The 452,231-nt window shown below is 62.4% G+C and carries 439 protein-coding genes, 9 tRNA genes, 1 pseudogene and 1 riboswitch (2 of these 450 cut by a window edge); of the genes and pseudogenes, 246 read left to right on the forward strand and 203 right to left on the reverse strand.

All coding sequences use genetic code 11. From position 1 onward, the window contains the following. The 4 genes from H0274_RS02430 to H0274_RS02445 all read left to right on the forward strand — a co-directional run. On the forward strand, positions 1 to 356 hold the end of the coding sequence (locus H0274_RS02430; RefSeq protein ID WP_226792759.1) for a TlyA family RNA methyltransferase. Its footprint begins 382 nt before the window's first position; the window shows 356 of its 738 coding nt (coding positions 383-738); its start codon lies off the left edge, out of view; its stop codon occupies positions 354 to 356. Between the two features lie 136 nt (positions 357 to 492). After that, positions 493 to 1,047 (forward strand): TspO/MBR family protein, encoded by a 555-nt coding sequence (locus H0274_RS02435; protein WP_226792760.1) that lies wholly within the window; start codon positions 493 to 495, stop codon positions 1,045 to 1,047. A gap of 37 nt (positions 1,048 to 1,084) precedes the next feature. Beyond that, positions 1,085 to 1,333 carry an accessory factor UbiK family protein gene (locus H0274_RS02440; protein ID WP_226792761.1) on the forward strand — a complete coding sequence of 83 codons (249 nt, stop codon included), beginning with the start codon at positions 1,085 to 1,087 and terminating at the stop codon, positions 1,331 to 1,333. A 73-nt stretch (positions 1,334 to 1,406) separates the two neighbouring features. Then, positions 1,407 to 1,676, forward strand: coding sequence for a hypothetical protein (locus H0274_RS02445; protein ID WP_226792762.1), 270 nt, complete (start codon positions 1,407 to 1,409; stop codon positions 1,674 to 1,676). A 12-nt stretch (positions 1,677 to 1,688) separates the two neighbouring features. Here H0274_RS02445 and H0274_RS02450 read toward each other — a convergent pair whose 3' ends face one another. Then, complete coding sequence (locus H0274_RS02450) at positions 1,689 to 2,186, reverse strand: DUF983 domain-containing protein (RefSeq protein WP_413463458.1); 498 nt, start codon at positions 2,184 to 2,186, stop codon at positions 1,689 to 1,691. An 83-nt stretch (positions 2,187 to 2,269) separates the two neighbouring features. On the opposite strand from H0274_RS02450, the gene recO reads away from it, so the two are divergent. The 4 genes from recO to H0274_RS02470 all read left to right on the forward strand — a co-directional run bounded on the left by recO (position 2,270) and on the right by H0274_RS02470 (position 5,362). Beyond that, positions 2,270 to 2,872 (forward strand): DNA repair protein RecO, encoded by a 603-nt coding sequence (gene recO, locus H0274_RS02455; protein ID WP_226792763.1) that lies wholly within the window; start codon positions 2,270 to 2,272, stop codon positions 2,870 to 2,872. Further along, entirely contained in the window at positions 2,869 to 3,927 is a 1,059-nt protein-coding gene (gene leuB, locus H0274_RS02460) for a 3-isopropylmalate dehydrogenase (protein ID WP_226792764.1), read from the forward strand. The genes recO and leuB overlap by 4 nt, the downstream gene beginning before the upstream one ends. Before the next feature lie 10 nt (positions 3,928 to 3,937). Beyond that, complete coding sequence (locus H0274_RS02465) at positions 3,938 to 5,062, forward strand: glycosyltransferase (RefSeq protein WP_226792765.1); 1,125 nt, start codon at positions 3,938 to 3,940, stop codon at positions 5,060 to 5,062. A 117-nt stretch (positions 5,063 to 5,179) separates the two neighbouring features. Beyond that, complete coding sequence (locus H0274_RS02470; protein WP_226792766.1) at positions 5,180 to 5,362, forward strand: PLD nuclease N-terminal domain-containing protein; 183 nt, start codon at positions 5,180 to 5,182, stop codon at positions 5,360 to 5,362. 12 nt (positions 5,363 to 5,374) lie between these two features. On the opposite strand, the gene H0274_RS02475 is transcribed toward H0274_RS02470, so the two are convergent. Further along, a complete protein-coding gene (locus H0274_RS02475) occupies positions 5,375 to 5,968 on the reverse strand; it encodes a helix-turn-helix domain-containing protein (protein ID WP_226792767.1) in 594 nt (197 codons plus the stop codon). A gap of 115 nt (positions 5,969 to 6,083) precedes the next feature. Between H0274_RS02475 and H0274_RS02480 the strand changes: the two genes are divergently transcribed. After that, positions 6,084 to 6,569: a hypothetical protein gene (locus H0274_RS02480; protein ID WP_226792768.1), complete on the forward strand. Its 486-nt coding sequence runs from the start codon at positions 6,084 to 6,086 to the stop codon at positions 6,567 to 6,569. Positions 6,570 to 6,600: 31 nt separating this feature from the next. Here the strand turns inward: H0274_RS02480 and H0274_RS02485 are convergent, their stop codons facing one another. After that, on the reverse strand, positions 6,601 to 7,878 hold the full coding sequence (locus H0274_RS02485; protein ID WP_319018193.1) for a phospholipid carrier-dependent glycosyltransferase: 1,278 nt from the start codon (positions 7,876 to 7,878) through the stop codon (positions 6,601 to 6,603). A 112-nt stretch (positions 7,879 to 7,990) separates the two neighbouring features. Between H0274_RS02485 and metZ the strand changes: the two genes are divergently transcribed. After that, complete coding sequence (metZ, locus tag H0274_RS02490) at positions 7,991 to 9,199, forward strand: O-succinylhomoserine sulfhydrylase (RefSeq protein WP_226792769.1); 1,209 nt, start codon at positions 7,991 to 7,993, stop codon at positions 9,197 to 9,199. On the opposite strand, the gene H0274_RS02495 is transcribed toward metZ, so the two are convergent. Both H0274_RS02495 and H0274_RS02500 read right to left on the reverse strand, forming a co-directional pair. Further along, a complete protein-coding gene (locus tag H0274_RS02495; protein ID WP_226792770.1) occupies positions 9,196 to 9,633 on the reverse strand; it encodes a DUF6628 family protein in 438 nt (145 codons plus the stop codon). The two genes, metZ and H0274_RS02495, sit on opposite strands and share 4 nt — an antisense overlap. Before the next feature lie 105 nt (positions 9,634 to 9,738). Next, positions 9,739 to 10,077, reverse strand: coding sequence for an excalibur calcium-binding domain-containing protein (locus H0274_RS02500; protein ID WP_226792771.1), 339 nt, complete (start codon positions 10,075 to 10,077; stop codon positions 9,739 to 9,741). A gap of 40 nt (positions 10,078 to 10,117) precedes the next feature. On the opposite strand from H0274_RS02500, the gene apaG reads away from it, so the two are divergent. From apaG to H0274_RS02690, 38 genes are all read left to right on the forward strand, one after another. Further along, entirely contained in the window at positions 10,118 to 10,528 is a 411-nt protein-coding gene (apaG, locus tag H0274_RS02505; protein WP_226792772.1) for a Co2+/Mg2+ efflux protein ApaG, read from the forward strand. Between the two features lie 87 nt (positions 10,529 to 10,615). Next, positions 10,616 to 11,404, forward strand: a complete 789-nt coding sequence (locus tag H0274_RS02510; protein ID WP_226792773.1) for a LysR substrate-binding domain-containing protein — start codon at positions 10,616 to 10,618, stop codon at positions 11,402 to 11,404. A gap of 123 nt (positions 11,405 to 11,527) precedes the next feature. After that, positions 11,528 to 12,043, forward strand: a complete 516-nt coding sequence (locus H0274_RS02515) for an FKBP-type peptidyl-prolyl cis-trans isomerase (protein ID WP_226792774.1) — start codon at positions 11,528 to 11,530, stop codon at positions 12,041 to 12,043. 84 nt (positions 12,044 to 12,127) lie between these two features. Continuing rightward, positions 12,128 to 12,832, forward strand: coding sequence for an EF-hand domain-containing protein (locus tag H0274_RS02520; RefSeq protein ID WP_226792775.1), 705 nt, complete (start codon positions 12,128 to 12,130; stop codon positions 12,830 to 12,832). Between the two features lie 374 nt (positions 12,833 to 13,206). Continuing rightward, positions 13,207 to 13,578, forward strand: coding sequence for a 30S ribosomal protein S12 (gene rpsL / locus H0274_RS02525; protein WP_006831873.1), 372 nt, complete (start codon positions 13,207 to 13,209; stop codon positions 13,576 to 13,578). Between the two features lie 172 nt (positions 13,579 to 13,750). After that, complete coding sequence (gene rpsG, locus H0274_RS02530; protein WP_226792776.1) at positions 13,751 to 14,221, forward strand: 30S ribosomal protein S7; 471 nt, start codon at positions 13,751 to 13,753, stop codon at positions 14,219 to 14,221. A 119-nt stretch (positions 14,222 to 14,340) separates the two neighbouring features. Further along, on the forward strand, positions 14,341 to 16,434 hold the full coding sequence (gene fusA, locus H0274_RS02535) for an elongation factor G (protein WP_226792777.1): 2,094 nt from the start codon (positions 14,341 to 14,343) through the stop codon (positions 16,432 to 16,434). A gap of 90 nt (positions 16,435 to 16,524) precedes the next feature. Next, positions 16,525 to 17,700 (forward strand): elongation factor Tu, encoded by a 1,176-nt coding sequence (gene tuf, locus H0274_RS02540; protein ID WP_226792778.1) that lies wholly within the window; start codon positions 16,525 to 16,527, stop codon positions 17,698 to 17,700. A 159-nt stretch (positions 17,701 to 17,859) separates the two neighbouring features. Then, a complete protein-coding gene (gene rpsJ, locus H0274_RS02545) occupies positions 17,860 to 18,171 on the forward strand; it encodes a 30S ribosomal protein S10 (protein WP_040715017.1) in 312 nt (103 codons plus the stop codon). Positions 18,172 to 18,467: 296 nt separating this feature from the next. Next, on the forward strand, positions 18,468 to 19,226 hold the full coding sequence (gene rplC / locus H0274_RS02550; RefSeq protein ID WP_226792779.1) for a 50S ribosomal protein L3: 759 nt from the start codon (positions 18,468 to 18,470) through the stop codon (positions 19,224 to 19,226). 3 nt (positions 19,227 to 19,229) lie between these two features. After that, positions 19,230 to 19,856, forward strand: a complete 627-nt coding sequence (rplD, locus tag H0274_RS02555) for a 50S ribosomal protein L4 (protein ID WP_226792780.1) — start codon at positions 19,230 to 19,232, stop codon at positions 19,854 to 19,856. Beyond that, a complete protein-coding gene (locus tag H0274_RS02560; protein WP_226792781.1) occupies positions 19,849 to 20,160 on the forward strand; it encodes a 50S ribosomal protein L23 in 312 nt (103 codons plus the stop codon). The genes rplD and H0274_RS02560 overlap by 8 nt, the downstream gene beginning before the upstream one ends. 12 nt (positions 20,161 to 20,172) lie before the next feature. Continuing rightward, positions 20,173 to 21,009, forward strand: a complete 837-nt coding sequence (gene rplB / locus H0274_RS02565; RefSeq protein WP_226792782.1) for a 50S ribosomal protein L2 — start codon at positions 20,173 to 20,175, stop codon at positions 21,007 to 21,009. Between the two features lie 5 nt (positions 21,010 to 21,014). Further along, positions 21,015 to 21,293, forward strand: a complete 279-nt coding sequence (rpsS, locus tag H0274_RS02570) for a 30S ribosomal protein S19 (RefSeq protein WP_054530254.1) — start codon at positions 21,015 to 21,017, stop codon at positions 21,291 to 21,293. Beyond that, the gene (gene rplV, locus H0274_RS02575) at positions 21,293 to 21,670 is read left to right on the forward strand and encodes a 50S ribosomal protein L22 (RefSeq protein WP_226792783.1); all 378 of its coding nucleotides are present in this window, start codon (positions 21,293 to 21,295) and stop codon (positions 21,668 to 21,670) included. The genes rpsS and rplV overlap by 1 nt, the downstream gene beginning before the upstream one ends. Before the next feature lie 2 nt (positions 21,671 to 21,672). Further along, complete coding sequence (rpsC, locus tag H0274_RS02580) at positions 21,673 to 22,368, forward strand: 30S ribosomal protein S3 (protein WP_226792784.1); 696 nt, start codon at positions 21,673 to 21,675, stop codon at positions 22,366 to 22,368. A 20-nt stretch (positions 22,369 to 22,388) separates the two neighbouring features. Next, positions 22,389 to 22,820, forward strand: a complete 432-nt coding sequence (gene rplP / locus H0274_RS02585) for a 50S ribosomal protein L16 (RefSeq protein WP_226792785.1) — start codon at positions 22,389 to 22,391, stop codon at positions 22,818 to 22,820. Positions 22,821 to 22,823: 3 nt separating this feature from the next. Then, positions 22,824 to 23,027, forward strand: a complete 204-nt coding sequence (gene rpmC, locus H0274_RS02590) for a 50S ribosomal protein L29 (RefSeq protein ID WP_226792786.1) — start codon at positions 22,824 to 22,826, stop codon at positions 23,025 to 23,027. Positions 23,028 to 23,038: 11 nt separating this feature from the next. Next, positions 23,039 to 23,320: a 30S ribosomal protein S17 gene (gene rpsQ, locus H0274_RS02595; protein ID WP_226792787.1), complete on the forward strand. Its 282-nt coding sequence runs from the start codon at positions 23,039 to 23,041 to the stop codon at positions 23,318 to 23,320. Between the two features lie 61 nt (positions 23,321 to 23,381). Continuing rightward, a complete protein-coding gene (rplN, locus tag H0274_RS02600) occupies positions 23,382 to 23,750 on the forward strand; it encodes a 50S ribosomal protein L14 (RefSeq protein WP_054530248.1) in 369 nt (122 codons plus the stop codon). Beyond that, complete coding sequence (gene rplX / locus H0274_RS02605) at positions 23,750 to 24,070, forward strand: 50S ribosomal protein L24 (RefSeq protein ID WP_226792788.1); 321 nt, start codon at positions 23,750 to 23,752, stop codon at positions 24,068 to 24,070. The genes rplN and rplX overlap by 1 nt, the downstream gene beginning before the upstream one ends. Continuing rightward, positions 24,063 to 24,644, forward strand: coding sequence for a 50S ribosomal protein L5 (gene rplE / locus H0274_RS02610; protein ID WP_226792789.1), 582 nt, complete (start codon positions 24,063 to 24,065; stop codon positions 24,642 to 24,644). Before rplX ends, rplE begins: the two co-directional genes overlap by 8 nt. A gap of 26 nt (positions 24,645 to 24,670) precedes the next feature. Further along, positions 24,671 to 24,976, forward strand: coding sequence for a 30S ribosomal protein S14 (rpsN, locus tag H0274_RS02615; RefSeq protein WP_226792790.1), 306 nt, complete (start codon positions 24,671 to 24,673; stop codon positions 24,974 to 24,976). Positions 24,977 to 24,986: 10 nt separating this feature from the next. Then, positions 24,987 to 25,382, forward strand: a complete 396-nt coding sequence (gene rpsH / locus H0274_RS02620; protein WP_226792791.1) for a 30S ribosomal protein S8 — start codon at positions 24,987 to 24,989, stop codon at positions 25,380 to 25,382. Further along, the gene (gene rplF, locus H0274_RS02625; protein ID WP_226792792.1) at positions 25,382 to 25,915 is read left to right on the forward strand and encodes a 50S ribosomal protein L6; all 534 of its coding nucleotides are present in this window, start codon (positions 25,382 to 25,384) and stop codon (positions 25,913 to 25,915) included. The genes rpsH and rplF overlap by 1 nt, the downstream gene beginning before the upstream one ends. A 1-nt stretch (position 25,916) precedes the next feature. After that, positions 25,917 to 26,261 (forward strand): 50S ribosomal protein L18, encoded by a 345-nt coding sequence (rplR, locus tag H0274_RS02630; RefSeq protein ID WP_226792793.1) that lies wholly within the window; start codon positions 25,917 to 25,919, stop codon positions 26,259 to 26,261. Between the two features lie 2 nt (positions 26,262 to 26,263). Continuing rightward, complete coding sequence (gene rpsE, locus H0274_RS02635) at positions 26,264 to 27,001, forward strand: 30S ribosomal protein S5 (protein ID WP_226794424.1); 738 nt, start codon at positions 26,264 to 26,266, stop codon at positions 26,999 to 27,001. A gap of 6 nt (positions 27,002 to 27,007) precedes the next feature. Further along, positions 27,008 to 27,184 (forward strand): 50S ribosomal protein L30, encoded by a 177-nt coding sequence (gene rpmD, locus H0274_RS02640; RefSeq protein ID WP_054530242.1) that lies wholly within the window; start codon positions 27,008 to 27,010, stop codon positions 27,182 to 27,184. Between the two features lie 139 nt (positions 27,185 to 27,323). Further along, entirely contained in the window at positions 27,324 to 28,448 is a 1,125-nt protein-coding gene (locus H0274_RS02645) for an acyltransferase family protein (RefSeq protein ID WP_226792794.1), read from the forward strand. A gap of 49 nt (positions 28,449 to 28,497) precedes the next feature. Continuing rightward, positions 28,498 to 28,986, forward strand: a complete 489-nt coding sequence (rplO, locus tag H0274_RS02650) for a 50S ribosomal protein L15 (RefSeq protein ID WP_226792795.1) — start codon at positions 28,498 to 28,500, stop codon at positions 28,984 to 28,986. 123 nt (positions 28,987 to 29,109) lie between these two features. Then, positions 29,110 to 30,474 carry a preprotein translocase subunit SecY gene (secY, locus tag H0274_RS02655; RefSeq protein ID WP_226792796.1) on the forward strand — a complete coding sequence of 455 codons (1,365 nt, stop codon included), beginning with the start codon at positions 29,110 to 29,112 and terminating at the stop codon, positions 30,472 to 30,474. 63 nt (positions 30,475 to 30,537) lie between these two features. Beyond that, the gene (locus H0274_RS02660) at positions 30,538 to 31,185 is read left to right on the forward strand and encodes an adenylate kinase (protein WP_226792797.1); all 648 of its coding nucleotides are present in this window, start codon (positions 30,538 to 30,540) and stop codon (positions 31,183 to 31,185) included. A gap of 424 nt (positions 31,186 to 31,609) precedes the next feature. Further along, positions 31,610 to 31,978 carry a 30S ribosomal protein S13 gene (gene rpsM / locus H0274_RS02665; RefSeq protein WP_226792798.1) on the forward strand — a complete coding sequence of 123 codons (369 nt, stop codon included), beginning with the start codon at positions 31,610 to 31,612 and terminating at the stop codon, positions 31,976 to 31,978. Positions 31,979 to 32,032: 54 nt separating this feature from the next. Then, entirely contained in the window at positions 32,033 to 32,422 is a 390-nt protein-coding gene (gene rpsK / locus H0274_RS02670; protein WP_057884041.1) for a 30S ribosomal protein S11, read from the forward strand. Between the two features lie 106 nt (positions 32,423 to 32,528). Continuing rightward, positions 32,529 to 33,584, forward strand: coding sequence for a DNA-directed RNA polymerase subunit alpha (locus H0274_RS02675; protein ID WP_226792799.1), 1,056 nt, complete (start codon positions 32,529 to 32,531; stop codon positions 33,582 to 33,584). A gap of 86 nt (positions 33,585 to 33,670) precedes the next feature. Continuing rightward, positions 33,671 to 34,093 carry a 50S ribosomal protein L17 gene (gene rplQ / locus H0274_RS02680; protein WP_226792800.1) on the forward strand — a complete coding sequence of 141 codons (423 nt, stop codon included), beginning with the start codon at positions 33,671 to 33,673 and terminating at the stop codon, positions 34,091 to 34,093. A gap of 219 nt (positions 34,094 to 34,312) precedes the next feature. Next, positions 34,313 to 34,894 (forward strand): hypothetical protein, encoded by a 582-nt coding sequence (locus tag H0274_RS02685; protein WP_226792801.1) that lies wholly within the window; start codon positions 34,313 to 34,315, stop codon positions 34,892 to 34,894. Positions 34,895 to 35,006: 112 nt separating this feature from the next. Further along, the gene (locus H0274_RS02690) at positions 35,007 to 35,684 is read left to right on the forward strand and encodes a hypothetical protein (RefSeq protein ID WP_226792802.1); all 678 of its coding nucleotides are present in this window, start codon (positions 35,007 to 35,009) and stop codon (positions 35,682 to 35,684) included. On the opposite strand, the gene H0274_RS02695 is transcribed toward H0274_RS02690, so the two are convergent. The 13 genes from H0274_RS02695 to H0274_RS02755 form a co-directional block, all read right to left on the reverse strand. After that, entirely contained in the window at positions 35,663 to 36,313 is a 651-nt protein-coding gene (locus H0274_RS02695) for a trimeric intracellular cation channel family protein (RefSeq protein WP_226792803.1), read from the reverse strand. The two genes, H0274_RS02690 and H0274_RS02695, sit on opposite strands and share 22 nt — an antisense overlap. Beyond that, positions 36,310 to 36,996 (reverse strand): PepSY domain-containing protein, encoded by a 687-nt coding sequence (locus tag H0274_RS02700; protein WP_226792804.1) that lies wholly within the window; start codon positions 36,994 to 36,996, stop codon positions 36,310 to 36,312. Before H0274_RS02700 ends, H0274_RS02695 begins: the two co-directional genes overlap by 4 nt. A gap of 48 nt (positions 36,997 to 37,044) precedes the next feature. Continuing rightward, positions 37,045 to 37,467, reverse strand: a complete 423-nt coding sequence (locus tag H0274_RS02705; protein ID WP_226792805.1) for a VOC family protein — start codon at positions 37,465 to 37,467, stop codon at positions 37,045 to 37,047. Beyond that, positions 37,464 to 38,816 carry an amidohydrolase gene (locus tag H0274_RS02710; RefSeq protein ID WP_226792806.1) on the reverse strand — a complete coding sequence of 451 codons (1,353 nt, stop codon included), beginning with the start codon at positions 38,814 to 38,816 and terminating at the stop codon, positions 37,464 to 37,466. The genes H0274_RS02705 and H0274_RS02710 overlap by 4 nt, the downstream gene beginning before the upstream one ends. A 22-nt stretch (positions 38,817 to 38,838) precedes the next feature. Then, on the reverse strand, positions 38,839 to 40,245 hold the full coding sequence (lpdA, locus tag H0274_RS02715) for a dihydrolipoyl dehydrogenase (RefSeq protein ID WP_226792807.1): 1,407 nt from the start codon (positions 40,243 to 40,245) through the stop codon (positions 38,839 to 38,841). Positions 40,246 to 40,357: 112 nt separating this feature from the next. Beyond that, positions 40,358 to 41,587: a 2-oxoglutarate dehydrogenase complex dihydrolipoyllysine-residue succinyltransferase gene (gene odhB / locus H0274_RS02720; RefSeq protein ID WP_226792808.1), complete on the reverse strand. Its 1,230-nt coding sequence runs from the start codon at positions 41,585 to 41,587 to the stop codon at positions 40,358 to 40,360. Between the two features lie 27 nt (positions 41,588 to 41,614). Continuing rightward, positions 41,615 to 44,449: a 2-oxoglutarate dehydrogenase E1 component gene (locus tag H0274_RS02725; RefSeq protein ID WP_226792809.1), complete on the reverse strand. Its 2,835-nt coding sequence runs from the start codon at positions 44,447 to 44,449 to the stop codon at positions 41,615 to 41,617. A 43-nt stretch (positions 44,450 to 44,492) separates the two neighbouring features. Further along, positions 44,493 to 45,383: a succinate--CoA ligase subunit alpha gene (gene sucD, locus H0274_RS02730; RefSeq protein WP_226792810.1), complete on the reverse strand. Its 891-nt coding sequence runs from the start codon at positions 45,381 to 45,383 to the stop codon at positions 44,493 to 44,495. 7 nt (positions 45,384 to 45,390) lie between these two features. Next, entirely contained in the window at positions 45,391 to 46,044 is a 654-nt protein-coding gene (locus H0274_RS02735) for a hypothetical protein (protein ID WP_226792811.1), read from the reverse strand. Then, positions 46,044 to 47,006 carry a malate dehydrogenase gene (mdh, locus tag H0274_RS02740; protein ID WP_226792812.1) on the reverse strand — a complete coding sequence of 321 codons (963 nt, stop codon included), beginning with the start codon at positions 47,004 to 47,006 and terminating at the stop codon, positions 46,044 to 46,046. Before mdh ends, H0274_RS02735 begins: the two co-directional genes overlap by 1 nt. Before the next feature lie 375 nt (positions 47,007 to 47,381). Next, positions 47,382 to 49,247, reverse strand: coding sequence for a putative bifunctional diguanylate cyclase/phosphodiesterase (locus H0274_RS02745; protein ID WP_226792813.1), 1,866 nt, complete (start codon positions 49,245 to 49,247; stop codon positions 47,382 to 47,384). 211 nt (positions 49,248 to 49,458) lie between these two features. After that, the gene (locus tag H0274_RS02750; RefSeq protein ID WP_226792814.1) at positions 49,459 to 49,824 is read right to left on the reverse strand and encodes a hypothetical protein; all 366 of its coding nucleotides are present in this window, start codon (positions 49,822 to 49,824) and stop codon (positions 49,459 to 49,461) included. A gap of 162 nt (positions 49,825 to 49,986) precedes the next feature. Then, positions 49,987 to 51,114, reverse strand: coding sequence for a cell wall hydrolase (locus tag H0274_RS02755; RefSeq protein ID WP_226792815.1), 1,128 nt, complete (start codon positions 51,112 to 51,114; stop codon positions 49,987 to 49,989). A gap of 170 nt (positions 51,115 to 51,284) precedes the next feature. Beyond that, positions 51,285 to 51,498, forward strand: a riboswitch (cobalamin riboswitch). Between the two features lie 68 nt (positions 51,499 to 51,566). Here H0274_RS02755 and H0274_RS02760 point away from each other — a divergent pair. From H0274_RS02760 to H0274_RS02770, 3 genes are read left to right on the forward strand one after another with little or no spacing between them, the layout of a single operon-like run. After that, entirely contained in the window at positions 51,567 to 52,523 is a 957-nt protein-coding gene (locus H0274_RS02760) for an ABC transporter substrate-binding protein (protein ID WP_226792816.1), read from the forward strand. Then, positions 52,520 to 53,473, forward strand: coding sequence for a FecCD family ABC transporter permease (locus H0274_RS02765; protein WP_226792817.1), 954 nt, complete (start codon positions 52,520 to 52,522; stop codon positions 53,471 to 53,473). The genes H0274_RS02760 and H0274_RS02765 overlap by 4 nt, the downstream gene beginning before the upstream one ends. Continuing rightward, positions 53,473 to 54,210, forward strand: coding sequence for an ABC transporter ATP-binding protein (locus H0274_RS02770; protein ID WP_413463470.1), 738 nt, complete (start codon positions 53,473 to 53,475; stop codon positions 54,208 to 54,210). Before H0274_RS02765 ends, H0274_RS02770 begins: the two co-directional genes overlap by 1 nt. Positions 54,211 to 54,305: 95 nt before the next feature. Here H0274_RS02770 and H0274_RS02775 read toward each other — a convergent pair whose 3' ends face one another. The 3 genes from H0274_RS02775 to H0274_RS02785 all read right to left on the reverse strand — a co-directional run bounded on the left by H0274_RS02775 (position 54,306) and on the right by H0274_RS02785 (position 57,833). After that, a complete protein-coding gene (locus H0274_RS02775; protein WP_226792819.1) occupies positions 54,306 to 56,492 on the reverse strand; it encodes a M3 family metallopeptidase in 2,187 nt (728 codons plus the stop codon). A gap of 370 nt (positions 56,493 to 56,862) precedes the next feature. Then, a complete protein-coding gene (locus tag H0274_RS02780; protein ID WP_226792820.1) occupies positions 56,863 to 57,390 on the reverse strand; it encodes a hypothetical protein in 528 nt (175 codons plus the stop codon). Next, a complete protein-coding gene (locus tag H0274_RS02785) occupies positions 57,390 to 57,833 on the reverse strand; it encodes a hypothetical protein (protein WP_226792821.1) in 444 nt (147 codons plus the stop codon). Before H0274_RS02785 ends, H0274_RS02780 begins: the two co-directional genes overlap by 1 nt. 278 nt (positions 57,834 to 58,111) lie before the next feature. Here H0274_RS02785 and H0274_RS02790 point away from each other — a divergent pair, with 278 nt between their 5' ends. Both H0274_RS02790 and H0274_RS02795 read left to right on the forward strand, forming a co-directional pair. Then, entirely contained in the window at positions 58,112 to 59,491 is a 1,380-nt protein-coding gene (locus tag H0274_RS02790) for a surface lipoprotein assembly modifier (protein ID WP_226792822.1), read from the forward strand. Positions 59,492 to 59,764: 273 nt separating this feature from the next. Next, complete coding sequence (locus H0274_RS02795) at positions 59,765 to 60,718, forward strand: transferrin-binding protein-like solute binding protein (RefSeq protein ID WP_226792823.1); 954 nt, start codon at positions 59,765 to 59,767, stop codon at positions 60,716 to 60,718. 142 nt (positions 60,719 to 60,860) lie between these two features. Here H0274_RS02795 and H0274_RS02800 read toward each other — a convergent pair whose 3' ends face one another. Next, a complete protein-coding gene (locus H0274_RS02800; RefSeq protein ID WP_226792824.1) occupies positions 60,861 to 61,223 on the reverse strand; it encodes a hypothetical protein in 363 nt (120 codons plus the stop codon). Between H0274_RS02800 and H0274_RS02805 the strand changes: the two genes are divergently transcribed. Beyond that, positions 61,189 to 62,031 (forward strand): transferrin-binding protein-like solute binding protein, encoded by an 843-nt coding sequence (locus H0274_RS02805; protein ID WP_226792825.1) that lies wholly within the window; start codon positions 61,189 to 61,191, stop codon positions 62,029 to 62,031. The two genes, H0274_RS02800 and H0274_RS02805, sit on opposite strands and share 35 nt — an antisense overlap. A gap of 62 nt (positions 62,032 to 62,093) precedes the next feature. On the opposite strand, the gene H0274_RS02810 is transcribed toward H0274_RS02805, so the two are convergent. After that, entirely contained in the window at positions 62,094 to 62,705 is a 612-nt protein-coding gene (locus tag H0274_RS02810) for an HdeD family acid-resistance protein (protein WP_226792826.1), read from the reverse strand. A gap of 260 nt (positions 62,706 to 62,965) precedes the next feature. On the opposite strand from H0274_RS02810, the gene uvrA reads away from it, so the two are divergent. Both uvrA and H0274_RS02820 read left to right on the forward strand, forming a co-directional pair. Next, positions 62,966 to 65,875, forward strand: coding sequence for an excinuclease ABC subunit UvrA (gene uvrA / locus H0274_RS02815; RefSeq protein WP_226792827.1), 2,910 nt, complete (start codon positions 62,966 to 62,968; stop codon positions 65,873 to 65,875). 1,147 nt (positions 65,876 to 67,022) lie between these two features. Next, positions 67,023 to 67,430 carry a glycine zipper 2TM domain-containing protein gene (locus tag H0274_RS02820; protein WP_226792828.1) on the forward strand — a complete coding sequence of 136 codons (408 nt, stop codon included), beginning with the start codon at positions 67,023 to 67,025 and terminating at the stop codon, positions 67,428 to 67,430. 51 nt (positions 67,431 to 67,481) lie between these two features. Here the strand turns inward: H0274_RS02820 and H0274_RS02825 are convergent, their stop codons facing one another. The 9 genes and pseudogenes from H0274_RS02825 to H0274_RS02865 form a co-directional block, all read right to left on the reverse strand. Beyond that, positions 67,482 to 68,024 carry a septal ring lytic transglycosylase RlpA family protein gene (locus H0274_RS02825; RefSeq protein WP_226792829.1) on the reverse strand — a complete coding sequence of 181 codons (543 nt, stop codon included), beginning with the start codon at positions 68,022 to 68,024 and terminating at the stop codon, positions 67,482 to 67,484. Between the two features lie 1,039 nt (positions 68,025 to 69,063). Then, positions 69,064 to 70,281, reverse strand: coding sequence for an argininosuccinate synthase (locus tag H0274_RS02830; protein ID WP_226792830.1), 1,218 nt, complete (start codon positions 70,279 to 70,281; stop codon positions 69,064 to 69,066). Between the two features lie 40 nt (positions 70,282 to 70,321). Continuing rightward, positions 70,322 to 71,662: an MATE family efflux transporter gene (locus H0274_RS02835; protein WP_226792831.1), complete on the reverse strand. Its 1,341-nt coding sequence runs from the start codon at positions 71,660 to 71,662 to the stop codon at positions 70,322 to 70,324. A 60-nt stretch (positions 71,663 to 71,722) separates the two neighbouring features. Continuing rightward, complete coding sequence (locus H0274_RS02840) at positions 71,723 to 73,000, reverse strand: SAM-dependent methyltransferase (RefSeq protein WP_226792832.1); 1,278 nt, start codon at positions 72,998 to 73,000, stop codon at positions 71,723 to 71,725. Positions 73,001 to 73,085: 85 nt separating this feature from the next. Continuing rightward, a complete protein-coding gene (locus tag H0274_RS02845; RefSeq protein ID WP_226792833.1) occupies positions 73,086 to 73,826 on the reverse strand; it encodes a molybdopterin-binding protein in 741 nt (246 codons plus the stop codon). 13 nt (positions 73,827 to 73,839) lie between these two features. Then, positions 73,840 to 74,517 (reverse strand): cytochrome b/b6 domain-containing protein, encoded by a 678-nt coding sequence (locus H0274_RS02850; protein WP_226792834.1) that lies wholly within the window; start codon positions 74,515 to 74,517, stop codon positions 73,840 to 73,842. After that, positions 74,514 to 75,278, reverse strand: coding sequence for an SDR family oxidoreductase (locus tag H0274_RS02855; protein WP_226792835.1), 765 nt, complete (start codon positions 75,276 to 75,278; stop codon positions 74,514 to 74,516). The genes H0274_RS02850 and H0274_RS02855 overlap by 4 nt, the downstream gene beginning before the upstream one ends. A 263-nt stretch (positions 75,279 to 75,541) precedes the next feature. After that, positions 75,542 to 75,823: pseudogene (locus tag H0274_RS02860) on the reverse strand (GIY-YIG nuclease family protein); the annotation flags it as partial. A 69-nt stretch (positions 75,824 to 75,892) separates the two neighbouring features. Beyond that, complete coding sequence (locus H0274_RS02865; protein WP_226792836.1) at positions 75,893 to 76,531, reverse strand: MOSC domain-containing protein; 639 nt, start codon at positions 76,529 to 76,531, stop codon at positions 75,893 to 75,895. A 119-nt stretch (positions 76,532 to 76,650) separates the two neighbouring features. On the opposite strand from H0274_RS02865, the gene H0274_RS02870 reads away from it, so the two are divergent. Beyond that, positions 76,651 to 78,117 (forward strand): carotenoid oxygenase family protein, encoded by a 1,467-nt coding sequence (locus H0274_RS02870; RefSeq protein ID WP_226792837.1) that lies wholly within the window; start codon positions 76,651 to 76,653, stop codon positions 78,115 to 78,117. Positions 78,118 to 78,313: 196 nt separating this feature from the next. Here H0274_RS02870 and H0274_RS02875 read toward each other — a convergent pair whose 3' ends face one another. The 3 genes from H0274_RS02875 to H0274_RS02885 form a co-directional block, all read right to left on the reverse strand. Further along, positions 78,314 to 79,516 carry an amidohydrolase family protein gene (locus tag H0274_RS02875; protein WP_226792838.1) on the reverse strand — a complete coding sequence of 401 codons (1,203 nt, stop codon included), beginning with the start codon at positions 79,514 to 79,516 and terminating at the stop codon, positions 78,314 to 78,316. Positions 79,517 to 79,701: 185 nt separating this feature from the next. Further along, on the reverse strand, positions 79,702 to 80,076 hold the full coding sequence (locus tag H0274_RS02880) for a glycine zipper 2TM domain-containing protein (RefSeq protein WP_226792839.1): 375 nt from the start codon (positions 80,074 to 80,076) through the stop codon (positions 79,702 to 79,704). A 154-nt stretch (positions 80,077 to 80,230) separates the two neighbouring features. Beyond that, positions 80,231 to 80,839: a class I SAM-dependent methyltransferase gene (locus H0274_RS02885; RefSeq protein WP_226792840.1), complete on the reverse strand. Its 609-nt coding sequence runs from the start codon at positions 80,837 to 80,839 to the stop codon at positions 80,231 to 80,233. A 63-nt stretch (positions 80,840 to 80,902) separates the two neighbouring features. On the opposite strand from H0274_RS02885, the gene H0274_RS02890 reads away from it, so the two are divergent. After that, the gene (locus tag H0274_RS02890) at positions 80,903 to 81,760 is read left to right on the forward strand and encodes a PhzF family phenazine biosynthesis protein (protein WP_226792841.1); all 858 of its coding nucleotides are present in this window, start codon (positions 80,903 to 80,905) and stop codon (positions 81,758 to 81,760) included. A gap of 146 nt (positions 81,761 to 81,906) precedes the next feature. Here the strand turns inward: H0274_RS02890 and H0274_RS02895 are convergent, their stop codons facing one another. Continuing rightward, entirely contained in the window at positions 81,907 to 82,503 is a 597-nt protein-coding gene (locus tag H0274_RS02895; protein WP_226792842.1) for an FMN-dependent NADH-azoreductase, read from the reverse strand. A 92-nt stretch (positions 82,504 to 82,595) separates the two neighbouring features. On the opposite strand from H0274_RS02895, the gene H0274_RS02900 reads away from it, so the two are divergent. Continuing rightward, positions 82,596 to 82,991 (forward strand): winged helix-turn-helix transcriptional regulator, encoded by a 396-nt coding sequence (locus H0274_RS02900; RefSeq protein WP_226792843.1) that lies wholly within the window; start codon positions 82,596 to 82,598, stop codon positions 82,989 to 82,991. Positions 82,992 to 83,146: 155 nt separating this feature from the next. Here H0274_RS02900 and rlmN read toward each other — a convergent pair whose 3' ends face one another. Continuing rightward, complete coding sequence (rlmN, locus tag H0274_RS02905) at positions 83,147 to 84,460, reverse strand: 23S rRNA (adenine(2503)-C(2))-methyltransferase RlmN (protein WP_461395893.1); 1,314 nt, start codon at positions 84,458 to 84,460, stop codon at positions 83,147 to 83,149. 221 nt (positions 84,461 to 84,681) lie between these two features. Between rlmN and H0274_RS02910 the strand changes: the two genes are divergently transcribed. After that, positions 84,682 to 85,344, forward strand: a complete 663-nt coding sequence (locus H0274_RS02910) for an outer membrane protein (protein ID WP_226792845.1) — start codon at positions 84,682 to 84,684, stop codon at positions 85,342 to 85,344. Between the two features lie 134 nt (positions 85,345 to 85,478). Here H0274_RS02910 and H0274_RS02915 read toward each other — a convergent pair whose 3' ends face one another. The 5 genes from H0274_RS02915 to H0274_RS02935 all read right to left on the reverse strand — a co-directional run bounded on the left by H0274_RS02915 (position 85,479) and on the right by H0274_RS02935 (position 89,085). Continuing rightward, positions 85,479 to 85,682 carry a hypothetical protein gene (locus H0274_RS02915; protein ID WP_226792846.1) on the reverse strand — a complete coding sequence of 68 codons (204 nt, stop codon included), beginning with the start codon at positions 85,680 to 85,682 and terminating at the stop codon, positions 85,479 to 85,481. Beyond that, positions 85,682 to 85,909, reverse strand: a complete 228-nt coding sequence (locus H0274_RS02920; protein WP_264295432.1) for a DUF4169 family protein — start codon at positions 85,907 to 85,909, stop codon at positions 85,682 to 85,684. Before H0274_RS02920 ends, H0274_RS02915 begins: the two co-directional genes overlap by 1 nt. Continuing rightward, positions 85,864 to 86,358: a GreA/GreB family elongation factor gene (locus tag H0274_RS02925; protein ID WP_226792848.1), complete on the reverse strand. Its 495-nt coding sequence runs from the start codon at positions 86,356 to 86,358 to the stop codon at positions 85,864 to 85,866. The genes H0274_RS02920 and H0274_RS02925 overlap by 46 nt, the downstream gene beginning before the upstream one ends. Before the next feature lie 69 nt (positions 86,359 to 86,427). Beyond that, positions 86,428 to 86,802, reverse strand: coding sequence for a hypothetical protein (locus H0274_RS02930; RefSeq protein ID WP_226792849.1), 375 nt, complete (start codon positions 86,800 to 86,802; stop codon positions 86,428 to 86,430). A gap of 312 nt (positions 86,803 to 87,114) precedes the next feature. Next, positions 87,115 to 89,085 (reverse strand): lytic transglycosylase domain-containing protein, encoded by a 1,971-nt coding sequence (locus H0274_RS02935; protein WP_226792850.1) that lies wholly within the window; start codon positions 89,083 to 89,085, stop codon positions 87,115 to 87,117. A 102-nt stretch (positions 89,086 to 89,187) separates the two neighbouring features. Between H0274_RS02935 and dapA the strand changes: the two genes are divergently transcribed. After that, complete coding sequence (gene dapA, locus H0274_RS02940) at positions 89,188 to 90,072, forward strand: 4-hydroxy-tetrahydrodipicolinate synthase (protein WP_226792851.1); 885 nt, start codon at positions 89,188 to 89,190, stop codon at positions 90,070 to 90,072. 126 nt (positions 90,073 to 90,198) lie between these two features. Continuing rightward, the gene (locus tag H0274_RS02945) at positions 90,199 to 92,301 is read left to right on the forward strand and encodes a putative bifunctional diguanylate cyclase/phosphodiesterase (protein WP_226792852.1); all 2,103 of its coding nucleotides are present in this window, start codon (positions 90,199 to 90,201) and stop codon (positions 92,299 to 92,301) included. A 145-nt stretch (positions 92,302 to 92,446) separates the two neighbouring features. Here H0274_RS02945 and H0274_RS02950 read toward each other — a convergent pair whose 3' ends face one another. Further along, positions 92,447 to 92,953, reverse strand: a complete 507-nt coding sequence (locus tag H0274_RS02950) for a hypothetical protein (RefSeq protein WP_226792853.1) — start codon at positions 92,951 to 92,953, stop codon at positions 92,447 to 92,449. 153 nt (positions 92,954 to 93,106) lie between these two features. Then, the gene (locus tag H0274_RS02955; protein ID WP_226792854.1) at positions 93,107 to 95,083 is read right to left on the reverse strand and encodes an alpha/beta hydrolase family protein; all 1,977 of its coding nucleotides are present in this window, start codon (positions 95,081 to 95,083) and stop codon (positions 93,107 to 93,109) included. A 125-nt stretch (positions 95,084 to 95,208) separates the two neighbouring features. On the opposite strand from H0274_RS02955, the gene smpB reads away from it, so the two are divergent. The 10 genes from smpB to alaS all read left to right on the forward strand — a co-directional run bounded on the left by smpB (position 95,209) and on the right by alaS (position 108,484). After that, positions 95,209 to 95,691: an SsrA-binding protein SmpB gene (gene smpB, locus H0274_RS02960; protein WP_226792855.1), complete on the forward strand. Its 483-nt coding sequence runs from the start codon at positions 95,209 to 95,211 to the stop codon at positions 95,689 to 95,691. A gap of 185 nt (positions 95,692 to 95,876) precedes the next feature. Further along, complete coding sequence (locus H0274_RS02965) at positions 95,877 to 96,479, forward strand: DUF2062 domain-containing protein (protein ID WP_226792856.1); 603 nt, start codon at positions 95,877 to 95,879, stop codon at positions 96,477 to 96,479. Further along, on the forward strand, positions 96,476 to 98,914 hold the full coding sequence (locus H0274_RS02970) for a hybrid sensor histidine kinase/response regulator (RefSeq protein ID WP_226792857.1): 2,439 nt from the start codon (positions 96,476 to 96,478) through the stop codon (positions 98,912 to 98,914). Before H0274_RS02965 ends, H0274_RS02970 begins: the two co-directional genes overlap by 4 nt. An 88-nt stretch (positions 98,915 to 99,002) precedes the next feature. Further along, a complete protein-coding gene (locus H0274_RS02975) occupies positions 99,003 to 99,293 on the forward strand; it encodes a GIY-YIG nuclease family protein (RefSeq protein WP_226792858.1) in 291 nt (96 codons plus the stop codon). 191 nt (positions 99,294 to 99,484) lie between these two features. Further along, a complete protein-coding gene (locus tag H0274_RS02980) occupies positions 99,485 to 101,020 on the forward strand; it encodes a DUF4139 domain-containing protein (RefSeq protein WP_226792859.1) in 1,536 nt (511 codons plus the stop codon). Between the two features lie 191 nt (positions 101,021 to 101,211). Then, the gene (locus H0274_RS02985; protein ID WP_226792860.1) at positions 101,212 to 102,747 is read left to right on the forward strand and encodes a DUF4139 domain-containing protein; all 1,536 of its coding nucleotides are present in this window, start codon (positions 101,212 to 101,214) and stop codon (positions 102,745 to 102,747) included. Between the two features lie 132 nt (positions 102,748 to 102,879). Further along, on the forward strand, positions 102,880 to 103,941 hold the full coding sequence (gene recA / locus H0274_RS02990; RefSeq protein ID WP_226792861.1) for a recombinase RecA: 1,062 nt from the start codon (positions 102,880 to 102,882) through the stop codon (positions 103,939 to 103,941). A 224-nt stretch (positions 103,942 to 104,165) separates the two neighbouring features. Continuing rightward, positions 104,166 to 104,717 (forward strand): PEGA domain-containing protein, encoded by a 552-nt coding sequence (locus H0274_RS02995; protein WP_226792862.1) that lies wholly within the window; start codon positions 104,166 to 104,168, stop codon positions 104,715 to 104,717. A 154-nt stretch (positions 104,718 to 104,871) separates the two neighbouring features. Further along, on the forward strand, positions 104,872 to 105,696 hold the full coding sequence (locus H0274_RS03000) for a class I SAM-dependent methyltransferase (protein WP_226792863.1): 825 nt from the start codon (positions 104,872 to 104,874) through the stop codon (positions 105,694 to 105,696). Positions 105,697 to 105,817: 121 nt separating this feature from the next. Continuing rightward, positions 105,818 to 108,484 carry an alanine--tRNA ligase gene (gene alaS, locus H0274_RS03005; RefSeq protein WP_226792864.1) on the forward strand — a complete coding sequence of 889 codons (2,667 nt, stop codon included), beginning with the start codon at positions 105,818 to 105,820 and terminating at the stop codon, positions 108,482 to 108,484. A gap of 33 nt (positions 108,485 to 108,517) precedes the next feature. On the opposite strand, the gene H0274_RS03010 is transcribed toward alaS, so the two are convergent. Further along, positions 108,518 to 110,296 (reverse strand): cation:proton antiporter domain-containing protein, encoded by a 1,779-nt coding sequence (locus tag H0274_RS03010; protein ID WP_226792865.1) that lies wholly within the window; start codon positions 110,294 to 110,296, stop codon positions 108,518 to 108,520. Between the two features lie 184 nt (positions 110,297 to 110,480). Between H0274_RS03010 and ybaL the strand changes: the two genes are divergently transcribed. Then, positions 110,481 to 112,106 carry a YbaL family putative K(+) efflux transporter gene (gene ybaL, locus H0274_RS03015; RefSeq protein WP_226792866.1) on the forward strand — a complete coding sequence of 542 codons (1,626 nt, stop codon included), beginning with the start codon at positions 110,481 to 110,483 and terminating at the stop codon, positions 112,104 to 112,106. 330 nt (positions 112,107 to 112,436) lie between these two features. Here ybaL and H0274_RS03020 read toward each other — a convergent pair whose 3' ends face one another. The 3 genes from H0274_RS03020 to cpdR all read right to left on the reverse strand — a co-directional run bounded on the left by H0274_RS03020 (position 112,437) and on the right by cpdR (position 114,347). Further along, a complete protein-coding gene (locus tag H0274_RS03020; protein WP_226792867.1) occupies positions 112,437 to 113,660 on the reverse strand; it encodes an NADP-dependent isocitrate dehydrogenase in 1,224 nt (407 codons plus the stop codon). 116 nt (positions 113,661 to 113,776) lie between these two features. Then, positions 113,777 to 113,851 (reverse strand) — tRNA-Val (locus H0274_RS03025). Positions 113,852 to 113,972: 121 nt separating this feature from the next. After that, positions 113,973 to 114,347, reverse strand: a complete 375-nt coding sequence (gene cpdR / locus H0274_RS03030) for a cell cycle two-component system response regulator CpdR (protein WP_226792868.1) — start codon at positions 114,345 to 114,347, stop codon at positions 113,973 to 113,975. A 139-nt stretch (positions 114,348 to 114,486) separates the two neighbouring features. Between cpdR and H0274_RS03035 the strand changes: the two genes are divergently transcribed. Further along, the gene (locus tag H0274_RS03035) at positions 114,487 to 115,437 is read left to right on the forward strand and encodes an N-formylglutamate amidohydrolase (protein WP_226792869.1); all 951 of its coding nucleotides are present in this window, start codon (positions 114,487 to 114,489) and stop codon (positions 115,435 to 115,437) included. 227 nt (positions 115,438 to 115,664) lie between these two features. Here H0274_RS03035 and H0274_RS03040 read toward each other — a convergent pair whose 3' ends face one another. After that, on the reverse strand, positions 115,665 to 116,444 hold the full coding sequence (locus H0274_RS03040; protein WP_226792870.1) for a SapC family protein: 780 nt from the start codon (positions 116,442 to 116,444) through the stop codon (positions 115,665 to 115,667). Between the two features lie 66 nt (positions 116,445 to 116,510). Next, positions 116,511 to 117,953, reverse strand: a complete 1,443-nt coding sequence (locus tag H0274_RS03045) for an FAD-binding oxidoreductase (RefSeq protein WP_226792871.1) — start codon at positions 117,951 to 117,953, stop codon at positions 116,511 to 116,513. Between the two features lie 158 nt (positions 117,954 to 118,111). Here H0274_RS03045 and H0274_RS03050 point away from each other — a divergent pair, with 158 nt between their 5' ends. Both H0274_RS03050 and H0274_RS03055 read left to right on the forward strand, forming a co-directional pair. Beyond that, on the forward strand, positions 118,112 to 118,717 hold the full coding sequence (locus tag H0274_RS03050) for a hypothetical protein (protein WP_226792872.1): 606 nt from the start codon (positions 118,112 to 118,114) through the stop codon (positions 118,715 to 118,717). A 147-nt stretch (positions 118,718 to 118,864) separates the two neighbouring features. Next, complete coding sequence (locus tag H0274_RS03055) at positions 118,865 to 120,262, forward strand: DEAD/DEAH box helicase (RefSeq protein ID WP_226792873.1); 1,398 nt, start codon at positions 118,865 to 118,867, stop codon at positions 120,260 to 120,262. Between the two features lie 6 nt (positions 120,263 to 120,268). On the opposite strand, the gene H0274_RS03060 is transcribed toward H0274_RS03055, so the two are convergent. Beyond that, positions 120,269 to 122,593 carry an ATP-dependent helicase gene (locus H0274_RS03060; RefSeq protein WP_226792874.1) on the reverse strand — a complete coding sequence of 775 codons (2,325 nt, stop codon included), beginning with the start codon at positions 122,591 to 122,593 and terminating at the stop codon, positions 120,269 to 120,271. Between the two features lie 93 nt (positions 122,594 to 122,686). Between H0274_RS03060 and H0274_RS03065 the strand changes: the two genes are divergently transcribed. Then, complete coding sequence (locus tag H0274_RS03065) at positions 122,687 to 123,979, forward strand: MFS transporter (RefSeq protein WP_226792875.1); 1,293 nt, start codon at positions 122,687 to 122,689, stop codon at positions 123,977 to 123,979. A gap of 7 nt (positions 123,980 to 123,986) precedes the next feature. Here H0274_RS03065 and rsmD read toward each other — a convergent pair whose 3' ends face one another. Both rsmD and H0274_RS03075 read right to left on the reverse strand, forming a co-directional pair. Further along, positions 123,987 to 124,535 carry a 16S rRNA (guanine(966)-N(2))-methyltransferase RsmD gene (gene rsmD, locus H0274_RS03070; protein ID WP_226792876.1) on the reverse strand — a complete coding sequence of 183 codons (549 nt, stop codon included), beginning with the start codon at positions 124,533 to 124,535 and terminating at the stop codon, positions 123,987 to 123,989. Next, positions 124,532 to 125,413: a pseudouridine synthase gene (locus H0274_RS03075; protein WP_226792877.1), complete on the reverse strand. Its 882-nt coding sequence runs from the start codon at positions 125,411 to 125,413 to the stop codon at positions 124,532 to 124,534. Before H0274_RS03075 ends, rsmD begins: the two co-directional genes overlap by 4 nt. Positions 125,414 to 126,344: 931 nt before the next feature. Here H0274_RS03075 and H0274_RS03080 point away from each other — a divergent pair. After that, entirely contained in the window at positions 126,345 to 127,979 is a 1,635-nt protein-coding gene (locus tag H0274_RS03080) for an AmpG family muropeptide MFS transporter (protein ID WP_226792878.1), read from the forward strand. A 35-nt stretch (positions 127,980 to 128,014) separates the two neighbouring features. On the opposite strand, the gene H0274_RS03085 is transcribed toward H0274_RS03080, so the two are convergent. The 4 genes from H0274_RS03085 to trpB are packed head-to-tail and all read right to left on the reverse strand — an operon-like array spanning position 128,015 to position 132,216. Continuing rightward, positions 128,015 to 129,337, reverse strand: coding sequence for a bifunctional folylpolyglutamate synthase/dihydrofolate synthase (locus H0274_RS03085; protein ID WP_226792879.1), 1,323 nt, complete (start codon positions 129,335 to 129,337; stop codon positions 128,015 to 128,017). A gap of 31 nt (positions 129,338 to 129,368) precedes the next feature. Further along, positions 129,369 to 130,217 carry an acetyl-CoA carboxylase, carboxyltransferase subunit beta gene (accD, locus tag H0274_RS03090; RefSeq protein ID WP_226792880.1) on the reverse strand — a complete coding sequence of 283 codons (849 nt, stop codon included), beginning with the start codon at positions 130,215 to 130,217 and terminating at the stop codon, positions 129,369 to 129,371. Next, complete coding sequence (trpA, locus tag H0274_RS03095; RefSeq protein WP_226792881.1) at positions 130,214 to 131,005, reverse strand: tryptophan synthase subunit alpha; 792 nt, start codon at positions 131,003 to 131,005, stop codon at positions 130,214 to 130,216. Before trpA ends, accD begins: the two co-directional genes overlap by 4 nt. Then, a complete protein-coding gene (gene trpB / locus H0274_RS03100; RefSeq protein ID WP_226792882.1) occupies positions 131,002 to 132,216 on the reverse strand; it encodes a tryptophan synthase subunit beta in 1,215 nt (404 codons plus the stop codon). Before trpB ends, trpA begins: the two co-directional genes overlap by 4 nt. Positions 132,217 to 132,585: 369 nt before the next feature. On the opposite strand from trpB, the gene H0274_RS03105 reads away from it, so the two are divergent. Then, positions 132,586 to 133,041, forward strand: coding sequence for an outer membrane protein (locus tag H0274_RS03105; RefSeq protein WP_226792883.1), 456 nt, complete (start codon positions 132,586 to 132,588; stop codon positions 133,039 to 133,041). Positions 133,042 to 133,132: 91 nt separating this feature from the next. On the opposite strand, the gene H0274_RS03110 is transcribed toward H0274_RS03105, so the two are convergent. After that, on the reverse strand, positions 133,133 to 133,774 hold the full coding sequence (locus tag H0274_RS03110; RefSeq protein WP_226792884.1) for a phosphoribosylanthranilate isomerase: 642 nt from the start codon (positions 133,772 to 133,774) through the stop codon (positions 133,133 to 133,135). A gap of 57 nt (positions 133,775 to 133,831) precedes the next feature. Here H0274_RS03110 and H0274_RS03115 point away from each other — a divergent pair, with 57 nt between their 5' ends. After that, entirely contained in the window at positions 133,832 to 134,251 is a 420-nt protein-coding gene (locus H0274_RS03115; protein WP_226792885.1) for a DUF4019 domain-containing protein, read from the forward strand. A gap of 102 nt (positions 134,252 to 134,353) precedes the next feature. Here H0274_RS03115 and pyrF read toward each other — a convergent pair whose 3' ends face one another. The 3 genes from pyrF to purB all read right to left on the reverse strand — a co-directional run bounded on the left by pyrF (position 134,354) and on the right by purB (position 136,788). Continuing rightward, positions 134,354 to 135,028 (reverse strand): orotidine-5'-phosphate decarboxylase, encoded by a 675-nt coding sequence (gene pyrF, locus H0274_RS03120; protein WP_226792886.1) that lies wholly within the window; start codon positions 135,026 to 135,028, stop codon positions 134,354 to 134,356. Positions 135,029 to 135,073: 45 nt separating this feature from the next. Further along, positions 135,074 to 135,406, reverse strand: coding sequence for a LapA family protein (locus H0274_RS03125; RefSeq protein ID WP_226792887.1), 333 nt, complete (start codon positions 135,404 to 135,406; stop codon positions 135,074 to 135,076). Between the two features lie 71 nt (positions 135,407 to 135,477). Beyond that, a complete protein-coding gene (gene purB, locus H0274_RS03130) occupies positions 135,478 to 136,788 on the reverse strand; it encodes an adenylosuccinate lyase (protein WP_226792888.1) in 1,311 nt (436 codons plus the stop codon). Between the two features lie 200 nt (positions 136,789 to 136,988). On the opposite strand from purB, the gene H0274_RS03135 reads away from it, so the two are divergent. Further along, positions 136,989 to 139,784 (forward strand): DUF3857 domain-containing protein, encoded by a 2,796-nt coding sequence (locus H0274_RS03135; RefSeq protein WP_226792889.1) that lies wholly within the window; start codon positions 136,989 to 136,991, stop codon positions 139,782 to 139,784. 4 nt (positions 139,785 to 139,788) lie between these two features. Here H0274_RS03135 and radC read toward each other — a convergent pair whose 3' ends face one another. Continuing rightward, on the reverse strand, positions 139,789 to 140,451 hold the full coding sequence (radC, locus tag H0274_RS03140; protein WP_226792890.1) for a RadC family protein: 663 nt from the start codon (positions 140,449 to 140,451) through the stop codon (positions 139,789 to 139,791). A gap of 109 nt (positions 140,452 to 140,560) precedes the next feature. Between radC and H0274_RS03145 the strand changes: the two genes are divergently transcribed. The 9 genes from H0274_RS03145 (at position 140,561) to H0274_RS03185 (ending at position 147,987) form a co-directional block, all read left to right on the forward strand. Then, the gene (locus H0274_RS03145) at positions 140,561 to 143,794 is read left to right on the forward strand and encodes an intermembrane phospholipid transport YdbH family protein (protein WP_226792891.1); all 3,234 of its coding nucleotides are present in this window, start codon (positions 140,561 to 140,563) and stop codon (positions 143,792 to 143,794) included. Positions 143,795 to 143,841: 47 nt separating this feature from the next. Further along, positions 143,842 to 144,048: a YnbE family lipoprotein gene (locus H0274_RS03150; RefSeq protein ID WP_226792892.1), complete on the forward strand. Its 207-nt coding sequence runs from the start codon at positions 143,842 to 143,844 to the stop codon at positions 144,046 to 144,048. Between the two features lie 2 nt (positions 144,049 to 144,050). Next, complete coding sequence (locus H0274_RS03155) at positions 144,051 to 144,458, forward strand: YdbL family probable chaperone protein (protein ID WP_319018196.1); 408 nt, start codon at positions 144,051 to 144,053, stop codon at positions 144,456 to 144,458. Positions 144,459 to 144,633: 175 nt separating this feature from the next. Next, positions 144,634 to 144,951, forward strand: a complete 318-nt coding sequence (locus tag H0274_RS03160) for an AtpZ/AtpI family protein (protein ID WP_226792893.1) — start codon at positions 144,634 to 144,636, stop codon at positions 144,949 to 144,951. A 55-nt stretch (positions 144,952 to 145,006) separates the two neighbouring features. Beyond that, positions 145,007 to 145,804 carry a F0F1 ATP synthase subunit A gene (locus H0274_RS03165; protein ID WP_226792894.1) on the forward strand — a complete coding sequence of 266 codons (798 nt, stop codon included), beginning with the start codon at positions 145,007 to 145,009 and terminating at the stop codon, positions 145,802 to 145,804. A gap of 44 nt (positions 145,805 to 145,848) precedes the next feature. Then, positions 145,849 to 146,076 carry a F0F1 ATP synthase subunit C gene (locus tag H0274_RS03170; RefSeq protein WP_054530138.1) on the forward strand — a complete coding sequence of 76 codons (228 nt, stop codon included), beginning with the start codon at positions 145,849 to 145,851 and terminating at the stop codon, positions 146,074 to 146,076. Between the two features lie 82 nt (positions 146,077 to 146,158). Next, positions 146,159 to 146,653 carry a F0F1 ATP synthase subunit B family protein gene (locus tag H0274_RS03175; protein ID WP_226792895.1) on the forward strand — a complete coding sequence of 165 codons (495 nt, stop codon included), beginning with the start codon at positions 146,159 to 146,161 and terminating at the stop codon, positions 146,651 to 146,653. Continuing rightward, a complete protein-coding gene (locus H0274_RS03180) occupies positions 146,646 to 147,230 on the forward strand; it encodes a F0F1 ATP synthase subunit B family protein (RefSeq protein ID WP_413463459.1) in 585 nt (194 codons plus the stop codon). The genes H0274_RS03175 and H0274_RS03180 overlap by 8 nt, the downstream gene beginning before the upstream one ends. 145 nt (positions 147,231 to 147,375) lie before the next feature. Then, positions 147,376 to 147,987, forward strand: coding sequence for an NAD(P)-dependent oxidoreductase (locus tag H0274_RS03185; RefSeq protein ID WP_319018197.1), 612 nt, complete (start codon positions 147,376 to 147,378; stop codon positions 147,985 to 147,987). 16 nt (positions 147,988 to 148,003) lie between these two features. Here H0274_RS03185 and gloB read toward each other — a convergent pair whose 3' ends face one another. The 7 genes from gloB to aroA form a co-directional block, all read right to left on the reverse strand. Beyond that, positions 148,004 to 148,762, reverse strand: coding sequence for a hydroxyacylglutathione hydrolase (gene gloB / locus H0274_RS03190; RefSeq protein WP_226792896.1), 759 nt, complete (start codon positions 148,760 to 148,762; stop codon positions 148,004 to 148,006). Between the two features lie 9 nt (positions 148,763 to 148,771). Continuing rightward, a complete protein-coding gene (locus H0274_RS03195; protein WP_226792897.1) occupies positions 148,772 to 149,155 on the reverse strand; it encodes a VOC family protein in 384 nt (127 codons plus the stop codon). A gap of 2 nt (positions 149,156 to 149,157) precedes the next feature. Beyond that, complete coding sequence (locus H0274_RS03200; protein WP_226792898.1) at positions 149,158 to 149,610, reverse strand: GFA family protein; 453 nt, start codon at positions 149,608 to 149,610, stop codon at positions 149,158 to 149,160. Positions 149,611 to 149,703: 93 nt separating this feature from the next. Then, positions 149,704 to 151,398 (reverse strand): 30S ribosomal protein S1, encoded by a 1,695-nt coding sequence (gene rpsA, locus H0274_RS03205; RefSeq protein WP_226792899.1) that lies wholly within the window; start codon positions 151,396 to 151,398, stop codon positions 149,704 to 149,706. A gap of 642 nt (positions 151,399 to 152,040) precedes the next feature. After that, entirely contained in the window at positions 152,041 to 152,676 is a 636-nt protein-coding gene (locus H0274_RS03210) for a (d)CMP kinase (RefSeq protein WP_226792900.1), read from the reverse strand. Continuing rightward, positions 152,673 to 152,930 (reverse strand): CBU_0592 family membrane protein, encoded by a 258-nt coding sequence (locus H0274_RS03215; protein ID WP_226792901.1) that lies wholly within the window; start codon positions 152,928 to 152,930, stop codon positions 152,673 to 152,675. The genes H0274_RS03210 and H0274_RS03215 overlap by 4 nt, the downstream gene beginning before the upstream one ends. After that, positions 152,927 to 154,273 (reverse strand): 3-phosphoshikimate 1-carboxyvinyltransferase, encoded by a 1,347-nt coding sequence (aroA, locus tag H0274_RS03220; protein WP_226792902.1) that lies wholly within the window; start codon positions 154,271 to 154,273, stop codon positions 152,927 to 152,929. The genes H0274_RS03215 and aroA overlap by 4 nt, the downstream gene beginning before the upstream one ends. 179 nt (positions 154,274 to 154,452) lie before the next feature. Between aroA and H0274_RS03225 the strand changes: the two genes are divergently transcribed. The 8 genes from H0274_RS03225 to H0274_RS03260 all read left to right on the forward strand — a co-directional run bounded on the left by H0274_RS03225 (position 154,453) and on the right by H0274_RS03260 (position 159,810). Then, the gene (locus H0274_RS03225; protein WP_226792903.1) at positions 154,453 to 154,776 is read left to right on the forward strand and encodes a TIGR02300 family protein; all 324 of its coding nucleotides are present in this window, start codon (positions 154,453 to 154,455) and stop codon (positions 154,774 to 154,776) included. Between the two features lie 118 nt (positions 154,777 to 154,894). Beyond that, positions 154,895 to 154,970, forward strand: a tRNA-Ala gene (locus H0274_RS03230). Between the two features lie 131 nt (positions 154,971 to 155,101). Then, complete coding sequence (gene ffh / locus H0274_RS03235) at positions 155,102 to 156,559, forward strand: signal recognition particle protein (protein ID WP_226792904.1); 1,458 nt, start codon at positions 155,102 to 155,104, stop codon at positions 156,557 to 156,559. Between the two features lie 33 nt (positions 156,560 to 156,592). Beyond that, the gene (gene rpsP / locus H0274_RS03240) at positions 156,593 to 157,060 is read left to right on the forward strand and encodes a 30S ribosomal protein S16 (RefSeq protein WP_226792905.1); all 468 of its coding nucleotides are present in this window, start codon (positions 156,593 to 156,595) and stop codon (positions 157,058 to 157,060) included. A gap of 6 nt (positions 157,061 to 157,066) precedes the next feature. Then, on the forward strand, positions 157,067 to 157,552 hold the full coding sequence (rimM, locus tag H0274_RS03245) for a ribosome maturation factor RimM (RefSeq protein WP_226792906.1): 486 nt from the start codon (positions 157,067 to 157,069) through the stop codon (positions 157,550 to 157,552). Then, positions 157,549 to 158,250, forward strand: a complete 702-nt coding sequence (trmD, locus tag H0274_RS03250; protein WP_226792907.1) for a tRNA (guanosine(37)-N1)-methyltransferase TrmD — start codon at positions 157,549 to 157,551, stop codon at positions 158,248 to 158,250. The genes rimM and trmD overlap by 4 nt, the downstream gene beginning before the upstream one ends. 41 nt (positions 158,251 to 158,291) lie before the next feature. Beyond that, a complete protein-coding gene (rplS, locus tag H0274_RS03255; protein ID WP_226792908.1) occupies positions 158,292 to 158,669 on the forward strand; it encodes a 50S ribosomal protein L19 in 378 nt (125 codons plus the stop codon). 115 nt (positions 158,670 to 158,784) lie between these two features. After that, positions 158,785 to 159,810, forward strand: coding sequence for an aspartate-semialdehyde dehydrogenase (locus H0274_RS03260; RefSeq protein WP_226794428.1), 1,026 nt, complete (start codon positions 158,785 to 158,787; stop codon positions 159,808 to 159,810). Between the two features lie 147 nt (positions 159,811 to 159,957). Here H0274_RS03260 and H0274_RS03265 read toward each other — a convergent pair whose 3' ends face one another. Beyond that, positions 159,958 to 161,508, reverse strand: coding sequence for a DHA2 family efflux MFS transporter permease subunit (locus H0274_RS03265; RefSeq protein WP_226792909.1), 1,551 nt, complete (start codon positions 161,506 to 161,508; stop codon positions 159,958 to 159,960). Positions 161,509 to 161,512: 4 nt separating this feature from the next. Further along, the gene (locus tag H0274_RS03270) at positions 161,513 to 162,550 is read right to left on the reverse strand and encodes an HlyD family secretion protein (protein WP_226792910.1); all 1,038 of its coding nucleotides are present in this window, start codon (positions 162,548 to 162,550) and stop codon (positions 161,513 to 161,515) included. 229 nt (positions 162,551 to 162,779) lie between these two features. On the opposite strand from H0274_RS03270, the gene H0274_RS03275 reads away from it, so the two are divergent. From H0274_RS03275 to rimK, 4 genes are all read left to right on the forward strand, one after another. Next, the gene (locus H0274_RS03275) at positions 162,780 to 163,535 is read left to right on the forward strand and encodes an alpha/beta fold hydrolase (protein ID WP_226792911.1); all 756 of its coding nucleotides are present in this window, start codon (positions 162,780 to 162,782) and stop codon (positions 163,533 to 163,535) included. Positions 163,536 to 163,620: 85 nt separating this feature from the next. Further along, positions 163,621 to 165,465 (forward strand): M2 family metallopeptidase, encoded by a 1,845-nt coding sequence (locus H0274_RS03280; protein ID WP_226792912.1) that lies wholly within the window; start codon positions 163,621 to 163,623, stop codon positions 165,463 to 165,465. Between the two features lie 130 nt (positions 165,466 to 165,595). After that, positions 165,596 to 166,063, forward strand: a complete 468-nt coding sequence (locus tag H0274_RS03285; RefSeq protein ID WP_226792913.1) for an ATP-dependent zinc protease family protein — start codon at positions 165,596 to 165,598, stop codon at positions 166,061 to 166,063. A 13-nt stretch (positions 166,064 to 166,076) separates the two neighbouring features. Then, a complete protein-coding gene (rimK, locus tag H0274_RS03290) occupies positions 166,077 to 166,982 on the forward strand; it encodes a 30S ribosomal protein S6--L-glutamate ligase (RefSeq protein WP_226792914.1) in 906 nt (301 codons plus the stop codon). A gap of 131 nt (positions 166,983 to 167,113) precedes the next feature. Here the strand turns inward: rimK and H0274_RS03295 are convergent, their stop codons facing one another. The 4 genes from H0274_RS03295 to rpsF form a co-directional block, all read right to left on the reverse strand. Continuing rightward, entirely contained in the window at positions 167,114 to 168,568 is a 1,455-nt protein-coding gene (locus H0274_RS03295; protein WP_226792915.1) for an AMP nucleosidase, read from the reverse strand. A 270-nt stretch (positions 168,569 to 168,838) separates the two neighbouring features. Next, positions 168,839 to 169,447, reverse strand: a complete 609-nt coding sequence (rplI, locus tag H0274_RS03300) for a 50S ribosomal protein L9 (RefSeq protein WP_226792916.1) — start codon at positions 169,445 to 169,447, stop codon at positions 168,839 to 168,841. Positions 169,448 to 169,460: 13 nt separating this feature from the next. Then, positions 169,461 to 169,685 carry a 30S ribosomal protein S18 gene (gene rpsR, locus H0274_RS03305; RefSeq protein WP_226792917.1) on the reverse strand — a complete coding sequence of 75 codons (225 nt, stop codon included), beginning with the start codon at positions 169,683 to 169,685 and terminating at the stop codon, positions 169,461 to 169,463. Then, positions 169,685 to 170,047: a 30S ribosomal protein S6 gene (gene rpsF / locus H0274_RS03310; protein ID WP_054530109.1), complete on the reverse strand. Its 363-nt coding sequence runs from the start codon at positions 170,045 to 170,047 to the stop codon at positions 169,685 to 169,687. Before rpsF ends, rpsR begins: the two co-directional genes overlap by 1 nt. 467 nt (positions 170,048 to 170,514) lie before the next feature. On the opposite strand from rpsF, the gene H0274_RS03315 reads away from it, so the two are divergent. Next, a complete protein-coding gene (locus H0274_RS03315; protein ID WP_226792918.1) occupies positions 170,515 to 171,027 on the forward strand; it encodes a DUF3237 domain-containing protein in 513 nt (170 codons plus the stop codon). 127 nt (positions 171,028 to 171,154) lie between these two features. Here H0274_RS03315 and H0274_RS03320 read toward each other — a convergent pair whose 3' ends face one another. Then, positions 171,155 to 172,573: a glutamate ligase domain-containing protein gene (locus H0274_RS03320; RefSeq protein ID WP_226792919.1), complete on the reverse strand. Its 1,419-nt coding sequence runs from the start codon at positions 172,571 to 172,573 to the stop codon at positions 171,155 to 171,157. Positions 172,574 to 172,629: 56 nt separating this feature from the next. Between H0274_RS03320 and H0274_RS03325 the strand changes: the two genes are divergently transcribed. The 6 genes from H0274_RS03325 (at position 172,630) to H0274_RS03350 (ending at position 177,496) form a co-directional block, all read left to right on the forward strand. After that, a complete protein-coding gene (locus tag H0274_RS03325; RefSeq protein ID WP_226792920.1) occupies positions 172,630 to 173,454 on the forward strand; it encodes an LD-carboxypeptidase in 825 nt (274 codons plus the stop codon). Between the two features lie 39 nt (positions 173,455 to 173,493). After that, positions 173,494 to 174,429: an ACP S-malonyltransferase gene (fabD, locus tag H0274_RS03330; RefSeq protein WP_226792921.1), complete on the forward strand. Its 936-nt coding sequence runs from the start codon at positions 173,494 to 173,496 to the stop codon at positions 174,427 to 174,429. A 65-nt stretch (positions 174,430 to 174,494) separates the two neighbouring features. After that, positions 174,495 to 175,247 carry a 3-oxoacyl-[acyl-carrier-protein] reductase gene (fabG, locus tag H0274_RS03335; RefSeq protein WP_226792922.1) on the forward strand — a complete coding sequence of 251 codons (753 nt, stop codon included), beginning with the start codon at positions 174,495 to 174,497 and terminating at the stop codon, positions 175,245 to 175,247. Between the two features lie 25 nt (positions 175,248 to 175,272). Then, a complete protein-coding gene (locus H0274_RS03340; protein WP_226792923.1) occupies positions 175,273 to 175,806 on the forward strand; it encodes a hypothetical protein in 534 nt (177 codons plus the stop codon). A gap of 158 nt (positions 175,807 to 175,964) precedes the next feature. Beyond that, positions 175,965 to 177,092: a DNA polymerase III subunit beta gene (dnaN, locus tag H0274_RS03345; RefSeq protein ID WP_226792924.1), complete on the forward strand. Its 1,128-nt coding sequence runs from the start codon at positions 175,965 to 175,967 to the stop codon at positions 177,090 to 177,092. Beyond that, positions 177,092 to 177,496 (forward strand): hypothetical protein, encoded by a 405-nt coding sequence (locus H0274_RS03350; RefSeq protein WP_226792925.1) that lies wholly within the window; start codon positions 177,092 to 177,094, stop codon positions 177,494 to 177,496. The genes dnaN and H0274_RS03350 overlap by 1 nt, the downstream gene beginning before the upstream one ends. Positions 177,497 to 177,555: 59 nt before the next feature. Here H0274_RS03350 and H0274_RS03355 read toward each other — a convergent pair whose 3' ends face one another. Both H0274_RS03355 and H0274_RS03360 read right to left on the reverse strand, forming a co-directional pair. Continuing rightward, complete coding sequence (locus H0274_RS03355; protein ID WP_226792926.1) at positions 177,556 to 178,872, reverse strand: FAD-dependent oxidoreductase; 1,317 nt, start codon at positions 178,870 to 178,872, stop codon at positions 177,556 to 177,558. Positions 178,873 to 179,145: 273 nt separating this feature from the next. Beyond that, complete coding sequence (locus H0274_RS03360; RefSeq protein WP_226792927.1) at positions 179,146 to 179,478, reverse strand: hypothetical protein; 333 nt, start codon at positions 179,476 to 179,478, stop codon at positions 179,146 to 179,148. Between H0274_RS03360 and H0274_RS03365 the strand changes: the two genes are divergently transcribed. From H0274_RS03365 to lepA, 3 genes are all read left to right on the forward strand, one after another. After that, positions 179,465 to 181,807, forward strand: coding sequence for a putative bifunctional diguanylate cyclase/phosphodiesterase (locus H0274_RS03365; RefSeq protein ID WP_226792928.1), 2,343 nt, complete (start codon positions 179,465 to 179,467; stop codon positions 181,805 to 181,807). The genes H0274_RS03360 and H0274_RS03365 overlap by 14 nt on opposite strands. Before the next feature lie 253 nt (positions 181,808 to 182,060). Then, entirely contained in the window at positions 182,061 to 184,157 is a 2,097-nt protein-coding gene (locus tag H0274_RS03370; protein ID WP_226792929.1) for an EAL domain-containing protein, read from the forward strand. A gap of 48 nt (positions 184,158 to 184,205) precedes the next feature. After that, positions 184,206 to 186,023 (forward strand): translation elongation factor 4, encoded by a 1,818-nt coding sequence (gene lepA / locus H0274_RS03375; RefSeq protein ID WP_226792930.1) that lies wholly within the window; start codon positions 184,206 to 184,208, stop codon positions 186,021 to 186,023. Positions 186,024 to 186,121: 98 nt separating this feature from the next. Here the strand turns inward: lepA and H0274_RS03380 are convergent, their stop codons facing one another. Beyond that, complete coding sequence (locus tag H0274_RS03380; RefSeq protein ID WP_226792931.1) at positions 186,122 to 187,147, reverse strand: acetylserotonin O-methyltransferase; 1,026 nt, start codon at positions 187,145 to 187,147, stop codon at positions 186,122 to 186,124. A 34-nt stretch (positions 187,148 to 187,181) separates the two neighbouring features. Next, positions 187,182 to 187,811, reverse strand: coding sequence for a TetR/AcrR family transcriptional regulator (locus H0274_RS03385; RefSeq protein WP_226792932.1), 630 nt, complete (start codon positions 187,809 to 187,811; stop codon positions 187,182 to 187,184). A 72-nt stretch (positions 187,812 to 187,883) separates the two neighbouring features. On the opposite strand from H0274_RS03385, the gene H0274_RS03390 reads away from it, so the two are divergent. The 7 genes from H0274_RS03390 to H0274_RS03420 all read left to right on the forward strand — a co-directional run bounded on the left by H0274_RS03390 (position 187,884) and on the right by H0274_RS03420 (position 195,892). After that, on the forward strand, positions 187,884 to 188,858 hold the full coding sequence (locus H0274_RS03390; RefSeq protein WP_226792933.1) for a CmcJ/NvfI family oxidoreductase: 975 nt from the start codon (positions 187,884 to 187,886) through the stop codon (positions 188,856 to 188,858). 70 nt (positions 188,859 to 188,928) lie between these two features. Next, complete coding sequence (locus tag H0274_RS03395; protein WP_226792934.1) at positions 188,929 to 189,750, forward strand: outer membrane protein assembly factor BamD; 822 nt, start codon at positions 188,929 to 188,931, stop codon at positions 189,748 to 189,750. Positions 189,751 to 189,832: 82 nt separating this feature from the next. Further along, positions 189,833 to 191,506 (forward strand): DNA repair protein RecN, encoded by a 1,674-nt coding sequence (recN, locus tag H0274_RS03400; RefSeq protein ID WP_226792935.1) that lies wholly within the window; start codon positions 189,833 to 189,835, stop codon positions 191,504 to 191,506. Further along, positions 191,506 to 191,841: a hypothetical protein gene (locus H0274_RS03405; protein ID WP_226792936.1), complete on the forward strand. Its 336-nt coding sequence runs from the start codon at positions 191,506 to 191,508 to the stop codon at positions 191,839 to 191,841. Before recN ends, H0274_RS03405 begins: the two co-directional genes overlap by 1 nt. Beyond that, positions 191,838 to 193,898 carry an NAD-dependent DNA ligase LigA gene (gene ligA / locus H0274_RS03410; RefSeq protein WP_226792937.1) on the forward strand — a complete coding sequence of 687 codons (2,061 nt, stop codon included), beginning with the start codon at positions 191,838 to 191,840 and terminating at the stop codon, positions 193,896 to 193,898. Before H0274_RS03405 ends, ligA begins: the two co-directional genes overlap by 4 nt. Before the next feature lie 113 nt (positions 193,899 to 194,011). Then, positions 194,012 to 195,379: an MFS transporter gene (locus H0274_RS03415; RefSeq protein WP_226792938.1), complete on the forward strand. Its 1,368-nt coding sequence runs from the start codon at positions 194,012 to 194,014 to the stop codon at positions 195,377 to 195,379. A gap of 75 nt (positions 195,380 to 195,454) precedes the next feature. Further along, positions 195,455 to 195,892, forward strand: coding sequence for a VOC family protein (locus H0274_RS03420; protein WP_226792939.1), 438 nt, complete (start codon positions 195,455 to 195,457; stop codon positions 195,890 to 195,892). A 24-nt stretch (positions 195,893 to 195,916) separates the two neighbouring features. Here the strand turns inward: H0274_RS03420 and H0274_RS03425 are convergent, their stop codons facing one another. Genes H0274_RS03425 through H0274_RS03435 form a run of 3 tightly spaced genes read right to left on the reverse strand, consistent with a single transcriptional unit; the run spans position 195,917 to position 198,542 of the window. Beyond that, a complete protein-coding gene (locus H0274_RS03425; protein ID WP_226792940.1) occupies positions 195,917 to 196,873 on the reverse strand; it encodes a 50S ribosomal protein L11 methyltransferase in 957 nt (318 codons plus the stop codon). Further along, a complete protein-coding gene (gene bla / locus H0274_RS03430; protein WP_226792941.1) occupies positions 196,870 to 197,787 on the reverse strand; it encodes a subclass B3 metallo-beta-lactamase in 918 nt (305 codons plus the stop codon). Before bla ends, H0274_RS03425 begins: the two co-directional genes overlap by 4 nt. A 26-nt stretch (positions 197,788 to 197,813) precedes the next feature. Next, complete coding sequence (locus H0274_RS03435) at positions 197,814 to 198,542, reverse strand: SDR family NAD(P)-dependent oxidoreductase (RefSeq protein ID WP_226792942.1); 729 nt, start codon at positions 198,540 to 198,542, stop codon at positions 197,814 to 197,816. 183 nt (positions 198,543 to 198,725) lie between these two features. On the opposite strand from H0274_RS03435, the gene sdhC reads away from it, so the two are divergent. From sdhC to sdhA, 3 genes are read left to right on the forward strand one after another with little or no spacing between them, the layout of a single operon-like run. Next, positions 198,726 to 199,106, forward strand: a complete 381-nt coding sequence (sdhC, locus tag H0274_RS03440) for a succinate dehydrogenase, cytochrome b556 subunit (protein WP_226792943.1) — start codon at positions 198,726 to 198,728, stop codon at positions 199,104 to 199,106. A gap of 13 nt (positions 199,107 to 199,119) precedes the next feature. Next, complete coding sequence (gene sdhD / locus H0274_RS03445; protein WP_226792944.1) at positions 199,120 to 199,506, forward strand: succinate dehydrogenase, hydrophobic membrane anchor protein; 387 nt, start codon at positions 199,120 to 199,122, stop codon at positions 199,504 to 199,506. Beyond that, positions 199,506 to 201,314 carry a succinate dehydrogenase flavoprotein subunit gene (gene sdhA, locus H0274_RS03450; protein WP_226792945.1) on the forward strand — a complete coding sequence of 603 codons (1,809 nt, stop codon included), beginning with the start codon at positions 199,506 to 199,508 and terminating at the stop codon, positions 201,312 to 201,314. Before sdhD ends, sdhA begins: the two co-directional genes overlap by 1 nt. Positions 201,315 to 201,377: 63 nt before the next feature. Here sdhA and H0274_RS03455 read toward each other — a convergent pair whose 3' ends face one another. Continuing rightward, on the reverse strand, positions 201,378 to 201,812 hold the full coding sequence (locus H0274_RS03455) for an RrF2 family transcriptional regulator (RefSeq protein WP_226792946.1): 435 nt from the start codon (positions 201,810 to 201,812) through the stop codon (positions 201,378 to 201,380). Between the two features lie 78 nt (positions 201,813 to 201,890). Here H0274_RS03455 and H0274_RS03460 point away from each other — a divergent pair, with 78 nt between their 5' ends. From H0274_RS03460 to H0274_RS03470, 3 genes are read left to right on the forward strand one after another with little or no spacing between them, the layout of a single operon-like run. Beyond that, the gene (locus H0274_RS03460) at positions 201,891 to 202,391 is read left to right on the forward strand and encodes a group III truncated hemoglobin (RefSeq protein ID WP_226792947.1); all 501 of its coding nucleotides are present in this window, start codon (positions 201,891 to 201,893) and stop codon (positions 202,389 to 202,391) included. Continuing rightward, positions 202,384 to 202,794 carry a hypothetical protein gene (locus H0274_RS03465; protein WP_226792948.1) on the forward strand — a complete coding sequence of 137 codons (411 nt, stop codon included), beginning with the start codon at positions 202,384 to 202,386 and terminating at the stop codon, positions 202,792 to 202,794. Before H0274_RS03460 ends, H0274_RS03465 begins: the two co-directional genes overlap by 8 nt. A 14-nt stretch (positions 202,795 to 202,808) precedes the next feature. Then, entirely contained in the window at positions 202,809 to 203,138 is a 330-nt protein-coding gene (locus H0274_RS03470; protein WP_226792949.1) for a DUF1971 domain-containing protein, read from the forward strand. A 69-nt stretch (positions 203,139 to 203,207) separates the two neighbouring features. Here H0274_RS03470 and H0274_RS03475 read toward each other — a convergent pair whose 3' ends face one another. Both H0274_RS03475 and H0274_RS03480 read right to left on the reverse strand, forming a co-directional pair. Continuing rightward, a complete protein-coding gene (locus H0274_RS03475; RefSeq protein ID WP_226792950.1) occupies positions 203,208 to 203,885 on the reverse strand; it encodes a peptidylprolyl isomerase in 678 nt (225 codons plus the stop codon). Beyond that, on the reverse strand, positions 203,882 to 205,060 hold the full coding sequence (locus H0274_RS03480) for an alpha-hydroxy acid oxidase (RefSeq protein ID WP_226792951.1): 1,179 nt from the start codon (positions 205,058 to 205,060) through the stop codon (positions 203,882 to 203,884). Before H0274_RS03480 ends, H0274_RS03475 begins: the two co-directional genes overlap by 4 nt. 218 nt (positions 205,061 to 205,278) lie before the next feature. Between H0274_RS03480 and H0274_RS03485 the strand changes: the two genes are divergently transcribed. Both H0274_RS03485 and H0274_RS03490 read left to right on the forward strand, forming a co-directional pair. Continuing rightward, a complete protein-coding gene (locus tag H0274_RS03485) occupies positions 205,279 to 205,698 on the forward strand; it encodes a BlaI/MecI/CopY family transcriptional regulator (RefSeq protein ID WP_226792952.1) in 420 nt (139 codons plus the stop codon). Continuing rightward, on the forward strand, positions 205,695 to 207,263 hold the full coding sequence (locus H0274_RS03490; RefSeq protein ID WP_226792953.1) for a M56 family metallopeptidase: 1,569 nt from the start codon (positions 205,695 to 205,697) through the stop codon (positions 207,261 to 207,263). Before H0274_RS03485 ends, H0274_RS03490 begins: the two co-directional genes overlap by 4 nt. Before the next feature lie 976 nt (positions 207,264 to 208,239). Here H0274_RS03490 and H0274_RS03495 read toward each other — a convergent pair. Together H0274_RS03495 and ypfJ are read right to left on the reverse strand one after the other, a co-directional pair. Beyond that, complete coding sequence (locus H0274_RS03495; protein ID WP_226792954.1) at positions 208,240 to 208,854, reverse strand: hypothetical protein; 615 nt, start codon at positions 208,852 to 208,854, stop codon at positions 208,240 to 208,242. 4 nt (positions 208,855 to 208,858) lie between these two features. After that, entirely contained in the window at positions 208,859 to 209,728 is an 870-nt protein-coding gene (ypfJ, locus tag H0274_RS03500; protein WP_226794429.1) for a KPN_02809 family neutral zinc metallopeptidase, read from the reverse strand. A gap of 97 nt (positions 209,729 to 209,825) precedes the next feature. On the opposite strand from ypfJ, the gene H0274_RS03505 reads away from it, so the two are divergent. From H0274_RS03505 to H0274_RS03520, 4 genes are all read left to right on the forward strand, one after another. After that, complete coding sequence (locus tag H0274_RS03505; RefSeq protein WP_226792955.1) at positions 209,826 to 210,599, forward strand: 3-hydroxybutyrate dehydrogenase; 774 nt, start codon at positions 209,826 to 209,828, stop codon at positions 210,597 to 210,599. A gap of 239 nt (positions 210,600 to 210,838) precedes the next feature. Beyond that, positions 210,839 to 212,305, forward strand: a complete 1,467-nt coding sequence (gene guaB, locus H0274_RS03510; protein ID WP_226792956.1) for an IMP dehydrogenase — start codon at positions 210,839 to 210,841, stop codon at positions 212,303 to 212,305. 157 nt (positions 212,306 to 212,462) lie between these two features. Then, positions 212,463 to 213,641: an RsmB/NOP family class I SAM-dependent RNA methyltransferase gene (locus H0274_RS03515; protein ID WP_226792957.1), complete on the forward strand. Its 1,179-nt coding sequence runs from the start codon at positions 212,463 to 212,465 to the stop codon at positions 213,639 to 213,641. A 119-nt stretch (positions 213,642 to 213,760) separates the two neighbouring features. Continuing rightward, the gene (locus H0274_RS03520) at positions 213,761 to 214,264 is read left to right on the forward strand and encodes a tetratricopeptide repeat protein (RefSeq protein ID WP_226792958.1); all 504 of its coding nucleotides are present in this window, start codon (positions 213,761 to 213,763) and stop codon (positions 214,262 to 214,264) included. 123 nt (positions 214,265 to 214,387) lie between these two features. Here H0274_RS03520 and H0274_RS03525 read toward each other — a convergent pair whose 3' ends face one another. Both H0274_RS03525 and H0274_RS03530 read right to left on the reverse strand, forming a co-directional pair. Continuing rightward, positions 214,388 to 214,873, reverse strand: coding sequence for an RNA pyrophosphohydrolase (locus H0274_RS03525; RefSeq protein WP_226792959.1), 486 nt, complete (start codon positions 214,871 to 214,873; stop codon positions 214,388 to 214,390). Then, complete coding sequence (locus tag H0274_RS03530; protein WP_226792960.1) at positions 214,870 to 215,820, reverse strand: alpha/beta hydrolase; 951 nt, start codon at positions 215,818 to 215,820, stop codon at positions 214,870 to 214,872. Before H0274_RS03530 ends, H0274_RS03525 begins: the two co-directional genes overlap by 4 nt. 196 nt (positions 215,821 to 216,016) lie before the next feature. Here H0274_RS03530 and H0274_RS03535 point away from each other — a divergent pair, with 196 nt between their 5' ends. Continuing rightward, the gene (locus H0274_RS03535; protein ID WP_226792961.1) at positions 216,017 to 217,975 is read left to right on the forward strand and encodes a 2-oxoacid:acceptor oxidoreductase subunit alpha; all 1,959 of its coding nucleotides are present in this window, start codon (positions 216,017 to 216,019) and stop codon (positions 217,973 to 217,975) included. Next, complete coding sequence (locus tag H0274_RS03540) at positions 217,972 to 219,006, forward strand: 2-oxoacid:ferredoxin oxidoreductase subunit beta (protein WP_226792962.1); 1,035 nt, start codon at positions 217,972 to 217,974, stop codon at positions 219,004 to 219,006. The genes H0274_RS03535 and H0274_RS03540 overlap by 4 nt, the downstream gene beginning before the upstream one ends. 22 nt (positions 219,007 to 219,028) lie before the next feature. Here H0274_RS03540 and H0274_RS03545 read toward each other — a convergent pair whose 3' ends face one another. Beyond that, positions 219,029 to 219,736, reverse strand: coding sequence for a phosphatase PAP2 family protein (locus H0274_RS03545; protein ID WP_226792963.1), 708 nt, complete (start codon positions 219,734 to 219,736; stop codon positions 219,029 to 219,031). Positions 219,737 to 220,141: 405 nt separating this feature from the next. On the opposite strand from H0274_RS03545, the gene H0274_RS03550 reads away from it, so the two are divergent. Genes H0274_RS03550 through H0274_RS03560 form a run of 3 tightly spaced genes read left to right on the forward strand, consistent with a single transcriptional unit; the run spans position 220,142 to position 223,760 of the window. Then, positions 220,142 to 221,068, forward strand: coding sequence for a metal-dependent hydrolase (locus H0274_RS03550; protein WP_226792964.1), 927 nt, complete (start codon positions 220,142 to 220,144; stop codon positions 221,066 to 221,068). Continuing rightward, positions 221,065 to 222,465 carry a cryptochrome/photolyase family protein gene (locus H0274_RS03555; RefSeq protein ID WP_226792965.1) on the forward strand — a complete coding sequence of 467 codons (1,401 nt, stop codon included), beginning with the start codon at positions 221,065 to 221,067 and terminating at the stop codon, positions 222,463 to 222,465. The genes H0274_RS03550 and H0274_RS03555 overlap by 4 nt, the downstream gene beginning before the upstream one ends. A 44-nt stretch (positions 222,466 to 222,509) precedes the next feature. Then, on the forward strand, positions 222,510 to 223,760 hold the full coding sequence (locus H0274_RS03560) for an SAM-dependent methyltransferase (protein WP_226792966.1): 1,251 nt from the start codon (positions 222,510 to 222,512) through the stop codon (positions 223,758 to 223,760). Between the two features lie 27 nt (positions 223,761 to 223,787). Here the strand turns inward: H0274_RS03560 and H0274_RS03565 are convergent, their stop codons facing one another. Then, complete coding sequence (locus H0274_RS03565; RefSeq protein WP_226792967.1) at positions 223,788 to 224,516, reverse strand: SDR family NAD(P)-dependent oxidoreductase; 729 nt, start codon at positions 224,514 to 224,516, stop codon at positions 223,788 to 223,790. Further along, complete coding sequence (purF, locus tag H0274_RS03570) at positions 224,516 to 226,018, reverse strand: amidophosphoribosyltransferase (RefSeq protein ID WP_226792968.1); 1,503 nt, start codon at positions 226,016 to 226,018, stop codon at positions 224,516 to 224,518. The genes H0274_RS03565 and purF overlap by 1 nt, the downstream gene beginning before the upstream one ends. Before the next feature lie 238 nt (positions 226,019 to 226,256). Between purF and H0274_RS03575 the strand changes: the two genes are divergently transcribed. Together H0274_RS03575 and thyA are read left to right on the forward strand one after the other, a co-directional pair. Next, positions 226,257 to 226,333, forward strand: a tRNA-Pro gene (locus H0274_RS03575). A gap of 104 nt (positions 226,334 to 226,437) precedes the next feature. After that, positions 226,438 to 227,391: a thymidylate synthase gene (gene thyA, locus H0274_RS03580; RefSeq protein ID WP_226792969.1), complete on the forward strand. Its 954-nt coding sequence runs from the start codon at positions 226,438 to 226,440 to the stop codon at positions 227,389 to 227,391. Between the two features lie 42 nt (positions 227,392 to 227,433). Here thyA and H0274_RS03585 read toward each other — a convergent pair whose 3' ends face one another. After that, on the reverse strand, positions 227,434 to 227,892 hold the full coding sequence (locus tag H0274_RS03585) for a hypothetical protein (protein ID WP_226792970.1): 459 nt from the start codon (positions 227,890 to 227,892) through the stop codon (positions 227,434 to 227,436). 167 nt (positions 227,893 to 228,059) lie between these two features. Between H0274_RS03585 and H0274_RS03590 the strand changes: the two genes are divergently transcribed. Next, positions 228,060 to 228,136 (forward strand) — tRNA-Asp (locus H0274_RS03590). Between the two features lie 103 nt (positions 228,137 to 228,239). Here the strand turns inward: H0274_RS03590 and H0274_RS03595 are convergent. The 4 genes from H0274_RS03595 to H0274_RS03610 form a co-directional block, all read right to left on the reverse strand. Continuing rightward, positions 228,240 to 228,452 (reverse strand): DUF2842 domain-containing protein, encoded by a 213-nt coding sequence (locus H0274_RS03595; RefSeq protein ID WP_226792971.1) that lies wholly within the window; start codon positions 228,450 to 228,452, stop codon positions 228,240 to 228,242. Positions 228,453 to 228,455: 3 nt separating this feature from the next. After that, positions 228,456 to 229,055 (reverse strand): 5-formyltetrahydrofolate cyclo-ligase, encoded by a 600-nt coding sequence (locus H0274_RS03600; RefSeq protein ID WP_226792972.1) that lies wholly within the window; start codon positions 229,053 to 229,055, stop codon positions 228,456 to 228,458. Positions 229,056 to 229,294: 239 nt separating this feature from the next. Beyond that, on the reverse strand, positions 229,295 to 229,612 hold the full coding sequence (locus H0274_RS03605; RefSeq protein ID WP_226792973.1) for a cell division protein ZapA: 318 nt from the start codon (positions 229,610 to 229,612) through the stop codon (positions 229,295 to 229,297). Next, a complete protein-coding gene (locus tag H0274_RS03610; protein WP_226792974.1) occupies positions 229,609 to 229,809 on the reverse strand; it encodes a hypothetical protein in 201 nt (66 codons plus the stop codon). Before H0274_RS03610 ends, H0274_RS03605 begins: the two co-directional genes overlap by 4 nt. 236 nt (positions 229,810 to 230,045) lie before the next feature. On the opposite strand from H0274_RS03610, the gene tkt reads away from it, so the two are divergent. The 4 genes from tkt to H0274_RS03630 all read left to right on the forward strand — a co-directional run bounded on the left by tkt (position 230,046) and on the right by H0274_RS03630 (position 235,276). Next, on the forward strand, positions 230,046 to 232,043 hold the full coding sequence (gene tkt, locus H0274_RS03615; protein ID WP_226792975.1) for a transketolase: 1,998 nt from the start codon (positions 230,046 to 230,048) through the stop codon (positions 232,041 to 232,043). A gap of 25 nt (positions 232,044 to 232,068) precedes the next feature. After that, on the forward strand, positions 232,069 to 233,076 hold the full coding sequence (gap, locus tag H0274_RS03620; RefSeq protein ID WP_226792976.1) for a type I glyceraldehyde-3-phosphate dehydrogenase: 1,008 nt from the start codon (positions 232,069 to 232,071) through the stop codon (positions 233,074 to 233,076). Between the two features lie 93 nt (positions 233,077 to 233,169). Further along, positions 233,170 to 234,369, forward strand: a complete 1,200-nt coding sequence (locus H0274_RS03625; RefSeq protein ID WP_226792977.1) for a phosphoglycerate kinase — start codon at positions 233,170 to 233,172, stop codon at positions 234,367 to 234,369. A gap of 19 nt (positions 234,370 to 234,388) precedes the next feature. Beyond that, positions 234,389 to 235,276 carry a fructose bisphosphate aldolase gene (locus tag H0274_RS03630; protein WP_226792978.1) on the forward strand — a complete coding sequence of 296 codons (888 nt, stop codon included), beginning with the start codon at positions 234,389 to 234,391 and terminating at the stop codon, positions 235,274 to 235,276. On the opposite strand, the gene H0274_RS03635 is transcribed toward H0274_RS03630, so the two are convergent. Next, the gene (locus tag H0274_RS03635; protein ID WP_226792979.1) at positions 235,273 to 235,668 is read right to left on the reverse strand and encodes a hypothetical protein; all 396 of its coding nucleotides are present in this window, start codon (positions 235,666 to 235,668) and stop codon (positions 235,273 to 235,275) included. The two genes, H0274_RS03630 and H0274_RS03635, sit on opposite strands and share 4 nt — an antisense overlap. 78 nt (positions 235,669 to 235,746) lie before the next feature. On the opposite strand from H0274_RS03635, the gene thiE reads away from it, so the two are divergent. Then, positions 235,747 to 236,388, forward strand: a complete 642-nt coding sequence (gene thiE, locus H0274_RS03640) for a thiamine phosphate synthase (RefSeq protein WP_226792980.1) — start codon at positions 235,747 to 235,749, stop codon at positions 236,386 to 236,388. On the opposite strand, the gene H0274_RS03645 is transcribed toward thiE, so the two are convergent. Beyond that, on the reverse strand, positions 236,363 to 236,743 hold the full coding sequence (locus tag H0274_RS03645; RefSeq protein ID WP_226792981.1) for a hypothetical protein: 381 nt from the start codon (positions 236,741 to 236,743) through the stop codon (positions 236,363 to 236,365). The genes thiE and H0274_RS03645 overlap by 26 nt on opposite strands. A 169-nt stretch (positions 236,744 to 236,912) precedes the next feature. Here H0274_RS03645 and efp point away from each other — a divergent pair, with 169 nt between their 5' ends. From efp to H0274_RS03705, 12 genes are all read left to right on the forward strand, one after another. Further along, positions 236,913 to 237,476 (forward strand): elongation factor P, encoded by a 564-nt coding sequence (efp, locus tag H0274_RS03650; protein WP_226792982.1) that lies wholly within the window; start codon positions 236,913 to 236,915, stop codon positions 237,474 to 237,476. Between the two features lie 2 nt (positions 237,477 to 237,478). Further along, complete coding sequence (locus tag H0274_RS03655; RefSeq protein WP_226792983.1) at positions 237,479 to 237,907, forward strand: hypothetical protein; 429 nt, start codon at positions 237,479 to 237,481, stop codon at positions 237,905 to 237,907. Positions 237,908 to 237,965: 58 nt separating this feature from the next. Continuing rightward, positions 237,966 to 238,784, forward strand: a complete 819-nt coding sequence (locus H0274_RS03660) for an inositol monophosphatase family protein (RefSeq protein WP_226792984.1) — start codon at positions 237,966 to 237,968, stop codon at positions 238,782 to 238,784. A 102-nt stretch (positions 238,785 to 238,886) separates the two neighbouring features. Beyond that, a tRNA-Leu gene (locus tag H0274_RS03665) sits at positions 238,887 to 238,970 on the forward strand. A 64-nt stretch (positions 238,971 to 239,034) separates the two neighbouring features. After that, complete coding sequence (locus H0274_RS03670) at positions 239,035 to 240,828, forward strand: SLC13 family permease (RefSeq protein WP_226792985.1); 1,794 nt, start codon at positions 239,035 to 239,037, stop codon at positions 240,826 to 240,828. 109 nt (positions 240,829 to 240,937) lie between these two features. After that, on the forward strand, positions 240,938 to 242,719 hold the full coding sequence (locus tag H0274_RS03675; protein ID WP_226792986.1) for a MoaF N-terminal domain-containing protein: 1,782 nt from the start codon (positions 240,938 to 240,940) through the stop codon (positions 242,717 to 242,719). Between the two features lie 15 nt (positions 242,720 to 242,734). After that, complete coding sequence (locus H0274_RS03680) at positions 242,735 to 243,247, forward strand: twin-arginine translocation signal domain-containing protein (protein WP_226792987.1); 513 nt, start codon at positions 242,735 to 242,737, stop codon at positions 243,245 to 243,247. Positions 243,248 to 243,278: 31 nt separating this feature from the next. Next, entirely contained in the window at positions 243,279 to 243,803 is a 525-nt protein-coding gene (locus H0274_RS03685; protein ID WP_226792988.1) for a hypothetical protein, read from the forward strand. Positions 243,804 to 243,932: 129 nt separating this feature from the next. Continuing rightward, a complete protein-coding gene (locus tag H0274_RS03690; protein ID WP_226792989.1) occupies positions 243,933 to 245,318 on the forward strand; it encodes a TIGR03013 family XrtA/PEP-CTERM system glycosyltransferase in 1,386 nt (461 codons plus the stop codon). A 17-nt stretch (positions 245,319 to 245,335) separates the two neighbouring features. Beyond that, positions 245,336 to 247,438: an XrtA/PEP-CTERM system histidine kinase PrsK gene (gene prsK, locus H0274_RS03695; RefSeq protein ID WP_226792990.1), complete on the forward strand. Its 2,103-nt coding sequence runs from the start codon at positions 245,336 to 245,338 to the stop codon at positions 247,436 to 247,438. Continuing rightward, positions 247,438 to 248,814, forward strand: a complete 1,377-nt coding sequence (gene prsR, locus H0274_RS03700) for a PEP-CTERM-box response regulator transcription factor (protein ID WP_226792991.1) — start codon at positions 247,438 to 247,440, stop codon at positions 248,812 to 248,814. Before prsK ends, prsR begins: the two co-directional genes overlap by 1 nt. Further along, a complete protein-coding gene (locus H0274_RS03705; RefSeq protein ID WP_226792992.1) occupies positions 248,780 to 250,609 on the forward strand; it encodes a tetratricopeptide repeat protein in 1,830 nt (609 codons plus the stop codon). The genes prsR and H0274_RS03705 overlap by 35 nt, the downstream gene beginning before the upstream one ends. A 220-nt stretch (positions 250,610 to 250,829) precedes the next feature. Here H0274_RS03705 and H0274_RS03710 read toward each other — a convergent pair whose 3' ends face one another. Beyond that, positions 250,830 to 251,894 carry a DUF475 domain-containing protein gene (locus H0274_RS03710; protein WP_226792993.1) on the reverse strand — a complete coding sequence of 355 codons (1,065 nt, stop codon included), beginning with the start codon at positions 251,892 to 251,894 and terminating at the stop codon, positions 250,830 to 250,832. A gap of 12 nt (positions 251,895 to 251,906) precedes the next feature. After that, entirely contained in the window at positions 251,907 to 252,776 is an 870-nt protein-coding gene (gene panB / locus H0274_RS03715) for a 3-methyl-2-oxobutanoate hydroxymethyltransferase (RefSeq protein WP_226792994.1), read from the reverse strand. A gap of 253 nt (positions 252,777 to 253,029) precedes the next feature. Here panB and H0274_RS03720 point away from each other — a divergent pair, with 253 nt between their 5' ends. The 3 genes from H0274_RS03720 to H0274_RS03730 all read left to right on the forward strand — a co-directional run bounded on the left by H0274_RS03720 (position 253,030) and on the right by H0274_RS03730 (position 256,211). Continuing rightward, positions 253,030 to 254,580 (forward strand): amino acid permease, encoded by a 1,551-nt coding sequence (locus tag H0274_RS03720; RefSeq protein ID WP_226792995.1) that lies wholly within the window; start codon positions 253,030 to 253,032, stop codon positions 254,578 to 254,580. A 14-nt stretch (positions 254,581 to 254,594) separates the two neighbouring features. Beyond that, positions 254,595 to 255,407 (forward strand): arylamine N-acetyltransferase family protein, encoded by an 813-nt coding sequence (locus H0274_RS03725; protein WP_226792996.1) that lies wholly within the window; start codon positions 254,595 to 254,597, stop codon positions 255,405 to 255,407. An 84-nt stretch (positions 255,408 to 255,491) separates the two neighbouring features. After that, a complete protein-coding gene (locus tag H0274_RS03730) occupies positions 255,492 to 256,211 on the forward strand; it encodes an extensin-like domain-containing protein (RefSeq protein ID WP_226792997.1) in 720 nt (239 codons plus the stop codon). 19 nt (positions 256,212 to 256,230) lie between these two features. Here H0274_RS03730 and H0274_RS03735 read toward each other — a convergent pair whose 3' ends face one another. The 16 genes from H0274_RS03735 to recJ form a co-directional block, all read right to left on the reverse strand. Next, positions 256,231 to 256,680 (reverse strand): nuclear transport factor 2 family protein, encoded by a 450-nt coding sequence (locus H0274_RS03735; RefSeq protein ID WP_226792998.1) that lies wholly within the window; start codon positions 256,678 to 256,680, stop codon positions 256,231 to 256,233. 130 nt (positions 256,681 to 256,810) lie between these two features. Beyond that, positions 256,811 to 257,500, reverse strand: a complete 690-nt coding sequence (gene phoB, locus H0274_RS03740; RefSeq protein WP_226792999.1) for a phosphate regulon transcriptional regulator PhoB — start codon at positions 257,498 to 257,500, stop codon at positions 256,811 to 256,813. Positions 257,501 to 257,574: 74 nt separating this feature from the next. Beyond that, a complete protein-coding gene (gene phoU, locus H0274_RS03745) occupies positions 257,575 to 258,276 on the reverse strand; it encodes a phosphate signaling complex protein PhoU (protein ID WP_226793000.1) in 702 nt (233 codons plus the stop codon). Next, positions 258,276 to 259,031 carry a phosphate ABC transporter ATP-binding protein PstB gene (pstB, locus tag H0274_RS03750; RefSeq protein ID WP_226794430.1) on the reverse strand — a complete coding sequence of 252 codons (756 nt, stop codon included), beginning with the start codon at positions 259,029 to 259,031 and terminating at the stop codon, positions 258,276 to 258,278. The genes phoU and pstB overlap by 1 nt, the downstream gene beginning before the upstream one ends. A 26-nt stretch (positions 259,032 to 259,057) precedes the next feature. Next, positions 259,058 to 260,308 carry a phosphate ABC transporter permease PstA gene (pstA, locus tag H0274_RS03755; RefSeq protein WP_226793001.1) on the reverse strand — a complete coding sequence of 417 codons (1,251 nt, stop codon included), beginning with the start codon at positions 260,306 to 260,308 and terminating at the stop codon, positions 259,058 to 259,060. Then, complete coding sequence (pstC, locus tag H0274_RS03760) at positions 260,301 to 261,686, reverse strand: phosphate ABC transporter permease subunit PstC (protein ID WP_226793002.1); 1,386 nt, start codon at positions 261,684 to 261,686, stop codon at positions 260,301 to 260,303. The genes pstA and pstC overlap by 8 nt, the downstream gene beginning before the upstream one ends. A gap of 18 nt (positions 261,687 to 261,704) precedes the next feature. Beyond that, positions 261,705 to 262,751 carry a substrate-binding domain-containing protein gene (locus H0274_RS03765; protein ID WP_226793003.1) on the reverse strand — a complete coding sequence of 349 codons (1,047 nt, stop codon included), beginning with the start codon at positions 262,749 to 262,751 and terminating at the stop codon, positions 261,705 to 261,707. Positions 262,752 to 262,835: 84 nt separating this feature from the next. Then, positions 262,836 to 264,023: a sensor histidine kinase gene (locus H0274_RS03770; protein ID WP_226793004.1), complete on the reverse strand. Its 1,188-nt coding sequence runs from the start codon at positions 264,021 to 264,023 to the stop codon at positions 262,836 to 262,838. Positions 264,024 to 264,118: 95 nt separating this feature from the next. Continuing rightward, complete coding sequence (locus H0274_RS03775) at positions 264,119 to 265,063, reverse strand: glycerophosphodiester phosphodiesterase (RefSeq protein WP_226793005.1); 945 nt, start codon at positions 265,061 to 265,063, stop codon at positions 264,119 to 264,121. A 15-nt stretch (positions 265,064 to 265,078) separates the two neighbouring features. Further along, positions 265,079 to 266,647 (reverse strand): alkaline phosphatase D family protein, encoded by a 1,569-nt coding sequence (locus H0274_RS03780; protein ID WP_226793006.1) that lies wholly within the window; start codon positions 266,645 to 266,647, stop codon positions 265,079 to 265,081. 103 nt (positions 266,648 to 266,750) lie between these two features. Next, complete coding sequence (locus H0274_RS03785; protein WP_226793007.1) at positions 266,751 to 269,900, reverse strand: TonB-dependent receptor; 3,150 nt, start codon at positions 269,898 to 269,900, stop codon at positions 266,751 to 266,753. Between the two features lie 95 nt (positions 269,901 to 269,995). Beyond that, positions 269,996 to 271,027, reverse strand: a complete 1,032-nt coding sequence (locus H0274_RS03790; protein WP_226793008.1) for a FecR family protein — start codon at positions 271,025 to 271,027, stop codon at positions 269,996 to 269,998. Beyond that, on the reverse strand, positions 271,028 to 271,696 hold the full coding sequence (locus H0274_RS03795) for an RNA polymerase sigma factor (protein WP_226793009.1): 669 nt from the start codon (positions 271,694 to 271,696) through the stop codon (positions 271,028 to 271,030). Between the two features lie 82 nt (positions 271,697 to 271,778). Continuing rightward, positions 271,779 to 271,853 (reverse strand) — tRNA-Glu (locus H0274_RS03800). A 75-nt stretch (positions 271,854 to 271,928) separates the two neighbouring features. Continuing rightward, positions 271,929 to 272,003: transfer RNA gene (locus tag H0274_RS03805), tRNA-Glu, on the reverse strand. A gap of 69 nt (positions 272,004 to 272,072) precedes the next feature. After that, the gene (gene recJ / locus H0274_RS03810; RefSeq protein WP_226793010.1) at positions 272,073 to 273,872 is read right to left on the reverse strand and encodes a single-stranded-DNA-specific exonuclease RecJ; all 1,800 of its coding nucleotides are present in this window, start codon (positions 273,870 to 273,872) and stop codon (positions 272,073 to 272,075) included. Positions 273,873 to 273,935: 63 nt separating this feature from the next. On the opposite strand from recJ, the gene H0274_RS03815 reads away from it, so the two are divergent. Next, complete coding sequence (locus H0274_RS03815) at positions 273,936 to 274,427, forward strand: flavodoxin family protein (protein WP_226793011.1); 492 nt, start codon at positions 273,936 to 273,938, stop codon at positions 274,425 to 274,427. A gap of 136 nt (positions 274,428 to 274,563) precedes the next feature. Continuing rightward, positions 274,564 to 275,076, forward strand: coding sequence for a hypothetical protein (locus H0274_RS03820; protein ID WP_226793012.1), 513 nt, complete (start codon positions 274,564 to 274,566; stop codon positions 275,074 to 275,076). A 31-nt stretch (positions 275,077 to 275,107) separates the two neighbouring features. Here the strand turns inward: H0274_RS03820 and H0274_RS03825 are convergent, their stop codons facing one another. After that, the gene (locus H0274_RS03825; protein ID WP_226793013.1) at positions 275,108 to 276,091 is read right to left on the reverse strand and encodes an NAD(P)H-dependent flavin oxidoreductase; all 984 of its coding nucleotides are present in this window, start codon (positions 276,089 to 276,091) and stop codon (positions 275,108 to 275,110) included. 337 nt (positions 276,092 to 276,428) lie between these two features. On the opposite strand from H0274_RS03825, the gene H0274_RS03830 reads away from it, so the two are divergent. The 4 genes from H0274_RS03830 (at position 276,429) to H0274_RS03845 (ending at position 282,165) form a co-directional block, all read left to right on the forward strand. Next, the gene (locus H0274_RS03830; protein ID WP_226793014.1) at positions 276,429 to 276,974 is read left to right on the forward strand and encodes an MOSC domain-containing protein; all 546 of its coding nucleotides are present in this window, start codon (positions 276,429 to 276,431) and stop codon (positions 276,972 to 276,974) included. 626 nt (positions 276,975 to 277,600) lie between these two features. Beyond that, positions 277,601 to 278,029, forward strand: a complete 429-nt coding sequence (locus H0274_RS03835) for a hypothetical protein (RefSeq protein ID WP_226793015.1) — start codon at positions 277,601 to 277,603, stop codon at positions 278,027 to 278,029. A gap of 492 nt (positions 278,030 to 278,521) precedes the next feature. After that, positions 278,522 to 279,988: a carotenoid oxygenase family protein gene (locus H0274_RS03840; RefSeq protein ID WP_226793016.1), complete on the forward strand. Its 1,467-nt coding sequence runs from the start codon at positions 278,522 to 278,524 to the stop codon at positions 279,986 to 279,988. Positions 279,989 to 280,164: 176 nt separating this feature from the next. Continuing rightward, complete coding sequence (locus H0274_RS03845; protein ID WP_226793017.1) at positions 280,165 to 282,165, forward strand: S9 family peptidase; 2,001 nt, start codon at positions 280,165 to 280,167, stop codon at positions 282,163 to 282,165. Between the two features lie 23 nt (positions 282,166 to 282,188). On the opposite strand, the gene H0274_RS03850 is transcribed toward H0274_RS03845, so the two are convergent. From H0274_RS03850 to miaA, 7 genes are all read right to left on the reverse strand, one after another. After that, positions 282,189 to 282,833: a rhomboid family intramembrane serine protease gene (locus tag H0274_RS03850; RefSeq protein WP_226793018.1), complete on the reverse strand. Its 645-nt coding sequence runs from the start codon at positions 282,831 to 282,833 to the stop codon at positions 282,189 to 282,191. Between the two features lie 29 nt (positions 282,834 to 282,862). Next, positions 282,863 to 284,545, reverse strand: coding sequence for a 2-isopropylmalate synthase (gene leuA, locus H0274_RS03855; protein WP_226793019.1), 1,683 nt, complete (start codon positions 284,543 to 284,545; stop codon positions 282,863 to 282,865). 341 nt (positions 284,546 to 284,886) lie between these two features. After that, a complete protein-coding gene (locus H0274_RS03860; RefSeq protein WP_226793020.1) occupies positions 284,887 to 285,537 on the reverse strand; it encodes a YceI family protein in 651 nt (216 codons plus the stop codon). 178 nt (positions 285,538 to 285,715) lie between these two features. Further along, entirely contained in the window at positions 285,716 to 286,735 is a 1,020-nt protein-coding gene (gene ilvC, locus H0274_RS03865; protein ID WP_226793021.1) for a ketol-acid reductoisomerase, read from the reverse strand. 122 nt (positions 286,736 to 286,857) lie between these two features. Then, on the reverse strand, positions 286,858 to 287,373 hold the full coding sequence (ilvN, locus tag H0274_RS03870) for an acetolactate synthase small subunit (protein ID WP_226793022.1): 516 nt from the start codon (positions 287,371 to 287,373) through the stop codon (positions 286,858 to 286,860). Positions 287,374 to 287,386: 13 nt separating this feature from the next. Beyond that, positions 287,387 to 289,135, reverse strand: coding sequence for an acetolactate synthase 3 large subunit (locus tag H0274_RS03875; protein WP_226793023.1), 1,749 nt, complete (start codon positions 289,133 to 289,135; stop codon positions 287,387 to 287,389). A gap of 302 nt (positions 289,136 to 289,437) precedes the next feature. Next, positions 289,438 to 290,397, reverse strand: a complete 960-nt coding sequence (gene miaA, locus H0274_RS03880) for a tRNA (adenosine(37)-N6)-dimethylallyltransferase MiaA (protein ID WP_226793024.1) — start codon at positions 290,395 to 290,397, stop codon at positions 289,438 to 289,440. Here miaA and serB point away from each other — a divergent pair. Together serB and H0274_RS03890 are read left to right on the forward strand one after the other, a co-directional pair. Then, positions 290,390 to 291,271, forward strand: a complete 882-nt coding sequence (serB, locus tag H0274_RS03885) for a phosphoserine phosphatase SerB (RefSeq protein WP_226793025.1) — start codon at positions 290,390 to 290,392, stop codon at positions 291,269 to 291,271. The genes miaA and serB overlap by 8 nt on opposite strands. 129 nt (positions 291,272 to 291,400) lie before the next feature. After that, positions 291,401 to 292,246, forward strand: a complete 846-nt coding sequence (locus tag H0274_RS03890; protein WP_226793026.1) for a Coq4 family protein — start codon at positions 291,401 to 291,403, stop codon at positions 292,244 to 292,246. Positions 292,247 to 292,301: 55 nt separating this feature from the next. Here the strand turns inward: H0274_RS03890 and purL are convergent, their stop codons facing one another. Further along, positions 292,302 to 294,476, reverse strand: coding sequence for a phosphoribosylformylglycinamidine synthase subunit PurL (gene purL, locus H0274_RS03895; protein WP_226793027.1), 2,175 nt, complete (start codon positions 294,474 to 294,476; stop codon positions 292,302 to 292,304). A gap of 110 nt (positions 294,477 to 294,586) precedes the next feature. Between purL and H0274_RS03900 the strand changes: the two genes are divergently transcribed. The 5 genes from H0274_RS03900 (at position 294,587) to queA (ending at position 298,157) form a co-directional block, all read left to right on the forward strand. Beyond that, positions 294,587 to 294,844, forward strand: coding sequence for an exodeoxyribonuclease VII small subunit (locus tag H0274_RS03900; RefSeq protein WP_226793028.1), 258 nt, complete (start codon positions 294,587 to 294,589; stop codon positions 294,842 to 294,844). Positions 294,845 to 294,847: 3 nt separating this feature from the next. Further along, positions 294,848 to 295,756, forward strand: a complete 909-nt coding sequence (locus H0274_RS03905) for a polyprenyl synthetase family protein (protein ID WP_226793029.1) — start codon at positions 294,848 to 294,850, stop codon at positions 295,754 to 295,756. Continuing rightward, positions 295,757 to 296,269 carry a pantetheine-phosphate adenylyltransferase gene (gene coaD / locus H0274_RS03910; RefSeq protein ID WP_226793030.1) on the forward strand — a complete coding sequence of 171 codons (513 nt, stop codon included), beginning with the start codon at positions 295,757 to 295,759 and terminating at the stop codon, positions 296,267 to 296,269. It begins immediately after the preceding gene. A 95-nt stretch (positions 296,270 to 296,364) separates the two neighbouring features. Further along, positions 296,365 to 297,054 (forward strand): peptidylprolyl isomerase, encoded by a 690-nt coding sequence (locus H0274_RS03915; protein WP_226793031.1) that lies wholly within the window; start codon positions 296,365 to 296,367, stop codon positions 297,052 to 297,054. Between the two features lie 68 nt (positions 297,055 to 297,122). After that, positions 297,123 to 298,157: a tRNA preQ1(34) S-adenosylmethionine ribosyltransferase-isomerase QueA gene (gene queA / locus H0274_RS03920; RefSeq protein ID WP_226793032.1), complete on the forward strand. Its 1,035-nt coding sequence runs from the start codon at positions 297,123 to 297,125 to the stop codon at positions 298,155 to 298,157. Between the two features lie 76 nt (positions 298,158 to 298,233). Here the strand turns inward: queA and H0274_RS03925 are convergent, their stop codons facing one another. Then, positions 298,234 to 300,183 carry a sensor domain-containing phosphodiesterase gene (locus H0274_RS03925; protein WP_226793033.1) on the reverse strand — a complete coding sequence of 650 codons (1,950 nt, stop codon included), beginning with the start codon at positions 300,181 to 300,183 and terminating at the stop codon, positions 298,234 to 298,236. Positions 300,184 to 300,323: 140 nt separating this feature from the next. Here H0274_RS03925 and H0274_RS03930 point away from each other — a divergent pair, with 140 nt between their 5' ends. Genes H0274_RS03930 through H0274_RS03955 form a run of 6 tightly spaced genes read left to right on the forward strand, consistent with a single transcriptional unit; the run spans position 300,324 to position 306,066 of the window. Continuing rightward, entirely contained in the window at positions 300,324 to 301,274 is a 951-nt protein-coding gene (locus H0274_RS03930) for an ABC transporter ATP-binding protein (protein WP_226793034.1), read from the forward strand. Then, entirely contained in the window at positions 301,271 to 302,062 is a 792-nt protein-coding gene (locus H0274_RS03935; RefSeq protein WP_226793035.1) for an ABC transporter permease, read from the forward strand. The genes H0274_RS03930 and H0274_RS03935 overlap by 4 nt, the downstream gene beginning before the upstream one ends. Positions 302,063 to 302,081: 19 nt before the next feature. Continuing rightward, complete coding sequence (locus H0274_RS03940) at positions 302,082 to 303,038, forward strand: DUF481 domain-containing protein (protein ID WP_226793036.1); 957 nt, start codon at positions 302,082 to 302,084, stop codon at positions 303,036 to 303,038. 49 nt (positions 303,039 to 303,087) lie between these two features. Next, entirely contained in the window at positions 303,088 to 304,221 is a 1,134-nt protein-coding gene (gene tgt, locus H0274_RS03945; protein ID WP_226793037.1) for a tRNA guanosine(34) transglycosylase Tgt, read from the forward strand. A 43-nt stretch (positions 304,222 to 304,264) separates the two neighbouring features. Continuing rightward, a complete protein-coding gene (locus H0274_RS03950; protein ID WP_226793038.1) occupies positions 304,265 to 304,444 on the forward strand; it encodes a hypothetical protein in 180 nt (59 codons plus the stop codon). Then, positions 304,444 to 306,066, forward strand: a complete 1,623-nt coding sequence (locus H0274_RS03955; RefSeq protein ID WP_226793039.1) for an NAD(P)/FAD-dependent oxidoreductase — start codon at positions 304,444 to 304,446, stop codon at positions 306,064 to 306,066. Before H0274_RS03950 ends, H0274_RS03955 begins: the two co-directional genes overlap by 1 nt. A 333-nt stretch (positions 306,067 to 306,399) precedes the next feature. On the opposite strand, the gene rpsD is transcribed toward H0274_RS03955, so the two are convergent. From rpsD to rpiB, 5 genes are all read right to left on the reverse strand, one after another. Then, entirely contained in the window at positions 306,400 to 307,014 is a 615-nt protein-coding gene (rpsD, locus tag H0274_RS03960) for a 30S ribosomal protein S4 (protein WP_226793040.1), read from the reverse strand. A gap of 225 nt (positions 307,015 to 307,239) precedes the next feature. Continuing rightward, a complete protein-coding gene (locus tag H0274_RS03965; protein ID WP_226793041.1) occupies positions 307,240 to 307,974 on the reverse strand; it encodes an RNA methyltransferase in 735 nt (244 codons plus the stop codon). Then, positions 307,964 to 308,440, reverse strand: coding sequence for a transcriptional regulator NrdR (gene nrdR, locus H0274_RS03970; protein WP_226793042.1), 477 nt, complete (start codon positions 308,438 to 308,440; stop codon positions 307,964 to 307,966). The genes H0274_RS03965 and nrdR overlap by 11 nt, the downstream gene beginning before the upstream one ends. A gap of 10 nt (positions 308,441 to 308,450) precedes the next feature. Next, the gene (gene glyA, locus H0274_RS03975) at positions 308,451 to 309,761 is read right to left on the reverse strand and encodes a serine hydroxymethyltransferase (protein WP_226793043.1); all 1,311 of its coding nucleotides are present in this window, start codon (positions 309,759 to 309,761) and stop codon (positions 308,451 to 308,453) included. A gap of 5 nt (positions 309,762 to 309,766) precedes the next feature. Next, the gene (gene rpiB / locus H0274_RS03980) at positions 309,767 to 310,207 is read right to left on the reverse strand and encodes a ribose 5-phosphate isomerase B (protein ID WP_226793044.1); all 441 of its coding nucleotides are present in this window, start codon (positions 310,205 to 310,207) and stop codon (positions 309,767 to 309,769) included. Between the two features lie 151 nt (positions 310,208 to 310,358). Here rpiB and H0274_RS03985 point away from each other — a divergent pair, with 151 nt between their 5' ends. Further along, the gene (locus H0274_RS03985; protein ID WP_226793045.1) at positions 310,359 to 310,775 is read left to right on the forward strand and encodes a nuclear transport factor 2 family protein; all 417 of its coding nucleotides are present in this window, start codon (positions 310,359 to 310,361) and stop codon (positions 310,773 to 310,775) included. A gap of 47 nt (positions 310,776 to 310,822) precedes the next feature. Next, on the forward strand, positions 310,823 to 311,974 hold the full coding sequence (locus H0274_RS03990; protein WP_226793046.1) for a cupin domain-containing protein: 1,152 nt from the start codon (positions 310,823 to 310,825) through the stop codon (positions 311,972 to 311,974). A 37-nt stretch (positions 311,975 to 312,011) separates the two neighbouring features. Here the strand turns inward: H0274_RS03990 and H0274_RS03995 are convergent, their stop codons facing one another. The 4 genes from H0274_RS03995 to H0274_RS04010 all read right to left on the reverse strand — a co-directional run bounded on the left by H0274_RS03995 (position 312,012) and on the right by H0274_RS04010 (position 317,086). Then, on the reverse strand, positions 312,012 to 312,575 hold the full coding sequence (locus H0274_RS03995; protein ID WP_226793047.1) for a pseudouridine synthase: 564 nt from the start codon (positions 312,573 to 312,575) through the stop codon (positions 312,012 to 312,014). 66 nt (positions 312,576 to 312,641) lie between these two features. Beyond that, a complete protein-coding gene (rpoD, locus tag H0274_RS04000) occupies positions 312,642 to 314,648 on the reverse strand; it encodes an RNA polymerase sigma factor RpoD (RefSeq protein WP_226793048.1) in 2,007 nt (668 codons plus the stop codon). Positions 314,649 to 314,659: 11 nt separating this feature from the next. Continuing rightward, a complete protein-coding gene (gene dnaG, locus H0274_RS04005) occupies positions 314,660 to 316,570 on the reverse strand; it encodes a DNA primase (RefSeq protein ID WP_226793049.1) in 1,911 nt (636 codons plus the stop codon). A 63-nt stretch (positions 316,571 to 316,633) separates the two neighbouring features. Then, entirely contained in the window at positions 316,634 to 317,086 is a 453-nt protein-coding gene (locus H0274_RS04010) for a GatB/YqeY domain-containing protein (RefSeq protein WP_226793050.1), read from the reverse strand. Positions 317,087 to 317,243: 157 nt separating this feature from the next. Between H0274_RS04010 and carA the strand changes: the two genes are divergently transcribed. From carA to greA, 3 genes are all read left to right on the forward strand, one after another. After that, entirely contained in the window at positions 317,244 to 318,407 is a 1,164-nt protein-coding gene (gene carA, locus H0274_RS04015) for a glutamine-hydrolyzing carbamoyl-phosphate synthase small subunit (protein ID WP_226793051.1), read from the forward strand. Further along, positions 318,407 to 321,733, forward strand: a complete 3,327-nt coding sequence (gene carB / locus H0274_RS04020; protein ID WP_226793052.1) for a carbamoyl-phosphate synthase large subunit — start codon at positions 318,407 to 318,409, stop codon at positions 321,731 to 321,733. The genes carA and carB overlap by 1 nt, the downstream gene beginning before the upstream one ends. A 124-nt stretch (positions 321,734 to 321,857) precedes the next feature. Continuing rightward, positions 321,858 to 322,325, forward strand: coding sequence for a transcription elongation factor GreA (gene greA / locus H0274_RS04025; protein ID WP_226793053.1), 468 nt, complete (start codon positions 321,858 to 321,860; stop codon positions 322,323 to 322,325). On the opposite strand, the gene H0274_RS04030 is transcribed toward greA, so the two are convergent. From H0274_RS04030 to H0274_RS04055, 6 genes are all read right to left on the reverse strand, one after another. After that, positions 322,318 to 322,809: a GNAT family N-acetyltransferase gene (locus tag H0274_RS04030; RefSeq protein ID WP_226793054.1), complete on the reverse strand. Its 492-nt coding sequence runs from the start codon at positions 322,807 to 322,809 to the stop codon at positions 322,318 to 322,320. The genes greA and H0274_RS04030 overlap by 8 nt on opposite strands. Then, a complete protein-coding gene (locus H0274_RS04035) occupies positions 322,806 to 323,033 on the reverse strand; it encodes a DUF4170 domain-containing protein (RefSeq protein ID WP_226793055.1) in 228 nt (75 codons plus the stop codon). The genes H0274_RS04030 and H0274_RS04035 overlap by 4 nt, the downstream gene beginning before the upstream one ends. 90 nt (positions 323,034 to 323,123) lie before the next feature. Further along, positions 323,124 to 323,555, reverse strand: a complete 432-nt coding sequence (locus H0274_RS04040; protein WP_226793056.1) for a hypothetical protein — start codon at positions 323,553 to 323,555, stop codon at positions 323,124 to 323,126. Continuing rightward, positions 323,548 to 323,895, reverse strand: coding sequence for a hypothetical protein (locus tag H0274_RS04045; RefSeq protein WP_226793057.1), 348 nt, complete (start codon positions 323,893 to 323,895; stop codon positions 323,548 to 323,550). The genes H0274_RS04040 and H0274_RS04045 overlap by 8 nt, the downstream gene beginning before the upstream one ends. Further along, positions 323,892 to 324,350: a phage holin family protein gene (locus tag H0274_RS04050; RefSeq protein ID WP_226793058.1), complete on the reverse strand. Its 459-nt coding sequence runs from the start codon at positions 324,348 to 324,350 to the stop codon at positions 323,892 to 323,894. Before H0274_RS04050 ends, H0274_RS04045 begins: the two co-directional genes overlap by 4 nt. A gap of 19 nt (positions 324,351 to 324,369) precedes the next feature. Then, entirely contained in the window at positions 324,370 to 324,900 is a 531-nt protein-coding gene (locus H0274_RS04055) for a hypothetical protein (protein ID WP_226793059.1), read from the reverse strand. Positions 324,901 to 325,067: 167 nt separating this feature from the next. Between H0274_RS04055 and eno the strand changes: the two genes are divergently transcribed. Both eno and H0274_RS04065 read left to right on the forward strand, forming a co-directional pair. Further along, positions 325,068 to 326,354: a phosphopyruvate hydratase gene (eno, locus tag H0274_RS04060; protein WP_226793061.1), complete on the forward strand. Its 1,287-nt coding sequence runs from the start codon at positions 325,068 to 325,070 to the stop codon at positions 326,352 to 326,354. A 143-nt stretch (positions 326,355 to 326,497) separates the two neighbouring features. After that, positions 326,498 to 328,558, forward strand: a complete 2,061-nt coding sequence (locus H0274_RS04065; RefSeq protein ID WP_226793063.1) for a M13 family metallopeptidase — start codon at positions 326,498 to 326,500, stop codon at positions 328,556 to 328,558. Between the two features lie 49 nt (positions 328,559 to 328,607). On the opposite strand, the gene H0274_RS04070 is transcribed toward H0274_RS04065, so the two are convergent. The 3 genes from H0274_RS04070 to ribB are packed head-to-tail and all read right to left on the reverse strand — an operon-like array spanning position 328,608 to position 331,263. After that, positions 328,608 to 329,537 carry an aldo/keto reductase gene (locus H0274_RS04070; protein ID WP_226793065.1) on the reverse strand — a complete coding sequence of 310 codons (930 nt, stop codon included), beginning with the start codon at positions 329,535 to 329,537 and terminating at the stop codon, positions 328,608 to 328,610. Next, on the reverse strand, positions 329,534 to 329,953 hold the full coding sequence (gene ribH / locus H0274_RS04075) for a 6,7-dimethyl-8-ribityllumazine synthase (protein WP_226793067.1): 420 nt from the start codon (positions 329,951 to 329,953) through the stop codon (positions 329,534 to 329,536). The genes H0274_RS04070 and ribH overlap by 4 nt, the downstream gene beginning before the upstream one ends. Further along, positions 329,953 to 331,263 (reverse strand): 3,4-dihydroxy-2-butanone-4-phosphate synthase, encoded by a 1,311-nt coding sequence (ribB, locus tag H0274_RS04080; protein ID WP_226793069.1) that lies wholly within the window; start codon positions 331,261 to 331,263, stop codon positions 329,953 to 329,955. Before ribB ends, ribH begins: the two co-directional genes overlap by 1 nt. Positions 331,264 to 331,378: 115 nt before the next feature. On the opposite strand from ribB, the gene H0274_RS04085 reads away from it, so the two are divergent. Genes H0274_RS04085 through H0274_RS04095 form a run of 3 tightly spaced genes read left to right on the forward strand, consistent with a single transcriptional unit; the run spans position 331,379 to position 333,068 of the window. Then, a complete protein-coding gene (locus H0274_RS04085; RefSeq protein ID WP_226793071.1) occupies positions 331,379 to 331,882 on the forward strand; it encodes a flavin reductase family protein in 504 nt (167 codons plus the stop codon). A gap of 23 nt (positions 331,883 to 331,905) precedes the next feature. Continuing rightward, positions 331,906 to 332,301 (forward strand): DUF6152 family protein, encoded by a 396-nt coding sequence (locus H0274_RS04090; RefSeq protein ID WP_226793073.1) that lies wholly within the window; start codon positions 331,906 to 331,908, stop codon positions 332,299 to 332,301. Further along, complete coding sequence (locus H0274_RS04095; RefSeq protein ID WP_226793075.1) at positions 332,301 to 333,068, forward strand: hypothetical protein; 768 nt, start codon at positions 332,301 to 332,303, stop codon at positions 333,066 to 333,068. The genes H0274_RS04090 and H0274_RS04095 overlap by 1 nt, the downstream gene beginning before the upstream one ends. A gap of 410 nt (positions 333,069 to 333,478) precedes the next feature. Here H0274_RS04095 and H0274_RS04100 read toward each other — a convergent pair. From H0274_RS04100 to H0274_RS04130, 7 genes are all read right to left on the reverse strand, one after another. Beyond that, a tRNA-Lys gene (locus tag H0274_RS04100) sits at positions 333,479 to 333,554 on the reverse strand. Between the two features lie 142 nt (positions 333,555 to 333,696). Next, positions 333,697 to 334,260: a hypothetical protein gene (locus H0274_RS04105; RefSeq protein WP_226793077.1), complete on the reverse strand. Its 564-nt coding sequence runs from the start codon at positions 334,258 to 334,260 to the stop codon at positions 333,697 to 333,699. Between the two features lie 226 nt (positions 334,261 to 334,486). Continuing rightward, positions 334,487 to 335,602 (reverse strand): rod shape-determining protein RodA, encoded by a 1,116-nt coding sequence (gene rodA / locus H0274_RS04110; protein ID WP_226793079.1) that lies wholly within the window; start codon positions 335,600 to 335,602, stop codon positions 334,487 to 334,489. After that, positions 335,599 to 337,713, reverse strand: a complete 2,115-nt coding sequence (gene mrdA, locus H0274_RS04115; protein WP_226793081.1) for a penicillin-binding protein 2 — start codon at positions 337,711 to 337,713, stop codon at positions 335,599 to 335,601. Before mrdA ends, rodA begins: the two co-directional genes overlap by 4 nt. A gap of 5 nt (positions 337,714 to 337,718) precedes the next feature. Next, entirely contained in the window at positions 337,719 to 338,261 is a 543-nt protein-coding gene (locus H0274_RS04120) for a rod shape-determining protein MreD (protein WP_226793083.1), read from the reverse strand. A gap of 26 nt (positions 338,262 to 338,287) precedes the next feature. After that, positions 338,288 to 339,175, reverse strand: coding sequence for a rod shape-determining protein MreC (gene mreC / locus H0274_RS04125; protein WP_226793085.1), 888 nt, complete (start codon positions 339,173 to 339,175; stop codon positions 338,288 to 338,290). A 65-nt stretch (positions 339,176 to 339,240) separates the two neighbouring features. Beyond that, positions 339,241 to 340,287: a rod shape-determining protein gene (locus tag H0274_RS04130; protein ID WP_226793087.1), complete on the reverse strand. Its 1,047-nt coding sequence runs from the start codon at positions 340,285 to 340,287 to the stop codon at positions 339,241 to 339,243. 186 nt (positions 340,288 to 340,473) lie between these two features. Between H0274_RS04130 and mutL the strand changes: the two genes are divergently transcribed. Beyond that, positions 340,474 to 342,330, forward strand: a complete 1,857-nt coding sequence (gene mutL, locus H0274_RS04135; protein WP_226793089.1) for a DNA mismatch repair endonuclease MutL — start codon at positions 340,474 to 340,476, stop codon at positions 342,328 to 342,330. Continuing rightward, on the forward strand, positions 342,330 to 342,818 hold the full coding sequence (locus H0274_RS04140; protein WP_226793091.1) for a hypothetical protein: 489 nt from the start codon (positions 342,330 to 342,332) through the stop codon (positions 342,816 to 342,818). The genes mutL and H0274_RS04140 overlap by 1 nt, the downstream gene beginning before the upstream one ends. 36 nt (positions 342,819 to 342,854) lie before the next feature. Here H0274_RS04140 and H0274_RS04145 read toward each other — a convergent pair whose 3' ends face one another. Genes H0274_RS04145 through H0274_RS04155 form a run of 3 tightly spaced genes read right to left on the reverse strand, consistent with a single transcriptional unit; the run spans position 342,855 to position 345,429 of the window. Then, positions 342,855 to 343,304: a MaoC family dehydratase gene (locus H0274_RS04145; protein ID WP_226793093.1), complete on the reverse strand. Its 450-nt coding sequence runs from the start codon at positions 343,302 to 343,304 to the stop codon at positions 342,855 to 342,857. Between the two features lie 5 nt (positions 343,305 to 343,309). Further along, positions 343,310 to 344,656, reverse strand: coding sequence for a hypothetical protein (locus tag H0274_RS04150; RefSeq protein ID WP_226793095.1), 1,347 nt, complete (start codon positions 344,654 to 344,656; stop codon positions 343,310 to 343,312). Between the two features lie 20 nt (positions 344,657 to 344,676). Further along, positions 344,677 to 345,429 carry a MauE/DoxX family redox-associated membrane protein gene (locus H0274_RS04155; RefSeq protein WP_226793097.1) on the reverse strand — a complete coding sequence of 251 codons (753 nt, stop codon included), beginning with the start codon at positions 345,427 to 345,429 and terminating at the stop codon, positions 344,677 to 344,679. Between the two features lie 45 nt (positions 345,430 to 345,474). Between H0274_RS04155 and H0274_RS04160 the strand changes: the two genes are divergently transcribed. Next, a complete protein-coding gene (locus tag H0274_RS04160) occupies positions 345,475 to 345,870 on the forward strand; it encodes a MerR family transcriptional regulator (RefSeq protein WP_226793099.1) in 396 nt (131 codons plus the stop codon). Between the two features lie 6 nt (positions 345,871 to 345,876). On the opposite strand, the gene H0274_RS04165 is transcribed toward H0274_RS04160, so the two are convergent. The 7 genes from H0274_RS04165 to H0274_RS04195 form a co-directional block, all read right to left on the reverse strand. Further along, entirely contained in the window at positions 345,877 to 347,109 is a 1,233-nt protein-coding gene (locus H0274_RS04165) for an alkaline phosphatase family protein (protein WP_226793101.1), read from the reverse strand. Between the two features lie 111 nt (positions 347,110 to 347,220). After that, positions 347,221 to 348,321, reverse strand: coding sequence for a redox-regulated ATPase YchF (gene ychF / locus H0274_RS04170; RefSeq protein WP_226793103.1), 1,101 nt, complete (start codon positions 348,319 to 348,321; stop codon positions 347,221 to 347,223). A gap of 150 nt (positions 348,322 to 348,471) precedes the next feature. Then, positions 348,472 to 348,723 carry a PEP-CTERM sorting domain-containing protein gene (locus H0274_RS04175; RefSeq protein ID WP_226793105.1) on the reverse strand — a complete coding sequence of 84 codons (252 nt, stop codon included), beginning with the start codon at positions 348,721 to 348,723 and terminating at the stop codon, positions 348,472 to 348,474. A gap of 472 nt (positions 348,724 to 349,195) precedes the next feature. After that, positions 349,196 to 349,765: an aminoacyl-tRNA hydrolase gene (pth, locus tag H0274_RS04180; RefSeq protein ID WP_226793107.1), complete on the reverse strand. Its 570-nt coding sequence runs from the start codon at positions 349,763 to 349,765 to the stop codon at positions 349,196 to 349,198. Between the two features lie 92 nt (positions 349,766 to 349,857). Beyond that, complete coding sequence (locus H0274_RS04185; RefSeq protein WP_226793109.1) at positions 349,858 to 350,475, reverse strand: 50S ribosomal protein L25/general stress protein Ctc; 618 nt, start codon at positions 350,473 to 350,475, stop codon at positions 349,858 to 349,860. A 150-nt stretch (positions 350,476 to 350,625) separates the two neighbouring features. Continuing rightward, positions 350,626 to 351,528 (reverse strand): TraB/GumN family protein, encoded by a 903-nt coding sequence (locus H0274_RS04190; RefSeq protein WP_226793111.1) that lies wholly within the window; start codon positions 351,526 to 351,528, stop codon positions 350,626 to 350,628. 11 nt (positions 351,529 to 351,539) lie between these two features. Further along, positions 351,540 to 352,457: a TraB/GumN family protein gene (locus H0274_RS04195; RefSeq protein ID WP_226793115.1), complete on the reverse strand. Its 918-nt coding sequence runs from the start codon at positions 352,455 to 352,457 to the stop codon at positions 351,540 to 351,542. A gap of 129 nt (positions 352,458 to 352,586) precedes the next feature. Here H0274_RS04195 and H0274_RS04200 point away from each other — a divergent pair, with 129 nt between their 5' ends. Genes H0274_RS04200 through ppdK form a run of 3 tightly spaced genes read left to right on the forward strand, consistent with a single transcriptional unit; the run spans position 352,587 to position 358,414 of the window. Beyond that, the gene (locus H0274_RS04200) at positions 352,587 to 353,498 is read left to right on the forward strand and encodes a glycine--tRNA ligase subunit alpha (RefSeq protein ID WP_226793118.1); all 912 of its coding nucleotides are present in this window, start codon (positions 352,587 to 352,589) and stop codon (positions 353,496 to 353,498) included. Next, positions 353,495 to 355,690: a glycine--tRNA ligase subunit beta gene (gene glyS / locus H0274_RS04205; protein ID WP_226794431.1), complete on the forward strand. Its 2,196-nt coding sequence runs from the start codon at positions 353,495 to 353,497 to the stop codon at positions 355,688 to 355,690. Before H0274_RS04200 ends, glyS begins: the two co-directional genes overlap by 4 nt. 60 nt (positions 355,691 to 355,750) lie before the next feature. Then, the gene (gene ppdK / locus H0274_RS04210) at positions 355,751 to 358,414 is read left to right on the forward strand and encodes a pyruvate, phosphate dikinase (RefSeq protein WP_226793120.1); all 2,664 of its coding nucleotides are present in this window, start codon (positions 355,751 to 355,753) and stop codon (positions 358,412 to 358,414) included. 45 nt (positions 358,415 to 358,459) lie between these two features. On the opposite strand, the gene H0274_RS04215 is transcribed toward ppdK, so the two are convergent. Continuing rightward, positions 358,460 to 359,209 (reverse strand): methyltransferase domain-containing protein, encoded by a 750-nt coding sequence (locus H0274_RS04215; protein WP_226793123.1) that lies wholly within the window; start codon positions 359,207 to 359,209, stop codon positions 358,460 to 358,462. Positions 359,210 to 359,259: 50 nt separating this feature from the next. Between H0274_RS04215 and H0274_RS04220 the strand changes: the two genes are divergently transcribed. From H0274_RS04220 to H0274_RS04240, 5 genes are all read left to right on the forward strand, one after another. Beyond that, positions 359,260 to 360,024 carry a ComF family protein gene (locus tag H0274_RS04220; RefSeq protein ID WP_226793126.1) on the forward strand — a complete coding sequence of 255 codons (765 nt, stop codon included), beginning with the start codon at positions 359,260 to 359,262 and terminating at the stop codon, positions 360,022 to 360,024. A gap of 319 nt (positions 360,025 to 360,343) precedes the next feature. Then, positions 360,344 to 360,757 (forward strand): phosphoribosyl-AMP cyclohydrolase, encoded by a 414-nt coding sequence (gene hisI / locus H0274_RS04225; protein ID WP_226793129.1) that lies wholly within the window; start codon positions 360,344 to 360,346, stop codon positions 360,755 to 360,757. A 32-nt stretch (positions 360,758 to 360,789) separates the two neighbouring features. Further along, the gene (locus H0274_RS04230) at positions 360,790 to 361,269 is read left to right on the forward strand and encodes a MerR family transcriptional regulator (RefSeq protein WP_226793132.1); all 480 of its coding nucleotides are present in this window, start codon (positions 360,790 to 360,792) and stop codon (positions 361,267 to 361,269) included. Between the two features lie 32 nt (positions 361,270 to 361,301). Next, the gene (locus H0274_RS04235; protein WP_226793135.1) at positions 361,302 to 363,107 is read left to right on the forward strand and encodes an acyl-CoA dehydrogenase C-terminal domain-containing protein; all 1,806 of its coding nucleotides are present in this window, start codon (positions 361,302 to 361,304) and stop codon (positions 363,105 to 363,107) included. 274 nt (positions 363,108 to 363,381) lie between these two features. Next, positions 363,382 to 363,642: a hypothetical protein gene (locus H0274_RS04240; RefSeq protein ID WP_226793138.1), complete on the forward strand. Its 261-nt coding sequence runs from the start codon at positions 363,382 to 363,384 to the stop codon at positions 363,640 to 363,642. 51 nt (positions 363,643 to 363,693) lie between these two features. Here the strand turns inward: H0274_RS04240 and H0274_RS04245 are convergent, their stop codons facing one another. The 5 genes from H0274_RS04245 to tyrS form a co-directional block, all read right to left on the reverse strand. Beyond that, positions 363,694 to 364,416 (reverse strand): dienelactone hydrolase family protein, encoded by a 723-nt coding sequence (locus H0274_RS04245; protein ID WP_226793141.1) that lies wholly within the window; start codon positions 364,414 to 364,416, stop codon positions 363,694 to 363,696. Then, the gene (cysK, locus tag H0274_RS04250; protein ID WP_226793144.1) at positions 364,413 to 365,330 is read right to left on the reverse strand and encodes a cysteine synthase A; all 918 of its coding nucleotides are present in this window, start codon (positions 365,328 to 365,330) and stop codon (positions 364,413 to 364,415) included. Before cysK ends, H0274_RS04245 begins: the two co-directional genes overlap by 4 nt. Then, complete coding sequence (locus H0274_RS04255; protein ID WP_226793147.1) at positions 365,327 to 366,604, reverse strand: MFS transporter; 1,278 nt, start codon at positions 366,602 to 366,604, stop codon at positions 365,327 to 365,329. The genes cysK and H0274_RS04255 overlap by 4 nt, the downstream gene beginning before the upstream one ends. Before the next feature lie 104 nt (positions 366,605 to 366,708). Then, positions 366,709 to 367,014 carry a PilZ domain-containing protein gene (locus tag H0274_RS04260; protein ID WP_226794432.1) on the reverse strand — a complete coding sequence of 102 codons (306 nt, stop codon included), beginning with the start codon at positions 367,012 to 367,014 and terminating at the stop codon, positions 366,709 to 366,711. Positions 367,015 to 367,169: 155 nt separating this feature from the next. Then, a complete protein-coding gene (gene tyrS / locus H0274_RS04265) occupies positions 367,170 to 368,402 on the reverse strand; it encodes a tyrosine--tRNA ligase (protein ID WP_226793149.1) in 1,233 nt (410 codons plus the stop codon). A gap of 104 nt (positions 368,403 to 368,506) precedes the next feature. Between tyrS and H0274_RS04270 the strand changes: the two genes are divergently transcribed. Together H0274_RS04270 and H0274_RS04275 are read left to right on the forward strand one after the other, a co-directional pair. Next, positions 368,507 to 369,055, forward strand: a complete 549-nt coding sequence (locus H0274_RS04270) for a DOMON-like domain-containing protein (RefSeq protein ID WP_226793151.1) — start codon at positions 368,507 to 368,509, stop codon at positions 369,053 to 369,055. Beyond that, positions 369,052 to 370,254: an exo-beta-N-acetylmuramidase NamZ family protein gene (locus tag H0274_RS04275; RefSeq protein WP_226793154.1), complete on the forward strand. Its 1,203-nt coding sequence runs from the start codon at positions 369,052 to 369,054 to the stop codon at positions 370,252 to 370,254. Before H0274_RS04270 ends, H0274_RS04275 begins: the two co-directional genes overlap by 4 nt. A 484-nt stretch (positions 370,255 to 370,738) precedes the next feature. Here the strand turns inward: H0274_RS04275 and H0274_RS04280 are convergent, their stop codons facing one another. Genes H0274_RS04280 through H0274_RS04290 form a run of 3 tightly spaced genes read right to left on the reverse strand, consistent with a single transcriptional unit; the run spans position 370,739 to position 375,382 of the window. Beyond that, complete coding sequence (locus tag H0274_RS04280; RefSeq protein WP_226794433.1) at positions 370,739 to 371,920, reverse strand: vWA domain-containing protein; 1,182 nt, start codon at positions 371,918 to 371,920, stop codon at positions 370,739 to 370,741. 48 nt (positions 371,921 to 371,968) lie between these two features. After that, entirely contained in the window at positions 371,969 to 372,817 is an 849-nt protein-coding gene (locus tag H0274_RS04285; RefSeq protein ID WP_226793157.1) for a hypothetical protein, read from the reverse strand. 6 nt (positions 372,818 to 372,823) lie between these two features. Next, on the reverse strand, positions 372,824 to 375,382 hold the full coding sequence (locus H0274_RS04290; RefSeq protein ID WP_226793160.1) for a TonB-dependent receptor: 2,559 nt from the start codon (positions 375,380 to 375,382) through the stop codon (positions 372,824 to 372,826). Between the two features lie 243 nt (positions 375,383 to 375,625). On the opposite strand from H0274_RS04290, the gene H0274_RS04295 reads away from it, so the two are divergent. Continuing rightward, positions 375,626 to 376,372, forward strand: a complete 747-nt coding sequence (locus H0274_RS04295) for a glutathione S-transferase family protein (protein WP_226793163.1) — start codon at positions 375,626 to 375,628, stop codon at positions 376,370 to 376,372. An 8-nt stretch (positions 376,373 to 376,380) separates the two neighbouring features. Here H0274_RS04295 and H0274_RS04300 read toward each other — a convergent pair whose 3' ends face one another. From H0274_RS04300 to H0274_RS04310, 3 genes are read right to left on the reverse strand one after another with little or no spacing between them, the layout of a single operon-like run. After that, positions 376,381 to 377,223: a DUF817 domain-containing protein gene (locus H0274_RS04300; protein WP_226793165.1), complete on the reverse strand. Its 843-nt coding sequence runs from the start codon at positions 377,221 to 377,223 to the stop codon at positions 376,381 to 376,383. A gap of 31 nt (positions 377,224 to 377,254) precedes the next feature. Beyond that, entirely contained in the window at positions 377,255 to 378,103 is an 849-nt protein-coding gene (locus H0274_RS04305; protein ID WP_226793167.1) for an AAA family ATPase, read from the reverse strand. Beyond that, complete coding sequence (locus H0274_RS04310; RefSeq protein WP_226793170.1) at positions 378,100 to 379,389, reverse strand: serine hydrolase; 1,290 nt, start codon at positions 379,387 to 379,389, stop codon at positions 378,100 to 378,102. The genes H0274_RS04305 and H0274_RS04310 overlap by 4 nt, the downstream gene beginning before the upstream one ends. Positions 379,390 to 379,674: 285 nt before the next feature. Between H0274_RS04310 and H0274_RS04315 the strand changes: the two genes are divergently transcribed. Both H0274_RS04315 and H0274_RS04320 read left to right on the forward strand, forming a co-directional pair. Next, positions 379,675 to 379,857, forward strand: a complete 183-nt coding sequence (locus tag H0274_RS04315; RefSeq protein ID WP_226793173.1) for a YdcH family protein — start codon at positions 379,675 to 379,677, stop codon at positions 379,855 to 379,857. 90 nt (positions 379,858 to 379,947) lie between these two features. Then, positions 379,948 to 380,934, forward strand: coding sequence for a TerC family protein (locus H0274_RS04320; protein ID WP_226793176.1), 987 nt, complete (start codon positions 379,948 to 379,950; stop codon positions 380,932 to 380,934). A 31-nt stretch (positions 380,935 to 380,965) separates the two neighbouring features. On the opposite strand, the gene parE is transcribed toward H0274_RS04320, so the two are convergent. Both parE and H0274_RS04330 read right to left on the reverse strand, forming a co-directional pair. Continuing rightward, positions 380,966 to 382,972, reverse strand: coding sequence for a DNA topoisomerase IV subunit B (gene parE / locus H0274_RS04325; RefSeq protein WP_226793180.1), 2,007 nt, complete (start codon positions 382,970 to 382,972; stop codon positions 380,966 to 380,968). Between the two features lie 57 nt (positions 382,973 to 383,029). Continuing rightward, positions 383,030 to 384,133 (reverse strand): penicillin-binding protein activator, encoded by a 1,104-nt coding sequence (locus H0274_RS04330; RefSeq protein WP_226793182.1) that lies wholly within the window; start codon positions 384,131 to 384,133, stop codon positions 383,030 to 383,032. A gap of 84 nt (positions 384,134 to 384,217) precedes the next feature. Here H0274_RS04330 and rsmI point away from each other — a divergent pair, with 84 nt between their 5' ends. The 3 genes from rsmI to gshB are packed head-to-tail and all read left to right on the forward strand — an operon-like array spanning position 384,218 to position 386,408. Beyond that, the gene (gene rsmI, locus H0274_RS04335) at positions 384,218 to 385,066 is read left to right on the forward strand and encodes a 16S rRNA (cytidine(1402)-2'-O)-methyltransferase (RefSeq protein ID WP_226793185.1); all 849 of its coding nucleotides are present in this window, start codon (positions 384,218 to 384,220) and stop codon (positions 385,064 to 385,066) included. Next, positions 385,063 to 385,413 carry a YraN family protein gene (locus tag H0274_RS04340; protein ID WP_226793188.1) on the forward strand — a complete coding sequence of 117 codons (351 nt, stop codon included), beginning with the start codon at positions 385,063 to 385,065 and terminating at the stop codon, positions 385,411 to 385,413. Before rsmI ends, H0274_RS04340 begins: the two co-directional genes overlap by 4 nt. 38 nt (positions 385,414 to 385,451) lie before the next feature. Beyond that, the gene (gene gshB, locus H0274_RS04345; protein ID WP_226793191.1) at positions 385,452 to 386,408 is read left to right on the forward strand and encodes a glutathione synthase; all 957 of its coding nucleotides are present in this window, start codon (positions 385,452 to 385,454) and stop codon (positions 386,406 to 386,408) included. A 16-nt stretch (positions 386,409 to 386,424) separates the two neighbouring features. Here gshB and H0274_RS04350 read toward each other — a convergent pair whose 3' ends face one another. Further along, positions 386,425 to 387,174, reverse strand: coding sequence for an SDR family NAD(P)-dependent oxidoreductase (locus H0274_RS04350; protein WP_226793195.1), 750 nt, complete (start codon positions 387,172 to 387,174; stop codon positions 386,425 to 386,427). A gap of 148 nt (positions 387,175 to 387,322) precedes the next feature. Here H0274_RS04350 and H0274_RS04355 point away from each other — a divergent pair, with 148 nt between their 5' ends. Both H0274_RS04355 and H0274_RS04360 read left to right on the forward strand, forming a co-directional pair. Further along, a complete protein-coding gene (locus H0274_RS04355; protein ID WP_226793198.1) occupies positions 387,323 to 387,928 on the forward strand; it encodes a DedA family protein in 606 nt (201 codons plus the stop codon). 75 nt (positions 387,929 to 388,003) lie between these two features. After that, positions 388,004 to 388,270 (forward strand): DUF1294 domain-containing protein, encoded by a 267-nt coding sequence (locus H0274_RS04360; RefSeq protein ID WP_226793201.1) that lies wholly within the window; start codon positions 388,004 to 388,006, stop codon positions 388,268 to 388,270. 100 nt (positions 388,271 to 388,370) lie between these two features. On the opposite strand, the gene H0274_RS04365 is transcribed toward H0274_RS04360, so the two are convergent. Further along, the gene (locus H0274_RS04365; protein WP_226793204.1) at positions 388,371 to 389,270 is read right to left on the reverse strand and encodes a tyrosine recombinase XerC; all 900 of its coding nucleotides are present in this window, start codon (positions 389,268 to 389,270) and stop codon (positions 388,371 to 388,373) included. Then, positions 389,267 to 390,418, reverse strand: coding sequence for a radical SAM family heme chaperone HemW (gene hemW, locus H0274_RS04370; RefSeq protein WP_226793207.1), 1,152 nt, complete (start codon positions 390,416 to 390,418; stop codon positions 389,267 to 389,269). Before hemW ends, H0274_RS04365 begins: the two co-directional genes overlap by 4 nt. 46 nt (positions 390,419 to 390,464) lie before the next feature. On the opposite strand from hemW, the gene H0274_RS04375 reads away from it, so the two are divergent. Continuing rightward, complete coding sequence (locus H0274_RS04375; RefSeq protein WP_226793211.1) at positions 390,465 to 390,980, forward strand: CAP domain-containing protein; 516 nt, start codon at positions 390,465 to 390,467, stop codon at positions 390,978 to 390,980. A gap of 13 nt (positions 390,981 to 390,993) precedes the next feature. Here H0274_RS04375 and rdgB read toward each other — a convergent pair whose 3' ends face one another. Together rdgB and rph are read right to left on the reverse strand one after the other, a co-directional pair. Further along, positions 390,994 to 391,620, reverse strand: coding sequence for an RdgB/HAM1 family non-canonical purine NTP pyrophosphatase (rdgB, locus tag H0274_RS04380; protein WP_226793214.1), 627 nt, complete (start codon positions 391,618 to 391,620; stop codon positions 390,994 to 390,996). Continuing rightward, positions 391,617 to 392,330, reverse strand: a complete 714-nt coding sequence (gene rph, locus H0274_RS04385) for a ribonuclease PH (RefSeq protein ID WP_226793217.1) — start codon at positions 392,328 to 392,330, stop codon at positions 391,617 to 391,619. Before rph ends, rdgB begins: the two co-directional genes overlap by 4 nt. A 168-nt stretch (positions 392,331 to 392,498) precedes the next feature. Between rph and H0274_RS04390 the strand changes: the two genes are divergently transcribed. The 3 genes from H0274_RS04390 (at position 392,499) to grpE (ending at position 394,658) form a co-directional block, all read left to right on the forward strand. Continuing rightward, entirely contained in the window at positions 392,499 to 392,948 is a 450-nt protein-coding gene (locus H0274_RS04390) for a DUF6438 domain-containing protein (RefSeq protein WP_226793220.1), read from the forward strand. A 78-nt stretch (positions 392,949 to 393,026) separates the two neighbouring features. Then, positions 393,027 to 394,070 carry a heat-inducible transcriptional repressor HrcA gene (gene hrcA / locus H0274_RS04395; RefSeq protein WP_226793223.1) on the forward strand — a complete coding sequence of 348 codons (1,044 nt, stop codon included), beginning with the start codon at positions 393,027 to 393,029 and terminating at the stop codon, positions 394,068 to 394,070. Positions 394,071 to 394,088: 18 nt separating this feature from the next. Then, positions 394,089 to 394,658 (forward strand): nucleotide exchange factor GrpE, encoded by a 570-nt coding sequence (gene grpE / locus H0274_RS04400; protein ID WP_226794434.1) that lies wholly within the window; start codon positions 394,089 to 394,091, stop codon positions 394,656 to 394,658. Between the two features lie 4 nt (positions 394,659 to 394,662). Here grpE and H0274_RS04405 read toward each other — a convergent pair whose 3' ends face one another. Next, complete coding sequence (locus H0274_RS04405) at positions 394,663 to 395,343, reverse strand: cysteine hydrolase family protein (protein ID WP_226793226.1); 681 nt, start codon at positions 395,341 to 395,343, stop codon at positions 394,663 to 394,665. Between the two features lie 182 nt (positions 395,344 to 395,525). On the opposite strand from H0274_RS04405, the gene H0274_RS04410 reads away from it, so the two are divergent. Next, positions 395,526 to 395,798 carry a hypothetical protein gene (locus H0274_RS04410; RefSeq protein WP_226793228.1) on the forward strand — a complete coding sequence of 91 codons (273 nt, stop codon included), beginning with the start codon at positions 395,526 to 395,528 and terminating at the stop codon, positions 395,796 to 395,798. On the opposite strand, the gene H0274_RS04415 is transcribed toward H0274_RS04410, so the two are convergent. Next, a complete protein-coding gene (locus H0274_RS04415; RefSeq protein WP_226794435.1) occupies positions 395,795 to 396,271 on the reverse strand; it encodes a vgr related protein in 477 nt (158 codons plus the stop codon). The genes H0274_RS04410 and H0274_RS04415 overlap by 4 nt on opposite strands. A 14-nt stretch (positions 396,272 to 396,285) precedes the next feature. Beyond that, on the reverse strand, positions 396,286 to 396,780 hold the full coding sequence (locus tag H0274_RS04420; protein ID WP_226793230.1) for a copper chaperone PCu(A)C: 495 nt from the start codon (positions 396,778 to 396,780) through the stop codon (positions 396,286 to 396,288). Between the two features lie 165 nt (positions 396,781 to 396,945). Here H0274_RS04420 and dnaK point away from each other — a divergent pair, with 165 nt between their 5' ends. The 3 genes from dnaK (at position 396,946) to H0274_RS04435 (ending at position 400,552) form a co-directional block, all read left to right on the forward strand. Next, positions 396,946 to 398,865 (forward strand): molecular chaperone DnaK, encoded by a 1,920-nt coding sequence (gene dnaK / locus H0274_RS04425; protein ID WP_226793233.1) that lies wholly within the window; start codon positions 396,946 to 396,948, stop codon positions 398,863 to 398,865. A gap of 73 nt (positions 398,866 to 398,938) precedes the next feature. Beyond that, positions 398,939 to 400,069, forward strand: coding sequence for a molecular chaperone DnaJ (gene dnaJ, locus H0274_RS04430; protein WP_226793236.1), 1,131 nt, complete (start codon positions 398,939 to 398,941; stop codon positions 400,067 to 400,069). A gap of 15 nt (positions 400,070 to 400,084) precedes the next feature. Then, positions 400,085 to 400,552, forward strand: coding sequence for a low molecular weight protein-tyrosine-phosphatase (locus tag H0274_RS04435; protein WP_226793240.1), 468 nt, complete (start codon positions 400,085 to 400,087; stop codon positions 400,550 to 400,552). Here the strand turns inward: H0274_RS04435 and H0274_RS04440 are convergent. After that, positions 400,542 to 402,875 carry a patatin-like protein gene (locus H0274_RS04440; protein ID WP_226793242.1) on the reverse strand — a complete coding sequence of 778 codons (2,334 nt, stop codon included), beginning with the start codon at positions 402,873 to 402,875 and terminating at the stop codon, positions 400,542 to 400,544. The two genes, H0274_RS04435 and H0274_RS04440, sit on opposite strands and share 11 nt — an antisense overlap. Before the next feature lie 71 nt (positions 402,876 to 402,946). On the opposite strand from H0274_RS04440, the gene radA reads away from it, so the two are divergent. From radA to proS, 7 genes are all read left to right on the forward strand, one after another. Next, a complete protein-coding gene (radA, locus tag H0274_RS04445) occupies positions 402,947 to 404,311 on the forward strand; it encodes a DNA repair protein RadA (protein WP_226793245.1) in 1,365 nt (454 codons plus the stop codon). 11 nt (positions 404,312 to 404,322) lie between these two features. Beyond that, entirely contained in the window at positions 404,323 to 404,850 is a 528-nt protein-coding gene (locus H0274_RS04450) for a CvpA family protein (protein ID WP_226793248.1), read from the forward strand. Positions 404,851 to 404,938: 88 nt separating this feature from the next. Continuing rightward, positions 404,939 to 405,286 (forward strand): iron-sulfur cluster assembly scaffold protein, encoded by a 348-nt coding sequence (locus tag H0274_RS04455; protein ID WP_319018199.1) that lies wholly within the window; start codon positions 404,939 to 404,941, stop codon positions 405,284 to 405,286. A 45-nt stretch (positions 405,287 to 405,331) separates the two neighbouring features. Then, entirely contained in the window at positions 405,332 to 406,981 is a 1,650-nt protein-coding gene (locus tag H0274_RS04460) for an MFS transporter (RefSeq protein ID WP_226793254.1), read from the forward strand. After that, entirely contained in the window at positions 406,953 to 408,026 is a 1,074-nt protein-coding gene (alr, locus tag H0274_RS04465) for an alanine racemase (protein WP_226793256.1), read from the forward strand. Before H0274_RS04460 ends, alr begins: the two co-directional genes overlap by 29 nt. 74 nt (positions 408,027 to 408,100) lie before the next feature. Then, entirely contained in the window at positions 408,101 to 408,676 is a 576-nt protein-coding gene (gene phaR / locus H0274_RS04470; RefSeq protein WP_226793259.1) for a polyhydroxyalkanoate synthesis repressor PhaR, read from the forward strand. A gap of 128 nt (positions 408,677 to 408,804) precedes the next feature. Beyond that, positions 408,805 to 410,346 (forward strand): proline--tRNA ligase, encoded by a 1,542-nt coding sequence (proS, locus tag H0274_RS04475; protein WP_226793262.1) that lies wholly within the window; start codon positions 408,805 to 408,807, stop codon positions 410,344 to 410,346. A 112-nt stretch (positions 410,347 to 410,458) separates the two neighbouring features. Here proS and H0274_RS04480 read toward each other — a convergent pair whose 3' ends face one another. After that, positions 410,459 to 412,486, reverse strand: a complete 2,028-nt coding sequence (locus tag H0274_RS04480) for a M3 family metallopeptidase (protein WP_226793265.1) — start codon at positions 412,484 to 412,486, stop codon at positions 410,459 to 410,461. Between the two features lie 193 nt (positions 412,487 to 412,679). Between H0274_RS04480 and rnr the strand changes: the two genes are divergently transcribed. Continuing rightward, positions 412,680 to 414,986: a ribonuclease R gene (gene rnr / locus H0274_RS04485; RefSeq protein WP_226793268.1), complete on the forward strand. Its 2,307-nt coding sequence runs from the start codon at positions 412,680 to 412,682 to the stop codon at positions 414,984 to 414,986. Between the two features lie 140 nt (positions 414,987 to 415,126). On the opposite strand, the gene H0274_RS04490 is transcribed toward rnr, so the two are convergent. Further along, entirely contained in the window at positions 415,127 to 415,579 is a 453-nt protein-coding gene (locus H0274_RS04490; RefSeq protein ID WP_226793270.1) for a universal stress protein, read from the reverse strand. Positions 415,580 to 415,727: 148 nt separating this feature from the next. Here H0274_RS04490 and H0274_RS04495 point away from each other — a divergent pair, with 148 nt between their 5' ends. The 4 genes from H0274_RS04495 to H0274_RS04510 all read left to right on the forward strand — a co-directional run bounded on the left by H0274_RS04495 (position 415,728) and on the right by H0274_RS04510 (position 419,552). Next, on the forward strand, positions 415,728 to 417,011 hold the full coding sequence (locus H0274_RS04495) for a pyruvate dehydrogenase complex dihydrolipoamide acetyltransferase (protein ID WP_226793273.1): 1,284 nt from the start codon (positions 415,728 to 415,730) through the stop codon (positions 417,009 to 417,011). Positions 417,012 to 417,243: 232 nt separating this feature from the next. Next, positions 417,244 to 417,582, forward strand: coding sequence for an acyl-CoA thioesterase (locus H0274_RS04500; RefSeq protein ID WP_226794436.1), 339 nt, complete (start codon positions 417,244 to 417,246; stop codon positions 417,580 to 417,582). Between the two features lie 6 nt (positions 417,583 to 417,588). Beyond that, positions 417,589 to 419,001 carry a dihydrolipoyl dehydrogenase gene (lpdA, locus tag H0274_RS04505; protein WP_226793276.1) on the forward strand — a complete coding sequence of 471 codons (1,413 nt, stop codon included), beginning with the start codon at positions 417,589 to 417,591 and terminating at the stop codon, positions 418,999 to 419,001. Between the two features lie 8 nt (positions 419,002 to 419,009). After that, positions 419,010 to 419,552 carry a flavin reductase family protein gene (locus tag H0274_RS04510; RefSeq protein WP_226793279.1) on the forward strand — a complete coding sequence of 181 codons (543 nt, stop codon included), beginning with the start codon at positions 419,010 to 419,012 and terminating at the stop codon, positions 419,550 to 419,552. Positions 419,553 to 419,557: 5 nt separating this feature from the next. Here the strand turns inward: H0274_RS04510 and H0274_RS04515 are convergent. After that, positions 419,558 to 419,647 (reverse strand) — tRNA-Ser (locus tag H0274_RS04515). Between the two features lie 229 nt (positions 419,648 to 419,876). Between H0274_RS04515 and H0274_RS04520 the strand changes: the two genes are divergently transcribed. The 10 genes from H0274_RS04520 (at position 419,877) to mazG (ending at position 429,822) form a co-directional block, all read left to right on the forward strand. After that, entirely contained in the window at positions 419,877 to 420,731 is an 855-nt protein-coding gene (locus H0274_RS04520) for a hypothetical protein (protein WP_226793282.1), read from the forward strand. Between the two features lie 86 nt (positions 420,732 to 420,817). Continuing rightward, the gene (locus H0274_RS04525; RefSeq protein WP_226793285.1) at positions 420,818 to 421,900 is read left to right on the forward strand and encodes a lytic murein transglycosylase; all 1,083 of its coding nucleotides are present in this window, start codon (positions 420,818 to 420,820) and stop codon (positions 421,898 to 421,900) included. Continuing rightward, a complete protein-coding gene (locus H0274_RS04530; RefSeq protein ID WP_226793289.1) occupies positions 421,884 to 422,918 on the forward strand; it encodes an SPOR domain-containing protein in 1,035 nt (344 codons plus the stop codon). The genes H0274_RS04525 and H0274_RS04530 overlap by 17 nt, the downstream gene beginning before the upstream one ends. A gap of 88 nt (positions 422,919 to 423,006) precedes the next feature. Beyond that, positions 423,007 to 424,116, forward strand: coding sequence for a D-alanyl-D-alanine carboxypeptidase family protein (locus H0274_RS04535; RefSeq protein WP_226793293.1), 1,110 nt, complete (start codon positions 423,007 to 423,009; stop codon positions 424,114 to 424,116). Further along, entirely contained in the window at positions 424,113 to 424,751 is a 639-nt protein-coding gene (gene tmk / locus H0274_RS04540) for a dTMP kinase (protein ID WP_226793297.1), read from the forward strand. Before H0274_RS04535 ends, tmk begins: the two co-directional genes overlap by 4 nt. After that, positions 424,748 to 425,710, forward strand: a complete 963-nt coding sequence (locus H0274_RS04545; protein WP_226793301.1) for a DNA polymerase III subunit delta' — start codon at positions 424,748 to 424,750, stop codon at positions 425,708 to 425,710. Before tmk ends, H0274_RS04545 begins: the two co-directional genes overlap by 4 nt. After that, positions 425,703 to 427,253 (forward strand): methionine--tRNA ligase, encoded by a 1,551-nt coding sequence (gene metG, locus H0274_RS04550; protein ID WP_226793304.1) that lies wholly within the window; start codon positions 425,703 to 425,705, stop codon positions 427,251 to 427,253. Before H0274_RS04545 ends, metG begins: the two co-directional genes overlap by 8 nt. Next, on the forward strand, positions 427,253 to 428,029 hold the full coding sequence (locus tag H0274_RS04555; protein WP_226793307.1) for a TatD family hydrolase: 777 nt from the start codon (positions 427,253 to 427,255) through the stop codon (positions 428,027 to 428,029). The genes metG and H0274_RS04555 overlap by 1 nt, the downstream gene beginning before the upstream one ends. Continuing rightward, a complete protein-coding gene (locus H0274_RS04560) occupies positions 428,026 to 428,793 on the forward strand; it encodes an MBL fold metallo-hydrolase (RefSeq protein WP_226793310.1) in 768 nt (255 codons plus the stop codon). The genes H0274_RS04555 and H0274_RS04560 overlap by 4 nt, the downstream gene beginning before the upstream one ends. Before the next feature lie 273 nt (positions 428,794 to 429,066). Then, positions 429,067 to 429,822, forward strand: coding sequence for a nucleoside triphosphate pyrophosphohydrolase (mazG, locus tag H0274_RS04565; RefSeq protein WP_226793314.1), 756 nt, complete (start codon positions 429,067 to 429,069; stop codon positions 429,820 to 429,822). A gap of 37 nt (positions 429,823 to 429,859) precedes the next feature. On the opposite strand, the gene hflX is transcribed toward mazG, so the two are convergent. The 7 genes from hflX to dusB form a co-directional block, all read right to left on the reverse strand. Continuing rightward, positions 429,860 to 431,161 carry a GTPase HflX gene (gene hflX, locus H0274_RS04570; RefSeq protein WP_226793317.1) on the reverse strand — a complete coding sequence of 434 codons (1,302 nt, stop codon included), beginning with the start codon at positions 431,159 to 431,161 and terminating at the stop codon, positions 429,860 to 429,862. A 26-nt stretch (positions 431,162 to 431,187) separates the two neighbouring features. After that, positions 431,188 to 431,763: an RNA chaperone Hfq gene (gene hfq / locus H0274_RS04575; RefSeq protein ID WP_226793319.1), complete on the reverse strand. Its 576-nt coding sequence runs from the start codon at positions 431,761 to 431,763 to the stop codon at positions 431,188 to 431,190. Positions 431,764 to 431,943: 180 nt separating this feature from the next. Further along, the gene (ntrX, locus tag H0274_RS04580) at positions 431,944 to 433,326 is read right to left on the reverse strand and encodes a nitrogen assimilation response regulator NtrX (protein WP_226793322.1); all 1,383 of its coding nucleotides are present in this window, start codon (positions 433,324 to 433,326) and stop codon (positions 431,944 to 431,946) included. Between the two features lie 25 nt (positions 433,327 to 433,351). After that, a complete protein-coding gene (locus H0274_RS04585) occupies positions 433,352 to 435,568 on the reverse strand; it encodes a sensor histidine kinase (protein WP_226793325.1) in 2,217 nt (738 codons plus the stop codon). 71 nt (positions 435,569 to 435,639) lie between these two features. After that, the gene (locus tag H0274_RS04590; RefSeq protein WP_226793328.1) at positions 435,640 to 437,052 is read right to left on the reverse strand and encodes a sigma-54-dependent transcriptional regulator; all 1,413 of its coding nucleotides are present in this window, start codon (positions 437,050 to 437,052) and stop codon (positions 435,640 to 435,642) included. A 12-nt stretch (positions 437,053 to 437,064) separates the two neighbouring features. Then, positions 437,065 to 438,114, reverse strand: coding sequence for a two-component system sensor histidine kinase NtrB (locus tag H0274_RS04595; RefSeq protein WP_226793331.1), 1,050 nt, complete (start codon positions 438,112 to 438,114; stop codon positions 437,065 to 437,067). Then, a complete protein-coding gene (dusB, locus tag H0274_RS04600; RefSeq protein WP_226793334.1) occupies positions 438,111 to 439,139 on the reverse strand; it encodes a tRNA dihydrouridine synthase DusB in 1,029 nt (342 codons plus the stop codon). Before dusB ends, H0274_RS04595 begins: the two co-directional genes overlap by 4 nt. 77 nt (positions 439,140 to 439,216) lie before the next feature. Between dusB and H0274_RS04605 the strand changes: the two genes are divergently transcribed. The 3 genes from H0274_RS04605 to H0274_RS04615 are packed head-to-tail and all read left to right on the forward strand — an operon-like array spanning position 439,217 to position 441,445. Continuing rightward, on the forward strand, positions 439,217 to 440,371 hold the full coding sequence (locus H0274_RS04605) for a bifunctional 2-C-methyl-D-erythritol 4-phosphate cytidylyltransferase/2-C-methyl-D-erythritol 2,4-cyclodiphosphate synthase (RefSeq protein WP_226793337.1): 1,155 nt from the start codon (positions 439,217 to 439,219) through the stop codon (positions 440,369 to 440,371). Between the two features lie 10 nt (positions 440,372 to 440,381). Further along, positions 440,382 to 440,945 carry a hypothetical protein gene (locus H0274_RS04610; RefSeq protein ID WP_226793340.1) on the forward strand — a complete coding sequence of 188 codons (564 nt, stop codon included), beginning with the start codon at positions 440,382 to 440,384 and terminating at the stop codon, positions 440,943 to 440,945. A 2-nt stretch (positions 440,946 to 440,947) separates the two neighbouring features. Then, a complete protein-coding gene (locus H0274_RS04615; protein WP_226793343.1) occupies positions 440,948 to 441,445 on the forward strand; it encodes a CinA family protein in 498 nt (165 codons plus the stop codon). Here H0274_RS04615 and H0274_RS04620 read toward each other — a convergent pair. Both H0274_RS04620 and lipA read right to left on the reverse strand, forming a co-directional pair. Next, the gene (locus H0274_RS04620; protein WP_226793345.1) at positions 441,406 to 441,867 is read right to left on the reverse strand and encodes a type II toxin-antitoxin system RatA family toxin; all 462 of its coding nucleotides are present in this window, start codon (positions 441,865 to 441,867) and stop codon (positions 441,406 to 441,408) included. The genes H0274_RS04615 and H0274_RS04620 overlap by 40 nt on opposite strands. Next, entirely contained in the window at positions 441,867 to 442,802 is a 936-nt protein-coding gene (gene lipA, locus H0274_RS04625) for a lipoyl synthase (protein WP_413463460.1), read from the reverse strand. The genes H0274_RS04620 and lipA overlap by 1 nt, the downstream gene beginning before the upstream one ends. Before the next feature lie 57 nt (positions 442,803 to 442,859). Between lipA and H0274_RS04630 the strand changes: the two genes are divergently transcribed. Together H0274_RS04630 and H0274_RS04635 are read left to right on the forward strand one after the other, a co-directional pair. Further along, positions 442,860 to 443,513, forward strand: coding sequence for a carbonic anhydrase (locus H0274_RS04630; RefSeq protein ID WP_226793351.1), 654 nt, complete (start codon positions 442,860 to 442,862; stop codon positions 443,511 to 443,513). A 48-nt stretch (positions 443,514 to 443,561) separates the two neighbouring features. Next, the gene (locus tag H0274_RS04635; RefSeq protein ID WP_226793354.1) at positions 443,562 to 444,275 is read left to right on the forward strand and encodes an NYN domain-containing protein; all 714 of its coding nucleotides are present in this window, start codon (positions 443,562 to 443,564) and stop codon (positions 444,273 to 444,275) included. A gap of 78 nt (positions 444,276 to 444,353) precedes the next feature. Here the strand turns inward: H0274_RS04635 and H0274_RS04640 are convergent, their stop codons facing one another. Next, on the reverse strand, positions 444,354 to 445,811 hold the full coding sequence (locus tag H0274_RS04640; protein ID WP_226793356.1) for a tetratricopeptide repeat protein: 1,458 nt from the start codon (positions 445,809 to 445,811) through the stop codon (positions 444,354 to 444,356). A gap of 309 nt (positions 445,812 to 446,120) precedes the next feature. Here H0274_RS04640 and gyrA point away from each other — a divergent pair, with 309 nt between their 5' ends. Then, a complete protein-coding gene (gyrA, locus tag H0274_RS04645; RefSeq protein WP_226794437.1) occupies positions 446,121 to 448,850 on the forward strand; it encodes a DNA gyrase subunit A in 2,730 nt (909 codons plus the stop codon). A gap of 7 nt (positions 448,851 to 448,857) precedes the next feature. Here gyrA and H0274_RS04650 read toward each other — a convergent pair whose 3' ends face one another. After that, positions 448,858 to 449,247 (reverse strand): VOC family protein, encoded by a 390-nt coding sequence (locus H0274_RS04650; protein WP_226793358.1) that lies wholly within the window; start codon positions 449,245 to 449,247, stop codon positions 448,858 to 448,860. Between the two features lie 31 nt (positions 449,248 to 449,278). Continuing rightward, a complete protein-coding gene (locus tag H0274_RS04655) occupies positions 449,279 to 449,959 on the reverse strand; it encodes a lysoplasmalogenase (protein ID WP_226793361.1) in 681 nt (226 codons plus the stop codon). Positions 449,960 to 450,025: 66 nt separating this feature from the next. Between H0274_RS04655 and trmFO the strand changes: the two genes are divergently transcribed. Then, complete coding sequence (trmFO, locus tag H0274_RS04660; protein WP_226793364.1) at positions 450,026 to 451,375, forward strand: methylenetetrahydrofolate--tRNA-(uracil(54)-C(5))-methyltransferase (FADH(2)-oxidizing) TrmFO; 1,350 nt, start codon at positions 450,026 to 450,028, stop codon at positions 451,373 to 451,375. A 3-nt stretch (positions 451,376 to 451,378) separates the two neighbouring features. Here trmFO and H0274_RS04665 read toward each other — a convergent pair whose 3' ends face one another. Both H0274_RS04665 and H0274_RS04670 read right to left on the reverse strand, forming a co-directional pair. After that, positions 451,379 to 451,840 carry an EF-hand domain-containing protein gene (locus tag H0274_RS04665; RefSeq protein WP_226793368.1) on the reverse strand — a complete coding sequence of 154 codons (462 nt, stop codon included), beginning with the start codon at positions 451,838 to 451,840 and terminating at the stop codon, positions 451,379 to 451,381. Positions 451,841 to 451,893: 53 nt separating this feature from the next. Further along, on the reverse strand, positions 451,894 to 452,231 hold the 3' portion of the coding sequence (locus tag H0274_RS04670; RefSeq protein ID WP_226793371.1) for a squalene/phytoene synthase family protein. 319 nt of this gene lie beyond the right edge of the window; only the last 338 of its 657 coding nucleotides appear in the window; its start codon lies beyond the right edge, outside the window; the stop codon is at positions 451,894 to 451,896.

Raw genomic sequence — 452,231 nt, forward strand, 5'->3', positions numbered from 1 at the left:
CCGTGCTGGAACAGACCAGCGCCCGCATCCTGACGCCCGAGCAGATTGACGCGCCATGCAACTGGGTGGTGTGCGACGCCAGCTTCATTTCCCTGCACAAGGTGCTGGAAGTGCCGCTGAAGCTGGCCGCGCCACAATGCCGCCTCGTGGCCCTGATCAAGCCGCAATTCGAGGTGGGCAAGGGCGAGGTCGGCAAGGGCGGGGTCGTGCGCGATCCCGTGCTGCACCAGCGGGTTTGCGATGAAGTGCGCGAATGGCTTGTAGGCGAAGGCTGGCGGATAGACGGCATTGTCGAGAGCCCGATCACCGGGCCTGAGGGCAATGTGGAATTCCTCATCTCGGCCGAGCGGGGCTGACCGGCTCGCCGCAAGGATTTGTCCGCGCAGGGATTTTTCCGCACTTCGCCCCGCTTTGACACTGTTCCAACGCATGTGATTGCCCCTTTGCCTGGGGATCGCCAATATCCTGCAGAACGAATCGCTCGGAGTTGGCATGACCGTTCTCGCCTCGCGCGCGCAGCTGAGGGCAAGTTTCTTCCGCTGGGCGCTGTTTTTCGTACCCGTGGTTCTGCTGCTGGGTTTCCTGTCGGGTGCGGCTTCCGGTTCGGGGGCGGAGAACCCGTGGTTTGCCGCTCTGGAAAAACCGGCGCTCTATCCGCCGCCTGTAACCTTTCCCGTGGTGTGGAGCGTCCTTTACGCCCTGATGGGGCTGGCGGCTGCGCTGGTCGCATCGGCCTGGGGCGCAAGGGGCAGGGGGGGGGCGTTGGTGATGTTCCTCATCCAGCTCGCGCTCAACCTCGCATGGTCGCCAGTGTTCTTCGGTCTGCATGAAATGCGCTGGGCGCTCTATCTGCTGGGCGTGATCGACGTGGCGGTGCTGCTCACGCTGGTGCTGTTCTGGCGGGTGCGCTGGCAGGCAGGGGTGCTGCTGCTGCCCTATCTGGCCTGGGTATGCTTCGCCACCGCGCTGAATTATCAGCTGCTGGAACTGAACCCCCATGCCAATGGCACGGATTATTCGGGCGCCGTGCAACGGATCGAACTCTGATCTTGCACAGTGCTTCGCACAGGACCAAATAGGCGCCATGCAAAGCGATAATCCCATGGTCTCCGACTTCGTCAAGCTGATGAACAGCGCCGCCGGCACCTTTGCGGGCATGACCCGCGAGGCGCGCGATGCCGCCCGGGAACGGGTGAAGGGCGCGATGGGCGGCTTCGACTTCGTCTCGCGCGAGGAGTTCGACGCTGTAAAAATAATGGCCGCCAGGGCCCGGGAAGAAAACGAAAAACTGGCGGAGCGAATTGCTGCGCTGGAGGCCAAGCTCAACAAGTGAGCCGCCTCGTGCATACGGCGGACGGGGGAACGCTCCCCCGCCGCTGAGGGTTTTACATGCGAAAGGATGCCGCATGTTTACCCAGCTCAACCCTGCAATTCCGCTCCACGTCCTGGGCAAGGGCGATGGCCATGCCTTCGCCGTGATCGATTACGGACAGGAGCACAATCTCATCTGGGTCACCGCGATCGACGCCACAGGCGAGGTCTGGTGCGCTCCCAATCCGCGCGTCCGCCTCCAGAAGAACTGGACCATGGGGCGGGCGGAAAATCCGCTGGTCGCCGCCGCGAAAAGCAAAACCCCGCCCTGTGACGATTGCGTGGATGCACTGTCGCGGCAGTGACAGGCGGCTAGGTCAGTCGCGCTTGTCGCTACCGGCTGGCGAGGCGTGGTCTTCAGACCCGTGGAGCTTGGCCCACAGTCCTTCCGTACCTGCTTCCTGCGCCTTGTTTACATATTGGGACGCTACCAGCCAGCCCTTGATCGGGCGCAGGGGCAGGATGCAGCCGGCCAGCATCAGCGGCACGGAAAACACCAGATGCACCCAGAAGGGCGGGTGATAGGCCACTTCCAGCCAGACCACCACGAACAGCAGCGGGAAGGCCACGATGCACTGGGAGAAGAAGGCCGGGCCGTCATCCGGGGCGGCGAAGCGATAATCCAGCCCGCAGACCTCGCATTTGTCTGTCAGCTTCAGCCAGGATTTGAACATGTGCCCTTCGCCGCAGCGCGGGCAGATGCCTTTCCAGCCGGACCGCAAAATCCACTTCAGCTTGTCGTCCTTGGTCGAACGGGCGGTGTCGGGGGCGGCGTTTTCAGAGCCGTTATTATTGTCCATGCGCGCGCCATACACGTTAACGCGCCCTATTCCGACAGGACAAACTGTCCAATTGCGAAAGATTTGTATGCGGCTCTCAGCCTGCCTAGAGAAGAGCCATGCAAATTCGTGCCCAGGCGATCCTCTGCGCGGCCCGTCCGCATGGCGAAACGGCGGTGATCGCGCGGTTGCTCACGGCCGAACACGGGCTGGTGGCGGGCTATGTCGCCGGGGGCCGGGGGCGCACGCTGCGCCCGGTGATGATCCCCGGCAATGCTCTGGACATTGAACTGCGCTGGAAGTCCGAAACGCAATTGCCTTTCGCCCGGCTGGAACTGGTGCAGAGCAGGGGACCCTGGCTGTCGGAGCCACTGCCTGCCGCCGCGATCCAGTGGGCCTGCGCGCTGACGGCCTCGGCCTTGCCGGAGCGGCAGGCCTATCCCTCCCTTTATGAGGCGCTCGGCGGATTGCTCGATGCTATATGCCACGCCCCCTCGGCGCGCGGCTGGGCAGGGGCCATGGCCGCCTATGAGGCGCTGGTGCTGCGCGAGCTTGGCTATGGTGGAGGCGGACCGCCCCGCAGCGAGACTCTGGCCGAGGCACTGGCGGCGTTGGATTCACTTTCCGACCCGATCGAACGCTACCTGCTTGCCGACAGGCGCGGCGATGTTATGGCGGCGCGCGCGATTCTGCGGGACAGACTAGGGCGAATTGAAAAATGAAGATTGCAGTTCTCGCCGGTGACGGCATCGGTCCGGAGATCATGGAGCAGGCACTGGCCGTGCTCGATGCACTGGCACTGCCGGGCGTTGAACTGCTGCACGGCGATGTAGGTGGTATCGGTTACAAGAAGCACGGCCACCCGCTTCCGCCCGAGACGCTGGACATGGCCAAGGCTGCTGATGCGGTGCTGTTCGGCGCGGTGGGCGATCCTTCCTGCGACAATCTGGAGCGTCACCTGCGCCCCGAACAGGCGATTCTGGGCCTGCGTCAGGCGCTGACCCTGTTCGCCAATCTGCGCCCGGCAACCCTGTTCCCCGGCCTGGAGGACATGTCGGCCCTGCGCCCCGAAGTGGCGCGGCAGATCGATCTGCTGATCGTGCGCGAGTTGAATGGTGACGTCTATTTTGGCGAGAAGGGAATGCGCACCCTGCATGACGGGCGCCGCCAGGGTTACGATTTCATGTCCTATGCCGAGGATGAGGTGGAGCGGATCGCCCATGTCGGTTTCCGCGCCGCACAGGGCCGGAAAGGCAAACTCTGCAGCGTGGACAAGGCCAATGTGCTGGAAACCAGCCAGCTGTGGCGCGACGTGGTGATCGAAGTCGCCAAGCAATATCCCGATGTGGAACTGAGCCACATGTATGTGGACAATGCCGCGATGCAGCTGGTGCGCAATCCCGGCCAGTTCGACGTGATCGTTACCGGCAATCTGTTCGGCGATATTCTTTCCGATCAGGCCAGCATGTGCGTCGGCTCCATTGGCCTGCTCGCCAGCGCCTCGCTGGGCGAGAAGCAGACCGCCTATGGCACCAAGGGCCTCTATGAGCCGATCCATGGCAGCGCGCCCGATATTGCGGGGCAGGGCAAGGCCAATCCGATGGCCATGATCCTGTCGCTGGCGATGTTGCTGCGTCACTCGCTGGGGCTGGAAGCCGAAGCCGCCCGCGTGGAAGCCGCCGTGGCCAAGGCGCTGGCCGATGGCGTGAAGGGCGCCGATCTGGGCGGCACCGCAAGCACTGCCGAAATCGGCGCGGCAGTGCTGGAACGGCTCTGAGCCTGCCCGCATGACTCTGCGCCTTGCTGTTATTCTGCCGACCTACAATGAGCGCAAGAATTTGCGCCCTCTGGTCGTGCGCCTGGATGCGGCGCTGCAGGGGATCGAATGGGAAGCGGTGATCGTTGACGATCACAGCCCCGATGGCACCGCCGATGAAGCGCGCGCCATCTCGCTGGAAGATCCGCGCATCCGCGTGATCGAGCGTTTCGGCCGACGCGGGCTGGCCAGTGCCGCTATCGAGGGCATGTGCGCCACTGCCGCCCCGGTCGTGGCTGTGATGGATGCCGACCATCAGCACGATCCGGCCCTGTTGCCCGGCATGCTGGAAGCGGTGGAGAGCGGGGATTACGATCTCGCTTACGCTTCCCGCTTCTGCGAAGGAGCCAGCACCGAAGCGTGGAACCGGCCGGACCGGGTGAAAGCCTCCGGTTTCGCCAACAGCCTGGCCCGCCGGGTGACCGGCGTGGAACTGACCGACCCGATGAGCGGGTATTTCATGCTGCGCGCCGAAACCTTGCGCACGGATGCCAATCGCCTTTCGGGCGTGGGCTTCAAGATTCTGCTCGACATCCTCGCCACGGTGGATCGTCCGTTGCGGATCAAGGAATTCCCCCTCTCCTTCGCCGCCCGCGCCGAGGGTGAAAGCAAGCTGGACCGCACCGTAGTGTTCGAATTTCTCGTTGGCCTCTACGACAAATGGCTGGGCCGCATCATTCCCACCCGCTTTGCCCTGTTCGGCACGATCGGTGCGGCGGGCGTGGTGGTGCATATGGCCGTTTTGGCCACTTTCCTGCATTTCGCCGGGGGTGACGGTTTCGTCTTCGGGCGCTGGATCACCGAATTCGACGTGGGGCAGACGGTGGCGTCCATCGTGGCCATGACGTTCAACTTCGTGCTCAACAATTCGCTGACCTATGCCGACAAGCGGCTGGCGGGCGCTGGCCCGCTGCTGCGGGGCTGGCTGCGTTTTGCCCTGACCTGTTCAGTGGGGATGCTGGCCAATATCGGCGTGGCTGCCGTGCTGGTGCGTTCGGGTTTCCATGCCTATCCCGCCGCGATCGTGGGCATTCTGGTCGGGTCGGTGTGGAACTATGCGCTGTCCAGCCGCTTCGTCTGGGGCCGCTTCAAGTAAGCTCTGCGCGGCGGCGAGCCGTTGGGCCCGCCCGATGGGCCGGGGAACGACCGAGCCCGCCAAGCCGTTGATTTCATGTCGCTGCATGACAGCGCCGTAAGCAACGGAGGCCCTTCAATGTCTTATGTTATCGGCATCGCGATCCTGCTTCTCGACATCTGGGCGATCCTCAACGTCCTGCAGAGTTCCGCGTCTACCCCGGCAAAACTCGCCTGGTCGGCGGGTATCGTGTTCTTCCCGCTGCTGGGCCTGATCGTCTGGTATCTGGCCGGGCCGAAGTCCCGCCCCGCTCTCACCTGATGCGCTGTTCCACTATCGGGGCGTAGGCACATCGAAGGCCTGCGCCCCTTCGCGGTCGAGATGGGCAATCAGTACCTTGACCGCCCAGACGGACGCCTCCGCCGCATCTGTTCCATCTAGATCCCATTGGTCGCGCATTTCCCGCCAGGCGAGACCAGTGCAGAGCAATTGCATGGCTGCATGAGCCTTGCGCGCCTGATCTTCGCCCAGATGCTTCGTATGCGGGCCGAAGATGGCATTATAGGCGGCGATCCGTTCCTGCTTCATTTCCAGACGCATCTGCCGCCCTTCGGGACTGGCGGAGGCGACTGTCATCACGGCGGCCTGACGGTCGAATTTCTCGAAAGTCTGGCGCAATTCCCAAGCGAGCAGATCGTGCAGATTGCGCGGCATCCCGCCGGGCGGGGAGAGCAGGCCCCACAGCCGCTTCCGCAGCGCGACCTGATCGGGATAGCGCCGATAGACGGTGCGGCGAGAAACGCCAGATATGGTCGCCACCGCGTCGTGAGTCAGACGTGCACCTTCTGCCGCCAGTTGCAGCAGCGCCTCGTCGATCCGCTCGTCGTTAGTGGCAGGCTTTTCCTGCATGGTTCCGTCTTCGGTCATGGCGGGCCCCTGCCACGTGGCACAAAATGTGTCAAATTATCGTTGACACATTTTGTGCCATAATTCAGATGGCCTGCCATCGAGTCGTCAAACGGGCTCAATGGGGAGAACTGGAATGCTGTTTCATCTTTCGATCGATGCGCGCGATCCGCGCCATGTTGCCTCCGTCATTGCCGAACTGTTCGGTGGTGGCACGATCACGCCTTTCCCGCCGGTGAGCGAGGGCAGCTGGCTGGCCATGGCAGGCGATGATCGCAACACAATGGTGGAAGTCTATCCGCGCGGCACGGTGCTGGAAGAAGTGGCGGGCGATGCCGATGCGGTGGGAAATTTTGACGCTGACGCTGAAAAACTGCGTGGCTTTTCAACCCATTTCGCCATGGGCACACGCCTGTCGCGTGAAGAGGTGATGGACATCGCCGCGCGAGAGAACTGGCCGGCGAAATATCGCAGCCGGGCCGCGATGTTCGGCGTGATCGAAATGTGGATCGAGGGCGACCGGATGATCGAGGTGCTCACCCAGGACATGCAGGCGGAATATCTCGCCAGCATGACTGTGAGCAACTGGACCGGTTTTCTGACCGCTCACGCCCCGGCCTGATTTCCTCCGTCCGGTTCCGGCGTAAGCCGGATCACCGCCAGCTCTTCAGCCACATCCAATATTCATAGGAATAGGGGCCGGAGAGCCTGGCGGAGGAGATGATCGGGTAGAATACCACGAATACCGCCACGGCGAGCGAGAGCCCCGCCAATGCGGTTTTCTTCCAGCCAGCCTTCCACAGATCGTCCAGTGCCACGGCCAGCGCGCCCAGCAGGAAGCAGCTGGGCAGGAAATAGTGGTAATAGAACTGGATCGGCTTGGGCGCGATGATCCACATGCCAAGCGTCACGCCATAAAGCACTGCCATGGAAAGCGCGGCGATGTTCTTGCGAACCACGCCCGCATAGGCGCACCACGCCACGGCAAACAGGCCCGCGATCATGGAGAAGGGATTGCCCAGCATCACCACGCCGCGCTGGGCGCCGTCCACCTTGTCATAAAGATACCAGATCGCCCGCCAGTCGATCACCCAGTGATACCAGCGGCTCATATAGGGATGTGGCTTGATGGTCTGCTGCTGCAGTTCCCACATCTTCTGGTGGTATTCCCAATATCCACCTATGGTCAGCGGGTTCTTGGCGTAGAAGAATACGGGCCAGAACGTGGCGAGATAGACCAGCACAGGCAGCGCGCCCAGCCAGAGGCCTGCTTCGATCAGCGAGATGCCCCGGATCGGCCCGACATTGGTGGCCGTGAGAAAGCGCGGCCCGGCTTCCTTCAGGCGGATGGCCAGGAATGCGAGGCCCGGTACCATCAGCACCGGCGCGGCGTTCCACTTGCTGCCCAGCGCCAGCCCCATGAAGATGCCTGCCAGAATCAGCCGCCAGCGCGCCTGCCCGGGCACGCGTACGGCACCTGCCACCATCCATAGGGCCAGGATGGCGAAGGCCACCATGAAGATGTCCAGCATGGCGATGCGGGACTGGATGAACAGGATGAAACCCGTGGCGAGCAGGATGCCGCTGGCGATCGTCGTGAAGCGCGAGGCGGAGGCGAACCACATGCCGCGCATGAAGGCGAACAGGGTGGCGACCCCTGCGATGGCGGGCATGACGCGCCACGACCACGGATGATCCCCGAACAGGGCGATGCTCAGAGCGATCAGTTCCTTGCCCAGCAGCGGATGTTCGCGATTGGTGATGTGATCGAATGTGGCGAGAATGCGCGCGGCGGGCACATAATGCACCTCGTCGAAATAGATACGCGAAGGCGTGCCCAGTCGCCAGAAGACGAGGGTTGCGAAAGCGAGAGTGATAATCGCGCACCAGCCAAGTGGATCGCGAACATTTGCCTGAGGCCGGGTCATCATCGCCGCGCTGGATAGCAGAGCCGTTGGCGGGAGCAATCGGCTATTCGCGGCTTTGCACCGGCGAACCAAAGCTTGCTTGCCCCGCCGCCCCGGCAGTCCTAAACGCGCCGCCATGAAGAATACTACCGGAACCGACCGCTCGATCACTTCCAAATGGCGCCCGGCCACTCGCGCGGTGCGCGCCGGCACCTGGCGCAGCGAGCAGGGCGAGACGAGCGAGGCACTGTTCCTCACTTCGGGTTATACCTATGACACAGCCGAGACTGTTGCCGCGCGCTTCGCGGGCGAGCAGGAAGGCATGGTCTATTCCCGCATGCAGAATCCCACCACCGCGATGCTGGAAGAACGCATCGCCATGTTGGAAGGGGCAGAGGCATGCCGCGTGCAGGCCACCGGCATGGCCGCGATGACGGCTGCGTTGTTGTGCCAGCTCTCCGCGGGCGATCACATCGTGGCAGGCCGGGCGGCCTTCGGTTCGTGCCGCTGGATCGTGGACAATCTGCTGCCGCGCTTCGGCATCGAGAAGACCATCGTGGATGCGCGCGACAACGATGCCTGGGAAAAGGCCGTGCGCCCCAATACCAAGGTGTTCTTCTTCGAAACGCCCGCCAACCCCACCATGGATGTGGTGGATATGCGCGCCGTCTGCGCCATCGCCCGCGCGCATGGCATTGTCACCGTGGTGGACAATGCCTTTGCCACTCCGGCGCTGCAGCGACCGATGGAATATGGGGCCGATGTGGTTGCCTATTCCGCCACGAAGCTGATGGACGGGCAGGGTCGCGTGCTGGCAGGGGCTCTTTGCGCCAGCGAGGAATGGATTCAGGACAAGCTGATGCCGTTCCAGCGCAATACCGGCCCTATTCTGGCGCCGTTCAACGCGTGGGTAGTGCTCAAGGGCCTCGAAACGCTTGAACTGCGCGCCGCGCGGCAGAGCGAGAATGCGCTGAAGGTGGCGCGATATGTGGAAAGCCGCGTCAGCCGCGTGCTGCATCCGGGCCTGCCCAGCCATCCGCAGCATGATCTGTGCATGAGCCAGATGAGCGCGGCGGGGCCGATCTTCTCCTTCTTCGTCGATGGCGGGCGCGGACAGGCCATGGCTGTGCTCAACGGGCTGGAACTGGTCGATATTTCCAACAATATCGGCGATTCGAAGAGCCTGATGTGCCACCCGGCTACCACGACCCATCACAATATGGGCCCTGAAGGCCGCGCCGAAGCGGGCGTGGGCGAGGGGATGCTGCGCCTTAATGTCGGGCTGGAAGATGCTGACGATGTGATCGAGGACCTGGCCCAGGCTTTCGACCGGGCCGGGGTCTAAGACCCGCTCTGGAGAGCGCGTGCAGGCTCCAGTTCCCCGATGGCCCGGCTGAATACGGTCGCGGCTGAAAGGGGCTCGAAAATGCAGGGATTGCCCGAAAGGCGCACCAGTGCATCCTCGGCCAGTCCGGGGTGATCGCAGGCCAGCATCAGGGCATCGATCAGCAGCCCTTCATCGCGCGTCATCCGGAGCGAGCAGCACGGGGCGATGCGGATCGGGCGGTGGGATGCCTGCGCGAATTCCAGCATGAAGGCGCGCAGCAGCACCAGCGGGCGGCGGAAACGCGCGCCGAACAGGTCGAGCATCAACCAGGCAGCATGGGCATCGCGTATTCCATGCGCGGCCATGCGTCGCATTGCCACAAGCACCATCTGCCCGGTCCGTTCATTGGGAAGTGGCAGGGGAAGCAGGTCGGCTGAAGGGCCTTGGTTCATTGCGGGAACTCCCATCGGTTCACTTCTATTCTGCGATTCGTTTAACGCTAATGAGAATCGTTCGCAACAATAAAGCGAGGCGATTTGGCGGGAGAGGCGCTCGCGCTATTCGCAGGCGATCCCGTCATCGTTGCGGTCCAGCCCCGCACGATAGCCCGGATCGCCGCGCCCCAAGGGTGCGGCGCCGGCGGCACGCGCCTGGGCACAATTCGCGCAATAGGTGCCTGCCGATCTGCCGGACTTTCCTGCCGAGGCAGGCCTTGGCGGCGGCGGGCTTGCCGCGCGATGGCAGTGGTATTCGCCGGTCTTGCGATTGGCGTGGCAGCCACTGGCATCAAGTCCGCCGGGATGAGCCTGCGCAGGTGATCCGGGCCCCATGAACAGCGCCAGGGCGACGAATGCCGTGGGGAGTGCGATCAGCCGTCCTAGGCGGTTCCATACCACCCCTTGGACCTGTCACCAAATTTGGCTACCGTCCCGACTCATGAAGGAACTGTTCCAGCACGCCGCGATTACGCAGGGCATCACCATCAGGGTGGCAGTGAACTTCATGCCCGATCAGTCCCGCGTGGATGTGGGCAAATGGTTCTGGGTCTATCACATCCGGATCGAGAACGGCTCGGACGAGACTGTGCAGCTGCTCAGCCGCCATTGGCGCATCACCGATGGACGCGGGCTGGTGAACATCGTGGATGGGGACGGCGTGGTTGGCGAAACGCCCGTGCTGGCCCCGGGCAAGAGCCATGATTACGTCTCCGGCTGCCCGCTCACTACGCCGCATGGCAGTATGGAGGGCTATTACACCTTCCGCCGCCTGGATGGGGAACGGGAAGGGGAACTGTTCGAAGTGGCCATTCCGTTCTTCCCGCTCGCCGCGCCGGCGACCGCAAATTGATCGCCTGAGCAAGCTGACACAGCTTTTCGTGGATGAAGCCATGCTTGGTTGCCCAGCGGGCGATGCGCGCCTAAATCCCCTGTCACCATGAAGCGCACGCATCTGCCCCTTAACGCCTTGCGCGTGTTCGATGCCGCGGCCCGGCACCTGTCCTTTACCCGCGCGGCGGACGAGCTGGCGGTGACGCCGGCCGCCGTTGGCCAGCAAATCCGCGCTTTGGAGGATGTATTGGGCGTCGTTTTGTTCCGCCGCACCTCCAAGGGGCTGGAACTGACGGACGAGGCCGTGGCCGGGCTCGACACTCTGCGCGAGGGTTTCCTGCGCTTTGAGGAGAGCGTGCAGGCGATGCAGGCCGGCCAGTCCAGCTATTCCTACGCCATTGCCGCCCCGCATGAATTCTGGGCCACCTGGCTTGCTCCTCGCCTTGCCGCCTTCCGCAAGGAGAACCCCGAGATCCGCTATCAGTTGATCGCGGGTGAGGAAGTAGACTTTACCGAGGCCAATCTCGATGTCGCGATCCGCCTGGCCGAGGGGCCTGGCGATCTGGAGGGCCTCCAACTCGCCCCGCCCATGCGGGTGGTGGTCGCGGCCGATGGCGCCCCGGATGACTGGATCGCCTGGCCCGGGGCGCCCCTGCCCGATGGGGCGGAAGCGGTGCTGCAGGTCGGCAATGCGGCGCAGGCTCTGGCCAGTGCGCGGGCAGGGCTGGGCAAGGCCATGCTGCCGCTCCTGCTGGTGGAAGAGGCGCTGGCCGATGGCCGCCTGAAGGCACTGCAGGGGCCGGAACCGGGCCACCGCGCCTATTGGCTCGTTGCCCCCCGCCCGCAATGGCGCCAGAAGAAAGTGCGCCAGCTCGTAGATTTCCTAACGTCTTGATCGGCCCTGCTGCTTCGCTGCTTGAGGGCGCTGTCATTCCGCCCTACCGCTTCGCTGCTTGAGGGCGCTGTCATTCCGCCCTACTGCTTCGCTGCCTGAGGGCTATTTTGAGTAACATATCCAATGAAACGCTTCCTTCGCTACGCTCCCTTTGCGCTGCTCGCCGCCACGGCCATTCCCGCGCTGGTTCTCAACGTCGCCCGTGCGGAGGATGAGCCGCAGGGCACCGGGTTGAAGCAGGACGCCGCCTGGCTCAACCAGCAGCAGGCCGCGCTTGCCGCGCTCAAGGCGGAGGATGGGTGGAGCTGGATGGAAGGCGGCCTGATGTGGCGCCGGGTCAAGGGCGATGGCTCGGGCGAGCATCCCACCGTGCGGGACGTTGTGCGCCTCCATTATCGCGGCACGCTGACCGACGGAACGGAGTTCGACAGCTCCTATGCCTCGGGCCGCCCGGCAACCTTCCCCCTGCGCGGGTTGATTCCCGCCTGGCAGATGGCCGTGCCGCAGATGGGCGTGGGCGACACTATCGAGATCGCCGTGCCCGCCGATCTCGGCTATGGTCCGCGCGGCGGCGGCCCGATCCCCGGCGGAGCGACGCTGTTCTTCACCATCGAACTGCTCGGCATCGTTGGTAGATAAGGGGCCGGAAGATAAGGGGCGGTTCATCCGGCATTCACTCGCCGGGGCAGAGGCCGGATGGATAAAGCGGGAGGAATGGGGACTATGCGCAGCAAATTCGCAGGCTTGGGGGTCATGCTGACGCTGCTCGCCGCTCCCGCCCTCCACGCGCAGGACATCAGTTACGGCAGCGGCAGCGATACCTCGCTGATCGATCGCAGCCGCATCAAGCCGCGCCTGCCGGGCCCGATTGCGCGTGAGAAATACGATGCCGCAGTGGCAAAGATGTTCCGCGCCGCCGATACCAATGGCGATGGAACTGTTACTCTGGCCGAACTCAACGCCGCGATAGAGGCGCGCCGCGCCGCTGCCATCGCCGACCGCTTCGTCGCGATCGACACTAATCGCGATCGCCAGATCAGCGTGGATGAATTCACTGCCTGGCAGCGCGAACTTGGCTCCGCCGTGCTGAATGACGATGCCCGCGCCGCCGCCGCGCAAGGCGTGGTGGTGGCCGAGGAACTGCCGGTGGAACTGGGCAAGGGGCGCGACGAGGAAATCTTCGAGCTTCTGCTCAAGCCCTTCAGTCCCACCATGCTGCTGGAAGCCAATACCAATTACGACGGCGGCGTCTCGCTGGACGAGCTGGTGGCCTATCAAGGCGCGCGCTTCACCAAGGCAGACCGCAATGGCGACAATTGGCTGACGCAGGACGAGATCTGGGACGTGCGGACCGAGGAAGTCGGTGAGCGCGGCCCCGCTGGCCCCGGCAGGCCGGGCGGTCCACCGCCCCCGCCGCCGGGCAACTGAGGCCAGTTGGCTGCGGTTTCCGGAAATCAGCTGGCCTTTCCAAACAACGAGAATACGGCGATGCCATTCCCATCGCTTGACCAATGCCAGCCTTTCCCTTAATGGCCCGCGCAAGTTCGGGCAGGGATTCCCTGTGCCGGGCATTACGAGCTGAACATTGGCGGTGCGTCCCTATCGCGGGGCAGCCGGCAAAGTAACCCGGCCTTGTGGCCTGGTGGAGCGTTTCGGCCTGTTCCTGCGAAAGCAGGGATCTCGTGCTTCGGGCGATGCAAATCGCCTCGTAACGGCGAGGCAGGTTCTTCACTCTTCACCCGGTCGTATAGTCGACAAGCCCTGACTCCCCTTGGGGTCAGAAACTAAGGTGAAGAGATTTAATGCCTACAATCAACCAGCTGGTCCGCAAGGGCCGCGTGCCGCAGAAGGCCAAGAGCAAGGTGCCTGCGATGGAGCAGAACCCGCAGAAGCGCGGCGTTTGCACTCGCGTCTACACCACGACCCCGAAGAAGCCGAACTCGGCTCTCCGCAAGGTCGCCAAGGTTCGTCTGACCAACCAGCGCGAAGTCATTTCCTACATCCCCGGCGAAGGCCACAACCTGCAGGAACACTCGGTTGTGCTGATCCGCGGCGGCCGTGTGCGCGACCTTCCCGGCGTGCGCTATCACGTGCTGCGCGGCGTGCTCGATACGCAGGGCGTGAAGGACCGCAAGCAGTCCCGTTCGAAGTACGGCGCGAAGCGTCCCAAGTGACGTTCACGGGGTGAACGTCATCCTCGAAAGATCGTCATCAGCGATCTTATCGGGGATCTCGCTCCCCAAGGAAGAACGTTTGTTGAGTTTTTGAAGGTCCGCCAAGCCTCATTGAGATCCCAGCTTCTGTTGGGATGATGGTTTGGAAAAGGGCCTGACAGGAGAATATCCGATGTCACGTCGTCGTCGTCCCGAGAAGCGGGAAATCCTGCCCGATCCCAAGTTTGGGGATGTGGTGCTTTCGAAGTTCATGAACAACCTGATGTATGACGGCAAGAAGTCTGCCGCCGAAAAGATCGTCTATGGTGCGCTCGAAACCGTCGAAGCGCGCGCCAAGGGCGATCCGGTCCAGGTGTTCCATGATGCGCTGAACAATGTGAAGCCGGCCATCGAAGTGCGCTCGCGCCGCGTTGGTGGTGCGACCTATCAGGTTCCCGTGGAAGTGCGCCCCGAGCGTGCTCAGGCCCTGGCGATCCGCTGGCTGATCAACGCTGCCCGCGGCCGTGCGGAAACCACCATGGCCGCCCGCCTTTCGGGTGAGCTGATGGATGCGGCGAACAATCGCGGCAACGCGGTCAAGAAGCGGGAAGATACTCACCGCATGGCCGACGCCAACCGCGCGTTCAGCCACTACCGCTGGTAAGCGGCGGGCCGGGGGAGGGCGCGCATCGGGCGTGTCTTTTGCCGGTCACAATCGTTACTATATGGGGCGAGGGCCGGCGCTGGCCGGCCTGACCTCCGAAAGGCCTTAAGGAAACCACCATGGCACGCAGCCATCCGATCGAACGCTACCGCAATTTCGGTATCATGGCGCATATCGACGCCGGCAAGACCACGACTACCGAGCGGATTCTCTATTACACCGGCAAGTCCTACAAGATCGGCGAAGTGCACGATGGCGCCGCCACCATGGACTGGATGGAGCAGGAACAGGAACGCGGCATCACCATCACGTCGGCCGCGACGACCTGCTTCTGGAAGGCCGAAGAGGGCAATGGCCCCGAACACCGCCTGAACATCATCGACACCCCCGGTCACGTGGACTTCACCATCGAAGTCGAACGCTCGCTGCGCGTGCTCGACGGCGCGGTCGCTGCGTTTGACGGCGTGGCCGGCGTGGAGCCGCAGTCGGAAACCGTGTGGCGTCAGGCTGAAAAGTACGGCGTTCCCCGCATGTGCTACATCAACAAGCTCGATCGCACCGGAGCGGATTTCTATTACTGCGTGCAGACCATCATCGACCGCCTCGGCGCGGTTCCGCTGGTGCTCTATCTGCCGATCGGCGCCGAATCGGGCTTCAAGGGCCTGGTGGACCTGGTGAACAATCGCGCGATCATCTGGAAGGATGAGAGCCTGGGCGCCGAATTCTTCTATGAAGAAATTCCGGCCGACATGGCTGACAAGGCTGCCGAATATCGCGAAAAGCTGGTCGAACTCGCCGTGGAGCAGGACGACGCGGCGACCGAAGCCTATCTCGAAGGCGTGGAGCCCGACGTGGCCCAGCTCAAGGCGCTGATCCGCAAGGGCACGCTGGAGCATGCTTTCGTTCCGGTGCTGTGCGGTTCCTCGTTCAAGAACAAGGGCGTGCAGGCCCTGCTCGACGCCGTTGTCGACTACCTGCCGAGCCCGATCGACGTTCCCGCCATCAAGGGCGTGAAGCCCGGCACGGACGAGGAAGACAGCCGTCCTTCGAGCGACGACGCACCGTTCAGCGCGCTGGCGTTCAAGATCATGAACGATCCCTTCGTGGGCTCGCTCACCTTCGCACGCATCTATTCCGGCAAGCTGAGCAAGGGTTCTTACCTCAACTCCGTGAAGGAGAAGGACGAGAAGATCGGCCGTATGCTGCTGATGCACTCGAACAACCGTGAAGACATCGATGAAGCCTTCGCGGGCGACATCGTGGCGCTGGCCGGTCTGAAGGAAACCACCACGGGCGATACGCTGTGCGCCAAGAGCGCGCCGATCATTCTCGAACGCATGGAATTCCCCGAGCCGGTTATCGAACTGTCGGTGGAACCGAAGACCAAGGCCGACCAGGAAAAGATGGGCATCGCGCTCAATCGTCTGGCTGCCGAGGATCCCTCGTTCCGCGTTTCGACCGATCACGAATCGGGCCAGACCATCATCAAGGGGATGGGCGAACTCCACCTCGAAATCCTGGTCGACCGCATGCGTCGCGAATTCAAGGTGGAAGCCAATGTCGGTGCGCCGCAGGTGGCCTACCGCGAATCGCTGTCGAAGCCGGTGGATGTCGACTTCACCCACAAGAAGCAGTCGGGCGGTACCGGCCAGTTCGGTCGCGTGAAGGTCAAGGTCGCTCCGGGCGAACGCGGTGCGGGCATCACCTTCATCGACGAGATCAAGGGCGGCAACATTCCGCGCGAATATATTCCGTCGATCGAAAAGGGTATGCGCGAACAGGCAGCCAGCGGCTATCTGATCGGCTTCCCGATCATCGACTTCGAAATTCGCCTGTATGACGGTGCGTATCACGACGTCGACTCCTCGACGATCGCGTTCGAAATCGCCGGCCGCGGTGCGATGCGTGAAGTTGCCGAACGGGCAGGCATCAAGCTGCTCGAACCGGTGATGAAGGTGGAAGTGGTGACGCCGGAAGAATTCATGGGCGACGTAATCGGCGACCTGAACTCCCGTCGTGGCCAGATCCAGGGCACCGACAGCCGCGGTAATGCCCAGGTGGTCGAGGCCTTTGTGCCGCTGGCCAACATGTTCGGCTACGTCAATGAACTGCGTTCGTTCACACAGGGCCGCGCCCAGTACACGATGCAGTTCTCGCATTACGACGAAGTGCCCGCCAATGTGGCGGCCGAAGTCAAGGAGAAGCTTGCCTAACGGCGAGCGACCGTCTAGGGGCGGCGCCTGATTCAGCGGGCGCCGATCTCCCGCAATGATCGAATTTTGAGAAAATAGAGGTTTTGACAAATGGCTAAGGCAAAATTTGAGCGGACCAAGCCGCACTGCAACATCGGCACCATCGGTCACGTCGACCACGGCAAGACCACGCTGACGGCTGCTATCACCAAGGTTCTGGGCGCTCCGGTCGATTTCGCGAACATCGACAAGGCTCCTGAAGAGCGCGAGCGCGGTATCACCATCTCGACCGCTCACGTGGAATACGAAACCGACGCGCGTCACTACGCACACGTCGACTGCCCGGGCCACGCTGACTATGTGAAGAACATGATCACCGGTGCCGCCCAGATGGACGGCGCGATCCTGGTTGTGAACGCTGCTGACGGCCCGATGCCGCAGACCCGCGAACACATCCTTCTGGCCCGTCAGGTCGGCGTGCCGGCTCTGGTCGTGTACATGAACAAGGTCGACCAGGTTGACGACGAAGAGCTGCTCGAGCTCGTCGAACTCGAAGTTCGCGAGCTGCTCTCCAGCTACGACTTCCCGGGCGACGATATTCCGATCGTCAAGGGTTCGGCTCTGGCCGCTCTCGAAGGCCGCGATCCGGAAATCGGCGAAAGCTCGATCAAGGCTCTGATGGACGCGGTTGACGCCTACATCCCGCAGCCCGAACGTCCGATCGACAAGCCCTTCCTGATGCCGATCGAAGACGTGTTCTCGATCTCGGGTCGCGGCACCGTGGTGACCGGCCGTATCGAAACCGGCGTTGTGAACGTTGGTGACGAAGTCGAAATCGTCGGCATCAAGGACACCCAGAAGACGACCGTGACCGGCGTCGAAATGTTCCGCAAGCTGCTCGATCGCGGTGAAGCTGGCGACAACGTCGGTGCCCTGATCCGTGGTATCGCTCGTGAATCGGTTGAGCGTGGCCAGGTCCTCGCCAAGCCGGGCACCGTGAACCCGCACACCGAATTCAGCGCCGAAGTCTACGTGCTGTCGAAGGACGAAGGTGGCCGTCACACGCCGTTCTTCGCCAACTACCGCCCGCAGTTCTACTTCCGCACCACCGACGTGACCGGTGAAGTGATCCTCCCTGAGGGCACTGAAATGGTCATGCCGGGCGACAACGTGACGATCGGCGTGAAGCTGATCGCTCCGATCGCGATGGATGAAGGTCTTCGCTTCGCAATTCGCGAAGGTGGCCGCACCGTCGGTTCGGGGGTTGTCAGCAAGATCACGAAGTAATATAGGCGCCGCAGAGGCGGGGGATTCGTCCCCCGCCTTTCGGTATTCTCGAAGGGCCGCCCCTTCCCGAAACTTCCAACGAAGGTCGGTGAGGCGGGGCGGTTCTTTGTTTTTGGTGGCTCTTGGGTCGCCGTGGCTCTTTCGCATCGGTAGTTGGAAATGGAAGCTCAGAATATTCGCATTCGCCTCAAGGCGTTTGACCACCGCGTTCTCGATCAGGCGACTGGCGAGATCGCCGAAACCGCCCGCCGTACTGGCGCGCTGATCCGGGGCCCCATTCCGCTGCCGACGCGTATCGAGAAGTTCACCGTGAACCGCGGTCCGCACATCGACAAGAAGTCGCGGGAACAGTTCGAGGTTCGCACCTACAAGCGGCTGCTGGACATCGTGCAGCCCAACGCCCAGACGGTCGACGCGCTGATGAAGCTGGACCTGGCGGCTGGTGTGAATGTGGAGATCAAGCTCGCTTAAGTGAGTTTGCTTCCGGCCTCCGCTACGGCGGAGGCAGCCTGTTTTCAGGCAAGTTTTGGCCTTCGGGCCGCATCCTATCCGGAAGCCGGATTTATCCGGGCCGGTTCGCGGGAAATTTCCCGCGCAGACATTGGGATACCGCCGGATCGTAATTGATCCGGGCTGCGTCCCCCGTCTTGCTCTTCCAAAGGCTTGTGCCGAGGGAAGGGCGCTCAGCCCGGACGGGGCGATGCATCACAATTAGGGCTGGCAAGCACCTGGAATGGGTCCAGGTGCCTCTGTTGAGGAGATTGGTCATGCGCACAGGCGTGATCGCTAAGAAAGTCGGGATGACCCGCCTGTTCCAGGAGGATGGACGTCACGTTCCCGTGACCGTTCTTGCCCTGGAAGACTGCCAGGTGGTTTCGGTCCGTACCCAGGAGAACGACGGTTACACCGCTCTCCAGGTCGGTTCGGGTGAAGCCAAGCAGAAGAACGTTGCCAAGCCGCAGCGTGAGCATTTCGCCAAGGCTGAAGTGTCGCTCAAGATGAAGGTCGCGGAATTCCGCGTCGCTGAAGATGCGGTGCTGGAAGTCGGTTCCACGATCGCTGCCTCGCACTTCGTGCCGGGCCAGCTGGTCGACATTACGGGCCACACGCAGGGCAAGGGCTTTGCCGGTGCGATGAAGCGCTGGGGTTTCGGCGGTATGCGCGCTACCCACGGTGTTTCCATCAGCCACCGCGCCCATGGTTCGACCGGTAACCGTCAAGATCCGGGTCGCGTGTTCAAGGGCAAGAAGATGGCCGGCCACATGGGCGACCGTCAGCGCACTCAGCAGAACCTCGAAATCGTCCGTACGGATGATGAGCGCGGCCTGATCTTCGTGAAGGGTTCGGTTCCCGGCTCGAAGAACGCCTGGCTGCTCGTTCGCGACTCCGTGAAGGTTTCGCGTCACGCCGAGGCTCCCTATCCCGCCGGGCTGAAGAGCGCGGCCAACAGCAATGACGCGGCGCCTGCCGACACTCCGGCTGAAGAAGCCGTGGCTGTCGAGGCGACCGAAGGCCAGGAGGGCTAAGTCGTGAAGGTGAAGCTTTCCAACCTCGACGGTTCGGTCGCCAAGGGCGACATTGAACTGAACGATGCCGTGTTCGGCCTTGAGCCGCGCGCCGACATCCTCCACCGCGTTGTCACCTGGCAGCTCGAAAACCGCCGCGGCATTGCTCGCGCTACCCGTGAGCGTTCGGACGTTGCTCGCACCGGCAAGAAGTGGGGTCGCCAGAAGGGCGGCGGCACGGCTCGCCATGGTGATCGCAAGGCTCCGGTGTTCATCGGCGGTGGTAAGGCCCATGGTGCCCGTCGTCGTGAATTCGACATTTCGCTGAACAAGAAGATCCGCGCCCTCGGCCTCCGGATGGCTCTTTCGGCGAAGGCGAAGAACGGTCTTGTGATCGTTGACAGCCTGGAACTGACCGACGCCAAGACCAAGGCGCTGGCAGGTCAGCTCGCCAAGGCGGGCTGGGGCAAGAAGGTGCTGGTGATCGACGGCGAGAGCGTGAATGACAATTTCGCGCGTGCCGCCGGCAATCTGAAGGACATCAACGTCCTCCCCGCCATCGGCGCCAATGTCTATGACATCCTGAAGCATGATACGCTGGTGCTGACGCGCGCCGCGGTCGAAAAGCTGGAGGCGCGTTTCAATGGCTAAGAAGCAGGACGTGGACGTACGTCACTACGACGTGATCCTTTCGCCGCACATCACCGAGAAGGCAACGCTGCTGTCCGAGAACAACGCAGTCGTCTTCAAGGTTGCCGGCAGCGCCACGAAGCCGCAGATCAAGGAAGCGGTAGAAGCGCTGTTCGACACCAAGGTGAAGGCAGTGAATACGATTGTCCAGAAGGGCAAGACGAAGCGCTGGAAGGGCAAGGCCTACAAGCGCACCGACGTGAAGAAGGCGATCGTGACCCTGGCTGCCGGCCAGGACCCCATCGACGTCACCAGCGGCATCTGAGGCTAGAGAACAATGGCACTCAAGAACTACAAGCCGACTAGCCCCGCGCGTCGCGGCCTCGTGCTGGTCGACCGCTCGGGCCTCTACAAGGGCAAGCCGGTCAAGGCTCTCACCGAAGGCAAGTCCAAGACGGGTGGCCGCAACAACAAGGGCCACGTGACATCGCGCGGCATTGGTGGCGGTCACAAGCAGAAGTACCGTTTCGTGGACTTCAAGCGCCGCAAGTGGGACGTTGCCGGAACCGTTGAACGGATCGAATACGATCCCAACCGCACCGCGTTCATTGCGCTGATCAAGTATGAGGATGGCGAACTCGCCTATATCCTCGCACCGCAGCGCGTTGCCGTGGGCGACCAGGTGATCGCCGGTGAAAAGACCGACGTGAAGCCGGGCAACGCCATGCTGCTCAGCCAGATGCCGGTCGGCACCATCTGCCACAATGTGGAGATGAAGCCGGGCAAGGGCGGCCAGATCGCCCGTTCGGCAGGCACCTATGTGCAGCTCGTCGGTCGTGACCGCGGTCTGGTGATCGTGCGTCTCAACTCGGGCGAGCAGCGCTACCTGCGTGGCGATTGCATGGGTACGGTCGGTGCGGTGTCCAACCCGGACAATTCGAACCAGACGCTTGCCAAGGCTGGTCGTCGTCGCTGGATGGGCGTCAAGCCGCTTACCCGCGGTGTCGCCAAGAACCCGGTCGACCACCCGCATGGTGGTGGTGAAGGCCGTACCTCTGGTGGCCGTCATCCGGTTACGCCGTGGGGTAAGCCGACGAAGGGTGCCCGCACGCGGCACAACAAGTCGACCGACAAGATGATCATCCGTTCGCGTCACGCGAAGAAGAAGAGGTAAGCCCCATGGCTCGTTCCGTCTGGAAAGGCCCGTTCGTCGACCTGCATCTGCTGAAGAAGGCAGAAGACGCGCAGGAACAGGGCACTCGCGCTGGCGCGATCAAGACCTGGTCGCGTCGTTCGACGATCCTGCCGCAGTTCGTTGGCCTGACGTTCAACGTCTACAATGGCCAGAAGTTCATCCCCGTCTCGGTCAACGAGGAAATGGTCGGGCACAAGCTTGGTGAATTCGCGCCCACGCGCAACTTCCCGGGCCACGCAGCCGACAAGAAGGGTAAGCGCTAATGGGTAAGCAGAAAGCTCCCCGTCGCGTCGGTGAGAAGGAAGCGCTGTCGGTCGGCACCACCATCCGTGGTTCGGCCCAGAAGCTCAACCTCGTCGCCGGTCTGATCCGCGGCAAGAAGGCTGAAGAGGCCCTCAACATCCTGACCTTCTCCAAGCGGGCGATGGCACAGGACGCGAAGAAGGTGCTCGCCTCGGCGATCGCCAATGCCGAGAACAACCACAATCTCGACGTCGACGCTCTGGTCGTCGCCGAAGCGAGCGTGGGCAAGTCGGTTACCATGAAGCGGTTCCACACCCGTGGCCGTGGTAAGTCCACGCGCATCCTGAAGCCGTTCAGCCGTCTGCGCATCGTCGTTCGCGAAGTCGAGGAGGCCTGATCATGGGTCATAAATCCAACCCCATTGGCCTGCGCCTGCAGATCAACCGCACCTGGGACAGCCGCTGGTACGCCGAAGGGCGTGACTATGCCAAGCTGCTCGAGGAAGACATCAAGATCCGCAAGTTCGTGATCGCAACCGTGCCGCAGGCCGCGATCTCCAAGATCGTGATCGAGCGTCCGGCCAAGCTGTGCCGCGTCAGCATCTATGCTGCGCGTCCCGGCGTGATCATCGGCAAGAAGGGCGCTGACATCGAAAAGCTGCGCGCTCAGCTTTCCAAGATGACCGCCAGCGAAGTGAAGCTGAACATCGTTGAAATCCGCAAGCCGGAAATCGACGCGAAGCTCGTCGCTCAGGGCATTGCTGATCAGCTGATCCGCCGTGTGGCGTTCCGCCGCGCGATGAAGCGGGCGATGCAGTCTGCCATGCGTCTTGGCGCGGATGGCATCAAGGTGATGTGCGGTGGCCGTCTCGGCGGCGCTGAAATCGCCCGTGTCGAGCAGTATCGCGAAGGCCGCGTGCCGCTTCACACGCTGCGCGCCAATGTCGATTATGCCGAAGCCGAGGCGCTGACCGCCTATGGCATCATCGGCATCAAGTGCTGGATCTTCAAGGGTGAGATCTTCGCCCACGATCCGATGGCGCAGGACCGGCTGATGATGGAGGCTCAAACCTCCGGCGTCCGTCCGGCGCGTTGATCGGGAGCTGAGTAGAGACAATGCTGCAACCGAAGAAAACCAAGTTCCGCAAGGCCTTCAAGGGCCGCATCAAGGGTGATGCCAAGGGTGGTTCGAGCCTGAATTTCGGCTCCTACGGCCTCAAGGCCCTCGAGCCGGAACGTATCACCGCCCGCCAGATCGAAGCGGCTCGCCGTGCGATCACGCGCCACATCAAGCGCCAGGGCCGTCTCTGGATCCGCGTCTTCCCGGACGTGCCGGTTTCGAAGAAGCCTGCCGAAGTCCGTCAGGGTAAGGGCAAGGGTTCGATCGAATATTGGGCAGCTCGCGTTAAGCCGGGCCGCATCCTGTTCGAACTGGACGGCGTTGCCGGCCCGCTCGCTGCGGAGGCTTTCAGCCGCGCCGCGATGAAGCTGCCGATCAAGACCAAGGTCGTTGCCCGTCTCGGCGACACCTCGCACCTGGAGGGCTAAGAGATGAGCAAGATCGAAGATCTCCGCGCCAAGACCGACGACCAGCTGACCGCTGAACTCGTCGAACTCAAGCGCGAGCAGTTCAACCTGCGCTTCCAGGCCGCGACCAGCCAGCTCGAGCGTCCCGCCCGGGTTAAGGAAGTCCGCCGCGAAATCGCGCGCATCAAGACGCTGCAGAGCGAACGCACTGCGGCTGCCAAGGCCTGAGGAGTTAGACGATGCCGAAGCGTATCCTGATCGGGACCGTCGTCTCCGACAAGACCGACAAGACCGTCACGGTCAATGTCGAGCGTAAGGTGAAGCACCCGCTTTACGGGAAGATCATCCGCCGCTCGAAGAAGTACCACGCTCACGACGAGGACAATTCCTTCAAGGTCGGCGAGACCGTGCGGATCGAAGAGACCCGCCCGATTTCGAAGACCAAGAGCTGGAAGGTTCTCGACCGGGTGACGGCGGGCAAGGGCACGGCTCTCGAAGCCAATCTCGACGCCGAAGCGTAAGCTACAGAATTTGGAACTGCCGGACTGGTTCCGGCAAGCCGATTGAGAAGGAACCGGATCGATGATCCAGATGCAATCCAACCTCGACGTCGCGGATAACAGCGGCGCGAAGCGCGTCCAGTGCATCAAGGTGCTGGGCGGCTCGAAGCGCCGTACCGCTGGCGTTGGCGACGTGATCGTTGTCTCCATCAAGGAGGCGCAGCCGCGTGCCCGCGTGAAGAAGGGTGACGTTCACCGCGCCGTTATCGTGCGCACCAAGAAGGACGTTCGCCGTCCCGATGGCAGCGTCATCCGCTTTGACACCAATGCCGCTGTTCTCGTGAACAAGAACGAGGAGCCCATCGGCACTCGTATCTTTGGCCCCGTGGTGCGCGAACTGCGCGGCAAGGGCTTCATGAAGATCATCTCGCTCGCACCGGAGGTGCTGTGATGTCTGCCGCCAAGATCAAGAAGGGCGACACTGTCGTCATCCGTTCGGGCAAGGACAAGGGCCGTACCGGCACTGTGACCAAGGTTCTGCCGCAGGACGGCAAGGTCGTGGTCCAGGGCGTCAACGTTGCCGCCCGTCACCGCAAGCCGTCGCAGACGAACCCGCAGGGCGGGATTGATCGTTTCGAAGCGCCGCTCGCCATTTCGAAGGTTTCGCTCGCTGACCCCAAGTCGGGCCAGGCAACGCGCGTCCGTTTCGAAGTGCGTGATGGCAAGAAGGTCCGTGTGGCCGTGAAGTCCGGGGAGGTCATCAGTGGCTGACAATTACACCCCTCGCCTCAAGCAGAGCTATGAGGACCAGATCGTCAAGGCGATGACCGAAAAGTTCGGTTACAAGAACCGCCTTGAAGTTCCCAAGCTGGAAAAGATCACGCTCAACATGGGCGTTGGCGAAGCCAGCCAGGACAAGAAGAAGGTCCAGACGGCCGCTGAGGAAATGGAACTGATCGCCGGCCAGAAGCCCGTGATCACCAAGGCGAAGAAGTCGATCGCACAGTTCAAGCTGCGCGAAGGCATGCCGATCGGTTGCAAGGTTACTCTGCGCCGTGAACGCATGTATGAATTCCTCGATCGCCTCGTGACGATCGCGATGCCCCGCATCCGCGACTTCCGTGGTCTCAACCCGAAGAGCTTCGATGGCCGTGGCAACTATGCCATGGGCGTGAAGGAGCAGATCATCTTCCCCGAGATCAGCTACGACAAGATCGACAAGGTGCGTGGCATGGACATCATCGTCACCACCACCGCGAAGACCGACGAGGAAGCCCGCGAGCTTCTGCGTCTGTTCGGTTTCCCTTTCCCTGCCGACCAGCAGGACCAGAAGGAAGCGGCGTGAGCCGCTGATAGAGAGAGCTTAAGTCCATGGCGAAACTGAGTTCCGTGAACAAGAACGAGCGCCGCAAGCAGCTCGTGAAGAAGTATGCGGCGAAGTACGCAAAGCTGAAGGCAATTGCCGACAATGAGTCGCTCGATGAAACCGAGCGCCTGATGGCTCGCCTGAAGCTGGCGGAAATCCCGCGTAACGCGAACCCCACCCGTGTGCGCAACCGCTGCGCCACCACCGGCCGTCCGCGCGGCTATTATCGCAAGTTCGGCCTGTGCCGCATCGAACTGCGGGATCTGGCCAACAAGGGCCTCATCCCCGGTGTGACGAAGTCGAGCTGGTAAGGATCCGCAAATGGCTATGACCGATCCCCTGGGTGATATGCTCACCCGCATCCGCAACGGCCAGCAGGCGAAGAAGGATTCCGTCCTTTCGCCGGCTTCCAAGCTGCGCGCCAACGTGCTCGAAGTGCTCCGCCGCGAAGGCTATATCCGTGGTTACTCGGAAGATGCCACCGGCAAGCACCCGCAGCTGCGGATCGAACTGAAGTATTTCGAAGGCGAGCCCGCTATCAAGCATGTCGCTCGCGTGTCCAAGCCTGGCCGCCGCGTCTATTCGGGTTCCAAGGAACTGCCGAATGTCCGCAATGGCCTTGGCATCACCATCGTCTCGACGCCTCGCGGCGTGCTTTCGGATGCCGAAGCGCGCGCCCAGAACGTCGGCGGCGAAGTGCTGGCGGAGGTGTTCTGATGAGCCGCATCGGTAAAGTGCCGGTGACGATCCCCAGTGGCGTCACCGCCGACATCAAGGACGGCATTCTCACCGTGAAGGGCCCGAAGGGCACGCTCACGCTGGGTCTGGCCGATGATGTGACCTACGAGGTCCAGGACGGCACGATCTCGGTCCGTCCGGCCAATGACAGCAAGCGAGCCCGCTCCTTCTGGGGCATGCAGCGCACGCTGGTGGCCAATCTCGTTTCGGGCGTGACCGAAGGCTACACCAAGGTGCTTGAAATCACCGGTGTCGGCTATCGTGCGCAGGCCCAGGGCGCGAAGCTCAAGCTCCAGCTCGGCTATAGCCATGACGTCGATCTCGACGTGCCCGAGGGCCTGGAAGTGAAAACCCCCGATCAGACCACGGTCGAGATCAACGGGATCGACAAGCAGAAGGTCGGCCAGTTCGCGGCCGAAGTTCGCCGGTGGCGCAAGCCCGAACCCTATAAGGGCAAGGGTATCAAGTACCGCGGCGAATACATCTTCCGCAAGGAAGGGAAGAAGAAGTAAGATGGCCAAGCTCTCCCTTTTCGAACGCCGCCGGCGCCGGGTGCGCACCGCGCTCAAGAGCCGTGCTGGTGGTCGTCCGCGTCTGTCGGTGCATCGCACCGGCCGTCACATCTACGCGCAGATCATCGATGACGCCGAAGGGCGCACCGTGGCTGCAGCATCAACGCTCGGCTCGAAGTCGAGCGGCGCGAATGTCGACGCCGCCGTGCAGGTGGGCAAGGACATTGCCGATGCGGCCAAGAAGGCCGGTGTGACTGCTGTCGTGTTCGATCGCGGCGGCTTCCTGTTCCATGGCCGCGTCAAGGCGCTGGCCGACGCCGCGCGCGAAGGCGGGCTGGAGTTCTGATGATGGCTGACGAGAACAACAACGAGCAGACCCCGGAAACCACCGGTGCGGTCGAAGCTGCAGCGGCTCCCGCTGGCGAAAACGCCCGCGAAGGTCGTGGTGGCGGCCGTGGCCGTGGCCGTGGTGGCGATCGCGGCGGTGAACGTGGCGGCCGTGGCCGTCGCGACGATCGCCGTGGCGGCCGTGGCGGCGAGGAAGAAGCGGGTGAGGAGCTGATCGAAAAGCTCGTTCACATCAACCGCGTCTCCAAGACGGTGAAGGGCGGCAAGCGTTTCGGTTTCGCTGCGCTGGTCGTCGTGGGTGACGGCAAGGGCCGCGTTGGCTTCGGTCATGGCAAGGCTCGCGAAGTGCCGGAAGCCATCACCAAGGCAACTGCTTCTGCGAAGAAGAAGATGGTGCGCGTGCCCCTCAAGGAAGGCCGTACTCTGCACCATGACGGCAAGGGCCGTTTCGGTGCCGGCAAGGTCAACGTGCGCAGTGCCCCGGCGGGTACCGGTATCATTGCCGGTGGTCCGATGCGTGCCGTGTTCGAGAGCCTGGGCGTTCACGATGTGGTGACCAAGTCGGTCGGTACGTCCAACCCCTACAACATGATCCGCGCCACTTTCGACGCGCTGACCAACCAGACTTCGCCGAAGTCGGTGGCCCAGCGTCGCGGCAAGAAGGTCGCTGACCTGCTCGGCCGTGGCGGCGCAAGTGAGGCGGAGGCTGAAGCCGACGCCGCAGCTCTGACGGAGTAAGCACCCATGGCAAAGATCAAGATCAAGCAGATCGGTTCGCCGATCCGCCGGCCCGAAAGCCAGAAGAAGATCCTTATCGGTCTGGGCCTGGGCAAGATGCACCGCGTGGTCGAGGTGGAAGACACCCCGGAAGTGCGCGGCGCCATCGCCAAGCTGCCCCATATGGTGGAAGTGGTCGGCTGACCGCATTCACTCGATATGACTAAGGAAAACCCCGGCCAGCGTGCCGGGGTTTTTCGTAAGTGGAAACGACGTGCGGAGCTGAGGGCGCGCTATGGAAGGCAGGGGTGCTGCACAGGGAACGGCCAGAGTAGAGCGGGCGGTGGCGAACCGGCCGTATCTCTCGCTGATCGACGGGGTGCGAGGCATCGCCGCATTGTCGGTGCTGTTCTATCACTATGTTCATTTCTTCATGTCCGGGCCGGATCGGCTCAAGATGCCCGGCTATCAGGAAGTCCTGCCCGCGCGCGAAGTGCTCTGGCCTGCCTATGAATGGGGCTATTTCGCGGTCCAGGTTTTCTGGCTGATCTCCGGCTTCGTTTTCGCTCATGTCTATTACGGACACCGCGTGGGCACGCGTAGCTTTGTGGTGAACCGGATCGCGCGGCTCTATCCCCTGCATCTGCTCACATTGCTTGTGGTGACCGGCCTGCAATTCATTGCGCTGTACCGCCTTGGCTACACGCCGATCTACGGCAAGTTCGACTGGCAGCACTTCGTCGCCCAATTGTTCATGGCGTCGGACTGGATTCGCACAGGCCTGTCCTTCAATGGGCCGATTTGGTCCGTGTCGGTGGAGATCGCTGTCTATGCCATCTTCTGGCTCACCCGCGGGCTGGCGCGGCGTTTCGGGGCTGTTTTCACGATTGCCATGGCGCTGGGATTCGGTTTCGCGGACTATAAATGGGGCGCGAGTTCCGGTGTGCTTTCGTGCGGCTCCTATTTCTTCGCAGGCTGTTCGCTCAGCATTCTGCGCGAAGGTTACGCGAAAAATGGGCGGATACTCGCTCTATTGGCCACGGTGTTCGCGCTGGGCGGCGTGGCATCCACGATTGGTGGAGGCGACGCAGGCTGGCGGATATTCGGCATTACCGGCATTTTCGGCGCGCTGTTCCTGCTGCTTGCCGAATGGCAGAATAGCGCGCCGGCCTGGCTGGATCGCGCCTGCGAATGGCTCGGCGAGAACACATATGGCGTCTATCTGTGGCACTTCCCGATCCAGCTCACCATGATGCTGGTGCTGATGCCCGCGATCAGGACGCAAGACATTGCTCGCAACGGGTGGTTTCTGGCGCTGTTCTTCTGCCTGACAGTGGTGATCGCCCGCCTTAGCTATGTCTGGTTCGAGCGGCCGATGCGCGATTTCCTGCGCGAACGGCTCGCCGGATCGCGGCACAGGCCGGCAAACCCGCCAAAGGGGGGTGACAAGCAGGTTCCGGGCAGCTAAGTGCCCGCCTTTCCCTTCAGCGCGAACAAAGCGAAAGCGAGTGCATATTATGAAACTGAACGAAATCCGCGACAATGCCGGCGCCCGCAAGGGCCGTATGCGTATCGGCCGTGGTATCGGCTCCGGCAAGGGCAAGACGGGCGGTCGTGGCCAGAAGGGTGCAAAGGCACGCTCGGGCGTTTCGATCGCCGGGTTCGAAGGCGGCCAGATGCCGCTGCACATGCGCATCCCGAAGCGCGGCTTCAACAATCCCTTCGGCAAGGACTATGCCGAAGTGAACATCGGCATGATCCAGAAGTTCATCGATGCCGGTAAGCTGGACGCCAAGGGCACCGTTGACCATGCAGCTCTTCAGGCTGCCGGTCTGGCTCGTGGTGGCAAGGATGGCGTGCGCCTGCTCGGCAAGGGCGAGCTTTCGGCCAAGCTGTCGTTCAAGGTCGCCGGTGCGAGCAAGGGCGCTGTTGCCGCAGTCGAAAAGGCCGGCGGTTCGGTGGAACTGCTCGCTGCGGCTGCTCCTGCGGCAGAAGCTTCCGAATAATTCGGCAATTCGTCCGGGCGGGGGTGGTTCCATCTCCGCCCGGCCCCTATATGGGCTGCAGCTGATAGGAAGGGGGACGTTCGGCGCGAGCCGGTATGCCCCCAATAAAGGTTAAGCGTTCCCATGGCATCACGCGCCGACAATATCGCGAGCAACCTGAATCTCGCCAATTTCTCGAAGGCGACCGAGCTCAAGCAGCGAATCTGGTTCACGATCGGCGCGCTGATCGTTTTCCGTTTCCTGAGCTTCGTTCCGCTTCCTGGCGTCAATCCGCTCATTCTCGAGAGCCTCTACGCGCAGACCCGCGGCGGCATTCTCGACCTCTTCAACACATTCTCGGGCGGCAGCCTTGAGCGGATGAGCCTCATCGCGCTCGGCATCATGCCCTACATCACCGCGTCTATCGTGGTGCAGCTCGCGGCCTCGCTTCATCCCGCTCTCGCGGCGATCAAGAAGGAAGGCGAAAGCGGGCGCAAGAAGCTCAACCAGTATACCCGTTATGGCGCCGTGTTCCTCACCGCGATTCAGGGCTGGTTCCTTGCGGCGGGACTTGAAAGCTACGGCGCGCAGAGCGGCCTTCAGGCCGTGGTCGAGCCGGGCGTCATGTTCCGCGTGGTTGCGGTGATCAGCCTGATCGGCGGCACCATGTTCCTGCTGTGGCTGGGTGAGCAGATCACCTCGCGCGGCATCGGCAATGGCGTGTCGTTGATCATCATGGCCGGTATCGTGGCGCAGTTCCCCACTTTCACCGCCAATATGTTCGAAGGCGGCCGGTCGGGCTCGATCAATCCGTTCGTGATCGTCGGTTTCATCGGCATGGTGGTCGGGCTGGTGCTGCTGATCTGTTTCATGGAGCGCGCCCAGCGGCGCCTGTTGATCCAGTATCCCAAGCGGGCAAGCCAGCGCGGAATGATGCAGGCGGATCGCAGCCATCTTCCGCTCAAGCTCAACACGGCCGGCGTTATCCCGCCGATCTTCGCCAGCTCGCTGCTGCTGCTGCCGCTGACGATCAGCCAGTTCGCCGGTAATTCGGTGAGCACTGACAGCACGCTGGGCGGCATCATCGTGACGCTGAACCAGTATCTGCAGCACGGCCAGCCGCTCTACATGACGCTTTATGCCATCGGCATCGTCTTCTTCTGCTTCTTCTACACCGCCGTGGTGTTCAACCCGGAAGAGACGGCCGACAATCTGAAGAAGAATGGCGGCTTCATTCCCGGCATCCGTCCGGGCAAGAACACCGCCACCTATCTGGATTATGTGCTGACGCGCATCACGGTGATCGGTGCGATCTACCTGACTGTGGTGTGCTGTCTGCCGGAATACATGATTGCGCAGACCGGCGTTCCGCTGTTCCTCGGCGGTACCAGCCTGCTGATCGTGGTAAACGTGACTGTGGATACTATCACCCAGATTCAGTCGCACCTTCTGGCGCACCAATATGGTGACCTTATCAAGAAGGCAAAGCTGAAAGGCCGACTGCGCTGACCGATACGGGCGGGCCTTCTAGGTCCGCCCGGTCCGGCAGCGTCGGGTCAACGGGGAGGGCAAATGAACATCATTCTTCTTGGGCCTCCGGGCGCGGGCAAGGGGACGCAGGCAAAGCGTCTCGTTGAACGGCACGGCATGCGCCAACTTTCGACCGGCGACATGCTGCGTGCCGCCGTCAAGGCCGAAACGCCGACCGGACTTCGCGTGAAGGCGGTGATGGAAGCGGGCGAACTTGTCTCGGACGAGATCGTTTCCGCGCTGATTTCCGATGAGCTGGAAGTCATGGGCAAGGACATCGGGGCTATCTTCGATGGCTATCCGCGCACTGCGGAGCAGGCCCATTCGCTCGACGGGATTCTTTCCGCCCATGGCCGCAAGCTGGACAGCGTGATCGAGTTGGAAGTGAACGAGGAAGCGCTGGTCGAGCGTATCACCGGCCGCTTCACCTGCGCCAAATGCGGGCAGGGCTATCACGACAAGTTCGAGCGCCCGAAGGTCGATGGCGTATGCGACAAGTGCGGTAGCACCGAGTTCAAACGCCGTCCGGACGATAATGAGGAAACCGTGCGCACGCGCCTGGCCGAATATCGCGCCAAGACCGCGCCGATCCTGCCGATCTACGAAGCCCGAGGAATCGTGAACCGGGTGGATGGCATGGCCGACATCGATGTGGTGACGGCTCAGATCGAGCATATCCTCGGCCGCTGACCTTCGTTGAATGCAATTGAAAGGCCGCGACGTTCCTTTTTTGGGGGCGTTGCGGCCCTTCCTGCGTTCGGATCTGGCCAGGGCAAGGGTAGGTGGATCGAGGGCTTTGACCCGACACCATCCTTAGGGTATATCCTTAACTGCTCAGTGATCGTGCCTCGGCATAACGAGGTGCGCAGTGTCGGCGCAGCTTGCGGTTGACTGCGCGCCAGAATCGGCGTAGGCGCCTTTCCCTCCGAGTGAGACGGACAGTCCGGCAGGCGGCAGTCGTTGCGCGCCGTCCGGACTTTTTGCCGTGGTGGATTTACCGTGGTGAAAAATCCGTTTCCGTCGGAAAAGTGCAACGCGTTGAGATAGGGGGCTGCCCTTTGCCATATGGCTCCCCATATGGATTGGCTGGCGCTCTGTGGAGCAGGAGATTTAAGTGGCTCGTATTGCCGGGGTAAACATCCCCACCAACAAGCGCGTGATCATCGCGCTCACCTATATTCACGGTATCGGCCCCAAGTCGGCCAAGGACATTGCGGACAAGCTGGGCATCGATCACAGCCGCCGCGTGCAGGATCTTTCCGATGCGGAAGTTCTGCAGATCCGTGAAGCGATCGACGCTGGTTATACCGTTGAAGGTGACCTTCGTCGCAACACCGCGATGAACATCAAGCGCCTGATGGACCTGGCCTGCTATCGCGGCCTCCGCCATCGCAAGGGCCTGCCCGTCCGTGGCCAGCGCACGCACACCAATGCGCGCACCCGCAAGGGCAAGGCCAAGCCGATCGCAGGTAAGAAGAAGTAAGCAACCGTTTGAACGGCACGGCTTCCTTCTCATTTTCAGGACAGGATACGAACCATGGCACGCGAACCCCAGCGCATTAAGCGCCGCGAGCGTAAGAACATCAGCAGCGGCGTCGCGCATGTGAACGCCAGCTTCAATAACACCATGATCACCATCACCGATGCTCAGGGCAATGCGATCAGCTGGTCCTCGGCAGGCATGATGGGCTTCAAGGGCAGCCGCAAGTCGACCCCGTATGCTGCGCAGGTCGCCGCTGACGATGCCGGCAAGAAGGCCGCCGAGCACGGCGTGCGCACCCTGGAAGTCGAAGTAAAGGGCCCGGGTTCGGGCCGTGAGAGCGCCCTGCGCGCCCTGCAGGCGGTGGGTTTCACCATCACCTCGATCCGCGACGTGACGCCGATCCCGCACAATGGCGTGCGGCCGTCCAAGCGTCGCCGCGTCTGATTTGAACCTGCCCGCGACCCTTCGGGGCCGCACAGTAATTCGGATCGGCCGCGGCGCTCATCGCGTCGACGGCCGATCCAGCAAATAAAACCTCTAGGGGAAGTCCATGTCCGTCAACATGAAGAACTGGCAGGAACTCAAGAAGCCCAACAGCCTCGAAGTGAAGGCCGGTGGCGACGGGCGCCGCAAGGCGACCTTCATTGCTGAGCCGCTCGAGCGCGGTTTCGGCCTGACGCTGGGCAACGCCCTGCGCCGCGTGCTGCTTTCCTCGCTGCAGGGCGCTGCGATCACCTCGATCAAGATCGAGAACGTGCTGCATGAATTCTCGTCGCTCGCCGGCGTGCGCGAGGATGTGACCGACATCGTCCTGAACGTGAAGCAGATCGCGCTCAAGATGGAAGGCGAAGGCCCGAAGCGGCTGCAGCTTTCGGCGACCGGCCCGGCCCAGGTGAAGGCGGGCGACATTGCCGTTACCGGCGATATCGAGGTGATGAACAAGGATCTCGTGATCTGCCATCTCGATGAAGGCGCCACGCTGAACATGGAACTCACGGCGGATACCGGCAAGGGCTATGTCCCGGCTGTGTCCAACCGCCCCGTTGATGCGCCGATCGGCCTGATCCCGGTGGATTCGCTCTATTCGCCGATCAAACAGGTCAGCTACAAGGTCGAGAACGCTCGCGTCGGCCAGGAACTGGACTACGACAAGCTGAGCCTGAACGTCGAAACCGACGGCACGGTTACCCCTGAAGACGCTGTGGCCTATGCCGCGCGCATCCTGCAGGACCAGCTGACCCTGTTCGTCCACTTCGAAGACGGCATTCCGCAGCCTTCCAGCCCGATGATCGGCATTGCCGCTCAGCCGGAAGAATCGGACGCCAACCAGCTCAACCGTTACCTCCTCAAGAAGGTGGACGAGCTGGAGCTTTCGGTGCGTTCGGCCAACTGCCTCAAGAACGACAATATCATCTACATCGGCGATCTGGTCCAGAAGACCGAAGCCGAGATGCTGCGCACGCCGAATTTCGGCCGCAAGTCGCTCAACGAGATCAAGGAAGTCCTCAGCTCCATGGGCCTGCGCCTGGGCATGGACATCCCTGGCTGGCCGCCCGAGAATATCGAGGAAATGGCCAAGAAGCTCGAGCAGGAACTGCTGGGCTGACAACTTTCGGGTGACGGCGGCGACCCTTAATTGCCGCCAGTACCGGGCTACCTCACACGGGCCCCTTACGAACGAAGGATAGTAAAATGCGTCATAAACTTTCCGGCCGCAAGCTGCAGCGCAAGTCCGGCCATCGCGCCGCCCTCATGCGCAACATGGCTGCTGCGCTGATCAAGCACGAGCAGATCCAGACCACCACGGCCAAGGCCAAGGAACTGCGCCCCTATGTGGAAAAGCTGATCACGCTGGCCAAGCATGGCGGCCTTTCGAACCGCCGTCTGGCTCACGCCCGCATCCTGGACGAAGTGCAGGAAAAGAAGCTGTTCGAAGTGCTGGCCGCTCGCTTTGCCGGCCGCAATGGCGGTTACACCCGCATCATCAAGGCCGGCATCCGCGCCTCTGACGCTGCCCCGATCGCGATCATCGAACTGGTGGACCGTGATGTGGAAGCCAAGGGTAAGGATAGCGGCCCGGTGATGAACGAAGAACTGGATATGGCCGAAGCCTGATCCCAGCTCTCACGCTGAATTTGGAAACCCGCCGGGAGCGATCCTGGCGGGTTTTTCTTTGCGCAGGACACAGGGGGCGCTGTGTCCGTCTGTTCATAAAACAACATCGAATTATGAACAATCGCTGTCAGGCCAATTCAGCCTCCCATCACTCCCGAATCGCTAGATCCTCCTCCATGGCCGGGCATTTCCGCCCGCAGATTGAAGAGGACGCTAATCATGAAGACCATTACCAAGGGCCTGGTCGGAACCGTCGCGGCAGGCGCGGTGGCGATGGCTTCGGTTTCCCCCGCCTATGCCCGCAACGGCCATGATGACCGGATCGACGCGGGCGATGTGATTGCCGGTGCGCTGATCATCGGTGGCATTGCCGCAATTGCGGCCGCTGCCTCCGACAATGACCGGGATCGCTATGATCGCCGTTATGACGATCGCGACCGGCGCGGCTATGATGATCGCTATTATGGCGATCGCCGGGGCAACCCGCGGAGCGCGGTGGAACAATGCGTCAATGCCGCAGAGCGCACGGCGAGCCGCTATTCGCGCGGTGGCCGGGCCGATGTAACCGATATTCGGGACATTTCCCGCACGCGCGATGGCTATCGCATCAAGGGCCGCATCGCGGTGAACACCCGCGACCATGACTGGCGCCGTGGCGACCGTCGCTATGGCAATGGTTGGGGCGGTGACTATCGCGGGTGGAACGATCGCCTCTATGGCTATGATTCGGGCAAGTTCACCTGCCGGGTAAGCTATGGCCGGGTGGTGGACATCGATTACAGCGGCATTCGCGGCCTGTAATCCCCGCATCCCATAGCCTATCGAAGCGAAGGCGGTTCAGGGGCAGCTAAGCCTGAACCGCCTAGCTGATCCTAGGGTCCGCGATCGCCGGGCCTGTTTCAGGAGCCTTTCCATGGCCCGTTCATTCTTCCGTTTTCTCGCCGGCAGCGCCACCGTGGTCGCTGCGTTTTCCATGGCCGCCACGCCCGCCGCAGCCGAGAGCTGGGGTGGACATGGGCGCTATCATCACCGCCATGATCGTGGAGGGATCGACGCAGGCGATGTTCTGGCCGGCGTCCTGATCATCGGCGGCATCGCCGCCATCGCCAGCGCGGCGAGTAAGTCCGATAACAGGACGGACGATGGCTACCGCTATGGCGAGCCCTCATATCCCTATCCGGACGACCGGCCGGAGGATTACCGGGAGCCCGGCGCCTATCGCGGCCAGGGCGGTTCCTATGGTGCCTATTCGGGTGGGGGTATCGACAATGCGGTGAGCATGTGCACGGATCAGGTCGAGCGCGGCAATGAACGCGTGGCCAATGTGGACAATGCCGCCCGCACGCCCGATGGCTGGCGCATTTCCGGGCAGTTGGAGAGAGGAGGCGGGTTCGATTGCTGGATCGATAATGACGGACGCATCCGCAATGTCGATCTTGGCGATGCATCGCTGAACGGCTCCGCCTATCCGGCGCAGGACAATCAGTGGAATGACGACACCTATGCCCGCGCCCGCGCGCAGGCAGGCTATCCGGGCGATTATGTCGGGTCGGCGGACGAGAGGCCCTATTACGAAGGTTCTGGCGGCTGATTGCCGCTGCGTGAATAGGCGGGCAGGTTAAGCCCCCAGCGCAGGGCCGCGCCGCGCAGAAGAAAGCCTGCCAGCCCGGCCACGCCCCATACGAGCGGCGGATTGATGTTCAGCGCCATGCCCGCCGCGCACAGGGCCGCGGAAAGCGCTGCGGCCGTCACATAGATTTCCGGCCGCATGACGATGGAAGGCACGCCTGCCAGAACATCGCGGATAATGCCGCCTACGCAGCCTGTCACGATCCCCAAGATGGCCGCAGGTACAGGCGCTGCGCCCAGTGAGAGCGCCTTTGCCGTGCCGAGCACGGAGAAGACGGCGAGGCCCGCTGCATCCAGCCATTCGAGCAACTGCCCGTCCCACCAGCGATGCGGGGTGAACCAGGCTAGCAGGGCCATGGCAAGAATGGCCGGCGCGATCCATGGATCGTGGAGCCAGAAGGCAGGCACGCCCAGCAACACGTCACGCACCGATCCGCCGCCCACGCCGGTGACCAGCGCGAAAAAGCCCATGGTCACGATGGTCTGCCGCATGCGCGCGGCCTGCAGTGCCCCGCTCAGGGCGAAGACGGCGACGCCCGCCAGATCGAGCGCGGGGGGAAGGGTGAGGGTGGCGATTGTGGTGCTGGTCATGTCGTTTTCACCCGGGCCTTGCGGCGGCGGAACATCAGTACGCAGCCGAGCAGCGCGCCGATGACAGATATGCTCGCGAAGATCACCAGGATCGCGTGGTGGGCATTCTCTCGCGTTTTGAGGTCCATGATATGCAGGCCCCACATGAAATCATAAGCACGCCAGAAGCTGGTACGCATCGCCAGTACTTCGCCGGTCGTATCGGCGATGTAGAGATTGCTGCCGTCCGCGAAATGGGCCTGCCAGCTATCCACCGGGCGCCGCAAGTCTCCGGGGGCGCTGTCTGCCGGGAAATAGGTTACCCGCTCCAGACCGGCCTTGCCCGCATAGGCGGCTAGAGCGATGGCTTTGGCCTCATCCTTCGTCACAGGGGCGATCACGCTGCCATCGCGCGTGGAATAGCGATAGCGCCCGCCATCCTTCAGCGTAACGATCCACACAGGGCCATCCGTCTGGGCTGCCAGCGCCATATCCTTCACCGGGCCCAGTCCCTGCGGCACGGCAAGGCCTGCCGTTTCGACCGGGGGGACAGGCTTTAGCAGATCTTCTCCGCGCACTGCGTCGAGGGGGCGGGCTGCCATGAACAGGCCGGTGACGGTCCACATCAGAATGGGGAAGCCGGCCAGCCAGCCCAGCCAGATATGCCAGCGCGCAAAACGCTGCATGGTGGATTTTCGTGCCATTTGCTTCTCCTCGCCGCTTCCGGCGACCGAAGCAGCCTTAGCGCAGCTTTACTGCGTGGCGAACAATTGCTTCAGATCGGCAAAGGCCTTCATTTCGATGGCATTGCCCGACGGATCGCGGAAGAACATCGTCGCCTGCTCGCCGGGCTGGCCCTTGAAGCGGATATGCGGTTCCACCGCGAATTGCGTGCCCGCCGCTTGCAACCGATCAGCCAGTTCCTGCCAGTCTTCCAGCGTCAGCACGATGCCGAAATGGGGGACCGGCACATTATGGCCATCCACCGGATTGGTCGCATTGGCTTCCCGCGTGCCGGGCACGAGGTGAGTGACGATCTGGTGGCCGTAGAAGTCGAAGTCGATCCATTGATCGCTGCTGCGCCCTTCCGGACAACCCATTACTCCGCCCCAGAAGGCGCGAGCTTCCGCAAGATCGTGCACGGGAAAGGCGAGGTGGAACGGGCGCAGGCTCATTTGGGGGACGATCCGCTTTCAGGATGGACGCCCCCGATGATCGACATCACCAACGCGCGCACGCCAGCCTTGATGGTGGGATCGGGTGTGGGGGCGAAGAAGGGCGAATGGTTGACGGGCAGGGGCTCTCCCTTCGCCTTCGCTTCGGCAATGGCTTCCGGCGAATAGCCGCCAATGGCGAAGAAGAGCGAAGGAACGCCAGCCGATACGAATTCGGAATAATCCTCGCTCGCGGAAACGGGCGGAGCGTCGCGGGGGACGAAGTGGATCGCATCCCCATAGAGAGGCTGGAGCAGCTTCTGTGCCTGTTCGGCCATGCTGGCATCGTTGATGAGCGCCGCCGTGCCGCCGACATAATTGATGGTCGGCTCCGGCGCGCGGGCCATCATCGCGCTGGCCTTGGCCGTGCGCACCACGCCATCCTGCAGGATGGCGCGCACATCCGCGCTGTTGGAGCGCAGATTGACCTTCAGCAGCGCGCTGTCGGGGATGATATTGGCCACGGTGCCCGCCTGGAACGCGCCGACTGTCAGCACGCCGAAGGCCGCCGCGTCTTTTTCGCGACTGATCACGGTTTGCGCATCGGTCACGAAATGGGCGGCCATGGTGATCGGGTCGATCGTGGCGCTGGGCATGGAGCCGTGTCCGCCGCGCCCGTGGAATGTGATCTCGTAGCTGTCCGAAGCCGCACCCGCCGCGCCAGGCCGGATATTGACCGTGCCTGCGGGCAGATTGCTGACATGGGCCGCGAAGCCGAAATCGGGCTTGCCGAAGCGGGCGAACAGATCGTCGTCCAGCATGGCGCGCGCGCCGCCCAGGCTTTCCTCGGCGGGCTGGGCGATGAACATGAGCGTGCCCTGCCACTTGTCCTTCATCTGGCTGAGCGCCAGCGCCGCGCCGCTCCACCACGCCATATGGATGTCATGCCCGCAACTGTGCGCGACGAAGCTCTCCACCCCGTCACGCTGCTGGCGGGCGCGGCTTGCGAAGGGCAGGCCGGTCTTCTCCTCCATCGGGAGGGCGTCCATTTCCGTGCGGACAAGGATCGTCGGGCCATCGCCATTGCGCAATATGCCCACCACGCCGGTTCCGCCGACCTTTTCCGTCACCGTAAAGCCTGCGGAGCGCAGCTTGGCGGCCAGCAGGGCGGCAGTGCGGGTTTCCTGCATGCTCAGTTCGGGATGCTGATGCACATCCCGATAGAGCGCCTCCAGCGCCGGATAGTTCTGATCCAGAATCGCTTCGAGCTGGGGCCGCGCGGCGGGAACATCCGCGCTGCCCGCCCAGGCAGGGGCGGACAGACCACAGGCAAGCGAAAGGCCGAGCGGCCAGGCAAGAAGGTTCTTCATGAGGGAAGGATAGCCGGGCAGCCTAGATATGGATAGGCTTGCCCATCACCGCCATCGCCGCTTCCTTCAGCGCTTCCGAATGGGTCGGATGCGCGTGGCAGGTATAGGCGATATCTTCGCTCAGCGCGCCGAATTCCATGGCGAGGGCGGCTTCGGCAATCATGGTGCCGGCCACGCTGGCCACGATCCACACGCCCAGCACCCGGTCGGTCTTGGCATCGGCGATGACCTTCACGAAGCCGTCCGTATCGCGATTGGTCTTGGCGCGGCTGTTGGCGACCATCGGGAACTTGCCGACCTTGACCTCACCGCGTTCCTTCGCGGCTTCCTCGGTCAGGCCAACGCCCGCGATTTCCGGCATGGTGTAAACTACGCTGGGGATCACATCGTGGTTCACGATGCCGATCTGCCCGGCGATGAATTCCGCCACGGCAATGCCTTCATCCTCGGCCTTGTGAGCCAGCATGGGCCCCGGGATCACGTCGCCGACGGCCCAGACGCCATCCACGGCGGTGCGGAAGCTGTGATCGGTTTCGATCTGGCCACGCCTGTTCAGTTCCAGCCCGATGGCTTGGAGATTCAGCCCGTCCGTATTGGGCTTACGGCCGATGGCCACCAGCACGCAATCGGCTTCCAGCGTTTCTGCCGTGCCGCCAGCAGCAGGCTCCAGCGTCAGCGTGGCCTTCTTGCCCTTGACGGTAGCGCCGGTGACCTTGGTGCCCAGCTTGAATTCGATACCTTGCTTGGCGAACAGCTTCTGCGCTTCCTTGCGCACTTCGCCGTCCATGCCGGGCAGGATCTGGTCGAGGAATTCCACGACAGTGACCTTGGCCCCCAGGCGGCGCCAGACCGAACCCAGTTCCAGCCCGATCACGCCGCCGCCGATCACCACCAGATGCTCCGGCACCTTGGGCAGGGCCAGCGCGCCGGTGGAATCGACGATCACGCCCTTGTCATTGTCGACTTCGACATTGGGCAGCGGGGTGACGGAAGAACCTGTGGCGATCACGATATTCTTCGCGGTCACGGTCTGTCCGGCAACTTCCACCGTATGCGCATCCGTGAAGCGGGCGTGGCCCTTCAGCCAATCAACCTTGTTCTTCTTGAACAGATATTCGATGCCGCCGGTCAGGCCCTTAACCGCCGCGTCCTTCTCGCCCAGCAGAGTGGCCAGATCGAGTTCGACCTTGTCGATCTTCACACCGAACTTGGCGAGCGTGCCATGCGCCGCTTCCTCGAACAGTTCCGAACCGTGCAGCAGCGCCTTGGAAGGAATGCAGCCGACATTGAGGCAGGTGCCGCCCAAAGTCTCACGGCTTTCGGCGCAGGCCGTCTTCAGGCCCAGCTGCGCCGCACGGATCGCCGCGACATAGCCGCCGGGACCGGCACCGATGATGAGGACATCGTAATCGTAAGACTGGTCAGCCATTTGGGCCTCCGTGGTGCGCGTCCTTCGACAGGCTCAGGACGAACGGAATTCTCTACTCAAACCAATGCCCGCTCACCCTGAGCTTGTCGAAGGGGACGCGCAATATTCGCCATTACAGATCGATCAGCAGACGCGTCGGGTCTTCGATCGCTTCCTTGATGATCTTCAGCGCGGTCACCGCCTCGCGGCCATCGATCAGGCGATGGTCATAGGACAGGGCGATATACATCATCGGGCGGATCACGATCTCGCCATTCACCACCACCGGGCGCTCATCGATCCGGTGCAGGCCCAGCACGGCGCTCTGCGGCGGGTTGATGATCGGGGTGGACATCAGGCTGCCGAACACACCGCCATTGGAGATGGTGAAGGTGCCGCCCTGCATGTCGGCCATGGTCAGCGTGCCGTCCTTGGCCTTCTTGCCGTAATTGGCGATGGCCTGCTCGATCTGCGCGAAGCTCAATTTGTCGCAATCGCGGACCACGGGCACGACGAGGCCGCCCGGAGCGGAAACCGCCACGGAGATGTCGACGAAATCGTGATAAAGGATCTCGTCACCCTCGATCTGGGCATTGACGGCGGGAACGTCCTTCAGCGCCAGCACGGCGGCCTTGGCGAAGAAGCTCATGAAGCCCAGTCGGACGCCGTGCTTCTTCTCGAACACGTCCTTGTACTTCGCCCGCGCCTCGATCACCGCCGACATATCGACATCGTTGAAGGTGGTGAGCAGAGCGGCATTTTCCTGCGCGCTCTTCAGGCGCCTGGCGATGGTCTGGCGCAGGCGCGTCATCTTCACGCGCTCGACGCGGCGCTCACCCGTGGCGGCGGCTGCCGGGGCAGGGGCGGGGCTGCTGTCTGCGGCTGCCGGGGCGGCCCCCTTGGCCTTGGCGGCGGCCAGCACATCTTCCTTAGTCAGGCGGCCATCCTTGCCGGTGCCCTTGACGGTGGAAGGATCGATGCCGTGTTCCAGAACCGCGCGGCGCACGGCGGGAGACAGGGTCAGGCCGTCGGCCTCCACCGGCTCGGGCGCAGCGGCGGAAGGGATCGCCGGGGCGGGGGCGGGAGCCGGGGCAGACTGGGCGGCGGGAGCGGCGGTGGCAGTGGCGCCATCTTCCACCAGCGCGAGCACCGCGCCGACTTCCACCGTATCGCCCAGGGCGACCTTGTATTCACCCATCACGCCCGCGACCGGGCTGGGCACTTCCACGGCGACCTTGTCGGTCTCGAGGCTGGCGATGGGCTCATCGGCCTTCACGGCCTCGCCGGGCTTCTTCAGCCATTCGCCGACAGTGGCTTCGGTAACGGATTCGCCGAGCGCGGGGACTTTGACTTCGATGGTCATGGTCGTTCTTCCCTGTGGGGGTCAGACTTACTTGCCCTTCGCCTTGGCGGCGGCGGGGGCGGAATGGTCGAGGCCCAGCGCGGCGGCGACCAGCGCCTCCTGCTGTTCCTTGTGCTTGGAGGCGAGGCCCGTGGCGGGCGAGGCTGCCGGATCGCGGCCCGCATAGCAGGCGCGCATGCCCTGCTTGCCTGCCGAGCCCAGTGCCGCTTCGATCTGGCTTTCCACGAAGAACCACGCGCCATTGTTGCGCGGCTCTTCCTGGCACCAAACCACTTCCTCCAGATTGCTCATCCGCGACAGGCGGGCCGCCAGCGGCTCCCCGGGGAAGGGATAGAGCTGTTCGATGCGGACGATCGAGACATCTTCCAGCCCTTCCTTGTCGCGCGTTTCGATCAGGTCGTAAGCGACCTTGCCCGAACAGAGCACGAGGCGGCGAACCTTCTTGTCCTCGATCGCCTTCGTGTCGGAGACGATCCGCATGAAATGGCCTTCGCCGGTGAATTCGCCCGCCTGCGACTTGGCCATCGGATGGCGCAGTAGCGACTTGGGCGACATGATGATCAGCGGCTTGCGGAACGGACGCAGCATCTGCCGGCGCAGTACGTGGAAGTAGTTCGCCGGTACGGTGATGTTGCACACCTGCAGATTGTCGCCGGCGCAAAGCTGCAGGAAGCGTTCGAGACGCGCCGAGCTGTGTTCCGGGCCCTGGCCTTCATAGCCATGGGGCAGCAGCATCACCAGGCCGTTGGCACGCAGCCACTTGGCTTCCGATGCGGCAATATACTGGTCGATCACGATCTGCGCGCCATTGGCGAAATCGCCGAACTGCGCTTCCCACAGAACCAGCGTTTTCGGATCGGCACTCGCGAAGCCATATTCGAAGCCCAACACGCCATATTCGGACAGCGGGCTGTCATAGACCTCGAACTTGCCGTGCGGCAGCTCGCAAAGCGGGATATATTTCCGCTCGTCGCGCTGGTCGATCCAGGTCGCATGGCGCTGGCTGAAGGTGCCGCGGCTGGAATCCTGGCCAGACAGGCGGACGCCGAAGCCTTCCATGATCAGGCTGCCGAAGGCGAGGGCTTCCGCCGTCGACCAGTCGAAGCCCTTGCCGCTTTCGAACATCTCGCGCTTGGCGTCGATCACGCGGGACAGAGTCTTGTGAATCTCCAGATCCTGCGGAACCGTGGTGAGCGTGCGGCCGAGGCTTTCGAACAGCTTGGGTTCGATCGCGGTGTTGATATTGCGGCGCGCGGTTTCCGGATCCGCAGGCCGGTTCAGCCCGCTCCAGCGGCCGCCGAACCAGTCTGCCTCATTGGGCTTGTAGCCCTTGCCGGCATCGAATTCCTGATCCAGCACCGCGATGAAGTGGGATGCGGTCTCGCCGGCCCAGTTCTTGTCGATCACGCCCTGTTCGATCAGGCGCTGGGCGTAGATTTCGCTCACGCGCGGATGCTGGCGGATCTTGGCGTACATCAGCGGCTGCGTGAAGCTGGGCTCGTCACCCTCATTGTGGCCGAAGCGACGATAACACCACATGTCGATCACGATGTCGCGCTTGAAGGTCTGGCGATATTCCACCGCCAGCTTGCAGGCGAAAGTCACCGCTTCCGGATCGTCGCCATTCACATGCAGGATCGGGGCCTGCACGCCCTTGGCCACGTCAGACGGGTAGGGCGAATTGCGCGCGAACTTGGGGCTGGTGGTGAAGCCGATCTGGTTGTTGATCACGAAGTGGATGCAACCGCCCGTATCGTAGCCGCGCACGCCCGAAAGGCCGAAGCATTCCCACACGATGCCCTGACCGGCAAAGGCCGCGTCGCCATGGATCAGCACGGGCAGCACCTGCTCGTGCTTGTCCAGATCCTCGCGGAAGGCCTGCTGCGCGCGGACCTTGCCCAGCACCACCGGGTCCACCGTTTCGAGATGGCTGGGGTTGGGCACCAGGCTCATGTGAACCTTTATCCCGTCAAACTCGCGGTCGGTGCTGGTGCCGAGGTGATATTTCACGTCGCCCGAACCGCCGACATCGTCAGGGTTGGCGCTGCCGCCGGAAAATTCGTGGAAGATCACGCGATAGGGCTTGGCCATCACATTGGCGAGCACGTTCAGGCGGCCGCGATGGGCCATGCCATAGACGATCTCGCGCACGCCCATGGCGCCGCCATATTTGATCACCGCTTCCAGCGCGGGGATCATGCTTTCGCCGCCATCCAGGCCGAAACGCTTGGTGCCGACATATTTCTTGCCGAGGAACTTCTCATATTCCTCGCCGCGGATCACGGCCGCCAGGATCGCCTTCTTGCCGATGTCGGTGAATTCGATTTCCTTGCCGGACCCTTCCATGCGCGACTGGAGGAAGCGGCGCTCCTCCAGATCGGTGATGTGCATGTATTCCAGGCCCACCTTGCCGCAATAATTGGCGCGCAGGATCTCCACCACTTCGCGCACGGTGGCCCATTCGCGGCCCAGATTGCCGCCCATGAAGACCTGCCGGTCCAGCGCATCGGCGGAAAAGCCGTGATATTCGGGCGTAAGGTCCGCAGGCAGTTCGCGTTGGTGCAGGCCTAGCGGATCGAGATCGGCGGCAAGGTGCCCGCGCACGCGATAGGTGCGCACCAGCATCATGGCGCGGATGGAATCCGCGGCGGCCTGCTCGATCGCCCTCTCGTCCAGCTTCAGCCCGACCTTTTCGGCGGACTGCTTCACCGCCGCCTTCATCGCGAAGGGGTCGAGCGCCTGGGTCAGGTCATCCTCGCTTGCCACATCGGACAACGGCCAGCGGGGGTTCTTCCAGCTGGGGCCGGGTTGCGGCCCTTCGGAGCCGGATTGGAGCGGGAAATCGTGCAGTTCGTTACCCATGGGGTTCACCGTAATGTGCCCCCGCCGAAGCGGGGGTGAGGGATTACGCCAGTTCCTTCAGCAGCGCGGCCAGCGTGGTGCCGAGTTCGCTGGGCGAGGGGGAGACGCGGATGCCGGCCTCTTCCATCGCGGCGATCTTGTCTTCCGCGCCGCCCTGGCCGCCCGACACGATTGCGCCAGCATGGCCCATGCGGCGGCCCGGAGGGGCGGTGCGGCCCGCGATAAAGCCGACCATCGGCTTCTTGCGGCCCTTCTTCGCCTCGTCCTTCAGGAACTGGGCGGCTTCTTCCTCGGCGCTGCCGCCGATTTCGCCGATCATGATGATCGACTGGGTTTCGTCATCGGCCAGGAACAGTTCCAGCACGTCGATGAAGTTGGTGCCGTTCACCGGGTCGCCGCCGATGCCGACTGCCGTGGTCTGGCCGAGGCCCGCCATGGTGGTCTGATGCACGGCTTCGTAAGTGAGCGTGCCCGAACGGCTGACGACGCCGACCGAACCCTTCTTGAAGATGGAGCCCGGCATGATGCCGATCTTGCATTCATTGGGGGTCAGAACGCCGGGGCAGTTCGGGCCGATCAGGCGGCTCTTGCTGCCGGAAAGGGCGCGCTTCACCTTGACCATGTCGAGCACGGGGATGCCTTCGGTGATCGCCACGATCAGCTCGATCTCGGCGTCGATGGCTTCCAGGATCGAGTCCGCGGCGAACGGCGGCGGAACATAGATCACCGATGCGGTCGCGCCGGTGGCGTGCTTCGCCTCGGCCACCGTGTCATAGACCGGGATGCCGATATGGCTGGTGCCGCCCTTGCCGGGAGTAACGCCCGCGACCATCTGCGTGCCATAGGCCACGGCCTGTTCAGTGTGGAACGTGCCGGTCGCACCGGTCATCCCCTGAGTGATGACCTTGGTGTTCTTGTTGATGAGAATGCTCATTTTTTTACTACTCCGGAAGAGCTTGAGCTGAAAGATGGAGAGGTTGTGCGCCAGCGCGAATTGTGGGCACATTCACGTTAATGCGCATGTTGCCAGCCACCCAGTAACCGTCAGCGAACGTGTTTTTGACTACCAGTTTGGCCGGAGCGCCGTAGCGGGCGGTCAATGCTTCGGTTACGCTTTTGGCCGCAGCGAAGTCTGCCACTTTGGTAACGAGGTTGCACTGAGTGCCGAATGCCTTGAACGGACCATAGGAGCCAGTTGTCGTTGTTGCGCGACTAGGCATGGCTATCGAGCGCCCCTTCAGGTTCGCCTCGTCGCCAGTCCAAACCGTAAGGGTGGCGGATTTGCTTCGCCATTGCTCAATTCGTGCCTCACCCGTTTTACCGGCAGCGGGAAGAATTGTCTCGGAAGGCGAAAGGCCAAATGTTGAAACCCCGGCCCGCGATCCCGCGCCCCCCGGATCGGGGAGGCACAACTCGTCGAAGGCTTCAACGAGGTTGGTGGCATCGAGATTTGTGGAACTCAATGCAGTGCCAAGCTCGGTTTCACCGCCAACGAGCAGCGCACGACCGTCCTTTACGGTAAAGGTGACTGCTTGCGCGCTGACAGCCAATGGGGCTGCCAACAGCGCACAGCCTAGTGCCGTCCGAGCGAACATCAGCCCAGGCTCGGGTCGATGCCCTTGCAGGCGACCAGCAGTTCCTTGACCGCGTCCACCGAGGTCTGGAAATTGGCCTTGGCGGTGTCGTCCAGCGCGATTTCGACAACTTCTTCCACGCCATCCGCGCCGATCACGGCGGGCACGCCGACATAGAGGCCGTCCAGACCATACTTGCCATCGACATAGACGGCGCAGGGCAGGATGCGCTTCTGGTCGCCCAGATAGGCTTCGGCCATGGCAATCGCCGAGGTGGCGGGCGCGTAATAGGCCGAGCCGGTCTTCAGCAGGCCGACGATTTCGCCGCCGCCCGAACGGGTGCGGGCCACGATGGCGTCGATCGCTTCCTTGCTGGACTTACCCATCTTCACGAGGTCATCCACCGGGATGCCCGAAATGGTGGTGTAGCTGGTGACCGGCACCATGGTGTCGCCATGGCCGCCCAGCACGAAGGCGTTCACATCCTTCACCGACACGCCGAATTCCCAGGCGAGGAAAGTGGCGAAGCGCGCGCTGTCCAGCACGCCGGCCATGCCGACGACCTTGTTGGCGGGCAGGCCGGAGAATTCGCGCAGCGCCCACACCATCGCGTCGAGCGGGTTGGTGATGCAGATCACGAATGCGTCGGGCGCATGGGCCTTGATGCCCTCGCCCACGGCCTTCATCACGGACAGGTTGATGCCCAGCAGATCGTCACGGCTCATGCCCGGCTTGCGCGGCACGCCTGCAGTCACGATGATGACATCCGCGCCAGCGATATCCGCATAATCATTGGTGCCGGTGATCTTCGCATCGAACCCTTCGACCGGGCCGCACTGCGACAGGTCCAGCGCCTTGCCCTGGGGCATGCCCTCGGCAATATCGAACAGGACGATGTCGCCCATTTCCTTCTTGGCGGCGAGGTGGGCCAGAGTGCCGCCGATCATACCGGCGCCGATGAGGGCGATCTTCTTGCGGGCCATGATGCGATGCTTGCCTTTCGCGAAAGAGCGGGAGCGTGGCTCTTCGAATGGCGCGCGCCCCGCATCCCGCGAAAGGCGAACGCCCCAGTGTTTGGACCGCCCTAGGCCGCCTGTTTTGCTTTGGCAACCGCCAAAAGCCGCCAATCCTGCTTATTTTTTGATAACAGTTCGCAATATCAATTGCTCTGCAAATTGCGCGCGAAAGGCCGGTGCGAAACCGGTGATGGCCCCTGTATGCAGAAGCCTGTCCGGTCGCCCTGATAGCGGTTGCGTATGTCCGCAGGATGAACCCGCGAAGCGATGGAAAAAAGACTGGCGGCGATGACTTCGTCCGTTTGGCGGCACACGTCAGCCGACCTGATCGGCGGGGCGTTATCAGCCAACCAGACGGAAGCTGGTCGGTTCCTTCTCGCGTTCCTGCGCCAGCAGGGTGGCGGCCAGATAATCGGGCACGGCGCGGCTGAAATAATAGCCCTGGCCCAGCGTACAGCCCGCCTCGCGCACGGCGCGCACCTGATCGATGGTTTCCAGCCCTTCGGCCACGATGTCCATTTCCAGCCGCGAGCCGAGTTCGGCCACGGCGCGGATGATCGCATCGCTCTTGCGGCCGACATTGGGCCCGGAAACGAAGCTGCGGTCCACCTTGATCTTCTTGAACGGGAACTTGTTGATGTAGCCGAGCGAGGAATAGCCCGTGCCGAAATCGTCGAGCGCGAAACGCACACCTTCGGCCGCCAGCTTCTCGATGAAGCGGGCGGTGTGGTGGTTATCCTCCAGGAACAGGCTCTCGGTCACTTCCAGTTCAAGGCGCGAGGGATCAAGCTTGGCTTCCTTCAGCGCATTGAGGATGCCAAGTGCCGAGCCTGGGGCCTTGATCTGCACTGGCGAGAGGTTGACCGCGATCGTCACTTCTTCCGGCCATTGCGCACAGGCCTTGGCGGCCTGGGCGGTGATCCAGTTGCCCAGCGTGATGATCACGCCGGTTTCTTCCGCCACGGGGATGAATTCGTCGGGTCGCAGCTCGCCCTTTTCCGGGTGGAACCAGCGCACCAGCGCCTCGAAGGTCTTGATCCGGCCGGTTTCGAGATCGACGATCGGCTGGAAGAAGATCGACAGTTCGTCGCGCTGGATCGCCGCACGCAATTCAGCCTCGATTTCCTTGCGACGCATCAGGTCGCGGGTCATCGAGGCATCGAAGAAGCTGGTCTGGTTCCGGCCGTTGACCTTGGCGTGGTAGAGCGCAAGGTCCGCGCTCTGCATCACCGTATCGAGGTCGGTTCCGTCATCCGGCATCAGGGCTATGCCCATGGATGTGCCGATTTCCAGCCTTTCCCCATCGATGCGATAGGGGCGGGATATTTCGTCCAGCAGATTGCTGGCCAGTTGCTCACTCTCCGAGCGCGCATCCACTTCGCATACGACGATGAACTCGTCGCCGCCGAAGCGGGCCACCGTGGCCCCGTCCGGCGAGGTTTCGCGCAGTCGGCGGGCCACTTCGGACAGGACGTGATCGCCCACCGGATGGCCCAGCGTGTCGTTCACTTCCTTGAACTTGTCGAGATCGAGCCAGAACAAAGCGAGCTTCTGGTCGTCCCGCATGGTCATCAGCTTTTCGACCATTTCGTGATTGAGGCCGGCGCGGTTGGACAGGCCGGTGACGACATCGGTGCGGGCCAGATCGCGCATCTTGTCGGCCATGCGCTGGCTGGTTTCGGCTGCCGCGACCGATTCCCGCAACACGTTGAACATGTTGAAGGTAACCGCCGCCATGGCCGGAATCAGCAGCGTGGTGGTAACGGCAAAGACGATATAGATCGCTTCCCCCCGGATCGCCGCCACGATGATCAGCGGGGCGAGCGAGAGAATCATCTGCCCCAGCGCGATCATCGGCAGGCCGGCATTGCGGGTGGAGGTGCCCGCGCCATAGGCAATGGCGTAGCTCACCATCAGCAATTGCTGCGGCGTATCGAGATCGAACCAGATGGTCAGCGCCGCGATGCCGCCCGTCAGGAAAGCGAAGCTGAAGGCGCCCGTTTCATAAAGCAGTTCCAGCAGCCGGGCATCGCGCCGATCGCTGTCCGGGCCGAAGCGGGCCGCGACGGCGACGCGAAACACGCCCACGGCGGTAAGCAGCAGGGTGCCGATGATGATGGCCGTATTGCCCGACATCGCCGCCACGGTAATTGCCGCGCTGATACCGCACAGGGCCCCGATCGCGAGGCTGGAGGGCTGGGTATACAAAGAGGAGACGAGCTTACGGCGAACGCGATCGTCCAGCGCATCGCCGGATATCGTTCGTGCAAGGAATTCCTTGACCTTAATTATCGGTCGTCTCCCGATCGTCACGCGCCCGGGGATAGACGCAAAGAGGTCACCGAATGGTTAAGATGATGCTTACCAGAACCTTAGAGATTATCGGGCCGACGTGCCGCGAATGCGCTGACCCGGTCCTTCAACCCGGTTCGCCGGACTTTTCCGCCCGGCGTGCGAGCATGCCGGCCATGCGCCGGTCCAGCGCGCGGCACACGCCCAGCCACCAGCGATAGGTGCTGCGATCCCCGGCGAAGAAGGCGCGTTCCGCCTGATTGCGGGCATGTTCGGCCGCACCGATGCCGTGCTTTGCGAACTGACGCAGCGCGGCATGGAGCGTTTCGCGATCAGGTGCGGGATTTTCCGCGCGGTTTTGACGCATCTGGCCCTGCGGGGCGCTTGTGCTGCCGCTATTGTCATTGGCGGGGCGGGCCATTCTGGCGCGAAGCAGCGAAGTGCCGAGTCCCGGGACCAGCCTGCCTTCGGCGGCGGCGAAATGGATCGTCATAGGGGTGCACCTTCATCATCCGGGCGGTGCACGGCTCCTGGCCGGCGCTCTGCCTGCAGCCCTGATAATCCGGCAAGCTGAAGCGATGGTTCCCGCCCATGGTTTCCGGAATCTAAACCTTTGAAAGTCGCTGATTTGTGGGATTTCAGCGGTGAAATGAGATCAGGGCTTGCCGATCCACTCGCCAGAGCCGCGATATTGGCTCTTCACCTCGCCTCCGCCCGGAAGGCGATTGCCGGAATAGAGAGCTTCGCCGCCGCGTTCCTCGATCTGCGCCGAATAGGCCGGGGCGGGTGCGATGGCCTGCGCCGCCGGGGCGGGATTGGTAGCAACGCCGCGCTGCGGGGCAGCGGCGGCTTGAGGCGCGGGGGCCAGCGATGCTTCGTAACGGCGGGCCAGCTCGACCGGATCGGCCAGAGCAGCCGGATCGGAAATCGCGCCGGGCCGATGCCGCCGGGGCTGGGGCTCTCCGCCGAAATAGGCCTGGGTAAAGGCCCCCGGCAGCCCCGCCGCGCCGCGCCAGCGATAGAATGTATGCGCGCCGATCGTGGTGATATTGTTCAGGCTGTCCGCCCAATAGGGATGGATCTGCACCGTATGGTAATGGGTGGCGAGGCCGACCGGGCGATAGACCGAGCCTGCCAGCGCAGCCATGGCCACGCGCTGCGCCCGGTCCCAGAACTTGCGGGCGGGCGCGCGGGCGAGCGAACCGTCGCAGGTGAAGCTGAACTGGCACCCGGTCGAGCGTTCGGATCCCTGGAAGACCACTCCGCACACCGTATCGGGATAGGCTGGATGGGCCACGCGGTTAAGCACCACCTGGGCCACTGCACGCTGGCCGGAATCGGATTCGGTCGCGGCCTCGTAATAGATGGCCATGGTCATGCACTGGAGCGCGCGGGCTTTGTCCATCGCACTGCCTCTCAGTGCAATCGGCTGGGCGGCGGGTTCGCCCGGCATGTCTTCCGGGAGAATCGCGGAGCCGCCCGAACTGGCGAAGGAAAGTGCGCTCTGCCGGGCGGCAGGATCGTCCGCCAGATAATAGAAGGCGGAGCCGGGAAAGCTCTCGCCCGGAATTTCAAAGCCCATCGGGCTGGCGGCCAGTACTTCATCGCTGCCGAATCCGGGCAGGCTGCGCCATTCGGCGGGCGCGGCGAAGGCGGGCACGGCCAGCGCCAGCCCAAGTGCGGCCAGCTTGCGCCAGGGGCGCCGCGCATGCGCCTTCGCCCGCAGAAAACTGCGGCGCGCCGGGGTGCTGGCGGAAACATCAAGGGCGGCGGAAGGGGACAAGAATCTCTTTCATCAGGCAGCGAAAATCGCGCCTGGGCGCGTATCCCCCAAACCCGCTGCGCGCAGCCAGGAATTCAGGTTCGTGCCGAAGCGGCACAGCGCGCAGATAGGTGTTAAGGGTGAACGCCGGGTAACCGCCGCCTCTTGCCGCGCCGGGCAGCGAGCCCTATCCCTGTGTCTGCGTCATGGGTTGCCCGCGAAAGCGGGCCGAAGAGGGAAGCAGGTGAGGAGGCGATCCTTTCCAAAGCCTGCGCTGCCCCCGCAACTGTGACCGGGGAGCCGCGCGCCCATCATGCCACTGCCGCCCTCAAAGGGTAGCGGGAAGGCGGGCGAGGCGGTGCTGATCCGGCGAGCCAGGAGACCTGCCCGTTGCGCGTCGTTCGGCCACGGGCGGGGTGTACCGATGGCAAGCGCACTGGCCTGTGCCGGTCAACCGGCGCGCGCCTTTCGCCATGGACGGCACTTGTGTCGTGGTGGGAGGTTTGGTGCGCAACTATCTGGTTTCTCTACTGGTCCTTTCCCAGCTTACGGGATGTTCTTCCGCGCTACCCCCTGCCGATAAGCAGCGCGGGCCGAGCATCGTGTCGCTCAACCCCTGCAGCGATGCGATTCTGGCGGAAGTCGCCAAGCCAGACCAGCTCCTTGCCATATCGCATTACAGCCACGATCCGCGCGCCAGTTCGATGGACCCCGCCACCGCCCGCCGTTTCGCAACCACCAGCGGCGCGGCGGAAGAGGTTTTCGCGCTGAAGCCCGATGTCGTGGTGGCCAGCAGTTTCCTGCCCGGCGCGACCCGCCGGGCTTTCGAGCGGCTGGGCATCCGCGTGGTGACGCTGAACATCGCGCATGACCTTGCCGAAAGTGAGGCGCAGGTGCGCCAGCTGGCTGCTCTGGCCGGGCGCCAGGCGCAAGGTGAGGCGCTGGTCGCGCGGATAGAGTCCGCGCTGGACAAGGCGCGCCCGGAGCCCGGCTCCGCGCCGGTGGATGCGCTCGTCTGGCAACAGGGTGGACTTATCGCAGGGCCGGGCAGCCTGATCGCCGACTTGCTCACCCGAACCGGCTTTTCCAGCCATGCCGCGGCGCGCGGGCTGGGGCAGGGCGCCTATCTGCCGCTGGAACAGGTGCTGGCCGATCCACCGGACGTGGTGCTGGCGGCAGGCGGCGAACGTGCCTTGGCGCATCCGGCGCTGAAGGGGCTGAAAGCCACGCGCTACGAGCGGCTCGATCCTTCGCTGCTGTTCTGCGGCGGGCCCACCATAGTGCGGGCGGTGGGGCGGCTGGCCGAGGTCAGGGCGGGTCTTGGCGCGCCTGCTTTGACAGGCCCGGCACGAGCGGATGTGGGGCGGCTCGGAAGACCTCCGCTCGTGCTGAGCTTGTCGAAGGACACGCGGAAAGGGCCGAAAACATGACCCGCCCCGTTCCCGTCCTTTTGTTGGTGCTGACAATAGCAATCCCGCTCTCGCTCCTCGCAGGGCGGGTGTGGATCGATCCGCTCGACACGCCCAATGCCGCGATCATCCTGATGGATTTGCGCCTGCCGCGCGCCTTGCTGGCGCTGGCCATTGGCGGGGGGCTGGGCGCGGCTGGGGCGGCGATGCAGGGCTATCTGCGCAATCCGCTGGCCGATCCGGGCCTGTTTGGCATCGCGCCGGGCGCGGCGCTGGGTGCGGTTGTCAGCCTGTTGTTCGGCTATGCTGCTTCGGCCTGGCTGCTGCCGCTCTTCGCTCTGGCCGGGGCGGGCGGGGCAATGGCGCTGCTGGCGCTGATCGCCGGGCGCAGCGGCGGGATCGGGCTGTTCACGCTGGCGGGCATGATGATCGCCAGCCTCGCGGGGGCGCTCACCTCGCTGGTAATCAGCCTTGCACCCAATGCCTTTGCCATGAGCGAGATCGTTACCTGGCTGATGGGCGCGCTGACGGACAGGAGCTGGCAGGATGTGTGGATCGCCGCGCCGCTCACTATCGCGGGCATCACTCTGCTGCGCGCGGCCGGGCCCTCGCTTGATGCCTTGACGCTGGGCGATGCGGCGGCGTGCTCGCTGGGAGTGGACCCGGCGCGGCTACGAGGGCTGCTGGTGCTGGGCGTGGGGCTGACGGTCGGTTCCGGCGTGGCAGTGGCGGGGATCGTCGGCTTTGTCGGCCTGATCGTGCCGCATCTTGTCCGCCCATGGACCGACCGGCGGCCCGCCTCGCTGATCCTGCCCAGCGCGCTGGCGGGCGCGCTGCTGGTGCTGCTGGCCGATTGCCTCTGCCGCATCCTGCCACTGGTCACCGAATTGCGGCTTGGCATTGCCCTCAGCCTGATCGGGGCGCCGTTCTTCCTGGCCTTGCTGCTGAAGATGAGGAGAGGGCTGGCATGATGCTGACGGCTGAGAAGCTGGCGGTGGAACTGGGCGGTACGGCGCTGCTCCATCCGCTCTCCGCTGGCCTGCATCCCGGCACGATCACCGCGATCTGCGGCCCGAATGGCGCGGGCAAATCGACCTTGCTGGCGGCGCTGGCCGGGCTGACGGAGCCATCTACGGGGGAGGTGCTGCTGGACGGCGCGTCTCTGTCTGCCATGCCAGCGCGCCAGCGGGCCCGCGCGATCGGCTATCTGCCGCAAACGGGCGAGGTGGCGTGGGATATGGTGGTGCGCAGCCTCGTCGCGCTTGGACGGTTGCCTCATGGCGATGAGGGGGCCTTGCCTGTCGCGACGGCTCTGGCGGCCTGCGATCTCGAAAGATTTGCTCAGCGGCGTGTATCCACCCTGTCAGGCGGGGAGAAGGCGCGGGCATTGCTGGCCAGAGTGCTGGCGGGGGAGCCGCGCTGGATATTGGCGGATGAGCCATTGGCCGCGCTGGATATTGCCCATCAGCTCGCTTTGCTCGTCACGTTGAGGCGGGCGGCGGCTGGCGGGGCGGGAGTGGTGCTGGTGCTCCACGATCTGGCGCTGGCGATGAACCATGCGGACCGGGTGCTGCTGCTCGACGGCGGGAGGCTCGTGGCCGATGCCTCGCCCGAGGATGCGCTGAGCGGGCGGAACATCGCCAATGTCTGGGGCGTTGCCGCGCGCTGGCTAGGCGAGCCGGGCGCGCGGGCGCTGGTAATGGGGTGATCCTTGGCAAACCCGTGAGCCCCTGCGAAAGCAGGGCCCCATCAAACAGGTTCCTGCTTTCGCAGGAACTCACACCGGCTGCGACGCTTGCGGCCTTACTCCCCGCTCAGCCCACGGGCTTCGAGCATGGGGGCGATCTGCGGATCGCGGCCGGCATAGTCACGATACATGTCGGCATAATCCTTCGTATGGCCCTGGCCGAGGAAGGTGGCGCGCACATGTTCGCCATTGGCGCGGGTCGGGCCGCCATTCTTTACGACCCAGTCCCAGGCGTCATGGGCCAGCATCTCGGTCCAGATGTAGGAATAATATCCGGCCGAATAACCGCCTGACCAGATATGCCGGAAATAGGGCGAACGATAGCGCGGCGGGATCAGGCGGGTGTCGAGCGCGATGGTGCCCAGCGCTTCCTTCTCGAAATTGCCCGCATTCAGCTTCGCGCCGGGCGTCAGATCATGCCATTTCATGTCCAGCAGGGCGGAGGCCAGCAGTTCCCCGAAGGAGAGGCTCTGGTTGAACTTGCCTGCCGCCTCGATCTTCTGGACCAGCTCGGCCGGGATCGGCTCACCGGTCCGGTAGTGCTTGGCGTAATTGTTCAGAATTTCCGGAAGAAAGGCGAAGTTCTCATTAAACTGGCTGGGAAATTCCACGAAATCCCGCGCCGTATTGGTGCCCGACAGGCCGGGATATTTCTGGGCCGCGAAGATGCCGTGCAGCGCATGGCCGAATTCGTGGAACATGGTGGTCACATCGTCTGCCGTGGCCAGCGCAGGCTCGCCGGGGGCCGGCGGGGCGATGTTCAGCGTGTTGTAGACCACCGGCTTTTCGTCCAGCAGGTAAGACTGCTCCACGAAATTGCCCATCCATGCGCCGCCCTGCTTGTTGGGCCGGGCGAAGGGATCGAAATAGAACAGCGCCATCTCGCTGCCGTCCTTGTCATAGACGGTATAGACGCGCATGTCCGGGTGATAGGTGGGCAGATCGGTGCGGCGCTTGAAGTTGATGCCGTAGAATTTGTTGGCGGCAAAGAACACGCCATCTTCCAGCGACTTCCACACGTCGAAATAGGGCTTCACCGTGGCATCGTCGATGTCATAGCGGGCCTTGCGCACCTTCTCGGCGTAATAGGCCCAGTCCCACGGTTCGAGCTTGATGTTCTGCCCTTCCGATGCGGCCATGTCTTCCAGCATCCTGCCTTCGCGCACCTGGGTGGCGGCCACGGCGGGGACGAAATCCTCCATGAAGGAAATCGCCTTGGCCGGGTCTTTCACCATACCGGCATACATGGCGAAAGCGGCGTAATTGGGCTGGCTCAGCAGGGCGGCCTTCTTCGCGCGCAATTCGGCCAGCTGGGCAAGAGTGCCCGTCAGGTCATACTCGCCGCCGCCCGAAGTGCGGTTGACGCTCGCCTCGAACAGCTTCTGCCGCGTGGCGCGATTGGTGAGGCTGATCAGCTGGGGCTGCTGGGTGGTGTTGATCAGCGCCAGCGCATATTTGCCGGGATTGCCCATTTCGGTGGCCAGCTTGGCCGCCGCATCGATCTCCGCCTTGGGGAGCCCGGCCAGTTCCTCCGCACTGTCGAAGATCGGGGCCTTGGCCGCGGTCGCCTCGGTCAGCTTCTGGCTGAATTCGGTTTCCAGCCCGGCAATGGTGGTATTGATCGCCTTCAGATCTTCCTTGTGCTTGGCATCCAGCAGTGCGCCGGCATGGACGAAATCGGCATAGGTCGTTTCCAGCAGCATCGCATCCTCGCCGGTCATGCTCATCGCGGCGCGGTTGTCATACACCGCCTTTACCCGCTGGAAGAGCTTGTCATTGAGGTAGATCGCATCCTTCAGCGCAGCGATCTTCGGGGACATGTCCTTGTCGATCGCGTCCAGCGTGTCGTTGGTATTGGCCGAGGTCATCTGACCGAAGGGCGCATAGGCGCGCATGAACATGCGGCCGGATTTCTGCATCGCCACCAGCGTGTTCTCGAAACTGGCAGGCGCGGGATCGTTGGCGATGGCCTCTACCTCGGCGAGGTAGATCTTCATGCCCTGTTCCAGCGCGCTGCGATAATCCTCGTCGCGGATCTTCGTGAAATCTGGGGCGTGGAAGGGCAGGGTGGATTGCTGGGCGAAATAGCCGGTGGCCCTAGGAATAGCAGTCGCGGAAGCGGGAATTGCGGTCACGGAAGCAGTATCCTTGGCATTGCCTGTGCCGGGAAGACCGGCCAGCGCCGTTGCGCCGAGTATCGCGGGAGCGGCGGCGGCGAGCAGACGGAATTTCATCGGGCTCATCTCCTGTTGCGGGCGCGAAAAGGTTACGCCCGAAATCAATCTGACCGGGCCATGCCTAGAAATCGCGCAGTGAACAAGGGGTGAGCGGTGAAAGGGGGGCGATCATGGCGTTTGCGAATGCAATGTCGGGGTGCCGTATCGTTCCCTCAATCGTCACCCGGAAACGATTTGGCGTATATCCCATAAAGACAGGTGTTCTTCCGTCGTCCCGGGCTTGACCCGGGACCGCTGGCAACCTTGAGCTACCCCGCCTTAAAACCCTATGGCCAGCGATCCCGGCGTTCGCCGGGATGACGAATGGGTACTCGTCTGAGTGGAATAAGTCCCAAGCAAGTTCAGGGTGATGATCTCGACAGCGATCGAGAACCGTTCAGCAGGGTTTGCCCTCATATTCCCGGCGGTGGGATGTGTAGGCCGTGCCGTTCCAGCGCAGCACCGGGAAGCAGAAGCCCGGCCCACCCACTTCCATGTCCGGCCAGTTGCCCACGCCCCGCGTATCGAGGAAGCGCACGATCCCTGGCCCCTGGCTCATCAGCTTCCACTGCCCGGCAGCATTACGGCTGACCAGGGAATAGCCCGATCCGGTCATGCCGAAGCAGAAGGTGCTGCCTTCGGTAATCACCGCTTCCGGCTGGCCGTCGCCATCAAGGTCGGCCACCTGTTCGATCTGGCCGGGTATATAGGCGGCGGTGTCCGGATCGCCGCAGCCATGCCATTCCCCGCCAGCCAGCTTGAAGCCGGCGGCGGTGAAGGCGGCGGCATCGTCTGCCGGTTCCATCGGGAAAATCTCGGGCGGGGGAGGCTCCACCGCCTGCAGCGGCGCGCACAGCCCGGCAGCCGCCAGAGCGAGCCCAGGGGCGATCCGGGAGGCGATCAGGCGCGCCGCGCGGGCAGGCATCACGGCTGGGTTGCAGGCGCGGTGCCGCAGCGGGAAACATCGCCCTTCTTGCAGGCTTCCACATCGTCACGCCACTTTGCCATGGCGGCCTGATATTCCTGCTCGCGCTTCGACTTCTCGGCCTCATAGGCGGCCTGGGCGGCGGCCTCGTCAGCGGCGATCTTGACCTTGGCTTCTTCCACGGCCTTCAGCCCGCGTTCGTATTCTGCCTGGGAATCGGCATTGGCCTTCAACTGCCCGGCGGCAAATTGGGCCTGTTGTTCATTAGCGGCCTTGCGCTGGGCCACTTCTTCTGGAGAATTGCCCTCGGGCAGTTCGGCGCCTGCGTCCTGAGCGAACAACGGGCTGGAAAGCGCCAGCAGCGCGCCCGCAGCGCCCAGCGCCATGACGGCGGGCAGGCGGAAGGCATGGCGGCGCAGGCAAGGAATTGCGGGACGTTCCATCACAGACTCTCCTTCTATTATATGCAGGACCCTTTTTGACAGGCAGGACAATGCGGAGCGCGCGCGTGCTTGGCAAGGGCGTGGTGGAAGGCGGCGGGCAGTTTGCGCAGATCAACCCCCGCGAGCCGTTCCCCTGCGGCGACGAAATTCTTCCACCTCCGATCAGCTCTTCGCATGGCTACTCGACCGTTGCCCCGCGTGCAGCTATGCCGCCCCGGTCTGCGGGTAGCATGCTTCGCGGGCCGTGCTGGGGGCCTGTAATGTTTGGAGGGCGAAGCGTGAATTTTCGCAGGAATGGCGCGGTGTGGCTGGCCTTGCTGGCATGTGGCATGGCGTCCGCCCCCGCGTTGGCTGACGATGCCGCGCCGCAGGCCCATGGGGAAGCGCCCTCAGCTGCGCCACAGAACGCCGCTCGGCCGGTCGAGATGACCGCAGCACAATTGTTCGAATATGCCGATGCCGCGCGTGATTCCGGCGATTTCGAAACGGCTGAGGCAGCCTATCGCGCGCTCACTCAGGATCCCGATCTGGAATTGCGCACCGAAGCGCGCTTCCGTCTGGCGATGATGCTGGCGGATCGGATGGACAAGCCGCGCGAGGCTGCCGTGCTGCTGCGCCGCATTCTGGATGACAAGCCGGATGCCGCTCCGGTGCGCCTCCAGCTTGCCCGGTTGCAGGCGCAGATGGGCAATATGGGCGAGGCCCGGCGCGAATTGCGCGCAGCGGAAGCCAGCGGCCTGCCGCCGCAGGTGGAACAGCAGGTGCGCTTCTTCGCCAATGCCCTTTCCGCGCTGAAGCGTACTGGCGGCAGTTTTGAAGTGGCCGCCGCGCCCAGCACCAATATCAACAACGCCACCCATTCCGATACGCTGGGCACGATCATCGGCGATTTCACGCTGGACGACGATGCCAAGGCGCAATCGGGCATCGGTATTTCGGTGCGCGGGCAGCTCTATCATCGCGTGCCGGTGGGCCGGACGACAGACATCCTGCTGCGCGCCTCGGCTTCGGGCGATCTTTATCGCAAGAGCCGGTTTGACGATATTTCCACCTCGCTGCAGGCCGGGCCGCAATGGCGCTGGGGGGCTGACCGGTTCTCGCTCGCAGCAGCAGGTAGCTGGCGCTGGTATGGGCTCGATCCTTACAGCACCTCTTATGGTGTGACCGGCAACTGGCAGCATCCGCTGGGCAAGCGCAGCCAGCTGCGGCTGGACGGCACGGTGCTCAAGGAGGACAATCAGCGCAACGATCTGGAAGATGGGGAACTTTATACGCTCGCCGTGGGGCTGGACCGGGCCTTCAGCGCGCGCTTCGGCGGCGGGGTGCAAGTGAACGGCACGCGCGATGTGGCGGCCGATCCCGGCTATTCCACGGCCAGCGGGGGCATCAACACCTATCTCTATCGCGAAATGGGCCGCACTACGGCGGTGCTCAATCTGGGCTATCGCCGGCTTGAAGCGGACAAGCGCCTGTTCCTCTATCCCCAGCGGCGCAAGGACGACAATTTTTCGGCCAGCCTTTCGGGCACTTTTCGTGCCCTGACCTTCGGCACATTCGCGCCACTGCTGCGGGTTGCCTATCAGCGTAACTGGTCCACGATCGAGATTTACGATTTCGATCGTTTCTCTGCGGAAGTGGGCATCGTCGCGGCATTTTGAGCGAGGATGGGGCGAGGAGTAAGGGAGCGACCATTCCGCTCCGTCCTGTCTGGTAACGTCGTGCCCATCTCATTTGACGGGTCATATTTGACGGGACGATCCCTTGTATCGGCCAGTGGCGGTGCCAGGGGGGCTCGTTTCGTCCATAATTTGTGGTTAGAGGCGAGACTTCCTTTGCCCAGACCGGGCATTCTGGTGCAGGAAGCGCGCCTGACATAACAAGGGCTGCCGGGTGGATTCTGCAATCGCCCGGAGAATGCGGGAGTTTCTGTGATGACATCGAAGCGGATGATGGCCGGGGCTTCGCTCCTTACGCTGGGGCTGACGCTGGCAGCCTGCGGCGGCGGAGTGGATTCGACGCCCACTCCCACGCCAACCCCGACGGATACCGGAACCCCCACGCCGACGCCTACCGAGCCCTATCTGACCATTCAGGAGATGTTCGCCAAGCCGAGCAACAAGGTGTTCCGTACCGCCGGTGTCAGCTGGACCAAGACGGGCACGGCCGATCCCACCGGGTTCGATTCCTATGCCTTCAGCAGCAAGCTGTTGATCGGCTACGATGAAACCAAGGACAACTACAAGGTCACGCCCACGGGCGAAACCGCCGTGGAATTCCCCATCGGCAGCAATACGCCGGGCGGCAATGCCAGCTTCAGCAAGACCACCAGCAACATCACCGACACGCTGAAGATCGCCGTGCCGCAAGTGAACAGCGTGCCGCTGTCCTATACGCTGCTGTTCGATTTCACGCGGACCGACAGCACGACAGGCAAGACCACCTTCTATCAGTCGGTCGGCGGGTTCCTGAGCCAGACGGGCGATATGCCGCGCACTGGTTCCGCCAATTACACCATGATGGTGGATGGCAGCGCCACGCGCGACGGGGATAGCAAGACCTATCTGCTGGGCGGCCATTCGACCGGCACTTTCTCCGCCAGTTTCGCCGATGGCAAGATCAACACCACGCTGAGCCTGAAGGGCGAAGCGAGCGGCGGCGCGACGAGCGATTTCGGCACCGCCACCGGCACTGGCAACTTCGCGGTTGGGGGCCCGACCTTCACCGGCACCTTTACCGGCGCAAACAACGCGACCGGCAAGTTCTCGGGCGGCTTCTTCGGCCCGGCGGCGGCGGAAGCGGGCTATGGCTGGTATTTCCAGGGCTCCGATTTCGATGCGCATGGCGTGGCCGCAGGCACGAAGAACGTTCCGGCACCCACTCCCTGATTCGCGATGGAAAAGCGGGTTCCACCCTGGATTTCCCCGGGGTGGAGCTTTGCGTAATGGACGAGGCCCGCTCTTTGAGGCAGGAGGCTTCCTGAAGGGCCCGTGCGGCCCGACTACGGGGGCAATTCATGAAATACGTCCGTTACGCGGCGGGTGCGTCGCTGGTTTCGATCGCTCTGGTAATGGCAGGCTGCGGTGGCGGGGGCGTGAACAGCACGCCAACGCCATCGCCCACTCCGCCTTCCACGCCGTCACCGTCGCCGACCCAAACTCCGACGCCGTCGCCGACGCCGACCCAATCTCCCACGCCTACGCCGGGCCCGACGCCTAGCCCTTCGCCTACACCCACTCCGGTGCCCACTCCCACGCCTTCACCCACTCCCACGCCTTCACCCACTCCCACTCCCACTCCCACTCCCACTCCCACTCCCACTCCTACCCCAACGCCGCTGCCCACGCCGATCAGTTCGGTGTTCCAGGGCTTGCCGGCGGATACGGCGCTCAACACCGCTTCCTTCTATGGCGGCGTCAATCTGAGCGGGTCAGTCAGCGGCGGGCGCAACAATCTGGGCTCCACCGTGCAGGTCCGCTATTCGGTAACTGGCGGCAGGGTGGAAGTCCTCAAATCGGGATCGGTGGTGGCCTCCTTCACCACGGCCGATCTCGACACGACCAATAGTGGCAATGGGCTGGCCATCTTCCAGAAGGGGCAGGTCAGCATCCCCACCACCAGTATAACCCTGCCCAAGGAAGTGCTTGAACTGCATGTGCCGCAGATCAGTGGAGTGCCACTCAGCTATACGCGCTTCGGCACTTATGCGAACCTCAATGTCAGCCTTTTCAAGCAGGAGATAAATCCCCTCGCGGCATTCGTGTTCGGCCAGCAGACGGCGACTAACATGCCGACCACCGGCAGCGCGACTTACAATTCCGATGTCTATGGCGCGGTCTTCGTGCCCAATGGTACGGAGCCGTCGCTCTTTGCCGTGGGAGACGGAAATGGATCGGCCACGTTCAGCGCCAATTTCGGCAGCGGAACCGTCTCCACGCTGATCAATCTGGCAGGCGTGGATGCGCTGGGAAGCGCGGGTTACGCCAGCTTCGGATCGGTCAGCGGCAATGGCACGATTGCGTCAGGCGGCCCGGCCTTCAGCGGCACGCTTTCCGGATCGGGTTCGGGCGGGTTCACAGGCGCCTTCTTCGGGCCGAGCGCTGTCGAGATGGGTTATGTGTTCAACGTCCAGGGGACGTATAACAGCACCGATTTCGTGGCTTACGGCAATGTCTTCGGCACCAAGGCGCCGCCGCCCTGAAGCGCGTTAAAACCGGATAGTGATGGCGGGAAAGGGAAGGCCCTTTCCCGCCATTCGCGTTTTCAGGCCGCCTTACCCTTCAGCCGTAGTGCCAGCATCACCAGCGCGATGCCGCTGGCCAGCGCATAGATGCCGATCAGCCAGCCCAGCGAGATGAGCGAGGCGCCCGGCGCGGTCATCAGCATATAGAGGATCGCCACGCCCAGCAGCAGCGAAAGGGCGCCGGCAAGGCCCAGCAGCCATTCCCCTTCGATGGAGCGGCGCAGACGGATGGCTGCCGCGATTTCCATCACGCCCGTCACCATCGCCCAGAAGGCCAGTGTGAACACCAGGAAGAAGGCATAGGTGGCCGCGGCCAACAGCGGCCAGACGAAGAAGATCACGCCCACCGCGATCCCCACCACGCCGGAAAAGACGAGCATGCCCCAGCGATCGGCCTTGTTGGTCGCGCCCCTAATGCCCGCGATCAGCGACAGGATACCATCGGCAAAGCTGAAGGCGCCGAATAGCAGGGCAAAGGCGAATACGGTCAGTCCCGGCACCAGCAGCGCCATGATGCCCAGCAAAATGGCCAGCACGCCCCGCAGCATGAACCAGCGCCAATTATGCATGGGCAGCAGCAGGAAGGCGGCATCGATCCGGGCGGCAGGTTCTGGCGTTTGCGAAGCTTCCATGGCGTATTTTCCTTTCGGGTGCGAAAGATGGGGTGCTCGATGGGGTGGCCCTGTGCCCGCCGGGATGAGGGGCGGGCAGCGTGGTGATATTGCCTGATTATTCCGGTCAAGTCACAGGATTGCTTGCGTATGGGGCCTTCCCGTTTTGCCGCGAATTTTGTCAGCTTGACGAAAGCGAACATTTGAGGAACAAAAGGACGTCCGGCGGCCTGCCTTGAAGGTCACTGGACTCTTCGCCCTCCAGCCCCCAGATCGCGCTCATGTCTCTCACCACCATTTCCGTCCGTGGCGCCCGCGAGCATAATCTCAAAGGCGTGGATATCGACCTTCCGCGGGACAAGCTGATCGTCATCACCGGGCTTTCCGGCTCGGGGAAGTCCAGCCTCGCCTTCGATACGATCTATGCCGAGGGGCAGCGCCGCTATGTGGAGAGCCTCTCCGCCTATGCGCGCCAGTTTCTGGAGATGATGCAGAAGCCGGATGTCGAACATATCGACGGCCTGAGCCCGGCCATCTCGATCGAGCAGAAGACGACCAGCCGCAATCCGCGCTCCACGGTGGCGACGGTCACGGAAATCTACGATTACATGCGCCTGCTGTGGGCGCGGGTGGGTGTGCCCTACAGCCCCGCCACCGGCCTGCCGATCAGCGCGCAGACGGTCAGCCAGATGGTGGACCGGGTCATGGCCCTGCCGGAAGGGACGCGCCTCTATCTGCTCGCCCCGGTGGTGCGCGGGCGCAAGGGCGAATATCGCAAGGAACTGGCCGAGTGGCAGAAGGCCGGCTTCACTCGCGTGCGGATCGATGGCGAGATTTACGAGATTGCCGAGGCTCCGGCGCTCGACAAGAAATACAAGCATGACATTGAAGTGGTGGTCGATCGCCTCGCCGTGCGGGAAGGGATCGAGACACGGCTGGCCGACAGTTTCGAAACCGCGCTGAAGCTGGCCGAAGGACTGGCCTATGTCGATCTGGCAGACGGTACGGTGCCCGGCCGCGAGGCGGAGCAGGGCGGAACCAATGCCGCGGGCGGCCAGCTGAAAGGCGCGGGCATTCCCGCCAATCGCATCGTCTTCAGCGAGAAATTCGCTTGCCCGGTCAGCGGCTTCACTATCGAGGAAATCGAGCCGCGCCTGTTCTCCTTCAACGCGCCGCAAGGGGCCTGTCCGGCGTGCGACGGGCTGGGCGAAAAGCTGCTGTTCGATCCGCAGCTTGTCGTCCCCAATGAGGAACTGAGCCTGAAGAAGGGGGCCGTGGTGCCCTGGGCCAAGAGCAATCCGCCGTCGCCCTATTACATGCAAGTGCTCTCCAGCCTGGCCAAGGCCTATGATTTCAGCCTTGAAACGCCGTGGAAGGATCTGGAGCCGGACCAGAAGCTGATCATCCTGCACGGCACGGGGGGCATGCCGGTGGAGCTGACCTTTAAGGACGGGCGCAAGGAATATACCGTGCGCAAGGCTTTCGAGGGCGTAATCGGCAATCTCAACCGCCGCATGGGGCAGACCGACAGCGCCTGGATGCGCGAGGAACTCTCCAAGTTCCAGACCGCGCAGCCCTGCGAGACCTGCCATGGCAAGCGCCTCAATGAAAAGGCGCTGGCGGTGAAGATCGCAGGCACGGATATCGCCACGCCCGTTGCCCTCTCGGTCAGCGATGCGGTGGAATGGTTCGGCAATCTCCAGCACCAGCTGACCGCGCAGCAGAACCAGATCGCCAAGGCCATCCTCAAGGAGATCAACGAGCGGCTGGGCTTCCTCAACAATGTCGGACTGGATTACCTCAATCTCGACCGGACGAGCGGCACGCTGTCCGGCGGGGAAAGCCAGCGCATCCGCCTCGCCAGCCAGATTGGCAGCGGCCTTTCCGGCGTGCTCTATGTGCTGGACGAGCCAAGCATCGGCCTGCACCAGCGCGATAATGACATGCTGCTGGTGACGCTCAAGCGCCTGCGCGATCTGGGCAATACCGTGATCGTGGTGGAACATGACGAGGATGCGATCCGCGCGGCCGATCACATTGTCGATCTTGGCCCCGGTGCGGGTGTGCATGGCGGCGAAGTGGTGGCCGAAGGCACGCTGAAGGACATTCTCGCCAGCGAGGATAGCCTGACCGCCGCCTATCTCAACGGCACGCGCGAAATCGCCGTGCCCAGGAAGCGGCGCAAGGGCAATGGCCACAAGATCACCGTGGCGGGCGCACGGGCGAACAATCTGAAGAACGTCACCGCCAGCATTCCGCTGGGCACTTTCACCTGCATCACCGGCGTATCGGGCAGCGGCAAGTCCAGCTTCACCATCGACACGCTGCATGCCGGCGCGGCGCGCGCGCTGAACGGCGCGCGAGTGATCGCGGGGGCGCATGACAAGATCACCGGTCTCGAACATTGCGACAAGGTGATCGAGATCGACCAGTCGCCCATCGGCCGCACCCCGCGCAGCAACCCGGCGACCTATACTGGCGCCTTCACCCAGATCCGCGACTGGTTCGCGGGCCTGCCGGAAGCACAGGCGCGGGGGTACAAGGCGGGGCGGTTCAGTTTCAACGTCAAGGGCGGCCGCTGCGAAGTGTGCCAGGGCGACGGGCTGATCAAGATCGAGATGCACTTCCTGCCCGACGTCTATGTCACCTGCGAGGAATGCCACGGCAAGCGCTACAACCGCGAAACGCTGGAAGTGAAGTTCAAGGGCATGAGCATTGCCGACGTGCTCGACATGACGATCGAGGATGCGGAGGAATTCTTCAAGGCCGTGCCCCCCATCCGCGACAAGATGCACATGCTCAACGAAGTGGGGCTGGGCTATGTCAAGGTGGGCCAGCAGGCCACCACCCTGTCAGGCGGCGAGGCGCAGCGGGTGAAGCTGGCCAAGGAACTCAGCCGCCGCTCCACCGGGCAGACGCTCTACATTCTCGACGAGCCGACCACCGGCCTCCATTTCGAGGATGTGCGCAAGCTGCTGGAAGTGCTGCAAAGGCTGGTGGATCAGGGCAATTCCGTGGTGGTGATCGAGCATAATCTGGACGTCATCAAGGTGGCGGACTGGATCATCGATCTCGGCCCCGAAGGCGGCGTGCGCGGGGGCGAGATCGTGGCCACCGGCACGCCCGAACAGGTCGTAAAGGAACCGCGCAGCTACACCGGGCAGTATCTGGCGCCGCTTCTGGCTAAGTGAGTGGGCGCGATCCTCCCCGGAACGGGGAGGGCGCGCGCACGGGATACGGGGCAGGCGTCACAGCTATCCTCCTTTGTCACCCCGGACCTGTTCCGGGGTGACCGAAGGAAAAACGTCGGGCCTAGGACGCCTCTGGGCCCGTGCCTGTGCGACAGTCCTGCCCACGGGGCGAACATTCGAAGCTTTCCTACACGCCTCATGCTGTATAACTGAATTGGTTCATTCTCTATGGAGAGGCGAACCATGTCAGCGCATAATACTCAAAATCCCGCCACCCATCTCGTCCTGCCGCCGCCGGAAGACGTGAGTTTCTTCATGGGGGCGGCCTTCTGGAACGATCCTGACGGCAAGCGACAGCGCGCCTATGAGTCCGATTATAGGGCGCGCTGGGCGGCACAGCAGGCGCGGGAGGCGCAGGCTCGGACGGATGCAGAGGAGAGGGAGGGACCCCCGGCCGCTCCGCTCGCGTCGCACGAAGCGCATGCCCACAGGTCTCACTCCGCCGGGCGCGGATCGATCGGGGGCAGGCGGGATATCGATTTGCCGGGGGAAGGGCCGGATGCGACGCAGGCGGATTCTGCGGGAATGGCGAGCGAGCAAGCCCTGACTGGCGGCGCCCACCTCCGCACGGCCTTCACCTCGGTCCGCCAGATGCGTTTCCGCGGCTGGCTGGCGGCTGGGGGCGATGTCCGCACGGCCTGCGCGGCGAGCGGGATTTCGCCCATGATGGCCTATCGCGCGCGGCGGCGCGATCCCTTGTTCGCAGCGGGTGCGGGACCGGGCGCTGGCCCTGGCGCGCGACCATGCGCAGGCCGTGCTGGCGGACCGCGCGCTGGAAGCATTGCGGAGCCGGTGTTCCACGACGGCGAAGTGGCGGGTTATCGTCGCCGCTATGGATGTGGGCTCCTGCTGGCCCATCTCGCCCGACCGGAACGGCGCTGCGAGGTGCTGGAATTAAGCGCCCCGGCGACGCGGGCGATGGGGAAGCATTCGACATGCTGTGACGCTTCGGTCCCGGCCCTGGCTGCCCCGCTCGTCGCAGGCCCATCCTTCGCAGGCGCATCTCACGCGAGTTCTGCCTACGCCCGGCTTGAACTGGCCGATACAAAGCGTATAGTTCAGCATACTCAAAGAAAGGGAGCGGATCATGCGCATTGCGTTATTGACCGTGGTGGCGGCTACGACACTTGTCGGGGGCTGTGCGACTGATGACGGCTATCGGAGCGATGGCTGGAGAAGCTATCGCAATTACGACTATAACCGCCCCGATCCACGATATAATGATTATGATGCTTCCCGATATTATCGCGAGGGCAAGAATTATCGCGAACATAAATTATCGCGTAACGATCGGATCTATCGGGGCCGCGATGGCAAATACTACTGCCGGCGCAGCGACGGAACCACTGGCCTGATAGTGGGCGCTCTTGCTGGCGGTACGCTGGGCGGCATCATCGCTCCGGGTAATTCCGAAGTGCTGGGCGCGCTGATCGGCGCGGGCGTCGGTGCCTTGATCGGTAGCGAGATCGACAACGGCAAGGTGCGTTGCCGCTGACCGGACTGCCGGCTGGCCGGTGATGCTCAAATCGTAGAGTGCGGCGGTGCTTTACCCGGCCAGTAGGGAGATGCTCACCTGGCCGCTGCCGGGGCCGATCAGGCCCAGTTCGCGCGCTGCGGCCTGGCTGACGTCGATCAGGCGCTTGTGCGTATAGGGGCCGCGATCGTTGATGCGGACCACGACATTCTGCCCGGTCTTGGTGTTGGTGACGCGCACAAGGCTGCCGAAAGGCAGGCTGGGATGGGCGGCAGTGAGTTCAGTAGGGTTGAACTTCTCGCCGCTGGCGGTGCGGCGACCCTTGAATTCCTTGCCATACCAGCTGGCGAGGCCAGTGCCGATATGCTCGCCGGCATCCTCGGCCATGGGCGCAACGGCCTCGTCCGAAACGGGGTTGAGCCCCGTTTCAAGGGCGCTGGCCTGAATGGCGGCGGGGAGCAGCGCGGCAACGGAGATCGGGGCAACCGGAACGGTCGTTTCGGCAAGGACCGGGCTGCTGGTGCCCAGAGCCGCGAGCAACAGGGCTGCGCCTGCTCCGGCAAAAGGCCGGGTGAGGGTGCGCTTGCGCTGGCTGAAGATCGAACCGCTTTGCATTGGAACCGGCGCATACAGCATGGGGCCGGGGAAGGAACCCACCCGCCACGCCTCGCCGCTGAGGTGAAACGGTTCACCGACTCATCGCCGAAATCTGCGGCGAATGGAGCGGGTTATCCACCGCGTGAGGGTGGTTTTGGAGTGCGGGATGAGGGGCGAATCGGGAGAGTGGCGGTCTTTCACACTGGCTTGGAATGGTGCGCTGGCTCAACTCCCAAGCCAATTTGGAGGTCGTCATGCTGAACCTGTTTCAGCATCCATCTATCCTCGGGAGTAGTGCTTTGAGGAGGCGAAATGGGCCCCTGGAAGCGAAGCTGTGCCTGCACAAACAAGTTCAGGGTGACGATAGGGGCGCTGCAACAGCCATTTGCATGGGGTTCTTCGGGGACGAAAATGAATGGAATGCCCAGATATGCAAATGAGGGCGGCATTGCTGCCACCCTCACTGCACCGGCTGCGTTACCGGCGTTCGACGACCCCGAGAGGACGTTGTCGCCCGGCGCTCGCGCCGGCATCCGGTCCCGTCAGGCGAGGGATCGAGCCCGAAGGCACTCTCACTCCCGCCCGGCGGTTCCGCGGCTTTCCAGTCCGTTGGGGGCTCTGCGCTTCATCTGGTCCTGCATCGGCCGAAACCGGGGCATTTCCATCCGTACAGAGCCGGACTTTCCGGCCAACCGATGATTTTCCGCCTGCGCCCTTTCACCGGCCACGCGTCCATCCGAGGACTTTCGCGATGTTGCCTGCTTCCGAAGCGCCTGCTTTCAACCATCGTCTCGCGAAGGTTCTTCCTGGTCCTCCACCGTTTCCAGCCTTGCGGCTTTCTTCGATTTCGGTCCGGATTTCCCGTCTCGATGATTGGAAAATGCGCCTCGAAAGTGAGTCGTTCAAGCCGCGCAAGGCCGACTTATCCACTTTCGCCCGAATTGGCGGTGGATTAATGTGGATAAGTCTGGAATCTGCGTTGCGGCTGCGAAGAAACCCTGCTTTAGGGCGCGATTTTGTTGCGTTGCCGCAAGAATCGCGCCCGGCAGAGAAGGCGTCAGCCCCGGTCGCGCTGGGCCAGCAGGCGCAGGCGCAGGGCGTTCAGCTTGATGAAGCCCGCCGCATCCTTCTGATCGTAAGCGCCGGCATCGTCCTCGAAAGTGACGTGGCGTTCCGAATAGAGGCTGTTGGGGCTCTTGCGGCCCACCACATTTGCGCTGCCCTTGTAGAGCTTGAGGCGGACCGTGCCGGAAACCTTTTCCTGGCTGTGGTCGATCGCCGCCTGCAGCATCTCGCGCTCGGGGCTGAACCAGAAGCCATTATAGATCAGCTCGGCATATTTCGGCATCAGCTCGTCCTTGAGATGAGCCGCGCCGCGATCCAGCGTGATCTGTTCAATGCCGCGATGGGCGCGGGCATAGATCTCGCCGCCCGGGGTTTCATACATGCCGCGGCTCTTCATGCCGACGAAGCGGTTTTCCACCAGATCGAGGCGGCCGATGCCATGCTTGCGGCCCAGATCGTTGAGCGCGGCGAGCAGCGTGGCCGGGCTCATCGCTTCGCCATTCAGGGCAACGCCGTCACCCTTCTCGAAGTCGATGGTGATATATTCCGGAGTATCCGGCGCATCTTCCGGGTTCACGGTGCGCGAATAGACGTAATCCGGGGTTTCTTCCCACGGATCTTCCAGCACCTTGCCCTCGGAAGAAGTGTGCAGCAGGTTCGCGTCGGTGGAGAAGGGGCTCTCCCCGCGCTTGTCCTTCGGCACGGGGATCTGGTGTTCTTCCGCCCAGGCGATCAGCGCGGTGCGGCTGGTCAGATCCCATTCGCGCCACGGGGCGATCACCTTGATGTTCGGCTCCAGCGCATAGGCGGACAGCTCGAACCGCACCTGATCGTTGCCCTTGCCGGTGGCGCCATGGGCCACGGCATCGGCGCCGGTTTCCCGCGCGATTTCGATCAGGCGCTTGGAAATCAGGGGGCGGGCGATGGAGGTGCCCAGCAGGTAATCCCCCTCATAACGGGCATTGGCGCGCATCATGGGGAAGACGAAATCGCGCACGAATTCCTCGCGCAGATCGTCAATATAGATGTGGTGATCGGGCACGCCCATCAGCTTGGCCTTGGCGCGCGCGGGTTCCAGTTCCTCGCCCTGGCCGAGATCGGCCGTGAAGGTGACCACTTCGCAATTGTAAGTGACCTGCAGCCATTTGAGGATCACGCTGGTGTCGAGACCACCGGAATAGGCGAGGACGACACGCTTGATATCGGACATGGGCGGCTCCGGATAAGAGACTATGGAATCGCCCGGCGCTCTATGCGCCATCGCGCCCCGGTGCAAGGCGGGCGAGCAGGCGGGGCCAGTGGAAACCCAGCGCCAGCGCGCGGAAGGCATAGCCCGCCAGCAATGCGAGCCATACTCCGTTGGCGCCAAGGGGGCGCAAGGCGAGGTCGGTTGCGATATAGGCGGCAGTGGCGAACAGCGCCGCATTGCGCAGCGCGCGCCCTTCGGTGGCGCCGATGAACACGCCGTCGAGCAGCCAGGAAGCAAGGCCGACGAGCGGCACCAGCGCCACGAACCACAGCAGCGGGGCGGCGGCGGCACGTACTGCCTCGCTGGTAGTAAGCATGGCCACCAGCGGCTCGCCCGCCAGCAGGATCAGGGCAGTGAAGGCAAGGGCGGCCCACAGGCACCATTCCGCCACCAGCCGGACAGCGCGCAGGAAATCGGCCCGCGACTGCGCTCCGATGGCGCTGCCGACGCGCTCTTCCGCAGTGAAGCAGAAGCCGTCGAGCACGAAGGCGGTGATGGAAACGAACTGCATCAGCACATGCTGCGCGGCCAGTTCCGCCTCTCCAAGCCGGGCCCCGGCATTGGTGAACCAGGTGAACAGGGTGAGCAGGGCAATGGTGCGGATCATCAGGTCGCGATTGACGGCCAGCAGCCGCGCAAGCGCCGGGCGGCTGAGGATTGCCGCGCGATGAGGGAGATTGCGCCATACGTCCCGCGTCAGCCACAGCCCGGTGGCCAGTGCCGTCCATTCCGCGATGGCCGTGCCGAAGCCTATGCCGCGCACGCCCATGCCGAGGCCCCAGACCAGCGCGATATTGGAGACCATGTTCACGCCGTTCATCACCAGTTGCAGCGCGAGGGCGTGGCGGGTGCGACGCATGCCCAGCAGCCAGCCATTGATCGAATAGAATGCCAGCAGCGCCGGCGCGCCCCACAGGCGGGCGTGGATGAAGCCGGCGGCCTCCCGGTCCAGCGCGCCGCCGCTGGCCATGAGCGCGAGGGCGGCGGGAACGATCAGCCATTGCAGCGCGAACAGGCCGATGCCGAGCATTCCGCCCAGCAGCACGCCACGTGCCAGCAGGGCATTGGCTTCCACGGCCTTTCCGCTCCCCCGCGCCTGCGCGACAAGGCCGGTGATGCCCATGCGCAGAAAGCCGAAGGCCCAGACGAGGAAATTGACGATGGCCACGCCCAGCGCCACCGCTGCCAGCGCGGTCGCATCGCCGGTTCGCCCGATGACCGCCGTATCGACCACACCCACCAGCGGGATGGTGGCCTGGGCCAGCATGATCGGCCATGCCTGCGCAAAGATCGCGCGGCGGGTGATCGAGCTATCGCGGTTGGGGTGGATGGCGGAAACCATGGGCGCCCTTCGCATGGGGCCCATGGCCGGGCAAGCCGGGAAACGCCCGCGAGGGCTGGCCTATTCCGCCGCTTCCGCCTGCCGGGCGAGATGCCATTCGGGTGCCTCGTCCGCAGCCATCAGCCGCGCAGCTTCTTCCGCGATGTAGTTCCGCGTCATCGGCAGGGCGCTGCGGTTCTTGATCGACTGGAGGTGGAAATTGACCATGCCGCCGGAAATGAAGCTCTGCTCCGCCCCGGCAAGGTAGAACTGCCACATGCGGAACAGCCGCTCGTCATAGAGCTCGACGATTTCCTTCTCGTGCTGGCAGGTGCGGCGATACCATTCGGCCAGCGTGTGGGCATAGTGATAGCGCAGCACTTCCACATCGCCCACTTCCCAGCCGGTCCGTTCCATGGCGAAGACCAGCTCGCTCATCGCGGGAATATAGCCGCCCGGGAAGATGTATTTGCGGGTCCATTTGTCGGTCGTCCCGCGTCCGCGTGCCCGGCCGATCGTGTGGGTCAGCATCACGCCATTGTCTGCGAGCAGCTCGTTCGTCTTGGCGAAATACTCGCCATAATGGAGCGCGCCGACATGTTCGATCATGCCCACGCTGGTGATACGATCGAACTTGTCCTGAACATCGCGATAATCGCGCAGTTCGAAGCGCACCTTGTCGGCCACGCCTGCCGCCGCTGCCCGTTCATTGGCGAATTTCACCTGATCGGGGGCCAGGCTGACGCCCAGCACTTCGCAGCCGTAATGCCGGTTGAGATAGAGCGCGAGACCGCCCCAGCCGCAGCCGATGTCGAGAATCTTCATGCCTTCGCCCTGTCCGGGCCGGATGTGCAGTTTGGCGGCGATCAGGGCCAGCTTGTCCAGCTGGGCGCGTTCCAGCGAATTGGCCGGATCGCGATAATAGGCCATTGTGTAGAACCGCCCCTCGTCAAGGAACAGCTCGTAGAAACGGCGGGTGAGATCGTAATGGTGGACGACATTCTTGCTCGCCTTGGCGCGCAGATTGATGCCGTCCAGCTTGGCCGCCACATAATCCAGCCCCCGGCGCACGGGGCTGGGCGGCTTGAAGCCCCTGCGCCCGGCATTGCGCATTACCAGCAGGATCATGTCGCGAATGTCATGCGGTGGCTCGACTATCAGCCGCCCGTCCATATAGCATTCGCCCGCGCCCAGATCGGGGTGGCGCGCAATATGCATCGCCGCGCCCTTGTCGGTCAGGCGGATGGAGATCGGCTCTTCAGCCTTGTCCCCGAAGTCGTATGTTTTTCCGTCATAGTCGGTGATGACCAGACGGCCTTCACGGATAATCTGCCGAAGCAGTTTCTCGAGCAGCCACATGGCCTGTATCCCCTTGGCGTTTTCGCGCCCCCAATGACAATCTTTGAATAGGCGCGCAGGCCCTGTCAATCACTCGCTAACCCTGTCAGATTCCCGCATACCATTGATAGCCGGTGCGATCTTCCCAATAACCACCTTTGCCCGCGCCGACGTCCGCCAGGCTGGCGACTGCTTCGATCCCGGTGAGATATTTGGCATGTTTGTAGCCCAACTGCCGCTCGATCCGCATCCGCAGCGGCGCGCCGTTCTTAACCGGCAAGGGCTCCCCATTCAGGCTGTGGGCGATGATCGTCTGCGGGTGGAAGGCATCGACCAGATCGACGCTTTCGTAATAGGCGCTGCCATTAAGCATATCGGCGCAATGGAAGATGATGAAACGCGCTTCCGGCTTCACGCCCGCCATTTCAAGGATATGGGCGAGCTGCGGCCCAGTCCACTGGCCGATGGCGCTCCATCCTTCCACGCAATCGTGGCGGGTGATCTGGGTCCGCTGGGGCAGGGCCCTCACGTCGTCGAGCGAGAGGGAGAGCGGGGTGGAGACGAGGCCCGTCACGCCCAGCCGCCACAATGCAAAATTCGCGGCCAGATGCGCCTTGTAGGCGGCGTCCTGCGGGTCGGTAGTGCCGTTGCCGCGGAAAACGGGAGAAATGTCCTCAGAGCTAAACTCCCGCGCGAGAGCCGTGCGGCGGCCGAGCAGGTCGTGCAGCCCCCTGTTCCAGTCCTCCACAGAGGAAAGCAGCGAGGAAACCGGCCCGGTTTCCGCCAGTTTGGAACAGCCGGTGGCGAGGAAGGCGCCGGCGCCGGCGAGGAGGGAGCGGCGCTTCATGGATTATCCTCCTTCATGTGCCCCCCGTGATCATGTCGCGGATCTGGCCGATGGGGCCGGAAAGCAGCACCAGCACCAGATGCACCGCCAGAAAGCACACCAGGGTCCAGGCGCAGAGGAAATGGATCGAACGGGCACTCTGACGGCCGAAGAAGATATCCAGCAGCCACGGCCAGTTGGCATCCATGCCGGGGCTCATGGCGAGGCCGGTGAAGATCATCAACGGCAGCAGGATGAAGATCACTGCGCCATAGCTGGCCTTCTGCAGGAAATTGAACTTCACCCCTTCATGCCGGAAATCCAGCCGCAGATGCTTGACGATGTCGGCCTTGATCGCACTCCAGCGCCATTCGCGCGGCCGGGTAACCAGATCGCGGATGAAATGGTGGTTCACCAGCGAGACCACCATGAACAGCAGCAGCCCGAAGGCGAAGGGCCAGGCGATCAGCAAATGCCATAGCCGTGCCTCAGCCAGGCTGTAATGGCCGGGAATGGTCATCCAGTTGGGAAAGCGCACCAGGTGGAGCCAGGCATCTGCACGATCAAAGCCATAGTCGCCCCAGTAAAGCCTGGGATGGGCGTTGGATATGCCCAGGCCCGACATGAACAGCCCAATCAGGCACGCGGCGTTCAGCCAGTGCCACAGGCGCGTGGGCAGGGCATGTTTCCTCTGCGGGGCGGGCTTGGTCACGGCCTCTCCTCTTCCCGCGCAAGATAGAGCACATCGCGGGGCTGGGAAAGCAGATGCTGGCCTGAATCAACGAACAGGGTAGTGCCGCTTTCCAGCCAGCCCTGCGCCAGGAAGAAGGCCGCATCGGCCACTTCGGCAGCGCTGGTCAGGCGGCGCAGCAGATTGAGGCGGCCCGAAACCTCGAATTCCTCGGGCGTCTGGTCATGGCTGGGCAGGATCGCGCCGGGCGCGAGGCCATAGATCCGGTCCCGCCGCCGCCGGTCCGCCATGGCCAGCATCGGGATAGTGGCGGCCAGCGCATGTTTGCTCATGGTATAAGAGAAGAAATCCGGGTTCGGATTTGCAAGCTTCTGATCGGTAATAGCGATCACCTTGCGCCCCGCCGGACTGCGGGCATTGGCGAGAAAGGCCTGCGCCATGCGCACCGGCGACACTGCATTGATCCGCATCGAAAGGCGGCTGGTTTCAGGATCGAGCCCGGTCGCCTCGTCCGGCACGAAGATGGAGGCGGAATTGATCAGCACCCGCCAGTCCGGCAGCCGGGCGGCAAGTGTTTCGATCATGGCGATCGCTGCCTCGCTGTCGATGAGATCGCACACCACGACCTCCGCCGAAGGCAGAGCGGCGGCCAGCGCATCGGCTTCCCGGCGGGAACGATTGCAGTGGATCACCACATGCCAGCCTTCTGCCGCGAACCGCCGCACGATCTGCGCGCCGACCCGCTTGCCGCCGCCGGTGACGAGGACTGCCGGGCCTGTCATCCGGGGAGGGGGATGTTACACATCCGCACGGGTTGGAGGGATGAGGGGTAGAATTGGGAGAAAAACAAGCTGTTTCGGTGGCTCGTGTCTGACTGTCGGGCGTTTTGGGAGCGGTGCATCATCCCGGGCAGTGGACCATATTTCCGCGGAGTAGAAAAGGTGGGATTAGGGGTAATGTACCCACCAAATTCGTCATTCCCGATTACCCATTTCCGTTCGTCCTGAGCCTGTCGAAGGACGCGCGCCAACCTCCGCTCAAATCAGTCCTGCCGGTTTCGAGCCAGCAGTTTGATCCGTTCCCAATCCCCCGCGATAAGCGCCTCTTTCTTGGCACGGCTCCAGCCCTTGATGCGGCGTTCGGCGGAAAGAGCTTCTTCCCGTGTAGGGAACCGGTCTGACCATACCAGCGTCACCGGCCTGCGATCAGCGGTATAACCTCCGATCATGCCGCTTTGGTGCTGGGCGATGCGCGTTTCCAGATTGTCGGTATGGCCTGCGTAATAGGAACCGTCATTGCAGCGCAGGAGATAGGCGTGGAAATCCATTTGGGCTGACCTTTGTGCGCGTCCTTCGACAGGCTCAGGACGAACGGAGGGGGATAAAGGCGGGCAATATCACCCCACCTTCGCCGCCGCCCTTTCCCGCCACTCGGGCGAAAGCGCATCCAGCGTCCCCAGCTCCGCAAGCTCACCCCTGTCCGCGCCCTTATGGAACATCAGCGCGAACACCCGCGCTATGCTCCAGCCCTTATGCCCCGGCACTTCCAGCACGAAACTGTCCCCGGCCGTCACCACGCCCGGTTCCATCACCCGGTAATACCAGCCGCAGCGGCCGCTTTTCAGGACGCTGGCGGTGATGCCTTTTGCGCCGAACTTGTGGTCGATTTTCCAGCAAGGCTGGCGGCCCTGGCTGACTTCCACCAGCGCAGTGCCGAGGCGATAGTGGTCGCCGATCAGCACGTCGCTTTCGGTGAGGCCCAGAGTGGAAACATTCTCGCCAAAGGCGCCGGGTGCGGCCAGCAGGGGGTGGTCGCTCAGCTCGTCGCGCCAGCCGGCGTAATGGTCCAGCGGATAGTGATGTAAGGCCATATGGGTGCCGCCGTGATGCACCCGGTCCGCCTGTTCATCCCCATCCAGCCCCATCGCGCCCACGGAAACCGGGCCCGCCGCGGGCTGTTTGACGATGGCGCTCTTTTCCTCGCCGCGAAAGGGCACGGCCCTGCCGGTGAGGATAGCTTCGATCCGGTAGGCCATGCGTTGAACTCCCGCGAAAAATTTCCTTCCGCCTTTCGCGCGTTTGTTGCCCCAGATCAATTCGCGGCGCGGCAGGATCGGTAGATTGATGAAATATCAATGAACTTGGAAGGATCGCCATGGCCCATTATCCCAACACCCCCGGCTTTACCGGAGTGCTCCGCCCGCTGCGTATCGAAGGCGACATTCTGGATGTGGAAATCGAGGGCGAAATTCCGGCCGAGCTGAACGGCACGTTCCACCGGGTGCATCCCGATGCGCAATTTCCGCCCAAATTCGAGAATGACCAGTTCTTCAATGGCGATGGCATGGTCAGCATGTTCCACGTCCATGACGGGAAGGTGGATTTCAAACAGCGCTATGCCCAGACCGACAAATGGAAGGCAGAGCGGGAAGCAGGCCGCAGCCTGTTCGGCGCCTATCGCAATCCGCTGACCGATGACGACAGCGTGAAGGGCATGGTTCGCGGCACGGCCAATACCAATGTGATGGTCCATGCGGGCAAGCTCTATGCGATGAAGGAAGACAGCCCCTGCCTGATCATGGACCCGCTGACGCTGGAGACCGAAGGCTACACCGATTTCGGCGGAAAGATCGAGAACCAGACCTTTTCCGCCCATGCCAAGATCGATCCGGTGACGGGGAATTTCTGCAATTTCGGCTATGCCGCCACGGGGCTATTCACCACCGATTGCAGCTATTTCGAGATCGATCCCGAAGGCAATGTCCTGTTCGAGACTTTCTTCACCGTGCCCTATTATTGCATGATGCATGATTACGGGCTGACGCAGGATTATGCGATCTTCCACATCGTGCCCTGCACCGGCAATTGGGACCGGCTGAAGGCGGGCAAGCCGCATTTCGGCTTCGACAAGACGCTGCCGGTCTATCTGGGAATCCTGCCGCGCGGCAGCGGCGTGACCAACAAGGACATGCGCTGGTTCAAGGCGCCCAAGACGATCTTCGCCAGCCATGTGATGAACGCCTTCCAGGACGGGACGAAGATCCATTTCGACGTCCCCCAGGCCGAAGGAAACAGCTTCCCCTTCTTCCCCGACATTCATGACGACAGCTTCGATCCGGTGGCGGCGCTGCCCTATCTCCATCGCTGGACGGTGGACATGGGATCGAACAGCGAGGAGTTCCAGTCAGTCGAGAAACTGACCGACTGGATCGACGAATTTCCCCGGATTGACGAACGCTATGTCGGCCAGCCCTATCGCCATGGCTGGGGGCTGGTGATGGACCCGGAAATGCCGATGGAATTCCTGCGCGGGCGGGCATCGGGCTTCAAGATGAACAAGATTGGCCATTGGGACCATGCCACCGGCAAGCAGGATTTCTGGTGGGCCGGGCCGCAGAGCATCGTGCAGGAACCCTGCTTCGTGCCGCGCCACAAGGATAGCGCGGAAGGGGATGGCTATATCATCGCGCTCGTGGACAATCTGATCACCAATTACAGCGATCTGGTGGTGCTGGACGCCCTGCGTATGAGCGATGGCCCGATCGGCCGTGCCAAACTGCCGATCCGTATCCGCTCCGGCCTGCATGGCAATTGGGCGGATGCATCGAAACTGCCGAGCTGACGGTTTGATGAGTGGGGCAGGGAAGGCCGCGTTTCCGCAAGGGAGCGCGGCCTTCTCCACAAGCCCCGTTCGTCCTGAGCCTGTCGAAGGACGCGGGAAAACGACAGCCCAACATCCCTGATGGGGTTCCGTTCGCGCGCGTCCTTCGACAGGCTCAGGACGAACGGAGGTGGTTAGTGGGAGGCAGTGGCGCCGCTTAAGCCGCCACAGCCTCCTGCCCGATGGCCAGCTTCGCCCGCAAGGTCACCTTGCTCAGATCCAACCCATAGAGCTTGGCCGCATTGCCGCCGACGATCTTCTTCACGTCTTCCGGGTTCATGTGGCCCATGGTCTTTTCGATGGTCGGGCGGCTGTTCGGCCAGATCGAGTCCGGATGCGGATAGTCGCTGGCCCACAGGAGATTGTCCGGCCCCCAGAATTCGAGCAGCCGCATGGCGGTGGGGCTCTGCTGGAAGGTGCCGTAAACCTGCCGGCGGAACAGGTCCGAAGGCTTCATCTTGTGCGGGATGCCGCCCTTGTCGTCCCAGTAATCGGCGCATTCCCACAGGCGATGGTGGCGATAATCGAGTTCTTCGACCACCCAGGGAACCCAGCCCACGCCGCTTTCCGCGATCACGATCTTCAGGCCGGGATGGCGTTCCAGAATGCCCCAGGCGAACAAATCCACGAAGGGATCGAGGAACTGGTCGATGAACATCTTGGCGTGGAGGAAGGTCGCGCCCGGGCTGCCCTTGTATTTGTCGAAGGCCTTGGTGGCCGAAGGGAAGACGGTAACGTGGAAGGACAGGACGATGCCGGTTTCTTCCAGCAGTTCGAACAGGGGTTCCCAGCGGGGATCTTCCAGGCGCGGTTCGGCCACGGCGATCTGCAGATTGGCCTGCTTCACCCCGCCGCGCGCGGCAAGGCGCTTCAGCTCGTCAATCGCCGGTTCGGGATGCGGGGGCAGCATGGCCACGCCGATCAGCCGGTCCGGCGCGGCGGAGCAGAAATCGTCATAGAGCCAGTCGTTGAAGGCGGAATAGCAGGCGCGCATCAGCGCCTCGTCATCGGTCTTGATCGAAGTGACCGGGCCGAACACCAGATGGCCCCACACGCCGTCACGGTCCATGTCTTCCAGCCGCAGCTTGGGGTTGCCCGCGCGCAGTTCGGTAATGTCTTCCACGCCGCCGCGATCGTATGCGGTCTTGATCGGCTTGGGCCCGCCGAAGCTGAACGCCTTGCCGGACCACATGCCCCAGCTCTGCCCGTCACACACCCAGTGCGCCATGCCCTTGTCGTTCACTTCGATATGCGGTGCGCGATCGCCCCATTCGGCTTCCATGCGGCGGGTCCACACGTCGGCGGGCAGCATGTTGAGGTCGAGATGATCGTCGCAGGAGATCAGCGGCGTTTCGATCATGATATCTCTCTCCGAGGAAATTTGCTTAGCTTGCTTTCGACATGGCAGGAGCGGAGCCGCTACGCAATGAACTTTATACAGGCACCAAAGGGCAGGCAGGCGCGAAAATACGAAAGGCCGCGCAGCTTTCGCCGCGCGGCCTTTCGCTGTTGAGCGTGAAATGGGGAGGGGAGGGTGCGTCTGCCTTAGCGGCAGCGCGCCTCGCCCCGATCGATCTCGCGGCCCAGCAGGCCACCCACGGCGGCGCCCAGAATCGTGCCGACGGCGCGGTCGCCGCGCGTATCGATGGCCCGGCCCACCAGCGCACCACCGGCGGCGCCGATGATCAGGCCAGTCGTGCCATTGTCGCGCTTGCAGTAATAGCGGCCGTCGTTGCCGCGCCATACGCGATCATTGTGGCTGATGCGGCGCGGCTCCTTATAGCGGCCGCGGCTGTCATACATGCTGCGATCGTCATGGCGGTGGCTGTGATAATGGTCACGACCCCGTTCGTGAGCCGCAGCGGGAACAGCGGGCAGAACCAGGCCGGCAGCCGCAATGGCCATCATAAACTTCTTCATGGCTCGATCCTTTCCTTCCTGATCAGATCCAATGAAGGCTTATTCGTTCATCCAGGCAAAACCTTTGCTGAACGGATCGTTGGGATTTCCATCTGGAGCCGAGCCGTGAATTTTGCGGGATGGGCGGAGTGTTTCGGATGTTTGCAGGCAGTTTTCAGGATTGTTTCCGGGCCGTCACCGCATGCCAGAGGGTGGGCGTGCCGCCGAAGCTGCCGCCCTGCGTAGTTGCGATCTCCAGCCCGGCCCAAACCGCCGCCTGGCCGTATGCCGATTCGAGATCAGGCAGGGACAAATAGCTGTAGAACCGGCCGAAATCGTCCCGCCCATTGGCGTGGTGGGGGGAGCCGTCTCCACCTTTGTAATTGGCAAAGAAAAGCGCGCCGGGCTTCAGCGCGCGGTGAATGCGGGCGAGGATGCCGGGCAAATCCGCCAGCGGCACATGCAGCAGCGAGGCATGGCACCATGCCGCGTCATAGAGGCGATCGGCATCCAGTTCCTCATACAGCATCACCGGCACCGCGCGGCCCAGCCTTTCGCTGGCGAGCCGCGCCATCTCGAGCACGCCGTCGCTTGTATCCACTTCGAAGCCGCGCGCGATCATGCGCTGCGCATCGCGCCCATCGCCGCAGCCCATTTCCAGAATGCGCGCGCTGGGGGCAAGACCATCGAGGAAGGCGTCCAACTCCGGGCGAAGTTCGTGGGGCAGGGCTGCAGCCCATTCGCGCGAACGGGTGCGATAGAATTCGGCGGTTTGCGGGTCCATGGTGAGGGCTTACGCAATCGGGTTCGTCATTGCGAGTGACTGTTCAGGTGAAAGGCAATTCCGGTGACTGACCAAGTGCTTCTCGATCTCGTCGACGTGTTCGGTGCCGCACCGCTGAGGGGCAATCCGCTGGCAGTGGTGCGCGGGGCGGAGGGGTGGAGCGGGGAGCGGATGCTGCGGCTTACCCAATGGCTGGGCTTTTCGGAAACGACCTTCCTCTTGCCGCCCAGAGATCCGGCGGCGGATTACCGGGTGCGGATTTTCTATCCCGGCGGTGAATTGCCGTTCGCCGGGCACCCGACGCTCGGCACCTGCCATGCGTGGTTGCAGGCAGGCGGCCAGCCGCGCCGTGAAGGCGTGATGGTTCAGGAATGCGGCGCCGGGCTGGTGGAAGTGCGGCAGGAGGGGGAGATGCTGTCCTTCTGCGCCCCGCCGCTGGTGAAGAGTGGAGAACTGTCTGACGAAGAGCGCGCCGAAGCAGCCCGCATCGCCGGGGTGGATGAGGGCGCCATTCTTTCCGCCGTCCATGCCGATAACGGCCCCGGCTGGAAGATGCTCCGCCTGCGTTCGGCAGAGGATGTGCTGGCCGCCAGCCCCCTGCCGCGCGCGGAGCCGGGTACTGACCTTGGCCTTGCCGGCCCCTATCCGGACGCATCTGAGGTGGCGTGGGAAATTCGCGCCTTCTTCGTCAATGACAAGGGATCGCTGGTGGAAGACCCGGTGACCGGCAGCTTCAACGCCGCAGCGGCCATGTATCTGTTCGGTACTGGCCTTGCGAAAGAGAGCTACGTTGCGGCTCAGGGGCGCAAGCTGGGGGCGGATGGCCGCGTGTTCTGCTGCGTGGACAAGAACAATGCGGTGTGGGTCGGGGGCAGGGTGGTGACGATTTCCAGCGGCGGAGTGATGCCTTCGTTTGACTGAAGTAGCCGCTGCGCGCGGCCTTCGACAGGCTCCGGCAGGGCGGAACTTAATATGATTTCCAGGACACTACCCGTTCGTCCTGAGCTTGTCGAAGGGCGCGCGCAACGTATCCTCCAACAAGCCCAGGCTGACGAGTTATCGCAAGATCAGAGCTTCGCGATTTCTTCCTTGGCCGCCGCAATCGAGGCCGCGCGGGCTTCGGGGCCATAGCCGATCTTTTCGGCGCGGATGAATTCGACATTGTCGATGCCGATGAAGCCGAACATGTCGCGCAGATAGGTTTCCTGATGTTCCATCGGGCCGTCAAAGGCATATTCGCCGCCGCGCGAGGAGATCACGATTACCCGGCGGCCACCGGCCAGGCCCTTGGGGCCGGCTTCGGAATAGCTGAAGGTCACGCCGGGCACGCCCAGGCGGTCGAGCCAGGCCTTGATCGAGCTGGGAATGGTGAAGTTGTACATCGGCGCGCCGATGATCACTACGTCCGAAGCCAGGAACTGATCCAGCACCGCGCGTTCCGCCGGGAAAGCGGCGGCCATTTCAGGCGTGTGCGCTTCGGCCGGCAGGCGAATCGCGCCGGTGGTGGCGGGGGTCAAATGGGGCAGGGGATCGGTCGCGAAATCCAGCGAAGAGATTTCGGCATCGGGATGCTTGGCAGTGAAATGCTCGACCGCAGCCTTGGTCAGCTCACGGCTGACGGAATTCTCGCCCGTGGTGGCGCTGTCGATATGCAGAATCTTCATCTGGAATTCTCCGGTAACAAACGATAACTTGGGGCCATATGGAAACCACTGCCACCCTCGCGCAAGAAGGCACTTTATTGTCCGATAGGAACATGGATGTTCCTTTGGAGGCCTTCGTCGCTCTCGAGGTGCCGCATAGCGGCGCCTGCCGGACCGTTACCGAAGTGCTTAACCGCGTGGGCGATAAGTGGTCCATGCAAGTGGTGATGTGCCTCGATGAAGGGCCGGTGCGTTTCAACGAATTGCGGCGCGCCATCGATGGTATTTCCCAGCGCATGCTGACCCGTACCCTGCGCGGTCTGGAGCGGGACGGGCTGGTCAGCCGCACTGTGACCCCCAGCATCCCGCCGCGCGTGGATTATGCGCTCACTTCGCTTGGCCATTCGCTCAAATGCCCGGTCAAGGCGCTGGGCGCATGGGCAGTTGCCAATCGCGAGGCCATCGCGACGGCGCGCGAGAAATATGATGCGGAGTGCGAGGAGGATTGAGCCTGGGCCTCAGGTTCGATCTGCGCCTTTTCGTCACCATTGCGTTACGTCATTGCGAGGGCCGCAGGCCCGACGCAATCCGGGGCGAAACGCGTTGAGCTCTGGATTGCTTCGCTGCGCTCGCAATGACGATGTATGGGATGGAGCGTCAGCCCTTACCCCTGCGGGAAATCGGCCTCCAGCGCGGCCTGCTTTTCAGCGGCCAACCGATCCAGTTCGGCGCGGCTCTTCTTCTCGGCAGCGGTCTTCAACTGGCCGCAGGCGGCATCGATGTCTCGCCCGCGCGGAGTGCGCACCGGGGCTGAAATGCCTGCCTCGAACACAATTTCCGAAAAACGCCTTACCCGTTCAGGCGTGGAGCATTCGTAGGGCGCACCGGGCCAGGGGTTGAACGGGATGAGGTTCACCTTGGCGGGCAGGCGATATTGCTTGATCAGCCGGACCAGCTCGCGCGCATCCTCGTCGCTGTCGTTCTTGTCCTTCAGCATCACATATTCGAAGGTGATGCGCCGGGCATTGGACGCGCCGGGATAGTCGGAACAGGCCTTGAGCAGTTCCTCGATCCCGTATTTGCGGTTGATCGGCACGATCTCGTCGCGGATTTCCTTGGTCACCGCATGGAGCGATACGGCGAGGTTCACGCCGATTTCCTCGCCGCAGCGTTCCATCATCGGCACAACGCCGCTGGTGGAAAGGGTGATGCGGCGCTTGGACAGGGCAAGCCCGTCACCATCCATCACCAGCCGCAGGGCATCGCGCACATTGTCGAAATTATACAGCGGCTCGCCCATGCCCATCATCACGATATTGGTCAGCAGGCGCCCGTCGGAGGTATAGCTGTTCGAGCCCTCATCCCCATCCTCATACTCGTCCTCATCGTCATAATCGAGGCCGGCCATGGTGGCGGGGCGGGGGTCGTTCGCGCTCTTCGGCCATTCGCCCAGCGCATCGCGCGCCAGCATCACCTGGCCCACGATCTCGCCCGGAGTGAGGTTGCGCACCAGCCGCATCGTGCCGGTGTGGCAGAAGCGACAATTGAGCGTGCAGCCGACCTGACTGGAAACGCAGAGCGTGCCGCGATCCGCATCGGGGATGAACACCATCTCGTAATCATGGCCGTCATCGGTGCGCAGCAGCCATTTACGGGTGCCGTCGGTCGAATGCTGGGCTTCCACGATCTGCGGGCGGCCGATCACGAAGCGTTCGGCCAGCCAGGGGCGCATGGTCTTGGCAATGTCGGTCATCGCCTCGAACTCGGTCACGCCGCGATGATAGAGCCAGTGATAGACCTGTTTGGCGCGCAGGCGAGCCTGTTTCGCATCGAGTCCGGCCTCGGCGAACAGTTCGGCAATGCGCGGCCGGGCAAGGCCGAGCAGGTCGATGCGGCCGTCTTCACGCGGCGTGATGTCGCGCGCGACGGGAACCGGGTCAAACTGACCGGGGATCGGGATAAGCGGAGTGTCTGTCACAATGCGCCGCATATAGGAGTAGTTTCGCCGCACGCAAAGACTGTGCGGCCACCCGCGCGACAGGCGGCCCGGCGCTGTCGGTGCACGGTTGGTCGGCGAAGCGATGTTGCGGAAATACAACATTTTTTTCGTTGTCTGAGGTTCATCTGCAAGGCGCATTTTCGGCTTCACCCAAGAACGGGCCCGGCATTCCAGCCGTGCTGAAAACAAGGGAGTGAACCATGAAGAAGACGTTTTTCCTCATCGCCACGGGTACTGCCGCAGCCATTGCCGCACCCGCCGCCGCGCAGGATAATACCGACGCCTTCAGCGGTTTCCGCATTGAAGGTCTGGTCGGTTATGACAGCGTCCGGCCTGGCAGCAGCGAGGATATCGACAATTTCGACGACCTTGATCAGTCGATTGACGACATCACTTATGGCGTTGGCGTGGGCTATGACATGCCCGTGGGCGGCGCCATCGTGGGTATCGAGGGCGAGTGGATGCAATCCGAAGCCAGCACCGAATATGATACGGCTGCATTCTCCGGCTTCGGCGTAGCTAATGCCTCTACCGGCCGCGACCTCTATGCCGGTGTGCGCGTGGGCGTGCCGATCGGCCCCTCGGCCCTGATCTATGCCAAGGGCGGCTATACCAACACCCGCTTCGACGTGCTGGCCACTGATAACACGACCGATACGAAAACCGATATCGATCTGGATGGCTGGCGCCTGGGCGCGGGCGCGGAATTTGCCTTGTCGCAGAACATCTTCCTCAAGGGCGAATATCGCTATTCCAACTATGCGAAAGGCGAAGCCGAGGCCCCTAGCGGTCTGGAAAGCGATCGCTTCGATGTCGATCTCGACCGACATCAGGTGGTCGCGGGCGTCGGCGTGCGCTTCTGATTACGGATCAGTTCGGAAGTGCACAGGCCGCGGGCCGGGAGCAATCCCGGCCCGTTTCCGTATGGATATCTGCGAAGGCCCTCATTCAAACCGCAGCCTGACACAGCCATTGCGGCTGCCTCTATCGCGGTGGCCTATCCCTCAATCAGATCCAGCCAGGCGACGACATCATTGTCCGTAGCGATGAACAGCGCCTCCTGCACCTCTTCGGGCTGGCTGGCCGCGATGCGCATGGCTTCGGACAAGGGGCCGTAGAACAGCGTTTCGGCCGCGCCGCCTTCCATGGCGTCGCTCAGGTGATAGAGCCGCACGGTCGCCTCTGCATAAGTAGTGCGCATCAGTTCCGCTCCAGCCGGGCGCCGTCGAGTTGGCGGGCAGACCGCTCGGCCTCGCTATCCTGAGCGGCCTTCTCGCCCTTTGTGCGGCTGAATTTCGCGCGGTTGGCGTCGGCCTGTCGGGCCCTGTCGGCGCGCAGCTTTGCCTTCCGGGCCATGCGCAGATTGACGATCTCGGCCACGATCAGGAAGCCCTCTCGTCCGGATAGGAAATCTCCACCACTTCCCATTCCTTCTCGCCGCCGGGCAGGCGCACGCGGCGCAAATCGCCCACAGACGCGCCGCGCAGTGCACGGGCGATGGGGGCGCTCCAGCCGATCTTTCCGGCGGATGGGTCCTGTTCGTCATCGCCGATCAGAGTCAGGGTGCGTTGTTCGTCATCTTCATCGGCGATGGTCACGGTCGCGCCGAACCATGCCCGACTCTTGTCCGATTGTTCCGAAGGTTCGATCACGCGTGAGGATTTCATGCGCCGGGCGAGAAAGGCCAATTCCCGGTCGATCTCGCGCATGCGCTTGCGGCCATAGAGGTAATCGCCATTCTCGCTGCGATCGCCATTGCCGGCGGCCCAGCTCACGATTTCCACGATCGCGGGGCGCTCTGTCCCCAGCAGGTGGTCATAGCGGGCCTTTAGCGCGGCAAGGCCCTGCGGTGTAATCGGATTGGTGCGATTGTCCATCGCGCGTCGCTTTAGCGCATGGCGCGCGCGATGGACAATGCTTAGGGGGGCAATCCCGGCAGAACCTGATCAGCCCGGGCTGTCAGGATCGTCACAGTAGCTGAAGCTGAAAATCCTGCACAAAGCAGGATTGTCGATACCCCGGCTTTCAAAGAAATTCTCCAGCCGTTCCAGTACCTGCGGTGGCAGGAAGATAATGGGGTTGAAGCGCGGCCGGTCAAAGACGCGGCTCGGTCGTGCAAAATCGTTGCTGGAGCGCGATGCGGCGGATGCCGGCGTTCGCGCCGACGGGGTATAGGTCAGCACCGCCCGGCTCGATGTCTGCGAATAGCGGGGTAAGGAATCGCCTGACCTTGTCCCGGGCTTTGCCATAACCGGCTGCGCCGAAATGGCGAGCAGCGCTGCCGTGGCAAGCGAAAGCCTGGCGATATCCATCCTGATCATCGCAACCTCCTTCTGGTTGTGTCGGCGTGGGGCGCATGGGTGCACGCTGCCGCCCGGGCAGGCGGCGCCCATTTGCTTCCGACATGTTGCGTGTTGCGCGCGGCTCGCCGCGCTGCTTTCCAGAACCTCTCAGGGTCTGGTTTACTTGACCTTAGCGATAAGGGTTAAGCGCCTCGGCTGTTTTGGATACTATGTTATCTGGCTGGAAATGTCGCGGCGAGCGGGCGCGGCCCAGTCTCGCTTCGCCCTGAAATCAGGGCGTTCGTCGCAAATCGGCGTAGGATGGGCTGTTCAGCCCCGGAGGCGCAGGGCTCAGCCCGGCGATCCCTTGCCGAGAAACTGGCTGATTCCGCGGGGCTGGCCGAGGCTCGCCTTGCCGGGATTCATCGTTTCATAGACGACGGCATTTTCCAGCACGCGCTGGACGTAATTCTTAGTTTCGAAAATCGGGATCTTCTCGATCCAGTCGATCCATTCGATCGCGCCGCTGCGCGGGTCGCCATTGGCCTTGAGCCATTTGTTAACATTGCCCGGCCCGGCATTATAGGCCGCCACGGCCAGCGGATAACTGCCGCCATAATAGGCGAGCATGCGCTTGATGTAGCCCTCACCCAGGCGAAGGTTGTATTCCGGATTATCCACTAGCGAGGCGGAGAGATATTCCATCCCCAGCTTACCCGCCTGTTCGCGCGCGGTGCCAGGCATCAGCTGCATCAGCCCGCGCGCGCCCGCATGGCTGACGGCGTTCTGGGCAAACTGGCTTTCCTGCCGGGCAATGGCGTGGATCATGGTCCAGTCGGTCGAGCCAGGTGTGGGCACGGTGGGGAAGGCCAGCGCCGTGAAATCGGGATGGCCGCGCGCGGCGGCTTCATCGCCCAGGATAACCGCCAGATCGCGGCGCCCGATATCACGCGCCAGTTCGGCCACCAGCAGCAATTCTTCCTTGTCCTGCGCGCGGCTGGCGATCTCGCGATAGAAGCGGATGCCAACGGACCATGGCGCATCGCGCGCCACTTCGCGCACGGCGCGGGTCAGCGGGCGCGAGAGAAATTCGGCCCGACGCGCTTGGCTGGGTTCCAGCAGCGGGCCCTGAGTCAGGTCCGGCATGGGCATGGCCAGCCTTTCGCGGGCAAGCATGCCATAGAAACGGTCCGCATATTGCGCAGCCTGCGCGAAATAGCGCTGGGCAGAGGCGTTGTCGCCCGCGCGCGTGGCGGCGAGCCCGGCCCAGTAGAAGCCCTTGGAGCGGGTGTAGGGCGTGCGGGCAGCCGCGCCATAGCGATAGAAGAGCGGCGCGGCGCTGGCGGGGTCGTTCAGTTCCCACAGGGCCTTCGTTCCGCCCAACCACATCAACGAGGTGTAATCGTCGCGCAGGCTGAAGGATAGTTCGGAAATATCCTCCCGCTGGTCGAACGCATCGTCGACCGAGGCGGCAATGCGCTGCGCCGCGCGTGCGCTGCCCGCCCGGGCGTTGACCAGCAGTTCCTCCACCCAGGCCGCGCGGTTCAGCGGGCGTGAAGCGAGTGGGGGCCGGGTGGAGAGAAGGTTCACCGCTTCCAGCGTACGTCCCGATTTACGCAGCTGGCGGGCCAGATTGTAAACGAAACCCGGGTCTTTCAGGGCCTCCGCCTGTCCGCCGGGCAGGTCGATCGCCTTGGGATCGAAACCCTGCGCTGCGGCAAGCCGGGCGCTGAATACCGGCTGACGGGCAACGGACGTGCGGCCAAGCTGGCGCGCGGCGGCAGTGGCATCGCGATCCCACAGCAGCGCGTCCATCCGCGCGTCCTGATCGGCCGGAGTGAAACTGGCGCCGAACAGGGCGGCCAGCGTCATTTCCGCGATTTCGCTCATCGAACCGCCCCGCCAGGCGGCGCGGGCCACATCGGCTGCCTCGGGCCGGCCTGCGGCATTCAGCGCCAGCGCATATTGCGCGCGGGCGGGGTTGGTCTGGGGGGGATAACGGTCAAAAAAAGCGATCAGGCGGCTTTGGTCTACCACATCGGTGGCGAGCCGGGTCTCGGCATAAGAGCGCAGCTTGCTCTCATCCGGGAAGCCCGGATTGGCGAGCATGAAGCTGGCATAATCATCGAAACCGAAGCGCGAGCTGGCGGTAAGCTGCTGCCACCGGTCGATGGCCTGGGCCATTGGGCCGGGCTGCATGGCAACCAGCTGGGCGCGAGCACGGTCCCACTCGGCGGCATCTTCCGCAGCGACCGGCGCGGAGGCGCCGAGCAGGGTGCCACTGAGCAGAACAATGGAGGACATGCGAAGCATGCTGGACATTGTGGGCCTTGCATCCTTATCAGGCGCTGAACGTGAATCCTCTGGCATTGTCGCCAGACGGTACCCGATTGCGAGAATTGGGCAAGACGAGAGGCGAAGTCGATGTTTTCCGGTTCCATTCCGGCCCTGGTGACCCCTTTCCGCGACGGGTCGTTCGATGAGGACGCTTTCCGCCGATTGGTGGACTGGCAGATCGAGAACGGATCTTCGGCGCTGGTGCCTTGCGGGACGACGGGCGAGGCTTCCACCCTTTCAAATGCCGAGCATCATCGCGTGATCGAAGTCTGCGTGGAGCAGGCGGCGGGCCGCGTGCCGGTGATCGCAGGTTGCGGCAGCAACGATACCAAGAACGCGCTGCTGCACATGAACTTCTCCAAGAAGTGCGGCGTGAAGGCGGGGCTGTGCGTCGCGCCGTATTATAATCGCCCCAGCCAGGCAGGCCTTATCGCGCATTACAGCTATCTGGCCGAACATAGCGACCTGCCGATCATCCTCTACAACGTGCCGGGCCGCACCGTGACCGATCTCAAGCCGGAAACCGTGTGCGAACTGGTGAATCGCTATCCGGACCGGATGGTCGGCATCAAGGATGCCAGCGGCGATCTTTCGCGCGTTACCGATCATCGCATGGGCATCAAGGGCAGCAGCTTCGTGCAGCTTTGCGGCGATGACGAGCTGTGGCTTTCCCACAGTGCGGCGGGCGGCGTGGGCTGCATTTCGGTTACGGCCAATGTCGCGCCCCGCCTTTGCGCCGATTTCCAGGCCGCGATTGCCGCCAATGATCTGGAAAAGGCGCGCGAGCTGAACGACAAGCTCTACCCGCTGCATTACGCCATGTTCTCCGATGCCTCTCCGGCGCCAGCGAAATATGCGCTCAGCCGGGTGCATGATTTCCTGAATGACAGTGTGCGCCTTCCGCTCGTTCCCGCCAGCGTGGAAGCACGCAAGGCCGTGGACGCCGCGCTGGAGCATGCCGGACTGATCTGAACCGAAAGCTCCGGATCGGCTCTATCTGCCTGAAAAGGTTGCGTTGCACCTAGTGCATTGCACAAATAATTAACCCTTTTCAGGCAGTCCACTTCTCCGCACGCACGGGTTGCGAAAGGGCGGAAAATGCAGGGCGTGAAGCAGGAAGGCGCAGCTCGGGACGTTTTCGATGCGGATGAGCGCGAGGCGTTGCGCGCGGCTGAGGAAGCCGCGGCCCTTGCCCAGAAACGCCTGCGTGAAGCGATCGACGTTCTGCCCGAAGGGATCGTGTTCCTCGATGCGGAGGGGCGCTATATCCTGTGGAATCAGGAATATGCGAAGATCTACACCCGCTCGGCTGATCTGCTGAGGAAGGGCGCCCGGTTGGCCGATACTTTGCGTGTCGGCGTGGCGCGCGGCGATTATCCCGAGGCAATGGGCCGCGAGGATGAATGGATCGCCCGGCGCCTGGCTCTGATCGAAAATCCGGGGGAGGGCACCCGGCATGAACAGACTCTGTCCAACGGCAAGACGATCCTGATCGAGGAACGACGGACGGCCGATGGCGGTACCATCGGCCTGCGCGTGGACGTGACTGATATGAAGCGCCGCGAACAGGGCTTCCGCCTGTTGTTTGACGATAATCCGGTGCCCCTGCTGGTCTATGATCCTGCCAGCGAGACAATCCGCCGCGCCAATGACGCGGCTGCGGCCCATTTCGGCTATAGCCGGGAGGAATTTTCCGGGCTGCCCGCCTCGCGCCTGTTCGCGCCGGAGGAATGGGGCGCCGCGCGTGAATTGCTGGTAAGCGATCATTCGCAGAAGGATCGTTTCTGGCAGCAATGCGGCGCGGACGGTACGCGCCTGGAATCCGTTCTCTTCACGCGCCGGACGAATCTGGAAGACGGGATCGTCACCATCCTGTCAGTGTTCGACGTCACTGAACGCCGCCGCGCGGAGGCGCGCCTGGCCTATATGGCCCGGCATGACGAGCTGACCGGGCTGGCCAATCGCGTCCAGTGCCGCGAACAGCTGAACTGGCATCTCGGCCATCTGGCGGAGGGTGATAAATTCACTCTGGCCATGGTCGATCTGGACCACTTCAAGGATGTGAATGACACTTATGGCCACCAGCCGGGCGATGCCCTGCTGGCTGAAGCAGCCTTCCGCATGTCCCAGGTCGTGCCTGAAGGCGCGCTGCTCTGCCGGCTGGGCGGGGATGAATTCGCCATCCTGCTCCCCGGCTTTGCGGAGGAGGCGGTGGCTGAAACCTGCCGCACGATTATCGCGGAGATTTCCCGGCCCTTTTTCGTGGGCGAGCATGTTTTGCGTATCGGGGCGACCATCGGCGTGGCCTATGCCCCGCGCGACAGCCGTGATTCCGAAACCCTGCTGCGCTATGCCGATCTGGCGCTCTATTCCGCCAAGTCAGGCTCGCGCGGGACGGTGCGCGAATTCGAACTGGCGATGGACCACGCCGCGCAGGAACGCACCCGGCTGGAGAACGATTTCCGCAACGCGGTGCTGCGGGGCGAGCTGGAAGTCCATTACCAGCCGCTGATCGACCTCCATACTGAGGAGATCGACGGTTATGAGGCTCTGTTGCGCTGGAACCATCCGGAGCGGGGTGCCGTCTCGCCCGAAGTGTTCATTCCGCTTGCAGAGGAAATGGGGCTGATCGACATCGTCGGCCAGCAGGTGCTGCGCATCGCCTGCGTGGAAGCGGCCAGCTGGCCGGAAAAGCACAAACTGGCGGTGAACGTCTCGCCGCTGCAATTCCGCAACGGCCATCTGCACGATTCCCTGCTTCAGGCGCTTGCCTGGTCGGGGCTGGAGCCCTCGCGACTGGAACTGGAAATCACCGAGGCCGTACTGATCGAGCAGGGGGAGCAGACCTCCACCCTCATCCGGCGTATCCGCGATATGGGCATCGGCATTTCGATGGACGATTTCGGCACCGGCTACAGCTCGCTCAGCTATCTGCTTCAATATCCCTTTACCAAGATCAAGATTGACAAGAGCTTCGTGCTGCGACTGGCAAAGGAACCGGAATCGCGCGCGGTGGTGCGGGCGATCATCGGCCTGGGCCGCTCGCTGGGCCTGACGGTGACGGCAGAAGGCGTGGAGCAGGAGGATGTGCTGGCCTGCCTGCGCGAGGAAGGCTGCGGGCAGGCGCAGGGCTATCTCTTCGGCAAAGCCAGGCCCGGCGTCGAACTGGGTACGGCATCCCCGCCGGTGCAGGCGGCATAGGTCTTTGTCGGAGATTGCGGTTGGCCACGGGCCCACTCTGTACATCCCGTACGCGACGGCTTGAAATGGTCTCGGCGACCCCGCTCCGGTACCGGCAGTCGCAGGATGGCCGCCGATTAACTGTCGGCTTTGTCCGCTCGGCGGTCTAGAGCCGCGCGCAGCCCACCGTGGCTGCGTCCATAGCGGTCGCGGCGCCGGCCAGGCTGTAGCGATCGGTGAAGCGCGCGCCCTTGCTGTCGCGCGCGGTGACAATCATCCCCCCGGCAGAGCGCATTGCGGCGATGATGGCGGCATCCATCCGCCGGTCCTGTGCCCAGGCGTCTCCGCCCCCGCCGGTCAGTTCGAACATGGTGCCTCGCCCCACGGTCAGCACGATCTTGCTCGCCGGGCTGATATTGCGGGACAGGCGGAAATGGATCTGGTTGCGCAATTGCCGCTTCGGCCAGCTACCGACGCTGGCATAGGGCTCGAATTCCCGTTTCTTATCCGCGCTGCCGGCATTCATCGCCATGGCGATGGCATAGCAGCGCGGCTCAGCCGGATCGCGAAACGCGCCCCAGTCAGAAAACACGCCCAGACTGTCCTTCGCCGCCAGCGGTGCGGCAAGGAGGGCATTCAGGGATAGCAGGGCGAGGGGGATCAGCTTGCGCATGGCTGCTTACTAACACCGACACAGGCAGCGGCAAGGCGCGGGCAGGCTTTCCCGCCCACGCGCAACTTTGCATTCTGCACGTTCACCCGGATCACGTGATGGGGCAGGCCTCCCTCCCCATTTTCCTATGGCTTACCTTAAGCGCAGGACAGTTCATTTCGGCTCCGCCCGGTCCGCGGGGTTATATTGCTCCACGAAAGCCATTGCCTCGGCCAGCATCTGCCGGCGGGTTTCTGATCGGGAGAGCCAGTGATCTTCCCCGGCCAGCTGCACGAATTTATAGGGCTTTCCCGCATCCTTCAGCGCATCCGCCATCTTCACGCTCTGTTCGAAGGCGACCACTGTGTCATCCTTGCCATGAACCAGCAGGATCGGCGCATTGGCATTGGGGGCGAAGCGGCGGGGGGAAACGATATCGAGGTCCGCGGTTCTGCCCAGCTGTTCCTTGAGTGATGTGCGCAACACGCCACTGCGGCCGCCTTCTCGATATTCGGTGTTGTACATCAGCTTCAGATCCGAGACTCCCGCCACGGCGACGGCGCAGCGATAGATGCCGTTCTGCAGGGTGACGCCTGCCAGCGCGGCATAGCCACCATAGCTGGCGCCCATGATGCAGGCGCGCGATGGGTCGGCAATTCCGGCGGCCACAAGCGCGGCAAGGCCATCGGAAACGTCGGTCTGCATCTTGCGGCCCCATTCGCCGTTCCCCGCGCGCCGGAAGGCCGCATCCCGATTGGTCGAACCCCGAAAATTAGGTTGGAGAACCGCATAGCCCCGCGCTGCGAAAGCCTGCGCCCACCAGTCGAATTGCGGCCTGTCATGGCCTGCCGGGCCGCCGTGGGGCAGCATGATCACGGGCAGGTTTTTCGCCTCGCGACCGGGGGGAAGGGTGAGGACGCCGTCCAGTTCCAGTCCATCCTGCGCCTTGTAGGTGAAGACCGATACTGGCCCTACATCTTCGGGAGCGATCCCCGGGCGTTCCACTCCGACGGGTTCCGCCCTGAGGCGATCGATATCGACGATATACCAGCTGCCGCTATCCCCGGTGCCGCTGGTGCGCACCAGCACGCGAGTGAAATCGTCGTTCCAGTCCAGGATGTCGTAATCCAGCTTGGCGAAAGCCCGCGAGACTTTCTGCGCGCGCTCGTTCCACTCGGTGTCGAAAAAAGTGGCCTCGGGGCGTGTGCCCTGGATCGTCATACCGATGATCGAACTGGTGTTCTTGCCAAAGAAGGTGCGGTCGATATTCGTTTCTGCGAACACCTCTGCTGGCTCCCCTTCGCCTGTCAGCGGCAATTCGAACCAGTCGATTCCCTCCTCACCCTCGACATAGAAGATCACGGTCGTGCCGTCCTTGCCCAGTCCCACCAGTCCGGCCCTGCCGTTCTGCTGCTTCCCCCGGGCGATGGTCTTGCTCTCAGGACCGGCCAGGCGCCATTCCCCGGTGGAACGATCCATGTCCATCCGCGCCGCCACATTGCCACTGGCGTCCAGCAGCCAGTCACGCCAGTAATCGTCGGTGGAAGGATCGGCCTTCTTGCGGGAGGCGTTTTTCAGCAGGTTTACTTCGATCAGGGAAGGAGCGGTGCTGCCCAGCGTATAGCCGGTGCTGCCTTTTTCGAGGACGATCCCCCCGAAATAGCCGCGCCATTCCCCCTCCACCTTGCGGATGCCGTAATTTCCGAAAATGGAATTGATGATGCGCTTGGAGTCCGTGAGAACCATCTTTATTTCGGCACTGCGATCCACCGGTATGGTAATGGCACGGAAGGATTCAAAGGAATTGGCTGTGAAGCCGAAGGGGAGCTTCTCCGTACTGCTGGTCATGACAAGTACGGCCTCGTCCCCGATCCAGTCGAGATTGCGCAGCTTCAGATCGCCAACTTCGGACCTGCGCAGCAGCTTCATCGAGGAATCGAAGATCAGCAGCAGGCGCTTGCCCTCGATAGTGGTGACAACGGCGAATTTGTCGCCACTTGCGGAAAGGGCAACCCGTTCCAGTGCCGGAAGTTCGCCATAGGCTTCCAGCGGCGGTGCTTCTCGTGCGAAAGTCGGCGCAGCCAGCAGAAACACAGCCGCGCCAAGACCTCCGAGCAGCCGCTCGCGTACCAGTTTGCCCCGCTTGAACATTCAATTGCCCCCGTTTTTCAACAGGAGCGATGCGATGGGAGCAGCTGCAAAGCAAGTGCGCAAAACCACGTTATGCAACGCATGCCCTTTCCCTTTTGCGTGGTTGTCCCTACATGCCGCGCACCATGGCACGGCCCAAACACACAACCTTCGACAAGAAGAAGATCGTCGCCGAGAACCGGCGCGCGCGCTTCGATTATCATATCGAGGATACTTATGAGGCCGGGATCGCGCTGACCGGCACCGAAGTGAAGAGCCTGCGCTCCGGCGAGGGATCGATTGCGGAAAGCTATGCCGAAATTCGTGGGGGCGAGGCCTTCCTGGTCAACGCCAATGTGCCCGAATTCAGCCACGGCAATCGCTTCAATCACGAGCCCAAGCGCCCGCGCAAATTGCTGCTCCACGCCCGCGAGGTCGAAAAGCTGCTGGGCGCGGTGGAGCGCAAGGGCATGACGCTGGTGCCGCTGTCGGTCTATTTCAACTCGCGAGGGCGGGCCAAGGTGGAACTGGCGCTGGCCAAGGGCAAGCAGACTCATGACAAGCGCGCCACCATCAAGGAACGCGACTGGAAGCGCGACAAGGCCCGGTTGATGCGCGACAAGGGGTAATCCCCTAGCGATAATGCTGCCTGTTGCCGTCCAACCTCGTCCGTCACGGCAAGTGGGCTGTTCGGCCATTTGGCTCTTGCCCTTAAGTCGCTTGCGCGCGAAAGGCCGTTCACCCGTCGTTTCGTCCATTTTCGGTAAGGGATAGTCCTTGCCGCATTGGGCGGCGATACCGATATGCAAGGCAGATGACCGGCACCCGTTCAAAAACCGCACTGGCCGATTGGATCAAGCGCCAGGTTCCCAGCCGGGAACAGCTTGAGGAAATCCGCCTCATTCGCCCGCTGGCGCGGCGTGCGGAGCTGTTCCGGCTTACGCGCCGTTCGGTGCCGCGGGGTGTGGCGATCGGGTTGCTGGTGGGCATTTTTGCGCTGATTCCCGGGGTGCAGATCGTGGGTGCGGCGCTGATGTGCGTGCCCTTCCGTGGCAATATCCCGCTGGCTGCGGGCATGACCTTCCTGTCCAATCCCGCGACCACGCCGCTCATTCTGGCGGCATCGCTCTATATCGGTTCATGGCTTGGCTTCCATGCCGACATGGCGACCTTCATGGGCATGTACGAACATGGCGCCTCCATGGGGGCGTGGACGAAATGGCTGCTGTCGGATGCGGCGCCCGCCCTGATGCTGGGCCTGTTCGTGATCGCCAGCGTTGCGGCCGTGATCGGCTATGTCATCACTTCCTTCATCTGGCGCAACATGGTGGCCCGCAAGCGCCGCTATCGCCTGGCCAACGGTATCGCGCCTGCTGAAATGGATGGCGAGTCCGGCGGGCTGACCCCGGCAGAATGAACCGCGCCGCCGACATCGCGCCGCGGCGGCCCGGCGGCAAGGCATGGAATGAAACCGGACTGCTGGCTGCTGCTCTGGGCGCCAGCGCAGCTTTGATCTGGGCGGTTACCGGGCAATTGACGGTAATGGTCGCCTATGCGGGCGGCTTGGTGGTGTTGGGCGGGCTCGTGTGGGTTGTCTCGCGCGGGCGCACTGGGCCTGAAGCCGTGGCAGGAACTCTGCCGGACTGGTCCGTGACGGTCGCCGCGATCGAACAGCCCGGCGTGGCTGTGGCAATTACGGATCGGGCAAGCCGGCTAACCTGCGCCAATTCGGAATTCACGGATGTATTCGGCACTGCCACTGCCCCGCCGGCCCTTGCTCTGGGCGAGCAGGCGGTTGAGCAGCTTACCCGCACCGCGCGGGCCGCTTGGCGGGATGGCCGGGCTGGTCTGGATGTGCTGGATGCGCAGGACAGGCGCTGGACGGTGCATGTGGCGCGGGCCGGACGGGGTGACGATTACCTTGTCTGGCGTTTCGAGCCGCTGAAGCATAGCGATCCGCTGGCGGAAGTCGGCAGCCGCATTGCCGGGCCTTTCGGCCGGGCACTGAGCGGCGCCGGGATCGAGGCAGTGGTGGTCGGGCCCGACGGTGTGGTGCGCGCAGTGAGCGAAGGCTTTGCCGCCCGTGCCGCGGGCGATCCGCGCGCAACCTTGGCCGGGCAGGATTTCGCCGCTCTGCTGCGCAGCGACGAGCGGGAGCGGATCTATTTCGCGCGGGAAGCAGCCAAGGGCACGCCGCAGACCTTGATCCATGTTCCGCTGGCAGATCCGGAGGATGGCCCTGCTGCGCCGGACAAGATCCCTTCGCTGATGCTGTTGCTGGAAGGCGGTGTGGGAATCGGCGGCACCTGGGGGGCAGAGGCCCAGACCGGGACGCCGCAATTGCAGGCCCTGCTCGAACAATTGCCGCTCGGCCTCGCCATGACCGATCGCGACGGTCATTTCCTCTTCGCCAATCCCGCCTTCATGCGTGCGGCAGGGATCGAAGGGCGCTCGCTGGTGCCCTATCCTTCCGATCTGGTGGTGAAGGAAGACAAGGCCGCGCTGGTGGATGCCGTGCGCCGTTATGCGCAGGGTTCGGCCTCGAGCGGGGATATGGCCGTGCGGCTGAAATGCAATCCGGAGGAGCCCGTTTCGCTCGGCATCGCCGGGGTACGCGGGCTGGGCGAGCCGGCAGTGCTGCTCAGTCTTGCCGATACCACGGAAGAAACCCGCCTGAAGCGGCAGGTGGCGCAGGCCACCAAGATGCAGGCTGTGGGCCAGCTGGCGGGTGGCGTGGCGCATGATTTCAACAATGTGCTGACTGCCATCATCGGCTATTGCGACCTGATGCTGCTGCGCCACACGCCGGGTGACAGCGATTATGACGACATCCAGCAGATCAAGGCCAATTCCAACCGCGCCGCCAGCCTGACGCGGCAGTTGCTGGCTTTCTCCCGCCAGCAGACCCTGCGCCCGCAAGTGCTGCAATTGCCCGATGTGGTGGCTGAAGTCAGCCAGTTGCTGAAGCGGCTGATGGGCGAAAAGATCGAATTCAAGGTCCATCATGACCGCAATCTGGGCCCGGTGCGCGCCGATCCGCAGCAGTTGGAACAGGTGATCGTTAATCTGGCCGTGAATGCACGCGATGCGATCCAGTCTCGCGGCGATGTAGCCGGTCGGCTGACCATGGCGACACGCCGGGTCGCATCCTCCGACATTCGCCGCATGGGCAGTGAAATCCTGCCCACGGGCGATTACACAGCGCTGATCGTTGAAGATACGGGCGGTGGCATTCCGCCCGAACATATGGCCAAGATCTTCGATCCCTTCTTCACGACCAAGGAGATGGGCAAGGGGACCGGCCTCGGCCTTTCCACCGTCTACGGCATCGTCAAGCAGTCAGGCGGGTTCATCTTTGCGGATAATGTGCCGGGCGCGGGGGGCAGGCCGCGCGGGGCGCGTTTCACGATCTTCCTGCCGGTCTATCATTCGACCGAGCCGGTGGCGGCGAAGGTGGAGAAGGAAGTCTCCTCCAACTGGTCCGGCGGCGGGCGCATCCTGCTGGTGGAAGATGAAGACATGGTCCGTGCCGTGGCTGAACGCGCGCTCACTCGGCAGGGCTATGTCGTGACGACGGCCTGCGACGGGGAAGAAGGACTGGAAAAGGTGCGCGGCGGCGATTTCGACCTGGTGGTGAGCGATGTGGTGATGCCCACCATGGATGGCCCAGCCATGGCCCGTGAATTGCGCAAGATCGCCCCGCAGCTGCCGGTCCTGTTCATGTCAGGCTATGCGGAGGAACAGCTCCGCAACGAGATCGACATCGAACATATGCACTTCATCCCCAAGCCGTTTTCCGTGCAGCAGATCGCCAACAAAGTGGGCGAAGTGCTGGGCGCGCATAAAGGGTGAGGATGTACAATGGCGTCGCCCCTGCAAAGGCAGGGGCCTAGATAACACCCGGATACGTTCGACCTCAGGAATATGGCAGTGCTCTGCCATGCGAGGCGGCTGGATTTATATCATGACGAATGGTCCGCACGGGACGCTCTACATCGGTGTCACCGCCGATCTGATAGCTCGCATATATCAAGACCGTGAAGGTATGGGCTCGGAATTCTGCCGCAAGCATGGTCTCACGCGCCTGGTTTACGTGGAGCCTTATCCAACGATCGAGGAAGCCATCTTCCGGGAAAAGTGCCTCAAGCGCTGGAAGCGTCAATGGAAGCTGCGCCTCATTCGCAAGGCGAATCCCGATTGGAACGATCTGTGGGAGGTCATCAACGCCTGAGGTGTGAAGAGGGGGCTGTGGATAGGCCCCTGCCTTCGCAGGGGTGACGGGGTTGCTGCATTTTACCCATATGCCACCACCTGCCGCTCCTCTGCCTCCGTTCATCGAAGGGTCACGCGCCGGACGCGATCCTGTCCGTCAAGCATAGGAACGCGCGCATTCTGTGCGCACCCTTGGGAGTAGGTCAGACCATGATCCGCAACGCCGCCCGCCTTGCCCTTTCCGCCGCCGTGCTTCCGGGCGCGCTCCTTGCTACCCAGGGCCCCGCCGTCGCCCAGAACTCAGGACAGGGTGCCGGGCAGGGCGATGTCTCGGTAACGATCTACAATAACGGCCAGGCGCTGGTGCAGGATGTGCGCCAGATTTCCATCGCCAATGGCCGCAGCCGGATCGAATTTCCCGATGTTTCGGCCATGATCCGGCCCGAAACACTCAGCTTCACCGCGGCCGATACCGGCATTGTCGAGCAGAACTTCGATTTCGACCTGCTGACCCCCACCAAGCTGATGGAAAAGGCCATTGGCCAGACCGTCACTCTGCTGCGCACCAATCCCGCCACCGGGCAGGAAATGCGCGAGCGCGCAACGGTGCTTTCCACCGCCGGCGGCGTGGTGGTGAAGATCGGCGACCGGATCGAGGTGCTGCGCGACGACGGCTTGCCCGTGCGCGTAATCTTCGATGGCGTGCCGCCCAATCTGCGTGCGCGCCCCACGCTTTCGGTCACGGTGGACAGCGCCCGCGCGGGCAATCGCCCGGCTTCGATCCGCTATCTGACGCCCGGCCTCGGCTGGTCGTCGGACTATGTGGCGCTGTATGACGAGAGCAAGGGCACGGTGGACGTGCAGGGCTGGGTGACGCTGACCAACAATACGGGCACCACTTTCGACAATGCGAAGACGCTGCTGGTGGCGGGGAGCCCGTCGAGCAGCAATGGCGGCTATAATCCGCGCTATGTCTCGGCCCGGCCTGTTGCCGCGCCTGCGCCGCGCGGCTCCTTCGTTCCCGGCACTCAGACCGCCGATCGCGAACAATTGGGCGATTTCTACCTCTATCCGATCGAGGGGCGCACCACGATCGCCAATAATCAGACCAAGCAGGTCAGCTTCCTTGACGTGCAGGCAGTGTCGGCGCGCAAGATCTATGGCGCCTCCGTGGCCTGGCTGCAGAGCGATAGCAATCCGCGTAATGTCTCCAGCCAGATCGCCTTCTCCTCCTCCAAACAGGGTGGGCTGGGCGATGCGCTGCCCGCTGGCACCGTCCGTTTCTATCAGCGCGACAGCAAGGGCACTCCGCAATTCATCGGCGAGAACCAGATCGGCCATACGCCCATGGGCAGCGAACTGACGCTGACCACGGGCGATGCCTTTGACATTTTCGTGAAGGCCGAAGTGGAAAAGCGCGAGAAGATCACCGGTGCCGATTGGGAAAAATCCGCCCGCTGGCGCGTGATCAAGGAAGAGGGCAGCGAAGTGCGCGGCGAGGCCGAACGGCCGGTGACCTATTACCGCACCACCATGCGCTACACCCTCACCAATGCCAAAGCGCAGCCCGTGAATGTGGAACTGTTCCAGGATGGGCTCGATTACGGCTGGTGGGGCCGGGATTTCCGCGTGGTGAGCGAGGATGTGCAGGGCGAACAGCTTAATGCCGACCGCCGCAAATGGACCGTCCCCGTTCCCGCCAATGGCGAGCGCGTGGTGCGGGTTACTTACGAAACGCGTTATTGAGGCCTGAACTGGTGGAAGCATCTCGCTTCATCGATCGTCATTGCGAGCAGGGCGAACCAATCTGGGACCATTGCAGGCGGCGCTCTCGATTTCCGCATCGGCTTCGCCTCCTCGCAATGACGACTTCGTTGGTATCGGCGCTTGCGGGAATTGCCTTTGCCGCAAGCCCAGCCGCTGCCCGCGAAGCCGTCATGGCTTCAGCTCCCAGCGCCGTTTCGGTCACGCTCTATCGCGATCCCGATCGCGAGCCGGATCAGCAGATCAATCGAGAATGGCCCCGTGGTTTCGCCATGATCAACGAGACACGCACCGTCACTCTCCCACCGGGCGAATCCACGATCCGCTTTGAGGGCGTGGCCGAAGGGATGGTGGCCGTCAGTGCCATCGTCACCGGGCTACCGGGCGGCACGATAGAGAAGAACCGCAACGCTGATCTGCTCTCCCCGGCTGCGCTGGTGGATGGGACCTTGGGCAACCGCGTCACCATCACCCGCACCAATCCTGCGACGGGTGCAGAGAGTGCCGAAAGCGCCGTGGTGCGCACCCGCGCCGATGGCGGCCTCGTGCTGCAAACCGCGCAGGGTTACGAAGCTGTGCGCTGCGCAGGCATTCCCGAGAAGCTGACATTCGACCGCGTGCCCGATGGCCTTTCGGCCCAGCCGGTGTTCAGCATCGACACACGCGATGCGAGCGGCGGCACTTATCAGGTGCAGCTGACCTATATCGCCTGGGGCTTCGACTGGCAGGCCCATTATGTCGGCACGTTCCAGGACGCCGCGTCTTCGAGTAAGGAAAAGCTGCATCTGCGCAGTTGGCTGACGCTGGTGAACGATAATGGCCAGAGCTTCGAGGATGCGACTCTGCTGGTGGTGGCCGGCAAGCTCAATGTGGAAAGCGACTATCAGGGCCTGTCCGACCCGCCGCAAGGGCGCGGACTGAACCTGACCTGCTATCCCCTCGGCAGCACGGCGGAAGGTTCGCCCGAGGGTGGCGGCGCCTATCCCGCGCCTCCGCCTCCACCCGCGCCGATGGCCGCCTATGACAATATCGTCGTAACGGCCCAGGCCCGAGGGATGATGGAAAAGGCCTCGCCCGTAGCCATGGTCGCTACGGAGGAAGCGTTGGGCGATCTGAAGCTCTACCGCGTGCCCGAACGGGTGAGTGTCTCTTCCAAGTCGATGAAGCAGGTCGCTTTCCTCGACAGGGACGCCGTTGAGGGCGAACTGGAATATCGGTTCTCCTGCTCGCCATGGGATAATTCGGCCGATGCGCAGGCTCTGCGCCGCGTGCTCAGGACGAAGAACGACAGGAAGCATGGGCTGGGGGTGGCCCTGCCAATGGGCGGCGTGACGTTGTTCGAACCGTCCTCAGCTGGCGAGTTACTGGTGGGGGAAGAAACCCTGCGCGATTATGCGGAAGGGCAGGATGTGGAGATCGGGCTGGGTGAAAGCCCGAATGCCTTTGCCCTCTGTGCCCGGCAGACCGAGGCTGAGCCCGGCGATGAAGGCAATCCCTGGCTGCCGACGCGCGCCACGTTGACCAACGCCAATCGGCACCCGATCAAGGTGCGAGTCGAGCTTGGCCGCCCGGCGGACTGGGCCCTTCGCAAGAAGGTGAAAGGCATGTCGGTGAAGGACGGGCAGTGGGTGATCGAGAGGACGATTCCCGCTGGAACTTCGGTGAACATCGACTGGGAGATTCGTTCCGCCGAAGCGGAGGAAAGCTGAAACGGCGGAAATCCGGCCGTTCATAGCTTCAGAAAAAATTTGTTCTCCCCTTGTTCTATGAGAACAAATGCGATACATACTCCGTCAGTTGACCTTTCCGGTCTTGGCTCTAGGCACTGACGGAGGCCCTCGATGGCGACGCAACTGAAGCTCGTGGATAAGGATACTATGGACCGTCAGAAGGCGCTGGACGCCGCTCTCGCACAGATCGACCGTGCTTTCGGCAAGGGTTCGGCAATGAAGCTGGGCTCGAAGGAAGCGATGCAGGTGGAAGCCATTTCTACCGGGTCGCTCGGTCTTGATATCGCTCTGGGCGTCGGCGGCCTGCCGCGCGGGCGCGTGATCGAAGTCTATGGGCCGGAAAGCTCGGGCAAGACCACGCTGGCCCTGCATGTCATTGCCGAAGCGCAGAAGTCCGGCGGTACGGCTGCCTTCATCGATGCCGAACATGCGCTCGATCCGGTCTATGCCAAGAAGCTGGGCGTCAATATCGATGAACTGATCGTCTCGCAGCCCGATACGGGCGAGCAGGCGCTGGAAATCACCGACACGCTGGTGCGCTCCAACGCTATCGACGTTCTGGTGGTCGATTCGGTCGCCGCGCTGGTGCCCCGGGCCGAAATCGAAGGCGAAATGGGCGATAGCCATGTCGGCCTGCAGGCCCGCCTGATGTCGCAATCGCTGCGCAAGCTGACCGGCTCGATCAGCCGTTCGCGCTGCATGGTGATCTTCATCAACCAGCTGCGCATGAAGATCGGCGTGATGTACGGTAATCCGGAAACCACCACCGGCGGTAATGCGCTCAAGTTCTACGCTTCCGTTCGTCTCGACATTCGCCGCACCGGCCAGATCAAGGATCGCGAGGAAATCGTCGGCAACGCCACGCGCGTGAAAGTGGTCAAGAACAAGGTCGCCCCGCCGTTCAAACAGGTGGAATTCGACATCATGTATGGCGAAGGCATTTCCAAGATCGGCGAGATTCTCGATCTCGGCGTAAAGGTCGGCCTCGTCGAGAAGTCCGGTTCGTGGTTCAGCTATGACAGCATCCGGATCGGGCAGGGGCGTGAAAACGCCAAGACCTATCTCAAGGAAAATCCCGAGATTTGCGACCGGTTGGAAGCCGCCATTCGCGGCCGGACCGATCAGGTTGCCGAGGAGATGATGACGGGGCCGGACGCGGACTCCGAAGACTGATCCTCAAGAAGTGCTGCCTTTGGCGGTACTTGCGAGAACGAAGCCGGCGCTGCGAATCCTTTGGGATTTCCGCGCCGGCTTTTTCTTTGCAATTATGCGAAAAAATATCGGAGAACTGGATCCGTAAGGGATCAATCCTTTGCACTAATTGACTCGCCAAAGACGGAAACTGCGGCAAGGAAGGATGCATTCCGTCAGGGGGCGGAATGACAAAGGGGCAAATCATGAAAATCTGCGCGACGGCAATTCTTGCCGCAATGTCTGTTGCCTTGGGTGGCTGTGCGACCGTTCTCAACGGCACCAAGGAAGATTACCGTGTCGACAGCCAGCCCAATGGCGCCAAGGTCAGCTTCAGCGGAGGGCAATCCTGCACTACGCCTTGCAAGGTGGAACTGAAGCGCAAGGACGATCTGCGCGCAGATGTCGAACTGGATGGCTATGATCCGGCCTATATTCTCATCCAGTCGCGGCTGGGCGGCAGCGCCTTTGGCAACATCCTGCTGGGCGGCGGCATTGGCGCGGTGGTTGATGGGACCAATGGTTCGAGCAACCGGCTCTATCCCAAGCCGCTGATCGTCAAGCTCGCTGCGAAGGGTTCGGGCGAGAAGGCGCTGCTCCTCGACGAGGATGGCAAGGTCCGTTCCACTGTCGAAGAACATAATAATTCGGTTCGGGTCGATGTCGCCAAGACGATCGGTGCGGATCTGGCCGAACTGAAGCAGGAACGGGCTTCCACGCAAGCCTCTGATCCGAGCGAGGCCGCAAAGGCGGAATAAGTCCGCCAAGTGCCCATTTATTGAAAGGCGCCGGGTCCACCGTTTCGGGCTCGGCGCCTTTCTGTGATGTCCCCTCTCTTAACTCTCATCCGTTACCTCTGGCGCTGCATTGGCCGGTCCATTACTGCTGGACTGTTGGAATAGGAGCGCGCTCATGTCGAGAGTCATGGATTGGGAAGGCCAGGCTGGGGAAAGCTGGGCTGCGGAATGGCGCCGCACCGATCGAAGCTGGGGCGGGCTGACCGAACGCCTGCTGCGCGGCACGCGCGATTTTTCCTTTTCCAGCGTTCTGGACATCGGCTGCGGCGCGGGCGAGCTGTCGCTGGCAATAGCGCGCGGGCGCCATGGCGTCAGTGTGCTGGGAGTGGATATTTCGCCCCGGCTCGTCGATGTGGCGCGGGAACGGGGCCATAATCTCGCCAATGCCTCCTTTGAGCTGGGCGATGCATCGCGTTGGGTTCCGCCGGCCGGGTTTCGCCCCGATCTGCTGATTTCCCGGCATGGCGTGATGTTCTTCCCGGACCCGGTCGGGGCTTTCTCCCATCTCGCCAATATCTCCGCTCCGGGCGCGGGGTTGCTGTTCAGCTGTTTCCGCTCGCCGGCAGTGAACGAGATTTTCACGGCAGTGGGCAGCCTGCTGCCCCCGCCCGAGACGCCCCCTGATCCGGAGGCTCCGGGCCCGATGGCCTTTGCCGACCCCGATCGCGTTCGCACAATCCTCACCTCCGCAGGATGGACGAATGTGAAGCTCGAACCCTTCGATTTCGCCATGGTCGTGGGAATGGGCGAGGATGCGGTAAGCGATGCAGCTGCCTATTTCTCCACCATCGGGCCGACTGCCTTGGCAATGGCGGCGATGAGCGAGGAAGACCGTGTAGCCTTCCGCCAGCGCCTGCGCGGCTTCCTGGCCTCGCGTGAGATTGACGGCATCGTCGCTTTCTCGGCCGGGGCATGGATCGTCACGGCCCACCGGCGGTAGGCATCCTCTGCGCGATCTTCCGGCCATAGCCCATCGGGACTGTCCGGATTCGGCGCGAAAGCAGCATTCGGCGATGCATCTCGGGCTTGGCTTTCGCTTTCGCAGCCCCTAGTTGCGGGCCATGAACTCCTCGAACGATATCCGCCGCACATTTCTCGATTATTTCGGGGCCAACGGGCATCAGGTCATGCCTTCGGCGCCGCTTGTGCCATATAACGATCCTACGTTGATGTTCGTGAATGCGGGCATGGTCCCGTTCAAGAACGTCTTCACCGGGCTCGAAACCCCGCCCGCGCCGCGCGCGGCCAGCTCGCAGAAATGCGTGCGCGCCGGGGGCAAGCACAACGATCTGGATAATGTGGGTTATACGGCCCGCCACCTGACCCTGTTCGAGATGCTGGGGAATTTCTCCTTCGGCGACTATTTCAAGGAACGCGCGATCGAGCTGGCCTGGAATCTCGTCACCGGCGAGTTCGGCCTTGCGAAGGATCGCCTTTCCGTCACCGTCTATCACACGGATGACGAGGCCTGGGACCTGTGGAAGAAGATCGCGGGCCTGCCGGATGAACGGATCATCCGCATCGCCACAAAGGACAATTTCTGGGCGATGGGTTCGGATGGCCCCTGTGGCCCCTGTTCCGAGATTTTCTGGGACCATGGCCCGGATATCTGGGGTGGCCCTCCGGGATCGCCGGAAGAGGATGGGGATCGTTTCGTCGAGATCTGGAACCTCGTTTTCATGCAATATGTGCAGGAAGCGGATCAGATCGTAAGCGACCTGCCACGTCCCAGCATCGATACCGGCATGGGGCTGGAGCGTATTTCCACGGTGATGCAGGGCGTGCATTCCGTGTTCGAGACGGATACGTTCCAGGCGCTGATCAACCAGTCGGTGGAACTGACCAAGGTGAAGGCGGAAGGCGATCACATCGCCAGCCACCGGGTGATCGCGGATCACCTGCGTTCCACCAGCTTCCTCATTGCCGATGGCGTGCTGCCCTCCAATGAAGGACGCGGCTATGTGCTGCGCCGGATCATGCGCCGCGCGATGCGCCATGCCCATCTGCTGGGCGCCGCCGATCCGCTGATGCACCGTCTGGTGCCCGCGCTGGTCACCGAGATGGGTCAGGCCTATCCGGAACTGACCCGCGCGCAGAGCCTGATCGAGGAAACTCTGGAGCGGGAGGAAACCCGTTTCCGCCAGACGCTCGACAAGGGGCTGCGCCTGCTTGAGGAGGAGACTCAGGGCCTTACCGAGGGGGCGGAACTGCCGGGCGAAACCGCCTTCAAGCTCTACGACACTTTCGGCTTCCCCTACGATCTTACCGAGGACGCGCTGCGTTCACGCGGGATCGGCGTGGACAAGGCCGGCTTCGACACCGCCATGGCGCGCCAGAAGGCCGCCGCCCGCGCAGCGTGGAAGGGCTCTGGCGCGGCTGCGGATGAGGAAGTCTGGTTCGACATTGCCGAGCGCGAGGGCGCCAGCGAATTCACCGGCTATACCTCCACCAGCGGCGAAGGCCAGGTTGTGGCGCTGGTGGCTGACGGCAAGGAAGTCCAGTCCGCCGATGCGGGCGTGGAAGTCATCGTCCTTACCAATCAGACCCCCTTCTATGGCGAGAGCGGCGGTCAGGTCGGCGATGCCGGCACGATCACCGGGCCGGGTGGCCTGAAGATTGCAATTGCCGATACCTCCAAGCCGCTCGGCCGCCTGCATGCCATGCGCGGCACGGTTGAAAGCGGCACGGTGAAGGTGGGCGATACCGTTCGTCTGGATGTGGATGTGGCGCGCCGCGATTCGATCCGCTCCAACCATTCGGCCACGCATTTGCTGCACGCGGCGCTGCGCAAGCATCTGGGTGACCACGTCACCCAGAAGGGTTCGATGGTGAGCGCAGACCGGCTGCGGTTCGATTTTTCCCATCCCAAGGCGCTAAGCCCGGAAGAAATCTCGTTGATCGAGGCCGAAGTGAACGCCGAGATTCGCCATAACGATCCCGTCACCACGCGCCTGATGACGCCTGACGATGCTATTGCCGCTGGCGCCATGGCGCTGTTCGGCGAGAAATATGGCGACGAGGTTCGCGTTCTTTCGATGGGCAGCATCGGCGCCGACAGCGGGCACAGCTATTCGGTGGAACTGTGTGGCGGCACCCATGTGCGCGCTACCGGCGATATCGCGCTGTTCCGGATCGTTTCGGAAAGCGCCGTATCATCCGGCGTGCGCCGCATCGAGGCGCTGACCGGCGAGGCAGCGCGCCAGTGGCTGGTGGACCGCGAGGAGGCACTGAAGGCAGTTGCCGGCACGCTCAAGAGTACGCCCGAAGAGGTCGAGGCGCGCGTCGCCGCTCTGGTGGACGAACGCCGCCGGCTCGAAAAGGAACTGGCCGATGCCAAGCGCGCGCTTGCGCTGGGCGGCGGTGGCGGGGCTGCCCCGGCCGCAGCGGATGAGGATATCGGCGGGGTAAAATTCTCCGGCCAGGTCATCGAAGGGCTGGATGCCAAGGAACTGCGCGGGCTTCTGGATGAAGCGAAGAAGCGCATGGGCTCGGGCGTGGCGGCGATTGTCGCCGTGAACGAAGGCCGTGCAGCCATTGCGGCTGCCGTGACCGACGATCTGACGGGTAAATTCGATGCCGTGGCACTTGTGCGCGCCGGCGTGGAAGCACTGGGCGGCAAGGGCGGTGGCGGCCGTGCGGATATGGCACAGGGCGGCGGGCCGGATGGTTCCAAGGCTTCCGATGCGATTGCGGCAGTGAAGGCGGCAATGGAGTCAGTCGCGGCCTGATCGGTCGCGATTGCATCCTCGCTTTTCAACCTTTCAAGAGGCGCTCTGACTCTCGACCGTGCTCGTGCGGAGTTTCGGTGTGTGGTCCAGAGCGCCTTCGGTCTTGATCTTCACCCGATATTCGTCGCGCTTTTCGTGGATCGAGGCGATCACAGGGCCCATCGCGACACCCAGATCCACCAGCACGGATTCGGATAGCTGGAGCGAGCTTTCCAGCGTTTCCGGCACGGCATGGGTCGCGCCGCTGCGATAGAGCAGGGCGGCGTGGTCCGTATCGCGGGCGCGGGCGATGATCAGCAGATCGGGATAGGCCTGGCGCAATTTGCGCACCAGCCGCTGCGCCAGCACCGGCTCGTCCATGGTGAGTACTACGGCGGGTGCGGCTGCCACATTCAGCCGTTCCAGTACCTTGGCGCGCGATGCGTCGCCGAAGGTCACGGCATAGCCATCCCGCCGGGCACGTTCCACCAGATCCGCATCGCCATCCACCCCGACATAGGGCTTGCCATGCACGGTCAGCATGTCGGCCACCAACCGCCCGACGCGGCCGAAGCCCAGGATGATGACATGGCGCTGGCCGGGGCGAGTGGAGATTTCCTCTACCGTGGGTGCCGGGTCGATCCTGCGGCCGATCATGCGGCCCAGCCGGGCAAGCAAAGGGGTGACGGTCAGGCCGATGGCAGTCACGATTTGCCAGAACTGCGCCGTTCCGGGCTGGATCAGCAGCGCCTGTGTGGCCGCCGTCAGAACGATCAGGGTGGTTTCCGATGGGCTGGCCATCAGGATACCCGTCTCGGTAGCCATGCCGGCCCGCGCGCCCATCAGCCGCAGCAGTACCCCGGTAACGACGGCTTTGAGCGACAGCACGCCCACCACGGCCAGAGCGATGGGGCCGAGATTGGCCCAGATGATGGTCAGATCGATACCCATCCCCACCGTGATCAGGAACACGCCGAGCGCGAGGCCCTTGAAAGGCTCCGTGATCTGCTCGACTTCGGTATGATATTCGGTTTCCGCGATCAGCAGCCCGGCGATCAGCGCGCCGACGATAGGCGAAAGTCCGGTCGCCGCAGTGGCAAGACTGGATCCGATCACCACCAGCAGGCTGGCGGCCAGGAACAGTTCCGGGCTTTTCGTTCGGGCAGCCTGGGCGAACAGGCGGGGCAGGGCAAGGCGGCCCAGCACCAGCAGCGCGCCGACCACCAATGCACCTTGCCAAAGAGTGGTGACCAGTCCTTCGGCCCCATCCTTGGCTGCATAGGGGGCAAGCGCACCCAGCAGGAAGATGATGGGGACGATGGCGATATCCTCGAACAGCAGCATTGCCAGAGCGGCGCGGCCTACTGACGATTGCGTGCCCGAAATCTGCAGCACCAGCGCAGTGGAGGACAGGGCGAGGGCAAGGCCGAGGCCCAGCGCGCCCGTCCAATATTGCCCAAGCATCGCCAGGAAGGCGGTCAGCAGGCAGGAAATTACGCCCAGTTCCAGCGCGCCCAGCCCGAAAACCAGACGCCGCATTTCCCACAAGCGATTGAAGCTCAGTTCCAGCCCGATGGTGAACAGCAGCAGGATGATCCCGAATTCCGCGAAAGGGGCGAGCCCTTCGGGATCGGTGATGGTGACGAAACCCAGCCAGTCATATTGGTAGACCAGCTTGCCCAACCCATAGGGCCCCACCAGCACGCCCACCAGAATGAAGCCGATTACCGGCGTGATACGGAACCGGGCGAAGATGGGGATGATCAGCCCGGCCGCGCCGAGGATCACCAGCGCATCGGACAGGAAGGTGGATGTGAATTCGCCATGCGCCATGCCGCATCCTTATTGCACGCGCGAAACGAAAGTCACCCATGGATAAGCACAAAAAATGCCTTCCCCAGCGCGATCCAGGCAGGTTTGCTGCGCAGATGCGAAAAAACTGCTCTGGAACCCTTCGCATCTGCCCCTATTTCTGTTTAACCTTGGGTATCATCCACAAGAAGGAAACTGACGCCGCATGCCCCATGCCACGCCGCTTATCGCCACGCTTGTCGGAGGCATCGTCCTGGCATTCATATTGGGCGCGGCGGCGCACAGGCTTCGGCTTCCTCCCCTGATCGGTTATCTGCTTGCGGGCGTAGTGATCGGCCCGTTCACGCCGGGCTATGTCGCGGATCAGCATCTGGCGGATCAGCTGGCGGAACTGGGCGTGATCCTGCTGATGTTCGGCGTGGGCCTGCATTTCTCGGTCAGGGATCTGATGGCAGTGCGCAAGGTGGCAGTGCCCGGCGCTATCGTGCAGATTTCCGTGGCAGTGGTGCTGGGCATGAGCCTTGCCGCATTGCTCGGCTGGAGCGTGATGGGCGGCTTCGTCTTCGGCTTGGCCCTGTCGGTGGCGAGTACGGTGGTGCTGCTGCGCGCGATGCAGGAACGGCGCCTGCTGGATACCGAACGCGGCAAGATCGCGGTGGGCTGGCTGATCGTGGAAGATCTGGTGATGGTCTTCGCTCTGGTGCTGCTGCCGGCTGTTGCGGCGGGTGACGGCACGATGGGCGGGATCGGCACCGCGCTTGCTTCCACTCTGGCCAAGGTCGGCGCATTTATCGCCTTCATGCTGATCGTCGGCCGGCGGGTCATTCCCTGGCTGCTCCATTCCATCGCGCATAGCGGCTCGCGGGAGCTGTTTCGCCTTGCCGTGCTGGCTATCGCACTGGGCGTGGCGTTTGGGGCGGCTTTCCTGTTCGGCGTCTCCTTTGCGCTGGGGGCCTTCTTCGCGGGCATGATCCTGTCCGAATCCCAGCTCAGCCAGCGCGCGGCGGAGGAAACGCTGCCCTTGCGGGATGCCTTTGCGGTGCTGTTCTTCGTGTCGGTCGGCATGTTGTTCAACCCGCATGTCGTGGTGGCAAAGCCGCTGGCACTCATCGCCACCGTGGCGATCATCGTGGTGGGTAAATCGGTTGCGGCCTATCTGATCGTCCGCCTGTTCCGCCGGCCCCACCGCACCGCGCTGACCATTGCGGCCAGTCTGGCGCAAATCGGTGAATTCTCCTTCATCCTCGCCACGCTGGGTACCTCGCTGGAACTCATACCGGGCGAGGCGCGCGACCTGATTCTGGCGGGTGCGATCTTCTCGATCCTGTTCAATCCGCTGCTGTTCAGCCTGATCGCCCGATCCGAGGCGAAGGCGGACAAGGCGGAAGGAAAGCCCGCACCGGTTCCCGTTCCGGCGCCAAAGGGCCACGTGGTGCTGATCGGCTATGGCCGCGTCGGCTCACTGATTGGCGAAAAGCTCATCGGCGCGGGTGAGCGACTGACCGTGATCGAGGCGGAAGACGATTTCTCAGGCTTTCCAGAAGCCGGGGAGAAGGTGACGGTAATTGCCGGCAATGCAGCGGCCAGATCGGTGTTGGAACGCGCCAATCTGGGCGAGGCGCGGCTGCTGTTCGTGGCAATTCCGCAGAGCTTCGAGGCCGGGCAGATCGTTGAACAGGCTCGCGCGATCAATCCCGGGCTGAAGATCGTGGCACGCGCCCATAGCGATGAAGAGGAAACGCACCTCATGTCCTGCGGGGCGAATCTGACGATCATGGGCGAGCGGGAAATTGCGCGCCGGATGATCGAACAGGCCTTGCCCGCCAACTGATCGAGGGGCGCTTGAGCCTCCTCAACAGAACAGATCTTACACAGGCGGGCATATTCCACTGAGACAAATGCCCATTCGTCATCCCGGCGAACGCGGGGATCGCTGGCCATGGTGGCTGAAGGTGGCCAGCGGTCCCGGGTCAAGCTCGGGACAACGGACGAATATTTGTCTTTATGGGATAAACGCCAAGCAAATTCAGAGTGACAACCGAGGAAACGCCTCGTCCGCCTCTCTCTGCCTGCCTGCCAGCGCTATAATCGCCAAAAGAAAGGCCGGGTCTGCGCCTTGCAAACCCGGCCTTTCCAATGCCGTATCCTGAGAGGATTCAGATCAGGCCCAGTTGGCCATCTCTGCTTCGAGGTTTTGCACGATGGCCTCGAAGAACTGCTCGGTGGTCATCCACGGCTGGTCCGGGCCGATCAGCAGCGCCAGATCCTTGGTCATCTTGCCGCTTTCCACGGTTTCGATGCAGACCTTTTCCAGAGTCTCGGCAAAGCGCACCACGTCGGGCGTATTGTCGAAACGGCCGCGATAGATCAGGCCGCGCGTCCAGGCGAAGATGCTGGCAATGGGGTTGGTGCTGGTCGCCTTGCCCTGTTCATGCTGGCGATAGTGGCGCGTCACGGTGCCGTGGGCGGCTTCTGCTTCCACCGTCTTGCCATCGGGGGTCATCAGCACGGAGGTCATCAGGCCGAGCGAGCCGAAGCCCTGGGCTACCTGATCCGACTGCACATCGCCGTCGTAGTTCTTGCAGGCCCAGATGAACTTGCCGTTCCACTTGAGTGCGGAAGCGACCATGTCGTCGATCAGGCGGTGTTCGTACCAGATCTTGGCTTCGTCGAACTTCGCCTTGAAGCCTTCGGTCTCGTAGACTTCCTGGAACAGATCCTTGAAGCGCCCGTCATAGGCCTTGATGATCGTGTTCTTGGTGGAGAGGTAGAGGGGCCAGCCGCGATTGAGCGCGTAGTTCATGCTGGCGCGGGCAAAGTCGCGGATCGAATCGTCGAGATTGTACATCGACATGGCGACGCCGGAGGAGGGGAAGTTGAACACTTCGCGGTCGATCACAGTGCCGTCTTCGCCTTCGAACACCAGGCGCAGCTTGCCCTTGCCGGGGACGAGGAAGTCGGTCGCGCGGTACTGGTCGCCAAAGGCATGGCGGCCGACCACGATGGGATCGGTCCACCCCGGAATCAGGCGGGGGACGTTGGAAATGACGATCGGTTCGCGGAAGATCGTGCCGCCCAGGATGTTCCGGATCGTGCCGTTGGGGCTCTTCCACATCTGCTTGAGGCCGAATTCCGTGACGCGGCCTTCATCCGGGGTGATGGTGGCGCACTTCACGCCCACGCCATGCTGCTTGATGGCATTGGCGGCATCGATAGTGATCTGGTCGTCCGTCTCGTCGCGCTTCTGGACCGACAGATCGTAATAGATGAGATCGATATCGAGATAGGGCTGAATCAGCCTTTCGCGGATCCATTGCCAGATGATGCGCGTCATTTCGTCGCCATCGATTTCGACGACGGGATTCGCGACCTTGATCTTCGCCATAGTGGCCCCTGTGCCTAGAGAAATGGGATGAGGGGCCTCTTAGCAGCCTAGAGGCGAGGCGCAAGGAACAGGGGCTATAAACGAAAAAAGCGCCGCTTTCGCGGCGCCTTTTCGAATGGTGGGCGTAGCAAGGATTGAACTTGCGACCCCTACGATGTCAACATAGTGCTCTACCACTGAGCTATACGCCCGCACCATTCGGTCCGCCGGAGCATCCGGCAGGCGGGCCATTTAGCTGCGCCTTCGCCCGGTTGCAAGTGGGTAGCGGAAAAGCTTTTCACCTATCGGTATTTTTTCTGCCCGGTGCGCTTTTCAGAGCAGGACCGAGGCCTGTTCCTCGAACAGGCGCTCGATCTCGCGCACCAGATCGCGCAGGTGGAACGGCTTGGACAGGATATTGGCCCGCGGCGTCTCGCGGCTGGCCTTGAGCGTGACGGCCGCGAAGCCGGTAATGAACATGATCTTGGTATGCGGGCTGATCTCACCGCAACGCTGGGCAAGCTCGATCCCGTCCATTTCGGGCATCACGATGTCTGAAAGCAGCAGATCATAGGCGCCGGTTTCGAGCAGCGGCACTGCCGCAGTGCCCCGATCCACCGCCGAAACCCGGTATCCGGCATTCTCCAGTGCGCGCGCCAGATATGTGCGCATGGCCTCTTCGTCCTCGGCCAAAAGGATTCGCCGCATTCCCCGTACCTTCCCGATTTTTGGTGCCCCGCGGCCATAACCCATCCCCTCTTAACAATCTCATGCGGATTCGAGGTTGGCCTGCTTTGAGACAGGCATCTTTGACTTGGTAAGCATTCCGGGCCAGCAAGCAGGGATCGTGGGAGACAATCCAACTTCGCGCGAATCGGCTGGCCTGAAGGGTGGCGCGATTCCCGGCCTGGCAGGGCAGGCTGCTTTCACGCTGACACGGCGGGAGCCGTCATTGGTGCCCGTGCTGATCGCGGTTCCTCATGCCGGCAGGCTCTATCCCCCGGAATTGCTCGGCAGGATGCGCAGACCGGGCGAAACGGCGCTCAGGCTGGAAGACCGCTATGTTGACCTTCTGGCCAGTGCCGTCGCGCGTGAAACCGGCGCGGCGCTGCTCGTCGCCCACGCGCCACGCGCCATGATCGATCTCAATCGCGCGCCGGGGGAGATGGACTGGGATATGCTGCGCTTCGGCGCTCCGCCAGGACGCAGGGGAGAGCGGATGAGCCGCCGGGCCCGCAGCGGGCTGGGGCTGGTCCCGCGGCGTTTGCCGGGCATAGGCGAATTATGGCGTCGCCCGCTGGAAGAAAGGGATCTGGAGGCGCGGCTGGAAGGGGTGCATCGGCCCTATCACACAACCATTTCGGATAATCTGGGCAGGATCAGGGCTCGTTGGGGTGCTGCGCTGCTGGTGGACATGCACTCCATGCCGCCGCTCAGCCCGCACATGCCGGGGGAACCTGCGCCTGAAATCGTGTTGGGCGATCGTTTCGGGGCAACCTGCGAAGGGGTACTGTGCGCGGCGGCCTTCGATGAATTGAACCGCCAGCGGCTCATTGCCGCGCATAATCGCCCTTATGCGGGCGGCTATGTTCTTGAACGACATGCCGCGCCAGAGCAGGGCATACATGCGCTTCAGGTGGAAATCTGCCGCTCCACATATCTCGATGAAAGGCTGGCGGAGCCGGCGGAAGATACAATGGCGGCCATCATCCTCTCCCTGACAGCTCTCGTGCGGCGTCTGGCGGACGAAACCGCCGCGCTCGGCCGGGGGGCGCAATTTCCACAGGCGGCGGAATAGGGCGAGACGAACAGAGGCCAAGGGGCCTCTGGAACCGCTTATTCAGCAGGCAATAAAAAACCACCTCGTGCGCAGGGCACGAGGTGGCCAAGGTACAGGGAGGAAGCACGCTTTCGCGCGCTTATCCGGCCGAGCCATGAGGGAAGCCGCAACCGGACTTACTAAAGATAGGCCCCCGCAGGCCAATTGCAAGCCTGCGGGGGTCCATCTTCAGAATTTCGTCTGATTTAGTTGACTGTTTGAGCCGTGGCAGCCCCCGGGCCCTTGCCCTGGGCGGTCTGCAGACCGAAAATCACTCGCAGCAGATCAAGCGACATGATGTGCGCGTAGATCAGCGCAAGGATACCGTTCTGGTTCCAGGCGCGCAGCAGATCACCGCGCAGTTCGCGCAGCTTTTCCTGATTGATCATCTTGAAACCGCGATAGATGAAGGGCTGATCGCTGCCTTCGCGCGTGATCGCCACTTCGCCATCCATCAGCAGATCGTGCTTGAGCAGTTCATCGACGAATGCCTGCGTGCGCACGCCGGCTTCTTCGAACCGTTCGCAAAACTGCATCACGCCCTTGGTGAATTCGGCAGGCTCTTCGCCCTCGAACAGCGCATCGCCATCCTCGAAATCGCCCAGCAGCTTGCTGGAGGGATCGAAGCAGAGCGACATGACGTCGGTATTTGCGTCCAGCTTGGCGAGCAGGAAGGGATAGCGGCGCACGTAAGCGGGCATGTAAATGTCGGTCGTCAGCACGCCCTCGGCATCCACATAGACGTTGACGCCTTCATTTAGGCCGAACAGCGCCAGCGGAACCGGACGCTCACCCGAGGAGAATACGATCGGGAAGAAGCGCTGGGCGAGGGAGAATTCCTCGGCCGTCAGCGGAACGGCATGCTGGTCGATAAGCCAGTTGGCGGTTTCGCTGCGGTGCGAGCGCCACTTTTCGTGATCGCGCCGGTTGAGCGGCATCAGGTCCTGGTAAAACAGAGGCAGGCTAGGGTTCGGCGCGGTGGCCATTGGCATCTCTCCGACGTCAAAAAATTGCAAAAAAGCGGCATTTCCCGTGCGCTTCGAGCGGCGGCTTTAAGGGGTGTCGCTGCCCGGTGCAAGGGGCACGAGTTTCCCCGGATTGAGGATGCCGGCCGGGTCCAGCGCGTGTTTTACGGCGCGCATCATGGCCAGCGAAACCGGGTCGCCCAGCCGCTCCAGCTCGTCGCGCTTCAACTGGCCGATGCCATGTTCCGCGCTGATCGATCCGCCCCATTGCGTGACCAGATCATAGACCTGGGCGCTGATCTTCTTGCCATCGCCTTCCTGCCAGGTACGGGGATCGACCCCCGGCGGAGCGATGACGTGGAAATGCACATTGCCATCGCCCAGATGGCCGAAGGCAATCGCTTCCGTGCCGGGCCATGCCGCTTCGATCACGGGGACGGCGGCCTCCACGAAATCAGGCATTTTTTCAACCGCAACGGATATATCGTGCTGCACGGCGGGGCCCTTTGCCCGCTCCGCCGGAGCAATCGAATCGCGCAGCAGCCAGAAAGCTTCCGCCTGGGCTTCATTGGCGGAAATCACTGCATCTTCCAGCAACCCCTTCTCGAAGGCGGAGGTCAGCATGGTTTCGGCCAGCTGTTGCAGATCCGTGGGTTTGCCCTTTTCCGCCACGATCTCGATCAGGGCGTGCCAGCCATGCTTGCCTGCAAGGGGGGAGCGGGAGCCGGGCAGATGATCGATCACATCTTCCAGAGTGGATTGCGCGACGACCTCGAACCCTTCCAGCGCATCGCCTGCGATGGCTTGGCAATGGAGCAGCAGCGCGCGTGCGCCCGTGATGGAGGGAACGCCTGCCCACAGCACCAGCCGGTCGGCCAGGCCGGGCGATAGCTGAAGCGTGGCTGCCGTGACGATTCCCAGCGTTCCTTCGGAGCCGATCAGCAATTGCTTCAGATCGAAGCCGCGATTGTCCTTCTTGAGCGGAGTGAGGGCGCTGAAGATGCTGCCATCCGCCAATACTGCTTCCAGCCCCAGCACCTGCGCGCGCATTGAGCCGTGGCGCAGCACCTGCGTGCCCCCGGCATTGGTGGAAATCAGCCCGCCGATCGTGGCTGAACCCTTCCCGCCCAAGGTGAGCGGAAAGCGCATGCCGGTGGCTTCCACAGCCTCGTGGAAGGTCTGCAGGATCACGCCCGCCTCGCACAGGGCCTGACGGGCATCGGGATCGATCGAGCGGATCGCATGCATCCGCCGCAGCGACAGGATAATCGCCTTGCCGCTCTCATCCGGGGTTGCGCCGCCGCACATGCCGCTGTTCCCGCCCTGCGGCACGATGGCGATTGCATGGGCCGCGCAGAGCTTCACCAGCGCCGATACATCCGCCGTGGAGGCAGGGGAGGCCAGAGCCAGCGCCGCGCCGGTGAAGCGGCCGCGCCAGTCAGTCAGCCAGGGTTCCATCAGTTCGGGATCGCGGGTCAGGCCGCGCGGGCCGAGCAGTGCCTCGGCTTCGGTCAGGAAGGTCTCGCTCATGGCCAAGCCTATGACATGATGGTTGCCGGCTCGCCAGTATTTGCGCGTGACATCGGCTTGCAACTTGAATGCAAGGGGTTAAGCGGATGTTCAAGCGGCGACCTTAAGGAGACAGGCGTGACGGGAAGCATGGGGCACCCGTCAGGTTTGAGATGCGGATGAACAGCTTTGCTGCCTACCTCGCGCCGCTCGCCTTGCTGTTTCCTGCTGGGCTCGCCGATGCGCCACATAGGGCTGATGAGCGCCCGGCGGCGCTCGTGGCGGGGGAACTGGGCGGGGGCGATCTGCTGAGCACGCCGATTAACACGCCGCTCAACACCGGCTTCGGCGCGCCTTTCCCGGTGCTTTCAGTGGGCGACAGCGCGATCCCGGGCGATAATGGGCAAGTTCGCATCGAACAAAGTGTTACCATCCGCATTTCGCCCAAGGCCGTAGCCAACCAGCAGGATTTGCTTGCCCAATTGCCTCAAGGCCGGAAAGCCGCCCATGTGGAAGAGCGCAAATATGGCAGCTGTGTTTCGGCGCAGGGCATTGCCGGGGTTTCCACCTCGGCCGACAACCGCCTGCTGCTGTTCATGCGGGATCGCAAGGTAATCAGCGTCGCGCTCGAAAAGGCCTGTAGTGCGCGGGATTTCTATTCAGGCTTCTATGTCCAGCGCACTGAAGACGGGATGTTATGCGTGAAGCGTGACACCATCCATTCGCGGGCCGGGGCCAAATGCGTATTGAAGCAGTTCCGTCAACTCGTCGCGGTTCGTGACTGAAAAGCGGGTGGCGCTGCCATTTCCTTGACTTTTACTGCCGTATCGGAATAGGGCGCGGCGTTTGCAGTGCGCCTTTGCTGGTGCGCAGCTTTCGCCAGGGCTGGGCGCATTTCGCGGCCCGTGCCGAATCCGGACACAGTCTATCCTATGAAATTTGCCGATCTCGGCCTGTCTGACGAATTGCTGCAAGCGGTTGAATCCGCTGGCTATGACACGCCCACGCCGATCCAGGCCCAGGCGATCCCCCAGATCCAGATGATGAAAGATCTGATCGCGATCGCGCAGACTGGCACGGGCAAGACCGCCAGCTTCGTGCTGCCGATGATCGACATTCTGGCTCATGGCCGCCGTCGCGCCCTGATGCCGCGCAGCCTGATTCTCGAGCCGACCCGCGAACTGGCTGCTCAGGTGGCCGAGAATTTCGAGAAATACGGCAAGAACCACGATCTCAAGATGGCGCTGCTGATCGGTGGCGTTCAGATGGGCGATCAGGTGAAGGCGCTCAACGAAGGCGTGGATGTTCTGATCGCCACTCCGGGTCGCCTGATGGACCTGTTCGAGCGGGGCAAGATTCTGCTCACCGGCTGCGATCTGCTGGTGATCGACGAAGCGGATCGCATGCTCGACATGGGCTTCATCCCGGATATCGAGACGATCTGCTCCAAGCTGCCGCCCAACCGGCAGACGCTGCTGTTTTCGGCCACCATGCCGCCGCCGATCAAGAAGCTGGCGGACAAGTTCCTGACCAACCCGAAATATATCGAGGTTGCCCGTCCGGCGTCGGCCAATATCAACATCGCCCAGCACAAGGTGTTCGTCACTCCTCGCAAGAAGCGGGAGGTGCTGCGGCATCTTCTGCGCACGGATGATGTGCGGACCGCGATCATTTTCGCCAACCGCAAGACTACGGTGCGCGAACTGGCCAAAAGCCTGAAACAGCACGGTTTCGCGGTGGGCGAAATCCATGGCGACATGGACCAGTCCCAGCGCCTTGCCGAATTGCAGCTGTTCAAGGATGGGCACATCAATATCCTTTGCGCGTCTGACGTTGCCGCCCGCGGGCTGGACGTGAAAGGCGTGAGCCACGTCTTCAATTTCGACACGCCCTGGCATCCGGACGATTATGTCCACCGCATCGGCCGCACCGGCCGCGCAGGAGCCAAGGGCCGCGCCTTCACTTTCGTGAGTGACGAGGATGCCGAGGCAATCGCCAATGTCGAGAAGCTGACCGGGATGAAGATTCCCGTTTTCACGCTGGAGGCAGAAGCGAACACTGAATCGGAAGCGGAAGAACGCCCTGCGCGTTCCGAAAAGCCCAGGCGCTCCAGCCGGCAGCGTGAGGAGCGCGAGCCGCGCGCCACGCGTGAAGAACGTCCTGCGCGTGAAGAGCGGCCGGATCGGGGAGAGCGGAGCGAGCGTGCGGAAAGCCGCAAGGCCCGCCCGGAGCGTCGCGATGACCGGCGCACCCGCTTTGAGGACAATGAGCCCGACGATGGCGGCTGGAACGGCCCGATTCCGGGCTTCCTGAACGTCTCAGCGGGCTGAGCCCGCTCAGGCGAGAGTAACGAAACTGGCGATCACCCGCTTGCGGCCGGTGGTTTCGAACTCGATTTCCAGCTTGTTGCCTTCCTGGCCGATCACTTCGCCATAGCCGAATTTTTCGTGGAACACTCGCGCGCCCAGGGCGATGTCCCCGCGCGGCTTGGCAGCATAGCTGGCGGCGCTGCGCCCCGGTTCGGCCAGGCGTTTGGGCGTGGTGTCATATCCGGTGGAAAGGGCGCGCTGCCAGCCGGGGCCACGATTTTGCGAGCGGCCGGGCCGATCCCGCGCGACATGGGCGAAGGGGTCTTCCCGTTCGGACCAGTTGGCGCGCCACATGGATGCCCCGCCTGACAGGGTAGTCTCCTGCTCTATATGGGTATCGGGCAATTCAGCTATGAAGCGGCTGGGGATCGAACTGGTCCACTGGCCATAGATCCGCCGGTTCGAGGCATGGAGTATCGTACACCGCCTGCGCGCGCGGGTGATGGCGACATAGGCAAGGCGGCGCTCTTCCTCCAGGCTGGCAAGACCGCCTTCGTCAAGCGCCCGCTGCGAGGGGAATACGCCTTCTTCCCAGCCGGGCAGGAACACATTGTCGAATTCCAGCCCCTTGGCGGCGTGCATGGTCATGATGGTGACCTTCTCGCCATCGTCGCTGGCATCATTGTCCATCACCAGACTGACATGTTCGAGGAACTCGCCCAGCGTCTGGTAATCTTCCATCGCGCGGGCAAGTTCGGAGAGGTTCTCAAGCCTGCCTGAGGCTTCGGCGCTGCGCTCTGCCTGCAACATGGCATTATAGCCCGTCTCGTCCAGCAGAGTACGCAGCAGTTCTGCAGGGGTGGTCTGCTCCGCCAGTTCGCGCCAGCGGACAAAGCTGCCCATCAGCGCGGCGATCGTGGCGGCGGCGCGCTTGGGCAGTTCATCGGTCCCGGCAAGCTGGAGCGCGGCGGCGGCCAGCGGCAGTCCGGTGGCCCGCGCATGGCGGTGCATCGCCTCCAGTGCCTTGGCGCCAAGGCCGCGCTTAGGCTGGTTGTAGATCCGCTCGAAGGCAAGATCGTCCTGCGGTTGTGCGATTACGCGCAGATAGGCGAGGGCATCGCGAATTTCGGCGCGTTCGTAGAAGCGAAAACCACCAATAATCTTGTAGTTAAGGCCAATTTGTATGAAGCGGTCTTCAAATTCGCGGGTCTGGTATTGCGCCCGCACGAGGATGGCGACCTGATCGAGCGGAGCGCCCTCGCGCTCCAGCCGCTCGATTTCCTCACCCACACGGCGCGCTTCCTCGGGTGCATCCCACACGCCGATCACACGCACGCGATCCCCGCCATTGCGCTCGGTCCACAAGGTCTTGCCGAGCCGTTCGCTATTGGCGGAAATCAGGCCGGAAGCGGCGCCCAGAATGTCCGGCGTGGAACGATAATTCTGCTCCAGCCGGATCACCTTCGCGCCCGGAAAATCCTTTTCAAACCGTAGGATATTGGCAACTTCTGCGCCGCGCCATGAATAGATGGACTGATCGTCATCCCCCACCACGCAGATATTCTTGCGGGCCTGGGCAAGCAGGCGCAGCCACAGATACTGGACGGCGTTGGTGTCCTGATATTCGTCCACCATGATATATTTGAAGCGCTGCTGATATTGCTCCAGCACCTCGCGATGCTTGCGGAAGATGTTCAGCATGTGGAGCATCAGGTCGCCGAAATCGCAGGCATTCAGCGCCTTCAGCCGGTCTTGATAGAGGCGGTAGAATTGCTGGCCCTTGCCATTGGCGTAGCTCTCGTTCTCTCCCGCATCGAGGTCTTCCGGGTTGAGCCCGCGGTTCTTCCAGCGATCGATCAGTCCGGCAAGCTGGCGGGCAGGCCAGCGCTTTTCATCGAGGTTCTGTTCCACGATCATCTGCTTGAGCAGGCGCAGCTGATCGTCCGTATCGATGATCGTGTAATTGGATTGCAGGCCCGCCAGTTCGGCATGGCGGCGCAGCATCTTGGCGCAGATGGAATGGAACGTGCCGAGCCATGGCATCCCTTCCACCGCATCGCCGATCAATTGCCCAACCCGGTGACGCATCTCCCGCGCGGCGCGGTTGGTAAAAGTGACGCACAGAATCTCGCTCGGCCAGGCGCGCCTTGTGGCGACCAGATGGGCGAGGCGGGCGGTCAGTGCCGCCGTCTTGCCCGTGCCCGCACCGGCCAGCATCAGCACCGGACCTTCGGTGGTCAGCACCGCTTCGCGCTGCGGGGCATTCAAGCCGCGCGCATAAGGAGGCAGATCGGCGTCATCTACAGACGGGGCAGGGCCCGCAAAGGGGGCAGGGGGCAAGTCATTTTGCATGATATGGGTGAACAGTTAGGGAACATAAGGCAGGCACGCAAGCGCTTGTCCACAAGGGCTTGACCTGCGGCGAGCCTGTGCCAAGCAGCCCGCATGGGTCCGATCAAACGCAATTCCCGCATTCTCACCGCCGCAATGGTGGGCACTGCGGTCGAGTTCTACGATTTCTACGTTTATGCCACGGCCGCCGCTTTGGTGTTCGGCCCGCTTTTCTTTCCATCAGAAAGCGCGAGCGCGCAATTGCTGCTGAGCCTGATGAGCTTTGGCCTGGCCTTCTTCGCGCGCCCGGTGGGGGCCATCGTGTTCGGCCATTTCGGGGACCGGCTGGGGCGCAAGAGCACGCTGGTCGTTTCGCTGATGCTGATGGGCATTTCCACCCTGCTGATCGCCTTCCTGCCGACCTACCAGATGGTCGGCTGGATCGCGCCCGCCCTGCTGTGCGTGCTGCGTTTTGGCCAGGGCTTCGGCCTTGGCGGCGAATGGGGCGGGGCGGCATTGCTGGCAGTGGAGAATGCGCCCAAGGGATGGGAAGCGCGCTTTGGCGCGGCGCCGCAACTGGGCGCGCCCGTGGGCTTCCTCGCCGCCAATGGGCTGTTCCTGCTGCTGGGCATCTATCTGCCGGAAGACGCATTCAATGCCTGGGGCTGGCGCATTCCCTTCCTGCTGAGCGCCGTTCTGGTGGCGCTTGGCCTGTGGGTTCGCCTACGCATTGGCGAAACTCCTGCTTTCAAGGAAGCGCTGGAAAAAACGCCACCGCACAAGATGCCGCTTCGCGCCGTAGTGGTTCACCACTGGCCCGCCCTGATCGCGGGCTGCGCGGGCGTGGTGGCGTGTTTCGCCATCTTCTATCTCTCCACGGCCTTCGCGCTGGGCCATATGACGACGGAGCGCGGTGTTGACCGCGAAACCATGCTGGCGGTGCAGCTGGCGGCCAATACATTCCTTGCGGTGGGCATTGCCCTATCCGCCCTCTGGTCCGATCAGGCGAGCCCGCGTAATGTGCTGGTGGCAGGCGCTCTGGGCACGGTGATGCTGGGGGCGATGTTCGGCCCGCTGATGGCCTGGGGCACTCTGACCGAAGTCTTCATGCTCCTCTCCTTCGCCCTGCTGGTGATGGGTTTCGCCTATGGCCCGCTAGGCGCCTGGCTACCCACCCTGTTCCCGGTGAATGTGCGCTATACGGGCGTGTCGATTGCCTTCAATGGCGGCGGGATCATCGGCGGGGCCGTGGCCCCTGTCGCCGCGCAATGGCTGGCCGGAAGTGGCGGGGACGGCGGCACGGTGCGCGTAGGCATCTTCCTCGTTATCTCGGGCCTCATCACGCTGCTGGGCGTGGCTTTCGGCCGCAAGGGCAAGGAACGGATCGCGGCGGTGATCGCCGAATAGGGGGGAGTTATTCCCCGGTCAGGCGCAGCAGGTGCAGCCGCGCCTTGCCGCAATCGCGCGTCGCATCCAGCTCGAAGCCCTTCAGATCCAGCACTTCGCGATGCGAGGTTTCCACGCTGATCCATGCGCCGGGTGCAATCCAGCCCAGGCGCTTGAGCTTGTCGAGCGCCACCGCGCCCGCGCCCGTCTCGTAAGGCGGATCGAGTAGCAGCAGGTCCACCGGCTGCCGGGCAACGCCCAGCGAGAGGACGGACATGGCCCGCACATCGCATTGCTGCTGCGCGCGCATGGCGGCAATGTTCTCACGCAGGGCACGGATCGCCGCAGCGTCCTGCTCCACGAAGATCGCCTTTTCCGCCCCGCGCGAAAGGGCTTCCAGCCCCAGCGCTCCGGACCCGGCAAAGAGATCGGCCACCACGAGGCCTTCAAAGCTGCCCAGTCGGCTTGTGAGCATGGAGAACAGGGTCTCGCGGGTGCGATCTGAAGTGGGTCGCGTCGTCTCACCCTTGGGCGCCCGCAGCGGCCTTCCGCGCCATTGCCCGGCAATGATCCTCATCGCCAGCCTCCGCGCGTGGCGATGTGGCGGCGGAACTGCTCCAGATCCTTCTGGCGCACTTCGCTGGCCTGGCCGCGCGGCAGGTCGCCCAGCGCAAAGGGGCCATAGGAGAGGCGCATCAGACGGCTGACCTTGAGGCCCAGATGCTCCAGCACCCGACGCACTTCACGGTTCTTGCCTTCGGTCAGCGTCATTTCGATCCACTGGTTGCGGCCCGTCCGCCGTTCCAGATTGGCATCGATCCGGCCATAATTTACGCCATCGATAGTGACGCCTTCGATCAGCGTTTCCAGCTCGGCCTGAGAGATGTCGCCAAAGGCGCGGGCGCGATAGGTGCGCGGAATGCCGTTGGCTGGCAGTTCCATCGCGCGCTTCAGCTCGCCGTCATTGGTCAGCAACAGCAGCCCTTCGGTATTAAGGTCCAGCCTCCCGATGGGCATCAGACGGGGCGTGCCGGGGGGCAGGGCATTGCGCAGGGCGTTGTAGATGGTAGGACGGCCCTTGGGATCGCGCTCCGCCGTCAGCAGGCCCTGCGGCTTATGGAACAGGAACAGGCGCGGCGCTTCGGGCGCGGCGACCGGCTTTCCGTCCACCGTGACACCTGCCAGCGAAGTGAGGATGGTGGCCGGAGTTTCGAGTACTTCGCCGTTCAGGGCGATGCGGCCATCGGCGATCATCCGCTCGATCTCGCGGCGGCTGGCCACGCCGGCACGTGCCAGAAGCTTGGCGATCCGGTCGCCGGGCTTATCCGATGCGCGGCCTGCTGTGGGAGCTGGTCTTGCGGTCGATGCGGAAGCTCGAGGGGCGCTTCGTGCGCGCGCTCCGGGTTTCGAGGCCCGGGAGTTTCCGGCCGGAGATCTGGGGGGGCGTGGGGACATGGCCCGCCCTTAGAACCAGAGCGGGGATGCGTCAAAGCAATGACGCTGATTGCTCTAGGGGGATCGGGGTGGGGCCTGGACTGTGCGGTCGGGCGTAATCAATTTGAAAGGCCAATCGCGCCAGAAATGTTAACCATATAAATCAACTAATCGATGTCTATGCCACACGTTTAGCAATGCGCGGACAAGAGCGGGTGGATCGATCCTGGCTATGGCAAAACGCCCGCAGCGGGCTGTTTCCGCGCGGACAGATACAACATCAGCCAGTCGGACGGAGATCGTGCGGCGGCAATTCCAGAATGAGGCGTTGAAGGAAGGGGGCGCCAAGCCTGTATCAGGTTGTCGCTCGTTCTCGCGGATGGGGCAAACGGCCCGGATTTTCGTCGCCTTCAGGGTCATAGGGGCGCCAACCCATTTGATCGCGAAGCAGGTGCGTGCCACATCGGCGGCATGTGGTCCTGTAGTCGATATTGTCATGCCACACGCGATGGCGATGGATCCGATGACCGGTAAACGAGCAGACTAACTCACCTAACACGCAAAAGCCCCTTATGCCGAACCGCCCTTCCAGCTTCCCCCCGGGGCCGGATGTCGTATCGATTCGATGACGACCTGATTATCTTATATTGCTGAGGATGCAGGACTTTTCTTAACAGTTGGTGTCGTTGAATTAACGATTGCACCAAAGGGCAATGGGCGGGAGCGTGGCGAAACCGGCACGCCTGCTGTCTATCCCGAGCAGGCCGGATGCATGGGTTCGGAGATACGGCAGGAAAGGCCACGGACTTTCCCCTTCGGGATATCTGCAAGGGCGCGCGCGGGCGCGGTTTTCCTCATTTCGGTCCGGCCAGAGCGCGATCCTGTGGATGTGGCACTTTCTTTCCCGATGCGTAACGCTAGGTTCGCCAGCCAGATAAGTGAGGAATCTTGGATGTCAGGAAAGCGTCGGGGCGTCGGCCTGCTAGTTACGGCCTTCTCGAACCGTAAAACCGGCATCATGCTGATCTATGGCATGGCTTCGGGCCTGCCATATGCGCTTCTGCTCGGGACATTGTACGCCTGGCTGGGGGAGACTGGGGTCGATCTTGAAACGATGGGTGTTTTCTCGCTCATCGGTCTGGCTTACGCCTTCAAATTCCTCTGGTCTCCCTTGGTGGATAAGGGCCGGGTGCCAATTTTGTGGCGGCTGGGGCGCAGGCGTAGTTGGCTCCTGCCAATTCAGGCGCTTGTGGGCCTTGTCCTGATCGCACTTTCTGCCATTAATCCAGAGACTTCCATCGGGTTGTTCTCCATCCTTGCAGGAATGGCTGCATTCGCCAGCGCGACACAGGATATCGTTATCGATGCCTGGCGCGTGGAAGTGGCCGACGAGGCTGCTCCGCTGGAAGTACTCTCTTCGGTGTATCAATTGGGCTATCGCCTCGCCGCGCTCGCGGGCGGTGCATTGGCACTAATCGTTGCAGCGAGAACCGGCTGGCCGGCGGTCTATTTCGGGTTCGGCATATTCATGCTGCTGGTGCTGGTCATCAGCCTATTCGCTCCAGACACAGTTGCTGAAGATTCCGAAGAAGAAGCCGGGGCGGATAGACCGCGATTGTCGAAGCGAGTTCGTTACCCCGCACTTGCTCTGGTCGCGCTGCTTTGGGGATGGGCGCTTGCCACTGTGCTCGTTTTCATGGTCCGTTCCTTGGGCGCTGAACCCGAATTTCGGCCAAATCCCACTGATTTTATACAGTTTTATGGTCCTTTGATCGTCATCGCCACAGTGGTCGTGCCCGCGATCCTGGCGGCCGTTCTCGATGGCTGGCAAAAACAGGGCAAGCATCTCGAGCATGGGGAAAGCGCCCGGTCACCGCGGAGTTTTGTCGATTACGCATATTCTGCCCTGATCGATCCGCTGGCCGAATTGGTGGGGCGGCTACGCTGGGCAGCTATTCTCGTTCTTGCGATCGTTCTGACCTATCGCCTCACGGACTCGATCTGGGGGCCATTCGCGCTGCCGTTCTATCTACAGGAGCTGCACTACACGAATGATGAGGTCGCGATTGCCTCCAAGTTCTTCGGGGTAGGGATGACGATGGCGGGCATTGGATTGTCGGCCTTGTTGTTCACCTATGTCGGACGAATGCCGACTGTAATCCTCGGGGCCGTTCTGGCTGCTGCTTCCAACCTGTTATATGCCGATCTCGCCCAAGGCGGCGCGGGGCTGGACGCTTTCGGCAGGATTACGGGTTTCTATTGGGCAGCTGCCGAATTCGGTGCAGATTCTCGCCTGGGGCGTTTGCTTCTGGCCATCGCAGGCGAGAACCTCTCTGGTGGGATCGCCGGGGCCGCCTTTGTGGCCTATCTTTCGTCAATTACGGCAAAGAGCCACGCCGCTGTACAATATGCCCTGCTTTCCTCGCTTACCGTGCTGGTAGGGTCGTTGGGACGAGCAGCACTTGGCGAGAAGATCGATACATCGGGCTATGCGCCGGTCTTCTATCTGACCGCGGGCATCGGCACTGTCGCCATCGTCCTGTGCATCATCGAAGCCATCAGGCAGTCGTCCCGGTCCAAGGCCTGAGGTGCATTCGAACAGGGACTGAGCGCAGCCAGGCCTCAGTCCGGCACTTCCTCATTCGCTTCCAGCACCACGCCTGCCAGATAGAGCGAACCGGCGATCAGCACGGTATGCGCGCCGGGGGTGAAGCTGGCCAAAGCCTCCTGCACGTTCTGCGCGGGCGCGGCGTCTGCGATGCCGAGGGCCATGGCGGCAGTGGCGATGTCTTCCGGACTGTGGCAATCGTGGCCGGTGATCGGCACGGTGCGTATCTGGGCGATCATCGGGGCGATCGGCTCCAGGAATTCGGCGATGGGCCGGTTGGACATCATGCCCATGATTAGCGCAAGGCCGCTGTGGCCCGCCAGCGCGCGGGCAATCGCCTGCGCGGCATCGGGGTTGTGCCCGCCATCGAGAATGAATTCCGCGCCCGGCACCATCGCGGTGATCGGGCCCTTGCGCAGGGCCTGCAGGCGCGCGGGCCAGCGGGCGCTGACGATTCCCTGAGCCATGGCCTCGGGCGTTACCGAAACCACATTCTGATGGCGCAGCATGGCCACGGCCAGCGCGGCATTTTCACCCTGATGCTTGCCATAGAGAGAGGGTAGCGGCAGTTCGAGATCGCCTGCCGCGTCGCGATAATGGAGCTTGTCGTCCACATGGACGGACCATTCCTGCCCGCGCATGGCAACGCTGGTGCGTGCTTCCTTGGCCAGGCGAATGACCTGCGCGGTTGCTTCGGGCGGATAGGACATGGTGACGAGCGGCGCGCCCGCGCGAGCTATATGCGCTTTCTCGAAGGCAATGCGGGCCAGTGGATGTGCCGGCGCACCCGGATCTTCGCGCAGCAGGAAGGCTTCATGGTCGATCCCCAGCGAGGCAATGCCGCAGGCGACCGGATTTTCCAGAACATTGGTGGCGTCGAACCGCCCGCCAAGGCCCACTTCGATCACGCAGGCATCGGCCGGGATGCGCGAAAAGGCGAGGAAAGTGGCAGCGGTCGTCACTTCGAAGAAGCTCGGCCCCAGATCCTCGCTGGCGTCCAGCACTTCCTTCAGCAAAGCGCCGAGGAGTTGATCGCTGATCAGCCTGCCGGCCAGCCGAATACGTTCATTATAGCGCACCAGATGGGGCTTGGTGGCGGTGTGGACCGTCAGCCCCTGCGCCTCCAGCATATAGCGCAGATAGGTGCAGGTGGAGCCCTTGCCATTGGTGCCCGCGACATGGAACGTCGGCGGCAGGTGCTTCTGCGGATCACCGAGGCGCTTCAATATCTCGCGGATCGTTTCCAGGCCGAAACGGCCCTGCGGCAGGGTCAGGGCGGCGAGCCGGTCCAGCTCGCGCTGGACCTCAGGATCGTCCGAGGTGGCGAAATCGCGCATCAGCTATGTCCTGCGATTGTGCTCTTGGGGCTCAGGCGGCCTTGGCCGGGCTGAGATAGTCCAGCAGCGTGGCCAAGGTCTGGCGCAGATCCTTGCGCTCCACCACCATGTCCACCATGCCGTGCTGGTGGAGATATTCCGCGCGCTGGAACCCTTCGGGCAGCTTTTCGCGGATCGTCTCCTGGATCACGCGCTGGCCTGCGAAGGCGATAAGCGCGCCGGGTTCGGCAATGTGGATGTCGCCCAGCATGGCGTAGCTGGCAGTGACGCCGCCCGTGGTCGGATCTGCCAGTACCACGATATAGGGCAGGCCTGCTTCCTTCAGGCGGCGGGTCATCACGGTGGCCTTGGGCATCTGCATCAGGCTGAGTATGCCTTCCTGCATACGCGCACCGCCTGCGGCCGTGACTACTATATAGGCGCATTTTTCAGCCAGAGCCTTCTCCGCACCGGCGCAGAAGGCCGCACCCACTGCCATGCCCATGGAGCCGCCCATGAAGCCGAAATCCTGTACGCCCACCACGGCCTTACGTCCTTCGATATGCCCGGAAGCGGCAGTGAAGGCGTCAGGATGGGCGGAATTGGCACGGGCGGCCTTGAGGCGATCCGTATAGCGCTTGGAATCCCGGAACTTCAGCGGGTCTTCCTTCACCTTGGGCGCGGGCAGCAGCTTGAAGCCTTCGTCCAGAATCTGCGCCAGGCGGGGATCGGCACCAATGCGGCCATGATGGCCGCAGCGCGGGCAGACGCTGAGGTTCGCCTCATATTCCTGGGTGAACAGCATTTCCCCGCAACCGGGGCACTTCACCCACAGATTGTCGGGAGATTCGCGCTTGTTGCCGAAGGGCAGCGCATTGCGAACGCGGGAAAGCCAGCTCATGCGACTGTTTCTCGTGCATTATGGACCGCCTTGGCAAGTGCGGCGGTCAGTTCCTTGAGCGGCGCGGCAGCGTTTTCGCCATGCTCCGCGACGATATCGATGAAGGCGGAGCCGACCACTACGCCATCGGCCACACGGGCAATCGCCTCGGCCTGTTCGGGCGTGCGCACGCCGAAGCCTACCGCCACGGGCAGATCTGTGGAGGCCTTGAGCCTCGTTACCGCTTCCTCAATGGAAGCCAGCGCCGCCTGCTGCTTGCCGGTGATCCCGGCCACAGAGACGTAATAAAGGAACCCGCCCGATCCTTCGAGCACGGCGGGAAGCCGTGCGGCGTCGGTGGTGGGGGTGGCAAGGCGGATCATGTTGAGGCCAGCGCCGCGCAGTTGCGGCCCAAGCTCGGCATCTTCCTCTGGCGGAATGTCCACGCAGATCACGCCATCGACGCCTGCCTTGGCGGCTTCGGCGGCGAACCAGTCGGCCCCGCGGTGGATCATGGGATTGGCATAGCCCATCAGCACCAGCGGCACCTCCGGATGGCGCGCACGGAACCCGGCTGCGAGGGCGAGGATGTCGGCTGTGGTCGTGCCCTTGGCCAGTGCGCGCAAATTCGCCGCCTGGATCGCCGGGCCATCGGCCATGGGATCGGTGAAGGGCATACCCAGTTCGATCACATCGGCCCCGCCTGCGACAAGGGCATCGAGATTGGCGGCAGTATCGCCATCTCCGGCGGTGATGAAGCAGACAAGGGCGGGATGGCCCTTGCCGAATGCACTCTCGAAGCGGCTCATATCTTGGCCCCCAGCGCGTCGGCCACGGTGAAGATGTCCTTGTCGCCACGGCCCGAGACGTTGACGAGGATCATCTGGTCCTTGCCGTAATCCTTGGCGAGTTTGGGCAGGGCGGCCAGCGCATGGGCGCTTTCCAGTGCCGGAATGATGCCTTCAAGGCGGCAGCAGAGCTGGAAGGCTTCCAGCGCCTCGTCATCATTGATCGGCAGGTATTTTACCCGGCCGATATCGTGGAGCCAGCTATGTTCCGGCCCGATACCCGGATAATCGAGCCCGGCGCTGATCGAGTGGGCCTCGATGATCTGGCCGTCCTCATCCTGCAGCAGATAGGTCTTGTTGCCGTGCAGCACCCCCGGCGAACCACCGGTGAGGCTGGCGGCGTGCTTGTCGGTCTCCACGCCGTGCCCGCCGGCCTCGACCCCGATCATCGCCACTTCGGGATCGTCCAGGAAGGGGTGGAACAGGCCGATCGCATTCGATCCGCCGCCCACGGCTGCCAGCAGCAGATCGGGCAATTTGCCCGTGCGTTCCAGCATCTGGGCGCGGGCTTCCTTGCCGATCACGCTCTGGAAATCGCGCACGAGCTCCGGATAGGGATGGGGGCCGGCTGCGGTGCCGATGATGTAGAAAGTGTCATGAACATTGGCGACCCAGTCGCGCATCGCCTCGTTCATCGCGTCCTTCAGCGTCTTGGCGCCGGATTCCACGGGGATCACCTCCGCGCCCAGCAGCTTCATGCGGAAGACGTTGGGCTGCTGGCGGGCCACGTCGGTGGAGCCCATATAGATCACGCAAGGCAGGCCGAAGCGCGCGCAGACGGTGGCCGTGGCCACACCATGCTGGCCAGCGCCGGTTTCCGCGATGATCCGCGTCTTGCCCATGCGGATGGCGAGCAGGATCTGCCCGATGCAATTGTTGATCTTGTGCGCGCCCGTGTGGTTCAGCTCCTCGCGCTTGAACCAGATCTGGCCACCGCCGAAGTGCTCCGTCAGCCGCTCTGCGAAATAGAGGGGGCTGGGACGGCCGACATAATGGGCCATCAGGCTGTCGAACTCGGCCTTGAAGGCAGGGTCTGCCTTGGCCGCGCGATATTCCTTCTCCAGGTCGAGGATGAGCGGCATCAGCGTTTCGGCGACATAGCGGCCGCCGAACTGGCCGAAGTGCCCACGCTCGTCAGGCTGGGTGCGGAATGAGTTGGCTAGGTCTGTCATATCCGCCCGGGCGATTGGCAGAGAGGTATGCGCAAGTCCAGAGCTTTGGCACATGCGTGCGGCTGCTTGCCCTAACAGGCAGGTGTGGGGTGGCCACACTGCCTGTTGCGAAATTGCAGCGGTTTCTCCTCGCGGATTTTGAATCTTCTGGAAACGCTGCCCCGCGGAATTTCCGGCCTCTCCGACGGGGTCTGAATTATATTTCACAGGAAAGTTTGAACCTTTCTCTCTGATGAACGAATATGTTGTAGATATGCAACATAGAACTACCATCGAGAAAGATGAATGCTCAGTTCACTTGAATGACAGGAACCGATGCCTAGCTAGCCCCTCGTCCCTTGCGAGGGGCTGAATTAAAGGAGATTACCTATGCGTCGTGTTGTTCTCACCCTGGCTGCCCTTGCAGCTTCTGCCGCTGTGGCTTCGCCCGCTTTCGCAAACGAAGCGCGCGTTGAAGCACGCGGCGGTGTGATCTGGGGCGGCGGTAACGAAGAAGCTACCGCAGGCATCGCCGCGGGCTACGATTTCGACCTCGGCAGCGCCGCATTCGCGGGTGTCGAAGTTTCGGCCGACAAGGCTCTGGCTGGCGGTGCCGATATCGGCGTCGGGTTCACCGGCCGCGTTGGCCTGAAGGCCTCCGAAGCCACCAAGGTCTATGTCGATGGCGGCTACACCGTCAGCGACGGCGAAGACACCCCCCATGTTGGCGCCGGCATCGAGCAGAAGCTTGGCAAGAACCTCTATGGCAAGGTGTTCTACCGTCACAACTTCAGCGACTTCACCGACACCAACACCGTTGGCATCGGCGCTGGCGTGAAGTTCTGATCCGGCTCAGCCGATTGGGTAAAGCGAAGGGCGGCCTGGAAACGGGCCGCCCTTTTCTTTTGTCCCGCGGGGATGGTGAGCTGCTGCGCCCTCAGGCGGCGCGCACAGCCTTGCAGAATTCAGCAATCTTATCCGCATCCTTCACGCCCGGCGCGCTTTCCACGCCGGAAGACGTATCGACCAGCGGCGCATGAGTGGTGCGGATCGCCTCGCCGACATTGGCGGGGGTCAGTCCTCCGGCCAGCCCCCAGGGCGTGGGTCCGCGATAGAGTTCCAGCAGGGACCAGTCGAAGGCAAGGCCCATGCCGCCCGGCAGGGAGCCCTTGGGCGTTTTGGCATCGAACAGGATGAAATCCGCTACTTCGCGATAGGCCGTCGCCATGCCGACATCACGCCCGGCGGCAACGGGTAGAACCTTCCAGACAGGCAGGCCGAAACGGGTCTTCACTTCGGCCACACGCTCGGGCGTTTCCGCGCCGTGTAGCTGGAGTATGTCGATTTTCCCCGCTGCTGCGGCCTGCGCGATGGCATGATCGTCAGCATCGACGAACAGCCCCACCTTGGCGATGCTGTCCCCAGCCAAGGCGCCCAGCTGTGCTGCGCCCTCCAGCGACAGGAAGCGCGGGGAGGGCGGATAGAAATTGAAGCCCACATAATCCGCGCGCGCGGCGATGGTCGCCTCCAGCGTCTGCGGGGTAGTGATTCCACATATCTTGATCGAGACTCTTGTCATTCTCTGTCCGTTTTGGAACTCTCCCCGCGCCTATTGCATAGGTTGGGGGAAGAAAGAATGGCTGCAAGATTGCGCGTGGGCTTTGCCCTGTCACTGGCGCTGCTTGTCTCGGCCTGCGGCATGAAAGAGAACATGGAGCAGGCTGACAAGGAAATCGAGCGCTTCCACGCTTATTATGACAAGCAGAACTACGCGGCGATCTGGCGCACTACCTCGGGCGAATTCCGCAAGATCACCAAGGAAAAGGAGTTTGAGAAGCTCCTCGTCGCAGTCCGCACCAAATTGGGGGCAGTCAAGAAGGTCGAACAGGCAGGCTGGCAGGCGAACACCATGAACGGCGTCTCCACGGTGGTGATCAACACCAAGACCGCTTTCGAGAAGGGCGAGGGGATCGAGACATTCACTTATGTGAAGCAGGATTCCGGTCTGAAGCTGCTGGGTTACAACATCAACTCGGCGGCGCTGATATATAATTGAGGATGTGGGGCGCCGGGGAAAATCTCCGTGCCCTCTCTGACTGCACTCTGACTCGTAAGAGAAGGCGGTGATCAGGAGGGCGGAGTATGGGCCTTCAACAGCTTAAAGCGTGGCTTCGATAGCCCGTGCCGCTTCAACCGGGTCTTCCGCGCGGCTGATCGGGCGGCCGACCACCAGCACGCTGGCGCCATCGTCACGCGCCTGACGCGGAGTGACGATGCGCTTCTGGTCGCCCTTCTGGCCGTCGGGCAGGCGCAGGCCGGGGACGACGAAGAAGCCGTCCTTCCACTGCTCGCGAACCGCGCCGACTTCCTGGCCAGAACAGACGATGCCGTCCAATCCTGCCTTTTCGGCCAGTTCCGCCAGGCGCATCACCTGATCGTGCGGAGTGCCGGACAGGCCGGTGCGTATCATATCGTTCTCATCGAGGCTGGTGAGCATCGTCACCGCGACAACCTTGGTATGTTCGCCCGCCGCAGCCTTGGCATCTTCCATCATCGCGCGGCCGCCACTGGCATGGATAGTGACGATGGCCGGTTCCAGCACGTGAATAGCCTGCATGGCGCCGGCGACGGTGTTGGGAATGTCATGCAGCTTGAGATCGAGGAAGATCGGCAAGCCGACACGGGCCAGTTCGTGGACGCCGTGATGGCCGTGGGCGCAGAAGAATTCCAGCCCCAGCTTCAACCCGCCGACATGGGCCCTAACCCGCTCCGCCAGTGCTTTGGCGTCATCGAGTTGGGGCAGGTCGAGTGCGAGATAGACGGGGTTGCTCACGGGGCCTCTCATTCTGTTTCCATTCCGGGGTTCCCGGAGATTATCTTATTCCGGCGCCTTCTGCTCCGGCTGGGGCTCAGCCTTCTCCGGGGCGGGATCGACCGGATCGTCGCCCTTGGGAACATTGGCGGTTACCGCGTTCTTCACGGCAGTTTCCAGCGAAGTGATCCGGCGGCGCAGCTGCCAGCGCGTGCCGCGATGCAGCAACCACACCGGCAGGAAACCCGCCAGGAACGAAATGATCACCAGCACCGGCTTCTTCGTTTCGAGGACGATGTCTTCCCAGATCTTCACTTCAACTGGCGACCAGTTGTTCAGCGTGAAGATCAGCAAGGCAATCCCAACCACGACCCAGATGATCGTGCGGATGATGTTCATGTCCGCTTCCTTCTATCCCTCGGGCTTGCCGCGAAGCTAGGCGGGATCGCTTCCGAAGGGAAGGCGCAACCTCAGCCGAATACGCGCTGGAAGATGCGGTCTACCTGCGCGAAGTGATAGCCGAGGTCGAATTTCTCCTCCAGCTGTTCCGGCGTGAGGGCGGCGGCGACCTGCGGATCGGCCTTTAGCAATTCGAGAAGCGACAGCGCGCCATCCGATTCCCAGACCTTCATCGCGTTGCGCTGGACGAGGGCATAGGCATCCTCGCGGCTGATGCCAGCCTGGGTGAGGGCGAGCAGGACGCGCTGCGAATGGACGAGGCCGCCCATCCGGTCGAGATTCTTCTGCATCCGTTCGGGATAGATCAGCAGCTTGTCGACCACGCCGGTGAGGCGGGCGAGCGAGAAATCGAGCGCGATGGTAGCGTCCGGGCCGATATAGCGTTCCACGGAGGAGTGGGAAATGTCCCGCTCGTGCCACAGGGCCACGTTTTCCATCGCCGGCATGGCATAGGAACGGATCATGCGCGCCTGGCCGGTGAGGTTTTCGGTCAGCACCGGGTTGCGCTTGTGCGGCATGGCGCTGGAGCCCTTCTGGCCGGGCGAGAAATATTCTTCGGCCTCCAGCACTTCGGTGCGCTGCAGGTGGCGGATTTCCACCGCAAGGCGTTCCATCGAACTGGCGATCACCGCCAATACCGAGAAGAACATGGCGTGCCGGTCCCGCGGGATGACCTGAGTGGACACCGTTTCCGGCTTCAGGCCCAGCTTTTCGGCCACATGTTCTTCAACGGAAGGGTCGATATTGGCGAAAGTGCCCACCGCGCCCGAAATGGCGCAGGTGGTGATTTCTTCCCGCGCGGCGACCAGACGGGCGCGGCAGCGGTCGAATTCGGCATAGGCCTGCGCCAGCTTAAGGCCGAAAGTAGTCGGCTCGGCATGGATGCCATGGCTGCGGCCGATGGTGGGCGTATATTTATGTTCTTCCGCGCGGCGCTTGAGCGCGGCAAGCAGATCGTCGAGGTCGGCCAGCAGGATGTCGGAGGCGCGGGCAAGCTGCACGGCCAGCGTGGTGTCCAGCACGTCGGAACTGGTCATGCCCTGATGCATGAAGCGGGCTTCGTCACCCACCTGCTCGGCCACCCAGGTGAGGAAGGCGATCACGTCATGCTTGGTGACGGCTTCGATCGCGTCGATCGCGGCAACGTCAATCACCGGATTGGTCGCCCACCAGTCCCACAAGGCTTTGGCCGCGCTCTTGGGCACGACGCCAAGTTCGCCCAGCTTCTCGGTCGCATGAGCTTCGATTTCGAACCAGATGCGGAACTTCGCTTCGGGTTCCCAGATCGCGACCATTGCGGGGCGGGCATAGCGGGGGACCATTGGTAACTCCGGATTGACTGTTGAATCTCTGTTCGTCGGGGCGGCTAGGCCCAGCATCCCATTTTGGCAAGGGTTGCGGCCTTGCCAGCAGGAAGGGGCTGGATCGCGCCCGGGGCAGCTTGCGATTGCGCAGGGCCCGGAGGTCTGCCAGAATCAACGCGTTATCGCCCTGACGAGGGCTAAACGGGGAAAAGTCCAAGATGCGAGCACACCGGTTTGGCCTGGTCGCAGTCCTGCTGAGCAGTGCGGCCCCTGTGCTTGCGGGGGATGAACCGCTTTATCAGCCCGCGCCTGACTGGGTGGAGCCGATCGTGCTTTCCCCGGAAGAGATGGCGTCCGGCCCCGCCATTCTGCTGGCCGATGGGCAGAAGCGCATCGATGGCTCCAGAGTGTGGGATTACCAGGACATTGTCTTCCGCATCGATAGCCCCGATTCGCTGGCCGGCGCGGGAACGCTGTCGGCCTCATGGATTCCGGACAAGGGCGACCTCATCATTAACCGGGTGGAAATCCTGCGCGGCGGAAAGAGCGTGGATGTCCTTGCGCAGGGCGCTAAGTTCACGGTGCTGCGGCGCGAACAGCAGCTTGAACAGCGTTCGCTCAATGGAGTGCTGACCGCTACGCTAGCTGTGCCGGGACTGCGGGTGGGGGATGTAGTGCGCATTGCCTACACCACTGTGCAGGCCGATCAGGCGCTTGGGCGCGAGGTGCAGTCGATCGGCAACCTGCCTGTCGCTCCGTTCCAGATCGGCCGGGGCCGGATCAGAGTTTCCTGGCCCGAGAACGCCGCGATCCAATGGCGCGTGGGACCGGGAACGGACGATGTCCAGCCGGTGGTGCAGGGCGGCTTCAAGGTTCTGGAGGTCAAGCTGCCGTTGGCTGAGCGGGAGGATATGCCCCCCGACGCGCCGCCGCGTTATATAAGGCCGCCTTTGCTTCAGGTGGGCAGCTTCGGCAGCTGGCAGGAAGTATCGAAGACGCTTGCCCCCCATTTCACAACGGATGGCACGATAGATCCCGAGGGCGAAATCGCCGGGCGGATCGATGCGATCATGAAGAAGTTCCAGGATCCGCTTCAGCGCGTGGCTGCCGCGCTGCGGATCGTGCAGGATGATGTGAGCTATCTCGCCAATGGGCTCGATGGCGGAAATTACCTGCCGCAAAAGCCGGAGGAAACCTGGCAGCTGCGCTATGGCGATTGCAAGGCCAAGTCCCTGCTGCTGCTCGCAATGCTGCGCCGTATGGGAATTACGGCGGATGCGGTGGTGGTTCACAGTTCCTCGGGCGATTCCGTGCCTGAATTGCTTCCGATGCCTGCCGACTTCGATCACATGATTGTGCGCGCGACTATCGGCGGCGAAGATTACTGGCTGGACGGGACCGCATCGGGAACGCGCCTGTCCAATATCGGGGAAGTGCCCGCCTTCCGTTATGCCCTGCCGATCAGTCCGCAGGGATCGGATCTGGTGCCGCTGGTGCAGCGCCCGCTGACCAGCCCGGACCGGACGATTGAACTGATGCTGGATCAGTCGGCTGGCATCGACCTGCCCTCGCTCTATTCGGCGCGGGTGGAACTGACCGGCGCGCTGGGGGCGATGGTCCGTTCCTGGGTTTCCCAGCCCGACGAAACTTATCGGGGCACCTTCGTGGACAATTTCATGGACAAGCTGGTGGGGGACGGCAGCCTGCTGGACTTCTCCGTGAGTTACAATGAAGACACTGCCCGCGCGGTGATTACAGCCTCGGGCATTACCCGTCCGATGTGGAACTTCGAGCGGGGGCTGGCGCGCGAATATCTGCCTGCCATGCCGTCGAGCGATTTCACCTTTGTCCCGGATCGGGCACGCAAGGCATGGCGTGACATTCCAGTACAGATGTCCGGCCCGTTCGGTTTTCGCACCCGGGTAAAGGTGATTCTTCCCGAAGGCGGGGAAGGCTACGCAGTGCGCGGCCGCGAGATCGTGGATACGCAGATCGCCGGTACACGGATCAAGCGGGAGGCCGTGCTCGACAAGGACACCTTCACTGTCGAGGAAGAACTCTATTCCAACCTGGTGGAAGTCGCCCCTGCGGAGGTTTCCGCCGAAAAGGCCAAGGCCGCTCGTTTTGCTGCGGGCCGGCTCAGCCTTCGAGCGCCCGAAACAGCCCGGCGCCAGTGGGAGCTTTCCGGGGACAAGGATCGCAAGAGGCTGGCCCCGATCGAGGATGCCTATGCCGCGCTGATCGACCGCGATCCGGAGAAGGCGCAGCCTTATCTGGACCGCGCCACATTCCGCAGGGGGAATCTCGACTGGGAAGGGGCGCTGGAGGATGTGGATGCCGCCATCGCCATAGAGCCCAGCGTGAGCGCCCTGTTCATCCGGGCGAGGCTTCTGGATCGGCTGGGGCGGCAGGATGAAGCGCTCGATGCCGTGCGAAAGGCTTTCGAACTGGAACCCACGCCGGAGAACGCGCTGGCCGAGGCGCAGACCATGGCCGAGATCGGCGATGTCGGCGAAGCGCTGGAACTGGTCGATACTTATGAGGACGATTTTGAGGACCACTTTGCCGCCGTGGTGGTGAAGGCACAGATTCTCGGCATATCGGGCAAGGCGGGCGAAGGGCTGAAGCTACTGGAAAAGCTCCTTGTGGAACGGCCTGGTGACCCGCAGGTACTCAATAATCTGTGCTGGCACATGAGCGTCTGGCAAGTGGGGCAGGATGCCATGCTGACCCATTGCACCCGTGCGGTGGAAAGCGGGGGCTGGTCTCCGCATGTGCTGGACAGCCGGGCCATGGCTTATTTCCGCCTTGGCCGTCTGGAAGATGCGCTGGCCGATCTCAATGCAGCGCTCAGTACCGCGCCAGGTCTTGCCAATTCGCTGTTCATGCGCGGCATCGTTCGCGAGAAGATGGGGGACAAGGGCGGGGCAAAGGATGTCGACTTGGCCCTGCGCATGGACCCGACGCTCAGCAAGACCTACGCGCGCTATGGCATTCTGGCGCCCAAGGACTGATAGCTCAAATCAGGCCCTTGGCCTTGAGCGATACATGTCCCTCGCGCCCGATGATGACGTGATCGTGCACCACGATCCCCAATAGCCGTCCCGCTTCGGCGATGCGGTTGGTGATCTGGATATCCGCGCGGCTGGGCTCGGGGGAGCCTGAAGGATGGTTGTGGACCAGGATCAGCGCCGTGGCACCAAGATCCAGCGCGCGGCGGATCACTTCGCGCGGGTGGATCGCGGCTTCGTCAATCGAACCGTCGCCCACATGTTCGTCGAGAATCAGCATGTTCTGCGTGTTGAGATAGAGCACGCGCACACGCTCCACCGTCAGATGCGCCATGTCGATGCGCAGATAGTCGATCAGCGCCTGCCAGCTTCCGAGCACCGGCTGTTCGCGCACCTGCTGTTTGGCAAGGCGGCGGGCGGCCAACGCCACGACCTTTAGCGCCGCAGCGGATGTTTCTCCCATCTGGGGATGATCTGCCAGCACGCGGGCATCGGCATTCAGCACCGCCGCCAGCGATCCGAATCGCCTGATGAGGGATTTGGCGATCGGCTTGGTGTCGATCCGGGGGCGAGCGGTCATCAGCAGATATTCGATCACTTCGTGATCGGCCAGCGCATCGTCTCCGCCCTCCAGCAGGCGTTGGCGCAAGCGGGCGCGGTGCCCGGCCATGTCTGCGCTGTTGTCGCTATTTCCGGCCAAGCGCCAAGTCCCCCTGCGGGCGTTCATTCCGCGTGCAGTGCATTGCCTTTAGCCGTGCTTGCGCGCAAGTGTGGGGACGATGGCGGAGCAGAACGAGGATGAAGTCGGACAGGCAGCGGCACCAGCTCCGGGCCGCAGCCGGACGGGCCGCAAGACCGGGCGGCGTGTCGCGGGTGTGCTTGCCATATTGCTCGCCAGCGCGGGAATCGTGGTGTGGACCTCGCGCGAGCAGCTGGCGGAAGACATTATCACCGGACAGCTCGAAAAGCTGGGTGTAAAGGCCACTTATACAATCGAATCGATCGGGCCGCAGCGGCAGGTCATCACCAATATCGTCGTTGGGGATCCCGCCCGGCCGGATCTCACAGTAGAGCGCGTGGAAGTCTCGCTGGAACCGCGCTTTCCGTTCCTGCAGCTGGGCAAGGTCAAGGTAGTGCGACCGCGCCTCTATGGTAGCTATCGTGACGGGAAGCTCAGCTTCGGCGGGCTGGACAAGCTGCTGTTCGAGAGCAAATCGAAGGAAGCTTTCAGCTTTCCGGATCTCGATCTCGATCTGGTGGACGGCCGCGCCCTGCTGGAAAGCGACTACGGCCCGGTTGGCTTCAAGGCACAAGGGAGGGGCAATCTTCGCAATGGCTTCGCCGGCATTCTTGCCGCGAATGCCCCTCGTCTGCAGGTTGATGACTGCATCGCCGATAAGGCAACGCTTTATGGCAAGGTGTCCATCGATGCCGAACGGCCGGGATTTTCCGGCCCCCTGCGCCTTGGTGCGCTGGATTGTCCCGAAGGCGGGCCGAGCCTGCGCAATTTCGCCGCAGACCTTGCCACGCGGATCGACCGCACGTTCGACGGTGCAGAAGGCGATGTGAAGCTGGCAGGCAGTGATGTCGCACTGGCAGGCAATCGGCTTGCGGGGATGGACGGTACTGGCAAGTTTACCTGGCGCAAGAATGGGCTGACTGCCGAGTATGAGCTTAGTCTGGATGCTCTGAGTTCCTCTCGGTTCGCGCTCGATTCGCTGGAGGTGGAAGGCTCTGCCCGGACGCGGGGCGGGATCGACCGGGTGGAAGTGCAGGCCAATGTGCAGGGCACCGGCTTGCGGCCGGGGCCAGAGCTGGACAAGATGCTGGGCGAAGCGGCGGAGGCGGCGGATGGAACGCTCCTTGGCCCGCTGCTGGCAAGAATGCGCGGGGCACTGGCGCGGGAAGGGCGCGACAGCGAACTCGCGGCAGAGCTGACGATGCGCAAGACGGGCGATCTGTTCAGCCTCGCCATGCCGCAGGGGCGCATTCGCGGCTCCAGCGGGGCGACAGTTCTGGCGCTTTCGCGTGTTCAGTTCGCAGGTAATACCAAAGTCGGCTCTCCACGCTTCTCGGGCAATTTTGCCACTTCCGGCGTCGATCTGCCGCAGATCACCGGCAGGATGGAAAGCCGCGGCGGGCGTGGGGCGGCCGAATTGCGGATGCGCATGGAGCCATATTCCGCAGGCGGGGGCAGCCTGGAATTGCCCGAACTGATCGTGGCTCAGTCACCGGGCGGGGCGCTTGGCTTTTCGGGCCGCGCTTTGGCGAGCGGGGCGATACCCGGCGGTTCCGCGCAGGGGCTGGTGGTGCCGTTCAGCGGCAATTGGTCTTCCCCGCAGGGGCTTTCCATCTGGCGCGGCTGCACGACCATCGGCTTTGACAGTATTTCCCTTGCCAGCCTCACTCTGGAAGGGCGCAAGCTGCAGCTGTGCCCGCCACGCGGCAGCGCTATTGTTCGCCAGGATGGACGGGGGCTGCGCGTTGCCGCGGGTGTCCCCTCGCTCGACCTGACGGGCACCTTGGGGGCCACACCGCTGCGCATGACATCCGGCGCGGTCGGATTCGCATGGCCCGGCGCGCTGGTAGCCAATACAGTCGATGTCACCATGGGCACGCCTGATGCTCCCACCCGCTTCCGCCTGAGCCGTATCGACGCCCATATCGCGAATGATATCGCGGGGACGTTCTCCGGCACCGATGCCAAGCTGTTCGCCGTGCCACTCGATCTGCTGGATGCCGGGGGCAAATGGCGCTTCGCCAATGGCCGCCTCGACCTTGCCGAAGGTGCCTTCCGCCTCGTGGACCGGCAGGCGCCGGGCCGGTTCGAGCCGCTCGTCGCACGCGATGCCACGCTCTCGCTTGTGGATAATCGCATCACTGCCACCGCCCTGCTGCGCGAACCCAAGAGCGATCGGGAAGTGACGCTGGCCAATATCGTGCATGATCTGGGTAATGGAGTGGGGCATGCCGATCTGGATGTGCCCGGCATCCGGTTCGATCAGGACATGCAGCCCAATGATTTGACCGGGCTGGCATTGGGTTTCGTGGCCAATGCCAATGGAACGATCAGTGGGCGCGGTCGCATCGACTGGACGTCTGACCGGATTTCCAGCACCGGCACTTTTTCAACCGACAGTTTCGATTTCGCGGCCGCCTTCGGCCCGGTGCAGGGCGTTGCGGGCACCATAGAGTTTACCGACCTGCTCGGCATGGTGACCGCTCCCAACCAGCGCCTGCAGATTCGCTCTTTCAACCCCGGCATCGAGGTGGAGAGCGGCGAAATGCGATATGAGATTCGCGAGAATCACACCATGGTCATCCATGGCGGACGCTGGCCCTTCATCGGCGGTTCGCTAGTGCTGGAACCTGCCGTGATTCGCATGGCCGAGCCGGAGCAGCGGCGCTTTACCCTGCAGCTTGAAGGCGTGGACGCAGCGCAGTTCGTCGAGCGGATGGAGCTTGCCAACATTCTGGCCACCGGCACGTTCGATGGCCGCGTGCCGCTGATATTCGACGAGAATGGCGGGCGGATCGAAGGAGGCGCACTTACTTCGCGGCCGCCGGGTGGCAATCTCTCTTATGTCGGCAAGCTGACCTATGAGAACATGAACCCGATGGCGAATTATGCCTTCGATGCGCTCAGATCGCTCAATTACCGGCAGATGGATATTTCGCTTGATGGCTCGCTGACCGGCGAGATCGTGACGCGCGTGCGTTTCGATGGTGTCCAGCAGGGCGAGGGCGCCTCGAAGAATATCGTGACCCGGCAACTCGCCAAATTGCCGATCCGCTTCAACGTCAACATCCACGCGCCGTTCTATCAGCTCATCGGCAGCTTCAAGTCGATGTACGATCCGGCACTGGCCCGCGATCCGCGTGAACTGGGCCTGATCGACGGCAACGGTAATGTGATCGAAAACCCGACCTTGAAGCCTCCGATGCCGGGGGCAGACGACCTTCCGGATGATGAATCCGGTATTCAGCACCCAGAAAGCGAGCCAGTGCCATGAAGTCCCCGAAATTGACCTTCCCGGAAGGCCCGACGCATAAGGCGTCCATGGAGATATTTCACATGGGGCTCCCCGGAGGGATGAAGGCACTGTTGTTGGTGGCGGGGCTCGTTGCCCTTGGAGGCTGCATCACGATCAAGGCCCCTGAGGACAAGATCGTGATCGAGCTTAACATCAACATCAAGCAGGAGGTTCTCTACAAGATCGAGAACCAGGTGCAGGATACGATTGAGCAGAATCAGGGAATTTTCTGAAGGTGGCAGGCGAAACCATGAAGAAGCAGGCTCATACTCTTTTCCACGCTGCCGCGGCTCTGGCCGCGCTGGCGCTCGTGGCCGCTCCGGCTTCCGCACAGCGCGATCCTGCCTATCAGGCCGCGCGCACTGCCGGCCAGGTGGGCGAGAAGATGGATGGCTATCTTGGCGCGGTCGGGTCTGTTCCAGCCGATGTCGACAAGATGCTCAAGGATCTGAACATCAAGCGCAAGGCGGTTTACACGCAGGGCGCACAGGGTGCGGGCGTCTCCGTGGAGGAATTCGCCTTTGGCGCGGGTTGCAAGAATATCCGCGATACCGCTCCGGGGGAAAAATATCAGGCGCCGGATGGAACGTGGAAAACTCGTGCCGCCGGTCAGGCCCCGCAGCGCGACGCCCGCTGCCCTTAATTGACAGCAGTTCCCAGTTTTCCGGGCCTTCTCGCAGCCGTGGCGCGGGAAGGCCCTTTTCATGTCCGGTTCACGCGCCGCTTGCGGTTGACTTGCGAATACCCCCCGCCTAAGGGGGCGGCGCCCTCGGCGGGGCGGATTTGCCTGTAGTGCTTCTCCTCATTAGGAAGGTGCTATGAGTGAAGACGAAACTGCCCGGGAACCCATCGGTGAAGATGCGCGGATCGACGCGCTCGATGAGCGGCTTAAAGCTGCACGCGAGCGGGAAGTGCAGCGCAACAAGCCGCAAGTGCAAGGTGCCGATGCGAATTACCGCACAGGCAACCGGGTGCTCGCGGAATTGCTGGGGGGGATCGGTGGCGGAGCGCTGATCGGTTGGGTTATCGACCGGTTTGCAGGCTCTTCGCCCTGGGGTCTGTTGGTGATGATGTTCCTTGGGATCGTCGTTGCCTTCAGGAACATTATTCGGATTTCGAACCAGCGTCCTGACTGAACCCGCCGATTGGGGGAAGAGGGGCGCTGCCGTTCATTGGCACAGGGACGCTAGAGTGGCAGGCGAAGAAGCCAAGGTCGACCCGATGCACCAGTTTGCGATCGAACCTCTGTTCGGTACGCAGAACTGGGAGCTGGCAGGTTACAACATTGCCTTCACCAACAGTGCGCTTTGGATGGCGATCGCCGCCGTGGCGCTGTGGGTCTTCGTTGCCGGTGGCATGAAGCGTCAGCTCGTGCCCGGCCGTTGGCAAATGGCGGTGGAAAGCTTCACCGGTTTCATCGACGGCCTGCTGGCCGCCAATGTCGGCCCCGCCGGGAAGAAGTACGTTCCGTACATTTTCTCGATTTTCATGTTCATCCTCTTTGCCAACCTGCTGGGCCTGCTTCCGCTGCCTCTGGGCGTGGTGGGGATTCACGCATTCACGTCCACCAGCCACTTCACCGTGACCGGCGTTCTGGCGATCATGTCCTTCGCGATCGTGCTGGTGGTGGGCTTCTGGAAGCACAAGCTGCACTTCTTCTCGCTGTTCGTGCCTCATGGCACGCCGCTCGTGATGATCCCGATGATCTTCGTGATCGAGCTGGTCAGCTTCCTCGTGCGGCCCTTCAGCCTTGGCCTGCGACTGTTCGTTGCGATGATGGCCGGCCACGTGCTGCTGGAAGTGCTTTCGAGTTTCGTGATCGATGGTATCAATGCTGCATCCAGCGGTATCGGACCGGTGGTTGCGCTGCTCAGCTTCATCCTGATGATTGCGATCTGCGCGCTGGAGATTCTGGTGGCCGGTATTCAGGCCTACGTCTTCGCGCTATTGGCTTCGCTTTACATCAACGATGCCGAGAATCTTCACTAAGACTTGAACTAACTGACCGAATTCTAAGGAAAAGGAGTTTTCAAATGGATCCTCAGGCTGCAAAGCTGATCGGTGCGGGTCTCGCTGCTATCGGCGCCGGCATGGCTGCCATCGGCGTGGGTAACGTCTTCGGCTCGTTCCTCGAAAGCGCTCTGCGCAACCCCGGCGCGGCCGACGGCCAGCAGGGCCGCCTGTTCATCGGCTTCGCGGCCGCGGAACTTCTCGGTCTGCTCGCCTTCGTCGTGGCGATGATCCTGATCTTCGTCGCCTGACGAATGCCATTTGCCTGTGTGCCGGCCGGATGTTCTCCGGCCGGACCGGGTGTGTTTACGCGCTGACCATCGGATCTGATCGATGCCCCAGATAGCACAGCTCGCTGAAACCTATTCCAGCCAGATATTCTGGTTGCTGGTAATCTTCGGGCTCGTCTTCCTCGTGATCGGGCGCGGTATGGTGCCCAAGGTTATGGACACCGTTGCCCTGCGCGACAAGCAGATCGCCAGCGATCTTGCCGCCGCCGAAGAAGCGCGCGCCAAGGCTGACGAGGAAGAGCTTGCCTGGCGCGAGCGCGAGAATGCCAATCGTGCCCAGGCACAGGCCCTCATCGCCAAGGCCAAGGCCGAAGCAGCGGCTGCTTCCGAAAAGAAGCTCTCCGCTGCCCAGAAGCGGCTCGACAAGAAGATTGCCGATGCCGATGCCGAGATCGAAGCCGCGCGCACTGCCGCCCTGTCCGAGATCGAAGGCGTTGCGGCCGAGGCTGCGCAGGATATCGTCACCCGCATTGCCGGTGTGAAGGTCACTGCTGCCGCCGCCAAATCCGCCGTGAAGGAAGCGCTGAACCATGGCTGAGACCGCTGCTCCCATTGCCGAGCCCGAGCTCGAAATGAACCATAACGAGCATCTGGTGGAAACCACCGAGGTGCCCGCCGAGGCGCACCATGCCGAGCCGAGCGCGCTGGGCCTTGCGCCTGCGGGCTGGGTGGGCTTGTCCATGCTCGCTTTCCTCCTCATTCTCGTGTGGAAGAAGGTTCCGGCGGTGATCACTGGCGGTCTCGACAAGAAGATCGTCGAGATCCGTCAGCATCTTGATGAAGCGAAGAAGCTTCGCGCAGAAGCGGAAGCGCTGCGCAAGGAATATGCCGACAAGATCGCCGGTGCTGAAAAGGATGCGGCAGCGATGATCGAATATGCCCGGCATGAGGCCGACGCCATCGTCGCCAAGGCGGAGGCTGACACGGAAGCCGTGATCAAGCGTCGCAAGCAGATGGCGGAAGACAAGATCGCTGCTGCCCAGCGTGGCGCAGTGGAAGAGCTTCGCGCTCGTGCGGCTGATGCCGCAGCTACTGCGGCTCGCGGCCTGATCGCCAAGGGCCACGATGCCGAGGCGGACAAGAAGCTCGTCGACACGGCAATCTCCGGCCTCTGATCTTGGGCCGGCAACGGCTCTCATCGGATGTGGAACGTCAACCCCCGCCTCGTGCGGGGGTTTTCGTATGCGCATGCGATACGGCTTGCGGAGCGGCGGCCAAGTGAGGCAGTGACCGGTCTCGACAGGATTTCTGGGAGAATAGATGATGCATGTTGCGGTTCTTGGCGCCAGTGGGCGCGCGGGTTCGGAAATCGTGAAGGAACTGACGGCGCGGGGCCACACGGTGCTGGCCGTGGCGCGCAAGCCGGAAGGCATTGCGGCGGCAGAAGGCGTGACGGCAGTGGCGGGGGATGCCAACGATCCCGATGCGCTGGCTGAAATCATCAAGGGCGTGGATGCCGTGATCAGCGCGATCCATTTCGATGTGCCCGCCGCAAACCTGCTTTCCGCCGTGAAGAAGGCGGGCGTCAGCCGTCTGCTGATAACAGGCGGTGCGGCGAGCCTTAACGGCCCGGATGGCGTGATGCTGTATGATTCCCCGCATTTTCCGGAGAACATCAAGCCTTTCGTCCTGCCCGCGATCCACTTCCTCAATGACATCCGCAAGGAGACCGAGGCCGACTGGACCTTCTTCTCCCCCGCGATGAACATCTTCGAAGGGCCGCGCCTCGGCACCTTCCGCCTGGGCGGCGACGAACTGGTGAGCGACGCCAATGGCGAGAGCAAGATCAGCTTTGCCGATTATGCCATTGCCATGGTCGACGAGCTGGAACAGCACAAGCACAGCCGGGCGCGGTTTACCGCAGCCTACTGAGCAGAAGACCTGGAGCTCAGAAAGAATCCTTCGCCGCGCGCAAGGCGGCGAAGGTTTCCGCCGGTTCCTTCCCGCCCCAGCGCGCCTTCATCTCGGGCGTATCGGCCCGGAGGAAGGGATTGGCCGCCAGCTCGCGGGAGAGAACGGTGGGAACGGTCGGCTGACCGGCCGCGCGCCTTTCCTCCACCTCGCGGGCATAATCCGCCAGCACTGCGTTATAGGGATCGGCATGGAGCGCGAATTTCGCGTTTGAGGCCGTATATTCATGCGCGCAATAGATCTTCGTCTCGCCGGGCAGTGCCTTGAGCCGCGAGAGGCTGGCCCAGAACTGGGGCGGCGTACCTTCGAACATCCGTCCGCAGCCCAGCGCGAATAGCGAATCACCCACAAAGGCCATCGCCGCACGCGGGATATAATAGGCGACATGGCCCATGGTGTGGCCGCCCACATCGATCACGTCCCCTGTGAATTCGCCTATCTTCACCGTATCGCCTTGGCCCACGGCGCGGTCCACTCCAGCGATCTTCGCCGCATCCCCGGCAGGTGCGGTGATGGTGCAGCCGGTCGCCGCTTTGATCGCTTCGTTCCCGCCCGCATGATCGGCGTGCCAGTGGGTGTTCCAGATCTGGGTGATGGTCCAGCCTTTGATGGCCGCTTCGCGCAGATAGGTATCGGCGTCCGGCGTATCGATGCACACGGTTTCCCCACTGGCGGGATCATGCAGCAGATATCCGTAATTGTCGGACAGACAGGGGAACTGGTGAAGCTGAAGCATCGGTATGGCCTATGGAAGATTGAGCTGCCAGCTTACACCGAATTGATCGGCAACCCAGCAGAAGTGCGTGCTGAAGCCGTAGGAATCGACCGGCATGAGGAACGCGCCACCCATGCCCAGCCTTTCTGCCAGAGTGCGGAGCTGATTCTCGCTGTCGCAGGTGATGAAGATCGAGCTGGAAGGCGTGAAAGTGAAATCGTGAATCGGCGGGCTGTCATTCAGCATCACTTCCAGCCCGCCCAGCCGGATGCGTGCCATGGCGATCTGGCCGCTCATGGGCCCCGCGGGATGTTCCTGCAGCAGTACTTCCTCGAAATCGGGGAAGGTGTCGCGATACAGGGCCAGCGCGCTTTGAGCTTGCCCCTGGAACATCAGAAACGGCGCGGCTTCCATCGTCAGCTCTCCCTTCCGCGCTCATGCCCTGGCACGCCTTCGGGCACTTGCACCCAGCCATGCCGGGTCTGCTCATAGACCGAGCGCAGCGGGGGAGGGAAATCGGGATCGGCGAATGCACCCACAGTCACGCCCAGAAGCGCAGGATATTTGCTCGCGCGGGCGTAAATGGTGCTGCCACATTGCGGACAGAAGCCGGTGGTGAAGCTGTCGCCCTGATCGGTCGGCCGGGTGAATTCCCGTGCTTCGCCGTCAATCGTTATGCTTTCGACCGGGAAATAGGCGAGGATGCCGAAAGGCGATCCGCTGCGGCGCTGGCAATCGCGGCAATGGCACAGCACCGTCATGGGCTGGGCATCGGCTGCGACCGTGGCGGTCAGCGCGCCGCATTGGCAGTTTGCTTGGCGAGTGACTGGGCGAGTGACTGGGCGAGTGGCTGGGCGAGGCTGGGGCATGGCACGGACCCTAACGCGGGCGCCCCATGTAGGAAAGGCCCGCCGCTCGGGTGAGCGACGGGCCTTTTCTTGTGCCTTTAGAGGCAGAGGGCCTTAGTCGGCCTTCTTGAGGGCTTCGCCCAGAATGTCGCCCAGCGAAGCGCCCGAATCGGACGAACCGTACTGTTCGACAGCCTGCTTCTCTTCGGCCAGCTGGTGGGCCTTGATCGAGAAGTTGGGCTTCTTCGAGCGGTCGAAACCGATGACCATGGCATCGATCTTCTGACCGGCCTGGAAGCGGTCCGGACGCTGTTCGTCACGGTCGCGGCCCAGGTCGCTGCGCTTGATGAAGCCGGTCGCGCCATCGTCGCCAGCCTGAACTTCGAGGCCGCCATCGCGCACTTCGAGGACAGTCACGGTGACTACGTCGCCACGCTTGAGGCCGCCCGTACCGGCAGCGCCGCCGGCTGCCGGAGCACCCTTTTCAAGCTGCTTCATGCCAAGGCTGATGCGTTCCTTGTCGACATCGACGTCCAGAACCACGGCCGTGACCTGCTCGCCCTTGCGGTGCAGAGCCAGCGCGTCTTCGCCCGAGATGCCCCAGGCGATGTCCGACATGTGGACCATGCCGTCCACATCGCCGTCCAGGCCGATGAACAGGCCGAATTCGGTGGCGTTCTTGACTTCGCCTTCCACGGTCGAACCGACCGGGTGCTTCTCGGCGAAGGCTTCCCACGGATTCTGCTGGGCCTGCTTGAGGCCGAGGCTGATGCGGCGCTTTTCGGCATCCACTTCGAGCACGACCACGTCGACTTCCTGCGAGGTCGAAACGATCTTGCCGGGGTGGACGTTCTTCTTGGTCCAGGACATTTCCGAAACGTGGACCAGACCTTCGATGCCTGCTTCCAGCTCCACGAAGGCGCCGTATTCGGTGATGTTGGTGACAGTGCCGTGCAGCTTGGCGCCGACGGGATACTTGGCTTCCACGCCATCCCAGGGATCGCTTTCCAGCTGCTTCATGCCGAGGCTGATGCGCTGCGTATCCTGGTTGATGCGGATGATCTGCACCTTCACGACGTCACCGATATTGATGACTTCGCTGGGGTGGTTGACGCGCTTGTAGCTCATGTCGGTGACGTGGAGCAGGCCGTCGATGCCGCCCAGATCAACGAAGGCACCGTAATCGGTGATGTTCTTCACGACGCCGTCGATCACCTGACCTTCGGCCAGCTTGTCGATCAGTTCGCTGCGCTGTTCGGCGCGGGTTTCTTCCAGAACGGCGCGGCGCGACACGACGATGTTGCCGCGGCGGCGATCCATCTTGAGGATCTGGAAGGGCTGGGGGATGTCCATCAGCGGGGTGACGTCGCGCACGGGGCGGATGTCGACCTGCGAGCCGGGCAGGAAGGCCACGGCGCCGTCGAGATCGACAGTGAAGCCGCCCTTGACGCGGCCGAAGATGCGGCCTTCGACGCGCTTGCCTTCGCCGAATTCGGATTCCAGCTTGTCCCATGCGGCTTCGCGGCGGGCGCGGTCGCGGCTGAGCATCGCTTCGCCATCGGCATTCTCGACGCGGTCGACGAAGACTTCGACTTCATCGCCCACGGAGAGGGTCTGACCGGCAAATTCGCTGAGGCGGATGCGGCCTTCGCTCTTGAGGCCGACGTCGATCACGGCCTTGTCGCCTTCGATCGCGGTGACGGTGCCCTTTACGACGCGGCCTTCAAAGCCGCCGTCGGCTGCACCGCCGAGAGATTCGTTGAGAAGCGCTTCGAAATCGGAGCGCGAGGGATTTGGCGAAGAGGCCATTCCGTTAGGTTCCTGTACTGACATTTCCGGCCAGGCGGTTGTATCCGCCGGTCTTTCTCCGCCGAGGCACCATTGCCGTGGCGGGCCAAAGGGCCGAACCGCTCGCGGGGCCGAATGCCTTCACGAGCATTCTGGGGGAATGGAGAACCGACGATGGTTGCCAAGGCGACAGGGTCTGCGGCGAGGCGCCGTGCAGAGGCCCGTCAATGCAATGGTGGCCATCGATCGGCGCAGCACGCCCGTCGAATGGGCCTGCGCCTATGGCAAAACAGGCCCGAAAGCAAGGAAAATCGCGGTTTCGCTGCCGGACGACAGGCTGGCCTTCAGAGAGGGTGAAAGCGGGGGGTGTTACACATGTTACACACCCGTTGGGGTTCCGGGCGGAGGGGTTGGTGCAGGCCCGGCAAGGGATGAAAGCGGGCGCATATTTTTTGAGAATGATTGAGTAAGATCTTTATATAACAATATATTACAAAGAAATGGCGCGTATTCGGCGCTTGCTGCTATTGCCTCAGGCGTCACCCTGAACTTGTTTCAGAGGCCATTTCTCCGGATCGGGTTACTGTCTTTGAGGAGAAATGGATGCTGAACCAAGTTCAGCATGACGAGAGGGCAGCAAAAGGCGCGTCGCATTCCCAACACTTACGGGCAGGGTGTCTGCCCGGTCAGTTCGTTGACGATGCGGATAGCCGCACTCACAGCCTCTTCGCGGTTCATGGCGCTGGTATCGAGCAGCACGGCGTCTTCCGCGGCGATGAGCGGCGCGGTGGCGCGGGTACGGTCGCGCTCGTCGCGCTCGCGCAGGTCGGCGGCGATTTCTTCCAGCGTCACATCCTCCCCGCGCTCGCGCATTTCGAGGAAGCGGCGCTGTGCTCGTGCCTCTACGCTGGCGGTGACGAACAGCTTGGCGGCGGCTTCCGGCGCAATCACCGTGCCAATGTCCCGCCCGTCCAGAACCGCGCCGCCGGGCCGGGTTGCGAAGGCGCGCTGGCGTTCATAAAGCGCGCGTCGCACGCCGGGATGGATGGAGACGCGGCTCGCCAGCCCGCCGCTTTCCTCGCTGCGCAGGGCAGGATCGTTCAGGAGCGAATCGGGGAAGGCGCAGGCTGCTTCGGCAGCGGCCGGAACGTCAGGATTGCCGCCATCCAGTGCAACCTGCCGTCCCACGGCGCGATAGAGCAGTCCGGTATCGAGATGGGGCAAGCCGAAATGCGCGGCCAGCGCCTTGGCAATGGTGCCCTTGCCGCTGGCGGTGGGGCCATCGACCGCGATGATCATGTCCCTTCCTTCCCGCGTTTCATCAAGGCGCGCACAAGGCCATAAATCGCAATCGCCGCCCAGAAGAATTCCAGCACCAGCGAAGCCGGGTTGGTGTTCACTAGCAGCGACACGGTGAGCAGGGCGGCGCCCAGCAGATTGGTGCCGTGATGCAGGAACGGGTTCGGTTCGGCCCGCGCCGTTTGATAGGCATAGGCAGCGATGATGCAGATCATCCCCGCGAAGCCGAAGATATTGGCAACTGCCGGAGTCATTTCTGTGATCCGAGTCCGTCCAGCAGTGCCTCGAAATTGGGGAAGCTCGTGGCGATGGGGCGTGTATCGTCCACTTCCACTCCGTCGCTGGAGGCGAGGCCTGCCACGGCCATGCTCATGGCGATGCGGTGGTCGAGATGCGTCTTGACCCGGCTATTGGCGCTGCCGCGCAGCGGTGCGCCGCCGGTGCCATCGATGATCAGGCCGTCCTCGGTTTCCTCCACCCGCGCACCCGCGCCGGTGAGCGCGGCCGCCATTACCGCGATACGGTCAGATTCCTTTACGCGCAGTTCTTCCAGCCCGCGTGTCACCGTGCGGCCTTCGGCGAGCGCGGCGGCGACGAACAGGGCGGGGAATTCATCGACCATGCTGGGCACGATGGCCGGATCGACTTCCACGCCCTTCAAGGCCGAATGCGTGACATGCAGATCCGCCACCGGCTCGCCGCCCACTTCGCGGCGGTCCAGTTCCACGATGCTGCCGCCCATCTGGCGCAGCACCTCGATCAGGCCCGCGCGGGTGGCGTTGAGGCCGACATTCTCGATGATCACGTCGCTGCCCGGCACGATCAGCGCGGCGACGAGGAAGAAGGCGGCGGAGGAGGGATCGCCCGGAACGTCGATCACCTGCGGCTTGAGCACTGCCTCGCCGCGAATGCGGATGACGCGCTCGCCATTCTCTTCCTCGACCCACAGCTCTGCCCCGAATCCGGTCAGCATCCGCTCCGTATGGTCACGGGTGGGCACGGGTTCGATCACAGTGGTGATGCCCGGCGTGTTCAGCCCGGCCAGCAGCACCGCGCTTTTCACCTGGGCGCTGGCGACGGGGAGGCGGTAAGTGATCGGTACGGAGGGTGCGATGCCGCGCTCGGTAAGGGGCAGGGTGCCGCCTTCGGAGGTTTCGAAACTAGCGCCCATCTGCGAGAGCGGGCCGGTCACGCGCCCCATAGGGCGCTTGGAAAGGCTGGCATCGCCCACGAAAGTCGCCGTTATCGGATGGCTGGCGACAAGGCCCATCAGCAGGCGGGTTGATGTGCCGCTATTACCCATGTCGAGCGGGGCATCGGGCTGGAGCAGGGCACCTACGCCCACGCCATTGACGCGCCATTCGCCTTCGCCGATCCGTTCGATATGCGCGCCCATGGCTCGCATGGCGGCAGCGGTGGCCATTACGTCTTCCCCTTCCAGCAGGCCGGTGATGCGGCTTTCGCCTACGGCCAGCGAGGAGAACATGATCGCGCGGTGGCTGATCGACTTGTCGCCTGGAACGCGAATCTTTCCACGCAGGGGGCCGGTGGCAGTGAAACGGCGCGGATGGGCGGCGGCAGGATCGGCGTGCGACAAGGTACTCTGGACTCTCTGTAAGGAGGGCTGAATGCGCGCGGCTTTTGACAGTGCCTTTGCCCTATGGCAAGGCGCGCCACCCGGTGAGGCGGCGGTACTTGATTCCGGCGCCGGTAATATCCATCACCACGCAAGATTTATTCGCCCGTGCCATCCGCGGGCCCAGTTGAGGAATAGCTATGGTCAAGCCTGAGTGGGGGACGAAGCGCACCTGCCCGAAATGCGGCGCGCGCTTTTATGACCTCGGCAAGGAAGAGCCGGTTGCCTGCATCGAATGCGGCAACCAGTGGTATCCCGAACCTGTGCTGAAGTCGAAGCAGCCGATTCCGTTCACGGAAGCTGTGAAGGAGAAGGAAGTCGAGGAGCAGGATTCCGATCTTGCCGATGACGATCTGGAAGACATCGACGAAGACGTCGATTCGCCGGATAATGACGTCGACCTCGGCGGTGACGACGATCTCGGCGTGCCCGGCGCGGGCGATGACAACGACGAGGATAATTAATTCGCTAAAGGCGAAATTATCCTCTTGCCAAGGGTTGGGAGTGCGCATAGAGGGCTGCCTCCCGGCCCGGCAAGGTCGGCTTCGGAACGGCTCCCAGCCTTCCGATGTATGAATGAATGGGGCCTTAGCTCAGCTGGGAGAGCGCCTGCATGGCATGCAGGAGGTCAGCGGTTCGATCCCGCTAGGCTCCACCATTCTAGCGAATATATCCATGCTGTGTTGCATGGGCGAGCACTTGGATTTCCCGCTGGCTGACGAGGTTTCGTCCGCCGGCGTTTTTCGCGTTTGGCTGGTTTTGAAACCGGCGAAGGAGTAGCAACGGTCGATGTTCGACAGTCTTTCTGACCGGCTTGGCGGTGTATTCGATCGCCTGCGTGGGCGCGGAGCGCTCAAGGAAGACGATGTTCGCGCCGCGATGCGCGAAGTGCGAGTCGCCCTGCTGGAAGCCGACGTTGCGCTGCCGGTGGTGCGTCGTTTCATCGATGCGGTCACCGAAAAGGCCGTGGGTCAGGAAGTGCTCCGCTCGGTCACCCCGGGCCAGCAAGTGGTCAAGATCGTCAATGACGAACTGGTCGAAATGCTGGGCGGGAAGGAAGCTGTCGGCCTCGATCTCGCGGTAAGCCCGCCGGCCATCATCATGATGGTCGGTCTTCAGGGCTCCGGTAAGACCACCACCACTGCCAAGCTGGCCAAGCTGCTCAAGGAAAAGCAGGGCAAGAAGGTGCTGATGGCGTCGCTCGACGTCAATCGTCCGGCCGCGCAGGAACAGCTTGCCGTGCTGGGCGAGCAGACCGGCGTTGCCACCCTGCCGATCGTTCCGGGCCAGATGCCCACGGACATCGCCACGCGCGCGCTTCAGTCCGCCAAATTGCAGGCAGTGGACGTGCTCATCCTCGATACTGCGGGCCGCCTGCATGTCGACGATGCGCTGATGGCCGAAATGAAGGCCGTGGCTGGAATCGCCAAGCCGCAGGAAACGCTGCTGGTGGTCGATTCGCTGACCGGCCAGGACGCGGTGAACGTCGCGCAGAGCTTCTCGGGTGAGATCGACCTTACCGGCGTCGTCCTCACCCGTATGGATGGCGATGCGCGCGGCGGTGCGGCGCTGTCGATGCGGGCCGTCACTGGCAAGCCGATCAAGTTCGCGGGCACCGGCGAAAAGCTGGACGCGATCGAAACCTTTGAACCTTCGCGCGTCGCCAGCCGTATTCTGGGCATGGGTGACATCGTCTCGCTGGTCGAAAAGGCCGCCGCGACGATCCAGAAGGAAGATGCCGACCGCATGGCGGAGCGGATGATGAAGGGGCAGTTCGATCTGAACGACCTTCGCACCCAGCTGCGCCAGATGCAGAGCATGGGCGGCCTTGGCATGCTGGCGGGCATGATGCCTGGCATGAAGAAGGCCAAGCAGGCCATGGCCCAGAGCGGCATGGACGATAAGGTGCTGGTCCACATGGATGCCATTATCGGTTCCATGACCGCGCAGGAACGCGCCCGCCCGGAACTGCTCAATGCCAAGCGCAAGATCCGCGTGGCCAAGGGTTCCGGCACGCAGGTGCAGGACATCAACAAGCTGCTGAAGATGCACCAGGAAATGGCGCGTGCGATGAAGCAGATCAGGAAAATGGGCGGGCTCAAGGGCCTCGGCGCGCTGTTCGGCAAGGGGGGCATGGGCGCTGCCATGCCCGGCCTGGGTGGTGGCGCAGGCGGCGGAATGCCGGGCCTGGGTGGCTCTGGCGGTCAGCTTCCTTCCAATATTCAAGATTTGTTGAACAAGAAGTAATTTCAAAGATTTAGTTTAGAAAGGTAATCCAAGATGGCAATTGCAATCCGTCTGTCGCGCGGTGGCGCGAAGAAGCGTCCTTACTACCGCATCGTGGTTTCGGACACGCGCAGCCCGCGCGACGGCAAGTATCTGGAACAGGTCGGCACCTATAACCCGGTGCTCGCCAAGGATGATCCGGCTCGCATCACGCTCAACGAAGATCGTGTGCGTTACTGGCTGGGCGTCGGCGCACAGGCGACCGACCGCGTTGCCCGCTTCCTCGACAATGCCGGGATCAAGGAACGCGCTGCTCGCGTGAACCCGAAGAAGGCCGAACCGGGCGACAAGGCCAAGGAACGCGCTGAAGAAAAGGCTGCCAAGCTGGCTGAAGCCGAAGAAGCCGCTCGCGCCGCTGAAGAAGCCGCCAAGGCTCCCGTCGAAGAACCGGCTGCCGAGGAAGCTCCGGCTGCTGAAGCCCCGGCCGCTGAAGCCCAGGCTGGGGAACAGGCCGAAGGCTAAGCTTCGATGCAGGACAAGCCCGTCACTCTCGCTGCCGTGGCCGGTGCGCATGGCGTGACGGGCGAAGTTCGCCTCAAGCTGTTTGGGGAGAGCGTTTCAGCGCTCTCCCGCTTCAAGCTGTTCAATGACGGCGCGCTGACGCTCAAGAAGATGCGCGACGATGGCAAGGGCGGCGCAATCGCCCGTTTCGCGGAAATTGCCGACCGCACCGCCGCCGAAAGACTGCGCGGCACTCTCCTCACCGTCCCCCGCTCCGCGCTCCCTCCGTTGGAGGAAGGCGAATATTACCATGCCGATCTGCTCGGCCTGCCCGCCATCTCTGACGAAGGCGTCCCGCTGGGCGTGGTGGTGGCCGTGGAGAATTACGGCGCGGGCGACGTGATCGAGATCGAGAAACCCGACGGCAAGAAGTTCATGGTTCCCATGAACGAAGCCGCCGTGCCCGAATGGAGCGAGGCGCGACTGGTGGTTGCCGCCGGCTTTGCCGAATGACCTTCTCCGCCACCATCCTCACTCTCTATCCCGAGATGTTCCCGGGGCCGTTGGGCATTTCGCTTGCCGGGCGCGCGCTGGAGGAGGGGAAATGGTCATGCGAGACCGTGCAGATTCGCGACTTTGCGCAGGACAAGCATCGCACTGTCGATGACACTCCGGCGGGCGGCGGGGCGGGCATGGTGCTCAAGGCCGATGTCCTTGCCCGCGCAGTGGACCATGCGCTGGAGCGCCATCCGGACAGCCCCGTGCTGGCAATGACGCCTCGGGGCAAGCCGATCACACAGGCCCGGATTCGCGAGCTGGCTGCGGGGCCCGGCGTGACCGTCCTGTGCGGCCGTTTCGAGGGATTCGACGAGCGAATCTTCGAAGGCAGGCCTGTCGAACAGGTCTCTGTCGGCGATATCGTGCTTTCGGGCGGAGAACCTGCTGCCTTGATGCTTCTGGACGCTTGCATTCGCCTGCTTCCCGGCGTAATGGGCGCCGCTTCCAGCGGTACCGAAGAGAGCTTCGAAGAAGGTCTCCTCGAATATCCGCACTATACCCGACCTGTTGAATGGGAAGGGCGCACGATCCCTGAAGTGCTGCGATCGGGGGATCATGCGAAAATCGCCGCCTGGCGGAAACAAAGGGCGGAGGATGACACACGGTTACGCAGGCCAGACCTTTGGGAGCGCCACAGGGGCGCTCGGGACTGACCTGCCTCTGGCGCGCAGTAATTGATGAAGGACCTAGGTCAATGAACCTGATCCAGCAGATTGAAGCCGAAGAAATCGCCAAGGCTTCGAAGGACATCCCCGAATTCCGTCCGGGCGACACCGTCCGCGTCGGCGTGCGCGTCGTTGAAGGCGAACGCACCCGCGTCCAGAATTACGAAGGCGTCTGCATTGCCCGGTCGAACCGTGGCATGGGCAGCAACTTCACCGTGCGCAAGCTCAGCTTCGGCGAAGGCGTGGAACGCGTGTTCCCGCTGTATTCGCCGAACATTGACTCGATTACCGTCGTCCGTCGCGGTGTCGTGCGGCGGGCGAAACTCTATTATCTGCGTGGCCGCACCGGTAAAAGTGCGCGCATTGCAGAGCGGCGCGAAACTCAGAGCGCCGGCCAGGGGGGCTAACAGCCCGCGCCGATCTCAAGATCACGAAAGGGCGTCCTGGCTGGCAAGCCGGGGCGCCCTTTTCCTTATCAGCTGAATCTTTGCCCGCCGCATCGGGCAACCGGGAGTTATGAAGATGGGTTATCGGGTAGTTGTTGTCGGTGCCACGGGGAATGTCGGCCGCGAAATGCTGGCGATCCTGGCTGAGCGTGAATTTCCGATGGACGAAGTGGCCGCCGTTGCCTCGCCGCGTTCGACCGGTACGGAAATCGAGCTGGGCGATACCGGCAAGATGCTCAAGTGCCAGAATATCGAGCATTTCGACTTCACCGGCTGGGACATCGCCCTGTTTGCCGCAGGCTCGGGCCCGACGGCTGAATATGCCCCCAAGGCTGCCGCTGCCGGCTGCGTGGTGATCGACAACAGCTCGCTCTACCGCATGGACCCGGATGTGCCGCTGATCGTGCCCGAAGTGAACCCGGAAGCGATCGACGGCTACACCAAGAAGAACATCATCGCGAACCCCAACTGCTCCACCGCGCAGATGGTCGTGGCGCTCAAGCCGCTGCACGATGCCGCCAAGATCAAGCGCGTGATCGTTTCCACCTACCAGTCGGTTTCCGGCGCGGGCAAGGCGGGCATGGACGAGCTGTTCGAGCAGAGCCGCGCGATCTTCGTGGGCGATCAGGTGGAACCCAAGAAGTTCACCAAGCAGATCGCCTTCAACGTGATCCCGCATATCGACGTCTTCCTTGACGATGGTTCGACCAAGGAAGAATGGAAGATGGTGGCCGAGACCAAGAAGATCCTCGACCCCAAGGTGAAGGTGCAGGCCACCTGCGTGCGCGTGCCCGTGTTCGTGGGCCACTCCGAGGCGCTGAACATCGAGTTAGAGAACGAAATCTCGGCCGAGCAGGCGCAGAACATCCTGCGCGAGGCGCCGGGCGTGATGCTGATCGATAAGCGCGAGGATGGCGGTTACGTTACCCCCATCGAATGCGTGGGTGATTACGCCACCTTCATCAGCCGCGTGCGCGAGGATTCGACCGTGGAGAACGGCTTGGCCCTGTGGTGCGTCAGCGACAATCTGCGCAAAGGCGCGGCGCTGAACGCGGTGCAGATCGCCGAACTGCTCGGCCGTCGCCACCTGAAGAAGGGCTGAGTTTTCAGTTCAGGTCAGGCGGTATTCGGGCCGCCGGTATAGGGAAAGGGCATGGTCGGCTTGGCTGACCGTGCCCTTCCTTTTTGTGCAACCTTCATCTTCCCCGCTCTCGCGGGCATGACGACCATGGAGGGGCGCGTTATGTAACTAACGTCCTGCCGGATGCCGCCGTGGCGGCTTGATGATCAGCACCAGCGGCACCACCAGCCACGACAGCCACATCATCGCGCGGAAATCGTCCGTATAGGCGATGATCGCGGCCTGCCGGTTCACTTCGGCATCGGCCATTGCCATGGCCGCGCTGCCCAGCGTGCCGAAGCGGTCGATGGAGGACAAGTCGATGAAGGTGGAGGCGGTGGCGGTGATATTCGCGCCAAGGTCCACATGCGCGATCTGGAGGTTGCGGGTCAGAATGGCGGTAAGCACCGCGATGCCGAGCGACGATCCGATGGAGCGGAACAAATTCATCAGGCTGGACGCATCGGTGCGCAGATGCGGGGGAAGGGTGGCGAAGGCGCTGGTATTCAGTGGGATGAACACCATGCCGATGCCGAGCCCCTGCACCAGCCCCGGGATGGCCACGTCCCAGGGAGTGATCTCCAGATTCCAGCCTGACATCATGTAGAGCGAATAGCCGGTGACAGCATAGCCCATGCCGATCAGCGCGCGCGTATCCGCACCGAAGCGCATCAACAGGCCTGCCACCTGCATACTGGCCATCACGCCCAGCCCGCGCATCGCAAGCATCATGCCGGTTTCCACCACGCCATAGCCGATCACGCTTTGCAGGAGGGTGGGCAGCAGCGCCATGGAGGAAAACAGGATCGCACCCGCGACGAAGATGAAGAACATGGCGGTGATCAGGTTCAGGTCGTGGAACAGGCTGCGGTCGAACAAAGGATGCTGCGCGCTGGCGAGATGGATCAGCGCCATCCATGCGCAGGACAGGGTGACGACCGCGTAAATCCAGATTTCGAGAGAATCGAACCAGTCCAGTCGGGGCCCGCGATCGAGCATCAGTTGCAGCGCTGAAAGGGTAATGGCGATGAAGGCGAAGCCCGCAAGATCGAAGGGGCGGCGGATGATTTCGCGCCGGGGCAGCTGGGTGACCAGCAGGAACAGCGCCAGCGCGCCGATGGGCAGGTTCACATAGAACACCCAGCGCCAGTTCCAGTTCTCCGTCAGGATGCCGCCCAGAACGGGGCCGAGTACCGGCCCCATCACCACGCCCACGCCCCACACCGTCATGATCTGGGCGCGTTTGCTGGGCCTTGTGGCGTCCAGCATGGCGGATTGGCTGAGCGGGCCGATGAATGCCCCGGCAATGCCCTGGATGGCGCGGAACAGTACCATCTGCTCCAGATTCTGCGCCATGCCGCACAGCATGGAGGCGACGATGAAGCCCGAGACGGACCAGAGGAACAGCCGCCTTTGGCCAAGTCGGTTGGAAAGCCATCCGGTGACCGGCATGAACACCGCGCTGGCGATGATATAGCTGGTCAGCACCCAGGTGATCGTCTCGGCCGAGGCGCCCAGCGTGGTCTGCATATGGGGCACGGCGACGATGGTGATCGTCGTGTCGAGCAGCTGGATCAGCGATGCCAGCATCACCCCCAGCACCAGCAGGGGGTAATTCTTCGCGACGACTTCCGGCTCGTCGCGGATCATGGCCGGGGTCGGGGCGGCCGCGCTGGCCATGGGCTCAGCGCTTCTTGCCGTTGGTAAACACCGTGACGTCCACCGAGAGGCCCGCGATCAGGGCGCGCGGGCTCTCCTCGTCAAGCTCGATGCGAACCGGCACGCGTTGGGTAACCTTCACCCAGTTCGCGCTGGCATTCTGGGCCGGGAGCAGTGAAAATTCCGAATTGGTGCCCGCGCCGATGGAGGCGACGTGGCCCTTCAGCGTGAGGTCGGGATAGGCATCGAAGTGGATTTCGGCGGGCTGGCCGACTTTCATGTCGCCAAGGTCCGTTTCCTTGAAATTGGCCTCCACATAAGTGCCTTGCAGGCCGACCAGCGTCAGCACCGGCAGATTGGGCAGCACTTGCTGGCCGGGTTGCAGCCGGTCGGCTTGCCCCACGCGGCCGGCCATCGGCGCGCGGATTTCCGTGCGCGAAAGGTCCAGCTGGGCGGCGGCCTTCTGCGCCTGTGCAGCGGCGATTCGGGGGTTCTGCCCGGGAACTGCGGCGCCATTGGCCAGCTTGGCCTGCGCCTCCACCTGCCGGGCCTCTGCCGCGCGGAGTTGCTCTTTGGCCTGCGCCACGGCGTGTTCGGCAGCGTCGAGATCGGCCTTGGTGGTGAAGCCCCGGTCCCACAGGGCCTTCTGGCGTTCCAGCCGGGACTGCGCGAAGGCTATCTCTTCCCGCGCGGCGGAAATATCCGCGCCGGACAGCGCCGCATCGCGGCCCAGTGCGGTCAAATCCGCCTGTGCCGTGGCGATCTGGGCATTGGCTTGTGCAAGGTCGATTTCATAGGGCTGGGGATCGATGCGGAACAGCAACTGGCCCTGCCGCACCGTTTCGTTCTCTTTCACCAGCACATCCACGATGGTGCCGCCAACCAGCGAACTGACCGAGACCTTGTCCTGCTTCACATAGGCATTGTCGGTAGAGACCTTGCCCTGCAGGCTCATCCAGTAAAATACCGCGCCGACTGCCAGAGCCAGCGGCACCGCCAGCATCAGGGCGAGGCGGCCCCAGCGGCGGCCTTGTGGGGCGGTTTGCGGATCGGGATCAGCCATGGGACATTCTCGCGGTTTCACGGGCACTATCGCACCGGGCGGCAAGGGTAACCTGCTGGTTGAAGGTCCAGCGAGCAAGGCGCGAATTATCCGCCAACACGAAGCCGATGTGAGGCACAGGCGTGCGTATAATCAGGCTGCTAGGCAAAGCAAGCAGGGCGCGGGGCAGGACAAACCCCTTAGGGGCAACCCTTGCGCCACGATGGCGAATTGGCCGATAGGTGCCCGAATGACAGAGACTTTCGCTTCCTTCGATGGCGCTGAGCTGGCCTTTCGCCGGGTCGGGGCAGGGCGGCCCGTGCTGCTGCTTCACGGGTTGTTTTCCAGCGCGGAGATGAACTGGATCAAATTCGGCCATGCGCAGAAGCTGGCCGAGGCGGGGTTCGAGGCGATCATGCCTGATCTGCGCGCCCATGGGCAGAGCGCTGCGCCGCACGATCCGGCCGCCTATCCGCATGATGTGCTGGTGAAGGATGTGCAGGCACTGGTTGATCACCTGGGCTTGGAAGAGTTCGATCTGGCCGGATTCTCGCTTGGTTCCCGCACAGCGGCGCGCTGCGTGATCGCGGGGCTCACTCCTCGCCGGCTGGTGCTGTCGGGCATGGGGCTGGAAGGACTGGCGGGCTGGGCCCGGCGCTCGGCCTTTTTCCTCGACGCGATCGACCGGTTCGACAGCATCCGCCAGGGCGATCCGGCCTATTTCGCGGCGCAATTCATGAAGACCATGAAGGTCGACAGGGTGGCCGCGCGGCTGCTGCTGGAATCCATCGGCGATACCGAGAAGTCGGACCTATCGCGGATCGTCATGCCTACGCTGGTTCTGTGCGGAGAGAAGGACCGGGACAATGGCTCGCCCGAGGCGCTGGCGGAAGCGTTGCCTGACGGGCATCTGCGCTGGATTCCCGGTACGCATATGAGTTCCGTCACCGAAAGCGCGCTCGGCGAGGAACTGGTGCGTTTTCTCTCTGCCGATTCCCTCGGCTAGTTTGCCGGGGCGGCTTGATTCATCGCGACCGAACGTCCAGACCGGTAGCAACTGAAACCGGTTTTGATTCCCAAGGATTTCCGCGATGAAAATGCTCGCTTCCGCCGCCATGCTCGCGCTTGCCGCAGGGCTGGCGACACCTGCTGTCGCCCAGCAGACCCCCGCTGCGCAAGCCTCGGCGCAATTCCCTATGACGCCGCAGGGCGCTGCCGATTTCGTGGCCGCAGCCGAAGCGGATCTGTTCTCCTATTCGGTGGAGGCAGGGCGGACGCAATGGGTTAATTCGACCTATATCACCGTGGATACTGACGCGCTGGCCGCCCGCATCGGCGCGATCGGCACGGAAAAATCCGTCCGTTATGCGCTGGATGCCGCGAAATATCGCGAAGTGGCCGGGCTCGATCCCGATGTCGCCCGCAAGCTGGACATATTGCGCACGGGTATCGTCCTGCCCGCGCCAACCACGCCGGGCGCCGCGGACGAGCTGAACACCATCGCCACCGATCTCCAGTCCCAATACGGCCGGGGCAAGGGCACGCTGGACGGCAAGCCGATCAACGGTTCGGATATCGAGGCCGAGATGGGCAATATGGCCCATACGCCCGCCCAATTCGCGGAGATGTGGGCCAGCTGGCACGACAATGTCGGCGCGCCGATGAAGGACGATTACGCCCGTCTCGCCGCCATCGCCAATGAGGGCGCGAAGGAACTGGGCTTTGCCGATGCGGGCGCCATGTGGCGCTCCAACTATGACATGGACCCGAAGGAATTCGAGGCCATGACGGAACGGCTGTGGCAGGAAATGAAGCCGCTATACGTGGCGCTGCACACCTATGTCCGCAGCAAGCTGAACGAGAAATATGGCGATGCGGTGCAGGCCAAGACCGGCCCGATCCGCGCGGATTTGCTCGGCAATATGTGGGCTCAGGAATGGGGCAATATCTATCCCGTCGTAGCCCCTCCCGGCACGGGCGATGTGGGCTTCGACATAACCGATCTTCTCGCGCAAAAGGGCCAGGGCCCGCTGGACATGGTGAAGATCGGGGAGGGCTTCTATTCCTCGCTCGGTTTCAAGGAACTGCCTGCAACTTTCTGGGAACGCAGCCAGTTCGTCAAACCCGCCGACCGTGAAGTGGTGTGCCACGCCAGCGCGTGGGACATCGACAACAAGGACGATATTCGCATCAAGATGTGCATCAAGGTGAATGGCGATGATTTCATCACCATCCATCATGAGCTGGGCCACAATTATTACCAGCGCGCCTATAACCAGCAGCCCTATCTCTATCTCAATGGCGCGAATGACGGGTTCCACGAGGCTATCGGGGATTTCGTGGCCCTGTCGATCACGCCCGAATATCTGGTCCAGATCGGCTTGCTGGGGCGGGAACAGGTGCCCAGCGCCGACAAGGATATCGGCTTGCTGCTGCGTCAGGCGCTGGACAAGGTGGCCTTCCTGCCCTTCGGCCTGCTGGTGGACAAATGGCGCTGGGGCGTGTTCGACGGTTCGATTACGCCGGATAAATACAATCAGGCATGGGTGGATCTGAAGCGCGAATATCAGGGGATCACTCCCCCGGTGGAGCGGCCTGCCGATGCTTTCGATCCCGGCGCGAAATATCACATACCAGGCAACACGCCCTATATGCGCTATTTCCTGGCCCGCATCCTGCAGTTCCAGTTCTATCAGGCGGCATGCAAGCAGGCGGGCTGGAAGGGCCCGCTCCATCGCTGCAGCTTCTATGGCAATGAGGAAGTGGGCAAGAAGCTGAACGCCATGCTGGAAATGGGTTCGTCCAAGCCGTGGCCCGATGCGCTGGAGGCATTCACCGGCACGCGGGAGATCAGCGGGAAGGCGCTGGTGGAATATTTCGCCCCGCTCAAGAAATGGCTGGACCAGCAGAACAAGGGCAAGCCGCAAGGCTGGTGACGCGCCCGTAGGGGATCGATGATCCGGTCGGGGAATACCGGCCGGGTCGCCCATTGCTGTCATTGGATGGTCGCATTGGCCGCTCTATAGGGCGGGCCGTGGCGGCGATTCGCCCGGTTTCGGAACTTCCATGACTTCAATCCCCGTGCTGGGCTGGCGCGAGGCCGTCGGCCTGCCAGAATTCGGCCTGTCCGGCATTCCGGCAAAGATCGATACGGGTGCGCGCACTTCCGCGCTTCACGCCACTCATATCGAGATGGTGGAGCGCGATGGTGTGCCCCATGCGCGTTTCCGGATCGATCTTGGTCACGGACATGAAACGGCGCTGTGCGAGGCTTGCCATGTGTCGCGCAGGAAGATCACCAGTTCGAACGGCCAATCGGAAGAAAGGCTGGTCGTCACTACCCGGCTCTCGCTGGGCGGGGCGCTATTCGATGCCGAATTCAGCCTGACGGATCGGTCGGACATGGTTCACCCGGTGCTCATCGGGCGTACGGCATTGCGCAAAAGGTTCCTGGTTGATCCTTCCAGGACCTTCCTGATTTCCGAGCGGTCCGCCCTGCTTTATCAAAATCCCGGCTCCGATGGGGCCCGATAATGAAAACACATCCATGAAAATCGCTATGCTGGCGCGCAACGCCAATCTCTATTCCCACCGGCGCATCGTGGAGGCGGCGCGCGAGCGTGGGCACGAGATCGATGTGCTCAACACTTTGCGGGTGACGATGAACATCACCTCGCACCGGCCCGAGGCCTATTATAACGGGGCCAAGCTGGAGCTTTACGATGCGGTGATCCCGCGTATCGGGGCCTCCATCACCTTCTATGGCCTTGCCGTGTTGCGCCAGTTCGAGATGATGGGCGTCTGGCCGCTCAACGAAAGCGTCGCCATCGGCCGCAGCCGGGACAAGCTGCGTTCCATGCAGATCCTCGCCCGCGCCGGGCTGGGCCTGCCTGTCACGGCCTTCGCCCACGACCCCAAACAGACCGACGAGGTGCTGCGCATGGTGGGTGGCGCGCCGGTGGTGATCAAGCTGCTGGAAGGCACGCAAGGCATCGGCGTGGTGTTGGGCGAAACGGAGCAATCCGCCAAATCCGTGATCGAGGCGTTCCGCGGCGCCAATGTGAACATTCTGGTGCAGGAATTCATCAAGGAAAGCCGCTCGCAGGACATTCGCGCCTTCGTGATCGGTGGCAAGGTAGTGGCCGCGATGCAGCGCACCGGCAGCCCGGACGATTTCCGCTCCAACCTCCATCGCGGCGGCACTGCCAAGCAGATCAAGATCACCCCGGAAGAACGCTCCACCGCGATCCGCGCCGCGCGCAAGCTGGGGCTGAACGTGGCGGGCGTGGACATGCTGCGCAGCAATCACGGCCCGGTCATCATGGAAGTCAATTCCTCCCCCGGCCTTGAAGGGATCGAACAGGCAACCGGCAAGGATATCGCCGGCAAGATCATTGAGTTCCTTGAAGAGAATGCCGTGAAGGGGAAGACCAAGACACGCGGGAAGGGTTAGGCTACGCCTCTGTCATTTCTTCAATGCGAGGGGCAAGGCCCCGAAGCAATCCAGGGCCCGATGCGCAAACACAATGGATTGGTTGGCCAAGGCCAGCGTCGCTTCCACTGCGCTCGCAATGATGAAGTACCTTACCGGAACGGCGGTTCGTTGAAGGCCCGCAGCTTGCGGCTGTGCAGGCGGGGGCCTTCGGCGCGCAGGCGGTGGCAGGCGTGGATGCCGATCTGGAGGTGGGCCGCGATGGCTTCCTCGTAGAATTTGTTGGCCTGCCCCGGCAGCTTGATCTCGCCATGCAGCGGCTTGTCGGACACGCAGAGCAGGGTGCCGTAGGGCACGCGGAAGCGATAGCCCTGGGCGGCGATGGTGGCGCTTTCCATCTCGATGGCGACCGCGCGGCTGAGCGAGAGGCGCAGTGCGGAATGGGTGTAGCGCAGTTCCCAGTTCCGGTCGTCCGTCGTCACTACCGTGCCGGTGCGCATCCGTTTCTTCAGGTCCGCGCCATGTTGTCCGCTGACATCCTCCGCCGCTGCCGCCAGCGCCTGCTGCACTTCGGCAATCGCGGGAATGGGGATTTCCGGCGGCAGGACGGGATCGAGCACGTGATCGTCCCGCAGATAGGCATGGGCCAGCACATAGTCGCCAATGGCCTGGCTGGGCCGCAAGCCGCCGCAATGGCCAATCATGAGCCATGCCTCCGGCCGCAGCACGGCCACGTGATCGCAGATTGTCTTGGCGTTGGAGGGGCCGACGCCGATATTGATCAGCGTGATGCCCGATCCATCGTCCCGCATCAGGTGATAGGCGGGCATTTGGTGGCGCCGCCATGCCGTGTCGGATAGCTGCGCCCGCGCGCCCTCGGTCGGCTGGTCGAGAAGCAGCCCACCCGCGCCGGACAGGGCGACATAGCCGCATTTGCCCAGTTGCGAGCCTGCCCAGTCCACGAATTCATCAACATAGCGGTGATAGTTGGTAAATAGCACGAAGCGCTGGAAATGCTCCGGCCGCGTGCCGGTGTAATGGGCGAGGCGGGCTAGCGAGTAATCGGTGCGTAGCCCGTCGAACAGGGAGAGCGGAATGGGATCGCCGGGCAGGGCGATCTCGATCCCGTCGGCCAGCTCGTCTCCGATCAGAGCCAGATCCGTGCTAGGGAAATGGCGTGCCAGTTCCGTGGGGGGAATGCCCGCCAGCCTGGCGCCGGCCTCGCCATCCAGCACATAAGGGAAGGGCATTTCCTGCCGGGAGGCGCACACTTCAAAGCGCACATCGTAATCCGCGGCGATCAGGCCCAGCTGCTCGGCCAGATAATCCGCGAACAGGCCAGGGCGGGTGATGGTGGTGGCATAGGTGCCCGCCACCTGCAGCCTGCCATAGGCGCGGGCGCTTTCGGATCGTTCCCCGTCACCGCTGAAATGGACGATCAGTTCGGGATAGCAATAGGAACCGTCGAGCCGCTTTTCCGCATCGGGCAGCGTGCCATGTTCGGCATAGGCCAGAATATCGGCGCGCAGGGTGCTGACGGCCTGATCGTAAAACTGGGAAAGCTGCGCAATGGCATCGGATGCGTTAGGGGAGGCGGTGAGGTTCATGGCGCAAGCTAACGCGCCAATTCCTACATTTCAAAGGCGGAAAGACGAAAGTATTCAGCATTGGCTAGGGGCACGAAATTTCGATCCGGATCGCGCAACCTCGTCATGCTGAACTTGGTTCAGCATCCATCCTTCTCAACTAGGGGCGCCAGAGCCGGAGAAATGGGCCCTGAAACAAGTTCAGGGTGACGACATGGACAAAAGCAAAAGGGCGCGGAACCCGAAGGAACCGCGCCCTTTTGAATTGGGCCGCTATGGCGGGAGCGACGCTTAGGCGCCGGCTTCCTCGTCCGCGCCTTCCATCAGGTCGGCGGGGATTTCGCCCGGTTCCGCATTGGGATCGACCGCTTCGGTGAAGCCTTCGCTCTCGTTGCGTTCGTCTTCGAACATCTGGGCCATCACGTCGACGCCCTGGCTCTGCAGCGCGGCTTCGTCGTCCGAACGGGCGACATTCGCCTTGATCGTGACGTGAACTTCCGGATGCAGGGCGATGGTCACATCGAACATGCCGATCGACTTGATCGGATGGCCGAGGATGACCTGACGCTTGTCGACCTTGTGGCCCTTTTCTTCGAGGGCAACCGCGATGTCACGCACGTTGACCGAACCATAGAGCTGGCCGGAGTTGGACGAGGCGCGGATCAGGACGATTTCCACGCCATCGAGCGTGGTGCCGGCCTGTTCGGCTTCGACGCGACGTTCCGCATTTTCCTTTTCCAGGCGTTCGCGGTTGGCTTCGAAGACGGCGCGGTTGGCGTTGTTCGAGCGAAGGGCCTTCTTCTGCGGCAGCAGGAAGTTACGGGCATAGCCGTCCTTCACGGTCACGACGTCACCGATCGTGCCCAGCTTCTCGATACGTTCGAGCAGGATGATTTCCATGGCTGAGCGCTCCTTACTTCACGATGTACGGCAGAAGGCCGATCTGACGGGCGCGCTTGATCGCGGTCGACAGTTCACGCTGCTTCTTGGCGGAAACGGCAGTGATGCGGCTCGGCACGATCTTGCCACGCTCGGACATGAAGCCCTGAAGGAGGCGCACGTCCTTATAGTCGATCTTCGGCGCATTCTTGGCCGAGAACGGGCAGCTCTTGCGGCGACGGAAAAACGGACGGGCCATCAGTCTTCACCCCTTTCACGGCTGCGGCGGCGCTCACGCTCGTTCTTGCGCATCATTACAGACGGGCCTTCTTCAAGCTCGTCGACGCGAACGGTCATGTAGCGGATGATATCTTCGTTGATGCGGGCCTGGCGTTCCAGCTCGGCCACGACGTCGCCCGGAGCTTCGATGTTCAGCAGGACGAAGTGCGCCTTGCGGTTACGATCGATCTTATAGGCGAGATTCTTGAGGCCCCAGGTTTCGGTCTTGGTGACCTTGCCATTGCCCTGTTCCACGATTTCCGTGGCACCGGCTGCCAGGGTATCTACCTGAGCCTGGCTCAGATCCTGACGCGCCAGGAAAACATGCTCGTAAAACGGCATGTGCGTTCCTTTCACTGTTATGCCGATCGCTGGTTTGTCCCGCCCCATGCGGGGACCCCTCCGGCCTTCTTCGTTTCCGCCGCCCGAGGGCCTAGGAAGCGGCGCACATACAGGTTTGGGGCGCGATTGCAAGGAAAGGTTGGCCTCGGTCCTGCTGTTGGCGTGGGCAAGGGGCTTGCGGGCCGCGAAAGTGACGCTGAGCGGCCTGCGAAACCTGTGTGACCTTTCCTGATTTCGATCTGGAAAAGCAATGGTTTGCGTGCAGGTTGTGGAGGCGGCATTGTGACTTTTCGTTTCTCAGGCATTTCCGGCTGTCTGGAAGGATGCGGGGCTGCGCGCGCGCTGACATTCTTCCTATCAAGCAGAAATGCCGCGAGTAGGAAAATCGCGCTGCCCCATAGGGCTCTTGCCGCGTGGCGCGAGTTGGGTTCAATAATGCAAGCGACAAGACATTGGGGGAATAGAGGATGCACAAGAAGATCGCGCTGGGCGCCGTCATTATAGCCGGGCTTTCGGCAGGCGCTGCGCAGGCCGCGGACGCTCCGCCCGCGCCGAATGCGGAATTCGTGCTGGAAGAAATCGTGAAGCTGGGCCCGGTGGTGGAAGTGGGCAAGACGTCCAAGGGCGAGCGGCGCATCATCCCGATCACTGGCGGCCGCTTCGAGGGGCCCGGCATCAAGGGCGAGATCGTTCCCGGCGGCTGGGACTGGCAACTGACCCGCGCCGATGGCTGCACCGAGGTGGAGGCCGATTATTTCCTCAAGACGGATGACGGCGTGGTGATCAACGTCATCAACAAGGGCGCCCTGTGCCCGCCCGTGCAAGGCGCGGCTCCTTCGCCCGTGCGCACCCATCCGGTGTTCGAGGCTCCGCTCGGCAAATATGAGTGGATGTCCAAGACGGCCTTCATCGGCACGCTGGAAATGGCCGATCCTGCCGAGGGCCCGGCGGTGAAGATCCGGTTTTACAAGATGAAGTAAGGGGGAAGAGAATAGCGAGGTCCAAGGCACCTTTTCGTCGTTCCCGCGAAGGCGGGAACCCAGCAGCAACTGTTGAACTGGGTCCCCGCCTTCGCGGGGATGACGAAGAGAAAAGTGGCAGGCTGGGTTACCCCAGCTTCTCCAGAATCCCCTGCGCCAGCGCGGTCAGCGTATCGTCGCGGGCGCCCATTATGACGATGCGGTCACCCGGTTGGGCGAGGGTGAGGATGCGCTCGGCGCAATCCTCGCGGCTGGGGATGTATTCGGCGTGGCCGCCTGCCTGCGCGATCAGGCGCACGATCCGTTCGCTGCCTTCGCTGCGGTCCACGGTGCCGCCGAAATAGACCGGGTCGCACAGGAAGGTGAGATCTTCCGCGCCGAGCAGGCGGGCGAAGACTTCCGCGAGTTCATGCCCCATCTGGCGCAGCGGGCCATAGCCATGCGGCTGGAAGAAGGCGATCACGCGGCCCGGCTGGCTTTTCAGTGTGCGCAGGGTGGCGGCGCATTTTTCAGGATTATGGCCGAAATCGTCGATGACGGTAATGCCGGAGGGGCTGGTGCCGATCACGTCGAACCGGCGGGCGAGGCCCTTGAATGTTGCCAGTGCGGCCACGGCATCGCTCACCGGCACGCCAGTGGCATGGGCCCCGGCAATGGCGGCGAGCGCGTTGGAGAGGTTGTGACGGCCCGGCATGGCGAGGGTCAGGGCGAATTGCTCGCCCGTCTTGCGCTCCACCACCTGGGCAGCGATGCCGGTGGCGCTCTCCACCACCGAGCCGGGAACCACGCCGATATCCGCTGCCGCGTTTTCGATGCCGAAGGTGACGAGGCTTGCCGCGCGCGGGGCGAGGGCCATGGCCTCTGCATCGTCGGCATTCACTGCCGCTGCGCCCGACACGGCCAGAAAATCGCCGAACAACACGCGCAATTCTTCCATGCCCTTATGATCGAGACTGACGTTGAGCAGCACCGCGACCGAAGGGCGATAGAGCGCGATGGAACCGTCGCTTTCATCCACTTCGGAAACGAACACATTGCCCGCGCCCACTCGCGCACTGGCAAAGGGCACTTCCGGCGAGGCGAAGTTCTTCATCACCGCGCCATTCATGATCGTGGGATCGCGCCCGGCCTGCTGCATGATCCAGCCACTCATGCCGGTGACTGTGGACTTGCCGCTGGTGCCGCCAATGGCCACGGAGCAGATCGCGCGGTTGAACAGGGTGGAAAGCAGTTCCGCCCGCGTCATTCGCGCGCAGCCCAGCTCCTTCGCGCGGACCATTTCCGGCACGGTATCTTCAACGGCGGCAGAGGCGATCAGCACCTGATCGGGCGAGGTCACGCCGCTGCCGTCCTGCGGGAACAGGGCGATCCCCTCCCGCTCCAGCCAGGCGAATTTCTCGGGCGTGCGGCCCTGATCGCGGCTGCGGTCGGACCCGGCGATAGTGGCGCCCTGTCCCTTCAGGATCATGGCCAGCGGCAGCATTCCCGATCCGCCGATGCCGCAGAAGAACCAGGGGTGAGAAGTAAGGTCGGCGGTTTCGCTCATGCCGCCCTCGCTATGCAGTTGTGCCGGACAACACAAGCCGACTATCAGGGGCAGGCATGACCCGCATCGCAATCTGTGCCCCTTCGACCCCGCTGACGCCCGAGGATGTGGCACGTGTGGAGGCCGTGGCGGCCGAATTCCCCTCGCTGGAACTGGCCTTTCACGAGCAATGCTATCTCTCGCAGGGGCATTTCGCGGGCTCTGACGAACAACGGCTGGCCGCCCTGCTGGAATGCGCCAACGATCCGGCGTTCGATGCGGTCTGGTTCGCGCGTGGCGGCTATGGCGCCAACCGGATCGCGGCGCAGGCCGTTGCGGACATGGGCGATGCGGCACGGGGCAAGACGTTCCTCGGCTATTCGGATGGCGGCTATCTGCTGGCCGCGCTCTATCGCGCCGGGATCGGGCGGCCTGTTCATGCGCCGATGCCGGTGGATATCAGGCGTTCGGGTGGCGAGAGTGCCGTGCGCCGTTCCCTCGCCTGGCTGGCGGGGGATCGCGTAGGGCTGGAACCGCATATCGATCATCATCCCGTGGCTGCCTTCAACCTCATGACGCTGGCCATGCTGTGCGGCACCAATCTGATGCCGGACCTTTCCGGCCATGTAGTGATGGTGGAGGAAGTCAGCGAATATCTCTATGCGGTGGACCGGTTGTTCTTCCACGTCACCCAGCACCTTTCCGGCATTGCCGGGCTGCGGCTGGGCCGAGTGAGCGATGTGCCGGAAAATGACCGGCCTTTCGGCGCCGAGCCCGAGGAGATTGCCCGCTTCTGGTGTGAAAGAACGGGCATTCCCTTCCTGGGATATGCCGATATCGGGCATGACGAAGCCAACAGGATTGTTCCCTTCGGGCTTGCCTCCTCGCCTGCGCAAACCTAACCGCGCGGGCCAGTTCAGCACGGGACAGGAGACTGAGACATGCGTGCATTCGTATTTCCGGGGCAGGGCAGCCAGAAGGTGGGCATGGGGGCGGACCTCGCCGATGCCAGCGCAATTGCCCGCGAAGTGTTCGAGGAAGTGGACGAGGCTCTCCAGCAGAAGCTCTCCACCATCATGCGCGAAGGCCCGGAAGACCAGCTGACGCTGACTGAGAATGCCCAGCCTGCGATCATGGCCAATGCCATCGCAACCCTGCGCGTGCTGGAGAAGGAAGACGGGCTGACCATCGCCGACAAGGGCGATTGCGTGGCTGGCCATTCGCTGGGCGAATATAGCGCCCTGTGCGCCGTGGGCGCCTTCTCGCTCGCGGACACTGCGCGCCTGCTCAAGCTGCGCGGACAGGCCATGCAGGCCGCCGTGCCGGTGGGCGTGGGGGCGATGTGCGCGCTGCTCGGCGCAGATATCGCCAAGGCGCAGGCGCTGGCCGATGCTGCTGCCGAGGGTGAAGTGTGCCAGATCGCCAATGACAACGATCCGGGCCAGGTCGTGCTTTCCGGCCATCGCGCCGCGATCGAGCGGGCCGTGGCGCTGGCCAAGGAACATGGCATCAAGCGCGGCGTGATCCTGCCGGTTTCCGCGCCCTTCCATTGCGACCTGATGGGCCCCGCGGCAGAGGCGATGGACAAGGCGCTGGCTGACCTGCCGCCTTCGGCCTTCCGCCTGCCGCTCTACGCAAACTTCACCGCTTCGGCCGTGAGCGATCCGGCCGAGGAACGCGATCTGCTGGTCAAACAGGTCTGCGGCCGCGTGCGCTGGCGCGAAAGCGTGATCGCCATGGCCGAAGCGGGCGTGACCCATTTCGTGGAACTGGGCGGCAAGGTCGTCGGCCCGATGATCGGCCGTACGGTGGAAGGCGTTTCCGTCTCCAGCGTGTTGACGATGGCGGACATCGAGGCGCTGGCCAAGGAGCTTTGAGGGTTTTAGGCGTTCCTAAGCTGACTTCGAGCTATTGCGCGCAACAAATAACAGGAATGAAAACCATGTTCGACCTCACTGGCATGACCGCCCTCGTAACCGGCGCTTCGGGCGGGATCGGGTCTTCCATTGCCCGCGCGCTGGCATCGCAAGGCGCGCGCCTTGCGCTTTCGGGCTCCAACTCCGCGAAGCTGCGCGCTTTCCGTGATGAGCTGAACGCGGAATTCGGTCACGATCACGTGGAAATCACCTGCGATCTTTCCAATACCGCGCAGGTTGAGGAACTGGTGCCTGCCACCGTGGATACGCTTGGCAAGATCGACATTCTGGTGAACAACGCCGGCATCACCCGCGACAACCTCGCCATGCGGATGAAGGATGAGGAGTGGGATCAGGTCATCAAGATCAATCTTGAGGCCGCTTTCCGCCTGATGCGGGCCGCCTGCAAGCCGATGATGAAGGCCCGCTTCGGCCGCATCATCACCATCACTTCAGTGGTGGGCGCCACGGGCAATCCGGGCCAGATCAATTATGCGGCGGCCAAGGCCGGCCTTGTCGGCATGTCGAAATCGCTCGGGCAGGAAGTGGCAAGCCGCGGCATTACCGTGAACTGCGTGGCCCCCGGTTTCATCCGCACCGCGATGACCGACGTGCTGCCCGATGCGCAGAAGGATGCGCTCAATGCCCGCATTCCAATGGGGCGCATGGGCGAGGGTGAGGATATCGGCGCCGCAGTCGCCTATCTTGCCTCGAAGGAAGCCGGCTATGTCACTGGCCAGACGCTGCATGTGAATGGCGGCATGGCGATGATGTCCTGACCTTTCCCGCCCGAAAGGCTCGCCTATGCGCCTGCTGCTGATTTCCGCCGCCGCCCTTGGCCTGTTTGCTACCGCTCCGGCCCAGGCGGCGACGCAGGAGGCCCTGCGCTGCCCCATCCAGATCGCGCCGGCCGCCGTCGCTCGGAAATTGGCGGATGCCATGTCGGTCAGGGAGCCGACGCCAGAGGAGGGACAAGCTCTCGAGCAGGCGATCAACAGCCTCGTCGATGCCTGCCGCAGCGTGCACGACATCCCGGACGAGCGGGAGGAGGATTACCTGAGCATCGCCCTGTCGGGAATCGTGATGGTGCGGCTGGCGGCCGATCTGGAAGAAGCCGGCCTCCCGCCTTCCTATGTGGAAGATGCGATGGACGTGGGCGAGGGGCGCGGCAATGTCCTTGCCGATGAAGTCTCGGAGGAAGTAATCGCCAAATTGCTCGAACGGTTGGAGAAAAACGGAATCGATCACGATTCCATCGATTCTTCGGTCTGGATGAAAGTCGGCGCCTATGCCGCTTGCACCAGTGCTTATTATACGCTGGCAGGCGCGTTTAACTGAACCGTTCTGCATCCAGCCTGCGGTTTATCCCCAGATTCTCCCCCCTGGGGGTAAGCCGAACTTGCGATGAACGGCTGTCGCGTTAAGGCTTGTTTCCCATGCAACCCGCGCTCCCGGGCGATTCAGCCCGTGCGCCCCAGGGGGACCGAAATAGAACGATGAAGGCAACCATCGAACGTGCGACGCTGCTGCGCTGCCTGTCCCATGTCCAGTCGGTGGTGGAACGGCGCAACACGATCCCGATCCTGTCGAACGTGTTGATTGATGCGTCGACCGATGGTGCGGTGCGCATCATGGCGACCGACCTCGATCTTCAGGTGGTCGAGAGCATGGCCGCTGTATCGGTTGAAACGCCCGGTGCGCTCACCGTATCGGCGCATCTGCTGTTCGACATCGCCCGCAAGCTGCCTGAAGGCAGTCAGGTCGGCCTCGAAGCAGCGGATAATCGCCTTACCGTGAAGGCCGGACGCAGCCGCTTTCAGCTGCCCACCCTGCCGCGTGATGATTTCCCGGTGATCGTGGAAGGCGATCTGCCGACCAGCTTCGAACTGCCTGCCCGCGTGCTGGCCGAACTGATCGACAAGACCCGCTTCGCCATCTCGACCGAGGAAACCCGTTATTACCTCAACGGTATTTTCCTGCATGTCTCGGACGATGGCCAGCCGCTGCTGAAGGCTGCCGCGACTGACGGCCATCGCCTCGCTCGCTATACGCTGGCGCGCCCGGAAGGGGCGGAAGGCATGCCGGATGTGATCGTGCCGCGAAAGGCTGTGGGCGAACTCCGCAAGCTGCTGGACGAAGCGCTGGACGGCAATGTCGAGATCGACCTTTCCGCCAGCAAGATCCGTTTCACCTTGGGCGGAGAAGGGGGCGTGGTGCTGACCAGCAAGCTGATCGACGGCACTTTCCCCGATTACAGCCGCGTCATTCCCACCGGGAACGACAAGCTGCTGAAACTCGATCCCAAGAGCTTCTTCGAAGGGGTGGACCGCGTTGCGACCATCGCCACGGAAAAGACTCGCGCGGTGAAGATGGGGCTGGAGCAGGATCGCGTGGTTCTGTCCGTCACCTCGCCCGATAATGGCACGGCGGCGGAAGAAGTCCCTGCGGCCTATTCGGCTGAAGGTTTCGAAATCGGCTTCAACGCCAATTATCTGAAAGACATCCTGCATCAGATCGAAGGCGATTCGGTGGAACTCCACTTGGCTGACCCCGGTGCGCCGACCCTGATCCGTCAGGATGAAAAGAGCCCCGCGCTTTACGTCCTCATGCCGATGCGCGTCTGATGAAGCTGCGCCATCTGGCCGCAACGGCGGTTCTGGCCGCGCTGGCGGCCCCCGCCGCTGCGGCCGATGCGCCTGCAAAGGCAAGTCCGCAGGGCGATATCGAATGCGCTGCCTGGGCCTCGGTCACCGGCAGTTATGTCGAGGATGATGCGGGCGATAGCTTCGCCATGGCGTTCAACTATTTCCTGGGCCGCTATCAGGCCGTGGCGGGCGAGGATTTCGGCGATCTGCTGACGGCGGCGCTGAGGGCAATCGATACCGATGTTTCGGCCTATGAGCGCTACACCGATGCTTGCCTGCCGCGCTGGCAGGCCCATGGCGAGGCATTGCAGGCCTGGGCAGACAGAGTGAGCGCGGAGGCCGGGAAAGAGGAGACGCCTGCGGCGGACACGCCGGAGAGCTGAGGTCGACCGGATCGATCGGCGAAGCATCCGGCGGTCGGTCCTTCAATCCCTTCGTTGTTTCAATCCAGTGCCTTCATCATCTCGCTGATATCGACGAATTTCTCGCGCGGGGCGCCGTCCCGCGCGGCACGTTCTTCGGCTTCCTCGATCTTCTTCCAGTCGCGGAAGGTAACGAGCTTCAGGCCGCGTTCGCGGACAAGGGCATCGAAGGCGGTGCGGCCTTGTTTCTTCGAGGGGCCAAGCGCGCCCGATGCGGCATCCTGCGCGATCTTGTCCGCAATGTCGAAGCCATCTGGCCGGTTTGTGCCGATGGTTCCCGAAGGTCCGCGCCGGGCCCAGCCGACGCAATAAAGGCCGGGCAGGATGCGTCCTTCATCGTTGGGGAAGCGGCCCTGCCTTTCGTCAAAGGGCACATCGGGAATGGGCGAACTGCGATAGCCGATACAGCTTACCACCAGCCCTGCAGGAATGCGGTAGGTTTCCCCCGTGCCCTGCGCGCGGCCGGTCTTCACTTCCGTGCGCTCGACTTCGATAGCCTCCAGCCTGCCATTGCCGATCAGCGCCTTGGGTGAGGCGAAGAAATCGAACTCGATCTCGATTGGTTTTTCCGCATGGATCGCTTCGGGAATGGCGGCAAAGCCGCGCAGATGGGCAACCGATTTGCGCAGGCCCGGCTCCAGCAGGGCATCGTCCCCTGCCTCGGGCAGGTCGCGTGGATTGACGCGGGGGGATGCCCGTTCGAGCGCGGCCAGTTCGCCCAGTTCCTTGGGCGTCATCATGATCTGATGGGGGCCCCTGCGGCCCAGGATCACGATCCGTTCGATCCGGGATTGCTGCAATATATCAAGTGCATGGCCGACGATGTCGCTCCCCTCGAACTCCCGCCGGGACTTGGAGAGGATACGGGCCACATCCAGCGCGACATTGCCCATGCCGATCACGATCGCAGTCTTGCCGGAAAGATCGGGGTCCAGCCCGGCGAATTGAGGATGGCCGTTATACCAGCCGACAAAGGCAGCGCTGCCGAAGACATTGGGCAGACCTTCTCCGGGCAGATCCAGCGGGCGATCCACCGGGGCACCGGTGGCCAGCACCACCGCGTCATACAGGCCCTGCAATTCCGGCACGGTCACGTCTTCGCCTACGGTGATGTTGCCCACGAAGCGGACATTTTCGGTCAGCGCGGTCTGTTCATAGCGGCGGGACACGCCCTTGATCGACTGGTGATCGGGTGCGACCCCGGTGCGGATGAGGCCGTAGGGCACTGGCAACCGGTCGAACACATCGATCCGTGCATCCTCGCCCAGGGCCTTCTGCACCGCTTCGGCGGTATAATATCCGGCCGGGCCGGAACCGATTATCGCAACATGCCGCATCGCTCTCTCCCTGCGATTCAGCGCCTTTTTACAGGATGATCCAGCCTCGGGCGCAAGACAAGGGATGCTTGCGATATCCTTCACAATTTGCAGGGAAATCGTCCCATTATGGCTCGGGGCTATTCCTTGCTCATATATTAACTTTTTCTCAAACGGCGTTTGGCAACGCCCAAACATGGCGGGTGGTGCATCCAGAAGACAGAGCATCCTGAAGGAGGTCGGTCACAAGGCCGGTGCGCGCGCGCCCAAGACGCCGCCTGCCGGGAAGCGATCCTATGCGTCATCCGGCAGCGGCCGGGCCGATCCCGTGGCCGAAAGGATGGCCATCGCGGCGCGGCATTCGCTGCGCAATTCGCGTTCGCGTCCGACCGATACCACCGATTTCGCGCCGTCGCTCATCGCGCCGGCATGGCCCACGATGTCGCCCTTGATGGTCCTGACCATCGGCTTTGCGGTTTTTGCATCCTGGTCGATGCCGCCCTTGCTGTCGCTGCTCCTTGCGATTGTCGCGGTTGCGTTGCCCCTGGCTTCCCCTTTCGTGCGCCGGATCGAAAGATGGCGGACGAGGTCGCTCCCGCTGCGGATTGCAGGCATGGTGTTGGTCATCGGGGTGCCGATGCTGGCCTATGGGGCCGCAATCGGTATCTGGGCAACGGTGCACGCCCTTGCCTGGCCGATCGCACTGGGCATATTGATCGTCACCACCGCGATTGCCGCCGTGATCCAGAGCAGCAAGTCCGCCGGGCTTTTCGCTGCGGAGATAGGCTGCTGGGCTGCGGTTGCGCTGGTGGAGGGATCGATCACGTCGGTCAGCCTGCTGGCGGGGGCCATCGCTTTCTCGATCCTGGCCAGTCGCCGCCAGATGCAGCAGGCCCGTGCCCGGAAGGAGCGGGAGCTGGAACGGGAACGGGTCCGCAACCGCGCTGAAGACATATTGAACGATTATGAGGAAGCCGGGCTCGGCTGGTTCTGGGAAACAGACCGGCGGGGTATCCTCACCTATGTCTCGCCAACGGTGGCCAGAGCACTGGGCCACGAGGATGCGGAAGAGCTGGAGGGCTGCAATTTTACCGATCTGTTCGATCTTGCCGCTGGCGGGGCAGAGGGCGAGCGGACGCTGAATTTCCATCTTTCGGCGCGTTCTTCCTTTCAGGAAGTGCCGGTGCGTGCGGCTTCGCGCGAAGAACGCTGGTGGTCGGTCAGCGGGCGGCCGATCTATGATCAGTTCGGCAATTTCGTTGGCTATCGAGGATCGGGCACGGATCTCACGGAGCGGCGGCGCTCGCAGGAAAATACCTCGCGCCTTGCGCATTACGATTCCCTCACCGGGCTGGCGAACCGCTTCAAGATGTCGCAATCGCTGGAAAAAATCCTCAGTGCGCCTTTCGCAGTCCATCGCTGCTGCAGCGTGCTGCTGCTGGATCTCGATCGCTTCAAGCAGGTGAACGACACGATGGGCCATCCGGCGGGCGATGCGCTGCTCAAGCAGGTGGCGCAGCGGCTGGAACGCACCGTGGGGGAAAAGGGCCTCGTAGGGCGACTTGGCGGCGACGAATTCGAGGTCATCGTGCCCGGCACGCTGGGGCGGGACCGGCTGGCCTATCTGGCGCAGGACATCATCAATTCCCTGTCGCAGCCTTATTCGATCGACGGGCAACGCGTAATCATTGGCGCATCGGTGGGCATCTGCATTGCACCCGATCACGGCCTGACCAGCGAGGCGCTGATCCGCAATGCCGACCTTGCGCTCTATGCCGCAAAGGATGGCGGGCGCGGGCGTTATCATTTCTATGCCGACGATCTGCACACCCGTGCGGAGGAACGCCGCCAGTTGGAGCAGGATCTGCGCGATGCGATCACGCATGGCGGCCTGGAACTCTATTACCAGCCTGTCGTGGATACTGCGACCGAGCGGATAAGCGGGTTCGAGGCGCTGATGCGGTGGGAACATCCCCAGCGCGGAGCCATGCCGCCCATGCGCTTCATCGAGATTGCGGAGGAATCCGGGCTGATCGGCCAGATGGGCGAATGGGCCTTGCGCACGGCCTGCCAACATATGGCTCAATGGCCCGCCGATGTCCGGGTGGCGGTCAATGTCTCGCCGCTGCAATTCTCGAATCCGCAACTGCCGGCCATCGTCGCCAGCGCGTTGGAGGAAGCGGATGTCGATCCCTCGCGGCTTGAACTTGAAATCACCGAGAGCGTCTTCCTCGATGATGATGAAGGCACCGACGCCATGTTCGCTGCGCTGAAGAAGATCGGCGTCCGGCTGGCACTGGACGATTTCGGAACGGGTTATTCCTCGCTCGGCTATCTGAAGAAGGCGCCGTTCGACAAGATCAAGATCGACCAGAGCTTCGTGCGTGGCGCCACCCAGCCGGATAGCCGCAATGGCGCGATCATCGCCTCGATCACCAGCCTGGCCCAGTCGCTGGGCATGGAGACGACAGCCGAAGGCGTGGAGACGCTGGACGAGCTGGACATGATCCGCCTGCAGGGCTGCAGCCATGTGCAGGGCTTTATCTATTCCCTGCCTCTATCCGCCAGCGCCGCTGCGGAGCGCCTGCGCACCGGGCTGGCCGCGGTGGCGCGCGGCCCGAGGTCCGCCCGGGTGCCGCGCCAGACGATGCTGCGCAAGGTCGTGCTCGATTGCGACGGTGCGCTCTACAACGGCACGATCCGCAACATTTCCAGCACCGGCGCGCTGATCGAAGGGCTGTATAACGTGCCGGACGGGACGAGCTTCCAGGTGCGCCTGTCGGATCGCCATGCCATAGCGGCCACTTCGCGCTGGTCCGACGGGGACCGGATGGGGGTGGAGTTCGCCGCGCCGCTTCAGCGCGACGGGGCAGGGCGCATCAGGATCGTCGCCGAAGCCGGCGCTGTGATGGAGCGGCGGACGATCCGGGGGCTGGCAGCAGGCGGGGCCGATTAAGACCTCGCAGAGGCCGCTGCGAGCGCGATCTTAGGGAATTCTAAACCGTGTATGTTTAGGATCGTCTCTCGCAGCTGACACTGGCTGCGGGGATAATACTGACGGATATATTCAGTTGAGCAGGCGCATCTTGAAAGGGTGGCGGAGCGCACGCAGCGCCGCTGAGGACACGGAGATAGCGCCTTCTGTGCCGGTGACTCCCGCATTCACGGGCCTTGCTTCCTCAGAAGAGGCCGAGCGCCGCCTGCTCCTGATGAGCGAATATGAACAGACCGGTAGCGGCTGGTTCTGGGAGACGGACGAGCGGGGCAATATCCTCTATCTGTCTCAACCCATGGCCGAAATGTTCGGCAAGTCGCCCGATATGCTGGCAGCCACGCCGTTCCTCTCCCTGTTCGTCTCCGAACAGACCGGGGATGGGGCGTCGCCGCGTAGCCTTTCGCTGATGTTCGGCGGGCGCAAGACCTTCTCCGGCCTTACCATGCGGGGGGATATCGACGGCGAGGACCATTATTGGCAGCTCAGCGGACGCCCGAAATTCGACGCCGAGGGCAATTTTCAGGGCTATCGCGGCCATGGCGGTAACGTCACCGAAAGCCGCCGCGCGGAGAATGAGACGGAGCGGCTGGCGCAGTTCGATTCCCTCACCGGCCTGTCCAACCGCCACCGGATGCAGCGCAAGGTCGATGCGATGCTCACTGCATTTCGCGCCGCCAAGCGCACCTGTGCGGTGATGCTGCTCGATCTCGATCGTTTCAAGCAGGTCAACGATACGCTGGGCCACAAGGCGGGCGACGAACTGCTGAAGGAAGTGGCGCAGCGGATCAAACGTGTTTTCGATACCACCTGCGAGATCGGACGTCTTGGGGGCGATGAATTCCAGGTGCTGATTCCCGACATGGACGATCGCGGCCAGCTTGGCGAACTCGCCACCAAGGTCATCGCCATGTTGAGCCAGCCTTTTTCCCTGCCGGAAGGGCGCTGCACCATCGGCGCTTCCGTAGGCATCGCCATCGCGCCTTATGATGGCGTGACGCGGGAAGAAGTGGTCCACAGTGCGGATGTGGCACTCTATGCGGCCAAGAATGGCGGGCGCGGGCAGTTCCGGTTCTTTTCCAAGGAATTGCAGAACGAATCCCATCTGCGGCGCGAACTTGAGCGCGATCTGCGCGAAGCGCTGGAGCGCGGGCAGCTTTCGCTCGAATATCAGCCCATCGTGTCGATCGCGACCAATCGGATCGTGGCGATGGAGGCATTGCTGCGCTGGTATCATCCCGAACGTGGCAAAATCTCGCCCGAGATATTCATCCCCATTGCGGAAGACAGCAATCTCATCGTCTCGATTGGCGAATGGGTGCTGCGCAAGGCTTGCGCCGATGCGGTCAACTGGCCGGAAGATGTGCGTGTCTGCGTGAATATCTCCGAACAGCAGATCATCACCCAGGGCCTGTCCCGGACGGTGGCCAATGCCCTGTCAGCGGCAGGTCTGCCGGCGGACCGGCTCGAATGCGAGTTGAAGGAAAGCGCGCATTTCGGGGATGGCGACGTCAGCGAACGGGAGCTGAGGGCCCTGCGGCGCATGGGCGTGCGGCTGGCGCTAGACGATTTCGGGACAGGCGCTTCCTCGCTTGGCTATCTCAGGCGTGCGCCGTTCGAGACGATCAAGATCGATCCCAGCTTCCTGCGCGGCGCCTTTGAAGAAGGAAGCCGCAATGGCGAGCTGATCGGCGCGATTGTCGCCCTGGCCGATGCGCTGGGGATCGAGACCGTGGCCGAAGGCGTGGAGGCGATGGAGGAGTTCCGCCTGGTGCAGGCGCATGGCGTGAAGAACATTCAGGGCTTCGTCTATTCGCCCTCGATGGCGCTGGAGGAAGTGGAAGAGCTTCTGGCCGGGCATGAGTGGGAAATGACGCCCACCGGGCCGGAAAAACAACGCTCCGAACGCCGCAAGCTCTATCGCCGGATCCATATCATTCACGAGGATCATTATTACGACGTGGTGCTGCGCGATCTTTCGCGCACCGGGGCGATGATCGAAGGGCTGCTGGACGTTCCCGTCGGCACCGAATTTGTGGTCGATTTCGGAGAAGGGCAGCTGGCGGTCGCCAAGGTCGTGCGCAGCCATCAGGACCAGCAGGGCCTCACTTTCGAGACGCCGCTGGTCAATGACGGAGCGGGCGGCCTGTGCACTCGCAACCGCGTTTCGCCCTATCTGCTGGCGGCGGGTGGCCTGCCGCTGGCGCAATTGCCGCCCGGCCATTTTCCGCTGGTAGAAAAGGCGGATAACCCGATGATGCTGTCGGTTCCCCGCTTCGGGACGAAGAACCTCAAGGCCAAGCTGGAATATTGACGCATTCCGCCTGCTGACAGGGCGTTTCAGTCCGGCTAAGGGCGCGGAATGACCGAGCTTTCGCAGATCCGCAATTTTTCGATTATCGCCCATATCGACCATGGGAAGAGCACTCTGGCTGACCGGCTGATTCAGTTCACCGGCGGGCTGACCGACCGTGAGATGAGCGAGCAGGTCCTTGATAATATGGACATTGAGCGCGAGCGCGGGATTACCATCAAGGCCCAGACCGTGCGCCTGAGCTATACCGCCAAGGATGGCGTGACCTATGAGCTGAATCTCATGGACACGCCCGGCCATGTGGACTTCGCCTATGAGGTAAGCCGCAGCCTTGCCGCCTGCGAAGGTGCGCTGCTGGTGGTGGACGCGGCGCAGGGCGTGGAAGCGCAGACGCTCGCCAACGTCTATCAGTCCATCGAGCATGATCACGAGATCGTTCCGGTGATCAACAAGATCGACCTGCCCGCCGCCGAGCCCGAGAAGGTCCGCGCCGAGATCGAGGACATCATCGGCATCGACGCATCCGAAGCCGTGCTGGCCAGCGCCAAGAGCGGCATCGGCATCGCCGAAGTGCTGGAGGCCGTCGTCCAGAAGATCCCGGCGCCCAAGGGCGACCGTGAAGCGCCGCTCAAGGCGATGCTGGTGGATAGCTGGTATGACCCCTATCTGGGCGTCGTCATCCTCGTGCGCGTCATCGACGGGGTCATCAAGAAGGGCCTCCAGGTCAAGTTCATGCAGGGGGGAACCCAGCATCTGATCGACCGTGTCGGCTGCTTCACTCCCAAGCGCATCGAACTGCCGGAACTCGGGCCCGGCGAGATCGGCTTCATCACCGCGCAGATCAAGGAAGTAGAACAGGCCAAGGTCGGTGACACGATCACCACCGTGAAGGGTGGCGCGACCGAGGCCCTGCCGGGCTACAAGGAAGTGCAGCCCGTGGTGTTCTGCGGTCTCTTCCCGGTGGATGCCGCCGATTTCGAGAAGCTGCGCGAAAGCATCGGCAAGCTGCGCCTCAACGATGCCAGCTTCAGCTTCGAGATGGAAAGCTCCGCCGCTCTGGGCTTCGGCTTCCGCTGTGGCTTCCTGGGCCTGCTGCATCTGGAAATCATCCAGGAACGCCTGACGCGCGAATATGATCTTGATCTGATCACCACGGCGCCTTCCGTGGTCTATCGCATTCAGCTGCGCGCTTCCAAGACGGAGGATGCGCAGGAAATCTTCCTTCACAACCCGGCCGACTATCCCGATCCCAGCCGGATCGAGACGATCGAGGAGCCCTGGATCAAGGCCACGATCTACACGCCGGACGAATATCTCGGCTCGATCCTCAAGCTCTGCCAGGATCGGCGCGGCATCCAGACCGACCTGACCTATGTCGGCGGCCGTGCGCAGGTAAGCTATGAACTGCCGCTCAACGAAGTTGTGTTCGACTTCTACGATCGGCTGAAGTCCATCAGCCGTGGCTATGCCAGTTTCGATTACGAACAGATCGGCATGCGCGAGGGCGACCTTGTGAAGATGGGCATCATGGTCAATGGCGATCCGGTGGACGCGCTGAGCATGATCGTCCACCGCTCCGTGGCGGAAGAACGCGGCCGCCACATGTGCGAGCGCTTGAAGGATTTGATCCCCCGCCACCTGTTCAAGATCCCGATCCAGGCAGCCATCGGCGGCAAGGTGATCGCTCGCGAGACGATCAGCGCCATGCGCAAGGACGTGACCGCCAAATGCTATGGCGGTGACATCACCCGCAAGAAGAAGCTGCTGGAAAAGCAGAAGAAGGGCAAAGCCAAGATGCGGGAATACGGCAATGTGTCGATCCCGCAGGAAGCCTTCATCGCCGCCTTGCGGATGGGCGAGGAATAGGTCCCGCTTCCCGTCAGGAAGATGTTCGGCCTGCGATCAGGCCGTTGGATGCCGGGGGAGGCGCGTGGCGCTCCCTCGGCTCTCCTTCCGGGGCTCTCTCAGGGCTTGCGCGCGCTGACCAGCGAATAATAGCCGCCGCCGGTGCGCTGGGCTTCTACATCCACGAAGCCGGCCTCCTCCAGAATCTCGCGCAATTCGGCCAGGCTATATTGCTTGCCCAGCGTGCCGATGAGCATCAGCAAGCTGAAGGCGGCGGCCTGATAAGGGCCGGTATAATCGTCATCCATCAGGATTTCGTTGAGGAAGATCCGCCCGCCAGAGGGTAGCGCCGCAAAGCTTTTGCGGGCGAGAGTGATGTTGGTTTCCTCCGTCCAGTCGTGAAACACGTTGGAGAAGAAATGTCCGTCGGCCCCGCGCGGCCATTCCTGTTCGAACATGTTGACGGCAGTGGTGGAGACGCGGGCGCCTATATTGGCCGCCTCGACATATTTCGCGGCCTCAAACGCAACCTCCTTGAGGTCCATCAGAGTGACTTTCAGTGCCGGGTTCGCCTTGGCGATCTCTATGCCATACACGCCCGATCCGCAGCCGATATCCATCAGATGAGAAAGTTCGCCGAAAACCGGCATCCGCGCCGCCCCGAGTGCCGGGGCCTGGCTGTGGGCCTGCATGAAGGCGGCGATATTGGCGGCCACTTCCTGCGGCATGGTGCCTTTTTCCCAGCCGGCTGGACGCTGATCCGTGCCTTGTTCGGGCCTTTTGCCGGTGCGCAGCGATTCCATAAGCCGTCCGCGCAGAGGCTCGTTCCGGTCGATCTGGCCTAGGAAAGGCCCCCAGAATCCTGTCGCTTCGGGATGGAGCCAGGTCCGGGCGAGATGGGTGGCGCGCCATTTGCCCAGCCGCTTCTCCACGAAGCCCTGCGGGCACAGGGCAGCCAGATGCATTGCCAGGGCTCGGGCATCGACGCCGAGTTCCGCCGCCAGTTCCTCCGTCGTCAGCGGCTGGTTCGACAGGGCCTCGAAAGTGCCCACTTCGATCGCGGTGTTGACGATGGGCAGGCGGAACTGCGCCAGCCAGCAATCCCAGATCGCACTATCGTCATTGGTCGGCGGAAGGGCGCTCATTCTTGTCCTCTCCGGATTGCAGGGGGCGGGCGGCTCAGCTCCGCTCCGTTTCGGCAGGCGCAGAGGTGCTCGCGCCGGTCAGCGCGGCACGGGCGAAGCGGATCAGCGCGGCCAGCGCATCGGGCCCCATGCCCGGGTCGCGCTCATCGGGGCCGAGGCGCGTGCGCGGCGGGGGGCCCAGCGCGGCACCGGCGAGAAAGCGCAGGCGCCAGCGCAATTCAATCCGGCTCAGACCGGGCAGATAAGGCATGAGCAGATTCGCGAAGCGGTGCGCCACCGCGCTCATCGTATCGACCAGCTGTGCGGCGGTTTCCCCTTCGCCATGGGCGGCAATCTCGTCCAGCACCACCAGCGCGCGGCCGGAAGGAGTGAAGCAGGCGGGGGCGAGCAGGGGCGCGAGCCAGCGGGCCAGCAGCGTATCGAGCGGGTCAGCCCCGGTCGGGATGGGATCTTCCAGACAGGCCCAGGCTTCCAGCATCGGGCCCATATTGTGATCGCGCAGATTGGCCAGCAGCATTGCCACCGTGCCGAAGTGATAGGTGATTAGGGTGGGGTTGAGGCCGGACACATCGCCCACGCGGCGCATGGTGAGCGCCAGCACGCCTTCCTCGATCAGCACACGTTCAGCCGCTTCCAGCAGCCTGGTTCTTGTATCGGCCTGCATGTCCCTCTCCAGCGGCACTCTCCGTACCGTCTACACCCTTGCGCAGATTGGACAGATCGGCGAGTTATGCAAATGAATAAACGACAGGGCTGCGCGGCGGCCCGCGTGGGAGAGATGTGGAATATGGCAAGCATGGCAGACACGCCCGTCCGCACCGATATGGATGAAGACAGCGCCCGGCAGACCCGCGCACTGATCCGGTTTGTCGATCCGGGCGATTTCGTCACGCGTCGCTATGTCAGCAGCGGCAAGGAAATGAATACCGGGACTTATTCCGACCATGAGGTCACCCTGCGGGACGGCATGCCGATCCGCGATCACTTCAAGCTGGATGTCCACGGTTTCATGCTGGGCAAGAACCCCAGCGCCGTGCGGGACTTTCACGACAAGGCGCAGGTCGATGCATTGTATGAGCGCGAGGTGGAAGAACACATCCGGCAGCTGACCGGCGCGAGCAAGGTTTTCGCGCGTGGATGGATGATCCGCACTTCCGCCGATCTTTCGCAGCGCGCGCAGGAGAAAGTGGAAGGCTATGCCCATACGGGCGGCATCCAGCCCCCGGCGGGTGAAGCCCATGTCGATCTGAACGAGGCGACCGCGCGGCGCATGGCGGAAATGACCTATGCCCAGAAATGTCCGGACGGGCCGGGCTTCAAGCGCTTCCTGATCAGTTCCTACTGGCGTACATTTTCACCCCCGCCGCAGGACGTGCCGCTGGCCGTATGTGACGGACGCACCAGCTTCGGCGGCGAGGAAAAGTCCAACACCCTGTTCATCGTGGATGATTTCCCGAGCGAGGAAGAGGCGGTGAAGCCTGTTCCCGGCGAGGAAGGGATGATGGCGGCCAGCATATTTTCCCACAATCCCGATATGCGTTGGTGGTATTTCTCCAACATGCAGGCCGACGATGTGCTGTTCTTCAAATTCTACGACAGCGATCATTCCGTCACCTGGCGCAGCCCGCATACCGCCTTCCGGGATTCGAGCTTTGCGGATGCGAATATCCGGGAAAGCATCGAATGCCGCAGCGTGGCTTTCTGGGAGTGAGCGCCACAACCGGCATGAAGGGCTTATACTTCACTTGGCGTTCAGCCGGGCGCTGGTTATAGGCGAGCTCATGCTGTTGAACCGACGCCCTCTTCGCCTCACTGCCCGGCCGCTCATTCTGGCCGGTGCCGCCATTGCCATCGCGCTTACCGGCGGCTGCGCCAGAGGCGGTGGACAGAAGGATACGGCTTATGTCGCGCGCGATGTGGAGACGCTTTACGGCGCCGCCCGCGCCCGGCTCGATCGGGGCGACGTGAAGATCGCAGCCGCCCTGTTCGACGAAGTGGAGCGCCAGCATCCCTATTCGCCCTGGGCCCGCCGTGCCCAGCTGATGAGCGCCTTCAGCTATTATGTCGGGCGCGAATACAACCAGTCGATCCAGTCGGCGCAGCGTTTCCTGTCGATTCACCCCGGCAACAAGGATGCGCCTTACGCCTATTACCTCATCGCCCTTTGCTATTACGAGCAGATCAGCGATGTGCAGCGCGATCAGGGCATTACTCGCCAGGCGCAGACCGCGCTTGAGGAAGTGAATCGCCGTTTCCCGCGCACGGAATATGCCGCCGATGCCCGCCTGAAGCTCGATCTGGTGAACGATCACCTTGCCGGCAAGGAAATGGAAATCGGCCGCTTCTACGAGAAAACCGGCAAATGGCTGGCCGCCCAGCTGCACTTCCAGAATGTCGTGGAAAAATACCAGACTACCAGCCACACGCCCGAGGCGCTCTATCGTCTGACCGAGACCAGCCTTGCACTGGGCGTTCCGGAAGAGGCCAAGCGCTATTCCGCCGTGCTGGGGGCCAATTATCCCGGTTCCAAATGGTATGACCGGGCCTTCCGCCTGATGGATCGCAACGCCCCCTGGACTACGCAGGATCTTGCCGGCAGCTGATCGGATCATTTCCGAGCTGTTTGTAAATCCTCTTGAAAGCGGTGACGCGGGCTTCTCCTTTCGCTAGAACGTAAGGCGAACCATGCTCACCGCGCTCAACATACGCAACATCGTCCTGATAGAAGGGCTGGAGCTTGCCTTCGGCCCCGGCCTTGGCGTGCTTACGGGCGAGACGGGGGCGGGCAAGTCGATCCTGCTCGATGCGCTTGGGCTGGTGCTGGGCAATCGCGCCGAATCCTCGCTCGTCCGCGCGGGAGAGGATAGCGCCAGCGTGGTCGCTACCTTCGAGTTCGGCCAGATTCCTCCTGCGATTGCAGGAGCCCTTGCCGAAGCGGAAGTGGAGGTGGAACCGGGCGAGCCGTTGATTCTGCGGCGTAGCCTGAAGGCCGATGGCGGATCGAGGGCGCATATCAACGATCAGCCAGTGGGCGTTGCGCTGCTGCGCGAGATTGCGCCAGCTCTGGTGGAAATCCACGGCCAGCATGATGATCGTGGTCTGGTGAACCCGCGCGGCCACCGCACGCTGCTGGATCGCTTCGCGCGTGCGGATGCGGCGGGCGTGGCGGATGCCTGGCAGCATTGGCGCGCCGCCGAGGAAAAGCTGGCCGAAGCACGGGAAACCATCGAGCAGGCCCGCGCCGAACAGGATTTGCTGCTCGCCCATCTGGAGGAACTGGCCGCTTTGCAACCGGTGGAGGGCGAGGAAGAACGCCTGGCCGAGGCACGCAGCACCATGCAGAAGGGCGAGAAGCTGGCTGGCGATCTGGAAGAACTGCGCCATGTGTGGGACGGTTCGGACAGTGCGCTTGCCTCGCTGCGTTCTGCCGCCCGGCGGCTTGACCGGATCGCACAGGAACACCCTCTGCTGGCGGAGGCTCTGGCCGCGCTGGACCGCGCCGTGATCGAGGCGGGGGAGGCCGAGGAGAAGATCGAGGCTGCCGCAGAGGCGCTGATATTCGATCCTGCCGAGCTTGACCGGATCGAGACGCGCCTGTTCGACCTGCGCGGCCTTGCCCGCAAGCACCGCTGCGAGGTGGACGATCTGCCTGAAAAGATGCGCTCCTTCCGCGCGGCGCTCGACGCGATCGAGGCGGGGGACGAGGCCATTGCCGGGCTTGAGGCCGCCGCGCGCGAAGCTGCCGAACTATATCGCCAGCGCGCCGCCGCCTTGCATGACCTGCGCGCATCCGCCGCTGTGCAGCTGGACGAGGCAGTGGCGCGGGAACTCGCTCCGCTCAAGCTTGATGCTGCGAAGTTCCGCACGGCGGTAACCCAATTGCCGGAAGATCGCTGGGGGCCCTCCGGCATGGATAATGTGGAATTCCTGATTTCCACCAATCCCGGCGCTGACTTCGCGCCGCTCGCCAAGATCGCCTCGGGCGGCGAATTGTCGCGCTTCATCCTCGCGCTGAAGGTCGCGCTGGCGGAGCAGGGCGGGGCGGCGACCGTTATCTTCGACGAGATCGACCGGGGTGTGGGCGGCGCGGTGGCCAGCGCCATTGGCGAACGCCTGGCCCGGCTTGCCAATGGCGAGAGCGGCGGGCAATTGCTGGCCGTCACCCACAGCCCCCAAGTCGCCGCGCGCGGGGGCATGCACTACAAGATCGCCAAATCCTCCGAAGGCACGGTAACTCGCACCGGCGTGGTTCTGCTCGATGCCGCCGGCCGTCAGGAGGAAATCGCCCGCATGCTGTCGGGCGCGGAAATCACCAGCGAAGCGAGAGCCCAGGCGGATCGGTTGCTGGAGGGGGTGTGATGGCCGAAAAAGATGCCAAAGTCTCTACTAGCATTGGTTGGTTGCTTGGGGGCTGGGCGGCTGTCGTCTGCCTGTTAATTGTAAGTGTGCCGCTAGGAATTTTCCTGTTTTTCGGTCTATTGTTTTGCGATGCCCCGGGCGCTCCATGCGGCGGATTTCTTTTGTTTGGGTTGCTTGCTTTTTTTGCATTTTCAGCGGGTTTATTCTTCGTTATCCGTGGATTATTGCGGCGCCATTTTGCTTGGCATTTGAGAGCCTTGGCGTTCGGAATGGCAGCTTCGGTTATGGGTTGCTTCATTTGGGTATATCTCGAAATACTTGAGCAAGCCGTATGACTCTTGATTTCGCCGAAGCCGAGGTCGCGAACGAACTGATGCGCCTCGCCAAGCAGATCGCGCATCATAACCGACTGTATCACGCGGAGGATTCGCCGGAGATTTCCGACGCCGAATTCGATGCGCTGATCCGCCGTAACAACGAGTTGGAGGCGGCGTTTCCTCACCTTGTGCGGCCGGACAGCCCATCGCGTCTGGTCGGCTCGGCAGTGGCATCCTCACCGCTGGCAAAGGTGCGGCATGAAGTGCGCCTGTTCAGCCTCGACAATGCCTTTTCAGATGAGGAACTGGAGGAATTCGTCGCCCGTGTGAAACGGTTCCTCAACCACCCTGCGGACGAGCCGCTGGAATTGACCGCGGAAGACAAGATCGACGGGCTTTCCTGTTCGCTGCGTTACGAGGAGGGCCGCCTTGTGCGTGCCGCCACGCGCGGCGATGGCGAGGTGGGGGAGGATGTTACCGCCAATGTTCGCCACATCGCCGACATCCCTGAAACGCTGCAAGGGAAGGCGCCTGCCGTGTTCGAGATACGCGGCGAGGTCTATATGGAGAAGCAGGCCTTCGCCGCGCTGAATGCTGCGCAGGAAGAGGCTGGCGGCAAGATTTTCGCCAATCCGCGTAATGCTGCGGCCGGGTCGCTGCGGCAGAAGGATGCCAGCGTCACTGCAAAGCGCCCCTTGCGCTTCCTTGCCTGGGGGTGGGGCGATGCCTCTGAGGTTCCGGGCGAGACGCAGTGGGACGTGATGCAGCAGATTGCCGCATGGGGCCTGCCGGTTTCCCCCTTGCTCGGCCGGCACAGCGATATGGCCGAATTGCTCCAGCATTATCGCCACATCGAGGCCGAGCGGGCGGAACTGCCTTATGACATCGATGGGGTGGTCTATAAGGTCAACCGGCTGGACCTGCAGCAGCGGCTCGGCTTCGTCGCCAAGGCGCCGCGTTGGGCCATTGCGCGCAAGTTTCCCGCCGAACAGGCCCAGACCACGCTGGAAGCCATCGATATTCAGGTAGGCCGTACCGGCAAGCTGACCCCGGTTGGGCGGCTCACTCCGGTCACCGTCGGCGGTGTGGTGGTCTCCAACGTCACGCTCCACAATCGGGACGAGATCGCGCGGCTGGGTGTGCGGCCGGGTGACCGGGTGGTGATCCAGCGGGCAGGGGATGTGATCCCGCAAGTTGTGGAAAACCTCACTCGCGATGAACCGCGCGAGCCCTATCATTTCCCCGATCACTGCCCCGAATGCGGCAGCGAAGCGCTGGCGGAAGAGGGCGAAGTGGATGTGCGCTGCACCGGGGGGCTGATTTGTCCCGCCCAGCGGACCGAGCGGCTCAAGCACTTCGTCAGCCGCGCGGCTCTGGACATTGACGGGCTGGGCGAGAAGACGATCGACGAGTTCTTCGCGCTTGGCTGGCTGGAAAGCCCGGCAGACATCTTCCGCCTGAGGAAACGTCGCAGCGAGATTGTCGGGCGGGAAGGCTGGCAGGACAAGTCTGTGGACAATCTGTTGGCAGCGGTGGAAAACCGCCGCTCGCCAGATGCCGCGCGCCTGCTGTTCGGCCTTGGCATCCGCCATGTCGGCGCGGTGACGGCGCGCGACCTGATGAAGCGTTTCGTCACACTTCCGGCCCTGCGGGAAGCGGCAGAGAATGCCTATGCCGGAGATGAGGAAGCCAGATCGGAGCTGCTGTCCATCGACGGGGTCGGCCCCGTGGTTGTGGAGGCACTGGGGGAATTTTTCCACGAACCGCACAATCGCGAGGTGTGGGACGATCTCCTCGGCGAGCTTTCGCCGCCCGATTACGTGGTGGAAACGAAGGATTCCGCCGTTGCGGGCAAGACGGTGGTGTTCACCGGCAAGCTCGAAACCATGAGCCGCGACGAGGCGAAGGCGCAGGCCGAACGGCTGGGCGCACGCGCTGCCGGATCGGTGAGCGCCAAGACGGACCTGGTGGTCTATGGCCCCGGCGCGGGATCGAAGCTGAAAAAGGCGGCTGAACTGGGGATCGAGGCAATCGATGAAGCCGCCTGGGCGGAGATCGTGAAGGCGGCGGGGTAGAAGACAAGTTCGTCATGGCGAGCATAGCGAAGCAAGCGGCCGGGCGCGTTGCGCTGTGGATTGCTTCGCCGCTACGCTCCTCGCAATGACGAGAGAGGGGGAGGGGGATTAGCATGGCGGGAAGGGTGCTGGCGGATGATCCCGCCTTCGAGGCGGCGACGTATCGCAAGGTCGCCATGCGGCTCGTGCCCTTGCTGTTCCTCGGCTATTTTGTGGCCATTCTAGACCGGGTGAATGTCGGCTTCGCCAAGCTCCAGATGGCGAGCGATCTGGAGCTTGGCGATGCGGTCTATGGCTTTGGTGCCGGGATTTTCTTCATCGGCTATTTCTTCTTCGAATTGCCGTCCAACCTGATCCTCGCCCGCGTGGGCGCGCGGCGCTGGATCGCGCGGATCATGATTACCTGGGGCGCGATCTCCGCCGGATTCATGTTCCTCGGCCATTTGCGCTGGGGGCCGCTGGCGGGGGCATTTGGGCTGAGCGATGCGGAGTTCAGCTTCTATCTGTTGCGCTTCATACTCGGGCTGGCGGAGGCGGGGTTCTTCCCCGGCGTGATCCTCTATCTCACTTTCTGGTTCCCGGCCGCCCGCCGGGCCCATGTGGTGGCACTGTTCCTTGTGGCCATTCCGCTGGCGAGCGCGCTGGGCGCGCCGGTGTCGGGCGCGATTCTGCAATTTTTCGATGGCACTTCCGGGATGCGGGGCTGGCAATGGCTGTTTCTGCTGGAAGGCATTCCTTCGGTGCTGGTCGGGCTGATCGTGCTGGCCCGCCTGCCTGACCGGCCCGCCGATGCCCGCTGGCTGAGTGGGCAGGAACGCGCATTGGTAGAAGGGCGCCTTGCGGAAGACGAGGCGCGCAAGGCCGATCACGGCCAGCGCCACGCCCTGCGCGAAGTCTTCACCGACTGGCGCATCTGGGCGCTGGCGCTGGCGGATTTCCTGCGCGCGATCATCAATAATGCGCTCAATTTCTGGATGCCCACGCTGGTGCAGGAAATCGGGATCGACAAAGGCGATTATTTCCGCGTGGGCTTGGTTACGGCGATCCCCTGGAGCCTCGCTGCAATCGCGATGGTGCTGTGCGCGCGCCATTCGGATCGCACGGGGGAGCGGCGCTGGCACGCCACCGGGGCGCTGCTCGTCTCCATGGTGGGGCTGCTGATGCTCGCCTTCGCGCAAGGGGCGCCGCTTGTGACGGTAACGGCGCTGACCATGATCGCGGCAGGTGCAATGGCGTGGCTGGCTGTGTTCTGGACTTTGCCGACCGCCTTTCTCTCAGGCGCAGCGGCCGCCGGGGGCATCGCGTGGATCAACGCTCTCTCGCAGCTTGGCGGTTATGTCGGGCCGGATATGCTGGGCCGCATTCGTGAGAGCAACAACGGCAATGGTGCGGATGCATTCCTGCTGATGGCACTCGCCGCGCTGGTGGCTGCATGGCTGACATGGCTGCTGGCAGGCGCGCGGAAGAAGCAGACGGTCTGAGCCTTCTCTGCGGCAGGAACGCGAAACCAATCGGCGCCGATCTCGTTCAAACAGCACGGCTGAAGGAGACCGATAATGGAACTGCATCGCGGGCGGTTGATCGACCATATCCAGCTGGTGGTTGCCGATCTTGAGGCAAGCCGCCGTTTCTATGAAGCCATTTTCAAGGTGATGAAGGTGCCGGTGGAAAGCAATTCGCCGGATCATTTCTGGGCCGATGAATTATTCGTCTCCAAGCCCGATGGCCCGGAAGCGGAAGGCGTGCTGACCGGGCGCCACCACCTCGCATTCCAGGCTGCGGATCGCCAGATGGTGGACGATTTTTACGCCGCCGGGATTGCCGCAGGGGGTAAGGATAATGGCGCCCCCGGAGAACGGGCCAGATACCATCCCGGCTATTACGCGGCCTTCCTGATCGATCCCGACGGCAACAATATCGAGGCTGTCTATCATGGCGAGGCACGCCGCAGCGCGCCGTCCGTCCGGCTGACCTTCGAGATGCCAGCTATATAAAGGCAGGCGCGCCGGTAATCCTTCTTACCAGCGGCGAGACCAATCGGGCATCCTGCCCGGCCGTGCGGCCCGGACATTCACCCCGGCGCGTTTCCTCAGCCACAGGATCGACCAATCGCCATTCACCATGCGTGCGGCAAGCCGGAAGCCGGCCAGGCGACAGGCGCGGCGCACGGCACCTTCCTGCGTGGTGAGCAGCCCGGCCAGCAGCATATGCCCGCCCGGAACCACCGCACGGGCAAAATCGGGTGCCAGTTCAACCAGCGGCCCGGCGAGAATATTGGCGATCAGCAAATCATAGGGCCCGCGCGCGGCCAGCAGCGGATCGGCCATGCCATCGGCAATCACCATCGTCAGCTCGCCCCGGCGTGCGCCCATGGAAATCTGGTTCAGCTCGCAATTGTCTTCCACCACGCCCGCGCAGACCGGATCGATGTCGCTGGCGGTAGCAAGGGCGCGCGGCCACAGCTCCAGCCCGGCAAAGGCGAGCAGCCCGGTGCCGGTGCCGATATCGGCCAGATTGCGCACTTCCACTCCGCGCGCCTTCATCGCGGTGAGCATGGCGAGGCATCCGGCGGTGGTCGCATGCTGGCCGGTGCCGAAGGCCTGACTGGCGGGGACGATGAAATCGGTGACGCCCGGCTCCGTGCTGGCCGGAAACTCCGGCGTGCGCACGTGGAAGCGGCCAGCCCGGATCGGCTCGACCCCTTCCTGGCTCAGGGCGACCCAGTCGGCATCCGGCAGCTTTTCTACGGTCAGTTCCGGCGCGCCTTCAGCGAACAGGGCCTTTACCGCAGCCTTGTCGGTGGCGGTGGGCTTGTGGGGATACCAGGCCTCCAGCACCCAATCGTCGGGCTTGTCTTCCGCGATCTCGCAGCCGGACAGGACAACCTCGGGATTCCAGTCCCACGCATCCTCATGCGCTACAAGCGCGGCCTGCACGGCTTCCTTGGGGGCGAAGGCACTGATCTTCCAATTCATTCCGGTTTGTTCTTTTCGCTTTCAAGCCTTTTGGCGAACCTCGCCCGGGCGTCCGGCGCATAGGAGCGGCAGGTGGCCTTGTCTTCCATCTTCCCGCTCGCAAGGCGTTCGCGCATCGCGCTGGCAGAAGGATGAGGGGTAATCAAGATGTCACAGGGCAGGGCGGCGATTGCGTCCAGCCCGCGCCAGACATTGGCGACATAATCCGGATGATCGGTGAAGCGGTAGTCGTCGGCGGAAATGGTGGTCGCGCTGTCGGCATAAGCGATGGTCTTGCAGGCAGTGCCCTCGCAGGATTGCCACGTCCAGCTGGAAGAGCCTGGCGAATGGGCGGGCGTGGCGTGGACTGTCAGCACATTGGCGCCCAGTTTCACAGTATCGCCATCGTTCAGGACCCGGTCGACGCGGATCTTGGGGAATTCGGCATCGCCCTGCGGATCGATGGGGTTGTGGTGCCCGCTCTCGAAGGCATCCTTCGCGCTGGCAAGGGCCGCCACCCTGGCGCCGGTGAGTTGCTGCATTTCGGCCACGCCGCCCACATGGTCCCAATGTTCGTGGCTGGAGACGATCCATTTCACATCGGAAAGCTGGAAGCCCAGGCGGCGGATATTCTCCGCCACCAGCTTTGCGGCTTCCTGCGTGCCGACATCCACCAGCACCAGCCCTTCTGGATCGATCACCAGCAGCGAGTTAAGGCCGCAGGTGCCTACGCCATAAGTGTTGCCGTAAATGTGGAAGGGCGGGGCGGGATCGTTCCATTCCTCCTTGCCTTCGCATTGGTCGAGAAAAGCGGAAACCGGGGCATCCGCCACTTTAACTGCGGCAAGTGGCCGGGCGTCGGGCGCCTGGGCATCGGCGGGCAGAGCGCAAGCCGCGGTAAGCGCCAGCACGGCGGTGGGAAGAGCGATCTTCATGGAATGGTCAACCTGCCTTGATGATGTCAGCGGACGTAGCTTGCGCCATTGGCGTCGATCACGGCGCCCGTCATGCTTGGCGGGGCGTCCAGTGCACAGAATGCGGCGATTGCCGCGATCTCTTCCGGCTCGGCCACGCGGCCCAGCGGAATATCCGCCAACAGGCCCGGGCCTCCCCGGGTCGAGAGATAATCTCCGGCCATGGCCGTATCGGTGAAACCCGGCGCGATGGCGAAGCTCAATATGCCTTGCGCGGCATAGGCGCGGGCGATGGTCTTATGCAGGGCCAGCATCCCGCCCTTGGAGGCGGCATAGTGCCAGTGATCGGGCGAGTCGCCGCGATGTCCCGCGCGGCTGGCGATATGGACGAGTCGCCCCTGCGTTTCGTCATCCTGCCCCCGTTCCAGCCAGTGCTTCACGGCATAGCGGGAAAGCTGGGCAGCGGCGGTGAGATTGATCCGCAGCGTATCTTCCCAGCGGTCCAGCCATTCTATGTCTGACAGGTCGATTGGGGCAGGCTCGAAAATGCCGGCATTGTTGACCAGCACGTCGATCCGCCCTCCGGCGCGGGCCAGCGCGTCTTCCCACAGGTTTTGCGGGCCCAGCGGATCGGCCAGATCCGCGGGAATCGTGTCATCCATGTAATCCCGGCTGGCATGGCACAATACCCGGGCGCCCCGCGCCTGCAGGAGTTCCACTATCGCGGCGCCGATGCCGCGGCTGGAGCCGGTGACGAGGATGACGGGTTCGCTCATGCCTTCTCCTTACCGGGGGACAATGCCGCCGCCGCCGGGCAGAGTCGAGGCATGGATTTCATCGCGGTTTCTGTGGCTCTGCCGCTTGCCACGGCGGGCACAATCGCTAAGGGGATGCGCAGGCTTTGCGCCGTTCGCGGCGCGGCCCATCAGTGTCGCTGACTTACCGCATCAGGAAGATACATGGCCGAACGTCCGCTCTCGCCGCATCTCGGTGTCTATAAATGGGGCCCGCATATGCTGGTCTCGATCCTCCACCGCGTGACGGGCGATGGCTTCGCCATAGTCGGCCTTGGCGTGCTGCTCTGGTGGCTCGGCGCCCTGGCCAGCGGGCCGGAAGCCTATGCGACCTTCGCCGAGCTTGCGACCTCGCCGGTGGGGTATGTCGTGCTGGTGGGCATCAGCTGGGCCTTCTTCAATCACCTCAGTTCCGGCATCCGTCATTTCGTGATGGATATCGGCGCGGGTTACGAGCTTGAAGGGAACCGCGCGGGTTCGCTGCTTTCGCTCGCCTCGGGTGTGATTCTCACTGCTGCCTTCTGGGCGGCCATCGTGCTTCTCTAAGGGAAAGCGGATCATGGGTAACGGAACTTCGATCGGGCGGGTACGGGGCCTCGGCTCCTCGCATGAAGGCGCGCATCACTGGCTTGCCCAGCGCTATACCGCGATCGGCAATCTTTTCCTCGGCGTCTGGCTGGTCACCTCGATCGTACTGCTGCCGGATCTGGAAATGGGCACGGTGGCAAGCTGGCTGTCCAAGCCGCTGCCCGGCACTGCCATGATCCTGCTGGTGGTCAGCACCTTCTATCACGCGCGGCTGGGGCTGCAGGTCGTGATAGAGGATTACGTGCATGACGATGGCAACAAGTTCGCCGCTCTTGCTGCGCTGAACCTTGCCGCCATTGCCGGCAGTGTGTTCGCGATTTTCTGCATCCTCAAGGTAGCGCTGGGAGGTGCCGCCTGATGGCCGACGCAGCTTACAAGATCATCGACCATACTTATGACGTTGTGGTCGTCGGCGCGGGCGGTTCGGGCCTGCGTGCCACGATGGGCGCGGCAGAGGCCGGCCTGCGCACCGCCTGTATCACCAAGGTGTTCCCCACCCGCAGCCATACCGTGGCCGCGCAAGGCGGCATTGCCGCCTCGCTGGGTAACAATACGCCCGATCACTGGACCTGGCACATGTACGACACCGTGAAGGGGTCGGACTGGCTGGGGGACCAGGACGCCATCGAATATATGGTCCGTGAAGCGCCCCAGGCAGTTTACGAGCTGGAGCACGCAGGCGTGCCTTTCAGCCGCAACGCTGATGGCACGATCTATCAGCGTCCCTTCGGCGGCCATATGCAGAATATGGGCGAAGGCCCGCCGGTGCAGCGCACCTGCGCGGCTGCGGATCGCACCGGCCATGCCATGCTGCATGCGCTCTACCAGCAGAGCCTGAAATACGACGCGGATTTCTTCATCGAATATTTCGCGATCGATCTGATCATGGAAAACGGCCAGTGCCGGGGCGTGATCGCCATGTGCATGGATGACGGTTCGATCCACCGCTTCCGCTCCCATGCCGTGGTCCTCGCCACTGGCGGTTACGGCCGCTGCTATTACACCGCCACTTCGGCCCATACCTGCACCGGCGATGGTGGCGGCATGGTGCTGCGCGCCGGCCTGCCGCTGCAGGACATGGAATTCGTGCAGTTCCACCCCACCGGCATTTACGGCGCAGGCGTGCTCATCACCGAAGGCGCCCGCGGGGAGGGTGGCTATCTCACCAATTCCGAGGGTGAGCGTTTCATGGAACGCTATGCCCCCTCGGCCAAGGATCTCGCCAGCCGCGACGTGGTCTCGCGTTCCATGGCGCTGGAAATCCGTGAAGGGCGCGGGGTTGGCCCGCATAAGGACCATATCTACCTGCACCTCGATCACATCGATCCAGCGGTGCTGGCGGAACGCCTGCCCGGCATCACCGAAAGCGGCAAGATCTTCGCGGGTGTGGACCTTACCCGCCAGCCGTTGCCCGTAGTGCCTACTGTCCATTACAATATGGGCGGCATCCCCTGTAATTATCACGGCGAAGTGGTAACCATCGGGGCAGACGGCAATCCGGAAACGGTAGTCCCCGGCCTGTTCGCGGTGGGCGAGGCAGCTTGCGTCTCGGTTCACGGTGCGAACCGCCTGGGTTCCAACTCGCTGATCGATCTTGTGGTGTTCGGCCGCGCGACCGGCCACCGCCTGAAGGAACTGGTCAAGCCCGGCACTGCGCATGACAGCCTGCCGAAAGACAGCGCGGATATGGCGCTGGGCCGTCTGGACCACTTCCGCAATGCCAAGGGCGGTTCCTCGACAGCGGAAATCCGCACCGAGATGCAGCGCGCCATGAGCCAGCACGCCGCCGTGTTCCGCACGGATGAGCTGATGGCCGAAGGCAAGGTGAAGCTGGCCGATACTTACAAGCGGATGGAAGACATCCACGTTACCGACCGTTCGCTGATCTGGAACTCTGACCTGATCGAGACGCTGGAACTGGACAACCTCATCGCCCAGGCGACGGTGACCATGCATTCCGCCTTCAACCGCAAGGAAAGCCGCGGCGCCCATGCGCATGAGGACTTCCCTGATCGGGACGACGCGAACTGGATGAAGCACACCGCGGCCTGGTTCGAAGGCTGGGGCGGCAAGGGCGGATCGGTGAAGCTCGATTACCGTCCGGTCCACGAATTCACGCTGACTGACGACGTGGAATACATCAAGCCGAAGAAGCGGGTGTATTAAGCACGGCGCGAATGGCGCAATGAAGAGGCCGGGGCGATTGCTCCGGCCTTTTTCGTTGGGGCGCTATTCGACCGCTTCCAGCCGCGCCAGGAAGGCCTTGCGGTTGGGGGTCAGGTCCGCCAGCCGATAGGTGTCCAGATGGGCAAGGAACGCATCCAGCGCGCCTGACAGCGCCGGTTTCAGCCCGCACACGCCATTCACGACGCAATCGGACGCGCCCAGTCCCAGGCAGCTGACGAAACCATCCAGCCGTTCGAACCGGCGGACCACATCGCCCACGATGATATCCTGCGGTTCCTGCGCCAGTTCCATCCCGCCATTGCGACCGCGTGTGGTGGTGATGAAGCCCTGCGCCTGCAGCTCCTGCGCCACCTTGGCGAGGTGATTGCGCGAAATGTCGAACTGGCGCGCCACATCGTCAACCGACAGGCGGCGCCCGGAGGCGGCGAGGGCCATCAGGATGCGCAGGGCATAATCGCTGTGAAGGCTTAACTGCATAAAATGGGTATTTCAGATATTGCTTTTCAGGGCAAGATGGATAAATAGGAATTATAAATACCTATTATGGAGTCGGCGATGACCGAAGCCTCGGTTCAGCAGAGTGGAGCAGTGCGGCAGGGCGAGGATTTCGTCCGTGCCGCGCGGGAAGACAAGCGCGCAAGGGCGGAGGCAATCGGCGTCGATGCCGATTACATCGCCAGCTTCGTGGACCGGTTCTACGCCCGCATCCGCAAGGATGATCTGCTCGGCCCGATCTTTGCCGAACGCATTGCCGATTGGGACGAGCATCTGGGGCGGATGAAGCGTTTCTGGCGTTCCATCCTGCACAATAGCGGCGAATTTTCGGGCAATCCCATGGTCAAGCACATGGCGATCCCGGGGCTGGATGCCTCCCACTTCGCCCATTGGCTGGACCTGTTCTACGCAACCCTGCGCGAGGACGAGCCCGATCCTGCTGCAACGCGGCTGGTTGGCGCCCGCGCGCGGATGATCGCCGACAGTCTACTCACCGGAATTGAAACGCAGCGCAACGGCCTTGTCGGGGCGCGAGCCGGAAAGGATCTGCCCCATGCCTGAGAAAACCGAACTCCCGGCCGATGCCCACGCACCCGCGCCTATCGGGCATAACCGGCCTGCGCGGCCTGAAGGCTTTCAACTGCCCGTGGCTATCTGGAAGACGATGTTCGCCTGTTACGGCGTGTTCTTCACCGGCCTTGCGCTGGCGAGTGGGGGCAGCGGCCCGGCGCGTCTGGTGCTGGCGGTCTCGGGCCTGTTCATCCTCACCTATTTCACCTGCGGCGCCATCCTTGCCCGGTTGGGCGGAAAGGACGCCACGCAGGTGGCACCCGGAAAGCCGCTCCAGACCATCTATGGCCCGATGAGCGCCGGGGCAGTGTGGGCGCAGGTGCTGACCGTGCCGATCGCACTGGCCTTCTTCGGCATGGCGATCGTGCTGATTGCCGCTTCGGCCGGATTGTGACCCGGGCTGCGACCATGGCATCGGATCAGAGGGCGGATCAGAGGGCGGATCAGGTGGCAGCCGGGCGGGCGAAGGTGCTGCCGGACGGGGCGGCGCCCTATCGCTCGCTCGGCCCTTTCGGACCTGCCGATCTCCCGACGGGCCTGCTGCGCACGCACAGGCTGGCAGAGGGCGTCTGGGGCCTTTTAAGGTTGCAGGCGGGCCGCGCCGTCTTCGTCTGGGAAGATGGCAGCGGTGAGCGGGAAGAGCTGGCCGCTCCGGCAGAACTGGTGGTGCCGCCACAGGTTCCGCATCATCTGGAAGTGGAGGGCGATTTCCGTATCGCGCTCACCTTCCATCGCTGACCTCGTCCCGGGGCCGCCGGTTTCCCCCAAACCGGATGGCTCAGAGGCGCCCTGAATCCTCCACCACCATCAGGGCGCCTCAACCCGGCTGATCCTTACGATCTTCACCGGCTGGGCGAGCAACTGGCCCTTGAGGAACGCCTCGCCCTTTTCCGGGTCGATCGGCTGGCCATAGATTGCTTCCACCACATCCATCCCGCCGGTAACATGGCCGAACACGGCAAAGCCTGCCTGCTGGTCCGGGTCTTCCGACTTCGGATCGGCATCCAGCGAGGTCACATCGCCTACCATGATGGTGAAATCGGCCGTGGCGGAGCCGGGGGCGTAGCGGGCCATGGAAAGCGCGCCGCGCACGTGGGAAAGGCCGGTCTTATCGGTCGGTTCATGCGCGATGGGCGGTAGGATGCGGTCCGGATCGTTCTGCGCGCCGCCCTGGATCAGCCCGTTGGGCTGCTGGCCCCACTCCAGCTTGAGCACGCGATAGAAAACGGTGCCGTCCAGCCGGTGCTGATCGGCATAGCGCAGGAAATTGGCCGAGGTGATGGGCGCGCGTTCGGTTTCCAGCGCCACGGTGATGGTGCCCAGCGTGGTTTCGATGGCAACCGGTGTGGTCTTCCATTCCCGTTCAGGCACGACTGCCGTTGCTGCCGGATCGGGTGTTGCTCCATGGGGCCCGTCATTTTGGGCCAAACCGGGGGAGGCCAGCGCCAGCAGGGGCGCCACGCTCAGCAGGGCAAAGAATTTCATCGCCACCTCAGATTTTCGCGCGAAAGATCGGCCACGGATTTCGCGCCCATCAGCTTCATATCGCGAATAATCTCGTTTTCCAGGATCGAAACGGCCCGGTCCACCCCGGCCTGACCGGCGGCGGCAAGGGCGTAGAGGTAGAGCCGCCCGCCGGCCACGGCCTTGGCGCCCACGGACAGCGCCTTGAGCACGTGTGTGCCGCGCCGCACTCCGCCATCCATGATGACGTTCACCTTGTCGCCCACCGCGTCGACGATTTCGGCCAGTTGGTCGAAGGGAGAGCGGCTGCCGTCGAGCTGGCGGCCGCCATGGTTGGAAACCCAGATCGCGTCCACGCCGATTTCCGCCGCGCGCTTCGCATCGGCAACCGACATGATGCCCTTCAGGGCGAAGGTGCCGCCCCAGTCCTGCCGCAGCTTGTCCGCCGCCTTCCAGTCCATCGACTGATCAAGCATGGTGTTGAAGTAATCCGCCACAGAGGTGGCCACGTTCGTTCCCGCCGCCACATGCTTTTCAAGGTTGGGCAGGGAGAACTTCTCGCGGAACATATAGTCCAGCGCCCAGCGCGGCTTGGTGGCGTAGGACAGGAAGCTGGCCGGGGTGATCTTGGGCGGGCTGGTGAAGCCGGTTCGCAGGCAGCGTTCGCGCTTTCCGGACACGATCGTGTCCACGGTCAGCGCGATGGCATCGAAATTGGCGGCGCGCGCCATTTCGATCAGCGCGGCGTTCAGCCCCCGGTCCTTGTGATAGTAATACTGGAGCATCTTGGGGCCGGTGAAGCGCGCGCCCACTTCCTCCACCGAAACGCTGCCCAGGCTGGAAATGCCGAACCACAGGCCGAATTTCTCGGCCACCGCGGCAACGGCGCGCTCTCCCTGCCAGTGGAACAGGCGTTGCAGGGCCGTGGGGGAGAGGATCAGGGGCAGGGGGGTCTTCCTGCCCATCACGGTGACGGAAGTGTCCACTTCCTCCACGCCGGCCAGCACATTGGGCACAAGATCGCAATCGTCAAACGCGCTGGTATTGCGACGTTTGGTGATCTCGTCATCCCCGGCGCCATCGATGTAATGATAGACGGGGAAGGGCAGCTTGCGATGGGCCAGCAGCCGGAAATCCTCGATATTGTGGCAATCGGCGAGGCTGGCGACGCGGCGCGATGGGGCGTTTACGGACATGGCTAGTCAGTTAGCCCCGCCTCGAATGAAATGCCACCGCGCAGACTTGCGGTCGGCGCGGATATTATTGGCGAAAAATGCTGAATTCACGAGGGTTCTCCGGTCGGCTGGCCAAGGCTCAGCCACTGCCCGGCGGCACGCGCGGGAAATAGTGCTGTCGATTCCGTTCATCAGGGCTTCAGATTACATATGTAGTCGTATAGGAAAGCCGCTTGATCATGGCGAGGAGGGAACTCGTGGCGGAAAGTGATGAAGGCCAGGATATTGGCAGGCCGGAACGCATCAGCGAAGCCGAACATGCCGTCATGGAAGCCTTGTGGGAACATTCCCCGCTTACCGCAGCCGATGTGGCGGACAAGGTGGGGAAGAGCCGCGAGTGGAGCCTTGCCACGGTGAAGACGCTGCTTTCGCGCCTCGTCGCCAAGCATGCCGTCGCCACCGAACCCGATGGGCGCCGCTTTCTCTATCGCCCCCTGCTGGAGCGCGCGGATTATGTCGGCGGGGAATCGCGCCGTCTGGTCGATCGGCTGTTCGGCGGGCGGGCCGCGCCCTTGCTGGCCCATCTGGCCGAGGCAGAGGCCCTTTCGGATGATGACATTGCCGAAATCGAGGCTCTGCTGCGGGAGTTGAAGCAATGATCGGCTGGCTGGTTGACACGCTGCTCTATACCGGTGCGCTGATCGCGCTGGTGCTGGTGTTGCGCGGCCCGGTGGCGCGCCAGTTCGGCCCGCAGATGAGCTATGCCCTGTGGGCCTTGCCATTCCTGCGTTTCATCATGCCGCCCGTGGTGCTGCCGGCCAGTTTCGCACCGGCTCCCGCTGCGGATCAGCTGGTGACTTCTGCCGGATCGGGAGTTCTGGCGCCGCTTTCCGAAGTGGCTTTCCATCCTGCAAGCGCTGCGCAAATGCCAGACTTCTTCCCGCCGGCTGTTCCAACAATCCGGGATACGCTGAGCGGAATGGTCGCCGATGCGCTGGTGCTGGCCTGGCTGGGCGGCGCGGCGGCTTTCCTGCTGTGGCGCTGGTGGACCTATTACCGGATGCGGGACTGGTTGCTGGCTGGCGCGCGCCCCGTGGGCGAGGTTGGCCGCATCCGGCTGGTGGAAAGCCCGGCGGCGATCTCCCCCGTGGCTTTCGGGGTGAGCGACAAGGTGATTGCCCTGCCGATGGAATTCATGGCGATGGAAGACCGCGCCGCGCGCGATCTGGCGATCGAGCATGAACTGGCCCATCATCGCGGGCTGGATCTGCTGGCCAATATTCTGGCCCAGCCGCTGCTGGCGCTGCACTGGTTCAATCCGCTCGCCTGGCTGGGCTGGCGCGCCATGCGCCGCGATCAGGAGGCGGCCTGCGATGCGCGGGTAATCGCCCGGTACGATCCGCGCGTGCGGGCGCAATATGGCCGGGTAATCGCCAGCTTTGCCGCCGGGCCGCGCCTGTCGCTCGCCGCGCCCATGGCCGGGCATCGCAGCTTCGGGCCGCTTCTGGGCGAGAAATCCATCATTCACCGCCTGCGCAGCTTGACCATGGCAGATATTTCCCCGCGCCGACGGCTTGCCGGGCGATTGATGCTGGCCGGGGCGGTGATTGCCCTGCCGCTGACTGCTTCGGTCAGCTATGCCGAACAGGGGAGGGCCGAACAGCGCAGCCGCTTGCCTGAACCGCCCGCTCCCCCCGCGCCACCCATGGCTCCGGCGGCGCCCTACGCGCCCGTGGCCCCGGATGCACCCCTGCCTCCGGAACCTCCCGTGCCGCCTGTGCCAAGCGTATCGGCGGTGTCGATCGTCGAGACCGGCGTGGTCCAGCAAGATGGCGCCAGCCGCAAGGCTGCGAGCGATCTGGATCGTCAATCCCGGCAATGGGAAACGCAATGGGAGGATTGGGGCAAGCAATTGGAGGTCAACATCGCCCGGATCGTATCGACCTCGATAAGTACGGCTGTTTCCCAGACCGCCATGGCAAATGGTTGCGGTATGGCCACCAGCCGGAGCAACGGGGCGAGTGCGCAGGCTGCAGGCGACTGCGACATGATCGCCGCCAAGATGGGGGAGAAGGCTGCGGCAAATGCCAATGCCAGCGCTCGCGCGGCCTTGCTGGAAGTACGCGCCAGCATTGCGCGTAACCGGGATCTGGACGCTGAAACCCGCCGGGAAGTGCTGCAGGAACTGGATCAGGAGATCAGGGAACTGGCGACGGAGAGTTGAGGGGGTAAAGCGCTTTCCTCCACTCCTCGTCCCGGGCTCGACCCGGGACCGCTGGTAATGTGGCACCAACTTCAATCTCGTCATTCCGGCTGAGATGGGACTGTGCTGCCTCCCCAACCCTCGTCATTCCCGCCCTTCGACGCCGCAGGCGGCGTCGAAGGGCGGGAATGACGAGGTATAGAGGTAGGCGCTACACCCTCAGCGGCCTTTGCGCTCTTTGCGCGAACCCAATAAAACTCACGCGGAGACGCGGAGGCGCGGAGGGAACGGGCCCAGCCGCACCCTCTCCGCGCCCCCGCGTCTCCGCGTGAAACCCTCTACATCTTCATCCAGCAGGGGATGCCCAGCGATCCCGGCGTTCGCATGGCGCAGACACACCCATCCCTCCGCTGGCGAATGCGGGCTAACGCCGAAGTGAGACAACCGAGAACGGACGGGGCCGGGCCGGTGCTGTCAGGCGCCCGCTCTGGCGAGCGGTGCGATTGCGCGTTGTTTGATATGCGAATGGCAGGCGAAGTATCGCGGCAAACTTGTCTGCTCGGCCCTGAGCTGCATGGCGGGGAAGGCATAGGGCTCGCAAGTGAGCCTTCCCTTGAGCGGCGATGTTCCTCTGGGGCGAATCATCATCCGGCCACGCATCTGTTGCGGGCGCTGGTCCAGCGGGCCGGACAGGGCGTTGACATCCACTCTGTCCATCTGGCCCGGCTCTGCAGACAGCGCCGACCCGGCGCGGGAGAGGAGCGAAGCGCTACCGCCCCCGCAACCCGTCACTGGGTCCGCATAACCCAAATGGTTCGCAATGTCAAGATGGCGTGCCAATGATGCACCACTTGTCATCCCGGACTTGTTCCGGGATCCCGCTATGCCTTCTGAGAAAGCTGGATCCTGGAACAAGTCCGGGATGACAGTGGAGGGTGAGGCTGCCGCATCGGTCATCGCGGCAGAATGCTAGGCCACGGGCCATGGGGCCCCCGGCTCACCTGTTCGCTTGGTCAGCCGCCTTTTTCGCTTCCTTCTCGCGGTCTTTCACCACGTCCTTCTGATATTCAGCCTGCTGCTCGACCAGTTTGGCCTGTTCCCTGGCCTTGGCGACTCGCGCGCGGTCGGCGTCGGTGGCGGGGCGGGCGGGATATTGGCAGCCCTGCTTGAGGCCGATGCCCTTGAGATAGGCGCGGCGCATCACGCCAGCCACGATGGCATCCTGAAACTCCCGCTCATGCTTGTTGGCGCCGGAAATCTCGCGGATCACTCCGCGAAAGGGGATCAGCGCGCCGACTACCGATTTGGCAACGCTGCCGACGGTCATCTTGCGCTCATTGGCGTCGGCCACATCGAAGTCGGGGCCGAGGACCTTGTCGAGTTCCTCCACGGCAACCACGATCTTGCTGCAGCGATTGAGCCCGGCAAGACTGTAGGGATCGGCCTGCGCGGCCAGCAGCAGCGGGGGGATTTCATCCTTTTCGAGATTGAGATCCTGAATCGGGGTTACCGCCACATCGCGTGCGGTAACGGTATCGTCGGTGACTGGCTTGTCCTCATCGCGAGCGGCGAGGGGAGTGGCGAGGAGGGCGCAGGCAGCGGTCGCGGCCAAGGCCCTAGCGGAGAATATCGGCGAAAGTATCACAGCGGTCTTCGTTTCCTGTTTCCAACCCTATATTCAGCCATTTCATACGCTGTGCGCTTGAACCATGGGTGAAGGCGGCTTCCACAGGTCTCCGTCCGGCTTGTTCCATTAACGTGTCGTCGCCTACCGCATGGGCGGCTGCCATGCCTTCCTCGATGTCGCCAGGCTCGATCCGCGCGCGGTTGTTCGCCGCCCAGATGCCGGCATAGCAATCCGCCTGCAGTTCCATCCGCACTTGCAGCGCATTGTCCTGATCGGGGTTCTGTTGCTGCAACTGGCGCACTTGCCGGGCAAGTCCGGTAAGGTTCTGCACATGGTGGCCATATTCATGGGCCATCACATAGGCGCGGGCGAAATCACCCTTGGCGCCCATGCGCTGGGCCATCTCGTCGAAGAAATCGGTGTCGATATAGATGCCCCTGTCGCTGGGGCAGTAGAACGGGCCCATCGCGCTCTGCGCCTCGCCGCAGCCAGCGCTTCCGGAGCGGGAATAGAAATTGAGCACGGGCTGTTCGAACTCCACGCCCGCCGCGAGGAATTTGGGCTCCCACGTCTCGTTCAGGCTGGCCAGATGGGCGCAGGCTTCCGTGCTGTACTGGTTCACCGCGCAGCTTTCAGCCGTGTCGCTCCCGCCGGTCGACTGCTCCTGCACCTGACCCTGCTGGACATCCTGCAACCCGCTGAGCAACTGGGACGGGTCCGCCCCGGTGAAATAGGCCACTGCCAGCACCACCAGCACGCCCACGATGCCGATCCCGCCGCCGGGCATCCCGCCGCCGCCCCCGCCGCCACGCTGATCGCGCACGCGGATATTGGCCGGATTGAAATCGTTGAGGCGCATCGGATGGGCATTCCCGCTATTGTGCAGTTGCGAAAAGGGCTGGACCTGCAGCCCGCTTGGGGTGAATTCTGGCACGGCATTCGTCAGGGAGTCGAGCATGTTCCTCAAGGGTAAGCGCGCCGTCATCACGGGATCGACATCGGGCATCGGGCTGGGCATCGCCCGCGCGCTCGCGGCAGAAGGGGCGGCCGTCGTGCTCAACGGCTTCGGCGATGCGGATGCGATTGCTGCGATCCTGCATGAATTGTCGGCCATGAGCGGGGCAGACGCCATGCATGTCCCGGCGGATCTGATGCAGCGTTCCGGCGTAGAGGCGCTGATGGCTGCTGCCGGGGAAGTGGACATTCTGGTCAACAACGCCGGGATGCAGCACGTCTCCCCGGTGGATGAGTTCCCGCCCGAGAAATGGGATGCCATCATCGCGCTGAACCTCACCGCCGCCTTCGACACCAGCCGCCTTGCCATTCCGCACATGAAGGCGGCGGGCTGGGGGCGGATCATCAATACCGCCAGCGCCCATTCGCTCGTGGCCTCGCCCTTCAAGGCAGCCTATGTGGCGGCCAAGCACGGGATCGCGGGCCTGACCAAGACCCTGGCGCTGGAACTGGCGCAATTCGGCACCACGGTGAACTGCATCAGCCCGGGCTATGTCTGGACCCCGCTGGTGGAAAACCAGATCCCCGACACGATGAAGGCGCGCGGCATGACGCGCGAGCAGGTGATGAACGATGTGCTGCTCGCCAAGCAGCCGACCAAGAAATTCGTGCAGGTGGAAGAAGTGGCCGCGCTGGCGCTGTTCCTCTGCCGGGACGAGGCGCAGAACATCAATGGCGCGAATTATTCCATCGATGGCGGCTGGACGGCGGAGTGAATATTCCTGATGCACGGCCCGCTCAGCCTGAGCTTGTCGAAGGCCACGGGAAATTTTGCCGAATTGATCAGGAGTCGCGCGTGTCCTTCGACAGGCTCAGGATGGGCGGATATTGATGCAACGGGCCCTTCAGCAATAATATTGCGCAATTCGCCCTGCATTTGATTGGCGCACCCCCTAGCGGTTCTGGCCATGTGCGGTTACATGGGCCGCCACGATTCTCCAGAGGCGAGCGCGCAGTGGCACATCTTGATATCCCGACCGGCCTGACTTTCGATGACGTTCTCCTGCGTCCGGCGGAAAGCGATATCGTCCCCTCGCAAGCCAATACCGCAACCCAGCTGACGCGCGGCATCCGGCTGAACATTCCGGTGATCTCCGCCGCGATGGATACCGTTACCGAAGCGGACATGGCCATCGTCATGGCCCAGATGGGCGGCATCGGCGTGCTGCATCGCAATCTCACCGTGAAGCAGCAATGCGCCGCCGTCCGGCAGGTGAAGCGGTTTGAGAGCGGCATGGTGGTGAACCCCATCACCATCGCGCCCGACGCCACTCTGGGTGAGGCGCAGGCAATCATGCGCGATAATCGCATCAGCGGCATTCCCGTGGTGGAACCCGGCGGCAAGCTGGTGGGCATTCTGACCAATCGCGACGTGCGCTTTGCCGACAATGCGGCCCAGCCAGTGCGCGAGCTGATGACGCATGAGAATCTTGCCACCGTCCGCATCGGCGTGGGGCAGGATGAAGCGCGCAAGCTGCTGCACCAACGCCGCATCGAAAAGCTGCTGGTGGTGGACGATGCCTATCACTGCGTGGGCCTGATCACCGTGAAGGACATGGAAAAGGCCGTGACCTATCCCGAGGCGACGAAGGATGGCGCGGGCCGCCTGCGCGTTGCTGCGGCCACCACGGTGGGCGACAAGGGCTTCGAACGCACCGAGGCGCTGATCGACGCGGAATGCGACGTCATCATCATCGACACCGCCCATGGCCATAACAAGGATGTGGCCAAGGCGGTGGAGCGGGTGAAGAAGCTCTCCAACGCGGTGCAGGTTGTGGCAGGCAATGTCGCCACGGCCGAAGCGACCAGGGCGCTGATCGGCGCGGGCGCGGATGCGGTGAAGGTGGGCATCGGGCCGGGATCGATCTGCACCACCCGCATCGTGGCGGGCGTGGGCGTGCCGCAGCTGACCGCGATCCTCGAAGCAGCGGCAGAAGCCCGCAAGGCCGGCGTGCCGATCATCGGCGATGGCGGCCTGCGCACTTCAGGCGATGCGGCCAAGGCTCTGGCCGCAGGTGCTTCCGCCGTGATGATCGGATCGCTGCTTGCGGGCACGGAAGAAGCCCCGGGCGAGACCTTCCTCTATCAGGGGCGTGCCTATAAGTCCTATCGCGGCATGGGCTCCGTCGGCGCTATGGCGCGCGGCAGTGCGGACCGCTATTTCCAGCAGGACATCAAGGACCAGATGAAGCTGGTCCCGGAAGGGATCGAAGGGCAGGTGCCCTACAAGGGCCCCGCCAAAGATGTGGTCCATCAGCTGGTGGGCGGCATCAAGGCGGCGATGGGCTATACCGGCTCGGCCACGATCGAAGACCTTCAGCAGCGCGCCAAGTTCATCCGCATCACCAATTCGGGCCTTGCCGAAAGCCATGTCCATGACGTGACGATCACGCGCGAGGCGCCGAATTACCCGACGCGGTGAGCAATCTGATCCTCCCTGAAGCGGGGAGGGGGACCATGCGCAGCATGGTGGAGGGGCAGGTGCCTCATCCTGCACCCTTTCCAGATTGTGACATGATGCTCGTGCCTCTCCGCCGCTTGCGGTGGTTCTCCACTCCGTGCCGGGGAGGATTCCGCGCATGACTCCCTCCGCCCGCGTTCAGGCCGCGATCGATCTGCTCGATCAGGTGATAGAGGCCGCGCGCCGCAATGGGGCCCCTGCGGATCGCCTGATTACCGAGGGTTTCCGCCAGCGCCGCTATGCCGGATCGAAGGATCGGCGCGCGATCCGCGAACTTGTCTATGGCGCGATCCGGGCCTGCGGGCCGGTGCCCGAAAGCGGCCGTGCGGCGATGCTGCGTCTGGCGCAGGGCGATCCTGCGATTGCCGGCCTGTTTGACGGCTCACCCTATGGCCCCGCCGCGATTTCGCCCGAGGAACTTCCCGCGCAAGGCGGCATCGCGCCCGAATGGCTGGAGGCGAAGCTCGCCGCCTCGGGGATAGAGGGCGATGCGGCGCGCGCCTTGCTGGGCCGCGCCCCGCTGGACATCCGGGTCAACAGGTTGAATGCCTCGCGCGATGGGCTGGAGCTTCCGCTGGCGGGCGAGAGCCTCGCCGCGCCAGATGGCCTGCGCCTGCCTGAAGGCACGCCGGTGGACCAGTGGGAGGCCTATCGGAGCGGGCAGGTGGAAGTGCAGGACGGCGGCAGCCAGATCTGCTGCCTCGCCGTTCAGGCCGCGCCGGGGGAAACGGTGATCGATCTATGCGCGGGGGCGGGCGGCAAGACGCTGGCCCTGGCCGCCGCGATGGACAACCGGGGCAGGCTGATCGCCGCCGATACGGATCGTGCACGCCTTTCCCGCCTGGCCCCGCGTGCGGAGCGGGCAGGGGCAGTGGTGGCGGAAACCGTGCTGCTTGATCCGGGCCGCGAACTGGCGGCGCTGGCGCCATGGCGCGGCCTTGCCGATGCGGTGCTGGTGGATGCGCCCTGTTCGGGCACCGGTACCTGGCGCCGCAATCCCGAGGCGCGCTGGCGTCTCACCCCGGCGCAGCTCGCCCGCTATGTGGAAACGCAGGCCCGGCTGATGGACGTGGCGGCCGATCTTGTTCGGCCCGGTGGGCGGCTGGTCTATGTCACGTGTTCGCTGCTGGACGAGGAAGGGGCCGGGCAGGTTGAAGACTTCCTGAAACGTCACTCCGGCTGGCTGGCGGAAGTGCCCGAATTGCCTGCGGGAACCCCGCGCGGTGAGGGAATACGCTTGACTCCGTCCGCCGATGGAACAGATGGTTTTTTCATCGCCCGTTTATCGCGGGCATGATAGGCGCCGGTCACGATGTCCGTTAAACAGATGTCCGTCATGCCGTTGTCTGTCATACCGATGTCTGTCTCCCAGGCTGACGAAGGCCATATGCGATGACCGCGTTCAAGGAGTTCGCGATGCGTTATTTCCCCGCTGCCTGTGCCCTTTCGCTGCTTGTGGCGGTTTCGGCCAGTGTGGGGGAAGCGGGCACCTATCAGGCCGATCCGCGCGCTGCTGCCCTGGTCACGCAGGGCCGTGCCCAGCTCAAGGCGGGCGCCGTGGACGAAGCGATCAGCTCCTTCGAGGCCGCGCTGGCGGTGGATCCGGGCTATTCGGCCATCTATCTGGACCTTGCGGAGGCCGCGCGCCTCAATGGAATGCAGGGCAAGGCAATCCATTATTACCGCTCCGCGCAATTGCGCGATCCCGGCAACCTCGCGGCCATTTCGGGCGAAGGGGAAGCACTGGTGGAAAAGGGCGCTGTGGAAAAAGCGCGTCGCAACCTCGCCAAGCTGGAATCCATGTGTGGCACGAAATGCCCTGAAACCAAGGCTTTGGCCGGCGTAATTGCCGCCGCGCCCAAGCCCAAGGTGTTGACGGCGGAAGCGGTTCAGCCGGACCCCGAAATCAGCAAGAACTGAATCTCATCGTCATTGCGAGGAACCGAAGGTTCCGAAGCAATCCAGGGCCCAACGTATAGGGCCTAACGTATAACGCCATGGATTGCCTCGCTGCGCTCGCAATGACGAGGCCGATGGCTCCGATCAAATCAGCGCCCGGAATTCCTCCAGCACCGCGCGATAGACACGCTTCTTGAAGGGCACGATCACTTCCGGCAGCAATTCCGGATCGATCCATTTCCATTCGCAGAATTCGGGCGGATCGTGGGCTTCCAGATCGATTTCGCTGTCAGTGCCGATGTAGCGCATCAACAGCCAGAATTGGCGCTGCCCGCGGTATTTCCCGCCCCACAACCTGCCCACCAGTTCTTCGGGCAGATCGTAGAGCAGCTCTTCCTTGCTGCGCGCGATCAATGCGGCATTGCTGCCGGTCACGCCGGTTTCTTCCGCCAGTTCGCGCAGGCCGGCGGCGATCACATCCTCGCCATCGTCCATGCCGCCCTGCGGCATCTGCCAGGCGTCACCTTCCTTATTGTCGATTCTCCGGCCGACGAAGACCTTGCCTTCCCCATTTACCAGCATCACGCCCACGCAGGGGCGATAGGGGAGATCCCATTGGGATGTAGTCATGCAATCCTTTCCAGCGTCGCCTTCATCGCCCCCAGAATAGCAAGCAGGTCGGCATGTGCGCTAGGGATCGCTTTGCGGATCTGGATGAAACCGTGGATATTCCCGGCGAGTTCCAGATAAGTCACGTCACTTCCCGCCTGGACCAGCGCGGAGGCATAGGCCCGGCCCGAATCGCGCAGCGGATCGAGCGCGGCGGTGGCCAGAACGGTGGGCGGTGTGCCCGCAATGGGGCCGAGTATGGGATAGGCCCGCCGGTCTTCCGGATCGAGCGCATAGCACAGGTTGAAATAGTCCATCGTGCTCCGGGTCAGCAGATGGCCCTCGGCGAATTGCGCGTAGGAGGGGTGGGGGTCCAGCGGATCGGTAACCGGATAGATCGGCGCCTGCATCAGCACCGGAACCGCCGCGGGTTCGAGCATGAGGGACTGGGTGACGACGATGGCCAGATTGCCGCCCGCGCTGTCTCCCAGCGGGATCAGGCCGGTAACTTCGCGGCCCAGTTCGGCGGGGCTGGTGGCAAGCCAGCGCGCGGCAGCCTCACAATCTTCCGGCGCGGCGGGGAAGGGATGCTCCGGCGCAAGGCGATATTCGACCGAGACAAGCGGCAGGTCCATTTCCGCCGCGATGGTGCGGCAGGTCGCGTCATAGCTGGCAATGTCCCCCGCCACGAAGCCGCCGCCATGAATGAACAACAGCAGCGGGGAAGGGCCGCGCTCGGCCCGAGGATCATAGAGGCGCAGCGGCACCGTGCCATGGGGGCCGGGCGCGGCGAGATCCTTCACCACGGCCAGGTCCGGCCCGGGAAGCTGGATGAATTCCTGCATTGCCGCCATCATGGTGCGGGTCTGCTCGATCGGCACGCTGGCGATATCCGGCCGGTTCATTCCCGCCACCATCGCAAGGAATGTGCGAACATCGTCACGCATGAAAGGCTCTGTCGCGTCCATGGAAACCCGTCTCCCGTATCGGGGGCGCTATCCGGCCCCGTGTTTCCACGGTGGATAAGCGGTGCCGCAGGCGCTTTCCATCCGCGTTTTTGGGCCGGAGACAGAAAAACTTGATTGCGACAGGCCCTAGGCAGGCATAGTGGCGCCACCATATTGCGAAAATGGCGCGCTTCCCGCGCCCCGAAGGACAAGACTAATGGCAACACTCGCAGCCGAAAAGCCGGTCGCCACCGCTCCCGCTCCTGAAGCGGTCGTGGTGCGTTTCGCGGGCGACAGCGGCGACGGCATGCAGCTCACCGGCGGGCAGTTCACCCTGTCCACTGCGCTGGCGGGCAACGATCTGGCCACTTTCCCGGACTTTCCGGCGGAAATCCGCGCACCGCAAGGCACGCTGTTCGGCGTTTCGGCCTTCCAGATCAATTTCGGCTCGACCGAGATCGATACGGCCGGTGACGCGCCGGACGTGCTGATCGCCATGAACCCGGCGGCGCTGAAGGTGAACCTTGCCGCGCTGAAGCCGGGCGGGCTGATCATTGCCGATACGGGCGAGTTCTCGAAGCGCAATCTCGACAAGGCGAAGTACGACAGCAATCCGCTGGAAGACGGTTCGCTGGCCAAGTGGGATGTGCTGGCCTTCGACATTTCCGCGCTGACCATGGAATCCGTGAAGCCCTTCGGCCTCGGCAACAAGGAAGCGCTGCGCTGCAAGAACATGTGGACGCTGGGCCTGGCCCTGTGGATGTTCGACCGTGACCGGCAGCCGCTGATCGACTGGCTGAAGGCCAAGTTCGCCAAGGCGCCGACCATTGCCGACGCGAACATCGCCGCGCTCAACGCCGGCCATGCCTATGGTGAAACGGCGGAACTGGCCGGGCCGCTCAAGAAGCTCCACCTCGAAGCCTATCCGCAGCCAGCGGGCCTTTATCGGACCATCACCGGCGCCGAAGCGGTTTCGCTCGGCCTCGTGGCGGGTGCGCAGCTTGCCAATCTGCCGATGTTCTTCGGCGGCTATCCGATCACGCCGGCTTCGGCGATCCTGCACCATCTGGCGCGGCTCAAGGAATTCGGCGTCACCACCTTCCAGGCGGAAGACGAGATTGCCGCGATCTGCTCGGCCATCGGCGCTTCCTATGCGGGCCAGCTGGGCGTAACCAGCTCGTCGGGCCCCGGCATCGCGCTGAAGGGCGAGGCGATGGGCCTTGCGATCATGACCGAGCTGCCGCTCGTCATCGTCAATTCGCAGCGCGGCGGGCCTTCCACCGGCCTGCCGACCAAGACGGAGCAGAGCGATCTCTATCAGGCGGTCTATGGCCGCAATGGCGATGCGCCGATGCCCGTCATCGCTGCCCGCTCGCCCGCTGACGCTTTCGATTGCGCGATCGAGGCCTGCCGCATCGCGGTTCAGTACATGACCCCGGTGATGCTGCTGACCGACGGCTATATCGCCAATGCGGCTGAGCCGTGGAAGGTGCCCGATCCGGCCAGCTACGAGCCGTTCCCGGTGACTTTCCTGACCGGGAAGAACGCCACTGACGAGGACGGCAATGAAAAGCTGCTGCCCTTCGCGCGTGACGAGAAGGGCGCCCGCCCGTGGATCAAGCCCGGCACGCCCGGCCTGATGCACCGCATCGGCGGCATCGAGAAGAACCCCGGCACTGGCAATATCGATTATTCGCCTGCCAGCCACCAGCTGATGACCGACGCCCGCAAGGCGAAGGTGGACGGCGTGGCGCAGGGCGTTCCGCCGCAGGACGTGACGCTGGGCAATACTACCGGCAAGCTGGCCGTGGTCGGCTGGGGCTCCACCTATGGCCCGATCCACCAGGCGGTGCGCCGTGCGCGGGCCAAGGGGCTGGATGTCAGCCAGATCCATGTCCGCCATGTCTGGCCGCTGCCCGCCAATCTGGGCGATCTGCTCAAGGGCTTCGACAATATCCTCGTGCCCGAAATGAACACCGGCCAGTTCAAGACCGTGCTGCGCGACCAGTTGCTGGTGGATGCCAGGCCGCTGACCAAGACGAGCGGCCAGCCCTTCCAGATCGCCGAGCTGGAAGAAGCCATCGCGGCCTATTTCGACGGCGTCCCCGACAATGAAGGCGGCGAGGTTGATGCCAATTCCCAGCAGCTGCCCAGCCCCGAAACGGTGAATCCATGAACGACATGACCCCCATCACCACCACGCTCAAGGACTGGGAAACCGACCAGGAAGTGCGCTGGTGCCCGGGTTGCGGCGATTACGCGATCCTCAAGGCGGTGCAGCGCACCCTGCCGCAGCTGGGCGCTGACCCGAAGAACACCGTGTTCGTTTCGGGCATCGGCTGCTCCAGCCGCTTCCCCTATTATGTGGAAAGCTATGGCTTCCACACGATCCACGGCCGCGCGCCTGCTTTTGCTACGGGCATCAAGCTGGCCAATCCGGAACTGGATGTGTGGATGGTCACGGGTGACGGCGATGGCCTGTCCATCGGCGGCAATCACCTGATGCATGTGCTGCGCCGTAACGTGAATTTGCAGATCATGCTGTTCAACAACGAGATTTACGGCCTGACCAAGGGGCAATATTCGCCCACCAGCCGTGAAGGCACGCTGTCGCCTTCCACGCCGCTGGGTTCGGTGGACCGCCCGGCCAACCCCTGCGCCTTCGCGCTGGGCGTGGGCGCGCGCTTCGTGGCGCGCGGTTTCGACGTGTCGAAGAACCTGCCGGACGTGCTCAAAGCCGCCCATGCCCATCAGGGCGCGGCTTTCGTGGAAATCTTCCAGAACTGCATCGTCTACAACAAGGACGTGTTCAACGATTTCGCCGCCCCCAAGGGCGGGGAAGAACGCCAGCTGTGGTTGCAGGACGGCCAGCCGCTGCTGTTCGCCAATGGCACCAAGGGCATCAGCCTGAACCGCGACAAGTGCTGCCTTGAAGTGGTGGACGTGGTCGATGGCGATTGGGAAGCTGCCGGCGTTGCCCTGCACGATGTGAAGAACCGTGCGCTGGCCCACATGCTGGTGGAAATGCCCTTCGGCGCATTCCCGATGGCGCTGGGCGTGATCTATGACGATCCGCGCCCGACCTTCGAAAGCGCCGTGATCGCCCAGAACGCCAAGGCCAGCGAAGGCAAGGTCGCCGATCTCGCCAAGCTGCTTGCCAAGGGCCAGACCTGGACGGTCGAAGCCTCGGACGCCGACCACATCTGACGGGATATAGCGGGCGGCCCTCCTATTTGGAGGAGGGCTGCTCGATCCCGTGCCATTCCTGCATCCGGCTGGCCACCAGCCCCATCAGCAGCGCCCATGCGCCGCCAATGCTCCACCCGGCCAGAACGTCGCTCGGCCAGTGGACGCCCAGATAGATGCGCGAAAAGCCGATAATCAGCGTCAGGCCCACTGCGCAGAGCAGGATGAACAGCCGCGTCGAGTGCTCGCGATAATTGCGCGAGACGATGGCGCCCAGCGTCAGGAACACGATTGCGCTGTTCATCGCGTGCCCGCTGGGGAAGCTGAGCGAACTGACCTCCGCCAGATGATGCACGACGTCCGGCCGGGGCCGGGCGAACAGATGCTTTAATCCGCTTCCCGCCAGTGCACCGCTCGCTGTGGCGGCAACCAGCAGACCGGCCATGCGCCAGCGATGGCGGAGCAGCAGCAGGGCCGTGGCGAGGATCACTGCCAGCGTCAGCACGGTCACACCGCCCAGCGCCGTCAGGTCCAGCATGGCATTGTTGAACCATTTGGGGCCGAGCGGCACCGCGTAATCCGGCCCGGCCCGCAGTGCCGTGATGATCGCGCGATCGAAGCCGAGCGGTTCCTTCTCCGAAACCTCATGCGCCAGCAACGCGAAGCTTGCGAGCAGCATGGCCGCCATGGTGAAGATCGGCATGGCGTTCAGGTGAAGGTGATTGTCGCGGGGCTGGGCGGAGCTGTTCAAGGTGAGGTCCTGTTGGCCGAAGGATAGGCATCTCATATCGTCATCCTGAACTTGTTTCAGGATCCATTTTTCCGGATCGCCTTGCAGCCCGTGGAGACGGATGGATGCTGGACGCGAAGCTGTGCTTGCACAAACGAGTTCAGCATGACGATGCAGGTAACGGGCAGAGTGCTGCGAACCAACTCAAGCCGCCTGCCCGAAGAAACACTTTCCTACTCTCCTCCTCGCTGCTTTGATGCCTCGGAACGGGCCGGCGCCTGTGATTGTCGGGGAGAAGCGAGTGAACGAAAAGTCACACAGGGCGTTTCATGTTCATCCTGCAAGGCAATGGTATAAAACGATAATCCTTCGAAAAGTCGCGTAGTTTCACTACTCGTTCCGTGTCACTTTCGCCGGGGCATCTGCATGGACAATCTGACACACAGCCTGGTCGGCGCGCTGCTGGGGCAGGCGGGTCTGAAGCGGAAGACCGGGCTGGCCATGCCGGCGCTGATCATCGGCGCGAACATTCCCGACATCGATGCGACCTGCACGATCTATGGCATCGAAAGCCTGGCCATGCGGCGCGGGCTGACGCACGGCCCCATCGCCTGGGTGCTGCTGCCCTTGATCCTTGCCGGACTTCTCTGGTGGTACGATCGCTGGCAGGCGAAGCGCGGTAAGAGGCCGGAACAGCGGCTGCCCGTGCATTTCGGCTGGCTCTATGCGCTCAGCCTGATTGGCTGCCTTACTCATCCGGCAATGGACTGGCTGAACAATTACGGCATCCGCCTGTTGGAGCCGTTCAGCCATCGCTGGTTCTATGGCGATGCGATCTTCATCATCGATCTTTGGCTATGGCTGGGCATGGGGTTTGCCGTGATGCTCTCGCTGCGGCGGGAGAAGAGGGGCGGGGAGTGGCGCAAACCGGCCCAAGTCGCGCTGGCCATGGTGCTGGCTTATATCGGCGGCAATATCGCCTTCAGTCGTTTCGCTGCCGAACAGGCGCGGACGCACGAGCCCTATCCGGCGGTTGCCTATGTCACGCCAGTGCCACTGGCCTTCTGGCAGCGGGATGTACTGGCGCAAGGTGGGGATGGCCGATGGTTTCGCCGGAGATACCCCAATGGACAGGTCGAATGGCTGGAGCCGGTCGATAAGTGCCGTTGGCCTGATGTGGAGCGCCTGAGCATGAACCGACCCGATCTTGCCGCATTCCTCTTCTGGTCGCGCATGCCGTTCGTCACACGAGCAGCCGACGGGAAGGGGATTCGCTTCAACGATGCGCGTTTTGCCGGAGGGTTCACGCGCGGCAATTTCTCAGTGGATGTGCCGGAAGTCGCCTGCAAGTGACCGCCCCTCGAATCGTCTGGTTGCGCCGCGATCTGCGCCTTGCAGATCAGCCCGCGTTTCGCGCCGCCGCTGCCGCCGGGCCGGTGATTCCCGTCTATGTGCTGGATGACGAGACGCCCAGGCATCGCAAGATGGGCGGGGCGAGTCGCTGGTGGCTCCATCACAGTCTCGCCGCTCTGGCCCGTGATCTGGAGGCGCGCGGATCGCGGCTGATCCTGCGGCGTGGCCGGTCGGACGAAGTGCTGGCGGCACTGGCGGCGGAAACCGGGGCGGCGGCGGTTCACGCCCTGCGCCATGTCGAGCCATGGTGGCGCAATGCGGACCGAGCGCTTGCCGAGGCTTTGCCCGAAGGCGTCGCGTTCGAGCGGCATGACGGCCTCTATCTGATGCCGCCGGGCAGTGTGACGAGCGGGCAGGGCGGGCAATATCGCATTTTCACGCCGTTCTATCGTGCCTTGCTGTTGCACATGCCCCCGCCGGTGCCGCTGCCCGCGCCGGAACTGGCAGCCCCAGCCCAGTGGCCTGCTTCGGAGCAGCTGGAGGATTGGGCGCTGCTGCCGACTCGCCCCGATTGGGCTGGCGGCTTTCGCGAAGCGTGGCACTGCGGCGAAGCGGCGGCCCATGCGCAACTGGAAGACTTCGCCGGGCGAGTCGCCGCCTATGATGAGGCGCGCAACCTGCCTTCCATCGATGGGTCGAGCAGGCTTTCACCCTATCTCCATTTCGGGGAGATTTCGCCCGCGCAGGTGTGGCATCGGCTGGCGACGGAGGGCGGGGGCGGTTCCGCCAGTTTCCTGCGCGAAGTAGTGTGGCGCGATTATGCCGCCACGATCCTGCGCCAGTTTCCGGACTATCCCGAGCGCCCTTACAAACCTGAGTTTGAGCAATTCGCGTGGCGCGATCCGCTCAGCGATTTGCAAGCGGCGGAGGATATGGCTGCATGGCAGCAGGGCCGGACCGGCTATCCCATCGTCGATGCGGGGATGCGGCAGCTCTGGGTCACGGGCTGGATGCGCAACCGGGTGCGGATGATCGCGGCCAGTTTCCTGATCAAGCATCTGCTGATCGACTGGCGCCATGGCGAACGCTGGTTCTGGGACACGCTGGTGGATGCCGATTACGGCAATAATGGCGTGAACTGGCAGTGGTCGGCCGGGTGCGGTGCCGATGCGAACATGTTCGGGCGAATCATGGCACCGCTCACCCAGAGCGAGAAATTCGATTGCGCGGCCTATATCCGCCAATGGGTGCCCGAGCTTTCCGGGTTGGACGCCCCCTATATCCACGATCCCGATTCCTACGGGATGCGCCCAAGCGATTATCCGCGAAAACGCATAGGTCATCGCGAGGGAAGGGAACGCGCGCTGGCGGCCTGGGAAGCGCTTCGAAGCGGATAGGCTGGCGGCTTGCCCAATCGCGACTCGGGAGTCATACTCGCATCATGTCTGTGGAGGGGATCAGACGCGGCGACATGCTGTTGGAAGGCAGCCACCGGGTTCGTACCGGCCCGTCTCTCCTTGCGCGCCTTTTTGCGGGCGGCGGCCACAAGCTGCTCGACGAAGTGGATGCCGGGCTGGAAACCGGCATTCTGCTCGTCCACCTCCCCGGCGGCGGAACGCGGCGGCTGGGCGGAAGGGCCTCGGGATTCGAGGCGGAACTGATCCTGCATGACTGGCGCGCCCTGGTGCGAGTCGCCACGGGTGGTTCGGTGGGATTCTATCAGGGCTGGGATGCCGGCGAATGGTCCAGCCCCGATGAGGTCGCGCTTTTCGCACTGGTAATGGCCAATGGAGAGGCGCTGGGTGACACGGGCCGCGCCAAGGGCCCATGGCGAATCGCCGGGCGGCTGCTCCACTGGCTCAATCGCAACACGCGCAAACGGGCGGAAAAGAACATCCACGCCCATTATGATCTGGGCAATGATTTCTACGGCGCCTGGCTCGATCCCACGATGAGCTATTCCAGCGGCTATCGTTACGATGCGGCACAGGGTGTGGCGGGGCTCGAACCTTCGCAACATGCCAAGTGGGAAAGGCTGGCGCAGCGACTCGGCAATCCGGAAAACCTGCTGGAAATCGGCTGCGGCTGGGGCGCGCTGAGCAATTATTTTGCCTCCCGCGGCAGCAAGGTGACCGGCATCAGCCTGTCCGACGAACAGTTGGGCTGGGCGCGGGAGCGGCAGGATAGCGGCATAGATTTCCGCCATCAGGATTACCGGGACGTTGCCGGCCAGTTTGACGGGATCGTCAGCGTGGAAATGGTCGAGGCGGTGGGCCGCGAATATTGGCCGTCCTTCTTCGATTGCCTTGCGCGCAACCTGCGCCCCGGTGGGCGCGCGGCAATCCAGTTCATCGCCATGCAGGAGGAGCTGTTTGACGGCTATGCCCACAATGCCGATTTCATTCAGGCCTATGTCTTTCCCGGCGGTTTGCTGATCCGCACCGGCGAGTTCCAGCGCCTCGCGGCGGAACGCGGCCTTTCCTGGGAAGATCAGGAAGATTTCGGGCTGGATTATGCCGAAACGCTCAAGGCCTGGCGTTTCAATTTCGACCGCGCCGTGGAAGAGGGGCGCCTGCCGCGCGGCTTTGACGAAAGCTTCTGCCGTCTATGGCGCTTCTATCTGATGTATTGCGAAGGGGGATTCCGGGGCGGCGGGATCACCGTCAGCCAGGCAACGCTGGTGAAACGCTGATCCGCTACCTCTGAGATCGCGAAGTTCTTATGCCGCTTCCACGCGCTCGCGATGGCCGGTGGTGAAATCTTCCTGCACCAGTGCCAAGATCCGGTCAGCCACTACTTCGGGTGCCTTCACCGTCTGCGGGTCTTCGCCGGGATAGGCGCGGGCGCGCATCGCGGTGCGAGTCGCGCCGGGATCGAGAATCGCAACGCGGATTTCGGAAATGCGCGCCACTTCCTGCGCATAGCATTCCAGCAGCGCCTCGAACGCGGCCTTGGTGGCGGCATAGGCGCCCCAATAGGCGCGGGGCGCGGTGGCAAGGCTGCTGGTAAGCCCGATAATCCGGGCATTCCGGCTGCGCTTCAACATCGGGTCGAACGCGGCGACCAGCGCCTGCGTTGCCAGCACATTGGTGGTGATGGCCTGGTTGAAATAGCGCGGCTCGATCTGTGTTACCGGGCCAAGCTGCGGCAGGTAGGCGGCAGACAGGACCATGATGTCCAGCGCATCCCAGCGATTGGCGATGGCGGTGGCAAGGCGCGCAATGGCGTCAGGTTCGCCCAGATCCATCGGCGCGATGGTGGCGTGGCCGCCAGCATGGTGGATCTGCTCTTCGACTTCCTCAAGCAGCTTTGCGTTGCGGCCCGTGATGATCACATGCGCGCCTGCGGCGGCCAATGCCAGCGCAGTTGCCGCGCCGATGCCCTGGCTTGCGCCCGTGACGAGCGCGAGCTGGCCTTCCAGCACCTTGCTGCCTTCGGAACCGGACATCAGGCGACCTTGTTGACCGGCAGGGAAAGCTGCGCCGAGCCATTTTCGCGGCGGGCAAGGTCGGTCAGGCTGGTGGGATAATCGCCGGTGAAGCAGGCGTCGCAATATTGCGGACAACCGGCATTGCGCTGCTTGTGGCCCACGGCGCGATAGAGCCCGTCAATCGAAACGAAGGCAAGACTGTCTGCCTGGATGAAATCGCGCATGGCATCGAGATCCATGCGGCCTGCGAGCAGCTTCGACCGCTCCGGCGTATCGACCCCGTAATAGCAGCCCCAGCCGGTGGGCGGGCTGGCCACGCGGAAATGCACTTCCTTGGCGCCTGCATCGCGCATCATCTGCACGATCTTGAGGCTGGTGGTGCCGCGCACGATCGAATCGTCGATCAGAACGATGCGCTTGCCTTCCACGATCAGGCGGTTGGCATTGTGCTTGCGCTTCACCCCGGCATGGCGTGCGCCATCGGAAGGCTGAATGAAGGTGCGGCCTACATAGTGGGAGCGGATAATGCCCAGTTCGAAGGGAATGCCGGATTGCTGGGAAAAGCCGATGGCGGCCGGAACGCCGCTATCGGGCACGGGCACCACAAGGTCTGCCTCTGTCGGGCTTTCCAGCGCCAGTTGCACGCCGATTTCCTTGCGCACCGAATAGACCGCCCGATTATCGAGGATCGAATCCGGGCGGCTGAAATAGACATGCTCGAAAATGCAGGGCCGGGCATTCGGATTGCCGAAGGGGCGGTGCGTCTCGATATTGCCCGCATGATCCACGCGGATCAGTTCGCCGGGCTCGACCTCGCGGATGAATTCCGCACCGACTACGTCAAAGGCCACCGTTTCGCTGGCGAACAGCGTCGCATCGCCGATCCTGCCCATCACGAGCGGGCGGATGCCCAGCGGATCGCGGCAGGCGACCATGCCTTCGGGCGTCATCACGATCAGCGAATAGGCGCCTTCCAACATGCGCAGCGCATCGATGAAGCGATCCAGCATGGTGGGGAAGCGGCTGGTGGCCACGAGGTGAATGATCACCTCGGTATCGGAGGTCGACTGGAAGATCGCGCCGTTCTGCACCAGGTCCTTCTTGAGGGACATGGCGTTGGAGATGTTGCCGTTATGCGCAATGGCGAACCCGCCCGAAGCGAGATCGGCATAAAGCGGCTGGATGTTGCGAAGGCCCGATCCGCCCGTGGTGGAATACCGCACATGGCCCGCGGCAGTGTGACCCGGCAGTTCGGCCAGCGCTTCGCCCGAGGAGAAATTCTCCGCCACATGGCCAAGGCCACGCCGGGAATAGAACTCGTTGCCGTCAAAGCTGGTGATGCCGGCGGCTTCCTGGCCGCGGTGTTGCAACGCATGGAGGCCGAGCGCGCAGATGGCCGAAGCATCCGCCGCGCCGATCACCCCGAATACGCCGCATTCCTCATGGAGTTTGTCATCGCCCGATTCGTCGGACCAAATGTCCCACGGGGTTTCGTCGCGCAGGGAATCGCGTTCGATCATGATGTTTGGGTGACTCGTCAGCCTTGGAGCGCACTACGCGCGCCTTTCCGGGCCCCAATGGCGATGTTACGCGCCGATTACAAGGGGGGCGGGGTTTGAGTGGTGGCGATTGAAACCTGTTTGGGCACCAAAACAGCGCCCTTTTGCGCAGTGGATAAATGCCTGCTTGCCACCCTGCCATCGCGCCGCTATTGGGCCGCCTCTGCCTCGCCCCGCAGGAAACTGCGATGGCGCCGGTCGGGGAGTAGCTCAGCCTGGTAGAGCACTGTCTTCGGGAGGCAGGGGCCGGAGGTTCGAATCCTCTCTCCCCGACCATTTTACTTTTGGGCGCTTTGCGCGGTGCCCACATTCCACAATCTATTCTGCGATAGCGGGCCCTGCGCGTTTACGTTCGCACTGCCCGGGCGTTAGGTGCGGGCATGGCATTGCATCCCGTTTCCCGCCCCGATGAGTCGCGCCACGCTGAATGGCAATATCTGGATCTGCTGCGGCAGGTTTGGGAGCAGGGTGACCAGCGCGAGGATCGCACGGGCATAGGCACCCGCTCCATTTTCGGCGCGCAGATGCGTTTCGACCTGTCCGACGGGCGCATGCCGTTGATCACCACCAAGCGAGTCTTTTGGAAGACTGCCACGCGCGAGATGCTGTGGTTCCTCACGGGCGAAACGAATATCCGCCCCCTGGTACTGCAGGGCGTGAAGATCTGGAACGAGTGGCCCCATGCCAAATATGTCCGTGCCACCGGGCATGACATCGCGCTGGATGATTTCGTCAGCCGCATAGCCGATGACGAATCATTCGCCGCCCAATGGGGCGATCTTGGCCCGGTCTATGGCAAGCAGTGGGTGGACTGGGCGACCTACGAGCCCAATGGCGATGGAACCTATCGCAAGGGGCCGGGAATCAATCAGGTTGCCGAAGTCGTGCAGAACCTGAAGACGAATCCCGGCAGTCGCCGCCACATCATCGAAGGGTGGAACGTGGCGGAGCTTGACCGGATGGCCCTGCCGCCCTGCCACAAGACTTATCAGTTCCATGTTGCGGGAAATCGCCTGAACTGCCTGCTTTACCAGCGCAGCTGCGATGTGGCGCTGGGCCTGCCGTTCAATCTCTGGTCGGGTGCGCTGTTGCAGCGGATGGTGGCGCATCAGGCGGGGCTGGAGCCGGGCGAGTTCGTCTGGATGGGCGGGGATACCCATCTCTACCTCAATCATGCCGATCTGGTGGAGGAACAGCTCGGCCGTCAGCCGGAGGGGGATCCTCGTCTGGCGATTCTGCGCAAGCCCGATTCGATCTTCGATTACCGGATAGAGGACTTTGAAGTGACGGGTTATGCCCCTCAGGGCGCAATCAGGGCGCCGATCGCTGTTTGATCGCCGGCTGGCGATCCGTCAGCGCATGATGTCAGCGCGAAGTTAGCGCACGATGGCGGAATAGGTCACGCGCCCCGTGCCGCGCCGCGCATCGTCGGGATTCACTCGCCAGCGCAGATGGGTGACGTCCTCGGCCGTGGCGAGTCGGCTGCCATAGCTGTCGGCGGTCTTCAATTCGCCCAGCCGGCCCCAGCTTTTCCCGCCATCGACGGATACTTCTACGGAATCCGTGCTCGCATCCTGAAAAGCTATGCTGCGGGGAATCGGGCTGGTGACGGCAAAGCCCCTGGCGTCCGGTACGGATTGCCATTCGACCACCAGCACGAGCCGGTCTCCGCGCTTCAATAGCCGCGCAGGTTCGATCCAGCGTTCCACCCGGCCGTCATTGGTATGGCCGAGACGTTCGACGAACACCGCACTGTCCAGCGAAACAGGCCGCTTTGCCATGGCCGGCGTGGCGACAAGACCTGCGGCCAGCACCGCATAAAGCAGTTCACGCATGAGAATGCCCCCTCATTTGTATGGGGAATCTTCTCAGCGAAGCACGAACATATGGTTAATTTCACAATCACCACTCTCATGTGAAAAAGCTGTCATCACCCCTGTTGACAGGGGGGCGAGCCTGCCCTAGTGGCGGCGCTCCCCAAGGGGTGCACGCCCAAGAAAACGCGGGTGTAGCTCAGTTGGTTAGAGCGCCGGCCTGTCACGCCGGAGGTCGCGGGTTCGAGCCCCGTCACTCGCGCCACTTGGGGGATTTCCTGGAAAAACCGGAATAAACATCGCCTTCGGGCGCACCGTCAGGTGCGTCCTGAGGCATTTCTTCCGGTTAGTGTTTCAGGCGGGCGGGCTCAGCCCCAGCGCCCGGTTTCCATCCAGATCAGGAAGCGCCTCAGCGGCAGCAGCCAGATGGTCCCCAGAACGATGTAGATCGGCGTCTGGACGAGGACATGGAGCGTGCCGATCCATTGGGATGCCCAGGCGATGAACAGTGCGTAGATGGCAAGGGCGGCCAGCAGGCCGAGTATCCCGAAGGGGATTCGCAAAGTGGGCTTGCTGCGCATGGTTCAGAACGGTCCGTAAAGCCGGGTAGGGGTGACGATGGCCTTCAGTGGTGCGTCATGCGGTTCAAGCGGAAGCGAATCGACCTTCTGCACATCCCAGGCCATGCCGATGGCGATTCGGCCAGGATTGCGGCCCAGCCAGCCATCGTAGAATGCGCCGCCCTGGCCCATGCGTTCACCCCGCTCGGTAAAGGCCACCAGGGGGCAGAACAGCACGTCGGGCACCACGATGGGGTTTTCCGCCGAAGGTTGCGGGCCATAGGGGCCGCTTTCCAGATCGCTCTCGCCGATGGGATCGCTCCACTGGCGGAACAGCATGGGCGCATCCGCCGTGGCGATCCAGGGCAGGGCGACCTTGTGGCCCTGTTCAAACAGGAAGCGCGCATAGGAAAGGGCGGGCGCCTCGTCCGGCGTGTTGTAATAAAGGCCGATCGTCGATCCTGCGGGGATCAGGTCCAGCACCGGATTGGGCGGGCGGCGGAACAATAGCGCGCGAACCGATGGATCGAGCGAGGCGGCGTGTTCGCGGCGTGCCTTGCGCATGGCGCGGCGCAGGCGCTGCTTTTCCTCATCGACGGGATTGGTTTCGACAGGGCTCGTCACGCATCGCTCCGCATGACCGGCGCGAGCCGGAGAGAATCGGCCGGAAGAAAAAGGGGTGACGGGACCACCATGGGCCGGTGCCGGAGAAATCCTCTGACGCCTCACGTCAGGTGGGGACCATATGTGCCGGGCCAGGGCCCGACCAGGGACAGCCCCCATGGATTTGCTTATAGCCTCAGGGATGTTCGATCGGCGCGTACCGGGCAGTACCCGTCACGCCCTATCTAGGGAAGCCTGCCTCAGCCCTCAAGGCTTTCCGCGAGTTTTTCCAGCTGTTCGGCCAGTGCCTCGAACCGTTCGGCGGGCAGGCCGGGCATTTCCAGCGGCAGGGCCGGGGGCGGGGCCGCTTCGGCGCGTTTTCTCAATTCATGATTTTCGTCCGCCAGCAGCAGGGCAGCGAACAGCAGGGTGCGCGCCTCGTTCTGGCCGACATTGCCCGAAAGTGACCCGATCTTGCTCTGGATCATCTGGCCGAGGCGCATGATATGGCCTTCCTGCCCATCCTGGCACGAGACTGAATATACGCGGCCGCCAATCGTAAGCTTGACGTTGATCATGCTTCCAGCGTCCCGATCAGGGTATCGAGCTCTTGCAGCGAAGCGCCGACCTTTGCCCGCAATTCCTCATGCTTGCGGGCAAGGCCGGAATCCTCGCCAGTGTTTTGTAACGCCATGCGACGGGCGCCTGCAGCCTCTATCCGGGCGGCGGCAGCCTCAATTCGGGCAAGCGCGTGTTCGATACGTTGCCGTTCCATGACCGTGATTTAGCGTAAACTTCCCCATCGGTGCAAAACCTTGCTTACTAAAGTTGTTAATTACCTTCCGGTTCCCCCGCAGTTCCACGCGTTGCGGCCATTCCACGCCGGGCTTCATATGGCAGGACGGCCTGCCCCATGCGCTTGACGGGGGGGCACGCACTCCGCAAAGGGGGCCGCGCGCCGAATCGTCACAATTCAGCCAGTTTGCGGCGCATCCGCAGGAGCCAGCCAGAATGACCATCGATCCGTCCCGTCTCGCGCCCATGGCCAATGCTATCCGGGCTCTTTCGATGGATGCGGTGCAGGCAGCCAATATCGGCCACCCCGGCATGCCGATGGGCATGGCTGACGTGGCGACAGTGCTGTGGTCGGACTATCTGAAGTTCGATCCCGCCGCGCCGCAGTGGCCGGATCGGGACCGTTTCGTGCTGTCGGCCGGTCACGGCTCGATGCTGATCTACGCATTGCTTCACCTGACCGGCTTTGAACGCCCGACGATGGACGACATCCGCAATTTCCGCCAGCTCGGCAGCCCTTGCGCCGGCCACCCGGAAAACTTCCTGCTGGATGGCGTAGAGGCGACCACCGGCCCGCTGGGTCAGGGTCTGGCGATGGGTGTGGGCATGGCGATGGCGGAACGTCATCTCAATGCCGTCTATGGTGACGATCTGGTGGATCACCGCACCTGGGTGATCGCGGGCGATGGCTGCCTGATGGAAGGCATCAATCACGAGGCGATCGGCCTTGCCGGGCATCTGAAGCTCGGCAATCTGATCGTGCTGTGGGACGACAACAAGATCACCATTGACGGCAAGGTCGATCTTTCCTCCAGCGAGGATGTGCTGGCCCGCTACCGTGCGACCAATTGGCACACTGTCAGCTGCGATGGCCACGATCCGGCCGATATCCGCCGCGCGATTGACGAGGCGCTGGCCGATCCGCGCCCCTCGATTGTCGCCTGCGCCACGATCATCGGCAAGGGCGCGCCGAACAAGCAGGGCACTTCGGCCGTTCACGGCTCGCCGCTGGGCGCCGACGAAGTGGCTGCCGCCCGCGTCGAACTGGGCTGGAACTACGAACCCTTCGTCGTTCCCGACGATATTCTGGCCGACTGGCGCTCGCTGGGGGCCAAGGGCGCCGCTGCCCGTGTGGAATGGGAAGCGCGCCTCGCCGCCAGCTCCGCGAAGGATGCCTTCACAGCCCAGCTTTCAAGTGTGGCAGACAAGGCCGGCGATGCGCTGACCGATTACGTGCGCGGCCTCGCCAAGGATGCGCCCAAGGTCGCCAGCCGCAAGGCTTCGGAAATGGCGCTGGGCCCCCTGACCGAGAAGCTGCCGCAGCTGGTGGGTGGTTCGGCTGACCTTACCGGTTCCAACAATACTAAAACTTCGGCCACCAAACCTTTCTCCGCGCAGGATTATTCCGGCCGCTATGTCTATTACGGCATCCGCGAATTCGGCATGGCCGCCGCGATGAACGGCATGGCGCTGCATGGCGGAATCGTGCCCTATGGCGGCACTTTCCTGATCTTCAGCGATTACGCCCGCAACGCCATCCGCCTTTCGGCCCTGCAGCAGGTTGGCGCGATCTATGTGCTGACGCATGACTCGATTGGGCTGGGCGAGGACGGCCCGACCCATCAGCCGGTGGAACAGGTGATGAGCCTGCGCCTGATCCCCAATCTCAACGTCTATCGCCCCTGCGATGCTATCGAGACGGCGGAGTGCTGGGCGCTCGCGCTCGAAACGCCGAAGACTCCCTCGGCACTGGCCCTTTCGCGCCAGAACCTTCCCGCCCTGCGCGGCGAGGGGGACGAGGAATGGACCCCGGCCACCAACCGCTCGGCCAAGGGCGCTTACCGCCTGCGCGCCGCCAAGGCGGATCGCAAGGTGGTGCTGGTTGCGACCGGTTCTGAAGTGGCGGTGGCGATTGAAACCGCCGACGCGCTTGAAGCCCTGGGCATCGGCGCGGATGTCGTTTCCGCCCCCTGCCTCGAACTGTTCGACAAGCAGGACGCTGCCTATCGCAATGACGTGATGCCGCGCGATGCGCTCATCGTGTCGATCGAGGCTGGTACTACGCTGGGCTGGCAGGCCTATACTGGCCGCGACGGCATCAATATCGGGCTGGACCGGTTCGGCGCTTCGGCCCCGGCGGAAGTCCTTTTCAAGCATTTCGGCTTCAGTGCTGAAGCCATCGTGCCGCAGATCACGGCGAAACTTGGCCAGTAAGACTGGCATCGCAAAGGAGCAAACCATGGCGATCAAGGTTGCAATCAACGGGTTCGGACGCATTGGGCGGAACGTGGCCCGCGCGATCTTCGAACGGACCGATCACGATATCGAACTGGTCTCGATCAACGATCTCGGCGATGCGAAGGCCAATGCCCGCCTGTTCAAGCATGACAGCGTTCACGGCACCTTTGCAGGTACGGTGGAAGTTGACGGCAATGACCTGATCATCAACGGCAAGCGCATCCATGTGACTGCCGAGCGCGATCCCGCCAACCTGCCGCATGCCGCCAATGGCATCGACATCGCGATGGAATGCACCGGCTTCTTTACCGATCGTGACAGCTGCCAGAAGCACCTTTCCGCAGGTGCCAAGCGCGTGCTGATCTCCGCCCCGGGCAAGAACGTGGACCTCACAGTGGTCTACGGCGTGAACCACGAGAAGCTGACGGCCGATCACGTGATCGTTTCCAACGCTTCGTGCACCACCAACTGCCTTGCCCCGCTGGCGAAGGTTCTGAACGACAATATCGGCATCGAACGCGGCCTGATGACCACGATCCACGCCTATACCAACGATCAGAAGATCCTCGACCAGATCCACTCCGATCCGCGCCGCGCCCGCGCTGCCGGGATGAGCATGATCCCCACCACCACTGGCGCTGCCCGCGCTGTGGGCGAGGTTCTGCCCGAACTGAAGGGCAAGCTGGACGGTTCCTCCGTCCGCGTGCCGACCCCGAACGTCTCGGTTGTGGACCTGACCTTCCAGCCGGGTCGCGAGACTTCGGCCGAGGAAGTCAACGCACTGCTCAAGGCTGCTGCGGAAGGCCCGCTCAAGGGCGTTCTGGCCTATTCGGAAGAGCCGCTGGTCTCGATCGACTACAACCACTGCCCGGCCAGCTCGACCATCGACAGCCTGGAAACCGCTGTGATCGAAGGCAAGCTGGTGCGCGTGCTTTCGTGGTACGATAATGAATGGGGCTTCTCGAACCGGATGCTCGACACCGCCGGTGTGATGGCCAGCTTCCTCTAAGCAAAAGATTGAACCGTTCGTGCCGCGCGCAGTCGGGGCACGAACGGTAATCCTTCTCCGACTGCGCTGTATTTGATTGGCGAGGTAGGTGAGATGGCCGGTTTCAAGACGCTGGACGATGCCGGGGACGTAACCGGCAAGGTCGCGCTGGTCCGTGTGGACCTGAACCTGCCGATGGATGGCGGCCGCGTGACGGATGACACGCGCGTACGCGCCAGCGCGCCCACGATTCTCGAATTGTCGCGCAAGGGAGCCAAGGTTCTCCTTCTGGCGCATTTCGGCCGCCCCAAGGGGCAGCGCAGTTCCACCCAGTCGCTCTCCATGGTCATCGATGCTGTGCAGGATGTGCTGGGCAAGGAAGTTATGTTCGTGCCCGAAGTGGCTGGTCCAGTGGTGGAACAGACCGTGGGCATCCTGCGCAACGGCGACATCGCGATCCTTGAAAACACCCGCTTCTGGCCGGGCGAGGAAGCGAACGATCCCGAATTTGCGAAAGCCATCGCCGCCAATGGCGATCTGTTCGTGAACGATGCCTTTTCCGCCGCGCACCGCGCCCATGCGACCACGGAAGGCCTCACTCACCTGCTGCCGTCCTATGCGGGCCGTTCGATGCAGGCCGAGCTGGAGGCGCTGGAAAAGGCGCTGGGCAACCCGGAAAAGCCGGTGGCTGCCGTTGTTGGCGGGGCCAAGGTTTCCAGCAAGCTTGCCGTGCTGAAGCATCTGGTGGACAAGGTCGATCACCTGATCATCGGGGGCGGCATGGCCAACACCTTCCTCGCCGCGCGCGGCGTGGATGTGGGCAAGTCCCTGTGCGAGCATGAACTGGCGCCCACTTGCGAGGAAATCCTCGATGCGGCCGATGCCGCCGGTTGCACGGTGCATCTGCCTTATGATGTGGTCGTGGCGAAGGAATTCGCGGCCAATCCGCCGAGCATGCGCATTTGCAACGTCCATGAAGTCGCCGCAGACGAGATGATCCTGGATGTGGGCCCGCAGGCTGTGGAAGCGCTGGGCGATGTGCTCAAAACCTGTCGCACCCTGGTGTGGAACGGCCCACTGGGCGCTTTCGAGACCTCGCCCTTCGATGCGGCGACGGTGGCGCTCGCGAAGACCGCCGCCGCCCTTTCCAAAGAGGGCTCGCTCGTTTCGGTCGCCGGTGGCGGGGATACGGTCGCTGCCCTGAACCATGCTGGCGCGGCTGCTGATTTCACATATATTTCAACGGCTGGCGGCGCCTTCCTTGAATGGATGGAAGGACGCGTATTGCCCGGCGTTGCTGCACTGGAAGCCTGACACTCACCTAGGAGGGACCATGATCGAAGCTCAGATGCTGGAACGGATTCGTACGGGGAAGGGCTTCATTGCCGCGCTTGACCAGAGCGGCGGCTCCACTCCCAAGGCGCTCAAGGGCTATGGCATCGAAGATGGCGCATGGTCCTCGGATGAGGAGATGTTCGGTCTCATTCACCAGATGCGGGTGCGGATCATTACTTCGCCCGCCTTTACCGGTGAGAAAGTGCTCGGCGCGATTCTGTTCGAGCGCACGATGGACGGTCAGGCTGACGGCAAGCCGGTTCCGACCCTGCTGCGAGAGCGCAATGTGGTGCCGTTCCTGAAGGTCGACAAGGGCCTGGAAGACGAGGGTGACGGCGTTCAGATGATGAAGCCGATGCCGGGGCTCGACGATCTTCTCGCGCGAGCGAAGGCTCTGGGCGTAGTCGGCACCAAGATGCGCAGCGTCATCAATGCCGCGAATCCCGCCGGGATTGCGGCCAATGTGGCTCAGCAGTTCCAATTCGGAGCGCAAATCTGGAATGCCGGGCTGATCCCGATTCTGGAGCCGGAGTACAATATCAAGAGCGCTGACCGCGCCGAGGGTGAAACGCTCTTGCGCGACGAGATACTCAAGCAGCTCGACGCCATGCCCGAGGGGCAGGTGGTGATGCTCAAGCTTTCGATCCCCGTCGTGGCGAACCACTACAAGGCGCTGGTCGATCATCCGGCGGTTGCGCGGGTTGTGGCGCTTTCGGGTGGGTACACTCGCCCGGATGCCTGCGCCGAACTGGTGAAGAACAGCGGCATGATTGCCAGCTTCAGCCGTGCGCTGCTGGAAGATCTGCGCGCGGGGATGAGCGATGCGGAATTCGACGCCGCGCTCGCCAGCGCGATTGACGAAATCTACCGCGCGTCGATCACCTAATTCCCGCCTTCGAAACCGAAGCGGTATTCCGCGGGCACCGGCTCCTGGCCGGTGACCCGTTCGGGGCTGACGGAGGTCAGGCTGAGCGGCGTGCCATGCGTGGCGAAGGGCTCGCCCAGCGTCAGCGGTGATGTTTCGCGCCAGCCTTCACCCTCGATACGGGTGACGAGGATCACCCGGCCAGCCCAGACGCAGCGTGCATTCATCGGGCAGCGGCTGTCTTCCGCCACTTCCATGGGCGTAACTGTGAGCTTGCCCACCATGACCGGCTGACCGAGCGCCACTTGCGAACCGGAGGGCAGGGCCGGGGCGGCGCTGGTGACAGGCGCGTCCTGAGCGGGAATGCAGCCCCCAAGGGTGATCACGGAAAGGAGCAGGGCTACATGCTTCATCGAGTGCTTCATGCCGGCAGCAGATGAACCGTGCCGGAACGCTTGGCTAGTCCCTCCGGAAAATCTACAGGCGCAGACATGACCGCCGAAACACTCGCCTGCCAGCTTTACCTGATCTCGCCGCTCGACGTCGGAGGGGATTTCCCGTCGCGCCTTGCCAATGCGCTGGATGCCGGGCCCGTGGCCGCGTTCCAGTTCCGCGTGAAGGGCGTGGACGAACATGAGGCAGCCCGCCTGGCAGAGCCCCTGCAGCGCATCTGTGCGGAACGGGACGTGGCCTTCATCGTCAATGACAGCATCTCTCTGGCGAAGCGAATCAAGGCCGATGGCGTACACCTCGGCCAGTCCGACGGCACGGTGAAGGAAGCGCGCGACCGGCTGGGCCGGGAGGCGCAGATCGGCGTGACCTGCCATGCAAGCCGCCATCTGGCGATGGAAGCCGGCGAGGAGGGGGCGGATTACGTGGCCTTCGGTGCCTTCTTTCCCACGACCACCAAGGAAACCGAATATCGCGCGGAGCCGGAACTGCTGACCTGGTGGTCGGCCCTGTTTGAAATTCCCTGCGTCGCCATTGGAGGCATCACGCCGGACAATTGCGATGCGCTGATCGAGGCGGGTGCGGATTTCCTCGCCGTGTCAGGCGCGGTGTGGAATGGCGACGAGGCTGCGGCGGTGCGGGCCTTTGCCGAAAAACTTACTTCGGTGTCGCGCCAATCCTGATGCAGCGCAGACCGGTCGGCTCCCCCTTCTCGTCCAGCTTGCGCAGATAGCGTTCGCCTTTGACTTCGTAGCGACTGCCCTTGCGCGGGCCGCTGGTCATCGAAACCAGGTCCCCCACGCGCAGATAGGTTCCGGTCTTGCCGTCGGCGAAATAGGCTGAGCCATTGGTGATGGCGAAGCCTTCCTCAGGTGCCGGCTTCCCGCGACTGGTGGAGGCGTCGCCTGGCAATTCGCAGGCATAGGTGCCGCGTTCCAGGGTTGAAAGACGGCCGCCATCATTCGCCCGCGCGGGAAGCGCGGTGGCCATGCCGAGGGCCATTGCGGCCATGCCGATCAATCCGAACGCCTGCTTCATGGCTCCACTTTCCGGGGCGGCGGCTAGCATGAGTGGCGGAGATGCGCCAGAGCCGTGCGACGCTTCTCCGGGAAAGGCGTGGCCGCAGCTTGCCGAAGCGCGCATCACACGCTAGGGCGCGCGCTCACGTATATTTGCATCGCTCTTTGCAATTGGAAAGCTGAACCCCATGAAAATCAGTGGCGTGGATATCCGCCCGGGCAACATCCTCGAATATGAGGGCGGCATCTGGAAGGTCGCGAAGATCCAGCATACCCAACCCGGCAAGGGCGGGGCCTTCATGCAGGTCGAGATGAAGAACCTCATCGATGGCCGCAAGACCAATGTCCGTTTCCGCAGCGCCGACACGGTGGAGCGCGTGCGGCTCGACACCAAGGATTTCCAGTTCCTCTACGAGGATGGCGATCAGCTGGTTTTCATGGACAAGGATACCTACGACCAGATCACGCTGCCTTCGGACCTGCTGGGCGATGCCCGCGCATTTCTGACCGATGGCATGGATGTGGTGCTCGAACTTTATGACGAGCGTCCGATTTCCGTTCAGCTTCCCGAACAGGTCGAAGCTCTAATCGTGGAAGCCGACGCCGTGGTGAAGGGGCAGACCGCCAGCTCCAGCTACAAGCCTGCTGTGCTTGAAAACGGTGTCCGGGTGATGGTGCCGCCGCATATCGAAAGCGGCACCCGCATCGTGGTGGATGTCTATGCTCGCGAATATGTGAAAAAGGCTGACTGACCATGAAGAAACCGCTCCTTCTCGTTACTGCTGCCGCCGCTCTTATCGCCACGGTGGCCCCCGCTGTTCACGCTGCGGAAAAGGAAGGGGCGGCCAAACCCGCTCCGGCAAAGATGACTGCGGAACAGCAGGCTGACCTTCAGCGTTCGGCCATGATCTTCCGCCTGTTCAACAGTGCCTTCACGTCCAAGGAGGTGCAGCAGCCGGTGAAGGCCAAGCTGCTTACCTGCCTCTATGGCAATTCCCTGGGCAATATCAGCGTGGCCACTGGTCGCGCGATCAAGGAAAACGGGCTGGACGAGAAGAAGATGCAGGATGTCTACCGCGCGGCGGCAGGCGTATGCGGCATCGCGTTCAAGCCGGTCGACGGGGCAGCGGCAAAGCCCGCTCCGAAATCGAGCGGCAATAATTCGAGCGGCGAGGGCCGCTGACACATTCGCGCATTGGAGGGCCAGCGGCGCTCCGGTGCCGTAATAAGGGAATACTTCCATGGCAGTTTCTGGCCTCATTCGCGTGATGGAACGCGCCGCCCGCAAGGCGGGTGGGCGTTTGCGTCGCGATTTCGGCGAGGTCGAGCACCTGCAGGTCAGCCGCAAGGGCCCGGCGGACTTCGTGTCCAAGGCAGACCTTGCGGCTGAGCGCACGCTTTATGACGAACTGCGGCAGGCCCGCCCCGATTGGGGCTTCCTGCTGGAAGAAAGCGGCGAGATCGATCCCAATCCCGATCAGCCGCGCTGGATCATCGATCCGCTGGATGGCACGTCCAACTTCCTGCACGGCATTCCCCATTTCGCGATTTCCATCGCGGTGCAGGAACCCAAGCTTGACGGCTCAGGCTGGGGCGATGTCGTGGCGGGGCTGGTCTATCAGCCGATCACGGATCAGACCTTCTGGGCCGAGAAGAGCCGGGGCGCCTGGCTGCATGACGCGCGTCTGCGCGTTTCAGCGCGCCGACATCTGTCGGAATCGCTGATCGCGACGGGGGTTCCTTATCACGCCCATGGCGACTTCAACGAATGGACCCGTATTTTCGCGGCCATCGGCCCGCAGGTGGCCGGTATCCGCCGGTTCGGTTCCGCCTCGCTCGACCTTGCATGGGTCGCAGCAGGGCGCTTCGACGGATTCTGGGAAAGCGATCTGGCGCCGTGGGATACGGCCGCAGGCTGTCTGCTGGTGCGCGAAGCGGGCGGTTTCGTGACCGATTATCGCGGCCGTTCGGAAGCGATCTGCGACAAACAGGTGATCGCCGGCAACGATCCGCTCCATTCGCGTCTGCACAAGCTGGTGGCAGGCGCCATCAAGGGCTGACGGAGGGCGCGGCCATCCGCGGTCGCGCCGAAACTTCCGGACAGAATTTTCGACTGCGCTTGAACCTGATGCCAGTGCCCGCTAAGCGCGGCGGGCGCAGGAGCCCCTGTGGCGGAATGGTAGACGCGAACGACTCAAAATCGTTTGTAGAAATACGTGCCCGTTCGAGTCGGGCCAGGGGCACCAACCTGCGGATTGGCAGGCGCATTATGGGTTCGTTTGGCTGTAAAGCCTTGCTACGATCCCGGCGATGATTGCCATTCCTTCGCTTCATGCATTCGCCACCATCGTCCTTACCATCGGTATGTTCGTTGCCTTCGCGCGTGGCCGGATGCCTGCGGAAATCGTTTCGCTCCTCACGATCGCGCTGATCGCGGTCGGTCTGTATTTCTATCCCCTGCCGCACAGCCAGCCGACCGACGGGTTGCGTCTCGCCTTCTCCGGATTCGGTCATTATGCGCTGATCACCATTTGCTCGCTGATGATCATGGGCCGCGGCCTGGTGACAACCGGCGCGCTCGATCCGGCGGCACGCCTGCTTGGGCGGGTCTGGAAGGTCAATCACCAGTTGGGCATGCTGGTTTCCCTGCTGCTGGCCTTCCTGCTGTCGATGTTCGTCAACGATACGCCGGTGCTGGTGCTTTTGCTGCCGATCTTCGTCCAGCTTGCCGCAAACGGCGCGATGCCTGCATCGAAAACCCTGATGCCGCTGAATGCCGCCGTACTTATCGGCGGCATGGCCACGACTATCGGCACCTCCACCAATCTGCTGGTGGTCTCCATCGCCCGGGATCTGGGCATGCCGCAGATGAATGTGTTCCACTTTACCCCCATCGTGCTGATGGCGGCCATGGTGGCGCTGCCCTATCTGTGGCTGGTGATGCCGCGTCTGCTGCCCGATCACAGCAGGGAGCCAAGCTTCGAACCGCGCCGCTTTTCCGCGCTGCTGCGGGTGCCTGCAGGCAGCGAATTGCATGGCAAGACAGTGGAACAGGTCAGTTCCCGACTGCCGGCCGGCTTCCTGTTCGATGGCGGATTCACCGGGCCGATAGAGGCCGGGCAGCGGCTCGGCGTGTCAGGCACGCATGAGGCGCTGGAAGAGGCTGTGCGCCTGCTGAAAGGGCAGGCTGCACCGGGCTGGGTGGTCGACCGTATCGAACGCAAGGCCAAGGCCGAGGGCGAAGATATCGTGGTAATGGAAATGGCAGTGACCGCCGATTCCCGCCTGATCGGTCGCACGCTCGCTACTTCCGGCATCGCCGATCTCTACAGCACCGCCGTCCTGGGCGTTCACAAGCCGCGCCGGGCATTGGGCACTCTGCCCGTGAGGGGCGGAGAAGCGGTGATCGGGGAAGGCGATGTGCTGCTGGCCATGGGGCTTGCCGGCGATCTTCAGGACTTCGCCCGGAACGACGCTTTGCTGATTCTCGATGGCGCGCGCGAAGTCCCCCGGCGGTCCAAGGCGCTGATCGCGCTGGCGATCATGCTGGGGGCGGTCGGCTGCGCTTCCATCGGCCTGTTGCCGATCGCCATCTCGGCGCTGGCCGGGGCGATCCTGATGTTCATCACTGGCTGCGTGAAGTTTGACCGGGTGGGAAGGGCCTTGTCGGCCAAGGTCATCGTGCTGGTCGCGGCCAGTATCGCGGTGGGCCAGCTGGTGCTGGAAAGCGGTGCGGCGGGATGGCTGGGCCAGACGATGGCGCTCGGCCTACAGCATCTGCCCGCCGCTGCGGTACTGGCAGCCGTCATGCTGTTCGTCACCGTGCTTACAAATTTCGCTTCAAACGCCACGGCCGCAACCATCGGTACGCCGATTGCCTTCAGCGTCGGCAGCGAGCTGGGATTGCCGCAAGAGCCCCTGATCCTGGCGGTGCTGTTCGGCTGTAATCTCTGTTACGCCACGCCGATTGCCTATCAGACCAATCTGCTGATCATGGGCGAGGGGAACTATACGTTCGGCGATTATATCCGCACCGGGGTTCCGCTGGTGCTGCTGATGGTGTGTACTCTCTCCGTCCTGCTCGTCTTCAGTTACGGAATGTGACCTGAAACGGACTTTTTTGAGCGCTTGCCGCATCGCGGCGGCATGATAGGCTCCCCCCATCGCGACTCCTGCCCGGTAGAGGCAGGGGCGCTGGGATTGAGGGGGACATATGCCGGGAAAAGCCTATCCCGACGTGCAGCTCTATCGTTATGATTGGGGCAGGCTGAACGAAGCCGCCATCGGATCTGCCATCGATAATGTGGCGATGAAGGGCCCGCAATGCGCCTCGCCGATCGATCTCTCACTGGCCGGAAGGACGATGCAGATCGTCACCGATGCGGATGGGCCCAATGCCGGGCCGACATTGTCGTACCGCTTCCTTACCGGCACTCGCCTGATCCTGTCGGAGAATGGCGGGGATGGCATGAATGCCGGTTATGCCGCGCTTTCGCTGGAGCATTTCACGTTCTTCGCCCATCTCATCCCCGGCACTTTGCGGGGTTATGCGGTCGTGGTGGACAATCGGACCGGCCTCGTCACCGCCTTCGAATTGTGGTTCGCCGGGCAGGAGGCCAAGCGCGAGGTGAGCCGCGCGGTGTGGCAGGGCTATCTGTTCGATAAGGGCAGGGATGCGCCGTCCCACCGTCATCGCTCGACCAACCGGATGGAAGGCAAGGGGCTCTACTGGAAAAGTGATACGGGCGAGGAAACGCTCGAATTCTATCCTTCCATTTCCTATTCGCACTGGGTCGAACTGACCCGGCTGGATGGCAGGCAGGGCTATTGCGCGCCTTCGGACTATATCCAGATCGATGACCGATTTTATCTCCATACCCGCACCGAGGCGGAGTTTTCGGGTATATTCTCCGCCACTCTGATCGATCTTGACCGCCTGCGTCAGGTGGGCCTGCGGCTGGGTTTCAACGCGGCGGATGAGCTGGAATATCGCCTGTTCACCGGCATGGGAGAATGGCTGGGCCAGATCGCCCAGTTCGAGAAATTCGGCGACGTCAGTGGCGGCCCCGCCAAGCCGCGCCCCGGGCCGGGCCAGGTCGGGCAGCTCGATCCCGATGCCAAGGGCGCACGCGGCATTTACCGCCCGCTCGGCACCATGCCCAAGATGACCAGGGCACAGGTCGATGCGGCGGTGAAGCGGAATACCCGCGTTTTCGCGCCTCGCACGGGAGAGGGGAGCGGGGCTGCCGGGATGGCGACCAACGGGTTGCCAGCAGTAGACTGGCTGGCGGGCAAGAGCTTCGCCCTGCGCTACGATGGCGGCCCGGTGATGGATTACAGGGTCCGCAGCGCGGATGAACTCCAGTGGCGCAAGGACGGCGGGGCGTGGGTGACGGCGCGCTATCAGGCCTATGAGCCTTCTGCGGGAGTGATCCTGTTCGGTCATGTTCTGGAAGGCGAACCCAACCATGATGGCCATTCGATCTGCGCCGATTTCGAGAACGGGCTGGTCACTACTTTCAACGGTTTCCTCAACACGCCCTATTTCGCCAATGAAGCGGGCGCGCGGACCCTGTTCGGCACCATCGGGATGGAGGGGCTCGCTTCGCCCGGCAAACGGCGCCATGAGCGGACCAACGAACTGCTGGGGCGGGCGCTTACCTGGAATTACGCACCGGGGCTCACCTCGATGCATCTCTATTCCACCCCGCATACCGTATCCTGGATCATCTTCACCGATAGCGGTGCGGGCGGGCTGGAATGGAGCGGGCCGGGCGATTTCGTGAAGATCAGGGACGATCTCTATTTCGCCTATTGGCTGGAAGATGCCTGCAACGGCACGCTGGGCACCATCGTGATCAACATGCGGACCATGCATGATTCCGGGATCGGCTATCACTGCGGAGAGGAAGGGCTCAGCATGAGCCAGATCGGTGCCCATTCGCGCCACGCGGGCAAGTTCGATATCGACCGCTTTTTCAAGAACAGGGCCTGAGAAGGAGTTATAGGAATGACTGGTAAATCCATGACTTCACGGCGCTCTTTCCTGAAATCAGGTGCGGTGGTGGCCGCGCCCGTCGCCATTATCGCCACCCCTGCACTGGCGGCAGGGATGGAGGAGGATGCGCTGCGCTCGCGGCTTGCCCGAATGGAGGACAGCCGGGCGATCGAGACGCTGAATCGCAGATTTGTTCATCATTTCAACGTCGCGGACAGGCGCGGGCTTGCCGGGCTTTTCGCCGATGGCAGGGCACCCGAACTGGGGCAGGGCATCGCGGGGCTGGTGGTGGAAGAAGGTGCACAAGCGCCGGAGATCCTCCTGACCGCCGATGGCAACCGGGCCAGCGCCACCTATGCCTGCCGCGCCGAAGTGGAACAGGTGCTGGAAGGCAGCGATACGCTGATGCAGATGGCGCGGTTACAGGGCAATTCCGCCCATCGCATGCACCAGCCGGGCCAGTTGAAGGCCGATTACGTTCGCCGCCCCGAAGGCTGGGTCATCGAACGCATCCAGCTGGGATAGGGCCGTGGGTGCGAGGGTGATCAGGGGAGGTATGGCAGGCTTGCTGCTATGCCTGCTTTCGGCCTGCTGGCTCTCGGAAGAGCCGCTCCTCACGGCAAAAAATGCCTCGGAAGTCGATTTTGCCGGCACCTATCGCAGCGTGGACGACGAGGGCAGTAGCGACGAACTTGTGATCGCCCAGGCCCCGGATCGCGCCTATCGGGTGGGAGATGGGGAGGAACAGCTTACGGCCCATTATCTGCGGCTGGGCAAGGAATGGTATCTCGCCCAATATGAGGGGAAGGACGAGCCGGCGGACATAGAGGAAAGGCGCGCGCAGGAAGCCGTCTATCTCTTTCAGGCCGTGCGGGAGGCTGGCGGACGCCTCTATTTCTATTCGCCCGATTGCGACCGGACGGACGGCGATTATCCGGGGATGGAACGCTCCTCGGGCGTTTGCACCTTCCGGAATCTCGAGGGAATCCGCGCTGCTGTGCTTGCCTATATCGAGCGTATCGAGACAGGCGAGATTGCCGAGGAACCGGCAATATGGGCGAGAATTTCCGTTTCCCGCTGACGGATGTTGCTCCGGGATACGGCGCTTGCACGATATAACTTGTGTTCTGTAAAATTTACCGACAGTTCATTTCTCCCTGTTAACCCTGCCGGCGCTCGCGAGGTGCGGGCGCTTGCAGAACTGGGAGCGATGATCCGCCTCTTCAAACATTACATCCCGCATGCCGTGCTGCTGCTGGGTCTGTTCGATTTCGGACTGTTGATCGCCGCTGGCGAGCTGGCGTGGAAGCTGCGCGCGGGACAGATCGGTATGGAGATGGGCCTGTTCGCCGATCGCCTGCCCTGGCTTGCAGGTGCGGCGGCAGTGGTGCTGACGGCGATGATCGCGGTGGGCGTCTATGGCGCGGATGCGCTGCGTTCCATGCGCTATGCCGGGGCGCGGCTGCTGGTGGCGGTAAGCCTGGGCGTGTTGGCGCTGATCTTCATCGATTTCCTCATTCCCGGGCAGACTTTCTGGCGCTCCACCCTGGCCTATGCGATGGGGCTGGCGATCATCTTCCTGATGCTCAACCGACTGATCGTGGGCGGTATTTTGGGTGCGCAGGCATTTCGCCGCCGGGTTCTGGTGCTGGGTGCGGGGCTGCGGGCGCAGCGCCTGCGTGAACTGGGCACGCGGCCGGAAAGCGGCTTTTCCATCGTAGGCTACATCGCGATGAACGATACGGGCAAGGTGGTGGAAGAGGCGATTTCGCGTTCCGCCATTCACGATCTCAATCGCTTCGTGGAAAATCTCGGCGCGTCGGAAGTGGTGCTGGCGTTGGAAGAACGGCGCAATGCCATTCCGATGAAGGATCTGCTGCGGATCAAGACCGCCGGCGTCCATGTGAATGATTTTTCCAGCTTCATGGAACGCGAAACCGGTCGGGTGGACCTCGACACGGTGAACCCTTCCTGGCTGATCTTTTCCGACGGTTTCAGTTCCGGCCGGTTCGTGTCCAGCGCGGTGAAGCGCCTGTTCGACATTACTGTCAGTTCCATTCTGCTGCTGCTGACCTTCCCGCTGATCCTGTTTTTCGCACTGCTGGTGAAGATCGACAGCCGGGGCCCTGCCTTCTTCCGCCAGACGCGGGTGGGGCTCTATGGCCAGCCATTCGAGCTGATCAAGCTGCGCTCCATGCGCATCGATGCGGAAAAGGACGGGGCGAAATGGGCGCAGACCAACGATCCGCGCGTCACCCGCATCGGCCGCTTCATCCGTAAGGTCCGGATTGACGAACTGCCCCAGACATGGAGCGTGCTGAAAGGCGAGATGAGCTTTGTTGGCCCGCGCCCCGAACGGCCGCAATTCGTGGAAGATCTGGAAGACAAGCTGCCCTTCTATGCCGAACGGCACATGGTGAAGCCGGGCATCACGGGCTGGGCGCAGATAAACTTCCCCTATGGCGCCTCTATTGAGGATGCGCGCCAGAAGCTCGAATATGATCTCTATTATGCCAAGAACTACACGCCTTTCCTGGACCTGCTGATCCTGCTGCAGACCCTGCGCGTCGTGCTGTGGAGGGAAGGGGCACGATGATGGCCGGGGCATGGCAAATGCTGATGGTCGTTCTGCATGTGGCGGCAGCAACGCTGCTGTTCGGCTTTGCCGGCTGGTTCTATCCGCGCCGTGAAAAACTGGGGCAGGCGGGGGATTCTATCCTGTCCGGCCTCACCATTTCGGCGCTGTGGGCAGTGGCCGTGGCGGTGATGGGGCCTAATGCTACCGGCACCCGTATCTTCCTGTGCATGAGCTATTTCGCGTGGTTCTGGGCGCTTTACCGGCTGTTCGCGAATGATGGCCGGCATGAGAGTATGCGCCCGATCCGCCTGGTGGTTATGGCACTGGTGTTCGTGGAAATCCTCCAGCTCGCGCTGGTGCTGTTCGTCGACGTTCTCGGCATTTCGGCGGTGGTGTTCGAACTGTCAGCGGCCTTTCGCCTGCTCTGCACGATCGGGGCGCTGGTGCTGGTGCATAATCTCTATGTCGGCGCGTCGCCTGCCGGACGGCTGACCCTGCGTTGGCCCGCCGCCGCACTGGGCCTGATGTGGCTCTACGATCTTAATCTTTACACCATCGCCTATCTCACGGGCGCGCTTCCCCAGACATTGGGCGATCTGCGCGGTCTGATCATGATGGTCATGGTGGGGCTATTTGCGCTGGGCGCATCCAACGCAACGAACGACCTGCGCCTGCGGCCTTCGCGCTCGGTAGCGTTCCAGTCTTTCTCGTTGCTGGTGATCGGCGCCTATCTGGTGGCGATGGTGGCAGTGGCCCAGGCTCTGGCCTATGCAGGCAGCGAATTCGCCCGGATTGCCCAGCTGGCGTTTCTTGCCGCGGCCAGCGTGGCGGCAATGCTTATCCTGCCCTCCCGGCGGCTGCGCGGCTGGCTGCGCGTGATGCTGGCGAAGCATCTGTTCCAGCACCGCTATGATTATCGCGCCGAATGGCTGCGTTTTACCGAAACTATCGCGCGGGGCGGTGAACAGGTTACGCCGCTGCACGAGCGCGTGGTGCAGGCCGTGGCCGATATTACCGACAGCCCCGCCGGGCTGCTGCTCACGCCCGGCGAGGATGGCGATTTCCGGCTCGATTCCCGCTGGCAATGGCCGGAGATCGACGTACCCGCTCAGGCGCTGAGTGCAGAGGCAGCACGGTTTTTCGAGCAGCACAGCTTCGTTCTCGATCTCGACGATCTGCGGCAGGGCCGCCAGAGCCGGGGGGAGCGCCAGTTCGTGCCCGAGTGGCTGTTTGAAAGCCGCCGCGCCTGGGCCATGGTGCCGCTGATCCATTATCAGCGCATGATCGGCTTGGTGGTGCTGGCCCGCCCAGCAGTGGCGCGGCGCCTCGACTGGGAGGATTTCGATCTGCTGCGCGTGGTTGGGCAGCAGCTTGCCAGCTATCTTGCGGAACAGGCCGGGCAGGAAGCACTGGGCGAGGCGCATCGTTTCGACGAGTTCAACCGCCGGATCGCCTTTGTGATGCACGACATCAAGAATCTGGCGAGCCAGCTCTCGCTGCTGGCGCGCAATGCGGAAAAACATGCCGACAAGCCGGAATTCCGCGCGGATATGCTCGTCACCCTGCGCAACAGCACGGACAAGCTGAACGCCCTGCTGACCCGGCTTGGGCGCTATGGCGCGGCGGGCCATGAGCCGCTCGATCAGTTCGATGTCGTCACATGCCTCGAGCGGGTAGTGGCGCGCTATACCGAACAGCATCCGGTCTATCTGGTGGAACGGCAGAAATGCATCGTCCTTGCCAATGCCGAAGCGCTGGAACAGGCGCTGGTCCATCTGGTGCAGAACGCGATCGATGCCAGTCCGCCTGATGTGGCAGTGCTGCTCAGCGTGCTGGTGGATGGCCTCAATTGCCGGATCGAAGTGCTCGATTCCGGGGCCGGGATGAGCGCGGAGTTCATTCGTTCCCGCCTGTTCAAACCGTTCCATTCATCCAAGCCCGGCGGCTTCGGCATCGGCGCCTTCGAGGCGCGCGAGCTGATCCGCGGGATGAACGGGCGGCTGGATGTCGAAAGCCGCGAAGGCATCGGCACCCGCTTCATCATCAGCCTGCCGCTGGCCACGCTGGCGGATGTCCCCGACGATACGATTGAATTCCGGGCCGCCAATGGCCTGCCCGGCACTACCGAGGTTGCATAATGTCCGAGAGCAAGTCCAAATCCCTGCCCAGGCTGCTGATCGTCGAAGACGATGCGGGCCTGCAGGCACAGCTCAAATGGGCCTATGACGATTTCGATGTGACCATTGTGGGGGACCGGGCCTCTGCCATCGCGGCCCTGCGCGCGGAAGAGCCGCCGGTCGTCACGCTGGATCTCGGCCTGCCGCCGGATCCGGACGGGACGAGCGAAGGCTTTGCCGTGCTGGAAGAGATCATGGCGATCAAGCCCGACACCAAGGTGATCGTGGCCAGCGGCCATGGCGCGCGGGAAAGCGCGCTCAACGCTATCGAGCGTGGCGCCTATGATTTCTACCAGAAGCCGGTGGATATCGAGGAACTGGGCCTGATCGTCCGCCGGGCCCATAATCTCCACCGGATCGAGGCGGAAAATCGGGCGCTTCAGGCGCGCGCGGGCGATGGCAATACGGTGCTGGGCGGCCTCATCACCGCCGCGCCGGAAATGGTCCGCGTGGCGCGCACCATCGAACGGGTAGCCAACACCAATGTCTCGGTAATGCTGCTGGGGGCCAGCGGCACGGGCAAGGAATTGCTGGCGCGGGGCCTGCACGATGCGAGCGACCGCAAGGGCGGGGCCTTCGTCGCGATCAATTGCGCGGCGATCCCGGAAAACCTGCTGGAAAGCGAGTTGTTCGGCCATGAAAAGGGCGCCTTCACGGGGGCGGTGAAAACTACCGAAGGGAAGATCGAGCTGGCCAGCGGGGGCACATTGTTCCTCGACGAAGTGGGCGATATTCCCCTGCCGCTGCAGGTTAAGCTGCTGCGCTTCCTGCAGGAACGCACGATTGAGCGTATCGGCGGGCGTAAATCCATTTCCGTCGATACGCGCATTGTCTGTGCCACCCATCAGGATCTGGAAGCGATGATCGCCGATGGCCGCTTCCGGGAGGATCTGTTCTATCGTCTGGCCGAGATCGTGGTGAAAATCCCCTCGCTGGCGGAACGTCCTGGCGATGCGACCCTGCTGGCCAAGGCTTTCCTCAAGCGTTTCGCACGGGAAATGAACCCCGGGGTCAAGGGCTTCGCGGCCGATGCGCTGGCCGCGATCGATGCGTGGAAATGGCCCGGCAATGTGCGCGAGCTGGAGAACCGGGTGAAGCGCGCGGTGATCATGGCGGATGGCAAGCTCGTCAATGCCGCCGATCTCGACCTTGAAGGCGCGGAGGATGACGATAGCCAGCCGCTGAACCTCAAGAGCGCGCGCGAACAGGCGGACAGACGGGTGATCCGCCATGCCCTGGCTCGCAGCGAAGGCAATATCTCCAATACTGCCAAGCTGCTCGGGATCAGTCGGCCCACGCTTTATGACCTTCTCAAGCAGTATGACCTTCACGCCTGACTTCAGGCGAAAGGGGCGGGGAAGGGCAGCGCTGGCGGCACTGGCCCTGATCGCGCTGGCGCCCCCCTTGCTCGCGGCGCAGGAGAATGCTTCCGTCGCGCTGGAGCAGGGACAAAAGGCCTTGCTGCGGGGCGATGGCGTGGCTGCGGAAGTCGCGCTGCGCCGGGCTTTTGAAGCAGGCGCTCCGCAAGCGCAGGTGGCACCCCTGATGGGGGAAGCCTATCTCCAGCAGGATGATTTTGCGAACGCCCGCCGCTGGCTGGCGGACGGCGATTTTGCACCGGGTCAGCGCCGCCACGGTTTCCACATGCTCGCCCGGCTGGAAATGGCCGAGGGCAACCTCGATGCGGCTGCCGCTGCCTTTGCCCGCGCGCTGGAAGGCAATCCCGGCACGGCGGAAATATGGGTGGACCTGGGTCGCCTGCGCTATCGCATGGGGCAGCACCATCAGGCGCTTGCCGCCGCCGAGGAGGCACTGAGGCGTGACAGGAAAGATCCCCGTGCGCTGGAATTCCGCGGCCAGATCGCCCGCGATGCCGAAGGGCTGCTCGCTGCCCTGCCATGGTTGGAAAAAGGGCTGAAAAGCGCGCCCGACGATCTTTCACTGCTGGGCGAATATGCGGCCACGCTGGGAGAGGCAGGCCGCGCGAAGGAGATGCTGCGCATTACCCGGCGCATGATCGAGCTGGACGCGGAAAATCCGCGCGCCTTCTACCTACAGGCAGTGCTCGCGGCGCGGGCCGGAGATTACACGCTGGCCCGGCGGCTGCTGGCCCGCACGCAGGATCGCTTCGACGAAGTGCCCGCCGCCATGATGCTGGAAGGCGCACTGGAAATGCGTGCCGAAAACTGGGCGCTGGCGGTGGATGTGCTTGACCGGCTGGCGCGCCTCCAGCCCGATAATCAGCATGCTGCCTTGCTGCTTGCCCGGGCAATGCTGGAAAATGGCGATGCCAGTGAAGTGATCGCGCGTTACGGCGCCGCTGCCTCGCGCGCCGATGCCTCGCCCTATCTGCTGGTGCTGGTAGGCCGCGCCTATGAAGTATTGGGGGATCGCGCGGCGGCTGCCCCGCTGCTGGATCGCGCGGCCGGTCCGGTGCCAGCCGCCATCGTTCCGCTGGGTCTGGGTGAGGCGGGGGAACTGGCGCTGTTTCGCTGGGGCGACGATCCCGACCGGCTGGATGGCGCAGTGCCGCGAGTGCGACAACTGCTTGCCGACGGAAATCTCGACGAAGCTCAGGCCTATGTCACGCGGCTCGGCGCGCGTTTTGCGGGGTCGGTGGATATTGAAGTGCTGGCCGGCGATGTCGCGCTGGCCCAGCGCGATGCGGCGCGCGCGCTGGCGCTCTATTCCAAGGCCGCGCAGGTCCGGCGCAGTCTTTCGCTGACCGCGCGGATGATCGCCGCGCTGCGGATGCTGGGGCGTGAAGGAGAAGGGCGGGCGCTGCTTGCAGCCTTTCTTGCCCAGCACCCGCAGAATGGCGATGCCGCCGCAATGCTCGGCTATATGGCTGCCGATGCCGGGGACTGGAACAGGGCGGAAGGCCTGTTGCGTTTCGCCCGCCAGCAGCATGACGGGGGCGGGCGCGATCCGGTGCTGTTCGCTATTCTGGCCGATGCGGCGATGCAGCGCGGGGCCAAGGCAGAGGCACTGGCCGATGCCGGGGCGGGCTTTGCCTCCCAGCGGACCAACTACCGCGCCGTGCTGACGCTGGCCCGCGTGCTGGATAGTGCAGGGCGCAAGGATGCGGCGATGGCTCTGCTGGAAAAGGCCCGCAAACTGCCCGGCGGCTGACGCCGGTCAAAGCGCCAGCCTGCGCGGCTTTAAGAGGCGATTTTCCTACATGGGCGAAGCTTGCTAGCCCTGCCTCATGTCCAGCATCTGCGCCTTGCGAAACCCTCTCCGTCAGGCCCGCTCCGGCCCCTCCGAAGGGGGCTGGAACTTTCTGCCATGTACTGTGTCAACATCGTCAACTTCGGCGGAAATCCGGGCGACCGGAAGCGAGTCGCGTGACTTACTCGTCGAGCTGTCGAAGCGCTTCGGCCCGCGCTTCCTTGCGGTTGTGCCGGGCCGACCACCAGAGCGACAGCCCGATCAGCACGGCGCCGATCAGCCCGGTCACAGCTTCCGGAATATGGAACCGGGCGGAGGCGAGCATGATGCCGCCCAGCGCGATGATAGCCCAGAAGGCGCCATGTTCGAGGAAGCGATATTCCGTCAGCGTGCCCTTCTTCACCAGCATGATCGTCATCGAACGCACGAAGAAGGCACCGATGGACAGGCCCAGCGCAATCACGATCATATTGTTGGAAAGGGCGAAGGCGCCGATCACGCCATCGAAGCTGAAGCTGGCATCCAGCACGTTGAGATACAGGAACCCGCCCAGGCCGCTGCGCACGGCAGCGCCCACAAGCGCGCGCTTCTGGTCGCGAATTTCCAGCCAGGTATTGATCGCGCCTACCGAAATGAAGGCAACGATGCCCAGAATGCCTGCGATGAGGAAGGTCAGCGCCTCTGCCGGATCGAGCAGGCTGGAAATGCCCCATAGCGCCAGCAGCAGCACGCCGATCTCAATGGCTTCCACGGCAGCGACCCGCGCGAGGAAACGCTCGATCGCGCCGATCCAGTGGACATCCTTGTCATTGTCGAAGAAGAATTCGAGGCCGACCATCGCCAGGAAGGCCCCGCCAAAACCGGCAATGCCGACATGAGCGGAAGAAACGATTTCCTGATATTTGGCCGGTTGGTTCAGCGAAAGGTTCACCGCTTCCCACGGGCCGATATGCGCGGCGATTGCCACGATGGCCAGCGGGAACACCACGCGCATGCCGAATACGGCAAAGGCAATGCCCCAGGTGAGGAAGCGCTTCTGCCACACCTCGTCCATGTCCTTCAGCACGGTGGCGTTCACCACCGCATTGTCGAAGCTCAGCGAGACTTCCAGAACCGAAAGGACGACGATGATCCAGAGCATCTGCGCCGTACCGGCGACAGAGCCGGTGGCATCCCAGCCATACCATGCGCCCAGCGCAAGGCAGACGATTGCGAAGAGGATCGATCCGCGAAAATGGGTGAGCAAGACGGGTACTCTCTATTCGGGCTGATAGGTCTGGTCGGGGCCGGGAAATGCGCGGGAACGCACCTCGGCCGCATATTGCGCGGCTGCGGCGGAGATGTCCTCCGCAATGGCCCCATAGCGCTTAACGAAGCGAGGTACACGCTCGAACATGCCGAGCATGTCATCGGTGACGAGAACCTGACCGTCGCACTGGGCGGAGGCGCCGATACCGATGGTCGGGCAGGCGACTGCCCGGGTAACCGCGATGGCAATCGGCTCGATCACGCCTTCCACCACGATGGCGAAGGCTCCCGCCCGGCAGAGGGCCTGCGCATCGCTGAGGATCTTGCTGGCTTCCGCTTCACTGCGGCCGCGCGGGCCATAGCCGCCCAGCACGTTCACCGCCTGGGGAGTAAGGCCGACATGCCCCATTACGGGAATCCCCCGGCTGACGAGGAACTCAACCGTTTCCGCCATCGCTGCGCCGCCTTCCAGCTTCACCCCCGCGCAGCCGCTCTCCTTCATCAGGCGCGATGCGCTGGCGAAGGCCTGCGCCGGGGACTGTTCGTAGGAACCGAAAGGCATGTCGACGATCACCGCCGAATGATAGGAGCCGCGCACCACCGCCGCGCCATGCGCCGCCATCATTTCCAGCGTCACGGGCACGCTGGAGGGGAGGCCATAAATCACCTGGCCCAGCGAATCCCCCACCAGCAGCAAGTCGCAATGGGCGTCCAGCAACTGGGCCTGGCGGGCGGTATAGGCGGTGAGCACCACGATGGGTTCTTCCGTGACGCCATCCACCTTGCGCGCCCTGATGCGGGGCACAGTGAGCCGCCGCATGGGCGCGGGTGTCGGATTGGCGCGGCTGGTGGACGTGTCGAGGGTGAAGGTGGTGGACATGCGCCCTCTTTTAGCGCCGGTCACGAATTGGGCAAAGCAAAGCGGCACAGCTCGCTGATTGAGCGGTAAATCGGGTGGGGGCGCAGCGGCTGGATCAAGAAAATTGGCGTTTGTGCCGCGCTTTTCCCCGGAATTGCCCCGCCATCTGCCAATTTCCCGATTGCGGTAGCTTCAAAAGCGAATATTCAATTCAGATGACAAGGCCACTGGATGCGCAAGGGGTTAGCGTTCCGGGGCCCAGGGAGGTCCGTGAATGATCTTTGGCCGCATCAAGCCGCTCGACGCAATTCTTGCCACCGCGGAAAAGAAGTCGCTTCACCGCTCGCTTGGTGCCTTCCAGTTGACGATGCTCGGCGTAGGTGCCGTCATCGGCACCGGCATCTTCGTGCTGACGGCGGAAGCTGCGCAGAAAGCGGGGCCGGGCATGATGCTCAGCTTCGTGATCGCCGGCTTCGTCTGCGCGGTTGCGGCCCTGTGCTATGCTGAAATGGCCTCGATGGTGCCGGTTTCGGGCTCTGCTTATACCTACAGCTATGCCGTGATGGGCGAATTGATCGCCTGGATGGTCGGTTGGGCGCTGATCCTCGAATATGCAGTGGCGGCAGGCGCCGTCTCGGTCGGGTGGTCAGGCTATGTCGTGGGGCTGATAGAAAATGCTGCGGGCATAGACGTTCCCAACGCGCTGGTGCGCGGGCCGTTTGACGGCGGGTTCGTCAATCTGCCTGCCATGGCGATTGCTCTGCTGGTCACCTGGCTGCTGGTGATCGGCACGCGGGAAAGCGCCTTCGTCAATGCCGTGCTGGTGGTCATCAAGGTGGCCGCCCTCTCGCTGTTCATCGCGCTGGCCGTGCCGGTGATCAGGATGGAGCAGTTCACGCCCTTCGCCCCGCTCGGCTTCGGGGGCATCGGCGCTGCGGCAGCTTCGATCTTCTTTGCCTATGTGGGCTTCGATGCGGTTTCCACCGCAGCGGAGGAAACCAAGAACCCGCAGCGCAACATGCCGATCGGCCTGATCGGATCGCTGGGCATCTGCACTCTCTTCTATCTGCTCGTTGCGGCGGGCGTGATCGGCACGGTTGGCGCAAGCCCGCTGCTGGACGCCAATGGTGCGGGGCTCGCGCCGGGCAGCAAGGAACTGGCGGATGCCTGCGCATCGATTTCCGATCAGGCAGTCGTCTGCTCCAAGGAGGCGCTGGCCTGGACGATGCGCGAAATCGGCTGGGCGCAAATCGGCAACCTGATCGGCCTTGCCGCCGGCCTTGCCCTGCCTTCGGTCATTCTGATGATGATGTTCGGGCAGACCCGCATCTTCTTCGTAATGAGCCGTGACGGCCTGCTGCCTTCCGTCTTCTCCACCATCCACCCCAAGTTCAAGACGCCCCATGTCATCACTATTCTGACCGGCGTGTTCGTGGCCCTGTTCGCGGCCTTTTTCCCGGTCGGCATCCTGGCGGACATCTCCAATTCCGGAACCTTGTTCGCCTTTGCGGCCGTTTCCATCGCGGTGATGGTGCTGCGCAGGACCGATCCGGATCGCAAGCGCCCCTTCCGCACTCCGGCGATTGCCATCACGGCGCCGGTCGCGATCCTGGGCTGCTGTTACCTGTTCTACAAGCTGGGCATCGAAACCAAGCTGATGTTCGCCGGCTGGGCGCTGGTCGGGCTGGTGGTCTATTACAGCTATAGCCGCAGCCGCAGCCATGTGGCGCGGGGCATTGTGGAAGTGCCTGAAGAAGACACCGATGTGCCGCCCATGCCGGTGGCCCCCATGCCGGGCGCGCCTGCTCCTGGCGAACAGGAATAGGGGAAGGGCCCGCCATGGCGGGGGATTTCCGGTTCGACCTTCCTGCCTATCTCGATCGCATCGGGCTGAACGAAACATCGGCCGATACAGCGGGTTTGCGCGCCTTGCAGGCAGCCCACATGCGCGCGGTTCCGTTCGAGAATTTCGATCCGCTGCTGGGCAAGGTGCCCTTGCTCGGGTTGTCTGACCTGTTCGGGAAAATCGTGGAGCAGCGGCGCGGGGGATATTGTTTTGAACAGAACGGTCTCTTCGCAGAAGCGTTGAAATCCGCCGGCTTTTCCGTTTCGCGCCGCCTTGCGCGGGTTCGCATGCGGATGGGTGTGGATGGCGGGCGCAGCCATCTGGCGCTGGTGGTGGAGGCGGAAAACCGCCGTTTTCTGGCCGATGCAGGGTTTGGCGGGCCGGGCCCGCTGGCTCCGTTGGACCTCGATTTCGAGGGGCCGCAGCAGGTGCCCAACGGAACCTATCGTTTGCATAAAGACGCTGATCGCGCGGAAATCGTGCTGCAACGGCTGCAGGCGGAAGGCTGGGCGGATATATACGCTTTCGACGATGCCCGGGTGACCGACGGGGACATCGCCAACGCCAATTTCGTCTGCGCCGTATCGCCCGAAGCGCCTTTCGGCTTCCACCTCATGTTCGGCTGCTATCGCGGGGATGTCCGCTACGGCCTGTTCAACCGTTCGCTGACCGTGGAGACGTCCGATGGCGAAGAACGGCGCGATCTGAGTGACCTTGCCGAGTTCGCCAGCTTCCTGCGCGAGGAGGCCGGGCTGGGCCTTTCCGACGAAGCGCTGGAACGCGCATGGGCGAAGATCGCGGGCTGATCGGCGCGGCCAGCCGGGGCATAATCGCCCCCGCAGCTTGGGCTATGCCCGGATCGTTTCGCGCCTTCAGGCTTTTCATCCCCGGTGAAGATTTCCCGTACCATCGGCGGTTTCCGCCTCGACCGTGTGCTGCTCGGCCTGCTGCTGGTCGGATGCGCTTTGCTGGCGGGGCGGGCGTGGCTGCAGGATCATCCGGAGCATAATCCCTGGTCGCCGCTCAACCTTGCAGACCCGCCGGGCTGGGCAACCAGTCGCAAGCTTGCGGCTCTGCATGGCGATCCGGCAGAATGTCGCGCCGTGCTGGAGCGTAGCGGGGTGGAGTTCGCTCAGCTCGAACCTGCGGGAGAAGGGGCATGCCGCCGGGAAAGCCGGGTGAGGCTGGGCGACAGTCCGTTCGGCTCCGACGCCCCGATTTCGAGCTGCGCGGTGGCGGCGGGCGTTGTGTATTGGCTGCGACACAGCGTGGAACCTGCGGCGCAGGAGTTGTTGGGCTCCCCCGTCCGGCGCGTGGAGCATTACGGCACCTATAGCTGCCGCCGAATGTATAATCGGGACGATGGCCCGTGGAGCGAGCATGCCACCGGCAACGCCATAGATATTGCAGGCTTCGTGCTGGAAGATGGCCGCAGGGTCAGCGTGCTGCGCGACTGGCCGGGCGAGGGGCAGAACAGCGCATTCCTGCACCGCGTGAGGGACGGCGCCTGCAGCGCCTTCAGCACCGTATTGTCACCCGAATATAACGCTGCCCATGCCGATCACCTGCATCTTGATCAGCAGGGAAGGGCATGGGGCTTCTGTCGTTAGGCTCCGGGCCCGACAAGGCCTATCGCGGGGCCGGGTCACCTGCGGGCGGGCCGGACATGAAGATGGTCTGCACCAGAATCTTGCCGTCGCGGACGAGAAATTCCTCGGTCGCCTTCATCGGGCCCATTTCCCAGGTCATGAAGCCGACATCACCTTCTTCCCACACCTTGGTGACAGTCATTTTGGGAGGGCCACCACTGCCCGCACCGGGCGGCGGGGCGGAAGGCGCGGCGCCGCCTGCGGGGCGCTTGAACATATTCTCGAACAGGCCGCGGATCGCTTCCTTGCCCTGAAAGGCGCGGCCCTGCTGCAGCACTACCGCGTCATCGGCATAATCCGCCATGATCGCATCGACATTGCCGCCAGAGGAAACATGACGATTGACGATTTCGGTAGGTGTAAGATCGGCCGCATTGGCAGCGCCCGCAAGCGAGAGGGCGATAGCTGCGCCCAGCACCTGAAATTTCATTCCATCTCTCTTCCCGGCGCCAGCGCGCCAGCGCTGCACTAGCCACCGGAGACACCGGGAGAAAGATGAACTGCATGGGGCCTGTCCAACCCGTGCATCAACTGCGACAGATCGTTAGGGTGCAAAGTAATCAAAGGGCTTCGAGCGCATATCCTGCCGAGCGCACAGTGCGGATCGGATCGGCGGAATTACCCACAGTAATCGCCTTGCGCAGGCGGCGGATATGGACATCCACCGTGCGTTCCTCGATCTCGCTGCCGGTGCCCCACACACCGTCGAGCAATTGCCCGCGGCTGAAGACCCGGCCCGGGCTTTCCATGAAGAACTTGAGCAGACGATATTCAGTTGGCCCGACAGCAAGCTGCTGCCCGCGCCGTTCGACGCGGTGTGCCACCGGATCGAGCTTCAGATCGCCCACTTCGAGCATTTCGCCTGCCAAGGCCGGACGCACGCGGCGCAGCACGGCCGAAACGCGGGCGAGCAATTCACGAGGTGAGAAGGGCTTGGTCAAATAATCGTCCGCGCCGGTTTCCAGCCCGCGTACCCGGTCATCCTCTGCTTCACGCGCGGTGAGCATGATGATCGGGACATGGGCGGTCGCCTTGTCGCGCCGCAGGCGGCGGCAGACTTCGATGCCGCTGGTCCCCTCGATCATCCAGTCAAGGATCACCAGGTCGGGAACATCTTCATCCGCGAACATGAGGGCTTCATCGCCATCGGCTGTAGTGCGGACATTATAGCCTTCGCTCTGGAAACGATATTCCAGCAGCTCGGCCAGGGCAGGATCGTCTTCGACAAGAAGAAGTTTCGGTGCGGCCACGTCTTGGGTTCCGGATTGTTTCAGAGCCCCCACCACCACAGAGATGTTACAGGATTACGACAAGAGCCGTCGCGTCATATCATAGCTCTATTTTCGTCATCTGTCTCGCCATCAAGTTCAGGCACATAAGTGCCCGTGGCGGCATAATAGACCATCTCGGCCACATTGGTGGCATGGTCCCCGATGCGTTCGATACTGCGGGCAATGAACAGCAATTGCGCAGCTGTGCTGATGGTGGCGGGGCTTTCCATCATGTGGCTGACGAGATTGCGGAAGATGCTTTCATAGAAGGCGTCCACCTTCTCGTCCCGCGCGATAACTTCGCGTGCCGTTACCGGATCGCGCGCGGCATAGGCGGTCAGCACGTCATGGACCATTTCCGATGCGACCTCGCCCATGGCGGGCAGCAGCGTCAGCGGATCGAAATGCTTGCGGGCCGGAATATCGTTCACGCGCTTGGCAATGTTCTTCGAATAATCGCCGATCCGCTCCAGCACGCCGGCGATCTTCAGCGCGGCGATCACTTCACGCAGATCGTCCGCCATGGGCGCGCGCAGGGCGATGATGCGCACCGCCAGCTTGTCCACCTCGATTTCCAGAAGATCGATCTTCTTGTCGCGCCGCACCACTTCGCGGGCGAGCTTTTCATCATGCTTCACCAGCGCCTGGAGCGATTCCTGAATGGCAAGCTCGGCCAGGCCGCCCATCTCCGCAATCAGGCCGCGAAGCCGGGTGATGTCCTCATCGAATGCCTTGACCGTGTGTTCGGTGCTCATCAGCCATACCGCCCAGTAATATAATCCTTGGTGCGTTCTTCGCGCGGATTTGTGAAGATGTCGGAAGTCTGGCCGTATTCGACCATCTTTCCAAGGTGGAAGAAGGCAGTGCGTTGCGAAACGCGCGCGGCCTGCTGCATCGAGTGAGTGACGATCACGATGGCGAAGCGGCCCTTCAGCTCGTCGATCAGTTCCTCGATACGCGCGGTGGCGATCGGGTCCAGTGCGGAGCAGGGCTCGTCCATCAGGATCACTTCGGGATCGACCGCGATGGCGCGGGCAATGCACAGGCGCTGCTGCTGGCCGCCGGAAAGCGCCGTGCCGCTGTCAGCCAGGCGATCCTTCACTTCGTCCCACAGGCCCGCGCGGCGCAGCGACCGTTCGACGACCACGTCGAGATCGGCCTTGCTTTCTGCCAGCCCGTGAATCTTCGGGCCATAGGCGATGTTCTCGTAGATGGACTTGGGAAAGGGGTTGGGCTTCTGGAACACCATGCCCACCCGGGCGCGCAACTGCACCACATCCATGCCGGATTTGTAGATATCCTCGCCGTCCAGCATGATCTCGCCTTCGACGCGCGCGGCGGCGATAGTGTCGTTCATGCGGTTAAGCGTGCGCAGGAAGGTCGATTTGCCGCAGCCCGAAGGGCCAATGAAGGCAGTGACATATTCGGTTTCGATATCGATCGAAACCTCGTCGATGGCCTTCTTCTCGCCGTAGAAGACGGAAACCTTGTTGGCGCTCATCTTCGGCATGTCGGGGGCGGAGATTTGTTCTGTGGTCACCACTTCTTCTCGAACCGGTTGCGCAGGTAGATGGCGAGGCCATTCATCACCAGCAGGAATATCAATAGCACAATAATCGCCGCCGATGTCCGTTCGACGAAACCGCGGTCGATTTCGTCTGACCAGAGGAAAATCTGGACCGGAAGCAGGGTGGCGGGCGAAGTGAAGCCGTCCGGCGGCGTCGCGACGAAGGCGCGCATGCCGATCATCAGGGCGGGCGCGGTTTCACCCAGCGCGCGCGCCATGCCGATGATCGTGCCGGTCAGGATGCCGGGCAGGGCCAGCGGCAGCACGTGATGGAACACAACCTGGATCGGCGAAGCGCCCAGCGCCAGCGCGCCATCGCGGATGGAAGGCGGCACGGCCTTGATCGCGTTGCGGCCTGCGATGACGATCACCGGCATCGTCATCAGCGCCAGGGTGAGGCCGCCAATCAGCGGGGCCGAGCGATAGCTGGGGAAGATAGTGAGGAATACCGCGAGCCCGAGCAGGCCGAAGATGATCGAGGGGACCGCCGCGAGATTGTTGATCGATACTTCGATAATGTCGGTCCAGCGGTTCTTCGGGGCATATTCCTCAAGATAGAGCGCCGCCAGCACGCCCACCGGGAAGGCGAAGGCCAGGGTGATGAGCATGGTGAGCATCGAGCCCTTGAGTGCCCCCCAGATGCCGACGAGCTGCGGATCGGTGGCGTCCGAACGGGAGAGGAAACCCAGGTCGAAATTCTTCTGCAGCTTGCCTTCGGCCTTGAGCTGCTTCGCCAGCGGCTCCAGCGCGGCCTGTCCGTCACCCGAATAGGCAGCGGCCAACCTGTGCGAGGCGGGGACCATTACCACCGCCTTGCTGCTGAGAATGGAGGGATCGGCGATGATCGAACGTGCGACATCGCGCCATGCCTCGGAATTCACCTGCGCTGCGCCTTCGTCGCCCAGCGACCTGGCGGCGAAGAACTGGACCACGGCGGGCAGGCCCTGCGCTTCCAGAGACTGGATGGCGTTGGGCTGCGCCAGCACGGCGGGATCGGCGGCGATGCCGGATTCCGGAAAATCGATCTCCACTGCGAGTTCCACTCGCTTGAAGCCCGAAATGCCGTTCGACGCCATGGTGATCAGCAGGAAGGCCAGCACCGCGATGGAGAACAGGATGGACAGCAGGCCGGCCAGCTTGAAGCGCCGTTCCGCCGCATAACGCTTGCGGATGCGCGCCTCGAAAGCCGGGGTGCGGGTGGGGAGGATTGCCTCACTCATAGGCTTCACGGAACCTCTTCACCACGCGCAGGGCCACGATGTTCAGGCCCAGCGTTACAAGAAACAGCACGAAACCCAAGGCGAAGGCGCTGAGCGTCGCGGGATGGTCGAAGCTTGCCTCGCCGGTCAGCATGGCAACGATCTGGACGGTCACCGTCGTCATCGCTTCCAGTGGATTGCCGGTGAGGTTGGCAGCATAGCCGGCCGCCATCACCACGATCATCGTTTCGCCGATGGCGCGGCTGATCGCCAACATCACGCCCGCCACGATGCCGGGCAGGGCGGCGGGCACCAGCACACGGCGAATGGTTTCGTTGGTGGTGGCACCCATCGCCAGGCTGCCGTCTCGCATGGCCTGCGGCACTGCGGCGATGGAATCGTCAGCCATGGAGGAGACAAAGGGAATGATCATCACGCCCATCACCAGACCTGCTGCAAGCGCGCTTTCGCTTGAGGCGTTGGAAATGCCGATCGAAACTGCGAGGTCGCGGATGGCCGGCGCGATGGTCAGGGCGGCGAAATAGCCATAGACCACGGTGGGTACGCCCGCGAGAATCTCCAGCGCGGGCTTGAGCCATTTGCGCCATGTGGGGCTGGCATATTGCGTAAGGTAGATCGCGCTCATCAGGCCGAGCGGGATCGCCACGATCATGGCGATGATTGCGCCGATATAGATCGTGCCCCAGAACAGCGGGATGGCGCCGAAGCGGCTCGGGTCCGCAGCTTCCACCGAACTCATCGGATCGGGGCCCCAATGGGTGCCGAACAGGAAGGAGATCGGATCGATCATCCCGAAGAAGCGCACGGTTTCGAACACCAGCGACAGGAAGATGCCCAGCGTGGTGAGGATCGCCACCAGCGATGCCCCAAGCAGGATCATCATGACGATCCGTTCCACTCTGGTGCGGGCGCGGAAATCGGGGCGCAGGCGAGTGAACGACCATGCGCCGCCAAGGAAGGCGATTACCAGCGTGGCGGCAATGCCGATCATGTTCATGCGCGAGATCGCCTCGCGAAACGGTTCGATCAGCGGGCGCGCCTGCGGATTGAACACGGCATGGGCAGCCCCGGCAGCGACTGCCCGGGCTTCGCTGAGGATCGTCTCGCGCTGCATGCCGAAGACAGGCAAGTCCGCTGCGGCCGGATCGGCCAATACGGATTGCGTGACCAGTGAGGGCGCAATGGAGCCCCATACTATCACGAACAGCACCGCCGGGATCACGATCCACAGCGCTACATACCAGCCATAGGCCGAGGGCAGGGAGGCAAGGCGCACGTCAGGCGCGGCGCGGCGGAAGCTCCAGGCGCGCGCGCGGGCCGCGAGCCATCCCGCGAGCCCGAGCCCAAGGGCGAGGAGAAGCAGGATGGCTGGCGACATAATGCAAGCTCGTCCTTATTATTCGAAGTCGGACGCGCTGAGCACGGTATATTCGGTGGCCGCCTTGGTGCTCTTGGCGAGTACGTCAGCAGGGCTCACCACCAGGCCGATCTTGGCCAGCGGGCCATCCTTGCCCCAGTTCTTCACCCATTCGGCGAGGAACTGCTTGAGGCCGGGAATGGCGTCCAGATGGGCCTTCTTGACGTAGATGTAGAGCGGACGGGCGCCCGGATAGGCGAAGCTCGAGATATTGTCATAGGTCGGCACTACGCCATTGACCTTGAGGCCATTGAGCTTGTCGGCATTCTCTTCGAGATAGGAATAGCCGAACACACCGATTGCCCTCGGATTGCTCTCGATCTTCTGGACGATCAAATTGTCCTGTTCGCCCTGGTCAACATAGGCGCCGTCACCGCGCACTTCGGTGCAGATCTGCTTGAACTTGTCCTCGTCGCTGTCCTTCAGCGCCTTCATGGCCGGATCGGTTTCGCAGCCCTTCTCCAGGATCAGTTCCTTGAGCGCATCGCGCGTGCCCGATGTGGAGGGCGGGCCATAGACGAGGATGGGATCGGCCGGCAGGGAAGGATCGACATCCTTCCAGGTCTTGGCGGCCTGTTCCTTGCCGAAGGGCTTGGCGGCCAGAGCCTTGTAGACGATTTCGGGAGTGAGGTTCATCTCGATCCCGCCCTTGTCGGCGGCGAAGGCGATACCGTCTAGGCCCACCTGGATTTCGATGATGTCAGTCACGCCATTGGCCTGGCAGGATTCGAATTCGGACTTCTTCATCCGGCGCGAGGCATTGGTGATGTCTGGCGTTGCGGCGCCTACGCCGGCGCAGAAGAGCTTCACGCCGCCGCCGGTTCCGGTCGATTCAATAATCGGGGACTTGATGTCGTGATTCGAGCGGGCGAGCGATTCCGCAACCGCCTTGGCGAAGGGATAGACAGTGGAGGAGCCCACTGCACGGATCGAGTCGCGGGTTGCGCTGCCGCCATTGCTGCCGCAGCCGGAGAGTATCAGGGCCGCGGAAATCAGGGGGAGGGCGAGAAGTGCTTTGGTCTTCATGGTCATGTCCCGAGCTGGGAGGCTGGATGCCTCGTGGCTACTGCCCGCGCGATGTTTGAGTTATGTGACACATGTATGACATTTCTATCGACTCTGTTCGATAGTTGGTAGTTTAACGGTCACAATCGTCCCTTCACCCTTCTTGCTGGTGATGTCGAGGCGGCCGCGATGCCGCTCTACGATGTGCTTGACGATCGCCAGACCCAGGCCGGTGCCGCCCGCCGCACGACTGCGGCCGGGGTCGGTGCGATAGAAGCGCCGGGTGAGGTGCGGAATATGTTCCGGGTCGATGCCTTCACCGCGATCGGTGACGGTCAGAACGGCGCGATCACCTTCCTCGGTTTTCAGCAGTACGTCCACCGGCTGGTCCTGCGCGCCATATTTGAGGGCATTGTCCACCAGATTGCGGACGAGTTGCTCAAGTTGCTGAGTGTCGCCCTTTACCGGCACTTCCTGCGCTGGCAACGTCACATTAACGCGCGCCTTGTCCTTGGCGGCACCGGCATCGCGGGCGGCCTTGGCGATGAGCTTCTTCAGATCGAGCTGTTCCGCCGGTTGGTCATGCTTTTCCGCCTCGATGCGCGACAGCGACATCAGGTCGCTCACCAGGCTTTGCAGCCGCCGGGCTTCGCGCAGGACTGTATCGAGGAACTTGGCCGCGGTGGCTGGATCGACGGAATCGCCTTCTTCCGTCAATGTCTCGACATAGCCGATGATCGAGGCGAGCGGCGTGCGCAGTTCGTGGCTGGCATTGGCCACGAAATCCGTATGTGCCCGGCTGATATCGGCCTCGGTCGTGCGATTGTGCAATTCGATCACCCAATAGCGATCATTGATCGCGTGGAGAGTGATCTTCCAGATGCTGCGCGGCGCGGTGAGGCCCTGAATCGTCGCAGAACCGTCGCGCTTGCGGTCAAGCAACGCAATGGCCTGCGGGTGGCGGAGCGCCACACGCGCATCCTGGCCGACAATATGTTTGCCGAACACTGTCCGGGCGGCGGAATTGGCGATAATGATGCGGTTGCGGTCAAGCAGCAGCAGCGGCAGACTGAACTGCTCGATCATGTCGCGCATCCCGTCGCGGGTCAGTTGCACCGAATCGGCCTGGGGCTGAACCATCCGTTCCGCCGGGCGCGCGATCCACAGGGAGCAGATCCACAGCAGCAAGACGGCGGCCACCAGCCACAAATCGGCCCCCGCCACCACCATGCCGATGCCGGCGGCGAGTGCGATGAATACGCCGGGCCAAGGTTGGGAACGCAATTCGCTCATCGCTTCGCGCTTAGCCCTGCTGGAGGTGCGACGCCAAGCATGAAGAGAAGCGTGTCATATTTATCGGTATGGCCAGGCGGGGAAGGCGCGGCCACTCAAGGAAAGAAGCTTGGGCGGATCAGGCGCAGCATGTCGGGAAAGTCCGTGCCCACATTGCGGATGCCGATGCTGAACAGCCGCTCGTAGATCAGCGGATCTTCGATGTTCCAAGGCTGAACCTGAAGGATTATGCCCTTGGCGGAAAGCTCGGCCTGGACATCCAGCATGAAGCGGTCGCTCATATTGAAGGCTTCGGTTCCGGGTACCGGGCGGTAATGCATATGGACGATATAGACGTCCTTGAAATCCGTGGTGCGGAGGGTGTTGAGGATTGCTTCGATTTCCGTCTGGGTGCCGCCCATCCAGATCATCGTCTGCGAATCCGGTACGCGGCGGCGCCACTGCTGGATCAGATCATAGCGGTTGGTGGTGAAAATCACCTGCTTTCCCACGCCATGGCGTTTCACCATGGCGGACAGTACATCCAGATCGATGCTCTTGTAGTCGAGATGCAGGAATTTGCGCGGGTCTTTCGCCATCACCGCGAAGACTTCGTCCAGCGTGGGGATGCGTTGGCCGGGATAGCCCCGGAATGCCCCTACATCGACGGTCTTGAGCTCGGCGAGCGTAAGTTCGTGGACTGGCTTGTGACGGATTTCCTCCGGTGCGCCCGGTGCAGTCCGCGTGACCGTATCGTCGTGGATGACAACGATTACGCCGTCTTTCGAGGTGCGAATATCCGCTTCCGGAACCATGTTGCGGGCCCAGCTATATTCGAAAGCCTCGATGGTGTTTTCCGGTTGGTGCATGCCGCCGCCCCGATGGATGGGGATCGGGAGAATGCCCTGTTCCGCATACATCCGCGTGAGTTGGGCACGCAAAGCCTGTTCGTCGGAAGGGACGGCAGGCGCTGCGGCCAGCGCTTGTGCGAAAAGCGGTATGCCGGAGGCAAGGACAAGGCCGCTGGCGGCCTTGATCAACTGGCGACGTTCCAATTTCATGTCTCGGGAAGTCCTTTAGCCGCGATGAAGGATTGGTGCGTCTGGTGTTACGAAGAAGGATGCGAGGGTGCTGATCTGGCCCCCGGGAGTTTCGATCTGGTCCATCACCTTCACATCCGTCTTCCATCGTTCCGGCGAGATGTTGAAAAGCTGGTAGCCTCTCCTGTCGGTGTAGAGGTCGAAATGTGGGTTGTTCCTCATCATGTGGTCCAATCCGGCCTCGCCCTTGCCGTTTCCTTCCGATGAGATGGAGGCCGCCTGGAATTCCACGGCGACCTTCGGGCCATCCGTATCCTCGTCATTTTCCGGTACTGAGCCGACGAGATGACGATGATGGTCGCCCGTCGCGATCACGACGTTGGACAGGTCATGCCGGCGAATGCTCTCGATCAGGCGCTGGCGGGCAGGGCGATAACCGTCCCACAGATCCGTGGCGAACTGGGCTTCCGTGGCGCCCGGCTCCCGGAAATCGACCGGCATGACGATAATCTGTTGGGCAAGCAGGTTCCAGGTCGTTCCGGCGCCGCCCAATCCCTGATCGAGCCAGCTTTCCTGCGCGCCGCCCAGCACGGAGGGACCAACATGCGCTTCGGGAGGGCAAGGGTTTTTCCGGAAATCGTCGCCGCAGGGCTGGTCTGCCCGATAGGATCTCGTGTCCAGCACGTGCATTCGCATCAGGCGCCCGTAATCCAGCCGGCGGTAAGCTGTGAGGCCACCGTTGGTGGGGAATTGGGCCTTGCGGACAGGCATATGCTCGTACCAGGCCTGCAACGCAGCATAGCGGCGCAATGCGAAAATCTCCGGGCTGGTTCCGTCCTGATCGAAATCGCTGGCCCAGTTATTGTCGATCTCATGATCGTCGAACGAGACCGCGAAAGCGCAGGCTGCATGGGCTGCCTGCAGGTTGGGGTCGCTCTTGTACTGGGCATAGCGCCGCCGATAGTCGTCGATGCTGTAGATTTCTCCGCCAACATGTTGGCGCACGGGGGTCCATTTGTTCGGCCGTGGGCCGAGCGGGGTCGCCGCCCCTTCATAGATATAATCGCCATAATGGAAGACCAGGTCGAGGTCCGGTTCGGCCGCCAGATGTCGCCAGGCGTCGTAATATCCCATCTCGTAATGCTGGCATCCGGCCACGCCAATCCGCAGCTGCTGGACCATCGCGTCACGGGCGGGCGCGGTGCGCGCCATGCCGACAGGGCTGATGTCCGAACCGGCCACCGTGAACCTGTACCAATAGGGCCGATGTGGCTGCAGCCCCTCGACTTCGACATGGACCGAATGGGCGAGTTCGGGCAGGGCGACAGCCTCTCCCTTGCGGACCACTCGGGAAAATCCTTCATCTTCGGCCACTTCCCATAAAACTGGCACGCGGACGGCGGGCATTCCCCCATGTTCGTCCAGCGGGCGAGGGGCAAGCCGCGTCCAGATGACGAAGCCATCCGGCCACGGGTCGCCCGCAGCTACGCCCAGCATAAACGGGTTGGCGCCAAGCGGCGCCGCGAACAGCGGGGAACGGGACAGCCCCGTGATCAGGGCAATGCTTCCGGCAGTCTTGATGAGTTGGCGACGGTCCAGGTTCATTGTTCTTCCTGTTGAAAGGAGCCGGCTGGCGGGCAGGGCAATTGGCGTGGAAAAGGCTGCCGGCCACTTCCCCGGGAAAGCGGTCGGCAGCCATCGCAGTTCGTCAGAACTTGATCGTGTAGGACAGGCTGTAAGAGCGTCCGACCAGATCGTAGACCGTGCTGGCCGCGTAAATGCCGGGCTCCCCGAAGGCCATGTAGGGCGGCATTTTGTTGGTCAGATTGTTGACGGCCAGATTCACGACATGACGGCCAAGATCCAGGCGCGCCGACAGGTCGAAATAGGTGCGCGAGGGCACACTGTTGTCGTCATATTGTTCTGCGGTTGCCATCCGGTCGCCCTTGCCTCCGCTCTGGTAACGGGTGCTCAGGGCCAGACCCAACCGGCCGATGTCATAAGTGGTGGTCAGGTTGGCACGGACCTTCGGGTAATTGTACTGGCCTTCATAGAAGATATCGCCCGCAGGAGCGCCCGGGGTGGTCTCGAACGTATGCTCGATCAGATAGGTGCCCGCGAACTTCAGCCCCAGGCGTCCGGGCCCGGCCTTGACCGCATAGTTCATGCCGACGTCGATGCCTCGGGCCTGCATGCGGGATATGTTGCCTTGCTGGGCGTTCACGTAAAGCGGGGCCCCCGCCGGAAGCAGGATGCCTTGTTGGGCAGTCGGCACGTCCGGTGTCTGGTTTCGGCCCTGGGCCTTGCAATACTGGTTATCGATCGTGGGGAGATCGACACATAGGTTGAGGATCTGCGTGTAGCTCAGCTGATAGATGTAATCCTCAATATCGATGTTCCAGTAATCGACGGTCATGTCGAAGCCCGGCAGGAAGCTCGGCTGCCAGACAAGGCCGAGAGTGAGGCTGTTCGAGATTTCGGGCTTCAGGTCGGGATTGCCACCGGTGGTGATGTGGGGCCCTGTCTTGATGTCCGGCAACGGCGTCACCACCCCCAGGGCGCGGCAATTGGCTTCGCGGGTAGGGGTTTTGTTGATGTCGCCGACTTCGCATGGGTCACTGATTGAACCGGTGGTCGTGCTGGTGACCATGGGCTCGTACAGTTCGCCGAAGTTCGGAGTGCGCACGCTGCGCGAGCGAACGCCGCGAAGGGCAAAGCCCTCGAACGGTTCCCAGATCACGCCGGCCTTCCACGCATTCGTGCCGCCGACTGTGCTGTAATCGGAATAGCGATAGGCCAGTTCCAGATCCAGGCGGCGGGCAAGCGGTGCATCGGCAAACAGGGGCACGACCAGTTCCGCAAAGGCTTCTTTGACGTCCGCCTCGACGTCCAGTTCCGAGCGTTTGCCTGGGCCGCCGCCGTAAACGAGTTCGCCCGACAGAGCCAAAGGATCGTCCCGGTTGGTCAGGGTGTCCTTGCGGTATTCCACGCCCAGCGCGAACTTGACGTCTCCGGCAGGCAGGCGGAACAGCGAACCATCGATGTTCGCGCCGACGGATTGCTGAGTGACGGTGCGATATTCGTCACGGTCTCCCATAACGTAATTGAGCAGTTCCTGGCTGGGGACCGTCTTGCTGAAAATGTTCAGCGGAACGCAACCCGCCGCCCGCGCCGCCGTATCGCGGCAGACCGGCAGGCCGTTGGGCCCGGCAATCACGTCGCGCGCAGCCAGCCAGTGCGATCGGATCGGCACATTACCTTCGATGGCGTGATCCTTGAACCGGCCATATTGGTAAAAGGCGCTCCAGTTCAGGGAATCGGACAGGCTTCCGGTAATCTCGGTGCCGACGGTGATGGTCTCACGCTTGTGCAGTTCGTCACGCACCGGGAAATTGCCGTAAGTGCGGTCGATATTGAGCGAGGTCAGCCCGTATTTCTGCATCACCGCACGGATGGAATCCGGCAGGAACGGATTGTCGAGATAGGCCTTAGCGCTGCCCACACCCATGAAGGTGGTGCGGGTATCGTCGCGGTAATAGGTTCCCGCGCCGTCATAATTGTTCCGCGAATAGCTGAAATAGCCAGACCAGGTAACGTGATCGCTAAGGTCATATTCCACGCGGCCCAGCGCGGAAATTGCTTCTTCCGCCCCGCGGAACTGGGTCATGTCTGTCAGGTTCCGGCCATCCCCGCCGCTACCCAGAGCAAACTGCGCGGGCGCCTTGTCCATATAGATATCATGGACCATCGGGCGGACCGTGCCCCCGTCTTCCAACATGAAGCGCTGATTGACGACCTGACCGTTGACCGTGCCGAGCCAGAAGTTGGGTTCATAGGCATAATAGTGCTGCCGGTAATTCCAGACATGGATGCGGTCGGGAATGCCATCGGACGTGCCGGTATTGGCCAGATTGGGCAGGAGCAGCGGCTGCTGGGTCCAGTCGTAGCGATCATACATGAACAGCGAGTCTGTCCAGGAATAGGTCCCGCCGATGGAAACCCGGCCGCGATCGTCAGCGAATTTGAAGCCGGTCGAAAGCGATACCTGAGCATTGCCCGCATCGCCCCGCTCGGAAAGGCCGCCGGTTACGGAGATGGTCGTTTCTTCGATATTCTTCTTCGTGATGATGTTGACGGCGCCGGTCACCGCGTCCGCGCCATAAACAGCCGCGGCACCCCCGGTGATGATCTCGACGCGGTCGATCATGCCCAGCGGGATCGTGCCGATATCGACGGCCGACGAACGGGTGGAGCCCGACACACGGCGCTTGCCGTCGATGAGCGTCAACGAACGGTTCGTGCCGAGGTTGCGCAGGTTGATGAAACGGGCGCCTGAATCCCAGCTCGTCGCGCTGCTGTTCAGACTGGCGCCGCTGAAGCCGAGCGCCGGGTTTTGCTGCAGGACGCTGTAGATATCGTTACTGTTGAAGCGCAGGGCGTCATCCATCTTGATGACGCCGACCGGCATCGGATTGACCAGATCGGAACGCGCGATGCGTGAACCGGTAACGATGATCGCCCCTTCCGGATCGGCCGGCGTCTCGTTCGCCGCCGCGCCCAGAACAGCCACATCTCCGTCGAAAGAGCGGATGACCAGGCCTGTATCGGCAAGCAACTGGTTCAGTGCATCATGGACATCGAGACTGCCCTTGACGGCATTGACCGAGTGGCCGGTCGTTTCCTTGCCGGTGGCAATGACCTGTATCCCGGCCTGTTGTGCGAATTCGCGGATGCCGTTGGCTGCGGGCTGTGCGGGGAGGTCAAAGCTGCGGCTTTGCGCCTGCGCCGTCGCCGGAAGGCAGATCGCTGCCGCGATGGCCGCCGTGGAAACGACGGAACGCAAAAAGATCGAATGCATTGGGGAGTCCCTCAGTTTGATGTCTTCAAACCTAATGACGGGACTTCACGCAGTTTCGGTCAGTGATGTGAAATTATAATTCGATTTTTAATCAATTATTGCATTTTTATTACAATTTCATTCCCTCGGCGTTCGACGGTTCCGCCGGCAAGAGCGGCGGCGGCTTCTGCGAACTGTTCCGGATCGTCGGTACGGAACAGGCCGATGATCTCGGTGTCTCCGATCTCCGGATCGGCGATGACGATCTTTGTCTTATTGATGCGGTTGAAACGCGCCACGGCAGACCGGAGTGGCTCGCGATCAAATGCGATCTGCGGGGCCTTGGGCGGCTGGGCAGGCGAGGTGACGGAAGCGGCCACCTTCGGTTCTGTCAATCGTGGTTCCGCCGTGAGCATCAATTCCTCCCCGGCGTGGAGCATGATACCCTGATCTCGATCGTCATGCTGCCATACCAGCACGCTACCTTCGCTTACCTTCACGGTTCCGCCCGTCTTACCGAACCGGCTGACTGAATAGATGGTACCCGTTGCCTGTGCATAGATGTCCCCGGACTGCACGATGAAGGGGCGGCCTTTGTCATGGGCAACCTTGAAGGTTGCGGCACCGTCGACCAGCGTGATCCTGCGATAATCAGGTGAAAATACCACTTTGATCTGAGCGCCTTGCCCCAGCGTCGCGATCGAGCCATCCTTGAGCTTCACGATCTGCTCGGCGACGACAGGTTCCGTCGGCCGGAAATGAAATAAAACCGGAAGGCCGATGGCGACGAGCGCCGCGACCGATGCGGCCAGGGCAGTTCCTCCGGCGATCGACTTTACGTAACCCGGCAGGAAGATCCGCCGTGAGAGGCGGGGCATGAACTTGCGATTATGCTCTCCAGCGCAATTCGCGGAAACGGCACGCGAAACTTCTGGCGCCGCAGACATAGCTCGCGCGCTCGCCACCGCATCTTCCGCCATATACAATCCTGCGCGCGAACGCAGAAATGCGCCGCGATGACGCCCGTCCGCTGCCAGCCATGTATTCAGCTCGGCGTGGTCTTCGGCGGTCATTTCGCCATATTCCACTAGAACCGCCCATTCAGTAGCTCGATCAGCGATAGTCTCAGGAGAAACAGATCTAGCCAATCACTTCAACCTTTCCGTCTCTTTCTCTTTTTTTGCATGTGGCGCATCAGCGTTTTCATGCTGGGCGGTCATTGCCTGCAGTATCTTTCTAACGCCGCGAACCAAGTGATTTCTGATCACATCCTCGCTGACGCCGAGCCGTCTCGCGGCCTCTCTTTGTGGCACTCCCTCGACGCGGCGTAGCAGGATCGCCTCGCGGCAAACGTCGGATAGTTGTGAGAGAAGATAGTCTACCTGCCTGAGTTCCTGATCTGCCTCCAGCACACGATCCGCCAAAGGCTCGCTATCCATGACGTTCCACCAGTCGATTTCGGTCAGGGGAACAATATTGGATTTCCTCGCACGGCGTATCATGTCGGTTACCACTGACTGAACTGTGCGGCGAAAATAGCCGATGGGGTTGTCGATATGATCGACGCAGCCGAGGCTTGAGATTCGGCAATAAGCTTCCTGGATCACATCGTCGGGGTCGATAATCTTGTGCCAACGGCGAGAAAGCCATGTGTGGATGGCTTTCTCATGGGGCAGGATTTCGCGCGCTACCCAGGCCGCAACAATGTCACGCTTACCGTCCATACGACGCGACAGTTCATGTCCCCATTCGGATTGCGCTCGCCAGCCGTACGATTCGTCGGCCAGCGCAGTTCGCTCCGTCTGGGCGCGCGTCATGACATATTCGCGACAATGGTAGAGCGGCGAGGCGGCGTTTGGTTTGTGCGTGCGATTGCACGAAACACAGAGGGGAGCGGATTGGTGACCCCTACGGGAATCGAACCCGTGTTTCAGCCGTGAGAGGGCCGCGTCCTGACCGCTAGACGAAGGGGCCGAATTATCCGGCAATCCGATGGCCAGCGATGCTTCGCACGCATCGGCAGGCATGGTGTGAAAACCATGCCCACCGTGGTGACCCCTACGGGAATCGAACCCGTGTTTCAGCCGTGAAAGGGCCGCGTCCTAACCGCTAGACGAAGGGGCCACGTCGGTGGCAGGTCCGCGCACTTAGGGGTGCTTTCCGGTGCGGTCAAGCCTCTTAAACGCTTTTATCTCAATCAGCCCAGGCAGCGTCCTCTACATGCAATTCCGCCTGGGGTCGGCTGCCCCAGTCGTCCAGCTTCGCACGGCCCGCCAGCCACAGGCTGCGCCCGCGCGAACCATGCAGGAGAGCCTGCCCGAGCTCGGTTTCCGCGGTTCTGAAGGCCACAGCCTTGAACGATCCGCCATCCCTTCCGCTGGCGATCAGGCGCACGTGATCCTTGCCCACGATATCTGCTTTCACGATCCGCACGGGGCCCACGGCGATGCGCGGGGCGGGCCAGCCGACGCCGAAAGGGCCGGCACTTTCCAAAGTTTCCACAAGATTCGGAGTGAGGCCGCCGGGTGCAAGGGCAAGGTCCAGCAGCATGGACCGCTCTTCCATGGCGCGCATCACCGCTGCCGACAGGCGCTCGTCGAGCCAGTCTGCCAGCGAATCGAGCTTGTCCGGCTCCACGGTGAGGCCAGCGGCTATGGCGTGCCCGCCGCCTGCCACCAGCAAGCCATGCTCGCGTGCGGCGATAATGGCCGAGCCGAGGTCCACTCCGCTGACGGACCGCCCCGATCCCTTGCCGCGCCCCTGCTCATCGGCGTCGAGCGCGATGACTAGGGCGGGCTTGCCGACCTTTTCCTTGATGCGCCCGGCTACGATGCCGATCACCCCGGGATGCCAGCCGCTGCCGGCTAGAACGACGACCGAGCGATTATGCTGCGCGGCCAGCTGTTCCTCGGCGGCTTCCTGCACGGCGGCCTCGATCGCGCGGCGTTCTTCGTTGAGCGTCGAGAGCTGAGCGGCGATGGCGCGGGCTTCATCCGGGTCCTGAGTGGTGAGCAGCCGCACGCCCAATGTCGATTCGCCCACGCGGCCACCGGCATTGATTCGCGGTCCGAGGGCGAAGCCCAGATCGCTGCAAGTCGGCGCGCGGTTCAGGCGGCTCGCGTCGATAAGAGCGGCCATGCCGATATTCTCTCGCCGGGCCATGACCTTGAGGCCTTGGGCCACCAGCGCACGGTTGAGGCCGTGCAACGCCGCCACATCGGCCACGGTGCCCAGCGCCACCAGATCGAGCAGCGCAAACAGATCTGGCTCCCGGCGGCTTTCGAAATAGCCGCACTCCCGCAAGGTGCGGATTGTGGCAATGGCCAGCAGAAAGGCAACGCCCACTGCCGCCAGATGGCCATGCGCGGCCCCGATATCGCTTTCGTCCAGGCGGTTGGGGTTCACCAGTGCGGTGGCAACGGGTAATTCTGTGGAGCATTTGTGGTGATCGACCACGATCACATCCACGCCGGCATCATGCGCCATGGCGAGTGCCTGATGGGCCATCGCGCCGCAATCCACCGTAACGATCAGGCTGGAGCCTTCTTCCCCGAGCCGGACCAGTGCCTCAGCCGAGGGGCCGTAACCTTCAAGCAGGCGGTCGGGGATATAATAGCGTGCCTCGTGCCCCAGATCCCGCAGCAGGCGGACGAGCAGGGCGGCACTGGTTGCCCCGTCCACGTCGTAATCGCCATAGACAGTGATCGTCTCGTTCCCAAGCACGGCCTCCGCGAGGCGCCGGGCAGCGGCATCCATGTCGCGAAATTCGCTCGGATCGGGGAGGAAACCGCGCAGGGTCGGGCTGCGGTGCCGCTCTATATCGTCATGCGCGACACCGCGGGCGAGCAGGAGCTGGGTAACCAGATCATGCTCCAGCCCCGCCATGGTCGAGTGGCCTTCGCCAATGTCCATATTGCCGCCGCGCCAGCGCCAGTTGCGCCCTGCGAGCGAGTGTTCAACGCCGAAAACCGCCGATTTGCCGTGAGTAGCCATGCAGGCGGCCTACTCCGGACCCGGTGCGGTTGACAATGCCACGCCATGCCGGATGCTGTCGCGATGGAGAAGAACCCGCTGCCTCTGCTTATCCTCTGGCACAGTCGCACCGGAGCAGCGCGGGCCCTGGCCCAGGCTGCGGGGGAGGGGGCTGGCGGAAGTGCCCGCATGATGCGCGCCCGCGATGCGGTTCCGGAGGATCTTTTGGCCGCATCGGCGTTCCTGTTCGTTTGTCCCGAAAATCTCGGCACCATGACCGGCGAAATGAAGGAACTGTTCGACCTGAGCTATTACCCCTTGCTGGGGCGCATCGAAGGACGGCCCTATGCCACGCTGATTGCGGCCGGATCGGATGGCCACGGAGCGCAGGGGCAGATCGACCGGATCGTGACCGGCTGGCGGCTGCGGCGCGTGGCAGATGGGGTGATCGTCAATCTCGGCGCGCAGACGCCTGCGGCCATCGCGGCTCCCAAGATTGTGCCCGAAGGCGAACTGGCCCGCTGCCGCGAGGTTGGCGCCCTGCTTGCGGAGGGCATCTCCCTCGGCATTTTCTGACGGAATCCTCCAATGTGGACGCGACTCGCCGGTCAGGGACTCGACGCACGGCCCCCTAAAGGGCACAAAATCGGCCAGTTTGGGGGAACGGGCCATTACTTTAGAAGTTGCAACAGGCGGCAGGCAGGCCGCACCGGTGCTTTCGCTTCTGTTCGACGCGGCCTCGCGTCCGGATGCGCGGGCAGTGCGCGCCCTTGCCGAGCATGGAGAATTCTCCATCACTTTTGACGCTTCCTCCGGTCGCGGCTCATCCAGCCGTGGCTTGTCCGGTCGCGGGGGCGCGAAGCAGGGTGACTGGATGGAATTGTCGGTCAGAGGCCTCACTTTCGATCTGCGCGGCCTCGCGCCGGGGGAGCCGGGGATGCTGCTGCTCCATCCGCGTCGCTTCGGCCTGCTGCCATCGCTCTCTCATTGCGAGGCAGTGACGCTGGCCCCCACGCCGCATCTGGCAGGCGGGGAGGGGACATTGCTGGTGCTGCGGGCCCAGCTGCTCCTTGGGGTGTTGTTATGCGGATTGCCCGGCCTCGCCGCAGTGTGCTGGCTCCCGGCACACAGCCTGACGGGGACGACGCTGTTCCGCGAGGCGACGCTTGGCTGGCTTGCCGGGCGCCCGGTGCCGGACTTCCTGCGGGAAGAAATGCCCGCATAGGCCCCGTTGTGAACAGGAAACCGCTCCGCCGCTAAATCGCCGTTGGCATGTTGGCCTTTGCCGCCAGTTCGCGCTTTGCCGCCTCATATTGTTCTGCCAGCCTGGCTACCCGAACGGCGACCGGCTCCACGGCCTTGACCGCGCCGATACCCTGGCCCGATCCCCAAATGTCCTTCCACGCCTTAGCTTCGCTGCCGGTGGCCTTGGCAAAATCCATCGTAGTGGGATCGCTTTCGGGCAGATGATCGGGGTCGAGCCCCGCGCGCTGGATTGAGCTTTTCAGATAATTGCCATGTACCCCGGTGAAGAGGTTGGAATAGACGATGTCGCTGGCCGTGCCTTCCACGATTGCCTGCTTGTAGGCGTCGATGGCGTTGGCTTCCGGCGTGGCGATCCAGGGGGAGCCGATATAGGCAAAGTCCGCCCCCATGGCCTGCGCGGCCAGGATGGAGCGGCCATGGGCGATGGCTCCTGACAGGGCGATTGGCCCGTCGAACCATTCGCGCAGTTCCTGCATCAGGGCGAAGGGCGATTGCGCCCCGGCATGGCCACCGGCCCCGGCTGCCACCGCGATCAGCCCATCCGCGCCCTTGTCGATGGCCTTGTGGGCGAAGCGCTGGTTGATGATGTCGTGCAGCACGATCCCACCCCAGCCATGGACGCCCTTGTTGATGTCCTCAATCGCGCCGAGCGAGGTGATGACCAGCGGCACTTTCCACTTGGCCAGCACCATCGCATCCTCCTCCAGCCGGGGGTTGGAGCGGTGGACGATCAGGTTGCAGGCGAACGGCGCGGCAGGGCTTTCCGGATGGGCGCGGTCATGCGCGGCCAGTTCTTCCGTGATGCGATGCAGCCACTCGTCCAGCATGCCAGAGGGGCGGGCGTTGAGCGTGGGAAAGCTGCCCACGATCCCGGCCTTGCACTGGGCGATTACCAGCTCCGGATTCGAGATGATGAACAGGGGCGAACCGATCACCGGAAGGCGCAGATTGGAAAGCAGGGCGGGCAGAGGCATGGTTTTTTCCGTTCAGCTTCCGGCCGCTCTGACCGGGGATGCTACACATATTACACTATGGTTTGCTCGGAACGCTATTTAATAAGCATTCTAGAATATTTAATGAAACTATTGATATAAAATGCTATAATATGAACGTCGAGCAATTGCCCATCGAGGGCATGCCGGTTCGCTCATTCCGGGGTGCGATCCGGATGGGGCGCTTTGGTGGTAAGGCGCAGGATCATGGTTTTCCTCCCGCATCCAGATATCCGTGACCCGTGTGTATCGCTTTCAAGCAGGGGATCGAGCCTTAACAATACTTGCCCGTTAGGCACGGCAGCGTAATGTCCGGCTGATGCAGGGGGTAATCATCTCCGTCGCCAGCGATGGCGAACATCGCTTTTCCAAGCAGCGGCGCACCGTGTTGCATCTCGTTGCGGGGCCGGGCGTGGCGGGCGACGCCCACGCCGGTTCCTCCGTCCGTCATCGTTCCCGCGTTGCGAAGAATCCGGCGGCCCCCAATCTGCGACAGCTTCACCTGATCCATGCGGAACTGCTGGAGGAACTGGCCCGGAAAGGCCTCGACGTAAAGCCGGGGCAATTGGGGGAGAATGTGACTACGCGTGGCGTGGACCTGCTGCGCTTGTCTGCCGGAACGCGTTTGCTGCTCGGGTCGCAGGCGCTGATCGAGATCACGGGCCTGCGCAATCCCTGCCGCCAGATCGACCAGAATATCGCGCCGGGAGCCATGGTCGCCATGCTGGATCGCCGCGAGGATGGCTCGCTGGTGCGCAAGGCGAGCGTGATGGCGATCGTTCTGAAAGGCGGAGAAGTGCGAGCGGGTGATACCGTGACGATGGAATGGGCCCCGGCTCGGCCAGTTCCGCTGGGTCCGGTCTAGGTGGTTTGGTTCACTGGGGAAAGAAGGCAGCCGTGATTGCTCGATAAAGTTGAGGATGACGGGTGAGGAAGGCCCCCTCGCACAACGAATGTGTCTAAAGCCGCCGTTCCGGAATGACAGGCTACTGCCTTCACAAATCTCCGTTCGTCCTGAGCTTGTCGAAGGACGCGCTCCGGCGCTTGCCCAACAAGGGGATATGGGGCGGACGGTTTCCCCTGTCCTTCGACAAGCTCAGGACGAACGGCGTGTGGTGATTGGGCCGAGAACTTCGTCCGCTACACACCTCAAATCTATCGAATGCCGCCATTCCGGACGCGACAACATTCATGACATTCACTCAGCGCTCTGCTATGATATGCATATGTTGAGCGTCGTTTCCGCCAGCCGGTCCCGCACTGGGAGTGCCCGCCGCAGGGGTGATGCGCAACCTATCGTACACTTAAACCGACATTGTAGGTCGGATAGATTCGACCCGGGTGAAGCATCGCGCAAGGAAGCTCAAGCGAGGGCTTTAGAGAAGTATCTCTCCCGCCAATAATGTCCGCTCACCACCCCAAACTTTCCAATGCTGTAGTTCCAGACACGACAACATTGCGGTCGTTCCAGACACAACGTAGCTGCTCAATATGAGCGAGAGATTTGAGCGGCTGTTCACACGGGCCGAAGCGATCCTTGAAGGCAAAGCGAATGGCTTCGGTGAGCCAATTTTGCACTATCTCGCTCACCGTAAATACGGTCCGGCAATGCTGAGCCTCGCATGCCGCAGAACAGCTTCGGGTAAGCGAGCAGATTTAGGGCGTTTGAGCGATCCGAACAGTTCCGCTGGCATGATGTATCGAGCATTCCGCCAGGGCGAGATCGACGCTGCCCAGAATTTTGCGCTGACACTTTTCTATGTGAACGATTTGACGGGCTACCGTCGGTGGATGCGTAGAGCCGCACGGTGCGGCGACGCTGATGCCACTCTGGAACTACGCAAATTTGAGCTGCGCCAACCCTTTCCGCTTGCTCGGCAAATAAAGCGCCTGCGGCCGTTTCGCCGAGATGGCAGCTAACCACCCAAATTCAGCCCGCATGGGGCAAGGTCAATATGCCTAAAAACGGATATCCCTCCGTATCGCGCGCGGCATCTCGTTTGACGGCCAGTCTATGCGAAATTGTATGAAGAACTTACAAATATTGTAGTTGAATATAACAAAATTACAATTTCCTTCTCAATAAAGCAAAAATCGTCTAATATTGCGGAAATTGAGTCGCATGACGGATAGGGGCATGGCGATGCAATTGTTCAGCATATTGTTGTCTGGCTGCGTGGGGCCAGTGGGTATCGCCATGCGGATCGATTGATCCGCCGGCCGGGCGGGCGCCCCATCTCCCCCCTCGCGCCCCCCGGCCGTACCATTCCGGTCATACCACCTCCGAGCAGAACCTTTCGCAAACTTGATCCGCCGCAGGGATTTTTTGCCCTTGGTCAATTTGTCCATGGGCGGCCCAAGCTATCGTTTCACTGACACGAGTTTCCTGAACTCATGCGGAGAGACGATGCGATGACACATTTTCCGAATAATCCGGGTTTCACCGGAACGCTTCGCCCCCTGCGCCTGCAAGGCGACATCCTCGACATGGAAGTGGAAGGCGAGATTCCGGCCGAACTGAACGGCGCGTTTCACCGGGTGCATCCCGATAACCAGTTCGCGCCGAAGTTCGAGGACGATCAGTTCTTCAATGGCGATGGCATGGTCAGCATGTTTCGCGTGCATGACGGCAAGGTCGATTTCAAACAGCGCTATGCCCATACGGACAAGTGGAAGCTGGAGAACAAGGCAGGCCGATCCCTGTTCGGCCATTACCGCAACCACCTGACGGATGATCCATCGGTGGCGGGGCAGATCAGGGGCACGGCCAATACCAATGTGATGGTCCATGCAGGCAAGCTCTACGCCATGAAGGAAGACAGCCCCTGTCTGCTGATGGATCCCACTTCGCTCGACAGTTTCGGCTACACCGATTTTGGCGGGCGGCTGGAGGCAAAAACCTTCTGCGCCCATCCAAAGATCGATCCGGCCACGGGCAATATGTGCGCCTTCTCTTACATGGCGAAGGGGCCGATGACCTATGACATGAGCTATTTCGAGATCAGCCCGTCAGGCGAGCTGCTGTTCGAGATTCCCTTCGAGAACAAATATCTGTGCATGATGCACGATTTCGGCATCACGCAGGATTACGCAGTGTGGAACGTGATGCCCTGCATCACCAATATGGAACGGCTGGAAAAGCGGATGCCCTATTTCGGGTTCGACCATTCGCTGCCCACCTGGCTGGCGGTGCTGCCGCGCAAGGCAGGGGCCACGGCGAAGGATCTGCGCTGGTTCAAGGCTCCGTCCAATTGCTTCACCGGCCATGTGATGAATGCCTTCAACGATGGCACGAAGATCTATTTCGACCTGCCCATCGCGGCGAAGAACAGCTTCCCCTTCTTCCCCGACGTTACCGGCGCGCCCTTCGATCCGATCGGAGGCCTGTCCTATCTCACGCGCTGGACGGTGGATCTGTCGAGCAATGGGGAGGAGTTCGAACAGGTCGAGCAGATGACCAGCATTGCCGATGAGTTCCCCCGCATCGACGACCGCTATGCCGGGCAGGCCTATCGTCATGGCTGGATGATCGCCTTCGATCCGCAGGCCCGGTATGAGGGCCCTCCGGGGCCGTTCGTGGGCGCGCTCAACACATTGTGCCACATCGATCTCTCGACCGGCGATACCAAGAGCTGGTGGCCCGGCCCGACCAGCGGAATCCAGGAACCCTGCTTCATTCCCAAATCCTCCGATGCCGCCGAAGGGGAGGGCTATATCGTCGCTTTGGTGGACGATCATGTCGCCAATTATTCGGACCTGTGCTTCTTCGATGCGCAACGCGTGGATCAAGGGCCGATTGCCCGCGCGAAAATGCCGGTGAAGATCCGGCAGGGGCTGCATGGCAATTGGTCCACGGCGAAGCAGCTGGGCGTGGGGTGAGTATTTCAGGGGGTGAGTTCAGGGGGTGAGTTTTCTGGCGTGCGAATCCCAGCGCAGTCGGGGACCATTCCCGTCATCTCACCTCCTCCCCAAAACTGCGCTGTCGGGATTGTGCAGCCCTGGCAAATGCGTAGAAGGTATCTCTTGAAACCAGGTCGATAACAGGGGGCCCTCCGATGCGTCTGCTTTTCACTGCCACTGCGCTTGTCCTCTCGCTGCAGCCGCTGACGGCGCTTGCCCGCCCAGTGACGCCTGAGGATCAGGTGAAGGAGATTTTCGTTTCCGATCCCGACCTTTCGCCATCGGGCGATGCGGCGGTTTATGCAGTGTCGGCTGCGGATCTGGATGCGGACCGGCCGGTCTCCCACATCTGGCTCGCCCCTTGGGATGGCAGCGGTCCGCGCCAGCTCACCTCGCGCAAGGGCGAAAGCGAGAGCAATGCGAAGTTCAGCCCGGACGGCAAGAAAATCGGTTTCCTCTCCTCTCGCGCGGATGAGAAGGACCTTTCGAAGCTCTGGATATTGCCGACGGCGGGCGGGGAAGCAGCGCCACTTGAGGGGATCGAGGGATCGGTGGAGGATTTCGCCTGGTCGCCCGATGGCAAATATCTCGCCCTGATCGTGCTCGACAGGCCGGAGGAACCGAAGAAAACCAAGGATGGCGATGAGATTCCGCCGCCCATCGTGATCGACCGCTATCACTTCAAGGTCGATGGGGTCGGCTATCTCGGCAAGGAACGCTCACGCCTGTGGCTCTACGATCTGGCTAGTGGCAAGGCGGTGCGGCTGACCGATGGCGATTATGACGAGGGGTTCCCGGCTTGGTCGCCCGATGCGACGCGCATTTCCTTCGTCTCGCGCCGGGGGCCGGATGCGGACCGCTCGCACGACTACAACATCTATCTCGCGCGCCGCGATGCGCCCGGTGCCGCGCCGGTGCAGCTCACCAGCTATGAAGGCGCGGATGCAGGGCCGGATTTCGGATCTTACCCGGTGTGGAGCCCGGACGGGTCGAAGCTCGCCTATGTGCGCGGGGGCGATCCCAAGCTGCTGTGGTATGCGGCCAGCGATTTGGCGGTGATCCCGGCCAGCGGGGGCGAGCCGGTGATCCTCACCAAGGGACAGGATCGTAATGTCTACAACCCCCAATGGACGGCGGACGGCAAGGCGCTGAAGTTCATCGTGGAGGATGACGGGCAGATGAAGCTCGCCTCCGTGCCCGCAAGTGGGGGCAAGGTGTCGGTGCTGGCCGGCGGCGAGTTCGTCTTGCGCAGCCCGGATTCGGAGGGCAGCCGCACGGTTGTGACCTATTCCTCGCCGACCAAGCCCTTCGAGCTTTACGCGCTGGATGCGGGCAAGCTGCGCCCGCTCACCAGCCATAATGCCGAATGGATGAAGGGCATCGATTTTGCTGACGCGAAATTCACTTCCTACAAGAGCAAGGACGGCACCGAGGTCCATGGCTTCGTCATGGTCCCGCCGAATGCAAAGTCGGGCGAGAAGCTCAAGACGATCCTGCACCCGCATGGGGGGCCGGCCGCGCAATATGATTACAGTTTCGACATGTGGCAGCAGGTGTTCGCCGGTGCGGGCTTTGCGGTGCTGACGCCCAATCCGCGCGGCAGCACGGGGCGAGGCACGGCCTATGCTTCGGGCATCAAGGCCGCCTGGGGCAGCGTGGACGTGGAGGACGATCTCGCCGCCGTGGACGATGCGGTGGCCAAGGGCGTTGCCGATCCGCAGCGGCTGGTGGTGGGTGGATGGTCCTATGGCGGAATGTCCACCAATTACCTCATCACCTCCGATCGCCGCTTCAAGGCGGCCATGTCAGGCGCGTCGATCGCCAATGTCCTGCTGGGCTACGGCACAGACCAATATGCGGTGGAATATGACGTGGAACTGGGCATGCCATGGGAGAATACGGAGGTCTGGATCAAGAACTCCTACCCCTTCCTCCATGCCGACCGCATCCAGACGCCCACACTGTTCATGGTCGGTTCGGCGGACGTTAACGTGCCGACCTGGGCCAGCGAGCAGATGTATCAGGCGCTGAAGGCGCGCCGGATCGATACTGAACTGGTGATCTATCCCGATCAGAGCCACGGCTTCATCCGGCCGAGCTACATTGTAGACCGGATGAAACGCTGGCTCGATTGGTATGCCAGATATGTGAAGTGAGCCGCGCTCAGCGGGCGTGGTGCTCAGCGGGCGGGGCGGCGAACGAAGGCCGGTGCGGCGAGCAATCCGAACAGGAAGCCGCCCAGATGCCCCTCCCACGCCACGCCGCCGCCCTGGCCGGTCAGCAGGGCAGGCAGGGTGAGGATCGCGATCAGGAACAGGTTGGTCTTCACGAAATCCACCAGCGCGCGGCCGGTTTCGCGCGTCCATAGCGGCATGGTGCCAGGCGCTCCAGGCGGATAGCGCACCAGGAAACCCGCGAAGCCGAAGATCGCACCCGATGCACCGAGCATGGGGATATCGCCATCGGGGTGGATCGCCAGGAACATCGCCAGCCCCGCAAGCCCGCAGCAGATGAACAGAGCGAGGTAGCGCAGCCAGCCATTCGTCCCCGCGCCAAGACGAAAGGCGACGTGGGGCGAGAGGCTCGCCAGCGCCATGCAGTTGAAGGCGATATGCATGAAGCCCGCATGGGCGAACATATGCAGAAGGATGTTCTGCCAATAGCCTGCACGCAGGATCTGGGCGGAGACGGCCCATTCATACATGACGGCGCCGCGCGGCAGATGCAGCAAGAAGGCTGCCACCATGACCGCGATCAAGGCCCAGCCGGGCCATTGTGCGCTGAGGGGCAGGGCGAAGGCGTCTTGCCCCTCAGTATCATTCACAGAGGATGTCTCGTCCTCTTCGCGCAAGATCAGGCCTGGCGCGTCGCGCCGTTTGCGGCGGAAAGGATCGCGCGGACGCTGGCCGAGGCGACATCCTCGTCGATCCCCACGCCCCACACCACGCGGCCATCGGGAAGGGCGCATTCGACATAGGCCGCTGCCTGCGCATCGGTGCCCTGGCCCAGCGCATGCTCGGTATAATCGAGCACTTCCATCTCCAGCCCGAAGCTATCGTTCAACGTGGCCAGCACGGAGGAGATCAGGCCCTTGCCGCGACCGGAAACGCTCTGTTCCTTGCCGTCCACTTCGATGGTGCCCGTGAAGATGCGCGTGCCGTCAGCCGCGCGGCCTTCATCGTAATTGACCAGCCGGAAGCGGCGCTTCTCGACCTTGACGAAATAGGCTTCGCGGAAAACCTGCCAGATATCGGCGGCATTCAGTTCGCGGCCCAACTCGTCGGCCATGCGCTGGACGTGTCTGGAAAAGTTCGCCTGCAGCTTCTTGGGCAGCTTCAGCCCCTGATCCTGTTCCAGAACCCAGGCGAAACCGCCCTTGCCGCTCTGCGAGTTCACGCGGATCACCGCTTCGTAATTGCGGCCCAGATCGGCGGGATCGATCGGCAGATAGGGCACCTGCCACAGCTGGTCGTTGCGCTTGGACTGCGCTTCGAAGCCCTTCTTGATCGCATCCTGATGGCTGCCGGAGAAGGCCGTGAACACCAGTTCGCCGCCATAGGGATGGCGCTGATGGACGGGGATCTGGTTGCAATATTCCACCGTCTCGATGATGGCATCAATGTCGGAGAAATTCAGTTCCGGATCAACACCTTGCGTGTACATATTGAGACCGACTGTCACCAGGCAGCAATTGCCGGTACGCTCGCCATTGCCGAACAGACAGCCTTCCACGCGGTCCGCGCCGGCCATCAGGCCCAGTTCGGCTGCCGCCACGCCAGTGCCCCGGTCATTATGGGTGTGCAGGCTGATAGCCACCGTTTCGCGCCGCGGGATGTTACGGCAGAAATATTCGATCTGGTCGGCATAGACGTTGGGCGTTGCTGCCTCCACCGTGGCGGGCAGGTTCAGGATCAACTGGTGATCCGCCGTCGGCTGCAACACGTCCATCACCGCCTCGCAAACCTCCAGGCTGAAATCCAGCTCAGCGGTGGAGAAGGTTTCGGGCGAATATTCGAAATACCAGTCCGTATCCGGGCGCTTGGCTGCTTCATCGCGCAGGATCTTCGCCCCCTTGATGGCGATTTCCTTCACTTCGGCCTTGCTCATGCGGAACACGATGTCGCGCCAGGCAGGGGACACTGCATTGTAGAGGTGGACGATGGCCGCGTGTACGCCTTCCAGACTGTCGAAGCTGGTGCGGATCAGATCCTCGCGCGACTGGGTCAGCACCTGGATCATCACGTCCTGCGGAATCTTGCCCGAGCGGACAAGGCCCTGGATGAAGTCGAATTCGGTCTTGCCCGCGGCGGGAAAGCCGACTTCGATTTCCTTCAGGCCTACTTCCACCAGCGTATCGAAGAAGCGGTTCTTCTTCACCGCATCCATCGGATCGATAATCGACTGATTACCGTCACGCAGATCGGTGGAGAGCCAGCGCGGAGCCTTGGTGATGGTGCGGGAAGGCCACTGCCGGTCCGTGATCGGAACCTGCGGGAAGGGCCGGTATTTTTCGCCAGGATTTTTGAGCATCGCCATGAGAATTGCCTTATCGCCTGCTGCGCGCACGGCAAGGTGCGCGGCCATATTCGACTGAAGTTTTTTGAGATGGCCCTTAGGCGGGCTGCCATGCGCGAGGCGCGCAGGCGAGGGGACACGCCTAAGGGCGTGTAAGTCGAAGCAGGCTAAGGAGCGAGCGGTTCGTCATCGCCACAGCAGATGGACAATTGTGCGGCGGATTTCAAGGAAAAGGTTCGGGCAGGCTGCGGAAAGCAAGTTTCGTCATTGCGAGCGGCAACGCCGCGAAGCAATCCAGGGCACCACATGCTGGGCCCTGGATTGCCGCGGGGCCTTCGGCCCCTCGCAATGACGGCTCTGGCTTACTGCTTTTCGAAAGCAGCCGCGATGTCGAGGTCGACCGTATCGGTCACCATCGGCACGGCGTAATTGATGTTGAATTCCGAACGCTTGATGCGCGCAGTGCCCTTGAAGCCGACGGTTTCCTTCTTGTTGAAGGGGTTGGCCCCGGCGCCGACGAATTCGGCATTGATCGTCACGGGCTTGGTCACGCCATTGAGGGTGAGATCGCCGGTGATGGTGGCCTTGTTCGCGCCCGCGGCCTTCACCGAGGTGGACTTGAAGGTGGCATCGGCCGGAGCAGCGCCGAAGAAGTCGGCAGGCTTGCCGTCCTTGCCGGCGGCCAGCAGGTGGCCGGTCAGGCCCGCATTGGCGGTAGTGACCTTGGAAACCGGGATCGTCACTTCGACCGAGCTGGCGGCGACGTTCTTCGGATCGAGCTTGAGCGTGCCCTTCACGTCACCGAAAATGCCGAAATAGTCCGAGAAGCCGAAGTGATTCACCTTCCAGCCTACCAGCGTGTGGCCGGGATCGGCTGCATAGGTGCCGGCAGTGACGACAGAAGCATCGGCCTTGCCGGGCCCACCGAGGTCGCCGTTCTGCGCCTGCGCGCCTACGACGTAGAGCAGGGCCGCACCGGTAACCGCGGCGATACCCATCTGAACTTTGCGCATCCTTGAATTCCTCCCTTTGAGTTTAGCCCATGGAATGGATGACCGGCACTTTGGCTTGCCGGTTTGATAAAGTCTACTGTGCATGCGCGTCTCCTGCGCGCACGCCGGATAAAACAACGCCGCCGGCGGGGATATGATCCCGCCGGCGGCGCATGTTTTCCGCAATGTGGAAAGCGGATCAGTTCTTGGTCTGGTCAACCAGCTTGTTCGCGCCGATCCAGGGCATCATGGCGCGCAGGCGGGCGCCGGTCTGCTCAATCGGGTGGGCCGCGGCTGCCTTGCGGCTCGCCTTCAGCTCGGGCTGGCCCGCGCGGTTATCGAGCACGAAGTTCTTCACGAAGCGGCCGGACTGGATATCTTCCAGCACCTTCTTCATTTCCCACTTCGTTTCTTCGGTGATGATGCGCGGACCGGTTACGATGTCGCCATATTCGGCGGTGTTCGAGATCGAATAGCGCATGTTGGCGATGCCGCCTTCATACAGCAGATCCACGATCAGCTTGGTTTCGTGGAGGCATTCGAAATAGGCCATTTCCGGAGCGTAACCGGCTTCAACCAGCGTTTCGAAACCGGCCTGGATCAGGTGAGTGATGCCGCCGCACAGCACGGCCTGCTCGCCGAACAGGTCGGTCTCGCACTCTTCCTTGAAGTTGGTTTCGATGATGCCGCTGCGGCCGCCGCCAACGCCCGAGGCATAGGCAAGGGCGATGTCATGCGCATTGCCGCTGGCGTCCTGATGAACGGCGATCAGGCACGGCACGCCGCCGCCCTTCACATATTCGCCGCGCACGGTGTGACCGGGGCCCTTGGGCGCGATCATGATCACGTCGATGTCCGAAGGAGCTTCGATCAGGCCGAAATGGATGTTCAGGCCATGGGCGAAGGCAAGGGCGGCGCCCTTCTTCATGTTGCCCTTCAGATCGTTTTCCCAGATCGCGGCCTGGTGTTCGTCGGGCGCGAGGATCATCAGGATGTCGGCCCATTCAGCCGCTTCCTTGTTGCTCAGAACCTTGAAACCGGCGCCTTCGGCCTTCTTGGCCGATGCCGAGCCAGGACGCAGCGCGATGGCCACTTCCTTCACGCCGCTGTCACGCAGGTTCTGCGCATGGGCGTGGCCCTGGCTGCCATAGCCCAGCACGGCGATCTTCTTGCCCGTGATGAGGTTCAGGTCCGCATCGGCGTCGTAATAGACTTTCATTTTCTCATTCCTTCCGTCGCCCCATCCCGGCGGGGCACAAATCCAAGAATTCGGTTGGCCAGAACGGTCGGCCAGCCCGATACGCGCTCACTTGCGCGATTTCGACCCCTAAATTGCCTTGATCAGGAACCGTTGGGGCCACGCATCATGCCGACCACTCCGGTGCGGCCCACTTCGACCAGCCCCAATTCGCGCATCAGCGTGACGAAGCTGTCGATCTTGTCGGGCGTTCCGGTGAGTTCGAAGATGAAGCTCTGGGTCGTGGTGTCGACCACCTTGGCCCGGAACACATCGGCCAGGCGCAGGGCCTCCACGCGGTTGTCGCCCTTTCCGGCTACCTTGATCAGCGCCAACTCGCGCTCGATATGCGGGCCTTCCTCGCTCAGGTCGATCACCTTGTGCACCGGCACAAGCCGTTCCAGCTGGGCGTGGATCTGGTCGATCACGGCCGGGGGACCGTTCGTGACGATGGTGATGCGGCTGACTGCGTGGTTTTCGGTGATGTCCGCCACGGTCAGGCTGTCGATATTATAGCCGCGCGCGGTGAACAGGCCGGCAATCTTGGCGAGAATCCCCGCCTCATTGTCGACGATGATGGTGAGCACATGGCGCTCGGATGCGGAATGCTGGATTTTCATCACGGGGGCGCCCTTACACCAATGCCTTCGCTTCGTCTTCCATCGTGCCCGCAACCTCGTCGCCATAAAGCAGCATCTCGGTATGTGCGGCACCCGACGGGATCATCGGGAAGCAGTTCGCTTCCTTGGCCACGCGGCAATCCACGATCACCGGCCCGTCATAAGCGATCATCTCGCGAATGCCGTCATCCAGCTGGCTCTGATCCTCGATGCGGATACCCTTCCAGCCATAGGCTTCGGCCAGACGGACGAAATCGGGTAGGCTGTCCGAATAGGAGTTCGAATAACGGCTTTCATAGGTCAGTTCCTGCCACTGGCGGACCATGCCCATATATTCGTTATTCAGGATGAACACCTTCACCGGCAGGCGGAACTGGCTGGCAGTGCCCAGTTCCTGGATATTCATCTGGATCGAGGCTTCGCCCGCAATGTCGATCACCAGGGTGTCCGGATTGCCGAGCTGCGCGCCAATGGCGGCAGGCAGGCCGTAGCCCATCGTGCCGAGCCCGCCTGAGGTGAGCCACTTGTTGGGCTTGTCGAAACCGAAATATTGCGCGGCCCACATCTGGTGCTGGCCGACTTCGGTGGTGATGACCGGATCATGCTCGCGGGTGAGGGCGAACAGCCGCTCGATCGCATATTGCGGCATGATGTCGCCGCTCTTGCTCTCGGCGGGATAGGCCAGGCTCTGGCGCGCGCGCCAGCCTTCGATCCGGGCCTTCCACTCGCTCAGATCCGCAGCCTTGCGCTTGCCCCAGACGGCGATGAGCTGTTCCAGAACCGTAGCGCAATCGCCCACGATGCCGAGATCGACGGGCACGACCTTGTTGATCGAGGACCGGTCGATATCGATATGGATCTTGGTGGAACCGGGCGAGAAAGCGTCGAGGCGGCCGGTGACGCGGTCGTCGAAACGCGCGCCGATGCAGACCATCACATCGCACTGGTTCATTGCCAGATTGGCTTCATAGGTGCCGTGCATCCCCAGCATGCCCAGCCAGTCGGCATGGTCATGGGGGAAGGCGCCAAGGCCCATCAGCGTGCTGGTAACGGGCGCGCCGGTGAGCGACTGGAAATGGCGCAGCAATTCAGTGGCCAGCGGGCCGGAATTGATGATGCCGCCGCCCGTGTAGAAGATCGGCTGCCGGGCATTTGCGATCAGTTCCACGGCCTCGGCAATGTCTTCCACGCTGCCCGCGGTCTGCGGCGAATAGCGGATCTTGCGCTGAATCTCGCCATCCTGCCAGCTGGCGGTGGCGACCTGGACGTTCTTGGGAATGTCGATCACGACCGGGCCGGGGCGGCCGGTGGTGGCGATCTGGAACGCCTCGTCAATCGTCGCAGCAAGGTCTGCCGGATCCCGCACGAGATAATTGTGCTTGGTGCAATGGCGCGTGATGCCAACCGTATCGGCTTCCTGGAACGCGTCAGACCCGATCAGATTGGTCGCGACCTGGCCGGTGATGACCACCAGCGGAATCGAATCCAGGAAAGCGTCGGCAATGCCGGTGACGGCATTGGTCGCACCCGGGCCAGACGTGACGAGCACGACACCCGGCTTGCCGGTGGAACGGGCATAGCCTTCCGCCGCATGAGCCGCGCCGGCTTCATGCCGGACGAGGATGTGGCGGATGCGCTTGTCGGAAAACAGCTCGTCATAGATCGGAAGCACTGCACCGCCGGGATAGCCGAACACATATTCGACGCCCTGCTTGACCAGGCTCTCGACCAGGATTGCCGCGCCGCTCTTTTCCTCGGCCACGTAGAATTCCTTTTTCTTCCTCGGGCGCCGGACCGATCCGGAACCCCTCCTCGAACGTGCCCCATGCGATGTTTCGCAGGTGGGGCTTCTCCTTGATGACTGGCCGGGCGTTTTCGCCGTCTTTGCCAGTCGCTCCTTCTTTAAAAGACCGACCCGGCGCAGTTGGTTGTGCCGGCCAGTCCTTCTTCAAAAGACCGACCCGGCGCAGTGGGCTGCGCCGGGTCGCCTCTCCATCCGATTGCATGGCCCGATGAGCCAAACTCGACGAGCCAGCTACGGGATCATTTATAACGCGTCAAGGCTTAGTTGGGTAATAATCTTTCAAAATAAAATTTGAGAGGGTAATCGTGTGACTCAAATCTTTGCCAATCGCCCGGGAACTGGTGCTTTGCCCATGTGAATTGCCGCTTCACGTAATTTCGTGTCGCCTGGGAGCCTTTTGATTGCGCTTCTGCAAGGCTCCATTCTCCGCGCAAAAAGCCCGCGATTTCCGGTACACCGATAGCACGCATCACCGGCAGGGCAGGGTCCAGCCTGCGGGCAAGCAGGGCCTTCACTTCCTCCACCGCGCCGCTTTCCAGCATCCGCGCAAAACGGGCATCGCAGCGGCGATAGAGTTCATCGCGCGGCGGAAGCAGGACCACGGCGTGAAGATCGACCGCCGCGCTGATCCCACCCTCGCTGCGGGCCTGCCAGAAGGAGAGGGGCTTGCCGGTGGAGCGGATCACTTCCAGCGCGCGGGCCACCCGCGTGGTGTCCGCCGCATCGAGCCGGGCGGCACGTTCCGGATCTTCGGCCTTCAGCGCCTCGTAAGCCTCACTGACCGCCATGGCGCGCACTTCATCGCGCACATTTGCGTCGATTTCAGGAACAGGAGCGATGCCGTCCAGCAGAGTGCGGATATAGAGGCCGGTGCCGCCGACCAGGATCGGCACGGCGCCTTGTGCCTGTATCTCGGCGATTTCGCGCCTCGCGGCAGCGGCCCAGTCAGCGGCGGAGCAGGCGGTCGCCCCCTCCCACGCGCCGAACAGGCGGTGTTCGACGCCTTGCATTTGCTCGGCTGAGGGGCGCGCGCTCAGCACGGCGAGATCGGCATAGACCTGCGAGGCATCGGCATTCACCACCACGCCCCGGCGGCCGTGACTCGCAAGGGCGAGGGCGAGCCTTACTGCGAGATCGCTCTTGCCGCTGGCGGTCGGCCCTGCAATTAGCGCCAACGCCGGCAGGTGGCCGGACGAATTCGGAGACTGATCCTTGCTCATTGCCCGGCTGATAGCAGACCCTGCCACTCTTTCGGCAAGTCTCGATGCGGCAAGTGTCGCGCTGGAACGCGAAGGCATGCGCCTTGCCATGGCGCAGATGCTTGATTTCTGCGGCGGCGTGCTGGAGCTTTCGCTGCCGGAAGGGGAGAGCGAAGCGCTACGCGCCGTGCTGGACGAACATTTCCGCCCATCGGACCTGATCGTGGCGGAGGCGGATTTTCGGATTCCCAACCTGTTCGTCTCGGATATGGATTCCACCATGATCCAGGCCGAGTGCATTGACGAGTTGGCCGATTTCGCCGGGATCAAGCACCAGATCGCCGTCATTACCGAGAGGGCGATGCAGGGCGAACTCGATTTCGAAAACGCCCTGCGCGAGCGGGTGATGCTGCTGCGCGACCTTTCGGAAGGGGCGATCTTCGAATGCCTCGATACCCGCATCGATCCAATGCCGGGCGCACGTGTGCTGGTCGAAACGCTGAAGAGCAAGGGCTGCCGCACCGTTCTGGTGACGGGCGGTTTCCACCAGTTTGCCGATCCCGTGGCGGAATTGCTCGGTTTCGAGCGGGTCGTGGGCAATCGCCTCGCCGTGGAAGGCGGAGTGCTGACCGGCGGCCTTGTGGGCGGCATCACCGACAGCGGGGTGAAGAAGGCCGTATTACTGGAAGAAATGGCCGAGCTTGGCGCCGAAGCAGTCTCGCTCGCCACGGGCGACGGGGCTAACGACATCCCGATGCTGGAAGCGGCGACCTATGGCATTGCCTATCACGCCAAGCCCAAGGCACGCGCCGCCGCCAATGGCTGGATCGACAGGGGCGATCTGACCGCCATCCTGAGCCTGCTGGGCATTCCCGAGAATGAGTGGGTAAGCTGAGCGGAGACCGCGCCGATTCTTGATTCCCGCTTTCGCGGGATCACGAAGGTTATCTCCGCATGACCAGCTTGGCCTGGCTGCGCACGAGCCAATATTGACATCAGTGTAAGTAAGGTCCATTTTTCGGGAATGGACGTTACGGAACCTGTGCAGGATTTCAGCAGCGCCGCGCCTTCCGGCATGGGCAATTGCGCTGTTCCGGCAGACCTTCCGCTGATCGATCCGCTGCGCCCACGGGTTCGCTATCGCCCCCTCAAGGCATGGAGCCATTTCCGGCGGCTGGTGAAGAACAAGGAAGATACTTCCGAAGTCTTCCGCATTTTCGAGGCCTTGCCCTGGAAGGGCATGCCGCGCGCCGCCCGGCAGTTTCTCCGCAGCGAGCAGGGCAGGGCCACGATCGGTGCCGAACCTTCGCTGGTGAAGCTGCTGGACGATCACGCGGCCTTGCGCCGCACGCCCAAGGGCAGCCTTGCCCATGCCTATTGCGATTTCATGGAAAGCGAAGGGCTGACCGCGCAGGGGCTGGTGGATGAGTTCGAGCGCTTCATGGCGGACCGGCGGCAGTTTCAAGACCAGTTTTCATTCTATCTCAACCGGCTGCGTGACACGCATGATTTGCTGCATGTGCTGACCGGCTATGGCCGCGATGCGCTGGGCGAACAATGTGTACTGGCTTTCACATATAGCCAGCAGCCCGCGCCGGCGCATCTGTTGATCGCTTATGCCGGCGCGCGGGAAATCGCCAAGCGGACGCCTGCGGCGCCGATATTCCGGGCGGTGCGGGAGGCGCAGCTGCTGGGCAAGGCCTGCCCGCGCGTGGCGGAGCTTCCGGTGCGGGAATTGCTGCCTCTGCCGCTGGAGCAGGTGCGGACCATGCTGAACATCACGCCGCCGCTATATTACAGGCAATGCCACCGCGCCTGGCGCGATGGCGGGATCGATCCCTATACCGTGCTGAAACCGCAGCCGGCCTGAATTGAGCGGCCTGATCGCGCCATCCGGGGCTTGCGCCCGCGGATGGCGATCCGGATCAGCCTTCCATCCAGTCCTTGAAGAAGCTCTCATTGGCTTCGCGCAGGGCCTGAAGCGAGGCGCCTGCCACGCTGGAGCCGCCCACCGTGCCGATGCGCTGCGCGGCGGGAATTTCCACTCCGGCCGGGGCAGTGACCACATAGCGGCCCTGATCCTCGCCAAAGGCCTTTGCGACATCGAGTTCCATATCGAGCTGCGCGCCGATTCCTCCGGCCAGCGCCATTTCCGCAAGGGTGACCAGCAGGCCGCCATCCGAAATATCGTGAACCGCGGTGACGGCCTGCGCCTTGATGAGCGCGCGCACTTCCTCGCCATGCTTGCGCTCGGCCGCCAGGTCCACCGGCGGGGGAGCGCCGGCTTCGCGGCCATGCAGTTCGCGCAGCCACAGCGATTGGCCGAGATGGCCGGTTTCGCCGCCGATCAGCCAGATTGCATCGCCTTCCTTCTTGAAGGCGATGGTGGCCATCTTCGAATAATCGTCCAGCAGGCCAACGCCGCCAATCGCCGGGGTAGGCAGGATCGCACTGCCGCCGCCGGTGGCCTTGGATTCGTTGTAGAGCGAGACGTTGCCGCTCACGATCGGGAAATCGAGCGCACGGCAGGCATCGCCCATGCCGGCAAGGCAGCCGGTGAACTGCGCCATGATCTCCGGACGTTCCGGATTGGCGAAGTTGAGGCAGTTGGTGACCGCCAGTGGCGTGCCGCCCACCGCGCTGATATTGCGATAGGCTTCGGCAATCGCCTGCTTCCCGCCCTCGTAGGGGTCGGCATAGCAATAGCGCGGAGTGCAATCCGTGCTCATGGCCAGCGCCTTGTGCGTGCCATGGACGCGCACCACAGCGGCATCGCCGCCCGAAAGCTGCAGTGTGTCGCCGCCGACCTGACTGTCATATTGCTGCCAGATCCACGCGCGCGAGGCGAGATCGGCACTGCCCATCAGCTTGAGCAGATCCGCGCCCAGATCGGCGCTGGCAGGCACTTCGCCCACTTCGCCGGGCTTGGCCCATGCCTGATAGTCTTCGCGGCTGAGGGAGGGGCGATCATATTCCGGCGCATCGTCGGCCAGTGGGCCGAGCGGAATATCGCACACCACTTCGCCGTTGAATTCCAGTACCATATGGCCGGTATCGGTGACTTCGCCGATCACCGCGAAATCCAGCTCCCACTTGCGGAAGATCGCCTCGGCCATCGGTTCCTTGCCGGGCTTCAGCACCATGAGCATCCGCTCCTGGCTTTCGCTCAGCATCATTTCATAAGGCGTCATGCCCTCTTCACGGCAGGGCACCTTGTTCATGTTGAGCCGGATGCCCGCGCCTCCCTTGCTGGCCATTTCCACCGAGGAGGAAGTGAGGCCGGCCGCGCCCATGTCCTGAATGGCGACGATTGCGTCGGTCGCCATCAGTTCAAGGCAGGCTTCGATCAGCAGCTTTTCGGTGAAGGGATCGCCGACCTGCACGGTGGGGCGCTTCTCTTCCGAATTCTCGCCGAAATCGGCGCTGGCCATGGTCGCGCCATGAATGCCGTCGCGCCCGGTCTTCGATCCGACATAGACGATGGGGTTACCAACGCCGGTGGCGGCGGAATAGAAGATCTTGTCAGTATCGGCGACGCCCACGGTCATCGCATTGACCAGAATGTTCCCGTCATAGGCCTTGTGGAAATTGGTTTCCCCGCCAACGGTGGGTACGCCCACGCAATTGCCGTAGCCGCCGATCCCCGCGACCACGCCGGAGACGAGGTGCTTCATCTTGGGGTGATCGGGCCGCCCGAAGCGCAGCGCGTTCAAATTGGCCACCGGGCGGGCGCCCATGGTGAATACGTCGCGCAGGATGCCGCCCACGCCGGTTGCCGCGCCCTGATAGGGTTCGATGTAGCTGGGGTGGTTATGGCTCTCCATCTTGAAGATGGCGGCCTGGCCCTTGCCGTCCGGCCCTTCGCCAATATCGATGACGCCGGCATTCTCGCCGGGGCCGCAGATCACCCAGGGGGCCTGCGTCGGCAGCTTCTTCAGATGCAGGCGCGAGGATTTGTAGGAGCAATGCTCCGACCACATGACCGAGAAGATGCCAAGCTCCACCAGATTGGGCTCTCGGCCCAACCGGTCGAGGATGATGGCGTATTCGTCTTTGCTCAGGCCGTGCTCGGCCACGATTTCGGGAGTGATCTGGGACATGAAGCCGCCCTTAGCGTCGCCTATCGCCCTGCGCCAGCCCCCTCAGGCTACTTGGCAAGCTACTTGGCGCGCTTGACCCTGCGGCTTGTCCCCGTCATTGCTCGCTCAGGATGGCGGAAACCTCTGACACTATCGCTGGAATGACCTTCGAGGACGCGCTGCGCGCGCTGGAAGACGTCGTTCGCAAGCTCGAAGGCGGCGAAGTGCCGCTCGACGAATCGATCACCCTCTATGAGCGGGGGGAGGCGTTGCGGAAGCATTGCCAGGCCCGGCTCGATGCGGCGCAGGCGCGAATTGAAAAGATCGTAGCCGGGCCGGACGGCCAGCCATCGGGCACCGTGCCGCTCGATCCCGACAGGGGCGCCTGAGCCATGGCGGTTAGCGGCGTGGCAAGCGGCGTACTCGCTCGCGGGCTTGAACGGATCGCGATCGATATCGACAGGGCGTTCGACGAATTGCTGCCCGTGCCCGACGATGCGCGCCGCCGACTGGTGGAGGCGATGCGCTATGCCACTATCGGTGGGGGCAAGCGGCTGCGCCCGCTGCTGCTCGCCGCGACGGCCGATCTTTATGGAGTCGATCGCGCGCAGGCAGTGCGGGCCGGGGCCGCGATCGAGGCGATCCATGTCTATTCGCTGATCCATGACGATCTGCCCTGCATGGACAATGACGATCTGCGCCACGGCAAGCCCACCGTGCACAAGGCATTCGACGATGCCACGGCGGTGCTGGCCGGGGATTCGCTCCATGCGCTTGCCTTCGAGATTCTGTCCGATCCGCGGATGAGCGGCGATCCCTTCATGCGCGCCGAACTGGTGGTGACGCTGGCGCGGGCCAGCGGGCATGACGGCATGGCCGGCGGTCAGATGATGGACATGGCGGCGGAGACCGAGACTTTCGACCTCCATACCATCACGCGCCTGCAACAGCTCAAGACCGGCGCCCTTCTGGGGGCGGCAGTGGAAATGGGGGCGATTCTGGGCCGGGTGCCGCATGATGCCCGCACCCATCTGCATAATTACGCGCGTGACATCGGTCTTGCCTTCCAGATCGTGGATGATCTGCTCGATCACGAAGGCGATCCCGAAAAGGCAGGCAAGGCGCTGCGCAAGGATGATGTGCAGGGCAAGCAGACCTTCGTTTCGCTGCTGGGCCCCGAACGGGCGCGCGATCAGGCACAGGCGCTGGTCGATCAGGCCATCGGACACCTCGCGGTGCATGGCAAGGAAGCCGAACTGCTGCGCGCCATTGCGCGGTTCATTGTCGAGAGGGATCGTTGAGTGGCGCAGCGCATCGGCATCTATCCCGGCACGTTTGACCCGATCACGCTGGGGCACACGGATATCATCCGGCGCGGTGCCAAGCTGGTGGACCGGCTGATTATCGGCGTGACCACCAATCTTGCGAAAGACCCGATGTTCTCGCCTGATGAGCGCATGGCAATGGTCAGGCGCGAGGTGGAGGCGCTGGGGCTCGATAATGTCGAGGTGGTGGGCTTCAACGCGTTGTTGATGAAGTTCGCCGAAAGCCAGGACGCTTCGGTCATCATTCGCGGCCTGCGCGCGGTGGCGGATTTCGAATATGAATTTCAGATGGCCGGCATGAACCAGCAGCTCAATCCCCGGATCGAGACGCTGTTCCTGATGGCCGATGTCAGCCTTCAGCCCATCGCTTCGCGGCTGGTGAAGGAAATTGCCCTGTTCGGCGGTGATATTTCCCGTTTCGTCAGTGCCCCGGTTTGCGATGAGGTTGTTGCTCGCGTAAAGGAACTCGGCCGCAAGGGTGACTTCTGAGCCAACCGGATGCAGGTGCATCGTTCATTGAACCGACAGTCCTTCGCCGCTACACCTCGCGGCAATAGAGTGCTCCGAAAGAACAGTAGCTTTACATGATCAAACGCCTGACTGCCGTGGCGCTCGCCATTTCCATCGCTGCCATGCCGTCTTTCGCGGTGGCGGAAGACGCGGAGCCTGCCCCGGCGCCGCGTATCTATCAGCCGGTGAATTTCAATCCGCAGGAAGATCTGGATAATATCCTGTATCTCGACCTGTCGAACGGCAAGCGCGTTACCATCCGCCTGATGCCTAACTGGGCGCCCGCCCATGTGGAGCGGATCAAGACGCTGACCCGTCAGGGCTTTTATAACGGGGTGGTGTTCCACCGCGTTATCGACGGTTTCATGGCGCAGACGGGCGATCCCACGGCCACGGGGCAGGGCGGGTCGGAACTTCCCGACCTCAAGCAGGAATTCAATCCCCTGCCGCATGTCCGCGGCACCGTTTCCATGGCGCGCGCGCAGGGTGAGGATACGGCCAACAGCCAGTTCTTCATCGTTTTCTACCCGCGCCTCGGGCTGGACCGGAAATATACCAATTTCGGCCGCGTGATCGCCGGGATGGATGTGGTGGACGAGATAGAGCGGGGCGAACCGCCCGCGAATCCCACCAAGGTTCTGCAGGCTTCCATCGGGTCGGACAACAAGGCCCCGCCGGTGATTGCCCAGCCTGCTCCGGAAGAAGCCATCACGGCCGACATGCTGAATGCGGCTTCAACGCCCGCTCCGGCTCAAGGCCAGTAAGACGACGGCAAGAGAGAGGGGATAGCAAGGCGCTTCCCCTCAGGCACGTCCCGGCCTAGACGCGCGCCATGCGTGTTGACCTGTTCGATTTCGATCTGCCGCCTGAACTGATTGCCCTGCGCCCCGCGCGGCCGCGGGATTCCGCGCGCCTGCTGCTGGCAGCAGGCGATGCACCTTTGCAGGACCGGATCGTGAGCGAATTGCCTGGGCTGCTGCGCGCCGGCGATGTGCTGGTGTTCAACGATACGCGCGTGATTCCCGCCCAGCTCGAAGGCAGGCGGGGTGAAGCCAGGATCGGGGCCACGCTGCACAAGCGGATCGATCTGCGCCGCTGGCAGGCATTCATCCGCAACGGCAAGAGGCTGAAGGCCGGGGATGTGATCGAATTCGCCAATGGCGTGAATGCAGTGGCGGAAGAACGGCACGTGGATGGCAGCTGGACGCTTGCCTTTGCGGGCGAGGAACCGGTCGAAATTCTGCTGGAACGCGCAGGCCGCATGCCCTTGCCGCCCTATATCGCGGGCAAGCGCCCCACGGACGAGGCAGATCGACAGGATTATCAGACGATCTTTGCGGAAAAGGACGGCGCGGTCGCCGCACCCACAGCCGCGCTGCATTTTACGCCTGCCTTGCTCGACGCGCTCGATCAGGCGGGCGTCCTGCGCGAAACGCTGACCCTGCATGTTGGGGCGGGCACCTTCCTGCCGGTAAAGGCGGAGGATACGAGCGAACATCGCATGCATTCCGAATGGGGCCGGATCGATGCGGAAACGGCCGATCGCCTGAATGCCGCGCGCGCTGCGGGCGGAAGGATCATCGCGGTGGGCACCACATCCCTGCGGTTGCTGGAAAGCGCCACGGGCGAGGATGACATCATCCATCCCTTCGAAGGGGACACCGCGATCTTCATCACGCCCGGCTATCGTTTCAAGGCGATTGACGGGTTGATGACCAATTTCCACCTGCCCAAATCGACGCTGTTCATGCTGGTCAGCGCGCTGATGGGGCTTGAGAAGATGCAGGCCGTGTATGCCCACGCGATAAGGGAAGGCTATCGCTTCTACAGCTACGGGGATTCCAGCCTGTTGCTGCCCAAAGGATGATGGCGGTTCCGGCTGTCCCCGATCCAGACTGAGCCGGCCGGATGAGGCGATGGTTTCGGCCTTCGCTCTGCGCGAGTTAAGCGACTTTGCGGGAGCCCAGGCTGAGGTAATCCTGCGTGGCAAGGGGCAGGCTGCCCGGAACGCCAATCCCGTGCCGGCGAAGCAGCCCGATGGCTTTGGAGCGGCTGACCGGGCGCGAGAAGATGTAACCCTGCGCCCGGGCGCAGCCCAGTTCGGCAAGCATCTCGATCTGCTCGGCGGCTTCCACACCCTCGGCAATCGCCTCAATCCCCAGATCTCGCGCGATCTGCAATATCCCGCGCACAATGGCGGTGCTGGGATGGCGCGGCGACAGTTTGCGGACGAAGGACTGGTCCACTTTCAATATGTCGATTGGTACGGTGAGCAGATGGGTCAGCGCGGCAAAGCCCGTGCCGAAATCGTCCAGCGCGACCTTGATCCCCCGCATCCGCAGATCGCGAATGCCGGAGGACACGACCTTGTCCCGCTGGCCGAGATAGGCGTCTTCCGTCACTTCGACCACCAGATGATCCAGCGGGATGCTGTGCTCGCCAAAGGAACGGTCGATCTTCTCATGCAGATTGCCGAAATAGAAATCGGCGGAAGAGACATTCACATTGACCTGGCGCACGGGCAGGGCCTGATCGAGCCAGGAACGGATGTCTTGCGCCACGATTGCCAGCACCCGTTTGGTCAGTTCCGCTGAAACGCGCGCATCGGAGAAGGCCTCCTGAAACAGCGAAGCGGGAAGAACCCTGCCGGAGGCGTTCTTCATGCAGCTCAAGGCCTCGAAGCCGACGATCTGGCGGGTTTCTATGCAGACGATGGGCTGGTAGCGCACATTGATGCGGTCATCCCCCAGCGCATCGCTGACATTGCGGACCGCATCGCGGCGATATGCCATGCGGGTGCCAATCCCCGGCCAATAACGCACGAAGCCGCCGCGCATGGTTTCCTTGGCATGATACAGTGCGAAATCCGCATTGCGGCGGACTGCGGAAGGCATCACGTCGGTAGGGGCCAGCACCGCGCCGCCGATCGTGCAGCGTGGCAGGAATGTGTGCCCGTCATGCTCGGCCGGGGCGGAAATCGCAGCGATGAGGATTTCGGCAGCGCGATAGAGATCCTGCAGAAAATCCGCGCCCTGAATGATGATCGTGAATTCGTCTCCGCCAGTGCGGAAGACGGTATCAGGTGCCATTGCCCGCGCGATGCGCTGGCCGACAGCCCGCAGCAACACGTCGCCCGCATCGTGGCCGAACGTGTCATTCGTGATCTTGAGATTATCGACATCGACGATGAACAGCCCCCACGAACCGGGCAGTTCACAGCGCAATTGCATCAAAGCCTCGTCAAAGGCAGCCCGGTTGGGAAGGCCGGTCAGCGCATCGATCGTTGCCCTGCGTTCGCGGTCGAGAATGCGTTGTTGCCGGGCGAGGGCAAGGCCGCACAGTTCCGCACAGGTTTCCATCAGGCTCCGCTCGGTCGGGGTCGGCGCGCGCTTCTCGTCGAAATAGAGGGCAAGTGCGCCGATTGCCTGGCCATCCTCGTTACGGATCGGCATGGAACTGCAGGCGAGGAAGCCGAGCGGCAGGGCGAGCTGCTTGCACGCCGCCCATTTCGGATCGTTTTCAATATCGTCCACGCAGACGAAACGGTTGTGATAGATCGCGCTTCCGCAGGACCCGACGTCGGGCCCCACCAGCAAACCATCCATCGCCTGAAGATAGGCATTAGGCAAAGCAGGGCCTGCAAGTGGCCGCAGCATACCGGCCGGATCAACTGCTAGAATTGTGAAATGTCCAGACGCAAAGAACTGCTTGGCTTCTATGCAGAGCCTATCCAGTATTTCTTCAAGTGGACTGCCTTTAGCAATCTGCTCGAGAATAGTATTTCTGAATTTAAGCAAGCACCGATCCCAAGCAGCGCCTTTCCGGCGGCCGAATGCATAATTGGCATAGAGTTTTGAAATTTGAATTAACGGGGGCGCCTCCAGCGGCCCCATCGTCCATTTTGGCCGCGTGGCGGAAAAATCGGAGGTCGCTGCGAAGGCAGAAGCGGAACTGCGCGGGTAAAAGATATGTTTCGCATTTGCGACTGAATTGCAGCCTTGAAATGTGTGGCGGTGCGGCCAATCTCGCCCCGGTGACTGAAACGATTCTCGACATTCAGGGTCTTTCGAAGACCTACAAGAATGGGCTCAAGGCCTTGGACGGCGTGGACCTGACCATCCGCAAGGGCGAGATCTTCGCGCTTCTGGGGCCGAACGGCGCCGGCAAGACGACGCTGATCGGTTCGGTTTGCGGGTTGGTGCGGCCCACAGGCGGCACGATAACGGCCTTCGGTACGGATCTGCTGCGCAACTGGCGGTCTGCACGCGCCCGGATCGGGCTGGTGCCGCAGGAGCTGGCGACCGACATGTTCGAGAAAGTCAGCCGTTCCGTCGCGTTCTCACGCGGCCTGTTCGGTCTGGCGCCCAATCCGGAGCGGATCGAGGAAGTGCTCCGCTCGCTCAGCCTGTGGGACAAGCGGGACGAGCAGATCAGGGCATTGTCCGGCGGGATGAAGCGCCGCGTGCTGATCGCCAAGGCTCTGGCGCACGACCCGGACCTGCTGTTCCTCGACGAGCCCACCGCCGGCGTGGACGTGGAACTGCGCCGCGACATGTGGAAGCAGATTGGTGCCCTGCGTGAACGGGGGACCACGATCATCCTCACCACGCATTATATCGAGGAGGCCGAGGAAATGGCCGACCGGGTGGGCGTGATCGACAAGGGCCACATCCTGCTGGTGGACGACAAGGCGGCACTGATGGCGCGCATGGGCCGTACAGAGGCGGTTTTCAGCCTGGCCGAGCCGCTGACCGAAATTCCCTCCGCCCTTTCCGCCTTCCCGCTGCATCTCTCTGATGATCGGCGCGCGTTGATCTATCGCGGGGGCGACGGAATGGGGCAGGGCAAGCGTGATGTGGCAGACCTTACCCGTGCGCTGGTGGCCCAGGCTATCGTCTATACAGCTCTCGATATCCATGAATCGTCGCTGGAAGACATCTTCGTCGATCTGGTGGACCATCGGCCGGAAGGGACCGCAGAATGAGCGCGCATCAGGGTCGTGCCCCCCTCCTCAACTGGCGCGGGGCCTGGGCGATCTTCAATAACGAGTTGATGCGCGCCTTTCGCACCTGGATCGGCTCGATCTTCTCGCCCGTGCTGACGACATCGCTCTATTTCATCGTGTTCGGCGCGGCGATCGGATCGCGCATCAATGAGGTGAACGGGGTGTCCTATGGCGCCTTCATCGTGCCGGGCCTGCTGATGCTGACGCTATTGAGCGAGAGCACCAATAATGCGAGCTTCGGCATCTACATGCCGCGCTTCACGGGCGCGATCTACGAACTGCTCTCGGCACCGGTGGGTTTCGTGGAAACGCTGATCGGCTTTGTCGGCGCGGCGGCTGTGAAATCATTGATCCTCGCTACGATCATCCTCGTAACCGCGACCCTGTTCGTCGATTACCAGATCGCGCATCCCTTCTTTGCGCTGTGCTACATCCTGCTGATCTCTGCCTCCTTCTCGCTGTTCGGCTTCATCCTCGGCATCTGGGCCGATGGGTGGGAGCGTTTGCAGATCGTGCCGGTGCTGTTCCTCACCCCGCTGACGTTCCTGGGCGGCACGTTCTATTCGATCGAGATGCTGGGCGAGCCCTGGCGCACCATCGCGCTGGTCAACCCCATCGTCTATCTGGTGAACGGCCTGCGCTGGACGTTCAGTGGCCATTCCGATGTCAGCATCGGGGTCTCGCTCGGCATGACACTGGGATTCCTCGCAATTTGCATTGCAACCATCGCAATCATCTACCGTACCGGCTGGCGCCTGCGGGGCTGACGCGCTACCGATCAGCTGCATGGCATATCCGGTTCGACTTCTCCGTATCGCGGCGGCGTCTTGCGCTGTGGTTTCGGTTCCTGCCCTGGCGGAGCTCCCGTCGCCGGTGCGCGCCATGGTGGATGCGGCGATAGCGACTGGCGACACTGCCAAGGTCAAGACGGTGATCGAGATCGCCAAGGCCACCAATCCAGCCGATCACGCCGAACTCGATGAAATTCATGACGCCTTTTTCAAGGTTCAAGAGGAAAAGGCGCGGCTTGCAGCCAAAGAGAAGGAAGAGCGTATCCGTTCCGCCGGGCTGTTCAGGAACTGGTCCGGCCGCGGCGAAGTGGGCGCATCCTATTCTTCCGGCAACAGCCAGAATACCGGCGTGACGCTGGGGTTGGATCTGAAGCGCGAAGGTATCGACTGGAGCCACCGCCTGCGTGGCAACATGGATTATCAGCGCTCCGACGGACGCACGACGCGGGAACGCTATTTCGTGTCCTACGAGCCGCGTTTCCAGATCAATAACGGCCTCTTCACTTATGGCCTCGTCCAATATGAGAGCGATCGGTTCCAGGGCGTGGCCGGACGGCTGGCCGCCTCTGGCGGGCTTGGCTACAAGATCGTCGACGACAACAGCGTCAGCCTGTCTGCTAAGCTGGGCCCCGCCTATCGTCATACCGATTTTGTCACGGGAGCGACGGAGAGCAGCCTGGCCGTTCTGGCCGGCATGGATTTCGACTGGGCGATTACCGACCGGCTGAAACTGACGCAGGATACCAACATGGTCGCCGAAACTGGCGGCGCAGCCACGGTGATCATCGATTCCTCCAATACCACGGTTACGCTGGTAACGGGGCTGGAGGCGCGGATGAGCAGGCGCTTCTCCACGCGATTGTCCTTCACTCTCGATTACGACAGCAACCCGCCGGTGAACAAGAATACCACCGATACGCTTTCGCGCGTCTCGCTGGTCTACGGCTTCTGACTTTCCGCCCCCTCTCGACTTCGGGCGAGGGTGGCGGCAAGGGGAGCGGATGACCCGTTTTTCCTTCAAGATCGACGCCACGGACGGCAAGGCCCGTACCGGCGGCATACAGATGCTGCGTGGCGAAATCCGCACGCCTGCCTTCATGCCCGTCGGTACGGCAGCCAGCGTCAAGGCCATGAAGCCTGAGGACGTGCGCAGGACCGGCGCCGACATTATCCTGGGTAATACCTATCACCTGATGCTGCGCCCCACGGCAGAGCGTGTCGCAAGGCTGGGCGGGTTGCACAAATTCATGAACTGGCAGCGCCCGATCCTGACTGACAGTGGTGGCTATCAGGTGATGAGCCTTTCCGACCTGCGTAAAATCACCGAAGAAGGCGTCAGCTTTCGCAGCCATCTGGATGGCTCGAAACACATGTTGACCCCGGAACGGTCGATGGAGATCCAGCGCCTGCTCGGCTCCGATATCGTGATGGCATTCGATGAATGCCCCCGCGCGGATCAGCCGCGCGATGTGATTGCCCGCAGCATGGAAATGTCAATGCGCTGGGCAAAGCGCAGCCGCGACGGGTTCGATTCCGGCGAAGAACATGCCGCCCGTTCCGCTCTGTTCGGCATCCAGCAAGGCGCTCTGGACGAGGGGCTGCGCCGCCATAGTGCGGAGATCCTGACCGAGATCGGGTTTGATGGCTATGCCATCGGTGGTCTGGCGGTTGGCGAGGGGCAGGAGGCGATGTTCGCCACGCTGGATTTTGCGCCCGGCCAGCTTCCCGCCGATCGCCCGCGTTATCTGATGGGCGTGGGCAAGCCTGACGATCTTGTTGGCGCGGTGGAGCGTGGAGTCGATATGTTCGACTGCGTGCTTCCCACCCGTTCGGGCCGCAACGGTCAGGCTTTTACCTGGAATGGCCCGCTCAATTTGCGCAACGCCCAATATGCCGAGGATACCGGTCCGCTGGATGAGCGTTGCACGTGCCCCACCTGTGCGACCTATAGCCGGGCCTATCTCCAGCATCTGATCAAGTCGGGCGAGATTCTGGGCGCGATGCTGATGACGGAACATAATCTCTCCTTCTACCAGCAGCTGATGCAGGGGATGCGCGATGCCATCGGGCAGGGGCGTTTCGCCGCCTTCGCCGCCGATTTCCGCCGCGACTATCTGCGCCCGTCGAGTTCGTGACGAAGCTCTCGCCGGGTGCGAAGGGATGCGCTAAGGGCGCGGCATGGCGGAACGATTTGAACGGCACAAGCAGCCCTGGACCTCTGCGGAGATCCAGAAACTGCATACTCTGGCGAAAAAGGGCATGGCGCTGAAGGCGATTGCCAAGGCACTGACCCGCAGCGAGGAATCCGTGAAGGATCGCGCCAAGGCCGATGGGCTGACGATCGCGAAGAAGCACTGATGCTGCGCCTTTCCGGCCTTTCCCTGCCGCTCGATCACGAGGCTGAAGCGCTGCCCGCCGCGATTTGCGAGCGGCTGGGCATCGCGCGTGAGGACCTGCTCGAGTTTTCGATCTTTCGGCGTGGCAATGACGCGCGGCGGCGTAACGCTATCCAGCTTGTCTATACCGTGGACGTCGATCTGGCGGATGAGGGCGATGTGCTTGCCCGCTTTGCCGGGGACAAGGATGTTCGCCCAACGCCTGACATGGCCTATCGGCCGCCTGTTACCGCGCCCTCAGGCTGGAACGGAAAGCGGCCTGTGGTGATCGGAGCCGGTCCCTGCGGGTTGTTTGCCGGATTGATTCTTGCACAGATGGGTTTCCGTCCGATCATTCTCGACCGCGGTAAGGTGGTGCGGGAACGGACCAAGGATACCTGGGGCCTGTGGCGCCGTTCAGAGCTGAATCCCGATTCCAATGTGCAGTTCGGGGAAGGGGGCGCGGGCACCTTTTCCGACGGCAAGCTCTATTGCCGGGTGAAAGACCCGCGTTTCCTGGGTCGCAAGGTGCTGGAGGAATTTGTCCGCGCCGGCGCGCCGGACGATATTCTGTGGGAAGCGCACCCCCATATCGGCACCTTCCGCCTCGTGACCATGGTCGAAAGCATTCGTCGCACCATCGAGGAACTGGGCGGCGAATATCGCTGGCAGACGCGCGTGGACGATATCGAGCTGGATCGTCTGCCCGATGGCCGCAGGCGGCTGCGCGGTTTGCACTTGCACGATGGCACTTTTCTTGAAGCGGACCAGGTGGTCCTGGCTATCGGCCACAGCGCACGACCCACTTTTGAAATGTTGCATCGCCAAGGCGTCCATATGGAAGCCAAGCCTTTCTCGATCGGCGTACGGATCGAACATCCGCAAAGCTGGATCGATCGGGCCCGATACGGAAATTGCGCGGGCCATCCCGATCTGGGCGCGGCGGCATATAGTCTCGTCCATCACTGCGCCAACGGGCGCACGGTCTACAGCTTCTGCATGTGTCCCGGTGGGCGCGTGGTGGCCGCGACATCCGAGGTGGGGCGCGTGGTGACCAATGGCATGAGCCAATATTCGCGCGCCGAGTTCAACGCCAATTCTGGCCTTGTGGTCGGGATCGAGCCTGAGAAGGATTATCCGGGCGGCCCGCTCGCAGGGATCGAGTTCCAGCGCCATTGGGAATCGCTGGCCTATCTCGCGGGCGGATCGACTTACGCAGCGCCGGGGCAGAAGGTGGGTGATTTCCTTGCCGGTCGGCCATCCACCGAGCTGGGCGAAGTGCATCCTTCCTACAAACCGGGCGTCACCATGACGGATCTGGCCCAATGCCTGCCGCCCTTCGCGATTGAGGCAATGCGGGAGGCAATTCCCGTCTTCGGTCGGCAGATCGCGCGTTACGATCATCCCGATGTGGTCATGACCGGGGTGGAGACGCGCACATCCTCTCCCGTCCGCATCACGCGGGGCAAGGATTTTCAGAGCCTCAATACCGAGAATCTGTTCCCCGCAGGGGAAGGGGCAGGCTACGCCGGCGGCATTCTTTCAGCCGCGATTGACGGGATCAAGGTGGCGGAGGCTTTGGCCCGCAGCATCGTAGCGGATTGAACTGACAGCCGCCGGGGGCTTGGCCAGTTCTGCCGCGAGGCTTCAACAAACGGCGATTGTATCGCCTGCAGATACAATGCGAGAGGCGGCTGATGGTGCTTCCTCCATCGTCACCCTGAACCTGGTTCAGGGTCCATTTCTCCTGATCGAGCTGCCGCTCCTAAGGAAGGATGGATGCTGGGAGCGAAGCTGTGCCTGCACAAATGAGTTCAGCATGACGACATGGGGCTGGCGAAGAGCTCGCCACATCGTGTGTTTGCAAGCGATACAATCGCCAAACGAAAAGGGCGGCCCCGAAGGACCGCCCTTTTTGCTGCGCAATCTGCGAAGAGATCAGCGCGAGTAGAATTCGACCACCAGGTTCGGTTCCATGGTGACGGGGTAGGGCACCTCGTCCAGGCTCGGAACGCGGGTGAAGGTCACCTTGTCGGTGCCGTCGACCGAAACATAGTCGGGAATGTCACGCTCGGGCAGGCCCTGAGCTTCGACGACCAGAGCCATTTCCTTGGCCTTGTTGCCCAGGCTGATCACGTCGCCAACCTTCACGCGGCGCGAGGCGATGTTGCACTTCACGCCATTGACGCGAATGTGGCCGTGGCTCACCAGCTGGCGGGCGGCGAAGATGGTCGGTGCGAACTTGGCGCGATAGACGACCATGTCAAGACGCTGCTCAAGCAGGCCGATCAGGTTCTGACCGGTATCGCCCTTCATGCGCGACGCTTCCTGATAGGTGCGCTTGAACTGCTTTTCGGTGACGTCGCCGTAATAGCCCTTGAGCTTCTGCTTGGCGCGAAGCTGCAGACCGAAGTCCGACATCTTGCCCTTGCGGCGCTGGCCATGCTGGCCGGGGCCATAGGAACGGCGGTTTACGGGGCTGTTCGGGCGGCCCCAGATGTTTTCGCCCATGCGACGGTCAAGCTTATGCTTGGCGCTCTTGCGCTTCGACATATGTCATCTCCAATTTGCGGACAGGCCCAATACCTGTCTTAGAACCCGGCACGCACCGACAGGCCTGATGCCTGTCGCGGCCGCCGCTTCACCGGGATGCGAGGCCAATCGAAAAAGCCGCCAGCAACGCCAGCGGCCCCGAAGTGAGAGGCGCCAATGACCGTTTGGGGCGCCAATGTCAATTGCCAACCTGCTCTTGAACCAAGGCTTGCAGGCAAAATCGGCCTAATCGCCAGCCTTTGTGGGTTTCGGTCCTCGGGCCAAGGCTGACAGTACGCCGCGCAGGGTGCGAATTTCCAGATGGTTCCAGCCGGGCTTGGTCAGCACGTTGCGCAGGGTGAGGCGGGTTGCTTCCGCACGGCTTGCAGGGAAGAAATAGCCCTTGGGTTCCAGCAATTGCTCGAAATGGCCGATCAGCCCCTCCAGCTCCTCCTGCGGGGCAGGGGGCAGATGGTCTTCCTGGGTCGGTATGGCCAGATCGCGGTGCTTGGACCATTCATAGGCGCACAGGATCACTGCCTGCGCCAGATTGAGCGAGGCAAATTCCGGATTGATCGGCACCGTCACGATTGCGCGTGCCACCGCCACGTCCTCGGTCTCAAGTCCTGATCGTTCGGGGCCGAACAGATAGGCGCTACGGCCTTGCTGAGTGGCGATTTCCCGCGCAGCTTCCTCGGGCGTTACGACCGGCTTGGTCACGCCGCGCTTGCGGACCGTAGTGGCATAGACATGTGCGCAATCGGCCACCGCTTCCGCCACGCTGGAGAACACTTGCGCGCCTTCCAGTACGATGTCAGCGCCAGAAGCCGCAGGCCCGGCTGACGGGTTCGGCCAGCCGTCACGCGGATCGACCAGGCGCATTTCCGCCAGCCCGAAATTGAGCATCGCGCGCGCCGCCTTGCCGATATTCTCGCCCAGTTGCGGGCGCACGAGCACGATTACCGGCAGTTCAGCCTTCATCGCCGTCCTGGCTCCCGATTTCGCGCACGCTGCTGGCGAATTCCTCGAAATCGCGGGCTTCGGAAAAGTCACGATAGACTGAGGCGAAGCGGATATAGGCTACGGAATCCAGCTGTCGCAGCCCGTCCATCACCATCTCACCGATCCGGGCGGATGCGATTTCAGCATCGCCCAGTGTCTCCACCTGGCGCTGTATGCCCGAGACGAGCTGGTCCAGTCGTTCCTGCGAGACACCGCGCTTACGGCAGGCGAGCGCCACCGACCGCTCGATCTTGCTGCGATCGAACGGTTCGCGTTCATTGTCGCTCTTCACGACGGTAATGTCGCGCAATTGCACACGCTCGAAGGTGGTGAAGCGCGCGCCGCAGCTTTCGCATTGGCGGCGCCGACGGATCGCGGTGTTATCCTCGGTAGGCCGCGAATCCTTCACCTGACTATCGTCATGCGCGCAAAAGGGGCAGCGCATCGCTTACTCCTCAGCGGCCCGGATAGACCGGGAACGCCTCGCACAGCTCGGTAACACGGCGGCGGACGCTTTCTTCCACCTGCGCGTCACCATCGTCGCCATTCTTGCGCATGCCGTCGACCACTTCGGCGATCAGTTCGCCGACCTTGCGGAATTCCTCCGGCCCGAAGCCGCGAGTGGTGCCCGCCGGGGTGCCGAGACGAACGCCCGAAGTGACGAAGGGCGAGCGCTGATCGAAGGGGATCGCGTTCTTGTTGCAGGTCAGCCAGGCCCGGTCGAGGCCCTTCTCGGCAGCCTTGCCGGTCACATCCTTGCGAGTGAGGTCCACCAGCATCAGATGATTGTCGGTGCCGCCGGATACGATATCCAGCCCGTGATCCTGCAGGCTGCTGGCCAGCGCCTTGGCGTTCTCGACAATGCGAGCCGCATAGGCCTTGAATTCGGGACGCAGAGCCTCCTGGAAAGCAACCGCCTTGGCCGCGATCACGTGAACCAGCGGGCCGCCCTGCATGCCGGGGAATACGGCCATGTTGAACTTCTTGGCCAGATCCTCGTCATTGGTCAGGATCACGCCCGAACGGGGCCCGCGCAGGCTCTTGTGAGTGGTGGTGGTCACCACATGGGCGTGCGGGAAGGGCGAGGGATGCGCACCGCCGGCGACGAGGCCGGAGAAGTGCGACATATCGACCAGCAGATAGGCGCCGACTTCATCGGCGATTTCGCGGAAACGGGCGAAGTCCCAGTGGCGCGGATAGGCGGTGGCGCCGGCGATGATCAGCTTGGGCTTGTGCTCGCGCGCCAGCCGGGCGATCTCGTCCATGTCCAGCAGCTGGTCTTCCTGGCGGACGCCATAAGGCACGACGTTGAACCACTTGCCGCTCATGTTCACGGGCGAGCCGTGGGTCAGGTGGCCACCGGCCGAGAGGCTGAGGCCCATGAAGGTGTCGCCCGGTTCCAGCAGCGCCAGGAATACGGCCTGGTTCATCTGGCTACCCGAATTGGGCTGCACATTGGCGAATTGGCAGCCGAACAGCTTCTTCGCGCGCTCGATCGCCAGATTCTCGACGATATCCGCATATTCGCAACCGCCATAATAGCGCTTGCCCGGATAGCCTTCGGCATATTTGTTGGTGAAGACAGAGCCGGTCGCCTCAAGCACGGCGGGCGAAGCGATATTCTCGCTCGCGATCAGCTCGATCTTGTGGCGCTGGCGACCGAGTTCCTTCTGGATGGCGGCGAAGACCTCGGGATCCGACTGTTCCAGCGTGTCGTGCCAGAAGTGCTGCAAAGCCTCGGAGGTGACGGCGGGGGCGCTGCTCATGTAGTTCAGTCCTGCGGAGGGTTGGTAAGCTTGTCGACGCGGGGGCCATGGCGCCCACCGGCGAAATCGGTGCCAAGGAACGCATCGATGCATGCCTTGGCCATGTCGGGTCCCGTCAGCCGCGCACCCATCGCGATCGCATTGGCATTATTATGCTCGCGGGCGAGGGCAGCGGAAAGCGGCTCGGAGACGAGCGCGCAGCGCAGCTTCGGGTGGCGGTTCACCGCAATGGAAATGCCGATACCGGAGCCGCACAGGGCAATGCCCCGTTCGGATGTGCCGGAGGCGACGGCTTCCGCCAGCTTGTAGCCGTAATCGGGATAATCCACCCGGTCGGCCAGTTCGGGGCCGAGGTCGTTCACCTCATGGCCCTGTTCGCGCAGCCAGTTTGCGAGCTCGGCCTTGAGCTCCACCGCTGCATGATCGGAGGCAATGGCTATCTTCATGGCGCGCACATAGGGACTAGATCCACATGGTGCCACCGCAAAAGCGCTTTGTTCCCCAATGGTGGACCTTTTGTCCTATCCGGCCTGTGCTACGACACTGTAGCATGGAGACACCTGAAGGCGATCGGACGGGTTCCAAAGGGAGAGTAAAGTGACTGAAGAGGATTATCATCGCTATATCGCCGCCTTCAACGCGCGGGACTATGACGCGCTGGAGACCTTCTTTGCGGACGATTTCGCGCTCGAGAATGCGGGCTTCCGCGTTCAGGGAAAGCCCGCCTTCCGGGAATTCTACGCCTTCTTCCACCAGTTCTGCCTTGAGGAAGTGATCTTCAAGGAATTCTTTCCCGGCAAGAATGGCTTTGTTTCCAATGTGGTAATCCGTTTCACCGGGATAAGGGATCTCTCCGCCGAGGTGCTGGCCGAGAAGGGCTATTCCGGAATGAGCGTGGTGCCCGAGGGCGTTTCGGTGGATGTCGAATTCTATATCCATTATCTGCTGAACCCCGATGGCCAGATCCAGTACATCAAGGGTGCCGTCTGGGTGCCGGAAGAGAAAAAGGGATAGGTCAGGGAAGGGGGCGCAATCCGCGCGCGAACCGTTATAGGGGCGCTATGGACCTTACCACATTCGACACCGCCACGTTCCTCAGCGATTATTGGCAGAAAAAGCCGCTGCTGATCCGCAATCCGTGGAATTCATGGTGCAACCCGCTCGATCCTGATGATCTGGCCGGGCTGGCTTGCGAAGATGGCGTGGAATCCCGCCTCATCGAACTGGCGGCCGGTGACTGGCTGCTGGAACACGGACCGGTTGCCGAAGAACGTTTCAGCGAACTCGGCGGGAAGCCATGGACGTTACTGGTCCAGGCCGTCGATCATTACGTGACGGAAGTGTCGGCATTGATCGAGCCGTTCCGCTTCGTCCCGAACTGGCGCATCGACGATGTGATGGTCAGCTATGCCACTCAAGGCGGCGGTGTGGGGCCGCATTTCGATCAATACGATGTGTTTCTGGTGCAGGGGCTCGGCCGGCGACGCTGGCAGATCGGTGGTTTGTGTGACGATGCCAGCAGATTGCGTGAGCATCAGGATCTGCGTCTCCTCGCGGATTTCGAACCCGTGGAGGAATGGATTCTCGAGCCCGGCGACATTCTCTATCTTCCGCCCCGCGTGGCCCATGATGGCGTTGCGTTGAGCGATGATTGCATGACCTATTCGATCGGCTTCCGTGCGCCGTCCCGTGCCGATTTGCTCGGCAACTGGACTGACGATCTGCTGGAGGAGATGCCTGAGGAGGATCGCTATGCCGATCCCGGCCTTCAGGCGCAGTCTAACCCCGGCGAGATTTCCACGGAGGCACTGGGGGCACTCCACGGCATGGTCACTGCCGCGCTGGCCGACCGGGATGCCTTCACCCGGTGGTTCGGTCGATATAACAGCACGCGCAAATATCCCGACCTCGACTGGGCTCCCGAGACGCCTCTGAGTGCGGAAGATCTGCGGGATTTACTGGCAGAGGATGCGCTGGTGAGCCGCAATCCCGCGAGCCGGTTTTCCTTCGTCCGGCAAGGCGGACAATCCGTGTGGCTGTTCGTTGATGGCGAATGTTTCGAATGCAGCGGGGCAAGCGCCGCGCTGGCGGAGCGGATGTGCGCCGTCCCGGATTTCGTGGTTGAGGATGATGTGGCGCAGGACGATCAGGCATTGGACCTGCTCGTCCGACTGTTCAATCAGGGAAGTTTGGGCGTCGAAACCGAGGAGTGAAGGGCGGGGCAGTGCTGCAATTGACCCCTGCCGTCATTCAACGAATATCGAAGCGGCCTGTGACTTCTTGCCATTCGCCGGGGGGCAGCCCTTCCAGATTCCATGATCCGATGCTCCAGCGCACCAGCCGCAAGGTGGGGTTACCGATGGCTGCGGTCATCCGGCGAACCTGGCGATTGCGGCCTTCGCGGATGGTCAGGCGCAGCCAGCAATCGGGAATGCTTTTGCGCACGCGAATCGGCGGGTCACGCTGCCAGAGCGCCGGATCATCGATGCGGTCAACTTGCGCGGGGCGTGTGAGGCCGTCATTCAGCCTGATTCCGGATCGCAAGGCTTCAAGGCTCGCCTCGCTCGGTTCGCCTTCCACCTGCACCAGATAAGTCTTGGGAAGCTTGAACCGGGGATCGGCGATACGGGCCTGAAGGCGCCCGTCATCGGTCAGCAGCAGCAGGCCCTCGCTATCGCGATCCAGCCTTCCTGCGGGATAGACGCCTGGTATTTTGATGAAATCGGACAGCGTCTGGCGCGTCGTCTGCGTTCCGCGATCGGTGAATTGCGAAAGCACCCCATAGGGTTTGTTGAACAGGATCAACCGCGCCACAGCATCACCGTCCCTCAAAAAGGAAGCCCCGCCGAAGCGGGGCCACCCTGATTACTTTCACCTCGATTACTGATCGAGGAAGCTGCGCATCTTGCGGCTGCGGCTGGGATGCTTGAGCTTCCTCAGCGCCTTCGCTTCGATCTGGCGGATACGTTCGCGGGTAACGGAGAACTGCTGGCCCACTTCCTCCAGCGTGTGATCGGTGTTCATGCCGATACCGAAGCGCATGCGCAGCACGCGTTCCTCGCGGGGGGTAAGGCTGGCCAGCACGCGCGTGACCGTTTCCTTGAGATTGGACTGGATCGCCGCATCCACCGGGATGATGGCGTTCTTGTCCTCGATGAAATCGCCCAGATGCGAATCTTCCTCGTCGCCGATCGGCGTTTCGAGAGAGATCGGCTCCTTGGCGATCTTCATCACCTTGCGAACCTTTTCGAGCGGCATGGAGAGACGCTCGGCCATTTCCTCCGGCGTCGGCTCGCGGCCCTGCTCGTGCAGGAACTGGCGACTGGTGCGCACCAGCTTGTTGATCGTCTCGATCATGTGGACCGGGATACGGATCGTGCGCGCCTGATCCGCGATGGAACGCGTGATCGCCTGCCTGATCCACCACGTAGCATAGGTGCTGAACTTGTAGCCGCGGCGATACTCGAACTTGTCCACCGCCTTCATCAGGCCGATATTCCCTTCCTGGATCAGGTCAAGGAACTGCAGACCGCGATTGGTGTATTTCTTGGCGATGGAGATCACGAGGCGGAGATTGGCTTCAACCATCTCCTTCTTCGCGATACGAGCCTCGCGTTCGCCCTTCTGCACCATGTTCACGATGCGGCGGAATTCGTTCAGGCTCATGCCGGTCTGGCTGGCAATGTCCGAGATTTCGGCGCGGATGCGTTCTACCGGCTCGGCTTCCTTCTCGGCGAAGGCGGCCCACTTCTTGTCCTTCTTCGCCATGGTGGCAAGCCAGGCGTCGTCCATCTCATTGCCGACATAGGCGGCGAGGAAGTCGCCGCGCTTCACCTTGTGGCGTTCCGCAAGGCGCAGCATCTGGCCGCCCAGCGTGGTGAGGCGCCGGTTGAAGGCATAGAGGTTGTCGACCAGATATTCGATCTTGGTCGCATGGAACTGCACGCTCTCCACCTCGGCGGTGAGGTCTTCGCGCAGCTGTTCGTATTTCTTCTCCTTGGCGGCGGGGAAATCCTCCCCGCGGCCCAGCGCGTCCACGCGTTCGGCCTGGAGCTTCTCGAACTTCTTGAACAGGTCCGCGATGCGGGCGAAGCGCTCCAGCGCTTCGGGCTTCAGCGCGGCTTCCATCTGGGCGAGAGAGAGGGTGTTATCCTCCTCGTCCTCTTCCTCGCGGCGGCGCGAGCGGCCTTCGCCGTCCTCGCCATCCTCGTCGGAATCGGCTTCTTCCTCTTCCTCGATCTCGTCATCTTCCTTGTAGGAAGGACCAGCGGTTTCTTCGCTGATCTCGCCGTTATCGTCGCCTTCTTCCTCCATGCGCTCGACCGGCGGCTCCTTGGACAGCATCGCATCGAGATCGAGAATCTCGCGCAGCTGCATCTCGCCATTGTTCAGCGCTTCGGACCACTGGATGATCGCGTGGAAAGTGATCGGGCTTTCGCACAGGCCCAGGATCATCGTGTCGCGGCCGGCCTCGATGCGCTTGGCGATGGCGATTTCACCTTCGCGGCTGAGCAGTTCCACCGCGCCCATTTCGCGCAGATACATGCGCACCGGGTCATCGGTGCGCTCGCCAGTGCCGGCCTTGCGCGGAGCTTCGGGCACATTGCGGCCTTCATCGGCCTCGTCAGGCGAGGCGACCTCGTCGACGTTATTGTCCTCTTCCTGGCCTTCCGCATCCTCGTCGCTCTCGACGATGTTAACGCCCATTTCCGAGATCGCGGACATCACGTCCTCGATCTGCTCGGAAGACAGTTCGTCTTGCGGCAGAGCTTCGTTCAGCTCGTCATAAGTGATGTAGCCACGGCGCTTCGCCTTCGCGATGAGCTTCTTGATCGAAGCTTCGTTGAGGTCGATCAGCGGGGCATCATCGTCTTTTTTGTCGGACATATGTGTCGCTTCTAGTCCTGTTGCCTGCTCGCCCGTTCCTCTTCCTGAGGTCCGGTGGGAGCGGATTCCGTTGCCGATTGCGCGGCGCGTTTGCTGGCCATTTGCCCGAGTCGTCGCTCGAATTCCAGCTTTCGTTTGAGCAAGCGTTGCTGCTCCTCAAAAGCCTCCTGTTCGAAGGTCTGTTCGAAGCGTCGAGTTGCGTCAGCGAGCGCGGCCTCAAGTGCCGGCCTTTCGACCAGCAAAGACACCGCTTCGGCCAGGTCTTCGCGCGCGCCTTGCGGATCGGACCCTTCCATCAGGAAGGAAAAGCGAGTTTTATCCGGCGGCGGAGCGAAGTCTCCTGACGCCGATATGGGCATCTGGCCACTAATTTCAAGCGTATCTGCAATATCCAGCAAACTATCGATGGCCGCAGCAAAGCGCATATCGTCCGGAGTCAACTTGCCGAGAGTTTCTACATGGCGCGCGATTTCACCCGGATGACGGGCCAGGCCTGCGATAACGGCCTGCGCCAAACGGTCCCGCGCGCCGCCTGAAACAAAGGAATGCAGCCGCTGGCGCGCCTCTTCGGTCAGGGCAGGTTCTGCTGATTTTCCTGAGAATTGCCCACGTTTTCCGCCGCTCCCGCCACTGCGTTGCGGCGTGAACTCCCGTTTCGGGAAGGCAAAGGAATAGAAGCGGTCCAGCAATTCGCGCCGATAGAGCGACTTGATGTCCTTATCCGCGATCAGCTCGACATGTTCGATCAGCCGAGCGCGCAGGCCAGCCTTGTCTTCGGGCGTGCGTAGCGGTTTTGCCTCGCGCTCATGCTCCCAGATCGTGTCGAGCAGGCTCTGCGGATTAGCGAGCAGCTTTTCCATCGCCGCCGCGCCCTGCTGCTTGATGAGATCATCCGGGTCCAGGCCGGCGGGCAAATGTACGATGCTGAGCGAATGGCCGGGATGGAGCAGGGGGAGGGCACGGGAAATCGCCCGCATCGCCGCGCGCTGGCCTGCCGCGTCCCCGTCGAAACACAGGATCGGCACATCCACCAGCCGCCAGAGCAGGGCAATCTGTTGTTCGGTAAGGGCTGTGCCCATGGGTGCCACGGCATCGGCGATCCCCGCCGCCGCGAGCGCGATCACATCCATGTAACCCTCAACTACCACGATCCTATTGGACTGGCGCGAGGCGGGCCCGGCACGATGCAGATTGTAAAGCGTCCGCCCCTTGTCGAACAGGGGGGTATCAGGCGAATTCAGATATTTGGGCGCATCTGTTTTGCCGGCTTCGAGGATTCGTCCGCCAAAGCCGATGACCCGGCCGCGCGCATCTTCGATGGGCAGCATGAGGCGGCCGCGGAACCGGTCATAGGGTTCTTTACCCTCTACCGCGATGCGCATCCCGGCTTCGATCAGCATGGCTTCAGGGATATTGTCGCCAAGGGCCGCTTTCAGCGCCTGTCGCCCTTCGGGCGCATAGCCGAAGCCGAAACGCTGGATGGTATGAGCATCGAAGCCTCGGCCCTGCAGATATTGCCGAGCTTTCTCGCCTTCCGGTCCCAGAAGATTGTTTTTAAACCATTCCTGTGCGGCAGCAGTGACATCGTGCAGACCCGCACGCTGCTCTGCCTGCCGGGCTGAGCGGGGATCGGGTGCAGGGACTTCCATCCCCGCTTCCGCTGCCAGTTCCTTCACTGCATCCATGAAGGAAAGGCCGCGCTGGTCAGTCATCCAGCGAATGGCATCGCCATGGGCCCCGCAGCCGAAGCAGTGATAAAAGCCCTTCTCGTCATTGACGGTAAAGCTGGGCGATTTCTCGTTATGGAAGGGGCAACAGGCCTTCCATTCCCGCCCGGCACGCTGCAGCTTGGTGGTGCGCGAAATCACGCCCGAAAGCGTGATGCGTTGCCGCAATTCGTCAAGCCATTGGGGACTGAGCATGATCCCGCGAGTGTGCCCCCGCACCTCGCTCGAGTCGAGGGCGGGGGTGCTTAATTCAGGGGATCAGCCGAAGCTGGCCTTCACCAGGCCGCTTGCCTTGGACATGTCGATTTCAGTGCCGTGGCGTTCCTTGAGGGTGGCCATGACCTTGCCCATGTCCTTGATGCTCTCTGCGCCCAGCTCCGCCCTGATCGCGGCAATCGCGGCCTTCACATCATCTTCCGACATCTGCGCGGGGAGGAATTCCTCGATCACGGCGAGTTCGCCCTTTTCCTGATCGGCCAGTTCCTGCCTGCCGCCCTGCTCATACATGGTAATCGATTCGCGGCGCTGCTTGGCCATCTTCTGCAAAACGTCGATCACCAGCACGTTGTCATCGTCGGGCGCGGTGCCTGTGCGCAGTTCGATATCGCGGTCCTTGATCTTGGCCAGGATCAGGCGAACGGCGGCAAGGCGAGGCTTGTCGCCAGCCTTCATCGCGGAAACCTGAGCGGATTTGATCGTGTCGCGGAGCATTTTGAGGTACTTTCCTGTGGATGTTTCGGGCTCCAGATGGGCGAGTGCAGCATGGAATGCAACATTCGCACATGCAGCAGGTTGACGCGGCGGGAATGCAGGTCTAGCCGCCGAGCCTTAGCGACATCGCCGTCAACAACTTACAACGGAGCGCCCCATGGCCGACCCCGCACCTTCTGCTGCGCAACCTAAAGGCGCAACCGGAGTCCTCGTTCTTGCGGACGGGACAATCCTGTGGGGCAAGGGCTTCGGCGCCAGCGGCAGTGCTGTTGGTGAAGTGTGCTTCAACACCGCGATGACCGGCTATCAGGAAGTGATGACCGATCCCTCCTATGCCGGGCAGATCGTCACCTTCACTTTCCCGCATATCGGCAATGTCGGCGCTAATGACGAAGACGTCGAATCGCATGTTCAGGGCGCGGTGGGCTGCATTGTGCGCGAGGATGTGACCGAGCCCTCCAACTTCCGCTCCACCGGCAAGTTCGGGGACTGGCTGGCCGCACAGGGCAAGATCGGCCTTGCGGGGATCGATACCCGCGCACTGACCCGCCGCATTCGCCTGCAGGGCGCGCCCAACGCCGTGATCGCGCATGAGCCTTCGGGCAAGTTCGATATTCCCGCGCTGCTCAAGCAGGCGCAGGAGTGGCCTGGCCTTGAAGGCATGGATCTGGCCAAGGTGGTGAGCCGCCAGGGCGAGGAAGAGTGGAAGGGCGGCGCCTGGTCGCTCGGTTCGGGCTACGCTTCGGAGCCTGACGGCACCCGCCCGCACGTGGTGGCGCTGGATTTCGGCGCGAAGGACAACATCTTCCGTAACCTGGTGAAGGCCGGCGCCCATGTGACGGTGCTGCCCGCGCAGACTTCGCTGGACGAGGTTCTGGCCCACAAGCCCGCAGGGGTGTTCCTGTCGAACGGTCCCGGCGACCCGGCAGCGACTGGCGGATATGCCGTGCCGGTGATCAAGGGCCTGCTGGAACGGGATGTGCCGATCTTCGGTATCTGCCTTGGCCACCAGATGCTCGGCCTTGCGGCCGGGGCAAAAACCTCCAAGATGCATCAGGGCCACCGCGGCGCGAACCATCCGGTGAAGCGCCTTGCAGATGGCGTGGTGGAAATCACCAGCATGAATCACGGCTTCGCGGTCGACAATACGAGCCTGCCGGAAGGCGTGGAGGAAACCCACGTCTCGCTGTTCGACGGCTCCAATTGCGGCATCGCGATCAAGGGTAAAAAGGCGTTCGGCGTGCAATACCACCCCGAAGCCTCACCCGGCCCGCAGGACAGTTTCTATCTCTTTGAAAAATTCGTTGGATCGCTCGCCTAATGCCAAAACGCACTGACATCTCCTCGATCCTCGTCATCGGCGCCGGCCCGATCATTATCGGTCAGGCCTGCGAGTTCGACTATTCCGGCACTCAGGCAATCAAGGCGCTGAAGGAGGAGGGCTACCGCGTGGTCCTCGTCAACTCCAATCCCGCCACGATCATGACCGACCCGGAAATGGCCGACGCCACCTATGTGGAGCCGATCACGCCGGAAATCGTCGCCAAGATCATCGAGAAGGAACGGCCCGACGCGTTGCTGCCCACCATGGGCGGGCAGACTGCGCTCAACTGCGCGCTGGCCCTGTTCAATGACGGCACGCTGGAGAAGTTCGGCGTCACCATGATCGGCGCCAATGCCGATGCGATCGACAAGGCGGAAGACCGCCAGCGCTTCCGCGAGGCGATGGACAAGATCGGCCTTGAAAGCGCGCGCTCCGGCGTGGCCCACACGGTGGAAGAAGCCTTCAAGGTGCTGGAAACCACTGGCCTGCCTTCGATCATCCGCCCCAGCTTCACACTGGGCGGCACGGGCGGCGGTGTGGCCTATAACAAGGCCGAGTTCGAGAAGATCGTCCGTTCGGGCCTCGATGCCTCTCCCACCACCGAAGTGCTGATTGAGGAATCGCTGCTCGGCTGGAAGGAGTATGAAATGGAGGTCGTGCGCGACAGGCACGACAATGCCATCATCATCTGCTCGATCGAAAACGTCGATCCGATGGGCGTCCATACGGGCGATTCCATCACTGTCGCGCCGGCGCTGACGCTGACCGACAAGGAATATCAGATCATGCGCACCGCCAGCATCGACGTGCTGCGCGAGATCGGCGTGGAAACGGGCGGTTCCAACGTCCAGTTCGCGGTCAATCCGGCCGATGGCCGCCTGATCGTGATCGAAATGAATCCGCGCGTGTCCCGCTCTTCGGCGCTGGCCTCCAAGGCCACCGGCTTCCCCATCGCGCGCGTCGCGGCGAAGCTGGCCGTGGGCTATACGCTCGACGAGATCATGAACGAGATCACCGGGGCCACTCCGGCGAGCTTCGAGCCGACGATCGACTATGTCGTCACCAAGATTCCGCGCTTCGCCTTCGAGAAATTCAAGGGCGCAGAACCGCTGCTGTCCACCGCGATGAAGTCCGTGGGCGAAGTGATGGCCATCGGTCGCAACTTCAAGGAAAGCATGCAAAAGGCCCTGCGTGGGCTGGAAACCGGCCTGGACGGCTTCAATCGCGTGCTGGAGCTTGAGGGGGCAGGGCGGGATGAGATCACCGCGGCTCTCTCCAAGCAGACGCCTGACCGTATCCTCAAGATCGCGCAGGCATTCCGCGAAGGCTTCACTGTGGAGGAAATCCACGCGATCACCCATTTCGATCCGTGGTTCCTGCGCCACATCGAAGAGATCATCGCCGAAGAAAAGAAGATCGGCACCGATGGCCTGCCAGGCGATGCCGCCGGGCTGCGCCGCCTGAAGGCCATGGGCTTCTCCGACAAGCGCCTTGCCACTCTGGCGGTGCGTTCCGTGCATGTCGCGGGCGGGCTGGGCGAGACCCAGGCCAAGCGTTCCGGCCTCTTGCATGATGCGCTGCGCGCCATGGCCGGTGCCACCAGCGAAGAGGAAGTGCGCGAGCTTCGCCACAAGCTGGGCGTCCTGCCGGTGTTCAAGCGCATCGACAGCTGCGCGGCCGAGTTCGAGGCAGTTACGCCCTATATGTACTCGACCTATGAGGCGCCGACTTTCGGCACGCCCGAGGACGAGGCCATGCCTTCCGACCGCAAGAAGGTCGTGATCCTGGGCGGCGGCCCTAACCGGATCGGGCAAGGCATCGAGTTCGATTATTGCTGCTGCCACGCCTGTTTCGCGCTGGCGGAGGACGGGTTCGAGACCATCATGGTCAATTGCAACCCGGAAACGGTTTCGACCGACTATGACACCTCCGATCGTCTCTATTTCGAGCCCCTGACGGCCGAAGACGTGCTGGAAATCCTCCGCGTCGAGCAATCCAATGGCACGCTGGTGGGCGTTATCGTACAGTTCGGCGGCCAGACCCCGCTCAAGCTGGCGCAGGCGCTGGAAGATGCGGGCATTCCGATCCTCGGCACTTCGCCCGACGCGATCGACCTTGCCGAAGACCGCGAGCGTTTTGCCGCGCTCGTCAACAAGCTGGGCCTCAAACAGCCCGCCAACGGCATTGCGCGCAGCCGGGACGAGGCCGTGGCCGTGGCCAATCGCATCGGTTACCCCGTGCTGATCCGTCCCTCTTACGTGCTGGGCGGCCGCGCGATGGAGATCGTCGACAGCGAAGCGCAGCTCGATGACTATATCGCCACGGCGGTGAACGTATCGGGCGATAGCCCGGTGCTGATCGACCAATATCTGCGCGATGCCATCGAATGCGACGTGGACGCGCTGTGCGATGGCGAAAAGGTCGTCGTTGCCGGCGTGATGCAGCACATCGAAGAAGCCGGCGTCCATTCGGGCGACAGCGCCTGCACGCTGCCGCCTTACAGCCTTCCGGCCGAGATCATCACCGACATGGAACACCAGGCGGAAGCTCTGGCCATGGCGCTGGGCGTGAAGGGCCTGATGAACATCCAGTTCGCCGTGCAGGACGGCGTGGTCTACCTGATCGAGGTGAACCCGCGCGCCAGCCGCACGGTGCCCTTCGTCGCCAAGGCTATCGGCCAGCCGGTCGCCAAGATGGCGGCGCGTGTGATGGCCGGAACGAAGCTCTCGGATCTGCCAGCCATCAAGCGCGATGTGCCTTACATGGCCGTGAAGGAAGCCGTGTTCCCCTTCGCCCGTTTCCCCGGCACCGATCCGGTGTTGAGCCCGGAAATGAAGTCCACTGGCGAAGTCATGGGAATCGATACGGATTTCCCGATTGCCTTTGCCAAGTCGCAGATGGGCGCGGGGATGAAGTTGCCGCAGGGCGGCACGGTGTTTGTATCGGTAAAGAATACGGACAAGCCGGTTATCGTACCCGCGGTGAAGCTGCTTATCGAGCAGGGCTTCCGCATCGTCGCCACAGGCGGGACGCAACAATATCTTGCCGAGCAGGGTTTGCCTGTGGAGCGGGTGAAAAAGGTTGCTGAAGGCCAGCGTAACATCGTCGACATGATCGTCGATGGTGAAATCGCGTTGATCTTCAACACCACCGAGGGCTGGCAAAGCCTGAAGGACTCGCAGTCGATCCGTGCATCGGCACTGGAAATGAAACTGCCCTATTACACGACCGCCGCTGCATCTGACGCGGTTGCACGTGCCATAGCGGCATTGAAATCCAGCCAGCTTGATGTACGCTCGCTTCAGGACTATTACAGTTCATAAACGCGCGTCCCCCAAACAATCGAGCGCATCGGAAAGCCGTCTCTTCGCAAAACCGCGTGGGGCCGGACGGAAGGCTTTAGCGATTGATCGGGGCGCGACACGATAACGGCTCAGGGGTTGTTTAATGGAAAAAGTCCCCATGCTGGCGGAAGGCTACGAAATGCTGACCGCCGAATTGAATCTCTTGCGGGCCGAGCGGCCGAAGATCGTCGACGCGATCGAGGAGGCGCGCGAGCACGGCGATCTCTCTGAAAACGCCGAGTATCATGCCGCCAAGGAACGTCAGGGCCAGGTTGAGGCCCAGATCGCCGATATCGAAGACAAGGTCAGCCGCGCGCAGATCATCGATCCGGCGACGCTTTCGGGTGACCGCATCATCTTCGGCGCGACCGTGACCCTGCTTGACGAAGACGACAAGCCGAGCCGTTATCAGATCGTCGGCCAGACCGAGGCCGATGTGAAGAAGGGGCGGATTTCCTATAATTCGCCTCTGGGTAAGGCACTGATCGGCCGCAAGGTAGGCGATGAAGTCGAGGTGACCGTGCCTTCAGGCGATCGTTTCTATCTGGTGGACAAGATCGAGTTCATCTGACCGGGATGGCGGCTGCAATGTTCAGCCGCTTTTCCATCGCATAATTGTGGATCCCGACGCCGTCGATTACGAAATCCCGTCGATGCGATACAGAATATCCTGCCCGCTCGAACACCGGACGGGCGACTTCGCTCGCTTCTGTAAACAGACGCGTAACACCGTTCGCTCGCGCTATTTCCTCGGCATGGGCGATGAGGGCACTTGCATGGCCGCGCCCGGAATGGCCGGGATGGCAATAGAGCCGGTCAAAATGGCCATCCTGTTCCAGCAATGCATAAGCCGCTGGTGAATCGCCATTATCCGTCGCGATGAAGATCATCGCCCCGTCAGCGGCCCGTCTTTCGTAAATATCGGCATCCGGCACGCGTTCCCGCCACGCCATTATCTGATCGGAGGAATAGTGCCGTGAACCTAGGCCGGTGATGGAGGCAATGCACAATTCGCGCAAAGCTGTCCCATCACCGGGCCTGAAATTCCGGATCATTGACCGGGGAGCTTGGGCTCCAGCAGGCGATGCAGATGCACGATGACATATTTCATCTCGGCATCGTCCACGGTGCGCTGGGCCCAGCCGCGCCAGGCTTCTTCGGCGGCGGCATAATTATCGTAGAACCCTACGACATGGATGTCCTTGAGATCCTGGAATTCGCACGTCATGGGATCGGTCACCCGTCCACCCATGACAAGGTGAAGAAGCTGATTGGCCATCAAATCGCCCTGTTGAATTTGCAGTGAGTTTCGGCCCCCGCATAGAGAGGTTTGCCGGGCGCTGGCAAGCCTTGCGAGGGCCTGAATGGCCTATTCTGTGACGGAAATCTCGGGTTCTGCCTTCGTCGCGCTCTTTTCCGGCGTCAATTTACGTTTCAGCTTGGCCGCGCCGCCGGTGATTGCGTCTCCGATCTGGCCCAGCCGGTCGCGGGCAGGCTCTTCCTTCTCATCGGTCGTGTCGAGCATTTGTCTGCCGTAGAGTATCCCCAATTCGGCGATACCGGCGATCAGCCCCACTGCATTCTTGCTGAGGCGGCGAGTTGGTGAACGCGGGACCAGCGTGCTCAGGGCCACGCCGATGGCCAGCCCGCCAGCGATCAGCATCAAGGGATGTTCGCGCGCGACTGACGTCAGCCGGTCCCGTGCAACCGCAGCGCCCTGGGAAAGAGCGCTACGCTCCGCCTGGCGGGCCTTGCCGGCTTCGATCCTCTGCCGAAGTTCCATTCTCTTCGCATCACTCATGGTCACCATCCTCGCGGGAGTCCGTTGCCCCTTCTTCCCCTGTCTCTTCTTCGCGCTTCCCGGTAAGCCGGGCAAGCGTTGATAGGATCGGTTTGTGCGCCAGCCACAGGCCCGCTGCTGCAAGAGCTGCAATTATCGGCGCCTTATGCCGATCCGCGAACTCGATGGCCGCATCGCTTGCTTCATCCGCACGAGCTCCGATCCGGTCTGCAATGCGCTGGCCGAGCGCGCTGGGCGTGATTTCCTTGCGCGTATTCGCCAGCCCGGAGAAAAAAATGCCGCGTGCGGCATCGCGCAAGGCACGATCCTCCTCAAGCTGCGCTTCAAGCTCGCCGCTCATTCCCATTCACCCCCGTCGGCTTCCTCATCTTCCGCATTGTTGCCGAAGGCGCGCATCATGGCCTTTGCCTTGGCCTGGGCGATTCTGATCAGAGCGAATGCGGTGACCAGCAGAACCACAAAAACTATGGCAGTTGCGCCAATGGCGCCAACCAGCGGCGTGAGGGCAAGCAAGGCCCCGAGAACCAGCGCGACGATTGCCAGGACCACCAGCAGCGCAGCAATGCCACCGGCAATGAACAGGACCTTCGCCTGCTGGCCGATATAGGCTGCCCGCGTCTTCTGATAGGCGATTTCGGCATCCGCATAGGTTCGCCCATCCTCGATCAGGGTGGCGAGATCATCGAACAGCGAAGATGTACCAGTGTCCTGTTGGCGGCCCTCATCCTGCGGAACCGGGCCGGCAACGGGGTCATCTGGCGATTGGGCTGTCATGCGGCGGGGTGAACCGTCCATGGAGGCCCCTGTCAACGGATTACTTCGAGCTGGAGAACAGGCGAGCAACCAGGAAGCCTGCCACTGCGGCAAGGCCAACGGCAAGGCCGGGGCTCTTGCGGACGAACTCCCGGGCATCCTCGCCCAGTTCATCGAGTTCCTTCGCGTCGATCTTCTCTGCCGTTTCCTTCATCTTGCGGGAGGCAGAACGGGCATAATCGCCATATTTCGCGCCGAAGCGATCATCGATCGTGGAGGCATTGTCCTCAACCAGCTTGCCAAGGCCGGCGATGGCATCGCTGGTACGGGTCTTGCCTTCGGCGGCCAGTTCGCCGGCCTTTGCCTTGGCCTGTTCGCCATAGGCTTTGGCATCCTCCATCCAGTCGCCGGATTTTGCGGTCGCCCGTTCCCGGGCTTCAGCGGTGAGGGCCGCGGCGCCAGCCTTGGCTTCCTCAATCGCGCGGGTGAACTTCTGCTTTGCCTCGTCCGTGTGGCTGGCGGGTGCCTTTGCCTTGGCGGCGGGCTTTGCCTTCGTCGTCTTGGCGGGAGTTTTCGCGGGGGTCTGTGCCATCGGATTGAGTCCTTTCACCCTTGGGGATTGAGGCTATGATGTTGAAGCGGCCGGGCGCCGCCTCTTCTTAAATAGGAAACGTGGCTTGCTTGCCAATGTCCCACTGACTAGGAGGCCCGCATTTCCATTATTGCACCGCATCATAGCAGCCGGAGCCTTAATTCACCATGACCGCAATCATTGATATCCATGGCCGCGAAATTCTCGACAGCCGGGGCAATCCCACCGTCGAGGTCGATGTTCTGCTGGAAGATGGCAGTTTTGGCCGGGCCGCAGTGCCTTCTGGTGCGTCGACGGGTGCCCACGAAGCGGTGGAATTGCGCGACGGGGACAAGGGCCGTTATCTCGGCAAGGGCGTGCTCAAGGCCGTGGATGCGGTAAACGGAGAGATTTCCGAGACGCTTCTTGGCCTCGATGCCGAAGATCAGCGCGAAATCGACCTGGTGATGATCGCGCTGGACGATACTGAGAACAAGGCTCGCCTGGGGGCGAATGCCATTCTCGGCACGAGTCTGGCCGTGGCGAAGGCTGCGGCCAATGCGCGCGGCCTGCCGCTCTATTCCTATATCGGCGGCGTTTCGGCCCATGTGCTGCCGGTGCCGATGATGAACATCATCAACGGCGGCGAGCATGCCGACAACCCCATAGACTTCCAGGAATTCATGATCATGCCCGTCGGGGCTGACAGTATTGCCGAGGCAGTGCGCTGGGGCGCCGAGATCTTCCACACGCTGAAGAAGGGGCTTTCCGAGAAGGGGCTTTCTACCGCGGTGGGTGATGAAGGCGGGTTCGCGCCCAATCTCGCCAGCACCCGCGCTGCGCTCGACTTCGTGATGGAATCCATTGCCAAGGCGGGCTTCAAGCCGGGTGTGGACGTTGCTCTGGCGCTGGACTGCGCCTCCACGGAATTCTTCAAGGCTGGCAAATACGAAATCAGCGGCGAAGGTCTTTCGCTGAGCCCGGCCGAAATGGCCGATTACCTCGCGGATCTCTGCGCCGCCTATCCGATCCGTTCGATCGAGGACGGCATGGCGGAAGACGATTTCGAAGGCTGGAAGGCGTTGACCGACAAGATCGGCAGCAAGGTGCAGCTGGTTGGTGACGATTTGTTCGTGACCAATCCCAAGCGCCTTGTGATGGGAATCGAGAAGGGCCTTGCCAACTCGCTTCTGGTCAAGGTGAACCAGATCGGCAGTCTGACCGAAACGCTGGAAGCAGTGTCCGTCGCTAACCGTGCCGGTTATACTGCCGTGATGAGCCACCGCTCGGGCGAGACCGAGGATTCGACCATCGCGGATCTCGCGGTCGCCACCAATTGCGGGCAGATCAAGACGGGTAGCCTTGCCCGCTCCGATCGGCTCGCGAAGTACAACCAGCTTATCCGCATCGAGGAAGAGCTGGGCGACAGCGCGTATTATGCGGGCGCCGGTTGCTTCGGCCGTCTGCAGGCCTGAGCAAACCCGCATCCTTCGACCAACAGTATCCCGCTCTCGACGAGCGGGATACTTTTCGGTCATTCTTCGTCCTATCAGGTTCCGTATGAAACCATGTTGCGCGCGGCGGGAGATGCTGCGCGTGGCCGGACGAAGGGACTGACATGAAGAATAGCCTGATCGCGGCGCTGCTGCTTGGCACTGCCGCAATCATCGCCGGGCCAGTGGCCTGTTCCAGCGGAACCGAGACGTTCGCCACCGGCACCGGACTGGGGATCGAAAAGGGCTGGATGGATACCTCGGTCAAGCCGGGGGATGATTTCTATGCCTTTGCCAACGGCACCTGGAACAAGACGACCGAGATTCCCGCGGATCGCGCCAGCACTGGCGGTTTCGTCATCGCCTTTAACGAGACGGAAAAGCAGCTCGACGCGCTGATCAGGAATATCGCCACATCCGATGCTGCGGATGACACTGCGGAAGGGCGGATCCGCAACCTCTACAGATCCTACATGGATACCGGCGCTATCGAGAAGGCGGGACTAGGTCCGATAAAGCCCGATCTGAATCGGTTCGCTGCCATCAAGGACAGGAAGAGCCTTTCGGCGGTAATCGGCAGCCAATTGCGCGCCGATGTCGATCCGCTCAACGCGACGGATTTCGGCACCGAGAACCTGTTCGGCATCTTCGTGACGCAGGCGCTTTCCGGCGGGGAAGTGGTGCCCTACCTACTCCAGGGCGGCCTGGGTTTGCCGGAGCGGAAATATTATCTCTCTTCCGATCCGGAAATGGCGAAGCTGCGTGGGGCCTATCGTCAATATATCCAGGATGTCTTTGCCTCGGCGGGAGAGGGTAACTCCGCCGCGAAGGCCGGACGGGTGTTCGATCTCGAGATGAAGATCGCCCGGGCTCATGCAAGCCGGGAAGAAAGCGAAAGCTTCACCCAATCGGCAACGCTGTGGACGCGGGCTGAGCTGGAGAAAAATGCGCCGGGGGCGGATTGGGCCGCTTTGCTCGACGCGGCGCAACTGGGCCAGCAGGGTAAATTCGCCGCTTATCATCCGGGGGCGATCAAGGGGCTTTCAAAGCTGATCGCCAGCGAACCGCTGGACGCATGGAAGGACTGGCTGGCGTTCCACCAGATCAACACCAATGCCGACGTTCTGCCGGCGAAATTCGATAGCCTGCATTTCGCCTTTTACGGCACGACCTTGTCCGGCACGCCCGAGCAACGCAGCCGGGATAAACGCGCATTGGCGACGGTGAGCGAGTTGCTGGGAGACGACCTCGGCCAGCTCTATGTGGCGAAATATTTCCCCGCTTCGGCCAAGGCGCAGATCGAAGGGATTGTGGGCAATATCAAGCGCGCCTTTGGCGTGAGAGTGCAGGCGATTGACTGGCTTGCTTCGGAAACCAAGGCAGAGGCGTTGAAGAAGGTCGAAACGATCCAGGTGGGCGTCGGCTATTCTGATAAATGGCGCGATTTCTCGTCTGTGAAGATTGCGGCGGGTAGCCCATATGCGGATGTGCAGGCTGCTCGGAAGGCTGAATATGCACATCAGCTTGGCAAGATCGGCAAACCGCTGGACAAGGCCGAATGGTGGATGACGCCGCAAACCGTCAACGCGGTGAATCTGCCCGTGCAGAATGCGCTGAACTTCCCGGCGGCGATCCTGCAGCGCCCCTTCTTCGATCCGCGGGCTGATCCTGCCTATAATTACGGGGCTATCGGCGCGGTGATCGGTCACGAAATCAGCCACAGCTTCGATAATAATGGTGCGGAATTCGATTCCGTTGGTGCATTGCGCAACTGGTGGACCGATGCGGACCGCAAAAGGTTCGAGGAAGCAGGCCAGAAGCTGGCGGCCCAATTCGACAGCTATGAGCCGTTTCCGGGTTTACATGTGAACGGCAAGCTCACTCTGGGTGAGAACATTGCCGACGTTGCAGGCCTTGCGGCCGCTTACGACGCCTATCGCGCTTCGCTGGGTGGTAAGGAAGCGCCAGTGATTGACGGTTTCACCGGAGATCAGCGCTTCTTTATCGCCTATGCCCAGGCATGGGCCACAAAGATGCGCGATGCGGCACTGCGCCAGCGGATCGCCACACCGGGCATGTATCGTGCGTTGACCGTGCGTAACCTCGATGCCTGGTACAAGGCGTTTGACGTCAACCCGGGTGACAAGCTGTATCTAGCGCCGGAAGAACGTGTGCGGATCTGGTAAACCTGAAAAACAGGGGCGCCTCAGCCGAAACTGAGGCGCCCCGTTTGTTTCAGGCGGAGCCGGCAGCAGAAAGCTGAGCCAGTTGCTCGCCGCTGAGTTCGAGTGAGACGGCTTCCAGCAAGGCGTCGAGCTGTTCCGGAGTGCGTGCGCTCGCGATAGGGGCGGCAATGCCGGACTGAGCGTTGATCCACGCCAGGGCGATCGCGGCATGGCTGGCGCCGGTCTCCGCCGCGATCACGTCCATCACGCCCAGGATCGGCAGGCCCTGTTCGAAAAAGCGGTCCATCCCATATCCACGTGCGGACTGGCCGAAATCATCCCGCGAGCGATATTTGCCGGTCAGAAAGCCTGAGGCGAGGCCGAAATAGGGCAGGGCGGCAATATCGCGCGCCACGCACAAATCCTGCACCGGGCCTTCATAATCGCTGCGGCGAACGAGATTATACTCGTTCTGCAGCACGCTATAGGCTGTCTGCCCGGCAGCTTCCGCCGTTTCGATAGCGGCGATCAGGCGATCCGCCGTAAAGTTGGAAGCGCCCAGTTCGCGAACCTTGCCAGCCTTTACCAGCGCATCGAAACCACCGGCTACTTCGTCGAGAGGAACGGTCTGATCGTCCCGATGGGCGTAATAGAGATCTACATAATCGGTGCGCAGCCGTTCGAGCGATTTATCCAGTTCGGCAGCCACCTTTTCGGGCGCGAGGTCGCCCGGATTGCAGTGCATTCCGGTTTTGGTAGCGATCAGCATGTCGGAGCGGACGCCCCGTGCTTCCAGCCATTTGCCGATCATGGCCTCGCTCTCGCCGCCGACATGGCCGGGTGCCCAGTCGGAATAGCCCTGAGCGGTATCGACCATGCGACCGCCGGCCTCATAGAACTTGTCGAGCACCGCATAGCTCGCATCCTGATCGGCGGTCCAGCCGAATACGTTTCCGCCCAGACACAGGCGGATGCCGCCGATTGCAGGATGCTTGCTCATGTGAATCTCTCCCTGATGGCCAGCAGGGCCAATGCCGCCTTCGCCGCTTCGCCGCCCTTGTCCTTCTGGGCAGGATCGGCACGGACCAGCGCCTGCGCTTCGTTCTCCACGGTAAGGATACCGTTGCCGATCGCAAGCCCGTCCATGGTCAGGGCCATGATCCCTCGCGCACTTTCTCCGGCGACAATTTCGAAATGATAGGTTTCGCCGCGGATCACCACGCCTATACCGACGTAGCCGTCATAGCGGCCGCTTTCGCTGGCCAGAGCAATCGCGCCAGGAATTTCGAGCGCGCCCGGTACGGTGAGCACTTCAACCGAATGCCCTGCTGTTTCCAGGGCGGCGCGGGCTCCAGCCACCAGCATATCGTTCAAATGATCATAGAAGCGCGCTTCGACGATAAGGAAATTTGCCATCATGCGGCTCCTTCAGTGAGAATGGGACGTTCGCCGACAATCGAAAGATCATATCCTTCGAGGCCGACCAGCGAATGCTGGGTATTGGTGAGCAGGATCATGTCATGCACGCCCAGTTCAGCCAGAATCTGGGCTCCAACGCCATAGTCGCGCTGTTCCTGCGCCATGTCTTCCGATTTGTCGCTCTGCGTTACGGGTTGCTCACGGCGGAGGATTGAACGGCTGGCGAAATTGGGGCTGGGGCGATTGATAAGCACCACCACGCCTGCGCCTTCTTCCCCGATGGCCCGCATGGCACCTTCCAGCAGACCCTGCCGGCGCCCGGCTTCGGCGAATACGTCATCGAATACGGACATGGCGTGCATCCGCACCAGTGTCGGTTTTGCCGGATCGATATTGCCTTTGACGAGCGCCATGGTCTCATCCCTGGTGGCCCTGTTATAAAAGCTCACCGCTCGCCATTCGCCGCCCCAGCGGCTGACAAAGCGGGTTTCGGCGGTCTTCTCCACCAGATGATCATGCTTGCGGCGATAGGCGATCAGGTCACGGATCGTACCCATCTTGAGATTGTGCATGCGCGCGAAGCGGATCAGGTCGTCCATCCGCGCCATGGTGCCGTCTTCATTCATGATCTCGCAGATCACGCCCGAGGGATTGAGGCCGGCGAGGCGGGATATGTCTACCGAGGCTTCCGTATGGCCCGCCCGCACGAGCACTCCGCCGTCCTTGGCGACGAGGGGAAATACATGGCCGGGTGTGACGATATCCTCCGGCCCCTTGGCCGCATCGATTGCCACGGAAATCGTTCGCGCCCTGTCACCCGCGCTGATTCCCGTGGTCACGCCCACTCGGGCTTCGATCGAGGTTGTAAAAGCGGTTTCATGCCTCGTGCGATTGTTGCGGCTCATCAATTCGAGCCCCAACTGATCTACTCGTGCTTTGGTGAGGGCCAGGCAGACGAGTCCGCGGCCATAAGTGGCCATGAAATTGATCGCATCGGGTGTGGCCATCTGGCCGGGAATGATCAGGTCGCCCTCATTCTCGCGATCTTCGTCATCCACGAGGATATACATGCGTCCATTTCGCGCCTCCTCGATGATCTGTTCGATCGGAACCAGCACGGGCGCATCGTCATTGGCGTTGAGGAAACGCTCCAGCTTGGCCAGCGTTTCTGCCGTAGGGTTCCATCCCGGGTCGGTGCAGTCACGCAACGTATTGGCATGAAGTCCTGCGGCGCGCGCAAGGCCGGCGCGTGACATGCGCCCTTCGCTGACGATCTCGCGAACGCGAGTGATGGTCTGATTGCTCATGGGCAGCAATTAATCACACTATAATGTGATTGCAAGGAAGGCGATACACATTCCATTGGCGCTGGGGCCGTGGCAAGGTTAAACCCGTGCCTGACTGATGCGATATGGAGATTTCATGGGCCAGAATGACATTCTTGACGCTTTCCGCAGCGCCATGCGCCATGTGGCCGCCACCGTCTATGCCGTGACCACAGGCCATGACGGAGAGCGTTTCGGTATTCTCGCCACGGCAGTCAGTTCCCTCAGCTTCGATCCGCCTTCCTTGCTGGTGTGTATCAACCGGGCCGGCTCTCTCCACGAACCGATTGCATCCACCGACCGCTTTTGCGTGAACGTGCTGGGGGTCGGCAATCGCGACGTGGCGGATTGCTTCGCGCGCGGTGGCACCGGGGAAGAACGCTTCTCGATTGGCGATTGGGTGGAAGAACAGGGTGTTCCGGTCCTTGCGAGCGCCCAATCCAGCCTGGTTTGCCGGATCGCGCATCGCCACGCCTTTGGTACGCACACGATCATCATCGGGGAATTGATCGCAGCGCGACATAGGGAAAACGCTAAGCCGCTGACATATTACGACGGACGGTATATCGACATTACCGAAGCGCCCGATCAGCAACCTTAGCGAATCGACGGAGAGACTATCACATGCAGAAATGCTGGAGTGTACCGGCGGCAGTGCTTGCACTGCTGGCGCCGGTGGCGGCGCACGCGCATCATTCATTCGCGGCCTTTTTCGATCCCGAAAAGATCATCACCATCAAGGGCACAGTAACGGAGTTCCGTTTCACCAATCCCCACGGCACCGTTGCGCTCGACGTGAAGGGTAAGGATGGCAAGGTCGTCCACTGGCGCGCCGAAACCAATGCGCCGGTCATCCTGGTGCGTCGCGGCTGGAGCCGGGACATCATCAAACCCGGCGACACCATCTCGGTGGAAGGCTGGGTTTCGCGGGATGGGAAGCCCTATCTCCGCCTGAAGCAGGCCTTCGATGCCAGTGGCAAGCGGATCGGCAATGCGCCGTTTGGACAGGGCGACCACTGATGCGCCGCCTTGCAGTCGCGCTTTTGCCGCTCGTGGCGATTGTCGCTTCGCCTGCCTATGCTGCGGATCATCCGGACCTGAACGGCTTCTGGTATCTCGATTTTGACGAGGTTTCGCCCGTATCCAAGGACATGGTCGCGAAATTGCCGCCCAACACCGTTATTATCGACGATACGGGTGTCGCAGAATTTCCGCAGAATGAATATGGTGGCCTGAAGCTGAAGCCCGAGGCGCTGGCCAAGGCGCAGCAGTGGAAGCCCACCGATGAGATGAAGCTCACCCGCGTGTGCCTTGCACCGTCGGTGATCTATTCGATTCAGGGCCCGTTCCCGTTCGAAATCTATCAGAGCGATCAGATGATCGTCTTCAAATATGAGTATTTCGATCAGGTGCGGGTGGTGTTCATGGATGGCCGCGGTCATCCTCCGGCCGATGCAGCCCATACCAAGGTTGGACATTCGATCGGCCATTGGGAAGAGGATGAATTGGTGATCGATACCACGCATATCCTGCCTTCCACCATTACGAACAATGGCTTGGACCACAGTGCGAATATCCACATGGTCGAACGCTATCGTAAGCTGGATGACGGCACTCTGATGGCTACCCAGTGGTTTGAAGACCCGGAAACGCTCGACAACAATGGCGCCCGGATCATCCAGTGGAAGAAGATCCCCGGCCAATATGTGAACGCCTATGACTGTGATCCCAGCATAGCGCTGGAATATCAGCAGTTGGACGGCGATTCGGACAGTAGCGGCCAATAATCCAGACGGGGCGGGGCGCAGTGTGACGAACAATATTCGTCCGATGCGCCCCGCACCTGGATGGCACGCGCTTGGGTGATGCCATGCGGCCTATCCCCATAAAGCGACGTAGAAAGCGCGGATCGCCTATTGCGGCTCTTTATGCCATAATAAAGTACGCGCTGACGCACCTTGCAGACAGTCGTTCGTCGACAACTAGCCCGCAATTGGCATGTATGGTTTGTCGGTTCGCAGGACCTGCGCGCCACAGGGGATCTTCCCAGGCTGTCGGTGCTTGGCGCGGCAGGCTTGGAACTGGGGCCGGTATATAGGCCTGCAGGCTCACGGGAACGCGAAGCAATACAGGACTGCTGTGACCGTCTTTGTGAGAAGGCCTCCCTTGAGGGGTGGTTCCAAGTGTTTGGAAAGTTTGGTGGACGCACTAGGGCTCGAACCTAGGACCCGCTGATTAAGAGTCAGCTGCTCTACCAACTGAGCTATGCGTCCACACGGGCTTCTGGGCCTCTCGGCCCGTTTCCGCCGTCCGGTTGTTCACCGGAGGCGCTCCATATAGAGCCTGTTTCGCTGGTGTGAAGAGGTTTTTGCCTCAAACTGTTATTTTAGGCAAAAAATATATCAAATCAGGCGGTTATCCGCGCATTCGCGCGCGATACAGTTCCGCCATCCGCCTTGCAGCCTCGCTGGAAAGGGCCAAAAGGGAGTCGGCACTGCCCGAAGTGCAGTCATATCGCTCTATCAGCATCGCCTTGACGAGGGAGTCGATATCCTCCCGAGCCTTAGCGCGACCCCTGTCGTGATTCGCAACCACTTCGGAGACACGCATATCGCGCCCGTCCAGGCGAGCGATCATCAGGCTTAGCATGATATCCCAGACCGGGTGGCTGAGGCGGTCATCGGCAAAGGAGAGTTTCCGTCGCCGGTGTTGGGCGAGAAGGGCTTCGAAGTAGAGATGCGGGGTAGCCCCAGGGTCAGGTTGGTTGGCGCTGCTGTCGCCCTGTTGACTGCCTATCTCTTCCGGTGCTTCGGAAAGTTCGTTGGCAAGACGCAGAAGATCGCGCTGGAAATTCCACAGCGAGATGACTTCCGGTTCCTGTTCAATTCGCTCGTCCGCAGGGCTGCGCGGGCCAGTTATCGGCATCAACACCTCGTCGCGGCTCCGGATGTCCGAAACCTGCGCTGGGGGAGCATCCAATGCCCATCGAGGCGCGCAATGCGGAAGGGGCCGGGTCAGCCTTGCTCCGCAAACGTGTCTCAGCCTGGGGAGGAGACTCCGGGATAATCTGGAATCCGCCCGCGAAATCGCGACGACGGATTGATCGGCCAAGCCGATTTAAGCGGGCGGTTAACGATTTAAGTCTGCAATTGCAATCTATTTTTGTTGCAGTGCGCCATGGCTGACGAGCGCCTGTGCCGCATTGTCAGGAGAGGGAATTCTTCCCCTGCCTGCTCCAGCGGTCGACCATCATCAGCGTGCCGATGCAGATCATATTGGTCATCATGGAGGACCCCCCGTGGCTCATGAAGGGCAGGGGAATGCCCACCACGGGCGCAAGGCCCATCACCATCATCAGATTGATCGCAACATAGAAAAAGATGGTGGAGGTCATGCCTGCGGCCAGTAGCGAGCTAAACCGGTCAGGCGCCCGCCGTGCGACGCTCCATCCCCACCGCAGGATAACGCCGAAGACCAGCAGCACAGCAAGCCCGCCAGCCAGGCCCCATTCCTCGGCCATCGTGGCGAATACGAAATCGGTATGCGGTTCCGGCAGATAATTGAGGTGGCTCTGAGACCCGTTGCCGAAACCCTTGCCGAATATCCCGCCGGAGCCGATTGCGATCTTGGACTGCGTAATATGATAGCCGGCCCCCAGCGGGTCGCTCTCCGGATCGAGGAAGGTCGTCACTCGGCGGCGCTGGTAGTCATGCAAGGCGAAGAAATAGGCGAGGGGGGCGACAACAGCCGCCAGCAAGCCGCCGCCTACGAACCAGCGCATGGGCAACCCCGCCAGGAAGATGATCACTACCCCGCCGAAGCCTATGGCCAGAGCAGTACCAAGATCAGGCTGCAACAGCACCAGAGCCATGGGAAGGCCGATCAGTACACCAGCGGGAACGATGGAGCGCCAGCTGCCGACTTCGCCCGGAGGCAATGAATTATAGAAGCTCGCCAGCACGAGAACGATGGTCGGCTTCATCAATTCGGAGGGCTGGAGTACGATCGGCCCCAGATTTAGCCAGCGCTGGCTGCCGCCCCCGATCGCGCCCAAGGCCTCGACAGCCATCAACAGCAGCAACACCCCGACATAGGCGGGATAGGCGGCCCAATGGACGAGATCACGGGGGATGCGGGTCATGACCAGGGCCATCGTCATGAAGATGGCGAAGCGGAGAAGATGAGAGCCGGCAAAGGGGCTCATGCTCCCGGCTGCAGCGGAATAGAGTACTGCTGCTCCGAATGTCGTAAGGCCAACGAGCGGAATGATGACGCGCCACGGCAGCTGGGCGATAGGTGCCGGGATGACCGACCGGCTCATTGCGCGCCTCCGGCGGGCGGCAGAGCCGGCCCGGCGGGTGTCGCCTGCGGTGCCGGAGCGGGCGCCCCTGTCATGGTCGTGACCGGGGGCATTTCCTGATCCATTTCGACAGGACGGGTGATCGCAACGCCACCTTGCGGCGAATCCTCGAGCGCGGCGGCAGAGGCACGGGCATCGGCATCCGCCATCCGGGCGATGTCTTCCAGATTGGGGGGCGGTTTGGGCACGGATACGCCATATTGCGTGGCATAGGATGCATATTTGCGCGCCATGCGTTCGCGCGGAGTGCCGCCCCAGCCTTGCTCGAGCTCAAGCAGTTTTTCCATGCCCAATTGGGGATTGTAGAGGAAGGTGACCACGTCTCGCGCGATGGGATAGGCCGAACCCGATCCGCCGCCATGCTCGATCACCACCGCCCCGGCATAGCGCGGATTGTCGAAGGGAGCGAAGAAGATGAACAGGCCGTGGTCACGATGTTTCCATAGCCCGCCCTTGCCGCTCGAAATATTGAGCGACACGACCTGCGCCGTCCCGGTTTTACCGGCCATGTTGACGCCTTCGATGGGTATGCGCGCACGCCCGGCCGTGCCGGCGCCGTTCACCACTTCGTTCATCGCATTGCGGATGATCGTGGTGTGATCGCCGTGGAAGTTCATGCTCTGGAAATTGGGCTTCTTCCCGTCAAGGATCAGGCGGGGCATCACCTTGTTGCCGGTGGCGAGGCGTGTGGCCATCACCGCCAGCTGGAGCGGATTGGCGAGCATGTAGCCCTGGCCGATTGTGGCATTCACCGTATCATAAGGCTGCCATTCCCGCTTGTGCTTGCGCAGCAGCCAGGCGGGATCGGGAACGGTGCCGAAGAACTGGCTGGCGACGGGCAGGGGAAATTCCTCCTGCATGCCGAGCCGCCGCGCCATGGGAGCTATGACATCCATCCCCAGGCGCTGGGCGAAATGATAAAAATAGACGTCGCAGCTCTGGTAGATGCCCTTGGCCATGTCGACTTGGCCATGCCCGCGGCGGTTCCAGCAATGGAACACGCGGTTACCGACCTTGAGGCCGCCCCCACAAAACACGGTTTCATGGGGATCGAGCCCGGCTTCGAGAAAGCTCATCGACACCATGGGCTTTACGGTCGAGCCCGGGGGGTAAAGGCCTTTCAGAACCTTGTTGCGGAGGGGCACGTGGTCATCATCGGCCAGCATTTTCCATTCAAGACGGCCAATGCCGTCCGAAAAACTGTTGGGATCTAAGCTGGGCATCGAGGCCATGCAGAGCAGATCGCCAGTGAGGCAATCGAGCACCACGACCGAACCGGATTCCAGACCGAGCCGGCGGGCGGCGTAATCCTGTAGCGGGCCATCGATCGTGAGCTTGATCGATTTGCCCTGAACATCTTCGCGTGTTTCCAGATCGCGCACAATCTCGCCGCTGGCGGTGACTTCCACACGCCGCGCCCCGGGCTCGCCGCGCAGGGCCTGCTCGAACTGCTTTTCGATACCATCCTTGCCCAGCTTGAAACCGGGCGTGACGAGGAGAGGAATCCTCTCCTTTTCATATTCCTCGGCTGAAGCGGCGCCGACATATCCGATGAGATGCCCCACCGATGGACCGGTGGGATAATAACGTGAGAAGCCCCGCTGGGGCACTACGCCGGGCAGATCGGGCAGGCGGACACTTACGGCCGCGAACTGATTGTAATCGAGGCCACTGGCGACTTCGACGGGCTGGAAGCCGCGGGCGTCGGACAGCTTGTCTTTCAGATCCTGCACCTGAACCGGCGAGAGATTGAGCAGGCTACCGAGCGTCTCGATCTCCCGGACCGGATCGCGCATCCTGTCCGGCACGATATCCACGCGGAAATCGGCGCGGTTGGAGGCCAGAGGCGCGCCGTGCCGGTCGAGAATCCAGCCCCGGCGGGGAGGGATCAGAGACAGGTTCACGCGATTTGATTCTGCGAGCACGCGGTAGCGTTCGTTCTCCGCGACAGCCAGATAGCCCATTCGAGCCGCCAGCAGCAGGCCGACGCCGCCCTGGATGCCCCCGATCAGGAAACTGCGGCGCTGGAAGGAGTGCCGTAGGGAGCCGGCTGAATTGCGGGGCTTCGCCATGTCCGTCAGCCTATAACCTTGATGCGGAACAGGCGAACACGGTCGAAAAAGGCGACAATACGCCCGACGATCGGAAACAGCAGGATGCTGAAGGCCAGTTGCGGAATGAGCAGCAGGAAACGCTGCGGTTCGAAATTACCGCCCGCCACAAGCGCGCCGAGCACCAGATAGGCTGCAATCATGCCAGATGCCGTTGCCCAGTCCTGCCAGAAGCTGCGCCAGGGGAAGCGCGCTTCGATCGCATCCATTGCGAGCATGGCGATAGACCACAGCAGAATGGCATTGCCGAAGGGCTGGCCGCTGAAGAGATCGTCAAAGGCGCCAAGCGGAAGGCCTATCCAAGGGGGCATCAACCCCGGGCGCACGATCCGCCAGGCGAGCAGGAACATGAAGCCGAAAGGCGGCATGACCGGACCGGAGGCGATGAGCGGCAGCATGGGCGTGAGCGAACCGAGCAGGATCGTCAGCAGCGGCACCGCATGGGCAAGGATAACCGAATGATCGCGGTTGATCGTCTTGCCGAAGCTGTCGCGGTGGGTTGAGGACATGCGGGCGCCCTTGCGGTGCTCCGCCATCATTGTGGCCCTCCAGGGGCGGGCTGTGCGACAACATCTGCTGCCTGCGGAACCCAGACCGGATCGACTGCTACGTGAATCGTCGCGGCGGGATTGGCGAGGGGCAGGGCGAGCGCGCCATCATGCGTGACCTTTTCCACCACAGCCACGGCAATCCCCGGCCGGAAGATGCCGCCCGCGCCGGAAGTGACGAAAACATCGCCCTTCTTCAGCGGATTGATGCCCAGATTGATCAGCCGCAGGCGCAAAGTGCCGTCTGCCCGGCCTTCGGCGAAGGCCACGACATTGTCCGTATTGCGCCGCACCGGGACCATGCTGGCCGTATCGGTCAGCAGCATCACGCGTGAACTGCCATCCCCCACTTCCAATACGCGCCCGACGAGGCCCATCGGCGAACGGATCGGCATGCCGGGCTTGACCCCATCGTCGCTGCCTGCCGAAAGATAAGCGAAGCGCCGGGTGCTGGCGGAACTGGACCCGATCAGCCTTGCGAAGGCGACGGGCTTTACCTCCTCCTCGCGCAGGCCGAGCAGTGCCTTCAGGCGGGCATTTTCCGCTTCGACTGCCTTGGCTTCGACCAAGCGCACGCGCGCCTCTTCCATCTCGCGCTTCAGCCGGGCGTTCTTGTTGGCGGCATCAAAATAGCCGGCAACGCTTTCGATCACCCCCTGGCTATCGGAACGCACGGTCGCACCCGCCTTGCCGGCAGGGACAGTCAGATCGGTTGCCTCTGCCCGCAGCGAGGCCATCGCGTTCGGCTTCCAGACGGAAAGCAGCAGCAATCCGGCGCCGACGAGGACGCCGATGCCGGCCACGAGATATCCGGTGAAGGCGCTGAATTGCGCCTTCTTTGAATGGCCCGTGCGGCGTTTTGTCGGCGGCGCCATGCGCCCATTTCCTTATTGGGCCGGCGGACGGCCTTTATGAGCTGCCCCCCGGCGGTTGGACTGTCTCAGGCAGACATCAATACGCCGCGATAGACCGGATCTTCCATCGCCCGGCCAGTGCCCAGCGCTACGCAGGACAGCGGATCTTCCGCCACGCTCACCGGCAGGCCGGTTTCTTCGCGCAGATGCTCGTCCAGACGGCGGATCAGTGCGCCGCCACCGGTCAGTACGATGCCCTGATCGACGATGTCGGCGGCCAGTTCCGGAGCGGTATTTTCCAGCGCGATACGCACGCCTTCAACGATTGCCCCGATCGGCTCGGACAGAGCTTCGGCGATGTTCGCCTGGTTGATCGAGATTTCCTTCGGCACGCCATTCACCAGATCGCGGCCCTTGAGGGTGATGATCTCGCCCACGCCGTCTTCCGGAACGACTGCGATGCCGTAATCCTTCTTGATCCGCTCGGCAGTCGCATCGCCGATCAACAAATTGTGATGTCGGCGAACATAGGAGACGATGGCTTCGTCCATCTTGTCGCCGCCGGTGCGGACCGAAGTGGTATAGGCAAGGCCGCGCAGAGAGAGCACCGCGACTTCGGTGGTGCCGCCGCCGATGTCCACCACCATGGAGCCGACCGGTTCGGTAACCGGCATATCCGCGCCGATCGCGGCGGCCATGGGTTCGAGAATCAGAAACACTTCGGATGCGCCAGCGTTCGAAGCTGCGTCGCGAATGGCGCGGCGTTCAACGGAGGTCGAGCCGGAGGGAACGCAAACGACGATTTCCGGATAGCGCAGCAGGCTCTTCTTGCCGTGCACCTTGCGGATGAAGTGCTTGATCATTTCTTCGGCGATTTCGATGTCCGCGATCACGCCATCGCGCATCGGGCGGATGGCATCGATGTTGTCGGGCGTCTTGCCCATCATCATCTTCGCATCGTCGCCAACGGCCTTCACGCGCTTGACGCCATTGATCGTTTCGATTGCGACCACCGAAGGCTCGTTAAGCACGATACCCCGATCCTGCACATAGACCAGCGTGTTGGCAGTTCCCAGGTCGATGGCCATGTTCTGGGAGCCGAGCTTGAAGAATTTCGAAAAGAAGGAACTCATCAAGGAAATCCGTATTGTTTCCAACCCTTTTAAGGGCTCTGTTATAAAGGTCGCCGCTGCGCCGTAACGAGGGGTCGCGGCTGCTTAACGCAAGCGCCGGGCAAAGGCCAAAATTTTGTGAGGAAAGCGATGCATTTTTGGGCGGCTCGGCTCGAAATCGCGCCCGTTCGCCGTTAGGCTTGCCAGATGCCCCAAATTCGCCGTCTGCCCGAAACGCTTATCAACCGCATTGCTGCCGGCGAAGTAGTGGAACGGCCAGCCGCCGCGCTCAAGGAACTGGTCGAGAATGCGATCGATTCCGGGGCCGGGCGGATCGCGGTAACCATTGCGGAAGGCGGACTTTCGCGCATTGAGGTAACCGACGACGGTTGCGGGATGAACCCGCAGGACATGGAGCTTGCGCTGGAGCGCCACGCCACCTCCAAGCTGCCCGACGAAGCGATCGAGCAGGTTTCCACCCTGGGCTTTCGGGGGGAGGCGCTGCCGTCCATCGCCAGCGTCGCGCGGCTGACGCTCGAGTCGCGTGTGCGTGGGGAAGATCAGGGCTGGAAGCGCGTGATAGATCATGGCGCCCTGATCGAGGAAGGGCCCGCTGCCCTGCCGCCGGGAACGCGCGTCCGGGTGGAGCAATTATTCGCCAAGATTCCCGCGCGACGAAAATTCCTGCGTAGCGAGCGCAGCGAATATGCTGCCTGTCTCGATGTGGTTCGCCGCCTCGCCATGGCCCGGCCCGACATTGCCTTCAGCCTCGAACATGGGGGCAGGCGGGTATTCGCCGTTCAGGGTGGCGAAACGGCCGAAGAACGCGTGGCGCAACTGGTTGCGCGGGAACTGGCCGGAAACGCCGTGCTTCTGGACATAGAGCGTCCCGTGGAGAATGGCGCGATGCGCCTCTCCGGCGTTGCGGGCCTGCCGACTTACAACCGCGGCGTGGCCGATCATCAATATCTGTTCGTCAATGGCCGCCCGGTGAAAGACCGGCTGTTGGTCGGCGCGGTGCGCGGTGCCTATGCCGACATGCTTGCGCGCGATCGGCATGCCGTGCTGGCGCTGTTCCTCGACCTGCCGCCAGAGGATGTCGACGTGAATGTTCACCCCGCGAAAACGGAGGTTCGCTTCCGCGATTCCGCCGGCGTGCGCGGCTTTATCGTTTCAGGGCTGAGGCAGGCACTGGCCACGGGCGACAAGCGCAGCGCACAGGCGCCCGATGCCAATGCAATGGCACGTTGGCAGCAGGAGCCGATCAGCCAGCCTTCCGCGGGCGAGGCAGCCCCGGCCTTGCGATCGCTTTTCGGCGGCAGGGACTGGACTGCCAGTTCCTCAGGTGGCGGCCGTCCTTCCGGTGTGAGTGAGGCTGGGCAGGCATGGCGGGCCTTTGAAGCCGAAACCCCCCTCCCGCAGGCACCCGTCCCGATGGGGCGTGCTGAAGAGGCCGGGGATATGCCCGAAGATGCTGCCGCCTATCCGCTGGGCATTGCGCGCGGGCAGGTGGCAAACACCTATATTGTCGCGGAGGCGGCCGATGGGCTTGTTCTGGTCGATCAGCATGCGGCGCATGAGCGGCTCGTGCTGGAAAGGCTGCGGGCAGCGGGGGCGGGCGAGAAGGTGGCCGCCAGTCAGGCCCTGCTCATCCCCGAAGTGGTCGAGATGGACGAACCGGCCTGTGATCGCCTGGAAGACAATGCCGAAAAATTCGCGGCTCTGGGTCTGCTGATCGAACGGTTCGGCCCCAATGCAATGTTGGTGCGTGCGATGCCCGGCGTACTCGGCAAGGCCGATCCCCATGCCCTGCTTCAGGATCTGGCAGACGATCTGGCGCTCAACGGGGATGCCTTGCTGCTCGATGAGAAGATCGAACATGTGCTGGCCACAATGGCCTGCCATGGCTCGGTACGGGCAGGGCGTACGCTTTCAGTCGCCGAGATGAACGCGCTGTTGCGCGAAATGGAGGAGACGCCGCGTTCGGGCCAGTGCAATCACGGTCGCCCAACCTGGGTGAAGCTCTCCATGGCGGAGGTCGAAAAGCTGTTCGGGAGGCATTGATGCGCGGAATGACGATAGTGCCACTGGCTGCTCTGCTTCTGGCAGCTTGCGGGGAAGAGACGGAGCACAAGCGCGAAGCCATCGACAGCGAAACGGTGGACAGGGCGCTGGCGGGCAAAGCCATTCCGATCGAGCTGGAACCCATCAGGCTGCCGGACATCGAGACGCATCAACTCTACGGCACCAGCTGCGCCTTCGCCCCGGAAGGAGGCGGCTTGGGCGCAGTCGCGATTGCCATGGAAGACGCGGGCTATCTCAAGATCGGCAAGGAAGTCCGCCGTTTTGCTGCTGACAAGGGAAGCGCGAAGCTGCTGTTCGGTACCCATGCCCAGCACGACGGACTGACCAACAGTTTCGATCTGGAGCCCGTCGGAGACATCCCGCAGGCGAATGGAGGGAGCGTAACCTTCCCCGGCAGGCTGACCGTGCGCGATGACCACGAGCGTGTGGTTTACGAGCGGGCAGGCGAGATCCAGTGTAATCGATGAAGGAGAGAATGTGACAGAAAAGGATGGCCCTTCAGCCTAGCCGTCTCCGCGCGTCCGGATCAGGGTGATCGGCTTCATGGAAATAACCGGCTGCCCATCCTGATTGAAAGTCGTCGTCCGGGTATTGAGGATGCCGATGCCGGGCTTTGATCGGCTGAGGCGCTTTTCGAGCAGTTCCATTTCGCAGCTCAGCACATCGCCGGGATAGACCGGACGCAGCCATCGCAATTCGTCCACGCCCATCGCCCCCAGCGCGGCGCGGGGCATGATTGCATGGTGTTCCACCAGCATCGCCATGGTCATCGAACAGGTGTGCCATCCGCTGGCAGCGATTTTTCCGAAATGGGTCAGCGCTGCCGCCTCGTCCGACAAGTGGAAGGGCTGAGGATCATATTTACCGGCAAATTCCAGCACTTCCTCCCGGGTAACTTCATAGCGCCCGAAGCGGATGGTAGTGCCTATTTCCAGATCCTCGTAAAACAGCATCAGTTTCAATGTCCCAGTGATAGCTTGGCGAACAAGGTGTAGCCCATTGCGTCCTTGCCATAATAGGGATCAAGTGCCGATGGCTTCGCAAAAGCGGAAACCGCACCGCCAAGGCTCAGCTTGAGCGCGCTGCCCAAGTCGAAATGGCGGGCGTAGCCGGCCTGGAACTTGGTTACGCGAAAGGGCTGGTCGTGCAGCGGATCGTCATGATCCGGGATCAGCTCGTCATTATTTACATTCTCGATCCGGCCGAAAATTGAATTGGCCTTGTCGATATCCCAGTTCACTTCACCCAGCCACGCCGTCAGCGTGTCGCCGGGAATGCGGTCCTTGGCGCTGAAAGCGGCGAGGGCGGACAGACCCTTGCCATTGGCATATTGGATGGAGGCAGTGGTCCGTGCTTCATCCTCATTCGCGTGCAGCGTCTCGGGCTGTTCGATGCGAGCATGGCTCACCTGTAGCGCCCAATTGGGTGAGGGGGTCAGCGTGGCCCGGATGGCCCAACTATCGAGCTTGGGTGTTTCGATGCCCCAGCGTTCCTCATCCGGCTCGGCCCCACGAAAGGCGGAACCCTCCAGCTGGAAGAAGCGCGAGGCATAGCCAGCCGTAACCACCCCATAGGTGATGTGCGTGGAATCGAACCAGTGGTGCGTGATCGGGGGTTCGGGATTGTTGCTTGCCGATCCGCGATGCATGAATGCAGACGGACCGATGGCGGGTTCGCCCACGGGGCCGCCATAGAGAAACACGGTGGCGTTATCGGAGACATTCACGTCCACCCGCGCGGCGAGTTCCATGAACAGATCGTGTGGATGCTGCCGGTCCACAAGAGGCTCTCCATTCGCAGTCTCCCCGGTGGCGAAGAGGTTGGGATAGCCGCGCGCTTCCATCAAAGGTTCGAGGCTGAGCATGCTGCGCAACTGGATGCGGCCCCAATCGGTCTGTCTGGTTCCTGAGAGCATCAGCATGGAGGTGGAATAAAGCATGTCATCGCCGCGCGGGCCGGAAAAGTCCGAATATTGGGCCGTGACTGCGCCATGGACCATCACCATCCAGTCGCCACTACCGATGTGCAGGCCATGCATCTCCCCTTCGGCTGCGGGCAGACGCGCCGTGCCTGATCCCTCGGCGGGTTTCCATTCGGCAGCCGGCCCCATCTGCATCGCGCCGTGGTTCATGCCGGAATGGTCCATCGCCCCGTGATCCATCTCGTCGGGATTCATGGTGCCATGATCCATCTGGCTGTGGTCCATCTCCTCCTCACCATGCTGTTCATGGCTATCCTGGGCGAAAGCAGGCGTGGCCGTGGCGACGGCGATGGCGGCAAGGCTGGTGGACAGTGCATGTTTCATTGTCGGAACTCCAATCCGGCTCAATGTGCCGGGAACATCATCCAGATCGCCATGGCGACCATCATCACGTTTTCGAGAAGCGATACGGGCCCCAGCGGCACCTTGCCGGACCCGCCCACGCAGGCGCATTCCAGCTCCCGTTTCTGGACGTAAACGGCATAAAATACCGAAATTGCGCCAATCGAGCCGATGAATAGTGAGATCGGGATGGCGAGCCAGGGTAGCAAACGGGCGGCCATCAGGGCCCCGGCCAAGGCCTCTGCGAAGGGATAGATAAAGGCATAGGGCACCCAGCGGCGGGCCAGCAGGTCATAACCCAGGAACATGGTCGCGAATTTATCGACGTCCTGCAGTTTGAGCATTGCCAGGATCGCCATGGAGAATGCGATGAACCATTCAAGCGCGCGCAAGGTCAGCGGGGAGCCGAAGAGGGACTGGCTGAGAAGCAGCGCAAGGGCACCGGCAATGGCAAAGACCGCGATCACCGGGCGATAGGTCTTCGCGCCAGGATCTCTCACTGCCAGACCGAAATACCGCCGCAGATCGTCATAACCGCCGATGCGCTGCCCATTGATGTAGGTCTGGGGCGTAGTCTTAACGCCATGTTGGGCTTTGAACGCGTCCGTCTCCTCGCGCGTGGTCAGGTGGTGGTCCTCCACGCGGTAGCCCTGGCGTTCCAGCAGATATTTCGCGCGCAGGCCCCATGGGCAGACATGTTTTTCCATCACCATGCGGTGAAGCTGGGCGACGGGTTTGGTCGATTGCTGTTCCATAACGAATCAGCCTATAGCTTCCGTACCATGGTACGGAGTCAAGCGATGGCAATGACGATTTCTGAACTCGCCCGCAGCGCCGGGGTCGGCGTGGAAACCGTCCGGTTCTATCAACGCAAAGGGTTGATACACGATCCCAAACCCACCGAACTGGGCGGAGCCAGAGGGCGCAGGCATTATGGAGAGGAAGAGGCGCGGCGGATGCGCTTCATTCGCTCGGCGCAGGAGGCGGGCTTCACTCTGGGCGAGATTTCCGAGCTGATAGAGCTGGATCGCACCAATGACCGCCCCCGCGCACGCGAAATGGCGGCGGAGCGTATCGCCGATCTCGACGCGAAGATCGAAAGCATGACCCGCGCGCGCGACCGGCTGCGGAAACTGGCAAGGGAATGCGCGGGATCGAACAGTGGGCCCTGCCCGATCATCGCCGCTTTCGAATGACGGTGCCTAGCGGGCCAGTGCATCCCTGAAGACAGAGGCCGAACCGTCAATTTCTGCATCGTGTGACGGCAGGCCGATGAGTTCCCGCAATAGCGGCTCTACATCGACATTATCGAATGCGGGGAGGGAGACGCCGGATTTGAAGGCGGGGCCATTGGCAATGAAGACCGCGCGCATCAACGGATCCTGATTGTCCCAGCCATGCGTGCCGCCATTCCATGGCGTGTCGCCGGGCTTGGGCGCTTTGCCGCGGACTGCCCAGCCGGTTTCGCCCAGGCAGAAAAACTCTGGCACGCGCGCGTTTTTGCCATATTCGAAGCGAGCGGGAAGCTCGCTCTTGCGCCAGCATTGCATGTGATCATGGGGTTTGAGCAGCACTTCGGCCAGCGCGGCATCTTTGCCTTCCAGGGGATTGATCGAGGAATAGGCTCCCTGTTCCACTGCCACGCCGAGCCCATCGATCTCTTTGTAGAGCGCAATCACCCGGTCCTCGCTGCGCGCAGCCATGCCGTGATCGGATACCACCACCAGATTGGCGGGCTGGCCCATGGATGCCAACTCATCGCGCATTCTGCCGATCTGCAGATCGAGCGCCGCCAGAGTTTCATTCACTTCCGGCGAATCCGGGCCGAATTCATGGCCCGCATGATCCAGTTCCTCGATGTAGAGCATCATGAAGCGAGGGCGGTTGGCCGCCGGGCGGCGGGCCCAGTCGATGATGGAATCCGTGCGCTGGCGCATGCCGATGGTGAAGCCGAACTGGTGCCAGTCCGTTGGGAAGATGCCGTTGGTTGCCACGGTAGTACCGGGCCAGATTTCCGTGGCGGTGGGAATGCCCGCCCTTTCCGCCGCCACCCAGATGGGTAGTGCTTCGTTCCACCACCAGGCGTCGGTCCCGCCCACCCAGAAATCGGGCGAATGGCTGGGGTCAGTCATGGTGTTCCCGATGATGCCGTGGCGATCGGGGCGCAGGCCGGTAGCGATGGTGTGATGATTGGGAAAAGTGAGGCTGGGGAACGAGGGGATCATCGCCGCCTTCACTCCGCCTGCCGCAAGCTGTTCGAGATTGGGCGTCAGGCCGCGCGCGAGATAATCCGGGCGAAACCCGTCCAGCGAAATCAGGATAGTTATCGGTTCGCGCTGCTCGGCCTGTATGGCCGCAGGAGCGGCGGACTGAGCCGCGAGGGGCAGGGCGAATGCGGCACAGGCCGCGGCGATCAGTGTCTTGAACCAGCGCATGGCCGGACCTTTGCCGGGCCGCGAGCCTATTTGAAGACCTCTTGGCCGCTCATGCGCCCCGGGTAACGAGATAGGGCGTTCGCCGCAAAGGCGCGGCGAACGCCCTGCTATTCACACGTTGAACTTGAACATCATTACATCGCCATCCTGCACGACATATTCCTTGCCTTCCTGGCGCAGCTTGCCGTGTTCGCGCGCACCGGCTTCGCCGCCCAGCGTGATGTAATCGTCAAAGGCGATGGTTTCGGCGCGGATGAAGCCCTTTTCGAAATCGGTGTGGATTTCGCCGGCGGCCTGAGGAGCCTTCGCGCCCTTATGGACGGTCCAGGCGCGGGCTTCCTTGGGGCCGACCGTGAAGAAGGTCTGCAGACCGAGCAATTCGTAGCCGGCGCGGATCACGCGGGCGAGGCCGGTTTCCGAAAGGCCGAGCGATTCCAGGAATTCGCCACGATCTTCGGGAGCCATGCCGACCAGTTCCGCCTCGATCGCGGCTGAAACGATCACAGCCTGCGCGCCTTCCGCCTTGGCCTTGGCAAAGACCTTTTCGGTCAGCTCATTGCCGGTGGCCGCATCGTCTTCCGAGACATTGCAGACATAAAGCACCGGCTTTGCGGTGAGCAGCTGCGCCTGGGCGAAGACGCGGGCTTCTTCCTCATCCTTAGGCTCGGTCAACCGGGCGGGCTTGCCTTCGCGCAGCAGTTCCAGGGCCTGGCCCAGCACGCTGGCAGCGATCTTGGATTCCTTGTCCCCCGTTGTGGCCCGCTTGGCCGCGGCGGGCACCCGCTTTTCGAGGCTTTCGAGGTCCGACAGCAGTAGTTCGGTTTCCACCACTTCCGCATCCGCGATGGGATCGACCTTGTTGGCGACATGCTGGATGTCGTCATTCTCGAAGCAGCGCAGCACGTGGACGATGGCGTCAACTTCGCGAATATTGCCGAGGAACTGATTGCCCAGACCTTCGCCCTTGCTGGCGCCTTTCACCAGGCCCGCGATGTCCACGAAGGCCAGCTGGGTCTCGATGATCTTCTGCGAACCGGATATCTTCGCCAGCTGCTGCAGCCGCTCATCGGGCACAGCGACCTGGCCGACATTGGGCTCGATCGTGCAGAAGGGATAGTTCGCGGCCTGCGCGGCCTGCGTTTCGGTAAGAGCATTGAAGAGAGTCGACTTGCCGACATTGGGCAGGCCGACGATCCCGCAACGGAAACCCATTTGATAATACCTCGATCTGGAATTGCGCGGCCATTAGCGGGGGCGGGGCCATAGCGCAAATGAAACGCCCCTCCCGCTGGGAAGGGGCGTTCGATCGCCTGCGGAAAAGCGAGCCGCGCAGGGCGGCCATGCGCTTGCGGCGCGCAATATTTACTGGCGAGCCTGTTTGCGGCGGCGGTTGCGGATCACGGCCAGGGCGATCAGTCCCGCGCCAGCCATGCCGAGCATGCCAGGCTCCGGCACCTGCGTGCCGCCGCCGGTGGAGCCGCCCGAGGTCGAGCTCGCGGGAGGCTTGGGCTTGCCCCAGCTACCCGAGGGGGAGCCCCAATTACCCGCCAGAGCCGGAGACGACGCGGCCAGCGCGCCGAGAACGAAAGTCGAGATAAGTGCCTTGCGGAGCATAATGGTCCCCCTTCTTGCTGCCGGAATGGTTACCGGAGACAGACGCAAGGTGCGTGCCAAACGTGGATAACAGCCATTATCATTAGTTAACAGATGGCGGAAAAGTTGCGTTTTGTAAAATCAACCGACGGTTTCAGGTCAGTGCGCCGCCGCCTGTGCCGGTGCACTCGTGTGACTGTTGCCGGCAATCCACTGCGATGGAGGCAGTGGCGGAAATGCAAGGGAAAGTGGGCGAAATTCCTATCCCACTTACCACAGCCGCTCATCCTGAGCTTGTCGAAGGACGCAGGAAACCATCAGCCCCATATCTCTCTTTGGGCAAGCGTCAGCGCGTGTCCTTCGAAAAGCTCAGGATGAGCGGAGGGTGGGGATGACCGCACAGTTGTCGTGCCCCGACGAACAGCTCTCCGACAAAGTGATCGCGGGCAGCCCCGTCTTAACGGGTCAAAAATTGCACGCGTAATCCTGCCACCTAGTCCTGCTGGCGCAGCGCTACGTCGCTCATGAAGCGGGCGTCATCACCCTTGGCCAGCCAACCTGCCTCGGCGCCGATGGCGCCCAGCATGGTGGCCAGATCGTCTTCCTCCGACTTGGCGTAATTGCCCAGCACATGGCCGGTCACGCGGTCCTTGTGCCCGGGATGGCCAATGCCGATTCGCACGCGGCGGAAATCCGCGCCGAGATGCTGGTCGATGGAGCGCAGGCCATTGTGGCCCGCCGTGCCCCCGCCAGTCTTCACCTTCACCTTGAACGGGGCGAGATCCAGTTCGTCGTGAAAAACGGTGAGGGCCGCAAGGTCCAGCTTGTAGAAGCGCATCGCTTCGCCCACCGCGCGGCCGCTCTCATTCATGAAAGTCGCGGGCTTGAGGAGAATGACCTTCTCCGTGCCGAGCCGCCCTTCCTGCACCCATCCCTGAAACTTCTTCTGCACCGCGCCGAAGCCGTGCATGTCGGCAATCACGTCCAGCGCCATGAAGCCGACATTGTGCCGGTTCATCGCATATTGCGGTCCGGGATTTCCAAGGCCGACCCAGAGTTGCATCGCGCTTTCCTAAACTTTCAGGGACCACAAAAGCAAAGCGCCGGCGGTGCCTTTGCACAGCCGGCGCCTGCTTTGGCTGCAATGCCGGGCGATTATTCGCCTTCGGCTTCGCCCGCTTCGGCTTCACCGTCGCTCGACTTCAGTGCCGAGGGTGCGACGATGGTCGCAATGGTGAAGTCACGGTCGGTGATGGCGCTGGCCGCACCCTTCGGCAGCTTCACGCTGCTGATGTGGATGGAATCGCCCACTTCGCGACCGGTCACGTCGATCTCGATCTCCGAGGGGATCAGTTCCGGATCGCAGATCAGGTCCAGCTCGTGACGGACGACGTTCAGCACGCCGCCGCGCTTGAGGCCCGGCGAGGCTTCTTCATTGGTGAAGACCACCGGCACGAGCACTTCGACCTTGGCATCCTTGCCAAGGCGCAGGAAGTCCACATGCAGCGGGCGGTCGGTGACCGGGTGGAAGGCGACGTCCTTAGGCAGGGTGCGCAGCGACTTGCCGCCGATCTCGATGGTGACGATCGAGTTCATGAAGTGACCGGTGCCGAGCTGGCGGCGCAGTTCCTTCTCCTCGACGTGGATCGACTGGGGTTCTTCCTTGCCGCCATAGATAACGGCGGGAACACGGCCTTCGCGACGCAGTACTCGGGAGGCTCCCTTGCCAGCCCGTTCGCGTGCTTCGGCCGGCAGGGTCAGAGCGTCGCTCATGGTACGTGCCTTTCGAAATACAGTTGGTTCGCTTCTCCCGCCACGCCTCCAGGGATGACCATGACGGAGAAGGGCGAGCCCCTATGGCAAAAGCCGCCCATTTGCAAGCATTCCCTCCCCCCGACGCGGATCGCGCCCGGCTGGCTTCGGCTACTGGACGCGCTTCACGCCATAGCCGCGTTCAGCCAACAGGGTGGCCAGCCCTTCGCGACCTACCATATGGGCGGCGCCCGTGGCGATGAACAGGGTTCCGCCACGGTCCAGTTCGCGGGCGATCTTTTCGGACCACGCGCGGTTGCGGGACAGAAGCAGCGCCTCGCGCAGGCCGGGATCTGCCAACATCCCTTCACGCGTTTCCTTTTCCAGCGCCGCAACATTGCCGGTGAGCCAGTGCTTCATCCGCGCGTCACTGGCCTGTTCGCCATGCAGCGCCTCCTGCGCGACACTGGCCAGCAGATCGCGCTGATCCTGTTCGGGCAGGGCATCGAACAGGCGTAACTGGGGCTCTGCGCCTTCAAGTTCGATTACCCTTCGCTTGCCCGCGGCCCTGATCAGCGAAAGGTCTGCTCCTTCGCCGTCATCATCGCTATCATAAGCTTGGGCGAGGACGAGTGCTGCGGCCCAGCTTTCCATCCCCGCAAAATCCTTGTCAGTGAGCCCCTTGGCCATCATTGCCTTTAGCAAATCCGCCTGTTCCTGGCCGGATAGGCGGGCACTCAGTGGGGGAAGGCCGGGAGCGCGGGAAAGGGCGGCGAAGATACGCGCGATGGCCCGTCCCTGTGTCGCAAGGTTCACTTCCACCATCAGCCTGTCGGAGGATGCAAAAGCCCGGTCGAGCGTGTCGGTGCGCCAGCGATAGCCTTCCGGCAGGGAATGGGCCGTGCCGAACAGATAGCCGCGCTGCCCCTGCGGCCCGGTCACTTCCCACAAAGCGGGGGAGGGTTCAGGCTGCTCGGGCGCCTTGCTGCAGGCGGCCAGAAGCACCAGCGGCAGCAGAAACGCGGCGGCGAGCCCGGACAGGCGACGGAGAAGCGAGGCGGGTACAAAAGTCACGGGCAGACAGGTCAATTGACGCGCTTGGAGCGGATGCCGCGCTTTCTCAACTGATCGAGCACGCTGCCCTTGCCGGCAAGATGCCCGGCGCCCACCGCGATGAACACCGTTCCCGGCTTGCGCAGCCTGTCCTTGATCCAGCCCGACCAGATGACGTTGCGGTCAGTCAGCATGCGGCGGTTGAGCGCCGGATCGCCATCGGCCGAATTGATCAGCTGACCGAGGGAATCCGCGTCCCCATCCAGCCAGTCCTTCAGCATGGTGGTGAGATCTTCCTTTAGCCTCGGCGCGGTTTCCACCACTTGATTGAGATAGGCGATCTGCTGCGCCTCAGGCAGGCCAGCGAAGAGATCGACCTGGAAATCGACCGTTTCCAGCGCGCTGCGCCGGGCATTTTGCGGACGCTGGCCTTCCACGACTTCTTCCGCGCCCTTTTCGGGATCGAAACCGGCGCGCTTGGTCATCAGCACGGACAGCGTGAGCCCGGCGGCCCAGGGCTTGTAGCGATCGAACTGTTCGATGGGGATGCCCAGGGTGATCAGCAGTTCCTCGAACTTCTTGCGATCATCGGGCGAGAGCATTTCGCGCAGAATCTGTCCTTCCGGCAGGAAGGCGGTCTGCTGCATCAGTCCGGGCAGGCGCTGCGCATCTTGCGGGTCAAGTTCGGTGACGACTTCGTTCGAGGATCGCAGCGCGGTTTCTATCGGGCCGGAGAACCAGTCTACATCGCCTGGCAGGAAGTGAATCGTACCGAACAGATAGATGGTCGTATCCCGGTCGGATACTTCCCACAGGGCAGGGCCGCCCGAGGCGGATTGCTCCGCCGGTTCCGGAACGGGATACGGGCTTTCGGCCGCGGCAGCGGCGGAAAACTGCAGTGTAACAATCACTGCCGCAGATGCGATGATTCGCCGTATCCCCGTGATCATGCGAGCCTTGTCGCGATAAGCCGTGCAAAGAGCAAGTTACCCTGATGTTAAGCAAATGATTGATGCGGCGATGTGGCATAGGTGCAGCGCACCATTGACCGAGTAGGAGCCATCCGCCATGGGCCCGGCATGAGCAGCACCACTTCTTCTGGGGAAGTTCTGAGCTTCCAGGACATGATCCTTGCCCTCCACAATTACTGGAGCGCGCAAGGCTGCCTTATTCTGCAACCCTATGACATGCGCATGGGCGCGGGCACGTTCCACCCTGCCACCACCCTGCGTGCGCTGGGGCCCGAGCCTTGGAATGCCGCCTTCGTGCAGCCTTCCCGCCGCCCGACCGACGGCCGCTATGGCGAAAACCCCAACCGGTTGCAGCATTATTACCAGTATCAGGTGATCCTGAAACCGAGCCCGCCGGATTTGCAGGAGCTTTATCTCAAGAGCCTGGAAGTGATCGGCATCGATCCGCTCAAGCACGACATCCGCTTCGTTGAGGATGACTGGGAAAGCCCCACGCTGGGCGCCTGGGGCCTTGGCTGGGAAGTGTGGTGCGACGGGATGGAAGTTACCCAGTTCACCTATTTCCAGCAGATGGGCGGGTTTGACTGCAAGCCGGTGGCGGGCGAACTCACCTACGGGCTGGAGCGCCTCGCCATGTATATTCAAGGCGTGGACAATGTGTACGATCTGGCCTTCAACGGCCGGGGCGTGACTTATGGCGACGTGTTTCTCGAAAACGAGAAGCAGATGTCCAAGTGGAACTTCGAAGTCGCCGATACCGAGGCGCTGTTCGATCTGTTCCGCAAGGCCGTGGCGGAGTGCAAGAACTGCCTCGCCAACGACGTGCCCATTGCCGCCTATGAGCAGGCGATCGAGGCCAGCCACATCTTCAACCTCCTCCAGGCGCGCGGCGTGATCAGCGTGCAGGAGCGTGCAAGCTATATGGGCCAGGTCCGCGATCTCGCCCGCGGGAGCTGCGAAGCCTATATGGCCAAGGAAACCGAGCGGTGGGAAGCCAAGTTCCCGGGGTGGTCGGCATGAGCGATTTCCTGCTCGAACTGCGCTGCGAGGAAATTCCGGCGCGTATGCAGGCCGGCGCGCGCGCCGATCTGGAAAAGTTGTTCCGCGCCGAAATGTCGGCGGCGGGCGTCGCGCTTGGCGAAGTCACCGTTTGGTCCACGCCGCGCCGCCTTGCGCTCATCGCGCGGGACCTGCCGCAGGCGACCGAGGCCGTCAGCGAAGAGGAAAAAGGGCCGCCCGAAGGCGCGCCCGATCAGGCGATCGAAGGCTTCTGCCGCAAGAATGGCGTGACGCGCGACCAGCTTGAGCTGCGCGACGTGAAGGGCCGGGCGACCTATTTCGCCGTTCGCAACATCCCCGGCCGCGCCGTGAAGGATGTGCTGGCCGACGCGATCCCCGCGATCATCCGCGCCTTCCCATGGCCCAAGTCGATGCGCTGGGGTGCTGCCTCGCTCTCCACCGAAAGCCTGCGCTGGGTGCGTCCGCTTTCGGGCATCGTCGCTCTGTTCGACGGCGAAGTGGTGGAATGTGAAGTCGGCGACGTGGTTTCGGGACGCAAGACCAAGGGCCACCGCTTCCACTCCCATGGCGAGATCGAGATCGCCGGGGCGGACGATTATGCCCAACACCTGCGTGTTCATCACGTAATCGTGGACCAGAGCGAGCGCGAGGATATCGTCCGCAAGGGCGCGAAGCATGTCGCGCATGAAGCTGGCCTCGTGCTGGTGGAAGACGAAGGGCTGGTGGTCGAAAACGCGGGTCTCACCGAATGGCCGGTGCCGCTGCTCGGCCGGTTTGACGAGGCCTTCCTCGAAGTGCCGCCCGAAGTGATCCAGCTCACTGCGCGCACCAACCAGAAATATTTCATCTGCCGCACGCATGACGGCAAGCTGGCCAATGCCTTCATCTGCACCGCCAATGTGGTGCCTGCCGATGGCGGTCTGGCTATCGTGGACGGCAACCGCAAGGTGCTGGCCGCACGCCTTTCCGACGCTCGCTTCTTCTGGCAGCAGGACAAGAAGGTTCCGCTGGCCAAGCAGGCCGAGAAGCTGGCCCGTATCACGTTCCATGAGAAGCTCGGCACCGTGGCCGACAAGGTGGAGCGGGTAGCGATGCTGGCGCGCTGGCTGGTTGAGGAAGGTATTGTCACCTCGTGCGCTCCTGCGAAGGCAGGAGCCCAAGGCGACGATGCGCAACCCGGCTCTGGCCCCCTGCCTTCGCAGGGGCTCACAAAAGAAGAACTGGCCGATCTCGCCGAACAGGCCGCACGCCTTTGCAAGGCGGACCTCGTCACCGAAATGGTCGGTGAATTCCCTGAATTGCAAGGGCTTATGGGCGGTTATTACGCCCGTGAGGAAGGTTTGTCGGATGCCGTGGCCGACGCCATTCGTGACCATTACAAGCCGGTCGGGCAGGGCGATGAGGTTCCAACCGCTCCGGTGACGGTGGCGGTCAGCCTGGCGGACAAGCTGGATACGCTTCGCAGCTTCTTCTCAATCGATGAGAAGCCGACGGGATCGAAAGATCCGTTCGCCCTGCGCCGCGCTGCGTTGGGCATTATCCGTCTGATTCAGGCGAATGCCTTGCGCGTGAGCATTGGTGAGGGTGACTTGCTCGACTTCTTCGCGGATCGCCTCAAGGTCCAGCAGCGCGAGGCGGGTGTTCGTCACGATCTGATCGATGCCGTGTTCGCTCTGGGCGGCGAGGACGATCTCGTCCGCCTGCTCGCCCGCGTCCATGCGCTCCAGTCCTTCATCGGCACGGAAGACGGCGCCAATCTGCTCGCCGGGTACAAGCGCGCGGCCAATATCCTCAAGAAGGAAGATTGGCAGGGCGTGGAAGGCGAAATCGCCCGTACTGGCGAGGAAGATCCGCTGGCCGAAGTTGACGACCCCGATCTGAAGGATGTGGTTGCGGCCAAGATGGAGCTGCGCCGCTCGAAAGAGCTTTCCTACACGCCCGAAATTGCGGAAAAGGCCCTGATCGACGCGCTCGATACGGCAGGGCCGCGCGCCTCCACCGCCATTGAAGCGGAAGACTTCGAAGGCGCCATGGCGGCCCTTGCAAGTTTGCGCGCACCGATCGACAAATTCTTTGACGAGGTGACGGTGAATGACGAGCAGCCCGAAAAGCGCAGCAGCAGGCTGGACCTGCTTGCCCGCTTCCGCGCTGCTGTGCACAAAGTGGCGGATTTCTCGAAGATCGAAGGGTAGGGAATTTTCCCTCAGGACAGTGTCAACATTGTCAACTTCGACAGACAACGGCGGAGTTAGATGAACAAATCGGTCTATACATTCGGCGGCGGTGTGGTCAGTGCTGATCCCCGCGCGAAGGACAAGACGATCGTGGGCGGCAAGGGCGCGAACCTTGCCGAAATGGCCGATATCGGCCTGCCGGTTCCGCCCGGCTTTACGATCACGACCGAGGAATGCGTGCGCTATCTGGCCGGCGGCTCTGACTTTTCGGCCGAGCTTCGCGCCGAAGTTGACGCTGCACTGACGCATATCGAGCGGAGCGTGGGCAAGAAGTTCGGCGATGCAGCCGATCCGCTGCTCGTCTCGGTCCGGTCGGGCGCCCGCGTCTCCATGCCCGGCATGATGGACACGGTGCTGAATCTCGGCCTCAATGACGAGACGGTGAAGGGCCTTGCCGCCGTTTCGGGCGACGAGCGCTTCGCGTGGGATTCCTATCGCCGCTTCATCCAGATGTATTCCGACGTGGTGCTGGGCCTCGATCACGGATTGTTCGAGGAAGCACTGGAAATTGCCAAGGAAGACAATGGCTACCTGGCCGATGTCGAGATGGGCTCTGAAGACTGGAAGGCGCTGGTCCGCGAATATGAAGGCATTGTCGAACGTGAGCTTGGCAAGCCGTTCCCCCAGGATGTGACCGAACAGCTGTGGGGCGCGATCTCTGCCGTGTTCGACAGCTGGGATTCCGATCGCGCCAAGGTCTATCGCCGGTTGAACGACATTCCGGGCGACTGGGGCACTGCCGTGAACGTGCAGGCCATGGTGTTCGGCAATATGGGCGACACTTCCGCCACCGGCGTTGCCTTCACGCGCGACCCGGCCACCGGCGAGAAAGCCTATTACGGCGAATGGCTGGTCAATGCCCAGGGCGAAGACGTGGTGGCGGGCATTCGCACGCCGCAATATCTCACCCTGAAGGCCCGCGAAGCCGCCGGGGCAAAGCCGCTTTCCATGGAAGAGGCGATGCCCGAGGCCTATGGCGAACTGGCCCGTGTGTTCGAATTGCTGGAACAGCATTATCGCGACATGCAGGATATCGAATTCACCGTGGAGCGCGGCAAGCTGTGGATGTTGCAGACCCGCAGCGGCAAGCGCACTGCCAAAGCCGCTCTCAAGATGGCCGTGGACATGGTGGCCGAGGGGTTGATCGACGAAAAGACCGCGATCCTGCGGGTCGATCCCATGGCGCTGGACCAGCTGCTCCACCCCACGCTGGACCCGAAGGCTCCGCGTGACATCCTCACCACCGGCTTGCCTGCCTCGCCGGGGGCTGCTTCCGGTGCAATCGTGCTGGATGCCGATACGGCCGAACATCGCGCCGCGCGCGGTGAAGCCGTGGTGCTGGTGCGGGTGGAAACCTCGCCGGAAGACATTCACGGCATGCATGCCGCCAAGGGCATTCTGACCGCGCGCGGGGGCATGACCAGCCACGCCGCCGTGGTGGCGCGCGGCATGGGCCGCCCCTGCGTTTCGGGCGCTTCCACTGTGCAGATCGACATGGCCGCGCGCACCTTGCGCATCGGGGATCGCCAGTTGAAGGAAGGCGATCACATCACGCTGGACGGTTCGACCGGGCAGGTGATGGCGGGCGAAGTGCCGACCATTGAGCCTGAACTGGTGGGCGATTTCGCCACACTGATGGAGTGGGCGGACAGCCACCGGCGCATGAAGGTGCGCACCAATGCGGAAACTCCGCTGGATTGCCGCATGGCGCGCCAGTTCGGCGCGGAAGGCATTGGCCTGTGTCGCACCGAGCATATGTTCTTCGACGAGGCGCGCATTACCAATGTGCGCCACATGATCATGGCCGATACCGAAGCTGGGCGCCGCGCGGCTTTGGCCAAGCTTCTGCCGGAACAGCGCAAGGACTTCGTCGAGATCTTCGAAGTGATGCTGGGCCTGCCGGTAACGATCCGCCTGCTCGATCCGCCGCTGCACGAATTCCTGCCCCATGCGGAAAATGACTTCGCGGAACTGGCCGATGCCACTGGCATCGGGCTGGACCGGCTGAAGCGCCGCGCCGAGGAATTGCAGGAATTCAACCCCATGCTCGGCCATCGCGGCTGCCGCCTGGGGATCACTTTCCCGGAAATCTACGAGATGCAGGCCCGCGCCATTTTCGAGGCGGCTTGTGACGTGGTGATCGCGCGTGGCCAGGCTATCGTGCCGGAAGTGATGATCCCGCTGGCTGCCACCAAGCGCGAGCTGGATATTCTGAAGGACCTGATCGACAAGACGGCGCAGGCCGTGTTCGCCGAAAAGGGCAAGGTCCTGGACTATACCGTCGGCACCATGATCGAGCTGCCGCGCGCGGCGCTGATGGCAAATGAGCTGGCCCAGACGGCCGAGTTCTTCAGCTTCGGCACGAACGACCTGACCCAGACGACGCTGGGCCTGAGCCGTGACGATGCCGGGCGTTTCCTGCCCACCTATGTCGACAAGGGCATCTTCCCGCGCGATCCTTTCGTCAGCCTGGACATTGACGGTGTGGGTCAGCTGGTGCGCCTTGGCGCCGAACGTGGCCGCTCGTCGCGCGGCGACATCAAGCTCGGCATCTGCGGCGAGCATGGCGGCGATCCGGCCAGCATAGCCTTCTGCGAGGAAGTGGGCCTCGATTACGTCTCGGCCTCGCCCTATCGCGTGCCGATCGCACGGCTTGCTGCCGCACAGGCGGCGCTCAAGTAAGCGGTTCGAAGTATTGTGAGCCCCTGCGCCGACAGGGGCTCACCTTTACAGACCCCACCCGCTGAGGGTGAGGATCTCGAAATGCTCGGTCGCGCGGTCTTCGCCACCCATGAACGCCTCTTGCGCCCGTCGCATAGCCGCGCGGGTGAGCCGGGGAGCTGGGGAGGCCAGTGCCTTGCCAAGCCCCTGCGCCCGCAGGTCCGCCAGCAGGCTGCCGAACGAGCCGAAGCGGACATCGAGGCCGCGGCTATCCACCACGGGCCGGGCAAAGCCGCAGCGCTGCAGCAACTGGCCGCCAGCTCGCACATCCACCATGGGATGCATCCGGGCGGCGGGCCGGTCCCCATCGGCGGCGAGCATCGCTGCGCGGAGCCGGGGCAGGCTGCCCGCGCCCATGAAGCTGGCGATCATCAACCCGCCGGGCGCCAGCGCCTCGCGGATATGGATCAGCGCACCGGGCAGGTCGTTCACAGTGTCGAGCGTACCAAGGCTGGCAATCAGGCCGAAACCGCCAGCGGGGAAGGGGGCTTCCTCGTCAAAGCCCTGTTCTGGCGAAACGGAGGTAACCGCGCAGCCCGTCGTGCCGAGCTGGCGGGCAAGATCGCCGGTATAATCCCCGATCACCAGCACGGATTGGGGTTCATGCCGCAGGAAGCCGATCCGCTCCACCACGTCCTCCACCATGTCGTCCATCAGATAGCGCGCCGCGCCGACCCGCTGCTGGAGCGAGCGCATGCGGCGGCGCAGGGCAAGGCGGCGATGGGGGGCGAATATGGTGGGCGGGGCAGAACTCATCGGGTCCGTCCGTGCACTGCTTGCTCCTGTCGCGCAAGCAAGGCAGCATCATGGGCGTGACTCTCCTGCGCCAATTTTCCACTTCGCTCGCCCCGCTGGTCGATTTCATCTTCCCGCCGCGTTGCCCCCTCTGCGGCGAGGGGCTGGCGGCGCAGACGGGCCTTTGCGCATCGTGCTGGAGCGAGCTGGCGATCCCGGGCCAGCCGGCCTGCGCCAGTTGCAGCCGCCCGTTCGGGGAAGGAAGCGTGGCCGATGGAGCCATCTGCGCGCCGTGCCTGGCTGCTCCACCGCGCCATGACGGCATTGCTGCGGGCACCTTGTATAATGATGCTTCGCGCCGCTTGGTGCTGGCCTTCAAGCATGGTCGCCGCATTGCCCTCGCGCCGATGCTCGCCCGGCTGATCGCGGCGCGCCTTCCGGAGATGGATGAGGAGTGGCTGATTGTGCCGGTTCCGCTTCACCGCATGCGGCTGTGGCAGCGCGGCTTCAATCAGGCGGCGCTGCTTGGCCGGGAACTCGCGAAAGCGCGGGGCGGCAGGCTGGAAGTGGATATTCTCCGCCGTCGCAAGCGCACGCCCAAGCTGGGCGGATTGGGCAGGCAAGCGCGCGCGCGGGTCCTGCAGGGCGCCATTTCGGTCAACCCGGCGTGGCGCGCGCGCCTCAAAGGGGCGCAGGTGCTGCTCGTGGATGATGTGCTTACCAGCGGCGCCACAAGCGAAGCCTGCGTCACCGCGCTCAAGCGGGCCGGGGCCGAGCGCGTGGTGATTGCCTGTTTCGCGCGCGTTCTGGATGAAGCGCTGGATGCAACGCGCTGAACCCTGAAACGCAAGACGCCCGGAGTTTCCTCCGGGCGTCCACGTGACGATTTTGAAGAGCGATGTTCCCGTGCCAGTGGCGGCACCAAGGCCAACGCCCAATCCCTCATTTTACCGACTGGCCCTTCGTCCAGGACCTTGCCGAGACCCCCTATTCCTTGGCGCCTGCTGCGACGCCGCCGGTTTGGCGGGCGGCTTCATTGAACCGCGAGCCGTTCATCCCATTGAAAGCTTCAATTCGGAAGCGGCAAGCCTGTGAAGCATGGATTTTGGCCGCGATCTGTGGTTATCGTGCAACAAGAAATTGCCCGTCAGTTGCATGGCGCGCAAGAAAGAAAGGGATCAGATCATTTCCGGGAATGGACCAAGTGCCGCAGAACGCGAGGGCGGCTCTGCCTTTTTGCCCAAGTTCGATGCTGCCGGGCTGCTTACTGCCGTGGTTACCGACACGACCACGCGCGAGGTGTTGATGGTCGCCTTCATGAATGAGGAAGCGCTAACCAAAACGCGTGAGACGGGCATCGCGCATTTCTATTCCCGCAGCCGGGGGCGGTTGTGGATGAAGGGCGAAACGAGCGGCCATGTTCTGAAGGTGGAGGAAATTCTGGTTGATTGCGATCAGGACGCTCTCGTGATCCGCGCCACTCCTGCGGGTCCCGCCTGCCATACGGGGGCAGTCAGCTGCTTCTATCGCAAGCTCGACGGCGATCATCTATCCCGGCTTCCTGATTGACGCTTACGTAAAGGGAATTTACGATAAGTGGCATGCCTGCCGCTGCTACCCGCAAAGCCGATTCCCCCGTATCCGCGAAGGAACATTCGGGTGCTCATCTCGAACGCCCCGATGCGGAGCGGCGGGAGAAGTTCTCGATCAGCGATCTGACGCGTGAATTCGGGGTAACCGCACGCGCATTGCGTTTCTATGAGGATGAGGGGCTGATCGCCCCCTCTCGCGTGGGGTTGAACCGGATCTATTCCAGGCGTGACCGTGCACGGCTTGCCTGGATCATGCGGGCCAAGAATGTCGGATTCAGCCTGACAGAGATCCGCGAGATGATCGATCTCTACGATCTCAATGATGGCCGGGCGGAACAGCGCCGCGTGACGGTGCAGCGGTGCCGCGAAAAGATCGCAAAATTGAAGAAACAGAAGGCGGATATCGAGAGTTCGATCAAGGAACTCACCGAATTCGTCACCCATATCGAGACGCTTGAACTGGAGCGTAAGGCCGCTTCAGCGAACTGAGCGACCCTGAAGCTTCATCTTAGGAGAGACCAATGCCGATCTACAAGGCGCCCACGCGCGACACGCGCTTCGTCATCAACGAACTGCTGGATCTGCAGAGCTACGGGAATATTCCAGGCTTTGAGGAAGCGACCCCGGACATGGTCGAGGCAATCATCGACGGTGTTGGCAAGTTCACTTCAGAGGTCATCCAGCCCCTCAATCAGACGGGCGACGATGAGGGCTGCATCCGCCATGAGGACGGATCGGTGACTACGCCGACCGGCTTCAAGGACGCCTATCGCCAATATTGCGAAGCAGGCTGGGGCACGCTTTCCCTGCCGGTGGAATATGGCGGACAGGGATTGCCGCATGTGCTCGGCTTCGTGCTGGAAGAATATATGGCCACGGCGAACCACGCTTTTGCGATGTATCCCGGTCTTACCAACGGCGCGGTTTCCGCAATTCTCGCCACGGGTTCGCAAGAGCTGAAAGAAAAATACGTACACAAGATGGTGTCGGGCGAATGGCTTGGCACCATGAACCTGACCGAGCCGCATTGCGGTACCGATCTCGGCCTGATCAAGACCAAGGCAGAGCCGCAGGCGGATGGCAGCTTCACCATCAGCGGGACCAAAATCTTCATCTCCGCCGGTGAGAACGATCTGGCCGAAAACATCATTCATCTGGTGCTGGCCAAGCTGCCCGGCGCTCCGGAAGGCTCGAAGGGCATCTCGTTGTTTATCGTGCCCAAGTTCCTGGTGAATGAGGATGGCTCTCTGGGCGAGCGCAACGCCGTTTCCTGCGGGTCGATCGAACACAAGATGGGCATCCACGGCAACGCCACCTGCGTGATGAATTACGACGGCGCGAAGGGCTGGATTGTAGGTGAGGAGAACAAGGGCCTTGCAGCCATGTTCATCATGATGAACGCCGCGCGTCTGGGCGTCGGCGTGCAGGGCCTCGGTCAGGCGGAAGTAGCCTATCAGAACGCGGTGCAATATGCGCAGGATCGTCGTCAGGGGCGGGCAATCGCCGGCCGCGCCGATCCTTCCGCCAGCGCCGATCCGATCATCGTCCACCCCGATGTGCGCCGGATGCTGATGGACGCCAAGGCCTATAATGAAGGCATGCGTGCGCTGATCCTGTGGGGAGCGCTGCAGGTCGATCTCAGCCACAAGGCGCCTGAGGAAGCCGACAGGCTGGCCGCGGATGACATGATCAGCCTGCTGACTCCGGTCATCAAGGGCTATGGCACCGATAAGGGTTTCGACATTGCCGTGAACATGCAGCAGGTCTTCGGTGGTCATGGTTATATCAAGGAATGGGGGATGGAGCAGTTCGTCCGCGATTCCCGCATTGCCATGATCTATGAGGGTACCAATGGCGTGCAGGCAATGGACCTGTGCGGCCGCAAACTGGCGGCCAATGGCGGGCGGGCGATTCAGGCCTTCTTCAAGCTGGTGGATGATGAAGTCGCATCGGCCAAGGCTGATGCTCAGCTCGAACCCATCGCCTCGCGCCTTGAAAAGGCTGTGGGCGAGCAGAAGGCGGCGACCATGTGGTTCATGCAGAACGCAATGGCCAATCCCAACCATCTGGGCGCGGGTGCCCATCATTACATGCACATCATGGGCGTTGTCGCACTTGGCCTGATGTGGCTGCGCATGGCAAAGGTTGCCGCAGCCAAACTGGCTGAGGGCGCTGATGACAAGGCATTTTATGAAGCGAAGCTGGTGACGGCTCGCTATTTTGCCGAACGCTTCACGCCGGATGCCGGTGCGTTGCGTCGCAAGATCGAAGCCGGTGCCGATGCGATGATGACGTTGAGCCCGGAACAGTTCGAAACGGCGGCCTGATCCGCTCGATTCGCCCCCGGCGCGACAATGCGCCGGGGGTGTAATTCCATGAAATGTATGCTGGCTGCGTTGAACAGCGCGGCTTTTTCACCTTGCCCGGCGGGAGTTTCCTGCCATCGCAAGGTGGTGGCGCAAAGGTGCCTCAGTTCAGATGTTGGATGCAGACAGGGGGTTGGCCGAAGAGGAACAACCAATGTCATATCTTGAAAAAAACAGTCTGAACGGTGCCGCTCTGGCGCTTGCATTTGCTCTTGGTACGGCGGCGTCGCCGACAATGGCACAGGATCAGGGCGGCGCAGCGGCAAGCTCCGAGCCCTCCATCGATACGAATGGCGATGGTACAGCGGATGCCTGGGATCTGAATGGCGACGGCAAGCCCGACGCATGGGATACGGACGGCAACAAGCTGGCGGACAAGTGGGACACCAATGCCGATGGCCGGCCGGATGCGTCGGACGATGACGGGGATGGTGCGCCCGATCCGCAGACCTCGGACAGCGGCGGTTCGCCTGAAGCGTCGGAAAGTCAGCCCTGACGGTCGCCTGCCAGGGAAGGAGCCGGCGGATGGGTTTCCCGCCGCTGGCTCCTACGCCTGCTGACGTAAATCCCCGAAAACCTCATCGAACAGCGAATGCATCGCCGCCCAACTCTGCCGGTCGGCGCTTTCGTCATATGCGACAGCGGGATTTCCCTGCACCGGATAGGGATTGCTGAAGCCATGCTTCACCCCGGCATAGGAATGGAAATGCCACTTTCCGCCAGCCGCATCCATCTCTTCCCAGAATTGCATCACCTGACTGCGCGGAACCATCGGGTCCGCATCGCCGTGACAGACCAGAATGCGTGCCTTGATCGCGCCAGCCTCCGCAGGAAGTTCCGTGCCCAGCAGGCCGTGGAAGCTTACGACCGCCGCCAGAGGTGCGCCTTCACGGGCCAGTTCGAGAACAGCCCCGCCGCCCATGCAAAAACCTATCGCGGCCAGGGGCAGATCGCGCGCATCCTCAAGGGAAACTGCGGCCCTGATCGCCGCCCGCAACCGCCTGCGATAATCCTGGACATCTCCGCGGATCTCTGAGGCGAAGACGCGGGACTCATCGAAACTGGACGGGGTCTTGCCGTAGAAATCCGCGATCAGCGCCAGGTAGCCGGCGGCTGCCAGCGCCTCGGCTTTGTCTTCCACGGCACGGGTGGAATTCATGATCGTGGGATAGACGACGATAGCCGCGCGGGGCCTGCCTGCCGGGCGGGCAAGCAGGCCTGTGAGCGCGGTTTCACCGTCCGAATAGGCCAGCTTTTCCAGCATGGTCATTCAGGCAGGAAGTCCGGTACCGAGAGGTACCGCTCTCCGGTGTCGTAATTGAAGCCCAGCACGCGCGATCCGGGGGCGAGTTCGGGCAGTTTGCTGGCAATGGCAGCGAGCGTGGCGCCGGAAGAAATGCCGACCAGCAGCCCTTCGGTCCGGGCACATTTGCGGGCCATTTCCTTCGCATCCTCGGCGTCAACGGGAATTGCACCATCGATTGCCTGGGTGTGCAGGTTGGCGGGAATGAAGCCTGCGCCGATTCCCTGGATCGGGTGGGGTCCGGGCTGTCCGCCCGAAATGACCGGAGAAAGGGCTGGCTCAACCGCAAAGGCCTTCAGCGTCGGCCATGTCTTCTTCAATTCCTCCGCGCAGCCCGTCAGGTGGCCGCCCGTGCCCACGCCGGTGATCAGGGCGTCCAGCGGGGTATCGCGGAAGTCCGCCAGGATCTCCTGCGCGGTGGTGCGGGCATGGATCGTGACGTTTGCCGGATTTTCGAATTGCTGGGGCATCCACGAGCCCGGCGTTTCGTTGAGGATTTCCGTCGCGCGTTCCAGCGCGCCCTTCATTCCCTTTTCACGGGGTGTCAGGTCGAAACTGGCGCCATAGGCAAGCATCAGGCGGCGACGCTCGATGCTCATGCTTTCCGGCATGACGAGGATGAGCTTGTAGCCCTTCACGGCTGCGACCATGGCAAGGCCGATGCCGGTATTGCCCGAGGTCGGTTCCACAATCGTGCCGCCAGGCTTCAGATCGCCCGATTTCTCGGCGGCTTCCACCATGGCAAGGGCAATACGGTCCTTGATCGAACCGCCGGGGTTGGACCTTTCGGACTTCACCCATACTTCGTGATCGGGGAACAGCCGCGAGAGGCGGATGTGCGGGGTGTTGCCGATAGTGGCGAGAACATTGTCAGCCTTCATGTGCTGTCTCCCTCTCCTTGGGGTTGCCGGCGATATTGTGGGGCGAAGGTCTTCGCCCAGCGAAGTTCAGGGAATATCACTGCCCAGATTGCAGTTATGACTATCGCACCGACGCCGCCGAATACAACTGCTCCGGTGGCGCCGAGCAACGCTGCGGCGATGCCCGACTGCATTTCACCGAGTTCGTTGGATGCGGAAATTGCGAGGCCGGAAATCGAAGATACGCGCCCGCGCATCGTATCCGGCGTGTTGAGCTGGACCAGGGTGCTGCGCACGAACACGGAGACCATGTCTGCCGCGCCAAGGATGCCGAGCATCGCCATCGACAGCGGGAAGCTGCGCGAAATACCGAATATTACCGTTGCCCCGCCAAAAACCGCCACGGCCCAGAGCATCTTGGCCCCGACATTATGCGCGAGTGGCCGGAAGGACAGGTAAAGCGCGACAAGGCCGGCGCCCATCGCCGGCGCGGCGCGCATGAGGCCAAGACCTTCGGCGCCGACCTGGAGGATATCGCGTGCGAAAACCGGCAGCATCGCGGTTGCCCCGGCAAAGAGCACGGCGAAGAGATCCAGCGTGATGCAGCCCAGCAGGAATCGGTCACGCCAGGCGAATTGCAGGCCCTCGATCATCTGGCGAACCGGGTGCAGCTTGCTGGTCTGTTCGGCCTTGATCGGACGGATGGAGATAATCAGAATGGCCGCGAGGGCGAGTAAACCGGCGGAGATGAAATAGGGCAGGGCGGGGTGCGCAGCATAGACCAGGCCGCCGAATGCAGGGCCTGCGACCTGGCCGCTGGTGAAGCCGATCGAACCCAGTGCAACTGCCCTCGGCAGGAGGGAAGGGGGCACGATATTCGGCGCGATGGAACTCATCGCGGGGCCGCTGAATACTCGAGCGGCGCCATGGGCTGCAGCCAGGATGAAGCAGAACGGCAATGTCAGTGCGTCGGTCCAGGTCAGGATCGCGATCGTCAGGGCAATTGCGATATCCAGGCAGAGAGAGGCACAGGCAACGAAGCGCCTGTCGAACCTGTCGGCGGCAAGACCTGCGACCGGAGTAAGGAAGAATAGCGGGATGAACTGGACCAGCCCGAGCAGCCCAAGTTGGAAGGCCGCCTCTGACCGGCTCATGCCATAATCGGCTCGGGCGATGTCGTAGGTCTGGTAACCGATCAGCACCACCATGGAGAGGGTGGACGCCACGGTCAGAAAACGCGCTACCCAGAAGCGACGATAATCGGGGATCCCGAGAGGTGAGGATGGTTCGGTCACGCGCCGCGAATGACAGGCAGTGCTCTCGTTGCCAAGGCTTCAGATTATTGGGTGGTCCAAAGCGAAACTAGCAGGCCGGGAGGATATGCGGCCTGTCAGCCTTATTAGCGGCGGCTTCTCAGCCTTGGATTGGGTTGAAGAACGTCCATCATCTTCACGAAATCGTCCATCCGGATGATCCGCTCGAACTGAAAGCCCGCGCGTTCGTCGCGCATCCAGATCGCATAGGCTTCGATTCGCCCGATCACCGGCAAGCGGATGATCACGCGTTCACCGCGTTGCAGGTCGGGCGAATTGTCGACCATGAAACCATGCGCGGAAACATTGGCGATATGCAGTGATATGTCGCCGCGATCGCGATGTTCGGCGATCACCGGATAATCTACCGGATGGCGCGTGGCGCGGCGCATTTCCGGCACAGAAAGTTGTGCTCCAGACACGGGGCAAAATCCTCCATTTGGCCTAACGGAACCTCATTGTGGCAGTAAATCTCTGCCAAATCGTAAAGGACCGGTTAGGACAAATGCTTCACCTCACTTAGGGAACGTTTCGTCTTATCCCTTGCCTAGGCACCTCGCAGGATGCCATGGCGCTTCTTGCCTAGGCTGAGCTTGTGTTCAGAACCAGGCTCCAGCTTGATCACATAGGCCGCGTCTTTCACGGCCTCGTCATCGATCCGTACGGCGCCTTCGGCGATCTTGCGCTTTGCTTCGCCATTGGAGGCAGTGAACCCGATTGCGGTACAGGCGGCAGTAAGCGCCATCCCTTCGGCAGGAATATCCAGCGTTGGAAGATCTTCGCCCAGGCCGCCGGCGCCGAATGTGGCCGCAGCGGTCGCTTCTGCGGCGCGGGCAGCTTCTTCCCCGCGCACGAGCTTGGTCACTTCATTGGCCAAAACCACCTTGGCGGCGTTGATCTCGCTACCTTCCAGCGCTTCGAGCCGGGCGACTTCGTCCAGCGGCAGATCGGTGAACAGGCGCAGGAAACGGCCGACGTCCCGGTCATCCGTGTTGCGCCAATATTGCCAGAAATCGTAGTTCGGAAGGGCTTCTTCATTGAGCCAAACGGCACCTGACGCCGTCTTGCCCATTTTCGAGCCGTCTGCCGTGGTGAGCAGCGGCGTCGTCACGCCGAACACTTCCACGCCGTCCATTCGGCGAGTCAGCTCGATGCCGTTGACAATGTTGCCCCACTGGTCCGAACCGCCCATTTGCAGCCGGCAACCGCAGCGCTGCGACAGCTCCCGGAAATCGTAGGCCTGCAGGATCATGTAGTTGAATTCGAGGAAGCTTAGCGACTGTTCACGGTCGAGCCGCTGCTTCACTGAATCGAAGCTGAGCATCCGGTTGACCGAGAAATGCTGCCCCACTTCCCGCAGGAAGGGGATATATTCCAGCCTATCAAGCCATTCCGCGTTATCTACCATGATCGCGTCGCTCGGCCCGTCCCCAAAGGTGAGGAAGCGATCGAAGATCTTGCGGATCGATGCGACGTTCTGGGCGATGACATCATGCGTCATCAGCTTGCGCGCCTCGTCCTTGAAGCTGGGATCACCGATTTTCCCGGTGCCGCCGCCCATCAGCACGATGGGCTTGTGCCCCGCCTGCTGCATGCGGCGCAGAAGCATGATCTGCACCATGCTGCCCACATGGAGGGAAGGAGCGGTGGGGTCGAATCCGATATATCCGGGCACGACCTGTTTCACTGCGAGCGCATCGAGCGCCTCCGCATCGGTCAGCTGGTGGATATAGCCGCGCTCGTCCAGCAGACGCAGCAGTTCGGATTTATACGTGCTCATGGTGCCCTCTTCTATGGAGCGGCCGCCTAGCACGCGATTTCGCGGCGAACAAACCCGTTCCACCGTGCTTGCCGAAGTGCAGAGGTTAATTTAGCGCTGCCGGAATGATCAGCGCTGCCCTTCCGCTCATTCCTCACCCGGATCACCCGCCCTCCTCCATACGCAGTATCGAAGCGCGGGTTATCGGGTTCGATGCCAACTGGTTGCGTCTGCGCTGGCGGATCGACGGAGCGGGGCAACTGGTGATTCCGGCATTTGCAGGCAAGGGCAGGGCCGACGGATTGTGGACGACGACCTGTTTTGAGGCATTCCTTCGCCCCGATGGAGGAGATGCTTATGTCGAGCTGAACCTCGCTCCATCGGAGCGGTGGGCGGCTTATGACTTTTCCGCTTATCGGGAAGGCATGGCTGAACGGGCTTTCCCGCGGGAGCCGGAATGCTCCATGCGCAAGGGCGAGCAACTCGCAATTTTCGATGCCGCAGTGCCGGCGGGCGGATTGCCACAGCTTCCCGCTGCACTGGGTTTGAGCGCGGTCATTGAAGAGGAGCGCGGCAGGATTTCCTATTGGGCTCTGGCTCATCCCGCCGGAAAGCCCGATTTCCACCATGCCGCTTGCTTTGCCACTACGCTTGAGCCACCTCCAACAGCATGAAATTCGGTATCGATCGCCTGCTTGCGGAGCCTGATCTGCGCAAGCCGCTCCATGGCAAACGCCTAGCCCTCGTCGCCCATCCTGCATCGGTGACCGAAGGGCTCGTTCACTCGCTCGATGCGTTGATGGCCTTGGATGACATCTCGATCACCTCGGCGTTCGGCCCGCAGCATGGGCTGAAGGGCGACAAGCAGGATAACATGGTCGAGACCGCTGACGAACTGGATGCTCAGTATGGCATCCCGATCTACAGCCTCTATGGCGAAGTGCGCCGTCCGACGCCGGAGATGATGGACAGCGCGGACATCTTCCTGTTCGACCTGCAGGATCTGGGTTGTCGCATCTATACCTTCGTCACCACGCTGCTCTATCTGCTGGAAGCTGCCAGTGGCACGGGCAAGCAGGTGTGGGTGCTGGACAGGCCCAATCCCGCAGGACGCCCGGTGGAGGGCACGCTGTTGCTTCCGGGGCAGGAAAGCTTCGTGGGTGCCGGGCCGATGCCGATGCGTCATGGGCTGACGCTGGGCGAGATGGGCCGCTGGTTCGTGGATCATTTCAAGCTGGATGTTGAATATCGCGTGATCGCAATGGAAGGCTGGCAGCCCCATGAAGCGCCCGGTTTCGGCTGGCCTGAAGATCGCATCTGGATCAATCCGAGCCCCAACGCAGCCAATCTCAATATGGCCCGGGCCTATGCCGGCACAGTGATGCTGGAAGGCACGACGCTGAGCGAAGGGCGGGGGACAACCCGCCCCCTCGAAGTCCTGTTCGGCGCGCCTGATGTCGATGCAGCGGCGGTTCGGAATTGTATGGAGCGGATCGCGCCGCATTGGCTGGAAGGCTGCGCCCTGCGCGAATGCTGGTTCACGCCCACCTTCCACAAGCATCAGGGCGAGCTGTGCAACGCGCTGATGGTCCATGCCGAAGGACCGTTCTACGATCATGCGAAATTCCGCCCTTGGCGGTTGCAGGCACTGGCGCTGAAGGCAATCCGCTGGTTCCACCCGACCTATCCGATCTGGCGGGACTTCCCCTATGAATATGAGTTCGAGCGTCTGGCGATCGATGTGATCAATGGCGGGCCATCGCTTCGGGAATGGGTGGACAATCCTTCGGCCACACCGGCCGATCTGGACGCGCTGACATCGCCGGACGAGGCTGCCTGGCGGGAAGAGACTGCGAGCCTGCTGCTTTACTAGGCCCGATGGGCAGAGGGCAGGTGTAACCTTTTCTGGCAGCAAAACGGCCTGTTTTGTTCGAGCCGTGTCACTGCTCTCCTGCTTGGATTTGAGCCGTTTTTCGGGCGTTTGGCCGGTGCGGAGTGTAACCTTTGGTTTCGGGTTTTCGTGCACGCCCTGCTTGGGTCGGTTTGCGGGGTAGGGGCGGCTTTCAGATGCGGCGGGGGCGAGGCTGTTCATCGGTGAGATAAGCGCCATTTGAGGCCCTGTAGGAAAGTGTTTTGCGAGGGACGGGCGCGTCCTGAAGCGAACTTTCCGGAAACTGCGGGTTGGGAACAGAGCCCAACCACCTTCGTCATTCCCGCGAAGGCGGGAACCCAGCAGCAACGGTTGAACTGGGTTCCCGCCTTCGCGGGAATGACGAACTAGGAGATGGCAGTTCCCCCCTTTTGCTGGTCGTGCGCACTCCACATAATCCCCAATACTCCAACTTGCAGGCGTAACTTCAGCCCCGCTTCCGGCTCAATTCCCGCATCGCCTCGTCCAGCCCATCCAGCGTGAGCGGATACATGCGGCCACCCATCAGATCGCGGATCATGCGAGTGGATTGGGAATAGTCCCAATATTCCTCCTTCACCGGATTGAGCCAGGCGGCCGCCGGATAGGTCGAGGTAATCCGCTCCATCCACACCGCGCCGGATTCCGGATTGGAATGTTCCACCGAACCGCCGGCGTGAGAGATTTCATAGGGGCTCATCGCGGCGTCTCCCACCAGCACGACCTTATAATCATGGCCATATTTGTGGAGGATGTCCCACATATCCATTCGCTCGTCCCAGCGGCGGCGATTGTCCTTCCACACGGCCTCGTACGGGCAATTATGGAAGTAGAAGAATTCGAGATTCTTGAATTCGCTGGTGGCGGCGCTGAACAATTCCTCGCACACACGGATATGCGGGTCCATCGATCCGCCGACGTCGAGAAACAGCAGCAGCTTCACCGCATTGTGCCGTTCGGGCCGCATCTGGATGTCCAGCCAGCCTTGTCGCGCGGTGCCGTCGATTGTCGCTTCAAGGTCCAGCTCGTCCGCCGCGCCTTCACGGGCGAAACGGCGCAGGCGGCGCAAGGCCACCTTGATGTTCCGCGTGCCAAGTTCGCGAGTGCTGTCGAGATTGCGGAAGCGGCGCTGTTCCCAAACCTTGACCGCCCGACCATGCGTGCTTTCACCACCGATCTGCACTCCCTCCGGGTTGTAGCCTGAGTTGCCGAAGGGGCTGGTGCCGCCCGTGCCGATCCACTTCGATCCGGCCTCGTGCCGCTCCCGCTGCTTCTCCAGCCTTTGCCGGAGCGTGGCCATGATCTCTTCCCAGGAGCCCAGAGCCTCGATCTTCGTCATCTCCTCTTCGGAGAGGAAGCGGCGGGCCATGGCTTTGAGCCAATCTTCGGGCACGTCCGAGGGGGGCTGGCCGAAATCAGCGATGGCGCCCCTGAAGGTCTTTTCGAAGACGAGGTCGAACCGGTCCAGCAGCGCCTCGTCCTTCACGAAGGTGGCGCGTGCCAGATAATAGAATTCCTCGGGGTTCTGCCCGATCACCTGCCGGTCGAGCGCTTCGAGCAGTACGAGATATTCCTTGGCGGAGGCAGGGATTCCCGCCCCGCGCAATGCCTCGATGAAGCTCATGAACATAGGCATGACCATGCCCGATTATCGAAGGAGCGCAAGCTCCCCCCGGCATCATTGCCCTATCGTGCTGGCAATCACCTTGCCGCCTTCGCGCGAGACGGACCACAGGCGGTGGGGGATCTTGGGATCCCAGTCGATTGCCTGTCCTTCATTGGCGGTGCCATGAATGGCCACCAGCCGCAGGGTGCTGCCGGCGTCGGGCAGGGCAAGAGCATAGATTTCCGGCCGGTCATGCCCGCTGGCATAGAGCAGCCCGTCCTCACCCCAGCTCATGCCCGAACAGCTATAGGGCGCCATGCGGGCGAGAACTTCGGGAGGGAATGCCCAGCTTTGGGTAATGCGAAACTGGTCGTCCAGCCGGGCGAGGATCGTATATTCATGGCCGCGGCCGGGAACTCCGCCCCTGCCGTCATAATTGGCGAAAACCGCCCACCATGCCCCATCATGGCGATCAAGCACGGTTAGCGAGCCGGGCATGAAGCCCAGACTGACGGTGCGAATATGCGTAAGGGGATCGAGCGAGAAAAACTCAATCGCGCTGGTCTGCGGTACTTTCGGATAATTGGACGCGGCGCAGACGAGTTCGCCTTCTGCCACGGTGCAGCTGTTCATATGCGGGAAGAGAGCCGGTTCGCCCGTCCATTCAGCGATTTTCCGGCCGCTCGCGATTTCATACTTACCAATGCGGTCGTTATCCACTGCATAGACATAGGTGCCATCCGAAGCCACGCCCTGATCCGCTTCCGGAGCCTCGATAGTCAGCACGACCGAGGCGGGCGGTGGAGACGGGGCCTCCGGCGACAGGGCGGTTGCTTCTCCCGCCTGTAACGGGCTGGCAAAAAGGGCGGCGCCGGTCGAAACCAGCGCCGCCAGGGCAATGCGGGGAAGACGCAGTGCCATGCTTACTCAGAAACGCACCGAGGCGCCGACGAAGAAGGTGCGGCCATAGCGCTCGGTCTGGGAGACCCAGTCACGCACGCCGCCCTGATACTGGCGGGTGGGTTCATCCGTAAGGTTCTGCCCTTCGGCAAAGACCCGCAGGTTCTCGGTCAGGTCGAGCGAGATCTTGGCGTCCAGACGGCGCAGATCGTCATTGAACTGATCGGTCAATGCAACATCCCCGGCGGAGATCAGGGCGCGGCCGGTGTGGTGATAAGCCACCGATGCTTCGACGATGCCCTTCTGGTAGAACAGCTGGGCGCCCCAGAGCAGTTTCGACTGTTCGGGGAAGTCGATCTCGCCGCGCGTGGGATCGGTCAGGTTGGCGTCGATCAGCGTAAGGTTGAGGTTCACGCCAAAGCCCGAGAGCAGGCCGGGCAGCATCGTGAACTGCTGCTGATAGGCCAGTTCGATCCCGGTAATGTCACCCTTTTCAGCGTTCTGCTTCTGGCTGAAATGGATGATGTCATAGGTTTCGCCCAGGAAAGTCCCATCATTGACGTCAAAGCTCTGGGTGAAGATCGGGTTCTTGATCCATTTCGCGAAGGCGCCGATGCTCAGCATGCCGCCCGGTGCGAAGTACCATTCCGCCGAAGCGTCGAGAGCGTCAGCGACATAGGGCTTGAGTGCCGGGTTACCGCTGCTGACGCTGATTTCGTCATCGCTTTCCACCGTGACGGAACCACCGGGCGAAAGGTCCGAATATTGCGGACGCCCGACAGCGCGCGAATAGGCCAGGCGCAGCATCACGTCTTCTGCCGGCTTGAACCGAGCCACGATGCTGGGCAGCCAGTCCGTATATTCCCGCGAACCACTCGCCGGAACCACATTGGTGTCACCTTCCAGCAGATAGCCGGTAATATCGAGCTTGGTGTGTTCGACCCTCACCCCGGCGGTCACGCCGATCTGGCCGAAATCGAGGTTCGCCATGGCATAGCCGGCATAGACTTCCTCGGTCAGGTTGAAGTCCGACAGAGTGTCATTCGCCAGCGAGGTGTTTTCGGTGAATACGAACTGCGGGCCGCCCAGCTTGCTTTCCGTATAGGCCTGGATCAGATCCTCGTCGATCGTCGGGGCGATCATATAGGGATGGCCGGACTTGGGATGGACGGTGACGTTTTCGCCCGCCAGGTCCGCCAGCGTGAAGCGGTTGGCGGACGTCCCGCGGCTGTAGCTCTCATTGGCGGAATCGAAGCTCTTGCCGGTGGACCGGATGTTCGCGCCGAACTTCAAAAAGCTGTCCATCCCGATGGCAGGAAGCTCGCCGGTAATGTCGAACCGGCCCTGCCATGTCTCTTCAAGGCCATATTCGTCTTGCGCCGTGTAGCTGCGGAAACCCAGGGCCGATGCGTCGAGATAGCCATTCACAGGGACCGCAGTGTAGAGCTTGTCGGTGAAGTCCACACCGACCTTCCCGGGGTTGCCCCGGAACTGCCAGACCTGATTAGGCTCCACTACTTCGTTGCGAGTATAAGCCCCGCCGAAATCGGCCTTCCAGCCATCGGCGAATTCGGTGCTGCCGCCGGTCATGAAGGAGAGGAGCGACTTCTCCTTATATTCCAGCCGCAGGTCGGAGCGTTGTTCGCTGGTGGAGGCAATGCCGGTCAGGCCATTGGCATCCCACGTGATGTTCGAGAAATCGAGGCGGAAACGCTGGCGATATTCGTCTTCGCTAAACTTGGAATAGACACCCCGGAAGAACAGCTCGGTCGCGCCGCTGCGCCAGTCGAGCGAGCCGGAAACGCCGATCCGTTCACGCTTCAGTCGGTAATCGGTATATTTGATGTTGGTCGGCACGGCGCCGCGCGCCGCGGCTTCATTCTCTGTCCAGTCATCCGGATAGATGCCGTTGCTGGTGAAGGTACGATCCGAATAGCTGGCGCCCAGCAGGATGCCGAATTCTTCATCGGCGCCGAAACGGCCGCCCACCGTGATGTCGCCCTTGATCGGCAGATCCTGATCGCGCAGTTCCTGATAGCCGATTTGTGCATTGGCCTGCACCACGAAGGGCTTGTCGAAATCTAAGGCAGTTTGGGTAACGAGATTGATCGTGCCGCCAATACCCTGGCCTGTTAGGTCCGCCGTCCTGACCTTCATCACCTCAACCCGGTTGAGGAGCTGGCCGGAGAGAATGTCCAGCGGCAGCGAGCGGGTGTTGCCATCGGGATTGCCGATCTCGAAGCCGTTGAGCGTATAGCCATTGAGGCTGGAAGGCACGCCGCGTACCGCGACATAGCGGCCTTCACCCTGATCGTACTGGACGCCAACACCGGGAAGCCGCTCGATCGCCTCAGCCACATTCTTGTCGGGCAACTGGCCCAGTTCGTCGGAAGATGCGATGTCGACGATGGCGAGCGAGTCGCGCTTTTCGGCAATCGCGCGCACCTGCTGGGCACGCTGGCCGGTGACCACGATGGCGTTTTCCGTGCCGTCATCGGTGGTCTCGACATTCTGCGCCGCAGCATTGGTTGCGGTGAGCGCAGTAAGGATAAGTGCGCTCGCGCTGGCGAGAAGTTTGTAACGCATTGAAAATGATCCCTCATTCGGGCGGTCCGGGGGGAGGCCGTCCTTTTCGCGGGTGCGGTAGGAGGGGTTTGTTCCAGTTCCGCGTCACTTAGGTGACAGTTCAGGGACATCTGGTCGCAAATGCGATGAAATGGGCCAATCAGCTCCGCTCCACGATTGTACGTTGACTTTATCCGTTTGGATGCTTGCCCTTGTCCGGGGCGCGGGTCTAAGCCGATTTCGTCAAGAGAAGGATTGTCCGAAATGCTCAAACTCTACAGCTTTGGCCCGGGTGCCAATTCGCTGAAGCCGATGCTGACCCTGCATGAGAAGGGCCTGGATTATGAGCAGGTGTTGCTCGATCCGCGCAAGTTCGAACATCATTCTGACTGGTTCAAGAAGATCAATCCCCGTGGTCAGGTGCCCGCCTTGGATGATCGCGGCCACATCATCACCGAAAGCACGGTGATCTGCGAATATCTCGAAGATGAATGGCCCACCGAAGTGAAGCTGCGCCCCGATGCCTCGTGGGAGCGCGCCGATATGCGGGTCTGGACCAAATGGGTGGACGAATATTTCTGCTGGTGCGTCTCCACGATCGGTTGGCACCGCTATGTGGGGAACATGGTCAAGGGCCTCTCCGACGAGGAATTCGAAGAGAAGGTGAAAAACATTCCCGTGGTGGAGCAGCAGGTGAAGTGGCGCCGCGCTCGCGAAGGTTTCCCGCAGGAAATGCTGGACGAGGAAATGCGCAAGATCTCCTATTCCGTTCGCAAGCTGGACGATCACTTGCGTGACCACGAATGGCTGGTGCCGAGCATGTACACGCTGGCAGACATCTGCAACTTCTCCATCGCGAACGGTATGCAGCATGGCTATCCCGAATTGGTGAACAAGGAAGATACGCCCGGCCTGCTGCGCTGGATCGAGCAGATCAACGAGCGTCCGGCGGCCAAGAAGATGTTTGCCGATGTACCGCGGGAAATCCGGCACGAAGACGCGAAGAAGTAAGCTGCGCCTTACGGTGCCCTTGGCCGGCTCACGGCCGAGACCAGCACGAAGCTGATATACATCAGCAGATACCATGCACCCAGCTTGGCGGGGGAGACGGGCGACCAGCCCCCCGCCTGGTCGGGATAGGTCCATGCACGGGCGAACGTGCCGATATTCTCCGCGAACCAGATGAACAGCGCCACTAGCAGCCAACCGAGGAGCAGCGGCATCCAGCGTCGTTCGCGCCAGACGGTGAAGTGAATTCGCGTCCGCAGGAACAGCACGATCAAGGCGAGGAACAGCGCGTTACGAATATCGGGCAGCCAGTGGTGCGCAAAGAAGTTCATATAGACCAGCACTGCCACCAGCCAGCTTGCCCAGAGGGGTGGATATCCGGTGTAGCGGAAATCGAAAATCCGCCAGACGCGCGCGATATAACTGCCTACCGCAGCATACATGAAGCCGGAGAACAGCGGCACTTCGCCGATGCGTAGCAGGCTTGGTTCCGGATAGATCCACGATCCAACTGTCGTCTTGAACAGTTCCATCACCGTGCCGACCACGTGGAAAACCAGGATTACCTTTGCTTCTTCCCAGGTCTCGAGTCGGAACCACAACATGCCGATCTGGATGGCCAGTGCCGCAAGGGTAAGAAAATCATAGCGGGCGACGGGAGCATCGGCGGGGTAGAACAGGAAAGTCGCCAGCAGCAGCGCCAGCATCAGGCCCCCGAACAGGCAGGCCCAGCCCTGTTTGAAGCCGAACAGCGCGAATTCGTAGATCCATGAATGGAGGCCGGGGCGCGGCTCGAACGCTTCCAGCCGTGCGCGTATGGCGGCAAAGCGGGTGTGGGTTTCGGGAGATGGCATTCGGAAAGTCTGTGGAAGCCCGACCCTGGCGTCAGCCGCCCCGCCGATGCATGAAGGCGAGCCTTTCGAACAGCATCACATCCTGCTCATTCTTGAGCAGCGCGCCGTGGAGCGGGGGGATTGCCTTCGCGGGGTCGCGGCTTTGCAGCACTTCCAGCGGCATATCTTCGTTCAGGAGGAGCTTCAGCCAGTCGAGCAACTCACTGGTAGACGGCTTCTTCTTCATGCCGGGCACTTCACGAATGTCGTAAAACAGGTTCAGGGCTTCCTTCACCAGACGCTGCTGGATGCCGGGGAAGTGGACATCCACAATCGCCTGCATGGTCTCGCGGTCAGGGAAGGCGATGTAGTGGAAAAAGCAGCGCCGCAGGAAGGCGTCGGGCAGTTCCTTCTCGTTATTCGAGGTGATGACCACGATGGGTCGTTCCTTTGCCTCGATCCGCTCCTGCGTCTCGTAAACGTCGAAGCTCATCCGATCGAGTTCCTGAAGCAGGTCGTTGGGGAATTCGATATCCGCCTTGTCGATCTCATCGATCAGCAGCACGGGCAGGCGAGGAGAGGTGAAGGCCTCCCACAGTTTGCCTTTTCGGATGTAATTTGAAATGTCATGGACGCGCGGATCGCCCAACTGGCCGTCACGCAGGCGGGCAACTGCGTCATACTCATACAGCCCCTGATGCGCCTTGGTGGTGGACTTCACGTTCCACTCGATCAGCGGAGCATCCATCGCTTTGGCGATTTCATGCGCCAGCACGGTTTTGCCCGTGCCCGGCTCGCCTTTCACCAGCAGTGGGCGGCGCAGCAGGACGGCCGCATTCACCGCAACCTTGAGATCCTGCGTGGCTATGTAGTTCGCCGTTCCTTCGAAGCGTGTGCTCATTGATGAAGCGTCCCGATCAGGCGATGGCCCAGGGCCAGGAAAGCGGAATCATCTACTGCCCTGTCAGGATTGTTCCATGCCATAGTGACCACGATCCAGCGGCCTTGCCTGTCTTTCAACAGCCAGGACAGATCGATCACTCCCGTTTCCGACCCGCCTTTGTAGCCGACATAATCCCATTTTTCCTTCTCGGCGGGGGGCAGGGCAGTGTTAATGCCCAGTATCGCCATAACCGTGGGGTCGTCCATGTCCCGCAGGCGCCTGTAGATGCGCGCGAGGTCTTCGGCGGAGGCGAACCATTCGATGCTGTCTATAGCGGCTGGGCCGCTGCCGATGAACCTGGCGACCTCGACCTTATCCGCCGTAAGGGACGGCGCCCATTGGGCGAGCAGGGCGCGCTGCCCCGCATCGTCTGCCGCTTTGTAAGCCGCGACCTTCGCAGGATCGGTTTTCAGCGCGAAGAACTCCACCGTAGTCAGCAAGGGAAGGGTGTCCGATGGTTCCGCATGGCCAGCGGCAATCAGTTCCGCTTCCACTACATCCCGGCCAAGTGTGCGCATCAGCACATCCGTTGCGGTATTGTCGCTGATGGAGATCATCATTGTCGCAAGCGTCTGCAGGGTGACGGGTGCACCTATTGGCCAGTTCTGCATCTGACCGCTGGGAATAGAGGGAGCGTCGAGCCGGACCACATCGCTCCAGTGACGTTTGCCTGCCTTGATTTCTCCTGCCAGCGCGGAGAGGACATAGAGCTTGAAGGTGGAGCCGATAGCCATTTGCTCCGACGGCTTGCTGGTCAGAAGCGGACGCGTCTCATCGCCGTCGAGAATATAGACGCCCATCTGGGTTTTGCCGGGAAGGGCGGCAATTTCCTCCGTGATTTTCGTCGGCGTATCGTCGATCGGAGCGACGGCCCCGATACGAAAGCCGGTGACGAGATAGGGGGGCTGGCTGTCCAGCTGGAGCGTGGCCGCTGCCTTTGTCTTCTCGAAAACGAGATTGAAAGTGGCGGCGCCCTTTGCCTGATAGGATAGCTGGTCCACAGCGCGGATCGGGCCGTTCGCGGAAATCAGCTGATCCGCAATCGCCTTGATCTGGGCAGCGGGCACCGCCGCGAGGAAGGAAGGCGAGAAAACACGTTCGGGCGCCATGTTGCCTGCCATCACGGCGCGGATGTCTTCTGCCCGGCTTCTGCTTGCATCCTCAAGCGCGTGGCTATCCTCCTGCGCGAATGCGGCGGAGGGGAATGCGATCAGCAAAGCACCGGCGATGAGCAGATTTTTCATCCCGCGAAGCTAGCGGATCGCATTCAAACTGCAATGTCGCCTGTCGGGGACGAATTCCCTTCCCCATGCCTCTTGAATCAACGTCGAGGGTCTCCCATATAACGTGAGCGGGCCGGGCCCCTCTGGCGCAGTTCCATGCCTTCTGGCGGAATTGCGTGATGTCGGACCGCATCGGATTGCACCGATGCCGGGTCCGGGTTCCCATCCCCCACCCCTCCCCCGGGCTTCGGATCTGGCTCGGTGCATCCGATCAAACGCAACTGACGTTTTGAAGGGAGCATCGATATGTCCAATCGCCTTTTCAGCCTGATGGAACGACATCAGAAGCTGGACCAGGCCATCCGCCTTGCCGAACAGCGCAAGGGCCGCAACTCATTCGAGATCATGCGGCTCAAGAAGCTCAAGCTGGTGGTGAAGGATCGCATGGCGCGCCTGCTGCGCAGGCCCGTTCCGGCAATCTCCAACTGATCGACATACCGGACGCATAGGTCGCCCGCAGCCCGTCCGGGTTGCGGGCGATAAGCGTGTGTGCACCCTGCGCAAATGAGGGACTGAAACATGGAGTTTATGTTTGCCGACTGGCTCGGCACCCCCTTGTGGTTCTGGCTGTCATTCGCAGCCATCGTGATTGCCCTTACCGCCTTCGACCTTGGCATTCTCCACAAGGAAGACCGGGAGATGGGCGTGAAGGAATCGCTCAAGCTCTCCGCCTTTTACATCGGTGTCGCCATGCTGTTCGGCCTGTGGGTCTGGATAGAGCGCGGGCCCGATCTGGGCATGAAATATTATACGGGCTTCTTCATCGAGAAGGCGCTGTCGATCGACAATGTCTTCGTCATATCCCTGATCTTCGGCTTCTTCGCCATCCCGCCGCGCTATCAGTATCGGGCGCTGCTATGGGGCATTCTGGCGGTGATCGTTCTACGCGGGCTGATGATCGCGGCGGGCGCAGCACTGGTCCAGGAATTCTACTGGACGCTCTATATCTTCGCGGCCTTCCTGATCTTCACCGGCATCAGAATGCTATGGGTTGCCGATCACGAGCCCGATATTTCCCGTAATCCGCTGATCAAATGGCTTTCCAGCCACATGCGGATCACGAAGGAACTGCATGGCCCCCGCTTCTTCGTGCGGGAGCCTGACGCGAAGACGGGCAAGCTGGCGCTGGCGGCCACTCCGCTATTCCTCGCGCTGGTGGTGATCAACCTGGCGGACCTCGTCTTTGCGGTGGACTCCGTGCCTGCGATCTTTGCGATCACGACCGATACTTTCATCGTCTACACCAGCAATATCATGGCGATCCTCGGCCTGAGGGCGCTCTATTTCGCGCTGGCGGCGATGGTCCACCGCTTCCACTATCTCAAATATGCGCTCGCGCTGGTGCTGGTCTTCATCGGCTCCAAGATCTTCATCGGCGATTTCCTGACGGAAAGCGGCAAAGTGCATCCGGCGATCAGTCTGGGTGTGACCTTTGCCCTGATCCTGGGCGGCGTGTTCTGGTCGCTCTGGAAGACACGGAAGGAGGAGGGCGGGGCGAATGCCTGATGCCTAGAACGGGCCGGGACCAATCGAACGCTCAGGCGTCGATCAGGTCCCGGTCCAGTTCGCCTGCTCTGTTCTGGATGAAGTTGAAGCGATGTTCCGGGTTGCGGCCCATCAACTGGTCCACCAGTTCCTTCACCGCGAAACGCTGTTCATGCTCGGCGGGCAGGGTGATGCGGATCAGGCTGCGGCTGGCCGGATTCATGGTGGTTTCGCGCAATTGCTGCGGGTTCATTTCGCCAAGGCCCTTGAAGCGACTTACTTCCACTTTCCTGCCCTTGAAGAGGGTCGCTTCCAGCTCCGCGCGGTGGGCCTCGTCACGGGCATAGGTGCTCTCCTTGCCGGCAGTCAGCTTGTAGAGGGGTGGCTGGGCAAGGAAGAGGTGCCCGCGCTTCACGATTTCCGCCATTTCCTGAAAGAAGAACGTCATCAGCAAGGTGGCGATATGGGCCCCGTCGACATCGGCGTCAGTCATGATGACGATGCGGTCGTAGCGCAGATTATCGGGATTGCAGTCCTTGCGGGCGCCGCAGCCGAGGGCGAGCAGCAGGTCCGCTATTTCCTGATTGGCGCGGATCTTGTCAGCCGTGGCGCTGGCCACGTTGAGGATCTTGCCGCGGATCGGCAGGATCGCCTGTGTCTTGCGGTCGCGCGCCTGCTTGGCGCTGCCGCCGGCGGAATCGCCTTCGACGATGAACAATTCGGTCTCGCCATCGCCTTCGCCGGAACAATCGGTCAGCTTGCCGGGGAGGCGCACCTTCTTGGCGTTAGTGGCGGTCTTGCGCTTGATCTCTCGTTCGGCCTTGCGCTTCAGCCGCTCGTCCATCCGCTCCATCACCGCGCCCAGCAGCGCCCGTCCGCGCTCCATATTGTCGGTAAGGAAATGATCGAAATGATCGCGCACCGCGTTTTCGACCATACGCGCCGCTTCGGGGCTTGTCAGCCGGTCCTTGGTCTGGCTCTGGAACTGGGGATCGCGGATGAAGAGGGAGAGCATCACTTCACTGCCGGTGACGATATCGTCAGCCGAGATGTCCTTGGCCTTCTTCTGACCGGTTAATTCGCCAAAAGCGCGGATGCCCTTGGTCAGCGCGGCGCGCAGGCCCTGTTCATGGGTGCCGCCATCGGGCGTGGGAACCGTATTGCAGTACCAGCTATAGGAACCGTCAGACCAGAGCGGCCAGGCTATCGCCCATTCCACGCGGCCCATCTGTTCGCCTTCCGGCCCGGCCGGAAAATCCTGACTGCCGCTGAAGAACTGTGCGGTAACACATTCGCGGCCTGCCACCTGCTCGGCCAGATGATCTGCCAACCCGCCGGGGAACTGGAACACAGCCTCCGCCGGAACGCCCTCGCTGGTGAGGGAGGGGGCACATTTCCAGCGTATTTCGACCCCCGCAAAGAGATAGGCCTTGGACCGGACGAGCTTGAACAGTCGCTGGGGCTTGAACTTCTGATCCCCGAAAATCTCGTTGTCGGGAACGAAGCTCACGCTGGTTCCGCGCCGGTTGGGCGTGGGGCCAAGCTTCTGCAGTGGGCCTTGCGTAACGCCGCGAGCGAATTCCTGCGCGTAAAGCTGCTTTTCGCGCGCCACTTCGATGCGGGTAAAGCTGGAGAGCGCGTTGACCACGCTCACGCCCACCCCGTGCAGGCCGCCGGAAGTGGCATAGGCCTTGCCAGAGAACTTGCCGCCCGAATGGAGGGTGGAGAGAATGACTTCCAGCGAGGACTTGCCCGGGAACTTGGGATGTTCGTCCACCGGGATGCCGCGACCGTTATCGACAATCGTCAGGCGGCCCGCGCTGCCTTCCGGTCCTTCCTCAAGCGTTACCTCGATGCGATTGGCATAGCCAGCGACGGCCTCGTCCATCGCATTGTCGAGCACTTCGGCGGCCAGATGGTGCAGGGCGCGTTCATCCGTCCCGCCGATATACATGCCTGGACGCCGCCGGACCGGCTCCAGCCCTTCGAGAACCTCGATCGAGGAAGCGTTGTAATCGCCGCTGGCGGCGGGCGCGTTTTCGAACAGATCGTCGGACATTGGAATGTCTATAAGGCCCGGAATCCCGCCATCACAAGCGCGATGCGCGGGTTATCGTCAGTCCTCGAAGCGGTCGGGCGCGGCAGAGACCACGTCGATCTTCCCCTTGGCAACCCGGCGCACTTCCATCGAGCGTTCGACCACGCCGTCCGTCCGGAAGCGGAACGGGCCGTCCAGCCCCAGAAAGCCGCCGCTGTCTCGCATCTTGGCGAGGGGGAATGCCTTGCCCGGCTTCCAGTCCCGCGCGATGCGCAAGGTCAACAGCACGGAATCATAGCCGAGCGTGGCGATCCGGTGCGGCGTCGTGCCGAAGCGGGTCCGGTAGCTTTCTGAAAACTGGCCGAAGCGTCCGTCTGAAATCGTGGAGAACATCGCACCGCGAAGGGCGGCCGAATTGGCCACGCTGGCATCGCCACCCCACAGTTCCGTGCCCAGCAGAAGAGGCGATGTGGCATTGGCGGGGCGAACTGCCCCGGCCGCCTGAATCGACAGGCGCGGCCCTTCTGCGATCAGCAAGGTGTCGAAGCCGCCTTTTTCGCGTAGGCGCTTGGCCGCGCTGACGATGGACGTATTGCCGCGATCATAGGTTTCACGGCCGGCGAGAGTGAGCCCGCTTTGCGTCAGCGCATAACGGAGAGAACTTTCCGCCCGCGCGCCATAATCGCCATTCGGCACCAGAATCGCGACCTTCTTCGATCCCAGAGTCTTGGCAAATTCGATTGAACGGACGATCGACTGTTCCGGGCTGACGCCCATCACGAAAACATCGTTGGCTGCGACCGAGGTGTCGTTGGAGAAGGCGATCAGCGGCACGCCCGCAGGCCGTGCGCGAGCCAGTACCGGCATTACGTCTTCCGAAAGGAGCGGGCCGAGGATCAGCTTGTTCCCGTCGGAAAGAGCACGGGCGGCGGCGCTGTCCGCGCCGGTGGCCGTGTCATAGGTGGTAATGCGCAGATTTTCGGCATTGGTATCGAGCAGGGCCATGGTTGCCGCATTGGCAATGGACTGGCCTACTTCACTATTTGTGCCGGACAGTGGAACCAGCAGCGCGACGCGGTGGCGGTCCGTATCGGTGGGCAGCGCGCCTTCGGTGGGCTTCGGGGCTGGGGGCGGGCCGGGTTCGACCTTGGGGATCACCTTACAGCCTGCCAGAAGCACCATGGCCGCTATGGCAAGCGCCCGGCGTCTATTGATTGATCCACCCAACATCTTGCCGCTCCCTGCAATCCTGTCCACAAGGCCTGAATGTCCAGCGCCGAACGTGAACCGTCCCTGACCCCGGGGCTCTATATAGTCGCCACACCCATTGGCAATCTCGGGGACATCACGATGCGGGCAGCCGATGTCCTGGCACGATGTGATGCAATTGCCTGCGAAGATACGCGGGTTACCGCCAAGCTGTTGAAACATCTGGGTATCCGCAAATCGCTGTGGCGCTATGACGATCACAGTAACGAGAAAGATCGCGCGCGCCTGCTGGAACTCATGCGCAATCAGGCAATTGCGCTGGTGAGCGATGCGGGCACGCCGTTGATTTCAGACCCTGGCTATCGCCTGGTGCGGGACGCGCGCGAGGAAGGGATTGCGATCACCAGCCTTCCCGGGGCGAGCGCCGCAATAGTCGGCCTGACGCTGTCAGGCCTGCCTAATGACCGCTTCCTGTTCGCGGGCTTCCTGCCCGTGAAGGAAAAGGCGCGAGGCGATGTGCTGGCGGAGCTGGCGGCTATTCCTGCCACGCTGATCTTCTACGAAACGGCGCCGCGCCTCGCCCGTTCGCTGGAAGCCATCGACGCCGTTCTGCCCGGGCGTGAAGTGGCCGTGGCGCGCGAACTGACCAAGCTGCACGAGGAATGCCGCACCGGCTCCCCGGCGGAACTGATCGCCTATTACGAGGCGCATCCGCCCCGGGGGGAGATCGTGCTGCTGGTCGCCCCTCCCGGCGAGGATATGGGGCAGGGCGTGGATGCAGACGCCCTGCTGCTGGCCGCGCTGGAACATGACAAGCCTTCGCAGGCGGCGGCGCAGGTGGCGAAGGCCACCGGACTCGATCGAAAGATTCTCTATGCCCGCGCGATGGAGCTCAAGAGCCTGTGACCCGGGCCAAGGCGGAAAAGCTCGGGCGGATTGCCGAAATCCGCGCGGCCCTGTGGCTCAACCTGCATGGCTGGTGGGTGCTGGACCGGCGGGTGAAGACACCCCGCGGTGAAATTGATCTGATCGCCCGGCGCGGTCGGACCGTGGCCTTCATTGAAGTGAAATGGCGCCGCCGAGGCGAGGATCTGGATGCGGCGATTGATGAATATCGCCTGCGGCGCGTGGCGGCGGCAGTGGAAGCGGTGGCCCATCGCTATGCCGGGGCAAAGGATTCCATCCGGATCGATGTGCTGCTGCTTGCACCGGGGCGCTTCCCACGCCACATCGTCAACGCGTGGATGCCCTAAGCGGCACCCATCAAGCTCGCTGAATAGAAAGAACAGTTATGGCCCTGCGCGTCGCAGTCCAGATGGACCCCATTGAAAGCATCAACATTGCTGGAGATTCCAGCTTCGCCCTGATGCTGAGCGCGCAGGCGCGCGGGCATGAGGTGTTTCATTACGATGTGGGATCGCTGACGCTGGATGAGAATGACCGGCTGCACGCCATGCTGAAGCCCGTCACCGTCCGGCGCGAGCCCGGCAATCATTTCAGCGCCGGGGAAGATCGGCGGATGGACCTCGGCAAGGAGATCGACGTGGTGCTGATGCGGCAGGACCCGCCGTTCCACATGGGCTATATCACCGCCACTCACTTGCTGGAACGGATCGAGGACGAGACGCTGGTGGTGAATAACCCGGCCAGCGTGCGCAACGCGCCGGAAAAGGTGTTCGTGCTGGATTTCCGCCAGTTCATGCCGCCCACGCTGGTCACCCGCTCGGTGGAGGAAGTGCGCGCTTTCCAGAAGCGCCACGGCGCGGTGGTGGTGAAGCCGATCCACGGCAATGGCGGCAAGGCGATCTTCCGCGTGCCCGAAAGCGGCGACAACCTCTCCGCCCTGATCGAGGTGTTCAACCAGACCTGGCCCGAACCGCATATGGTGCAGCCTTTCCTCCCGGAAGTGGCGGAAGGGGACAAGCGGATCGTGCTGGTGGATGGGGAAGTTGCGGGCGCGATCAACCGCCGGCCCGGCGAAGGCGAGTTCCGTTCCAACCTGGCGCGCGGGGGTTCGGCCGAGGCGACCGGGCTCACCCCGCGCGAAGAGGAAATCTGCGCCGCCCTTGGCCCGCGCCTGAAGGAACTTGGCCTGCTTTTCGTGGGGATCGACGTGATCGGCGGTAAGTGGCTGACCGAAATCAACGTGACGTCCCCCACCGGCATTGTCGCCATCGACAAGTTCAATGGCACTGACACTGCCGGGATGATCTGGGACGCGATAGAGCGCAGGCTCGGCCGGCGCTGAGCCCGCTCACACACTATCAGATGGAATAACCGCCATCGATGGCCAGTGCCGCGCCCGTGATGAAGCGGGCTTCCGCACTGGCGAGATAGGCCGCAAGCCCTGCGACGTCGGCAACATCGCCGAACCGCCCGGTGGCCAGGGCCGCACGGGCAGGCGCGGCCCATGGCCCGTCTGCAGGGTTAAGATCCGTGTCGATCGGGCCGGGTTCGATCACATTGGCGGTAATTCCGCGCGGACCAAGATCGCGCGCGGCACCCTTGGTGAGGCCCACCAGCGCGGCCTTGGTGGCGGAATAGAGCGCCCCGTGAGTGAAGGGCAGGCGTTCTGCATTGATGCTGCCGATGGTGATGATCCGCCCGCCCGAAGGCATCAGCCTGGCGGCGGCATTCATTGCCACAAAAGCGGCGCGGACATGGACCGCGAAGATATGTTCGTAATTGGCCAGCGTTGCTTCGCCGATCAGTTCGGGCGTCCCGCCGCCCGCATTGTTGACCAGAATGTCCAGACACCCGAAATGGGCCGCCGTATGGCCCACGGCATGTTCAACCGCCATCGGATCGGCACTGTCCGCCGCAATCGCAAGGGTATGGCCGCCTTCCGCTTCTATACCGGCGACGATATGCCGCGCCGCGTTGGGCGAAGAGCGATAGGTGAAGGCTACTTTGGCGCCTTCCGCCGCGAAGCGACGGACGATGGCTGCGCCGATCCCGCGCGATCCCCCGGTTACGAGCGCGACCTTGCCGGAAAGGCGCTTCTGGCTTGTCATGATGCAATCCTGTTCTTGTATGGCGTTGTTTCCTCGCTAGTGGCTGCCAGAGGCGCCGTCACTTCTGTCGAAAGCGCGACAATTTTTTGGCCGCCTGCGGCAAAGGTCGGCCTGTGAATCCCGCCCCGAATGGAGCATCTTCCCCGTAATGAACGAAATCATCCTGCAAGTGATCGAGCGGGGCGGCTATCTCGGCATTGCGCTGCTGATGGTGATCGAGAACGTCTTTCCCCCGATCCCGTCCGAGCTGATCATGGGGCTGGGCGGTGTGGCCGTGGCACGCGGCACGATGCAGTTCTGGCCCTTGCTGGCCGCCGGAACGATCGGCTCCACACTCGGCAATTACGTCTGGTTCCTTGCCGGGCACAAATGGGGCTATCGGCGGTTGCAGCCGCTGGTAGATCGCTGGGGGCGGTGGCTGACGGTGGAATGGGAGGACATCGAGAAGGCGAGCGCCTTCTTCCGTCGCCATGGGCAATGGGTGGTGTTCTTCCTGCGCTTTTCGCCCTTGCTGCGCACCATGATTTCCCTGCCTGCGGGCCTTGCCCATATGCGCCATGGCAGGTTTCTGGCCTATACATTCGCAGGATCAGCCGTGTGGAACGCCCTGCTGATCGGCGGCGGGCACTGGCTTGGCCATTATTTCGAACAGTCCCAGCAATGGCTCGACTGGATCGTGATCGGCGGACTGGCCGTGGGGGTGGTTGGCTATCTCTGGAGAGTCATCACCTGGAAACCTCGCAAAGACAGGTAGCAGGATGGCCCGATACGGGTTTTCCGTGATAGCTGCGGCAGTGGGGAATTAGCCTGGATTAGCTACATCACTGCCATGAACATTCCTCTTCTTGCTGGCCTGACCGCCATCAATGGATGGACGGCCTTTCGCTTCTGGCATGACAAACGACTGGCGATTGCGGGCGCGCGGCGGATTCCCGAGAGGGATCTGCTGTTCCTGGCGTTCATCGGCGGAACGCCCGGAGCATTTCTCGCTCGGCATTTCTTCCGTCACAAGACGCGCAAGGAACCCTTTTCCACCTATCTGCAACTGATCGGGGTTTTGCAGGCCGGGGGCATCGCGGGCTGGTTCCTGCTTTGAACTACCCCGGCGCGCTTATCCTGATCCGTTGGTTGCAATAAGCGGGAAACGCTCTTCGGCCCATGCCGATCGGCTTGGCGCATCTCCGCAATTACCAGGGCTAATCCCGCTCGCGAGGATGAGCCTTGCGGTAGGTGTCCAGCAAGGTGGCTGCGTCAACTTTCGTATAGATCTGGGTGGAACCGAGGCTCGCATGGCCGAGCAATTCCTGGAGGCTCCGCAGATCGACGCCTGCGCCCAGAAGATGCGTCGCGAAGCTGTGGCGGAGCGCGTGGGGCGTTGCGGTGGCGGGAAGGCCAAGGGACTGGCGCGCACGCGCCATGGCTTTCTGCACCATGCCTTGCGACAGCGGACCGCCCTTGGCTCCCCGGAAAACGGGGTCGTCCTTGGCGATGGGCCAGGGACATTGCTCGACATAGGCGGAAACGCCCTGCCCGACGATGGGCAGGATCGGGACGACGCGCTGCTTGCGGCCCTTACCAGTGATGACCAGCCTGTCGCCCAGGGGTAGATCGGCCCCTTTCAGCGAAAGCGCCTCCGAAATGCGCAGGCCTGCGCCATAGAGCAGCAACAGCACCGCCCGGTCCCGCGTGCCGATCCAGCCCTCGCTGGCATCCTCGTCCACCGTTTCGGCAAGGTTCAGCGCTTCATCGGGCGTTACGGGGCGGGGCAGGCCCTTCTTGATGCGCGGCCCACGCAGGCGCGGCGCGGCGGCATCGGGCAGCCCCGCCTTTTCTCGTGCAAAGGCGATGAATGTCTTGAGCGCGGATAGCTCCCTTGCGGCGGAGACATTGCCGATCCCGTCTGCCCGGCGCGCCGCCAGTTGCTGGCGCAATGCGGCGCCTTCCAGCCGGGCGAGGGAGGGCCAGTCGGTTTCGCCCAGCTGATCCAGCAGGCGGGCGGCACTGGCTACATAGGCGCGAACGGTATGCGGCGAACGGCGGCGGCCTTCCGTGAGATGGTGGTGCCAGGCCTCCAGAATGTCGCCCCGGCTGGTCATGCGGTGACGAGGTCTGCCGGAACCAGTTCTCCCAGCAGGGCATCGAGCAGGGGCATCCCGGCCTCCGTCACGATGATGCGCGGTCCCTGTTTTTTGACCAGCCCTTGAGCGGAATAGAAGTTCAGCCGCGCCTGATCCACCAGCGCATCGGGAGCAATGCCGAAGCGGGCGGAAAGCGCCTGAAGGTCGATCCCTTCGGCAAGGCGCAGGCCCATCAGCAGCGCCTCGCTGGCCTGCTCGTTCAGGCCCAGCACGCGTTCTTCCGCTATGCCGTGGCCTTGGCTCTCAATGGCGGAAAGCCAGTTCTCGGGCTTTTTATGCCGCACCGTCGCCTTTCCGCCGCGCCGGCCATGGGCGCCGGGGCCGATGCCGACATAATCGCCATAACGCCAATAGGTCAGATTATGGCGGCTCTCCTCGCGGGGGCGGGCATGGTTGGAAATCTCATAGGCGGGCAGGCCTGCCGCGGCAGTGATCTCGCGGGTAAGCGTGAACAGGTCGGCAGCCGCATCGTCATCCAGCGGAGTGAAATTGCCCTGCCGCACCATGGTGGCAAAACGCGTGCCCGGCTCGATGGTCAGTTGGTAGAGCGAGAGGTGAGAGGTGCCGAATGACAATGCCCTCTCGAGCATCCTTTGCCATTGCTCCGGCGTCTGACCGGGCAGTGCGTAGATGAGGTCGAAAGTGACCCTCGAAAACGCGTTCTGCGCCGTTGACAGCGCGCTCAGCCCTTCTGAGCTATCGTGTAGCCGGCCGAGAAATCTGAGCGCATCGTCGTCCAGTGACTGCAAGCCGAGCGACACGCGGTTGACACCGGCCGCCGCCAGATCCTTGAATTTGCTCGCCTCGACCGAGCTGGGATTGGCCTCCAGCGTGATTTCGATACCCGGTGCGAAGCCCCACAGGCGCTCTGCCTCCTCCAGCAGGGTGGAAACCAGTTCGGGAGCCATCAGTGAGGGCGTTCCCCCTCCGAAAAAGATGCTCTCCAGCCGCTCCCCGCTCGCCAGCTCCGCCTCATGGCGAAGGTCGCAATGCAAGGATTTGCGCCAGATTTCCACATCGATCCGGTCCCGCACATGCGAATTGAAATCGCAATAGGGGCACTTGGCGAGGCAGAAGGGCCAATGAATGTAGAGCGCGCGCGCCATTCCGCTTTTCAGCAAGCATTAAGCGCCGGGAGTCAAGCTTTCCACCATGAAGATGGCTCGAATCCTTTCTCTCTCAATAGCACTGGCTACCACCGCTCCTGCCGCCGCGAGTCCCCTTGCGGGAAGCGAAGCGGCGGAATTCCTGATCCTTCACAATCGCGCCCGCGATGCCGAGCGCCTGCTGAGGCTGGAATGGAGCGCGGAGCTTTCCGAGCAGGCGGACGAATGGGCACGCAAGCTGGCAAAGGACGGCAGACTGCGCCATTCATTGTGGTCAGATCGGGAGGGAACCGGCGAGAACCTGTGGATGGGAACGGCCGGCTTCTATTCCTTTGCCCATATGATGGGCGCCTTCACCGGGGAGAAGCGCGATTTCCGCCCCGGCACTTTCCCTGACGTTTCCACGACCGACAGATGGCAGGACGTGGCGCATTACACCCAGATTATCTGGCCGGACACGCGCAAGGTCGGCTGCGCATTGGCGACGGCAAGGGGCCGGGATGTGCTGGTTTGCCGCTATTGGCCCGCCGGGAACTGGTTCGGCAGCAAAGTGGGCCGCTGAGTGCCCGGACGGATCAGTGGAACTGATCCGTCACCAGCTTGGCGAAGGCATCGGCACGATGGCTGATGCGATGTTTTTCTTCCGGCGCGATCTCGGCAAAAGTCTGGTCAAATCCGCTCGGCACGAACACCGGATCATAGCCGAAACCCATGGTTCCGCGCGGCGGCCAGGTGAGAGTTCCTCCGACGCGGCCTTCATAGACCGCGCTTTCCCCGTCAGGCCATGCCAGCGCCAGAACGCAATGAAATGCCGCATCGCGCGCAGTGTCAGGCCCCTTTTCGGCCAGCATGCCTTCCACCTTGCCCATAGCCATGTACCAGTCACGGCCCGGCTCGCCTTCGAACCATTGCCGTTCGGCCCAGTCGGCGGTGTAGACGCCCGGGCGGCCGCCCAGCGCATCCACCGACAACCCGCTATCGTCTGCCAAGGCGACGATGCCGCTTGCATCCGCAGCGGCCCGTGCCTTGATCAGGGCATTCTCGACAAAGCTCGTGCCGGTCTCTTCAGGCTCGGGCAGGCCCAGCGACCCGGCTGAGACGCATTCCAGCCCATAAGGGGCAAGCAATGCGGAAATTTCCCGCAGCTTGCCCGCATTATGGGTGGCGATAACCAGCTTTCCGGAAGTGAGCCTGCGCGTCACTTCACAGCCTTTTCCTGAGCTGCGTAGATCTGATCGCAGCCGATACGGGCGAGGCGCAGCAGGCGCAGCAGCCCTTCCTCGTCATAGGTCGCGCCTTCCGCAGTGGCCTGCACTTCGGCAATCTGGCCGCCTTCGATCAGCACGAAATTGGCATCGGCATCGGCGGAACTGTCTTCGATATAATCGAGATCCAGAACCGGCGTATCCTTGAAAATCCCGCAGCTGATCGCCGCCACCTTGCCGATGATCGGGTCTTCCTTGACCAGCCCCTGTTCCATCAGCTTGTTGACCGCCAGACGCAGGGCGACCCATGCGCCGGAGATAGAGGCGGTGCGTGTGCCGCCGTCGGCCTGAATCACGTCGCAATCGACGGTGATCTGCCGTTCGCCCAGCTTCTTGAGATCGACCACCGCACGCAGCGAGCGACCGATCAGGCGCTGGATTTCCTGGGTACGACCGGATTGCTTGCCCTTGGCCGCCTCGCGCTGACCGCGGGTGTGAGTGGCGCGGGGCAGCATGGAATACTCGCCCGTTACCCAGCCTTCGCCCTTGCCCTTGAGCCATGGCGGCAGGCGTTCTTCCACGCTGGCGGTAACCAGCACCTTGGTTTCTCCGAAAGAGATCAGGCACGATCCTTCCGCATGCTTGGTGAAACCGGTCTGGATTTCGATAGTGCGCATCTCGTCGATCGCGCGGCCGGAAGGTCGCATAAATCACTCCGTTGGACTGTGTGGTCCCCCTAGCCAGCAAGTGTTCACGATGCCACAGCCATTTCCGCAAGGGGCCTGAATTCGTACCGGAAAGGAATTACCCGCGTGTCGAGTAAATGGATTCCCCTCGCCGCAACCCTTCTGCTTGCAGGGTGCGCAACAACTCCCGTGCAGGAAAGCACGGCGCCCGAGACGGTCACCTTTGAGGAAACCGCCTGTTTCGGTTCCTGCCCGATCTTTTCCTTCACGCTGAATGCGGATGGCAGCGGGACTTTCACCGGCACGCGCTTCGTTGCAGCCAAAGGAGAGCATCCGTTCACGGCCACGCCGGATCAGGTGAAGGCCTTCCTTGCCCGGATCGAAGCATTCCGGCCGCAGGGGGTGGTGGAATATGGCTATGACAATTGCTCGGTGCCCGTGCGCACGGATAGTCCGAGCGTGAGGGTAACCTGGCAGAAAGAGAGCGGAGCCGACGCGCTGAGCTGGTATCTCGGCTGTGCGGAACCCAAAGCAGAGAAGATCCAGCCCGACCTGTATGGTGCTTGGAAGGAACTACCGCTCGATGATCTGGTGGGGACGAAGCAGAATCGCTTCGAATATGAACCGCAGGATGGCTAGGCCTGTATGAGTTTACTGCCTAGCAAGTACACCTCCTCTCTGGATTGCGGGGGCAAGTCTCCCTAAATGTGGGGCGTGATGAAGACGCTTCCCGTCACTGAACTGACCACACGTGCTCGTGAGATATTCCGCCTGGTGGTGGAAGGCTATCTCACGAGCGGGCTTCCCGTGGGCTCGAAGGCGCTTGCACAGGAAAGCGGGGTCAGCCTTTCCCCAGCTTCCATCCGTTCGGTTTTGGCCGATCTTGAGTCGCTGGGCCTGCTGGCTGCCCCGCATACCAGCGCGGGACGTATGCCCACTGAACTTGGCCTGCGGCTGTTTGTGGACGGGATGATGCAGGTAGCCGAACCGAGCGCGGAAGAACGTGCCGCAATCGAACGGCGACTGGCTCAGCCTGGTCCGATCGAGCAGGCTCTTGAGGCTACGAGCGCCATTCTTTCCGATCTTTCCGCTGCTGCCGGGGTGGTCATGGTGCCCAGTCGCGAGCCGACGCTGGCGCAGATGAGCATCGTCCCACTCTCGCCCACCACCGCGCTGGCCGTGCTGGTGGGGGAGGATGGCCAGATCGAGAACAGGGTGCTCCATTTGCCCGCCGGCATGCCGCCCACTGTTCTGGAGCAGGCCACCAATTTCATCACCGCGCGCCTGGCGGGACGGACCCTCGCGGAAGCAGTGCGTGCGATGCGGGCCGAGATTTCCTCAGGCCAGTCAGCACTTGACGAGGCGAGCCGCGATCTTGTGGAGCGTGGCCTTGCCATCTGGAGCGAGGATGCCGCGCGGCGCCCGGTGCTGATCGTGCGCGGTCAGGCAAAATTGCTGGACGAAACCGCACTGGGCGATATCGAGCGTGTGCGCCAGTTGCTGGACGATCTTGAGAATAAGCAATCGATCGCGCAATTGCTCGAAAGCGCGCGTGAAGCGGAATCGACACGGATTTTCATCGGTTCGGAAAACCGGCTTTTCGCGCTTTCAGGCTCTTCGGTGATCGCCTCGCCCTATCGTGATCGCGAGGGCAGGGTGGTCGGTGTAGTGGGGGTGATCGGCCCGACGCGGTTGAATTACGCGCGCGTCGTCCCCATGGTGGATTTCACAGCTCAGTCTCTGGGTAAATTGATCGGCTAGAACAGACAGATAATGACGATGAACGATGACAAGAAGAAGCCGCTTGACGATGCTGCAGCCGCGGAACTGGCAGGAGTTCCGGAAGAATTGCTCGATGGCGGTGAGGGTGAGAGCATCCTCGACGAACTAGGCAAATTGCAGGAAGAACTGGCATCTGCGCAGCAGGGCGTCCTTTATGCTCAGGCCGAAACGCAGAACGTCCGCCGTCGGCTTGAGAAGGATATCGCCGATGCGCGGGCCTATGCCGTTACCGGTTTTGCGCGCGATATTCTGAGCATTGCAGATAATCTCTCCCGCGCACTGGATGCGGTTTCCGCCGAGATGCGCGAGGACGAGAAGTTCAAAAGCTTCATCACCGGTATCGAGGCGACCCAGCGCGAGGTCGACAAGGTTTTTGCCGCCCATGGTATCAGCCGGATCGCGGCCATGGGGCTTCCGCTCGATCCCAATCAGCACCAGGCCATGATCCAGGTGCCAAGTGCCGATGCAGAGCCCGGCACTGTGGTGCAGGAAATGCAGGCCGGCTACATGATCAAGGATCGCCTGCTGCGCCCGGCGATGGTGGCAGTTGCGAAGAAGCCGGACTGAGGTTTCAATCCACCGCAAAGAGGCCCTCGATCTCTCTGGTCGAATAGAGATCGGCAAAGACGAAGGCCATATTGTGCAGGGTGGCCGCGTGTTCTTCGTCGCTCAGGGCGGCGTTGGCATCGGCGGCCACCAGCACCCGGTAATTGTGCTGCATGGCATCGCGGGCGGTACTCTCGCAGCAGCAATTGGTAAGCGTGCCGCTGATCAGCACCGTATCGATCCCACGCTCGCGAAGAGTGGCGTTGAGGTCGCAAGTGCCGGGAGTGAAGGCGCTGAAGCGCTGTTTCTCGATCACCAGTTCATCCTCCGCGATATCCAACTCCGGCCATAGCTGCCAGTAATGCGCTCCGGGCGTGAAGGCTTCGCGATGGGCCTGTGCGCCCGGCCCCATGCGAAAATGGAAGTTCGACCAGCTTGGCGAGCCTTCGGGTGGCGTGGTGAAGCGCACGAAGATATTGTGTCCGCCTGCCTTGCGCAGGGCAGCGGAAATCCGGTTGATATTATCCACAACGTCGCGTGCCATAGGCACTTCCACCGGCGCGCCTTCTTCCATGAAGCCGTTCTGCATGTCGATGATCAGATGGGCGATGCGGGTGGGGTCGAGGTCGGTGAAGCTGTTGCGTACCCCGCCGCGCGTGGCGGCCAGGCGATCGAGGATGGCGGAATGATCGACGTCATGCGGCATTTCAGGGCTCTCCGGCATTTTGTTTTGCGCAGCATATGGCCGCAGCAGGCCCTTCATCGCAACCGGGACCGCCACCTGCGGGGCAAGGTAGCGCAGAAATACGATAGGCCGTGCAACCCTTAGCTTGCCTAAGTCGTTGATTGTTCAAGGGCATGAACAGGGGTGAAAGAGGAACCAGTGACATGACAAGGAAACTGCCTTTCGTTCCCGTGATCTTCGCATCCGCTCTCGCTATCGGGGCCTGTTCAACCAATTATGCCGGTGAAGGCGCTCTGGCCGGCGCCGCGGTGGGGGCTGGCGTGGGTGCCTTGCGCGGCGGCGACGTTGCCGAATCTGCCGCTATTGGCGCTGGCGTAGGCGCCGTAGGTGGTGCGCTGATCGAGAAGGAAGGCAAATGCTATCGCCGGGACAGCCGCGGGCGCGAATATGAAGTGCGCTGCCGCGATCGCCGCTAAGAATCAGTGCCGGGAAAATCGACCAGCCTTTCATAGGCTTTTGCGTCCGTCACGCCGGGAAGTGCCGTGCCATTGCGCAGCAGAAAGGCGTGGCGGATGATTTCTGCCTGCTGCTCGATCCCGTAAGCGGTCAAGGGTTGGCCAGGTTTCAGCGCGTAAGCGTAACGGCAGAAAGGATGCCGCTGCAAAGGCAGAAAAACGCCCCGCTGGTGCTGCCACACATGTGCCATTTCATGAATGAACAGGCCCTGCCGGCTGAGCGGCGCACTGGCGAAGTCATCGCAATAGGATTGACCCTGCGGATGGAAATGCAGGTGGCCGCGCGGGGCCATTACCACGCTGCGCAATTGGAACGGAAACCACTTGCGGCGCCTGATCCGCACCGGGCCATAATGGATTGCATCGCCGAATATCGAGCGGGCGAGGGCAATCTCCCCCGGCGTCAGCGGTCGTTCGCCACCCGCCGGGCAAATCGTGCCGCCATGGTTCAGCGTACATCCCCCGCGGCGCGAATCTCTGCCGAGAAGGTCGCCTTGTCTCCATTGGTGAAAGTGAGCGTGACATCGGTGAACGAACCGGGCTTCAGCCTATCGTCCAGTTCCATGGCCATGATGTGATTGCCACCGGGCTTGAAACCGGCGCTTCCGCCCTTGGGCACGACGAATTCGGACATGTCCTTCATGGAATTCATGCCGTCCACCGTCATGGTTTGGTGCATCATCGCGCTGCCCGCGCCATCCACATGCACGCCCACGATGGAGGCATCGCTTTCGCTCTTGTTGGCGATATCGAAATAGACCGCGCCCGGATTGCCCTTCACGGCTGGCAACACCAGCACGCCATTGGCCAGTGCAATGCCCGCCGGTGCTTCGGGAGCGGCCGGAGAGGCGCCTTGCGTGGGTTCAGCCGCCTCCTGCTGGCAGGCGGCAAGGCTGATCCCGGCAAAGGCGAGGGCAATGGCGGTCAGGCGAATGGATTTCATCAGATCTTTCCTTACGGACTTTCGTCAAATTTCTAGTCGTCACTATCTCTTGTGCCAAGGAAAACCGCTCCTATATCGCCCCTGTGAACGAGCCGCCGAACCGCTTTGCCTCAAGGGGGAAGCGAACAGCGCGGTGTCCAACATGAAGCACAGGATGGGAAATACATGGCCAAAGTTATCGGGATCGACCTGGGTACGACCAATAGCTGCGTTGCAGTGATGGATGGGGGCAAGCCCAAGGTTATCGAGAACTCTGAAGGGGCGCGCACCACGCCCTCGATCGTCGCTTTCACCAAGGATGGCGAACGTCTGATCGGACAGCCGGCAAAGCGCCAGGCGGTGACCAACCCGGATAATACCGTTTTCGCGGTGAAGCGCCTTATCGGCCGCCGTTTCGATGACCCGGTGACCAAGAAGGACACCGAGCTTGTTCCCTACACCATCGTGAAGGGCAAGAATGGCGACGCATGGGTGAATGCCGGCGGCGAGGATTATTCGCCTTCGCAGATTTCCGCCTTCATTCTCCAGAAGATGAAGGAAACGGCCGAGAGCTATCTCGGCGAAACCGTCACTCAGGCGGTCATCACGGTTCCGGCCTACTTCAACGACGCGCAGCGCCAGGCGACCAAGGACGCCGGCCAGATCGCGGGCCTTGAAGTGCTGCGCATCATCAACGAGCCGACCGCGGCCGCGCTGGCCTATGGCCTCGAGAAGGAAGATGGCAAGACCATCGCCGTCTATGACCTTGGCGGCGGCACCTTCGACGTTTCGGTGCTGGAAATCGGCGACGGCGTGTTCGAGGTGAAGTCCACCAATGGCGACACCTTCCTGGGCGGTGAAGATTTCGACGGCGCGATCGTCGAATATCTGGCCGACAAGTTCAAGGACAAGGAAGGCATCGACCTGCGCAGCGACAAGCTCGCCCTGCAGCGGCTCAAGGAAGCCGCCGAAAAGGCCAAGATCGAACTGTCGAGCGCGCAGACCACCGAAATCAACCAGCCCTTCATCACCGCGCGCATGGAAGGCGGCAACACCACGCCGCTCCACTTGGTGGAAACCATCACGCGCGCCGATCTGGAAAAGCTGGTCGACAAGCTGATCCAGCGTACACTGGAACCCTGCAAGAAGGCTCTGGCCGATGCCGGCGTTTCGGCCAGCGAGATCGACGAAGTGGTGCTGGTCGGCGGTATGACCCGCATGCCCAAGGTGCGCGAAGTCGTTGAAAAGTTCTTCGGCAAGAAGCCGCACACCGGTGTGAACCCGGATGAAGTCGTGGCCATGGGCGCTGCCATTCAGGCGGGCGTGCTTCAGGGCGACGTCAAGGACGTGCTGCTGCTCGACGTTACCCCGCTTTCGCTGGGCATCGAGACGCTGGGCGGCGTGTTCACCCGCATGATCGACCGCAACACCACGATCCCGACCAAGAAGACCCAGGTCTATTCGACTGCCGAAGACAATCAGCAGGCGGTGACCATTCGCGTCTTCCAGGGCGAGCGTGAAATGGCGGCGGACAACAAGCTGCTCGGCCAGTTCGACCTCGTCGGCATTCCGCCCGCTCCGCGTGGCGTGCCGCAGATCGAGGTCACCTTTGACATTGACGCGAACGGCATCGTGAACGTCAGCGCGAAGGACAAGGGCACTGGCAAGGAACAGCAGATCCGCATCCAGGCTTCGGGTGGTCTCTCGGATTCCGACATCGACCAGATGGTCCGCGATGCCGAGAAGTTCGCCGAGGAAGACAAGAAGCGCCGTGAAGCGGCCGAGGCACGCAACAATGCAGAAAGCCTCGTCCACGCGACCGAGAAGCAGCTTGCAGAAAATGGCGACAAGATCGACGCCGATCTCAAGAGCCAGATCGAGGCTGCGATTGCCGAAGCAAAGACCGCGATTGAAAGCGGCGATGCTGCTGCGATCAATGCCAAGAGCCAGGCGCTCACCGAAGTGGCCATGAAGATGGGCCAGGCGATCTACGAGAAGGAACAGGCTTCGGCCGCTTCTCCGTCGGGCGCCGCGGACGCATCTTCGGGTGACGAGGAAGTGGTGGACGCCGAATTCTCGGAAGTCGACGAAGACAACAAGGGCTGATGGCCTGATGGAAATGCTGGCCGCCGCTGATGCATCCCGCGTCGGCGGCGGCTAGATTTATCGGGACGGGGCTATGTCGACCGACATCGATTATTACGAACTGCTCGAGGTGGAGCGGACGGCGGACGAGAAGGTTCTCAAAACCGCCTACCGCCGACTCGCCATGCAATATCACCCGGATCGCAATCCTGGCGATTCCGAAGCTGAAGCTCGCTTCAAGGCTATCAATGAAGCCTATGACTGCCTGAAAGACCCGCAGAAGCGCGCGGCCTATGATCGTTTCGGTCATGCCGCGTTTCAGCAGGGTGGTTCTGGCGGGTACGGTGGTGGTCCCGGCGCCGATTTCGGCGATCTCGGTGATATTTTCGAAACCATCTTCGGCAGCAGTTTTGGAGGCGGGGCGCGTCAGCGCCCTCGTCGCGGCGCGGATCTGCGCTATGACTTGCAGGTGACGCTGGAAGAAGCGTTCCACGGCAAGGATACGGAAATCGAAGTAGAGGTTTCGGTTTCCTGCGAACCCTGCGACGGCACGGGAGCCGAGCCGGGCACGGGGCGGCGGACCTGCAACCTGTGTGGCGGCCGCGGCAAGGTGCGTGCGCAGCAGGGCCTGTTCGTGATCGAACGTCCCTGTCCGACCTGCCATGGCAGCGGGCAGGTGATTGAAAGCCCCTGCAAGCACTGCCGGGGCGAAGGTCGGACCGATCGGCTTCAGCGCCTTGAAGTCGCGGTTCCTCCGGGCGTCGATAACGGCACGCGCATCCGCTTGTCAGGCCGGGGTGAGGCTGGGCCGAATGGCGCGCCTCCGGGCGATCTCTACATTTTCGTGCATGTAGCGCGCCATCCGGTATTCGAGCGGGAAGGGACCACGCTGTTCACCCGGATGCCGATCAGTTTCACCACTGCGGCGCTGGGCGGCTGTGTCAGCATTCCAGGGCTCGACGGAGAAAATCATTCGATCGACATTCCGGCGGGAATCCAGTCCGGCAAGCAATTGCGCAAACGCGGTGCCGGTATGCCGGTTCTGCAAGGGCGCGGGCGCGGTGATCTGGTGGTGGAAGTCCAGGTGGAGACGCCAACCCGCCTCTCGGTTCGCCAGAAGGAATTGCTCCGGGAATTCCAGGAGACGGAAACCGGTGAGGAATGTCCCGAAAGTGCAGGTTTCTTCGATCGCCTGAAAAATGCGTGGAACGATCTGACCGAGTGACGCTAGTCAAACCTTATGAATGAACGCCCCGCTCTGCTATTTGTATGCCTTGGTAATATCTGCCGTTCTCCGCTCGTTGAAGCGGCAATGCGGCAAGTGGTAGAGCGGGACGGTCTCCAAATCCATGTCGAATCCGCGGCAACCGCGTCCTACCACATCGGCAAGCCTATCGATGAGCGTTCGCTGATCGTGGCGCGCAAGCATGGGGTCGATCTTTCCGATCATCGCGCCCGCCGGGTCACTCCAGATGATTTCATGCGGTTCACCCATATTTTCGCGGTGGATCAGGGCGTACTGATGTCGCTGCGCATCATGGTGCCCGATGGCCCGAAGGCAAAACTGGAATTGTTGCTGGACAATGTGCCCGGTCGCGAAGGCGATTCCATCGCCGATCCTTTCTTCAGCGAGCAGGATGCTTTCGACATTACCTGGGCAGATTCCATGGCCGCGGCAGAGGCATTGGCCCGGCGTTTCAGTAAATAGGTGTTCCTTCCCTTAGTCGCTCCATCACTTCGGCCCGGATCGTGGGGATCAATGCGGGATCGGTGGTCAGGCGGCATTCTTCCTCGTCAAGGATGGACCGGAAAATCCTTCGTTTCCAATCTATTATGAGCTGTTCGTCAACTATTCCCTCAACAGCAGAACATGTCAGATCGATCATGCGTTCGGCCCCGTGCAGGCGTCCCCAGAGATAATCGTTCTCGCGATAGGCGCGGCTGAAAAAGGCCCCGAAATTATAGAATTCCACTCCGCGCAAGGTCGCGAATGTGCCCCCTTGGCGAATGGAAACGGCATCATCAGGGGAGATACGGTCAACCTTGATCGGATCGAACTCGGTAAAGCCTTCGTTGCGCAGCAAAGGCAGCGTGGCGACATCGTAGAACGGGAAGCCGAGATAGGCGAACAGGATGCGCCGCCGCAGCGGCTTGGGCATGGCCTCCAGCGCCTCCGCCAACATGGCTTCCACGGCAACGTCCAGATCTTCCAGGTCGCGCAGACGCGCTACCTCATCAAGCACGCCCCCCGGATTGTGGAGAACCTGCTCGGCAATCGGAACGAACTGTTCGCCGGGAAAGGATGGGCCTTCCCGATCGAAATAGAGCGCCAGAGCGCGATAGACCACATCTCTTCCGGCGTCTCGTGCGGCCTCGGGCACTTCGGGATCATCTTCCCAATCGTGAGTCAGGCGCCTTGCGAGCAGGCGCAGGCGCCGAATTCGGAAGCCGATGTCGTGCTTGCGGAAGAATGCGATCGCCTGCTCGCTGGCGCCGCCTGATGGATCCATCAGGCTGGCAAGGCCGCGCTTGTGCAATTCAGTGCGCAGCGCTTCCTCGATCGGTGCAGAATCTGGCAATAACAGGCCGGGAGCGCAGGCGAAAACGAGTTGGCCAAGGCGGTCAACAATCCCCGCCAGCTTCGTCTGGGCATAGGAATGGAAGGCATATCCAGCCTGCTCCGCCGCAGCCTGCTGCGCTTTTGCGCGCCAGGATGCGAGCCGTTTGGGTGTCGGCCGGTTCATGAAAAAGGTGCGGCCAAACAATTGGTCTACCGTGCGCTCCACCTCAGGGCGCAGGGAAGCGGCGATAAGCTGCATCTGCTCCGCCTCGCGTGAAAGGGCCGCGATCTGTTCCAGATTGTCGCGAATGGGCTGCTCGCGTGGAATCACCGAGATCGAGCCTACGATTGCGCGAAAGAAGCCGACATCCTGCCCCCGTTCACGTGCGCGCCGCCCGATACGATCCGGACGTGGATCGATATAGACAAAGCGCCTGTCCACTTCGCGCTGGGCAGGGCGCCCTTGCAATGAATTCATCGCTTCCGAAAATGGCGCATTCACCAGAACGGAACCGTCGATCAACGAGACATTTTCGGCATCATGCTGGCGCGTATGGCCCGGCATTACCCGTTCGATGAATTGCTCCCGGCTTTGCCACTCCAGTTTGCGGCGGCGGGCCAGTTCGTCAATTTCAGCGAGCTTCAGTGGCGGAAAGGCACCGGGAAAGCTGGCCGTGGAACGTGCCGCCAGCGTCAGTTCCAGCATATGCGCCAGCGGCTGCCCCCCCTCTGCCGGAATCCGTGCTGAAAAACCGATGGGCAGTCGATGTTCGCTTTCTTCAACCACCGACGGGCTATTCAGCCGCAGCAATTCGACATAGCCTCCGAAATCGGTAGCGGTGACGAACAGGTCCAGCGGATGGCCCGGCGGCAACAGCGGCAAGCCTGCAGGAGCTTTTTCCATCGCCTGCAGTGCATCTGCGATCAGGCCGGAAAATCCGATTCCCGAAAATGGCGGGGCAAACCAGCGGGATCGCACGAACCGCCCGAGCTTCTTGCGCACCTGCCGCCGGGTTTCGGGTGCCACACTCTCGTTCACGGCACTGCCCGGGCGGCTCAACAGGAATTCGACAACGGGCGGAGCCCAGAATTTCGCGATCCAGGTCCACAGGCGCGCCTCGGGATCGAGCAGACGATCCACATCGGCATGGTCCAGCCACAATTCGGTAAGCGGTTCGAGCGACTGGCCGGAATGAATGGCCTGAGCCAGAAACACGGCATTGATGCCGCCCGCGCTGGCCCCGGTCAGAATGTCAGGCATGATGCGCAGCGCAAGATCCTGCTCCGCGCCCAAATGCTGAAGCATTTCCAGATAGATCGCCTCGCTGCCGTTCAGCGAGGTGTCACCTGCGTGGAATGCCCGGCTTGCCCGGGTAAGCTTCCACACTTCCTTGGTCACGCCATGCATATAGACGGCCAGACTGACGCCGCCGTAGCAGATGAGCGCGATACGGAGTTCCTTCTGGCGCATGGTGCCCTGTTTGGCGGCAAGGGAAGCGGAAGGCAATTGCGTTCCACTTATGTTCTGTATATCGCGTATTTATGGCCAAACCCAAACGTCGATATGTCTGCCAGGCTTGCGGAAGCACTTCCCATCGCTGGCAGGGGCAATGCGCCGATTGCGGCGAATGGAACTCTCTGGTGGAGGAAGCTCCCGCCACGGTGTTCTCGCAGAAGCATGATCTTTCGAGCGGCGGGCGCAAGGTCGATTTCGTGGCGCTGGATGTGCCGGCGGAGATGCCGGTCCGCCGCGCCACCGGGCTGGCGGAGTTTGATCGCGCGCTGGGCGGCGGGCTCGTGCCGGGTTCAGCTATCCTGATGGGCGGTGATCCGGGTATCGGCAAGTCCACCCTGTTGTTGCAGGCAGCGGCGCAGATTGCGCGGAACGGGGGCGATGCGGTTTATGTCAGCGGTGAGGAAGCTGCCGGGCAGGTGCGGATGCGGGCGGCCCGGCTGGGGCTGGCGGATGCTCCGATTCGGCTCGCTTCCGTCACCTCTGTGCGCGATATTCTTACCACGCTGGGCGGCATGGCGCCGCCAGCCCTGCTGGTGATCGATTCGATCCAGACGATGCATTCCGATCAGATAGAAGGCGCGCCCGGCACGGTCAGCCAGGTGCGCGGCTGTGCCTTTGAACTGATCCGCTATGCCAAGGAGAACGATGTCGCGCTGGTGCTGGTGGGGCATGTCACCAAGGATGGATCGATCGCGGGCCCCCGCGTGCTGGAGCATATGGTGGATGTGGTGATGAGCTTCGAGGGGGAGCGCAGCCATCAGTATCGCATCCTGCGCGCCTTGAAGAACCGCTTCGGCGCAGTGGATGAGATCGGTGTTTTCGCAATGGCGGGGCAGGGGCTGGAAGAGGTTGCCAATCCCTCGCTCCTGTTCCTCTCGGGCAATGAGGAACCGCTGGCCGGCAGCGCGGTATTCCCGGCACTGGAGGGGACGCGCCCGGTGCTGGTGGAAGTCCAGGCGCTGATCGTCCGGCTGCAATCCGGCGCCACGCCACGCCGGGCCGTGGTCGGTTGGGATTCCAGCCGTCTTGCCATGCTGCTGGCAGTGCTGGAGGCACGGTGCGGGCTCAGTTTCTCCTCCTGCGAGGTCTATCTCAATGTGGCCGGCGGATATCGCCTTGCCGATCCGGCAGCCGACATGGCTGTAGCGGCGGCGCTGGTTTCGGCACTGGCGGACAAGCCCTTGCCATCGCGCAGTGCGTGGTTCGGCGAGATATCCCTTGCGGGCGAGGTCCGCTCGGTCGCCCATGGCGGGGTGCGCCTGCGAGAATCCCTGAAGCTTGGTTTTGACCGGGGTTTCGGGCCGGATGGCTGCGACAGTCCGAAGGCTCTGCGCTATGAACCGCTGAAACGTGTATCCAATCTCGTTGACCGGGTGATGGGCAGCGCATAATTCTCGCGGCAATGACGGGCTTCGATATCATCGTCCTGATAATCATCGGGGTAGCAGCCGTCGGCGGATTCCTGCGCGGTTTTGTGCAGGAGGTGCTTTCACTTGCATCGTGGCTGCTTTCGCTTTTCGCGATCCATTACCTGCACACCCACCTGACCAGTCAGCTGATGACCTATATCCACAGCGTGTCGGGGGCTGCGGTTCTGGCTTTCGCGTTGCTGCTGCTCATTCCCTACGCCGGAATGAAGCTGATCGCCGGCCGCTTGGGGGAAAGTTCGCGCAATTCGCTTCTGGGGCCCGTGGACCGTGTGCTGGGCTTCGGCTTCGGAATGGTGAAAGGCGGGATCATTGCCGTACTGGCGTTCAGCCTGCTTGTGCTGGGCTATGACAAGATCTGGGGGATTCAGGGCCGTCCGAACTGGATTACCCAGGCGCGAACCTATCCGGCAGTGAATGCGGGGGCCGATGCGCTGGTACAAATGATCGAAAGTCGCCAGGTCGACATCAAGGCCTCGGATGCGGTGATAGATGGCGAATGAAATGAGCTCCGCTGACCGGCTATATACGCCAGACCTCCTCGCCTTGACCCTTCGCCTCGCGGATTACCCGTGGGCTGAGGATTTGCCCTTGTCGGGGGAGTCCCGCTCCCGGAGCTGCGGCAGCACTCTGGCCATGGGGCTGCTGCTCGATGGGCAGGGGCGTATCGATGGAATCGGCTTGCGCGCACGCGCCTGCGCAGTGGGGCAGGCGAGTGCTGCGATTTTTGCTGCTGCAGCAAAGGGCAAGACCTTCGAGGACATTGAGGCATCCGCCAGGGCGATGGAGGATTGGCTTGCAGGCAACGGTTCCTTGCCGGATTGGCCCGGTATCGGGGCGATTGAGGCCGCGCGCAGCTTTCCCGGTCGGCACGGCGCGATGATGTTGCCATGGCAAGCGGCATTGGCGGCTCTTTCTTCTGCGCGGGCGAACGTCTAGGGCCTGCACAGAAACCCGGCGGGGGCCGGAAGAGGGGCAGGGGCAATGGCGACAGTCGATACGGCAATAGCTGGAAGTGATGCAGTGGCTGGCGAACCCAGCGCGAAGGAAATTCGCATGGTTATCGCCGCGTCGAGCGCCGGTACGGTGTTCGAGTGGTATGATTTTTTCATCTACGGCACGCTTGCCTCGCTGGTTGGCAAGGCATTCTTCCCATCCGATAATGAAACACTGCAAATGCTGCTCGTCTGGGCGGGTTTTGCCGTGGGCTTCGGCTTTCGCCCGCTTGGCGCGATATTGTTCGGCTTCCTGGGCGACCGCCTTGGCCGCAAATACACCTTCCTCGTTACCGTCACCCTGATGGGCATTGCAACGGCTGGCGTGGGACTGATTCCCACGGCTGAAACCATCGGTGTCGCCGCGCCACTGATCGTGCTTCTGTTCCGCATCCTGCAGGGGCTGGCCCTTGGCGGGGAATATGGTGGCGCGACAGTTTATGTGGCGGAACATTGTCCGCCCGAAAAACGCGGATATTACACCAGCTTCATCCAGGCGGCCGTCGTGGGCGGCTTCGTGCTGAGCGTTGGCGTGGTACTGGCGTGCCGTCTGCTGATCCCGGGCGATGCCTTTGTTGAATGGGGTTGGCGCGTGCCGTTTCTCGTATCGCTCCTGCTGCTCGCGATTTCGCTGTGGATGCGCATGAAACTGAATGAAAGCCCGGTGTTCCGCGCCATGAAGGCAGAGAACCGGACTTCGGCCAATCCCTTCAAGGAAAGCTTCACCTATCCGGGCAACAAGAAACGCATTTTCGTGGCCTTGTTCGGCATAACCGGCAGCCTGACGACGATCTTCTATGCCGCCTATTTCTCCAGCCTGTCCTTCCTCAAGGGGCCGATGCGGGTGAATTCGACCACGGTGGAAGCACTGATCCTGGTCGCCGGGCCTATCATCATGAGCTTCTATCTGTTCGTGGGCAAATGGTCGGACAGGGCGGGCCGCAAGAAACCCATCATATGGGGCAATGCCCTGATCCTGCTGACGATCTTCCCCGCCTTCTGGGCGCTGGGGGCGATTTCCAATCCTGGCCTGATAGAATCTTCCAGCGCGGCGCCCGTCGTCGTCTCGGGGCCGGATTGCGCTTACGATCCCTTCGCGAATACCCAGAAAACCGAGTGCGGCAAGCTGATCTCCGACCTCACCGCAGCGGGTGTTCCCTATACGCTTTCGGCATCGCCTGCGCTCGAATTGCGGGCGGGGAACATGCCGGTCGCAATCGATGGGTTCGACTGGGAAGACGGCACTGCACGCAAGGCGCAGTTGGAACAGGCGCTGGGCACTGCCGGTTATGATTTTTCCGTCCAGCATCCGGGTTTGCTGCGCAGCATCGGCATCATCGGCGTGCTGTTGTTCTTCGGCTTCCTTTCCGCCATGAATTATGGATCGGTCGCCGCGTTGCTGGCCGAGATGTTCCCTGCGCGCATCCGCTATAGCTCGATGTCGATCCCCTATCATATCGGGGCGGGCTATTTTGGCGGTTTCCTGCCCGTGATCGCGGGCTATATCGTGGCCAGAACCGGGGATGTCTATTCCGGGCTCTGGTATACATGGGGCTTTGTATTTATCGCGCTGATCGTGGGGATCTGGGGCATCCCGTCCGGTCCGCCACGTGACTTCGAGGAAAACGAAACTGCCTGACCTGCCTCCCGAGCCGCCCAGAGCTCTCCGTCTTCGTCTCGACCGTGATGCACTGGCCTATAACTGGCGCGCGCTTGATCGCCTGTCGGGCGATGCCCGCGCTGGTGCTGCGGTAAAGGCGGACGCCTATGGCCTGGGTGCGGCAGAGGCCGTTCCCGTATTGCTGGCTGCAGGCGCGCGGGACTTCTTCGTAGCTCATTGGTGCGAAGTGGCGGCGGTGCTGGCCCATGCGCCCGCTGGGCAGATTTCCGTGTTGCACGGCCCATTGACGGCGCAGGATGCCGCCTATGCGAAGGCGACGGGCGTGAAGCCCGTGATCAACAGCCTGCATCAGGCGCATCTATGGATTGATGCCGGGGGAGGCCCGTGCGACCTGATGGTCGATACGGGCATGAACCGCCTCGGCCTGCCGATGGATCAGACAGGTGATCCCCTGATCGCTGCTCTGGAGATCGACGTTCTGCTGTCTCACCTCGCTTCGGCGGATGAGGATAGCGCGCTGAACGAGACGCAGCTCGCGCGCTTCACTTCGGTTTGCGCGCAAGTCCCCTCGCGTCGCCGCAGCCTTGCCAATAGTGCCGGCATCAGCCTGGGGACGCGTTATGGCTTCGACCTAACTCGCCCGGGCCTCGCTTTGTATGGCGGTATTCCTTGTCCCGCGCTGGATGGGCAGATTCGCCAGGTTGCCTATCCGCAGGCGGCCATCCTCCAGACGCGGACCATCCAGCCGGGCGATACCGTTGGCTACAACGCCATCTTCACTGCCCAGCGCCAGATGCGCGTCGGGGTGGCCTCGCTCGGTTATGCGGACGGTTTCCTGCGTTGCTGGGGCAATGAAGGCTTCCTGCTGCATCAGGGTGTGCGGCTGCCGCTGCTTGGCAAGATCTCGATGGATATGGTCGTCGTCGATCTGGAGGCGGCGCCGGATGTCCGCGAAGGCGATTGGGTCGATGTGCCCTATGATCTGCCTCAGGCGTCGGCAATTACCGACCTGTCCCAATATGAATTGCTGACGGTTATCGGCCGCCGGTTTGCGCGAATCTAGTCTATTGCATTCATGTTGCACCGCACTTGCTGCAAGTGCTAAGTGTGCGAAAGGGCTCAAAAGGGAGTGATGCAATGGCCAAGAGTGCAGGGGGCTCGGACCAGCCGGTAATAATCAAGAAATATGCAAACCGGCGGCTGTATAATACGAGTTCTTCAAGCTACATCACGCTTGACGATCTTGCGAAGATGACACGTGAAGGTGTGGAATTTCAGGTGCTCGACGCCAAGACGGGCACTGACATCACCCATTCCATCCTGACTCAGATCATCATGGAGGAGGAAGCGAGCGGGGGCGAACAGATGCTGCCCATCAGCTTCCTGCGCCAGCTTATTTCCATGTATGGCAATTCTATGCAGGCCCTGATGCCGCATTATCTGGAAGCCACGATGGAGAACTTCCAGGCTAACCAGCGCAAGCTGCAGGATGTGTTCAAACAGTCCATGGGCGGCGATACTTTTGCCAAGATGGCTGAAACCAACATGGCTATGTTCAAGGCTGCTGCGGCGGCATTCATGCCCAATGCCTCGGCCGCTGCCGAGCAGGAATCCGCGCCGACGGCCCCTCAGGCCAAGACCGAGGACGAACTGGCCCTGCTGCGCAAGCAGATGGCCGAAATCCAGAAGAAGCTGGATTCCCTCGGCAGCTGATCCGATCCGGCCCGGTGCCTATGGGGGCGCTGGGCGGGTTTTACCGCCGAACAACCGCGCAGGCCGCGCTTGTCGAAAGCTGTGTGCTGGGGCAAGGGCGGCGCGACATCAATCCAGAGGCAACACACGTGTCCGCAATCCGCCATGCCCTGTCGGTCAAACGCACCGACGACTTCGCCCAATGGTATCAGGAAGTCATTTCCGCCGCCGATCTTGCCGAGGAATCGGGTGTGCGTGGCTGTATGGTCATCAAGCCGTGGGGCTATGGCATCTGGGAACGCATCCAGCGCCTGATGGATACCCGCATCAAGGCTGCAGGGGTGCAGAACTGCTATTTCCCGATCTTCATCCCGCTCTCCAACTTCGAGCGCGAAGCGGAGCATGTGGAAGGTTTCGCCAAGGAAATGGCGGTCGTTACCCATCACCGCCTGATTGCCGATGGCAAGGGCGGGCTGGTGCCCGATCCCGATGCGAAGCTGGAAGAGCCACTGGTGGTTCGCCCCACGTCCGAGACGATCATCGGCGATGCCATGGCGCGCTGGGTGCAGAGCTGGCGAGATCTGCCGTTGCTCACCAATCAATGGGCCAATGTCGTGCGCTGGGAAATGCGCACCCGCATGTTCCTGCGGACCAGCGAATTCCTCTGGCAGGAAGGTCATACGGCGCATGAAAATCGCGACAGCGCGATGGAAGAGACCAAGCGCGCGCTGGAAATGTATCGTGCCTGCGCGGAAGACGAGCTGGCCCTGCCGGTGATCGCGGGCGAGAAGCCCGAGAATGAGCGTTTCCCCGGCGCGGAGGAAACCTGGTCGATCGAGGCGATGATGCAGGATGGCAAGGCGCTGCAGGCAGGTACCAGCCATTATCTTGGCACCAATTTCGCGGAAGCGGCCGGCATTCGCTATCAGGATCGCGAAGGCAGCCAGCAATTCTGCCACACGACCAGCTGGGGTGTGTCCACCCGCCTGATCGGCGGCGTGATCATGACCCATGGCGACGATGACGGGCTGCGCGTGCCGCCAGCCATCGCCCCCTACCAGATCGTGATTGTGCCGATGCTGCGCGAAGACGATGGCGATGCTGCACTGCTGGTCTATTGCGAGGAATTGCGCGCCGCTCTGGCCAGCCAGCAGGCGCTCGGCGAGGCCGTGCGCGTTCTGCTGGACAAGACGCCGGGCAAGGCCGCTGCCAAGCGTTGGGATTGGGTGCGCAAGGGCGCCCCGATCCTCGTCGAAGTCGGCCCGCGCGACATGTCGGAAGGCAAGGTTGCCGTGCTGCGCCGCGACAAGATCTGGAACGACGCAGGCAAGACGGCTTTCGCCTTCACCGCGCGCGATGACTTCGCGGCCAATGCTGCTGCCATGCTGGCGGATATCCAGTCCTCGCTTTACGAGGAAGCCAAGGCGCGCCGCGATGCGAACATTACGCGCGGCGTCACCTCGCTGGATGATCTGGCCGCCTTCTATTCCGACGATGCCCGCTATCCGGGTTGGGTGGAAGTCCAGTGGTCCAAGCCCACGGGCGAGGCGCTCGATAAGGTTGTGGAACAGCTCAAGGCTTTGAAGCTGACAATCCGCAACGTGCCGATCGGCGCGGAACCAGCAGATAGCGCCTGTATCTTCACGGGAGAAAAGGCCGTGGAACGCATTCTGGTTGCGCGGGCCTATTGATAATCGCTCGTCATTGCGGCGGCAAAACCGCGTGGCAATCCAGGGAGTAACCCATTGGGGCCTGGATTGCCGCGGAATCTCCGGTTCCTCGCAATGACGAAGAATTGGCGCGTTACTGTGCGGCCTTGGCCATTTCCGCGCGATAGGCATCGAGGGTGATGTCGCGGCCCAGGAAATCGCGCACCAGTTCGGCCGCAGGCTTGGTGCCGCCCATGGCGAGAACCTTCTCGCGATAATCCTTCGCAGTCGCCTTGTTGCGCAGGCCTTCCCCGGAGAAGCGGGTGAACAGATCATCCGCAATCACCTTGGACCAGCGATAGGTGTAATAGATCGCGGAATAGCCGTTCAGATGGCCGAAGGCAGCCTGCATCTCCACGAAATCCGGCGTGGGGATCAGGTCGAACGCGCCGCGATAATAGCGGGCGGCGTCGCCCATATTCTCCGGCACCGGCTGCTGGTGGAATTCCAGCGAGATGTTGGAATAGCCCAGCTGACGCATGTCGCCGAAGCCCGCGTTGAAGAGGCGCGCCCGGTTCATTTTCTCGACAAGTTCGCGTGGGATGGGATTGCCGTCCTTGTCCTTCGCGAAGGTCTTGAGCGTATCGTAGTCATAGACCCAGTTTTCCAGCATCTGGGAAGGCGCTTCCACGAAGTCCCACTCCGTCGCCACGCCTGACTGGCCGAACCAGCGCTGCGTGCCGCCGAAGATGCCGTGGATCAGGTGGCCGAATTCGTGGAGGAATGTCTCCACATCACCATGTTCCATCAAGCCGGTGGTGTGATCGCCCTTCGCCATGTTCATCACCAGCGCGCCCAGCGGCACGGCCTTACCCGGAATGCCGGGACGCAGGGGCACCATGTTGGCGTGGCTGTATTTACCGGGGCGGGGATGGGAATCGAGATAGAAGCGCCCGATCAGCTTGCCCTGATCGTAGACCTCGTAAGGCTCCACATCCTTGTCCCAAACGGCGGTTTTCCAACGGCGGATTTCCACGCCGAACAGATCCTGCGTCAGCTTCAGGATGCCGTCGCGCACATCGTTATAGGCGAAGTATTTGCGCGCTTCCTGCGGATTGTAATCATAATAGCGCTGCTGGACGATGGGGGAGAGCCAGGCCGTTTCCCAGAACTTGATGTCGGTCGCGCCGGGGCGCAGTTCCTGCAGCACGGCCAGGTTCTTGGCATAGTCGCCCTTCGCTGCGGGCAGGGCGGCTTCGGCCATATCCTCCAGCAGCTTCTCCACCTTCTTGGGCGTGTTGACCATCTTGTCCTCAAGCACCAGTTCCGCATAGTTGCGGCGCCCGAGCTTGTTGGCAAGTTGCTGGCGCAGATGGAGCAGTTCGCGCAGCTTCGCGTCATTCTCCGGGAAGGCGCGCTGGTTGTAGATTATGGACAAATCATGACGCAGCTTGTCGCTCTTGGCGTAGCTCATCACCGGCACGTAATCGGGAGTGGCGGTGGTGATTTCGACCAGACCATCCGGGCCGGGCCTGTGCGCGGCAATGTAGTCTTCCGGCAGGCCTTCCAGCTCTGACGGGGCGACCTTCAGCGATTTCTGCCCGGCCGCAATATTGCTGTCGAACTCATTGCCGACCTCTGCGATCTTTTCCTGCAATGCCTGGATTTCCGCCCGCTCGGCATCGTCCAGCGCAACCCCGCTACGCTCGAACGAGGCGAGGGTCTGCTTCAGATAGAACCGGGTAGCCTCGTCTTCCTTCGAGGGATCGATCGCTTTCAGCCGGTCATAGATCGGGCGCGAGAGGCTGATCCTGCTGGAGAGGGTGGAGAGGCGCACCTGGCAGTTGCCGCCGGCATCGCGGCGGGGCTGGTCCGCCATGACTTCCTGATAGAGCGTGAATTCCCCGCTCCCGCCGCCGATCAGGGCGATCAGCTCGTCATAACGGGCAAGGCTGGTGTTCGCCGTGGCAGGGCCGGTTTCATTTTCCAGCTCAGCGATCCGCCGCTCGATCTCCTTCACGTAGAGGTCGCATTTGCCGTCGATAGTGGCCGCATCGGGCGCGGTGGCGAGCAGCGGCCCCATGAAGTCCACTACATTGCCGGGCTTGGCGGATTTCGCGGAGACGGGAGTGGCGGAAAGGGCGGTCGCGGCGAGCAGAATGCCCGCGAGCTGAATATGCATGTGTCAGTCCCCAGGAGAATTGGTATCCTTGGCAACTAGCGGCCATTGGGAGTTCCCGCAATCAAGCCGCGTTCGATAAAGAGCGGGCGAGGGCTGGCGAACGACTTGAATTGCCGACATGAAGGCGCGGCAAACCGGGGATGTCGCGGCATACGCCCTTGTTAGTGCCCACGTTCCCGCCCATATTCCGGCCATGTCATCTCCAAAAAATGCGCCTTCGCCCAAGAAGGTCCGTCGTGGCCCGAGGCCTGCCGTTCCCGGCCTGCCCACGCGGGAACAGATTCTCGATTTTATCCAGACCTCGAGTGAACCCGCCGGAAAGCGCGAGATCGCGCGCGCCTTCGGCCTGAAAGGGCAGGAAAAGATCGCGCTCAAGCGGCTGCTATCCGACATGGCCGACGAAGGTTTGATCGACGGGAAAAAGACCGCGTTTCACCGCATGGGCGGCGTGCCCAAGGTTACGGTGCTTCGCGTGGTCGAGATCGACGATGGGGAGGCTTTGGCCATTCCCGACAGCTGGGCGCCCGATGATGGCGCCCCGCCGCCGCGCCTGCGCCTGATCGAAAAGAAGCGCGGCCCCGGCAGACAGGCTGCGGTCAAGATGGGTGACCGGGTGCTAGCCCGTACGGAAGATACACAGACCGGGTGGATCGCCTATCCGATGAAAGTCCTCGCCTCCGCCGATGAAAGCGTGATGGGCGTGGTAGAGATTGACGGATCGGGCAAGGGCTGGCTCGCCTCGGTGGACAAGCGTATCCGCCATTCCTCGCCCATTGCCGATCTCGGTGGTGCGGAAGGCGGGCAGCTTGTGCTGGCGGAACCCGCCGGGCGCTCGCCTCGCGCCGGGGTGAAGGTAGTGCAGGTGCTGGGCGATCCGCTCGCGCCCAAGGCCTTCAGCCTGATCGCCATCGCCAAATATGGCATCCCCTTCCATTTCGCGAATGAGACGCTGGAAGAGGCAAAGCTGGCAGCCAAATTGCCGCTGAGCGAGGAAAGGCGCGAGGATTTGCGCCATATTCCGATTGTCGCCATCGATCCCGCCGATGCGCGCGACCATGACGATGCGATCTGGGCCGAGCCCGACGGGAAGGGCGGCTTCAACGCCATCGTCGCCATCGCCGATGTCAGTTTCTATGTCCGCCCCGGCGGCAAACTGGACCGGGAGGCCAGGAAGCGCGGCAATTCGGTCTATTTCCCTGACCGCGTTGTGCCTATGCTGCCGGAGATTCTCAGCGCGGATGTCTGCTCGCTCAAGGAAGGGCAGGATCGCGCGGCGATGGCCTGCCATCTTTCCATCGATGCCAGCGGCAATGTGAAGGAATGGCGCTTTACCCGCGCTATCGTGCGGATCGCGAAGAACATCGCTTATGAGAATGCTCAGGCAGCCATAGACGACGGTTCGGCCGACGATGTGCTGAAGAACCTGTGGACCTGCTGGCATGCGCTGGCTGATGCCCGCCACAAGCGCGATCCGCTGGAGCTGGAGCTGCCAGAACGCCGTGTGGTGCTGGACGAAAAGGGCCGCATTGCCGAAATCGCCATTCGCGAAAGGCTCGATGCCCACCGCGTGGTGGAAGATTTCATGATCGCGGCCAATGTCGCGGCGGCCAAGGCGCTGGAAAGCAAGGCGCATCCGGTAGTCTATCGCATCCACGAACCGCCGAGCCGGGAGAAGCTGGTCGCCCTGCGCGACTATCTCCAGACCTTCGAGAAGAAGCTCTCGCTCGGTCAGGTCATCACGCCCAGCCTGTTCAATCGCATGTTGAAGGACGTTGCGGACGAAAGCGAAAAGGCTCTGATCATGGAGGCGGTACTGCGCAGCCAGACGCAGGCCTATTACGGCCCGCGCAACGCCGGCCATTTCGGCCTCGCGCTGGGTAGCTACGCCCATTTCACTTCACCGATTCGCCGTTATGCCGACCTTCTGGTGCATCGCGCTCTGGTGGACGGCTTCGGGCTCGAACAGCCGAAACCGAAGGACGATTTGCCCGCTACTTCAGGCCTGTCCGACCGTGATCGCGCCGATCTGGAGCGAGTGAGCGAAGCGATCAGCAGCGCCGAACGTCGCGCCATGGAGGCAGAGCGGGAGACGATCGACCGCTATGTCGCTGCATGGCTTTCCGGCCGGGTAGGCGAGGTTTTCGACACGCGGATCACCGGCGTTCAGAAATTCGGCTTCTTCGCCACTATCATAGCCCTCGGTGGGGACGGGCTGGTGCCGGTCTCCACGCTGGGGAACGATTATTATCATTATGACGATTCCGCCCAGGCGCTGGTAGGTGAACGTACACGCACGATCTACGCGATGGGCGACCGGCTGAAGCTGCGTCTGGCAGAGGCGAATCCGCTGACCGGCGCGCTGAAGTTTGAACTACCCGAAGGCGGTAGCGCGCCCATCGAACCGCGCGGCTCCAAGATGGAGCCCCGGAAGAAGGGCAAGCACGTGGTCGGTAAGCGGGGGCGGCCCGGCAATATCCGGCATCAGGGGAAGAAGCGGTAATTCAATCCGCTGCTTTCCCGGGCCCGCTCGGCCTGAGCTTGTCGAAGGCCACGCGATTCCGTTCGGGCTTGGCGCGAATGTGGCGTGTGTCCTTCGACAAGTTCAGAACGAACGGATGTGGTTGACTGGGTTGAACCCGCTCAACTCAGCCGATCGATATCCTCATCGGTCAGGGCCCCCGGCACAAGGAATACGGGGCAGGAGAGCCCTCCCGACGCCTGGCTGAAATGCGTCACCAGTGGGCCCGGATTACCCTCGCGCGCGGAGCCCAGCACCAGCGCGGCGACCTCCGGGTGTTCGAGCAGATATTGGCGGATGACCTTCACCCCTTCGCCCTGGCGAACGGCGATAGTGGGCATCTTCCCGCTTTCGGTCAGCAGGCTGCCTGCCGCACTGGCGGCCAGCATCTCTGCCCGGTCGCGCGCTTCCTGTTCGATAGTGGCCTGGACGCCGCCGAAAGCCACGAAATCCTGCGGAGGGACGAGGGCGAGGATATGCACCCCGCCATCGGTCTTGGCTGCACGGCGGGAGGCAAAACGCAAGGCAACCCGCGCCTCTTCCGTTTCGTCCATGATCACCAGATAGACGCGCATTTTCTGCTCTCCCTGCGGAACCCTATCCGCTTAAAGGCGCTGTCAGGCAAGACGGATGCTGATTTTGCGCTAGTGAGCCCTTGCCCCCGCGCGCCAAATTGGCCAGAGAACCACCCGTCAAACACCAGAAGGACGAAATCTTTCCGCCATGTCCATTGCGATCAAGATGCCCGCTTTGTCCCCCACCATGGAGGAGGGCACTCTGGCCCGCTGGCTGGTCAAGGTTGGAGACAAGGTGTCGGCCGGTGACATCATGGCCGAGATCGAGACCGACAAGGCCACGATGGAATTCGAAGCGGTGGATGAAGGCACCATTGCCGACATCGCGATCGCCGAAGGCACCGAGGGTGTGAAGGTCGGTACCGTGATCGCCACCCTGGCTGAAGAAGGCGAAGATGTGGCGAGCGTGAAGCCCGCTGGCGGCGCTGCGGCGCCTGCTGTCGCTCCTGCTCCCAAGGCCGAAAGCGCACCCGCACCGGTTGTTGCGCCGCCCCCGGCTCCCGCCCCGGCAGCCACTGCTCCGGCCCCTGCTGCTAACGCGGGTGAGCGAGTGATCGCATCCCCGCTGGCCAAGCGTATCGCGGCCGACAAGGGCGTCGATCTGAAGGCGGTGAAGGGTACGGGCCCGCATGGTCGCATCGTGAAGGCAGACGTGGAAGGCGCGAAGCCCGGTGCAACCGCTCCGGCGCCTGTGGCAACTTCCGCCCCCGCCGCTGCGCCGGTTCAGGCGCAGGATTTCGGCATTCCGCACGAAGTCGAAAAGCTCTCCGGCATGCGCAAGACCATTGCGCGCCGCCTGACCGAGTCCAAGCAGCAGATTCCGCATATCTACCTCACGGTGGACATCCAGCTCGATGCGCTCCTCAAGCTGCGCGGCGAGCTGAACGCGGCGCTGGAAGGCGAAGGCGTGAAGCTGTCGGTCAACGATCTGCTGATCAAGGCTCTCGCCAAGGCCCTGCTGCGCGTGCCGGTGTGCAATGTGCAGTTCGCAGGTGACGAACTGATCAAGTTCAAGCGCGCCGATATTTCGGTGGCAGTCTCCATCCCCGGTGGGCTTATCACCCCGATCATCGCGGATGCCGGCAGCAAGTCGATTTCCCAGATCTCCAACGAGATGAAGGATCTCGCCGCCCGTGCCCGCGAAGGCAAGTTGGCGCCCAGCGAATATCAGGGCGGCACCGCCAGCCTTTCCAACATGGGCATGTTCGGCATCAAGCAGTTTGAGGCAGTGATCAATCCGCCGCAGGCGATGATCATGGCCATCGGTTCGGGCGAGAAGCGTCCCTATATCGTCGATGGCGCGCTGGGCGTCGCCACGGTGATGAGCGCGACCGGCAGCTTCGACCATCGGGCCATAGACGGCGCGGATGGCGCGCAGCTGATGCAGGTATTCAAGGAACTGATAGAGAAGCCGCTGGGCCTCATCGCCTGAGGCTTTCGTACACACGCACCGGGAGGATAAGTTCCTCACCATGAATTCGCAGTTTTCCTCTTCGGATCGGGCCAGGGGCACGATCTTGGAAAGTCACATGGCTTTTCAGGCAAGTGATTGGGAGAGCAGTGAAAAAATGGAAGAGCTTGCGTGTTTCGCAGCCCCATCTGCGTCAATTTCGGCGAGGCATTGAGTGACTGAGAAGCGCGATCCCGCCATCCGGGTCACGGCCATGCCCGCCGATGCCAATGCCTATGGCGACATATTCGGCGGCTGGCTGGTCAGCATTATGGACAATGGCGCCGGGCTGATGGCCGCGCGCCGTGCCAAGGGCAGGGCCGTCACCGTGGCCATTGACGGGATGCAGTTCCACGAACCGGTGAAGGTGGGGGACGAGGTTTCGGTCTATGGCACGATCGAAAAGGTCGGCCGCACCAGCATGGTCATCGCCGTCGAAGCCTGGCGCCGTCCGCGCCATCTGGAAGAGGCGGCAAAGGTAACGCAGGCGAAGTTCACCTTCGTCGCAGTCGACGACAATGGGCACCCGCGCCCAGTAGACGCTCAGGAGTAATTCGAAGTGGCAGAAGCCTACGACGTCATCGTTCTCGGTTCCGGCCCCGGCGGCTATGTCGCAGCGATCCGCTGCGCCCAGCTTGGCCTGAAGACGGCCATCGTGGAACGTGAATTGCTGGGCGGCATCTGCCTCAACTGGGGCTGCATCCCCACCAAGGCCCTGCTGCGTTCGGCTGAAATCTATCACTACATGCAACACGCCAAGGATTACGGGCTGGCTGCGAAGGAAATCACCGCCGATCTGGAAGCCATCGTGAAGCGTTCGCGCGGCGTGGCCAAGCAACTCAATCAGGGCGTCACGCACCTGATGAAGAAGAACAAGATCGCCGTGCATATGGGCACGGGCACGCTCAAGGGGCCGAACACGCTGGAAGTGGCGGGCGAGAAGGGCACCGAAACGCTCACCGCCAAGCACATCATCGTCGCCACCGGCGCGCGCGCGCGCGACCTGCCTTTCGCCCCGGCTAACGGCAAGCGCGTGTGGACCTATCGCCACGCCATGACCCCGCCTGAAATGCCCAGCAAGCTGCTGGTGATTGGCAGCGGCGCGATCGGCATCGAATTCGCCAGCTTCTATAATGACATGGGCGTGGATGTGACGGTGGTCGAAATGCTCGACCGGGTCGTGCCGGTGGAAGATGCGGATGTCTCTGCCTTCCTGCAAAAGGCGCTGACCAAGCAGGGCATGAATATCCTGACCGGCGCTGCGCTGGAAGAACTCAAGGTTTCCGACAAGGGCGTCTCGGCCAAGATCAAGGGCAAGGACGGCAAGGTGACGGAAGGGCAGTTCAGCCATGTGATCGTCGCCATCGGCATCCAGCCCAACACCGAGAATATCGGGCTCGACAAGCTGGGTGTGAAGCTGGATCGCGGCTTCATTCAGATCGATCCCTATGGCCGGACTGGCGTGAAGGGCCTGTGGGCCATCGGCGATTGCGTGCCCGGCCCGTGGCTGGCGCACAAGGCAAGCCATGAGGGCGTGACTGCCGCCGAAGCCATCGCGCAGGAACTGGGCAACAAGGATGTCCATCCGCACGCGCTGGACCGCAACAACATTCCCGGCTGCACCTATTGCCACCCGCAGATCGCCAGCGTCGGCATGACCGAGGCGAAGGCCAAGGAAGTGGGTTACACGGTCAAGGTCGGCATGTTCCCCTTCATCGGCAACGGCAAGGCCATCGCGCTGGGCGAGCCGGAAGGCTTCGTGAAGACGGTGTTCGACGCCAAGACCGGAGAATTGCTCGGCGCCCATATGGTTGGGGCGGAAGTGACCGAGATGATCCAGGGCTATGTCGTGGGCAAGACGCTTGAAACCACTGAGGCCGAGCTGATGAACACGATCTTCCCGCATCCCACCATCAGCGAATCCATGCATGAAAGCGTGCTGGCCGCTTATGGCAGGGCGCTGCATATCTGATCCGGGCGATGGAGCCACTCCCGCTCAGCAAGGCATTCATGCTGATCGAGCCCGGGCCGGTGGTTCTGGTAACTACCCGCGATGGCGAGCGGGATAATGTGATGACCATCACCTGGACGATGGTGATGGATTTCTCACCCCGCTTCGCCATCACTACTGGCCCTTGGAACCATTCCTGGGCGGCGCTGCGCGATACGGGCGAATGCGTGCTCGCTATTCCGACGGCGGATGTGATCGACATCGCCGTTGGCATCGGCATGTGTTCCGGCAGCGATACGGACAAATTCGCGCGCTTCGGCCTGACCCGTCTTTCCGCAAGTAAGGTGAAAGCGCCGCTGATCGGCCAGTGCCTCGCCAATATCGAATGCCGGGTGGTGGAGATCATCGAGCCTCATGGCATCGTGATTCTGGATGGGGTTGCCGCCTGGCACGATCCCGCGAGGCAGGACAAGCGTATGCTCCATGCCGTGGGCGATGGCACGTTCATAGCCGATGGGGAACGGTTTGACCGGCGCGACCTGATGCGGGCGAAAATCCCGCCGGGGGTCTAGCCTTGTGGCGGAAGAGGTGGGATTCGAACCCACGAAGGGCTTGCACCCTTGCCGGTTTTCAAGACCGGTGCCTTCAACCGCTCGGCCACTCTTCCGTCCGGTTGGCGGCTAGCGAGCTTTGGCGAGCTTGTCACCGGGCAATTGTGCTTGCGGCAAGTTTCCCGGCCTCCGCAAAGAAGAACGATTTCCTCATCTTGCCCCCGTGACTCCGGGGCCGGATGGCATTAGGCAAAATCAACGAGCGCATAGGCGCCGTTCGGGAGACAATTTCAAGATCCGCGCCGGTGTTGAAAGACCCATAGCGGACCGATTGGAGAGACTGGGATGAAACGCCTATTTTTCACAGCAATCACAGCCGTTTCCGGCCTGACGATGGCAACCCCCGCCATGGCGCAGTCCGCATGCACCCGCGAACAGCTGGATGAAACCGCCCAGAGCTGGGTCAATGCTCTGGAAAAGGGCAGCCCTTTCGAAATGGAAATGGGCGAATGGGTGGATTATCGCGAAAACTTCAAGCTGGGCACGCTTTCCGCCCTGTTCACCAAGCCCCGCAAGGTCGATTGGTCGGTTAAGATTCTCGATACCACGGTGTGCAAGGTCTTCATCGAAACCGTGATGACTGATCCGGAACATCCCTATGTCATGGCCACGCAGATCAATCGTGGTTGGCAGGGCGGTGTCGGCACCATCAACAATATCGCGACGGATGAAGGCGACTGGCTATTCAACGCGGCCAACACGCTGAAATATGCCTCGGCTGAAAACTGGTCCGTCATTCCGGAAGGGCAACGCAACACCCGGCAGGAACTGATCGCGGCAGCCAATGCCTATCTCGATCTGTTCAATGACAAAAACGTCCAGGTTCCCTGGGGCACGCCGTGCGCGCGCCTTGAAGGCGGGCTCTACACCGGCCGCGGCCAGCCTGATGACAGCTGTAACGTCGGCGTGCCTTCGGGCGTGAAGCTGGCCTCACGCGAATATGTCGTGGACGAGGCGCTGGGCGCCGTCAGCGTCTTCCTCAAATTCGGCGAAAAAGCACGCCCTGACAGCCACCTGTTCCGTATCGAGAACGGCAAGATTCGTTATGTCCACACCGTCACCAATTGCGGAACGGAAGTGAATTGCGGTTTCAAGCCGATTGACTGGAACAATCCGCAGGTCGGCGCCGCTGGCAACTGAGGTGGGGCGTTGAGCCTGCCTGAATTTCCCCACGCTCCGCATCGCCGGGGCTTCTAAGGGGAAGCTCTTTGTGACAGGGTAAGGATATGAGCCTGCGAAGCCATATTCTTGCCCTGTCGTCTTTTATCGGCCTTTCCGCGTCCATCTCGGGCGCTTCCGCGCAGGAGGTCGTCCAGCCTCTGCCTGCTGCATATGCAGGTGGCGAATCGCTGGACGGGGAGGGTGGATTGCCCTTCTCTTCCTATCTTCAGGTCCTTGCGGCGCGTGCCCGTGCCGAAGGGGTTAGCGAGGGCACGATTTCCGCGATGACTGTGGGGCTTACGCCTAACAGCCGTGTCGTTTCGCTGGATCGGGCGCAGCCTGCCGGCCCGCCCGGAAGTGGTTTCTCGCCTCTCGCACCCTATATCGCCACTCATGTCGACCGGAACCGGATCGCTGGCGGAAGGCGGGTTTACGAAGCTGCGGCTGATACAGTCGGGCAAGTGGAGCGCGCATATGGCGTTCCCGCGCCGATAGTGATCGCGATCTGGGGGCATGAAACGAATTATGGCAGCTATAAAGGCGATTTCGATCTCGCCCGTTCGCTCGCCACCCTCGCATGGGAAGGGCGCCGCCGGGAATTGTTCGCGGCCGAATTCATCGATCTTCTGAAAATCGCGGATACCGGCTTTTCGCGCGATACGTTGAAAGGCAGCTGGGCCGGCGCCTTCGGCAATCCTCAGTTCCTGCCAAGCGTTTATCTCCGCCTTGCGGTCGATGGCGATGGTGACGGGCGCAAGGATATCTGGAACAGCCGGGCGGATACGCTCCATTCGATCGCCAATTATTTCCGCGATGCCGGATGGCGCACGGGCGAACCTTGGGGCGTCGCGGCGCAATTGCCCGCCGGTTTCAATGTCGATGCCCATAAGGGCAAGATCCTCTCCCCCGTCTGCCCGCGCGTCCATGAACGCCACAGCCAGTGGAAAAAGGTGCGGGAATGGAAGCAACTCGGCGTCACGCCGCTCGCCCCGATTGGGGATGATGTGATGGCCAGTGTTTTCCAGCCTGACGGGCCCGGAACGAAATCCTGGCTCTTAACCGGTAATTATAGGGTCATCCTCGAATATAACTGCTCGAACTACTACGCTATGAGTGTCGGGCTGCTTGCTGATGAGATTGCCAAATAACCAACTGACCATTGCCACCGGCTTTGCCGCGCTGGCGGCGATTGCCGTGCTCGCGGGGTGTGCTGCATCTGGCGCGGGAGCGGGGCCCAGGCTTTCTCCGTCCTCAGCCGTGAACGGCCCTGCTGCAGATTACCCCGTTACGATTGGCCTGCCCTATACGGTGGACGGTGTAACCTACACGCCAACCGATGTCTGGAATTATGACGAGGTTGGATACGCTTCGCTGGAAAATGCAGGCGGCCCTACGATTTCTGGCTCCAGCCACACATTGCCGCTGCCCAGCTATGTCGAGGTCACCTCGCTGGAGACCGGAAAGACCATTCTGGTGCGGATCGAGCGGCGCGGCCCGCTGGAGAGCCACGACGTCGTTGCGCTTTCTCCAGGAGCGGCTGAACAGCTTGGAATATCACGCGCCACTCCGGTTCGCGTGCGCCGTGTAAATCCGCAGGAGCCGGAACGGGCTGCATTGCGTGCCGGCAATCGCGCGCCGGACCGGATGGACACGCCGATGTCGCTGGTGAATGTCCTGCGGCTCAAACTGCCCGGCAGCGGGCCCGAAACCTCGATAGCCCTGCCTCAAAGTGTTGCCGGAGGAGAGCAGCCGGAAGCGCCATCTGCACCTCCGTCCTTGCCGTCTCCTGCGCTGGAACCAGAGCTTGCCACTGCCGCGCCAGCGCCCGTTTCGCCTCCTCGGAAGCCAGCTTCTCCGCCGCCTCCGGCCAAGCAGGCCGCACCTGTTCCGGTGGCGCAGGCTCCAGTAACCGCAGCGCGCGTCCAGCCTGCGGAGAAACCCGCCGCAACCGCTGCGAAGAAGGGTTTCTTCGTCCAGGCCGGTGCGTTTTCGAGCAAGGCGCGTGCTGAAAAGGTGGCAGGCGCCATCGGCGGTGAAATCAGTAAGGCCGGTTCGCTTTACCGCGTCCGCACCGGGCCCTTCGGATCGCGCAATGCCGCGGAAGCCTCGCTCGCCAAGGTGAAAGCTGCGGGTTATAGCGACGCGCGAATCTATTCAGACGGCTAGGGGCGCTTCAGCCCCGGCCGCATGACTGGCGGGAGCGGACTTGAGGCGTATCGGAAGGATCGGATTGCTGGGTTTGGGCTCGGCATTGTTGGCAACTCCAGCCGCTTTGCATGCCGATCCGGCTCCGCCGACTGAGGCTGAGGCGCCGATTGCCTTGCTGGTAGATATCAGTTCAGGCCAGACACTGCACAGCCGGGAAATGGACCGGCGTTTTCTCCCGGCTTCCGTCACGAAGGTGATGACGACCTATCTCGCCTTCGAGATGCTCGCCGATGGCCGGCTGAAGCCGGATCAGACATTCACCTTCGGGCCAGATCTCGCAAAGGACTGGCGAGGGACAGGTTCGTCGCTGTTCCTCAAGGAAGGGGATACAGTTACCGTGGATACGCTGATCCACGGCATCACCACGGTTTCTGCAAATGACGGGGCTGCGCTGCTTGCGCAGGGTGCTGCGGGATCACTCGATAATTGGGTGACGCTGATGAATCGCACTGCGTCCAGGCTGGGCATGTATGACAGCCATTTCGGGACGCCCAATGGCTGGCCGGATGAAGGCCGAACCTTCGTAACCGCGCATGATCTCGCTCTGCTCGCAAAGGCACTGATTGACCGGCACCCGCAGCTCTACGCGCGCTATATCGGCAAGAGAGGTTACAGCTTCAACGGCATTACCCAGGCCAATCACGATCCCATGCTGGGCAAGGTCCCCGGGGCGGACGGGATCAAGACGGGTTTCACGCGAGAGGCAGGCTACAACTTCCTCGGCAGTGCCCAGCGCGAAGGCCGCAGGCTGGTGATCGTGCTGGCGGGCACGGAGAGCGGGCCGGAGCGGGCCCGTATTGCGCGTGACTACATCGAATGGGGCTTTGCCGCATTCGTTCCCCACCAGATATTTCAGGCAGGATCGACCATAGGAACCGCGCAAGTGCAGGACGGGTCAGCCTCTACCGTTGCCTTGCGCACGGCGAGGCCTGTGCTCGCGGATATTCCGCCGGGCCTCAAGCCGCGCATCACCATGTCGCTTCATTATCGCGGGCCTATCGCCGCACCTATTGCCGCTGGGCAGGAAGTGGCGGAACTGGAAGTAAGGATCGACGGCATGAGCCCCTATCGCGTTCCGTTGGAAGCTGCATCGGCGGTCGACAAGGCCAATCCGTTGGAGCGCATGATCAATGCCGTGCTAGGCTGGCTTTCGTGAGCAAAGGACGATTCATCGCATTGGAAGGCGGGGAAGGGGTGGGCAAGTCCACTCAGTCCCGCCTGCTTGTGAATGCGCTGACGGAATTGGGCCTTTCGGCTGTCCTGACGCGAGAGCCGGGCGGAACTCCGGGTGCTGAAGCGATCCGGGCGTTATTGCTCGATCCTCCGGGCGAGGGATGGAACCTGCGCGCCGAAGCGCTGCTTTTCGCCGCAGCCCGTTCCGATCATGTGGAGAAGCTCATCCGGCCCGCCTTGGAGAGGGGGAGCTGGGTAATCTGCGACAGGTTCATCGATTCCACCCGGGCCTATCAGGGCGGGGGCGGGGGGCTTTCCGAAGACGATATTCTGACGCTCCACCGCATTGGCAGCGAAGGACTGCTCCCGGATCTCACGCTGCTGGTGGAGGTGCCGCCCCGGCTGACCGAGGGACGGCTCGCTGCGCGAGACACCGATGGGGCCGACGCAATCGGAGGGCGCGATGCAGCCTATCACGCGCGCGTTGCCGCCGCATTCACCCGGATCGCGGAAATAGAGCCCGCGCGGTTCGCCAGGATCGACGGGGAGGGGGCGCCTCTCGAAATTCACGCCCGCATCATGGCCGCCCTGCGTCCCCTGCTGGAGCCTGCCACATGAGGCATTCAGGGCATGACGAACCCTGGCGGGCCTGGCACGCCGCGCTCTCCGGGCCGCGCATGCATCATGCCTGGATGCTGGCTGGCAAGCGCGGCATCGGCAAACTGGATTTCGCCCTTGCTGCCGCCCGGGAACTGGTAGCCGAGGATGGTTTTCCTCAACCGAAGGGCGACCATCCCGATATCCTTCTGCTCGAACATCTTCCCGCCAATGCGGAAGAGGAGAAGAAAAAGGCAGAGGGCAAGGAATGGCAGCCCAAGAGAAACATTTCGATCGACCAGATTCGCGAAATGCAGCACCGCCTGGTCACACGGCCTACTTTGGGCAATCGCCGCGCCGTGATAATTTCCCCGGCTGACGATCTGGAGAAAGGCGGAGCCAACGCGCTGCTCAAAAGCCTGGAAGAGCCGCCCCAGGGCACGTTCTTCCTGCTCGTTACGCACCGGCCGGGGCGTCTACTTCCCACCATTCGTTCCCGCTGCCGCGTCTTGCGTTTTGGCGAAGCCCGTGCGGATGAGGTGGAGGCATATCTCGCCAGAGAAGCGCCGACAGCTGATCCCGCCGAACGGGCATTGGCTGCGAGCGCAGCCGGCGGCTCTCCGGGGGCGGCGCTGGAATTCCTCTCCCATGACCTTGCTCCGCTTCATCTTCTGATGCAGCGAATATTGGCCGAAGGGGATGAAAGCTTCGTCCTGCGCGGCGAACTTGCCAATGCCATCGGCCAACGCCCGGCGCGTGAACGGCAGTTGGCCGCTATCGAGCTGGCCCGCGCGGTAATTGCGCAGGAGATGCGTAGGGCATCGCTCGCGCGTATTCCGGCTATCGTCAGTGCCCATGGTGACATCAACAGGCTTGCCGCCCAGGCCCCGACCTATAATTTCGATCCAGCCTTGCTGGTCATGGAAATCGGCAGCTTGCTCGCAAGTGCAGCACAGCCTAGGGAACCGGCCCATGGTTGAACCCTATTACATCACTACCGCCATTTCCTATCCCAACGGCCCGCCGCATATCGGCCATGCCTATGAAGCGATTGCGGCCGACGTTGCCGCCCGCTTCCAGCGTTTGATGGGCCGCGAAGTGCGTTTCCAGACGGGAACGGATGAGCACGGCCTCAAGATGGCGCAGAAGGCGCGTGATCTCGGCAAGACACCTCTCGAACTGGCGAGCGATATGTCCGCGCTGTTCCGTGCGATGTGCGATGGGCTTAACGTGTCCTACGATCGCTTCATTCGCACGACGGAAGATGCGCATCATCGCGCCAGCCAGGCGATCTGGCAGGCGATGGAAGCCAATGACGACCTCTATCTGGATCGCTATGAAGGCTGGTATTCGGTTCGCGACGAAGCCTATTATGACGAGAGCGAGCTCCTGGAAGGGGAAGGGGGCGAAAAGCTCTCCCCTCAAGGCACGCCTGTAGAATGGACGGTGGAGGAAAGCTGGTTCTTCAGGCTTTCAAGGTATCAGAAACCGTTGCTGGCGCTTTACGCCGAGCATCCGGAGTTCATTCAGCCCGACAGCCGCCGCAACGAAGTGCTGCGTTTTGTCGAAGGGGGCCTGCGCGATCTTTCGGTCAGCCGCACCAGCTTCGATTGGGGCGTGAAGGTTCCGGGCCATGATGACCATGTGATGTATGTGTGGGTCGATGCCCTCACCAATTACATCACCGGCGTCGGCTATCCCGAGGATACGGAGGAATTCCGCAAGTTCTGGCCGGCGAATGTCCATCTGATCGGCAAGGACATCGTTCGCTTCCATGCGGTTTACTGGCCTGCCTTCCTGATGAGCGCGGGAATCGCCGTACCGAAGCAGATTTTTGCCCACGGCTTCCTGCTCAATCGCGGCCAGAAGGAATCGAAATCGCTCGGCAATGTCACCGATCCGATGCAACTGGCCGAACGATATGGCGTGGACATTCTGCGCTACTTCCTGCTGCGTGAAGTTACCTTCGGGCAGGATGGCAGCTATTCCACTGAAGCCATTGTAACTCGGGCAAATGCCGAACTGGCAAACAGCTTCGGCAATCTTGCCCAGCGAGTGATGAGCTTCATTGCCAAGAACTGCAGTGAGGGTTTTACAGCCAGCGCTCCCGTGCTTGAAGCGGATACGGAGTTGCGCGCAAAGGTGAATGCGGCCTGCGCTGCGGAACTGCCGGAAGCCTTTGGCAAGCTCGCCTTTACCGCTGGCCTCGAAGCCTGGATGCAAGCTGTCTATGCCTGCAATGCCTATGTTGACGAACAGGCGCCTTGGGCTCTTCGCAAGACCGATCCGGAGCGGATGGAGCGAGTTCTCGCAACGCTCTGCGGCTGTATCCGGGATCTTGCTGTGGCAATTTCTCCTGTAACGCCAACTGCTTCCGCCAAGATCCTCGATGCCTTGTGCATTCCGGGCGATGCGCGCAGCTTTGCGGCTCTGGCTCACGATAACGCACTAGGTGCCATCAAGGTCGATGCTCCCACACCGGTCTTTCCCCGGCTTGAAATGCCGGTGAAGGAGGGCGCCTGATGCTTGTCGATAGCCACTGCCACCTGGAGTATAAGGGGTTGGTGGAGGATCAGCAGGGCGTGCTCGATCGGGCGCGTCAGGCTGGTGTGCATGGCTTCCTCAATATTTCCACCCGCAAGAGCGAGTGGGAGCGGGTTGTGAACACCGCTGCGCGCGAGGCGGATGTGTGGGCCAGCGTGGGCATCCACCCCCATGAGGCGGATGGTCACGCCGATCTTGGCGCAGCCGCCTTGCTGGAGGCGGCGCAGCATCCCAAGGTGATCGGGATCGGTGAGACCGGGCTCGATTATTATTACGACAAATCCGATCGGCAGGTACAGCAGGCATTGTTCCGCACGCATATCGACGTGGCGCGTCAAACCGGCCTGCCTCTCATCGTGCACACTCGGGACGCTGAAGAAGATACGGCAGCGATCCTTCGCGAGGAAATGGAGAAGGGGGCTTTCCCCGCTCTGATCCACTGTTTCACCGCTTCGGCCGATTTCGCGCGCCTCATGCTCGATCTCGGGCTGACGATTTCAATTTCAGGAATTGTGACCTTCAAAAACGCCAAGGATCTTCAGGAAGTCGCATCGTGGATTCCACGAGACCGGCTTCTTGTGGAAACGGACAGTCCATTCCTCGCTCCTGTTCCGCATCGCGGGAAACCCTGCGAGCCCGCCTTCGTGGCGGCCACGGCTGCCTTTGTGGCTGAGTTGCGAGGGGAAACGCTTGGCGTGCTGGCCGAATATACCACCCGAAACTTTCACGCTTTGTTCCGAAAGGCGGTGGCGTGAAAGTTCTCATTCTCGGGTCGGGAACATCCACGGGCGTTCCCCGAATTGGAAATGATTGGGGAAATTGCGACCCCGACGAGCCCCGCAACCGTCGGACCCGCGTATCGATCCTCGTTGAAAGCGAACAAGGCAATCGTCTGCTGGTAGATACATCCACGGACCTTCGCCAGCAATTGCTGGCCAATGATATCGAGCGGGTCGACGGAATCTTCTGGACACATGATCATGCCGATCATTGCCACGGGATAGATGACCTGCGGGTGATGCGCTATGGCCGCGCAGCGCCTTTGCCGGGGTTTGGATCCACGGAAACGGTTCATCGGCTCAGGCAGCGTTTCAGCTATGTCTTTGCAGGTCAGTACGGTTATCCCACGATCGTCGAACTGGAGACGCTCGACCGTCTGAGATGCCATGCCGGATTTGGCGTCAGCTGGTGCCAGATGCCTCATGGACCGACAGAATCCACTGGTTACCGCTTCGAGTGCGATGGCAAATCTATTGCCTATGCTACTGATTATAGCGCCATTACCGCCGAAATGGTCCGCCTTTTCCATGGCGTTGACATTCTGGTGACTGATTGCCTGAGGCGCGAACCGCATCCAACGCATGCCCATTTGGCGATGGCGATCGAACTTGGAGACGCCTGCCGCGCGGGCAAGACCGTGCTGACACATCTCGACAAGAGCATGGATTATCAGACGATCCAGGATGAGGTGCCCAAGGGTGTGTTCGTCGGCTATGACGGCATGGTGGTGGAGCCATAGGAGCTTTCGATGTACGGCAGTTGGGTATCGGTCGTCGCGTTGCTGGGATGGCTGATACTTGCCGTGAGCGCTTATTCCGGAATGCGTTTGAGATGGCGTAAAAGTCTGGTCATGGCACTGATGTGGGCTACGATCTTCACGTCGATGACCCTGATAATCAGATGGATGGGCGTTTGAATATGCCGTTGCTGAGCGCCACAGCAGGCCTGCCTTCGGAATACCCCTTGTCCAATATTTAACATAATACTTATTATCATTCTTCGTGAGCTAGCCATGTCCGAACAGTTGAACCGCCTTCTCAGCATTATGGCCCGCCTGCGCGATCCCCACGCTGGCTGCGAATGGGATGTTGCGCAGACCTTCCGGACGATTGCTCCTTACACGATTGAGGAAGCCTATGAGGTGGCCGATGCCATCGACCGTAACGACATGGAAGATCTTCGCGGAGAACTTGGAGATCTGCTGCTTCAGGTGGTCTTCCATGCGCGAATGGCCGAGGAAGCTGGTCATTTCGACTTCAGCGACGTTGCTCGCGCGATTGCCGACAAGATGGAGGCTCGCCACCCCCACGTCTTTGGCGACAGTCATTCGCCAGGCTGGGAAGCGCTGAAAGAGCGGGAGCGCAGTGCTGCCGGCGCCACGAGTGCGATGGACGGGGTTGCGCGAGCATTGCCGGCATTGCTGCGGGCGGAGAAGCTGCAAAAACGGGCTGCCCGGGTGGGTTTCGACTGGCCGGACGTGACCGGGCCGGAAGCCAAGCTGGTCGAGGAAATGGCGGAATTGCGCGAGGCTGACGCGGCTTCCCGGCTTGAGGAAGCTGGCGATGTGCTGTTCGCCGCGGTTAATCTTGTGCGCGCCTATGGTATTGCGCCAGAGGATGCGTTGCGCGCGACCAATGACAAGTTCGAGCGGCGTTTTCGTGCCATGGAGGAACTTTCCTCCGGTAAATTCAACGAACTCAGCCTGGATGAGCAGGAGGTTCTCTGGCAGCGCGTCAAAAAGACTGAAAACACGCTCAAAAACGGATAGCTAGGCGTCACCATAGCCATGAGTGATGCAAGTCCCCTTAAAGCGATGAGTAGCGCCCGAACTCCTTCGGGGTGAGGCGTACCGTCATCCGCATGCGGGCATCCCCTTCTCCTACCCCTTCCCCGGCGACCTGCTCTTCAGCCAGAACTTCCCCATGAGCATGAAGCCAGGCAATGCGCTGGCCATCACTCATGGGAACTAAAAATTCATAGGTCTTTGCATTTTCTGTCAGTAGTTTGCTGAGTAATTCGAACAGATCTTCGAGGCCAAATCCGGTGACCGCGGAGATCGGCACAATGCGATCATCCCCTTGGGTCAGTTCGGCCAGCTCTACCTTGCGATTTTCATCCAGAAGATCCCATTTGTTCCACGCCTCGATAATCGGGATGCGGCTTTCTCCCCCTTCCCCTTCGATCACATCGAGGTCAGTGAGAATTTCCAGCACCTGGATTTTCTGCGTCTGGTTGGCCGGGTTGGCCATATCGCGCACATGCACGATCACATCGGCAGCCGTGACTTCTTCCAGCGTTGCCCGAAATGCGGCGACCAGTTGCGTAGGCAGATCGGAAATGAATCCCACCGTGTCGGAAAGGATCGCCTTTTCCACGCCCGGCAACCGAATTGCCCGCATGGTCGGATCAAGCGTGGCGAAGAGCAAATCTTCCGCCATCACATCCGCGCCTGTCACGCGGTTGAACAGGGTTGACTTGCCGGCATTGGTGTAACCCACCAGCGCGATTACCGGCCAGGGCGCCTTGCCACGCCTTTCGCGGTGAAGCGCCCGGGTCTTGCGCACCTGATCCAGTTCCTTGCGCAGCCGCCCCATGCGGGTACGGATCATGCGTCGATCGGCCTCGATCTGCGTTTCACCGGGCCCGCCCAGGAAGCCGAAGCCGCCGCGCTGCCGTTCGAGGTGGGTCCAGCTGCGGACGAGGCGGCTCTGTTGGTAATCCAGATGCGCCAGTTCGACCTGCAGCCGCCCTTCGGCGGTAGCAGCCCGCTCCCCGAAAATCTCCAGGATCAGCCCCGTCCGATCAATGACCTTTCGCTTGAGCTTTTCTTCCAGGTTGCGCTGCTGGATCGCGCTGAGCGAGCCATCGACGATGACAAGCTCCGCCTCCTCAAGAGTGCAGGCGGTAGCGATGCGCTCTATCTGGCCTTCACCGAATAAGGTAGCCGCCCGCACATCGCGGATCGGCACGATGAAGGCATCGGCCACGATAATGCCGATCGCGAGGGCAAGGCCGCGCGCTTCCTCAAGCCGGGCTTCAGGTTCTTCGCTGCGGCGTTGCCCTCTGATATCCGGGCACACAACCACGGCACGCGCACCGCGCGTCACCTCCCCAGCAAGTTCGTCGGTAAAGGTCAGGCGCCCTCGCCTTCACCGTCCCAATCGCCGGTCAGATCGACAGGCGAAGCGGGCTGGATGGTCGAAACCGCATGCTTATAGGCAAGCTGCACGAAGCCTTCACGCTCCAGCAACATGCAGAAAAGATCATAGGCGGCGATCCGGCCCTGCAGCATCACGCCGTTCACGAGGAACATGGTGACGCTGACGCCCGCGTCGCGCACGCTGCCAAGGAACACGTCCTGCAACAGGCGCTGCTTCTTGCCGCCATCCACGCCAGAGGCGAATTGTTCCGCATCCACGGGTGCGCCGGGCATGATCGTGGAGATCGCGTGCTTGTAAACCAGCTGCGACTGTCCGTCGCGCCGAAGCAGGATCGAGAAATTGTCGAACCAGGTCACGATGCCCTGCAACTTCACGCCCTTGACGAGGAACATCGTCACCGGCGTCTTGTTCTTGCGAAGCAGGTTGAGGAACGCATCCTGCAGGCTCTGCCCACCCTTGGCGGCCGGGGCCGGTTTGACGGGGGCGGCACTGGATACAGCAGGCTCGGGGGCAGGCTTGGGCCGTGCCGACAGGGTTCTTCCGGTCATGAAACTGACTCCTTGTTGTTGGCAGCCGCGATTGCGGTTCCGCGTTCTGGCTGGCTCACCTCGTTCCATATGAAACGGATTCGGCGTTACAGCCGGATAGCAAAGCTAGTGTAGTGCGAGTTCGTCCGAAGCGGCAAGAATTTTGTGCAACTGCGAACAATCCTGTCACTTTCCAGCCTTTCAGGAGGGATCTTCTCCTTCCCTTTCAGCCATTCCCAACAACTTGAGCTTGCGATGCAGGGCAGAGCGCTCCATCCCGATGAAGCCCGCCGTCTTTGAGATATTACCCGAGAAACGGCGGATCTGGATACGCAGATATTCCCGTTCAAAGCTTTCGCGCGCCTCCCGCAGGGGGACACCCATCAGGGAGGTGATCCCCGGCCCGCTGCCCATTTTACCGCCCGTGATTTCCGGAGGAAGCATGTCGGGTTCGATCCGCGCGAGCTTGTCACGCGGAGTGAGGATAACCGTGCGTTCGATGACGTTGCGCAACTGCCGGACATTGCCCGGCCAGTCATAGGCCTGCAGCGCGGCCATCGCCTCGGACGAGACAACCGGAGGGGTGATGCCCTGCTCGGCCGAAAAACGCGTGAAGAAATGATCCGCCAGGCTGGGAATATCCTCCCGCCGTTCGGCGAGTGGCGGAATCCCCACGGGCACGACATTCAGTCGGTAAAACAGATCCTCGCGAAAACGCTTTTCAACGATTTCTCGCTCAAGCTCGCGGGAGCTTGAGGAAACCACTCTTACGTCCACGGCGATCTGCCGGGTGCCGCCCGCGCGAACGAAACTCTGTTCCGTCAGAACGCGCAGGATGCGGGCCTGAGTGCTTTCGGGCATGTCGGCCACTTCATCGAGATAAAGGGTGCCCCCGTCGGCCATTTCCAGCAAGCCGGCCCGCACCAGCTTGCCGTCAGCCTCCTCGCCGAACAGCTCCTGCTCAAAGCGTTCGGGAGTGATGCGAGCCGAATTGACCGTGACGAAGGCCTTGTCCGCGCGCGGGCTCCAGGCGTGAAGCAGACGCGCGGCCACTTCCTTGCCGGCCCCTGCCGGGCCAGTGATGAGCACCCGGCTTCCGGTATTGGCCACTCGCTTCAGCGTGGCTCGCACCTGATTGATAGCACTGGAATTGCCTGTGAATTCGTCATTCTTGATCAGGCCTTCGCGCAGGCGGGCATTCTCGCGCCGCAGACGCTCGGTTTCCGTCGCTCTGCTGACGAGGTGCAGCAGGCGTTCTGCCTCGAACGGCTTTTCGATGAAATCCATTGCCCCGCGGCTGACGGCGGAAACGGCCGTGTCGATATTGCCGTGGCCGGAAAAGATGATCACCGGCAATTCGGGCTCGCGCTGCTTGATCGCATCGAGCACTTCGAGCCCGTCCATCGGGCTGCCATGCAACCAGACGTCGAGCAGGACCAGGCTGGGCCGTTTTTCGTCAATCGCAGCAAGCGCGGATGTGCTGTCACCGGCGGTACGGCATTCATAGCCCTCATCGCTGAGTACACCGGCGACGAGTTCGCGAATGTCTCGCTCGTCGTCCACAACGAGGATGTCGAGCGCCATCAGATCTTCTCCATTGCAAAAATTATCATTCCGCCGCCTCGTTACCCTGACGAGCGGAAACGGGATCTCTCGCAAACCTCAAGGTTACGCGAGTTCCGCCATTTTCAGCCGATGTGAAACTCATTTCGCCGCCGTGTTCCTCGACGATCTTGTTCACGATCGCCAGGCCAAGGCCGGTACCCTTCTCACGGGTGGTGACATAGGGTTCCACGATCCGCTCCCGATCCTGCGGCAGGCCTATGCCATTATCCTCCACCGTCACGATGAAGGCAGTGCCATCATATCTGGTGCAGACCGATATGCGGCCGCGATAATCCGGTTCCGCGTCGCGCGCGCGCGCATCGATCGCCTCGGCCGCATTTTTCAGCACATTGGTCATGGCCTGGCCGAACTGGTGTCGGTCGCAAGCGATGGGATGCGCCCCTTCCCCGGCTTCGAAGCTGTAGGAAATCTCGGGATGGCCGACTTCCTGCAGGAACAGGGACTGCCGCACCAGTTCCACCGGATCTTCCGGCCGGAAAGCAGGCTTGGGCAGCCGCGCGAAGCTGGAGAATTCGTCCACCATCTTGCGCAGATCGCCCACCTGGCGAATGATCGTGGCGGTCAGCTCGTCGAACAGTTCCGTGTCGGTCGTGATCTGGCGGCCATATCGGCGCTTCAGACGTTCGGTCGCCAGCTGGATCGGCGTCAGCGGGTTCTTGATCTCATGGGCAATGCGCCGCGCAACGTCGGACCAGGCCGCCTGTCGCTGGTCCAGCAGCTGCCGGGTGATGTCTTCAAAGGTGATGACATGGCCGCCGGCCGCAGGGGCGACTTTCACCGCCAGCGTCAGCAACTCGCCATGCTTGTTATATTGCACCAGCCCGTTGGACAGCTGGGCATCCATCATGGCGGCGATTTCAGGCGCGATTCCGGCCAGCTTCAGCCCGACGGGCGCGGGGCCAACCCGTTCCAGCAGCAGCTTTTGCGCGGAACTGTTCATCAGCAGGACGGCGCCCTGCCCATCGACCGAGACGATCCCGGCCGTGATCGATTCCAGCACGGTCTCGATGAAGGCGCGGCGTTCCTCCAACTGCTCATTGGCGTTTACCAGAGCCTTGGTCTGTTGCTCGATCTGCGCGGTCATGCGGTTGAAGGCGCGGTTGAGCAGGCCGATTTCATCCGGCCCGGTGCGGCCCTCCACGCGCAGGGCATAATTGCCCTGCCCCACTTCGCGGGCAGCTCCTACCAGATCGGTCAAGGGGCGGACCTGCCGGTCGGCAAAGCGCAAGGCGAACCAGATCGCCAGCCCGACCAGACCCAGCGAAACGAAGAACAACAGCAGGTTGAAGCGCAATTGCAGCTTGCGCGCACTGCTGGTCAGCACGTCATAAGTGGACACAACACTCTGTGCACGTTTCCACTGGCTGAGCGCGAGAGCATCGGAATTCCGGGCATTATAGAGATATATTCCCGCGCTTCGGTCAATCGCCGCGACTGCCTCGATCCGGTCTTCCTTGGCCGTAACGACCACATTCTCTCCCGCATCGAGCTTGGGCAGCGCGGAAGCTACCACTTGCTTGACCAGTTCCCCCTCGTCAGGATCGACGATGGCCGCAATGCCCAGAGCACCATCCTGCCCGCGTTGCACAATGGCGCTGCGGTTAAGTTCACGCTGATAGGCCTGGAGATAATATTGCTCCGGAAATTCAGCGCTCGTCAGTGGATAGCGGGCCAGCACGTAACGCAGGTCTCCCGCCATGGCGGTGGTGTTGTTGGCTACGGCGCGCTGGTTCTGATCGTAATAGCCGCGCGCCAGTTCGTTTGCATTCTCGATGATGCCGCGCTGCCGGTCAGAGAACCAGAATTCCACGCCTGTCTGAAACAGGAAGGCGGCAAAGATAGACACCAGCAGCGTGGGAATCGCGGCGACCAGCGAGAAGAAGAACACCAGGCGTACATGCAACCGTGCCGTCTTCCCCCCGGCGCGGCGGATCGCCATGCGCCTGCCCACCAGTACCAGCAGTGTCATGGCAGGAATCAGCGTGCCGATCAGTAGTACTGCCGCCTCGCCCGACGGCACAAGCTGGCCGCGCACGGGCTGTCCGAACAGCTTCACGTAGCTCCACACGACCATCACGCCCAGAATGACGGCCGCCACGATTTCCATGATTCCGAATATGTTGGCTCGCCGCGCGCTTACCAAAGCGCGGCGGGACCAACGGGGCCAGCGGTGCCCTTTCAGGGGAGGAATATCAGGCATCGTTGCTTCGTTACAACGATACTGTTGCACTTTTGCAAGCGCTTTTCTCGTTAGCGCGGCAAACCGTGCAATCAGTTCCTTCGGACGAAGCGCTCCGGATCGATCGCCAGCTCGTCCAACCGCTTGCGCAAGGTGTTGCGGTTGATGCCCAGAAGATGGGCGGCGCGCAGCTGATTGCCGTTGGTTTCGGCTAGAGCGTGTTCGAACAAGGGCTTTTCGAAAGCGGCCAGCGCAGCGTGATAAAGCGTCCCTTCGGCCGGCACTGTCTGACCCAGCCAATTATCCAGAGCACTGGCGAAAGTCGCACCTTCTGCCGGCGTAGTGCTGGAAGGGCGATCTTCCAGCATGGTGAGCACGGTGGGCGCATCGATCATTTCCTCGCGCGCCAGCAAGGCCAGACGGAAAATGAAGTTCTTCAATTCGCGCACATTTCCGCGCCAGGGCTGGCGCATCAGCACTTCGCCTGCATCTTGCGTCAACTGGTGGCGGGGCAGGCCCTCCTCCGCCGCCTGCAGCAGGAAGTGCCGGGCCAGAGCGTCGATGTCTCCCGCCCGCTCGCGCAGAGGCGGTAGCTGGATCGGCACGACATTAAGGCGGTAGAACAAATCTTCACGGAACTGCCCGGCAGCGATCATCGGAGCAAGATCGCGATTGGTCGCGGCGATGATCCGCACATCGATGTCGATTTCCTCACGCCCGCCGACCCGTCGGATCCGGCCGGACTGGAGCGCGCGAAGAAGGCGCGTCTGGGCTTCAGCAGGCATGTCCCCGATTTCATCCAGAAACAGGGTGCCGCCGCTTGCCTGCTCGAACTTGCCGATATTACGGGCCACCGCCCCGGTGAAGGCGCCTTTCTCGTGGCCGAACAGCTCGCTTTCGATCAGTTCGCGGGGGATGGCTGCGGTATTCACTGCCACAAAGGGCCCCTTGGCGCGATGGCCGAGTTGGTGAATCGCCTCGGCCACCAGTTCCTTGCCGGTGCCGCTTTCGCCCAGGATCAGCACGGTGAGATCGTTCCGCAGAACGCGGGTAATCATGCGGTAGACACCCTGCATGGCCTGGCTGCGCCCCACCAGCGGCAGCCCTTCACCCGATGGAGCGCCCTCCTCAGCTCCGCTTTCCCGGCTGTCCGCGGCCTGACGCGCAGCGCGGACCAGTTCATCGAGATCGAAGGGCTTCGGGAAATATTCAAAGGCGCCGGTGTCGCTGGCGCGGACGGCGGTATCCAGCGTGTTTTGCGCGGAAAGGATGATTACCGGCATGTCCGGATAGGCTGCCCGGACTTCGCCCAGAGTCTCGATGCCATCGCCATCAGTCAGCATGATGTCGGTGAGCATTACATCATAGCGATTATCGGCGAGCAACCGATCACGCCCTGCAATGGAATCGCAGCGATCCACCGCAAAACCGTCATCCTGCAGCGCTGCCGTGGTGACGAGCGCGATCGAGGTATCGTCCTCGACCAGCAAAGCACGTCTGGCCATCCTCATTCCTTCCTATCGCGCGACCGGCAGATGGACCTTGAAATGGGTCCATCCTTCCGCATCGTCGCGTTCGTGGCTGATGCGGCCATCCATGTCGCGCACCAGCTTGTTCACCAAGGCAAGGCCAAGACCCTGCCCGTTCTTCTTGGACGAGACAAAAGGCTCGAAAATATGGTCACGCAGCGCAGGATCGATGCCCGATCCATTGTCGCTCACTCGCACCTCGATCGGCAGTTTTACCGGACGCCCGAGGCGCAGCGCCGTCAGCACCAGCCCGGAGACGAAACGCGTGCGGATCACGATCTGCGGATGCTCGACGTTGCGACAGGCGTCGCGCGCGTTGGAAATGAGATTGATCAGCACCTGAACCAGCGCGTCTTCGTTGCCGAGCACCTGTGGCAATGACGGATCGAACTCCTCTCGGATCTCAACGCCATTATCATTTTGCGCCCGGAAGACATTGATCGCACGGCGAATTACCTCATGCAGATTGCATGGCGCCACCGGCTCCGGCTGTTCGCGCCCGAGCGATTGCATGCGGTCGACCAGCTTGGCGATCCGGTCCACCTCATCGGCGATCAACTGGGTCAGAGCCTTGTCCCCGTCCGACAGCTTGCGCCCAAGCAATTGAGCCGCCCCGCGAATGGCCGAAAGGGGGTTCTTGATTTCGTGAGCGAGAATGGCGGGCGCACGGAGCGGCGGCTCGTCCCCCTCCCCCAGCGTTTCGGTGGCACGGACATCGTTCATCGCCAGCATTTGCCAGCCTGGATGATCGATCACGGGGGACAGGATCAGGTCGAGCTTATGCTCGGCATTACCGATCCGGGTTTTCACCGACAGCGCGGAAATCTGGGAATCTCCGCGCTCAAGCCACTCATAGAAACGCGCCTCTTCAAAGTGGGCCACATCCTGTAGCCTGCGCTCGATAAGGCGCTTTGCTCCGATCCCGATAAGCTGTTCGGCGGCGGGGTTCGCTCCCCGGATCACCAGGCCCGGCCCAAGCAGCAGGACAGCGCTGGAGAGGCTGGCCAGCTGTTCCGAGGGCAGCGGAATTTCGGTCACGCGGCGCGCAACCCCTCGGCTTCTGCAAGGAAGGGTTCGTAAAATCGGGCAAGTTCGCCCAGCACCTGATCCGCATCGTCAATGAAGTTGACGAAGTTGCGGAAATCGGCCGAACCATGCAGGCCTTTAGTGTACCAGCCCAGATGCTTACGGGCGATCTTAACCCCCGTTTCCCTGCCATAATGTTCGAGCATTGCATTATAATGCTCTATAATCACGGCATATTGCTCGGCGATACCAGGCGTCGGCACTTTCTCTCCGGTTTGCAGCCAGTGCATCACCTGCCCCAGCAGCCACGGTTTGCCATAGGCGCCTCGGCCAATCATCACACCGTCCGCGCCGCTCAGTTCCAGCGCGGTTCCGGCATCTTCCTCGCAGCAGATATCGCCGTTTACGATCACCGGGAGAGAGACGGCTTCCTTGACCTTGCGAATGAAGGCCCAGTCAGCCTCCCCCTTGTACATCTGGTTGCGGGTGCGTCCGTGGACCGTGATCATCTTCGCGCCGAGATCCTCGGCAATATGGGCGAGTTCCGGTGCGTTCAGGCTGGAATGATCCCAGCCCATGCGCATCTTCACCGTCACCGGCACGGAAACGGCCTTCACCGTTGCGTCAATGAGCTGGGCCGCCAGCGGCAAGTCACGCATCAGGGCGCTGCCGGCATCGCCGTTCACGACCTTCTTCACCGGACAGCCCATATTGATGTCGATGATTGCCGCGCCGCGATCCTCGTTCAGCTTGGCGGCTTCTCCCATTTCGGCTGGCGTGCAACCGACGAGTTGCATGGAAACCGGCTCTTCCACCGGATGCCAGGCGGCCTTCTGCAGTGATTGGCGCGTTTCGCGGATCATCGCCGGGCTGGCGATCATCTCGGTGACATTCAGCCCCGAGCCATAGCGACGCACCAGCGTGCGGAATGGCATATCCGTGACGCCCGTCATCGGCGCGAGGACGACCGGAGTATCGATCGTCACCGGGCCGATTTGGATCGGGCTGAGCCGGGGTGTATGGGTTGAAAGGGTCATGCTTCGCCAATGTGCCTAAAAAACAGGCAGCGCATAGTGGATTGCGATACGCCCTGCAAGCAGCTACCCGCCGCGCCATGGTCGAGGCCAATCCCCTTCCCGCTTTTGCTGCCGTAATCGTTGCCGCAGGAAAGGGCCTTCGCGCCGGTCAGCCGCTGCCCAAGCAATTTGCGCCGTGGCGCGGCAAGGCGGTTCTGCGTCACTCTGCGGAAGCCCTGGCGGTCTCCGGGGCAAGCCCGATAGTGGTCGCCATTCCCGAAGGCGCGGATGAAATCGCGGCACAGATTCTCGCTGGCATTGATGGCGTTCGCTTGGTCACCGGCGCAGATACCCGGCAAGGCTCCGTCCGCATGGCGTTGGAGGAACTGGAAAGTTCGGCCCCGCAATTCGTGCTGATACACGATGCCGCTCGTCCCGATCTGCCGGGTGCAGTGATCGAGCGCCTCCTGCAGGCCTTGCAAAGGCATCCCGGCGCCATCCCGGTCCTGCCAGTGGTGGACAGCCTCGCAGTTGAGGAACAGGGATTGATGACCGGCAGCGCGCCGCGGGAAGCCTTGCGGCGCGTACAGACCCCTCAGGCGTTCCGATATGAGGCCATTCTTGCCGCCCATCGCAGCTGGCCCGGTGGGGCGGATGCCGGCGACGACGCACAGGTGCTTCGTGCTGCCGGAATGGCTGTCAAACTCGTCCCCGGTGACGAAGCATTGCGCAAACTGACCTTCGCGGAGGATTTCATGGACGACCTGCCCTTGATCCGCATCGGTACCGGATATGACGTCCACCGCCTTGCCGAGGGCGAGGAACTGTGGCTGTGCGGCGTCAGGATCGACCATTCGATGGGCCTTGCCGGGCATAGCGATGCCGACGTGGCTATCCATGCTGCTGTGGACGCGATCCTCGGCGCTGTGGCGCTGGGCGATATCGGCCAGCATTTTCCGCCGAGCGATCCCCAATGGCGCGGTGCTTCGTCAGACCGTTTCCTGGCCCATGCGCTCCATCTTGCAGCCCAGGCGGGGTATCGCCTTGGCAATCTGGATGTCACCATCATTTGCGAAGCACCCAAGATCGGGCCTCATCGCGATGAAATGCGCCGGAAACTTGCCGAGATTGCGGGCGTTAACATGGGATGCATCAGCGTGAAGGCAACCACGACAGAGCGGCTGGGCTTTGCCGGACGCCGGGAAGGCATTGCCGCGCAGGCCGCAGCCTGCATGATCAGGCAAGCCCGATAGGAGCATATCCATGACACGGTTTCGCGCCGCTTTGGCAGCACTTTCGCTTTGCGCGATAACGCAGGCTTCGGTCGCTCAGGCCGCGGACAGCCGCCCTTGCGTGACGGGGGCGGAAGCAGCGGCACTGTTCGTCTATGTCGTTCCGCCGACCATCCAGGCCGTAGGTAGTAGCTGTGAGGGGCGGCTGCGCCCCGATGGCTTCATGGCAACTGGCAGCCGGACTCTTTCCGCACGCTATGCTGCGCTTCAGGATGAAAGCTGGCCGCGCGCGAAAAGGGCCGCCCTCGCCCTGTTCAGCATGGCAAATGGCAAGGCGCAGACCGGTTCCGGACAGGGGATGGGAATGGACCCGGCAAGGATATTCGAAAACCTGCCTGACGATGTCGCCCGCCCCTTGGGCGATGCACTGATCATGCAGAAAGTTGCCGAACAGGTTAAGCCCGAGAAATGCGGCCAGATTGAACTGGTGCTGAGTGCCATGTCGCCCATCGAACCTCGTGAGGCCGGGGCCCTGCTGGGCGCGGTCGCCAATCTGGTGGGCATGGAAAACCTGCGCGTTTGCAAGGTGGATTGAATATGCCCGATACGCTACTTCCCCAATCGCTGGTCGACCTCGCCACGCGAGTGATCGAGGAAAACGCCATGGCCGGGCGCAAGGTCGCCGTAGCGGAAAGCTGCACCGGCGGACTGGTTTCCGCAGCACTGACGGAAATCCCTGGATCCTCCGCTGTATTCGACCGGGGTTTCATCACCTATTCCAACGAAGCCAAGCAGGAGATGCTGGGCGTTGCGAGCGATATCATCGATGCGGTGGGCGCCGTATCGATCGCCTGCGTTTACGCCATGGCTCAAGGCGCATTGGCGCGCAGCCAGGCGGATGTCGCCGTGGCCATCAGCGGAATTGCCGGGCCTGACGGCGGTTCGGAAATGAAGCCTGTAGGAACCGTGGTCTTCGCGCGGGCCGTGCGCGGTTCGGACGACAAGGATGCCGAACAGCGCCTCTTCGAAGGAGAAGACCGCGCCGGAGTGCGCCGTCACGCCGCGCTGGTCGCGCTCGAATTGCTGCTGCCGTAAAGCTCTTTCGCCCGCGCCTCAAAAGCGGTGACCATCTTATGGAATGCCCGGTCGACATATTGGCCGGCCAGCGCTTCGAAGATACGGTTCTTGAAAGTGAAGTCCACTGCGAAGCGGATTTCGCAGCCGCCATCGGACGTGGGCGTGAAGGTCCAGCGGTTATCCAGATCGCGCATGGGCCCATCCACATAGATCACTTCAATGGAATTGGGCCGGTCCTTCAGCACGCGGGAAGTGAACTTCTCACGCAGCGCCTTGAAGCCAACCAGCAGGTCAGCGACCATTTCAGTCTCGCTGTCGGATTTCACTCGTACACCCACGACCCAGGGAAGGAATTCCCCATAGCGGGCGACATCCGCCACCAGGTCGAACATCTGTTCGACGCTGTAGGGCAGCCGCTTCGTTTCGCGGATCGACGGCATCAGGCTTTCGCCGTTTGTGCCTTGGCGAGCTTTGCTTCACGCGCGGCGCGCATTTGGGCAAAATCGTCCCCTGCGTGATAGCTCGACCGGGTAAGCGGGGTGGCCGCAACCTGCAGGAAGCCCTTGGCCCGCGCGATCGCACCATAGGCGCCGAAGACCTGGGGGGTGACGAACTCTTCCACCGTGGCGTGCTTGGGCGTGGGCTGCAGATACTGGCCCATGGTGATGAAATCGACATCGGCGCTGCGCATGTCGTCCATCACCTGATGCACTTCCAGCCGCTGCTCGCCCAGGCCGAGCATGATCCCGCTCTTGGTGAAGATCATGGGATCGTGGTGCTTCACTTCCTCCAGCAGCCGCAGCGAGGCGTAATAGCGCGCACCCGGGCGGATCGTGGGATAGAGCCGCGGCACGGTTTCCAGATTGTGATTATACACATCCGGGCCGGCGGCGCAGATCGCCTCCACGGCTTGGCGCATCTTGCCGCGGAAGTCGGGAGTAAGGATCTCGATGGTCGTGTTCGGCGTCGTCCGGCGCAGCGCCTCGATCACCTTGACGAATTGCCCTGCCCCGCCATCCGGCAGGTCGTCCCGGTCAACCGAAGTGATGACGATGTGCTCCAGCCCCATCTTCGCTGCGGCGACGGCCACATTTTCCGGTTCCAGCGGATCGACCTTGCGCGGCATCCCGGTTTTCACATTGCAAAAGGCACAGGCTCGCGTGCAAACGTCGCCGAGGATCATCACCGTGGCGTGCTTCTTGGTCCAGCACTCGCCAATGTTCGGACAGGCTGCCTCCTCGCAGACCGTATTCAGCCCCAGGGTACGCATGAGATCGCGCGTTTCCTGATAACCTTTGCTGACCGGGGCCTTTACCCTGATCCAGTCGGGCTTGCGGGGGCGTTCCTGCTTCGGGGCGGAGGAGAGGTCGTTCATGCGGCCCATCTAGGCGCGAGGGTTGCATGCCGCAAGCTCACGCGGCATTGCAAAATCATGATCGCGCCTGATTCTCCTGAACTCGACGCTCTCATCGCGGGCTACCGCCGTTTCCGTGAGGGCCGTTGGCATCCCCAGCACGAACGTTGGGCGACTTTACGTGAAGGGCAGAGCCCGAAGGTGATGATCATCGCCTGTTCGGACAGCCGCGTAGATCCGGCGCAGGTATTCGATGTCGATCCGGGCGAGGTTTTCGTGGTGCGCAACGTCGCCGCCATGGTTCCCCCCTTTGAAACCACGCCGGGCCATCATGGTGTGTCGGCCGCGCTGGAATTTGCGGTCCAGGTGCTCAAGGTGCGCGAGATTCTGGTGATGGGGCACGGCATGTGCGGGGGCTGCAAGGCCGCCCTTACTCAGGAATTGCACGGAACAGAGCCCGGCCAGGGCGGCTTCATTGCTGACTGGATCGCCATGCTCGATCATGTGCGCGACCCGATCGTGCGCGAGCACGGCACTACGGGCCGTGTGGCGGAGCGCGCAATGGAGCAGGCGGGCGTCAAGGTCAGTCTGGCCAATCTGCGCACCTTCCCCTGCGTACAGTACAAGGAAGCGAAGGGCGATCTGGTGCTGCGGGGCGGGTTCTTCGCCATTTCGGACGGGGTGCTGCATCTGCTGGACGAGAACAACGGCGAATTCCATCCCGTCAGCTGATTTGTCCGGCGGCTTGCATCCCCTTGCCGCCGCTGCGACAAGTAGCCCATGGCAGATGCAGCTCTCAAGAATATCGCCCTTCTGATCGACGCAGATAACGCAAGCCACCATGGGATCGACCCGGTCCTGACCGCGCTGGCGGAACTTGGCCAGGTTAATATCCGCCGCGCCTATGGCAACTGGGCCAAACCCGCCTTGTCCAACTGGAACAAGGTCACGCATCGCTATGGAATCAGCCCCCAACAGCAATTCGACCTCACCAAGGGCAAGAACGCCACCGACATGGCGATGACGATCGATGCCATGGACCTGCTATATGCCGGAAAGGTCGATGGCTTTGGCATCATGAGTTCGGACAGCGATTTTACACCTCTGGTCACCCGGCTGCGCCAGGATGGCCTGATCGTGTATGGTTTCGGCAGCGAGAAAGCTCCGGAGGCGTTCAAGACGTCCTGCACGCGCTATATCGAAGTGGATCAGCTCATCCGCACCACCGCTGCCGAAGAAGGCAAACCGGTGAGCAGCGCGGTTTTCGTGGACAAGGATGTGATCGATCTGCTGGGAGATGCGTGGAAAGCCGCGAACCGGGACGAGGAAGGCTTTGCCCGTCTTCAGGAAGTTGGCCAGATTGCGGGCAATCGTTCCAGCTTCGACGTCCGGAACTATGGCTTCAAGCGACTTTCCGAACTGTTCCGCACGATCGACAATTTCGACCTCAAGCGCCGGGACGATGGCCAGCTCTATGTGAAACGGATGCGCTGACCCGCCCAGCCCTGACAAGAACGGCGCGGGAAGGAAGCCCTCCCCGCGCCGCTGCGAAATCCATTACAGATCGCTGTTTCAGCCGGCCGGAGCCGCCTTGGTATCGAGCCAGGCAAGCCACAGCGTCGCGATGGGCGCACGCGGACCGGTCACCTTGGCGAAATTGGCGCGGGCATCGGCGAACTTGCCCTGATCCGCCTGGGCAATCGCCAGACGCATCAGCACGCGGTTGTTGTCCACCCCGCCCTTGCTCAGAGCCAGCTGGTAAAGCCGTTCGGCATCGGCGCTTGCGCCGAAGGACTGGTAAACTTCACCCGCATCGCGAGCGGTTTCCCCCTTGGGGTCTTTCTGGGCATCGGCTGCGATAGTCGCCGCGCTCTTGCGCTCAGCATCGGCGCGGCTGTTGGCCAGTTCCAGCGACTTCTGGGTAAAGCCGATCAACTGATCCGACATACCGGCAGGAGCATTCGCGGCACTGGTAGCCAGAAGCCCCCGCTTGATGCCGTCATTGATGACCGGCACCACTTCGTTCGGAAGGCTGCGCGGATCCGCTGCATCGATATAGCCGACATAATCCGCGGCATTCAGCAGCGAACCTGTCCGGCTCATCAGGCGGTAGAGATCGAGCTTTTCCTGAAGATCGAATTCCTGGCTGCGCATCAGCTGCGCGATGCCTGCCTGCCAGGATTGCGGCGTTTTCCCGAGTTTCGCATAGAGCCCGCCCCAGCTGGCAACACGAGCCGCGTCACGCAGTTCGAGCGAATGGTTCAGGCCGCTGCCTGCCCATGCCAGCGGCACTTCCTGCCCGGCGGCAATACGGGCATCGATCACCTTGCGGAGATAGTCCACGCCTTCCGCCACACGATTGGCGCGGAAGAAACATTCGGCGGCATAGACCGCTCCGTTGGTTTCACCTGCCTGATACGCGGATTCGAATGCGCTCTGCGCGTCGGCATAGCGATTATGGTCGAAATAGAGCTGGCCCAGTTCGAACCATGACGGAGCGACCTTTTCGGGCTTCAGCGCACCACTTGCGATCTTGGTCTTGATGCCCTGGGCGGAGAGGTCGATATCGCCCGTGAAGCTGCCCAGAAACACCTGGAATTCACCGACCATATACTTCTCGTCAGCACCCTGAGCTTGCCCGGCGAGAGCTTCCAGAGCGGCACGTTCCGCCGTAGTCTTGCCCTGGAGAACCTTGCCGACCTGCTGGAACTCAGCCTCGGCTGCAGCAAAATCGGCCTGGGTCTTGGCGGCGGCCAGTTTCTTGCTGGCCGCAACGAGGTTATTCAGATCTGCCGCAATCGCCGGGTTGGACCGGGCGGCGTTGAGCTGATCCGATACGGGCTGCGCAGCCTTGGCGAACTTCTTCGAATATTGCGGCGCGTCCGACTGGGCATGTGCGGGGGCGGCGAGGCCGGCGACCCCTGCCGCAGTGCCGCCGATGGTGGCGACAGCCAATACAAGGCTGGAAACGAATCCCTTGCTGATGCTCATGCGATTGGAGCTGCGCGCGGGGTTGAACACACGAAACATCAATCTTTCTCTCCTGACAGGGAAAATTCGGCGAGGAGATTCCCCGCTTTAATGGCGCCTGGCGCTACTGCCGCTTTGCTTTCCATAATGCAATGCGCAGCTACCTGGACTGCGGTGAACCGGGTTTGAACGCATGACCGGTGGAACGGGTTCCGATGTGTGGATAAAACGCCCATTGGAGGCGGATCGAAGCCCCTTTTGCTGGCGAATTTCGCGGCATTGGCCTAGTGCCATCTGGAAGCAACCCAAAATCATAACAACGAGTGTAGAACGCAGTTGAGCGACACCACCGACATCATTGAGCCGGGTATGCCGGCCGAGGAATTCCCCCGCGTCGACATCGTCGACGAGATGAAGACGAGCTATCTCGATTACGCGATGAGCGTGATCGTCAGCCGTGCTTTGCCCGATGTGCGGGACGGCCTGAAGCCCGTTCACCGCCGCATCCTCTACGCCGCCCAGGAAGGCGGCTATGTGGCTGGGCGGCCCTATCGCAAATCGGCCAACATCGTCGGCGACGTGATGGGTAAATATCACCCGCATGGTGACAGCGCGATCTATGATGCGCTCGCCCGCATGGTGCAGCCCTGGTCCCTGCGCGTTCCCCTGATCGACGGTCAGGGCAATTTCGGTTCGATGGACCCCGATCCGCCGGCCGCGATGCGTTACACGGAATCGCGTCTTGCCCGGGTCGCCAACGCTCTGCTGGACGATCTCGACAAGGATACTGTCGATTTCATCCCGAATTACGACGCTTCGCGCAACGAACCCACCGTCCTGCCGGCCCGCTTCCCCAACATGCTGGTCAACGGCGCGGGCGGCATTGCGGTTGGCATGGCCACGAATATCCCTCCGCACAATCTGGGTGAAGTGATCGACGGCTGCCTGGCCTTCATCGAGAATCCCCTGATGTCGAGCGAGGAACTGTTCGAGATCATTCCGGGGCCGGATTTCCCGACTTCCCCGCTGATCCTCGGTTCCGCTGGCTCTCGTGCGGCTTATACCGTGGGGCGCGGCTCCATCCTGATGCGCTGCCGCCATGTGATCGAGGAAGGCCGGGGGGACCGGCGCTCCATTGTCTTCACCTCGATCCCCTATCAGGTCGGCAAGGCTGGTCTGGTGGAAAAGATCGCGGACGCCGCGAAGGAGAAGCGGGTCGAAGGCATTTCCGACATCCGCGACGAATCCAACCGTGACGGCGTGCGCGTGGTTATCGACCTGAAGCGCGACGCCACTCCCGATGTGGTGCTCAATCAGCTGTGGCGGCACACGCCCGCTCAGGCGAGCTTCCCGGCCAATATGCTGGCGATCCGCAATGGCCGCCCGGAAGTCCTGTCGCTGCGCGACATCATCCAGGCGTTTATTTCCTTCCGCGAGGAAGTGATCACCCGCCGCACCAAATATGAACTGAACAAGGCGCGCGAACGGGCGCATATCTTGCTGGGCCTCGTCATTGCGGTCAGCAATATGGACGAAGTGGTGGCGATCATCCGCGGATCGTCCAACCCCTCGGAGGCCCGTCAGCGCCTGCTGGCCCGCGAATGGCCGATTGGCGACATTGCCCAATATATCCGTCTGGTGGAGGCCATCGAGCCGACGCTCGAACAGGATAGCGGCACTTACAAGATGTCCGAGACCCAGGTCCGCGCCATCCTTGACCTGCGTCTGCACCGCCTTACGGCTCTGGGCCGCGATGAGATCGGCGACGAGCTCAAGGAACTGGCGATCAGGATCGAGGAATATCTGGCGATCCTGGGCGACCGCGTGCGCCTGTACGAAGTAATGCGGGAAGAACTCGTCGAGATCCGTGATCTCTACGCTACCCCTCGCCTCAGCCAGATCGCTCCCGCATGGGACGGGATCGAGGATGAGGATCTGATCGAGCGGGAAGACATGGTCGTCACCGTTACGCTCGACGGTTATATCAAGCGCACTCCGCTCTCCACTTTCCGTGCTCAGAACCGGGGCGGCAAGGGCCGCGCCGGGATGAACACCAAGGAAGAGGATGCGGTGAGCGAGATGTTCGTCACCAGCACTCACAACCCGGTGCTGTTCTTCTCCACTGCGGGCAAGGTCTATCGTCTCAAGGTCTGGAAACTGCCCGAAGGCGGCCCGGCCACGCGCGGACGGCCGATCGTCAATATGCTCCCTGCGCTGGAAGATGGCGAAACCATCGCCACCGTACTGCCGCTGCCGGAGGATGAGGCAAGCTGGGGTTCGCTCAGCGTCGTCTTCGCGACCGCCAAGGGCAATGTCCGCCGCAACTCGATGGATGCCTTCGCCAATGTGCCCAGCAACGGCAAGTTCGCGATGCGTTTCGATGAAGGTTCCGATGATCGCCTGATCGGCGTGGCGCTGCTGGATTCGGGGGACGACGTTCTGCTCGCCACCCGCGACGGCAAGGCCATCCGCTTTGCTGCCGATGAAGTGCGCGAATTCACCAGCCGTACTTCCACCGGCGTGCGCGGGATGACGCTGAAGGGCGAGGACGAAGTGGTTTCGCTCTCGATCCTCCACCGCGTCGGCACCTCTGCCGAGGAGCGCGAGGAATATCTGCGCTACGCCCCGTGGAAGGCCGAGAAGGAAGGCGAACCGTCAATGACGGACGAGCGCTTTGCCGAACTGGTCGCGCGTGAGCAGTTCATCCTTACCGTTTGCGCCAATGGCTATGGCAAGCTCAGCTCCGCCTATGAATACCGGCGGACTGGGCGCGGCGGCCAGGGCATCACCAATATCGACAACATCAAGCGCAACGGCCCTGTGGTGGCGAGTTTCAGCGCGACCCAGGCCGACCAATTGATGCTGGTAACCGATCAGGCCAAGCTGATCCGCATCGGGCTTGAAAGCCTGCGGGTCATCGGACGCGCCAGCGCGGGCGTCAGGCTGTTCGATGTGGCCGGAGACGAACAGGTCGTCAGCGCCGTCCGCCTTGACGAGCAGGAAGAAGAGGAAGCTGCCGAAGCAGTTGAGACCACCGGAGCCGAAGCCCTGCCCCCGGCGGTGGATGCCGCTGACGGAGAAGGCCCCGTCGAGGAATGATCGAGGCCTATTCGGGCGCGTAACACACCGCTTCGAGATTGATCCCGTCAGGATCGAGTACGAAGGCCGCATAATAATTGTCGGCATAGTCCGGCCGCAGCCCCGGCGCACCGTTATCGGTGCCGCCGGCGGCAAGCGCGGCGGCGTGAAAGTCGCGGACCTTCGCCCGGCTTTCTGCCCTGAAGGCGACGTGATAGCCCTGCCCCGGTGCGACATTGTCCCCCACCCAGAACACCGGCTTCCCGTTCGGTCCGTAGCCGAGCCAGGTGCCGCCAGAGTGAGTGACCTGCGACGGTGTTTCGAAGATCAGGCTGTAGCCCAGCGCCTTCAACGCCTGATCGTAAAACCTGCGGGCCCGGGCGATGTCTGTAACGGCGAGCCCAATATGATCGAGCATCGGAGCCTTCTTTCCACCGCCTTTTGCGGCCCTATCTGTTGCTGACGAGCTTCAGTTCCGGATCCCGCTTGCGCAAAGTCTGAACAATGCCGATCGCGATCAGGAACTGCCCCAGATAATAGGTCGGCCAGATGAAGACATGCGGAATGTTACTGGTTGCCAGTGGGCCCATCTCCGCAAAGATCAGCAGGTCGGAGATAACGAACAAGGCTGCGCCAGCCCCCACACGGTAGCGCGGAAAATCGCTCATCCACGCACATGCGGCCATGGCGCCAAGCGCGAGGGCATATAGTGCCACTTGCGGTGCCCCTGCCCGATCCTCCGGGAGGAAGAAGGCGATGATCGGCGTAAGGATCAGGATGCAGGCGGCCAGCGCCTTCTGGCTGGGGCTTGCCTCGTCCCTGCGGTGGCGCAGATACAGCGTTATCGCGAAAATATGCGCGGCAAAAAACAGCAGCGCGCCAATCTGAAGATCATATTCGATTCCGATATCGCCCAGCGCGCCAAGGCCCAGAACCCAAGCCAGCAGACGGGCATCGCGGCCGGAATGGCGCACAAAGGCATAGATCGCCAGCAGCCCGACCGAGGCCCCTTTGAGCGCAATCGCCAGCATTTCCGGGATGTCGGCATCGCGCAGGTAGAAATAGGCTGCGGCACAAGCGATGCTGGCCAGCAGGAAGGGGCGTTTCTCGTATAGCGCGTGGCGGGACATGCGAAGGCTCCTTGCTGCACGCTTGGCCTTGAACTTGCCCAAGCGCAAGCGGTAGGGCGCATCCCCATGGCGCATGACGTACACATTATCGGCGGCGGCCTCGCGGGAAGCGAAGCGGCCTGGCAACTCGCACGGCGGGGGGCAAAGGTCCGCCTGTCCGAAATGAGGGGTAGTGGCAGCAGCACTCCGGCCCATCAGGGAGACGGGCTGGCGGAACTCGTCTGCTCGAACAGCTTCCGTTCCGACGATGATGAGAAGAACGCAGTGGGCCTGCTCCATCACGAAATGCGACGGCTCGATTCCCTCATCATGCGTGCGGGGGAAGTAGCGCGCGTGCCCGCCGGATCCGCCATGGCAGTGGACCGGGATGTCTTTTCCGCCGAGGTGGAGCGCGAATTGCGCGCCCTTCCCAATGTCGAGATTTGCCGTGAACGGATCGACGTACTGCCCGATGCCGGTCTCACCATCGTCGCCACCGGCCCGCTCACCGCCGCATCGCTGGCTGAAAGCATCGTGAAGGCAACGGGCCAGGATCGCCTGGCCTTCTTCGATGCCATTGCTCCCATCGTCCACCGCGACAGCATCAATATGGATGTCTGCTGGATGGCCTCCCGCTGGGACAAGGGTGAGACCAAGGATTACATCAACTGCCCCATGACCAGGGAGCAATATCTGGCCTTCCACCAGGGCTTGCTCGACGGGGAAAAGACCAGCTTCAAGGACTGGGAAGCCGACACGCCCTATTTCGATGGCTGTATGCCGATCGAGGTAATGGCCGAACGCGGCGTGGAGACTCTCCGCTTCGGGCCCATGAAGCCGGTCGGGCTGGACGACCCGCGCAGCGCGACGCCTGAATTTCCGAAAGGGCGCTGGCCTTATGCAGTTGTGCAACTGCGCCAGGACAACAAGCTCGGCACCTTGTGGAATATGGTCGGCTTCCAGACCAAGTTGAAACATGCCGAGCAGGTGCGCCTGTTCCGCACCATTCCCGGGCTGGAGAATGCCGAATTCGCCCGGCTCGGCGGACTGCATCGCAATACTTTCCTCAATTCACCCATCCTGCTCGATCGTCAGCTGCGGCTGAAGGGGGCTGAGCATATCCGCTTCGCGGGCCAGATCACAGGGTGCGAAGGCTATGTGGAAAGCAGTGCCGTTGGCCTGCTGGCTGGGATCATGGCGGCGGAAGAACTGGCAGGACATACGTGGACTGCCCCGCCCCGCACCACTGCGATGGGGGCCTTGCTGGCACACATCACTGGCGACGCGGAGGCCGAGCATTTTCAGCCCATGAACGTCAATTTCGGCCTTTTTCCTCCCCTGCATGATGTGAGGAAAAAGCAGCGCAAGGAAGCCTACACCCATCGTGCCAAGGTGGATTTCGGGGAATGGCTGGCGGGAATGGCTATTCCGGCCTGACCGTCAGCAATTGCAGGCAGGCTTTTTGGCCGCTGGCTTGGGCGCGGTTACTGCGAACTCGCGGGCGGTCAATTGCCCGTCCTCATCCTTGTCCGCCCCTTCAAAGCGATCGACGGTGGCGACGGCCCATTCCTCGAAGGTCAGGAGATTATTCCCGTCCTTGTCCAGCTTGCGAAAGGCGTCTGTACGAGTGGAGAGCATTTCTGCCCGGCTGATCCGCTGGTCCCGATTCCGGTCATAGCGGAAGAAACGTTGCTGCTCTCTTGTGAGCTCGCTTGCCTCCGGCGGCGCCGGGCCGCGCATTCCGTTCACATCGGCGGAAGGCAGATCCATCGGGTCTTTCAGTGGCTGCTCAACCATTGGCGGCGGAGCGCCTTTTTCCACTTCGGCCCGCCCCTGCCACCAGAAGAGGCCGACCGTCACTAGCGCCAATGTGCTCACTGCGCCCAGCACTATGCGGTTCATCGACTTTCCTCTGCGACCACTTTGGCCCCTGCGGCCCGGATGACAACGATAATCTATCGCCCAAATAGGCCCAAGCGGATTGCGTGCCACGCGCTGGCCGGTCCGTCGAGCAAGGGCGTTCCTCCCTTGCGCAGGCTGCGGCGCGCAAGGCCGTCCAGAAGGGCCAGGCTCCGTAACTCGCCCGGCAAGGCAATCCGTTCGCCTCCACCGGATGCGGCATGTTCCAGCACTTGCGCGCGTTCTTCGGCATTGCTGAATTTGGTGGCGAGATCGGCAAGTGCGAAGCGACGCCCTGCCCGCATTGCCGCATCCGTTGCCTCATTCCTCCCGGCTAGCCTCGCCAAAGCGGCGAACCCGGCTGCGCGACTGTCGATTATCCGTTCGATGGCAG

The sequence above is a fragment of the Fulverythrobacter ferritrahens genome (assembly GCF_020539485.1).
GTDB classification, from domain to species: Bacteria; Pseudomonadota; Alphaproteobacteria; order Sphingomonadales; family Sphingomonadaceae; genus Andeanibacterium; species Andeanibacterium ferritrahens.

Coding starts and splice junctions, on each gene's coding strand:
- H0274_RS04480 (WP_226793265.1), bottom strand. CDS start 412,486: ATGCATATTCAGCTCGCGGGCATTCTGCTCGCCGCGACCGCCCTTTCC.
- smpB (WP_226792855.1), top strand. CDS start 95,209: ATGGCACGGCCCAAACACACAACCTTCGACAAGAAGAAGATCGTCGCC.
- H0274_RS03655 (WP_226792983.1), top strand. CDS start 237,479: ATGAAGAAACCGCTCCTTCTCGTTACTGCTGCCGCCGCTCTTATCGCC.
- H0274_RS03830 (WP_226793014.1), top strand. CDS start 276,429: ATGCAGGGGGTAATCATCTCCGTCGCCAGCGATGGCGAACATCGCTTT.
- H0274_RS04145 (WP_226793093.1), bottom strand. CDS start 343,304: ATGCTGTTTTACGAGGATCTGGAAATAGGCACTACCATCCGCTTCGGG.
- rsmD (WP_226792876.1), bottom strand. CDS start 124,535: ATGAGGATCATTGCCGGGCAATGGCGCGGAAGGCCGCTGCGGGCGCCC.
- H0274_RS02900 (WP_226792843.1), top strand. CDS start 82,596: ATGGATGTTCCTTTGGAGGCCTTCGTCGCTCTCGAGGTGCCGCATAGC.
- H0274_RS03280 (WP_226792912.1), top strand. CDS start 163,621: ATGAAAATGCTCGCTTCCGCCGCCATGCTCGCGCTTGCCGCAGGGCTG.
- H0274_RS03260 (WP_226794428.1), top strand. CDS start 158,785: ATGGGTTATCGGGTAGTTGTTGTCGGTGCCACGGGGAATGTCGGCCGC.
- thiE (WP_226792980.1), top strand. CDS start 235,747: ATGACCGCCGAAACACTCGCCTGCCAGCTTTACCTGATCTCGCCGCTC.
- H0274_RS02945 (WP_226792852.1), top strand. CDS start 90,199: ATGCAGGGCGTGAAGCAGGAAGGCGCAGCTCGGGACGTTTTCGATGCG.
- H0274_RS03480 (WP_226792951.1), bottom strand. CDS start 205,060: ATGTCCGTAAACGCCCCATCGCGCCGCGTCGCCAGCCTCGCCGATTGC.
- rpsS (WP_054530254.1), top strand. CDS start 21,015: ATGGCTCGTTCCGTCTGGAAAGGCCCGTTCGTCGACCTGCATCTGCTG.
- H0274_RS04260 (WP_226794432.1), bottom strand. CDS start 367,014: ATGCGCCGCGCCACGCGCCATCCGGTAGATTATCCGGTGATCGCCGAA.
- H0274_RS02995 (WP_226792862.1), top strand. CDS start 104,166: ATGAAAATCTGCGCGACGGCAATTCTTGCCGCAATGTCTGTTGCCTTG.
- rplP (WP_226792785.1), top strand. CDS start 22,389: ATGCTGCAACCGAAGAAAACCAAGTTCCGCAAGGCCTTCAAGGGCCGC.
- greA (WP_226793053.1), top strand. CDS start 321,858: ATGGAAAAAGTCCCCATGCTGGCGGAAGGCTACGAAATGCTGACCGCC.
- dnaJ (WP_226793236.1), top strand. CDS start 398,939: ATGTCGACCGACATCGATTATTACGAACTGCTCGAGGTGGAGCGGACG.
- fabG (WP_226792922.1), top strand. CDS start 174,495: ATGTTCGACCTCACTGGCATGACCGCCCTCGTAACCGGCGCTTCGGGC.
- H0274_RS04450 (WP_226793248.1), top strand. CDS start 404,323: ATGACGGGCTTCGATATCATCGTCCTGATAATCATCGGGGTAGCAGCC.
- ligA (WP_226792937.1), top strand. CDS start 191,838: ATGACTCTTGATTTCGCCGAAGCCGAGGTCGCGAACGAACTGATGCGC.
- recO (WP_226792763.1), top strand. CDS start 2,270: ATGCAAATTCGTGCCCAGGCGATCCTCTGCGCGGCCCGTCCGCATGGC.
- H0274_RS03135 (WP_226792889.1), top strand. CDS start 136,989: ATGCGAGCACACCGGTTTGGCCTGGTCGCAGTCCTGCTGAGCAGTGCG.
- sdhC (WP_226792943.1), top strand. CDS start 198,726: ATGGCCGAACGTCCGCTCTCGCCGCATCTCGGTGTCTATAAATGGGGC.
- H0274_RS03080 (WP_226792878.1), top strand. CDS start 126,345: ATGTCAGGAAAGCGTCGGGGCGTCGGCCTGCTAGTTACGGCCTTCTCG.
- H0274_RS03950 (WP_226793038.1), top strand. CDS start 304,265: ATGGCGGAACGATTTGAACGGCACAAGCAGCCCTGGACCTCTGCGGAG.
- H0274_RS04310 (WP_226793170.1), bottom strand. CDS start 379,389: ATGAAAAATCTGCTCATCGCCGGTGCTTTGCTGATCGCATTCCCCTCC.
- H0274_RS03045 (WP_226792871.1), bottom strand. CDS start 117,953: ATGAGCGAGACCTTCCTGACCGAAGCCGAGGCACTGCTCGGCCCGCGC.
- thyA (WP_226792969.1), top strand. CDS start 226,438: ATGGCATTGCATCCCGTTTCCCGCCCCGATGAGTCGCGCCACGCTGAA.
- H0274_RS04185 (WP_226793109.1), bottom strand. CDS start 350,475: ATGAGCGACGCTCTGACCCTGCCGGCCGAAGCACGCGAACGGGCTGGC.
- H0274_RS02845 (WP_226792833.1), bottom strand. CDS start 73,826: ATGAAGCGCCGCTCCCTCCTCGCCGGCGCCGGCGCCTTCCTCGCCACC.
- H0274_RS02980 (WP_226792859.1), top strand. CDS start 99,485: ATGATCCGCAACGCCGCCCGCCTTGCCCTTTCCGCCGCCGTGCTTCCG.
- H0274_RS02935 (WP_226792850.1), bottom strand. CDS start 89,085: ATGTCCAGCATGCTTCGCATGTCCTCCATTGTTCTGCTCAGTGGCACC.
- lpdA (WP_226792807.1), bottom strand. CDS start 40,245: ATGGCTGACCAGTCTTACGATTACGATGTCCTCATCATCGGTGCCGGT.
- H0274_RS02775 (WP_226792819.1), bottom strand. CDS start 56,492: ATGAGCCCGATGAAATTCCGTCTGCTCGCCGCCGCCGCTCCCGCGATA.
- H0274_RS03795 (WP_226793009.1), bottom strand. CDS start 271,696: ATGACGCGCGCCCAGACGGAGCGAACTGCGCTGGCCGACGAATCGTAC.
- H0274_RS03265 (WP_226792909.1), bottom strand. CDS start 161,508: ATGGCCAGCGCGGCCGCCCCGACCCCGGCCATGATCCGCGACGAGCCG.
- H0274_RS03465 (WP_226792948.1), top strand. CDS start 202,384: ATGCCTGAGAAAACCGAACTCCCGGCCGATGCCCACGCACCCGCGCCT.
- leuA (WP_226793019.1), bottom strand. CDS start 284,545: ATGGCGATGCTCAAAAATCCTGGCGAAAAATACCGGCCCTTCCCGCAG.
- H0274_RS03390 (WP_226792933.1), top strand. CDS start 187,884: ATGAATAAACGACAGGGCTGCGCGGCGGCCCGCGTGGGAGAGATGTGG.
- tuf (WP_226792778.1), top strand. CDS start 16,525: ATGGCTAAGGCAAAATTTGAGCGGACCAAGCCGCACTGCAACATCGGC.
- recA (WP_226792861.1), top strand. CDS start 102,880: ATGGCGACGCAACTGAAGCTCGTGGATAAGGATACTATGGACCGTCAG.
- H0274_RS03340 (WP_226792923.1), top strand. CDS start 175,273: ATGCGCCTGCTGCTGATTTCCGCCGCCGCCCTTGGCCTGTTTGCTACC.
- H0274_RS02480 (WP_226792768.1), top strand. CDS start 6,084: ATGCTGTTTCATCTTTCGATCGATGCGCGCGATCCGCGCCATGTTGCC.
- hrcA (WP_226793223.1), top strand. CDS start 393,027: ATGAAGACGCTTCCCGTCACTGAACTGACCACACGTGCTCGTGAGATA.
- H0274_RS03405 (WP_226792936.1), top strand. CDS start 191,506: ATGGCCGAAAAAGATGCCAAAGTCTCTACTAGCATTGGTTGGTTGCTT.
- prsR (WP_226792991.1), top strand. CDS start 247,438: ATGTCCGAGAGCAAGTCCAAATCCCTGCCCAGGCTGCTGATCGTCGAA.
- H0274_RS03520 (WP_226792958.1), top strand. CDS start 213,761: ATGCGTTATTTCCCCGCTGCCTGTGCCCTTTCGCTGCTTGTGGCGGTT.
- H0274_RS03690 (WP_226792989.1), top strand. CDS start 243,933: ATGATCCGCCTCTTCAAACATTACATCCCGCATGCCGTGCTGCTGCTG.
- H0274_RS02920 (WP_264295432.1), bottom strand. CDS start 85,909: ATGGGAAGTGGTGGAGATTTCCTATCCGGACGAGAGGGCTTCCTGATC.
- ypfJ (WP_226794429.1), bottom strand. CDS start 209,728: ATGCGCCTCAACGATTTCAATCCGGCCAATATCCGCGTGCGCGATCAG.
- H0274_RS04500 (WP_226794436.1), top strand. CDS start 417,244: ATGCCCGCCGATGCCAATGCCTATGGCGACATATTCGGCGGCTGGCTG.
- H0274_RS04040 (WP_226793056.1), bottom strand. CDS start 323,555: ATGAGTGATGCGAAGAGAATGGAACTTCGGCAGAGGATCGAAGCCGGC.
- rpsJ (WP_040715017.1), top strand. CDS start 17,860: ATGGAAGCTCAGAATATTCGCATTCGCCTCAAGGCGTTTGACCACCGC.
- rpsH (WP_226792791.1), top strand. CDS start 24,987: ATGGCTATGACCGATCCCCTGGGTGATATGCTCACCCGCATCCGCAAC.
- H0274_RS03680 (WP_226792987.1), top strand. CDS start 242,735: ATGACTGGTAAATCCATGACTTCACGGCGCTCTTTCCTGAAATCAGGT.
- H0274_RS03915 (WP_226793031.1), top strand. CDS start 296,365: ATGATCAAACGCCTGACTGCCGTGGCGCTCGCCATTTCCATCGCTGCC.
- panB (WP_226792994.1), bottom strand. CDS start 252,776: ATGTCCACCACCTTCACCCTCGACACGTCCACCAGCCGCGCCAATCCG.
- metZ (WP_226792769.1), top strand. CDS start 7,991: ATGAAGAATACTACCGGAACCGACCGCTCGATCACTTCCAAATGGCGC.
- H0274_RS03020 (WP_226792867.1), bottom strand. CDS start 113,660: ATGGCGAAGATCAAGGTCGCGAATCCCGTCGTCGAAATCGATGGCGAC.
- H0274_RS03595 (WP_226792971.1), bottom strand. CDS start 228,452: ATGCGCAGCAAGCCCACTTTGCGAATCCCCTTCGGGATACTCGGCCTG.
- H0274_RS04305 (WP_226793167.1), bottom strand. CDS start 378,103: ATGAGCACACGCTTCGAAGGAACGGCGAACTACATAGCCACGCAGGAT.
- purB (WP_226792888.1), bottom strand. CDS start 136,788: ATGGTCCCCCGCTATGCCCGCCCCGCAATGGTCGCGATCTGGGAACCC.
- H0274_RS03935 (WP_226793035.1), top strand. CDS start 301,271: ATGAGCGCGCATCAGGGTCGTGCCCCCCTCCTCAACTGGCGCGGGGCC.
- H0274_RS02710 (WP_226792806.1), bottom strand. CDS start 38,816: ATGAAGAACCTTCTTGCCTGGCCGCTCGGCCTTTCGCTTGCCTGTGGT.
- H0274_RS04130 (WP_226793087.1), bottom strand. CDS start 340,287: ATGAGTTCCTTCTTTTCGAAATTCTTCAAGCTCGGCTCCCAGAACATG.
- H0274_RS03990 (WP_226793046.1), top strand. CDS start 310,823: ATGGACCTTACCACATTCGACACCGCCACGTTCCTCAGCGATTATTGG.
- H0274_RS03630 (WP_226792978.1), top strand. CDS start 234,389: ATGATCGAAGCTCAGATGCTGGAACGGATTCGTACGGGGAAGGGCTTC.
- H0274_RS03610 (WP_226792974.1), bottom strand. CDS start 229,809: ATGGAACGGCAACGTATCGAACACGCGCTTGCCCGAATTGAGGCTGCC.
- rplO (WP_226792795.1), top strand. CDS start 28,498: ATGAAACTGAACGAAATCCGCGACAATGCCGGCGCCCGCAAGGGCCGT.
- H0274_RS02465 (WP_226792765.1), top strand. CDS start 3,938: ATGACTCTGCGCCTTGCTGTTATTCTGCCGACCTACAATGAGCGCAAG.
- H0274_RS03315 (WP_226792918.1), top strand. CDS start 170,515: ATGCACAAGAAGATCGCGCTGGGCGCCGTCATTATAGCCGGGCTTTCG.
- H0274_RS03815 (WP_226793011.1), top strand. CDS start 273,936: ATGGAGAAGAACCCGCTGCCTCTGCTTATCCTCTGGCACAGTCGCACC.
- hemW (WP_226793207.1), bottom strand. CDS start 390,418: ATGGCGCGCGCGCTCTACATTCATTGGCCCTTCTGCCTCGCCAAGTGC.
- hfq (WP_226793319.1), bottom strand. CDS start 431,763: ATGACCGGAAGAACCCTGTCGGCACGGCCCAAGCCTGCCCCCGAGCCT.
- tkt (WP_226792975.1), top strand. CDS start 230,046: ATGACCATCGATCCGTCCCGTCTCGCGCCCATGGCCAATGCTATCCGG.
- H0274_RS03835 (WP_226793015.1), top strand. CDS start 277,601: ATGAGCGAGAGATTTGAGCGGCTGTTCACACGGGCCGAAGCGATCCTT.
- H0274_RS04605 (WP_226793337.1), top strand. CDS start 439,217: ATGGTCGAGGCCAATCCCCTTCCCGCTTTTGCTGCCGTAATCGTTGCC.
- gloB (WP_226792896.1), bottom strand. CDS start 148,762: ATGCTTCAGCTTCACCAGTTCCCCTGTCTGTCCGACAATTACGGATAT.
- purF (WP_226792968.1), bottom strand. CDS start 226,018: ATGATCGAACGCGATTCCCTGCGCGACGAAACCCCGTGGGACATTTGG.
- H0274_RS02440 (WP_226792761.1), top strand. CDS start 1,085: ATGCAAAGCGATAATCCCATGGTCTCCGACTTCGTCAAGCTGATGAAC.
- rpsC (WP_226792784.1), top strand. CDS start 21,673: ATGGGTCATAAATCCAACCCCATTGGCCTGCGCCTGCAGATCAACCGC.
- H0274_RS03285 (WP_226792913.1), top strand. CDS start 165,596: ATGACTTCAATCCCCGTGCTGGGCTGGCGCGAGGCCGTCGGCCTGCCA.
- fabD (WP_226792921.1), top strand. CDS start 173,494: ATGCGTGCATTCGTATTTCCGGGGCAGGGCAGCCAGAAGGTGGGCATG.
- rplB (WP_226792782.1), top strand. CDS start 20,173: ATGGCACTCAAGAACTACAAGCCGACTAGCCCCGCGCGTCGCGGCCTC.
- rplR (WP_226792793.1), top strand. CDS start 25,917: ATGGCCAAGCTCTCCCTTTTCGAACGCCGCCGGCGCCGGGTGCGCACC.
- H0274_RS03670 (WP_226792985.1), top strand. CDS start 239,035: ATGATTGCCATTCCTTCGCTTCATGCATTCGCCACCATCGTCCTTACC.
- H0274_RS02840 (WP_226792832.1), bottom strand. CDS start 73,000: ATGTGGCTGCTCGAGAAACTGCTTCGGCAGATTATCCGTGAAGGCCGT.
- H0274_RS04525 (WP_226793285.1), top strand. CDS start 420,818: ATGAGCCTGCGAAGCCATATTCTTGCCCTGTCGTCTTTTATCGGCCTT.
- H0274_RS04270 (WP_226793151.1), top strand. CDS start 368,507: ATGATCAGCGCTGCCCTTCCGCTCATTCCTCACCCGGATCACCCGCCC.
- dusB (WP_226793334.1), bottom strand. CDS start 439,139: ATGACCCTTTCAACCCATACACCCCGGCTCAGCCCGATCCAAATCGGC.
- rsmI (WP_226793185.1), top strand. CDS start 384,218: ATGTCCAGCGCCGAACGTGAACCGTCCCTGACCCCGGGGCTCTATATA.
- H0274_RS03490 (WP_226792953.1), top strand. CDS start 205,695: ATGATCGGCTGGCTGGTTGACACGCTGCTCTATACCGGTGCGCTGATC.
- H0274_RS03050 (WP_226792872.1), top strand. CDS start 118,112: ATGAACAGCTTTGCTGCCTACCTCGCGCCGCTCGCCTTGCTGTTTCCT.
- H0274_RS03905 (WP_226793029.1), top strand. CDS start 294,848: ATGGCGGTTAGCGGCGTGGCAAGCGGCGTACTCGCTCGCGGGCTTGAA.
- H0274_RS03705 (WP_226792992.1), top strand. CDS start 248,780: ATGACCTTCTCAAGCAGTATGACCTTCACGCCTGACTTCAGGCGAAAG.
- H0274_RS04175 (WP_226793105.1), bottom strand. CDS start 348,723: ATGCTCCGCAAGGCACTTATCTCGACTTTCGTTCTCGGCGCGCTGGCC.
- H0274_RS04070 (WP_226793065.1), bottom strand. CDS start 329,537: ATGAGCAAGCATCCTGCAATCGGCGGCATCCGCCTGTGTCTGGGCGGA.
- mdh (WP_226792812.1), bottom strand. CDS start 47,006: ATGGCCCGCAAGAAGATCGCCCTCATCGGCGCCGGTATGATCGGCGGC.
- H0274_RS03415 (WP_226792938.1), top strand. CDS start 194,012: ATGGCGGGAAGGGTGCTGGCGGATGATCCCGCCTTCGAGGCGGCGACG.
- H0274_RS03685 (WP_226792988.1), top strand. CDS start 243,279: ATGGCAGGCTTGCTGCTATGCCTGCTTTCGGCCTGCTGGCTCTCGGAA.
- H0274_RS03585 (WP_226792970.1), bottom strand. CDS start 227,892: ATGCGTGAACTGCTTTATGCGGTGCTGGCCGCAGGTCTTGTCGCCACG.
- H0274_RS04590 (WP_226793328.1), bottom strand. CDS start 437,052: ATGGCCAGACGTGCTTTGCTGGTCGAGGACGATACCTCGATCGCGCTC.
- rplX (WP_226792788.1), top strand. CDS start 23,750: ATGTCTGCCGCCAAGATCAAGAAGGGCGACACTGTCGTCATCCGTTCG.
- radC (WP_226792890.1), bottom strand. CDS start 140,451: ATGGCCGGGCACCGCGCCCGCTTGCGCCAACGCCTGCTGGAGGGCGGA.
- H0274_RS02750 (WP_226792814.1), bottom strand. CDS start 49,824: ATGACGATCCATTTCGCCGCCGCCGAAGGCAGGCTGGTCCCGGGACTC.
- H0274_RS04330 (WP_226793182.1), bottom strand. CDS start 384,133: ATGGTGCTTCTGGCAGGCTGTAAGGTGATCCCCAAGGTCGAACCCGGC.
- ilvN (WP_226793022.1), bottom strand. CDS start 287,373: ATGAAAATCCAGCATTCCGCATCCGAGCGCCATGTGCTCACCATCATC.
- H0274_RS03175 (WP_226792895.1), top strand. CDS start 146,159: ATGCCCCAGATAGCACAGCTCGCTGAAACCTATTCCAGCCAGATATTC.
- H0274_RS03350 (WP_226792925.1), top strand. CDS start 177,092: ATGAAGCTGCGCCATCTGGCCGCAACGGCGGTTCTGGCCGCGCTGGCG.
- rimM (WP_226792906.1), top strand. CDS start 157,067: ATGCAGGACAAGCCCGTCACTCTCGCTGCCGTGGCCGGTGCGCATGGC.
- H0274_RS03785 (WP_226793007.1), bottom strand. CDS start 269,900: ATGCATTCGATCTTTTTGCGTTCCGTCGTTTCCACGGCGGCCATCGCG.
- rplI (WP_226792916.1), bottom strand. CDS start 169,447: ATGGAAATCATCCTGCTCGAACGTATCGAGAAGCTGGGCACGATCGGT.
- H0274_RS03380 (WP_226792931.1), bottom strand. CDS start 187,147: ATGAGCGCCCTTCCGCCGACCAATGACGATAGTGCGATCTGGGATTGC.
- rplF (WP_226792792.1), top strand. CDS start 25,382: ATGAGCCGCATCGGTAAAGTGCCGGTGACGATCCCCAGTGGCGTCACC.
- H0274_RS04120 (WP_226793083.1), bottom strand. CDS start 338,261: ATGTCCTCAACCCACCGCGACAGCTTCGGCAAGACGATCAACCGCGAT.
- H0274_RS04440 (WP_226793242.1), bottom strand. CDS start 402,875: ATGCGCCAGAAGGAACTCCGTATCGCGCTCATCTGCTACGGCGGCGTC.
- H0274_RS03195 (WP_226792897.1), bottom strand. CDS start 149,155: ATGGAAGCCGCGCCGTTTCTGATGTTCCAGGGGCAAGCTCAAAGCGCG.
- H0274_RS02725 (WP_226792809.1), bottom strand. CDS start 44,449: ATGGGTAACGAACTGCACGATTTCCCGCTCCAATCCGGCTCCGAAGGG.
- ychF (WP_226793103.1), bottom strand. CDS start 348,321: ATGGGTTTCCGTTGCGGGATCGTCGGCCTGCCCAATGTCGGCAAGTCG.
- H0274_RS04530 (WP_226793289.1), top strand. CDS start 421,884: ATGAGATTGCCAAATAACCAACTGACCATTGCCACCGGCTTTGCCGCG.
- H0274_RS03385 (WP_226792932.1), bottom strand. CDS start 187,811: ATGCAGGCCGATACAAGAACCAGGCTGCTGGAAGCGGCTGAACGTGTG.
- H0274_RS03455 (WP_226792946.1), bottom strand. CDS start 201,812: ATGCAGTTAAGCCTTCACAGCGATTATGCCCTGCGCATCCTGATGGCC.
- queA (WP_226793032.1), top strand. CDS start 297,123: ATGCGTGTTGACCTGTTCGATTTCGATCTGCCGCCTGAACTGATTGCC.
- rplQ (WP_226792800.1), top strand. CDS start 33,671: ATGCGTCATAAACTTTCCGGCCGCAAGCTGCAGCGCAAGTCCGGCCAT.
- H0274_RS02970 (WP_226792857.1), top strand. CDS start 96,476: ATGAACCGCGCCGCCGACATCGCGCCGCGGCGGCCCGGCGGCAAGGCA.
- H0274_RS03645 (WP_226792981.1), bottom strand. CDS start 236,743: ATGAAGCAGGCGTTCGGATTGATCGGCATGGCCGCAATGGCCCTCGGC.
- H0274_RS02930 (WP_226792849.1), bottom strand. CDS start 86,802: ATGATCAGGATGGATATCGCCAGGCTTTCGCTTGCCACGGCAGCGCTG.
- H0274_RS02685 (WP_226792801.1), top strand. CDS start 34,313: ATGAAGACCATTACCAAGGGCCTGGTCGGAACCGTCGCGGCAGGCGCG.
- trmFO (WP_226793364.1), top strand. CDS start 450,026: ATGGCGCATGACGTACACATTATCGGCGGCGGCCTCGCGGGAAGCGAA.
- H0274_RS02885 (WP_226792840.1), bottom strand. CDS start 80,839: ATGGACCCGCAAACCGCCGAATTCTATCGCACCCGTTCGCGCGAATGG.
- rpsG (WP_226792776.1), top strand. CDS start 13,751: ATGTCACGTCGTCGTCGTCCCGAGAAGCGGGAAATCCTGCCCGATCCC.
- H0274_RS04045 (WP_226793057.1), bottom strand. CDS start 323,895: ATGAGCGGCGAGCTTGAAGCGCAGCTTGAGGAGGATCGTGCCTTGCGC.
- lipA (WP_413463460.1), bottom strand. CDS start 442,802: ATGAACGACCTCTCCTCCGCCCCGAAGCAGGAACGCCCCCGCAAGCCC.
- ribB (WP_226793069.1), bottom strand. CDS start 331,263: ATGAGCAATCAGACCATCACTCGCGTTCGCGAGATCGTCAGCGAAGGG.
- metG (WP_226793304.1), top strand. CDS start 425,703: ATGGTTGAACCCTATTACATCACTACCGCCATTTCCTATCCCAACGGC.
- H0274_RS03460 (WP_226792947.1), top strand. CDS start 201,891: ATGACCGAAGCCTCGGTTCAGCAGAGTGGAGCAGTGCGGCAGGGCGAG.
- H0274_RS02760 (WP_226792816.1), top strand. CDS start 51,567: ATGGACGGCACTTGTGTCGTGGTGGGAGGTTTGGTGCGCAACTATCTG.
- secY (WP_226792796.1), top strand. CDS start 29,110: ATGGCATCACGCGCCGACAATATCGCGAGCAACCTGAATCTCGCCAAT.
- H0274_RS04655 (WP_226793361.1), bottom strand. CDS start 449,959: ATGTCCCGCCACGCGCTATACGAGAAACGCCCCTTCCTGCTGGCCAGC.
- H0274_RS04050 (WP_226793058.1), bottom strand. CDS start 324,350: ATGGACGGTTCACCCCGCCGCATGACAGCCCAATCGCCAGATGACCCC.
- mrdA (WP_226793081.1), bottom strand. CDS start 337,713: ATGGCGAAGCCCCGCAATTCAGCCGGCTCCCTACGGCACTCCTTCCAG.
- H0274_RS04300 (WP_226793165.1), bottom strand. CDS start 377,223: ATGCCATCTCCCGAAACCCACACCCGCTTTGCCGCCATACGCGCACGG.
- H0274_RS03605 (WP_226792973.1), bottom strand. CDS start 229,612: ATGATCAACGTCAAGCTTACGATTGGCGGCCGCGTATATTCAGTCTCG.
- H0274_RS03065 (WP_226792875.1), top strand. CDS start 122,687: ATGGGTCCGATCAAACGCAATTCCCGCATTCTCACCGCCGCAATGGTG.
- H0274_RS03845 (WP_226793017.1), top strand. CDS start 280,165: ATGCGTCTGCTTTTCACTGCCACTGCGCTTGTCCTCTCGCTGCAGCCG.
- H0274_RS02955 (WP_226792854.1), bottom strand. CDS start 95,083: ATGTTCAAGCGGGGCAAACTGGTACGCGAGCGGCTGCTCGGAGGTCTT.
- H0274_RS02880 (WP_226792839.1), bottom strand. CDS start 80,076: ATGAAGAAGTTTATGATGGCCATTGCGGCTGCCGGCCTGGTTCTGCCC.
- rpmC (WP_226792786.1), top strand. CDS start 22,824: ATGAGCAAGATCGAAGATCTCCGCGCCAAGACCGACGACCAGCTGACC.
- H0274_RS03320 (WP_226792919.1), bottom strand. CDS start 172,573: ATGAGCGAAACCGCCGACCTTACTTCTCACCCCTGGTTCTTCTGCGGC.
- H0274_RS03840 (WP_226793016.1), top strand. CDS start 278,522: ATGACACATTTTCCGAATAATCCGGGTTTCACCGGAACGCTTCGCCCC.
- H0274_RS03370 (WP_226792929.1), top strand. CDS start 182,061: ATGAGCGAATATGAACAGACCGGTAGCGGCTGGTTCTGGGAGACGGAC.
- H0274_RS04235 (WP_226793135.1), top strand. CDS start 361,302: ATGCCGATCTACAAGGCGCCCACGCGCGACACGCGCTTCGTCATCAAC.
- H0274_RS04065 (WP_226793063.1), top strand. CDS start 326,498: ATGAAGAATAGCCTGATCGCGGCGCTGCTGCTTGGCACTGCCGCAATC.
- H0274_RS03125 (WP_226792887.1), bottom strand. CDS start 135,406: ATGAACATCATCCGCACGATCATCTGGGTCGTGGTTGGGATTGCCTTG.
- H0274_RS03395 (WP_226792934.1), top strand. CDS start 188,929: ATGCTGTTGAACCGACGCCCTCTTCGCCTCACTGCCCGGCCGCTCATT.
- H0274_RS04410 (WP_226793228.1), top strand. CDS start 395,526: ATGACAAGGAAACTGCCTTTCGTTCCCGTGATCTTCGCATCCGCTCTC.
- H0274_RS03210 (WP_226792900.1), bottom strand. CDS start 152,676: ATGATCATCGCGGTCGATGGCCCCACCGCCAGCGGCAAGGGCACCATT.
- H0274_RS04140 (WP_226793091.1), top strand. CDS start 342,330: ATGCGCGGAATGACGATAGTGCCACTGGCTGCTCTGCTTCTGGCAGCT.
- H0274_RS03775 (WP_226793005.1), bottom strand. CDS start 265,063: ATGAAATTGGAACGTCGCCAGTTGATCAAGGCCGCCAGCGGCCTTGTC.
- H0274_RS04435 (WP_226793240.1), top strand. CDS start 400,085: ATGAATGAACGCCCCGCTCTGCTATTTGTATGCCTTGGTAATATCTGC.
- rpsK (WP_057884041.1), top strand. CDS start 32,033: ATGGCACGCGAACCCCAGCGCATTAAGCGCCGCGAGCGTAAGAACATC.
- dnaK (WP_226793233.1), top strand. CDS start 396,946: ATGGCCAAAGTTATCGGGATCGACCTGGGTACGACCAATAGCTGCGTT.
- H0274_RS04640 (WP_226793356.1), bottom strand. CDS start 445,811: ATGTTTCGTGTGTTCAACCCCGCGCGCAGCTCCAATCGCATGAGCATC.
- rplN (WP_054530248.1), top strand. CDS start 23,382: ATGATCCAGATGCAATCCAACCTCGACGTCGCGGATAACAGCGGCGCG.
- H0274_RS04085 (WP_226793071.1), top strand. CDS start 331,379: ATGGGCCAGAATGACATTCTTGACGCTTTCCGCAGCGCCATGCGCCAT.
- parE (WP_226793180.1), bottom strand. CDS start 382,972: ATGTCCGACGATCTGTTCGAAAACGCGCCCGCCGCCAGCGGCGATTAC.
- H0274_RS04090 (WP_226793073.1), top strand. CDS start 331,906: ATGCAGAAATGCTGGAGTGTACCGGCGGCAGTGCTTGCACTGCTGGCG.
- H0274_RS02445 (WP_226792762.1), top strand. CDS start 1,407: ATGTTTACCCAGCTCAACCCTGCAATTCCGCTCCACGTCCTGGGCAAG.
- H0274_RS04405 (WP_226793226.1), bottom strand. CDS start 395,343: ATGCCGCATGACGTCGATCATTCCGCCATCCTCGATCGCCTGGCCGCC.
- radA (WP_226793245.1), top strand. CDS start 402,947: ATGGCCAAACCCAAACGTCGATATGTCTGCCAGGCTTGCGGAAGCACT.
- H0274_RS04365 (WP_226793204.1), bottom strand. CDS start 389,270: ATGACCAGCCGGGGCGACATTCTGGAGGCCTGGCACCACCATCTCACG.
- H0274_RS03365 (WP_226792928.1), top strand. CDS start 179,465: ATGGTGTTGGTCATCGGGGTGCCGATGCTGGCCTATGGGGCCGCAATC.
- H0274_RS02695 (WP_226792803.1), bottom strand. CDS start 36,313: ATGACCAGCACCACAATCGCCACCCTCACCCTTCCCCCCGCGCTCGAT.
- rnr (WP_226793268.1), top strand. CDS start 412,680: ATGTCATCTCCAAAAAATGCGCCTTCGCCCAAGAAGGTCCGTCGTGGC.
- H0274_RS03635 (WP_226792979.1), bottom strand. CDS start 235,668: ATGAAGCATGTAGCCCTGCTCCTTTCCGTGATCACCCTTGGGGGCTGC.
- H0274_RS04350 (WP_226793195.1), bottom strand. CDS start 387,174: ATGACAAGCCAGAAGCGCCTTTCCGGCAAGGTCGCGCTCGTAACCGGG.
- H0274_RS04035 (WP_226793055.1), bottom strand. CDS start 323,033: ATGGCCAATCAGCTTCTTCACCTTGTCATGGGTGGACGGGTGACCGAT.
- H0274_RS03185 (WP_319018197.1), top strand. CDS start 147,376: ATGATGCATGTTGCGGTTCTTGGCGCCAGTGGGCGCGCGGGTTCGGAA.
- H0274_RS02510 (WP_226792773.1), top strand. CDS start 10,616: ATGAAGCGCACGCATCTGCCCCTTAACGCCTTGCGCGTGTTCGATGCC.
- purL (WP_226793027.1), bottom strand. CDS start 294,476: ATGTCCCAGATCACTCCCGAAATCGTGGCCGAGCACGGCCTGAGCAAA.
- H0274_RS03000 (WP_226792863.1), top strand. CDS start 104,872: ATGTCGAGAGTCATGGATTGGGAAGGCCAGGCTGGGGAAAGCTGGGCT.
- ybaL (WP_226792866.1), top strand. CDS start 110,481: ATGCCCCATGCCACGCCGCTTATCGCCACGCTTGTCGGAGGCATCGTC.
- H0274_RS03180 (WP_413463459.1), top strand. CDS start 146,646: ATGGCTGAGACCGCTGCTCCCATTGCCGAGCCCGAGCTCGAAATGAAC.
- mutL (WP_226793089.1), top strand. CDS start 340,474: ATGCCCCAAATTCGCCGTCTGCCCGAAACGCTTATCAACCGCATTGCT.
- rpsL (WP_006831873.1), top strand. CDS start 13,207: ATGCCTACAATCAACCAGCTGGTCCGCAAGGGCCGCGTGCCGCAGAAG.
- H0274_RS04490 (WP_226793270.1), bottom strand. CDS start 415,579: ATGCGCGTCTATCTGGTGATCATGGACGAAACGGAAGAGGCGCGGGTT.
- H0274_RS04510 (WP_226793279.1), top strand. CDS start 419,010: ATGGAGCCACTCCCGCTCAGCAAGGCATTCATGCTGATCGAGCCCGGG.
- H0274_RS02690 (WP_226792802.1), top strand. CDS start 35,007: ATGGCCCGTTCATTCTTCCGTTTTCTCGCCGGCAGCGCCACCGTGGTC.
- H0274_RS03200 (WP_226792898.1), bottom strand. CDS start 149,610: ATGCCCCAGCCTCGCCCAGCCACTCGCCCAGTCACTCGCCCAGTCACT.
- H0274_RS03160 (WP_226792893.1), top strand. CDS start 144,634: ATGAGTGAAGACGAAACTGCCCGGGAACCCATCGGTGAAGATGCGCGG.
- H0274_RS04360 (WP_226793201.1), top strand. CDS start 388,004: ATGAACATTCCTCTTCTTGCTGGCCTGACCGCCATCAATGGATGGACG.
- rpsF (WP_054530109.1), bottom strand. CDS start 170,047: ATGCCGTTTTACGAGCATGTTTTCCTGGCGCGTCAGGATCTGAGCCAG.
- rpsQ (WP_226792787.1), top strand. CDS start 23,039: ATGCCGAAGCGTATCCTGATCGGGACCGTCGTCTCCGACAAGACCGAC.
- H0274_RS03825 (WP_226793013.1), bottom strand. CDS start 276,091: ATGCCTCTGCCCGCCCTGCTTTCCAATCTGCGCCTTCCGGTGATCGGT.
- bla (WP_226792941.1), bottom strand. CDS start 197,787: ATGAAGATCGCTCTTCCCACCGCCGTGCTGGCGCTTACCGCGGCTTGC.
- H0274_RS04220 (WP_226793126.1), top strand. CDS start 359,260: ATGGGCGTGACTCTCCTGCGCCAATTTTCCACTTCGCTCGCCCCGCTG.
- H0274_RS03565 (WP_226792967.1), bottom strand. CDS start 224,516: ATGTCCGGTTCCGAAGGCAGCAAGGTGCTGGAAGGCCAGCTCGCGCTC.
- H0274_RS03890 (WP_226793026.1), top strand. CDS start 291,401: ATGGACGTTACGGAACCTGTGCAGGATTTCAGCAGCGCCGCGCCTTCC.
- H0274_RS03770 (WP_226793004.1), bottom strand. CDS start 264,023: ATGAGCGAATTGCGTTCCCAACCTTGGCCCGGCGTATTCATCGCACTC.
- H0274_RS02495 (WP_226792770.1), bottom strand. CDS start 9,633: ATGAACCAAGGCCCTTCAGCCGACCTGCTTCCCCTGCCACTTCCCAAT.
- H0274_RS02485 (WP_319018193.1), bottom strand. CDS start 7,878: ATGATGACCCGGCCTCAGGCAAATGTTCGCGATCCACTTGGCTGGTGC.
- rplV (WP_226792783.1), top strand. CDS start 21,293: ATGGGTAAGCAGAAAGCTCCCCGTCGCGTCGGTGAGAAGGAAGCGCTG.
- H0274_RS03515 (WP_226792957.1), top strand. CDS start 212,463: ATGACTCCCTCCGCCCGCGTTCAGGCCGCGATCGATCTGCTCGATCAG.
- rpsD (WP_226793040.1), bottom strand. CDS start 307,014: ATGTCGAAGCGCAAGAGCGCCAAGCATAAGCTTGACCGTCGCATGGGC.
- H0274_RS03955 (WP_226793039.1), top strand. CDS start 304,444: ATGCTGCGCCTTTCCGGCCTTTCCCTGCCGCTCGATCACGAGGCTGAA.
- phoU (WP_226793000.1), bottom strand. CDS start 258,276: ATGAGCACCGAACACACGGTCAAGGCATTCGATGAGGACATCACCCGG.
- H0274_RS03560 (WP_226792966.1), top strand. CDS start 222,510: ATGTCTGTGGAGGGGATCAGACGCGGCGACATGCTGTTGGAAGGCAGC.
- H0274_RS04290 (WP_226793160.1), bottom strand. CDS start 375,382: ATGCGTTACAAACTTCTCGCCAGCGCGAGCGCACTTATCCTTACTGCG.
- H0274_RS03485 (WP_226792952.1), top strand. CDS start 205,279: ATGGCGAGGAGGGAACTCGTGGCGGAAAGTGATGAAGGCCAGGATATT.
- H0274_RS04230 (WP_226793132.1), top strand. CDS start 360,790: ATGCCTGCCGCTGCTACCCGCAAAGCCGATTCCCCCGTATCCGCGAAG.
- tgt (WP_226793037.1), top strand. CDS start 303,088: ATGACCCGTTTTTCCTTCAAGATCGACGCCACGGACGGCAAGGCCCGT.
- carA (WP_226793051.1), top strand. CDS start 317,244: ATGGCCGACCCCGCACCTTCTGCTGCGCAACCTAAAGGCGCAACCGGA.
- H0274_RS04095 (WP_226793075.1), top strand. CDS start 332,301: ATGCGCCGCCTTGCAGTCGCGCTTTTGCCGCTCGTGGCGATTGTCGCT.
- H0274_RS03675 (WP_226792986.1), top strand. CDS start 240,938: ATGCCGGGAAAAGCCTATCCCGACGTGCAGCTCTATCGTTATGATTGG.
- H0274_RS02705 (WP_226792805.1), bottom strand. CDS start 37,467: ATGAGCCTGCGCCCGTTCCACCTCGCCTTTCCCGTGCACGATCTTGCG.
- H0274_RS04630 (WP_226793351.1), top strand. CDS start 442,860: ATGATCGCGCCTGATTCTCCTGAACTCGACGCTCTCATCGCGGGCTAC.
- H0274_RS03470 (WP_226792949.1), top strand. CDS start 202,809: ATGGCATCGGATCAGAGGGCGGATCAGAGGGCGGATCAGGTGGCAGCC.
- H0274_RS04355 (WP_226793198.1), top strand. CDS start 387,323: ATGAACGAAATCATCCTGCAAGTGATCGAGCGGGGCGGCTATCTCGGC.
- H0274_RS02795 (WP_226792823.1), top strand. CDS start 59,765: ATGACATCGAAGCGGATGATGGCCGGGGCTTCGCTCCTTACGCTGGGG.
- H0274_RS04215 (WP_226793123.1), bottom strand. CDS start 359,209: ATGAGTTCTGCCCCGCCCACCATATTCGCCCCCCATCGCCGCCTTGCC.
- H0274_RS02855 (WP_226792835.1), bottom strand. CDS start 75,278: ATGACAGGCCCGGCAGTCCTCGTCACCGGCGGCGGCAAGCGGGTCGGC.
- H0274_RS02820 (WP_226792828.1), top strand. CDS start 67,023: ATGCGCATTGCGTTATTGACCGTGGTGGCGGCTACGACACTTGTCGGG.
- H0274_RS02765 (WP_226792817.1), top strand. CDS start 52,520: ATGACCCGCCCCGTTCCCGTCCTTTTGTTGGTGCTGACAATAGCAATC.
- H0274_RS03720 (WP_226792995.1), top strand. CDS start 253,030: ATGATCTTTGGCCGCATCAAGCCGCTCGACGCAATTCTTGCCACCGCG.
- H0274_RS04275 (WP_226793154.1), top strand. CDS start 369,052: ATGAAATTCGGTATCGATCGCCTGCTTGCGGAGCCTGATCTGCGCAAG.
- uvrA (WP_226792827.1), top strand. CDS start 62,966: ATGTCTCTCACCACCATTTCCGTCCGTGGCGCCCGCGAGCATAATCTC.
- cpdR (WP_226792868.1), bottom strand. CDS start 114,347: ATGCGGCGAATCCTTTTGGCCGAGGACGAAGAGGCCATGCGCACATAT.
- miaA (WP_226793024.1), bottom strand. CDS start 290,397: ATGAGCAAGGATCAGTCTCCGAATTCGTCCGGCCACCTGCCGGCGTTG.
- H0274_RS02520 (WP_226792775.1), top strand. CDS start 12,128: ATGCGCAGCAAATTCGCAGGCTTGGGGGTCATGCTGACGCTGCTCGCC.
- H0274_RS02435 (WP_226792760.1), top strand. CDS start 493: ATGACCGTTCTCGCCTCGCGCGCGCAGCTGAGGGCAAGTTTCTTCCGC.
- rpsE (WP_226794424.1), top strand. CDS start 26,264: ATGGCTGACGAGAACAACAACGAGCAGACCCCGGAAACCACCGGTGCG.
- H0274_RS02895 (WP_226792842.1), bottom strand. CDS start 82,503: ATGAAGATTCTGCATATCGACAGCGCCACCACGGGCGAGAATTCCGTC.
- H0274_RS03765 (WP_226793003.1), bottom strand. CDS start 262,751: ATGAAGACCAAAGCACTTCTCGCCCTCCCCCTGATTTCCGCGGCCCTG.
- H0274_RS03105 (WP_226792883.1), top strand. CDS start 132,586: ATGCGTCGTGTTGTTCTCACCCTGGCTGCCCTTGCAGCTTCTGCCGCT.
- rplC (WP_226792779.1), top strand. CDS start 18,468: ATGCGCACAGGCGTGATCGCTAAGAAAGTCGGGATGACCCGCCTGTTC.
- H0274_RS03325 (WP_226792920.1), top strand. CDS start 172,630: ATGACCCGCATCGCAATCTGTGCCCCTTCGACCCCGCTGACGCCCGAG.
- H0274_RS04295 (WP_226793163.1), top strand. CDS start 375,626: ATGCTCAAACTCTACAGCTTTGGCCCGGGTGCCAATTCGCTGAAGCCG.
- H0274_RS02835 (WP_226792831.1), bottom strand. CDS start 71,662: ATGGTTTCCGCCATCCACCCCAACCGCGATAGCTCGATCACCCGCCGC.
- H0274_RS03860 (WP_226793020.1), bottom strand. CDS start 285,537: ATGCGCAAAGTTCAGATGGGTATCGCCGCGGTTACCGGTGCGGCCCTG.
- H0274_RS04375 (WP_226793211.1), top strand. CDS start 390,465: ATGAAGATGGCTCGAATCCTTTCTCTCTCAATAGCACTGGCTACCACC.
- H0274_RS03535 (WP_226792961.1), top strand. CDS start 216,017: ATGGCAACACTCGCAGCCGAAAAGCCGGTCGCCACCGCTCCCGCTCCT.
- trpA (WP_226792881.1), bottom strand. CDS start 131,005: ATGAGCCGCTTCGAGAGTGCATTCGGCAAGGGCCATCCCGCCCTTGTC.
- rpsA (WP_226792899.1), bottom strand. CDS start 151,398: ATGGCCTCTTCGCCAAATCCCTCGCGCTCCGATTTCGAAGCGCTTCTC.
- H0274_RS02910 (WP_226792845.1), top strand. CDS start 84,682: ATGAAGAAGACGTTTTTCCTCATCGCCACGGGTACTGCCGCAGCCATT.
- grpE (WP_226794434.1), top strand. CDS start 394,089: ATGAACGATGACAAGAAGAAGCCGCTTGACGATGCTGCAGCCGCGGAA.
- H0274_RS04620 (WP_226793345.1), bottom strand. CDS start 441,867: ATGCCGTCGATCCGCGAAACGAAGCGGCTGCCCTACAGCGTCGAACAG.
- H0274_RS04495 (WP_226793273.1), top strand. CDS start 415,728: ATGTCCATTGCGATCAAGATGCCCGCTTTGTCCCCCACCATGGAGGAG.
- dapA (WP_226792851.1), top strand. CDS start 89,188: ATGTTTTCCGGTTCCATTCCGGCCCTGGTGACCCCTTTCCGCGACGGG.
- H0274_RS02560 (WP_226792781.1), top strand. CDS start 19,849: ATGGCTAAGAAGCAGGACGTGGACGTACGTCACTACGACGTGATCCTT.
- tyrS (WP_226793149.1), bottom strand. CDS start 368,402: ATGAGCACGTATAAATCCGAACTGCTGCGTCTGCTGGACGAGCGCGGC.
- H0274_RS03530 (WP_226792960.1), bottom strand. CDS start 215,820: ATGGACGCGACAGAGCCTTTCATGCGTGACGATGTTCGCACATTCCTT.
- H0274_RS03355 (WP_226792926.1), bottom strand. CDS start 178,872: ATGCGGCATGTTGCGATAATCGGTTCCGGCCCGGCCGGATATTATACC.
- H0274_RS04010 (WP_226793050.1), bottom strand. CDS start 317,086: ATGCTCCGCGACACGATCAAATCCGCTCAGGTTTCCGCGATGAAGGCT.
- gyrA (WP_226794437.1), top strand. CDS start 446,121: ATGCCGGCCGAGGAATTCCCCCGCGTCGACATCGTCGACGAGATGAAG.
- H0274_RS04245 (WP_226793141.1), bottom strand. CDS start 364,416: ATGACCATGCTGGAAAAGCTGGCCTATTCGGACGGTGAAACCGCGCTC.
- H0274_RS03295 (WP_226792915.1), bottom strand. CDS start 168,568: ATGAACCTCACCGCCTCCCCTAACGCATCCGATGCCATTGCGCAGCTT.
- H0274_RS02780 (WP_226792820.1), bottom strand. CDS start 57,390: ATGCCTGCCCGCGCGGCGCGCCTGATCGCCTCCCGGATCGCCCCTGGG.
- H0274_RS04545 (WP_226793301.1), top strand. CDS start 424,748: ATGAGGCATTCAGGGCATGACGAACCCTGGCGGGCCTGGCACGCCGCG.
- hisI (WP_226793129.1), top strand. CDS start 360,344: ATGGCGCGCAAGAAAGAAAGGGATCAGATCATTTCCGGGAATGGACCA.
- cysK (WP_226793144.1), bottom strand. CDS start 365,330: ATGAAGGCTGACAATGTTCTCGCCACTATCGGCAACACCCCGCACATC.
- H0274_RS04160 (WP_226793099.1), top strand. CDS start 345,475: ATGGCAATGACGATTTCTGAACTCGCCCGCAGCGCCGGGGTCGGCGTG.
- H0274_RS02810 (WP_226792826.1), bottom strand. CDS start 62,705: ATGGAAGCTTCGCAAACGCCAGAACCTGCCGCCCGGATCGATGCCGCC.
- H0274_RS02700 (WP_226792804.1), bottom strand. CDS start 36,996: ATGGCACGAAAATCCACCATGCAGCGTTTTGCGCGCTGGCATATCTGG.
- H0274_RS02875 (WP_226792838.1), bottom strand. CDS start 79,516: ATGATCGAAACGCCGCTGATCTCCTGCGACGATCATCTCGACCTCAAC.
- sucD (WP_226792810.1), bottom strand. CDS start 45,383: ATGAGCATTCTCATCAACAAGAACACCAAGGTCATCACTCAGGGGATG.
- rpsN (WP_226792790.1), top strand. CDS start 24,671: ATGGCGAAACTGAGTTCCGTGAACAAGAACGAGCGCCGCAAGCAGCTC.
- H0274_RS04240 (WP_226793138.1), top strand. CDS start 363,382: ATGGCACAGGATCAGGGCGGCGCAGCGGCAAGCTCCGAGCCCTCCATC.
- H0274_RS03940 (WP_226793036.1), top strand. CDS start 302,082: ATGGCATATCCGGTTCGACTTCTCCGTATCGCGGCGGCGTCTTGCGCT.
- accD (WP_226792880.1), bottom strand. CDS start 130,217: ATGAGCTGGCTTTCCCGCGTTCGCAATGCGCTGCCCTTCGGCAACAAG.
- H0274_RS02965 (WP_226792856.1), top strand. CDS start 95,877: ATGACCGGCACCCGTTCAAAAACCGCACTGGCCGATTGGATCAAGCGC.
- H0274_RS03170 (WP_054530138.1), top strand. CDS start 145,849: ATGGATCCTCAGGCTGCAAAGCTGATCGGTGCGGGTCTCGCTGCTATC.
- H0274_RS03625 (WP_226792977.1), top strand. CDS start 233,170: ATGGCCGGTTTCAAGACGCTGGACGATGCCGGGGACGTAACCGGCAAG.
- H0274_RS04610 (WP_226793340.1), top strand. CDS start 440,382: ATGACACGGTTTCGCGCCGCTTTGGCAGCACTTTCGCTTTGCGCGATA.
- rph (WP_226793217.1), bottom strand. CDS start 392,330: ATGCGACCTTCCGGCCGCGCGATCGACGAGATGCGCACTATCGAAATC.
- H0274_RS02660 (WP_226792797.1), top strand. CDS start 30,538: ATGAACATCATTCTTCTTGGGCCTCCGGGCGCGGGCAAGGGGACGCAG.
- H0274_RS04165 (WP_226793101.1), bottom strand. CDS start 347,109: ATGCGCTGGTTCAAGACACTGATCGCCGCGGCCTGTGCCGCATTCGCC.
- efp (WP_226792982.1), top strand. CDS start 236,913: ATGAAAATCAGTGGCGTGGATATCCGCCCGGGCAACATCCTCGAATAT.
- H0274_RS04320 (WP_226793176.1), top strand. CDS start 379,948: ATGGAGTTTATGTTTGCCGACTGGCTCGGCACCCCCTTGTGGTTCTGG.
- eno (WP_226793061.1), top strand. CDS start 325,068: ATGACCGCAATCATTGATATCCATGGCCGCGAAATTCTCGACAGCCGG.
- H0274_RS03275 (WP_226792911.1), top strand. CDS start 162,780: ATGACAGAGACTTTCGCTTCCTTCGATGGCGCTGAGCTGGCCTTTCGC.
- gap (WP_226792976.1), top strand. CDS start 232,069: ATGGCGATCAAGGTTGCAATCAACGGGTTCGGACGCATTGGGCGGAAC.
- carB (WP_226793052.1), top strand. CDS start 318,407: ATGCCAAAACGCACTGACATCTCCTCGATCCTCGTCATCGGCGCCGGC.
- H0274_RS02735 (WP_226792811.1), bottom strand. CDS start 46,044: ATGTTCGCTCGGACGGCACTAGGCTGTGCGCTGTTGGCAGCCCCATTG.
- pstC (WP_226793002.1), bottom strand. CDS start 261,686: ATGTCGCCAGCCATCCTGCTTCTCCTCGCCCTTGGGCTCGGGCTCGCG.
- pstB (WP_226794430.1), bottom strand. CDS start 259,031: ATGCCGAAGATGAGCGCCAACAAGGTTTCCGTCTTCTACGGCGAGAAG.
- H0274_RS04615 (WP_226793343.1), top strand. CDS start 440,948: ATGCCCGATACGCTACTTCCCCAATCGCTGGTCGACCTCGCCACGCGA.
- H0274_RS03055 (WP_226792873.1), top strand. CDS start 118,865: ATGAAATTTGCCGATCTCGGCCTGTCTGACGAATTGCTGCAAGCGGTT.
- H0274_RS03420 (WP_226792939.1), top strand. CDS start 195,455: ATGGAACTGCATCGCGGGCGGTTGATCGACCATATCCAGCTGGTGGTT.
- mazG (WP_226793314.1), top strand. CDS start 429,067: ATGTCCGAACAGTTGAACCGCCTTCTCAGCATTATGGCCCGCCTGCGC.
- glyA (WP_226793043.1), bottom strand. CDS start 309,761: ATGAGCAGCGCCCCCGCCGTCACCTCCGAGGCTTTGCAGCACTTCTGG.
- alaS (WP_226792864.1), top strand. CDS start 105,818: ATGAACTCCTCGAACGATATCCGCCGCACATTTCTCGATTATTTCGGG.
- H0274_RS04665 (WP_226793368.1), bottom strand. CDS start 451,840: ATGAACCGCATAGTGCTGGGCGCAGTGAGCACATTGGCGCTAGTGACG.
- H0274_RS04280 (WP_226794433.1), bottom strand. CDS start 371,920: ATGTTCATGAGCTTCATCGAGGCATTGCGCGGGGCGGGAATCCCTGCC.
- rpoD (WP_226793048.1), bottom strand. CDS start 314,648: ATGTCCGACAAAAAAGACGATGATGCCCCGCTGATCGACCTCAACGAA.
- pstA (WP_226793001.1), bottom strand. CDS start 260,308: ATGAGTGAGGCAATCCTCCCCACCCGCACCCCGGCTTTCGAGGCGCGC.
- H0274_RS02915 (WP_226792846.1), bottom strand. CDS start 85,682: ATGCGCACTACTTATGCAGAGGCGACCGTGCGGCTCTATCACCTGAGC.
- dnaN (WP_226792924.1), top strand. CDS start 175,965: ATGAAGGCAACCATCGAACGTGCGACGCTGCTGCGCTGCCTGTCCCAT.
- rimK (WP_226792914.1), top strand. CDS start 166,077: ATGAAAATCGCTATGCTGGCGCGCAACGCCAATCTCTATTCCCACCGG.
- H0274_RS02870 (WP_226792837.1), top strand. CDS start 76,651: ATGGCCCATTATCCCAACACCCCCGGCTTTACCGGAGTGCTCCGCCCG.
- H0274_RS03925 (WP_226793033.1), bottom strand. CDS start 300,183: ATGGGGCCGCTGGAGGCGCCCCCGTTAATTCAAATTTCAAAACTCTAT.
- H0274_RS03780 (WP_226793006.1), bottom strand. CDS start 266,647: ATGAACCTGGACCGTCGCCAACTCATCAAGACTGCCGGAAGCATTGCC.
- H0274_RS04635 (WP_226793354.1), top strand. CDS start 443,562: ATGGCAGATGCAGCTCTCAAGAATATCGCCCTTCTGATCGACGCAGAT.
- H0274_RS03040 (WP_226792870.1), bottom strand. CDS start 116,444: ATGGCCACCGCGCCGAACCCTAGCCTGCCTCTGTTTTACCAGGACCTG.
- ilvC (WP_226793021.1), bottom strand. CDS start 286,735: ATGAAAGTCTATTACGACGCCGATGCGGACCTGAACCTCATCACGGGC.
- H0274_RS03435 (WP_226792942.1), bottom strand. CDS start 198,542: ATGAGCGAACCCGTCATCCTCGTCACCGGCTCCAGCCGCGGCATCGGC.
- H0274_RS03145 (WP_226792891.1), top strand. CDS start 140,561: ATGGCGGAGCAGAACGAGGATGAAGTCGGACAGGCAGCGGCACCAGCT.
- H0274_RS04585 (WP_226793325.1), bottom strand. CDS start 435,568: ATGCCTGATATTCCTCCCCTGAAAGGGCACCGCTGGCCCCGTTGGTCC.
- H0274_RS03660 (WP_226792984.1), top strand. CDS start 237,966: ATGGCAGTTTCTGGCCTCATTCGCGTGATGGAACGCGCCGCCCGCAAG.
- H0274_RS02975 (WP_226792858.1), top strand. CDS start 99,003: ATGCGAGGCGGCTGGATTTATATCATGACGAATGGTCCGCACGGGACG.
- H0274_RS03225 (WP_226792903.1), top strand. CDS start 154,453: ATGGTCAAGCCTGAGTGGGGGACGAAGCGCACCTGCCCGAAATGCGGC.
- H0274_RS04420 (WP_226793230.1), bottom strand. CDS start 396,780: ATGAAATCCATTCGCCTGACCGCCATTGCCCTCGCCTTTGCCGGGATC.
- H0274_RS04315 (WP_226793173.1), top strand. CDS start 379,675: ATGTCCAATCGCCTTTTCAGCCTGATGGAACGACATCAGAAGCTGGAC.
- H0274_RS04285 (WP_226793157.1), bottom strand. CDS start 372,817: ATGGCACTGCGTCTTCCCCGCATTGCCCTGGCGGCGCTGGTTTCGACC.
- H0274_RS02675 (WP_226792799.1), top strand. CDS start 32,529: ATGTCCGTCAACATGAAGAACTGGCAGGAACTCAAGAAGCCCAACAGC.
- H0274_RS03115 (WP_226792885.1), top strand. CDS start 133,832: ATGGCTGCAAGATTGCGCGTGGGCTTTGCCCTGTCACTGGCGCTGCTT.
- H0274_RS02925 (WP_226792848.1), bottom strand. CDS start 86,358: ATGGACAATCGCACCAATCCGATTACACCGCAGGGCCTTGCCGCGCTA.
- H0274_RS03215 (WP_226792901.1), bottom strand. CDS start 152,930: ATGACTCCGGCAGTTGCCAATATCTTCGGCTTCGCGGGGATGATCTGC.
- gshB (WP_226793191.1), top strand. CDS start 385,452: ATGGCCCTGCGCGTCGCAGTCCAGATGGACCCCATTGAAAGCATCAAC.
- sdhD (WP_226792944.1), top strand. CDS start 199,120: ATGGGTAACGGAACTTCGATCGGGCGGGTACGGGGCCTCGGCTCCTCG.
- H0274_RS04200 (WP_226793118.1), top strand. CDS start 352,587: ATGAGCAGCACCACTTCTTCTGGGGAAGTTCTGAGCTTCCAGGACATG.
- nrdR (WP_226793042.1), bottom strand. CDS start 308,440: ATGCGCTGCCCCTTTTGCGCGCATGACGATAGTCAGGTGAAGGATTCG.
- H0274_RS04650 (WP_226793358.1), bottom strand. CDS start 449,247: ATGCTCGATCATATTGGGCTCGCCGTTACAGACATCGCCCGGGCCCGC.
- ppdK (WP_226793120.1), top strand. CDS start 355,751: ATGAACAAATCGGTCTATACATTCGGCGGCGGTGTGGTCAGTGCTGAT.
- H0274_RS02470 (WP_226792766.1), top strand. CDS start 5,180: ATGTCTTATGTTATCGGCATCGCGATCCTGCTTCTCGACATCTGGGCG.
- rpsP (WP_226792905.1), top strand. CDS start 156,593: ATGGCAATTGCAATCCGTCTGTCGCGCGGTGGCGCGAAGAAGCGTCCT.
- H0274_RS03965 (WP_226793041.1), bottom strand. CDS start 307,974: ATGAAGGCTGAACTGCCGGTAATCGTGCTCGTGCGCCCGCAACTGGGC.
- sdhA (WP_226792945.1), top strand. CDS start 199,506: ATGGCCGACGCAGCTTACAAGATCATCGACCATACTTATGACGTTGTG.
- H0274_RS02825 (WP_226792829.1), bottom strand. CDS start 68,024: ATGCAAAGCGGTTCGATCTTCAGCCAGCGCAAGCGCACCCTCACCCGG.
- rodA (WP_226793079.1), bottom strand. CDS start 335,602: ATGAGCCGGTCGGTCATCCCGGCACCTATCGCCCAGCTGCCGTGGCGC.
- H0274_RS04460 (WP_226793254.1), top strand. CDS start 405,332: ATGGCGACAGTCGATACGGCAATAGCTGGAAGTGATGCAGTGGCTGGC.
- H0274_RS02830 (WP_226792830.1), bottom strand. CDS start 70,281: ATGTCCGATATCAAGCGTGTCGTCCTCGCCTATTCCGGTGGTCTCGAC.
- trpB (WP_226792882.1), bottom strand. CDS start 132,216: ATGACAGACCTAGCCAACTCATTCCGCACCCAGCCTGACGAGCGTGGG.
- apaG (WP_226792772.1), top strand. CDS start 10,118: ATGAAGGAACTGTTCCAGCACGCCGCGATTACGCAGGGCATCACCATC.
- H0274_RS03900 (WP_226793028.1), top strand. CDS start 294,587: ATGGCGGAAACCTCTGACACTATCGCTGGAATGACCTTCGAGGACGCG.
- mreC (WP_226793085.1), bottom strand. CDS start 339,175: ATGGCGCCGCCGACAAAACGCCGCACGGGCCATTCAAAGAAGGCGCAA.
- recN (WP_226792935.1), top strand. CDS start 189,833: ATGCTCACCGCGCTCAACATACGCAACATCGTCCTGATAGAAGGGCTG.
- H0274_RS03540 (WP_226792962.1), top strand. CDS start 217,972: ATGAACGACATGACCCCCATCACCACCACGCTCAAGGACTGGGAAACC.
- H0274_RS03735 (WP_226792998.1), bottom strand. CDS start 256,680: ATGAAATTTCAGGTGCTGGGCGCAGCTATCGCCCTCTCGCTTGCGGGC.
- trmD (WP_226792907.1), top strand. CDS start 157,549: ATGACCTTCTCCGCCACCATCCTCACTCTCTATCCCGAGATGTTCCCG.
- glyS (WP_226794431.1), top strand. CDS start 353,495: ATGAGCGATTTCCTGCTCGAACTGCGCTGCGAGGAAATTCCGGCGCGT.
- H0274_RS03525 (WP_226792959.1), bottom strand. CDS start 214,873: ATGACTACATCCCAATGGGATCTCCCCTATCGCCCCTGCGTGGGCGTG.
- H0274_RS03150 (WP_226792892.1), top strand. CDS start 143,842: ATGGAGATATTTCACATGGGGCTCCCCGGAGGGATGAAGGCACTGTTG.
- ffh (WP_226792904.1), top strand. CDS start 155,102: ATGTTCGACAGTCTTTCTGACCGGCTTGGCGGTGTATTCGATCGCCTG.
- H0274_RS03425 (WP_226792940.1), bottom strand. CDS start 196,873: ATGAATTGGAAGATCAGTGCCTTCGCCCCCAAGGAAGCCGTGCAGGCC.
- H0274_RS02985 (WP_226792860.1), top strand. CDS start 101,212: ATGGCTTCAGCTCCCAGCGCCGTTTCGGTCACGCTCTATCGCGATCCC.
- recJ (WP_226793010.1), bottom strand. CDS start 273,872: ATGGCTACTCACGGCAAATCGGCGGTTTTCGGCGTTGAACACTCGCTC.
- H0274_RS03360 (WP_226792927.1), bottom strand. CDS start 179,478: ATGACCAACACCATGCCTGCAATCCGCAGCGGGAGCGACCTCGTCCGC.
- rpmD (WP_054530242.1), top strand. CDS start 27,008: ATGGCAAAGATCAAGATCAAGCAGATCGGTTCGCCGATCCGCCGGCCC.
- H0274_RS03550 (WP_226792964.1), top strand. CDS start 220,142: ATGGACAATCTGACACACAGCCTGGTCGGCGCGCTGCTGGGGCAGGCG.
- ntrX (WP_226793322.1), bottom strand. CDS start 433,326: ATGGCGCTCGACATCCTCGTTGTGGACGACGAGCGAGACATTCGCGAA.
- H0274_RS02770 (WP_413463470.1), top strand. CDS start 53,473: ATGCTGACGGCTGAGAAGCTGGCGGTGGAACTGGGCGGTACGGCGCTG.
- H0274_RS02515 (WP_226792774.1), top strand. CDS start 11,528: ATGAAACGCTTCCTTCGCTACGCTCCCTTTGCGCTGCTCGCCGCCACG.
- H0274_RS03110 (WP_226792884.1), bottom strand. CDS start 133,774: ATGACAAGAGTCTCGATCAAGATATGTGGAATCACTACCCCGCAGACG.
- H0274_RS04520 (WP_226793282.1), top strand. CDS start 419,877: ATGAAACGCCTATTTTTCACAGCAATCACAGCCGTTTCCGGCCTGACG.
- H0274_RS02950 (WP_226792853.1), bottom strand. CDS start 92,953: ATGCGCAAGCTGATCCCCCTCGCCCTGCTATCCCTGAATGCCCTCCTT.
- H0274_RS02475 (WP_226792767.1), bottom strand. CDS start 5,968: ATGACCGAAGACGGAACCATGCAGGAAAAGCCTGCCACTAACGACGAG.
- H0274_RS04030 (WP_226793054.1), bottom strand. CDS start 322,809: ATGATCCGGAATTTCAGGCCCGGTGATGGGACAGCTTTGCGCGAATTG.
- H0274_RS03475 (WP_226792950.1), bottom strand. CDS start 203,885: ATGAAATTCTTTGCCCTGCTGAGCGTGGCGCCCCTGCTGGCGCTGGCC.
- H0274_RS02865 (WP_226792836.1), bottom strand. CDS start 76,531: ATGGCCTACCGGATCGAAGCTATCCTCACCGGCAGGGCCGTGCCCTTT.
- H0274_RS03725 (WP_226792996.1), top strand. CDS start 254,595: ATGGCGGGGGATTTCCGGTTCGACCTTCCTGCCTATCTCGATCGCATC.
- fusA (WP_226792777.1), top strand. CDS start 14,341: ATGGCACGCAGCCATCCGATCGAACGCTACCGCAATTTCGGTATCATG.
- H0274_RS04150 (WP_226793095.1), bottom strand. CDS start 344,656: ATGAAACATGCACTGTCCACCAGCCTTGCCGCCATCGCCGTCGCCACG.
- rpiB (WP_226793044.1), bottom strand. CDS start 310,207: ATGAAGATAGCCATTGCCTCCGATCATGCAGCGGTGGAGCTCAAGGCC.
- rplS (WP_226792908.1), top strand. CDS start 158,292: ATGAACCTGATCCAGCAGATTGAAGCCGAAGAAATCGCCAAGGCTTCG.
- H0274_RS04555 (WP_226793307.1), top strand. CDS start 427,253: ATGCTTGTCGATAGCCACTGCCACCTGGAGTATAAGGGGTTGGTGGAG.
- phaR (WP_226793259.1), top strand. CDS start 408,101: ATGGCCAAGAGTGCAGGGGGCTCGGACCAGCCGGTAATAATCAAGAAA.
- dnaG (WP_226793049.1), bottom strand. CDS start 316,570: ATGCTCAGTCCCCAATGGCTTGACGAATTGCGGCAACGCATCACGCTT.
- H0274_RS03085 (WP_226792879.1), bottom strand. CDS start 129,337: ATGCGCGATTTCGCCACCTCGGACGATCCTGAGGTCCAGCGCGAGCTG.
- lepA (WP_226792930.1), top strand. CDS start 184,206: ATGACCGAGCTTTCGCAGATCCGCAATTTTTCGATTATCGCCCATATC.
- H0274_RS03075 (WP_226792877.1), bottom strand. CDS start 125,413: ATGTCCCCACGCCCCCCCAGATCTCCGGCCGGAAACTCCCGGGCCTCG.
- prsK (WP_226792990.1), top strand. CDS start 245,336: ATGCTGATGGTCGTTCTGCATGTGGCGGCAGCAACGCTGCTGTTCGGC.
- rpsR (WP_226792917.1), bottom strand. CDS start 169,685: ATGGCCCGTCCGTTTTTCCGTCGCCGCAAGAGCTGCCCGTTCTCGGCC.
- H0274_RS04055 (WP_226793059.1), bottom strand. CDS start 324,900: ATGGCACAGACCCCCGCGAAAACTCCCGCCAAGACGACGAAGGCAAAG.
- pth (WP_226793107.1), bottom strand. CDS start 349,765: ATGCAACTCTGGGTCGGCCTTGGAAATCCCGGACCGCAATATGCGATG.
- odhB (WP_226792808.1), bottom strand. CDS start 41,587: ATGACCATCGAAGTCAAAGTCCCCGCGCTCGGCGAATCCGTTACCGAA.
- H0274_RS04195 (WP_226793115.1), bottom strand. CDS start 352,457: ATGATCACGGGGATACGGCGAATCATCGCATCTGCGGCAGTGATTGTT.
- H0274_RS03505 (WP_226792955.1), top strand. CDS start 209,826: ATGTTCCTCAAGGGTAAGCGCGCCGTCATCACGGGATCGACATCGGGC.
- H0274_RS04155 (WP_226793097.1), bottom strand. CDS start 345,429: ATGGAACAGCAATCGACCAAACCCGTCGCCCAGCTTCACCGCATGGTG.
- H0274_RS03010 (WP_226792865.1), bottom strand. CDS start 110,296: ATGGCGCATGGCGAATTCACATCCACCTTCCTGTCCGATGCGCTGGTG.
- H0274_RS03060 (WP_226792874.1), bottom strand. CDS start 122,593: ATGCAAAATGACTTGCCCCCTGCCCCCTTTGCGGGCCCTGCCCCGTCT.
- H0274_RS02785 (WP_226792821.1), bottom strand. CDS start 57,833: ATGGAACGTCCCGCAATTCCTTGCCTGCGCCGCCATGCCTTCCGCCTG.
- H0274_RS03270 (WP_226792910.1), bottom strand. CDS start 162,550: ATGGCTGATCCCGATCCGCAAACCGCCCCACAAGGCCGCCGCTGGGGC.
- ribH (WP_226793067.1), bottom strand. CDS start 329,953: ATGGCAAATTTCCTTATCGTCGAAGCGCGCTTCTATGATCATTTGAAC.
- leuB (WP_226792764.1), top strand. CDS start 2,869: ATGAAGATTGCAGTTCTCGCCGGTGACGGCATCGGTCCGGAGATCATG.